A 459292-nucleotide genomic window follows, 5' to 3' on the forward strand; every position below is an offset into this window, starting at 1 on the left:
CGCGCCGAACACGTTGACGTCGAACTGCCGACGCAAATCTTCGAGCGGCGACTCTTCCAGAATGCCCTCGTGGCCATAGCCGGCGTTGTTGACCAGCACGTCGATGGGCCCGAACGCGTTGTCGGCCTCGGCGACCACGCGGTCGATGGCGTCGAAGTCGGTGACGTCCAGCAACACGCCGTGGGCGCGACCGGGTGCCTGGGCTTCAAATGCCTGCACGGCGTCTTCATTGCGCAGCGTGCCGATCACGGTATGACCCGCCGCCAGCGCCTGTTGCGCCAACGCCTGGCCGAAGCCGCTGCTGACACCGGTGATGAATAGGGTTTTGGTTTTGCTCATTGTGCATTTCCTCATGAGGCCTAAGCCGTTGATGGCAGGCCCCCATGGTAGGAACCCTGCGCCCGAAACCGATGACCCAGTTCTACGCGATGATTGCCTGATCCTGTTCTGGCTGGATGCCACGATGGCTGCTGCCGATCCCTGTAGGAGTGAGCTTGCTCGCGATCACGGTGTGTCAGTCAACTCACCTGCAACTGACACGCCGCAATCGCGAGCAAGCTCACTCCTACAAGATCGTGGGCGTATCAAACTCGCGGATTGGCCGTGTTTTTCGTCACCAGCCGCAAGCCGCTCGCCACACTGCCCACCGCCGCAAAGCCCGCGCCGATGCTCAACGCCAGCACCGGGCCGTGGGTATTGGAAATCCCGAAGCTCAGTGCCACCAACGCCGCGCCCGTGGCCTGACCGATCAAACGTGCCGTCGCAATCGTGCCGCTGGCGCCGCTGGAGCGTTCCTTTGGCGCGCTGGTCATCAGGGCTTTCTGATTCGGCGCCTGAAAGAAACCGAAGCCGATGCCGCACAGAATCATCCGCGCAATGATCGACATCACGCTGGCGTCGGCGGGCATGGTCGCCAGGGAAATCATCCCCAGGCACAGCATCGCCAAGCCAATCCCGCCCAGCAGCCCCGGCGCATAACGGTCCGACAGGCGCCCGGCGAACGGCGCGATCATCGCCACCACCACCGACCACGGCGTCATCAGAAACCCTGTCTGGATCGGGTCGCGGCCCAGGGTGCTTTCAAAAAAGAACGGCAGCGAGACGAATGCCAGCCCTTGGGTGGCGAACGAACAGAAGGCCGTCAGCGCCGACAACGCAAACAGCGGCCGCTTGAGCAAATCCAGGGGAAACATCGGCGCAGGATGACCGACCTCGCGTTTTAGCATCAGCGCGCCGCCCACCAGAAAGATCGCCAGGGCGATGAGCACGCTGGTCATGGAACCCAGTTGCGCCGCCTGACTCAGGGCAAAGATCAGCGCGCCGAAGGTGATGACATTGAGCACGGCCGTCATGCGGTCGAAGGTCAGGCTGCCGAGGCGTGTGGCGGGCAGCGAATTCCAGGCGAACACCAGGGCGAACAGGCCGATGGGCAGGTTGATCGCAAACAGCCACGGCCAACTCGCTACCGACAACACCAGCGAGGCCACGGTCGGGCCGATGGAAAATGACGTGCCGACCACCAGCGCGTTCATGCCCAGGCCGCGGCCCAGCCGTTCGTGGGGGAAAATCGAGCCGATCAGCGCGGCGTTGACGCTCATGATCGCGCTGGCGCCGATGCCCTGAAGAACGCGGGCGATGGTCAGCGTGGGCAACGACCAGGACAGCGCACACAGCGCCGACGACACCACGAACAGAATCAGCCCGCCCAGATAGACCTTGCGATGACCGAGCACACCGCCCAGCGCCGCGAACGGCAACAGTGTGGCGACGGCGGCGAGCTGGTAGGCGTTGATGATCCACACCGATGCGGCCGGCGAGGCGTTGAGATCAGCCGCGATGGCGGGGAGGGCGGTGTTGGCGATGGCGGTGTCGAGGGTGGCGAGGGCGATGGACATCAGAATCGCCGCCATGCCGCGAAACTCGCGGGGTGTAAGTTTATTACCGACGCGCGGGGCATCCTGAGTGGCGGGCTGGACCATTATCGACAACGCTCCGGGGGATGAACTTCAGGCGGGTCTGCAGGCGCAGACGAAAGCGTGATGGTGCCGTTTTGTTAGGGTGCTAGGCAATTAAAGATACGCGGGATAAGCGGATGGCGGCGTACCAAGGTGCGGAGCTGAGGCTTCGCAGCCAATGAAGATCCTGTAGGAGTGAGCTTGCTCGCGAAGACTCAGGCCCAGCCGCTAGAAATTCAGCGGCGGTACCGTCCCCTTCGTGAGCAAGTTCACTCCCACCAGTGCCAGGCCGGAATCAAATCCAGTAACCAGACTCACAAACCTGCTTTGGATCTCCGGTCCAGAAGGCCGACCTCAACCCCCCGCTGTATCAATGTCCTTGTCCAGCTCACCCGTCTGCCGTTCCTCTTTGGTAGTATCCGGCGACTCATGCTCCTCAGGCTCGAAATCAGGGGTGAAGCTGTTTTCGCCGGTCAGGTTGCCGTTGTTCTCCTGACTCTGCGCGCCGCCACCGGACTGGCTCTGTGATCCACTTTGGTTCTTCAGCGCATCGTTCTGCGCCAGGCTGCTGTCTGGCCTGACTTTCTCAACGGCAGGGTTAATCGCCGGGTCGTTGCGGTTGACGGTTTGATCGTTGTTCTGGGTAGCCATACGCACCTCTTCTGTCATGTCCCGTTCACAGGACGTACAGATATCGAGGGCAACGGCGCGCAAGGGTTCGATCCATGTGCTGATCGGCAGGCTTCAGCTGTCGCGATACGCACCCGTCACCGGCATGCGACTGCCCAGTCGATAGCGCGAGGACGGATGCACCAAGCGCACGTAGGTCACCACGTTGCCGCTGTTCCAGGTGCGGCGCATCAGCACCAGACACGGCTCGCCCGGCTCGATCTGCAAATGCCTGAGCTCCTCGGCGCTCGGGTGGCTGGCCTCGACGATGTGCTCCATCTCATCGGGCTGAATGATCTGCAACAGATAGCGCGCCGACTGCAACGCGTCGCCGAAGGGCTGGTTCAGAAAGTCCGGCGCGGCGTGCGGGTTGACGTAACGGTCCTCCAGCTGCACCGCCACATCGTCCTCGTAATGCACGCACAACAGGTGAAACACCGACGCGCCGGTGGCCAGCGAGAGGGCCGAGGCGATGGGCATCGACGCCGATTCCCGTGCCAGGTGCAGCACCTGGCAACGATAGCGATGGCCCCGGGCGAGGATTTCGTCGGCGATGTTGGTGATGCGCAACAGGTTGGATTGCGGCTTGCTCGCGGCGACGAAGGTGCCGACCCCGGACACCCGCAGCAGGCGGCCTTCTTCGGTCAGCTCGCGCAGCGCCCGGTTGACGGTCATCCGCGACATGCCCAGCTCGACCACCAGGCGGTTCTCCGACGGAATCAGGTCGCCGGGCTTCCATTCCCCCGACGACAGCTTGCCGTGAACGAAGGACTTCGCCCGCCGATAAAGGGCCTGGGGTGCCGGCTTGTCCATCGTTTTTCTCCCTTTCCGAACAGGCGTGCGTCGACGGCCCTAAAAAAAGCGCATCACGCTTTGGCGTCCTGCCAGAACGCGTTGCGGTCCAGGTAGTTCTGCAAGAACTGCTGCAGCCGGGGTTGCTCGGCGTTGTGGAAAATCTGCTGCGGTGTGCCGCGTGCGACGATTTCGCCCTGATCGAGAAAGATCACCGAATCGGCGACCTGGGCGGCAAAGCCCATCTCGTGGGTGACCACGACCATGGTCATGCCTTCCTTCGCCAGGGTCTTCATCACCTGCAGCACTTCACCCACCAGCTCCGGGTCGAGGGCCGAGGTGGGCTCGTCGAACAGCATGATGTGCGGTTCCATCGCCAGCGCCCGGGCAATCGCCACCCGCTGCTGCTGACCACCGGACAGTTGCGCGGGATAGGCCTCGGCCTTGTGCGCCAGGCCCACCTTGTCGAGCATCGCCATGCCGCGCTTTTTCGCGTCGTCGGCCGAGAGTTTGCGCACCCGCCGCAAGGCTTCGCAGACGTTGCCGAGGGCGGTCATGTGCGGCCACAGGTTGAACTGCTGAAAGACCATGCCGACGTTGCGCCGCACCTGGTTGATCTGTGATTGCGGCGCGCGGCGACGGCCCTTGTTGGTGTCCTGCCAGCCGAGCAACTGGCCTTCGATGCGGATCTCGCCTTCGTCGTACTCCTCCAGAAACGCCATGCTGCGCAGCAGGGTGCTTTTGCCCGAGCCCGACGGGCCGATCAGGCAGACCACTTCCGAGCGCCGCACCTGCAAGTCGATGCCCTTGAGCACGCGCAGGGTGCCGAAGCTTTTGCCCACCTGGCTCAGGGTCAGGACGGTCGAGGGCTCGCCGTTGGTTTTCATAGGTTCATCCAGGGATTGGCCGGTCGGTTCGCCGGTCGGGGCGGGCACGTTGCCGCCAGGGATCAGAAGACTGTTCATCGGGTTTGCCTGCTCATGAAGCGGCCGACGCGGGTTTCCAGCAGCATGCCCAGCCGCGAGCACAGCTCCACCAGAATCAGGTAGCCGATGCACAGCATCAGCAGGGTTTCGACGAAGGCAAAGGTCTCCGAACCGATGCCGGTGAGGACCATCGTCAGCTCGGGAATGGTGATGATCGACAGCACGGCGGTTTCCTTGCACAGCACCGTGACCATGTTTACCAGCGCCGGCAGAATCATCACCAGCATCTGCGGCAACTGGATGCGCCAGATACTTTGCAGGCGGGTAATGCCCAGACAATCGGCGGCTTCCAGCTGACCCTGGGCGACCGACTGGAAGCCGGTGCGGAAGATCTCGGCGAAGTACACGCCGCCGTAAACCCCCAGGCCGAGGATGCCGGCGGGTATCGGGTCGAGGCTGATGCCGAACGACGGCCCGCCGTAATACACCAGAAACAGCTGCACCAGAAACGGCGTGCTGCGGATCAGCTCGATGAACACCCGCAGCGGTGCACGGACGGCGTTATTGCCGAACACCTGGGCGACGGCGATCAGCATGCCCAGCGCCAGGCCGAGCACGACGCCGCTGCTCCAGGTGCCGAGGGTGACCAGAAACCCCGAGCCGATGTCGCCCAGGTGGTCCGTGAAAATGCTCGGGTCGAAGGTCATGCCGTGCGCTCCTTCATTCGTCGTTCGAGCAGGCTCGCGGCGTAGGCCAGCGGCACGTTGATCAGGCAGTAGAAGCCGGCCAGCATCAGGTAGTCCTGGACGAACATGTAATCGCTGGCGGCGAGGTTCTGCGCCGTGCGGGTGAGGTCGGCCAGCCCGACCACCGAAACCAGCGACGAGGCTTTGATCAGCAGAATCATTTCATTGACCAGGGCCGGCAGCGTCAGGCGCACGGCCTGGGGCACGCGGATGCGCATGAGCATTTGCGCGTCGCTCATGCCCAACAGCCCCGCGGCCTCCAGCTGACCGCCGGGAATCGCAAGAAACCCGCCACGCATGATCTCGGCGATATAGGCGCCGGCCGCCAGGGACAGGCCGATGATCGCCGCCACCGTGGGCGAGACGTTCGGCAGGCCGACCCGGGGCAGGAAGTAATAGATGAACAGCAATTGCACCAGCAGCGGAATGCCCCGGAACACGAAAATGTAGGCGCCACCGAGGCGGCGCAGCAAGGGGATCGGCGACAGGCGCAGGCTGCCGACGACGATGCCGATGACAAAGCCGAACACCAGCGCCGCCATCGACACCTGTAGCGTCACCCACAGGGCGCCAAGCAAGAGCGGCGCGTTTTGCTGCAGCAAGGGCCAATCGAACACGGGGGTACTCCAGCCGGTGAATTGTCACTGAGTGAATCGTCACACTGTGGATGATCACTGTATGAGTCATCACTGGGTGGATCTTCAGGCGCCGACCTTGTGGGAGTGAGCTTGCTCACGAATGCGGTTTGCTTGCTACGTATGGGGTGTCTGGCACCGCAATCGCGAGCAAGCTCACTCCTACACGATAGGTGTCGCCCCGCAAATCCGGAGTCGGCGCGCGGATAATGTGGGAGTGAGCTTGCTCACGAAAGCGGTGTGTCAGGCGACACCTCTTTCGCTGCAAGCATGCATTCGCGAGCAAGCTCACTCCTACACGTTAGGTGTCGCCCCGGAAATCCCGAGTCGACACACAGGGATCAAACGCGCCTTACCACGTCGGCTCGAAATCACCCTTCGGCACGTCCATTTCCGCCCCCAGCCATTTCTTCTGCAGGGCGGCCAGGCGGCCGTCGTCATGCATCTTGATCAGGGCGGCATCCAGCGCAGCGATCAGGCTGTCGGCATCGGCGTCCTTGCGGCCCAGGTAGGCGAAATAGGATTTCTTGCCGAACGGCGGCTGCACCACTTTGTACAGATTGCTTTTCTGCGCGGCGACGAAGGAGATGTTCGGCAGCGAGTTGGCCACGGCGACGATGCGTTTGGCGGCCAGGTCGGCGTAGGCCTGGTTGTTGTCGACGTATTCACGAATGGTGACCTTCTGCGGCAGGGTCGCGGCGAAGGCTTTCAGCTCTTCCAGCTGCGCCGAGCCCTTGCCGGCGCCGACGGTTTTACCGGCGATGTCTTCAGGCTTGCCGATGCTGTCGTCCTTGGCGCCGGCCAGCAGCGCCACGGTCGCTTCGGCAATCGGCGAGACGAAGTGGTAACGCTCCTTGCGCGCCTTGGTCACGATGATCGGCCCGGCCACCACGTCGAATTTCTTCGCCTCAAGGCCCGGCAGCACACTCGGCCACGGCAGGTCGAGGAACTTGATCTTGACCCCCAGCTCCTGGCCCAGCGCCTCGAACAGCTCGGCGTTCAAGCCTTTCTGTTTGCCCGCTTCGAGGAAATCGAAGGGCGCAAACTGCATTTCGGTGCCGACCACCAGCTCACCGGCCTTCTTCACATCGGCCAGTTGGTCGGCCTGAACCGCGAATGGCAGCAGCGTCAACGTGGCAGCGATACTCAAGCTTTGAAACGTCCTGCGGAACACAGAGTCGAGTGACATGGGATGGCTCCTGGGTGGATGCGGTGTGTTTCGTCGAAGGCTGTGGGATGTTGGGTGAGCGGGTGAATGATTCTGCAACTGCAGTTAGCGTGCCATACCGGTATAGACAACCGGCATGGGGCTATCAGCTGAGGATCTTCCCCGGATTGAGAATGCCGTTGGGGTCGAAACTGCGCTTGAGCTCGGCCATTACTTGCAACGCTTCTGCGCTCGCCGAGTGATGGAGAAACTCGCGCTTGAGCAGGCCGATGCCATGTTCGGCCGACACCGCGCCGCCCAGCTCGCCGACGGCGCTGTACACCAGCTCCTCGATTTCCAGCACCGGCGCGGGCTGCGGCAGCGAGTTGCAGTCCACGGTCAGGTGCAGATTGCTGTCACCGATGTGGCCGAAATACACGCTTCGGTTACCCGGCCAGCGCGCGTCGATGCGCTCACGGCAGCGTTCGGCAAACTCACCGATGCGGCCGATGGGCAGGCTGATGTCGAAATTCAGCGGCGCCATGCGCTGGGGAAACTCGCCGGTCGCCTCGCGAATCTTCCACAGCCCGCGGGCCTGGGCCTGGGAGGTCGCGAGGATGGCATCGACCACTTCACCGGCCTCAATCGCCGCTTCAAGGGTTTCCTCCAGCGCATCGCTTGGGCCGGACGACTCCAGCAGCACGTACAGCGGATGATGATCGGGCATCGGCGCGACGGGCTTCTCTAGCCACGACACACCGAGGCGGAAGAAATCCTGCCACATCAGTTCATACGCCTGGGGCGTGCCGACGCTCGATTGAATCCGCCGCAGCAGGGCGACCGCGCTGGGGTAATCGGGCAGGGCGCAGAGCAGCGTGGTGGTCGGACCGGGTGGCGGCGCCATTTTCAATACTGCTCGGGTAATCACCCCAAGGGTGCCTTCGCTGCCGATGAAGCACTGTTTTAGGTCATAACCGCAGTTGTTCTTGATCATCTTGTTCATCAGGTCGAGCACACGCCCGTCCGCCAGCACCACCTCCAGACCGAGCACCAGGTCGCGGGTCATCCCGTAACGAATCACCGCATTGCCGCCGGCATTGGTAGCGATGTTACCGCCGATCTGGCACGAGCCCCGGGCGCCCAGATCCAGCGGAAACAAAAAACCGGCCTCGGCCACGGCGTGCTGGATGTCCTCCAGCGTTGTGCCCGCGCGCACGCTGACGGTGGCGGCGGCCGTGTCGATCTCCTCGATGCCGCGCAGGCGATCCAGCGACAGCGCGATGTCGGTGGTGCGCGGAACGGCGCCGCCCGCGAGGCCGGTCATGCCGCCCTGAGGCACCACGCTTTGCCCCGCCGCGTTACAGATGCGCAGGGCGAGGGAAACCTGTTCGGTACTGGTCGGCAGGACAAGCGCAGCGGGGCAGGCCGGCGCGTGGCGGGTCCAGTCGCTGTAATGACGCGGGCTGATGGCCTCGCCGGTCAGCACCTGAGCATCGCCCAGGGCCTGGCGCAACTGGCTGATGGTCTGTTGCAGGTCGCTCATGGAATCCACTCGATCAATTCGCGTCAGGGGTGGGGCGTGCCTGAAAGCGGGGAGGCTGTATAGACAGCTGAGGCAAGATGCAGGCCAGTTGGTGGACGCCGGTAGGTTAGGGCCGCTAAAAGCTTCCCGGCTGAAGCCGGTCCTACCTAGTGATCGTGAGGTGTCTGTAGGACTGGCTTTAGCCGGGAAAGCGTCGTGTGTCACACCACAGAATCCAGGGTGCAGGCACTGGCGCATTCCCGGCTGAAGCCGGTCCCACTCAAAGAAGCGGCGCGGCACAGTAAATGCTTGATCCGGTCTATACCGCCCAGTCCATTTCCTGCGCCCGGAGCCTGCCATGACCGTCACCGCCAACCTCCCGATCATCGACATGGCCGGCGTCCGTGAAGGCGACGAGGCCGCGATCCGGCGCGCCGGCGAAGCCATCCGCACCGCCTGCAGCGAGAGCGGCTTCTTCTACATCATCAACCACGGTGTCCCCCGACACGTGATCGACAGCACCATGGCGGCCGCGAAAACCTTCTTCGCCTACGCGCCGGAAATAAAGCGCCAGGTGGCGGTGAACAAGCGCCACCGCGGCTGGCATGCGTTGGGCGGGGCGCTGATGTATGAGGCGACCAAACCGGATTTCAAGGAGTTTTTCAGCATCGGCCTGGAGCTGCCGGAGGATGACCCGAGTGTGCTGGCGGGGGAGGCGTTGCGCGGGCCGAACCAGTGGCCGGATTTCATGCCGGCATTGCGGGTGGCGCTGGAAGCGTACTACGAGGAGATGGGCAAGGCGGGTGCTGATCTGTTGAAGGCCGTGGCCGTGGGCTTGGGCATCGAGCACGGTTTCTTTGCGCCGAAATACGGCAAGCGTTTGCAGCGTACGCAGATGGTCTATTACCCGCCCCATCCACCCCGGGCCGAAGCCGATCAGTTCGGCGTCGCGCCGCACACGGATTATGGCTGCATTACGTTGTTGCATCAGGACAACAGCGGCGGTCTGCAGGTGCGTGAGTTGGGCAGCGGGGCGTGGATTGATGCAACGCCGATCGAGGGCAGTCTGGTGGTGAACGTGGGGGATTTGCTGGCGCGCTGGTCGAATGATCGGTTTCGGTCGACCTTGCATCGGGTGATCAATCAGTCAGGGCATGAGCGGTATTCGATCGCGACGTTTTATGACCCGACCTATGGGGCGGTTGTTGATCCGTGCGATTTGGGAATCGAGGCTGCTGCCAGTCGGTATCCGGCGGTGGCGGCGGGGGATTACATACTTAAGCGGATTGATGATTCGATGGCGTATCGGAAGAAAGCGTAGTCGCAGGCTCCGAAAAGCGGGTAAATGCGCAAATATTTACGCGTATCCAATATCTCGGTGTGCTGTTGTTAGGGTTCCGCCCTTACGGCGGGTCACTTTTTCCAAGAGCCGAAAAAGTAACCAAAAAGGCCCTGCTCCTGGTTGGGTTCCTCCTTCGTCGGAATACCCTCACTCCGACGACGCTCCGTGGGCCCGCGCCGAACGGACATCCATGTCCTAGCGGCGCTCTCGCGGCATCCATGCCGCTCGGCCCACTCCGCGTCGTCTGCGTTCAGCCTGCACCCAAGTCGCGATTTGTGGTGTTTGGGCTTTTTGCGTACGAAGATCAAAAGCACGGCAACGGCAACGGCAACGGCAACAGCATTCGCGAGCAAGCTCGCTCCCACGGGGACGGTGTTTGGTCAGCGGAACTGCCAGCGCCTACACCGGCCTCTTCCCGGCTAAAGCCGGTCCCACTGAAACACCGCGCGCACCTGTAGGACTGGCGATGACTGTAGGACCGGCTTCAGCCGGGAAGCTTTTGATCTGCTTTTGATCTTCCGACGCGGGAAGTCCAGACGACACCCATCGCGACTTTGGTGCAGGCCGAACGCAGACGACGCGGAGTGGGCCGAGCCGCATGGATGCGGCGAGAGCGCCGTCAGGACATGGATGTCCGTTCGGCGCGGGCCCACGGAGCGTCGTCGGAGTGAGGGAACCCGACGAAGTCGGGCCCAACCGAGAGCAAGCACCCTTGGTTACTTGGGGTGCTTTTCCAAGTAACTCGCCGGAGGCGAAACGTCTGCCCTTAGGCAGACGCTCTTGATCTTAAATGTTCAGCGGTTTAGATAACCGCCAGGATCGCCTCCGTTACTGCCCCGATATTCCCCTTGTTCAACGCCGCCACACAAATCCGCCCGGTATCCAGCGCATAAATCCCGAACTCGCTGCGCAGACGATGAACCTGCGCCGTCGTCAGACCCGAATACGAAAACATCCCCCGCTGCCGCGCGACAAAACTGAAATCCTGCCCCGCCGCATTATTCGCCAGACGCTGCGTCATCTCCTCACGCATCCCGCGAATCCGCAGGCGCATCTCACCCAACTCCTCCTCCCACTTGGCGCGCAACTCAGGGCTGCTCAACACCGCCGCCACAATCGACGCACCATGGGTCGGCGGGTTCGAATAGTTCGTGCGGATCACACGCTTCACCTGCGACAGCACCCGCGCTGTCTCCTCTTTCGAATCCGTCACAATCGACAGCGCGCCGACCCGCTCGCCATACAGCGAAAACGACTTCGAAAATGAGCTGGAAGCAAAGAACGTCAGGCCGCTGTCGGCAAACAGACGCACCGCCGCCGCGTCCTCGTCGATCCCGTCACCGAAGCCCTGATACGCCATGTCCAGGAATGGCACATGACCCTTGGCCTTCAGCACCTCAAGCACCTTCTTCCAGTCCTCCAGGGTCAGGTCAACGCCGGTCGGGTTGTGGCAGCAGGCGTGCAGCACGACGATCGAGCCGGACGGCAGGTTCTGCAGATCTTCCAGCATCCCCGTGCGGTTTACGTCATGGGTGGCGGCGTCGTAATAGCGGTAGTTCTGCACCGGGAAACCGGCGGTTTCGAACAGCGCGCGGTGGTTCTCCCAGCTCGGGTCGCTGATCGCCACAACGGCGTCAGGGGACAGCTGCTTGAGGAAGTCAGCGCCAATCTTGAGAGCGCCCGTGCCGCCGACCGCCTGGACCGTCATTACCCGGCCCGAGGCCAGCAGCGGCGACTCGGCACCGAACAGCAGGGTTTGCACGGCCTTGTCGTAGGCAGCGATACCGTCAATCGGCAGGTAGCCGCGGGGCAGGTGTTGAGCCACCCGGTTTTCTTCCGCTTCGACAACGGCGCGCAGCAGCGGAATTTTCCCTTCTTCGTTGCTGTAGACGCCTACACCCAGATTGACCTTGGTCGTACGGGTATCGGCGTTGAATGCTTCGTTGAGGCCCAGGATTGGATCGCGTGGTGCCATTTCGACAGCGGAGAACAGGCTCATTGTGCGGGGGCTCTGAGTGGGGAGTGAATGGGTCGCGTCGCTCCAGCCGATTGCACTAGAGCGGTGCACAAACGGGGAGCAAGTATAAAGGGCCGCGCCAGTGCGGGCGACAGGGCGGGGCAGGTTTTTCCGGATATTTCGCGAAATTTTTCGACCGTTAGTCCAGTGCCGCGGACTAATCTGCGGAGGGTGGCTTGAAAGGTGGCGCAGTCGACTCCACCTGTAGTCCCATCACCTTCTTCTATGTACGTCTTTTCCGTGACGGGATCAGCCGTCCGTGCTCAATTGCGTTGCCGTCCAAAGGAACCTTATGTCCGAATTTCAGCTCGTTACCCGTTTTGAGCCGGCCGGCGATCAACCGGAGGCGATTCGTCAGTTGGTTGAAGGCATCGACGCCGGCCTGTCGCACCAGACCCTGCTCGGTGTAACCGGCTCGGGCAAGACATTCAGCATCGCCAACGTCATTCAGCAAGTGCAGCGCCCGACCCTGGTGCTGGCGCCGAACAAAACCTTGGCCGCCCAGCTGTACGGCGAGTTCAAGGCGTTTTTCCCGAACAATTCGGTCGAATACTTCGTTTCCTACTACGACTACTACCAGCCGGAAGCCTACGTGCCGTCGTCGGACACCTTCATCGAGAAGGACGCGTCGATCAACGACCACATTGAGCAGATGCGCCTGTCCGCGACCAAAGCGTTGCTGGAGCGCAAGGACTCGATCATCGTCACCACGGTGTCATGCATCTACGGTCTGGGCAGTCCGGAAACCTACCTGCGCATGGTTCTGCACGTGGATCGTGGCGACAAGCTCGATCAGCGCGCGTTGCTGCGCCGTCTGGCCGACCTGCAATACACCCGCAACGACATGGATTTCGCCCGGGCGACCTTCCGGGTGCGCGGCGACGTGATCGACGTCTTCCCGGCGGAATCCGACCTGGAAGCCATCCGTATCGAGCTGTTCGATGACGAGGTCGAGAGCCTCTCTGCCTTCGATCCGCTGACCGGCGAGGTCATTCGCAAACTGCCGCGCTTCACCTTCTACCCGAAGAGCCACTACGTGACCCCGCGCGAAACGCTGCTGGACGCGATGGAAGGCATCAAGGTCGAGCTGAACGAGCGTCTGGAATACCTGCGCGGCGCCAACAAACTGGTGGAAGCCCAGCGTCTGGAGCAGCGCACCCGTTTTGACCTGGAGATGATCCTCGAACTGGGTTACTGCAACGGCATCGAAAACTACTCGCGCTACTTGTCCGGGCGTCCGTCCGGCGCGCCGCCGCCGACGCTGTACGACTACCTGCCGGCTGACGCGCTGCTGGTGATCGATGAGTCCCACGTCAGCGTGCCCCAGGTCGGCGCCATGTATAAGGGCGACCGCTCGCGTAAGGAAACGCTGGTGGAGTACGGTTTCCGCCTGCCGTCCGCGCTGGACAACCGGCCGATGCGGTTCGATGAGTGGGAAAACGTCAGTCCGCAGACCATTTTTGTTTCCGCGACGCCCGGGCCTTACGAAGCCGAGCACGCGGGCCGTGTGGTCGAGCAGGTGGTGCGGCCGACCGGTCTGGTCGACCCGCAGATCGAAATCCGTCCGGCACTGACCCAGGTCGACGACTTGCTCTCCGAGATCCACAAGCGCGTGGCGATCGAGGAGCGGGTGCTGGTGACCACGCTGACCAAGCGCATGTCCGAAGACCTCACCGATTACCTGGCCGACCACGGCGTGCGCGTGCGTTACCTGCACTCGGACATCGATACGGTCGAGCGTGTGGAGATCATCCGCGACCTGCGTCTGGGCACCTTTGATGTGCTGGTGGGGATCAACCTGCTGCGCGAAGGCCTGGACATGCCGGAAGTGTCGCTGGTGGCGATTCTCGATGCCGACAAGGAAGGCTTCCTGCGCTCCGAGCGCTCGCTGATCCAGACCATCGGCCGTGCCGCGCGTAACCTCAATGGCCGCGCGATCCTCTACGCCGACCGCATCACCGGCTCCATGGAGCGCGCGATCGAAGAAACCGACCGTCGTCGCGAGAAGCAGATCGCCTTCAACCTGGCCAACGGCATCACGCCGAAAAGCGTGATCAAGGACGTCGCCGACATCATGGAAGGCGCCACCGTGCCCGGCTCGCGCAGCAAGAAGCGCAAGGGCATGGCCAAGGCCGCCGAAGAGAACGCCAAGTACGAAGCCGAACTGCGCTCGCCGAGCGAAATCACCAAACGCATTCGTCAGCTGGAAGAGAAGATGTACCAGCTGGCCCGCGACCTGGAGTTCGAGGCGGCAGCGCAGATGCGCGACGAGATCGGCAAATTGCGCGAGCGCTTGCTGGCGGTTTGAGGGCGGTGTGGGAGTGACCGGGGGCACGACGCTGAATATCGGTCACGCCGCGGGACCTGTGGGAGTGAGCTTGCTCACGAAGGCATTTTCACTCTAGATGAAGATGCAGCGGATGTGCCGACGCTTTCGCGAGCAAGCTCGCTCCCACAAGGGTTGTGTTCACCCTGGTATCCCGGCCACGCTGGTGGACTTATGGGAGTGAGCTTGCTCACGAAGGCATTTTCACTCCAGATGAAGATGCAGCGGATGTATCAACGCTTTCGCGGGCAAGCTCGCTCCCACAAGGGTTGTGTTTAACCTGGTATCCCGGCCACGCTGGTGGACCTGTGGGAGTGAGCTTGCTCACGAAGGCATCTTCACTCCAGATGAAGATGCGGCGGATGTACCGACGCTTTCGCGAGCAAGCTCGCTCCCACAAGGGTTGTGTTCAACCTGGTATCCCCGCCACGCTGCTGGACTTGTGGGAGCGAGCTTGCTCACGAAGGCATTTTCACTCCAGATGAAGATGCAGCGGATGTGCCGACGCTTTCGCGAGCAAGCTCGCTTCCACAGGGGTTGTGTTGGCTAAGCAATTGCGGCATGTCATGACGGCTCAATGCGCCGCGCCACCCTTGACCCCGGACGGCAGCTTCCGCGTCAACAGCACCGCCAGCATGCTGATCCCCAGCGCAATCCCGACAAAATGAAACGCGTCGTTGTAGGCCATGATCGCTGCCTGTTGATGGGCGATCTCGCTGAGCTTGCCCAGCGCCGCGGTTTCGCTGCCCAGCCGGTCGGTGAGCATCGCCATGCGCTCGGCCACTTGCGGGTTGGCGGGGGAGATCGATTCGCGCAAATAGTCGAAGTAGGTCTTGGTTCGCGCATCCAGTAACGTCGCCAGCAGCGCAATGCCGATGGCGCCGCCCAGGTTGCGCAGAATATTGAACAGACTCGACGCCGACCCCGCGTCCTGGGGCTGAATGAACGCTGTGGCGATCAGGGAAATGGTCACCATGATCAACGGCTGACCCAGCGCCCGCACCAGCTGAATCTGATTGAACTGCGGCCCGGCAAAATCCGGATTGAGCACCCCGGAGGAAAAGCTCGCCAGCCCGAACAAACCAAACCCCAGCGTACACAGCAACTTCGGCGAAATAACCTTCATCAACTGTGGCACCAGCGGAATCAGAAACAGCTGGGGCACGCCCATCCACATGATCACCTCGCCGATCTGCTGGGCGTTGTAGCCCTGAATCTGCGCCAGGTACAGCGGCAGCAGATAGATCGAGCCATACAGACCCACCCCCATGCCCACGCTGGAAATACTCGACAGCCCAAAATTGCGGTTGCCGAGAATCCCCAGATTGATCAGCGGTTTCGGTTTGGAAAACTGAATGATCACAAAGCTGATCAGGCTCACCAGCGCAATGCTGCCCAGACCGACGATCAGGTTCGATTCCAGCCAGTCCTTGCGATGGCCCTCTTCAAGAAACACCTGCAGGCAGCCCAGCCCGACGCCCAGGGTGACGATGCCGGCGTAGTCGGTGCTCTTGAGCAATTCCCAATGCGGCGCCTTCTTCTCCAGGCCGTAGAGCAGACCGCCAATCATCACCAGCCCCGGCGGGATGTTGATGTAGAAGATGTATTCCCAGCCAAAATTCTCCGTCAGCCAGCCGCCCAGGGTCGGGCCGATGGACGGGGCGAAGGTGGCGGTCATGGCGAACAGCGCCATGCCCTTGGCCCGGTGATGCTCCGGCAGTTTGATCAGCGTCAGGGTGAACGCCAGCGGGATCAGCGCGCCGCCGGTGAAGCCCTGCAGGGCGCGGAACACGATCATGCTCTCCAGGCTCCAGGCCATGGAGCAGAGCAGGGACGACAGCAGGAAACCCAGCGACACCCACACCGCCAGGCGCCGCGCCGAGAGCAACTGCACCAGCCAGGCCGTCAGCGGAATCATGATGATTTCCGCCACCAGATAGGAGGTGGAAATCCATGAGCCTTCTTCCAGGGTCGCCGACAGTGCGCCCTGGATGTCCTTGAGCGACGAGTTGGTGATCTGGATGTCGAGGACCGCCATGAACGCGCCGAGCATCACACTCATCACGGCAATCCAGTCGCGCCGGGTCGGTTCGCCGACCGGGCGGATCAGCTCGTCACCGGCCACGTTGCGGGTCGTCCGCCGGCCGGATGTCGACCGAAACGGTCACCGACATGCCTGGGCGGATCTTGCCGTGCAGCGGGTTGTCCGGCGCGAAGGTCAACTTGACCGGGATGCGCTGCACGACCTTGGTGAAGTTGCCGGTGGCGTTGTCCGGCGGCAGCAGACTGAACTGCGCGCCGGAGGCGGCAAACAGGCTGTCGACGCGGCCCTCGATGGGCGTGCCGGGAAAGCTGTCGAACGTCAGTTGGGCGACCTGACCGATCTCCATGTGCTCGATCTGGGTTTCCTTGAAATTGGCCTGCACCCAGATGTCCTCGTCCGGCACGATCGACAGCAGGTACGCGCCGGCCTGAACGACCTGGCCATTGCGCGCCGCCCGCTGGCCGACCAGCCCGCTGAGGGGCGAGTGGATTTCGGTGCGCTGCACATTGATCTGCGCCTGAGCCAGGTCGGCGCGAGCGGTGGCGATCTGCGCGTCGAGGCGCTTGATCTCGGCGTTCAGCGCGTTGACCTGCTGGCGCTGACTCTGGGCGTCGGCCTGGGCCTTGCTGACCTGGGAGCGCGCGACGTTGCTGTCGGCGGTCATGGTCGTGACCTGCGCTTCCGAGACGAAACCCGGGGTGCGCAGTTTTTGCAGCCGCGCCAGGTCCAGTTGCGTGCGCCCAAGGGTCGCCTGATTCGCCTGCACCTGCGCATCGCTGGCGGCGATCAGGCTCGACTGCTGGGTGAGACGGCTCTGTGCCTGCAAGCGCTCCGCCTCGCGGGTTGCCAGTGTCGCCTGGGCCCGGTCGATGGCCAGGCGAAAGTCATCCGGCTCGAGCCGTACCAGCAACTGGCCTTTTTCCACGTGCTGGTTGTCCTGCACCAGCACCTCGTCGATCCGCGCGCCGAGCTGGCTGGACACCCGGGTGATTTCACCCTGCACGTAGGCGTTGTCGGTGGACTCGTGAAAGCGTCCTTTCAGGTACCACTGGGCGAAGAAGGCGAGGGCGATCAGCAGAATCACCCCGAAGAAGATGAACAGGCGGCGCTTGAGTTGGGCGGGCATGGGCGTTCTGGATTTTTGGAATGTCAGCAAATTTATCAGGGTTGGCGGTCTGGCACCTAGCCATCGTCGCGATCATGACCGGCACTGATGGCGGGGCATTCGTTGCGAGGCGTTCCGGGCCGGCAGGGCGGGGCCGCCTGTCTCGTCATCGCCCCGATTGTGCAGCCCATCACCGCTGGCGCTGGAGCCGCGCAGGCCGCGCCTGTTAACATTCGCGGCTTGTTCGACCTATCCGGGATTTTCCATGACCACCGTTCGCACCCGCATCGCGCCATCGCCCACCGGCGACCCCCACGTTGGCACGGCCTACATCGCGCTGTTCAACTATTGCTTCGCCAAGCAGCATGGCGGCGAATTCATCCTGCGCATTGAAGACACCGACCAACTGCGCTCGACCCGCGAGTCCGAACAACAGATTTTCGACGCCCTGCGCTGGCTCGGCATCGAGTGGAGCGAAGGTCCTGACGTCGGCGGTCCCCATGGCCCGTATCGCCAGAGCGAGCGCGGCGACATCTACAAAAAGTACGTGCAGGAACTGGTCGATGCCGGTCATGCCTTCCCGTGCTTCTGCACCGCCGAAGAGCTCGACCAGATGCGCGCCGAGCAGACCGCCCGCGGCGAAGCTCCGCGCTATGACGGCCGCGCGCTGTTGCTCTCCAAGGAAGAAGTCGAGCGTCGCCTGGCCGCCGGCGAACCCCATGTGATCCGCATGAAGGTGCCGAACGAAGGCGTCTGCGTGGTGCCGGACCTCCTCCGCGGCGAAGTGGAAATCCCGTGGGACCGCATGGACATGCAAGTCCTGATGAAGACCGACGGCCTGCCGACCTACTTCCTCGCCAACGTCGTCGACGACCACCTGATGGGCATTACTCACGTGCTGCGCGGCGAAGAATGGCTGCCGTCGGCACCGAAGCTGATCCTGCTCTACGAATATTTCGGCTGGGAAAAGCCGGCGCTGTGCTACATGCCGCTGCTGCGTAACCCGGACAAGAGCAAGCTGTCCAAGCGCAAGAACCCGACCTCGGTCACGTTCTACGAGCGCATGGGCTTCATGCCGGAAGCGATGCTCAACTACCTCGGCCGCATGGGCTGGTCGATGCCCGACGAGCGCGAAAAGTTCTCGCTGGATGAGATGGTCGAGCATTTCGATCTGAGCCGCGTCTCCCTGGGCGGCCCGATTTTCGACATCGAGAAACTGTCGTGGCTCAACGGCCAGTGGCTGCGTGAACTGCCGGTGGAAGAGTTCGCCACCCGCGTGCAGAAGTGGGCGTTCAACAGCGACTACATGATGAAGATCGCCCCCCACGTGCAGGGCCGCGTCGAGACCTTCAGCCAGATCGCCCCGCTGGGCGGCTTCTTCTTCGCCGGTGGCGTGACGCCGGACGCCAAATTGTTCGAGCACAAGAAGCTGTCGCCGGAGCAAGTGCGTCAGGTTATTCAGTTGATCCTGTGGAAGCTCGAGTCCCTGCGTCAGTGGGAGAAGGACAAGATCACCGGTTGCATCCAGGCGGTCGTCGAGCACCTGGAACTGAAACTGCGTGACGCCATGCCGCTGATGTTCGCTGCCATCACCGGTCAGGCGAATTCAGTCTCGGTGACCGATGCGATGGAAATTCTCGGCCCGGACCTGACCCGTTTCCGTCTGCGCCAGGCGCTGGACATGCTGGGCGGCGTGTCCAAGAAAGAGAACAAAGAGTGGGAAAAATTGCTCGGCGCGATTGGCTGAGCGGTTGCCTGAGCGACACCGGGCCATTGAGCGATTGCCCGGTGGCCCGACGCGGGGCGGTTTTCCGGGAGGCGGTAAGTGATTGTTATCCCGGAAAATTCTTTTGGAATTGTTTGAAAAAGAATTTGACAGCATTGTGGGTCGCACTTAATATGCGCCCCGTCCACACGGCAACGCAGAAACACGCGGTAACGCGGCGCTCTCTGTCAGTGTAATGTGGGGCTATAGCTCAGCTGGGAGAGCGCCTGCATGGCATGCAGGAGGTCAGCGGTTCGATCCCGCTTAGCTCCACCAAATTAGAAGCTTCAAGGTTTGCTTTACTGCCTTGAAGTTTGTCCCGCTCCGGAACCAGCACCGATGCGGTACGCAAGGGTTACGTCCCCTTCGTCTAGTGGCCTAGGACACCGCCCTTTCACGGCGGTAACAGGGGTTCGAGTCCCCTAGGGGACGCCAGTTTTACCGAGTGAAGCTTTCTAGCTGACCTCCGCCGAGAGGCGTAAATCCGGGGCTATAGCTCAGCTGGGAGAGCGCCTGCATGGCATGCAGGAGGTCAGCGGTTCGATCCCGCTTAGCTCCACCAATTTCTGCCAGGGTTCGTCATGTGTCATCGGCGAATCTGCTCGAAGGTTTTGCGTCCCCTTCGTCTAGTGGCCTAGGACACCGCCCTTTCACGGCGGTAACAGGGGTTCGAGTCCCCTAGGGGACGCCACGATTTCTCGCTCTGCGAGACCAAGGGTCATTCGATTATTGAATGGCCCTTTTGTTTTTTCGGGGTTTGAGTTCTCAATCCCTTCTTTCTTTGTTTACCTCATCTTCAGTCATCTCTCTTGTCTCATCCGCCTGTCAGTCATCTCAAATGCCTGATGCGTCCTTGCCAACGCACATGATGAGGATAATATTATCGTCATCATCCCGGAGGCGGTCATGAACGACAAAAAAGCACAGACCCGCGAACGTATTCTCGCTGCTGCCAGCACCGCCCTGATTGCGCGCGGCCCGATCGAGCCCAGCGTCAACGAGATTATGGGCGCAGCGGGGCTCACGGTGGGCGGGTTCTATGCGCATTTCGACAGCAAGGAAGCCCTGATGCTGGAAGCGTTCAGCCAGTTGCTGGCCGAACGCCGTGAGATGGTCGCCAGCATTGACGACCAATTGCCGGGCGAGGAGCGGCGCGCGCTGTTGGCGGCGTTCTACCTGTCGCGCAGGCACCGCGACGCTCAAGAGCACGCTTTCCCCTTGCCGACGGCGATAGGGGAGATGGCGCGTCTGTCCGTTGATTTTCGCAACGCACTGGCTGAACACGTCGAACTGATGGTGGCGCAGCTCGCCGCCAGTCCTGAAGAAACCGACAAGACCCTGGCCGACATCGCCTTGATGGTCGGCGGCCTGGCCCTCGCCCGAGCCCTGGGCCCCAGTGAGCTATCGGATCGAGTGCTGCGGGCAGCCAAGTCGGCGGTGCTCTGATGCCGTTGTAGGACTGGCTTCAGCCGGGAAGAGGCCCGCGCAGGCACCCTCGATTCTGCAGCGTGACACCCGACGCCTTCCCGGCTAAAGCCAGTCCCACAAAGTTTCGCGTTCAGCCAATCCCTCTGGATGCACGCGATGCTTTTTTAGTGGGACCGGCTTTAGCCGGGAAGAGGCCGGCGCAGTCACCCTCAACCTCTGGCCAACCACGACCGCCATCAGTTTTGTCCGATGCTTTTGGTTACACTGCCCGCGTAATGAATTTGATAGGGACAGAAAAACATGGTCTGGGATCTGGCAACGCCGTTCGTCATCGATCTGCAGGTGGGCGAGGAAGACATCGACGGCCTGGGCCACGCCAACAACGCCGTGTACGTCACTTGGCTCGAACGCTGCGCATGGCGGCATTCCCAGCAGTTGGGCCTGGACCTGAGCGAGTACCGCCGACTCGACCGGGCCATGGCCGTGGTCCGGCACGAAATCGATTACCTGGCCAGCGCCTACCAGGATGACGAGCTGCAACTGGCGACCTGGATCGTCGACTGGGACCAGCGCCTGAAGATGACCCGGCGCTTCCAGCTGAAACGGCCGAGTGACGGCATGACCTTGCTGCGGGCGCAAACCACCTTCGTCTGCATCGAACTCTCGTCGGGCAAGCCCAAGCGCATGCCGAGCGAGTTCATCGACGGCTACGCCGCCGGCCTGCACCGTGTTGTGTCCTGACGTCCGGCGCGGGTAAAGCGTATCCAATCCGCCGGTCTCTGCGTAAACTGCCGGACTTTTTTTCGAGTGTGACCCATGCAAATTGCCTTGGCGCCCATGGAAGGCCTGGTCGACGACATCCTGCGCGACGTGCTGACGCAAGTCGGCGGCATCGACTGGTGCGTGACCGAATTCATTCGGGTGACCGAGCGTCTGCTGCCGGAGCATTACTTCCACAAGCTCGCGTCCGAACTGTTGCAGGGTTCGAAAACCCGCGCCGGCGTGCCGCTGCGTGTGCAACTGCTGGGTTCTGACCCGGTGTGCCTGGCCGAGAACGCTGCCTTCGCGGCCGAACTGGGCGCCCCGGTCATCGACTTGAATTTTGGCTGCCCGGCCAAGACCGTCAACAAATCCCGGGGCGGGGCGGTGCTGCTCAAGGAGCCGGAGCTGCTGCACACCATCCTCAGCCACGTACGCCGCGCCGTGCCGGCACACATTCCGGTTACCGCCAAGATGCGCCTGGGCTACGACAGCACCGAGCCGGCCCTTGATTGCGCCCGGGCGCTGGAAGCGGGCGGCGCTGAACACATCGTCGTCCACGCCCGCACCAAAGTTGACGGCTACAAGCCGCCGGCACACTGGGAGTGGATCGGCAAGATTCAGGACGTGGTGAAGATTCCGATCATTGCCAACGGCGAGATCTGGACCGTCGACGACTGGCGGCGCTGCAGGGAAATCTGCGGGGCCCGTGACATCATGATCGGCCGCGGTCTGGTGGCGCGTCCGGACTTGGGCCGTCAGATCGCCGCTGCGCAAGCCGGGCGTGACGTCATCCCCATGACCTGGATCGAGTTACAGCCGCTGCTGCGGGATTTCTGGCTGCAGGCCATGGCCAAGATGACCCGCGTTCAGGCACCGGGCCGGCTCAAGCAGTGGGTGGTTCTGCTGACCAAAAGCTACCCCGAAGCGACTCTGCTGTTCGATGCCCTGCGCCGCGAAACCGACTGCGAGCGGATCAACCAGATGCTCGGCGTGAACATACCGGAAGCCGCCTGAAAAAAGTTTTTGCACGACTCTTGAAACGCAAATGGCTGTCCCTATTTTGGGGTTACGCGATGCCGAAATCGGGTCGCGGAGATAACCACTTGCTGATTTATCAGGAGATTTTCAGATGACTACTGCATTTTCCCTGGCTCCACTGTTCCGTCACTCCGTTGGCTTCGACCGCTTCAACGACCTGTTCGAATCGGCGGCGCGCAACGAGTCGGCGAGCAGCTACCCTCCCTACAACGTCGAAAAACACGCTGATGACCAATACCGCATTGTCATCGCGGCGGCGGGGTTCCAGGAGGAAGATCTGGAGTTGCAAGTCGAGAAGGGCGTACTGACCGTCACCGGCAGCAAGCGCGAGAACACCGCGGAAGGCGTGACCTTCCTGCACCAGGGCATTGCCCAGCGTGCATTCAAGCTGTCGTTCCGCCTGGCTGACCACATCGAGGTCAAGAACGCTGCTTTGGCCAATGGCCTGCTGAACATTGACCTGCTGCGTCTGGTGCCTGAAGAGGCCAAGCCAAAACGCATCGAAATCAATGCTCAGAAAACCCTGACTCACTGATCCCGAGTCAACGTGAGAAGGCGCCCTGCGGGGCGCCTTTTTTGTGCGCGTTCAGCGCGCCTGCGATTGCTCCAGCCCGGCGGCCTGCGCATCCAGCAGCGCCATGAACGCCCGCGCGGCGTTGGACAGCGTGCGTTCGGTGTGGACGATGTACCCCAGCTGTCGGCGCAACTGAATACCCGGTAACGGAATGGCCGTGACTTGCTCGTCGAGCATGGTCCGGGGCAGCACGCTCCAGGCCAGGCCAATGGACACCATCATCTTGATCGTCTCCATGTAGTTGGTGCTCATGGCGATATTCGGCTTCAGGCCCTGGGCTTCGCAGAGTCCGCTGACGATGTGGTGAGTGAAGGTATTTTCGCCCGGGAACACCGCGGGGTAGCCGGCGATGTCGGCCAGGCTGACGTTTTTCTGAGTGGCCAGCGGGTGCTCGGGTGCGGCGACGAAGTCCAGGGGGTCGTCCCAGACCTTGACGGCCTTCACCAGCGCGTGGGGCTCGGGCGCCAACGTAATCACCGCCAGCTCCGCACGGCCGTGGAGGATTTCTTCGTAGGCCACTTCCGAATCGAGAAACTGAATGTCCAGCGCGACGTCCGGATAGGCCTTTGTAAACGCCCTTAACAGCGTAGGCAACCGGTGCAGTCCGATGTGGTGACTGGTCGCCAGGGTCAGGCGCCCGGTGACTTCCCCGGTCAGGTTGGTCAGCGCGCGACGGGTGTCGTCCAGCACGTTAAGGATCTGATAAGCGCGGGGGAGCAGGGCACGTCCGGCCTCGGTCAGACTGACTTCGCGGCCCAGCCGATCAAAAAGTCGCACGTCCAGCTGTTGCTCCAGCCCGGCGATGCGCTTGCTGACCGCCGGTTGCGTCAGGTGCAGCCGTTCGCCGGCGGCCGAGAAACTGCCCATTTCGGCGATGGCGATAAAGGCATTGAGGTTGGCCAAATCCATCTCGGATTCCTGTTGGTTATGCAAAGCATGAAAAATATGAATTTGAGTTATTTAAGCATATTCCATAGCATCTCCCCCACAAGCCAAGGGTCTTTACGGTGTCATTTCGACATCGGCGGCCGGGGCATAGAAATACGCTGATGAGGAACCGTCTGATGGCCGGCAAAACGCTCTACGACAAGCTCTGGGATTCGCATTTGGTCAAGCAGCGCGACGATGGCTCCGCGCTGCTGTACATCGACCGTCACATCATCCACGAAGTGACTTCGCCTCAGGCTTTCGAAGGCTTGCGCCTGGCCCGTCGCAAACCGTGGCGCATCGACGCCAACGTCGCCACCGTCGACCACAACGTGCCGACCACCCCGGATCGCAAGGATGGCGTTGACGCCATCGTCGATCAGGTGTCGCGCTTGCAGGTCAAGACCCTGGACGACAACTGCGACGAATACGGCATCACCGAATTCAAGATGAACGACGTCCGCCAGGGCATCGTTCACGTCATCGGCCCGGAGCAGGGCGCGACCTTGCCGGGCATGACCGTGGTCTGCGGCGACTCCCACACCTCGACCCACGGCGCATTCGGCGCCCTGGCCCACGGCATCGGCACCTCCGAGGTCGAGCACGTCCTCGCGACCCAGTGCCTGGTCGCCAAGAAAATGAAGAACATGCAAGTGAAGGTCGAAGGCAAGCTGCCCTTCGGCGTCACCGCCAAGGACATCGTCCTGGCCATCATCGGCAAGATCGGCACCGCCGGCGGTAACGGCCATGCCATCGAGTTCGCCGGCAGCGCCATTCGCGACCTGTCCGTCGAAGGCCGCATGACCATCTGCAACATGTCCATCGAAGCCGGCGCACGCGTCGGGCTGGTGGCGACCGATGAAAAGACCATTGCCTACGTGAAGGGTCGTCCTTTCGCACCGACTGCCGAGCAGTGGGACGCTGCGGTTGAAGCCTGGAAGGACCTGGTGTCCGACGACGACGCGGTGTTCGACACCGTGGTCGAGCTAGACGCGACCCAGATCAAGCCGCAAGTCAGCTGGGGCACCTCCCCGGAAATGGTCGTGGCCGTGGATCAGAACGTGCCGGATCCGGCGCAGGAAGCCGATCTGGTCAAGCGTGGCTCCATCGAGCGCGCCTTGAAGTACATGGGCCTGAAAGCCAATCAGGCGATCACCGATATCCAGCTCGATCGCGTGTTCATCGGCTCGTGCACCAACTCGCGGATCGAAGACCTGCGCGCGGCGGCGGACATCGCCAAGGGCCGCAAAGTGGCGTCGACCATCAAGCAGGCGATCGTTGTGCCGGGCTCGGGTCTGGTGAAGGAGCAGGCCGAGCGGGAAGGGCTGGACAAGGTCTTCATCGAAGCCGGTTTCGAATGGCGTGAGCCGGGCTGCTCGATGTGCCTGGCGATGAACCCGGACCGCCTTGAGAGCGGCGAGCACTGCGCGTCGACCTCCAACCGCAACTTCGAAGGCCGTCAGGGCGCCGGTGGTCGTACTCACCTGGTCAGCCCGGCGATGGCGGCAGCGGCAGCGGTCAACGGCCGTTTCGTCGACGTTCGCACCATGAGCCAGGCATAAGGAGCCCGTATGAAGCCTTTTACTCAACACACCGGTCTGGTCGCTCCGCTGGATCGCGCCAACGTTGACACCGATCAGATCATCCCCAAGCAGTTCCTGAAGTCGATCCGTCGCACCGGCTTTGGCCCGAACCTGTTTGACGAGTGGCGTTACCTCGATGTGGGTCAGCCGTACCAGGACAACAGCAAGCGTCCGCTGAACCCTGACTTCGTGCTCAACGCCGAGCGTTACCAAGGCGCAAGCGTGTTGCTGGCCCGGGAAAACTTCGGCTGCGGCTCGAGCCGTGAACACGCCCCATGGGCGCTGGAAGAATATGGCTTTCGCAGCATCATCGCGCCGAGCTACGCAGACATTTTCTTCAACAACAGCTTCAAGAACGGCCTGCTGCCGATCATCCTGACCGAAAGCGAGGTCGATGAGCTGTTCAAGGTGGTCGAAGCCACACCGGGCTACCAGTTGAACGTGGACCTGGAAGCGCAGACCGTGACCCGCGAAGACGGCAAGGTGTACCGCTTTGAAATCGACGCCTTCCGCAAGCACTGCCTGCTCAACGGCCTGGACGACATCGGTCTGACCCTGGTGGACGGCGAGGCGATCGCCGCGTTCGAGAGCAAGCATCGGGCTTCGCAGCCTTGGCTTTTCCGCTGAAGCGGAGCAGTGAGCTGCAAGCTACAAGCTTCAAGCTGCAAGAAATTCCGAGCCAGGCGCTGCATCACTTGTGGCTTGCCGCTTGAAGCTTGCAGCTGCCGAGTCGGCCTTGTTTTCCGGGCCGACATCTATTTTGAAACGAGGACGTTATGAGCAAGCAGATTCTGATTCTTCCAGGTGATGGCATCGGTCCGGAAATCATGGCCGAGGCGGTCAAGGTGCTGGAGCTGGCCAGCGAGAAATATCAGCTGGGGTTCGAACTGAGCCACGACGTTATCGGCGGCGCGGCGATCGACAAGCACGGCGTGCCGCTGGCCGATGAGACCCTTGAGCGCGCCCGCGCCGTTGACGCCGTATTGCTCGGCGCCGTGGGCGGCCCGAAATGGGACGCCATCGAGCGCGACATCCGTCCGGAGCGCGGCCTGCTGAAGATCCGCTCGCAACTGGGCCTGTTTGCCAACCTGCGTCCGGCAATTCTGTATCCGCAGCTGGCCGATGCCTCCAGCCTTAAGCCAGAAATCGTGGCCGGCCTGGATATCCTTATCGTCCGCGAGCTGACCGGCGGTATCTACTTCGGCGCACCGCGCGGCACCCGCGAGCTGGAAAACGGCGAGCGCCAGTCCTACGATACGTTGCCCTACAGCGAAAGCGAGATCCGCCGCATCGCCCGCGTCGGCTTCGACATGGCCCGCGTGCGCGGCAAGAAGCTCTGCTCGGTGGACAAAGCCAACGTGCTGGCCTCCAGTCAGTTGTGGCGCGAAATCGTCGAGCAGGTCGCCAAGGATTACCCGGACGTCGAACTCAGCCACATGTACGTCGACAACGCCGCCATGCAGCTGGTCCGCGCACCGAAGCAGTTCGACGTAATCGTGACCGACAACATGTTCGGCGACATCCTCTCCGACGAAGCGTCGATGCTCACCGGTTCCATCGGCATGCTGCCGTCGGCGTCGCTGGATTCCAACAACAAGGGCATGTACGAGCCTTGCCACGGTTCGGCGCCGGACATCGCCGGCAAAGGCGTGGCCAACCCGCTGGCGACGATTCTGTCGGTGTCGATGATGCTGCGTTACAGCTTCAACGAACACACCGCCGCCGACGCCATCGAGAAAGCCGTCAGCCTGGTGCTGGATCAGGGCTTGCGCACCGGCGACATCTGGTCCGAAGGCAATGCCCGGGTCGGGACGCAGGAAATGGGCGACGCCGTAGTCGCCGCGCTGCGCAATCTGTAATATCTCGGGCCCACGACTGTCAGGTTGAGCCCTTTGGCTCCCTGCGGTCGGGGCCCCACTTTTAATTAAGGTGTAGTTGCGATGAAACGTGTAGGTCTGGTCGGTTGGCGCGGGATGGTCGGTTCCGTGCTCATGCAGCGCATGCTGGAAGAGCAGGATTTCGATCTCATTGAGCCGGTTTTTTTCACCACCTCCAACGTCGGCGGCCAAGGCCCGTCGGTGGGCAAGGACGTCGCGCCGCTGAAAGATGCCTACAGCATCGACGAGCTCAAGACCCTGGACGTGGTGCTGACCTGCCAGGGCGGCGACTATACCAACGAGGTTTTCCCCAAGCTGCGCGAAGCGGGCTGGCAGGGTTACTGGATCGACGCGGCGTCTTCCCTGCGCATGCAGGACGATGCCGTGATCATCCTCGATCCGGTCAACCGCAAGGTCATCGACCAGCAGCTGGATGCCGGCACCAAGAACTACATCGGTGGCAACTGCACCGTCAGCCTGATGCTGATGGGCCTGGGCGGGCTGTTCGAGGCCGGTCTGGTGGAGTGGATGAACGTCATGACGTATCAGGCCGCTTCCGGCGCCGGTGCGCAGAACATGCGTGAGCTGATCAAGCAGATGGGCGCGATCAATGCGTCGGTGGCCGACGAGCTGGCGAACCCTGCCAGCGCGATTCTGGACATCGACCGCAAGGTGGCTGACGCGATGCGTGGCGAGGGTTTCCCGACCGAGAATTTCGGGGTGCCGCTGGCGGGCAGTCTGATCCCGTGGATCGACAAGGAGCTGCCGAACGGTCAGAGCCGTGAGGAGTGGAAAGGGCAGGCGGAGACGAACAAGATTCTGGGTCGTTTCAAGAGCCCGATTCCGGTCGACGGTATTTGCGTGCGCATCGGTGCGATGCGGTGCCACAGTCAGGCGCTGACGATCAAGCTGAACAAGGATGTGCCGATCGCGGATATCGAGGGAATGATCAGTCAGCACAACCCGTGGGTGAAGCTGGTGCCGAATAATCGCGAGGCAAGCATTCAGGAGCTGAGCCCGACGTCGGTGACCGGGACGTTGAATATTCCGGTGGGGCGTTTGCGCAAGTTGAATATGGGTTCGCAGTATCTGGGCGCGTTTACCGTGGGCGATCAGTTGTTGTGGGGCGCGGCCGAGCCGTTGCGTCGGATGTTGCGGATTCTTCTGGAACGGTAATCACCCGGCGACCTGCGGCGTGGGTTCGTACGTCAAGATCAAGAGCGTCTGCCTGGGGGCAGACGTTTCGCCTTCGGCGAGTTACTTTTGAAAAGCACCAAAAGTAACCAAAAGTGCCTGCTCCTGGTTGGGCCCGACTTCGTCGGGTTCCCTCACTCCGGTCCCGCTCCGTGGGCCCGCGCCGAACGGGCATCCATGCCCTGACGGCGCTCTCGCCGCATCCATGCGGCTCGGCCCACGGAGCGAGACCTGCGTTCAGCCTGCACCTAAGTCGCGTTCTGCGGTGATTGAGCCTTCTGCGTATGAAGATCAAAAGCAGAGGCGACAGCAACAGCAACGGCAACAGCAACGGCAACAGCTTCCCGGCTGAAGCCGGTCCTACAGGGGTACGTGGTGCTTGCTGTTAGTGGGACCGGCTTTAGCCGGGAAGAGGGCTGTCTGGGTGCTGCCAGTATTGCTGATCGGACACACTTCCTGTGGGAGCGAGCTTGCTCGCGAATGCTTTATCTCAGACACCAGATACGCGGTGGATGTACCGACCTCCGAGCAAGCTCACTCCCACCAGTTCTTCGCGTTTGATCTGCCCTTGATCTGCTCTTGATCTTCAGACACAGAAATTCCAGACACCGCCAAACGCGACTTGGGTGCAGGCCGAACGCAGACGACGCGCAGTGGGTCGAGCCGCATGGATGCGGCGAGAGCGCCGCCAGGACATGGATGTCCGTTCGGCGCGGGCCCACGGAGTGTCGTCGGAGTGAGGGTATTCCGACGAAGGAGGAACCTAGCCAGGAGCAAGCACCCTTGGTTACTTGGGGATGGTGCGACTTTCGACTTTTCCAAGTAACTCGCCGAAGGCGAAACGTCTGCCGTTAGGCAGACGCTCTTGACCTTGATCTTAGCTCCGCCGCAAACCCCATCCGGGGCACCTCGATCCAGCGATGAACCACCATCGAAACCACCACAACCGCCACCACCACCAACAGCAACAACAGATTGTCGTTCAGCGCACTGCCCGTGCTCAGATACCGCACCAACGTCCCCGGGCTCTCCCCCGGCTTGTCCACCAACAGCGGATACCCGCCAAACTTCGCGGCCACCGTCAGCCCCGTCGCGACCACGAAAATCACCGCCGCATGGGTCAGGTAAATCGACAGCCATAACCGGCCCAGCGCCGGGAACACCCGCACCTGCAACAGCCGCGACACCACCCCCGCTTCCCAGGCGAACACCAGAATCGCCAGGCAAAACAGCACCGACAGCTCAATCGTCAGCGGAGCGTCGCCGGCCACCATCAGCCAGCCGATCGCTGCCAAAACCCCCACCTCAAGCACACTGGCCAGCACCATCCCCGGCACGAAATGCCGCAGCCGTGCATACAGCCGATAGGTCACCGTACCCGCAAAAAAACACGCCGCGCCCCACAGCACATAGCGCGTCAGCAGATCGGAATCCACGAACAAGCCGACAAACGCCAACCCGCCCAGCAGCGGAAACACCACACGCGCCATCCCCGGCAGTGCGTAGCAGACCACCCCGAAGATCAGCCATAGATAAAACGCGACGCTGAGCCACCACGACGGGTAGTTGAACGACAGCGCATTGAAGCCCGGCCACCAGGCCTGAATCAGCAACAGATTGGGCAGGACCTCCCCGGGCGCCCGGTCACCACTGAACGCCGGGAAATTCAACAGCAGCCCGTAACGCTCCAGCACCAGCTTCAGGCACTCGAATCCGATGAAGAACAACAGCACCGCGATGTGCAGCGGCATGACCCGGCAGGCGCGAGCAAGCATGAAGTCGCCCAGCTGCCGCGAGGTATTCAGCGTGCCGACGTAGCGCCGGTAAATCAGAAAACCGCTCAGGGCGAAGAACAGACCGGCGAACTGACTGGCATTACGGAAAAACGACAGCTCCGTGAGGCTTCGCTCGATGTGCGAGTGATGAACGATCAAGGTCAGGGCGCAGAGACCGCGCAGGCTGTCGAGCGCGACGAATCGCTTCATCGTGAGGATCCTTTTTCAGATGAGTCAGGCGTGCGGGCACGCGAACAGGCGCCAGCAGGAGTGCAGGGCAGGCAATGGCAGGGACAGACAGGAAAGTTACCACCTTCGTCGCTGAGGCCGATGAGTGGTTGGAGCAGAAAACAGGAGGTGATGCATAGCTGTTTCGAAGCCAACGCTAACACGGTGTTCGTGAAAGTTTTGCCAGCGACGGGCAGCAGTATGCCCGAACCGTAAGCCCGTTCGGAACAGCAATCATCGACACCCTACTGTCAGGAAATCCCAATATATGGGATTGACCGTTATATATTGAGATTGCCAGCGCAACAGGTTTATAGTTCGCCCCGCATTCACTCATTAATAACAATCAGGTGAAGCCATGCAGGCGCAATTGATCGCGCTCGATTGGGGGACGACCTCCCTTCGCGCGTATCGACTCGGCGAACACGGCCGGGTACTGGAACAACGTTCGCTCAGCGCGGGCATCATGCAGCTGCCATCGACACCCCGTTCGATTGGCGGGCAGCAGGTTTCCAACGGCTTCGAACTGGCTTTTGACGAAGCCTGCGGCGACTGGCTCGACGCCGAACCAACGCTGCCGGTGATCGCCTGCGGCATGGTCGGCAGCGCCCAGGGCTGGCGCGAAGCGGTCTATCAGCAGACGCCCGCCAGCGTCGCAGCGCTCAGTTCCGCGCTGGTCACGGTGCGCAGCGTGCGCGGCGTCGACGTTCACATCATTCCCGGCATCCTGCAGCGCTCCGAGTTGCCCAACGTGATGCGCGGCGAAGAAACCCAGGTCCTCGGCACTCTCGACTCGTTGCCCGCCAGCGAAGCCACCAAACCCCTGTTGATCGGCCTGCCCGGCAGCCACTCGAAGTGGGTGAGGGCGGTGGACGGCCGAATCGAGCATTTCGACACCTTCATGACCGGCGAGGTCTACGCCGCGCTGTCCAGCCACACCATTCTTGGCCGCACGGTGCAGCGCAGCGAGACCTTCGACGCTGAAGCGTTTGACCGAGGCGTGGCGGTGTCGCGGTCGGCCAATGGCGCGGCGGGTCCGCTGTCGACCATCTTCAGTTGCCGTACGCTCGGCTTGACCGGCGTGCTGTCCGGTACCGCGCAATCCGATTACTTGTCAGGCCTGTTGATCGGCCATGAAATCGTCGCGCTGGCGCAACTGCTGCGCCAGACCGACGCGCAATTGCCTGACGTGATCCTGATCGGCAGCGACGCGCTGATCGCCCGCTACCGGCGCGCCCTCGATGCCAACGATTTTGCCCAAGTGACCTTGGCGGAGCAGGCCACCGAGCGTGGCCTGTGGCAGGTTGCGGTGCAGGCCGGTCTGATTCAATCCTCCTCTTCGGCCGCTGCCCGGCCCCTTCACGTAGAGAACTGACATGCTCAAGCAAGCCCTCGTGCAAAACGGTCTGGTCGCGATTCTGCGCGGCCTGCGCCCTGAAGAAGCGCCGGCCATCGGTGATGTCCTGTACACCGCCGGCTTCCGCGTCATCGAAGTGCCGCTCAATTCCCCGCAGCCGTACGACAGCATCCGCCTTCTGCGTCAGAGCTTGCCCGCCGATTGCCTGATCGGTGCCGGCACAGTGCTGACCCCGGAGCAAGTGCGCCAGGTCAAGGAAGCCGGCGGCCAGGTCATCGTCATGCCCCACAGCGACCCGAAGGTGCTGCGCGCGGCCAAGGCCGAAGGCCTGTTCCTGTCTCCGGGCGTGGCGACACCGACCGAAGCCTTCGCGGCGCTGGCCGAAGGCGCCGACGTACTGAAGATGTTCCCAGCCGAGCAAATGGGCCCGGCGGTGGTCAAGGCCTGGCTGGCGGTATTGCCGGCCGGCACGGCGCTGATTCCGGTGGGCGGCATCACCCCGGACAACATGAAAGTCTTCCTGGACGCCGGCGTGTCCGGTTTCGGCCTGGGTTCGGGGCTGTTCAAGCCGGGCATGAGCGCCGAGGACGTGGCCAAGAGCGCCAAGGCCTATGTCGACGCCTGGCACCAGCACAAGCCTGCCAACAACCAGTGACTGACCCGCTCGTTGCGCCATCGAGCATGTGTTTTTGAATAAGAGAGACAAGACATGAAAATCACCAAACTCACGACTTACATCGTTCCGCCGCGCTGGTGCTTCCTGAAAGTCGAAACCGACCAGGGCGTCACCGGTTGGGGCGAGCCTGTGGTCGAGGGCCGCGCGCACACCGTGGCTGCAGCGGTTGAGGAACTGTCCGACTATTTGATCGGCAAAGACCCGCGCAACATCGAAGACATCTGGACCGTCCTCTATCGCGGCGGCTTCTACCGGGGCGGCGCCATTCACATGAGCGCGCTGGCGGGCATCGATCAGGCGCTGTGGGACATCAAGGGCAAGGCCCTGGGCGTGTCGGTCAGCGACCTGCTCGGCGGCCAGGTGCGTGACAAGATCCGGGTGTATTCGTGGATCGGCGGCGACCGTCCGGCTGACACCGCCCGTGCCGCGAAAGAAGCGGTCGAGCGTGGCTTCACTGCGGTGAAAATGAACGGCACCGAAGAGCTGCAGTTCCTCGACACCTTCGACAAGGTCGATCTGGCCCTGGCCAACGTCGCCGCCGTGCGTGATGCCGTGGGCCCGAACGTCGGCATCGGCGTCGACTTCCACGGTCGCGTGCACAAGCCGATGGCTAAAGTGCTGATGAAAGAGCTGGACCCGTACAAGCTGATGTTCATCGAAGAGCCGGTGCTCAGCGAGAACTACGAAGCGCTGAAGGAACTGGCGCCGCTGACCAGCACGCCGATTGCCCTGGGCGAGCGGCTGTTCTCCCGTTGGGATTTCAAACGCGTGTTGAGCGAAGGCTACGTCGACATCATCCAGCCGGATGCTTCCCACGCCGGCGGCATCACCGAAACCCGCAAGATCGCCAACATGGCCGAAGCCTATGACGTGGCACTCGCGCTGCATTGCCCGCTGGGCCCGATCGCGCTGGCCGCGTGCCTGCAGCTGGACGCCGTTTGCTACAACGCGTTCATTCAGGAGCAGAGCCTGGGCATTCACTACAACGAAAGCAACGACCTGCTCGACTACATCAAGAATCCCGAAGTCTTCGACTACGACAAGGGCATGGTGAAGATCCCGAACGGCCCGGGCCTGGGCATCGAGATCAACGAAGAGTACGTCAAGGAACGCGCCGCCATCGGCCACCGCTGGCGCAACCCGATCTGGCGCCACGCCGACGGCAGCTTTGCCGAGTGGTGATCCGTCTGTGCTGACTTGATCGTTCCCGCGCTCTGCGTGGGAACAATCATTCGCGAGCAAGCTCGCTCCCACAGGGACTGTGGCTGACCCTGATGTCGAGGGCGCTGACCCTCACGTGGGAGTGAGCGTGCTCACGAAGCTTTTCACGGCTCACTTACACCAAAAAAACTCCAGACCTCAGATAACCATAAAAAGAGGCACTTCCCTTGCGCACACAGACTGCTTCCCAAGCGCGGGCGACCACCGCCACGCCGACCCGCAAACGCTTCTTCATCATGGTGCTGCTGTTCATCACCGTGGTGATCAACTACCTCGACCGCAGCAACCTGTCCATCGCCGCGCCCGCACTGACCAGCGAGCTGGGCATCGACCCGGTGCACGTCGGTCTGATCTTCTCCGCGTTCGGCTGGACCTACGCCGCCATGCAGCTCCCCGGTGGCTGGCTGGTGGATCGCGTTCCGCCGCGCATTCTCTACACCGTGGCACTGGCGCTGTGGTCCATTGCGACCATTTTTCTCGGCTTCGTTGGCAGCTTCATCGGCCTGTTCATTTTGCGCATGGCCGTCGGCGCGCTGGAGGCCCCGGCCTATCCGATCAACAGCCGCGTCGTCACCGCCTGGTTCCCTGAAAAAGAACGCGCCACCGCCGTCGGCTTTTACACCTCCGGCCAGTTCGTCGGCCTGGCCTTCCTGACCCCTGTGCTCGCGTGGTTGCAGACCCGCTACGGCTGGCACATGGTGTTCGTCGCCACCGGGGGCGTCGGCGTGCTCTGGGCGGCGATCTGGTACATGGTTTACCGCGAGCCCCGCGATTTCAGAGGCATCAATCAGGGCGAGATTGACCTGATCAAGGATGGCGGCGGCCTGGTCGACATGCAAACCGATGCCTCGAAACGCAAAAACGGTTTCAGCTGGCAGGACCTCGGCATCGTGCTGACCAAGCGCAAGCTGTGGGGCATCTACCTGGGCCAGTTCTGCCTGAACTCGACGCTGTGGTTCTTCCTCACCTGGTTCCCGACCTACCTGGTCAAATACCGCGGCATGGACTTCATCAAGTCCGGCTTGCTGGCGTCGCTGCCGTTCCTCGCGGCCTTCGTCGGCGTGCTCTGCTCGGGATTCTTTTCCGACTGGCTGATTCGTCGCGGTCATACCGTCGGCTTCGCGCGCAAGACGCCGATCATCGCCGGTCTGCTGATTTCCACCTCGATCATCGGCGCCAACTACGTCGACTCGACCCCGCTGGTGATCGCTTTCCTGGCTCTGGCCTTCTTCGGTAATGGCCTGGCGTCGATCACTTGGTCGCTGGTCTCGACCCTCGCCCCGGCGCGGCTGTTGGGACTGACCGGCGGCACCTTCAACCTGATCGGCAACCTGGCGGCAATTGCCACACCGATCGTCATCGGCTTCCTGGCGTCGGGTGATTCCTTTGCGCCGGCGATCACTTACATCGCCGTTCTGGCGCTGCTTGGGGCGTTGTCCTACATCCTGTTGGTGGGCAAGGTGGAACGCATCGAGTTGTGATGGCCGTGTCGATACGTAAAGAGGGCGTCAATCACTGCCTTGTGACGAACCTTTACCTGAGTGCATTTCGTTGAGAGCTGCGCTCAGGGCGCATATTCACTACTTCCTGGAGTCGCAGGTCGTTCGGGCTGGTGTTGCTTCTGCAAGGGTCACCGAGAGTCAGCTTGATAGCCTCCGTTGACCTTTGGAGAGTGTTCATGACTACCAACAACCAATCAAAGATGGCGGCTCGCTATGGTGAGCCAGATGCATCAGCGCTCGTCGCCTGGAACGATATAATCGATCAACTCCTCGATCATCGCAGCGTCTGCAGCATTTACTGCGAGCCATTGCCTGAAGGCGCAATCCAGACGCTCATCGCCGCCGCGCAATCTGCATCGACCTCGTCAAACCTCCAGGTCTGGAGCGTTTTTGCTGTGGCGGAGTTAGGTGAGGGCGGTGAGAGAGCGACGCCTGAAACGCTTTCGGTCGTTTGAGTCGCCAAACTTCCCACCCTCGTTCACCTAAAGCGCACACGCCGTATCCGCAGCCATCGCCTTCAGTAATCGGGCACTACCGCTAGTGAACGGTTTTGCTTTCAAACGTGCTTCCACCGTGAAGCCTCCGAGCACTGAACAACTTTGCGAACTCGACCGCGCCTTTGAAATTGAGTTGAGACGAGGCATAGGATTTCATAAGCAGTGAGCGTGGCAATGCCCAGTCCCATTTTTCCTTGATGAGATTCTCGACGCCTTCCAGCAGTGATTCGATGTCGTCCGGATCTAGCTCAGCGATCTTGGCGAGCGCTTCAGCGACATTCTTTTGTGAACCCCCAACCGACAACGCAAGGCCTGAGCTCTCGCACGCCATTCCCACATGGTGGAACATTAGCACCAGAGCGTCGTTGGTTTGATCGCCAAGCCATGTGAGTAGATGAGTTTTCGAGTCAGAGCCATATGTGAACTCATTTAACAGTCCGAGTGATCTGAACGATTTACGGGCTTCGCTCAGCAACTCCTGTGCTTTGCTATCGATGAAGGGGCAGGGCGTCGTTTCGGTCAGTACAGCGCGCATTTCCTCGCGGACATGATCGTGCACCATGGCACCAAGCCCGTCGAACTGTGGAGGCTGACCGCCTCGGGCGGCAGTGACGACGATCACCTTTTTTCCGATATCGACATCCAGTACCCGCCAACGCCGGCCACCAAAGATGATTCGCTGGCCCTTCATCAGAGGCCGACTGACCGGTATTGAGCCTAGCGGTTTGCCTTCCCGTACCAGCCTGAACTCTTCGTCGCTGGTGAAAGCACTGTAGAACTCGTAATGGTTGATGAGCCGTTCGCCGATCTCTCCTGGAAGCAACAAACCTGAGCTGTCTTGTACGATCAGTTTCTTCTCGCCGAGACCTTTCAGTAGAGAGAAGAAGTCAGCCTTGGAAATGCTCTTGAATGTTCCGCTTTCTACCAGGCCACCCCATAGCTGAGCAGCGCTGGCGCCTCCTTGTTGTGCGATCACTGACAGAATCTGTTGCACCAGGGTGGAGGCATGCAAACCCTCAGCCCTGGGCGGCTCGAACCAGTTGCCAATCAGTAGCCTGATCATCGCGATGGTTTGGACGAGGTTCTGGCGTAGCAGGTCTGACAATAAAGATTGGTCAGTCAGCTCCCGTTCCTGACAGTAGGCCCGGAGAGTGGCGGGTTCGTCGTTGCGGCGGCCTGACCTGCCTAGGCGTTGGCGCAGGCTCGCAACTGATGGAGGCGAACCTATCTGGACAACTGTCTTGATGTTGCCGATGTCTATGCCAAGCTCCAGGGTAGTGGTGCACACGGCGGTTGCTGGCGGTGTGCCTGCTTTGAGCGCACGCTCCGTGTCTTCTCGAAGGTCTTTCGAAAGGCTGCCGTGATGAGGCAGGAATTCGTTGGGCATACCGCTGATTTCGCAGAGGCGACGTAGGCGATCTGCGTACCACTCCACCTCCTGCCGACTGTTCGGGAAAACCAAATTGTTACTGCCGCGCAGCACCTTGTACATGTGTGCGGCGATGGCATGCCTGGAGCCGGACTCGTCTTCTTCCTCCTCTTCCTCAGGGTTCTGATCAGGGTCGGCATTCGGTACTTCGACAGCACGCAACTTTTGCATCGGCGGCATCATATAGCCGCGCACTTGCACCTGAAGGTTCTGGCCAGATGATTTCGATTCAATCACCTGCACCCGCTCTGGATGCCCGGGCCTGAGAAACTCGCTCGCCAGCGACATATCTCCCAGCGTGGCGGACAAGCCGACTCTCGGCAGGGTTTTTCCGGATACAAGCTCGACTCGCTGCATCAATGACTGGAGCTGCTTGCCACGCTCGCTGCCAATGAAGGCATGCAGCTCATCGACCACGATGTAACGCAGGTTCTGGAACAGGGCCATCAGGCTGGAGCCTCTGTTGACGAACAGCGCCTCAAGCGACTCTGGGGTCATCAGCAAGACGCCATTAGGAGACCTGAGAAACTTGTGTTTTTTGCTGGCAGACACATCCCCGTGCCATGCGACGACGGGAAGATCCAACTGCTCACAGAGTCGACTCAGCCTGTCCCATTGATCGTTGATGAGTGCCTTTAGTGGGCTGATATAGAGGACGGCCCCAGCTGGGTCTTGGTGCTCCAGCAGGTTAGTGAGGATGGGCAGGAATGCGGCCTCAGTTTTCCCGGCAGCTGTTGAGGCGGCGATAATCACATCCCGATCAGCATCGACCAGCGCGGAAATTGCCCATTCCTGTGCGTCCCTTAACGCTGTCCATCCCTGGGCCCAGACCCACTGTTGAACGTCGGGGTGCAGGCGCTCGAAAGACGAGGATTCAGAGTTTGAAACTTGTGAGCTCATCGTCTGCCTCGATGCTTAAATCCTGCTTGCCGCCATCATCCTGGGCAATCTGAACGGCCCCCACCAAGGCACGCCAGTCCGCTCCAGGGTTCTGTTCCAGCACCGCGAGCAGATTGATGAAGGCTGTGATGGTTGTGCGTGGAGTGCGGAAGTAGGCCTCACCCAACCGTTGGTTGCAGTGCGCCATGAACGCAGGGATCGCCTCGTCAGGCATCAGGTATTTGTCCGGGTCACCGTAGGCATAAACGTTGCGCAGCTTTTGAAGCAGTACGTAGAAGTCTTCTGGAGTCAGGCTGCTTAGGCGGATGACCGGCCCCGACAGGTCGATCAGTCCAGATTTGGCGAACGTGTTTTCGGCAAGCCGGGATTGCAAGGCGGGGTAGCTGTAAAGTCCGCGCCGGGTGTCCATCAGAAACTCAGGCGTACCGCCAAGGACGAAGCCAAGGCCCTCGGTCGAGCCTTGTAGGGAGTCATTCAGAATCCGCAAGATCTGCTCGTAGTTGGCGTTGCGTGCCTGGGTGTTCGCGAGCTTGTAAAGATTTACGAGCTCGTCCAGGTAAATCATGAGGCCGCCAAACCCCGCCAGGCGTACGAACCGTGACAGCAACTTCAACTGATCGTAGACCGATGCGTCATCAATGATGGTTCGGACACCGAGCGCCGCACGTGCATCTGTCCTGGTAGTGAACTCGCCTCGAAGCCACCGGATGGCATCCGCCTTGAGCTGCTCGTTGCCTTGTTCAAACCCTTGGCAATACTTGGCAATGACGTCAGCGAAGTCGTAGCCGTTCACCATCTCAGTGAGATCGGCGAGGAATTCTCTAATAACGACTTCGCTCTCGACGCCCCGAGTTTTCGCTTCCGATTTAGCCTGGGAAATGAATTTTTCAACGATACCCTGCAGCGCACCACCGTCCGGTTTCGTCCGGGTGGACATGTTTTTAGCAAGCTCGGCATAAAGGGAGCGTGCTTGTCCGCCTGAGGCATGCAGCCGGCGATCCGGGTTTAAATCGGCGTGCATTGTGACCAGCTTTCGCTCCATCGCAATGCCCCGGACAAGGTTAAGGAAAAAGGTTTTCCCGGCCCCATATTCGCCTACAACAATCCTGAAGGCGGAGCCACCGTCAGCGAGTCGATCTATGTCTTTGAGAAGGGCGTCGAGCTCACCCGCTCGACCCACTTGAATAAGATGCTGGCCCGCACGAGGGACTACACCGGCTCGCAATGACTGGATGACCGCATCGCGATCCTTTGGGCGTATCGTGCTCATAGGGCTAATTCTTCCAGGATATCCGGGTTGATCTCGATGGGGTCATCCCCCTCAGAGACTGGCATGTCGAACCGCTCAAACGCCATGTCGTTGATTTGCTCAAGAGCGCCATCCAGCATGAGCTCCATATCAGTGGCCACATCTTCCAGCTCTTGGCGGCTCCATTCGCGACGTGACACGATCATTCGCAGAAACGCTGAGTGCTCTGTGTCGAGCCCATGTACGGTCGCTGCATGGTCAGTGGGCTGATCATTGATGCTGTCCACGATGGCAGGCGGTTCTGGAAATTCATCACTGAATACTTCGGCCAGCAACGCTGACACCACTGCCGTTTCGCGCTGGAGCTGCGCAATTTTATCCATGTCCAGATTGAAGCTTTGGGTCGCGGCAGAATTGCCTGGCATCTCACCGGTCTGGTCGGAACTAGGCAAGGCACCAAATCTGGGCGGCGTGGAGATATTTTGAGGAGGGGTGATGGCTGCGCCGTGTAAGTCCCCGTAAAGCAACTGGGGATCCAGCTCCAGAGTTTTATAGACGCGTTCCAGCAGCCGGACTTCCTGCGGCGAAACGCTTCCGTCAGCTTGAGCGAGATGAGCGAGAAACCTGGCCATGGCACGTTTGGCATCGGCGTTCAGAGGGCTTAGCTTCTTCTTCAGGCTCGCCAGGGTAGGTGGCTGCAGAATCTGGATCTGCAAGTGGGCTTTGAGCCGTTTGAGATGGCCTGCGCCGAGATGAGTCCAGGAGTCGATATGCCGCCCGAGCTGAGCCATCTCCTCACTCGACGTCACCCTGTCTGCAGCCGCGACCGCACTTGCCAAATCCAGCGTCACCGCTGCGGCGTGGTAGTCCGAGGTGGTCCGTACGCTCGCATCATCGTCACCTGCCGCGAACAATACGATGGTGTCCAGATTCTTGGGAGTACGGCTGCCGGACAGTACGTCCGGCTCAAAGCCGATATTCAAGGACTCGAATGCTCTCGCCAAGGCGACGATTGTTCCGCGCGGGAGAGCTCCTGCAGATCCAAAACGTCCTGCAAGATCCTCGAAGGTCATGACCAGATGCTCCTCGCCGACTTGCCGCTGCAGATCAGCGATCACATCCTTTGCTGCAGCCGGCCAGAGGGCCACTGGCAGCTGCAAAATACCCTCCAGATCGGAGGCCCCTCCAGCATTGCGACCCAGGTATCTGCTGTATGGGTCGAGGATAAGCGTGCATTCATCGACTATGCCCTGGAGCTTTTTGCGCGTTGCCGACGTAACGGAAACATCCGGTATGTCGCCCAGCGCCATGTCGGGAACACCCAAGCGAGAAGAGGCTGAGCGGTAGCTCGTTTTAAGCATGGTCTTGTTTTGGTTGAGCACAAGACCGTTTGGATAGCGGGTGGAATACCGCGTCACGAAAAGCTGTTCAAACTGATCCGCACATCTACTTACTGAGGTGCGTCGGCTGATGTTTGGGTCTGATTTTGCCCAGGCCAACGCCCACGCAGCATTTAAAGGATGCTTGTCCTGGGCCATTTGCCCCAATGCCAGCCGCAGCGACATCGGCATTTCAACGTCGGTGCATTCGAAACGAGGCGGTGCTCCTATGTACATCTGCGGCTTCACATCCATGAGCTGGATATGATTGAGCAAATTCGACGCGTAATTTCGAAACGACGCGTTCTCACCGTAAAGTGCCCTTAGACGCTTGACCTCTCTGACGATGGTGGGGAACTCCGAGCGCGCTACATCGTCCGTGATCGAATCAACGACCGCCCGACGTTCAAGCCCGTAAAAGAAGATGAAGACGTAGCCAATATCCACATTGGGCGTACGTCGCCCTTCGGACAGCCATTGCAGGTAGCCACGCCGTGCTGCAGGCGAGATGCCGCTGTAACTGGGCCAGTAGCCGGTGATTTTTTCGGTTAGATCGACATGCGCAGCTTGTACAGGCAGTTGGCCGTTAATCAGCGAGGGCTCTTGTTTGAACGTGCGATCTGCTTTCTCAGCAAAATAGACCATGCCACCCTGAAGAACATGGCCGCCGACAGTGATGGTTTCATCCTTGCCAATCCATCGAGCTTGCGGAAAAACATCCTTGGGCTTGGGCTTGGGCTTGGGCTTGGGGATGGTGAACTGCTGCTCAGGCGAGTTCACCCTGACCACATGGAAATCCGAGTGAGCACCGTTAGCGTTGCTTACTTCAAGACTGGTTTCTGATTTGGACTCGTTATTCGACAAGGTTGTAGTTTGACCTTTTGAGTCGGGTAGGATCGTATTCTTCGGGCGAGGAGGGCCGGTTGATGACGCTCGAATAGACTTCTTCACTAGCCAGATGAAGCCAGCGATCCCCGCCAAAAGCGCGACCAAGAGCCGCATTCGGGGTGGTACAGCTACGATGAGCACGACCAATATGAATATCAAGGTCGCCATGGCCGCCATGTCTGGGCTGCTTTTTTGCTTCCTTGCCATTAAGTGCTTCCATCATGATGGGCTGGCTTGGTGGAAGTATCTGCATTTTCTCACCGGACGCCAATCACCGCGCTTGCTGTCCAGCTGACGTCCCGACCAACGCGACATCACACTCCATTGATTGCGCTGCTGCCGCGACCTTCAAAGCCTTGAGCTCTGCCTTCAGGCCTTCGTTCATGGCTATCAAGGTATGTGCATCAGCTTTCAACCTTCGGATGTCAGACCAGGCTTCCTGCAGCTCGTCCAACAGCATCAGACACTGGTGCTGGTAGCTTTCGAGTTCGGTAGGCATACCGCGGTCTAGAGCGGTGTTGGCGATGCACGGAGTGGGATGGGTCATAAGATTGCCGTCAGGAGTACGTATGTTCTCCGGCTAGATTAGCTCCAGATACTGTATGGATCAACAGTTCGGTGACGCATTCGCTGCCGCCTAGAATGACGCCACTGTATCGCCCTAGAGTCCTGCCTATGCCTGCGTCGCTGACTCGTCCCGCCCCCGCACCCTATCTGGCGCCTGATGAAACCGTCGTCTTGTTCGACGGGGTCTGTAAGCTGTGTAACGGCTGGGCGAAGTTTTTGATCCGGTATGATCGCGGCCACCGCGTCCGGCTTGCCACCGTTCAATCGGAGGAAGGTCAGGCGCTGCTGGCTTGGGCGGGTTTACCCGTCGATATGTTCGATACAATGGCGGTTATCCGCGACCATCATTACTGGGTGAGGTCGGATGCGTTTTTTGAGGTCATCGGTCGGCTGCCGGGCGCGTGGCCCCTGCTTCAAGTGCTGAAGGTATTTCCACGGTGGCTGCGGGACTGGTCTTATGACCGGGTCGCGCTCAACCGATATAGATTATTCGGGCAGTACGATGTCTGCCTGATGCCGACTCAAGATCATGAGCGTCGCTTTCTAAAGGCGCGGCCATGACCGCACTGCGCCAAGCACATTGGCTGGGGCGTGGCGGTCTCGCTTTCATGTTTGCTTACCATGGGCTCGTGCCGAAGCTGATTGCGCCTAGTCCGGGGGAGCAACTGTTGCTGCGAGCCCGTGGCCTGGAGGGTGCTCCCTGGCTGTCTCGCGGCGCAGGCATAGCGGAACTGGCATTAGCAGCTTTACTGCTGCTCGCACCGCGGAACGTTTGGTCATTGGCGATCGCCGCTATCGTTTTAGTAGGGTTACTTGCGGATATCGCGCTGGTGCAGCCTGCACTCCTTGTCGATGCTTTCAACCCTGTCAGCCTGAATATTAGCGGGTTGGCGCTTTGTGCCGTCGCTTGGGTTACCCGGTCACAGCCCTTAGCGGAACTACCCAGCCTGAGGGATTAAATCTACGTTTGCAGAATGCGATGATGCCTGTGCTGAGTGGGTGTCTCGTGCCTTGAAGGTCAGCAGTCCCTCTGAACAAAAAGCTCCCCACCAACGAGCTACGAGTGCACGACCAAGTCGCCGATGCCACGTACGGTTTTGAACTCACCTTAAGGTTGAATGGAAATAGTTTATGACCTGCGGAACTCGACGCGAAAATGGTTGTCGATTGGGTGGGAGTTGACCTTATGTATTACAGCTAACCAAGGAGAGGTGCACATGGCTTTTGACGGTTATATTCAGATCGCAGAAATTCCCGGCGAAGCATTGGACGAGAAGTTCAGCAAATGGATCGAAATCACTGGCTACAACTTTGGCGTTAGCCAAAGCACTTCAGCCACAGCCAGTTCCTCAGGAGGCGCGTCCTCCGGTCGAACCACAATGAGCAACTTCACCTTCACAAAATACCTGGACAGCGCCAGTTGCAAGCTGATGGAGGCTAGCTGTGCAGGTCAGCACCTCAAAGAGGTGAAACTGGTGCTCTGCAGAGCAAGCGCCGAAAGACTCAAGTATTATGAAGTAGTACTTGAAGAAGTTATTATAGCGGACTACTCCCAAAGCGCTAGTTCAGGCGTGCCAATCGAAATTGTGCAACTGAATTACGGTCGCATCAAAACCACATATACCTTGCAAAAACGCAGCGATGGTCTCGCCGGCGGTAACGTAACTGGCGGATGGGATCGGATCGGCAATAAGAAGTATTCGTGAGGCAATGATATGTCCGAAGTTCAGTCTTTCATCAACTCCAGAACGCAAAACTTCGAAACTCTGAAGGCAAATATCCCGCTTTCCAAAAACTCAAAAGCCAAATTCAACGTCCTTAATGCCCATATAGCAGGCAGTGTTGTATTGGCGGGGGAGCTTGTAATTCTAGGTGATTCATCTACCCCCTCCTGTACAAGCCAAGAAGCCTACATGATGACTAAGGCCAGTCAAGTCCATACGGACTTGCTCAGCAATGGGGCGGGCGCGGATGATTTTTTTCTTGATAATTTTGAATTATTGCAAAGTCTTCTTTCAAATGCCTCAACCGGTGTAGGTGCCGTAACCGAGGGATGGAACGAACACCTGGACGCTATCAAGACCACACTCGATGACATAGAAAAATTGCACAGAGATCACCTTGGATCAGGTTCTATGGCAGGCCGTGACACGTTCTATGCAAAACGAACCGCCCTTTTCTTGAAGCTGGATAAACAGCTATCAAGCATGGCATCTTACGGTTCGGGATTACGTAACGAAGGTTCAATTAAAAGGCTTTTGGGAATATCCACTTCCAGCTACATGCACACGGGCGAAATATCTGGATATGCAGATAAGGTCTCGGGCGTCGCTAAAGCCGCTAAATTAGCAAAGAAAGGGGCTTACATAGGCACTGCTTTAGATGTGGCATCCACCGGTTTGTCGATTCATAAAGCTTGTACATTGGGCAGAGAGCAAGAGTGCAAAAAAGCCACGTATGTTGAGGGTAGCTCGCTACTGGGGAGTTTGAGTGTTGGCGCGATAGGTGGCTCGGTCGGTAGTGGCATTGCCGGAATGATATGTGTTGGGTTAAGCATACCAACAGGCGGAGGTGCTGCATTAGCATGTGCAGTAATCGGAGGCGCTGCGGGAGGTATGGCGGGAGGCGCGCTTGGAACTAAAGGTGGTGAGATGATGGGTGACTATCTATACAGGCAGACAAGCCGATGACAGACGTGGACCCCGGGTTGATAGCGACAATCATTATTTTATTCGCCGTAATTACAGTGTGTATTTCTTTTTATGTGGCTCACGCCTATACCGAGAAATTTGAACATTGTCTTCCCAGCTGTAAATTTGTCGAGCAAAATAAAGAGGTTTTTTCTAGTGCAGGGCTTTTGGGAAAGATTATGCGCTGCAATATGATTTATTTTTATCTTTGGATGCCAAGTGTTGGAGAAAAAAGGGGCTTGGTGGATGTGAAGGACATTGAATGCTTTCCTGTGAAATTCAGATACCTGCTTACAATTCCTTGGACAGTGCAGATTATTCTGTTAATAGCCCTGGTGCTACTCATCCAATCAAGCGCAACCTAGCTTCTATCTCTCCCCCTCTAAAACCGAAGAAAAATTTATTTATCAGCAACGATATTGATTCATGTTTGAGATTACCTATTCAGGTCACGATAGGGACGACGGTTCTCCATCGTGACCAAAATTGTGTGCTCAATGGCTACTGAAGTTCGCTGTCGGATCTTTATCATAGCGACTTTGGTTAAACATCTTTATGAAAGACATAACTGCTTGAGTCGCCATCTGCCGCCTAGTTTTCCTCCGCCGTCGACGCTGATCACTTGGTCGCTGGTCTCGACCCTCGCCCCGGCGCGGCTGTTGGGACGGACCGGTGGCACGTTCAACCTGATCGGCAACCTGGCGGCAATTGCCACACCGATCGTCATCGGCTTCCTGGCGTCGGGTGATTCCTTTGCGCCGGCGATCACTTACATCGCCGTTCTGGCGCTGCTTGGGGCGTTGTCCTACATCCTGTTGGTGGGCAAGGTGGAACGCATCGAGTTGTCATGACCCTGTCGATACGTAATGAGGGACGTCAATCACGTGCCCGGTGACGGACATTTGCTTGAGAGAGGCATGGAAGCCGTCAATGCCTGGGTAAGACCGGGCTTGAGGGGTGGTCTAGATCAAAGAGAGCACTATTTCGAGCCGGTGCTCAGGTGCTCAGGTGCTCCACCGAATCGCTACTGAACCGTTTGAAGGGTCGAAGTGGACCCTTTAAACGGTTTTTAGTATCAGGCAAGAGCACCTGAGCTGGCGCAGGCTTTCAGGCAGCGCTTGAGGTTAGAACGCCCAATTCAGCGACAGCCCTACGCCGTGGGTTTTATCCCGGGCGCCCAGCAGGCCGTTGTAGTCCAGATCGATCCGCGCATCCCGGTTCAAGACAAGGCTGGCGCGGGCGCCCACGACGGCGGCGTCCCGGTCCATGGACACGCTTTGCACGGCAAAGCTATTCACCCCGCTGGCAAAGGCCAGGTGCTGCTCGGCCGAGGTATCGCTCAGGTTATGCTGCCAGCCCAACGTACCTGAGACGTCCAGTTTCTGGGTATCGGTGAGGTTAAACCGGCTACCGGCACGCGCGCCCAGCGTGGACAGCACCGTGTCGCGGGTGTCGTCATTCCCCTTGAGCGCCGTGGCGCCTCCCTTCTCCGTAAAGCTGTCGCTGTCGAAGTGAACGTAGGCCAGGTTGGCGAAAGGCTCCAGCGCCAAAGGCTGCAGGTTGAGGCGATAGGCCGCTTCGGTGAACACCTGGGTCGATTGCGCGTCGCGCTTGACCTTCAGGCGGTCGGCCGAAGTACCCAGCTGCAGGTCTCGCTTGACGTCAATGCGGTGCCAGCTATGGGATGCACCTGCGGTCAGGCGCAACGCCCCTTCCTCGTGGCCAATGTACGCCCCCAGGTGGTAGCTATCGGCCGAGGCGCTGGAATGGGTGTCGTCACCCATGCCCAACGAGGTATCGCTGTAACCGACTATGGCGCCTAACCGGGTGTGCTCAGCCACCAGGCCGTCCACACCGGCGAGCAGGCCGCCCAGGGATGAGGTTGAAGTGGCGCTGTCGCTGCTGCCGGCGTTCTTGCCCCAGGCACCCAGGCCTTTCACCCACAGGTTGTTGCCTTCAACGCCCGCCGCAGGCTGGTCGTATAGCCCTTCGACGCGCAGGCGATCACCTACGGCATCGCGTACCTGGCGGCTGTCGTTGATCAACTGAGTGGCGATGGCCGGGTGCACTTCGCCGGACAACTGGGTGTAGGCACGCCGGGCGGTAGCCGCATCAGGGCTCAACAGCAGCTCTTCGTACACCGCGTTACCGGCCCCTAATTGCTCGGCGGCCGCCGCTACGTTGGCCTGGTTAGCGGTTTGCGCGGCGCTGGCGAAGCTGTCCCCGTTGCGCTCCAGGGCCAGGGCAACGCCCGTACCGCTGTAGGCCAGGTTGCCATCCAGGAAAGCGTAGTTATCCAGCACCGACCCAAACTGGCCCTGCACGCCGCCAGCGGCTTGCAGCACGCTGAACGGCCGGCCGATCAGGCTGTTGACCTCGCTTGTGGTGAAGCTGGCGCCGTTTTCCAGCGAGAGGGCCATGGTCGCACCGCTCACTGTAGCCTGTCCGCCGGCGATGATGCGGTCGCTGCCAGCGGGCGACAACTCCACCGCATACACAGCGCCGGGCGCCAGGTTAAGGTCCCCCGCCACCTGTAAGGTGCCCACGGAATTGCCCGGCGCAACCGTACCGCCACGGTTGGCAGCAAGGGACGCGACCCGGCCGTTGCCGCCCAGTATGCCCGTGTCGTTGACGGTCACCGCCGAGGCCAGCGAACCATTGACCGCCAGGCGCCCTTCATTGACCAGGGTCGGGCCGCTGTAGGTGTTGGCGCCAGTCAGCACCAAGGTACCGATACCCAGCTTGGTCAAGCCGCCATGCCCGGCTATGTCATTGCTCCACACGTCCCGCCCGCATTGTGGCCCGCTGCAGAGGCGCTGGGTCGGTTTACCGGCATCGACCACCGCGCCGGTGCCCGGCAGGTTGGCAACGAACTGGCTGTCGCCATAGGCGCCACTGATACGAAACTCGGCGGGAATATCCGCCTCGGTGACGAACATGCTCGGGCCGTTGACGGCCTTGCCCAGGTTGATCATGCCCCAGCCATACAGTGCGTCCACGCCAGGCGCGCCGAGTTCGGTGGCGGTGGTTTTCAACACGTCGGCCACCTGTGCGCCGGTCATGTAGGGGAAGCGCTCCATCAGTACTGCCATGCTGCCCGCGACATGGGGCGCAGCCATGGAGGTACCGTTTTTGTTGGCCCAGCCCACGGTCAGGTCTGCCAAGCTGGTGCCGTTGAGCACGGAGCTGTAGATCCGCGTGCCTGGCGCCGACACGCAGAAGCTGGCCGTGTAACCGCAGCGAGAAGAAAAGGTGCTCAAGGTGTAAGGCGTGGTGCCGGCGGCCGTGGCGTTCGGGTTTTGCTGCAAGGCAGCAACCGTCAGCCAGTTGGGGGCGATCTCTGGCACGAAATACCCGAGTCCGGCCATGGCGTCCGGGTTGTTCAGGTTGTAGTCGTTGCCTGCGGCGAAAATGGTGACCACGCCGCTGCGCGCTGCATCGATGGCGCCCTGATAAGCGCCCCCTGGGCGAGTGCCGAGGATCTGTCGGATCTGATCGAACTGCAGCTGCGCATCCTGCACGGTGAAGTGCGGAAAGGCCGGGTCGCGACCGCCTTGGGCAAAGCGGTCGGTAATGCCGATGCCCCAGCTGTTATTGATGACGCGCGCGCCACTGTTGACCAATGCGTTCCAGCCAGCCTGGTAAACCGCGCCGTCGTTGCCCAGCACAATGCCGTCTTCCGGGCCTGGGTCGCCGTTGTCGGCGCTGATGATCTGGGCGTTGAAGGCCACGCCGTGCATGGGCCCGCCGTCTCGGTTGCCGCCAGCGATGCCACCTACGTGGGTGCCGTGGTTACCCAGCCGGCCGTTGGAGTCAGGGGTAGGGGTACCATCGTAGCGGAAGGCGTCGCCGGCCTTTACCGGAATATAGGGGTCGGTGTACTCGCGAATGCCACTGGTAACCAGGTTGATCACCTTATCCGGGCTGGCGAATTCCGGGTGCGGTGCGTACACCGGCTGATCGAAAATCCCCAACTTCACGCCCTTGCCGGTGTAACCGGCCGCGTAGGCCTGGTCGGCGTTGATCGCGCCCAGCCCCCATTGGGCCGTGAACTCCGGGCTGCGCCAACTGGCGACATTCCCGGCCTGGCCGGCTTCTACGTAAGGCGCAGCCTGGGCTACACCGAGGGTGGCCAGGTAACAGGCGAGAGCGCCGCAAGAAGCGCGATTGGCTTGCCGAATAGCGTGCCGAATGGAGCTGACAGCAACCTGTCGAGTGGTGAATAGCTCTTTCATAGATATAACTGTCCTTAGTTAGCGCACACAAAACCCCGCGCGAATGCCGTCTTGGCATCCGCGTCGTTCTTTTTCCAACAATGGGTAGGTTGAAACATTCAGCTTTATGCAAGCGGCGGGCGACGGCCTGGCTCGCCCTGCCGCTTTGCGTTTAGAACTGCCAGTTAAGGCTCAAGCCGATGCCGTGGCTTTTTTCACGGCTGGCCAGTTGGCCGTTGTAGTCCAGGCTAACGCTGGCCTCACGGCTCAGCGCCATGCGGGCATGGGCACCCACCAAGGCCGCGTCACGCACCAGGGGCGAGCTTTCGATGCCAAAGCTGCTGCCGTCTGCCGCAAAGGCCATGTGCTGCTCTGAATCGGTATCGCTCAGGTTGTGCTGCCAGCCCAGGCTGCCGGAGAGGTCCAGCTTCTGATGATCATTGATTGCGATGGTTTTAAGCGCCCGTAGACCCAGCGTGCCGAGCACGGCTTCACGGGTATCGCTGCCGGAGGCAAGTGCTGCGGCATCTCCCTTCTCGCTGAAGCTGTCAGTGCCAAGGTGGACATAGGCCAGGTTAGCGAAGGGCTCAAGCACTGCGGGCTGCAACTGAATACGGTACGCCGCTTCGGTGAATACCTGTGCGGTTTGCGCATCGTGTTTGGTTTTCTCCCGGCCACTGGCGCCGCCGACCTGTACATCGCGGTGGGCATCGATCCGGTGCCAGCTGTAGGCACCGCCGAGGGTCAAGCGCCAGGCGCCAAGCTCATGACCCAGGTAGGCGCCCAGATGGTAGCTGTCGACCGATGCACGGGAATGGGTACCCGAGCCCATATTGACCGAGCTGTCACTGTAGCCGCCGATCAGGCCAAGGCGCGTGTCGTCACCTACGTCGCCGTCGACCCCCGCCAGCACGCCGCCAATGGACGAGGTATAGCCAGCCGTATCGCTACGGGAATCCGTTTTGCCCCACGCGCCCAAGGCCTTGAACCACACATTGTCTTGCGCCGCCGTATTGGCATCGGCACCGAACACGCTGGCGCCCAGGCGCTCGCCAACCGCATCACGCACATAGCGGCTGTCGTTGATCAACTGGGTGGCGACTGCCGGGTAGATCTCGCCCGACAGCTGCTGGAAACTCTCCCGGGCCGAGGCGGCACTTGGCGCGAGCAGCAGGTTTTCATACACCGCGTTCCCCGCTCCTAATTGCTCGGCGGCCGAAGCCACTGCTGCCTGGTTAGGGGTTTGCGCCACGCTGTCGAAAGCCGCCGTGCGTTCGATATTCAGCGCAACGCCGTCAGCGGCGTAGTCCAGGCGGCCGCCGAGGAAAGCGTAGTGGGAGGTGACCGCAGCGAACTGCCCGTTCACACCATTGGCGGCTTGCAAAACGCTGTACTGGCGGCCAAGCATGGTCTGGCCAGGCGTGGCATTCAAGGCCAGCGGTGTTGGGTCCAGGGCCAGGGTCATGTTGGCCCCCGACACCGTGGCACTGCCGGTGGCCACAATGCGGTCACTGGCCGTTGGCGAAAGCTCTACCGCGTAGGTTGAGCCTGGCGCGAAGGTTAAGTCACCGTTCACTCGCAAGGTGCCGATGGTGTTACCCGGCGCCACCTGCCCGCCGCTCAACGCGGTGAGGTTACCGACCTGCCCATTGCCGCCCAAGGTGCCACCCGCATTGACCTGCACGGCGGACGCAAGGGAGCCATTGACCGACAGCACACCACCGTTGACTTGGGTGTCGCCGCGATAGGTATTGTTACCTTCAAGGATCAATCGGCCCGCGCCGGACTTGATCAGGCTACCTTGGTACTGGCGCTGAGCCGCGGCCGCAGCACGGGCGGTGCCCACGGCGTAGTCGGTCTGGTCCTGTTGGCTGGCGGTGCTGGCCACGCCGTTCTGCCAGCCTCTGTTGACCAGGGTTTGCCGCCAGGCGGCCTGTTCGGCAGTGTCCTCGGCCTGACGCTGGATCAACGCCTGATCAGAAATATCGTTACTCCAGACATCGGTTCGGCCGGCGCCCAGGGTGGCATCGAAGGTGCCCAGCAACTGGCCTGGCCCGCGCATGGCCCGCTCCAGGTTGACCACGCCCCAGCCCACAGTGCCATTAGGCGCCTGGGTGACCGAACCATCGAGCTGGGTCGCGGTGGTGAGCAGCACCTGCAAGGCCTGCTCGTTGTTCATGTAAGGGTAGCGCTCCATCACCAGCGCCAGTGCGCCGGTGGCATGGGGCGCGGCCATGGACGTACCGGACTTGAGCGCATAGCCGCCGCCCGGCACGGTGCTGTTGATCAGCCTCCCCGGTGTGGTGATGCACCAATATTTGGCAATGCCGCACTGGTTGTAGCGCTGGGCATTGGCGCTATCTAGGCCAGACACCGCCAGCCAGTGGCCTTCCAGGTCGGGCTCGAAATACGGCAGCGCAGAACGCACACTGGCGTTCGCATAGCCAGTATTGCCAGCACTGAAGACGTTAATCACGCCCTTGCGCGAGACGTTAGCCGCTTCATCCAGCCAGGTGCCCCGGTTGTAATGCTGGGCATAAGCAGCCTGCACGCCTTCCAGTGTCGCGTAGGTCACATCCGGCGGCTGGCTACCCCAACTGTTGTTAATCGCCCGCACACCGGCATCGGCCAGCGCACCATAGGCGGCCTTGAAGTATTGCGGGTCTGGGCTCGGGCCAAACAAGAAGCTGTCGCTCTGGTTGGTGTTGGCCACATAGATTTGCGCGTTGTACGCCACGCCATGCATGCCGACGCCATCGCGGGCCGCGCCCATGGTCCCGGTCACGTGCGTGCCGTGGGTGTCGTTATTAGGGTTGATGGCACCCGTGACGCTAAAGGGCGAACCATTTACGTAGGTGCCGTTGGCCGTTACCGCATGGTAGCGGGATGGGCTGGCTTCGGGATGAGAGGGGTCGAATCCCGAGTCCATCGCGCCGATTTTTACGCCGTTGCCGGTGATACCGGCAGCATAGGCCTGATCAGCCTGGATACGGCCCAATCCCCAGTCGCTCTGAAATTCTTCCGAGCGCCAACTGGCCGCGTCGCCTAACTTGCCCTGTTCTGCATAGTCGGCATACGCCGAGCAGCCAAAGGTAAAAGACAACGCGCAAAGTGCGGTCGTGGTTGCGGGTTTAATGGAATAACGGACAGCATTGGACGGCTTGAACCTTCGCATCCCTGCACACCTTTTGTATTTATTAGCTCCCTAGTGAGCGCTGTAAGAAAATAGTCCGCTGCGGAGGGGATGGCAACTCATTTGTTTCAATTTTGATACAAAGCCAATGGCTAGAAAATATGCAGGTGATTTGGCAAAGGGCGCTGTGACAAGGCATCCAGGCGGTCCGGGCACAACTAAGGGGGGGTGGGATAGTGGCCTTTTAGTTGCATTATCCCAAAAAAAGTAGCGCGTTTAGTTGATCTGGCGTACGCGCCTTGGCGAACCTTCCACAGTCACAGTTCTATGCGGGATGCGTAGCAAGGATTTATTCAAGTCATAACTAGCGTGAATCAGCAGTAATGGGCGTTAAGTACACGAGCGCCAAAGGAGCCGCTGGCGCAATTATTATGTTTGCGCAACTTACCGCAGTGCTGGCAACGGCAAGCGATGCTTTGTCCATAACCTGTTTCAAACCCTCGGCTGTGTGTTCACTGGGCACCGTACCGAAGCCGTGCTTGCGGAACCAGGTGCCGTTCCAGGGAGGCTCATGAGTCGGTCGGATTGTTCCGCAACATTTCAATGCATCGGCAGCGACAGCCAGCGCTAGGTCGCGACGTCCCGCCGTATGAAAGTAAGATGCTCTGCAGCGCTGGCAGGCTGCAAGGCTGGCGACGATAATGTTGCCGGTTTTCTGATTCGATAAGGCGCGCCATGCAAGATGCATCCGACACCGCCGTCACTGGCAAAGACCCTGCACCCACCGGCACGCAAACGCTGATTCGCGGCCTGGGCGTGATTCAGGCGGTCGCCAGCGGCGCTCGCGACCTCAAGGAAATCGCCCGGCTGATCGGCACCACCCGCAGCACCACGCACCGGCTTGCCAGTTGCCTGGTGGACGAGCGTTACCTGCGGGTGTTGCCGCAAACGGGTTATGTGCTGGGGCCCAGGTTGATCGAGCTGGGATTCCAGGCCCAGGAAGAAGTGCCGCTTTTGGTGCTGGCCAGACCCTTTCTCGACGAACTGTCGGCGCTCACCGGCGACACCGTGCACCTGGCGATGCGCGACGGTGACGAAGTCTTGTACCTGCATAAAAATCCCGGGCGCAATGGCCCGGAGATGCGATCGCGGGTGGGGCATCGCATGCCGTTGGCGCGCACCGGCATCGGTAAGGCGTTGCTGCTGGACAGCCCGGAAAGCGAATGGCAACGGCTGTACGAAATCAGCGTGCCGACCACCGGCAAAAACCCGCTGTGGCCGGCCCATGAAGAACAGACCTGGGAGCAGGTGCAGGCGCGCATGCACGAGTACGTGCGGGGCGGTTATGCATTCGATCTGGAAGACAACGAGCCGTCCATTCGCTGCGTGGCCGCGCCGGTGCGTGACGCCAGCAAACAGATCGTCGCTGGCATCAGCATCGCCAGCACCGTGCCGTACATGCCGCTGGAAAAAATGGCCGACCTGGTGCCGGTGATCAAGGACGCGGCGGCGCGGCTGTCGGCGGAGTTGGGCGGCTAGCGTGTCGCTGCGCGGAGCAGGGAGGGCGACGGGCGAAACGTTGACGCAACGGGCGGCAATCACACGCTGCTGAAAGCCCGGAAAGCGCCTGCAGGTGACGAGATCGAGAAATGGCTTTGTGATTGACCCAACCATAACCCCGACCCGCGGTCCTAATTGTTCAGAGGCCAGCGGCCGTCCGGCCAAGGCACGCGTGATTCGCGAAGGAGGGATGTTATGGCGAGTAGAAAAAAAATACAGCTCACACCGCTGCTGCTGCTTCAGGAACTCACCACCCTTTTGCTGGAGCATTTTGAGCAGGCCTGCGGACAAGCCCTCGCTGACGCTGAGAAGAAGCTTTCCAGGTTCGAAAAGAAGCACAGCAAGGTGGAAAAAAAGCGTGGCAAGCAGCGGGCCCGCCTCGACTCCACGCCTACCGCAAAACGCAAAAAGCAGACGAAGCTGCGAGCCACTCTCTCACTGCTTGAGGCCGCTTTGGTTGAGTTGCAACTTCAGATCGATGAGACCCGGCAATACATCAGTCACTTGAAGCACGACATTCACGTAAGTCTCACGTTGGTGCAGGGCGTGGGCAAGGTACGTGAAGCCGCCGGTGAAATGCTGCGCCAGCGAGAAGACGGAGGTAGCTTGCCATCCGCACAAATGGAAGTGGCCGCCAAATCTGCCGTGAAGCCTTCGCCCGCGACCCTGCGCGCTGCAAAGCAGGCAACAGCACTGAAAGCGATTGCTAATGCGGTGGTCGCCAAGCCAACGGTGACGGTGGTCAAGGGACGAAAGCATGCACCCAGCGAGGTTGCACCATTGGCCCACGGGGTCGCCGAGGCCAGCGCTGCGCCCGAGCCGGATGAGGCGCCTCATGCTGAATCCGCGCTCCAGCCGGAATGGCTCGAGGGCTCGCTTTAGTGGTGTCGCCGGTCGCCCCGCATTGCGCGGGGCGACCGGTGGATCAGGCCTTCAACGTGGCCATGTCAATCACGAAACGGTACTTCACATCGCCCGCAATCATGCGGGTATAGGCCTCGTTGATGTTCTTGATGTCGAGCATCTCGATGTCGCAGGTGATGCCGTGCTCGGCGCAGAAATCCAGCACCTCCTGGGTTTCGGCGATGCCCCCGATCAGTGAACCCGCCAGCACACGACGCTTCATCACCAGATTGGCCGCATGCAGCGCCGGATCGACGGGTTCGATCAGGCCGACGAGAATGTGCACGCCGTCAAAACGCAGGGTTTCCAGGTAGGGGTTCAAGTCGTGCTGCACCGGAATGGTGTCCAGCAGGAAGTCGAAATGACCGGCAGCGGCTTTCATCTGCTCGGCATCCGTCGAAACGATGACGTGATCGGCGCCCTGACGACGACCTTCCTCAGCCTTGCTCGCCGAGCGGGTGAACAGCGTCACTTCCGCGCCCATGGCCTTGGCGAACTTGATGCCCATGTGGCCCAGACCGCCCATGCCCAGCACGCCCACTTTGTCGCCGGCCTTGACGCCGTAATGCTTGAGCGGCGAGTAGGTGGTGATCCCCGCACACAGGATTGGCGCCGCAGCGGCCAGGTCGAGTTTCTCCGGGATACGCACGACGAAGTGCTCGCTGACCACGATGCTGTTGGAATAGCCGCCCATGGTGTTGCTGCCGTCGACGCGGTCCGGAGTGGCGTAGGTCATGGTTGGACCTTCGAGGCAATATTGCTCGAGGTCCTGCGCGCAGGCTTCGCACTGACGGCAGGAATCGACCATGCAGCCGACGCCGACCAGATCGCCGACTTTGTGCTTGCTGACGTTGGCGCCGACTTCGGTGACCTTGCCGACGATCTCGTGGCCGGGCATCAGCGGGTACACGGCGATGCCCCACTCGTTGCGTGCCTGGTGGATGTCGGAGTGGCAGACGCCGCAGTAGAGGATCTCTATGGCCACGTCGTCCGGCCGCGGGCTGCGGCGGCTGAACGTCATGGGGGCGAGGGGAGCGGTGGCGGACTGGGCGGCGTAACCGATGGCTGTGTACATGAAGAACCTCGCAAAAACGATGACGGTTGAGGCGGTGCATTGTCCGCAGCCGGGACGTCGCCGGCCATGGTCATTCCTCCGCCTGTCATGCCTGATCCTCCGAACCTGACACATCGATTCACGCGGCGCGGTGCTGATCTGCGATGATGGCGGTGTCAAATCCTCCGTATGGCTGCCCATGTCTCCTGTTTCTCATTCCGACGCCAACGCCGAGTTGGTCTCTCTCATCAAGCCCCTGGCGCCGCGCCCGGGTTTCGTCGACACCCTTGTGCCGGGCGTGCAGGCAATGTCCTGGGATTACTACGTCGCCAGCAGCCCGCAGATCTACGAACCCAGCCTGGTGATCATCGCCCAGGGCAGCAAACTCGCGCGCCTCGGCCCGCGAACGCTGGAATACGGCGCCGGTCATTATCTGGTGCAGGCGTTGTCGGTGCCGTTCATGTGCGAGACCTTCGCCACGGCCGAAGCGCCCATGTATGGCGTCGCCGTGTCAATCGATCGCGCGCTGCTGGGCGAGCTGGTGCAGACCATGGGCGAGGCGCCGACCGTGAAGGTCAGGGCGCAGACGCCGGAATCCATGACGTCGGCTGAACTGGATGCGCCGATGCGCGAAAGCGTCGAGCGGTTGCTGCGCTGCCTGCACGATCCGCTGGACGCGCAAGTGATGGGGCAGGCCCGTGTCAGGGAAGTGGTGTACGCGGCGTTGCGCGGTCCCCAAGCCGGAGTGCTGCGGGCATTGGTCGAACAGACCGGCCACTTCGCGCGCATTGCCGCGTCGCTGCAATACCTGCGCGACCATTACGATCAGGCCCTGAGCGTCGAGGATCTGGCCCGCTGCGCCAACATGAGCGCCTCGACCTTTCATGAGCATTTCAAGCGCAGCACGCTGCTGTCGCCCGTTCAGTACTTGAAGCGCGTGCGGCTGCTCAAGGCCCAGCAGATGCTCATCGGCGAGGGCATGGGGGTGGCGCAGGTCGCGCACAAGGTCGGGTATCAGAGCACGTCGCAATTCAGTCGCGAGTACAAACGCTACTTCGAGCGCAATCCGGGGGAAGAGGGCGAGCGGCTGAAGATATCAGCGTGAGGGGTGATGCCGAACCTCAAAAGCTTCCCGGCTAAAGCCGGTCCTACGGAGGTTGCGCGGTGTCTTTGTGGGACCGGCTTCAGCCGGGAAGAGGCCAGTGTGTGCAACATCAATTGTGCGATGTGGCCGCTGACGCCTTCCCGGCTAAAGCCGGTCCCACTGAACACGCGCAGTGTCAGTAGGACCGGATTCAGCCGGGAAGCTTGCAGCTCAAAGCTTGAAGCTTGCCGCTTCCCTTACATATTGGGATAGGTCGGGCCGCCTGCGCCTTCCGGTGCTACCCAGGTAATGTTCTGCGACGGATCCTTGATGTCACAGGTTTTACAGTGGACGCAGTTCTGCGCGTTGATCTGGAAGCGCTTGGCGCCGTCTTCCTGGGTCACGACCTCGTAAACCCCCGCCGGGCAGTACCGTTGAGCAGGCTCATCCCACTTGGGAAGGTTGACGCTGATCGGGATGCTCGGATCCTTCAGCTTCAAGTGGCACGGCTGCTCTTCTTCGTGGTTGGTGCCGGAGATGAACACCGAGCTTAATTTGTCGAAGCTCAGCTTTCCGTCGGGTTTCGGGTAGTCGATCTTCTTCGAATCGGCCGCCAGCTTCATGCACGCGTAGTCCGGCTTGGTGTCGTGCAGGGTGAAGGGGATCTTGCCGCCGAACAGGTTCTGGTCGATGAAGTTGAACGCGCCACCGAAGATCGCGCCGAACTTGTGCACCGCCGGGCCGAAGTTGCGGCTGGCGAACAGCTCTTCATGCAGCCAGCTGGCCTTGAAGCCCTCGACGTAGCCGTTGAGCGCGTCGCCCCCCTCGTTGCCAGCGAACAGCGCATCCGCCACCGCTTCAGCGGCGAGCATGCCGGACTTCATGGCGGTGTGGCTGCCCTTGATCTTGGCGAAGTTCAGCGTGCCCAAGTCGCAACCGATCAGCGCGCCGCCGGGGAAGACCATCTTCGGCAGCGAATTCAGGCCGCCCTTGCAGATCGCCCGCGCCCCGTAGCTGATGCGCTTGCCGCCTTCCAGGTATTGCTTGAGGACGGGGTGGTGCTTGAGGCGCTGGAATTCATCGAACGGCGACAGGTACGGGTTGGCATAGGACAGGTCGACGATCAGCCCGACCACGACCTGATTGTTTTCCAGGTGGTAAAGGAACGAGCCGCCGGTGTTTTCGGTGCCCATGATGTCCAGCGGCCAGCCGGCGGTGTGCACCACCAGGCCTGGCTGATGTTTGGCCGGATCGACTTCCCAGATTTCCTTCAGGCCGATGCCGTAATGCTGGGCGTCGGCTTCGCTGTCGAGGTTGAAGCGGTTGATCAATTGCTTGCCGATGTGACCACGGCAGCCTTCGGCGAACAGCGTGTACTTGCCGCGCAGTTCCATGCCGGGGGTGTAGAGGCCTTCTTTCGGATTGCCTTCACGGTCCACGCCCAGATCGCCGGTGAGAATCCCGCGGACCACGCCGTTTTCATCGATCAGCGCTTCCTGAGCCGCGAAGCCCGGGTAGATCTCTACGCCCAGGTTCTCGGCCTGCTGCGCCATCCAGCGGCACAGGTTGCCCAGGGAGATGATGTAGTTGCCTTCGTTGTGCATGGTCTTGGGCACGAATGCGCCCGGGACTTTCTGACTGGCGTCGGCACCGGTCAGCACATAGATGTCGTCACTTTTGACCGGCGTGTTGAGCGGGGCGCCGAGGGCTTTCCAGTCAGGGAACAACTCGTTGAGGGCGCGGGGTTCGAACACCGCACCGGAGAGGATGTGGGCACCGACTTCGGAGCCTTTTTCCACCACGCAGACGCTGATTTCCTGACCGGCGTCAGCGGCTCTCTGTTTCAGGCGGCAAGCGGCAGACAGCCCGGCGGGCCCGGCTCCGACGATGACGACGTCGAACTCCATAAATTCGCGTTCCACAGGCTATCTCCTACTCAAGGCTCAACGGCGTATTTTTTTATTGATGGCTAAACCGACACCGGGAAGGTCGTTGGCCCGGGTGTCATCTCAAAGGCGCGCATTATATCTACACCACCTCACAGGTCCAATACAAACGTTTGTTTGAATCGGCCGAAACCCTGATAAATCATGGTGAGACGGCTTGTGACTGGCGTTTATGTCGTATTGACCCGACTAGACGTTGCGGTCAAGATACGGGCGGTTTTGCGCTGGCTACGGGTTGGCTGTCAGCCCTGATGATTGCGTACGAACCGTCGGTAGCAGAACACCGGTAAAAGCAACGTGAGCATCGCCCCGCGCAACCGTCAGCCTCAGGCCGGCGGCGCGCTGCAGTTTACACGGGCGATCGGCGTCTGGCTTGGATTGCCGCCGTAGCGTGGCCGCTTTTGCTGACATCCGCATTCGGCAACCGTGAATACGTTGTTTTCACAGGTGTTCCTTACACTGACGAGTACCCATCGCCGGGCCTGGCCTGGCGATTTCTTTTCACCGGAGAGAAACGAGGAATCCATGAAGGTTCTTGTAGCTGTCAAACGAGTGGTCGACTACAACGTCAAGGTTCGCGTCAAAGCGGACAACTCCGGCGTCGATCTCGCCAACGTTAAAATGTCGATGAACCCCTTCTGCGAAATCGCTGTAGAAGAAGCCGTGCGCCTGAAGGAGAAGGGCGTTGCGACCGAGATCGTCGTCGTTTCCATCGGCCCGACCACCGCTCAGGAGCAACTGCGTACCGCGTTGGCACTGGGTGCCGATCGCGCCATCCTCGTGGAATCCGCTGACGAACTGACCTCGCTGGCCGTAGCCAAGTTGCTCAAGGCCGTTGTCGACAAGGAGCAGCCGCAACTGGTCATTCTCGGCAAGCAGGCGATCGACAGCGACAACAACCAGACCGGCCAGATGCTGGCTGCGCTGAGCGGTTATGCCCAAGGCACCTTCGCCTCCAAAGTCGAAGTGTCCGGCGACAGCGTCAACGTCACCCGTGAAATCGACGCCGGCGCGCAGACCGTATCGCTCAAGCTGCCAGCCATCGTCACCACCGACCTGCGTTTGAACGAGCCGCGCTACGCGTCGCTGCCAAACATCATGAAAGCCAAGAAGAAGCCCCTCGAAGTGCTGACGCCTGATGCGTTGGGTGTTTCGACTGCGTCCACCAACAAGACCCTGAAAGTCGAAGCCCCGGCTGCCCGCAGCGCAGGCATCAAGGTCAAGTCGGTTGCTGAACTGGTTGATAAACTGAAAAACGAAGCGAAGGTGATCTGATGACGACCCTGGTTATCGCTGAGCACGAAAACGGCGCAATCGCTCCCGCCACCCTGAATACCGTTGCCGCAGCCACCAAAATCGGTGGTGACATCCACGTTCTGGTCGCCGGCCTGAACGTCGCTGCCGTCGGCGAAGCTGCTGCAAAAATCGCCGGTGTGTCCAAGGTCCTCGTGGCTGACAACGCCGCCTACGAGCACCAACTGCCGGAAAACGTCGCCCCGCTGGTGGTCGAGCTGGCTTCGGCTTACAGCCACGTGCTGGCTGCTGCAACTTCCAACGGCAAGAACATCCTGCCCCGCGTCGCAGCGCACCTGGACGTCGATCAGATCTCCGAGATCATCTCTGTCGAAAGCGCTGACACCTTCAAGCGCCCGATCTATGCCGGTAACGCTATTTCGACCGTTCAGTCGTCGGCATCCGTGAAAGTCATCACCGTTCGCGCCACCGGCTTCGATGCGGTGGCAGCCGAGGGCGGTTCTGCTTCGGTTGAAGCCGTGAGCGCAGCCCACGATGCCGGCAAGTCGTCCTTCGTCAGCGAAGAACTGGCCAAGTCCGATCGTCCGGAACTGACCGCTGCCAAGATCGTCGTTTCCGGCGGCCGCGGCATGCAGAACGGTGACAACTTCAAGCACCTGTACACCCTGGCTGACAAGCTGGGTGCAGCGGTCGGCGCTTCCCGCGCGGCCGTCGACGCAGGCTTCGTGCCCAACGACATGCAGGTCGGCCAGACCGGCAAGATCGTCGCGCCGCAGCTGTACATCGCGGTCGGCATCTCCGGCGCGATCCAGCACCTGGCCGGCATGAAAGACTCCAAAGTGATTGTCGCGATCAACAAGGACGAAGAAGCGCCAATCTTCCAGGTGGCCGATTATGGCCTTGTGGCGGATCTGTTCGAAGCGATCCCGGAGTTGGAGAAGCTGGTTTAATCCACTTCCCTGACTTATAAAGAGAACCCGTTCGTTCGGGCTGCCGCAAGCGTGTTCACTATGAACCAGCGCTCAGGCAGTCGGAACTGACGGGTTTTTTTATGGGCTCAAAAAAGGACGTTGTCATGTTGTCGCCAAAGCAGACGCTGGCTTCACTGCTGAGCGGGTTGCTGTTGCTGCCGTCGCTGGCTTGGTCGGCGGGCAAGTGTGACCGGCTGATCGTCACCGGCAGCCCTGACGCCCCGCCGTACCTGTGGCGCGACCCGCAGGACCCCAAGCACCTGATGGGCGCCAATGCCGACCTGCTCAAGGAGGTGGCGCAACAGATCGGCGTCAAGGTCGAGCTGCTGTATGGCGGCAAGCGCAGCCAGGCCCTGGAAGAGGTGCGCACCGGGCGCATGGACATGCTCGCCGACACGCCGCTCAACAGCGCCGAGCTGGAATCCCTGGACTTCATCCACCCGCCCATTGCCCAGAACGAAATCATGGTCTGGACCCGCAACGGTCATGAGCAGCCGTTCAATTCCCTGGCCGATCTACAGGGCCATCCCGGCGCCATGTCCGAAAAGACCCGCGTGACCGCCGGATTCGATGAGGCGATCAAGGCGCACCTGACACTCGAGAAGCAGGCCAGCCTGCCCAAGGCCTTTCAGAAACTGGCGGCGGGGCAGGTCGAGTTTGTCCTCGCCGGCCGCTATGCCGGTATGGCCGTGACCCAAGCGCTGGACATCGCCAAAGACCTGCAAACCCAGCCAATGCCCCTCGATCGGCCGGGGTTCTATCTGGCGCTGTCGTTCAACTCCGCCTGCAACGATCCATGGCTGCGCGGACAGCTGGCGAAAAAAATGACAGAATTGGCGGCTTCCGGTCGCTCCAGTGAAGCCGTCACGCGCAATCTGGACCTGTGGAAAATTCAATTGCAGCAGTCCGGTAGCGCCCTCCATCAGTAGGAATGTGTTTTGAGCTTTCTTTTGAAAATCCAGCCTGTATTCGCCGCAGTCGTGCTTGCCGCCCTCGTGGGCTGTGCCAATGACCCGGCGCCCACCGAACAACTCAAACTCACCGAACAGGCCGTCGCCCAGGCCGCCGCAGTCGGTGCTACGGATGAAGAGCCGGACCTGGTGATAGCGCAGACGAAGCTGGCCCAGGCTCGCGCCGACATCGCGGACAAGTCCTACAAGGACGCTCGCATGCAGGCCGAACAGGCCGAGCTGGACGCGCGTCTGGCCGAGGCCCGGGTGCTGACGCAGAAGAGCGAAGCGCAGGTGGCCCAGGTCAATATCCGCCTTGAGCGTCTGCGCAAGCAGTTGGGGGCTGGCCAATGAATGCCGTTGCGCGAAGCCTCAGTCTCGGCCTCTTGCTGGCCAGTGCCGGTCTTGCCGGCTGTGCCGGCCACCAGAACAGTGAGCAGGCGCTGCAGGGCGCCATTGCCGATTACCAGAAGGTCAAGGAAGACACCAACGTTCTGCGCAGCGCGCCGAAGGACGTTATCCGTGCCGGCGAATTGCTGGGCAGGGCCGAGCGCCTGTCGAGCTACATCGGCAGCGCTGACGACGTCAGTCATTACGCCTACCTGAGCAGCCGTTACAGCGCGATCGCCCGGGAGCACAGCAAGCTGCTGTTGAATCAGGAAAAGCTCGCGCGGCTGGAGCTGGAACGTCAGCGTCTGCAACTGGCGCTGCGTGAAGCCAAGCTGGCCGGCGCACAGCAGCAGGGCAAGTGGGCCGAAGATCAGGTGATCAGCCTGTCGACGCAGCAGAACGAGCGCGGGCTGGTGATGACCTTGGGCGACATGCTGTTTGACACCGGCCGCGCCGAACTGAAAAGCTCGGCCAATCGCACGGTGCTGAAGGTCGTGCAGTTCCTGCAGTTCAATCCCAAGCGCGTGGTGCGCATCGAGGGCTACACCGACAGCACCGGCGACGCTCAGGAAAACCTCGCGCTGTCGAAAGACCGGGCACAGGCCGTGGCTGACGTGCTGTCTGATCTGGGCATTGAGGAAGACCGGATTCAGGTCGAGGGTTACGGTGATCAGTACCCGGTGGACGCAAACACCTCCGAAAGCGGTCGTGCGCAGAATCGCCGTGTGGAAATTGTGTTCTCCGACGACAAGGGCCATCTGAGCGCGCCTCGTTGAGGATCACGGGATTGGCAGAATCCGGGTGATTCAAACACCGCGCCCTCTAGCCGGAACAGGAACTGTCACCGTACACTTCCGAACTGTTCCGGTGATCCTTCTGTCTCGATCGCCGCACGCATGATCAAAGCACGGGATCGAGGGACGCGAAATGACCAGTCTGTTGCTGTACCAACGCATCGCCCAACAGCTGGCCGAAGACATTCGCCGGGGTGTGTATCAGCCCGGCGAGCGCGTGCCCTCGGTGCGCAAGATGAGCTCTCAGCTCAATGTCAGTCATGCCACCGTCCTCCAGGCCTACGCCAATCTCGAAGACCAGGGTCTGATCCGTGCGCGGCCGCAGTCCGGTTACTACGTGCATCAAACCCCGGCCCTCACGGCGGCGACCCCCGATATCGCGCGAGTCGAGCGACCCGGTCTGGTCACCCGCGCCAGCATCATTCAACAAGTGCTGGTCGAAGCGAGGCGGGAAGGGGTGTTCGCGTTTGGCGCTGCTGTCCCTCACATCGATTACTTGCCCCTGCGCGCGTTGCATCAGCAACTGGCCAAGGTCACCCGCTTTCAGAGCCCTCGGGCGTTCAATTACATGTTCAGCCCTGGCTTCGAACCGCTGCGCCGTCAGGTGGCGATTCGCATGCGCGACGCCGGCGTGGTGATCGATCCCTCGGAAGTGGTGATCACCCATGGCTGTGTCGATGCGCTGCAGATGTCGCTGCGGGTGCTGACCAGCCCGGGCGACCTGATCGCCGCAGAATCTCCGACGTACTACGGCTTGCTGCAACTGGCCGATCTGCTTGGCCTGAAAGTCATCGAAATACCCAGCGACCCGAACACCGGGATCAGCCTGGAAGCGCTGCAACTGGCGGCCAATCAGTGGTCGATCAAAGCGCTGGTGATGACCTCGCGGCTGAGCAATCCCTTGGGCAGCACCATGCCGGAAGAGCGGCAGAAACACCTGCTGCGCCTGGCCTCGGACTTCGACATTCAAATCATCGAAGACGATATCTACGGCGAGTTGATGTACGAGCAGAACAAGACCAAGGCATTGAAGGCCTTCGACCGGCTGGGCCATGTCATCTACTGCTCCAGCTTCTCCAAAACCCTGTCGCCGGGAGTGCGGATCGGCTGGATGATCGCCGGGAAATATCAGGCGGAAATCCAGCGCCTGCAAACCTTCAGCACCCATTCAGCGTGCAGCGTGACGCAGATGGCGGTGGCGTCCTACCTGGAAAACGGCGGGTACGACCGGCACCTACGCTTTATCCGCCAGGAGCACCGCAAAAATCTCAGCGCGTTTCAGCTGGCGGTGCAGCAGATGTTTCCCGAAGGCACGCAGATCAGCCGGCCTGCGGGCGGGTTCATTCTCTGGATCAGTCTGCCGGGGCGGGTGAACACTCAGGAGTTGCACGTGCGCGCGCTGGAGCAGGGCATCAGCATCGCGCCGGGGCTGATTTTCAGTAACACGGAGCAGTTCAACCATTGCATTCGCCTGAACTGCGGGTTGCCGTGGAACCGGGAAGCAGAGAGGGCGCTGATGACGGTGGGCATGCTGGCCAAGCAGTTGTGCCAGGATGCCGGGCAATCCTGGTGAACTCGTAGGGTTGCCAGCTTTCCATACTATCGGGGGAGGCGGACGAGGGAACTTGTCAGCCGCCGTGCAAAGGGCCAGCATATGGCTCCTGTCTTACTTACTGCCGTTCAGACTATGAAATCACTGCGTTGTATAAGTGTGATGTTGTTGGTGTTGCTGAGCGCCTGTGATGCGGATAAAGCGCCCACGCCACCGGCGAAAGCCACCGCCTCGGCGCCTGCCGATGCGCCCGCTGTGGCGCCCGTGTCTCCCGAACCAGCGAAGCCTGCTTCCGGACCTGAGCCTTCGCCTGCGTTGCCGGACAAGTCTGTGGCTGACGCGCCAGCGGTCCATACCCTTGCGCCAAATATCACGACCGTGCCTGTAGTCGCATCCGGCAAGTCATCGGCTGAAGCGCCGCGAACGGTCACCAGCGCCAAAACAGCTGATGACAAGACAGCGGGCCCCAACGCCAAATCCGCCAAGGTTAAAGCGGATAACGCCGAAGCGGCGCGGCGCACCCCGGTTGCCAGCAAGAGCAAATCGGCGTCTCAAGTGGTCAAGGAAACCAAGCTCAACAAAGTCCCGCTGGACCTGAGCCTGCCGCCCGAGATGGTCAAACAGTTGACCCCGCCGTCCAACGTGATCACTGCCGCGTCGAAGGCCAAAGCCCCGTCAGCCGGCGCCAAGCCGCTGCTTCCGAAGATGTTCCCTGATGCGAACGCTGACCCGGACTTCCAGATGCAAGGCCGTCTGCTGAGCAACGAAATGGACCTGCAGTTGCGCAATGAGGCGCGCAAGGACGTGGAAGGCGCAGCGCTGGATTTCACCTTTAAAAAGTGATGAACCCATGACGCTGTCATAGTGCTCGATTTTCAAACGTGTGTTTTAGCGCGTAAGATCAGGCCATCGTTCTCACTCTCACTGCCACACAGGTTCTTTTCATGGAATGCCGTCCAGGCTGCGGCGCGTGCTGCATCGCGCCGTCCATTACCTCACCGATTCCCGGGATGCCCAACGGCAAGCCTGCGGGCATGCGCTGTCTGCACTTGTCGCTGGATATGCTCTGCGGCATTTTTGGACAGCCGGGCAGGCCGGCGGTGTGTAGTCAGTTTGCGGCGGACCCTGAGGTGTGTGGCACCGGCCCCGAGGACGCGATCCGTCTGATCGGCTGGTGGGAAAAAATGACATCGGTGGCGTGAAGCGCACCCGAGGCGCGACTGAACTTCAACAATAAGGAACAACATATGAGTTCGCTGTACCGCATTGCTTTCGGCTTGGGACTGACTGTATGGGTGGCTGCTTCAGCGCAGGCTGAGGAATGGAAAGTCGCGAAGAACGAGGAGGGCATCAAGGTCTCCCTCAGCGAAGTTCCCGGATCGCAGTACAAGGCTTATCAAGGCGTGACCACCATCAGGGCGGGCATCGGCAAGCTCAGAGCGTTGCAGGAAGACGTCGCCGCTGCCTGCGCGTGGATTCACGAGTGCAAGCTGCAGAAGATCCTCAAGCACGACGGCGACAAGACCTGGACCTACTCCCAGTTCAACACGCCGTGGCCGGTCACGCCGCGGGATTCGGTGCTGAAAGTAACGACGGTGGAAGGTGCCGATGGCAGCGTGACCCGTGAGCTGGAAGGCGAGCCCAAGTACATCCCGGAAGAGAAGGGCTTTGTGCGGGTGGCGCAGGTTGAGGGGTTCTGGAAATTCGTGCCCAAGGGCGACAACCTGACCGAGGTGACCTATCAGGTGCACACTGAACCTGGCGGCAGCGTGCCGTCCTGGCTGGCGAACAAGTTCGTGGTGGATGCGCCGTTCAACACCCTGAAAGCGCTGAAGGACCGAGCCGAGAAGAACTGATCGGTTCGCTTGAGACGCTAAAGCCACACGCAAAAAAGGCTGCCCGAGGGCAGCCTTTTTTGCGTCGTCGTGGTGGCTGTCGAGTTATTTGCGCTCGGCCAGCGGAACGATGTCGCGCGACACTTCGCCGGTGTACAGCTGGCGTGGACGGCCGATCTTGTAAGGGCTGGAGAGCATTTCCTTCCAGTGAGAGATCCAGCCGACAGTTCGCGCCAGGGCGAAAATCACGGTGAACATACTGGTCGGGATGCCGATGGCCTTGAGGATGATGCCCGAGTAGAAGTCGACGTTCGGGTACAGCGAGCGTTCGATGAAGTACGGGTCGGTCAGGGCGATCTCTTCAAGACGCATGGCCAACTCGAGCTGCGGGTCATTGGTGATGCCCAGTTCGCGCAGGACTTCGTCGCAGGTCTGTTTCATCACAGTGGCGCGCGGGTCTCGGTTCTTGTAAACCCGGTGACCGAAGCCCATCAGCTTGAACGGATCGTTCTTGTCCTTGGCCTTGGCGATGTAGGTGTCGATGTTGGACACATCGCCGATCTCATCGAGCATGGTCAGCACGGCTTCGTTCGCGCCACCGTGGGCAGGGCCCCAGAGTGCGGCGATACCGGCGGCGATACAGGCAAACGGGTTGGCGCCCGACGAGCCTGCCATGCGCACGGTGGACGTCGAGGCGTTCTGTTCGTGGTCGGCGTGGAGGATGAAAATCCGGTCCATGGCCTTGGCCAGCGTCGGGCTGATCGGTTTGATCTCGCACGGCGTGTTGAACATCATGTGCAGGAAGTTTTCCGCGTAGCTGAGGTCGTTGCGCGGGTACATCATGGGTTGACCCATGGAGTACTTGTAAACCATGGCCGCCAGGGTCGGCATCTTGGCGACCAGACGGATCGCGGAGATTTCGCGGTGCTGCGGATTATTGATGTCCAGTGAGTCGTGGTAGAACGCCGAGAGGGCACCGACCACACCGCACATGACCGCCATCGGGTGGGCGTCGCGACGGAAACCGTTGAAGAAGGTCTTGAGTTGCTCGTGCACCATGGTGTGATTCTTCACGGTGACGACGAATTCGGCTTTTTGCTCGGCGGTTGGCAGTTCGCCATTGAGCAGCAGGTAGCAGGTTTCCAGGTAGTCCGATTGCTCGGCCAGCTGTTCGATCGGGTAGCCGCGATGCAGGAGAATGCCGTTGTCACCATCGATGTAGGTGATCTTCGATTCGCATGAGGCGGTGGACATGAAGCCAGGGTCAAATGTGAAGCGTCCGGTGGCAGTCAGGCCGCGTACGTCGATAACATCGGGACCAACGGTGCCGGTCAGAATGGGCAGCTCGACGGGGGCTGCGCCCTCGATGATCAACTGCGCTTTTTTATCAGCCATGTGGCCTCCTAATTATGCTTCAAATCATCAGACAGACCCCCCACGCAGGGCCCGCATCACTATAGTGAGATAAATTCTAAAGTCAATTTGCCAAAAGTCTTGTAGCAGAAGGCTTTAACGCAGGGTTTTCGTCGAAATTACGGGCCATTTACGCCAATTATCGGGCTAAAGCAATCCACCCTTGGGACAGGGTCTGCGCGTTGTCATTAGTTGGCTAACTGTCTATACTCGGCGTCCGACCGCCAGGGGCTTTCAGGCCCGATTCAACGGGGTTGGTCACTTCCTGGGTAGTGGGTACCTGACCAGTACACTTCCCAACAACTTGCCCTGAGTGTTAGGGCTCTTCAGTGTGAAAAAAAAGCCGTGAAAAGCCAACGACCTGTAAACCTAGACCTAAGGACCATCAAACTCCCTATCACTGCTTACACGTCCATCCTTCACCGTATCTCCGGTGTCATCCTCTTCGTCGGCATTGCCATCATGCTTTATGCATTGGACCTGTCGCTCGACTCCGAGGAAGGCTTCGCGTCGGTGAAAGCGGGACTGACCAGTCCGCTGGCCAAGTTCGTGATCTGGGCTCTTCTGTCCGCACTGCTGTATCACCTGGTGGCGGGCGTCCGTCATCTCATCATGGACTCGGGCATCGGCGAGACGCTGGAAGGCGGCAAGCTGGGCTCTAAAATCGTTATCGCCGTGTCTGTGGTGGTGATCGTTCTGGCAGGAGTGTGGATATGGTAACCAACGTCACCAACCTTTCTCGTTCGGGCCTGTATGACTGGATGGCGCAACGCGTCTCCGCCGTCGTACTCGCGGCTTATTTCATTTTCCTGATCGGGTACCTGATCGCTCACCCTGGCATCGAATACGCCACGTGGCACGCGCTCTTCTCCCATAACGCAATGCGCATCTTCAGCCTGTTGGCCCTTGTAGCCCTGGCGGCTCACACCTGGGTTGGCATGTGGACCATCGCGACCGACTACCTGACGCCGATGGCGCTGGGCAAGTCCGCGACAGTGGTGCGTTTCCTTTTTCAGGCGGTGTGCGGCATTGCGATGTTCGCTTACTTCGTCTGGGGTGTGCAGATTCTTTGGGGTATCTGATTCATGGCTAACATTAATACGCTTTCATTCGACGCCATTATCATTGGCGGCGGCGGTGCGGGCATGCGTGCCGCATTGCAGCTGGCTCAGGGCGGCCACAAGACCGCTGTCGTCACCAAGGTCTTCCCGACTCGCTCCCACACCGTTTCCGCCCAGGGTGGCATCACCTGCGCAATCGCTTCGGCCGACCCGAACGATGACTGGCGCTGGCACATGTACGACACCGTCAAGGGCTCCGACTACATCGGTGACCAGGACGCTATCGAATACATGTGTTCCGTTGGCCCGGAAGCCGTGTTCGAGCTCGAGCACATGGGCCTGCCGTTCTCCCGTACCGAGCAGGGCCGCATCTATCAGCGTCCGTTCGGCGGTCAGTCGAAAGACTTCGGCAAGGGCGGTCAGGCTGCTCGTACCTGTGCTGCTGCCGACCGTACCGGTCACGCGCTGCTGCACACCCTGTATCAGGCCAACCTGAAAGCCGGCACCGTGTTCCTGAACGAGTACTACGCCGTTGACCTGGTGAAGAACCAGGACGGCGCGTTCGTCGGCATCATCGCCATCTGTATCGAAACCGGTGAAACCTCCTACATTCGCGCCGACGCGACTGTACTGGCCACCGGCGGTGCCGGTCGCATCTATTCCTCCACCACCAACGCCCTGATCAACACCGGCGACGGCGTGGGCATGGCGTTGCGTGCCGGTGTACCGGTGCAGGACATCGAGATGTGGCAGTTCCACCCGACCGGCATCGCCGGCGCAGGTGTACTGGTCACCGAAGGCTGCCGTGGTGAAGGCGGTTACCTGATCAACAAGCACGGCGAGCGTTTCATGGAACGCTACGCGCCAAACGCCAAGGACCTTGCCGGTCGTGACGTTGTGGCTCGCTCGATGGTTAAAGAGATCATCGCCGGCAACGGTTGCGGTCCTGACGGCGACCACGTAATGCTCAAGCTTGATCACCTCGGTGAAGAAGTGCTGCACAGCCGTCTGCCAGGGATCATGGAACTGTCCAAGACCTTCGCACACGTCGATCCAGCCGTGGCGCCAATCCCTGTCGTACCGACCTGCCACTACATGATGGGCGGCGTTGCCACCAACATTCATGGTCAGGCGATCACTCAGGACGCCGCCGGCGTCGACACCATCATCCCGGGCCTGTTCGCGGTCGGTGAAGTGGCGTGCGTATCGGTTCACGGTGCCAACCGACTGGGCGGCAACTCGCTGCTCGACCTGGTGGTCTTCGGCCGTGCTGCGGGTCTGCACCTGGAGCAGGCGCTCAACGAGGGCGTCGACTACCGTCGCGCTTCCGAAACCGACATCGACGTCGCGCTGGCTCGCCTCAATGGCCTGAACTCGCGTACCGATGGCGAAGACGTCGCGACCCTGCGCAAAGAGCTGCAGAGCTGCATGCAGAACTACTTCGGTGTGTTCCGTACCGGCGAATACATGCAGAAGGGTATTGCCCAGCTGGCTGACCTTCGCACGCGCATCGCCAACGTCAAGATCAACGACAAGAGCCAGGCGTTCAACACTGCCCGGATCGAAGCGCTGGAGCTGCAGAACCTGCTGGAAGTCGCTGAAGCAACGGCGATCGCCGCAGAGCATCGCAAGGAGTCCCGTGGCGCCCACGCCCGTGAAGACTTCGAAGATCGCGACGACGAGAACTGGCTGTGCCACACCCTGTACTTCCCGGGTGAAAAACGCGTAGCCAAGCGTGCCGTGAACTTCTCGCCGAAAACTGTTCCGACTTTTGAACCTAAGATTCGGACTTATTAAGGGTGACCGCCATGTTGCAAGTCAGTGTTTATCGCTACAACCCTGATCAGGACGCCGCGCCGTTCATGCAGGATTTCCAGGTCGACACCGGTGGCAAGGACCTGATGGTGCTGGACGTGCTGGCTCTGGTCAAAGAGCAGGACGAAGGCTTCTCGTACCGTCGTTCGTGCCGCGAAGGCGTGTGCGGTTCCGACGGCATGAACATCAACGGCAAGAATGGCCTGGCCTGCATCACGCCGCTGTCGGCTGTGGTCAAGGGCAACAAGCTGGTGGTTCGCCCACTGCCTGGTCTGCCGGTCATCCGTGACCTCGCCGTCGACATGAGCATCTTCTACAAGCAATACGAGAAGGTGAAGCCATTCCTGCAGAACGACACGCCGGCTCCTTCCATCGAGCGCCTGCAGACCCCGGAAGAGCGGGAAAAACTCGACGGCCTGTACGAGTGCATTCTGTGCGCTTGCTGCTCGACGTCCTGCCCGTCCTTCTGGTGGAACCCCGACAAGTTCCTGGGTCCTGCTGCGATCCTGCAAGCCTATCGTTTCCTGGCTGACAGCCGCGACACCCGGACGCAAGAGCGTCTGGCGTCCATGGACGATCCGTTCAGTGTGTTCCGCTGCCGCGGCATCATGAACTGCGTCAACGTGTGTCCGAAAGGCCTTAACCCAACCAAGGCTATTGGTCACGTGCGCAACATGCTGCTCAAAAGCGGTGTCTGAGTTTGCCGCACCTGTAACATCGCAGCACCCGCTACTGCAGCACCCGTAAACGCTGCGGCGCAGGCTTCAACCGGCGCCGTAGTTTTAACCTGAGCAGTTGTCGTATGGCTTCAGCTCTTATTTTGAAGAAATGAAACCAGCAGGGGCATCCGGGCTGGTACCCGGACTATCTGCGTGATCCCTAGTGACTTGAAGTCGCTGCACATGGACTTTTCAAGTTTGCGCTGGCATCGACGCCGATGGTGTCCCCTAATCGAGGGTGACCAAGCATGCAAGAAAGCGTGATGCAGCGCATGTGGAACAGCGCCCACCTTTCCGGTGGTAACGCTGCCTATGTGGAAGAGCTCTACGAGCTCTACCTGCACGACCCTAACGCTGTGCCAGAAGAGTGGCGCACCTATTTTCAGACGTTGCCGGCTGACGGCAGCACTGCCACCGATGTATCGCACTCTACGGTTCGCGATCATTTTGTGTTGCTGGGGAAAAACCAGCGCCGCGCCCAACCGGTCTCTGCCGGCAGCGTGAGCAGCGAGCATGAAAAGAAGCAAGTTGAAGTGCTGCGACTTATCCAGGCATTCCGTATGCGCGGCCATCAGGGTGCGCAACTCGATCCTCTGGGTCTGTGGAAGCGTACTGCGCCAGCTGACCTGTCGATCAACCATTACGGTTTGACCAACGCTGACCTCGATACCACATTCCGTGCCGGCGACCTGTTCATCGGCAAGGAAGAAGCGAGCCTACGCGAAATCGTCGAAGCGTTGCAGCAGACATATTGCCGCACCATCGGCGCCGAGTTCACGCACATCGTCGATTCCAACCAGCGCAACTGGTTCATGCAGCGCCTCGAAAGCGTGCGTGGCCGTCCTGCCTATTCCGCCGACATCAAGAGCCACCTGCTCGAGCGCGTCACGGCGGGCGAGGGTCTGGAGAAGTACCTGGGCACCAAATACCCGGGCACCAAGCGTTTCGGTCTGGAAGGCGGCGAAAGCCTGATCCCGATGCTCGACGAGCTGATTCAGCGCTCCGGTTCCTACGGCACCAAGGAAGTCGTCATCGGCATGGCCCACCGTGGCCGTCTGAACGTGCTTGTCAACACCTTCGGCAAGAACCCGCGCGACCTGTTCGACGAGTTCGAAGGCAAGAAGAAGGTCGAACTGGGCTCCGGTGACGTCAAGTACCACCAGGGTTTCTCGTCCAACGTGATGACCACCGGCGGCGAAGTCCACCTGGCGATGGCGTTCAACCCGTCCCACCTGGAAATCGTTTCCCCTGTGGTGGAAGGTTCGGTGCGTGCCCGTCAGGACCGTCGTAACGACGCCACTGGCGAGAAAGTGCTGCCGATCTCGATCCACGGTGACGCTGCGTTCGCTGGCCAGGGTGTGGTGCTGGAAACCTTCCAGATGTCGCAGACCCGTGGCTTCAAGACGGGCGGCACGATCCACATCGTGATCAACAACCAGGTCGGCTTCACCATCAGCAAGCAGGAAGACTCGCGCTCGACCGAGTACGCGACCGACGTTGCCAAGATGATTCAGGCGCCGATCCTCCATGTGAATGGCGATGATCCGGAAGCCGTGCTGTTCGTGACCCAGCTGGCGATCGACTACCGCATGCAGTTCAAGCGTGACGTGGTCATCGACCTGGTCTGCTACCGTCGTCGCGGCCACAACGAAGCCGACGAACCGAGCGGCACCCAGCCGCTGATGTACCAGCAGATTGCCAAGCAGCGCACCACCCGTGAGCTGTACGCCGATTCTCTGGCCGCCGCCGGCATCCTCAACGCCGAAGCCGCTCAGGCCAAGGTCGACGAGTACCGCAACGCGCTGGACAACGGCATGCATGTGGTCAAAAGCCTGGTCAAAGAGCCGAACAAGGAATTGTTCGTCGACTGGCGTCCGTACCTGGGTCACGCGTGGACGGCACGTCACGACACCAGTTTCGACCTCAAGACGCTTCAGGAACTGTCAGCCAAGCTGATGGAAGTGCCAGAAGGTTTCGTGGTCCAGCGTCAGGTCCAGAAAATCTACGAAGACCGCCAGAAGATGCAAGTCGGTGGCCTTCCGATCAACTGGGGCTACGCGGAAACCATGGCTTACGCCACGCTGGCATTCGAAGGCCATCAGGTGCGCATCACCGGGCAGGACGTCGGTCGCGGTACGTTCTCGCACCGTCACGCCGTGCTGCACAACCAGAAAGACGGCGCGACCTACGTGCCTCTGCAGAACCTGTACGCCGGTCAGCCTCGTTTCGACCTGTACGACTCGTTCCTGTCGGAAGAAGCCGTGCTGGCGTTCGAATACGGTTATTCGACCACTCAGCCCAATGCGCTGGTGATCTGGGAAGCCCAGTTCGGTGACTTTGCCAACGGTGCACAGGTCGTGATCGACCAGTTCATCACCAGCGGCGAGCACAAGTGGGGCCGTCTGTGCGGTCTGACCATGCTGTTGCCCCATGGCTACGAAGGGCAGGGCCCGGAGCACTCATCGGCACGTCTTGAGCGTTACCTGCAATTGTGCGCCGAGCACAACATTCAGGTCTGCGTACCGACCACCCCGGCTCAGATCTACCATCTGTTGCGCCGTCAGGTGATCCGTCCGCTGCGCAAGCCGCTGATCGTGTTAACGCCGAAGTCGTTGCTGCGCCACAAGCTGGCCGTGTCGACCCTGGAAGATCTGGCCCATGGCTCGTTCCAGACCGTCATCCCGGAAATCGACACCCTCGATGCCGCGAAAGTGACGCGTCTGGTGCTGTGCAGCGGCAAGGTCTACTACGACCTGCTGGAAAAACGCCGTGCCGAAGGCCGCGAAGACATCGCCATCGTGCGTCTCGAGCAGCTCTATCCGTTCCCGGAAGACGACCTGATGGAGGCCATCGCGCCTTACACCAACCTGACCAACGTGGTCTGGTGTCAGGAAGAACCGATGAACCAGGGCGCCTGGTACAGCAGTCAGCACCACCTGCGCCGCAGCATCGGCAATCACAACCGCAACCTCGTTCTCGAGTATGCCGGCCGTGATGCTTCCGCTGCTCCTGCTTGTGGATACGCTTCGATGCACGCCGAACAGCAGGAAAAACTGCTGAAAGACGCGTTCTCCGTTTAACGCCTTCGCGCACTAGAAACCGAATTAAAGGAATTACAGATAATGGCTATTGAGATCAAAGCCCCCTCTTTCCCGGAATCCGTTGCCGACGGCACCGTTGCCACCTGGCACAAGAAACCGGGCGACGCCGTCAAGCGTGATGACCTGATCGTTGATATCGAAACCGACAAGGTCGTTCTGGAAGTACTGGCCGAAGCTGACGGCGTACTGGGCGCAATCGTTGCCGAAGAGGGCGCCACTGTCCTGTCGAACCAGTTGCTGGGCTCGATCGAAGAAGGCGGCGCCGCTGCCGCTCCAGCTGCTGCCGCTCCAGCCGCCGCTGCATCGGCTCCTGCTGCTGCGCCTGCCCAGGCTGCCGCTGCCCCAGCCGCTGCTTCCGGTGACGAAGACGCGATCGGCGCTCCGGCTGCCCGCAAGCTGGCCGAAGAAAACGGCATCAACCTGTCCAGCGTCAAAGGCACCGGCAAAGACGGCCGCGTGACCAAGGAAGACGTCGTCGCTGCCATCGAAGCGAAGAAATCCGCTCCGGCCGCCGCGCCTGCCGCCAAGCCTGCTGCTGCAGCCGCTGCTCCTGTGACCGCCGTTGGCGACCGCACCGAGAAGCGCGTGCCGATGACCCGTCTGCGCGCCAAGGTTGCCGAGCGTCTGGTTGAAGCTCAGTCCAACATGGCGATGCTGACAACCTTCAACGAAGTCGACATGACCGAAGTCATGGCCCTGCGTTCGAAGTACAAGGACCTGTTCGAGAAGTCCCACAACGGCGTACGCCTCGGCTTCATGTCGTTCTTTGTCAAGGCAGCGACCGAAGCGCTGAAACGCTACCCTGCGGTCAACGCTTCGATCGACGGCACCGACATCGTCTACCACGGTTATGCCGACGTCGGCGTTGCCGTGTCGAGCGATCGTGGCTTGGTGGTTCCGGTGCTGCGCAATGCCGAGCAGATGAGCCTGGCTGAAATCGAAGGCGGCATCGCCACCTTCGGCAAAAAAGCCCGTGACGGCAAACTGTCCATCGACGAGATGACTGGCGGTACCTTCACCATCACCAACGGTGGTACTTTCGGTTCGATGATGTCGACCCCGATCGTCAACCCGCCGCAAGCGGCCATCCTGGGCATGCACAACATCCTGCAGCGTCCTATGGCGATCAACGGTCAGGTCGTCATCCGTCCGATGATGTATCTGGCGCTGTCCTACGATCACCGCCTGATCGACGGTAAAGAAGCCGTGACGTTCCTGGTGACCATCAAGAACCTGCTGGAAGACCCGGCGCGTCTGTTGCTGGACATCTAACGAAGCAGCGTCAAGCTGCAAGCCGAAAGCTTCAAGTCAGAAGCGGTACGGTATGCAGCTTGTCACTCGCGGTTGGTATCAATGAATAAGTCGCAAGCCGATCCTGCAGTTCATCGCAGGTCAGCTTGTAGCTTGCAGCTTAAAGCTCGCAGCTAAAGAGGAACTCTTTTCTATGTCCCAGAAATTCGACGTGGTAGTGATTGGCGCTGGCCCTGGCGGCTACGTGGCTGCTATCAAGGCCGCGCAACTCGGTCTCACGACTGCCTGCATCGAGAAGTATCAGGATAAAGAGGGCAAGCTGGCCCTCGGCGGTACCTGCCTGAACGTGGGCTGCATCCCTTCCAAGGCGCTGCTGGACAGCTCCTGGAAATTCTACGAAGCCAAGAACCAGTTCGGTGTTCACGGTATCTCGCTCAGCGACCTGAAAATGGACATTGCGGCCATGATTGGCCGCAAGGCGCAGATCGTCAAAGGCCTGACCGGCGGCGTTGCCAGCCTGTTCAAGGCCAACGGCGTCACTTCCCTGCAAGGCCACGGCAAGCTGCTGGCCGGCAAGAAAGTCGAGCTGACCAAGCCTGACGGCACCACCGAAGTCATCGAAGCCGAGAACATCATTCTGGCCTCCGGTTCGCGTCCGATCGACATTCCGCCGGCTCCGGTCAATCAGGTCACCATCGTCGATTCGACAGGCGCCCTGGAATTCCCGGCTGTGCCTGAGCGCCTGTGCGTTATCGGCGCCGGTGTAATCGGTCTGGAACTGGGTTCGGTCTGGGCTCGCCTGGGTGCCAAAGTGACGGTGCTCGAGGCCCTGGAGAAGTTCCTGCCGGCCGCTGACGAAGCTGTTGCCAAAGAAGCGCAGAAGACCTTCACCAAGCAGGGTCTGGACATCAAGCTGGGCGCACGCGTCACCGGTTCCAAGGTCAATGGCGACGAAGTCGTCGTGACCTACACCGACAAGGACGGCGAGCAGAACATCACCTTCGACCGCGTGATCGTGGCCGTGGGCCGTCGCCCGGTAACCACCGAACTGCTGGCTGCCGATAGCGGCGTCGACATCGACGAGCGCGGTTTCATCTTCGTCAACGAGCAGTGCGAGACCAGCGTTCCTGGCGTGTACGCGATCGGTGACGTGGTTCGTGGTCTGATGCTGGCGCACAAGGCGTCCGAAGAAGGCATCATGGTTGTCGAGCGCATCAAGGGTCACAAGACCCAGATGAACTACGACCTGATTCCGTCGGTTATCTACACCCACCCGGAAATCGCCTGGGTCGGCAAGACCGAGCAGACGCTGAAGGCCGAAGGCGTGGAAGTCAACGTCGGTCAGTTCCCGTTCGCGGCCAGCGGCCGTGCAATGGCAGCGAATGACACCGGCGGTTTCGTCAAGGTCATCGCTGATGCCAAGACCGACCGTGTACTGGGTGTACACGTCATTGGTCCTGGCGCTGCAGAGCTGGTACAGCAAGGCGCGATCGGTATGGAGTTCGGCACCAGTGCCGAAGACATCGGCATGATGGTCTTCTCCCACCCGACGCTGTCCGAAGCGCTGCACGAAGCGGCACTGGCTGTGAATGGCGGCGCCATCCACATCCAGAACAAGAAAAAACGCTGAAAATAACCACGACGGTCCGCCCGTCGTAGGCCCTGCTCGCAGGGCTTACCGCGGAAGGTCCGTTGGACTCGAACTCCCGGCAGCGAAGGGCAGGCGTGATGCCTGACCGGCGTTCTCCGGGAGAAGCGGTCACAGGTGGTGCGGCACGCTTTGACGAGCAGCACCGAATGCGCAGTACCTAACGAAGACGGTAATAAGCATGAATCTTCACGAGTATCAGGGTAAGCAGCTGTTTGCTGAATACGGCCTGCCAGTATCCAAGGGCTATGCAGTAGACACCCCGGAAGCAGCAGCAGAAGCGTGCGACAAGATCGGCGGAACCGAGTGGGTCGTCAAAGCCCAGGTTCACGCAGGCGGTCGCGGTAAAGCGGGCGGCGTCAAGCTGGTTCGCAGCAAGGAAGACGCCGCTGCGTTCGCTCAACAGTGGTTGGGCAAGCGTCTGGTCACTTACCAGACTGATGCCAACGGTCAGCCAGTCACCAAGATCCTGGTTGAATCGTGCACTGACATCGCCAAAGAGCTGTACCTGGGCGCTGTAGTCGATCGTTCGAGCCGTCGTATCGTGTTCATGGCTTCCACCGAAGGTGGCGTGGACATCGAGAAGATCGCTCACGACACGCCTGAGAAGATTCTCAAAGCGACCATCGATCCACTGGTTGGCGCTCAGCCATTCCAGGGTCGCGATCTGGCATTCCAGCTGGGTCTGGAAGGCAAGCAGGTCACTCAGTTCGCCAAGATCTTCACCGGTCTGGCCAAGCTGTTCCAGGACCACGACCTGGCCCTGCTGGAAGTGAACCCGCTGGTGATCAAGGCTGACGGCGATCTGCATTGCCTGGACGCCAAGATCAACATCGACGCCAACGCCATGTACCGCCAGCCAAAGCTGAAGGCTTTCCACGACCCATCGCAAGATGACCCACGTGAAGCCCACGCTGCCAAGTTCGAACTGAACTACGTGGCACTGGAAGGCAACATCGGTTGCATGGTCAACGGTGCCGGTCTGGCCATGGGCACCATGGACATCGTCAACCTGCATGGCGGCAAGCCAGCCAACTTCCTCGACGTAGGCGGCGGCGCAACCAAGGAACGCGTTACCGAAGCGTTCAAGATCATTCTGTCCGACACCAACGTCGCTGCAGTACTGGTCAACATCTTCGGCGGCATCGTTCGCTGCGACATGATTGCCGAAGGCATCATTGGCGCCGTGAAAGAAGTCGGCGTGAAAATCCCGGTGGTTGTTCGCCTTGAAGGCAACAACGCTGAGCTGGGCGCTAAAGTACTGGCAGAAAGCGGCTTGAACATCATCGCAGCTACCAGCCTGACCGACGCTGCTCAACAAGTCGTCAAAGCTGCGGAGGGCAAATAATGAGCGTCCTGATCAATAAAGACACCAAGGTTATCTGCCAGGGCTTCACCGGCTCCCAGGGTACCTTCCACTCCGAGCAAGCCATCGCCTACGGCACCAAAATGGTTGGCGGCGTGACCCCAGGCAAGGGCGGCACCACGCACCTGAACCTGCCCGTGTTCAACACGGTGTCCGAAGCAGTAGAAAAAACCGGCGCCACCGCTTCGGTCATCTACGTTCCGGCTCCGTTCTGCAAGGATTCCATCCTTGAAGCAGCGTTCGGCGGTATCAAGCTGATCGTCTGCATCACCGAAGGCATCCCGACCATCGACATGCTCGAAGCCAAGGTCAAGTGCGACGAACTGGGTGTGGTCCTGATCGGCCCTAACTGCCCCGGCGTCATCACCCCGGGCGAGTGCAAGATCGGCATCATGCCAGGTCACATTCACTTGCCAGGCAAAGTCGGTATCGTGTCGCGCTCCGGCACCCTGACTTACGAAGCTGTGAAGCAGACCACAGACGCCGGTTTCGGTCAGTCGACCTGCGTCGGTATCGGCGGTGACCCGATCCCGGGTTCGAACTTCATCGACATCCTGAAGCTGTTCCAGGAAGACCCGAAGACCGAAGCGATCGTCATGATCGGCGAGATCGGCGGTTCGGCTGAAGAAGAAGCGGCTGCCTACATCAAGGCACACGTGACCAAGCCAGTCGTTTCCTACATCGCGGGTGTGACTGCTCCTCCGGGCAAGCGCATGGGCCATGCGGGCGCGATCATCTCCGGCGGCAAAGGCACTGCAGACGAGAAATTCGCTGCACTGCAAGACGCGGGCGTGAAAACCGTGCGTTCGCTGGCAGACATCGGCAAAGCCCTGGCTGAGCTGACCGGTTGGGAAGTGAAGAAGGCTTAATCGCCCTCGTCTCACTGCTTGATCAACAAAAGCCACCTTCGGGTGGCTTTTGCGTTTCCGGCGTTTCGATTTGCCTCGTGCTCTTGGCCCAATCCTGTCAGACATTTCTGATATGCGACACGAATGTGCATTCAGCGGTCGCACCGCCCTGTATCGGTGCGCCAAATAGGGTAGGCTAGCCGCCGTTTTGTGCAGTCGGCTCCCACAAGGAGCGGCGGCGCGCTCAGGGTCTGTCTTAAAAGGGCGGGCAGCATTTCCCCCACCCTCAGGGAAATCCTCTTCTTAATTCCGATTCAGCAGTGTGGTTTCCTTAATGAAAGTGTTGAAAGGCCAGGACATTCTGGCACTGGGTTTCATGACGTTTGCGCTGTTCGTCGGCGCTGGCAATATCATCTTCCCCCCGATCGTAGGCCTCCAGGCCGGCCCCAACGTATGGATGGCCGCTTTGGGCTTTCTGGTCACGGCCGTCGGCCTTCCGGTGGTGACTGTCATCGCGCTCGCCAAAGTTGGCGGCGCTATGGACGCGTTGAGCAGCCCGATCGGCAAGGTCGCCGGGACCATTCTCGCCGCCGTCTGCTACCTGTCCGTAGGTCCGTTGTTCGCCACGCCGCGCACGGCGACGGTGTCGTTTGAGGTCGGCCTGGCGCCGTTGACCGGCGAAAGCCCCCTCGCACTGTTTCTCTACAGCCTGGTTTATTTCGTGCTGGTGTTCTGGATCTCCCTTTATCCGGGTCGATTGCTCGACACCGTGGGCCGCTTCCTTGCGCCGCTGAAGATCATCGCCCTGGCCATCCTCGGCATCGCCGCGTTTCTCCTGCCAGCGGGGGAGGTGGGCATTGCCGAACCTGCTTACGTCGCCGCGCCGTTTTCCCAAGGGTTCATCAACGGCTACCTGACCATGGACACCCTGGGCGCGCTGGTTTTCGGCATCGTCATCGTCAATGCGATTCGCTCCCGCGGTGTCGAGTCGCCTCGGCTGATCACCCGTTACGCCATCATTGCCGGCCTGATTGCCGGTGTCGGTCTGGCCCTGGTCTACATCAGCCTGTTCCGCCTGGGCTCGGACAGCCATGCCATCGCCGCCGGTGCCACCAATGGCGCTGCGGTGTTGCATGCTTACGTTCAGCACACCTTCGGCACCCTGGGCAGCAGCTTCCTTGCCGTTCTGATCTCGCTGGCGTGTCTGGTCACCGCGGTTGGCCTGACCTGCGCTTGCGCCGAGTACTTCAGCCGCGTGCTGCCGCTGTCCTACAAGACACTGGTGATCCTGCTGGCGGCGTTTTCGCTGCTGGTGTCCAACCTTGGTCTGACCAAGCTGATCCAGTTCTCGATCCCGGTGCTGACCGCCATCTACCCGCCGTGCATTGCGCTGGTGGCGTTGAGCTTCTGCAAGGACTTCTGGCATGAGCAGGGTCGGATCGTCGCGCCGGTCATGCTGGTGGCGTTCCTGATCGGTGCGGTGGATGCGGTCAAGGGTTCTGCGCTGGGTGTGTACCTGCCGGATGCGCTGGCCCATCTGCCGTTGAGCGAGCAAGGCCTGGCCTGGCTGATCCCGTCGCTGATCACGCTGTTCATCGCGTTCGTGGTGGATCGCATGCTGGGCAAGCGCAGCGAAGCGCTGGCCTGAGGGGGAAGGTCGGCGCTTCGCAGAATAAACACGCCGATCTTTTCAAGCAGACAAAACAAAGCCCGCTAAATGCGGGCTTTGTTTTTTGAAACTCTGGAAACTTACTGCTTAGTTGCAGGTGCTGCCTGGTTCGCTTCTTTCGCGCGCTCTTGAGCGGCTTCAGCGTTCTTTTGAGCGGCTTCCTGACTTTCTTTGGCAGCGTCGTTCACTTTGTCTTGCGCTTTTTGCATCGATTCTTGCGACTGCTCGGCAGCCTTGTTTGCATCTTGCTGTTTATCTTCGGATTTTTTGTCACAGGCGGCGAGGCCCAGAGTGGCAGAAAGCATGAGGGCAATAGCTAAAGATTTACGCATGGGGTGTTTCTCCTTATTGGTCATCAACGTGCCTTCGAGCATTCGCTTATAAGGTTAGTTCCATGTTCCGGCGGGATAAATACATAAGCGTCTCAGCGGTGTAACAACTCGGCTGATCACAGGCGGTTAGTGGTTTATGTCCGGTGTTCAGTCGACAGATCTGCAGCCCGGAGGTTTTCGGCGGGTGAAGATTCTTCGCTCACAGCACGCCTGCCCTTGAAATCGTCTCCCCAGCCCCCACCTTGATGACAACCCGCTGCTCGGAGCCGTCCTCGGCGTTTCGCGCAGCTACCCCTATTTGTGTGGACTGATTGGAGTTTGATGACCATGAGTGTGGAAACTCAAAAGGAAACCCTGGGCTTCCAGACCGAGGTGAAGCAGCTGCTGCACCTCATGATCCATTCGCTGTACTCGAACAAGGAAATCTTCCTTCGCGAGCTGATCTCCAACGCGTCCGACGCGGTGGACAAGCTGCGCTTCGAGGCACTGTCCAAGCCTGAGCTGCTGGAAGGCGGCGCCGAGCTGAAGATCCGTGTCAGCTACGACAAGGACGCGAAGACCGTCACTCTGGAAGACAACGGCATCGGCATGAGCCGCGAGGATGTCATTACTCATCTGGGCACCATCGCCAAGTCCGGCACCGCCGACTTCATGAAGAACCTGTCCGGTGATCAGAAGAAAGATTCTCACCTGATCGGTCAGTTCGGTGTCGGTTTCTACTCCGCGTTCATCGTGGCCGACCAGGTTGAAGTGTTCACCCGCCGCGCCGGCCTGCCCGCCAGCGAAGGTGTGCACTGGTCCTCGAAAGGCGAGGGCGAGTTCGAAGTCGCCACGATCGAGAAAGCCGATCGCGGTACGCGCATCGTGCTGCACCTCAAGAGCGCCGAAGATGAGTTTGCTGACGGCTTCCGTCTGCGTAACATCATCAAAAAGTACTCCGACCACATCGCCCTGCCGATCCAGTTGCCGAAGGAGCAGGCGCCGGTCGAAGGCGACGCCGAGCCTGTTGAAGAGTGGGAAACCGTCAACCGTGCCAGCGCGCTGTGGACCCGTCCACGTACCGAGGTCAAGGACGAGGAATACCAGGAGTTCTACAAGCACATCGCCCACGATTTCGAGAACCCGCTGAGCTGGAGCCACAACAAGGTCGAAGGCAAGCTGGAATACAGCTCGCTGCTGTACGTGCCGGCCCGCGCGCCGTTCGATCTGTATCAGCGTGAAGCACCGCGCGGCCTGAAGCTGTACGTGCAGCGCGTGTTCGTCATGGACCAGGCCGAATCGTTCCTGCCGCTGTACCTGCGCTTCATCAAGGGCGTGGTCGATTCAAACGACCTGTCCCTGAACGTGTCCCGTGAAATCCTGCAGAAAGACCCGATCATTGATTCGATGAAGTCGGCGCTGACCAAGCGTGTGCTGGACATGCTGGAGAAGCTGGCGAAAAACCAGCCGGAAGACTACAAGGGCTTCTGGAAAAACTTCGGTCAGGTGCTGAAGGAAGGCCCGGCCGAAGACTTCGCCAACAAGGAGAAGATCGCCGGCCTGCTGCGCTTCGCATCGACCTCCGACGACAGCGGCGAGCAGAGCGTTTCGTTGGCCGACTACCTGTCGCGCGCCAAGGAAGGTCAGGACAAGATCTACTTCCTCACCGGCGAAAGCTACGCGCAGGTCAAGAACAGTCCGCACCTCGAAGTCTTCCGCAAGAAAGGCATTGAAGTGCTGCTGCTGACCGACCGTATCGACGAGTGGCTGATGAGCTACCTGAGCGACTTCGACGGCAAGGGTTTTGTCGACGTGGCACGCGGTGACCTGGATCTGGGCAAGCTTGACTCCGAAGAGGACAAGAAAGCCCAGGAAGAAGTCGCCAAGGACAAGGAAGGCCTGATCGAGCGCCTGAAAACCGCGCTGGGTGATGCCGTCAGCGAAGTCCGCGTCTCCCACCGTCTGACCGATTCGCCGGCGATCCTGGCGATCGGCGAGCAGGACCTTGGTCTGCAGATGCGTCAGATACTGGAAGCGAGCGGTCAGAAGGTGCCGGATTCCAAGCCGATCTTCGAATTCAACCCCTCCCACCCGCTCATCGGCAAGTTGGACAGCGAGCAGAATGAGGACCGCTTCGGCGATCTGTCGCACATCCTGTTCGACCAGGCTGCGCTGGCGGCCGGCGACAGCTTGAAAGATCCGGCTGCCTACGTGCGCCGTCTGAACAAGTTGTTGGTCGAGCTCTCGGTTTAACATCCGCGTCACGGCAGAACCCGCTCCGGCGGGTTTTGTCATTTAATCTCCCTCCATCCTTATCAGCAGGAGTTCGCTATGAGCAATGTGACCGTGCAGTCCGTCGTGTATGACATCGACGGCGTGAGCTACGAGAGTCGTCTGGCCTTCAGCGAAGGTGCTCAGGCCGCACCGGGTCTGGTGATGGCGCCTAACTGGATGGGCGTCAGCGAAGACGCCGAGCAGATTGCCAAAGACGTGGCGGCGAAGGGCTATGTGGTCTTGCTGGCGGATCTTTACGGCCAGCAAGTGCGCCCGACTAATGGTGACGAAGCGGCGGCTGCCATGATGCCGTTGAAGAACGATCGCGTGCTGTTGAACACACGCATGAAGGCCGCCCTGGATCAATTGACTGCGCAGACCATTGCGGCCGTCGACACGTCCCGGCTGGCGGCGTTCGGCTTCTGCTTCGGCGGTTGCTGCGCACTGGAACTGGCGCGCACCGGTGCGCCGTTGAAGGCTGCGGTCTCCTTCCATGGCACGCTCGACACGCCGAACCCGGCTGACGCCAACAACATTAAGGGCAAAGTGCTGGTGATGCACGGCGCGTCCGACCCTCTGGTGCCAAAAGAGCAGCTGCCGGCATTTGAAGCCGAGATGAACGCTGCCAACGTCGACTGGCAACTCTTGAGCTACGGCGGGGCGTTCCATTCGTTCACCGACCCACACGCCAACAATCCGGGCGTACAGATGTACAACCCGACCGTTTCGAAGCGCGCGTTTACCTCGATGCACAACCTGCTGGACGAAGTGTTCGCGGGCTGATGTGATGTTTTAACTGTTGTGGGAGTGCCCCTCCGGTCACTCCCACAGCGTCCGGGCAGGCCGCGGCCAATCAGCGCTTCGGCCTGCTGCCCACCGGCAATTCAATCCGCTCTACTTCCCCCGGCACGGTCGGCCAGTCCCCGGCCGCCCATTTCGCCCTGGCCTGTTCAATCAGCGCCGGGTCACTGGCGACGAAATTCCAGTTCATCTTTCTCGGCCCATCCAGGGGCGCACCGCCGAACAGCACCGCATGGCATTCGCTTTCCGCGCACAGCGTCGGCTCGCTCCCTGCGTCCAGCACCACCAGACTGCGCGGCTGCACCGGCTCGCCATCCAGTAGCAAGTCGCCTTCGATAACGTACAACGCGCGCTGCTCGTGCTCGTCGGGCACACACAGCGTCGTCGCCGTCTGCAGGTTCAGTTCGGCGTAAAGCGTGGGTGACAGCACCGGCACCGGCGACTTCAGGCAAAAGCCTTCGCCCGCGATCAAGCGGATACGAATACCCATGGCGTCGCTGACCGGCAGTGTGGCGGCGGGGTGATGGCTGTAATGACCGGCGCCTTGCTCATGGGATTTGGGCGAGGCCAGCCAGACTTGCAGGCCATGCAGGCGAGAGCCACTGGCGTGCAAGTCCTCGGGTGTGCGTTCAATGTGGGCGATGGCGCTGCCGGCGGTCATCCAGCTGACCTCGCCGGGCCTTACGTGCTGATCGCTGCCGAGGCTGTCCTTGTGTCGGATTTCGCCTTCAAACAGGTAGGTCAGCGTCGACAGGCCGATGTGCGGATGCTGGCGGATGTTCATGCCGGTGCCGGGCGCGTAGCTGGTCTCCAGCATGTGATCAAAAAAAACGAAAGGCCCTACGCTTCGGCATTGCGCAGCGGGGAGGGGGCGCAGGATCGGTTGGCCTTCGACGTCTTCGGCGCGGGGAATGATGGTCAGCATGATGGCGCTCTCTCTTTCGGTGCGGTTGTAGGACCGGCTTCAGCCGGGAAGGGGCCAGGCAGGGCACCGTTGATCTTGCCGCATGACAACCGAAGCGTTCGCGGCTAAAGCCGGTCCTGCAAAGAGCAGGTCCAACGCAATGGGTTTCAGCAGCCCACAAAAAAGGCGCCCCGAAGGGCGCCTTTTGTCTGCAACTGACTTACTTGCCAGTCCAGCGCTTCATCACCAGCGTGGCGTTGGTGCCGCCGAAGCCGAAGCTGTTGCTCATCACCAGATTCAGCTCGGTGTTTTCGCGGGTCTTGGTCAGGATCGGCATGTCGGCAACGGCTGGGTCCAGCTCGTCGATGTTCGCCGAACCGGCCATGAAGTTGCCTTCCATCATCAGCATGCAGTAGATCGCTTCGTGAACGCCGGCGGCGCCCAGGGAGTGACCCGACAGGCTCTTGGTGGAGCTGATGGCAGGCGCCTTGTCGCCAAACACTTCACGCACGCCTTCCATTTCCTTGACGTCGCCGACCGGAGTGGAGGTGCCGTGGGTGTTCAGGTAGTCGATGGTGCCATCAACGGTGGACAACGCCTGCTGCATGCAGCGGATGGCGCCTTCGCCGCTTGGAGCGACCATGTCATAACCGTCGGAAGTGGCGCCGTAGCCTACCAGCTCTGCGTAGATCTTCGCGCCACGGGCCAGAGCGTGCTCCAGTTCCTCGACCACCACCATGCCGCCGCCGCCGGCGATGACGAAACCGTCACGGTCTGCGTCGTAGGCACGGGAAGCCTGTTCAGGCGTGTCGTTGCGTTTGCTGGACAACGCGCCCATGGCGTCGAACAGGAACGACTGGCTCCAGTGCTCCTCTTCGCCACCGCCGGCAAACACGATGTCCTGCTTGCCCATCTGAATCTGTTCCATGGCGGTACCGATGCAGTGAGCACTGGTGGCGCAGGCAGAAGCGATGGAGTAGTTCAGGCCCTTGATCTTGAATGGCGTTGCCAGACAGGCTGAAACCGTGCTGCTCATGGTCCGGGTGACGTAATACGGGAGAACCTTTTTGATGCCTTTCTCGCGCAGGATGTCCAGCGCTTCCATCTGGTTCAGGGTCGAAGCACCGCCAGAGCCGGCAATCAGACCGGTACGCGGGTTGGATACCATCTCTTCGGTCAGGCCGGAGTCTTCCACGGCGCTCTTCATGGCCACGTAGGCATAAGCCGCCGCCTGACCAACGAAGCGCAGGGTTTTGCGGTCGACCAGTTCCTTGAGCGGCAGGTTTGGATCGATGGAACCCGATACCTGGCTGCGCAGACCCATTTCGGCGTATTCCGGGTTGAAACGGATGCCAGGGCGACTTGCACGCAAGTTGGCGGAGACGGTGTCTTTGTCATTGCCCAAGCAGGAAACAATGCCCAGACCAGTGATAACGACGCGGCGCATGCGAATACCCTTAGAAATTTTCAGTGGAAGTGAAGACACCGACGCGCAGGCCTTCGGCGGTATAGATTTCACGGCCGTCCACGCTGACCGAACCGTCGGCGATCGCCAGGTTCAGCTTGCCTTTGAGGACGCGCTTGATGTGAATGTTGTAGGTGACTTTCTTGGCGGTCGGCAGGACCTGACCGAAGAATTTCACTTCGCCCGAGCCCAGTGCGCGACCGCGGCCCGGCAGGCCTTGCCAGCCGAGGAAGAAGCCGACCAGCTGCCACATGGCATCGAGGCCCAGGCAGCCCGGCATCACCGGATCACCTTCGAAGTGACAGGCGAAGAACCACAGGTCCGGGTTGATATCGAGTTCGGCGACCAATTCACCTTTTCCGTACTTGCCGCCTTCATCGCTGATGTGGGTGATGCGATCGACCATCAGCATGTTGGGGGCGGGCAATTGCGCATTACCTGGGCCGAACAGCTCGCCGCGACTGCAGCGCAGCAGATCTTCCCGGGTAAAGGCGTTTTGTTTGGTCATGCGAACTCCTCGATAATCCTGTGCGGCAGGGTGTGGCGTTACTTACCCAGTCTGGCCAGCGGGTCATCCCTCTGCTGGCAGCCTACTCATAGACTATTGCGTTGTAGTGAAAGTCACAGCACGGGTGAAATGAAAGTACACCTGTGCACTGAAATTTTTCGACCGCGCGTGGGCGTGGGTCGAATCGGCACACAAGACTGCCGGAATTTATCATTTACCGCCAGTCGCAGATGCCTTAATGGTCAACCATCGCTGCAAAACCTGCTGTAAATCAGTACGTTTGAATGGCTTGGCCAGGTAATCGTTCATTCCGGCTTGCAGACAGATCTCCCGGTCGCCGTGCTGGGCGTTGGCGGTCAGGGCAATAATGGGCAACGTCGCCAGCCCCGGCAGCATTCTGATTCGGCGCGTGGCTTCGTAGCCGTCCATGACCGGCAGTCGGCAGTCCATCAAAATCAGCGCAAAGCTTTCACGGCTGGCCATGTTCACCGCTTCAACGCCATCCGCCGCCACGCTCACCTGCAAGCCCAGGCTGCGCAGCATCGCCTCGACCACCGTGCGATTGACCGGGTTGTCCTCGACCAGCAGCACACAGGCGTCGCGGCTCTGGGGCATTTCGCCGACGCCGCCGGACGCGGGTTCTATCACCGGCGGCTGAACCCGCTGCAACGGGATTTTTAGCTGAAACACCGAGCCGAGTCCTTCACTGCTCTGGGCCTGCAACGACCCGCCCATGCGTTCGGCCAGGTTGCGCGCAATGGGCAGGCCCAGGCCGGTGCCGCCGTAGCGACGGGAGATGGAATTGTCCGCTTGCTGAAACGCGTCGAACATCGATTCCAGCAGGTCCGGAGAAATGCCGATCCCGCTGTCGCGCACCGCGCAGGTGAACAAAATGTGCTGCGGGTCGGCGAGGGTGAAGTCCGCTTCGACGCGCACGCTGCCGAACTCGGTGAATTTCAGCGCATTGCCGATCAGGTTAACCAGAATCTGCCGGATGCGCGTCGGGTCGCCCTTGACTTGCAACGCCTCCATCGACGGCGGCAGATCCAGTTCCAGTGCCAGACCGCGCTGCTGTGCGTTGTGGGCAAACGCCTGAACCGAGGTGCTGATGAGGTCGGCGAGGTTGAACGAAATGCTTTCCAGTTCCAGCGCATCGCGTTCGAAGCGGGAGAAATCCAGAATGTCGTTGATGACCCGCAGCAGGTGCTCGGTGGATTCCATGGCCAACGCGGCGTATTCAGCCTGCTCATCGGTCATCCTCGTGGTTTCCATCAACTGCAGCATGCCCAGTACGCCATTCATGGGCGTGCGCAGTTCGTGACTCATCATGGCGAGGAATTCGGACTTCGCGTTGTTGGCACGTTCGGCTTCTTCGCGGGTGCGGATGAGCTCGTCCATTGCCTGCTTTTGCTCGCGGCTGGCTTTCTCAAGGCCCAGGGCCAGATTGTTGATGTGCCGGGCCAGATCGCCCAGCTCGGCATCGTCGGCAACCGGCAGCGGGGCCGAGTAATCGCCCTGCTGGATGGCTTTCACCGCCGCGCTCATGGCGCTGATCGGCTGGGACAGGCTCAGCGACAGGCGTCTGGCCAGCATGTAAGTAAAGAGAAGGGCGAACATCGCCAGTACACCGGCCTTCAGCAATATCTCCTGCTCGCGCTGGTTGAAGGCGTCGCTGGACATGCCCACCAGCACCCGTCCCAGATAGCCTTCCGCCGGCACGCTGGGGTAGTCACCGGAACCGGCTTCGTTGGCATTTTCGAACGGCTGCGCGGACCTGTCCGGCTGCAGGCGGATGGGCGCCTGGAACACTTCCATCTGCCGCGAATGCCCTTGTTCTTCGGCGGGTTCGACATGAACCAGCACCTTGCCGGCACTGTTGCGCACTTCGAGAAAACGCACGTGGGGCGTGTTCATTGTGGCGTTCATGAGGTTTTCCAGGACGGCGTTATTGCCGACGATGACCCCGTATTCCGACGCGGGTGCCAACTGGTTGGCGATGAGTTGCCCGGTGTGATTGAGTTCCTGTCGCAGGTCCTGAATCCGCACCACAGTAAAGAAGCTGATCAGCAGGAGGGTCAGCAATAACGCGGGGCCCAGGCTGAGGATCTGCGTCCGGGTGCTGATGTTCCAGCCGCGCTGAGCCGTCACGACGCGATTCCAGCTGGCCGGATTCGCAGGATGTGCCGAGGGTCAGGCATGGCAAAGCCTGACGGGGCACGGGAAGTGAACGCTTGGTGTCATGTCACGGATCTCTTCGGGAACGACCTGACGATAGCTCATCGGCGTCGCTGAGGAATTTTCATCTCGGGGGCGCATCTTAACCGAGCTGTGGGCAATTTCCTCGGCAAGAGTGGGGGATCGGCTATAAGTTCGTGGGGGCACCTTTTGCCGCTGGCCCCGAGACTAACGCTCCGTATAATGCCCGCATCGCCAGATGTGATGGCCCTGAATGGATTGTTTTATGACCCAGCAGCAACCAATAGCGGTCCTTGGCGGCGGCAGCTTCGGGACCGCAGTGGCCAATCTGTTGGCCGGCAACGGTCATCGGGTGACGCAGTGGATGCGCGATCCGGAGCAGGCCGAGGCGATCCGGACGAACCGCGAGAACCCGCGCTACCTCAAGGGCATCAAGGTGCTCGACGGCGTCGAGCCGGTCACCGATCTGCACGCCACTTTGCAAGACAGTCAACTGGTGTTCGTGGCGCTGCCGTCCAGTGCGCTGCGTGGCGTGCTGACCCCGCATGTCGATCTGCTCGCCGGCAAGATGCTGGTCAGCCTGACCAAGGGCATCGAGGCTGACACCTTCAAACTCATGAGCGAAATCCTTCAGGACATCGCCCCCGCTGCGCGGATTGGCGTGCTGTCCGGGCCCAATCTGGCCCGGGAAATCGCCGAACACGCCCTCACCGCCACGGTGGTCGCCAGCGAAGATGAAGACCTCTGTCAGCAGGTTCAGGCCGCGCTGCATGGTCGTACCTTCCGCGTGTACGCCAGCGCCGACCGTTTTGGCGTGGAGCTGGGCGGCGCGCTGAAAAACGTTTACGCCATCATCGCCGGCATGGCGGTGGCGCTGAATATGGGCGAGAACACCAAGAGCATGCTGATCACCCGCGCGCTGGCCGAGATGACCCGCTTTGCGGTCAGTCAGGGTGCCAATCCGATGACCTTTCTTGGTCTGGCCGGTGTCGGCGATCTGATCGTCACCTGTTCGTCGCCGAAGAGCCGTAATTATCAGGTCGGTTTTGCCCTGGGGCAGGGCCTGAGCCTGGACGAAGCGGTGACCCGACTGGGCGAGGTCGCGGAGGGCGTCAACACGCTCAAGGTGCTCAAGGCCAAGGCGCAGGAACTGCAGGTTTACATGCCGCTGGTGGCCGGGCTTCACGCCATTCTTTTCGAGGGCCGCACGCTGGAGCAGGTCATCGAACTGCTGATGCGCGCCGAGCCGAAGACCGATGTCGACTTCATTTCAACCAGTGGTTTCAACTGATCCCTTCACGGAGAAGCTCTTGAACGAATCAAAACTCAAGCAACACGAATCAATCCTGCTGCGCATCCTGTGGATGGTGCTGTTTGTGCTGGTCTGGCAAGTGGCGGAGGTGGTGCTGGGGGTGGCTGTTCTGGTGCAGCTGGTTTACCGCCTGTTCAATGGCGCGCCGAGCCTCAGCGTCATGTCGTTCGGTGACAGCCTGAGCCAGTATCTGGCGCAGATCGGTCGCTTTGGCACCTTCCACACCGATCAGAAGCCATGGCCGTTTGCTGACTGGCCTGCGCCGCGTGCGCCCGAGGGCGAGGCGCCGCATGTGGTGGTTGTCAAGCCGCAACCGGCGCCTGCCGCGGCTGAGCCGACGCCCGTCACGCCTCAACCGGCGCCAGTGACTCCGCACCCGGTTCCCGCCACGCCGCCGGTGGTTTCCGAAACCCCGCCGGTGGTGGTCGACACGTCGCCCCCTGTTGCCGATGCATTGTCCTCTGCGCCGGGTAGCCCGTCGGTTACTCCGCCGGTTAAGCCCGACGAAGAGCCGAAACCGTGAAGCTCTGGATTCTGCGACACGGCGAGGCGAAACCTCAGGCCCGTACCGATGCCGAGCGGGAGCTGACGGCCAAGGGCCGCGAAGAGGTGTTGCGCAGCGCCGCTCACTTGATGGGTCAGCCGCTGCAGCGGATTATCGCCAGCCCCTATGTGCGTGCTCAGCAGACCGCCGAGCTGGTCCGTCAGGCCCTCGGGTTCACCGATGCCATCGTGACCGTGCCGTGGCTGACGCCAGACTGCAATCCGCACAAGGTGCTCGAGCAGTTGGATGCGTACAGCGCGGAGAATGTGTTGCTGGTCAGCCATCAGCCCTTGGTGGGCACGTTGATCGGGCTGGCGGTGCATGGCTCTTTGCAGCAGGCGCAACCGATGCACACCGCCAGTCTTGCTCAGCTTGAGGCGGATTTGCCCCTTGCCGGTGCGATGGAACTGGTGGATGTTCGGCACGCTGAGTGATGGGGCGGTGAGCGGTTTGCTCAGCTCCCCCTGCTGCCTGTGATATGTATTGATAACTCGCTAATAACAAGGAAGAACCATGAGTGTATGGCGTAGCCCTCCGGACCTTGACGCGCTTAATGCGAAGCAGAAGAACACCATCGGTGAGGTGCTGGATATTCGGTTTGAAGCGGTCGACGATCGGTCTCTGACGGCGAGCATGGCGGTGGATGAGCGCACTCATCAGCCTTACGGTTTGTTGCACGGCGGCGCGTCGGTGGTGCTGGCGGAGACGGTGGGGTCTACGGCCAGTTATCTGGTGATTGATACCGATCGGTTTTTTTGTGTGGGTATTGAGGTCAACGCGAACCATTTGCGCGGGGTGCGCAGTGGGCGGGTAACGGCAGTGGCGCACCCGGTGCATATCGGGCGCACGACCCATGTCTGGGATATTCGTCTGACGACGGAGGACGGCAAGGCCTTTTGTATTTCCCGGTTGACGGTGGCGGTGGTGCCCCATGGTGAGCAGCCTCCGTCTCGCTGATGGTTGGGCGCTTGACGCCAAGATCAAGGGCGTCGGCCTAACGGCCTCGGGTTTCGCCTTCGGCGAGTTACTTGGAAAAGCACCCCAAGTAACCAAAGGTGCCTGCTCCTGGTTGGGCCCTTCGTTCCTCAGGGTTCCTTCACTCCGGTCTCGCTCCGTGGGCCCGCGCCGAACGGACATCCATGTCCTGACGGCGCTCTCGCCGCATCCATGCGGCTCGGCCCACTCCGCAAAACCTGCGTTCAGCCTGCACCCAAGTCGCGATTGGCGGCGTCTGAGCTTCTTGTGCATGAAGATCAAAAGCAGATCAAAAGCAAAGCAGATCAAAAGCTTCCCGGCTAAAGCCGGTCCCACAGGGTCACCGCCATTCCCACTGGCTGCACGCGCTGCTGTGAGTGGGACCGGCTTTAGCCGGGAAGAGGCCGGATTGGGCACCATCAATCTTACGGTCCAACGCTCGATCGTTCCCACGCTCCGCGCGGTAATGCCGCCTCAGACGCTCCGCGTCTCTGCCGTGGCGCTCACACCCACCAGATAAACCTTCCCATGACCGGAGTGGCCTCATCGATGGCAGTTCCGGTCATTGCCGCGCTTGGCGGGCGGTGCGCACAATCGCGGCTTGTTCTGGTTGCTCTGGGTGTGTCGGCATGGCTCAACTTCTGTTTTTCGCTCACGCCAACGGCTTCCCGTCGGGCACGTACGGCAAGTTGTTCGCGGCGCTTGGGCCTGAGTTCGAGATTCGTCATCTGGAGCAGCATGCCCATGACCCGCAATTTCCGGTGACGGACAACTGGCCGGAGCTGGTGGATGAGTTGATTCATCATCTGCGCGAGCAGGCGCAACCGGTGTGGGGCGTGGGCCATTCGCTGGGTGGTGTGCTGCATTATCACGCGGCGCTGCGCCATCCTGAGTTGTACCGCGGCGTTGTGATGCTGGATTCACCGGTGCTGTCCCGGTTCGATCAGTGGATGATTCGGGCGGCCAAGCGCTTCGGGTTTATCGATCGCATCACGCCTGCGGGCCGGACGTTGGGGCGTCGTGAGGTGTTCAGCAGCGTCGAGGCGGCGCGGGATTATTTTGCCGGCAAGTCGCTGTTTCGGCGTTTCGATCCCGAGTGTTTCGAGGCGTATCTGCTTCACGGGCTGCAAGCCGATGGCGACGGGTTGCGCTTGCGTTTCGACCCTGCCACCGAAATCAGCATCTACCGCAGCGTGCCCCACACCAGCCCCGGTCTGGCCCGTCAGTTGCGCGTACCGTTGGCGATGGTGCGCGGCGAGAGCAGCGATGTGGTGCGGCGCCACCATACGCTGTCGGTCAAAAACATGCGCGAAGGCGAGTATCTTTCCGTGCCCGGTGGGCATATGTTCCCGCTCGAACATCCCGAGGACACCGCCCACATGCTCAGAACGCTGTTTTCCCGCTGGACGGCCAGGGCTGAAGGCGCGACCACTGACGCCGCCCTGCAACGAGCCCGCGCATGACCTGCTCGGTGGAAGAGATCCGCCTGAGCCTGCCCCATATCGAACTGGCCGCCCATCTGTTCGGTCCCCAGGACGGCATTCCGGTAATCGCTCTGCATGGCTGGCTGGACAACGCCAACAGCTTCGCGCGGCTGGCGCCCAAGCTTGAAGGGCTGCGGATCCTGGCACTGGACATGGCCGGGCATGGCCACTCCGACCACCGCCCGCCGGGTTCGGCGTATGGTTTGCCGGACTACGCCCACGACGTGTTGCAGGTGGCGGGGCAGATGGGCTGGGAGCGGTTTTCTCTGCTGGGGCATTCCCTGGGGGCAATTATTTCGGTGATCGTCGCGGCGGCGGTTCCCCAGCGGGTCAATCGTCTGGCCTTGATCGACGGGTTGGTTCCGCCGGTGGGCGAGCCCGAGTCTGTGGTCGAGCGCATGGGCGCGGCGCTGCAGGCGCAATTGACCCAGCAGAGCAAGCGCAAGCCCGTCTACCCGGACATGGACCGTGCGGTGGAGGCGCGGATGAAAGGCATGGTCGCGGTCAGTCGTGAGGCCGCCGAGCTGTTGGCCCAGCGTGGCTTGATGCCGGTGCCGGGTGGTTACACCTGGCGCAGCGACAGCCGACTGACCTTGCCCTCGTCGATTCGTCTGACGCGAGCGCAGGCGCTGGCTTTCGTCACGGCGGTGCGCTGTCCGGCACAGTTGATCGTGGCCGAGGAGGGCATGCTCGCGCAGAACCGGGAGCTGCTCGCCAGTGTTCCTTTTACGGTGACGTCCTTGCCGGGCGGGCACCATCTGCACCTCAACGACGAGGCAGGGGCGCGCTCTGTTGCAGACTGTTTCAATCGCTTCTTCGCCGTGCCTTGACTTGCGACCTGCAACTGCCGAGGCTGGGGCAGTTGAAACAGGAGACTGCACGATGGACCACTGCCCACGCCGCACCGTTTTATTTTCATGCTCGCCGCGCGTTGTCGCGGCTTTGTTTTGCCTGCCGATTACGTCCACGGGTGCTTTGCCTGCTGCATTCGCCGCCGCCTCGCCGATTGCCCTGCCATGAGCGCCTCCATGACGTTCACCCGCACGCTCGCGCTGACGCTGCTGCTCACCGGCCTCAGCGTCGCCACCCAGGCGGCCGACGTTCCCGGCAGTCAGGACTTGCCCATCGTGCCGCGGCTGACAGACGCGGAAATCGTCGATTATCGGCCTGCCGTTGAGCTGGAACGCATTTACCCGCTGGGCTCGATTCGCAAGATCAGCGGCCAGTTGCGCTTCGACGGGCAAGTGTCCGGGCGCGGCAACGTCACCGCCATCACCTACCAATTGCCGGTCGAGCACAGCGCCGACGAAGCGTTCACCGCCGCCCGCGAAGCGCTACAGCAGCAGGGCGCGCAGCTGCTGTTCTGGTGCCAGGCGCGGGATTGCGGGGAAAGCAGCCTGTGGGCCAACGAGGTGTTCGGCAATGCCAAGCTGTATGGCGCCGACAACGGTCAGTCCTATTTGCTGCTGCGCCTGGCCGCGCCGGCGGACAACACACTCGTGGCGTTGTACGGCATCACCCGGGGCAACCGCCGGGCTTTCCTCCACGTCGAGCAGTTTCAGTCGAGCACGCCGCTGGGGGATTTGCTGCCGACTTCCGCGACCCTGTTGCGCGAGCTGAAAAGCACCGGCGAGCTGGAACTGCCGATGCTGGCCGCTGAGCCGCAGGAGCCGTGGATCACCTTGCTGTCCCGTGGCCTGAATCTGGACAGCACCTTGCGGGTTACGCTTTCCGGGGATCAGCGCGAAGCGTGGCGTCAAGCGCTGGTGGCCAAAGGCGTACGCGCTGCACGGCTGGAAGCGGGCGACCGGAAAAATCCCGGCCTGACCCTCGAACTCATTCGCTGAGGGCCGCAGAGCCAGGTTTGGTCTGACTTCACCGTGTGTTTACAATGCCGCCCTCCAATCGTACCCGTGAGTCAGATGACAGAGCCAAGCGTGCTTCGCCTTTCCATTATTGTGACGTTTGCTCTGGCTATTTTTGGGGTGGTATTCGGTCTGCTGACTGGGTCTGCGTCGATTATTTTTGACGGCGTATACACCCTTATCGACGCAATCATGACGAGCTTTGCACTGGTCGTTGCCAAGCTGATTGCCTTCTCTCACAACGATGTCGGTCGCGCCCGCCTGACCAAGAATTTCACGATGGGGTTCTGGCACCTTGAGCCCATTGTGCTTGGTTTATCCGGCACGCTACTGGTTGGAACCGCTGGCTATGGTCTGATCATGGCCGTCGGAAGTCTGATGGCGGGCGGGCGACACCTGGACTTCGATCTCGCGCTCATTTTTGCTTTTGTGGCCCTTGTGAGCGCGGTCGGAATGATCATCTATGGCCGACGAGCAAACAAACGACTCAATTCAAGCTTCATCGCACTGGACGTAAAAGCCTGGACAATCTCCGCTGCAATGACCGGCGCTCTGTTAGTCGCGTTCCTGACCGGCTGGATTATCACGGGCACAGAGCTGGAATGGTTAGCGCCCTACATAGATCCCGCGGTGTTGGCGCTTGTTTGTCTCATCGTTTTACCCTTGCCTCTGCCAACGATTCGTGACGCTCTCGCAGATGTTCTGCTGGTGACCCCGCCAGAAATGAAGAAAAGAGTCGATGACGTTGCCAGCGATGCTGTCCAGCGACATGGCTTCCTTTCCTACCGTGCCTATGTGGCCCGAGTGGGGCGCGGGAGGCAGATCGAGATTTACTTCATCGTTCCACCGGGCTTGCCGCCACGCTCCCTGGAGGCATGGGATCTGATCCGGGATGAAATTGGCGAAGAGGTCGGAGGTACCGGCCCTGATCGTTGGCTGACAATCGCTTTTACCGTTAATAAAGAATGGGCTGAGTGATAGAAGGTCAATTCGCCCGCAAACACCGATGGACAGGTCTTAAGCACGCATAGACCCGTCTCGGTTCCGTCCTGAAGGCTGGCGTGGGTGTGAGCGCGCGGCGGGCTGCGTGGTTAGACGGTATGCTTCTCGGATTAAACCCCCTCTTTTGCGGAATGAACGATGTTCAATAACGATCGCCTGTTGGTGCAGATTCTCCTGCTCGCGCTGCTCGGTGCCTGCCTGTGGGTGATGGTGCCGTTCTGGTCGGCGCTGTTCTGGGGTGCGGTGCTGGCGTTTGCCAGTTGGCCGCTGATGCGTCTGTTGACCCGCGCGCTCAAGGGGCGTGAGTCCCTCGCGGCGGCGATTCTGACGCTGGGGTGGATGGTGCTGGTACTCGCGCCGCTGGTCTGGCTGGGCTTCAATCTGGCGGACCACGTGCGCGACGCAACGGCGTTCGTCAAGGACGTGCAAGTGGACGGCCTGCCGGATCCACCCACCTGGCTGGCGGGCGTTCCGCTGGTGGGCGAGCGGTTGGTGGGTTACTGGAACACCATCGACCAACAAGGCGCGGCGCTGCTGGTCAGCGTCCGGCCTTACCTCGGGCAAGTAGGCAACTGGCTGCTGGCGCGCAGTGCGCAGATCGGCGGCGGCATTCTTGAGCTGACCCTGAGCATCGTCTTCGTGTTCTTTTTCTACCGCGACGGGCCGCGGGTGGCGGCGTTCGTGCTGAGTCTGCTGGAACGGCTGATCGGCGATCGCGCTCAGTATTACCTCGATCTGGTGGCCGGCACGGTGCAACGGGTGGTCAACGGTGTGATCGGCACGGCTGCGGCGCAAGCGGTGCTGGCCCTGATCGGTTTTCTGATTGCCGGCGTACCGGGCGCTTTGGTGCTGGGCATCGGCACCTTCCTGCTGAGCCTTGTGCCCATGGGCCCGCCGCTGATCTGGATACCTGCCACGGCGTGGCTGGCCTGGAGAGGCGATTACGGCATGGCGATTTTTCTCGGCCTGTGGGGCACCTTCATCGTCAGTGGCGTCGATAACGTGCTCAAGCCGTACCTGATCAGTCGGGGCGGCAACCTGCCGTTGGTGATTGTCTTGCTCGGGGTGTTTGGCGGGTTGCTGGCGTTCGGCTTCATCGGCCTGTTCATCGGCCCGACGTTGCTGGCGGTGGCCTACAGCTTGCTGCTGGACTGGGTCGGCGACAGCCGCGCGCGGCAGCCGGTCAAGTAATTCACACCCGTAAAAAGCACGGGCATAAAAAACCGCCGCCGGGCTGAGCTCGGCGGCGGTTTTTTTTCGTCAGGCCGAGGTGCTGACGTATTTGCCGGACGTGGCGTTGCTGTTGAGGTTGTAACGGTCACTGAGGGCCGCGACCATGCGGTTCAAGGCTTCGGTGGCCTGGGTGGTGGTTTGCGAAGTGGCTGTTTGGCTAGCGGCGGTCTGGTTGCTGGAGGACGAGGTGCTGGCGGAATTCGTCGTGCCCTGCAACGCGCTGGTCAGTTCAGCCGCGGTGATGCTGCCGTCACTGTCGCTGTCCAGGCTGCTGAACAGGTCACTGGCGTCTTCGGCAGGGGGCGGAGGCGGCGGTTGTTGGGCCTGCAGGCTGGCGGTCAGTTCGTCGAGGCTGACGGTGCCGTCCTTGTTGGTGTCGAGGGCATCGAACACCTTACTGCTGTCGGCGCTGCTGTCTGAACTGCTCAACGCCGTGGTCAGTTCAGCGCTGCTGACCGTCCCGTCGCCGTCGCTGTCCAGCGCACTGAGCAGGTTTTGCGCTTCGTCTTCGGAGGACGCGGCGTCCATCTGCATCGGCGGTGGCGGCGGAGGCGTCAAGGCAGCCAGTTCGTCGGCGTCGAGGCTGTCGTCGTCATTGCTGTCGAGATCGCCGAACGCCTTGCTCAAGCTGACGGTAATGCCGTCTTTGGAATCCGAGGACAGCGACGAGCTCAGCTCGTCCTTGTCGATGCTGCCGTCGCCGTTCGCGTCGAGTTTCTTCAATAATTCGTCGGCGAACTTCTTGCTGTTGGCTGTGCTGGTGGTGCTGCTCGTGCTGGCACTGGTGTAGCTGGAATAACTGCTGCTGCCGCTGACGCCTGTGATCATCGGACTGACTCCCCATCAGATGGATAATGCCGGGCGGTGCTCCGGCTTATGCAGCGTCAGGGCAAGGCGTGTCGTGGGTGTGTTGGGTTTGTACCGCCGCGCTTACGTGAGGCTTGCGTAGCGGCGCCGGGTCAGATTCGCGGCAGATCCAGCACGGCGGTCAGGCCGCCACCGGGGGTTTTTTCGAGGCGCAGGTCGCCGCCCATTCGGCGCGCGGCTTCCCGGGCGATGGTCATGCCGATGCCGACGCCGCCCGAGTTGCGATTGCGCGAGCTCTCGACGCGATAGAAGGGCTCGAACACCACTTCACGCAGGTCTTCAGGAATGCCGGGGCCGTGATCAATGACGCTGACCCGCAGGCGATCGCTGGCGTCTTCGATCTCCACCCGCGCATGCCCGGCGTAACGCAGGGCGTTGTCGATGAGGTTGTTCAGGCAAGAGCGCAGGGCCATGGGCTGGGACTTCAGTGGCCGGCAATTCCCGCTCGCCTGAATGTCGTCACCGTTGTCCTGGGCGTTTTCGGCGAGGGATTCAATCAGCGCCTGCACGTCGAAATACTGCAGCGCTTCGCTGGTGCGCTGTTCGTTGAGGTAGGTCAGGGTCGCGTCGAGCATGCCGATCATGTCGTTGAGGTCCTGGCTCATCTGCCCGTGCAGCCGCGGCTCGTCGATCTGCTCGACCCGCAGTTTCAGACGCGCCAGCGGCGTGCGCAGGTCATGGGACACGGCGGCGAGCATGCGCCCGCGCTGTTGCACCTGTTCGCGAATGCGCTCCTGCATCAGGTTGAACGCCTGCGCCGCCTGACGTGCCTCGCGAGGGCCATTGGCGGCCAGGGGCGGGCTGTCGAGGTTTTCGCTGAGGCGCTCGGCCGCTTCGCTCAGTCGGCGGATCGGCCGGCTCAGGGCCTTGGCGCCGAACCAGGCGGCGAGCACCAGGCTGATCAGCTGGAACAGCAAGGGCACCAGCGGAATGCCGAGCATCGGTGGGCGGCATCCTTGCGGTGGAGGAGGGCGCTGAAGGTCGTCGCCCGTTGCAGCGTCGCGGTCGGATGGCGCTTGCATCTGGCTTTCCATCGGCCGATCGCAACCGGGCGGGGGCGGCATTCTCGGGCCGTAGTGGTGAAACCAGACGAATGCGAGCAGGTGCGCCAGGACGATCGCCAGCATTGCCCCGCCAAACAGCCGGGCAAACAGGGTATCGGCCGAGCGGATCAACCAATCTCCCGGGCGTCGAACATGTAGCCTTCGCCGCGCACGGTTTTGATCAGTTGCGGTGATTTCGGGTCATCGCCCAGCTTCTGCCGCAGGCGCGAGACGAGGAGGTCGATGCTGCGATCGAACGCTTCAATGGAGCGGCCCCGGGCGGCGTCGAGCAGTTGTTCGCGGTTGAGCACGCGACGCGGCCGTTCGAGGAAGACCCGCAGCAGGCGGAATTCGGCGTTGGACAAGGGCACGACGAGGCCGTCCGGCGCGGTGAGTTGGCGCAGGACGCTGTTCAGGCGCCAGTTGTCGAAGCGCAGGGTGGTGCGTTCTTCGGTGCGGTCATCGCGCACGCGGCGCAGGATGGTCTGGATCCGCGCGACGAGTTCGCGGGGCTCGAAGGGTTTGGCCATGTAGTCGTCGGCGCCCAGTTCCAGGCCGATGATGCGGTCGGTGGGTTCGCAGCGGGCGGTGAGCATGAGAATGGGGATGTCGGAGGTGCTGCGCAGCCAGCGGCAGAGGGAGAGGCCGTCTTCGCCGGGGAGCATGAGGTCAAGGACGACGACGTCGTAGGTGTCTTCGGTGAGGGCCAGGCGCATGGCGTTGCCGTCGGTGACGCCGGTGCTGTGGATGTTGAAGCGGGCGAGGTAGTCGCAGAGCAGTTCGCGGATGGGGATGTCGTCGTCGACGATGAGGGCGCGGGTGTTCCAGCGGCGCTCTTCGCTCGGCGCGGTGGCGGTGGTGCTGTCGGGTGTTGTCTGCATGGTGCTGCCGCCGTGTGGTGCTGCCGAGTGGGCCGCGGGTAGGAGTCGACGCTGCCATGCTACTTCGCTGGCGAGCGGGGCGGAAGGGTGAGGGGGGCAGGTGTCGGTGGATTGTCGTGAATGTATCAAGGTCGGTACACGGCTGACCTGCCGTGCTTCGTATCAAGATCAAGATCAAGGGCGTCTGCCTGGGGGCAGACTGTTTCGCCTTCGGCGAGTTACTTGGAAAAGCACCCCAAGTAACCAAGGGTGCTTGCTCCTGGCTAGGTCCCTCCTTCGTCGGGATACCCTCACTCCTACGACGCTCCGTGGGCCCGCGCCGAACGGACATCCATGTCCTGACGGCGCTCTCGCCGCATCCATGCGGCTCGGCCCACTCCGCGTCGTCTGCGTTCGGCCTGCACCCAAGTCGCGATTGGTGTCGTCTGGACGTCTTGCGTATCAAGATCAAGATCAAGATCAAAAGCAGATCAAGAGTTTCCCGGCTGAAGCCGGTCCTACAAAAGCACCGCGTACGCCCTGTAGGACTGGCTTTAGCCGGGAAGAGGCCAGCCCAGGCGGCGACAGTTTTGCTGATTGGACACCCCATCTGTGGGAGCGAGCTTGCTCGCGAATGCTTTATCCCAAACCAGATATCCGGTGGATGTACCGACCCCTTCGTGAGCAAGCTCACTCCCACAAGTCCCTGGCGCTTGACCCACTCCGCGTCGTCTGCGTTCGGCCTGCACCCAAGTCGCGATTGGTGTCGTCTGGACGTCTTGCGTATGAAGATCAAGATCAAAAGCAGATCAACAGCTTCCCGGCTGAAGCCGGTCCTACAAAAGCACCGCGTACGCCCTGTAGGACTGGCTTTAGCCGGGAAGAGGCCAGCCCAGGCGGCGACAGTTTTGCTGATTGGACGCCCATCTGTGGGAGCGAGCTTGCTCGCGAATGCTTTATCTCAAACACCAGATATCCGGTGGATGTACCGACCCCTTCGTGAGCAAGCTCACTCCCACAAGTCCCTGGCGCTTGACCCGCTCTTGAGCTGCCTCTGATTTGCTTTTGCTCTTCATACACAAAAAGTTCAAACACCGCCAATCGCGACTTGGGTGCAGGCCGAACGTAGACGACGCGGAGTGGGCCGAGCCGCATGGATGCGGCGAGAGCGCCGTCAGGACATGGATGTCCGTTCGGCGCGGGCTCCACGGAGCGTCGTCGGAGTGAGGGTATCCCGACGAAGGAGGGACCTAGCCAGGAGCAAGCACCCTTGGTTACTTGGGGATGGTGCGACTTTCGACTTTTCCAAGTAACTCGCCGAAGGCGAAACACAAGGCCGTTAGGCCGCCCATAACAACAGCCCACACAAATATTGGATATGCCCGCGATCTAAAGCCCGCAAAGCCGCTAAATCAACCACTCTTTACGCTTTCTTTATGCCCCCCGACCCCCGTCGCTCTCGTTCCTTTACACCCCCGCTGCAGACAATTGCCCCACACGGCAGTCGCCGTATGACGGAGAGTTTTTCATGAGCGTTCTGGATGGGGTGTCACTGCTGCTCGCGGCAGGGTTATTCGTTTACTTGCTGGTTGCGCTCCTGCGCGCCGGCCGGGTCGAGGAGTAACGGCCATGCACGGTTACGACTACCTGCTGATACTGGCTTTTTTCGCCTTGGTGCTGTTGCCCGCGCCGCTGCTGGGACGGTTCTACTACAACGTCATGGAAGGTAAGCGGACCTTTCTGACCCCGGTCATGGGCCCGGTCGAACGGATTTGCTATCGCCTGTCCGGCGTCGACCCCGCGGTCGAACAAAACTGGAAAACCTACACAATCGCCCTGCTGGCCTTCAACCTGGCCGGGTTCGTCGTGCTGTTCGCCATCCTGCTCATGCAAGGCTCGCTGCCGCTTAACCCTCAAGGTCTGCCGGGCATGGAGTGGTCGCTGGCGTTTAACACCGCGATGAGCTTCGTCACCAACACCAACTGGCAGAGCTACAGCGGCGAAGCGTCCCTGAGCTACCTCAGCCAGATGGCCGGCCTGACCGTGCAGAACTTCGTCAGCGCCGCCACCGGCATCGCCGTGCTGGTCGCGTTTTGCCGCGGCATCAGCCGTCGCTCGACGCAGCACCTCGGCAACTTCTGGGCCGACATGACCCGCGCGACCCTCTACGGCCTGTTGCCGATGTGCATCATCCTGGCGCTGTTTCTGGTGTGGCAGGGCGTGCCGCAAACCTTCGCCCATTACGTGGACGCCGTGACCCTGCAAGGCACCGACCAGACCATTCCTCTGGGCCCGGCTGCCAGCCAGATTGCGATCAAGCAACTGGGCACCAACGGCGGCGGCTTCTTCGGCGTCAACTCGGCGCATCCGTTCGAGAACCCGACCATCTGGAGCAACCTGTTCGAGCTGGTGTCGATCATCCTGATCCCGGCCGCGCTGGTGTTCACCTTCGGCCACTACGTGAAAGACATGCGCCAGAGCCGCGCGATCATCGCCTGCATGCTGGCGCTGTTCCTGATCGGTGGCGCGACGGCGATGTGGGCTGAGTACCAGCCTAACCCTGCGCTGAACATCGCGTCGGTCGAGCAGACCGCGCCGATGGAAGGCAAGGAAACCCGCTTTGGCACAACGGCCACCGTGCTGTGGGCCGCAACCACCACGGCGGCGTCCAACGGTTCGGTCAACGGCATGCACGACAGCCTCAACCCGCTTACCGGGATGATCGCCCTGGCCAACATGATGGTCGGCGAAGTGATCTTCGGCGGCGTCGGCGCGGGCCTCTACGGCATGTTGCTCAACGTATTGATCGCGGTGTTCCTCGCCGGCCTGATGATTGGCCGCACCCCGGAATACCTCGGCAAGAAACTGCAGGCCCGTGAGGTCAAGTTGCTGGTGGCGACCTTGATCGTGATGCCGGTCGGCGTGCTGGTGTTCGGTGCGCTGGCAGCCTCGTTGCCCGGCCCGGCAGGTGCGATCAGCAACCCCGGCGCCCACGGTTTCAGTCAGTTGCTATATGCCTACACTTCGGCGACCGCCAATAACGGTTCGGCCTTCGGCGGCTTCAGCGCCAACACCACCTTCCACAACCTGATGTTGGGCCTGTCGATGTTCATTGGCCGCTTCGGCTACATCCTGCCGGTGCTGGCACTGGCTGGCAGTCTGGCCGCGAAGAAGACCTCGCCCCTGGGCCAGAACAGCTTCCCGACCCACGGCCCGCTGTTCGTCACCTTGCTGACCGTGACCATCCTGCTCGTGGGTGGCCTGACGTTCCTGCCGACCCTGGCACTGGGACCGATCGCCGAACACTTGAGCCTGGGCTTCTGAGGACCACACCATGAACATGCAAGCCCCCGTAACAAAAAGCCCGGACAGTACAAACTCGGACTCTAAAAGCCAGGCCAGCAAGACAGCCGGCCATGACGCGCAGCCTGCATCGAATGCATCAGCGAAGACCGGGCTCGCCGCGCTGTGGCGCCCGGCGCTGGTCCAGGCGTTCATCAAGCTCGACCCGCGCCAGCTGCACCGTGCGCCGGTGATGCTGGTGGTCGAACTGACCGCGATTCTGACCACCGTGCTGTGCCTGATCCCCGATCCGGCGGTGCCGACGTCCGTCGCCGTGCAGATCGCCGTCTGGCTGTGGTTCACCGTGTTGTTCGCCAACTTTGCCGAAGCCTTGGCCGAAGGTCGCGGCAAGGCCCGTGCCGACAGCTTGAAAGCCGGTAGTGAAGGCCTGAAAGCGCGGATCCAGGGCGCCAATGGCAGCTACCAGATGGTCAACGCCGCCACGCTGCGCAAGGGCGATGTGGTCCGCGTCGAAGCCGGGGAAATGATCCCGGGCGACGGCGAGGTGATCGAAGGCATTGCGGCCGTCAACGAAGCGGCGATCACCGGTGAGTCTGCGCCGGTGATCCGCGAGTCCGGCGGCGACCGTTCGGCCGTCACCGGCAACACGCGACTGGTGTCCGACTGGCTGCTGGTGCGGATCAGCGCCAACCCCGGCGAATCGACCCTGGACCGCATGATCGCGCTGGTCGAAGGCGCCAAGCGCCAGAAGACCCCCAACGAAGTCGCTCTCGACATTCTGTTGATCGGCCTGACCCTGATCTTCCTGCTGGTGGTCGTGACCCTGCAGCCGTTCGCGCACTTTGCCGGCGGTAACCTGCCGCTGGTGTTCCTCGTGGCGCTGCTGGTCACCCTGATTCCGACCACCATCGGCGGCCTGCTCTCGGCCATCGGCATTGCCGGCATGGACCGTCTGGTACGCCTCAACGTGATCGCCAAATCCGGCCGTGCGGTAGAGGCGGCGGGTGACGTGCATGTGTTGCTGCTGGACAAGACCGGCACCATCACCTTCGGCAACCGTCGTTGCGCGGCGGTGTATGCCGCGCCGGGCGTGTCGGCCAAAGAGCTGAGCGAAGGCACGCTGCTGGCCTCGCTGGCGGATGACACCGCCGAAGGCAAGTCCATCGTCGAGTACCTCCGCGGTCTGCACCCGATGACCGAGCCTGCACCGAGCCAGTTGACGGCGGTGCCGTTCACCGCGGAAACCCGCTTGTCCGGCGTCGACTACGAAGGCCGCGTGTACCGCAAGGGTGCGGTGGATTCGCTGCTGAAACTCCTCGGCCGTGACCGCAGTGATCTGCCGCCGGTACTGGCGCGGGAGATCGACAAGATCGCCAAGACCGGTGGTACGCCGTTGCTGGTCTGCGGCGATGGCAAGCTGCTGGGCGCGATTCATCTCAAGGACGTGGTCAAGCCGGGCATTCGCGAGCGCTTCGAGGAACTGCGCAAACTGGGCATTCGCACGGTCATGGTCACCGGCGACAACCCGCTGACGGCGGCGGCGATCGCGGCAGAGGCAGGCGTCGATGACGTGCTGGCCGAAGCCACTCCCGAGAAGAAGCTGGAGCGCATCCGTCAGGAGCAGAACGACGGGCGTCTGGTGGCGATGTGCGGCGACGGTGCCAACGACGCGCCAGCGCTGGCCCAGGCCGACGTCGGCATGGCGATGAACGATGGCACCCAGGCGGCGCGGGAAGCGGCCAACATGGTCGATCTCGACAGCGACCCGACCAAGCTGCTGGACGTGGTGCAGATCGGCAAGGAATTGCTGGTAACCCGCGGCGCCCTGACGACCTTTTCCATCGCCAACGACGTGGCCAAGTATTTCGCCATCCTGCCGGCGCTGTTTGCGGCGATCTATCCGCAACTGGGCGTGCTCAACATCATGCACCTGGCCAGCCCGCAGAGCGCGATTCTGTCGGCCATCGTGTTCAACGCGCTGATCATCGTCGTGCTGATTCCGCTGGCGCTGCGCGGTGTCCGGGTCCAGGCCGCCAGCGCTGCGCATTTGCTGCGCCGCAATCTGTTGGTGTACGGGCTGGGCGGGATTGTCGTGCCGTTCGTGGGGATCAAGGCCATCGACCTGCTGTTGACCGCCCTGCACCTGGTTTAACCCGCTGATCGCGCCGCGCGGTGCCTGATCCCGTGCGGCGCTCACTTCGAAATGAGGATTGAATGATGTCCAGCGTATTGCGTCCGGCCGTGAGCCTGATCGTTCTGATGACCCTGATCACCGGCGTGGCTTACCCGCTGGTGGTGACCGGAGTCGCCCAGGTGGCGTTCCCGGATCAGGCCAATGGCAGCCTGGTCTACGACGACCATGAAAAAGTGCGTGGCTCTGAACTGATCGCACAGAATTTCACCGGCGAAGAATGGTTTCACCCGCGTCCGTCTGCCGGGGCCTTTGCCACCGTCGCCAGCGGCGCGAGTAACCTGGCGCCGAGCAATCCGGCGCTGGCGACCCGAGTGACCGATGACGCCGCCAAAGAGAAAGTCGACAACCAGGGCCCGGTGCCGCTGAACCTGCTGACCACGTCGGCCAGCGGTCTTGATCCGCATCTGTCGCCGGCCGCAGCGCAATACCAGGTGGCCCGCATCGCAGCGGCGCGTAACCTGCCTGCCGAGTCGGTGCAGAAACTGGTGGCGGACAACACCCAGACCTCGCTGATCGGCCCGCCAGTGGTAAACGTGCTGGACTTGAATCTGAGTCTGAATCGGTTACCGTCTGGCAAAGTCGTAAACTGACCCGAACCGGCGACGCCACACGCGCGCGCATCACCCTGCACCAGGACAACTCTTCGTGAATTCAACCACCCGCGCCGACGCTTTGCTGGTCAATCTTCCCCGGGACGATCGCGGGCGGCTGAAGGTGTTTCTCGGTGCCGCGCCGGGCGTGGGCAAGACCTACGCCATGCTTCAGGCCGCGCATACGCAGATGCGCCAGGGCGTTTCGCTGCTGGCCGGGGTCGTCGAGACCCACGGCCGCGCCGAAACCGAAGCGCTACTGGGCGGTTTGCCCCAGCAACCCATGGTCCGTTCCGAATACCGCGGGGTCATGCTCGAAGAGATGGACCTGGACGGTATTCTTGCGGCGAAGCCCAAACTGGTGCTGGTCGACGAGCTGGCCCATTCCAACGCGCCCGGCAGCCGCCACGCCAAGCGCTGGCAGGACATTCAGGAATTGCTCTCGGCGGGGATCGACGTTTACACCACGGTCAACGTTCAGCACCTGGAAAGCCTCAACGATCAGGTGCGCGGCATCACCGGCGTGCAAGTGCGTGAAACCTTGCCGGACTGGGTGTTGCAGGAAGCCTACGAACTGGTGCTGATCGACCTGCCGCCCCGCGAATTGCTGGAGCGGTTGCGCGACGGCAAGGTCTACGTGCCGGAGCAGGCCCGCGCGGCCATCGATGCGTTTTTCACCCAGACCAACCTCACCGCGCTGCGGGAAATGGCCATGCAGACCGCCGCCGCCCAGGTCGACAACGATCTGGCGCTGGGCTATCGGCAGTTGGGTCAGGCGGCGCCGGCGGTGCGCGGTCGTCTGTTGGTGGGGATCGACGGCGACGCCCAGGCCGAACGTCTGGTGCGTCACGCCAGCCGCGTCGCCCAGCGTCGGCACCTGCCGTGGAGTCTGGTGCACGTCGACAACGGGCGCTTTTTCGATGAGCTGGCCCGCAGCCGTTTGCAGAACGCCCAGCAACTGGCCGAACGCCTCGGCGGGGAAGTGGTGGTGCTGCGCGCGCCGGAAGTGGCGAAGACGCTGATTCAGCACGCCACCGAACGCCGCGCGAGTCTGGTGCTGGTGGGCCAATCGCGGCCTTCGCTGCGGCGTCGGGTGTTGGGCGGCGGTCTGGCGTCGCGTCTGCTGCGCAATGCCCACGGGCTGGAAATCAACGTCCTCGACAGCGAATCGCGTCCTGATCAGCCGCAATCCACTTCGCCGCGCAATCTGGTCTGGTTCGACTACGCCCTGGCGCTGTTCGCCACGGTCGTCGCCAGTGCCTTGGCCTGGGCCGTGTCCAGCTGGTTGGCGCTGCCGAATATCTCCCTGGTCTTTCTCGCCGCCGTGTTGCTGGTGGCCGTGCGCAGCAGCGTCGGCCCGGCGATGGTCTGTTCGGTGCTGTCGTTTCTCGCGTACGACTTTCTGTTCATCCCGCCGAACTTTTCCCTGAGCATCCAGCGCGAAGAAGACGTGCTGACGCTGCTGTTCTTTCTGTTGATGGCGGCGCTGACCGGCAATCTCGCTGCTCGCCAGCGTCGCCAGTTGCAAGCGCTGCGGGACACCCAGGAGGAAACCAGCGAACTGCTCGACCTGTCCCGCCGCCTGACCGCCGCGACCGATCGCCAGGCCGTGCTTAGTGCGGCCGATCATCACCTGGCCGGCTGGAGCGAGTTGCAGCTGTGCGTGCTGGACAACGACCGCGAGCAGGGTTGGAAAGTCGAGGTGGGCGGGCCGCTGGAGTTTTCCGAATTCGAACGCGCAGCGGCGGACTGGGCCTGGCAGCACGGGCAACCGGCGGGCAAGGGCACTGGCACGCTGCCGTCGGGGAGTTGGTGGTGGTTGCCGCTGTGGGTGGACGACGCGCCGATGGCGTTACTGGGGATTCGTGCGAAGCAGGGCCAGACTTTCAGCCCTCAGCGGCGACGTCTGCTGACTGCGTTAAGTCAGCCATTGGGTCAGGCCCTGGCCCGGGCGCGGCTGGCCGAGGATCTCGAGGCCGCGCGTTTGCACGGCGAGACCGAACAACTGCGCAGCGCGTTGCTGGCTTCGGTCTCCCACGACCTGCGCACGCCGCTGACCGCCATGCGCGGCAGCATTGACAGCCTGTTGGCCCTGGGCGAGGCGATTCCGCTGGAAGACCGTCGCGAGTTGCTCGAAGGCACCCGCGACGAGGCCGAGCGTCTGGATCGCTACATTCAGAACCTGCTGGACATGACGCGCCTCGGTCATGGCGCGCTGAAGCTGGCGCGGGACTGGGTCTCACCGGGTGACATCGTCGGCAGCGCGCTCAATCGCCTGCGTGCGGTGCTCGCGCCGCTGCAGGTCATGACCGAATTGCCGGCGGAATTGCCGCTGCTGTACGTGCACGCCGCGCTGATCGAGCAGGCGCTGATCAACGTGATCGAAAACGCCGCGCGCTTCTCGCCGGTCAACGGGCGGCTGCAGATGGCGGTGAGCGTGCAGAACGAGGAGATTATTTTCGCCGTCAGCGATGAAGGGCCGGGGATACCCGAGAACGAACGGGCGAAGATTTTTGATATGTTCTACACCGCCGCGCGGGGAGACCGAGGCGGGCAGGGCACGGGGCTGGGTCTGGCGATCTGTCAGGGCATGGTCGGCGCCCACGGCGGGCGGATCAGCGTGGACGATGGCATCGACGGTCGCGGCACCTGCATCAGCCTGCACTTGCCGCTGCAGGCGCAACCCGAAGCGGAAATGGACCAGGCGGTCTGAACCCGCTTTGCGCTACGCTGACTTTCTTTCGGTACCGACCCTTTTCTTCATGACAGGACACCCATGAGCCAGACGGCGACCATTCTGGTGATCGATGACGAGCCGCAGATCCGCAAGTTCCTGCGCATCAGCCTCGCGTCACAAGGCTATAAAGTGCTGGAAGCCGGCACCGGCACCGACGGCCTGACCCAGGCCGCACTGAATAAACCCGACCTGCTGGTGCTCGACCTGGGCCTGCCGGACATGGACGGGCAGGACGTGCTCAGCCAGTTTCGCGAGTGGTCGACGGTGCCGGTGCTGGTGCTCTCCGTGCGTGCCAGTGAGGGCGAGAAAGTGCGCGCGCTGGACGCCGGCGCCAACGATTACGTGACCAAACCGTTCGGCATCCAGGAGTTTCTGGCGCGGATTCGTTCGCTGTTGCGCCAGGCGCCGGAGAGCGGTCAGGTGGAATCGGCGGTGGTCATCGGCCCGCTGAACATTGATCTGGCCTACCGCCGGGTGTCCCTGGGCGATGCCGAAGTCGCCCTGACCCGCAAGGAGTACGCGGTTTTGGCGCAACTGGCGCGGCATCCCGGACGGGTCATTACCCAACAGCAACTGCTCAAGGACATCTGGGGCCCGACCCACGTCGAAGACACCCATTACCTGCGCATCGTGGTGGGCCACCTGCGCCAGAAACTCGGCGACGACCCCGCCGCGCCGCAGTACATCGTGACTGAGGCGGGGGTCGGGTATCGGTTGGTGAATGCGTGAAGGCATTCGCTTGCTTTGGGCCGCATCTGCCCAAGCGCGGTGCGTCAGCCCATGTCTTCATATCAGATCCACCGCAATTCGCGAGCAAGGTGGAGCGCCACCCCGGTCGCTCCCACAGGATCACCGCAGCGCTGACTGTCTTCGGCGAACGCAGCAAGTGTGGGAGTGAGCCTGCTCACGAATGCGGTAAGTCAGCGCATATCTCCATGTCTGACCCACCCAATTGCTCACGAATGCTCCTGCTCATACCGATCCAGCGTTTCCCTGGCGATCTGCCGCCCGAGCGCGATCAGCTCCGGGGCTTTGTAAAATTCGAAGAACCGGCACACGCGCTTCGGCACGTTGATCAGGATGTCGGGCGGGTAGCCGGCGATTTTGTATTGAGCCAGGGACGTCTGCATGACCTCGAAGCTCTGGTTGATCAGGTCCAGCAGCGACGCCGGGCCGACGTTGTCGATGATGATCGAGCCGCTGGCCGATCTCGGCGCCCCGGCCTGGGTGGGCGCGGCGGAAGGTTGCTGGCCCTGGGGGTCGGCGGATTCGATATCGGCCATCAACCACGGATTGCCCGTCAGCGCGGCGGCGCTGGGCTTGAGCCGTTCCTGCGCCAGGCGCAACCCGCCTTCGCCGGTCAGGTCCAGCTTGCGGCGGAACGGCAGGTGCGAGCCGATGGAGCTCATCAAACCGTCGATACGCTTCTTCACCGCCGGCGGGCGTTCGATCACCGGCAAGGTGTAATGCTTCTGGGTCGTTGAATTGAGGTTGACCGCAACGATCAGATCGCAGTGGCTCGACACCACCGGCACGATCGGCAACGGGTTCAGCAGGCCGCCATCCACCAGCGTGCGATTGCCCTGAACCACTGGAGTGAACAGGCTCGGGATTGCCGCCGAAGCGCGCATCGCCGAATGCAGATTGCCTTCCTGAAACCAGATTTCCTGCTGGTTGGTCAGGTCCGTGGCCACGGCGGTGTAGGGGATCGGCAGGTCCTCGATATTGATCTCGCCGACGATGTCGCGAATTTTGCCGAACACCTTCTCGCCGCGAATCGCCCCCAGCCGGAAACTCACGTCCACCAGCCGCAACACGTCCAGGTAATCCAGGCTTTCGATCCACGCCTTGTACTCGGGCAGCTTGCCTGCCGCGTAGATCCCGCCGATCACCGCGCCCATGGAACACCCGGCGATGCAGGCGATGTCGTAGCCGCGGTGTTCGAGCTCTTCAATGACGCCGATGTGCGCGTAACCCCGTGCGCCCCCGGAGCCCAGGACCAGCGCGATGCGTTTATTCATGTGCGTTTCCCACTGTCAGCGTTCAGGCGGCGCGCAAGGCGGCCGATTCATCACACACCAGCGTAACGCCAACGGCCCGAAACGGGTATTGTGCATCGCCCGGGTGTGGCACTTTTACATCGCCGCACCGTCAAAGCCGCATCAATGATTTCCTTAGTTGAGGTAACACCCATGAAAGCCTGGATCTGCCTGCCCCTGTTGGCATTGGTTCTCACCGGTTGCGCCGGTAAAACGGCCTACCGCGACAGCTGTGCCACCAACCTTGACGCAGCCTGGCACGAGCTCGATCTGGCCAAGGCCGAAGGTTTCGCCGGCACGGTCAGCTACTCCAAGGCCCTGTCGCTGCTGACCGGCGCCAAGACCCAGCAGCAGTTCGAAGCGTTCGAGGGTTGCTCCGAGAAAGCCGAGAAAGCCCGTTTCTACATCCGCGAATCCCGCGCCGGTCGCTGAAATCGTTCCAAAGTCCGCAGCCATCACGCGGTCTCCCTTTAGGAGTGAGCTTGCTCGCGAAGCATGCTGTCAGTCGCCATCAAGCTGACCGGGATAACGCCGATCGCGAGCAAGCTCAATCCTACCGTCCTGTTTCGCTCCACCCTGATGAATCCCTCCATCCCGCTCTGGCGAAAAGGCCTACGCTGACCTTACAGTGGCTGCACGTCTGGCATCGTCTGCAGTCCTATTAGCCATGAGCAGTCGCCTGGGGAGGCCTTCCGATGGGCAGAAAACTGGATGCGTGTCTCAACGCAATCAATGAAGTGGTGCTGGGCAAGGAACCACAGGTGCGCCTGGCGTTGACCTGCCTGCTCGGCGGCGGGCATCTGTTGATTGAAGACTTGCCCGGCATGGGCAAAACCACCCTCAGTCACACCCTCGCGCGGGTGCTCGGCTTAAGCTTTCAGCGCATTCAATTCACCTCCGATCTGCTGCCGGGCGACATCCTCGGCACGTCCGTTTTTGATCGTGACACCGGGCAGTTCACCTTCCACCCCGGACCGATCTTCGCCGAGCTGGTGCTGGCCGACGAAATCAACCGCGCTACGCCCAAGAGCCAGAGCGCGCTGCTCGAAGCCATGGAGGAGGGCCAGGTCACCATCGAGGGCGCCACCCGTTTGCTGCCCGATCCGTTTTTCGTCATCGCCACCCAAAACCCCTTCAGCCAGGGCGGCACCTTCGCCTTGCCGGAATCGCAACTGGACCGCTTCCTGATGCGCCTGTCCCTGGGTTATCCCGCGCGCTCGGCGGAAAAAGCCCTGCTGCGGGGGGAATCCCGTCGTGATCTGCTGCCGCGCATCGAGCCATTACTGGACCACGCCGAACTGGCCTTGCTTCAGCAGCAGGCGCGGCAGGTGCGGGCCAGCGACGCCCTGGTCGATTACGTGCTGCGGCTGGTCGATGCCACGCGCAGCCAGCCGCAGTTCGCCTACGGCCTGTCGCCCCGTGCGAGCCTGGCGATCCTGTCGGCGGCGCGTGCCTGGGCGTTGCTCGCCGGGCGCGATTACGTGATTCCCGAAGACGTGCAGGCGATTCTGCCCGCCGTCATCAGCCACCGCCTGCGCGAGCGCACTGACCCGACCGGGCATGGCGGCGGCGCGCTGGTCCAGTGGCTACTGCGCGAGGTGCCGGTGCTGTGATCGAACGCTTCAAACCGGTCTGGCAGCGCTGGGTGGGACGCCGCATTCCCCCGGCGTCGCGGGTCGAACTGGATCACCGCCGAATCTTCATCCTGCCGACCCGGGTCGGCGGCACCTATGCGCTCATTCTGTTTCTGTTGCTGCTGGTGTCGATCAACTACCAGAACAGCCTCGCCTACGGCCTGACCTTTCTCATGCTGTCGGTGGGCGTGCTGGCCATTCTGCACACCTACCGCAACATCAGCGGGCTGATCCTCAGCGGCGGCCACGCGCGTTCGGTGTTCGTCGGCGAACCGGTGCAACTGCGCCTGCGTCTGGAAAGCACCAGCCATGGCCATCAGGCGATTGCCCTGGGTTGGGACAGCGAACAGCTGGAGCAGACCGACGTTGACGCCGAGCGTCTGGTCGAAGTCGGCCTGACGCTGCCGGCGCTCAAACGCGGCTGGATGCGGGCCCCGCGTTTGCGCGTGGAGAGCGTGTTCCCGCTGGGGATTTTTCGCGCCTGGAGCTGGCTGGACCTGGAACAGACCGTGCTGATCTACCCGCAACCGCTGGCCGGCACGATGCCGCTGCTGCAAGGCGTGCAACCCCATGCCGAGGACGACGGCCACGCGACGACGGGGCCGGGCGTCGATGATTATCAGGGCCTGCGCCTGTGGCAGCCGGGCGACTCGATGCGGCGCATGCACTGGAAAGCCTGGTCGCGGGGACAGGGGCTAATGGTCAAGGAGTTCAGCGACCTCAGCGGTCACGACCTGTGTCTGGATTTCATGGCCCTGGGTGGAGATATCGAAGAACGCCTGTCGCGCCTGTGTTACTGGGTGCTGGAATTGTCCCAGCGTCAGCAGCCGTTCGCGCTGCGGCTGCCCGGTTTTATCTCGGCGGTGGACAGCGGCGACGCTCACCGTGAAGCCTGCCTGCGCCAATTGGCGCTGTACGGGGTGCGCGCATGAAAGGCGCGGCGCGATGACATCCTCCAGCCTGGCCAAACCGATCCCACGGGTCAGCCTCAATTGGTTGCTGATTGCCCAGGCGCTGGTGATCGTGCCCTTCGCCTTGCACGTGCCGGTGGCGCTGATCGTGCTGTGGCTGGTCTGCTCGTTCTGGCGCATTCAGATCTTCCGCATGCGCGTGAGGATGCCCGGCACCTGGATCAAATCTGGACTGCTGGTCGGCACCGCCGGGGGCATCTATCTGGCGCGGGGCAGTTTGATCGGTCTGGACGCAGGGGCGGCGCTGCTGATCGCGGCGTTCATTCTGAAGATGCTGGAAATGCAGAACCGTCGCGACGCCCTGGTGCTGATCTTTCTTGGCTTCTTCTGCATCGCCGTCGGTTACCTGTTCGAAGACTCGCTGCTTTGGGGCCTGTTTACCCTGCTGCCCATCACCACGCTGCTGGCCGCGTTGATCGGCTTGCAACAGTCCGGCATCTCCAGCAGGCCCGCGGCTACGCTGCGGCTATCGGCCAAACTGCTGCTGCAGGCCGTGCCGTTGATGCTTCTGCTGTTCCTGTTTTTCCCGCGCCTTGAGCCCCTGTGGTCGTTGCCGCAACCCAGTAACAAGGCGCTGAGCGGGCTGTCCGACAGCATGGCGCCGGGGGACATCGCCGAGCTGAGCAAATCTGCCGAGCTGGTGTTTCGCGCCAGTTTTGACGGCCCGCTGCCGCCGCGCAATCAGCTGTACTGGCGCGCGCTGACCCTGGAGCAATTCGACGGCAGACGCTGGTCGCAATCGTCGCGGGCGCAAGTGCCGGACGCGCCGCTGTGGCGCCGGGAAGGCGAGCGGGTCAGCTACAGCGTGGTGCTGGAACCGACCGGCAAGCCGTGGCTGATGACCCTCGATGTCGGCCAGACCGATCTGGCCGGCGTGCGCCAGATGACTGATTTCCGCTGGCAGCGGCGACGACCGGTGGAGCAATCAATGCTCTACAGCGTCGAATCCTGGCCCGACGCGGTGCGCGAGACCGTGCTCAGCGACGGCGCGCGCTTGCAGGCCCTGCAACTGCCGGCCAAAGGCAATCCCCAGGTGCGCGAATGGGCAGCGGACCTGCACCGGCGCCATGCCGGCACCGACGCGGTGGTGGACGCGCTGCTGTCGTATTTCACATCGCAGCCGTTCCGCTACACCCTCAAGCCCCCGGCGCTGGGAGCCAACAGCATCGATGACTTCCTGTTCGGCAGCCGTGCCGGTTTTTGTGCCCACTACGCCGGCGCCATGACATTTGCCCTGCGCGCGGCGGGTGTGCCGGCGCGGGTGGTTGCCGGTTATCAGGGCGGCGAGCTCAACCCGGACGGCAACTACCTGACCGTGCGCCAGTTCGACGCCCACGCCTGGGTTGAATACTGGCAACCGAACGTGGGTTGGCGCAGCGTTGATCCCACCGCAGCGGTGGCGCCCGCGCGGGTCGAGCAAGGGCTTGAACAAGCCCTGGCGGCGGACGAAGAATTTCTCGGCGATTCGCCGATGTCCGCCCTGCGCTATCGGCACCTGGCCTGGGTCAATTCGATTCGCATGAGCTGGGACAACCTCAATTACGGCTGGCAGCGGTGGGTGCTGGGGTATCAGGGTCAGCAGCAACTGCAGGTGCTGGGCCGCTGGTTTTCCGGGTTTCAGGCACCCGTGTTTGCCGGCGGCGCGGCGGTTATTCTCGGGTTGCTGGCGCTGTGGCTGTTCAAACCGTGGCGCCGTGAGAGCGATTCGCAGCTGCGGCTGTTCAACCAGTTCGAACGTCTGCTCGCCCGGCAGGGTCTTAAACGTCAGCCGGGTGAGGGCGCCCGGGCCTTTGCGCAGCGTGCTGCCGCGCAACTGCCGGCCCACGCCGGGGCGATCAGGGATTTTGTCCACGAGTTCGAGGCCCAGCGCTACGCCGGGGCAGACGGCTCGGTTGGTGCACTGCGTCAGCGCCTGAAATCCCTGCGCCGCAGCCTGCCGTGGCGTTTGTCCACTGCAAGGGGCAAGCGGCCGTAAGTCATCAGACATTCATCTTCAACCTAGGAGTGTTTCATGTCAGCGATGGTCGATCACCTGGTCGCCGAGATTATCGGCCTTAACATCAAGCTGCTTGCCTGTCACGCGCGGTTGGAGGTCTCCACCGACAGTGAAGCGCTGCACGACCTGCGCACCAACGTCCGCCGCCTGCGCAGCGTTTTGCGCCCACTGCGGGGGCTGCCAGGGCTGGATCAGGTGGAAGCGGCGGCCAAGGAGGTCGGTGCGCTGACCACGCCTTTGCGTGACATGCAGGTGCTGGCGGCGTTCCTCGATGAACAGGGTCTGCCCCAGGCGGCGGCCAAGCGCGAGCAATACCTGAAAACCGCGTGCCCGAAAGTGGCCAGCTCTGCGGAGCTCAATCGTCTGTTCGGCGTGCTGGATCAATTGCCGGCCCTGCTGCGCACCCAGGAACGCCATGGCCTGCTCGACAAGCTGAAGCAGCGCATTGAAAAGCGCCTGGACAAACAGTGGAAGCAACTGCGCGAAGCCATGGGCGACCCTGCCCACGACCGCCATCGCCTGCGCCTGCTGATCAAACGCGTGCGCTACGCCGGCGAGGCCTACCCGGAACTCAGTCATCAGCCGAAAAACATGGAGCGCCGGTTGAAAGCGGCCCAAGGCGCCCTGGGTGACTGGCACGATCACCTGCAATGGCTGGAGCAGGCGCGGCATCAGGCAGATCTGGCGCCGTGCGTGGCCGGGTGGGAATTGGGCATTCACCGTGCCGAGCAGAAGTCTGACCAGGTTCTGGTGCGTTTGTACAAGGCGTGCTTCGGAAAACATTCTCCACGCTGACTCCACGGGATCTTCAGGCCTGGTCGCTTTTAAACCGTCTGGTCCGCAGGATTGGCGCTTATCAACCCTGTCCTGCAGCGGCTGCCTCGTTACCATTTGGCCATCCCGTCTGCCACCCTGGAATGCCCATGAAATTCTCCGAGCTGCTTGACGCCGTCCGTGCCCATCCCGAATGCGTCAGCATCCCCGCCTCATGGGCACAGGGGCGAGCATGCTTCGGCGGGTTGATGGCGGCGCTGATGTATGAAGCGATGCGCGCGAAGGTCTCGACCGAGAGGCCCGTTCGGTCGCTGGCGATCTGTTTCGTTGCGCCACCGGCCATCGACACACCTATTTCGTTTGAGGTGGAAGTCCTGCGCGAAGGCAAAGCGGTCAGTCAGGTCTTGGGCCGGGCGATCCAGAACGGCGAGGTCATGACCCTGATTCAGGGCAGCTTCGGCGCGCCCCGCGAGTCGATGATTTCGGTTCACGCCGAGCCGGCCCCGGTCTTCAAACCGGCGGACCAGATCCAGCCGTTCCCGTTCGTGTCCGGCGTGATGCCGGAATACCTGCGGTTTATTGATCTGCGCTGGGCGCTGGGCGGCCTGCCGTTTTCCAACTCACCGTCACCGGCGATTGGTGGCTATGCACGCTTGCGTGACGTGGAAGAGGAGCCCTTGACCGAAGCGCATCTGCTGGCGTTGGTCGACACCTGGCCACCTGCCGTGCTGCCCCATCTGAACAAGCCGGCGCCGGGAAGCTCATTGACTTGGACGATCGAGTTTGTGCAGCCGTTGCCCGCGATGACCACCCATGACTGGACGCAGTACCGAGCGGTGATCGAGCATGCCCGCGATGGCTACGGTCATACCGCAGCGGCGCTGTGGACGCCAAAAGGGGAATTGGTGGCGATCAGTCGCCAGACGGTGACTGTCTTTGGCTGATCAGATCAGATCAGATCAGATCAGATCAGAGGTGAGGTTGCTGACAACGTCATCAGGTGACGCATCTCTGTACCGGGCAAAAGCCAGGGGCCTTATTGGCCTCTGGCTTTAATGGCTTGCGCGGCAATCAGACCCAGCACACCGATGGCGGCGGACGTCAGGCTGCTGTTGAACGCGCCGTCCAGCAGAAGCAAGCCGGAGACGATGGACAGCGGGAACGCCAGTGAGGACAACACGGCGTTCGACGGCAGACCGTCCTTGCGTGATGGGTTGAAGAATTCGCCGATGTGAAGATCCGTAATGAACTTGGGCATGACGCTTACCTCGGTGAAACGTGAACAAGAAGTGTTTTCGATAGAGGTGAGAATAGGCCCGGAGGTTCACTTCGGCGAATCGAGGATTGCTATCAGCCTGATAGGCAGGATGTGCCTGAGCAATCGCAGGGGCGCGAGGCAATCAGCCCTGTAATTTCAGCTGCCCGATGGCCGTGTTCAAGGCGCCGGCCAGTGTCGCCAGCTCATCGCTGGTGCCGGCCGAGTCCACTGTTTGTCGGACGGTGCGCTCGGTCACGTCGCGGATGCTTACCACGGCCCGGTTCATTTCTTCGGCGACCTGGCTCTGTTGTTGCGCGGCTACCGCAATCTGAGTGTTGCTCTCGCGCATCTGCGCCACCGCTTCAGTGATCGCCGTCAGCGCCTGACCCGCTTCCCGCGCGCGCTGCACGCAGTCGTCGGCCTTGTGCGAGCTTTCCTGCATGAAATCCACCGCATCGCGGGTACCCGCCTGCAGAGTGCAGACCATGGTGGTGATCTCGTCGGTGGACGTCTGCACCCGGCGCGCCAGATGTCGCACCTCATCGGCCACCACCGCGAAGCCGCGTCCCATCTCCCCAGCGCGGGCCGCTTCGATGGCGGCGTTGAGGGCGAGCAGGTTGGTCTGTTCGGCGATGCTGTGAATCACGCTTACGACGCCGTTGATTTTCTGACTGTCCTCGGCCAGCCGCTGGATCATCCCGGCCGTCTGTTGCACCCCGCTGGACAGCCCGGCGATGGACGTCTCTACCCGATCAACCACGGCTTTGCCGGTGCCCGCGAGCCGGTCAGCGTTCCGGGATTGATCACGGGTGGCACCGGCGTGTTGAGCGATGTGGTGGACGGTGGCGGTCATTTCATTGATGGCCGTTGCCACTTGATCGGTCTCGCTCTGCTGGCCGAGCATGCCTTGGCGCACCTCGCTCATGCCCGACGCCAGTTGGCCCGCGCCTGCATCCAGGCGGGCGGCGGAGTGGGCAACGGTGGTGACGATGCGTTGGTAACCGGCTTGCATGGCGTTGAAGGCCTTGGCCATCTGCCCGACTTCATCCTCACCGGTCAGGGGCACGCGCGCCGAGAGGTCGCCGCTGCTTTCTACCTGCAGCATCACGTCTTTGAGGGTGTTGAGGTGGGTCAGCAGAAAGCGGATCAGCAGTTGCGACGCGCCGAGCATGGCGAGCATCAGAATGAACACTGCGACGGCGTACTGGACGAAACGCACCTCCACCCATTGCAGCAGGTGTGGCGCAGCGGCGAGCACGGCGATGCGTTGGTCATCGCGCTGGATGACATAGGCGCCGATCAGTGGCGTACCGTCTGTGTCGGAAACACCCGTCAGGTCAGTCCAGCCGGTAACCGGGCTCAGCGAGGGCAGGGGCTGACCTTTGAACACCGGCACCTGTCCCGCTGGATACGTCAGACGGTGGGCTGCAGCTGGCAGTGATTGCCCGGCGGGCCACGCGCTCAACAACTGTGCCTCGGCCTGCGCGGCGGCTCTGGCATCGTTGGCGCGGGTGTGTTGTTCCAGCTGCAGGGCGTAAAGCACCAGCAACAGCGTGGTGAAAAACGCAACGGCGTTGACCGCCCAGAACTTGTATTTCAGCGAAACATTGCTCAGCCAGCGGGCCATGGTGGAAGTCTTCTGTGGGTGCACGAAATAAGGCAGGGTGCCATCATTTTGTGCGCTTTAAAGACGCGAAGCGTTGATCTGCATCAATGGGTGTTTATGGGATGACAGGTCAGACGGCGCTCCTACCGTTTTGACCTGCGGAACAAGGCAGAGCCTGTTGTTACGATGCGTGAACGGCAGCTTCCACCGCCGGCAACGAAAAAAACGCCCGAGCGCAATTGGTGGTGTGGGCCGCAACGTCGTCCGGGCTTTCGCCTCGGTGCAGCGCCACTTCGCGCAGGACCTCGGGCAGATAGGCCGGTTCGTTGCGGCCGTTCTTTGGTTTGGGCCGCAAGGTGCGGGGCAGCAGGTACGGCGCGTCGCTTTCCAGCATCAACCGGCCGCGGGGAATCTCGCGGACCAGCGGGTGCAGGTGCGTGCCCCGGCGCTCGTCGCAGATCCAGCCGGTGATGCCGATGTGCAGGTCCAGATCCAGATAGTTGAACAGCGCGCGTTTTTCCCCGGTGAAGCAATGCACCACCGCCGCCGGGAGCTGATCGCGGTAGTCCCGCAAAATGGCGAGCAGGCGCTCGTCGGCATCGCGCTCATGGAGAAACACCGGCAATTGCAGCTCGACGGCCAGTGCCAGATGCGCTTCCAGAACTTTTTCCTGCTGCGGGCGAGGGGAGAAGTCGCGATTGAAATCCAGCCCGCATTCACCCACGGCGCAGACGGTCTTTTCACGCAGCAGTGCCCTGAGCTGGCTCTCGGTTTCGCCCGTCCAGGCGCTTGCCGAGTGCGGATGAATACCGGCAGTGCTGAACAGACGTTGGGCGCTTTCATCGAGCTGGCGGGATAACGCCAGGGCCTGTTCGCTGCCTTCGACGTCGGTGCCGGTGAGGATCAACTGGCCGACGCCGGCGGCGTACGCGCGTTCCACCACCTCGTGTTTGCGGGCGGCGAAGCTGGAGTTGGTCAAGTTGACGCCAATGTCTATTAGTTGCATGGTGCTACCTCAGGCCGGAGGCCGAGAAGAATACCAGAGCGATTGAAGCGATAAAAAACAAGCAGGCTCAACTGCTTGGAATACCCAATCCTGTGATCCCGCTTTTGTTGACGCATGCCGCGATGCACGCGACGAGCCGTTCAGCTGCGCGACACAGACTTCAAGCCCGTTTTTTTCGGCCTTTCATCGGAGCGTCAATGATCCGAGCGTCCCTGTTTTCCCTGATGTGCGTCATGGCCGTGCCCAGCCACGCGTCGCCGCGCCCCGCCGGCCCGCCGGTGGTGATCAAAAAGAGTCAGGTGCGCGACCTGCCGGCGATCCGCAGTGGCAAAGTCCTGCGGGTGCTGGTCAATCAGAGCCGCAACAGCTCCGCCGAAGTTCAGGGTGAGCCCGTTGGCGTCGAGTGCCGTCGCTTGCAGGCGTTCGAAACCTACCTCAACAGCCACGCCCGCGACGGTCAGAAGATCTCCCTCAAACTCATTCCCAAAGCCAAGGACCAGCTGCTCGCCGCGCTGCAGCGGGGCGAAGGCGACATGGTTGCGCCGGGCGAACTCCTCGACGCCAGCGCCGCCCGTTACGTCGACGCGTCTGAACCGGTGGTCGCCCAGGTGCCGCTGGTGGTGGTGGGCGTCAAGGGTGAGCGCGGCCTCCGGCGTCCCGAACAGCTCTCGGGCCGCACGCTGATGCTCACCAGCGGCAGCGCCGCCGATGAGGCCATCCTGCAGCTGAATCAGAAGCTGGCCCTGCGCAAGCTGCCACCGGTGAAGATCGAATGGGTTGACCCGAGTCTGGCCGTGGAAGACGTGCTGGAAATGGTTCAGGCCGGTGTTTATCACCTGACCGTGGTGGAGCAACCCATCGCCGAGCGCTGGGCCAAAGTGATGCCGAAGCTGCGGATCGACCGCGCTGCTGCCTTGAGCGATCCGGGGGACATGAACTGGTTCGTGCGCAAGGACGCCGTGGTGTTGCGCGGCGCCGTCGACCATTTCCTGCAAACCTACGAACCGCCGCGGAATCAGGACGCCGCCTTCCAGACCGCCTACAAGGACCGCTACCAGATCCACAATCCGCTGGCGCGCGAAGACCGTCAGCGCCTGGAGAAACTGCGTCCCACGCTACAATTGCACGCCGACAAACAGAAGATGGACTGGCTCGACCTCGCCGCCGTGGCCTTCAAGGAGTCGGCGCTCAACCCGGTCGCCAAGGGTGGCAGCGGCGCCACCGGTCTGCTGCAGATCACCCCGTCGGCCGCCCAGCGCGTCGGCGTCGACAACATTCACGACCTCGACGGTAACGTGCAGGCGGCGAGCAAATACATGGCGCTGCTGCGGCGCAAGTTTTTCGCCAGCCCGAAAATCAACGAGCGTGAGCGCATGGCGTTTACCCTGGCCGCCTACAACCTCGGCCCGGAGCGCGTGCAGGCCATGCGAGCGGAGGCGAAGCGCCAGGGGCTCAACCCGAACCAGTGGTTTTTTCAGGTCGAGCGCGTGGCCATGGAGCAGGGCGGCAAGAACGTCGTGAGCTACGTGAACAGCGTCAACAAGTACTACCTGGCGTTCGACCAGGCCCGCAGTTCATTGGAGCGTCCTGAGACCCGGTGACAGATCCAAGGATTCGATACGTATGACGCGTATTTTGCGATTTTCATATTTATAGAACCGATTAAGATGGCGCCATTCTCAACTCAAACGGAATAACCGCCATGAATGCTCAACTCAAATCGATCTTCAACACCCACGCCGGTTTCGGCATCACCGGCCTGCGGATTCTTATCGGCATCATCCTCATGGCCCACGGCAGCCAGAAACTGTTCGGTATGTTCGGCGGCTATGGCCTGGAAGGCACTGGCCAGTACATGGCGAGCCTGGGCCTCACCCCTGGCTACTTGATGGCGTTGATGTCCGGCAGCGCGGAATTCTTCGGCGGTCTGGCGCTGTTCCTTGGCTTGTTGGCACGGCCTGCAGCGCTGGTGGTGATCGTGATGCTGGTGGTGGCGATTCTCTCGGTGCACATCCACAACGGCTTGTTCATGGCCAACAACGGTTATGAGTTCGGACTGGCGCTGATCGCCGCTGCGGTGGCGGTGCTGTTCGAAGGGGCGGGTCGCCTGTCTGTCGACCGATTGATCGCGCGTCGCTGATTCACCCGTTCAAATCCGTAGCAGCCACATTGTTAGCAAACAAAAATCCCGGCCTCTCAGAGCGTCGGGATTTTTTTGCGTCCGTTTAGACAGGAGCGCGACGGTATCCGTCGATTGACAATGCCTACAGCGCTTCTCTAGGATGCCGTTCATGCGCCGATTTAAACAGCTACTTGCGGGGCGCCGGGTGACGGTCATTCGTCATCGAAATTCCGCTAAAGCGCTGGTTCGGTGTTGCCTCTCACCGCTGCCCAGCGGATCAATGAGGCAGAGAAAACGACACTATGAGCAGTCATTCCCACCCGCGTCCCCTCGTTCGCCTGGCCCCCATCGCCAGCCAGTTCAATCGTCGTAATCCACAAATCCTTCTGGGCGGCGCCCATCAGCCGACGTTGCTGCGTTACCTCGACGGCTGGCCGCGTCGCCAGGGCGGCCCGCACGCTTTCCTCATTCAATTCATCGAAACCGACGATGCCCTTGAGCGCTTCAGCAACGACCAGTTCGACCTGGCCGTGATTCAGGCGCCCGCTGCCGAGCGCGCGGAAGCGGTGATTCACCAACTGATCCGCGTCGCCCGACAGGGTTTGATCACGCGCTGCTGACGGCTCGCCGCCTGGGTTGCAACGGCTGATCGGGATGGCGCAGGTTGAAGCGGGCACGCATACCATTGGCGTGACGGCAATGGGCGACCAGCGCGCTGCGCAGGGTCCAGTCGGTGTTGATGATGTAGAAATTCTGGATGAAGCTGTTCTCGTCCGTCGACTCGAACCACTGATCGATCTTCCCGCTCAAGTCACTGGGCGCGTGCAGCGGCAATGAATACTTGGCGCACTTGATGGCGGTCAGGCTGAACTCGGGTTTGTTTTCCACTGCCACTTCGTTGACGAACGCCTTCAGGGTGTTGGTGTTGAACAGGTTTTCTCCCGGCCAGCGCTGCTTGACCCCGTCCCACAGCAGCTCGTCGCCGGAGCGCCTGTTATAGGCAAGCACGACGTTTTTGCCCGGATGATCACGCCAGATGCCTTCCAGCGTCAGCCTGCTCAGCTGCCGTGGCACAGCCCTCGGGCCAAGGGTTTTCGTCAGCAGGTTCTGAAATTCCCTGTGGGTCAGTTCAGTGAAGTCCTTGAACTGATGGAAATCCAGAATGACGATTTCACGCGCCGGCGAGCCGTTCTGTTCCAGTTCTTCAAAAAATGCATGGACGCACGCCAGAATGTCTTCGGCGACCGTGCGCCCTGACGAGGTCAGGTGGAACAGCTGAAAACGCCGCGGGTCACCCTTTTCATACTTCGAATAAAACGCCACGCGCAAATCCAGCGCGCGCACCCCCTGGCGCAATTGCTCCAGGGGCGCGACGTCCTGGGCCATCTCCTGGGGGACGGCGAAGTTGGGTGACAGCTTGTCGCTGCCGGCGTTGTGGGCGCCGGGGAGGATGAGTTGGTCAATGCGCAACTGCGCGAGTTCGGGGATGTGCGCCATCCAGTCGAGATGGGGCGGACGGGGTGAAGCCGATGGGTTAAGGGGCATACAGTCATTCCTTGACGTGTGGTGAGGCTCCGAGGGCGGAGCGGGGTGAGCGGTCATTCGCTCGGAAAGTCCTTTTCTGGAGTGTGGCCGCCGCGTCACCGACGTCAACCAAGGCAGTTCTTCAGGTCTGTTACCCCATGTGAATGGCGGCGTGCGCTCATCTGACTTTCAGCACCACGCGACCGCGCACGGGATGCTCGTCGAGGTGGTTGTGGGCCTTGCCGAACTGCTCGAAGGGCCAGGTGCGGTGGATGTCCGGCTTGAGCAGGCCCTTGGCCGTCAGATCGTTGATAGCGTCCAGTGCCCGCTGCAGGGCGGGGCCATTCTGCTCGATGCCCAGCTCCGGTTTGCCGGTGAAGTTTTCCAGGCAATGCACGTGGAAGCGCATGTTCTTGCGGAATGCCTGCTGCGCCGGGAAAGGCGTTTTGTTGCCACCGCGCAGGCCGTACAGCACCAGACTGCCGCGGGGCGCCAGCACGTCACCGAGCATCGACATCTGCATGCCGCCCAGTCCGTCGAACACCGCTTCGATGCCATGGCCGTGGGTCAGCGACTCGATGCGCAGGCCGATGTCGTCCTCGTCGGTGACGATCACCCGATCGGCGCCGTTCGCCAGCAGGTATTCACGGTCTTGCCCATGGGGCGTCGCTGCGATAACCCGCAGGCCCAAGGCCTTGCCCAACTGCACGAAGGCAATGCCGGGGCTGTACGTCGCGTCGGTGACGAGCACGGTCTGGCCCGGTTGCACATTGGCGAGCTCGATGAAGGCAAACCAGGCCAGCAGCATCGGCGTGTAGTGAACGCTGGCTTCCACCGGCGTCAGTGCGTCCGGGTAAAGGGTCAGCGCGTTGCGCGGGACCATCACGTGGTCGCCACACACCGGGTACTGGTTGGCGCTCATGGCTTTGAAGCTCGCCACCTTGTCCCCCACCTTCAAGTCAGTCACTCCAGCGCCCACCGCTTCGACGACGCCGGCCATTTCACTGCCCAGACCCGCTGGCAGTTGCACCGGTGCCAGTGACAGGTTTTGCCGCCACAACACGTCGTCCCAGCTGATGCCGATGGCTTCGGCACGAACCAGCACTTCCTGTGGGCCGGGGGACCGGTCAGGCTGCTCCTCGCAACTGAGCACATCGGCTTTGCCGAAGCGATGAAATTTGATGGCGCGTGACATTGTCGACCTCGATGCCTGTCGTTGAGTGTTGCAACGACTGTATCGATGGGGGCCACGGGGCACTATTTCTGTCGGTCGATACCCGACATGCCTGCTATCAATTCGCGTTGACGACTTCGCTGCCGTGAGCGCTTATTTGCCCCAGGCCCGTAAAGCATGTTCGACGAACTGCCGCACCTTGGGCAGGCGATAGCGGTCCTGGGGGTACATCAGCCACAGCGTACGGCTGGGCGGTTGATAATCCTGCAGCAGTGGCACGAGCTTTCCGCTGGCGATGTCCTCGCTGATCAGCACGTCGGGCAGCATCGACACGCCCATCCCGGCGAGCACGGCCTGGCGCAGCGCCGGCGTGCTGTTGACGATCATCGAGCCCGACACCGGCACCTCCATCACGCCGTCGGGCCCTGTCAGGCGCCATAATTTGTCGGCGGCACGCCAGTCATCGCCGGCCGGGTAGGCGAACGCCAGGCAGTCGTGGTCGCGCAGGTCATCGGCGGTTTTCGGTGTACCCCGACGCTTCAAATAGGCGGGAGCCGCGCAGATGGTCAGGGTGTAGTCCTGCAGGGGGCGGGCAATCAGGGCCGAAGATTCCGGGGTGCCGAGGCGGATGGCGGCGTCGAAACCGTGCTCGATCAGGTCCATCGTCTGATTGCTGAGCACCACCTCCACCTTGATCTCCGGGTAGCGCTGGACGAAATCGCTGAGCAACGGCGCCAGGCGTTCGGCGCCGAAGGCTGGCGGGGCGGTGACGCGCAAGGTGCCGCTGGGCTCGGTCTGGGCCTGTTCGGCCATGCGCTCGGAATCATTCACCAGCCCCAGTACTTCGACGCAACGCCGGTAGTATTCGAGGCCAAACTCGGTCAGGTTCTGCCGGCGGGTGGTGCGCTGCAACAGGCTCACCCCGAGGCGCTGCTCAAGTGCTTTCAGGTGATTGCCGACCATGGTCGTCGACATTTCGCACTGGCGCGCGGCCGCGGTCATGCTGCCGCCTTCGACCACTTTGACGAAGACCGTCATCGCCAGAAATACATCCATTATCAAGCCCTGCTTTAAAGTCACTGAAGGATGGCGGTCTTTATACATCAGAACGGGCTAACAATACTGGCCTCACTTACCCGTGATGGAGCCACCGACATGACCGCCGCCTGCCTGATGAACACCTACAAACCCATGCCGTTGAGCTTTATCCGTGGCGAAGGCGCGCGGCTGTGGGATGACAGCGGCCGTCAATACCTGGACGCCGTCGCGGGTGTTGCGGTGACCAACGTCGGCCACAGCCACCCAAAGGTTGTCGCCGCGATCAGCGAGCAGGCCGGGCTGCTCTTGCACACGTCCAACCATTACCGCATCGACTGGCAGCAGAAGCTGGCGCAACGTCTGACCCGGCTGTCGGGCCTGGAGCAGGTGTTTTTCAACAATTCCGGCGCCGAGGCCAACGAAACCGCGCTCAAACTGGCGCGTTTGTATGGCTGGGCCAAGGGCATCGAGCATCCGCTGGTGCTGGTGATGGACAACGCCTTTCACGGCCGCACTCTCGGCACGTTGTCGGCCAGCGATAACGGCGCCGCGCGGCTGGGTTATCAGCCGATGTCGGGGGAGTTCGTGAAGGTGGCGTTCGGTGACATCGTTGCGGTTAAACAGGCGACGTTGGCGTATGGCGAGCGCATCGTCGCGGTGTTGGTCGAGCCGATTCAGGGCGAGGGCGGTGTGGCGTTGCCGCCGCCGGGGTATCTGAAGGCACTGCGCGACCATTGCACTCAAAACGGTTGGCTGATGATGCTGGATGAGATCCAGACGGGCATGGGTCGGACGGGGCGCTGGTTTGCGTTCGAGCATGAGGGGATCGTTCCCGATGTGATGACGCTGGCGAAGGCGCTGGGCAATGGCATTCCCATTGGCGCGTGTCTGGCGACGGCGGCGGTGGCGCGGCTGTTCACGCCGGGCAGTCATGGCAGTACGTTTGGCGGTAATCCGCTGGCGTGTCGGGTGGGTTGTACGGTATTGGATATCGTTGAGGATGAGGGGCTTTTGCTCAATGCGGCGGTGCAGGGGGAGCGGTTGTTGGCGGGCCTGCGCGCTGCGCTGGTGGGGCACGCTGATGTGGCGCAGGTGCGGGGGATGGGGTTGATGATCGGGATTGAGTTGAGGCGGCCGATTCGGGATGTGTGTCTGGTGGCGGCGCAGGAGTATGGGGTGTTGATCAATGTGACGCGTGGGCAGACGATTCGGCTGTTGCCGCCGTTGGTGATTGATGGCGACGAGGTGGACCGGATCGTGGCAGGCGTCGTAGGGGCGCTTCGCGGTTGAGGTTTTTAAGATCAAGATCAAGATCAAGATCAAGATCAACGACCTTAAGATCAAGAGCGTCTGCCTAGGGGCAGACGTTTCGCCTTCGGCGAGTTACTTGGAAAAGCACCCCAAGTAACCAAGGGTGCCTGCTCTAGGTTGGGCCCGACTTCGTCGGGTTCCCTCACTTCGACGACGCTCCGTGGGCCCGCGCCGAACGGACATCCATGTCCTGACGGCGCTCTCGCCGCATCCATGCGGCTCGGCCCACTCCGCGTCGTCTGCGTTCGGCCTGCACCAAAGTCGCGATTGGTGTCGTCTGGACTTTTTGCGTCGTAATGATGATCAAAGGCGAAAATCAAAGCCCGTCTTATGTAGCCCCGCCCAATTTTCGACGCAACCCAAAAGCTGGCAACTCGGTCTATCAGGCCATGGCACGTTTAAGCAAATGTGGGAGCGAGCTTGCTCGCGAAAGGCCCGAAGGGCAACAAAGTCGCGATCTATCGACAAGCTCTAAAAAGCACCCCGCCTTATTTCCCGGACAATTCCATGATCATCGCCGCGGTCAGGTAGAGCCTCGGGGCGATGCTGGTGAGGTCCATGTATTCGTCGTCGGCGTGGAGGCCGGCGCCGACGACGCCCATGGTTTCGAGGACGGCGGGTTTTTGGCTGTCGGGGACGTAGGCGTAGCCGGCGTCGGTGCCGAAGCGCATGGCGATGGGTTCGAGGGTGCGGCCGGTTGTGGCATAGATCGCCTGGGCGGTTTTGGCGAGGGCGTCGGTTGCGGGGTTTTTTGCCAGTGGGGGGCGGCCTTTTTCGAGGCGGAAGGTGACGTCGGTGCCGTCGATCATTTTGCCTTGCACGATGCGCTGTCCGTCGGCCAGTACGCGGTCGGATTCGCTCAGGTCTGAATAGCGCATGTCGCCCTCAGCCGCGGCGCTCGACGGGATAATGTTGCGCTTCTCGCCGCCTTTGATCAGGGTCCAGTTGACCGTAGTGCCCTTGGCCGGTTCGCCCAGGTCCTTGAGCTGCACCAGTTGATGGGCCAGTTCCATGGCCGCATTGCGCCCGGCTTCCGGGGCGGAGCCGGCGTGGGAGGATTTACCTTTGACGTCGACGAACACGCCATTGATGCCGTTGGTGGCGACCGTCACGGCGTCCTTGTCCGGTGGCTCGAACGAGAACACGTAGTCGTGCTTGCGGGCGAGTTCGGCGATCAGGGTTTTCGAGCCGGCGGACCCCGTTTCCTCGTCAGGGTTGAACAGCACGGTGATCGTGCCGAAGTCCTTGAATTTCTGGTCTTCCAGCAGCTTCAGGGTATGCAGCACCATCGCCACCCCACCCTTGGCGTCGGCCACGCCAGGGCCGTAGGCGTGATCGCCGTCGACGCGGAAAGGCCGCTTGGCGGCGGTGCCCGGACCGAACACGGTGTCGTAGTGGATCATCAGCAGAAAGGATTTGCTGCCCGTGCCCTTGAGGGTGCCGACGATGTTATCGCCCGTCGAGGGCGTTGCCGGCGTGGTTTCGACTGTTGCGCCTAAAGCCTTTAGCCGTTCGACCAGCACCGCACTGACCATTTTCAGGCCGGGTGCCTGACCCGTTCCGGTGTCGATGTCGACCAGTTGCTTGACGGTGGCCAGATAAGGTTTCTGCTCGGCCTCGGCCTTCTTCAATAACTGCTCGGGGGAGACTTCGGCGGCATAGGCGCAGCCAGCAAAAAAAGCGCCGCCGCTCAACAGCGCGGCGAGGATGGAAGTCGTCAGGGCGGTACGTCGAACGTGCATGCTGGATCCCTCAGATGGTGGTCGAGTTGTTGTGATGTCCATGGGACCCACATCGTTCCCGCAGCATAGGTCGTCAGGCACTGACCGTGGGGCGGATTTTCCGGGAGAGCCGCTGCTGGCTGACAGGTCATCGGCCGGGCATGGTGCTTTTCCGCAGCCGCCGCGCTTTCCTACATCATTCACCGTAGAATCCTCGTCTGAAATAAAACGCGACGAGGTTGCAGCGGTGGATTTACAGCAGGGCTTCGTCCTGACCCGGCATTGGCGCGACACGGACGCCGGCACCGAAGTGGAATTCTGGCTGGCCACCGACGAGGGGCCGCGCCAGGTGCGCCTGCCGTACCAGACCTCCGTCGCGTTTATCCCGGAGCAGCACCGCGAGCGCGCTGAAGCCGTGTTGCGCAACGAGCGCCATGTCGAGCTCAAGCCACTGGAGCTGTGTGATTTCCGCCATCGCCCGGTGATGGGGCTGTATACGCGTCAGCATCGCCAGTTGATGAACCTGGAAAGCGACCTGCGCAAAGCCAGCGTCGACGTCTACGAAGCCGATATCCGCCCGCCCGAGCGCTACCTGATGGAGCGTTTCATCACCGCGCCGGTGCAGTTCGGCGGGCGGCCGGACGCCAACGGCCTGTTGCTGGACGCGCAACTCAGGCCCGATCCACGGTACCGACCGACCCTGAAACTGGTGTCGCTGGACATCGAAACCACCGAGCGCGGCGAGCTGTATTGCATCGGCCTGCACGGCTGCGGCGAGCGTCAGGTGTACATGCTCGGCCCGGCCAATGGCGATGACGCCCAGGTGAATTTCAAGCTCGAATACTGCGACACCCGCGTCGCGCTGCTGGAGAAACTCAACGAATGGATGGCCCGCCATGACCCCGACGGGATCATCGGCTGGAACGTGGTGCAGTTCGATCTGCGCGTGCTGCATGAGCACGCGCGGCGCTTGAATGTGCCGCTGCGTCTGGGGCGCGGCGGCGAGGTGATGACCTGGCGCGAACACGGCGCGCGCAACAATCACTTCTTCGCGGCGGCGGCCGGGCGCTTGATCATCGACGGCATCGAAGCGCTGCGTTCGGCGACCTGGAGTTTTCTCTCGTTCAGCCTGGAAAACGTGTCGCAGACGCTGCTGGGCGAAGGCAAGGCCATCGACAATCCGTATCAGCGCATGGACGAGATCAACCGCATGTTCGCCGAGGACAAGCCGGCGCTGGCGCGTTACAACCTCAAGGACTGCGAGCTGGTCACGCAGATTTTCGCCAAGACCGAGCTGCTCACTTTCCTCCTCGAACGCGCCACGGTGACCGGCCTGCCGGTGGATCGAAGCGGCGGTTCGGTGGCCGCGTTCGAGCATTTGTACATTCCGCTGATGCACCGCCAGGGCTTCGTCGCGCCGAACCTGGGCGAGCGCATGCCGGAAGCCAGCCCCGGCGGTTTCGTCATGGATTCGCGTCCCGGGCTGTACGAATCGGTGTTGGTGCTCGATTACAAGAGTCTGTATCCGTCGATCATCCGCACCTTTCTGATTGACCCCGTGGGCTTGATCGAAGGCCTCAAGCACCCCGACGACAGCCAGTCGGTGGAAGGCTTTCGTGGCGCGCGCTTTTCCCGGACCCGCCACTGTTTGCCGGCCATCGTTTCGCGGGTGGCCGAAGGGCGCGAGGTGGCCAAACGCGAGCGTAATGCGCCGCTGTCCCAAGCGCTGAAAATCATCATGAACGCCTTTTACGGCGTGCTCGGTTCCAGCGGCTGCCGGTTCTTCGACACGCGGCTGGCATCGTCGATCACCCTGCGCGGGCACGAGATCATGCACCAGACCCGGCTGCTGATCGAAGCCCAGGGCTACGAGGTGATCTACGGCGATACCGACTCGACGTTCGTCTGGCTGAAAAAAGCCCATGAGCAGGACGATGCCGCGCAGATCGGCACCGCGCTGGTCAAGCAGGTCAACGACTGGTGGCGCGCTCATGTGAAAGAGGAATACGGGCTGGAGAGTGCGCTCGAGCTGCAATTCGAAACCCACTTCAAGCGCTTCCTGATGCCGACCATTCGCGGCGCGGAGGAGGGCAGCAAGAAGCGTTATGCAGGTTTGGTGACCCGCGCCGATGGCAAAGACGAAATGGTCTACAAGGGGCTGGAGGTGGTGCGCACCGACTGGTCGCCGCTGGCCCGCACGTTCCAGCAGGAGCTGTACCTGCGGATTTTCCAGCGTCAGCCGTTTCAGGAATACATTCGGGAGTACGTGGGCCGAACCCTGGCTGGGGAACTCGACGGCCAACTTGTCTATCGCAAGCGCCTGCGCCGGGCCCTCGACGATTACGAACGCAACGTGCCGCCCCATGTGCGCGCCGCGCGGCTGGCCGATGAGTACAACCGCCAGCAGGGTCGGCCGTTGCAGTACCAGAATGGCGGCTGGATCAGCTACGTGATCACGGTCGCCGGACCCGAGCCGCTGGAAGTGCGGACGGCGGCCATCGACTACGACCACTACATCAGCAAACAGCTGCAGCCGATTGCCGACGCGATCCTGCCGTTCGTGATCTCGCGGACCATCGATCTCAGTTCCCAGGACCAGTTCAGCTTCGACTTTTGATCCGCATTTTCACGCCAGCGGATTGATCCGCAGCGCCTCCAGCACCACGCGAAACGCCGCCGTGTGCTGGCGCCGGCTGGGGTAGTAAAGGTGATAGCCCTCGAACGGCTCGCACCAGTCGGCGAGCACTTCCACCAGTTCGCCCTGCTCGATAGGCCCGGCCACCAGCCCCTCGGGAAGCTGCGCCAGACCAATGCCGTCCAGGCAGCCCTGCAAAATCTGAAACACGCTGTTCATGATCAACGGGCCGTCGACGCGCACGCGGATATCACGGCCGTCTTTGGCGTACTCCCATTGATACAGCGCGCCATGGGTGGGCAGGCGCAGGTTGATGCAGCGATGGCGGGGCAAGTCCTCCGGCACCTGCGGCGTGGAATGCCGCGCCAGGTACTCGGGGGACGCCACGGTCATCAGCCGCAACGGCGGGGCAATCGGCGCGGCGATCATGTCCGCCGCGAGGGTGTCACCCAGGCGCACACCGGCGTCGATGCGCTGGGCAACGATGTCGGTCAGGCCGTAGTCGGTGACCAGCTCAATGGTCATGTCCGGGTATTGATCGAGCAATGGTTTGAGGCGAGGCCAGAGCACGTAACGCGCGGCGAATTCATCGCCGGTGATGCGCACCGTGCCGGACGGGCGGCCGCTGTGCTCGATGGCGGCGTTGACCTGCTCTTCAATGCTGTCGAGCAGTGGCGCCAGTCCCTTGAATAACTGCTCGCCGACTTCGGTGCGGGTCACGCTGCGGGTGGTGCGGGTGAGCAGGCGAACGCCGAGACGCTCTTCCAGCAGGCGCATGGTCTGGCCGACGGCGGAGGGGGAGATGCCCAGCGCGGCGGCGGCGCGAGTGAAATTGCCTTCTCGGCCCACTGCAACGAACACCGCCAGATCATCGAGTTTGTAATCCGCCATTGCGAAGCGCTCCTTCATTTTGATCGAAGCATTCTACGGATACTGTCGCCAATGTGCCCTTGTTACGCTAGCTGCACACTTTCTGGAGATCTGGCATGACCGCCACTGACAGCGCTGCTGAAGACATGCAAATCCACCGCGCCGGCTCGGCCAAAGCCATCAAGGGCCCCGCAGACTGGTTCACCGGCGACGTGCGCATTGACCGGATTTTCAACGCCCCGGCACCGGCGCGGGTCGGTCTGGCCATCGTGAATTTCCAGCCGGGCGCACGCACTAACTGGCACACCCACCCGCTGGGCCAGATCCTGCTGGTCACCGATGGCGTCGGCTGGACCCAGTGTGAAGGCGGGCCGAAAACCGAAATCCGTCCGGGCGATCTGATCTGGTGTAACTGCGGCCGTCGTCACTGGCACGGCGCGACCGACACCACCGCCATGCAACATGTCGCGGTCAACGAAGCGCTGGATGGCAAGCCGGTCGACTGGCTGGAGCCGGTGACCGAGCAGACCTACCTGGCCGTGCCGGTCAAAAAAGACTGAGGAGCTGGCACGGCGACGATCATGACGCCGCTACGGCTTGGCTGCGCATCCGCGTAATGTCCTTTTTCGGCGGTGCGCCAAACAGCCGACCGTACTCGCGACTGAACTGCGACGGGCTTTCGTAGCCGACCTTGAACGCTGCACTGGCGGCGTCCTGATGGTCGTTGAGCATCAGCCGCCGGGCTTCGTTCAGGCGCAGCCATTTCTGGTACTGCAGCGGGCTCATGGACGTCAGGTTGCGAAAGTGCAGGTGAAAGTTCGGCGCGCTCATCTGCACGCGCGCGGCCAGGTCTTCGACGCGCAGGGCTGTCGCGTAATTGAGCTTCAGCCAGTCGATGGCTTTGGCGATGCGGTAGCCCTGACTGTCGACCGACGCAATGTGCCGTAGCAGCGGCGCTTGATCGCATGTGAGCAGGCGGAAGTGAATCTCGCGCTGCAACAGGGGCCAGAGCACCGGAATGGCGTCGGGCTCCTGCAACAGGTCGACCAGTCGGGCCAAGGGATCGAGCAGCGCGGACGTGAGGCTGGCGATGCCCGCGCTTGTGCCCACGGTGCGCGCCTTCGGTGTTGGCGCATCCCCTTGGGCGATCAGCTCGGTCAAGGTGCGCAGGTCCAGCTTGAACACCAGTCCCAGACACGGCGCGTCCGCGCTGGCGAGGGTCACGGCGGAATTGGCCGGCACGTCCAGCGAGGTGATCAGAAAGCGCGTCGTGTCGTAGGGATAGACCTCGCTTCCGATGACCATTTCCTTGGCGCCCTGGACCACCAGCACGATGCTTGGCGCGAGGATGCACATGACCGGCGGCGAGGGCGCTTCGCGACGAAACAGGCCGAGGTCGGCGATGGCGGTGGGAAAGTCACCGGAGGCCGGCGTGAGGTGCCCGATGATGTTCGTCAGCGACCGCAGCTGCACGGTGTCCGAAGCGCGGCACGCGGGTGTGGAAGCGGATGTCAGTGGCATGTCTGCGGCCCTCGGAATCAAGTCGAAACTGTACGTGCCCGGCAAAACAGCCGTCCAGCCTCGCGCCTCGGGATTGATCGGATCAGGCAAGAAAACCACCGGATCGCTCTATGGGTTGCCCGGGCCGCGCCATGAAGATGTGCATCGCACACTTCATTTGCGCCATGCCCTGGCGCCGGAGACATTCATGAAACAGCTGATGATGGGGCTGGCCTTGCTGGTCAGCTCATTCGCGACAATGGGAGCCGATATGTCCAACGGAGCTGACAACTTCTACACCAGTGAACAGGTCACCCGGCAGAAGGTGACGTTCAACAACCAGTACCAGATGAAAACAGTGGGCAACCTGTTCGTGCCGAAGGACATGATCAGTGGCCGCAAGTACCCCGCGATCATCGTCGGCCACCCCATGGGCGCCGTGAAGGAGCAGAGCTCGAACCTGTACGCGCAGAAACTGGCCGAGCAGGGTTTCATTACGCTGGCCATCGACCTGTCCTTCTGGGGCGAAAGCGAAGGCCGGCCGCGCAATCTGGTGTCCCCCGAGATCTACGCCGAAGACTTCAGCGCCGCCGTCGATTACCTCGGCAGCCAGGGCTTCGTCGATCGCAACCGCATCGGCGTGCTGGGTATCTGCGGCAGCGGCAGTTTCGCCATCAGCGCTGCGAAGATCGACCCACGCATGAAGGCCGTCGCGACCGTGAGCATGTATGACATGGGCGGCGTCAATCGCAACGGCCTGCAGCATTCGGTCAGTGTCGAGCAACGCAAAGAAGCCATCGCGGCCGCCGCTGCACAACGTGATGTCGAGTTTGCCGGTGGCAAAACCCAGTACACCAGCGGCACCGTGGACACACTCACCGAACACTCCAACCCGATCGAGCGTGAGTTTTACGATTTCTACCGGACCCCACGTGGCGAGTTCACCCCGAAGGGCCAGTCGCCGGAGTTGACCACGCATCCCACGCTGACCAGCAACGTGAAGTTCATGAACTTCTACCCGTTCGCTGACATCGAGACGATTTCACCGCGGCCAATGCTGTTCATCGCCGGCGAGAACGCCCATTCCCGTGAGTTCAGCGAGGAGGCTTATCGCCTGGCCGGTCAGCCCAAAGAGCTGGTGATCATTCCGGGTGCCGGGCACGTGGACTTGTATGACCGGGTGGATCTGATTCCTTTCGACAGGCTCACGTCTTTCTTTCAGACCCATCTGAAGTAACTCTCAGACTGTTCAAGACGGCTCGATCCGGTCACGTGCCGGATCCTGCCGGAACGGTCCTTTTTGTTGCACGCGCGGTTTTGCGCGCCGTTTGTTGATCACTGGCCCCGCTGCATGGCGGGGCTGAATGAGCTGGAGCATGTTCATGGGCACCCCCGCTGTATCGATGACCGAAACAACCCACCGTGTGTGGGGCGCCGTGCTGGCGATGTCGCTGTGCGCGTTCGCGCTGGTCGCGTCCGAGTTTTTACCGGTCAGTCTGCTGACGCCCATTGCTGCCGACTTGAGCCTGACCGAAGGCCAGGCAGGTCAGGCGATCTCAATCTCGGGATTTTTTGCGGTGGTCACCAGCCTGTTTCTGTCTGCGCTGACCCGTGGGCTTGATCGCAAGCCGGTGCTGCTGACCCTGACTGCGTTGCTGATCGTTTCGGGGGCAATGGTTGCCTTCGCGCCGAGTTACCCGGTGCTGATGTTCGGTCGGGCGGTGCTGGGTGTTGCGATCGGCGGTTCATGGTCGATGAGCACGGCGGTGATGATGCGCATTGCCCCCGAGTCGATGGTGCCCAGGGCCATCGCCATGGTGCAGAGCGGCACGGCGCTCGCCACCGCCGTTGCGGCGCCTCTGGGCAGTTTTCTGGGCGGGCTGATTGGTTGGCGCGGCGCGTTCTTCTGTGTGGTCCCGCTGGCTGCATTGGCGCTGTGCTGGCAGGCCTTCACGCTGCCGCGCATGCCCAGTGAGCGCTCGTCCGGTTCGACGACGGACGTGTTTCGATTGCTGGGCCGCGCGAAGGTGGTCTACGGGATGGCGGCGGTAGCCTTCCTGTTCATGGGTCAGTTTGCGCTGTTCACCTACCTGCGGCCGTTTCTGGAATCGGTGACCAGAGTCGATGTGCCGAAGCTGTCGATCCTGCTGCTGATCATCGGCGCCTCAGGGCTGGCCGGGACGCTGATGATTGGCGCCGTATTGGCAAAAAGTCTGTACCGGGTACTGATCGCCATTCCGGTGCTGATGGCGGGCATTGCCATCGCGCTGCTGGCGTGCGGTCAGTCATTTGCCATGACCGCGGTGATGCTCGGGGCCTGGGGTCTGATCTCGACCTGTGCGCCGGTGGGATGGTTCACCTGGCTGACCCGCACGCTGCCCAAAGACGCCGAGGCGGGAGGCGGGCTGATGGTCGCGGTGATCCAGCTGGCGATCACGCTGGGCGCAACAGCGGGTGGCTTGCTGTATGACGGGATGGGCTACAGCGCGACATTTATCGCGAGCGGGGTGTTTTTGCTCGTCGCCGCGCTGTTGGCGTGGAAGGTGTCGCGGACCGCAGCGGTAACTGCATGAAGCGTTCAGGAGGCGTGACGCAGTCATGCGCCACGCTGCAGCCTCACTCCTTCACGTCCATGAAATCCTTGGCCCAGGCCACGTAGTTTTCCGGGAAGGTGTAGGTGTGGGTCAGCTCGGTGGCGCTGTGATTCGAGGTGCTGTGGGTGACCTGGCGCTGGGCGCGGAGGCTGTCGTAGGTAGCCTTGATCGCGGCGAAATACGCCGCGTGCCCGGCGACCACCACCCGCACGCCCAGATCGGCGAGGCGCTGGCGGTCATTGAGCTCGGGGTTGCCGTAGGTCACCAGCATCAGCGGCACGGTGAGCTTTTCCGAAATCTGCTCCAGGTGCTCGAAGTCCTTGATGCCAACGATGCAGATGCCGTCGGCGCCGGCCTTTTCGTAGGCCAGGGTACGTTCGATGATGTCCTGGACCGGCAGCACGCCGGCGTTGGTCCGGGCGACGATCGTCAGTTCCGGATCGACGCGGGCTTCAAGGGCGGCCTTGACCTTGCCGATGCCTTCTTCGATGGACACCAGGTCCGTGGATTTGCGGCCGAATTGCGCCGGCAGCAAGGTGTCTTCGATGGTCAGCGCCGCCACACCGGCGCGCTCCAGTTCTTCCACGGTGCGCATGACGTTCAGGGCGTTGCCGTAGCCATGGTCGGCGTCGGCAATAAAAGGCAGTTGCGCGACGCGGCCGATGCGGGTGGCCTGCTCGACGAACTCGCTCAAGGTGATCAACGCGAAATCAGGGGCTGCCAGCACCTGCAGCGACGCCACCGAGCCGCCCAGAATACCGACCTCAAAGCCCAGATCCGCCGCGATGCGCGCCGACATGGGATCGAACACTGAAGCCGTCTCGACGCAGTGCTGCGAAGCCAGCTGCTCACGGAATTTGCGACGCAAAGCGGAGTGGGAAATTCTGGACATAAGGCTTCCTGATTCTGGCCGTCATCTAAATGCCAGCAATGCTACCGCAAATTCAGGCTGAAACGTCTCACCTCGACGAGCGACGTGCATTGATTTGCGTAGGTGGCCGCGCGGCCCCGACCGCCGCAGCGCCTGGGAGGACCGGCTTCAGCCGGGAAGGCGTTTGCATTACACCGAAGAATTGAGGGTGAACACCCCGGCCTCTTCCCGGCTGAAGCCGGTCCCACTGAAACACCACGCGCGCCGAGTGCCGATCGTTCCCACGCTCTGCGTGGTAACGCCGCCCCGGACGCTCCGCGTCCGGCAGAAGACGCGCATTCGAGAACGGGAGGTGACGCGGAGCGTCACAGGCTGCATCCCCACGCGGAGCGCGGGGACGATCTCCACATTTATTTCCCACAGCGTTTTCAGAAATGACCCCAACTGCGCGTAGCCGATCGTGAAGCGACGAACCCAATTTTGAGATGTATACCACTGGGTGGTAGATTTTACTCCACGGGTAGGTAGCCAAATGCAGGACAGGGTTTTCAAAACAAAGGGTTTTTGCTTCGCAGCCAAGAAGGCAGCTATTGAGGACAGCGAGCTTTGCAGTGCAATAAGGGAGGTTTTCAACGGCCAAGCCGATGATCTGGGCGGTGGCGTCTGGAAGAAGCGACTCAACGCTAACCGCCATCGCTCGATCATTTTGGCGAGGGGCAAGTTTTACTGGGTCTATCAGTTTCTGTTCTCGAAACAGACTCAGAGCAACATCAACAGGCAGGAGCTTATAGCTTTCAGAAAGCTCGCCAAGGTGTACGAAAAATTAAGCCGTCAACAAATACAACTGCTCCTGGATCGACAGGATTTCACGGAGATCTGTCATGAAAAAAAGAATTAAGAGCGACGCGCTGGCCTCGGTGCATGAGTCCGCCACTGCTCTGCTGGGTATCGGTGCCATCGACAAGGCCACAATGCGCGAGTTTGATCAGCACTGCATCGCCGAGGTCCCGGCTGCGATAGACCCGGCACAGATCAAAGCCATTCGCGAGGGAAGTCATGTCAGCCAGCCGGTGTTTGCCCGCTATCTGAACACCAGCACCTCCACGATCAAACAGTGGGAAGCGGGGTCGAAGCGTCCAGGTGGCATGGGGTTGAAGCTGCTGAGCATCGTTCAAAAGCATGGACTCGAGGTTCTGGCCTGAGCGCTGGTATCGTCGACCGATTGTTCCCACGCTCTGCGTGGTAATGCCGCCCTGGACGCTCTGCGTCCAGCAGACGACGCGCATTCTGCCCCTTGAGGTGACGCGGAGCATCACAGGATGCATCCCCACGCGGAGCGCGGGGACGATCAAGGGCAGGGCTGACCTCTGCCGCGCTGGGTAGGACCGGCTTCAGCCGGGAAGGGGCCAGACCTTGCGCCGCAATCCCCGAACTGAAAATACCGAAGCAAGCGCTTGCGTGAATCGATTCAGCTGTTCTAGGATTCAGCTGTTCCGAAATATTACAAAGCAATACCCGAGTGCCACCCGCAAAGAGGTGGCCCAGGCATAAAAACAAGAAACCTCGGAGATCCACATGATCAGCTCGTCTGCTCGATTGCCGCGTGTGCTGTCCGCGCTCGTCATTGCTGCTTCATCGGCCGCCCGGCCATGAGTGCCGTCCTCGCTATGTCCCCTCAACCCGTGCTGGAAATGTCCGCCATTTCCAAGACCTTCAACGGCCTGCGCGTGCTGAAAAATGTCGCCCTCAAGGTCTACGCCGGTGAAGTACATGCCCTGATGGGCGAGAACGGCGCGGGCAAGTCGACGCTGATGAAGATTTTGTCCGGCGCCTATCAGGCCGATGTCGGTGGCGAGATCCGCATCGACGGCCAGGCCCTGAGCGCGTTTGACCCGTTGTCCGCCAAAGCACGCGGCATTGCGGTGATCTACCAGGAACTGAGCCTCTGCCCGAACCTCAGCGTCGCCGAGAACATTTACCTGGGCCGCGAATTGCGCCGTGGCTGGAGCATCGATCGCAAGGCGATGGAAGCCGGCTGCGTTGATGTGCTGGTGCGCCTGGGTGCTGATTTCAAACCGTCCACCAAGGTCAGCGTGCTGTCCATTGCCGAGCGGCAACTGGTCGAGATTGCTCGGGCGCTGCACGCCAACGCGAAAATTTTGGTGATGGACGAGCCGACCACGCCGCTGTCGTCCCGGGAAACCGACCGGCTGTTTGCGTTGATCAAACAGCTGCGTGACCAGGGCCTGGCGATCATTTACATCAGCCATCGCATGGCCGAAATCTACGAGTTGTCCGACCGGGTGTCGGTGCTGCGCGACGGCGAGTACGTCGGCATGCTGGAGCGCGACGCGCTATCGGCCGAGGCGCTGGTGAAGATGATGGTCGGCCGCGACCTGTCCGGTTTCTACAAGAAAGAACACGCCGCCTACGACCCCGGCGCGGTCGTCATGCGCGTGCGCGACATGGCCGACGGCAAGCGCGTCAAGCCGTGCAGTTTTGATCTGCACGCCGGCGAAGTGCTGGGCATCGCCGGGCTCGTCGGGGCAGGGCGCACGGAACTGGCGCGTTTGATTTTTGCCGCTGACTCGCGCATCTCCGGCACCCTTGAAGTGGCCGGCAAGGCGATCACCGATCTGCGCAACCCCACCGACGCCATCCGTGCAGGGGTGGTTTACCTGACCGAAGATCGCAAGGCCCAGGGCCTGTTTCTGGACATGAGCGTGCGCGACAACATCAATGTCTGCGCCTGCGTACCCGACGCCCATGCCGGTGGCGTGCTTGATCGGGGACGTGGGGCTAAGCGGGCAATCGAAGCGATTCGTTCACTGTCGATCCGCGTGGCCTCGGGCAAGGTCAATGTCGGCGCGCTGTCCGGCGGCAACCAGCAGAAGGTGCTGCTGGCGCGACTGCTGGAGGTCAAGCCCCACGTACTGATTCTTGACGAGCCAACGCGCGGCGTGGACATCGGCTCCAAGTCCGAGATTTACCGAATCATCAACGAGCTGGCCAAGGCCGGCGTCGGCATTGTGGTGATCTCCAGCGAGCTGCCGGAAATCATCGGCACCTGCGACCGCGTGCTGATCATGCGTGAAGGCGAGCTGGTGGCCGAAGTCGGCGGAGCGTCGGGGGAAGAGATTTCCCAGGAGCGGATCATTGATCTGGCGACAGGCAGCGAGAACGCCCCAGTCACCGCGGCCCACTGCGCCCGCCATGCTTTCGACCACAACATTCAACAACAATAAAAAGGAAACCAGGCCATGAGTCTGCCCCTGGAAAACTCGCCCACCGTTGCCGCCATCAGCAAGCGTGAACGTGCGCGCGAATTGATGCGCACCGTCGGCATGCTGCCGGTGCTGATTCTGTTGCTGATCGGCTTTTCGCTGATGACCGACACCTTCATGAGCTGGCAGAACCTGTCGATCATCACCCAGCAAGCCTCGGTCAACGTGGTGTTGGCGGCCGGCATGACCTTCGTGATTCTGACGGCGGGGATCGACCTCTCGGTGGGCGCGATTCTCGCGGCTTCGGCGGTGGTCGCCCTGCAAGCGTCGATGTCGCCGCAGTTCGGCATGCTCGGCATTGCCGCCGGCGTCGGTTTCGGCCTGCTGCTCGGGCTGGTCAACGGCGGCCTGATTGCCTTCATGCGCCTGCCGCCGTTCATCGTCACCCTCGGTGCACTCACCGCCATGCGCGGTCTGGCGCGTTTGCTGGCCGACGACAAAACCGTGTTCAACCCCGACCTGCCGTTCGCCTTCATCGGCAACGATTCGGTGCTCGGCGTGCCGTGGCTGGTGATCATCGCCGTGGCGGTCATCGTGGTCTCGTGGTTCATCCTGCGCCGCACGGTGATGGGCGTGCAGATCTACTCGGTGGGCGGCAACCCCGAAGCGGCGCGCCTGTCCGGGATCAAGGTGTGGAAGGTGTTGCTGTTCGTCTACGCGGTGTCCGGTGCGCTGGCCGGGCTCGGCGCGGTGATGAGCGCTTCGCGCCTGTTCGCCGCCAACGGCTTGCAACTGGGCCAGTCCTACGAGCTGGACGCCATCGCGGCGGTGATCCTCGGTGGCACTAGTTTCACCGGCGGCGTCGGCACCATCGGCGGCACCCTGATCGGCGCGCTGATCATCGCGGTGCTGACCAACGGCTTGGTGCTATTGGGCGTGTCCGATATCTGGCAATACATCATCAAGGGGATCGTGATCATCGGCGCGGTGGCGCTGGATCGCTATCGCCAGTCCGGTGCGCGAACCTGATTCAACGCTGTCTGGCTGCACGCGTTTCAACGAAGACTCCGACAATAATCACAAGAGAGAACCCATGAACTTCAAACGCAAATTCCCTGCTGTCATGTCCCTGTGCCTGGCCGCGTTGCTGTCCCAGGGCGTTCAAGCCCGCGAGCTGAAAGCCGTCGGCATCACCCTGGGCTCGCTGGGTAACCCGTATTTCGTCACCCTGGCCGACGGCGCCAAGGCCAAGGCCATGGAGCTCAACCCCAATGTCAAAGTGACCTCCGTTTCCGCCGATTACGACCTGAGCAAGCAGTTCTCGCAGATCGACAACTTCATTGCGTCGGGCGTTGACCTGATCCTGATCAACGCCGTGGACCCGAAGGCCATTGCTTCGGCAATCAAGAAGGCCCAGGCCGCCGGCATCAAGGTCGTGGCCGTGGACGTCAGCGCCGCCGGTGTCGACGCCACCGTGCAGACCGACAACGTCGAAGCGGGCAAGCTGGCCTGTCAGTTCATCGTCGACAAGCTGTCGGGCAAGGGCAACGTGATCATCGAGAATGGCCCGCAAGTCACCGCCGTGACTGACCGCGTCACCGGCTGCAAATCGGCCTTCGCCGCCGCGCCGGAGATCAAGATTCTTTCCGACGATCAGGACGCCAAAGGCTCCCGCGAAGGCGGCCTGAACGCGATGCAGGGTTACCTGACGCGCTTCCCGAAAATCGACGGTCTGTTCGCGATCAACGACCCCCAGGCCATTGGCAGTGACCTGGCCGCCAAGCAGCTGAAACGCAGCGGCATCGTCATCACGTCGGTGGACGGCGCGCCGGACATCGAGCAGGCCCTCAAGTCCGATACCTCGATTCAGGCCTCCGCCAGCCAGGACCCGTGGGCCATGGCGCAGCAGGCGGTGGTCATCGGCAACGATTTGCTCAACGACAAGAAGCCGGCTGAAGCGGTCACTCAACTCACGCCGAAACTGATCACCCGCGACAACATCGGTTCCTACAGCGGCTGGTCCAGCAAGCACTGAGACGCAGGCCTGAAGGAGTCGGCGCAGTGATCAAAATGGAAGACGTGGCGAAGCGGGCGCGGGTATCGACGTCGACCGTTTCCCACGTGCTCAACGGCACGCGCAAGGTCAGCGCCAAGACGGTGGAAGCGGTGCAGCGGGCGGCTCAGGACTTGGGCTACATCCCCAACACCCTGGCGCGCTCGCTGGCCCGTTCGCGCACCAACACCATTGGCGTGGCGATTTCGGCGCTGTCGAACCACTATTTCAGCGAGACCGTGCACGCCATCGAAACCGAATGCGCGCGCCACGGCATCATGATGTTGTTCGTCGACACCCACGACGATCCTGCTCAGGAACTGCGCGTGGTGCAGGCGCTGCACCATCGGCGTGTGGACGGCATTCTGCTTGCGCCGTCCAGCGATCCGCAGCAGGCAGCGTTGGCGTACTTGCGCAGCAACGCCATTCCCAGCGTGTTGGTGGACCGGATGGCGGTGGAGGGTTTCGATCAGGTCGGCGTCGAGAATCGCCAGTCCACCGCTGAGTTGGTGACCCACCTCATCGGCCACGGTCATCGGCGCATCGGCATGATTGCCGGGCATCGCGGGCTGAGCACGACGGAGGAGCGTATTGAGGGCTACCGGCAGGCGCTGGTCGAGGCTGATCTGCCGTGGGATCCGCAGTTGCTGATCGACGGCGAGTCGAACAGCGAATCGGCACGTGTCGCCACGTCAGCGCTGTTGCGCCTGAAGCCGCCGCCCACGGCGATTCTGGCGGCGAATAACCTGATGACCATCGGCGCCATGCACGCGCTGCGCGACGCCAGCATTGAGGTGCCGGAGCAGATGGCGCTGGTGGGTTTCGATGATTTCGACTGGGCGGATTTTTTCCTGCCGCGCTTGAGCGTGATTGCTCAGCCGGTGCAGGCCCTGGGCGCGCGGGCGGTGCAGTTGCTGTTGCAGCGCATCGATAAACCCGAGGGCAAACGACTGTCGGAGCGACTGGCGCCGACGTTACGCATTCGCAATTCGTGCGGATGCCTTTAGGCGTCCGCTGACAGGAATGACACCTTCATGAAGCAGCTTGTTTCCCTGGGCATCGACCTCGGCACGTCCGAGCTGAAGGCCATGTTGCTGAGCGCCAAGGGCGAAGTGCTGGCCCAGGCCGGTGCCCGGGTGGAAGTCAGCCGCCGGCAGTCGGGTTGGTCGGAGCAGAACCCGGCCGATTGGTGGCAGGCCTGCCTATCTGCGCTCGGGCAGTTGCGGACAAACGATCCTCAGGCATGGGCGCGGGTCGGTTGCATCGGTTTATCGGGGCAGATGCACGGCGCGGTTCTGCTGGATGCCGCAGAACAAGTGCTGTACCCGGCGATTCTTTGGGACGACTCCCGCACGGTGCTTCAGGCGTCGCAGTTGAACCAAGACTTCCCGGATTACGCGGAGGTCACCGGCAGCCTGGCCATGGCCGGGCTCACTGCGCCGAAACTTCTGTGGATGCAGCAGCACGAACCGCAGCTGTTTGCGCGCATTGCCAGCGTGCTGTCGCCGAAGGATTACCTGCGTTTGCTGCTGACCGGCGAGCAGGTCAGTGACATGTCTGACGCCGCTGGCACGGTGTGGCTGGATGTGGCAAAGCGCGAGTGGTACGCGCCGATGCTCCACGCCACAGGGCTGACGGTCGAGCACATGCCTCGGTTGCTGGAAGCGGATCAATTATCCGCCGGGCTGAGCGCTGAGGCGGCGGATGCGCTGGGTTTGCCGTTGGGTCTGCCCGTGGCCGCAGGTGGGGGTGACAACCCGGTTTCGGCGGTGGGCATCGGCGCGGTCAACGCCGGCGATGCCTTTGTCACCCTCGGCACAAGCGCGGCGATCGTCGCGATCACCGATCATCCGGCGGGCAATCCGGCCAGCGCCGTGCACAGTTTTTGCCACGCGTTGCCGCAGCGCTGGTACACCATGGGCGCGATGCTGGCCGGGGCGAGCTGTCTGCGCTGGGTCACCCGATTGTTGGGTCAGCCCAGTGAGCAGGCCTTGCTCGATCTGGTTCACGCGCAATGGCCGGTCGATCAGCCGGTGGCGATTTCCAGTCCGCTGTTTCTGCCGTACCTGGCGGGCGAGCGCACGCCCCACAACGACCCGCTGTTGCGCGGGGGATTCATGAACCTGGGGCACGACAGCACGCCGGCGATGTTGGGTTACGCGGTGCTTGAAGGCGTCGGTTTCGGGCTGCTGGACGCGATGAACGCCACGTTGTCCGCAGGGGCCACGGTCAACGCCTGCGCCCTGGTGGGCGGCGGGGCACGCAGCGAATACTGGGCGCAATTGCTTGCCAACATCCTGGATCGCGAGGTGTACACCTTGCACGGCAGCGAACTCAGCGCGTGCATTGGTGCCGCGAAACTGGGGTTGCTGTCGATCGGTGAGGGGGCTGAGCTGTTGGGGCAGGGGATGGCGGAGAAGGCGCGGTATCAGCCGATGCCGGCGGTGCAGGATGTATTGAGCGCGCGTTACGGGAAATTCAAAGGCTTGCTGGGTGCGGCGCAGGGATTGCGGGAGTGAGATTCCACCACTCGTAGGCGATTTGATCGTTCCCGCGCTCCGCGTGGGAATGCATCCCGTGACGCTCCGCGTCAGCTTTTGGGACGCGGAGCGTCCAGTGCGGCATTCCCACGCAGAGCGTGGGAACGATCATCAAATCAAAGGCTTCCCGGCTGAAGCCGGTCCTACACCCGGGAAGAGGGCAGCGAGCGCGCCGAAATTTCCGGCTTAAACCTTCATCGTCGGCGGCAGCTCCATCAATTTATCCAGCGTGATCGGCAGGTCGCGAATGCGTTTACCGGTGGCGTGTGAAACCGCATTCGCCACCGCAGCCGCCAGCCCGGTAATCCCGATCTCGCCGATCCCGCGTGCGCCGAATTCGTTGAGCTCGAAGTCCGGGTAGTCCAGCAGGATCACATCGATCTCCGGCTGGTCAGCGTGCACCGGCACCACGTATTCGGCGTAGTTGTTGTTCACCGGCATGCCGTTGCGCTCGTCGAAGTCGGTCGCCTCAAACAGCGCCATGCCGACGCCCATGACGATCGCCCCTTCAACCTGATTGAGCGCGGTTTTCTGGTTGATCACCTTGCCCACGTCGATGGCACTGACCACCCGCGACACCCGCAGCCGTGAGATGCCCGGGTCCCAGCGCACTTCGGCAAAATGCACGCCGAAGGAGCGGAACGAGTGCTTGCTGGTGTCGTTCATGCCGGTTTTCGCTTCACCAAAGGCGCTGCCCTGCTTCTGCGCCTTGAGCACATCGGCGATGGCAAAGGTCTTGTCGCCGCTTTTCAACTGACCCTGCTCGAAGCTCACTTGATCGGCCTCGGCTCCGGCAAACACGCCCTTGGGCGCGGTCGCGAACGCCTTCAGCTGTTCGACGGCCTGGCGGGTGGCTTCGGCGATGGCTGGCAGCACGCTCGCCGTTGCCCATGAGCCGCCGGACACCGGCGCCGGCGGGAACGACGAATTGCCCAGCTCCACTTCGATCCTGTCCAGCGGAATGCCGGTGATGCTGCTGACCACTTGAGCAACGATGGTGTAGGTGCCGGTGCCGATGTCCTGCACACCGCAAATGGCCCAGGCCGTGCCGTCGGCGCGCAGCACGACTTGCGCTTCCGCCGGGGTGCGATAGGCGTCCCAGTTACAGGCGGCCATGCCATAACCGATGATCTCGGTGCCGTCCTTCATCGACCCCGGCGTCGGGTTGCGTTTGCTCCAGCCAAAGCGTTCGGCGGCCTTGTCGATGCATTCCTGCAGATGATTGCTCGACCACGGCAGGTTCTGGCTTTCGTCGCGCTCGGAAACGTTGAGCTTGCGGAACTCAAGGGGGTCCATGCCCACTTTATCGGCCATCTCGTCCATGGCCGATTCCAGCGCGAACAGCCCCGGCGCTGCACCCGGCGCGCGCATGGAGGTGGGCGTGCCGCGATTGACCTCGATGATCTTGTGGGTGACCAGCACATTGGCGCAGCTATAAAGGCTCTTGGTCGAGGTGCCGCAGTTTTCCTTGTACGGGTCGGTGAAGGAGGTGGTGTTGATGGACTCGTGGCGCACCGACACCAGCTTGCCTTTGTCATCGGTCGCCAGGCGCATGCGCTGCCGTGTTTCCGGGCGGTGGCCGGTGGTGGTGAACATCTGCTGACGCGGCACCACCAGTTGCACGGGGCGCTTGAGCACCTTGGCCGCGCCGCAGGCGGCGACCGAATGGGGCCAGATCCACAGCTTGCTGCCGAAGCCGGAGCCAATGAACGGCGCCCGCACCTCGACCTTCTCCGGGATCAGGCCGAAGATTTTCGCCAGGGAATTGCGGTGAGCGACCACGCCCTGGGTGGCTTCATAAACGATCAGGCGCCCGTCTTCCCAACTGGCAACGGTGGCGTGCATTTCCATCGGGTTGTGGGTTTCGACCGGCGTCGAGTAGGTGGCGTCGATGCTGTGGGCGGCGCTGTCGAACGCAGCGGCGGCATCACCCCGGGTGTGGTTCGGGCTGCCGTCCTGCAAGGCGCCGGCTTTTAGGCCCTGGTCGAGATTGGCCACGGCGTCGGTCTTGCTGTAGCTGACTTTGATCTTGTAGGCCGCGGCCCGCGCGTGCTCAAAGGTATCGGCCACCACCAGGGCAACGAACTGCCCGGCGTAATGCACCGTGTCGTCTTCAAACGGCAGACGGCTTTCGTCGGACTTGGCCGCTTTGAGGATTTGCGCGAAGGACATCGGCAGCGTCGAGTTGTGGTAGAGCGAGGGGAAGTTGCCGTGGTGCAGAATCTCCAGCACGCCGGGGGATTTGCGCGCGTCGTCCAGCTTCAGTTCGGTGATCTTGCCGCTGGCGACGGTGCTGAACACGCCGTAGCCGTAAGCCATATTTTTCAGGTGATGGTCGGACGCGTACATCGCGCTGCCGGTGACCTTACGCTGGCCATCGATGCGGCGGGGTGCCGAGCCAATCATTGCATCAGTCATGGTGAATCCTCCGGTCAGGCGTTCAAGGTGCCGAGGTTGCGCACGATGGCCTGCTGCCCCAATGCGATCTTGTAGGCGTTGTGGCGATAGGCTTTGGCGCCCTTGAGGGCGATGGCGGCGACTTTCTCGAGGGTCTGCGGCGTCAACGGCTGGCCTTTGAGCGCCTGCTCGGCTTCAACCGAGCGCCAGGGTTTGGTGCCGACCCCGCCCAGCGCCACCCGCGCGTCACGCACGGTGTTGCCATCCATGACGACGATCACCGCGCTGGACGCCAGGGCGAACTGGTACGAGGCGCGATCTCGCAGCTTCAGGTACGCAGACTTGTTACCGGCCAGCGGCGCGGCGAGCACCACATGGGTGATCAACTCATCGTCCAGCAGCGCGTGCTCTTTCCACGGCGTCGCACCGGGCAGCAGGTGGAAGTCAGCGAAGTCCACGCTGCGCTTGCCCTTCGGCCCTTGCACCTCGACGGTCGCGCCAATGGCGACCATCGCCACGCACATGTCCGAAGGATGGGTCGCGATGCACTGGTCGCTGGTGCCGAGCACCGCGTGAACACTGCGGTTGTGGCCGTCAATGGCCGCACAGCCCGAGCCCGGCTCGCGCTTGTTGCACGGTGAATAACCGTCGCGAAAATAGTTGCAGCGCACCCGTTGCATCACGTTCCCGGCGGTCGTGGCCTTGTTGCGCAGTTGAGTGGTGGCGCCGGACAGCAACGCCTGGGACAGCACGGCATAGTGCTCGACGATGTGCGGGTGATGGGCCAGTTCGGTATTGCTGACCAGCGCACCGATGCGCACGCTGCCGTCCTTTTGCACTTCGATCTGCTTGAGCGAGAGGTGGTTGACGTCGATCACCTGATCCGCCGGCATGATGTCCAGCTTGACCAAGTCCAGCAACGTCGTCCCGCCGGCGAGAAAGAAGGTCGTCGGGCTTTTCGCGTGGGTTGCCACCGCCTGTTCGACGCTGTTGGCGCGCACGTAATCAAAGGCTCTCATCAGCTCACCTCCTGGACGTTGATGCGCGCCGACTGGATCGCCGCGAGGATGTTCTTGTAGGCGCCGCAACGGCAGATGTTGCCGCTCATGGCTTCGCGCACGCTGTGGTCGTCGGTGCCGATGTTTTTGTCTTTCAACAACGCCGCCGCGCTCATGATCTGCCCGGAGGTGCAATAGCCGCACTGGTAGGCATCGTGTTCCCAGAAGGCTTCCTGCACCGGGTGCAGCTTGCCGTTCTGGGCCAGGCCTTCAATGGTGGTGATGTCATCGCCTTCGTGCATCGCCGCGAGGGACAGGCATGAGTTGATCGCCACGCCGTTGACGTGGACGGTGCAAGCGCCGCACTGGCCGTGGTCGCAGCCTTTCTTGGTGCCAGTGAGTTGCAGGCGATCGCGCAGCACATCAAGCAGCGCCGCGTTGGCCGGCAGGTTCAGGGTGTGGGCCTGGCCGTTGACTTTCAGGGTCATGCGCCGCTCGTCTGGCGCGGGCGGATCAATGTCATCGGCGACGGCGGCCTGGGCTGCCAGCGCCTGGGTCCAGATCGGCGCCGTCGCGGCAGCGAGGCTGGACACGCCGATGGACTTCAGGAAGTTGCGGCGGGACGGGACGGTAAAGGCCTTGAGGTCACAAGACAGTTCTTCTTTGTTGGGGCGATCAGGCTGATCGGTCATGAGCGGGTTCCTCGTCAGCGTTGGGTCAGACCTGGCGGCCGACGGTGGGCGGACGCGCGGGCAGGGACGGCAGGTGGAACGGTATCCGGTATGGCTGGGGCCAAGGGCAGTCTTCAAAAGACGGCAGTCTTCAACGATAACCAATGCGCAGGCACTGCATTCGGTTGAATCCGTGCATGCACTTGTGAGTCGTGCTCTCTAATCCGTGGCGCTTGTGTCAGCAGCGAGGGCTGGCGCCTTGTCGGGATCAGGAAAGCAGGCGGTGCTGGCCATGGCTCAAGGGTTGTGACCGAAGCACCGGGGGATGGTTGCGGATATTTCTCGAGTGGAAAAATCACAGCATGTTACGAGTGCCCGGGGCGGCGAAACCGCACCCGGGTACCCCAGGCATCAGGCGGCCGACGCTTCTTCTTTCAGGGTCGCCATGTCGATGACGAAACGGTATTTCACGTCACCCTTGATCATGCGCTCGTAGGCCTCGTTGATGTCCTTCATGTGGATCATCTCGATGTCGGAGACGATGCCGTGCCTGGCACAGAAATCCAGCATCTCCTGGGTTTCCTGAATGCCGCCGATCAGCGAGCCGGCAATGCTGCGGCGCTTGAAGATCAGGTTGAACACGCCTGGCGACGGGTGCGGCTGATCCGGCGCGCCGACCAGGGTCATGGTGCCGTCGCGCTTGAGCAGGTTCAGGAACGGGTCAAGGTTGTGCGGCGCCGCCACGGTGTTGAGGATGAAGTCGAGCTGATTGGTCTGGGTCGCCATTTCATCGGCGTTTTTCGACACGATCACTTCATCGGCGCCCAGGCGCAGGCCGTCTTCGCGCTTGTTCGGCGAGGTGGTGAACAGCACCACGTGGGCGCCCATGGCGTGAGCGATCTTCACCGCCATGTGACCGAGACCGCCCAGCCCGACAACGCCCACCTTCTTGCCCGGGCCGACTTTCCAGTGGTGCAGCGGCGAGTAAGTGGTGATCCCGGCGCAGAGCAACGGCGCGACGGCGGCCAGGTTGTCGCTGTGGGAAATCTTCAGGACGAACTTCTCTTTCACGACGATCTTGTCGGAGTAGCCACCGAAGGTGTTCTCGCCGCCAAACACGGGGCCGTTGTAGGTCCCGGTGAAGCCGTTTTCGCAGTATTGCTCTTCGCCTTCCGCGCAGGACGCGCAGTGCTGGCAGCTGTCGACCATGCAGCCGACGCCAGCGAGATCGCCGACCTTGAAGTGGGTGACGTTGGCGCCGACCGCGGTGACCTTGCCGACGATCTCGTGGCCCGGCACCGATGGATACAGCGTGTTGTTCCACTCGTTGCGCGCGGTGTGCAGGTCCGAGTGGCAGACGCCGCAGAACAGGATGTCGATCTGCACGTCATCGGCGCCCGGCTCGCGGCGTTCGATCTGCAACGGAGCCAGCTTGTCAGTGGGTTTTTGCGCGGCGTAGCTGTAAGTCTTGATCATGGGGTGATCATCTCCAGTGGGGCAAAAAGACGGGTAACAGCAATCAGTGACAGGCGAGGGCGCGCAAAGGTCAATGCCGAAACATGAAACCGTCACTGCCGGGCTGTTTGACGAGCCGTGTGAATAGAGTGCCGGGTTAAATCTTTCCGTTTGCGGGCCGCTATAGGGCTGTGCAGCGTGTGATTTCAATAAATGTCGTGGAATACGGTTTTTTCGTCGCGAATAGACCGCAAATCCGAATAAGCCGCTTGCAACCTTCTGTCACACCCCATGAAGATAGCTCAGTCCGACGCTGGCAATGGAGCGCCTATGAATTCCCCACTTTCCACCCTCTCCGGGTACACGCCGATTGCCGACGAGCGGATCTCCGCACCCGGCGATAACGGCCTGTCGGCCGTGGGGGGATTGACCGAGGAGAGTTCGCTGGACGCCCTACTGCGCGCCGCGCGTGAGGCTGCACCGGAGTTGAGCTGGGCCGCTTACCGTGCCGGCCAGCAAATGCACCTGTTGGGGCAGGGCAGTTCCGCCACGGACTGGCCGACGTTGATACCCCGTGAAGAATTCGACGGCTACTGCCGCAAGCACCATTTGCAGCGTTGGGTGACCGGCCATGGCGAGTCCGCGCTGGGCTGGCTGTTGATGCCGGACGCGCACGCCGGCGATCCGTTTTTCGCCGAGCTGGCCGGGCGTCTGGGCCTGCGCCTGCAGACCGATGCGCTGGCCCGGGCCCAGGCCACCCAGCGGGTGCTCTATGAAATCACCTACCTGGCCAGCTCGACCCGTGACCGTTCGGCGTTTCTGCAAGGCGTGCACAAGCAGCTCTCGACCCTGATCGACGCGGAAAACTTCTACCTGGCCCTGTACGAAAGCCACAGCGGCAAAATCACTTACCCCTATTACATCGACATCACCGACCTCGACGCTCTCGAGGCGGAAACCTACGAGTTTCTCGATCCCGAGCGGCTGTCCATGACCGGTTATGTGCTGACCACCGAGCAGGCGCTGTTCGTCGATGCCGCCGCCATCGAGCGGGCGCGGGTGCTGGATCGCTTCCACTGCGTGGGCCATCGCCCGGAATTCTGGATGGGCGCGCCGCTGAAAAACGCCTCCGACGACGTGTTCGGCATGCTGGCGATGCAGGTCTATGACGTCGCCCGGGTCTACAGCGTCGAGGATCAGGAGCTGTTTCTGGTGGTAGCCCGCCACGTGGCCATGGCCCTGGACCGCATTCTGCACCGCGCGCAACTGGAAGAAACCGTCGCCCGCCGCACCCTTGAGCTGTCCCGCCTCAACGACGCCCTGCGCAATGAAGTGGCCGATCGTGAACGCGCCGAGCACTTGCAGAGCGCGCTGTTCCAGATCACGGAGCTGTCCAGTCAACCCGGCGACATGACCGACCTGTTCAAAAGCCTGCACGGCATCGTCGGCGAACTGCTGTTTGCCCTGAACTTCTATATCGCGCTGTTCGACGACGCCACCGGCGAGGTGACCTTCCCGTACTACGTGGACGAACGGCTGACCCGCCGCCCCGACCCGCGCCGTGGCGAGCGTGGCTTTACCGAATACGTCATCCGCCAGCGCCGGCCGTGCCTGATCGACGGCGCGGAGGCCCGCTGGCTGGAAAGCATTGGCGAGATCACCCTGCAGAACGAGGTCAACCGGTCCAGTTCATGGCTGGGCATTCCGCTGTTCGACGGCGATGTGGTCCGCGGTGTGCTGGCAGTGCAGAGCTACACCTCCCATGTCAGCTACTCGTTGCGCGATCAGGAGCTGCTGACCTTCGTGTCACGCCACATTGACACGGCACTGTCCCGGCGCAGCGCCGCCGAGGCCATTCACACCGCCAACCTGCGCCTGGAAGCACGGGTTCAGGACCGCACCCGGGAGCTGGACTACGCCAACGCCAAGCTGCAACACGAAAACGCCCACGACGCGCTGACCGGACTGCCCAACCGCAGCCATTTGCAGCAGCGCCTGAGAGACGCGTGGGAGAAATTCTCTCAAAAGGGCGAGGAACTGGCGGTGATGTTCATCGACCTCGACCGCTTCAAGATGGTCAATGACAGCCTCGGCCATCACTCGGGCGATCTGCTGCTGATTCAGGCCGCCGACCGCTTGCGCCACTGCATGCGCGACAGCGATTTGCTCGCTCGGCTGGGCGGCGATGAGTTCGCGGTGCTGGCGTACGCCGCGCCGCCAGACGTCACCGTGGCGATTGCCGAGCGTATTCTCCTGGCCTTCGATGTGCCGTTCTACATCGACGGCCACGCGGTGTTTTCATCCTGCAGCATCGGCGTGGTCGGCGCCGACCTGCAGTTTCACAGCGAGCCGGCGGATTTGCTTCGCGACGCCGATACCGCGATGTACCGGGTCAAGAACGCCGGGCGCGACAGCTATGCGGTGTTCAACCAGGAAGTGCGCCGCGAGGTGTCCGACCAGATGGAGCAGGAGACCGCGCTGCGCAACGCCCTCAAGCGCACCGACGAACTGGTGCCGTATTTCCAGCCGATCATCGATGTGGCCAGCGGCCGGATACTGGCCCTTGAAGCGCTGATCCGCTGGCGTCAGGCCGATGGCCGTATCGTCGCGCCGGGTCAGTTTCTGCCGGCGCTGGAAGGTCTGCGCCTGATCGGCCGTCTGGACCTCTACATGCTGCAGCAGGTGGTGGCGATTCTTGCCCATCCCGACCATGCCCATTGGCCGACGGTGCACGTCAACTGTTCCAGCTACAGCATCACCCGCCCGGAGTTTTCCAGCGAAGTCCTCGGTTTGCTGAGCCAGCACGGGGTGGCGCCGTCGCGCATCTGCCTGGAACTCACCGAAGGCGCGCTGGTGGCCGAGCCTGAACTGGCGCGTCAAGCCATGAAGCACTTGGCGGACAACGGCGTGTCGGTGGTCCTCGATGACTTCGGCGCCGGCTTCTCGTCCCTCAGTTACGTGCACCAGTACCACTTCAGCGGGCTGAAAATCGACAAGTCCTTCACCCTGGAACTGACCACCAGCTCCCGCAGCCGGGCCATCGTTCGCGCCATCGTACGCATGGCCGAATCCCTGGGGCTGACGGTGGTGGCGGAGGGCGTGGAAGACGCCGCAACCCTGGACCTTCTGCGGGACATGGGCGCAGGTCAGGCTCAGGGTTACTACTTCTCGATGCCGGTGCCCCAGGACAGGCTGGATTTGAGCGGGTTGCGGTAAACGGCGCGAATTAACGTTTCAGCATTTTCCTCAGTGCGCGCACGACATCCCTTTTGCACTGCTCCGTCAGGGCGCCGGGGTGGAAGTCGAACATGTGTGGCACGCCGGGGTAAACGTGCAGCTCGACTGGAACTCCGCTGCGAGAGAGCTTGCCGGCCCACGCCATGTCCTCATCCAGGAACAGGTCCAGCGCACCGACGGCGATAAAGCTCGGCGGCAGGTGACTCAGGTCATCAGCCAGCGCGGGGGAAAACAGCAGCGCGCGGTCATCGTCGCAGAGGTACTCGCCCCGGTAGCACTGCCAGCAGAATTGATTGGCCTCCCTGGACCAGCTGAACCTGCCCGCGCCAGGGTTTTGCTCGGGAGCCCCAGGGGTGCCAGTGCGGTGGTCGAGCATCGGATACATGAGCACCGAGCCGGCGATGGAAATGTCACCACGGTCACGGGCGAGCAGGGTCAGCGCCGCCGCCAGTCCGCCGCCCGCGCTGTGGCCCATGATCACGATGCGTTCGGGATTCACGCCCAGCGCAGCTTGCTGGTGGAGCAGCCACTGGAGGCTGCGATAGCAGTCTTCCAGCGGGGCAGGAAAGGGATGCTCGGGGGCGAGCCGGTAATCGACGGCGACGATCAGCGCGCCTGACTCACTGGCCAGATCCGCCAGGTAGTCGTCGGCCATTTCCGGGCACCCCAACACGAATCCCCCGCCGTGCACGTACAGAATCGCAGGGAGGTCATGGGCGTCGGCGCTGTGGTCAGGGCGGTAAAGGCACAGGCGCAGGTCGTTGCCGTTTGCAGGTTCACGGACCCAGCGCTGTTCGCCGCGAGCGAGGTCCGCGGGTTTGAACGCAGCGTGGATGCGTGTGCGAATGGCGGCGAGGTTGTCCCGGCTCCATTCGCTGGACACCTCGTCGCGGAAGAAACGGTACTCGGGATCCAGCAACTGATCGGGGTCCACACAAACCTCCTGAGCGAAGACGGGGGACTGGAAAGCCCCCCCCCCCCGTTGTTCTGCGCTTACAGCCACGCCTTGATACGCGAGCACACCGCCGGGGTGGAAATTCCATAGCGGTCATGCAGCGTCGGCAGGGCGCCGGCGTCGAGGAAGGCGTCGGGCAGGGCGATCTGCCGGAACGTCGGGGTGACTCCGTTACGTAACAGCACCGTCGCCACCGCTTCACCCAGCCCGCCGATGATCGAATGGTTTTCCGCCGTCACCACCAACCGCCCGGGTTTTCGCGCTTCGGCGAGAAGGGTCTGCTCGTCCAGCGGCTTGACGGTCGGCACGTGCAGCACTGCTACGTCGATGCCATCGGCCTGCAACGCCTTCGCCGCTTCCAGCGCGCGCATGGTCATCAGCCCCGTGGAGATGATCAGCACATCGTTGCCGGTGCGCAGGGTCTTGGCCTTGCCGATCTCGAAGGTGTAGCCGTATTCGTCGAGCACCAGCGGAACGTTGCCGCGCAACAGGCGCATGTACACCGGGCCCTGATGCGCTGCGATGGCTGGCACCGCTTGTTCGATTTCCAGCGCGTCGCAGGGGTCGACGATCATCAGATTGGGCATGGCCCGGAAGATTGCCAGATCGTCGGTTGCCTGATGGCTCGGGCCGTACCCAGTGGTGAGGCCGGGCAATCCGCAGACGATTTTGACGTTGAGGTTTTCTTCGGCGATGGCCATGCAGATGAAGTCGTAGGCCCGCCTCGACGCGAATACCGCGTACGTGGTGGCGAAGGGCACGAAGCCTTCGCGGGCCATGCCGGCTGCGGCACTCATCAGCAACTGCTCGGCCATGCCCATCTGGTAGAAGCGCTCCGGGTGGGCCTTGGCGAAAATGTGCAGATCGGTGTATTTCGACAGGTCGGCGGAGAGCCCGACGATGTCCGCGCGCTGCTCTGCCAGGGCGGCCAATACGTGGCCGAAGGGTGCCGGGCGCGTGGCCTGGCCTTCGGAGGCGATCGAGGCAATCATCGCCGACGTGGTCAGGCGTTTCTTGCCGGGCTCGTTGTGGGTCAGTGCGCTCATGCCGTTCTCCCGATTTGCAGGTTTTCCAGTGCCAGGTCCCACTCGTTTTCATCGACGCGAATGAAGTGGGTTTTCTCGCGCGTCTCCAGAAACTCCACGCCTTTGCCCATTTTGGTGTCGCAGATGATTACCCGTGGTTGCGCGCCGACATGGTTGCGTGCGGCATCGAAGGCGGTGACCAACGCCTCGATGTCATTGCCGTCCACGCGCTGGGTGAACCAGCCGAAGGCCTGCCAGCGGTCAACGATAGGTTCAAACGCCAGCACCTCGCTGGAATGGCCGTCGGCCTGCTGATTGTTGACGTCGATGATCGCGATGAGGTTGTCCAGCTTCCAGTGCGATGCGGACATCGCCGCTTCCCAGGTCGAGCCTTCGTTCAGTTCGCCGTCGGAAAGCAGGTTGTAGACGAAGGAGGCGGCCTGCTTGCGCTTGAGCCCCAGGCACGCGCCGACGGCGATGCCCAGTCCGTGGCCCAGCGAGCCTCCGGTGATTTCCATGCCCGGCGTGTACGCCGCCATTCCCGACATGGGCAGGCGGCTATCGTCGGCGCCGTAGGTTTCCAGCTCGTCCACGGGGATGATCTCGGCCTCGATCAACGCGGCGTACAGCGCGATGGCGTAGTGACCGATGGACAGGTAAAAGCGGTCGCGGCCTTCCCAGTCCGGGTCCCGGGGCTGGTAGCGCAAGGCGTGGAAGTAAGACACGGCGAGCAGATCGGCCGCGCCCAATGCCTGCCCGACATAACCCTGGCCCTGAACCTGGCCCATGCGCAGGGCGTGGCGTCTGATATTGAAGGCGCGCTGGGCCAGCGACAGCGCCGGTTGATGTGATGGACTGATGTTCATGTGAGTGGCTTCTCTTTGTTAGCGATTGACGGACGCGGCGGGGATGCGCAACACCAGCAGGGCGCCGATGCACAACACGCCGGTAATCAGGTACATGCCGATGGCGCTTGAGCCGGTGGAGGTGGTGATCCAGCCGATCAGGTACGGCGAGCAGAAGCCGGCGAGGTTGGCGAAGCTGTTGATCCCGGCGATCCCTGCGGCGGCGGAAACGCCGCCTAGCAGCGTGGTCGGCAGCATCCAGAACAGTGACGACGCCGAAAGCACACCGGAGGCGGCGAGGCACAGGCTGAGCACCGACAGCAGCAGATTGCCGCCCAGTAGCGCCGCCAGCGACAGGCCAACAGCGCCGGCGATCATCGGGGCCACCAGATGCCAGCGCCGCTCGCGGTGCTTGTCGCCGCTGCGGCCCATTAACAGCATGGCCGCGATGGCGCACATGTACGGCAGGCTGGTGAGCAGGCCGATGTGCAGCGGGTCGGCGACGCCGGCGTTGCGGATCAGCGTCGGCAGCCAGAAGGTGATCGCGTACTGACCCATGACCACGCAGAAATAGATGCAGGCCAGCAGCCACAGACGCCTGTCGCGAATGAACTCCCCGACCGAGCTGTGGGTGACTTTCTGGCTGTTGTCCTCGGCCAGCTCCTTGTTGACCAGCTCCTTTTCCTCGTCGTTGAGCCAGGTGGCCTGGTGCACGCCGTCCTTGAGGTAGCTCAGTACCAGCAGCCCGACGATGAGGGTGGGAATGGCCTCGATCACAAACATCCATTGCCAGCCGGCCCAGCCGTGCACGCCGGCGAAACGGGTCATGATCAGCCCGGACAGCGGCCCGCCGATCATTCCCGACAGCGGGATGGCGATGAACCACAGCACGGTCATTCGTGCGCGGCGATAGGACGGAAACCAGTAGGTCAGGTACAACAGCAGACCCGGCGCCAGGCCGGCTTCGGCGATGCCCAGCAGAAAGCGCAGGCCGTAGAACTGCCAGGCGGTTTCAACGAAGGCGAAGAGGGCGGAGATGATTCCCCAGGAAATCATGATGCGGGCAATCCAGCGGCGGGCGCCGACCCGGTGCAGGATCAGGTTGCTCGGCACTTCGCAGAGAAAGTAGCCGAGGAAGAACATGCCGGCGCCGAGCCCGTACACCGCTTCGCTCAGGGCCAGGTCGTTCATCATCTGCAGCTTGGCGAAGCCGACGTTGACCCGGTCCAGGTAGGCGCACAGATAGCACAGCATCAGGAATGGCATCAGCCGCCAGGCGGTTTTGCGGTAGGCAGTGGTGCGGACGGAAACGACCGCATCCAGGGAGAGGGTAGTCATGATGGTCTGATCTCTTGTTTTTATGGTCAGCTGCGGCTGAAACGTCGATTCAGAACAGCGCCGACGACCTCGGCCGGCGCAGAAAACATCAATGAATGAGCATGCCGCCGTTCACGTCCAGGGTAATGCCGGTCAGGTAGGACGACAGGTCGCTTGCCAGAAACAGCGCGGCGTTGGCGACATCCTGCGCCGCGCCCAGTCGGCCCAGCGGGATGCCGTCGATGATGGCGTGGCGGCGCTCGTCCTGCATCAGGCCGCCGGTGATGTCGGTGTGGATCAGGCCCGGCGCAATGGAGTTCACGCGCACGTTGTCCGGGCCCAGTTCCCGAGCCATGGCTTTGGCCAGGCCCAGTACGCCAGCCTTTGCTGCGCTGTAGTGAGGCCCGCCGAAAATGCCGCCGCCACGTTGTGCCGAGACCGACGACATGCAGACGATGCTGCCGGATTTTTGCTCGCGCATCAGCGCAATCACCGCCTGGGACATCAGCAAGGTACCGCGCAGGCTGACGTCGAGCACTTTGTCGTAGTCGCCGGGGCGAATATCGAGGGTCTTGAGGGGCTGGGTGATGCCGGCGTTGTTGATCAGTACGTCGATGCGGCCAAAGTGCTCGATGACCCGCGCGACGGCCTGTTTCACCTGCGCTTCGTCGGCGACATTGGCGGCAAGGCCCAGATGACCTTCGCCCAGTGAAGCGGCGGCGTCGCGGGCGGCGGATTCGTCGAGGTCGAGGATGACCACGCGGGCGCCGTGTTGGGCGAAGGTGGCAGCGGTGGCCCGGCCAATACCGCGAGCAGAGGCAGCGCCGGTGATGATTGCAATTTTGCCTTGAAGGAGCATGGGCGTGATCTCGTGTGATTATTGTTATGGGCTGGATCAGCGGGAAGCGAACTTTTTCGCTGTCCGACTTCTCTGGCCAGGTCAGCTTGTGCTCCGTGCCAGGGGTGAGCAATGACGCAAAAGTCATTGGATGCTGAAAAAAATTCAGCACTCGTCACGGCCTGTGCCGGGTGATTGAATGGCGGGTCTGGAGATAACAACAACAAACGTGGAGCCATGTCCCCATGAAGCGTATCGACGAAGCCCCGCCCAGCGTGCCACCGCTGAAAGCCATTCAGGCCTTTGAGCAGACCGCGCGCTTTGGCAACGTTGCACGGGCGGCGGAAGTGCTGGACCTGACGCCCTCGGCGGTCAGCCATCAACTCGCCAGGCTGGAAGCGATGATTGGCCGTCAGCTGTTCGTGCGCGCGGCGCGCGGCGTCACCCTGACCCCGGTGGGCGAGCAATACCTGAAGGATATTTCCGGGTTGTTGCACAGCCTGGCCATCGCCACAGAGCGGGCGGGCAGCGACGTCAGCCTCGACTGCCTGCGGCTGCATTCCTCACCCAGCTTCGGGCTGCTTTGGTTGATGCCGCGACTGGAAGCCTTTCGCCTGAGCCACCCCGACATTCAGATCAATCTGTCGTGTTCCTACGAGTCGCTACATTTCAGTCGCGACAAGATCGACGTCGACATTCGCCACGGCGAGCCCAACTGGCCGAGCTTCGAAGTGCGCACGGTGCGCAACGAAACCTTCGCCGTACTGGCTTCACCCAAGCTCATTGAAACGCGTCCGGTCGCTCAGGCCTCGGATCTGCTTGACCGCGATTTGATTCTCTCGGAAGCGACGTTGCTGCGCTGGCCGGCCTGGTTCGCCCAGCATGGTCTGGCGCGTCCGGAAAAACCCTATGCGCTGAGCTTTGATCGCTCGTATATGACGCTCGAGGCCGCCAGCCACGGTTTGGGTTTCGCGCTGGAAAGCACGCTGCTGGCACAGAAATACCTGGCGAGCGGGGCGTTGGTCGAGGTGGCGCCTGAAGCGCTGTCAGCGCCGGTCGCGGCGCATCATCTGGTGTTCCCGAAAGCGCACTCCGGCTTTCCCAGGGTGCGGCGATTTCTGGAGTGGATGGAGAAGGAGTTGGGGCATGGGTTTGTGTTTTGAGAGGTCAACTGCTGACCGCGGCTACACGTCTGTAATGTGTATCTGTGATCGCGCCTCTCATCGCAGTTTGATGAAACATTCCGCAACATTTCTCTTAGCCGCGAGTCAACGCTACATCTCCCTGCAAAGAATTGTTCATGAAGACTCCTCGACCGTCCGCACGCCTCAAGCCACTCAACGAATTACGCAATCTGAAAATGGCCCGTTCCGCCCACGCCTATGTGCGCGGCAGCACGGTGCAGTTTTACGAATGGCTGCACAGCCAGTCAGGCCGACGTCTGCCCAGTGGTCCGCCGGTGTGGATCTGCGGCGACTGTCACGCCGGTAATCTCGGGCCGACCGGGGATTCCAAAGGGCGCATCGACATTCACATCCGCGATCTGGATCAGACGGTGATCGGCAACCCGGCCCACGACCTTGTGCGCCTTGCGCTGTCCCTGGCCACTGCGGCCCGGGGTTCCGATCTGCCCGGCGTCGCCACCGCGAGAATGCTCGAAGAGATGATGCAGGGTTACGAGCTGGCGTTCGAAGATGGCGCCGATGAGGAGCCCGCACGCCCGGCGCAGGTGAAGGCAGGGATGCGCAGCGCCGTTCAGAGGACCTGGAAGCACCTTGCTCAGGAGCGTATCGAAGACACCCGGCCGACCATTCCGCTGGGCAAGCATTTCTGGTCGTTGTCCCGCGATGAGCGTCATGGCCTGAAAGACCTGTGCGCGACGCCAGAGATTCATGCGCTGGTCACCTCGCTGAAGGGCCGATCCAAGGATGATCGCGTCGAGATGCTCGATTGTGCCTACTGGGTGAAGGGTTGCAGTTCGCTGGGCCTGCTGCGTTATGCAGTCCTGTTGAGCGTGGGCGATGACGAAGATCAGGAATACTGCCTGCTCGACGTCAAGGAGGCTGTCGCTGCCGCCGCGCCGCGCACCCCTCGCGCGGGCATGCCTCGGGACAACGGCAAGCGCGTGGTGGAAGGCGCTCGGCATCTGTCGCCAGGGCTGGGTAATCGCATGATCGCTACGCGCATGCTCGATCACGGTTTCTTCGTCCGCGAGCTGTTGCCCCAGGACATGAAGCTTGAGCTTGATCAACTGAGCGAGCGGGAAGCCATGAAAGCCGCCGGTTACCTGGCCCGCGTCGTCGGCCTGGCCCACGCCCGGCAGATGGACCTCGCCACGCGCTCGTCGTGGATGCGCGAACTGCAGCTCAACCGCTCGCAGACCCTGGATGCGCCGTCGTGGCTGTGGAGCAACGTCGTGCATCTGGTGGGCAGCCACGAACAGGGCTATCTGGAGCATTGCCGGCGGTATGCGCTGGAGAATTGATTCGCCCTGGAAAATCGATTCGGACGGGAGCGCCCCCTTGACCTCGACTTAGGTGGAGGTTCGAGACTGGGCGCTCCCACGTTCAGGATCATTCCCATGCCGCAAACCCACCTTGCTTCACCCTTCGCGTTGTCCAACCCGCCAGGCTTGTATGATCCGGCCCCCAACGCTTATTCCCATCTCGCCGCCGTGCGCCCCAACGCCGAGTGGCTGTTCATCGCCGGGCAGGGCGGTGAGGATGCTCAAGGTCAGCTGTCCCCGGTCTTCGCCGAACAGGCAGCCCAAGCCATATCCAACGTCCGCACCGCCCTGCAATCCCGCGGGGCCGACCTTCAGCACATCCTCAAACTGACGCTGCTGATCGTTGATCACACGGAGGAACGGTTGCGCATGTGGGTCGAGCAGGCGGATCGGGCATGGGCCGGTCATATGAAGCCGGTGTGCACACTGATCCCGGTACCCCGCCTGGCATTGGACGGGATGCTGATCGAGATCGAAGCGGTGGCGGCGCGCATGCCTAACGGGTGAACGATAGTTCGTCAGATGCACGCGCTGGTAGGACCGGCCTCAGCTGGGAAGACGCCAGTGTGAGCACCGTCAATTCTGCAGTGTGGCTGCCGGCGCCTTCCCGGCTGAAGCTGGTCCTACAGCTGAATGCTCAATTTCCGGACGCCACCGCTTCACCGGCACACCGCGGAAGCCTCACCGTGAAGGTCGTGCCTTCCACCGCGTCGGAGACCACGGACACATCACCCCCATGCGCCCGGGCGATCTCGCGGACGATAAACAACCCCAACCCCACGCTTCGCAGCTCGGCGTCAACATCTACGCCGCGGGTAAGCGGCTCGAACAGACGGGTGCGCTGCACTTCCGGAATGACCGGGCCGAAGTTATGCACGGCAATCACCACCGTCCCGGCCTCCAGCGCGGAAGTAATCGTCACCGGTCTGGCAATGTCCCCATACGCCACGCTGTTCGCCGTGAGGTTGCCGATCACCTGAAACAGACGATCGTTATCCAGCGCCACGAGCCCCGTGCCATCCGAGCAGTGCGCCAGCTCCGCGCGGGGGAAAGCAACACGCAGTTCATCAACGCAATGGCCGATGAAGGTGTGCAGATCGACTTCCGTGGGGTTGACGCTGATGCCGCGCCCGACCCGGATCACCGTCAGGTCGAGCAGGTCGGCGATCATCCGGGTGGCGCGCTGCACCGAATCGCCGACGTGCTTGAACAACCGGGTTTCCTGGGCCGTGCGTTCACCGCGAGCGAGCAGGTCGGTGGCCATCTTGATCGCGGTGAGGGGGTTCTTCAGGTCGTGGCTGACGATCGCCACCATCTGTTCGGCAAACGTGGCGCGTCGCTGAGCGGTTTCGTAAGCCTCATTGAGTTCCGCCTGAGCCCGGCGCAACGCAGCCTCGGCGGCGGTTTTTTCCTGCAGCAGCTCTTCCGCCGCCTTGCGTGCCTTGAGCAGCTCGCGCTCGTATTTGTCTCGGTCAGCGGTGCCGAAGAACGCCAGCTCGTTGTAGACCTTGCCTTCATGCTCCCGGCGCACGCCGTTGAGCAGCATGATGATCTGGCGACGGTCGCGATGAACAATGCTCAACTTGACCTCCGCCACCGAGCCCTGCAAGCGCATCAACGGCGCCCAGTGGGTCTGGTGGAAGATGCGCCCGCCGACCGTGAGCAGGTTTTGGAAAAGCATGCCGCTCAGCTCGTCGCCGGTGTAGCCCAGCCAGTCGCAGAACGTGCGGTTGGCGCGCAGGATCCGGCCGTCTTCGTCGGTGACCACCAGACCGCACGGCGCGCCCTCGAACAGTTCGACGACGTCCGGTGCTGCCGCGAAATCACTCGGCATTGAGGCTGATCCACCGCCCGAGGAACGCATCGATCGCATCGGAACAGGCGGCGGGCGCACTCAAGTGAGGGCAATGGCCGACATTATCGACCAGCTTCAGGGTGCTGTTGGGCAACGCGGCGTGCAGGTATTCACCGACGGCAACCGGGGCGATGAGGTCGTCGGTCGATTGCAGGATCAGCGTCGGCGTGGTCAGGCCGGCGACGTCCTTGCGGTTGTCCGAGAGAAACGTGACGCGGGCAAACTGCTTGGCGATCTCCGGGTCAGTGCGGCAGAAACTGTTGGTCAGCTCTTCGCCCAGCGCCGGTTGACCCGGTGCGCCCATGATCACCGGGGCCATGGTGCTCGACCAGCCCAGGTAGTTGCTGTCGAGGGTATCGAGGAGCGAATGCACGTCCTCTTCGGAGAAGCCGCCGACGTAATCTCCGGAGTCCACGTAGCACGGGGAGGGGCCGATCATCACGTGGGCGGCGATCAGCCCTGGGGCCTGTCGGTCCGCCAGTACGCCGATCATCGCGCTGACCGAGTGGCCGACGATGATCACCGGGCCCGTGCCGAATTCGCGGACGAGTTCCGCGAGGTCGTGGGCGTAGCCGTTCAGCGTGGCGTATTTCTGGGGATCGTAGGCTTCGATGGCCGAATTGCCAGCGCCCACCAGATCGTAAAGTACGACGTTGAAGCGGTCGGCGTAATGGGGGCTGATCAAGCGCCACATGGCCTGATCGCAACCAAATCCATGGGAAAAAATCAGGGTCGCCCGGCCGTCACCCATGACGTGCACGTTGTTGCGCTGCTGAAGGTTCATTGAGTGTCCGGAAAATGGCGGTGGGCGCGAGTGGTGCCGAGCCTATAGGGTTATCCGGGATAAATCACCTGCAAAACCCATAACAGGCGAACCGGCCGGACCGCTTGCTGGTAAATTGGCGCACGCTTCATTTGTTGAGCCATTATTGGCGCCAAAAAGGGTAATTCGCGCGGGCAGGCCGGTCCTTATCCCCGACGCTTATTCTTGTTCAATCTTTCCTGCTGAAGGGATTTACACCATGCGGCAATTTGCGGCCCTCGCTCTGTTTCTCAGTCTCAATGCCTTCGCACAGGACGCGCCCCAGCCGATCGTCAAATGGACGCTGCTCGACCAGTTCGACAAGGCCTACACGCTGGACGACCAGGCCCAGGTGCTGTTGATCGCCCGCAGCATGTCGGCGGCGAAAATGGTCAACGCCGCACTCGAAGAGGGTCCCGAGGGTTACCTGGAGCAGCGCCACGTGGTGTACGTGGCGGACATCGAGAAGATGCCCTCGCTGGTGAAGATGGTGGCGGTCCCGGCGATGCGCTCGGCCAAGTACCGAATCCTGCTGGACCGCGACGCCCGTGTCGCCTCGGCGTACGACGGCGACCGCGACACCGTGCAGTGGCTGACGCTGAAAAACGGCGCGGTCATCCGCCAGGAACGATTCTCCGACGGCGAACAACTCAAGCAGGCCATCGCAAAACTGGGTTCGCAGTCGGCTAGCCGTTGACCGCGGCTTTCTCGAAGATCAGCCGCAGGTAGCCGGCGATGGTCGAGGCGTCGCCGTAGACCTCACGCAAGGCCTGCTCGGCGCTGGACAGGTGCAGCACCAGTTGGCGCCTGACCTTGTCCTCGCCGTACAGCGAAACGAACGTGGATTTGCCGTCGTCCTTGCCTTGATCCTTGTCGCTGTCGGCGCAGCGGTCGCGCAGATCGTCGTACATCTGGAAGGCCTGGCCCAGCTCCATGGCGAAATTCTGCAGCAGCGGCCGCTGGTCTTCCCCGGCGCCGCTGATCAGCCAGGCCATGTCCATGATCGCGCCGAACAGCACGCCGGTTTTCAGGTTGTTGGTCAGGGCGATCTCGTCCGCGTCGCGGCTGTGCTGGCCGTCGCGCAGATCCTGAAACTGCCCGCGCACCAGGCCTTGCATGCCGACCGTATTGGCCAGCACTTCGACCAGCTCGGTGCGGGTGGTGGCGGCCATATCACTGATGGTGGCGACGACACCGAACGCACGGCTGAGCAGGGCGATGGCGGTCAGAATCGCCACGTCTTCACCGAACTTCAGGTGAACCGTGGGCTGACCGCGCCGCAGCGACGCGTTGTCCATGCACGGCATGTCGTCGAGCACCAGCGATGCGGCGTGGATCATCTCGACGGCGCAGCCGAGGTCCACGGCCTGTCGCCTGATCGTGCGGCTGCTCTCGCGGCCGTCCTCAACCAGTCCTTCGGCAGCGAGCACCAACAGCACCGGGCGCATGCGCTTGCCCGGTGCCAAAGTCGATTCGCGCATGGCCAGCGCCACCAGGTCGCGCTCGTTGCCGGACTCGGGCAGCAGCTCGGAGAGCCGCGTTTCGATGGCCGCCCGGACGTCTCCCAGTCGCCCGGCAAAGCCCGATTTGATTGTTGTGTCGAGGTTACCTGCCATCGGTCTTTCCCTATGCTTTAGCGGTAAAACTGTTCGTCGCGGAGCGGTTCGGCGTGCGAGACCGGTCATCACGGAACGACTGCTGTTTCTTAATGCCTCAAGATACGGCAAAGTTGTACAGGAAAATCGGCTTTGTACAAGATTCCGTATGCAGAAGACCGTATAGCCCGTTCAATAATTCAGCTGCAGGGAGCGAGTATGACTCACAGCGATATGGGTCGTCGCAAAGACGATCACCTTGATATCGTGCTGGACCGACGCGCCAGCGTGCGTTCCTCCTTCTCCGGACTGGACGACATCCGTTTCGAACACTGTGCGCTGCCGGAGTTGAATCTGGAAGACGTTGACGTCAGCAGCTCACTGCTGGGCATCGCCTTGCGCGCGCCGCTGCTCATCAGTTCCATGACCGGCGGGGCCGACCGGGCCACCGCGATCAACCGTCATCTGGCCGAAGCCGCCCAGGAGCTGGGCATCGCCATGGGCGTCGGGTCGCAGCGGGTGGCCTTGCAAAGCGGCGGTGATCAGGGCCTGACCCGCGAACTGCGGCGTCTGGCGCCGGACATCGCGCTGCTGGGCAACATCGGCGCCGCGCAGTTGATCGAGCCTGACGGCCTGGACATGGCCCGCCGTGCGGTCGACATGCTCCAGGCCAATGCGTTGATCATTCATCTGAATCCGTTGCAGGAAGCGGTTCAGGCCGGCGGCGACCGGCGCTGGCAGGGCATTCTCGAAGCGATCCACCGCGTGGTGCTGGATGTCGGGGTGCCGGTGGTGGTCAAGGAAGTGGGCGCGGGCCTGTCTGTCGATGTGGCGCAGGCGCTGGTGCAAGCCGGGGTGCACGTGCTGGACATCGCCGGGCTTGGCGGCACCAGTTGGGCGGCGGTCGAGGCCGAGCGCGCCGAGAACCCGGCCGATCGCGAAGTCGCCATGGCGTTTGCGCAATGGGGCATTCCGACCGCCTTCAGCCTGGCCATGGTTCGCCAGGCACTGCCGGAAACCGCGCTGATCGCGTCCGGCGGCATTCACAATGGCATCGACGTGGCCAAGGCCATTCGTCTGGGCGCCGATGTCGTCGGTCAGGCAGCGGGCGTGCTGCGCAACGCGACCCTGTCGACGGCTGCAGTCATCGAACACTTCGACATTGTCATCCGCCAGCTGCGTATCGCCTGTTTCTGCACCGGCTCGGCTGACCTTCGCGCGTTGCGCAGCGCCCGGTTGCTGGCGCCCAACACCCTGCAGACGTTGCTCTCATGACGCATTTTGCCGTTGTAGCGCCAGCGTTCTACAGCCACTTTCAAGGGTTTCAGGCGTTGGCCGGGACATTGATCGACCGCGGTCATCAGGTGACCTTTTTCCAGCAGGCCGATGCACGGCGCTGGCTGACCGACCCGCGCATCGGCTTTCATGCCCTCGGCGCCCTCAGTCATCCGCCGGGCAGCCTCGAAGCGGCGCTGCGCCGTGCCGCCTGTTCGAATAATCCCCTGCGCCTGCGCCGGGTGATCCGCGACCTGTGCGACACCACCCGCATGCTGTGCGCCGAGCTGCCGTCTGCGCTGGCGGTGCGGCAGATCGAGGCCTTGCTCTGCGACCAGATGGAAGCAGCGGGCGGGATGGTCGCAGAAGGGCTGGGCTTGCCGTATGTCTCGGTGGCCTGCGCCTTGCCGGTCAACCGCGAGCCGCAACTGCCGCTGGCGGTGATGCCATTTGCCTACGCCACCGATGAACGCAGTCAGCCTATGTATGAAGGCAGCCGCAAGGTGTACGACTGGTTGATGAGGCCGTTGAGCAAGGTGCTGCGTGATGCGTCACGCCGACTGGCCATCGAGCCCCGCGACGGCCTGCATGAATGCCTTTCACCCTACGCGCAGATCAGCCAGACCATCCCCGGTTTCGATTTCCCCCGCCAGCATCCGCCTGTGAATTTTCACGCGGTCGGGCCGCTGCGGGCGCCTCAAGCCGAACAACAGGGCGAGTGGCCGATTGACCCTGAGCGGCCGTTCATCTTCGCCAGCCTCGGCACGCTGCAGGGCAGTCGTTTTGATATGTTCAAGCGCATCACCACGGCCAGCCGACAATTGAACGCGCAGTTGCTGGTGGCCCATTGCGGCGGGCTCGATGCCCGGCAAGAGCAGCGGCTGATCAAGGCCGGCGCGACCTGGGTGACCGACTTCGCGCCGCAACAATGGGCGCTGCAACACGCCGATGCGGTGGTGACCCATGGCGGCTTGAACACCGTGATGGACGCCATCGTCGCGCGCACGCCGATGCTGGTCATGCCCATCGCCTTCGATCAGCCGGGCGTGGCGTCCCGGGTTACCCACGCCGGCATTGGTCTGCAACTGCGCCGCGGCGCCGGGGCAGGGCAGATCCGCGAGCGACTGACGCAACTGCGCGGGCTGTCCACCGAACCTTTTGATCAACTGGCGACCGAACTGGCCCAGGCCGGCGGCACGTCTCGCGCCGCCGACATTGTCGAAGCCGTGGTGCGCACGGGCGAGCCGGTGCTGGCGAGGCAGTTGCCATGACGTATGACTTGATTCTCGCCGGCGGCGGACTGGCCAACGGGCTGATCGCCTGGCGCCTGAAGCAGCTGCGGCCGGACCTTTCCGTGCTGTGCATCGAAGAACAGACGCATCTGGGCGGCAACCACACCTGGTCCTACCACGAAGGCGACCTCACGGCCGAGCAGCATCAATGGCTGCAGCCGCTGGTGGTGCAGCGCTGGGCGACCTATGACGTGCACTTCCCGCAACGTTCGCGGCGGCTGAACAGCGGCTACGCCAGCATTACGTCGGAACGCTTTGCCGAGGTCATCGAGCCCGCCCTGGGCGATGCGCTGCTGACCGGTCGACGCATCATTGAACTGACCCCGCGCACCGTCGTGCTGGACAGCGGCGAGCGGCTTCAGGCCAGCGCGGTGATCGACGGCCGCGGCGTGCAGGCCACGGCGCACATGGTGTTGGGGCAGCAGGCATTTCTGGGTCAGTTGCTGCGCTTGAAGGCGCCCCACGGCCTGACCGCGCCGATCATCATGGACGCCCGCGTCGAGCAGAGTGAGGGCTATCGCTTCGTCTACGTGCTGCCTTTTTCGGCCGACACCCTGCTGATCGAAGACACCCATTACGTGGATCACCACTCGTTTTCCGCCGAGCAGCTCCGTCAGCACATCGCCGATTACGCTGCCGCCCATGGCTGGGAGATTGCCGAGTGCCTGCGCGAAGAGCAGGGCGTGCTACCGATTACCCTGGCCGGGGATTTCGCCGGGTTCTGGCGTGAGGCGGCGGGGCAGCCGCGATCCGGTTTGCGCGCCGGACTGTTTCATTGCACCACCGGCTATTCGCTGCCCCATGCCGTGCGGCTGGCGGAGTGGATCGCTGCTCAACCCACGCTGGATGCCGACTCACTGGACGCAGGCATCCGCGCCATCGCGCAGGAAGCCTGGCACTCCCAGCGTTTCTATCGGCTGCTCAACCGCATGCTGTTTCTGGCCGGACGCCCGTCCAATCGCTGGCAGGTGATGCAGCGGTTCTACGGCCTGTCCGAAGGTCTGATCAGCCGTTTTTATGCAGGCCGCAGCACCCTGGCCGACAAGCTGCGCGTGCTGACCGGCAAACCGCCCGTGCCGATCAACGAGGCTGTCACAGCCGCTGCCCGTTACTTACCTAAGCATTACCTGCCTAAGCATCATGAGAATTGACATGACCCAAGCAAAAACCGCAATTGTGATTGGTGCCGGTTTCGGCGGCCTGGCCCTGGCCATCCGGCTTCAGGCGGCGGGCGTGCAGACGACGCTGCTGGAAAAACGCGACAAGCCCGGCGGCCGCGCCTACGTCTATGAAGACCAGGGTTTCACCTTCGACGCGGGGCCGACGGTGATCACCGACCCGACGGCCATCGAAGAGCTGTTCACCGCGGCCGGCAAATCCATCAAGGATTACGTCGAGTTGCTGCCGGTGTCGCCGTTCTATCGCCTGTGCTGGGAAGACGGGACGAAATTCGATTACGCCAACGATCAGCAGTCCCTGGACACCCAGATTGCCGCGATGAACCCCAAGGACGTCGCCGGTTATCAGCGCTTCCTGGCGTACTCCAGAGCGGTGTTTGAAGAAGGCTATCTGAAGCTTGGCGCAGTGCCGTTTCTGTCCTTCCGCGACATGGTTCAGGCCGGCCCGCAGCTGGCGAAGTTGCAGGCGTGGCGCAGCGTGTATTCGATGGTGTCGCAGTTCATCGAGGACGACAAACTGCGCCAGGCGTTTTCCTTTCACTCGCTGCTGGTCGGTGGCAACCCGTTTGCGACGTCCTCCATTTACACGCTGATTCACGCCCTTGAACGGCAGTGGGGCGTGTGGTTTCCCAAGGGCGGGACCGGCGCGCTGGTGCAGGGCATGGTCAAGCTGTTCGAAGACATCGGTGGGCGTGTCGAGCTCAACGCCGATGTCGCCAGCATTGACACCAGTGGCCAGAGAGTGACCGGCGTGCGGCTCAAGGATGGTCGGCAGATCAACGCCGACTGCGTGGCCTCCAACGCCGATGTCATGCACACCTACGCCGAGCTGCTCGGCGGCCATCCCCGCGGGGTCAAGGAAGGCGCACGGCTGAAAGGCAAGCGCTTCAGCAATTCGCTGTTCGTCATCCACTTCGGGCTCAAGCGCCCGCAGCCCCAGTTGCAGCATCACACCGTGTGCTTCGGCCCGCGCTACAAGGCGCTGATCCAGGAGATTTTCAAAGGCGCAGCGCTGGCCGAAGATTTCTCGCTGTACCTGCACGCGCCGTGCATCACTGACCCGAGCCTGGCGCCGCCGGGCTGTTCGAGCCATTACGTGCTGTCGCCGGTGCCGCACCTGGGCAATGCCGATATCGACTGGGAGGTGGAAGGGCCGCGTTATCGCGACCGCATTTTCGAGTACCTGGAAAAGCACTACATGCCGGGGCTGCGTGAAGATCTGGTCACCAGCCGCATCTTCACGCCGCAGGATTTCAAGGGCGAGCTCAATGCCCACCTCGGTTCGGCGTTTTCCCTTGAGCCGATCCTGCGCCAGAGCGCGTGGTTCCGTCCCCATAACCGCGACGCAAGCCTGAGCAATCTGTACCTGGTCGGCGCCGGCACACACCCGGGTGCCGGTGTGCCGGGCGTCATCGGTTCGGCCAAAGCCACGGCCGGGCTGATGCTGGAGGACCTGCACTCATGAGTGTCGCCGATCAGGCGCTGCTCGACCACGCCACCCAGAGCATCGAAGTCGGCTCGAAAAGCTTCGCGGCGGCGTCACGCCTGTTTGACCCGGTGACCCGGCGCAGCGCGGTGATGCTCTATGCGTGGTGCCGGCATTGCGACGACGTCATTGACGGTCAGGAAGCGGGGCATTCGGCGACGGTGGTCAGTCAGCAGGAAGTCACCGAAAGACTGCAACGGCTAATCGCCCAGACCCACGCCGTGTACGCCGGGACGCCGACCCACAGTCCGGCGTTCGAGGCGTTCAGGGAGGTTGTCCTGCGCCATGGCATCGAGCAGCGTTATGCCCTGCAGCATCTGGATGGCTTCGCGATGGACGTCAGCCAGCGCGAGTATCGACGCATCGATGACACGCTGGAGTACTGCTATCACGTGGCCGGCGTGGTCGGCTTGATGATGGCGCAGATCATGGGCGTGAGTGACGACGCGACCCTCGACCGCGCCTGTGATCTGGGTCTGGCGTTTCAGCTGACCAACATCGCCCGGGACATCGTCGAAGATGCCTCGGTGGGGCGCTGCTACTTGCCGGGGGACTGGCTGGATGAGTTGGGCATTCCCCATGATCGCCTTGCAGCTCCGGAGCATCGTCCGGCAGTGGCGGTGCTGGCGAAGCGGCTGGTGGACATGGCCGAGCCGTATTACGAGAGTGCCAACGCCGGCTTGACTGCACTGCCGTGGCGATCGGCGTGGGCGGTGGCGACGGCGGGTTGCGTCTATCGGGAGATCGGCGTGAAGGTCAGAGAACGCGGCGCCCGGGCGTGGGATGCGCGGGTCTCGACCAGCAAGCTGGACAAGCTGCGTCTGGTGGTGCTGGGGGCGTGGAAGGCTAGCGCGTCTCGAGGTCGGCACTGGCCGGCGCGACCGGCGAACCTTTGGCAACGTCCGGGTCGGACTTGTGCAACGGGCCGTCATGCAAGCGTCGAAGCTGGGCGCGCAATCGAGTGACGCTCGGCGCGTAGAGAAAGCCGAACGACACACAACGCTCCTTGCCCGACACCGCGTGATGCATCAAGTGCGCCTGATACAGGCGCTTGAGGTAGCCATTGCGCGGCACGTACTTGAACGGCCAGCGCTTGTGCACCAGGCCATCGTGGGCGATGAAATACAAAAAGCCGTAAGCGGTCATGCCCGCGCCTATCCATTCCAGGGGATGGGCGCCTGCAGTGCCCAGCGCGATCAGCACGATGGCAAACCCGGCGAACACCACGGCATACAGATCGTTCTTCTCGAACCAGCCGGTTCTCGGCTCATGGTGCGACTTATGCCAGCCCCAGCCCCAACCGTGCATGATGTACTTATGCGCAAACACGGCAAAGCCTTCCATGCCGATCACGGTTGCGAAAAAGACGAGGGCATTGATCATCGGGTTCATCCGCGGGGAGAGTCTCAACGTCAGACCGTAAAACGGCCGACGGTGTTCGGTGCGTGATTGTCGCATGCCGATGGCTGAAGGCGGAGGTCGGTTTGTCAGTTGCTGGTTTGGGCGTCACCGTCCGTTGTTTTTGTAGCGTGATGTCTGCCGCCTTCCCGGCTGAAGCCGGTCCCACTATCAGTCCGCGGTGTTCCAGTGAACTGCATTGCTTTTCGTGGGACCGGCTTTAGCCGGGAAGGGGCCGGTTCGTGCGCCCTCGGTCTTCTGCCGATGCCGGTGCTTGGCACCGCGCGTCCACGTCGACTGAACTGTGCGCGCCACTTGCGGCCTCAGACTTACACCGCTAAAGGAGGCCAAGGCCATGAACCACGACGAATTCAATCAATACGACGCAGAGCGCTTCCACGGTCAGGTCGCCGAGCAACTGGGCATCAGTGTGGAAGAGCTGAAAACCTGGATGATCAACGACATCGAGCGCGTCACCGAGGGCGGCGAGGAGGTAGGGCACATGGTGGTGTTCCGTGAGTCCACGCCGGATGAGGTGCTCGACAAGCTCAAGAATCCGCAGAGTCGTTATACGGCGATGACGGGTGTGATCAAGACCGAGTAAGCCATCGGCGTTCGCCAGAAATGGCCAGCCCATGACTTGAATCGCAATCAACAAAAAGCCCGATCACTCGGGCTTTTTGTTGCCGCTCAGCCGCTGATTATTTCGACGGCAGGGCGTAGGCGATCAGCGAGTCGCCCATCTTCGTGCCAAACGAGCCATGCCCGCCGGCCATGATCACAATGTACTGCTTGCCATTGCTCTCATACGTCATCGGCGTGGCCTGACCGCCCGCTGGCAAGCGCGCTTCCCAGAGCAGGTCGCCGTTGGTGACGTTGAAGGCGCGCAGGTAGTTGTCCTGCGTACCGGCGATGAACATCAGGTTGCCGGCCGTGGAAATCGGACCACCCAGCATTGGCACACCGATTTTCAGCGGCGGCAGCTGGATGCCCTTCAGGCTGTCGCGGATGGTGCCGATGCGTTTGCGCCAGACCACGGCGTGGGTCTTCATGTCGACGCCGGCCACATAGCCCCACGCCGGCTCTTTGCACGGCAGGCCGATTGGCGACAGGAAGGCGTTGATTTCGACGCCGTAAGGCACGCCGTACTGAGGCTGAATGCCCATTTCGGTACCGCTGCCGGTGGCACCTTCTTTAGGCCACAGCGGGTTGTTCGGGCCACGGGGAATCAGCTTGGACACGAACGGCAGGGCCATCGGGTTCATCAGCGCGACCTGACGGTCAGCGTTCACCGAGATACCGCCCCATTCGAAGACACCTAGGTTACCCGGGAACACCAGCGTGCCTTGCTCGGATGGCGGCGTGTACTGGCCGTTGTAGGACAGCTGCTTGAAGATCACGCGGCAGACCAGTTGGTCAAACATCGTCGCGCCCCACATCTCCTTGTCGGAAAGGGTTTGAACGGACGTCAGATTGAGGTCCGAGCGCGGCTGGGTCGGGCTGACCCGATCACCTGGCGCGGCTTCACCAGCAGGGACCGGCATCTCATGGATCGGCACGATCGGCTTGCCATCGCGACGGTCCAGCACGAACAGGTTGCCGGCCTTGGTCGGCACGTACACCGCAGGGACGGCTTCGCCGCTGCCGGTTTTGACGTCAGCCAGGGTAGGCTGGGCCGGTACGTCCATGTCCCACAAGTCGTGGTGAGTGGTCTGGAAGCTCCACACCAGTTTGCCGGTGGAACCGTTCATCGCGACGATCGAGCTGGCGTAACGCTCCATCACCGGGGTGCGGTTGCCGCCCCAGATGTCGGGCGTCGGGTTACCGGTTGGCACGTAGACCACGTCGGTTTTCGCGTCATAGGCCAGCGGAGCCCAGGCGTTCGGCGAGTTGTTGACCAGAGTTTTGCCGTCGCCCGGGATTGCGTTCGGGTCTTCGGCACCGGTGTCGAAGATCCACTTCAACGCGCCGGTGTTGACGTCGTAGCCACGGATCGCGCCGGACGGCTCGTGCACCGACAGGTTATCGGTCACCGAACCGCCGATAATCACGGTGGTGCCGGTCACGACAGGCGGGGAGGTGGGTTCGAGGCCGCCCGGATACGGGTAGGGCTGCAAGTGCAGCAGGTCCAGCTCGCCGTTTTTGGCGAAGTCGGCGCACGGTGTGCCATTGTCAGCATTAATGGCGAACAGGCGACCGTCGTTGACCGGCAGGAACACCTTGCGCGGGCAACTGGTGGCGGCCGGTTGGGTGCCTTCCAGGCTTTTCGCAAACTGAGTGGTGTCAGCCTGATCGAAGTACGCGACGCCACGGCAGGTCAAGTGTTGGAAGGACGGATCGGATTTGAGCTTGGGATCGAATCTCCACTTCTCTTTACCGGTGGCCGGGTCCAGCGCCACCAGAATCTGGTGAGTGGTGCAGATGTACATGTTGTCGCCAACCTTGATCGGCGTCAGCTCGTTGGTGGTCTCGCCGGAGTCATTGGCGGTTTTCGATTCGCCGCTGTTGAAGGTCCAGGCCACCTGAAGGTCTTTGACGTTGCCTTCGTTGATCTGGGTCAGCGGGGAATAACGCGTACCCGACTGCGTGCGGCCGTAAGCAGGCCAGTCGCCGTTGGCGATGCCTTCGACAGGCTGGTGCTGCGCGGGTTGCGCCGTCGCCATGCTGCCGTTGATTTCCTGCGGGTCGTTGAAGATGGAATAGACCATCACCACGATTGCCAGGGCCAATGTCGCGGATAAAAAGGTTTTGCCCGGCTTCAGACGCTCCGGAATGTCACGGGTGACCCCTGGGATCAGCAGCCACAGACCCAACACCCCGAGGATGTCGAAACGCGGCACCAGCGCCCAGAAATCCGTGCCGGCTTCCCACAGGCCCCAGACCACGGTGATCAGCATCAGCGCACCGTAAAGCCAGAGTGATGCAGCGGAACGTCGCCACAACAGAACGGCGAACACCAGTAGCGCGACGCCCAGGAACAGATAATAAAAAGAGCCGCCCAATGAGAGCAGCCAGATACCGCCAACCACCAGAAACAGGGCAAAGATGCCTGCAATGATGGAAGTAAAACGCCTCAGCCCTGAAGCTTTTGATAAGTCATTCATCGATGTTCCCCCTTGGGATGTAGTGCATGGACTGTGCGCCGTATAGGGGGTTCAACTCCCGGACCTGCTGTTTAGATGAAATTTTTCGGCGTCACTGACCACCTGCTCTTTTCAAGCATAGGCCGTGTTTGCAATCTGATCCCGGCGCAAAAGCATTCAGATGGCGAACGGCGCGGCGTTGGGCGAGATCGGGTGTTGAAGCGGGGGGTTGTAAGGGCTTTTTCAAGAGGAATTGAAAGGGCACTTTGCAGGCGCAAGGCAGTTCAGCGGCGGCGGTATTGCATTGCCAAAGTTGCGAGGCCTGTGCCTGCGTACTAGAGTCATTACAGCCCATTCAACTTACAGCAGGCGTACGAGTTGGCATCCATCGGTTGCCCCATGCCTGCCAGTCAATAACGCGCTGAAAGTGTACGTTTACTATGCACAAATGGTTAAGCAGGACGCGAGCCACAACGGTGCTACTGACAGCGGCGGTTTTAGTGTGTGTGTCCGGGTGCACGAGCAAGGCCGCGACGGGCTTGTCATTGGTGGATTACACCTCCGTGAGCGCGTCTTCCCCACCCGAGCACCTGACCGGACTCTGGGCCGGCCCCCATGCCGGCGGCACGTTCTACGTGGAAATCTTCGAGGACGGCGACCTGCGCACCTGCTTGAGCGCTCCGCCTTATTACCACGCGATGGACGGAAAATACGCCGATGAGGCGCTGTATCTGGAAGATGGCACCCGCATCGAATTTCAGCCGGTGGGGGCACGGCAGATCACCATCTATTCCCCTCCCGGCAGGCCGGTCACTACGCTGCAACGCAGCGCACCGGGCCACTCCGCCAGCGAGTGCCTGGCAGGTGCTGCTGATGTCCAGCGCAAACTGTCCCACTGGGCTTCGCATTAGCGGCAGGGTTCGGTAAATGAGGCAGTGCGCGGGTATCATGCACGGCTCGAACCCACCGCCCGACCCCGGATTCAGAATCACGATGCCCAGCCCCACGTTTACTGTCATGCGCCTCGACGCCACGCCACCGGAATCAATCAAGAGCCAGATCATGCAGATGGTGATCGACTACGTCACCGAGCTCAGCATGGTCGCCATCGCCCCGAGCAATCCGTTGTACCCGCTGTATCAATACGGCGTCGGCCATGAGGTGCATCAGTACGTGCAGGCGATGGACGGATCGCGGGGGATTGCGGTGGAATTGATCGTGGCGCTGGATGCCGAGGACCCTTCGGTCGTCATCGGCTTCTTGCTCTATCTGCCGGTTCAACAGGACCCGCAGGCATGCGCCGTGGCGTACATGGCAGTGCAGACGGCCCGCCGTCGTCAGGGCGTGGCGCGGGCCATGCTGGAGAAAATGACCGAACGCTATCCCCATGCCGAGCTGGCGTGCTTCGTTGCGAAAGTGCCGGTGTTCGAGGCGCTGGGCTTTCAGGTGCTGGGAGCACGCGGGCCGCAGGTGTTGATGAACACCCGCGATCAGCAAACCGACGGGTTGTTGGCGGTGCTGGACATCGCACCGATCTACAACTCGCTGGAAGTGCGGCAGATCCACAGCTATCTGTTGAAGCAGCACGGCAAGCGTGCGATGACCGATGCGGAAAAACAGCGCGATCGGCACATTGACCAGTTGACCCGGCAGTCGCGCCTGTTCGTCAACGGACTGCTGGGCGACTCAGGGGCGCAGGCCTTCATCGGCACGAAGCTGGTTTGACGCCCGAATCAGCGAACGGCCTCGTTGAGGTCGATTCCGCGTGAGTCCTTGCTCCACATTTCCAGCAGGAAATCCCGCTCGGCGTGATGCAGCGTGCGTTCCATCGCCAAGTGCCGCGCGAGGACCTGATGCACTTCGCGTCCCTCCATGGGGCAGCCTTCGATGGGGTGCAGCCAGTGGCACGCCAGCACCGCGCCATCGGGCGTCAGGCTTTCACGAATGCGCTCAATGATCTCGCCAAAGGCATCCGGCGTCAGGTAATAGGCCCATTCGCTGATCACCACCAGATCGAATTGCCCGGCAGGCCAGTCCTGGGGCAGACAACCTTCCAGCACTTGCACATGGGCGTGCGCACTCAGGCGATAGCGGGCCAGGGTGACGGCTCGGGGGCTGAGGTCCATGCACAACAATGCGTCGCACCGTTCGGCCAGGCGCAGGCTCAACTCGCCATTGGCGCAGCCCGGCTCGAAGATGCGGGCGTAGCGCTGGCGCGGCAGGGCGGCGAGGGTCAGATCGCGTTTGCGATGCTCGTACCAGCGCGTGCGAAAGGCCCAGGGGTCGTCGCTGCTGGCGAACAGTTCGTCGAAATACTCACCTGTAATGCTCACAGAAACACCAGTTCGAAGGGTTGCAGCAGACGCTCCAGCGTTTGCGGGTTCAGCACCGCGGGCGCGCCGGTGCTCGGGTCGTTTTCCAACTGACTCAAGTGAGCACCGATGGCGTCGCGCTTGCGCCGCAGTTGCTCATCGCTGAGCCAGAATTTGCGGGCCTGTTCCCAGGGGATGCGCGGGTCATTCGGTTCCGCCCAATGCCAGGCCCACACCGGAATTTCCACGAGTGTCGCGCCGGTGTTGGCCGCCGCCTGGGCCGCGCAATGGCCGACGGCTTCGTGGTCGCAGTGGCCGTCGTGGCGCCAGGTGGTCAGCAACACATCCGAGGGACGCAGGTCTTCGCTGAGCAGCGCAATCAATGACTCGGCATGCTCGGCCACCTGACCATCGCCCATGCCGAGCCGTTGCCAGGACAACCTCGACACGTCCAGGCCCAGGTGCGCGACAGCTTGCTGGCTTTCCCGCCGACGCTCGGTGCGCAGGCGTTGCATGGGCCACAGCGGCGAGTGCGGATGGCTGCCTTCACCGTCGGTGACGGCAACCAGGTGCACGTCGTTCTGCCGCTGGGCCATCGCCGCGAGCAGTCCGCCGCAGGTCAGCACCTCGTCGTCGGGATGCGGCGCGAGCACGATCAGGCGTGAACCGGGTGGAACCAGTTCTTCCAGGGTGATCGGGCGCACGCCGCGCAACGCCACGCTGTTCTCCCAGGCGCTCAACGGTGTCCCGCTGACGCCGAATGGCTGTGCTTCGTTCATAGTGACCAATCCTCGGGTTCGACCGTGGCGACTCGCTGGCCCAGGTGCGCCAGGTCACGCTCGGCGTGGCTTTGTCGGATAAACACCTGCAGGTCGGCGGCCAGCCGCGCAAAGTGCGGATCGCGGCAGAACGGTGTTGCGCCCAGCGCCCGGCCGACATGTCGGCACACCTGTTCAACCGCCATCTCGACCTGCGCCCGCAGGCGCTGCACCTTCAGGCTCGCGTCGTCTTGCGGATGGGCGTCGATCCATGACGCGCATTCGCGCAAGGCCGCCGCCGCGCCACACAGCGCTGCATCCACGCTGCCCAGATGGGCGTCGGCATGGGGTTCTGGCCGTCCGTGGTGTCGGTGCGTGCGCAAGCTTTTCGCCAGCGCCACTGCCGCGCCGTACCAGGCGGCAGCGATCCCGGCGCCGCCTTGCCAGAACCCTGGCCGGGTCAGATAGTCGCCGCTATTGCCCACGCATATGCCGACCGCGCCGTCGAAGTGCACGTCGCCGCTGGCGGTACCGGCCATGCCCACGGCCTGCCAAGTCTCGCTGCTGAAGCGCACGCCCGGCTGCTTCAAATCGACGGCCACCAATTGCGGCGCCTCGTCGCTGGCCCAGGCGGTGAGCAGGGCGTAATCCAGCTGTTGGGCGCCGGAGCACCAGGCCTTGCGGCCGTTGAGGCGGACCTTGTCGCCGTGGCGCTGGCTGACGCCGACCTTGGCGTCGGGCGGTTCGGCGGCCCATACGCCCCAGATGCCGGGTGCATCGAAAGGTGCGGCGCCAAGTTCTTTCAGAATGGCGAGGGCGTCGGTATGGCCTTCGTAGAGTTTGAGCAGCGCCAGATCGAGGCCCGCCACCGTTGCCAATTGGCGCCAGCGTTCGAGGGTGCGACCGCTGCCGGGCAACGGCAGTTGATCGAGTCCGCTGTCGAGGCAGCGCTGCATGGCGTGCCGCAGGGGCGCGTCCGGCACGTGGGGATTGTCACGGTGGGCGAAATCCGCCAGCAGTGATTCAAGTCCTTGTGCATCGTCCCGCATGGCTGACTGTCTCCGACCCGTTGACGCCGACGCGAGGTGCGCGGGCTTTCTGCCTGGCCCGCTTGCGCGGCCTGCTGATGGAATTCGGCAGCGCCAGCGGGGCGGGGTTCAAACATTTCTTCTGCCAGCCGGTTCGGTTGCCTCTGGCAGGGAGCACTCAAGAGGGCGGTGATCGGCGCCTTGCAGTCAGGTGCGCGGTTTTGTCGCAGTGGGCGTTTCCCGACCCATGGGCGTCAAGGCGTGCAGCGTCGTCGGATGGCCTGCGTAAAATCCGCTGGTAACCTATTCAAGCCGGTTTTGCGCGACACTGTCGGGCACCTGTTTTTTTCGCTTCGTCCCTCGCTGCTGCAGTGCGACTGCCAATCAACGCCTGCGCCCGGCGAGGTGGACGAAAAAAGGGTTGGCGTTGGCGCCAGCCGCTGCTTTCGAGAGTTCGCCAGATGAATGAGTTTCTGACCCGCCGTCAGGTGGTCACCGGCATGGGCCTGTTGGGGCTGGGCCTGCTGGCCGGCTGTGACGGTTCGACCACTGCGCTGGATTTCAAGTACGGCAAAGATCTGAGCAACAAGATCATGGGCCGGACCTTCAAGTTGACCGACACCGACGGTGAGGTCAAAACCCTGTCGAGTTATCGCGGGTTGATGCCGATGGTGTTTTTCGGCTTCACCCAGTGCCCGGCGGTGTGCCCCACGGCGCTGGCCCGCGCTGCGCAGATCAAAAAGATGATGGGCGAGGACGGCAAGACGCTGCAGGTGATCTTCATCACCGTCGACCCCGAGCGCGACACGCCGCAGATTCTCGACGCCTACGTCAAACAGTTCGATCCGACGTTCGTTGCCCTGCGCGGCACGCTGGAAGAGACCGCCCACGTCGCCAAAGAATTCGGCGTGTTCTACGAAAAGGTCCCGGCGGGGAACACCTACACCATGTCCCACACCGCCACCAGCTTCGTGTTCGACTCTAGGGGCAATCTGCGCCTGGGGCTGTCGCCTTCGCTTTCCGCCAAGCAATGCGCGGAAGATTTGCTCACTGTCATGGAAGTCTGCTGATGAATGCTTTGTTGAATGCTGTATCGCGCTCGTTGCTTGTCTCTCTGTTGGCCGGCGTCAGCCTGAGTGCGGTTGCGCAGACGCGGGTCGAGGATCCGTGGGTGCGTGCGACGGTGGCCGGGCAGCCTTCATCCGGTGCCTTCATGCGCATCACCGCCGACACCGACAGCACGCTGCTCAGCGTCAGCTCGCCGGTGGCGAAGGACGTGCAGATCCACGAGATGAGCATGACCAACGACGTCATGCGCATGGGCCCGGTCGACGCTGTGCCGCTGCCTGCGGGCGAGACCGTGGCGCTGGACCCCGATGGCTACCACGTCATGCTCATGGGCCTGAATGGTCAGATCAAAGAGGGCGACCAGGTGCCACTGACCCTGACCGTGAAGAACGCCGAGGGTGAGACCGAAGTGGTGAACGTCAGCGCCCCGGCCCGCGCCGCGACAGCACCGATGGACATGGCCCATGACCACGGAATGACGCATTAAGCAGGAGCGCTTATCTGCGTACCTCTCGTAGGACCGGCTTCAGCCGGGAAAGCGTCAGGTGCCACGCCGCAGAATTGATGGTGTTCGAACCGGCGTCTTCCCGGCGAAAGCCGGTCCCGCAAAGGCACCGCGGATTCCGGTATGACTGGCTTCAGCCGGGAAAGCGTCAGGCGCCACGTCGCAGAATGGATGGTGTCCGAACCGACGTCTTCCCGGCTAAAGCCGGTCCCACAAATAGAATGCGTTCTCCTGTGGGACACGCTTCAATCCCCAAACGCCCCCAGCAGCAACACCACGTTCAGCACGATGATCAACAGCGCGATGCCCCAGGCCAGGGTCGTCAGAATGGGCCCGGTCACGAAATCACCCATCAGCTTGCGGTCCGACACGAAGCGCACCAGCGGGACGATGGCGAAGGGCAGTTGCATCGACAGGATGACCTGACTCAGTACCAGCAATTTAGCCGTTCCCTGAGCCCCATAGATGCTAGTCACCACAATCACCGGAATGATCGCCAGCCCACGGGTCAGCAGGCGGCGGATCCAGCCCGGCAGGCGCATACGCAGAAAGCCTTCCATGACGATCTGCCCGGCCAGGGTCGCCGTGACTGTGGAGTTGATCCCCGACGCCAGCAACGCCACGCCGAACAGCATCGACGCCATGCCCACGCCCAGCATCGGCGAGAGCAAGTGATAAGCCTGTTCGATTTCCACCACGTCGGTCTTGCCGGCCTTGTGAAACACCGTCGCTGCTGTAATGAGAATCGCCGCGTTGACGAACAGGGCCAGGGTCAGCGCGATGGTGCTGTCGGTCACTGCCCAGCGCAGGCCGATGCGCCGGCCTTCATCCGTGCGCGGATAGGCGCGGGTCTGCACGATGGAGGAGTGCAGGTACAAGTTGTGCGGCATCACCGTCGCGCCAATGATGCCGATTGCCAGATACAGCGCCTCGGGATTGGTGACCACCTCGGCCTTGGGAATGAAACCGGCGAACAGCTCCGCCAGATCAGGCTGGGCCAGCACCATCTGGATCGCGAAGCAGCCGAAGATGACCAGCAGCAGTGCGATGACAAACGCCTCGAGCGCCCGAAACCCGCGGCCCATGAGCAGAAAAATAAGAAACACATCGACCGCCGAAATCACCGCGCCCCATATGAGCGGGATGCCGAACAGCAGGTTCAGCGCAATGGCGGTGCCGATCACCTCGGCCAGGTCGCAGGCGATGATCGCAATCTCGCAGGCAATCCACAGGGCAATGCACACCGGCTTGCTGCAACGTTCGCGGCAGGCCCGCGCCAGATCCCAACCGGTGACGATCCCAAGACGCGCGGACAGCGCTTGCAACACGATGGCCATCAGATTCGACAGCAAGATAACCGACAGCAGCAGGTAACCAAATTTCGAACCGCCGGCGATGTCCGTCGCCCAATTGCCCGGATCCATGTAGCCCACGGCGACCATATAGCCGGGGCCGGTGAACGCGAGCAGCCGCTTGAACCAGTTGCCGCTCTTGGGCATGGCGACACTCGCGCTGGGCATGCCCCCGCCGAGTGTGTCGTCGCCGGGGCGGGCAGGGTGGTCGATAGGCGGCATTAAGGATTCCGGCGTTGGACACTGAGTGATCAAAGGTGGCGACAGGCAGGGTCTGCTGTGCGGTTTTGGCGAGTGCGCCCGGCAACCATCAGCTCGACAGCGACGCCGCTGCCAGTGAGTTTAGATAATCCCCAAAGCCTTCCTTGCACCGGTAGTCCTTTCGTGCGCTGGTGGTGACGCTGTTCGCGGAAATCCACGCGATGGACGCGCCGATGCGTTGCAGATCGGCGACCAGATGCACGTCTTCATGGGCTGCCAGCGCCTTGAAACCGCCGGCCCGCTGATAGGCATCGGCGCTGACGCCCAGGTTCGCGCCATGAATGTGCCGATGGTCATCCACCGGGCGGTACAGCGCGTCATAGCGTTGGCGCACATGCTCGGGATGGCCGGACCAGTCATCGACTTCGACGATGCCGCACACCGCATCCACATTCAGGCTGACCTGATGCGCCAGCCAGGCATAGGGCACGACGCTGTCGGCGTCGGTGAACGCCAGCCAGCGCGCGCCACGCTCGAGCATCAGCCGCGCGCCTTCTGCCCGGGTCATGCCGACGTTGCGGTAGGCGCATGCGTGGGTCCTGACGCCATGAGCGGCTGCAATCCCGGCCGAGGCATCGGAGCAGTCATCGAGCATGATCAGGATTTCCACGGGCTCGCCGTGGAGGTCTTCGTGAACGGAGGATGCGATCAGCGACTTGATGCAGTCGTCCAGAAAATCTTCTTCGTTGTGCGCGGGGACAATAATTCCAATCATTGAAGTGTCTCGTCTCGGCACCTGCGCTGATCGCGGCGTCCTTCGATGTCGACCGAAGCGAGGGAAATTTGGTTTCAAGTATTTTCGTTTGCGAAGACCACCAACTCGCCTGGCAGCGTTTAGGTATATCCCAGACGCAACGACGCCGCTGAATAGCGGCGTCGATGGCTTTGCGTTATGGCGAGACCCTACGGAGTGGGAATCAGGCTTCAGCCCGCCAGCAGCGCCTTGGCGATGGCCTCGTTGAACGCTGGCAGATCGTCTGGCGTGCGGGAGGTGATCAGGGTCCAGCCGTTGGCCGGGCATTCCTTGACCTCGGCATCAACCCAATTGGCCGCGCCGGCATTGACCAGGTCAGTGCGCACACTTGGGTAAGAGGTCAGGGTTTTGCCTTTGATCACGCCGGCATCGATCAGCAGCCATGGGCCGTGGCAGATCGACGCGACGGTCTTGCCGGCGTCGGCGAATGCTTTGACCAGCTTCTGGGCATCGCTGTCCTGGCGCAGGGTGTCGGCGTTGACCGTTCCGCCGGGGATGACCAGTGCATCGAAATCATTGGCAGACAGGCCGGCCAGCTTGGTGTCGGAGGTCACGACGGCGTCTTTGTCGGTGTCGTTCAGGAACAGTTGCGCAGTGCCGCCTTCGATGGAGGCGTGGGTCACCGCAGCACCCTGACCCTTCAACGCTTCCAGCGGCTTGAGCAGTTCGTCGCGCTCGATGCCGGTGTTGGACGTAATGATCAAAACCTTCTTGCCGTTCAGTTGATTGCTCATGTTTTCGCTTTCCTCTGAAATAAAAAGTGCTGAACTGCGCCCGCTATCAGCGGGCGGTGTCACTTTCAGAGGGAAACGGAAAAGCGAAAGTTCAGCCCGATTGCGTGGCCGGGCTGGAGGTCGATGGCAACGACTAAGGCTGAGCCCCCGGATTTCGGGCGCCGGGATCACCGCCGTGCGACGAAACGGCGCAGCGTAATGACACCGTCGTCACAAGCACTCGCGGACCGCTTTTTCCAATGCATTGCGGCCAAAGGCCGACGACAGCGGGGCGCGCTGGTACAGGAAAACCCGGGTATTGGGGTTGCCTTTGTAGACCTCGAGAATTTCATCGGAGGCGATCTTGCCGGAGATCAGCAGTTTGTAGTGACCCTTGCTCTCGGTCATGGTCGTGCCCGGCTTGATCTGCTGCCACTTGGGGTAGATGCATTTGGCGTAGTCAGATGGCGTCTTGGCGGTATCGAAATTGAACGACGGGTTGTTCGGCGTAGAGCTGCAACCGGCCAGCACTACGGCGATGGCGCAGCCCAGTAACGAGTACGGTAATAAACGGCGCATCAATTCATCCTGAATTAGAAAACGAAAACAATTCGATCGGGTCGATGGGCGCCTATGTTGACCAGCAAGCGTGCAAATGAAAAGCGCACGCTTTGAAATATTTCACCGCGGGTTAAAGCCTGGCTTGCGCTGCCGTCACCGAGCTTCTGGACGGGTCATCCTGATCAATGGGTTCGCTCAGTCGAGCGCTGCTTATTGCTCGATTGGTTTGCTTATTGCTCGATTTATGAATAGAGTGAGCGAAAACGAGCGCTCACTTAAGCATGTGCCCGTTCGTTACTGCCTGAATGACGGAGAACACATGTCACACGACGAACTGCAACGGGCTGCCCGGTCAGTCCTGATGCCGGCGATTGCCAGCCTGGCGCTGGACGAACCTGTGCGCCGCCATCTACACGCTGGCGGCGTATCGGTCCTGCTGGGTGAGACGCGTGATGAGTACCTGGCCCGAAACATGAGTTTCGAGCGCCGCCGGGAAGAAACCGATGCGCAGTTTTCCGCGATCGCCAGGGAGGCGGCACTGTGCGCGGCGGCGCCGGTGCTGATCGCCGTGGATCAGGAGCTCGGCGGCATCCAGCGCTTGCACGGTCTGGTGCCCGGTATGCCGAGCTCGACCGAACTGACCCACATGAGCACCGCCGACATCGAGTCGCGCTGTTATGAAATGGCCAGCTCGGCCAGGGTCATGGGCGTCAATCTGTTCCTGGCGCCGATTGTGGACGTGGTCAGCGGGGTCAACCCCTGGCTGCACCAGCGCAACCTCGGGCCCGATCCCGCCGAGGTGGCGCGCATTGCCTGCGCGTTCATCCGGGGTGTGCAGCGTGCCGGCGTGGTCGCCACGGCCAAACACTTTCCGGGTCATTATCAGGTCGAGCAGGACCCGGCGGTGGCGCGGGCTACCGTGCCCGACAACGCCGCCGCGCTCAGCGACGGGCTGGAGGTGTTCAGGCAGGTCATTACCGCAGGCGTTGGCGCAATCATGCCCGGGCCTGCGGTGTTCCCGGCGCTGGATCCGCAGCAGTCGGCCAGCACCTCGGCGGCGGTCATCGGCCTGCTAAGGGATGCGTTGGGTTTTAAAGGACTGATCGTGTCAGACGACCTCGACGCCGTTTCCATCCTGCGCGGCAACAGCATCGCCGACACCGCCGTCGCCGCCCTGAATGCCGGTGCGCACCTGTTGCTGGTGTCGGCGGAGGCGGGGCTTGACGACATCTCCCACGCCATCGTCGATGCCGTAAACAATGGAGGACTGGATGCGCAAACCCTGCTTGCAGCCGCCCACACAGTTCGCGCCCACGCCCAAACGTCGAGAGCCCAAGTGGACTCAGGCCTGTACGTCTCCTACCCGGTCTCAAGCGGTCATCTCACCCGCCGAGTCATGATCTGAACACCCGCTGCTCGCTGCCAACCACTTGCAGCTTGCAGCTTGCAGCTTATGGCTTGTCGCTCACCCCATTTGTACTCCCGGCCCGCGCGTTCTACTCTCGCCACACTGTCCACCCAGAAGGAAGGCACGATGAGCTGGTCCGCCAGGCAGTACTCCATGTTCGAGCAGCAACGCACCCGACCGGTCCGCGACCTCGTCGCCGCCATTCCTCTGGCCTCGGTGCACACCACCGTCGACCTCGGCTGCGGTCCCGGCAATTCCACCGAAGTGCTGGCCGAGGGTTTCCCGGAGGCTACGGTGACCGGGGTGGACAGCTCCGACGACATGCTGCGCGACGCCCGTCAGAGGCTGCCGAATGTTGCATTCGAACTCGCCGACATCGGCAGCTGGAACCCGGCACAGACTTACGACGTGATTCTCGCCAACGCGTCGCTGCAATGGGTGCCTGACCACGCGACGCTGTACCCGCGGCTGGTCAGCCTGCTCAACCCGGGTGGCGTGCTGGCGGTGCAGACGCCGGACAATCTGGAGGAGCCTGCCCATCGTCTGGCCCGTGACATGGCCGCGAGTGCGGAGTGGGCGAGCAGGATTGGCGACGTCAAGCACCCCGACCGACACCCTGCCGCCTATTACTTCGAACTGCTGCAAGGGCATTGCGCCGAGGTCGATGTCTGGCGCACCACGTATCACCATCCGCTTGCCGGCGGGCATGGGGCAGTGGTCGAGTGGTTCAAGGGTTCGGCGCTGCGGCCCTATCTGCAAAAGCTCGACGAAGCGGCGCAGCAGGATTTTCTCGACACCTATTTGCAGGCGATCAGCCAGGCCTACCCGGCGCTGGACGACGGCACGGTACTGCTGCCGTTCCCGCGCTTGTTCTTCGTTGCGACACGTTGAAGCCTGCGGCTTGCGTTAAGCCGCTGTTTTGCGAGCCGTGATCGACACCGCCTTTTTCTGATGGAGTGAGCATGAGCAATGACCCCGGCGAACTGGCCGCGCGCCTGATTCGCAACTTCAACGATGTGCCGATGCAGCACGAGCGCCGCGACCCGCTGTACGAAAGCCATGCCGCACGCCTGGGCACCGGCACCGCCGCGCAGAAACTGGGCGCGTCGGTGGACATCGTCGCGCCCGGCAAGCGCTCGTGCCCTTATCATTTTCATTACGCTCAGGAAGAAATGTTCGTCATTCTGGACGGGCAGGGCACCTTGCGCGTGGCGGGTGAAATGCTCCCGATCCGCAGCGGCGATGTGATCTTCATTCCGCCCGGTCCGGAGTACCCCCATCAGATCATCAACACCTCTCACGCGCCGCTGAAGTATTTATCCATCAGCACCCGCGAGACGCCGGAAGTGTGCGAATACCCGGACTCCGGCAAGTATCAGGCGATGGTCACCATCAACGGAGCACGTGCGTTTGCGGCCGTGCAGCGTCCTGATGCGACACTGGATTACTGGGAGGGCGAGCCTTGATTCAATCGGCAGCCCTGTGCCCGTAACCCATTTGGTTATAACCATAGAACGTCTCGATCTAGGCGCGATATAAGAAAAACAGCAGTCCTTAGAGCAAAAATCGCTATCCTGCCCGCGGGCTTTTGAATGTGCAGTCAGGCAGAGCAATGGATTTTGGCAACGCAGGTTTCGTCGTCGCAGGGCTGGTGGTCGGTTTCATCGTTGGCATGACGGGGGTGGGCGGTGGATCGCTGATGACCCCGATCCTGCTGTGGTTTGGCATCAATCCCGCCACCGCAGTGGGCACTGATCTGCTGTACGCCGCCATCACCAAAAGCGGCGGCGTGCTGGTTCACAAAAAGAACGACAACATTGACTGGGGCATCACCGGCTGGCTGACCCTGGGCAGCGTGCCGGCCGCCGGGCTGACGCTGTGGTTTCTGAGCAGCCTGCACACCGCGCCGGACGCGATGAATCAGGTGATCAAACAAGCGCTGGGTGTGGTGCTGCTCCTGACCGCGCTGGCGATCTTTTTCAAGAAGCGCCTGCTGGCGTTTGCTCAGCGCCACGCCGGGGATCGTTATCGCCTCAGCAGCCGAATGCTGAACGGGCTGACGGTGCTGACCGGCGTCATCCTCGGCACCATGGTCGCGCTGACGTCCATCGGCGCCGGCGCCCTCGGCACGGTGGCGTTGTTCCTGCTTTATCCCTTCCTCGAAACACGCCGCCTGGTTGGCACCGAAATCGCCCACGCCGTGCCCCTGACCCTGATCGCCGGCATTGGCCACGCGAGCATGGGCAACATGAACTGGTCGATGCTGGGCTACCTGCTGATGGGCTCGCTGCCGGGCATCTACATCGGCAGCCACCTGACCGGCCGCATCCCCGACGCCATCCTGCGCCCGTGTCTGGCGCTGATGCTGCTGGCGATCGGGTACAAGCTGGTGTTTTAACCCTGCATGGATGCGCCTGTTGACGTAGCGGTCATGGGCGCTGGTTTGCCGGGGGGCATCCGCTGTCTCTCCAGCGGCCGAAATGCCGTCTTCGTGAGCAAGCTCACTCCCAAAAGGTATGTGTTTGCTGCAGGACATTCAGCGCCTGCACCTCTGAGCTGACTTCTTGTCTGCCCCCCAATAGCGCTGCGTCTCGATGAACAGGACTTGTTGATCCAGATCAATACCGGGTCACTTCAGGCGAGCACACTGGCCGTCGGTTGATTCAGGTCAGCCACCGCCAAGCCCATCGCGATCATGGGAGGCTCATGAGGCAATTCCATGACTGATCATTCGCGCCCGTTACTCGAACTTAGCTCGTCTCAGGCGAAGGCAGACTCTATGAAAGGCAAAATGAAGGCCGCAGTTGTAGAAGCATTCGGCAGCCCGCTGGTGCTTCGCGAGTGGGACATTCCCACGCCGGGCCCCGGGCAGATCCTGATCAAAACTGAAGCCTGTGGCGTGTGCCATACCGACTTGCACGCGGCACGGGGAGACTGGCCGGTGAAGCCGTCGCTGCCGTTCATTCCGGGACATGAAGGCATCGGCATCGTGGTGGCCCTGGGGGCTGGCGTGACCAGTGTGGGCGAAGGCGATCGCGTGGGCGTGCCGTGGCTGTATTCAGCGTGCGGTCACTGCGAGTACTGCCTGAGCGCGTGGGAAACCGTGTGCGCCAGCGCCGAATTCGGCGGCTATACCCGCAATGGCGGGTTCGCCGAATACATTCTCGCCGACCCTGAATACGTGGCGCACATTCCGGCCGGGCTCGCGCCCCATGAAGCGGCGCCGATCATCTGCGCCGGGGTCACCACCTACAAAGGCATCAAGGAGGCCGATGTCAGGCCGGGTCAGTGGATCGTGATTTCGGGGATTGGCGGCTTAGGGCATTTGGCCGGGCAGTACGCCACAGCCATGGGCCTGCGCGTGTGTGCGGTGGATGTCGACGACGGCAAACTGGCCCATGCCACCAGGCTGGGTGCAGACGCGGTGGTGAACGCCCGCGTGGGTGACCCGGTGCAGGCCGTCAGGGACGTCACCGATGGCGGGGCGCACGGCGTGCTGATCACCGCGCCCTCGCTGGCGGCGTTCAAACAAGGGGTGGGCATGACGCGCAAACGTGGCACGTGCGTGCTGGTCGGGCTGCCACCGGGCGAGTTTCCGCTGTCGCTGTTCGAGGTGGTCGCCAACTGCATCACCGTGCGGGGCTCGTTCGTCGGCACTCGGCAGGACATGGCCGAAGCCTTGGCCTTCGCCGCCGAAGGCAAGGTGAAGGCCGACATCGAGTTGCGGCCGTTGGCCGAGATCAATCAGGTGTTCAGGGAGTTGGGTGACGGCGAAGTACAGTCGAGGATCGTCATCGATTTTCGCGGGTGATTGACGATAACTGCCCCATGCACCCAGTAGGACCGGCTTTAGCCGGGAAGGCATCAGTCGTCACGCCGCAGAATTGAGGGTGGTCTCACTGGCCTCTTCCCGGCTGAAGCCGGTCCTACTGCAACGTGTGCATCCAGCAGGAACCGGCGCGCATTCAGGTCAGTTCCCCGAGCGGAACGGAATAGGCTGGCGGGGCGCTTCGGGTGTGGTGTGCGGCTGCCCGACCATTTCGTCGTAGACCACCGGGTGCACGATGAACAGCTTCACGTCCTGAAGGGACGACAGGCATTTGCGCGCTTCGTCGACCGATGCCACGTGCAGCACCTTGCCGTCCGGGCTGGCGATGGCATTGGACTTGCCGTCCATGAGCGCATGTATGGCGTACGAGCCACCTTCGATCGACACCAGATTGACCTCGGTGACTTCCCCGGCCTTGACGTGTTTGCTGAGCTTGTCCAGATCCATTACGGCACCTTAATTACGCACGCGGGCGTTGTCTGTTCCATGGATTGATGCGGAACCGTCGACGCGGCTCGCTTGCATTGGAAGAGGATGGCGATGCCAAGTTCAACGTAAACAGGGGAGGCGGACGAGGGGGCGTTGGCGGGGGCTTGCAACGGGATCAGCGCCGCGAAAAAACCACCGTTGCCTGCCCATCGAAAACAGGCAGGCAACGGCGTTTCAATCAGCAGAGCTTGTCAATAACGCGCAGGCCAGGCGCTTGCTGCACGGCGCCCCATTCACTGCTCAGGGTTTCCAGTACCTGGCCGAGGAACTGCTTGTCCGCCGCGGCCTTCTTGCCGACATAACCGTGGCCCTTGCGGTACATCTTCAGCCGGGCACGCATGTGCGGGTGCTGACTCTCGAATTGTTCTTCCTCGGTGCAGGCACCCAGGCCGTCCATGTGCACGTTGCCTTCCTCGCACACCCAGAGGATGTGGCTATCAAGGGAGTCCTTGCGTGCGGCGAACAGTCGAGCCAATTGATCAATGGTAGGTTGGTTGTTCAGGTTCATGGTTGTTACCCCTTTTTGACCACTGGTTAATCTATCGAGTGAGTTCAAACGCAATGGCGAATCGTCCGTCGATTCGCAGTCCTTCCAGTCGCTGACAAGCAAGGTCCGTCGGTACACAGAGCCGGTGCCGGGCCGCAACGTGTGGGTATTGATGACGGCAGAGAGGGAAGATCGGACCTGGGCGAGAAGGGCGGACGCCTGGAAGACACGGGCGACTGCGTTGTCGACCACAAGTGTCATGAGGACGTGTCGCCAGCGCTCGGCCTGGTGGGTCGATCATGCCGGTTCGGCTTCATCAATCTGCCTTGTGGGCAGCACACATCCAGAGGTTGTTCGACGGCTGTGTCGAACGGGCCCGGAATACTTTTGCCAGCTCTCCCGATCGGGGAGACGCCTGCACTATGCAGTCGGCAAAAGGCCTCGTCAACGGTTTTGTAGTGATTATTTTCGTGCACTACATATTTTGTAGTTTCAGAACATGGAGGTCGATTCGTGACTACAAAGTCAATGAATCCGGGGGCAACAGTGCGGGAGTCGGGCGGGGGGGCTTGAAAGGGTGCTGACGAAACGACGCTTGCCCGCGACCGGATCAGCCAACCATTATCTCTGGCTGACTGACCCCATCGCGGGCAAGCAGGTGTCGCTATGAATCCAGGCGCGAACAGTTACGCCTGTGGAGCCTTTTGCAGTTCAAACAGCAACAGCGAACGCGGCGTGACCGTGTACTCGCTGCCGAACTCGAACTGGTCCTTGCCGTCGATTTCCGGCTGATTGGTGTCGATCAGGCTGGTCCAGTTGAGACCTTCCGGCACCTCCGGCAGCGTGAAGTTGACGCCGTCGTGGTGTGAGTTGACCACCAGCAGCAGCGTTGCTTCGGAGCCGCGGCGACGAATACCGGTTTCCTGAGCGCGGCCATCCATCAACATGCCCAGGCAGCGGCCGTTCGGATCTTCCCACTGCTCGATGGTCATCTCTTCGCCGCTTGGCGACAGCCAGGTCACGTCCTTCACGCCCAGTTCTTCGTTGTAATCGCCCACCAGGAAGCGGCTACGACGCAGGATCGGGTACGACTGACGCAGCTTGATCAGACGCTTGACGAACGCCAGCAGGGCCTTGCCGTCTTCGTCCAGATCCCAGTTGACCCAGCCGATCTCGCTGTCCTGGCAATAGGCGTTGTTGTTGCCGTGCTGGGTACGGGCGAACTCGTCACCGGCAACCACCATCGGCGTGCCCTGAGCCAGGATCAGCGTCGAGAAGAAGTTGCGCATCTGACGCAGGCGCAGCGCGTTGATTTCCGGATCGTCGGTCGGGCCTTCGACGCCACAGTTCCAGGAACGGTTGTCGTTGCTGCCGTCCTGGTTGTTTTCGTCGTTGTCCTCGTTGTGCTTCTCGTTGTACGACACCAGGTCGTGCAGCGTGAAACCATCGTGGGCGGTGATGAAGTTCACCGACGCATACGGCCGGCGGCCACGCTGGTTGAACAGGTTGCCCGACGCCGTCATGCGGTTGGCGAAGTCCGCCAGTTGGCCTTCATCGCCTTTCCAGAACGCACGGATGTTGTCGCGGAATTTGTCGTTCCACTCCGCCCAGCCCGGCGCGAAGTTGCCGACCTGGTAACCGCCTGGACCGCAATCCCAAGGCTCGGCGATCAGTTTCACCGAACGCAGCACCGGATCCTGGCGGCAGGCCACGAGGAAGCTGTGGCGCTCGCTGAAACCATCGTGGTAACGGCCAAGGATGGTGGCCAAGTCGAAGCGGAAGCCGTCGACGTGCATCTCGGTCGCCCAGTAACGCAGCGAATCGGTGACCATCTGCAGCACGCACGGGTGGCTCAGGTCGAGGGTGTTGCCGGTACCGGAATCGTTGATGTAGTAACGCTTGTCATCCGGCATCAGGCGGTAGTACGAGGCGTTGTCGATACCGCGCATCGACAGGGTCGGGCCGCGCTCGTTGCCTTCGGCGGTGTGGTTGTAGACCACGTCCAGGATCACTTCCAGGTTGGCGTGGTGCATGTGCGCAACCATTTCCTTGAACTCGGAAATCTTGCCGTGGGCCAGGTAGCGTGGATCCGGGGCAAAGAACGCCAGGGTGTTGTAACCCCAGTAGTTGGTCATGCCTTTTTCCAGCAGGTGCTGGTCGTTGACGAAGGCGTGGATCGGCAGCAATTCGATCGAGGTGACGCCCAGACCTTTGATGTGCTTGATCACGTCATCGACCATCAGGCCGGCGAACGTGCCTTTGACTTCATCAGGCACCGACGGGTGACGCATGGTGAAACCGCGGGTGTGGGTCTCGTAGAAAATCGTCTTGTCCCACGGCACGTCGACGCGCTGTTCGCGGCCCCAGGTGTACGCAGGGTCGATGACCTTACACTTGGGCACGAAGGGCGCGCTGTCACGCTCGTCGAAGCTCAGGTCGTCGTCCGGGTGACCGATGGTGTAACCGAACAGCGCCTCGGACCACTTCAGCTCGCCGACCAGTTGCTTGGCATACGGGTCGATCAGCAGCTTGTTGTGGTTGAAACGGTGGCCGTTCTTCGGATCGTACGGACCATAGACGCGATAGCCATACACCTGACCCGGGTGGGCGTCGGGCAGGTAACCGTGAAAGATCTCGTCGGTGTATTCCGGCAGCTCGATGCGCTCAAGCTCCACTTCACCGGCCGAGTCGAACAGGCACAGCTCGACCTTGGTGGCGTTGGCGGAAAAGATGGCGAAGTTGACGCCGAGGCCGTCCCAGCTGGCGCCGAGCGGGAAGGGCAGGCCTTCTCGAATGCGCGAGGCCGTGACTTCGGGGCTGCCAGCGTTGCCGGATTCATTCTGTGTAGCGGTGCTTTTATCTTGCGTGCTCATGTGTATTCCTGACGTTCGAATGAGTTCCTGAAGGCGAACAAAGCCGTGGCCTCAGTACGTGACTGCGCCATCGATGCAACAGGTTTGAAAATTACCGCAGGGTGACGACCGTTTTAAGGCGATCCCTGCGGTAGGGGTGTTAGCGGCGCAACAGTGACGCGTTAAAGCAGTTGATCAAGACGCAGGCTTGGCGGCGGCAGGCTTCTTGGCAGAAGACTTGGCCGCCGGCTTGGCCGGTTTGGCGGCAGCATCGGTACCGCTCGCCGCAGCCTTGGGTTTGGCGGGCGCCTTGGCCGCCGGTTTAGCGGCAGGCTTGGCGTCAGCTTTTGCCTCGGATTTGCTGGCAGCCTGATCAGCGGAGCTGCCTGCTGACTTTGCCGCTGATGCGGCTGCGGGTTTAGCCGCAGGCTTGGCAGCAGATTTCGCCGCCGGTTTGGCTGCACCCTTCGCAGCGGGTTTGGCAGCGGCAGCCTTGGGCTCCGCTTTGCTGTCGAGCTTGGACTTCGCCGTCTTCGCAGCAGCCGGTTTTTTAGGCGACTTCGCCTCGGCGGCGGCCAACTTGCTAGCCATTTCCCAGTGGCGGGCATCTTGCCCATGTGGCTTGCCTTCCGTTTCCCAGATCTGGTGGGCAAGCTCGCTGATTCTTTTATCGTCGGCACTCATCTCGACACTCCCGGTATCACAAGGTTTGTATAAGCAGGTTTACAGAAATTTCCTTGAGCGCTGCGCTGAGCAACATTTCCTTGCTGGATGTGACTGTAGCCTGAGAAAAAAGTCCCTTCCAATTTGGATGTGAATCAGCGAACGGCAGGTTGATTCGTGTATCGCCCCAATTTGCTGCATTGATGAATGGAGTTTGGGCAGTGCCCAATAGTTCAGCCGGCAAGCGCGGAACCACAACAATAGCCCGCATCTCTTTCGTTACCCGGGCAAAAGCGATGACGTGATCGGCTTTTTCACCCACCACTTCAAGGGGTTGATATTCGCCTTCACTGAACAGCGCGGGGTACTCATTGCGCAGGCTAAGCACCTGGGCAATCAACGCCTGCTTGATCCGGCCGTCGTGCCACTGGTTCAACAGCTCGGTGACCGGCACGGATGCCTGCAACGCACGTTCGCGAGCGGGGTAATCCACCGGACGACGGTTGTCCGGATCCACCAGGCTGAAGTCCCAGAACTCAGTGCCCTGATACAGATCAGGCACACCGGGCGCAGTCATTCGCAGCAAAGTTTGCGCCAGACTGTTGAGCGCGCCGGCCGTCGCGATGCGATTGGCCGTGGCACCGATGGATTGACGCAGTGCCAGACCGTCGGCGTTCAGCAGCAAGTGCTGGAGAAACTCGCGGCACGCGGTCTCGTACGGCTCGTTGGGCGCGCTCCAGCTGCTCTGCAGTTTGGCTTCGCGCAGGGCCTTTTCCTGCCACTGGGTCAGTCGCTTGGCGTAGGCTTCGAAAGCCGGCTCGCCTTCGAGGTCCAGCGGCCAGCTGCCGATGATTGCTTGATACAGCATCAGCTCGTCACCCGGGCTGATGTGGGTGTCACCCGCCTTGAGCGGCGCCGACAGCTGCTGCCAGCGCTCGACCTGCTCGGCGTACCAGGGCGCCAGTTCGCTGAGCACGGCCAGACGGGTGCGGGTGTCTTCGCCGCGCTTGTGGTCGTGGGTCGCGGTGGTCAGCAGGTTGTTCGGGAAGCTCTTGTGCCGCTCGATGGAGACTTCATGAAACGCCTCCACCGGCGCACTGAAATGTTGCGGGTGGAAACCCACATCGTTGCGCGAGAGCAGCACGGCGGAGCGATAGAACGACGTGTCTTCCACCGATTTGGCCGCCACTGGCGACGTCAACTGCTGGAAACGGTTGCCGGCCTTGCGGCGCATTTCGCGCAACCGGCCCGTCGGGTAGTCGCGCAGCTTCTCGCCACCCAGCCACAGCTTGAGGGAATCCAGCACCGGCCAGTCGCCTTCGCTGAGCATCTCCCGCGCACCGTCCATGGCCTGCTGGAAGAAGCGCTCGTCCTCTGCAGAACGGCCGCAGGCGGTGAGGTAGGTGCGGTAGACCGGGAAGTTGCTGACCAGCGCCAGCAGAGCGCGGCGGATGGCGCCAAGGGTCATGTCGCGGGTCATCACGTCACTGCGCGAGACCTGCAGCAGTGCTTGGGCCAGGTTTTCGAAATCACCTGCCAGGGTGCCGTGGAGGACCAGATCGCGGGCTTCCAGCACTTCCTGATTGAAGTCGGCCGTGCGTCCGCTGATGCGGCTCCACAGCTCGCCCAGTACGGCTTCACCTTTCGGATCGTGCTGCAGCAGCGACACCTGGTTCATGAATTCATAACCGGTGGTGCCGTCGACGTTCCAATCAGTGCGCAGTTGCTCGTCTGGGCCGAGGATCTTCTCGACGAAAATCGGCAGACGTTCCAGTTCGGTGCCGGCCGGGCGCAGTTTCATCAGGCTGTCGACGCGACGACGCAGCTTGCGGCAATACCCGCGCGGGTCGGCGAGGCCGTCGATATGGTCGATGCGCAGACCGTCCACAAGCCCTTTGGCGATGAGCTCGAAAATCTTCCCGTGGGTTGCTTCGAACACCTGCGAACGCTCGACCTTCAGGCCGCCCAGCTCGTTGATGTCGAAGAAACGCCGCCAGTTGATGTCGTCACCCGCGGTGCGCCAGCTCGCCAGACGATAGTCCTGCTGCTCAAGCAGACGGTGCAGGCGGTCGAAGCCTTCCGGGGTGCTGGAATCAAACTGCGCGAGACCTTCTTCAACGGCCTTGACCAGCTCGGGTTTGGCCTTCACCGCTTCGGCCAGCTCAGCCTTGGCCTGACGGGCACGCTCGTAGGCCTGCGGATAGTAGTCGAGGTCGGCGAAGCGCTGGGCCAGTTCATCCAGCTCGGAACGCTTCGCTGCCTTCAACAGCGGCGCGTACGTGGCCGGGTTGATCGGGAAGAGATGCTGATAGTGCTCGGCGTGGAAGGTACCGTGCTCCGCATCGAAACGCAGGGGCACTTCACCGTTCTGCAACACGGTGCCGTAGTCGGTGCTCAGGAACGGCAACAACAGTTGGCCCTTGAGCAGCGGGTCCGGAGAATTCCACTGGATGTCGAAAAACTTGGCGTAAGGGCTGCGCTGACCCCATTCGAGCAAGTCAAGCCACCAGGGATTGTCGTTGCCGCCGACTGCCATGTGGTTGGAGACGATGTCGAGAATCAGGCCCATGCCGTGCTCACGCAGCGCCGCGACCAGGCGCAGCAAGGCCGGCTCACCGCCCAGTTCGGGGTTGATCACCCGTGGGTCGACCACGTCGTAACCGTGCATGGAACCGGCGCGGGCTTTCAGCAACGGCGAGGCGTAGATGTGGCTGATGCCCAGGCTGGCGAAGTACGGCACGAGCTTGGTGGCGTCGTCCAGCGTGAAGTCTTTGTGAAACTGCAGGCGCTGGGTGGCGCGCAGGGATTTAAGAGGGGTACTCATTTTTGATCACGCTCCGCGGCTTGTTGCCGTGCCGCTGCCAGAATTTCAAGTCGTCGTGCTGCATCGCCGTTGTTCAGCAGAGAACCGCTGTCGCCGTTGAGCCGACGTCGCCAATTGGGATGACTGTCGATGGTGCCGGGGAAATTCGCCTGCTCATCAATGCCGAGGGCGTCCTCGATCGGGAGCAGCACCAACGGCGCCGGGGTGTGGCCGAGGTACGCAATGCTGTAGTCGATGACGTCTTTGGCGCTCACACTTTCACCGCCGCTGGGCAGGGTGTAGTTCTGCTTGAGCGCCGTGATCAACCCCTTGCGTTCCCGTTCGCGGCCGTCGCGCATCTTCTGCTCGGCGTCGTCATCGACAAGCCCGAGTTTTTTGTTCCAGTCGACATCCAGTTCGCTCAGCCAACCGGTGAGGGTGGGCAGGTCGTGGGTGCTGGTGGTGGCCAGTGCGTCTCTGGACCACTTCGTGATGGGCTTGAACGTCGCGTCGTCCTGTTCGAACAGCAGCACGCGCATCCCGAGGATCTCGCGCTCGGACAGCTTCTCGTGCAGACCTTCGGGCACCGTGCCGAGGTCTTCGCCCAAAACGATTGCTTCGTGACGCCACGATTCCAGGCTCAACAGCCGCAGCATGTCGTCCAGCGGGTAATTCAGGTAAGCGCCTTCACTCGCCGGGGATCCCAACGGGACGACCCACAGGCGCTGCAGCCCCATCACATGGTCGATGCGCAGGCCACCGGCGTGGGCGAAGTTGGCCCGCAGCATTTCGATGAACGCCTGAAAACCATTGCGCTTCAGGCCGGTCGGCGAGAACGCCGAGATGCCCCAGCTCTGGCCCGAGCGGTTGAGAATGTCCGGTGGTGCGCCCACGGTCAGCGAGGAGAGCAACTCGTCCTGACGACTCCAGGCCTGGCTGCCGGCACCGTCGGCACCCACAGCCAGATCACCGATCAGGCCGACGCTCATGCCGCTCGATCGTGCGGCGGTCTGGGCGCGTTCGAGGCCACGCGCGATCAGCCATTGCGCGAAGGCGTGGAAACCGATCTCTTCGCCGTGCGCCTTGGCGAACGCGTCGAGGGCAGGGTTACGCGGGTTCTTGTACTGCTCCGGCCATTCATGCCAGTTGCCGCCAATGCCCAATTCGTCGCCCGCATCACGCAGGGCTTCGAAACGGCAGTGGTTTTCCAGGGCTTCACCGCCCGCTTGGCGGAAACTCTTGAAGTCCTCGTGGAAGGGATGATCGCTGCCGATGAAGCCGGCATACAGCTCGCGCAGCAGGGCATATTTTGCTTTGGCGGCGGCGGGCCATTCGATCAGCTCCAGTGATTCCAGACGCTTGAACTCGTCGGCCAGGCCGGCTTTCTCGATTGCCAGCTCAACCGCGCGGTCACCGAGAATGGTCCCCGGCGCCGCGTACAGCGCGTTGAGGAACAGGCGGCTGGACGGCGAGTACGGGCTGTAGCGCTCGCTGTCGTTGGAGAACATCGCGTGAACCGGGCTGATCGCCACGGCCGAGGCACCACGGGTGCCTGCGGCACGTACGAAAGCCTCCAACCCTTGGGTATCGCCGATACCGCCATCACCTTCACGGCGCAGGTAGTACAACTGAGTGGTCAGGCCCCAGTCGCGGGCGATTGCTTTCTTGCTGGCCATGTTCAGGCTGTAGCACGTCTTTGGCGCGACGGCGACGGTCAACTGCTGGCCGCCCACTTCCAACGGGTGATAACCCACTGTGGCCAACCCGGGCAGGGCAGCCTTGTCGGTCAGTTTCCCTTCGAGCAGCGAGCCGTCTTCAAGCGTCAGCTTGAACGCGGTGGCTGGGGCGAACCAGCTCGACAGATCCAGATCCTTGCCGTGGTCGACGGTCATCAACGGCGGCGGGGTGGCCGGCTGACTTTCTTCGTTCAGGCGTTTGAGGCTGGCTTGGACGTCTTCTTCTGTCTCGGCGGGGTAACCCAGGCCGCCGAGGACCTTGCGCAGGACCTCGGGGCTTACGTGTTGCGGTTTGGCGTTGGCGTCCTTCCAGTCAACCGACAGGCCCGCCTGGGCTGCCAGTTTTTCCAGTTGCTCATTGCTCATCCTGTTCCTCCACAACGTCACTCGATTTCAGGCTGACAATGGCCGTGTATGGATTGAGGGTGGCGGATGGGGAAAGTTCTGCGGACTTGGCACGGGATTGATGAAGCACTCTGTAGCCGGTGTGATCATCAGTGTCGACCGCCTCGCTGCCGAGGTTCAGATCAATGCGCAACTCGCTGCCGTCGCCCAGCTTCCAACGTGCGCTGACGGCTTTGTCGCCGAGCTCTTTCACGCCCAACGCACTGGCGCCGTGCAGGCGAGGGAACAGCTCGGTCTTGCGAATCTGCAGCAAGGTTTTGTAGAGCTCAAGCCAGTTGCGATGGTCCTGACCCTTGTCAGTTTCCAGCAGCAGCGCATCGAACGCCGGACGCGAGGCCTCGAAAGTTTTAAGAGCATTGGGATCAGGGATCTGCTCGCGCTTGGCCGGATCCTTGAACGCGGCGAAATCCTTGAACTCGCCACGACGTCCTTCACGCACGGCATCTGCCAGCTCGTCATGGAAGTCAGTGAAGAACAGAAACGGCTCGCTTGCGCCCCACTCATCGCCCATGAACATCAGCGGGATCATCGGTGACAGCAGCAACAGCGCCGTCGCCGCCTGCAACGCAGGGGGTGGGCTCAGCTGGACCAGACGCTCGCCGAAGGCCCGGTTGCCGATCTGGTCGTGGTTCTGCAGAAACAGCACGAAAGAGGTCGGCGGCAGATGGCCGCTCGGTTCGCCCCGGGCGTGGCCATGACGGGTGGATTCGCCTTGATAGACAAAGCCTTCGCCCAGCAGACGCGCAAGCTTTTGCGTGGGTTTTTCGACGAAGTCGGTGTAGTAAGCGTCGGTCTCGCCGGTCAGCAGGACGTGCAGCGTGTTGTGGCCGTCATCGTTCCATTGGGCGTCGTAGCCCTGATCCATGCGTCCAGCTTCGTTGAATTCGTTTTCCAGGGTCAGCCAGACGTGACGCTCCGACGGAATCGTCTCGCGTACGTGTTCTGCCAGGTCTTGCAGAAAAGTCGGGTCTTCGATGGCGTGCACGGCGTCGAAACGCAGGCCGTCGAAGCGGTAGTCCTGCAGCCACATCATCGTGTTGTCGATAAAGAAGTCGTGTACTTCACGGCGGCGGAAATCGATCGCGTCGCCCCACGGCGTCTTTTTGTCGCTGCGGAAGAAATGGCTGGCGTAGGCGCCGAGGTAATTGCCGTCCGGGCCGAAGTGGTTGTAGACCACGTCCAGAATGACCGCGAGGCCCAACCCGTGGGCGGTGTCGATCAGGTGCTTGAGTTGGTCGGGCGTGCCATAGGACGACTGGGCGGCGTAAGGCAACACGCCGTCGTAGCCCCAGTTGCGATCACCCGGGAATTGCGCGATAGGCATCAGCTCGATGGCGGTGATGCCGGTGTCCACCAGATGCTGCAGACGCTGTTCAACGCCTTCATAGCCACCCAGTGCACCGACGTGCAGCTCGTAGATGACCGCCTCGTGCCAGGGCCGTCCCTGCCACTCGGTGTTCTTCCATTGGTAGGCGGCCTGGTCGACGACGATGCTGTAGCCGTGCACGTCGCCGTCCTGAGCCCGGGAAGCCGGGTCAGGAACAGTGAGATTGTTTTGTCCATCGAGAGCGACGTTGAAGCGATAACGCGTGCCAGCTCCACACTCGGTCTCGACCACGAACCAGCCGTCCTGCTCTGGCTGAAGGGCCTGTGCAGGCCCGTTTTCGAATTCGACGCTGACGCTTTGGGCGTCCGGTGCCCAGAGGGCAAACCGGGTGTGTTGTGGATCCAGCATGACGGCGCCGTGGCGCCAGTTTTGATCCGTGCGCGAAGGCATCCGTAATTCCTTGATCAGTGGGTTATCAATAATGCAGTGCCACGCCTGCGTTTTTCTTCAGCAGCTCCTGGTAAAGATCGGCGTAGGGTTCTACCGCCTTGTGCCAATCGAACGGAGCGGCCATGGCGCGGCAGCGCATGGCGTTGAGCAGCAATGGACTTTCGAAGACCTTGAACGCGCGGGTCAGGGCTTCGGTGTAGCTCTCGACCGTGGATTCGTCGAACAGGAAACCGGTGCAGCCGTCTTCGATGGTGTCCGCGAGACCGCCAGTGCGGCGTGCGATCGGCAGGGAGCCGAAGCGCTGCGCGTACATCTGGCTCAGGCCGCAAGGCTCGTAGCGCGAAGGCATCAGCAGAAAATCACTGCCGGCGAACATGCGACGTGCGTCTGTCTCATTGAAGCCGACGCGCACGCTGACCTGACCCGGGAAGCGGGCGGCGAGGGCGCGCATGGCGTCTTCTTCTTCAGGTTCGCCACGGCCGATGATCGCAATCTGGCCGCCGTTGTTGACGATGTGCTCGGCAACCCCGATGGTCAGGTCCAGACCCTTCTGGTAAACCAGACGGGAGACCACGGCGAACAGCGGGCCGGTGGAAGGCTCCAGTTCAAACAGCTCGCGCACGTAGTCAGCGTTGATTTCCTTGCGGGTCCACTCGTTCGGAGCGAAGCGGCAGATCAGGTGCTCGTCGGTGGCAGCGTCCCAGCTCTCGTCGATGCCGTTGGGAATGCCGCTGAGCTGACCGCGGTCGGCTTTGCTCTGCAGGAAGCCTTCCAGGCCACAGCCAAAATCCGGGGTGGTAATTTCTTTGGCGTAGGTCGCGCTCACAGTCGTGATATGGCTGGAATACGCCATGCCGGCCTTGATGAACGAGAGCTGACCGTAAAACTCCATGCCTTCCGGGCTCAATGCCGAGTCGGGAATGCCCAGCTCACGGCTGGAGGCAATGCTGACAAAACCCTGATACGCCAGGTTGTGGATAGTGAAGATCGACGGCGTGGTCTGGCCGCGCCATTTCATGTACGCCGGCGCCAGGCCTGCTGGCCAGTCGTGAGCGTGAACGAGCTCGGGGCACCACTGGGTCTTCACCGCGCCGGCCGCAAAGTCGGCAGCCGCCAGGCCCAGGCGGGCAAAGCGAATATGGTTGTCGGACCAGTCGCGGCCGTCATTGTCACCGTAGGGCGTGCCTTCACGCTCGTACAACTCGGGACAGATCAGGACGTAAATGACCAGACCGTCTTTCATGTCCATCCGGCCGATCTTGCAGGGAGGCAGCGCGGCGTGACCGGGCAGCTCGCTGATGATGTGGATCGGGTTGCCACTATTGATGACCTGTGGATAGCCGGGAATCAGCACGCGTACATCGTGCAGGTGGCGCATGGCGCGCGGCAGTGCGGCTGACACATCGCCCAGACCGCCGGTTTTCACCAGGTCGGCCATCTCTGAAGTCACGAACAGGACTTTCTTGCGGGTTACCGAAGAAATCACTGGTTGAACAGGAGGCAGTTGCAGCACGGGTGCGCTCGTCGTTGCGAAGACCGGCAGATGGGTCAGCTCGCTGGCCGGCTGATTAAAACTCTCTCCCTTCTGGGTTTTGACAGCGGCACTAATCATCGTTTTCTCCAGTTCGATATGCAGTGTTGGTACAGCACTTAAGGTGTAAGCAGCCATTTCCTATGGCCAGGCACACAAGACCTACGCAAGATCGATACCCATTTACCGACTGCACATTAGAGGACAAGGTGAAAGCGGACTCTGCTTCGATTTTTCAACAGCATAGTTGCTCTATTCACATGACCCATGCGCCTGTGTAGAAGTTTCGACAATTTTTCCGGGCCATGTCTGGCATGCGGGATTGCGATGCGGGGTATTGTGGAATTCAGGGTGATCAAGCGATCTGCAAGGCCCTGAATGCGCCGTTGTGGAGCATGGGGTGTAGGCCTTGTTACAGGGGTGCCGTCGGTCGGATTGTTGGACAATTACCGGGCCGATGGTCTATCCGCGCGCAGCCCCTGCGCTTTTGTGGGACACCGTAGGCACAATTTGCCTGCGCTGCCTTTTCTCGGTGCGTGCCGGAAGAATTCCTGACCGATCAGAGACATTTCCTACTTCTGTATAAGGATATTTTTTCGGCCAGGGCGTTAGAATCGCCGCCACGCGGCACGTCGGCACACTGAGTCGACTGCCTGTTGAGGTTTCTCCAGCGGTAGAGGAAGTCAATGCAAGCCCCTGAGGTTCTGGTACTGCAAGCCAGCTACAGCAATTCGGTTCACGCAGAAGCGATCGGATTTCTGCTCAATCAATACGCCGAAGACGCCATGGGTGGCGGTCAGTCGCTGTCCATGGACACCCGTCAGCAATTGGCGATCGAACTGGCCAAGCGCCCCCATGCGTTCAGCGTGCTGGCGTTCATCGCCGGCGAGCCGGTCGGTCTGGTCAACTGCTTCGAGGGCTTCTCGACCTTCGCCTGCCGGCCATTGGTCAACGTGCATGACGTGGTGGTGATCGCTTCGGCACGAGGCCAGGGGATCAGCCAGAAGATGCTGGCCAAGGTCGAGGAAATCGCCCGCCAGCGCGGCTGCTGCAAAATCACCCTGGAAGTGCTCGAAGGCAACGAAGCTGCCAAAGGCGCGTACCGCAAGCTTGGATTTGCCGACTACCAGCTGGACCCGCAAATGGGTCGCGCGCTGTTCTGGCAGAAGTCGCTCTAGCGAAGCGGCAATGGGGAAAGCCGATCCCACGGGATGCACTCCATGCTGTTAGTGGGACCGGCTTCAGTCGGGAAGGGGCCGTTTTGAACACCTTTAGTTTTATGGTGTGACGCAATAAGCCTTCCCGGCTAAAGCCGGTCCCACTCAATACCCGCGGTGTTTCTGTTGTTGCCCAGGCAACACCTTCCAAACCATTTGTAACAGTTCTGTCCTGTAAGGCGATTCCGAGAGCGCGATAGGATCGCCTCCCGTATTGCTTTCAGGACACACATGTCGCTCTCTCTGGAACCTCCCAGTCGCCGATTCCCCTCAAACAGGGTCGCAGGCGTTCACGTCGCTTTATCCCGCTTAAACAAGATTTCTGTCTGGCTCGACCTGCCTTCTGGCACGTCGGGCCTTTTCGTGTCTGTGCCATTGATCGAGAAGGGGCGCTGACCCATGGAGTGGATTGCTGATCCCACGGCCTGGCTTGGCCTGTTGACCCTGATTGTGCTTGAGCTGGTGCTTGGCATCGACAACCTCGTTTTCATTGCCATCCTCGCCGACAAGCTGCCGCCCGAGCAGCGCGACCGCGCGCGGGTGCTCGGCCTGTCGCTGGCGTTGATCATGCGCCTGGGCCTGCTCGCGAGCATTTCGTGGATGGTGACGCTGACCGAGCCGCTGTTCGAGATTTTCGAGAAGAGCTTCTCCGGTCGCGACCTGATCATGCTGTTCGGCGGAGTGTTCCTGCTGTTCAAGGCGACCATGGAATTGCACGAGCGCCTAGAGGGCCACGTCGCCCAGCGGGCGGGCAGCACAACCTACGCGCTGTTCTGGCCGATCGTCGCGCAGATCGTCGTGCTCGACGCGGTGTTCTCTCTGGACGCCGTGATCACCGCCGTGGGCATGGTCGATGAGCTGTCGATCATGATGATCGCCGTGGTGTTCTCGATCGGCATCATGATCATCGCCAGCAAGCCGCTGACCGCCTTTGTCAACGCTCACCCGACCGTCATCATGCTGTGCCTGGGCTTTCTGATGATGATCGGCTTCAGCCTGACCGCCGACGGCCTGGGTTTCCATATCCCCAAGGGCTATCTGTACGCGGCCATCGGTTTTTCGATCCTGATCGAGGTGTTCAACCAGATCGCCCGTGCCCGCCGCAAACGCAGCGTGAAAGGTGACTTGCCACGCCGCGAGCGCACCGCCCATGCCGTGCTGCGCCTGCTGGGTGGCCGCAGGCCGAGCGCCGAGGAGGTCGGTGAGGAGATCGCCGACATGCTCGACGGCGACAGCGACGAGGTGGTGTTCGACCGCCGCGAGCGGGTGATGATCAGCGGCGTGCTGCAATTGGCCCAGCGGCCCATTCGCGGTGTGATGACGGTGCGCAACGACGTCGACGTGATCGATCTGGATGACACGCCGGAAGGCATTCGCCAGCGACTGGTCAACTCGTCGTACTCGCGACTGCCGCTGATCCGCGGGGGGCCGCATCGACGAGCCGCTGGGCTTCGTGCACAAGAAGGAAATGCTCAACGCCTGGCTGTCCGGTACCGAGCCGAACATCGAACACCTCGCCCGGCCGACGCTCAATCTGCTGGAGAGCTTTTCGATCCTCAACGCCCTGGAACAGATGCGCGCGCAGTCCACGCACATCGCCTTCGTGATCAACGAATTCGGCGATTTCGCCGGCATCCTGACCATGACCGACATCCTCGAATCCATCGCCGGCGAGCTGCCGGACGCCAGTGAAATCGAGGGCCCGGACTTGATCGAAGAGGGCGAGGGCGTGCTGGTCAATGCCGCCATGAACCTCAGCCATCTGCGCGAACGCATCGGCTTCAAGGCGCGGGCAACGAGTGATTATCAGACCCTGGCGGGACTGGTGGTGAGCCTGCTGGATCGTTTGCCGGTGATTGGCGACGAATTGCAGTGGGAGGGTTGGCACCTGAAGGTCGTGCAAGTGCAGGAACGGCGGGTGACCCGCGTGCTGCTGCGTCAAACACCGGCTCCATAACCCTGGTTGAAGCACACCCATTCCGACGAACAAAAAAAGGCCTGCATTGCGCAGGCCTTTTCGTTTGCAGCGAACGTCACTTCGCCTTTTTTACTTTTGCACCACTTCGGGCATGGTGCCGGGCTGGCTGGCGGCCTTTTGCATGTGGGCAAAATCACTCAGCCCCTTCGGCGCATAGGGATCGCCGATCATGCGTGGGCGCGCCTTGAAGTCCAGGCTGACCAGGCTTTTGGTGGTATCGAGCTCATCAAAGCTCAGGCCTGCCAGTTGCGCCCACGTGTGGATCAGGTTCGAACTGGTGTAGGGCCGATCGTGGATGCTCTCGAAATTCCAGTCATGGGTCTGCTTCCACTTCGGCGAGGCGTAGGCAATGAAGGGCACGGTGTACATCGGGATGGTCGGTTTGTTCTCGTTGCGGCCCAAGGTGTTGCGGCCTGGCGAGTCATAAACGTCTTCGCCGTGGTCCGACAGGTACAGCAGGAAGCCGTTCGGGTCGGCCTTGCCATATTCCTTGATCAGGCTGGACACCACGAAATCGTTGTAGAGCACGGCGTTGTCGTAGCTGTTGTAGAACTCCAGCTTGCTGTCATCGATGTCCGCCGGTACGCCGTCACGTCCGCTGAATTTTGCGAACTCCTCCGGGAAGCGGTACTGATAGGCCATGTGGGTACCGAGCAGGTGCACCACGATCAGTTTGCGCGGCGCGGCATCGGTCAGCGCTTTGGTAAACGGCGCGATCACGTCGCCGTCGTACTGCCGAGCGTTCTGATTGCGGTTGTTGTTCAGGTAGACCTGTTCGTCAGCCTGTTCGGAAAAGGTGGTCAGCATCGTGTTGCGCTTGGTCATCGTCTGCTGGTTGGTGATCCAGAACGTCTTGTAGCCCGCCTGTTTCATCACGCTGACGATCGACGGCGTCTTCAGGTAAAGGTCCGGGTTTTCCTCATCGGCGAAGGTCAATACCTGCTGCAGCGCCTCGATGGTGTAAGGCCGAGGCGTGATGACGTTATTGAACACCTGCAGCTGGTCCTTCATGGCGTCCAGGTTCGGCGTCGTCTGGCGCGGGTAGCCATAGAGGTGCATACGCCCGCGGTTGGTCGACTCGCCGATCACCAACACCAGGGTGGTGGGCAGATTGGCCTGCTGGTCCTTGAGGTTTTTCAGCGGCGCAATGTTGCTGCTGCTGGTCAGCATGTCCTGCATGCCATCCAGTTGCTGGGTGTAACGGTGATAGGCAACGATCATCTGCCATGGCACCGCTGGCTCGATGCGCGACTCGAAGGCTTCGAGGGCCGAGGCGGTGTCGTCGTGGCGGGCCAACTGTTTGGCCAGCGGGTAACCGATGATGCCGATCAACAGCGCTGCCGCAACGGCGTAGGCGCGAGCGCGTGGCATGTACACCGGACGCAGGCGTGTCCACAGGAAGATCGCGAACGCGGTGTGGGCGATGAACGCCAGCACGATCCACCACGCGAAGTATTGGGTCATGTACTCGCCAGCTTCAGAGATGTTCGATTCGAACATGATGAAGATGACGCTCTGGGAAAACTCCTGCTGGTAAATGAAGAAGTAACCCAGGCTCGCCATGGAGCAGGCCCATAGAATCACGCCGATGACCGCAGCCATGATGCGGGTCTTTTGCGGGAACATCAGCATGGGCGCGAGCCAGATGCCGCTGATCACGAACGCCTGACGGAAGCCGGCAAAACCGGTGATGCCGGTCAGTTGGATAAGCAGTTGCGTGATGCCGGAGAAGTACCAGAAAAACACGAACAGCCAGATCACTCCCGCCCAGTCGAACCCTTTCGGAGTCGTAGTGCTCCGTTTCATCGTTGTCATCAAGCGCTCCGCTATAGACCGTTCAGGCGACCAAACACCGCCCGAATGAATTCAAGTGCCAGCATCTGGCCAGCAATCAATGTGTTGAGGGTGGGATTATGTTTTCAACGGGGTGAAAATTTTGTCAGGAGGGTGTTGCGAAACCGCCAAAATCGGCTAAAGACGCGGAGGCTAGAGCAGGGCGGGGAACGTAACGACGTGTGTCGGGTCCGACGGAGGGTCGAAAACCGTGTCACGTGTGCGGCAATGCAAGGCGCTGCCGAGGTACGGCGGAGGGGGGATTGAACGATGCGCCGGCAAGCCTGCAGATCGGGCTTGCCTTGAAGGGTGTGGTGCGGGGAGTCGTGAATCAGGCGTGCAGGGCGGTGCCGTTACCGATGAGCTGGGCGTGCTGCAGCATCGAAGTCAGCTGGGCGACTTTGTTCTGCAATACGGCGCGTTCTTCCCTGAGCTGGCGCAGCTCGTCACGACGGATTGTGACGTAAAGGGTCTGTGGAGCATTGGCTGTCAGTACTGTGCCCATTGCACACCTCGCAAATGGCGGGTTCAACTTCATAAGGTTCAAGCGAGGAAGCCATCCACTTGGCATATCCTGCTCACTACCTCTATCGGCCGGAATTCTGATTTCTTTTGCGTAAAAAAGGAACTTTTTTATTTATGATTGTCGCGAACGTTTCTTGATCGCGAAAACCTGCGTCATAGGGCAGTCTTGCAGACCTCTGTGCCGATGCACATGAAACATTTTTCACCGGGAAACCATAGTTTGCCTCCCCGGACTAACCCACTATGCGGCACTGGGCTATAAACTGAGGCACCTCTGAATTTGATTAAGGAGCACCTCTACATGCAACTCGGGATTGTTGGACTAGGCCGCATGGGCGGCAACATCGCACGTCGACTGATGCTCAATGGCCACACGACCGTGGTCTATGATCGCGATGAGAAGTCTCGCACCGTGCTCGCCGCAGAAGGCTCGACCCCGGCAACAGACCTCGCCTCACTGGTCGCTGCCCTGGACAAACCGCGAGCCGTCTGGGTGATGTTGCCTGCTGGCGCTCCAACCGAAGACACCATCAACGAGCTGGCCGACCTGCTCGATGCCGACGACGTGATCATCGACGGCGGCAACACCTTCTATAAGGACGACATACGTCGCTCCGTGGCGCTGAAAGACAAAAACCTGCATTACGTAGACGTGGGCACCTCCGGCGGCGTCTGGGGTCTGGAACGTGGTTATTGCATGATGATTGGCGGTGAAACCGACGTCGTGACTCGCCTCGACCCGATCTTCAAGACCCTGGCCCCCGGCATTGGCGACATCCCGCGCACCAAGGACCGTTCCAAGGATGCCGACCCCCGCGCCGAGCACGGTTACATTCACGCCGGCCCGCCGGGCGCAGGCCACTTCGTCAAGATGATTCACAACGGCATCGAGTACGGCATGATGCAGGCCTTCGCTGAAGGCTTCGACATCCTCAAGACCAAGAACTCGGAAAACCTCCCCGTCGAGCAGCGCTTTGACCTGAACCTGGGCGACATCGCCGAAGTCTGGCGTCGCGGCAGCGTGGTCTCCTCCTGGCTGCTGGACCTGACCGCCGACGCTCTGGCCACCGACCCACAGCTCAACGCCTATTCCGGCTCCGTCGCCGACAGCGGTGAAGGCCGCTGGACTATCGAAGCGGCCATGGAGCAGGCGGTGCCGGTTCCGGTGCTGTCCACTTCGCTGTTCGCTCGCTTCCGCTCCCGTCAACAAAGCACGTACGGCGACAAAATGCTGTCCGCCATGCGTTTCGGATTTGGTGGTCATAAGGAACCAAAATAATGGGTTTATCCCGCAGCAAGCAGAATGCTCCGGTCGCTCCGGCGACCACGCTGTTCCTCTTCGGCGCCCATGGTGACCTGGTCAAACGGCTGTTGATGCCGGCCCTCTACAACCTGTTTCGCGACGGGTTGGTGGGGGAGGACCTGCACATTGTCGGCGTTGACCACAACACCGTCAGCGATGCCGATTTCGCCAAGAAGCTCGAGGATTTCATTCGTCAGGAGGCGGCCAGCAAGGTCGCCCAGGGCGGCGAAGAGCCTCTGGATCCGGCGCTGTGGGGCAGCCTGTCGAAGCGCATCACGTACATCACCGGCGATTTTCTCGACGATTCCACGTACGCGGACATCGACGCAAAGATCAAGAGCACGGGCACCCGCAACGCCGTGTTCTACCTGGCGACCGCGCCGCGTTTCTTCAGTGAAGTGACGCAGCGTCTGGGCTCTTCCGGGCTGATGGTCGAAGACGACGAGAGCTTCCGTCGCGTGGTGATCGAGAAGCCGTTCGGCCACGACCTGCCCAGCGCGGTGGCACTGAACAACTGCTTGCTGAAGGTCATGAGCGAGAAGCAGATCTACCGGATCGACCATTACCTGGGCAAGGAAACGGTGCAGAACATTCTGGTCAGCCGTTTCTCCAACGGTCTGTTCGAGTCGTTCTGGAACAACCACTACATCGACCACGTGCAGATCACCGCGGCCGAAACCGTGGGCGTCGAGACCCGTGGCAGTTTTTACGAGACCACCGGCGCCCTGCGGGACATGGTGCCCAATCACCTGTTCCAACTGCTGGCGATGGTGGCAATGGAACCGCCCGCTGCGTTTGGCGCCGATGCCGTGCGCGGCGAGAAGGCCAAGGTGGTCGGTGCGATTCGGCCCTGGTCGGAAATGGAAGCGCTGGCCAACTCGGTGCGCGGTCAGTATTCGGAGAGCAGCATCGATGGCAAGGCCGTCACCGGCTACCGCCAGGAAGACCGTGTCGATCCCGAGAGCAACACCGAAACCTACGTCGCCCTCAAGGTGATGATCGACAACTGGCGCTGGATGGGCGTGCCGTTCTACCTGCGCACCGGCAAGCGCATGAGCGTGCGCGACACCGAGATCGCCATCTGCTTCAAGCCGGCGCCGTATGCGCAGTTCCGTGATACCGATGTCGACAGCGTCGCGCCGAATTTCCTGAAGATCCAGATCCAGCCTGACGAAGGCATGTGGTTTGATCTGCAGGCCAAGAAGCCCGGCCCGACCCTGGACATGCAGACCATCGAGCTGGGTTTTGCCTACAAGGACTTCTTCGAGATGCAGCCGTCGACCGGGTACGAAACCCTGATCTACGATTGCCTGACCGGCGACCAGACCCTGTTCCAGCGCGCCGACAACATCGAGAATGGCTGGCGTGCCGTGCAACCATTCATTGATGCCTGGGCGAAGGATCCGCAAGTGGACCTTTATCACGCAGGCGAGGACGGGCCCTCGGAGGCCGATGAGTTGCTGGCCCGTGACGGCCGCACATGGCAGCGCCTGGGATGAGTGACGTTTCGCAGCCCCTCATCCAGTTCATGCTGTCTGACATCGACGGCACGCTGCTGCACCCCGATCACAGCCTGAGCCAGGCCAACATCGACGCCGTGCGTAAATTGCAGGAGGCCGGGATTCATTTCTCGGTCGCCAGCAGCCGCCCGCCGCGGGCCATGCGACAGCAGATCAAAGCCTTGGGCATCACGCTACCGACCGTGGCGTTCAACGGCGCCAACATCATCAACCCGGACGGCAGTTTGTTGAAGGCCCACCGCATTGATGCCGCGGCGGCCCGCACCAGTCTGGAGTTGTTCGCCAGCGAGGCGGTGGCGGTCTGGGTCTTTGCCGATGACCAGTGGCTGCTCCTCAATCCCGAAGGCGATTACGTCGACCACGAACGCAACACGCTGGGTTACGACTTCGTTCAGGTCGACAGCTTCGACGAATACCTGGACCGCATCGACAAGATCGTCGCGGCGAGCAAGGACTTCGAGCTGCTCAAGCGCCTGGAGGCCACGCTCAACCCGCTGATCGCCAAGTCGGCGTTGGCAGCCCGTTCACAATCCTACTACCTGGACGTCACCGCGCTGGACGCCAACAAGGGCACTGCTCTTGAGACGCTGGCCGATGCATTGGGCGTGCCGCTGGCCCACACCGCGGCGATCGGCGACGCGGGCAACGATGTGGCGATGTTCCTTCGCGCCGGGCTGTCGATCGCGATGGGGCAGGCCGAGGTGGGCGTCAAGACCCAGGCCAACTACGTCACCGACAGCAATGCCGATGACGGGCTGGCGAAGGCCATCGAGCGTTACATCCTGCCCCGTTGATTCGGGGCGGCGGTTGCGCTGCCACTCATGGGTACCGCTACTCAAGGGCACGGCGCACAACAAGAATAAAGTGCTCACCAAGAGGGATAACCGCCCGATGGCTGTATTGATCGAAGATTACGCGCTGCTCGGCAACTGCCGGACCGCAGCGCTGGTGGCCCGCGACGGGTCGCTGGACTGGCTGTGTTTCCCGCGCTTCGATGCGCCGGCCTGTTTCGCCGCGCTGCTGGGCGACAGCAACAACGGGCGCTGGAAGCTGGCGCCGGTTGACGGCAGCACCCGGTCCCGCCGCAGCTACCGTGACGGCACACTGATTCTCGAAACCCTCTTCACCACCGACACCGGACAGGCGCTGCTCATCGACTTCATGCCCATGGAGACCGACAGCAGCGTGGTGCGCATCGTCGTTGGCGTAGAAGGGCGCGTGGACTTCTCGATGGATCTGGCGATCCGCTTTGACTATGGCAGCACCGTGCCGTGGGTGGAGAAGCGCGATCCGCACACCATGACCGCTGTTGCCGGCCCGGACATGCTGGTGCTGCGCACGCCCGCCGAACTGCACCCGATGGACCATCACACCGAGAGCCTGTTCAGCGTTGAAGCCGGTCAGCGGCTGGGCTTCGCGCTGTCCTGGCAGGCCTCCCACGAACCGGTGCGTGCGGGGTTCGACGTGGAATCGGCGCTGCAGCAGACCGAAACCTTCTGGCGAGATTTCTCCGGCCGCTGCCCGGATGTTGGCCCCTGGACGGATCAGGTCAAGCGTTCGCTGATCACCCTCAAGGCCATGACCTATGCGCCGACCGGCGGGATTGTCGCGGCGGTGACCACCTCGTTGCCGGAGCAGCTGGGCGGTGAGCGCAACTGGGATTACCGCTTCTGCTGGCTGCGCGATGCGACCATGACCCTGCTGGCGTTCATGAACCTGGGCTACTTCGAAGAAGCGACCGCGTGGCGCAACTGGCTGCTGCGCTCGATCGCGGGCAACCCGGAACAGGTGCAGATCATGTACGGTCTGGCGGGGGAGCGGCGCTTGCTGGAGTATGAGTTGCCGTGGCTGGCCGGCTACGAGCATTCGCGCCCGGTGCGGGTCGGCAATGGTGCGGCCAGTCAGGTGCAGCTGGATGTGTACGGCGAAGTCGCCGACGCCATGACCCAGGCCCTTAAAAACGGCCTGCCTGCGCTGCCGCGCAGCACGGAGATCCAGAAAGTGATCATGCCGTTTCTGGAAAAAGTCTGGCATCAACCGGACGCCGGCATCTGGGAAATCCGCTCGGCACCTCGGCATTTCACCCATTCCAAAGTCATGGCGTGGGTGTCATTCGACCGCAATGCCGGGGTGTTGGCCAAGAGCGATAACCCGCAAGACCGCGAGCGGGGTCGGCATTATCGTGAGGTCGCCGATCAGATCCACGCCGACGTCTGCGCCCACGGCTTCGACGCAGAATTGGGCAGCTTCGTGCAGACCTACGGCGGCCAGGAAATGGACGCCAGTCTCCTGCAGATCGCGCTCACCGGCTTCCTCCCCGTCGACGACCCCCGCGTCACCGGCACCGTCACACGGATTGAACAGTCGCTGATGAAAGACGGCCTGCTGCTGCGCTACGACAGCGAACGCAGCACAGATGGCGTGTCGGGCAGCGAAGGGACCTTCCTGGTGTGTTCGTTCTGGCTCGCCGACGTCTACGTGCTGCAAGGCCGCGACGACGAAGCCCAAATCCTCTTCGAACGCCTGTGTGGCCTGTGCAACGACGTCGGCCTCCTCGCCGAACAATACGACCCCCAGCAAAACCGCATGCTCGGCAACTTCCCCCAGGCCTTCAGCCACATCGGCATCATCAACACCGCCCTGAACCTTCACCGCGTCATCTGCCCCGTAAAAAGCCGCGCGGCCACTCGGTCCTAGTGGGGCAGGGCATTAGCCGATGTCGGTGATGGGTGGGACAGGTTTTGCGTTACGCTGAGACATTGATAGCGCTCACAGGGGCCTCTTCCCGGCTGAAGCCGGTCCCACTAAAAAGCAGCGCGTGCAGTCATTGAGATTGGCGGCGCACCCTGTGGGACCGGCTTCAGCCGGGAAGCTTTTGATCTTGATCTTCAAACACAAAAGGTCCAGACACCGCCAATCGCGACTTGGGTGCAGGCTGAACGCAGGTCTCGCGAAGTGGGCCGAGCCGCATGGATGCGGCGAGAGCGCCGTCAGGGCATGGATGCCCGTTCGGCGCGGGCCCACGGAGCGGGACCGGAGTGAAGGAACCCCGACGCAGGAGGGGCCTAGCCAGGAGCACAAGCCCTTGGTTACTTGGGGCTTTATCAAGTAACTCGCCGAAGGCGAAACAGTCTGCCCCCAGGCAGACGCTTTTGATCCTCAACAACAGCCCCGATGATCACCGCGCCTTGCGAAACGTAAAATTAATGCGCTGCTCCCCCAACTGCGGATGCTCCGCCTGCCGAATCGGCAACACCCCATGAAAGCGCAGCCGATCAACCCCGCCCCACACCACCACATCCCCATGAAACAACGGCACCCGCTGAGTCGGATCACTGCGCCCAAGCCCGCCAAACAAAAACATCGCCGGCAAGCCCAGCGAAACCGACACCACCGGCCACTCCAAGCCGCGCTCATCCTTATCCTGATGAAGCGACATCTTGGCTCCCGGGATGTAACGATTGATCAGACACGCATCCGGCACAAACCCCGCAAACCCGGCAGCCGAAGCCGCCGCCACCGCCAACTCCATGAAAACCCCAGGCATCGCTGGCCATGGCTCACCCGTGAGCGGATCGATGGGGGAATATTTATAGCCACTTCTGTCAGTGGTCCAGCCGAAGTCCCCGCAACTGCTCAACGCCACCGACATCGTGTAACCGCCGGGCGTGACCATATGGCGGAACGGCGCCTGGGTCAGCACCGACTCCAGCGCAGGCAGCAATGACTCGATGAAAGGCAAAGCGAAGCCACGAAACACAAACGACGCCGGCCCGATCTGATCATGTGAAGGCGGTTGCGGCGTATCCTCCGCGAACAGATCAAACGTCGCCGGCGTCGTGCCCTTGCGCTGCATCACCATGGGCTTCCCCGTTCAGATTTCGGCTACAGCGCTTTGCTGACCTTCACATCGCTGATGACATCGGTGCTGTCGCCGTGCACCTTCTGCAGGGCGGCCAGGGCCTCATCGGCGGAGGGCGACTGCAACAGGGCAAACTCGAAACGACGCTCGCCGTTGAGCTTGTAGCTGATTGCGTATTTGACGACGGGGGCAGGGGTGCTCACATTTTACTCCTGGAAAAAACTGACCGGATGTTCGCAAAAAAAATACAAAGATTTCACGCCAGCCGGTGTTCAATGGCGCTTTGGCTCAATGGCGCATCAGCTCAGACGCGAGGACGAGCGGCGAACGATTTTGATCGAATGGGTGAAGGCAGTCTTGCGCCCGCCATGGCTGTCGAGCTTGCGGCCGGCGGTGTCAATGGTGATGTTCCAGAAGCCGGTGCTGGGCACCGCGATTTTGGCGGGGAAACGGTCAAACGCGCCGCCGTGGTAAGTGTGACGACCGCCGTTTTTGAAGCTGCGGAAGTTGGCATCACTCATCAGGCGTATGTTGCAAAGCTGGGAGCATTCGATGACGACCATGTCGTCTTCGTTGAGGTGCTCGCGCTGGTGTACGAATTTCATGGGTGTCTCCGGAGACAGCGTTCTCGAAAACCCGAAACCATAGCACGACGAGCCTGGGCATTGATCTTCCCGGCGGGTTTTATTGATCGTGGACTCGCTTGAATCGACGCAAGGCTGACCGCCAGGCTGGCAGTTAAAAAAGCACACGCGCGGGATTTAATCCGGGTCGGGCTTGTCGTAAGCACCTTTACTGGAGGGATTGTATGAAATTGGCGGTTGTTATTCTGGCCCTGGCGATGACCGGTTGCGCCACAGTTACGGACATCGAACACACCCCGGCGACCATGAGCGTCATGTCCGGCAAGTCGCCGAAGGATTATGCCGCGTGCTTTGTCGGACGCATCTCTGACAGCCGCAAGCCGCCGCAGATCGAGCCGCACAAAGAGGGCCTGCGCATCATCGTTCCACAGAAGTTGCTGACCAGTGACCCTGCTGCCATCGTCGACATCGAGACCCGCTCCAGCGGCAGCTCGATCAAGCTGTTCGAACGCCTGTCGAACAACCCCCTGCGGCCCAAGGACGTGCAGCACGCCGTGACGGCCTGTATCTCGGGCGAGTGACGCGGTTGCGGGGCGAATCAAGGGTGACGCAGTTCCACGGTTAGACGGGCGAGACGTTATTTGCAGACCACCAGCACGGTGCGGTTTTTATAGTTACCGACATCGACACCCAGGGTCTTGTCGTCTTCCTTGGGTTGCGGCGTGCCGTTGGTGCTGACGATGTTGTAGCCGGTGCCCGCGCAGGAAGCGTCAGCCTTTTCGTAGCAGGCGGCCCAGGACATGGCTTCGCCGGAGCAGTCGATGCTCAACGCCTGCTTGCCGTCTTTGAGGTAAGTGTTCTGCGCCGTCGCGCAGCCGGTCAGGGCCAGTACAGCAATGACGGATAAGATCTTGATCATGGTGGAATGCTTCGCGATGAGGGCCGGTGTGGGAATTGCTAGTCTGAGACTGAGAGGCGGTGCCATCGTTCCGGCATCACCGTAGATTTTTTGCAGGACTTGCTCGGCGATATCCGTGGCCGAATCTGCGAAGGAGAGGCCTCGGCCGCACTCCATTGCGGAGCGGGCCGGGCCGCCTGATCAGTCCTTCTTGTCAGCCCGACGACGCGGGGCTGGCGTGTCTTCGAACACGGCGGCGACTTCGATGGCGCTGCTCTCGCTGGAGAACGGGCCTGCCACGGCTTCACCGTCGTGGCCGACCAGCCACCACTGGCCGTCCTGGAGCTTTTTGATCTGGTAACCGTTCACGCTTTTGACTTCAGGCATCGACTCGTCTCGATTAGTAATTCAGGCGCCCATGATAATCGGCAAATGCCAAAGGGCAATCGCACAATTTCCCACGCGCGATGGCGAACAGGGCTACGCTTGCGAAGGTCACCGAACGGCGGTTACGCGGTGCTGGATGCCCTCGTACGAAGGACAGCATGGAATTCCAATAATCAGTGGGTGAAGCGTGGCGAGTGAGCTGGTTGCTGAGCTATTGGTGGAACGATCTGCGGAACTATCTGCGTCAGCGTTCCTCTACCTAGGCAGCGAACGGCCAGTAGCGGCATTGTAAGGTTATCGCCGCCTCATTAGACTGCGCCGCAACACCCCCAGCTCATCAAGGATTTATATGATCAAGAAATGCTTGTTCCCTGCAGCCGGTTACGGCACTCGCTTCTTGCCAGCGACCAAGGCCATGCCCAAAGAGATGCTGGCCGTTGTCAACAAGCCACTGATCCAGTACGGCGTGGAAGAAGCACTTGCTGCGGGTTTGACTGAAATCTCCATTGTCACCGGCCGCGGCAAGCGCGCGCTGGAAGACCACTTCGATATCAGCTACGAGCTTGAGCACCAGATCAAGGGCACCGACAAGGAAAAATACCTCGTCGGCATCCGCAGACTGATCGACGAGTGCAGCTTTTCCTACACTCGCCAGACCGAAATGAAAGGTCTGGGTCACGCGATTCTGAGCGGTCGTCCGCTGATCGGTAACGAGGCATTCGCCGTGGTGTTGGCGGATGACCTGTGTGTCAACCTGGAAGGTGACGGCGTTCTGGCGCAGATGGTCAAGCTGCACCAGCAGTACAAGTGCTCGATCGTGGCGATTCAGGAAGTTGACCCGAACGAGACCAACAAGTACGGCGTGATTGCTGGCGAAGAAATCAAACCAGGCCTGTTCCGCGTCACTGACATGGTCGAGAAGCCGGCACCGGATGTTGCTCCGTCCAACCTCGCCATCATCGGTCGCTACATCCTGACCCCGGACATTTTCGAAAAGATCGAAAACACCGAGCCAGGCAAAGGCGGCGAAATCCAGATCACCGACGCCCTGATGAAGCAGGCCGCCGAGGGCAACGTCCTGGCGTACAAATTCAAAGGCAAGCGTTTTGACTGCGGCGGTGCCGAAGGCTACGTGGAAGCCACCAACTTCTGCTTCGAGCACTTCTACAAGACCGGCAAATCGACTCAGTGATGCATCTGTATCGGTAGTCAGCGTCTAGCTGTGCTGTCAGACAAAGCCACCTTCGGGTGGCTTTGTCGTTTCTGTCCTGCGGAACTTGCCGAGCGCGCTCAAGCGGTTATGCTAGCGCATCGCTTGGGAGAGACACATGAGCTACGACTTTGACCTTTTTGTAATTGGCGCGGGCTCGGCCGGCGTCCGCGCAGCGCGGTTTTCCGCCGGTTTCGGCGCGCGCGTGGCCGTGGCCGAGAGCCGTTATCTGGGGGGCACCTGCGTCAACGTTGGTTGCGTGCCGAAAAAACTGATGGTCTACGGCGCGCACTATTCCGAAGACTTCGAACAGGCGAAAGGCTACGGCTGGAGCAGTGGCGAGGCGCATTTCGACTGGCCCACCCTGATCGCCAACAAGAACCGTGAAATCAGCCGCCTCAATGGCGTCTACCGCAAGCTGCTGGACAGCAGCGGCGTGACACTGATGGAAGGCCATGCGCGCCTGCGCGGCCCCCATGAAGTCGAAATCAACGGCCAGGTTCACACGGCCGAGCACATCATGATCGCCACCGGTGGCTGGCCGCAGGTGCCGGACATTCCGGGCCGCGAGCACGCCATCACCTCCAACGAAGTGTTCTTTCTCGAACAGATGCCCAAGCGCGTCGTCGTGGTCGGCGGCGGCTACATCGCAGTCGAGTTCGCTTCGATCTTCAACGGCCTGGGCGCTGACGTCTCGCTGATGTACCGCGGCGAATTGTTCCTGCGCGGGTTCGACGAAAGCGTGCGCACCCATCTGCACGAAGAGCTCGCCAAGCGCGAGATGGACATCCGCTTCAAGACCGAAATCAACAGCATCGAGAAGCTGGCCGACGGCACCTTGCAACTGAGCCTGAACGACGGCAGCTCGTTCAACACCGACTGCGTCTTCTACGCCACCGGCCGCCGTCCGATGCTCGATAACCTGGGCATGGACACCGTCAACGTCGAGCTGGATGAGAAAGGCTTCATCAAGGTCAACGGTGACTACCAGACCACCGAGCCATCGATCATCGCCGTCGGCGATATCATCGGTCGGGTGCAGTTGACGCCGGTGGCCCTGGCCGAAGGCATGGCCGTCGCGCGGCGCCTGTTCAAGCCCGAGCAGTACCGCCCCGTGGACTACCGCCACATTCCCACTGCCGTGTTCAGCCTGCCGAACATCGGCACGGTCGGCCTCACCGAGGCCGAAGCCATGAAGGACGGCTATGAGGTGCAGGTGTTCGAAAGCAAGTTCCGGCCGATGAAGCTGTCGCTGACCGACAACCAGGAGCGCACCCTGATGAAGCTGGTGGTCGACGCCAAAACCGATCGCGTGCTGGGTTGCCACATGGTCGGCCCGGACGCGGGCGAGATCATCCAGAGCCTGGCGATCGCGCTCAAGGCCGGCGCTACCAAACAGATTTTCGACGACACCATTGGCGTGCATCCTACGGCGGCGGAGGAATTCGTCACCATGCGCACACCGACGCGTTAAGGCGTGCGCCGCGCGTGTGATTGAACGACACGCGGCACATGTGAACGGTCCGGCCTCCATGGAGGGAGCTGGACGAGCCATTGTTTTTAGGGACGGACCCACTCTTTGACCAGCACGAGTTTTTCGGCAGCCATGCCCTTGAATCCAGCAGGACCTGACGACCAGGCGCTTTCCAGAACCGAAACGCTTGAGGAAAGTGAGCGGCAGTTTCGCAGCCTCGCCGACAACATGAGTCAGTTGGCCTGGATCGCCGACCCGGCCGGGCGCATCCATTGGTACAACGAGCGCTGGTACAGTTACACCGGCACCTCGTACGAGGCGATGATGGCGTTGGGCTGGCGATCGTTGCATCACCCTGACCATGGCCAGCGCGTCGAGTCGCGCCTGCAGCGCTGTTTCGCGACCGGGTCATTGTGGGAAGACACCTTCCCGCTGCGTGGCAAAGACGGCCAGTACCGCTGGTTCCTGTCCCGTGCGTTGCCGATCCGCGACGACCGCGGCAGCATCACCCACTGGCTGAGCACCAGCACGGACATCACTGCGCAAGTCAGTGCCGAAGATGCGCTGCGTGAGCTGAACGAGAGTCTTGAGCAGCGTGTCGCCGCGCGTACCCGTGAACTGGCCGAGAGCAATGAGCGCCTGCAGATTGAAATCAGCGAGCGCGCCCAGGCCGAAGAGGCCCTGCGCCACGCGCAGAAGATGGACGCGATCGGCCAGTTGACGGGCGGCATTGCCCACGATTTCAACAACATGCTGACCGGCGTGCTTGGCGCGCTGGACCTGATTCAGCGGCGGGTGGCCGCAGGTCGCGTGTCGGAGATCGATCGTTACATCGAGGCTGCCATGGGCTCGGCCAACCGCGCCGCGTCACTCACCCATCGCCTGCTTGCGTTCGCCCGTCGCCAGTCGCTCAACCAATGCCCCGTGGACGTCAATCACATGGTGGCGTCGATGGAAGAGTTACTGCGCCGCACCATCGGCGAAAGCATCGAGCTGGAAGTCGATCTGCACGGGACCTCGTGCCTGACCAACACCGATGAGCACCAGCTGGAAAACGCCTTGCTCAATCTGGTGATCAACGCCCGCGACGCGATGCCCGATGGCGGGCGGCTGCTGATTCAGACCGAGCTGACCCACATCGCCCTGTTGCAGGATGCGCTGGCGCCGGGCGACTACGTGCGCCTTCGCGTGCAGGACACCGGAATGGGCATGTCCAGCGAAGTCATCGCTCGGGCTTTCGATCCGTTCTTCACCACCAAGCCGATCGGGCAGGGCACCGGGCTGGGCCTGTCGATGGTCTACGGCTTCATCAACCAGACCGGCGGCCGGGTCAGTATTTCCAGCGAAGAAGGGCGCGGCACGCGGATCGATTTGCTGCTTCCCTGTCATGAGGCTGCCGCCGAGTGTGCGCCCGTCGTGAACCCCAGCATCGAGCCGCCTCGCGCCAGTCAGGGCGAGCGCGTGCTGGTGGTCGAAGACGAGCCCGATGTGCGCATGCTGGTGGTGGATGTGCTGAAGGAGCTGGGTTACCGCGTGATCGTGGCCTGCGACAGCCATGAGGCGCTCCCGGTCCTGCAGGGCAGCGATCCGGTCGATCTGCTGGTGACGGACGTCGGACTGCCGGGCTTGAATGGTCGTCAACTGGCGGAGGTGGCCCGTCAGCACCGCCCCGGCCTGAAGGTTCTGTTCATGACCGGCTATGCGCGAGAGGCCGAGGTGCGTGGCGCCTTTCTCGACGATGGCATGGATCTGCTCACCAAACCCTTCAGCATCGACGAACTTGCGGTGCGCGTGCGAAGCCTGATCGAGTCAGACTGAACGCGCCTTCCCCGGCCCCGACCGTCCATCAACAACGTCTTCTATTAATAAAGCATCCTTATAGTCAAAACCAATCGTTAGCATGAGCTTTGCCAATGAGTTCTTGCCGACGATTTTGCGTAGTATCCTCCCCATCGAATTTGTAACACCCATTTCCACAACCCTCAGGAGATTCACTGATGCCTATCATCAACAGCCAAGTCAAACCGTTCACGGCAACTGCTTTCAAGAACGGCAACTTCGTAGAAGTGTCGGACGCCGACCTGAAAGGCAAATGGTCTGTGGTGTTCTTCTACCCGGCTGACTTCACCTTCGTTTGCCCAACCGAGCTGGAAGACCTGGCGGACAACTACGCCGAGTTCCAGAAACTGGGCGTCGAAATCTACAGCGTTTCCACCGACACTCACTTTGCTCACGCTGCCTGGCACAACACTTCGCCAGCCATCGGCAAAATCCAGTACACCATGATCGGTGACCCAACCCTGAAAATCTCCCGCAACTTCGACGTCCTGATCGAAGAAGCAGGTCTGGCTGACCGCGGCACGTTCGTGATCAACCCGGAAGGCGAAATCAAAATCGTCGAACTGAACGACGGCGGTGTTGGCCGTGACGCTTCCGAGCTGCTGCGCAAAATCAAGGCGGCTCAGTACGTCGCTGCTCACCCGGGCGAAGTCTGCCCAGCCAAGTGGAAAGAAGGCGAGGCCACTCTGGCACCGTCCCTGGACCTGGTTGGCAAGATTTAAGTCGTCATGACCGGATCGGGGGCGATGAGCCCGTAGGCACGTAAACCGCATCGCCCCCAAAAAACGCCCGGGCGGTTATCGTTCGGGCGTTTTTTTTGTAGAACTCGCTGGATTCCGAAGCGGATCCAGACCCTGAAAGTGAAGAAGGAAGCCGAACCATGTTGGACGCCAATCTTAAAGCTCAGTTGAAATCTTACCTGGAGCGGATCACTCGCCCGATCGAGATCATTGCGTCCCTTGATGACGGCGCAAAATCCCAGGAAATGCTGGCCCTGCTCAATGACATCGTCAGCAGCTCCGACAAGATCACCCTGGACACCAATGGCAGCGATACCCGCACGCCGTCCTTCGCCCTGAACAGCCCGGGCCAAGACATCAAGCTGCGCTTCGCAGGTCTGCCAATGGGCCACGAATTCACCTCGCTGGTGCTGGCACTGCTGCAAGTCGGCGGTTACCCGTCCAAATCCTCCGAGGAAACCATCGAGCAGGCCCGTAGCCTGACCGGTGAGTTCAAGTTTGAAACCTACTTCTCGCTGACCTGCCAGAACTGCCCGGACGTGGTTCAGGCACTGAACCTGCTGGCCGTGCTCAACCCGAACGTGCAGCACGTCGCCATCGAAGGCAGCCTGTTCCAGCAAGAAGTCACCGACCGTCAGATCATGTCGGTGCCAAGCATCTACCTGAACGGCGAACTGTTCGGCCAGGGCCGCATGAACCTGGAAGAGATTCTGGCGAAGATCGACACCAGCGCCGGTGATCGTCAGGCCGAGAAGCTGAACGCTAAAGAAGCCTTCGACGTTCTGGTCGTCGGCGGTGGCCCGGCCGGTTCCGCCGCAGCGATCTACGCTGCCCGTAAAGGCATCCGCACCGCCGTGGCAGCCGAGCGTTTCGGCGGCCAGGTGCTGGACACCATGGCGATCGAGAACTTCATCTCGATGCAGCACACCGAAGGGCCGAAGCTGGTGGTCGCCCTCGAAGAGCACGTCAAGCAGTACGAAGTGGACGTCATCAACCTGCAGCGCGGCGAGCAGTTGATTCCCGGCAAGAATGGCGACCTGCATCAGGTCAAGTTCGCCAGCGGCGGCGTGCTGAAAGGCAAGACCGTGATTCTGGCGACCGGCGCACGCTGGCGTGAAATGAACGTCCCGGGCGAGCAGCAATACCGCAACAAGGGCGTGGCGTACTGCCCGCACTGTGACGGCCCGCTGTTCAAAGGCAAGCGCGTCGCGGTGATTGGCGGCGGCAACTCCGGCGTCGAAGCGGCCATCGACCTGGCCGGTATCGTGTCCCACGTGACCCTGCTGGAATTCGACGCCAACCTGCGCGCCGATGCAGTGCTGCAACGCAAGCTGCACAGCCTGCCCAACGTGACGGTCCTGACCAGCGCGCTGACCACTGAAGTGACCGGTGACGGCCAGAAAGTCAACGGCCTGCGCTACAAGAACCGCCTCACGGGTGAGGAAATAACCGTTGAGCTGGAAGGCATCTTCGTGCAGATCGGCCTGCTGCCGAACACTGAATGGCTCAAGGGCACCGTCGAGCTGTCGCCACGGGGCGAGATCATCATCGACCAACGCGGCGAGACATCGATCCCGGGCATTTTCGCTGCCGGCGACGTGACCACCGTGCCGTACAAGCAGATCGTGATCGCGGTCGGCGAGGGCGCCAAAGCCTCCCTCAGCGCCTTCGACCACCTGATCCGCACCAGCGCCCCGGCGTGATGGTTTATTAGTGGGACCGGCTTCAGCCGGGAAGACTTCGGTTGCCACACTGCAAAATGATGGTGTACAGACTGGCCTCTTCCCGGCTAAAGCCGGTCCCACTAAAAGCAAAACCTCATGAGCGATCATGAGGTTTTTTTTGCGCTTTGATTTAGGCGACCCGCCTTGTGGAGCCAGGCCTCCATGATATTCTCGCGGCCGTTTTCATCACTGCCTTGAGATCCCCGTGAAATTCATCCACCAACGCGAACACCTGAATGAAGGCGACATCGTGGTGATCGAGTCCTCGAACGCCTGCAATATCCGCCTCATGAGTGACGCCAACTTCCGCAGCTTCAAGAACGGCGGTCGCCACACTTATCACGGCGGCGCCTTCGACCGCTTTCCGGCGAAGATCGTCGTGCCCAGCACCGGCTTCTGGAACATCACCCTGGACACGGTCACCCAACGGGCGATCAGCGTGACGCGCAAGCCCAACCTCAAACACTCGATCAAAATCGTGCGCCGGACAGGCTCGAAGCTCCAAAACTGAGTGGCTGATGACTGCACATTCAGCGGCGCGAATCAGGCCCGCCATTGCAGCGGGCCTGGGGCAGGGGGTCAGAGTTTCGGCAGCTGACCGATGCGGCCCATCATCTCGGTGACGATCTGCAAGTCCAGCAGGAACTGCTCGGTGGTCTTGAACTCGGCGTCGGTGTGACCGGTGTATTTGACGTCGGGTTTGGCTAGGCCGAACTGCACTCCGTTGGGCAGCTCATGCACGGACGTGGCGCCGGCGGAAGTGCCGAACTTGTGCTCCATGCCCAGGTTCTCGGTGGCCACGGCCAGCAGCGCCTTGACCCACTCGCCCTCGGGATTGCGGTACATCGGCTCGGCGATCGAGTAATTGAAGCCCGGCGTGATATGGCTCTGCTGGGTCCAGGCGGTCAGCTTCCGTGCGATTTCCGCCTTCAGCGCTTCCGGTGATTTGCCCCTTGGCACGCGCAGATTGACTGCCAGTTTGAAGGCCTTGTCGTCCATCGCCACGTAAGTCAGCGAGGCCGTCAGCGGGCCCATGAACTCATCACTGAAGCCGACGCCCAGTTTGGCGCCCAAGTAATCCAGGCCCCAGTTGTCAGCGGCGTAGCGCGCGGCGTCGGTGATCGCGTTGTGCTTGAGCGCGACCTTACCGTCCAGGCCGTTGATGAAATCGAGCATCCGCGCCACCGGGTTGACCCCCGATTCTGGCTCGGAAGAATGCGCCGACACGCCGGTGACGGTCAGCTTGACGTCCTTGCCGGCCACTTCCGCGTCGACCTTGAAGTTGCCGCCGTTGCGCTGGGCGTACTCGGCGCCGGCTTTCTGCAACTCGGCCGCGAGTTCAGCGGGTTGATCGCTGACCAGCGTGACGACCGATTTTGACGGGATCTGGTTAGTGGCCATGCCGCCGGTCATCGAAGTGATTTCCGCGCCAGTGCCTTCGGCGGTGCGACGGGCGAAGCTGGCCATGACCGTGCCGTAGCCCTTTTCCGCGATGACCACCGGGTAGCTGCCGTCGAGCGCCAGGTTGTAGGCCGGCGTCGGGTTGCGTTCGAAATAGTAGGGAATGGCGTCGCCGGAGGTTTCTTCGGTGGTGTCGATCAGCAGCTTGAAGTTGCGCGCCAGGGGCAGCTTTTCTTCCTTGATCACCTTCATGGCGTAGAGCGCGACGACGATGCCGTTCTTGTCGTCCTCGGTGCCGCGCCCGTACATGCGGTCGCCGATCAGGGTGATTTTGAACGGATCCAGACGAGTGCCATCGGCCAGCACCCAGTTGTCCAATGTGACCGGCACGACGTCGGCGTGGGCGTGAATGCCGACCACTTCAGGGCCCGCGCCCTCAAGGGAGATTTCATACACGCGGTTGTCGATGTTGCGGAAGGTCAGGTTGAACGACTGCGCGAGGGTTTTGATTTTCTCGGCCATCTTGATGAACGCCGGGTTGTCGTGCTGTGCGACGCCTTCAGTCTGGAACGTAGGAATGGCGACCAGCTCGCGCAGGGTTTCGGTGGCGGCGCTGCCGTATTTCACCCGCGCATAAATCCCCAGCAGGCGATGGATATCGTTCTGCTCATCGGCGGACAGCTTTTTATTGGCGAGGAAGGCGTTGATCGCCGGCTCGATGCCGGCAGCCTTGACGACGTCGGTGGTGCTGATCGTCTTGAGGAATTGGCGGAAATCCGTGACCGCGTTTTCTTTGAGACTGCCGACAATCGTGCTGCTTTGTTGCGCGGTGAGGTTGGCAAAGGCAGCCGGTGCAAAGGCGGAGACGCCGGCGAACATCAAAGTGGCGGCGGCGAGTTTTTTGAGCGAAAAGTCCATTGGGTGGGGCATTCCTTGGCAGGCATGTTGAGAGAAATGTCTGATCATTCGATCAGAAACCACCGCACGCTACCATCGCCGGTGGAACAGGGGGAGTCCTCCTTGTGATATCTGTCGCCTTCAAGGGGAAAAGCGGCGCAGAACCGTAAATGACTCAGGCCATTGAATGCCCTGAAAAAATAGGCGTGAACCCGCCTCGCTCATACGCCATAACCGTCTACGCTGATGGCGCAGCGCGACGGCATGGTGTTGATGTACATGGTTTTCCGTAGCCGCAAACCTTTCAGGCGCTACCACGCCCGGCTATCTCACTGAGGAACTCCATGAAACTGCGTCATTACGCTGACCGGACGCTGCGTGCGTTGCTGGTCATGATGAGTGTAGGCATCTGCCAGGCGGCAGAGCAGCAGCGTGTGAACATCGGTTCGTTGAACATGACCGGCGGCAAAATCACCCGTTGCGACTTGGGTTATCGCACCTACGGCACCCTGGCAGAAGATCGCAATAACGTCGTGTTGGTGACCACCTGGCTCGCCGGGCGGACGTCCGACCAGGCCGACATGATCGGACCCGGCAAGTTGGTCGACACCAATCGCTGGTACGTGGTGGCGATGGACGCTATCGGCAACGGCGTGTCCTGCTCGCCGTCCAACAGCCTCAGCGCGCCGCGCCTGAAGTTTCCGCAGTTCGGTATTCGCGACATGGTCAAGGCGCAGCATCGCTTGCTCGCCATGTACCTGGGCATCGATCACGCCCACGCCATCGTCGGCATTTCCATGGGCGGTATGCAGGCCTTGCAGTGGGCGGTGATGTACCCGGACTTCGCCAGCAAGGTGGTGACCATCGTCGGCACGCCGCACCCGACCGAGCGCGATCTGCAGGCATGGAATGCAGAACTTGCCGCCATCGAACACGCGCCGGGCTGGAACAACGGCAACTATGGGCCGGGCACGGTGTTCAAGCAGCTCACGGCGGTACACAACGGTTATCTATGGACACCGGAGCGTGCTGCAGCCAAGCCGGCGGGGAACAGGCCTGCGCCTGGCGGCAACGTTCCTGCTTCAACAGGTGGCCAGCCGTTCAGTACGGTCGACTGGTACCGGCAATTGCAGGCCATGACGTCCTTTGATCTGTTGCGTCAGGGCGATATGGCCGCGCTGGCCGGTAATATCAAGGCGCAGCTGTTAGTCATCACGTCAGAACAGGACCGCATGGTAGACCCGGCGCCTTCCAAGGCGCTGGCCGCTCAAAAGCGCGCGCAGTTGCTGGTGCTCAACAGCGATTGCGGGCACATGGCGCCGGCGTGTGAAGCAGACAAGGTGAACGAGGCGGTGAAGGCGTTCCTCAAATAGGACGGCGGCCTCCGGTTGTCAGCGGCGCACTGGCCAGGACGGCAAGCCGGCGGCGAGAACCTGCCGCAGACGGCAAGCATTGTCGATTACGCGGCTCATCACGCCCTGGCGCGTGGTCTGCAGGCCAGTGCTGGCGGGCCTTTCAGGTGGATCAGGCGGTATGGCATCGGTTTTGCTGTTGTCGGGGTACATCGGACAACCTGAACAGGAGGTGAAAGATGTTAATCGGCAACAGTGCCATCCAGCAGTTCGTGTCGAAGGCCGTAAGCCACACCCATTACGCCACGACGGACACGGATGCCTACAACAGCGCCATGGCCGGCGCTGCCACACCCGTGGCGGCGATTGCGAGCAATGGTGAAGGCGCGGCGCAAAGCAGCAATGACGGCAAGCAGGGCTACGACGAGTCGTTTGCCAAAATGATGGTGAACCTGAAAGCAGCGGCGGCCAACACGGCGTCGTCGGTGACGGACGATGACAAGGCAGCCGCGGCTGCGGCGTTTGTGTCCAGCGCTGACAAGCAGGTCGCGTCGTCTGATAGCGTCAGCAAGACCGTCTCCGATGAACTGGCGGCCAGTGATGGCACGGCGGGTTCTGACGGCGCGGGTTCGGTGAAGGATCAGTTTCTGTCCTACATGAACCAGACCGACGCGGAGAAGGTGCGGCAGCGGTTGACGGGCGTCAGCAAGGCGGAATACGACGCCATGACGCCGGAAGAGCAGGCGGCGGTTGACAAGCAGGTGACCGAGCTGCAGAAGCAGAAGACGGATCAGCAGGTCGCTGAGCGGGAGGTGAAGACCAGGATCGCCATGGCAAAGGCGGAAATGGCCTGATCTGTTGGCGCCTCGGGTGCTCTGCCTAACGGCAGAGCGTTTCGCCTTCGGCGAGTTACTTGGAAAAGCACCCCAAGTAACCAAGGGTGCTTGCTCTCGGTTTGGCCCGACTTCGTCGGGTTCCTTCACTCCGGTCCCGCTCCGTGGGCCCGCGCCGAACGGACATCCATGTCCTGACGGCGCTCTCGCCGCATCCCTGCGGCTCGACCCACTCCGCGAAACCTGCGTTCAGCCTGCACCAAAGTCGCGATAGGTGTCGTCTGAGGGTTATGTGTTTGAAGATCAAGATCAAAAGCAGATCAGAAGCAGATCGAGGGCGGGTCAAGCGCCAAGGACGTGTGGGAGTGAGCTTGCTCACGAAGGGGCCGGTACATCCATCGGATATCTGGCGTGTTGGATAAAGCATTCGCGAGCAAGCTCGCTCCCACAAGGAGGGGGCAATCAGCAAAATTGTCGGCGCCTGAGCTGGCCTCTTCCCGGCTAAAGCCGGTCCCACTAACAGCAGCGCGTGCAGTCAGCAGGAAGGGCGCCGACTGTAGGACCGGCTTCAGCCGGGAAGCTCTTGATCTACTTTTGATCTTCCTACACAAAAAGCCCAAACGCCGCCAATCGCGACTTGGGTGCAGGCTGAACGCAGACGACGCGGAGTGGGCCGAGCGGCATGGATGCCGCGAGAGCGCCGTCAGGACATGGATGTCCGTTCGGCGCGGGCCCACGGAGCGTCGTCGGAGTGATGGTATTCCGACGAAGGAGGAACCAAGCCAGGAGCAAGCACCCTTGGTTACTTGGGGTGCTTTTCCAAGTAACTCGCCGAAGGCGAAACAGTCTGCCCCCAGGCAGACGCCCTTGATCTTGATTTTGCTTTTAAGAGTGCTCGGCGCTAAACGACTTCCGCCCGATAGGGCAAATCCGGCCCCTCCCGCGTACAGGTCACCGCCGCCGCCGTCACCGCAAACTCCAGCATCTTCGTCAGCGTCTCCCGGTCCACGCCCGCCAGAGCAGCTGGCGCATCCAGACCCCGCTCCGTCAGAAACGCAATCAGCGCCGCCTGAAACGTATCACCGGCACCCACCGTATCCACCGTTTCCACCTTGCGCGCCGCCACCGACCACGTACCCAGCGCCCGCGTGAATATCGTCGCGCCCTCACGCCCGCGGGTCATGATCACCCACTGGCAATTGTCCTTCAGCCAGCCCTCGGCCACCGCCGCCGCGTCCTTCTGCGGATACAACAGCTCCAGGTCCTCATCACTGACCTTGATGATGTGCGCGTGCTCGGCAAACTTCGCCACCTGACCGCGCCACAGCTCAATGCTCGGCGCCGGATTCAGCCGCACGTTGGGATCGAAGGTAATCAGCCGCTTGCCGCTTTCCCGCCGAACCAGCGTCAGCAACGCGTCGGCGATCGGCTGCACCACCAGCGAAAACGAACCCACGTGCAGGCCCCGCACGCTGTCGTCCAGCGTTGGCAGACTCTCAACGCTCAGCATCCGGTCGGCGCAGCCTTCGCCGCGAAAACTGTACTGCGGCGAACCGTCGGCACCCACGGCGACCATCGACAGAGTAGTCGGCGCGTCGATGTGCACGAGAAAGTCATCGCGCACGCCTTCTTCAGCCAGCACTTTCAACAGGCGCTTGCCCAAGTAATCGCTGGAGATGCCGGCGAAGAACCCGGCATCGATGCCCAGCCGGCGCAGCCCCACGGCGACGTTGAACGGCGAACCGCCGGCGATGGCCTGATAACCCACTTTGTTGCTTTGTCCGCTGTCCGGCTGACAGAAAAAGTCGAACAGTGCTTCGCCACAGACCAGATACATAGTTGCTCCATAAAGGCCGACGGGGCTGTCCGTCAGAGGCCCTGCAATTGAGTGCGATAGTGCTGATAAACCGCCTGATACGCCGTAACGTGTTCGGCAACCGGCCGGGTTTCGCTGGCCGGATCGAGGCTGACGCAACGTTCGGTCAGCGCCTGCAGCGATTCGCCGTCGCCGACACCCCCGGCATCGGCGTGGGAATGACACCACGCCGCCTGAATTGCTGCGCCCAGTGCCGCCGCTTCGGTGCCGGTGGTGCAGATGACCGGCGTGTCCATGATGTCGGCGACGATCTGCCGCCAGATCGCGCTTTTGGCGCCGCCGCCGATCAGGCGGATGTTATCGCTTTTAATGCCGCTGTCGCGCAACAGGTCCAGGCCGTAACGCAGGCCGAAGGTGGTGCCCTCGACCACCGCGCGGCACAGGTTGGCCTGGGTCAGGTTGGTGCTGTCCAGCCCGAGAATGCTGCCGGTGGCGTGGGGCAGGGCGGGCACGCGTTCGCCGTTGAGGAACGGCAGCACGAGTACGCCCTGGGCGCCAATCGGTGAGGAGGCGACCGCCGCGTTGAAGGCGCCGATGTCCAGGGCGAACAGCTCGCGGATGGCACTGGTGGCGTTGGTCAGGTTCATGGTGCAGATCAGCGGCAGCCAGCCGCCCGACGAGGAACAGAAGGTCGCCACTGACGGCTGCGCGCTGACGTTGCCGGCGTCGGCGAAGGCGTAGACCGTGCCCGACGAACCCAGGCTCATGGTGATTGAGCCTGGTGCAATATTCCCGGTGCCGATCGCGCCCATCATGTTGTCGCCGCCGCCGCTGGAGACGATGGCGTTAGGATTGAGGCCCAGCCGCTGGGCGATGGCAGGAAGAATCGTGCCCACCGGCTGATGCGCCTCGATCAGTTCCGGCAAAGCATTGACCAGCCGACCACTGGGATCGATGTGCTGAAGAATGTCGAGGTCCCATTCGCGGGTGCGCACATTGAAATAACCGGTGCCCGAGGCATCGCCGAACTCGCTGCAGCTGCGGCCGGTCAGCCAGTAATTGAGGTAGTCGTGGGGCAGCAGGATCTTGTCGATGCGGGCGAACAGTTCGGGGAACTGCTCTTTGCTCCACAGCAGTTTGGAGACCGTGTAGCCCGGCGCGATGGCGATACCCAGACGCTCCAGCGAACCGGCTTCACCGCCCAGATATGCCAGCAGGCGATCATTTTCCGGGGTGGATTCGGTGTCGCACCACAGCTTCGCCGGGCGCAGCACCTGGCCTGAGTCATCGAGCATGACCAGGCCATGTTGCTGCCCGGACACACCGATGGCCTCGATGTCCGCGCCGGACACCCCAGCCTGTTGCAACGCCGCCGCCGTCGCCTGCTCGAACGCGTCGAGCCATTCCTGCACATCCTGTTCGCGGCGACCGTTGGCGCCACTGATCATGTGGTGCGCACCCGAGCCTTCGCCCAGAACCTTGCCGCTGACCGCATCCAGAACAATCGCCTTGGTGCCTTGGGTGCCGCAATCGATGCCGAGAAACATGTTCCACCTCAGACGGTTTTCGCCAACAGGTTTTCCAGGGTTTTGCTGACGCCCAGTTCTTTCAGGCTGTTCAGGTTGTGCTCGAACGATGCCACGAACTCGGCAGACTGGGGAATCGCCGCGCCGAAGATTTCTTCCACTTCAAGCAGCCGCTGAGTGACCAGCACGTCATCGGCCACCAGCGCCTTGCAGAAGTCCGCGCGCGGGTCGACCACGGTGTACGGCACGCCGTTCTCGCCGGTGAAATCGCCCGTGCGGTTGCCCTGCAGGTACAGCGCCCAGGCCGCGACCACCAGCGAGGCTCGGTCCATGTTGCCGCCGTCGAGGATCAAACGGTTGATGGTCGGCACGGTGAATTTCGGAAATTTCGACGAGCCGTCGGAGCACACCCGCTCCAACTGATCGGCGATGGCCTGATTGGAAAAGCGGTCGATCAGGGTCTGTTTGTACTCGGTCAAATCGATGCCCGGCACCGGCGCCAGTTGCGGGGTGACGTCCAGGTCCATGTAGGTGCGGATGTAGTCGACGAACAACGGGTCATTCATGGTTTCGTGGACGAAGCGATAGCCCTTCAGCGCGCCGAGATAGGTCAGCGCCAGGTGGCTGCCGTTGAGCAGCTTGATTTTCATTTCTTCGTACGGGGTCACGTCGTCGGTGAACTGCACGCCGACCTTCTCCCAGGCCGGGCGGCCGTTGACGAACTTGTCTTCCAGCACCCATTGCACGAAGGGTTCGCAGACCACCGGCCAGGCGTCATCAATCCCTTTCTGGTCGTGCAGCTGCAGGCGGTGGGCGGTGCTGGTCATCGGCGTGATGCGGTCAACCATGGCGTTGGGAAAACTGACGTTTTCAGCGATCCAGTCGTGCAGCTCCGGGTCGCGCAGTTGGGCGAACGCCAGCAGGGCCTTGCGGGTCACGGCGCCGTTGTGCGGCAGGTTATCGCAGGACATCAGGGTGAACGCCGGTGTGCCTTCCGCGCGGCGGCGAGTCAGGGCGGCGCACAGGTAACCGAATACGGTTTTTGGCGTGGCGGGGTGTTCGAGGTCGTACTGGATCTGCGGCAGGTGACTCATGAATTCGCCGGTGCTGTCGTCGATGCAGTAGCCGCCTTCGGTGATGGTCAGCGAGACGATGCGGATGTCGGCGCTGGCCAGTTTGTCGATCAGCGCCAGGTCACTGTCGGTGGACATGAGCATCTGGCTCATGGCGCCGATCACGCGGGTTTCGGTGTCCGGGGTGTCGCCCAGTTCGAACAGCGTGTAGAGGAAGTCCTGGCCCTTCAGCGCCTCGAAGTTGCCGCGGTCTTCTTCGCGCAGGCTGACCCCGCAGATGGCCCAGTCCAGGCCTTCGCCGCTGCCTTCATTGGCGCCGAGGGACATCAGCGCATCGGTGTAAAACGCCTGGTGGGCGCGGTGGAAACCGCCGACGCCGATGTGAGCAATGCCCTGGCGGCGCTCATCGAGGGAGTAGGCTGGGATGGCAATGCCGGCGCCCAGGTTGGAGAGGTTCTGCTTGTTCAGTTTCATGACGGTGTCCCGAATTCGGTGGAGTGCGAGGGATCAGGCAGCGGCCTGCAGCGCGCGGCGGATGACCTGGCCCTGGGCGTCGAACAGGTGGCAGTGCGCGCTGTTCAGGTGCAGTTTCAGGGTCTCGCCGTACTGGCTGGCCAGGTCCCCACGAATACGCATGGTCAGCGGCTCGCCGGAAGTGGTGCGCACGTGGCAGTAGGTGTCGCTGCCGAGGCGTTCGCTGACGTCGGCGATGACGGTCAACTGGCAATCGCCTTCGTTGGCCAGCTCCAGGTGCTCGGGACGAATGCCCAGGGTCACCGAGTCGCCGACGCTCTGTTGCGCGTTGGTGAAAGGCAGCAGGACTTTTGTCCCGGCGTCCAGGGTGACTTCGCAGGCCGAGGCCTGGACGCCGCTGATGATGCCCTTGAGGAAGCCCATTTTCGGCGTGCCGAGAAAGCCCGCGACGAACAGGTTGGCCGGGTGGTGGTACAGCTCCAGCGGCGAGCCGACTTGTTCGACGCGACCGCCGTTGAGCACGACCACCTTGTCGGCCAGGGTCATGGCTTCGACCTGATCGTGGGTGACGTAGATCATCGTTGCCTGCAGCTCTTTGTGCAGGCGCGACAGCTCCAGTCTGGTCTGCACCCGCAGGGCGGCGTCGAGGTTGGACAGGGGCTCATCGAACAGGAAGATTTTCGGGTTGCGCACGATGGCGCGACCGATCGCCACCCGCTGGCGTTGACCGCCCGACAGCTGCTTGGGCTTGCGCTCCAGCAACGGGCCGAGCTCGAGGATACGCGCGGCTTCATCGACCTTTTTCTTGACCTCGGCCTTGGGTGTGCCCGCCAGGTCCAGTGCGAACGACAGATTTTTGCCAACGGTCATGTGCGGGTACAGGGCGTAGGTCTGAAACACCATCGCAAGGTCGCGCTTGGCGGGCGTCACCTGAGTGATCTCGCGGCCATCCAGCTCGATGCTGCCGCTGGTGACGTCTTCCAGGCCGGCGATCAGGCGCAACAGGGTGGATTTGCCACAGCCCGACGGACCGACGAAGACCACGAATTCGCGATCCTTCACGTCCAGGTCGATGCCTTTGATGATCTGGTGGCCGTCAAAGCCTTTTTGCAGATTTCTGATTGTCAGGTTAGCCATGATGGGCTCCAGTTTTATTCTTCAAAATGTCGAAATCATCAACGGCGGGATCGTTCCATGCTCTGCGTGGTAACGCCGCCCTTGACGCTCTGCGTCGGCGCTTTGGACGCGGAGCGTCCGGTCGCTGGTTACCACGCAGAGCGTGGGAACCCTCATGTTTCGGTTATTTCACGGCACCAAACGACAGCCCGCGAACCAGTTGTTTCTGGCTGATCCAGCCGAAGATCAGGATCGGCGCGCAGGCCAAGGTCGACACCGCCGACAACTTGGCCCAGAACAAGCCTTCAGGGCTCGAATACGAGGCGATCAGCGCAGTCAGGGGCGCGGCATTCGATGAAGTCAAGTTCAGCGACCAGAACGCCTCGTTCCAGCACAAGATCAGTGACAGCAGCGCCGTCGAGGCCAGCCCGCCCTTGCAGATCGGGATCAGCACGCGAAAGATTTCCTGACGCGTGGTGGCGCCGTCCAGCCGCGAGGCTTCGAGAATCTCTCCGGGAATGTCCTTGAAGTAGGTGTAAATCATCCACACCACGATCGGCAGGTTGATTAGCGTGTAGATCACGATCAGCGCGATGCGCGAATCCAGCAGGCCAAAGGTCTTGGCCAGCAGGTAGATCGGCATCAGCACGCCCACCGGCGGTAGCATCTTGGTGGAGAGCATCCACAGCAGCGTGCCTTTGGTGCGCTTGGTTTCGAAAAACGCCATGGAGTAGGCCGCCGGCACGGCGATCAGCAGGCACAGGATGGTCGCGCTGAAAGAGATCAGGATCGAGTTCCAGGCGAAGTGGAAGTAGTCACTGCGCTCCTGGATGTGCAGGTAGTTTTCCAGGGTCGGCGTGAAAATGAACTGCGGCGGCGTGGCGAACGCGTCGATCTCGGTCTTGAAGCTGGTCAGGACCATCCAGAAGATCGGGAAGAAAATCAGCGCCGCGATCAGCCACGACAAGGTGCCGAGCAGGGCACTTTGCAGGCGACGGGATTGTTTGAGCGTCATCATGGCCTTGCCCTCAAGACTTGTCGGTGAGGTTTTTGCCGATCATCCGTACCAGGATGATTGCAGCAATGTTGGCGATCACGACGGCAATCAAACCGCCTGCCGATGCCATGCCCACGTCGAATTGCAGCAGTGCCTGGTTGTAGATCAGGTACGCAAGATTGGTGGAAGCGAAGCCCGGGCCGCCGTTGGTGGTGGTGAAGATTTCGGCGAACACCGAGAGCAGGAAGATCGTTTCGATCATCACCACCACGGCGATCGGGCGCGCCAGGTGCGGCAGGGTCAGGTGCCAGAAGATCGCGATCGGGCCGGCACCATCCAGACGCGCCGCTTCTTTCTGTTCCTGATCCAGGGACTGCATGGCGGTCATCAGAATCAGGATCGCGAAGGGCAGCCACTGCCACGACACAATGATGATGATCGACAGCATCGGGTAATTGGCCAGCCAGTCCACCGGCTGGGCGCCGAACAGCTTCCAGACCCAGGCGAGGATGCCGGACACCGGGTGGAAAATCAGGTTCTTCCAGATCAGCGCGCTGACCGTCGGCATGATGAAGAACGGCGAAATCAGCAGCACGCGGACGATGCCGCGACCGAGGAATTCACTGGCCTCCAGCAGCGCCGAGATCAGTACGCCGAGGATCACGCTGATGGCCAGCACGCTGCCGACCAGCAACAGCGTGTTCATGGCGCCGGGCAGGAAGCCTGCGTCGGTGACGAAGAATTCGAAGTTCTCCAGCCCGACGAATTCGTTTTCGCCGGGATTGAGCAGGTTGTAGCGGATCAGCGAAAAGTAGATGGTCATGCCCAGCGGCACGATCATCCACACCAGCAGCAACAGCACCGAAGGGCTGACCAGAAACCAGCCGGGCTTGGTGACGCTGCCTTTGACGGACGATTTGTCATCGGCCGCAGCGGTGCGTGGGGTGAGGGTTGAGGTGTTCATGTTGACTCCGAGCCGGCAGAAGCGTGAACGTGGGCGGCAGGCAATCGGCGCCTGCCGCCTTCTAGCAGCGGGTGTCAGCCCTTTTTCGGGTAACCCGCGCGCTTCATTTCACGCTCGGCCACGCTTTGCGCGCTGGTCAATGCCTGATCCACGCTGGAGGTGCCCACCAATGCCGCCGAGAACTGTTGACCGACGGAGGTGCCGATCGACTGGAACTCGGGGATGGTCACCAACTGGATGCCCACGTACGGCACCGGCTTGAGGGTCGGCGCTTTCGGCGTGACGGCCTTGAGGGATTCCAGGGTGATATTGGCGAACGGCGCGGCTTGTTTGTAGGCATCGGTGTAGGTCGATGCGCGGGTGCCTGGCGGCACATTGGACACGCCGTCTTTCTCGGCGACCAGCGCGGCGTACTCTTTGGACGTGGCCCATTCGGTGAAAGCGCGCGCGTCCTTGTCGTTCTTCGCGCTGGTCGGGATCGCCAGTGCCCACGAGTACAGCCACGCTGAGCCCTTGTCTGTGACTTCATGGGGCGCATAGGTGAAGCCTACGCTGTCAGCCACTTTGCTCTGGGATTTGTCGGTGACGAATGAGCCGGCGACGCTGGCATCCACCCAGATTGCGCACTTGCCGCTGTTGAACAGCGCGAGGTTTTCGTTGAAACCGTTGCTGGAAGCGCCGGGCGGGCCGTCCTTCTTCATCACGTTGGTGTAGAAGGTCAGCGCGTTCTTCCATTCAGGCTGGTCGAATTGCGGCTTCCATTGTTCGTCGAACCAGCGCGCGCCAAAGGAGTTGGCGATGGTGGTGATCAGCGCCATGTTCTCGCCCCAGCCGGCCTTGCCGCGCAGGCAGATGCCGTACTGTTCCTTGGACTTGTCGGTGAGCTTGTCGGCGAATTCGGAGATCTGCGTCCAGGTCGGACGCTCCGGCATGGTCAGGCCGGCGGCCTTGAACAGGTCTTTGCGGTAGTAGGTGATCGAGCTTTCTGCATAGAACGGCAGGGCGAAGAGTTTGCCATCAACCGACAAGCCATCACGTACCGAAGGAAACACGTCGTCCAGCGCGTAGGACGCAGGCAGATCGTTCATTTCCTTGAGCCAGCCCTTGGCGCCCCAGAGTGAGGCTTCGTACATGCCGATGGTCAGCACGTCGAACTGGCCGCCCTTGGTGGCGATGTCGGTGGTCAGGCGCTGACGCAGCACGTTCTCTTCCAGCACGACCCACTTGAGCTTGATGTCCTTGTGCTGTTCTTCGAAGGTCTTGGACAGCCGCTGCATGCGGATCATGTCGCTGTTGTTGACGGTGGCGATGGTGACTTCACCGGCTGTGGCGGTGGTGCAGAGAGACAGGAGGGTCAGACAGGTACCGGCAAGGAGAACGTTTGCAGAGGTCTTCATTTATCACTCCTCTTCTGCGCCAAGGCTGACGTCAGAAGCTTGGTTATTGTTTTTGTTTCTTCCGGAGGCCAGGAAGAATGTCAGCTGATTACAGCCTTGTACGCGCTGGTTGACAAATCCTGCGGCGCACTTGAACTGATACTTTTTTGCACCGGGAATTCAGCCGGCCACGTCGTAGAACTGCGCCCGCGCATGGTGCGGGGCAGTTCCAGCGTAGTTGAAGGGTGCGAACGGGTAACGAATCAGTACAGGTTTTGTTCGGTCAGGCGCTGTACGGCGAGGCGGCGATAGTGGGAGGGAGTCATCCCTTTGAGCTTCTGGAAGCGCCGATTGAAGTTGGAGATGTTATTGAAACCCGACTCGAAGCAGACATCCGTCACCGGCCGGTCGCCGTCGGCGAGCAGTTCGCAGGACTTGCTGATGCGCAGGCGATTGACGAATTCGACGAAGCAGCGACCGGTCGCCTGCTTGAACACCCGAGAAAAGTACGTCGGCTTCATGCCCAGGTACTCTGCCACTTCTTCCAGCGGCAACTCGCGGGCGTAGTGGGTGAAGATATATTCCACGGCCTTGTTGGTGCGCTCCACGGCGTGATCGTCGGACAGCTGCGAGGCGGTGGTGCCCGACAACAGCTGGAAATCATCACTGGCCGCCAGCAATTCCAACAGAATGAAGAAATGCCCCAGGCGGGTCATGCCCGTGGTGTCGGCGATTTTCTGCATCAATTTGGTGGCCTGGCGGAGGGTGCGCTTGCAGCGGAATTCGATGCCGTACCGGGCGCGCTCGAGCAGTGGCGCCAGGGTCTTGAGTTCGGCGAAGACCTGATTGCCGCTTTCAAGCAGCTCTTCGGTGAAATTCACCAGCATGTCGCGCTTGGGCACGACCTCATCTTCTTCGATCTGGCTGATCCAGTTGTGCGGAAGATTGGGGCCGGTGAGGAACAGGGTCTCAGGGTAAAAGTTGCCGATGTAATCACCGACGAAGACCTTGCCGGAACTGGCAACGATCAGGTGCAGCTCGTATTCCTTGTGGAAATGCCAGCGCACCAGCGGGCAGGGGAAACCATGCTCACGGTAGATGATCGACAGGCCATTGTGGTCGTCCATCAGCTCGTAGGAAGGTTCGGTGACTCTTGTTGTTTTGGTCATGCGTGTGCCGGTCTGGAGAGTGGCGTGGGAGTAATGTGCACTATTTGCCGGGCGGAATACAGATGCGGGCGTTAAACGAAGACTACCTCAACCCGGCCTTCCTTCCGCGACGTCGGTGCAGGTTTGACCACGATCTGCACGTCACGCCCGAGGCGTGCCAGGCAATCAATCATTTTGGTCTCGCTGATGCCTCTGAACCTGCCGCGAAGCATCTCCGACACCTTGGGCTGCGGCATGCCGAGGATTTCCGCCGCTTGAATCTGGGTTAATTGACGGGTCTTCAGAATGCTGCCGATCTCTGAGGCCAGTTGAGCCTTGACCAGCATCTCCTCCGGGTTGGGGACGCCAATGTCTTTGTAGACATTGCCAGTGCCGCGTTCGATTTCAGTCATGTTTGTGTCCTGTCCAATGGGCTTCGGCAGCCATCAGCCTATTTTTAATGAGAGCAATGTCGGCTTGCGGCGTCTTGATATTTTTAGTCGATTTTTTCTGGAAACAATGCAGCACATACACCGCGTCGCCGAAACGCAATGTGTAAACCGCGCCGGTCCCACTGGGTGACCGCGGTGTTCGGTAGGAGCGGCTTCAGCCGGGAAGAGGCCGTTTGAGCGCCATCAATCCTGCGGTGTGACGTCCGACGCTTTCCCGGCTAAAGCCAGTCCTACTAGGGGAGCGCGGTGTTTCAGTAGGACCGGCTTCAGCCGGAAAGAGGCCAGTTTGCACGCCATCATTTCTGCGGTGTGACGTCCGACGCCTTCCCGGCTAAAAGCCTGCAGTGGGTCATTGGGAAGGTCTTCAGCCAGGGAGGGCGCGAGCAGGATCGCCTCGGGACCACGTTACATACCGTCGCTTAAAAAATTCTCCGCGAAGTGGCGCATGAAAGTTCGATGTGTACTATCCACATCAGTCAACAAAGGGATAGGCTGATGCGGAGCAGGGACATGATCAGAATGGTCGAGGACGATGGTTGGTATGTGGTCGAGGTCAAAGGCAGTCATCGCCAATACAAGCACCCGTTAAAAAAGGGACGCGTCACGGTTCCTCATCCCAAGGATGACCTGCCAAAAGGGACGGTTCACAGCATATTGAAACAGGCCGGCCTCAAATGAATGTCCCAACGCGAATGAGCTCGGAAGGATAAAGCATGAAATTACCCGTCGTTTTACACAAGGATCCCGACTCGGTATACGGCGTCACCGTGCCTGATATCTCGGGATGTTTTTCCGCTGGCGCGACCATTGGCCAGGCGCTGGACAATGTGAAAGAAGCCCTGGCGCTGCACTTTGAAGGGCTGGTCGCTGATGGCGAGGCGCTGCCGCAGCCGATGGACATCGACGCGCATATCAATAACCCGGACTATCAAGGAGGCGTGTGGGCTGTGGTCGAATTTGACGTGACGCCGTATTTTGGCCGCTCGGTGCGGTTCAATGCGACGTTGCCGGAAGTGCTGCTGGAACGCATCGATGCCCGCGTCAGGAGCGATCAACGTTACCGATCGCGTTCGGGGTTCCTGGCAACAGCGGCGTTGCGCGAGCTGCACGAATAAGTCCGCGCAATGCCGCTTGGCTGCGGCGTTGCGAGCACCTTCCGCGAACGTCTCCAGAGAACCGTCACCCCATGAAAAAAATCCTTGTGATTGGCATTGGCGCGGGCAATCCCGAGCACATCACCGTTCAGGCCATCAAGGCGCTGAATCGCACCCAGGTGTTTTTCATCCTCGACAAGGGCTACGCCAATGACGACCTGCTGGCGTTACGCCGGGACATTTGCGAGCGCTATATCGAGGGGCATGACTATCGTCTGGTGCAGGTGAGCGATCCAAAGCGCAGGGACGATTCTTCGTCTTACCGCAGCGGGATCGAACACTGGCACGAGCAACGCGCCGTGCTGTTCGAGCAGTTGATTGCCGATGAAGTAAAGGCCGGCCAGACCGGGGCGTTTCTGGTGTGGGGCGACCCGGCGCTGTACGACAGCACGATGCGGATTCTCAACCAGGTGCTCGCCCGGGGTCGCGAGTCATTTGACTATGAAGTCATCCCCGGCATCACCAGCGTGCAGGCGCTGGCCGCCGGGCATCGCATCGGCCTGAACCGCATTGGCGAGCCGATTCACATTACCACCGGCCGGGAGCTAGCAGCGCAGCAGGGCGCGCACATCAGCAACAGCGTGGTGATGCTAGACGCCCATTGCACCTTCGAGCGGTTTGTCGATGAAGACTTGCATATCTATTGGGGCGCTTACCTGGGCACCCCTGACGAAATGCTCATTTCAGGCCCGCTGCACGATGTCAGCGCGCAGATACGTCAGGCGCGTGAAACAGCGCGAGCGCAGAAGGGCTGGATCATGGACACCTACCTGCTGCGCCGCGCCGTCCGCTAGGCACAATGCCTCAAGCGTTTCTGTTTTTAGCTTCTATCCACTGCGACATGTATTGCGTGCTCTTGTGCTGATGGTGGCGAAGCATGGCGCCGGTGAAGTTGGCCGTGCGATGGGCCTGGAGCGTGTCACGCAACGCGAGTATGCGTTCGATGAGCGCGGCGCAATGTCGATCATGGCCAAAGCGCGCCGGCAGCAATTGCCAGCCGTCCCGTTGCGCCTGTTGCCAGCGCGCCTGATCGGTGTAGAGGCTGACGGCCGCGTCGGCCAGCCCCCGCGCATCGCAGGCCACGGCTCCGGGAAACGCCAGCTCGCCGTGCATGGCTTCGGCACCGATGGGCGTGGTGACGGTCGGCGTGCCGCAGACCATGGCGTCGATGATCTTGCCCTTGATCCCCGCGCCGAATCGCAATGGTGCAAGGGAAATCCGCGCCGCGCCCATCACCTCCAGCGCGTCTTCGGCCCAGTTCATGATGTGAAACCCCTGGGCGGCGTTATGCAGCGCTGCGGCCTTGGGCGGCGTATACGCGCCGTACACATGAACCTGAGCTGCGGGCAGTTGCGCGCGAATCAGCGGCCAGACGGTGTTTTTCAGCCACAGCACCGCATCCCAGTTCGGCGCGTGGCGGAAGTTGCCGATGGTGATGAAATGCGCCCGCTCTTCAAAGGAGCGAGCGCCATCTGGCACCTCCCTCACAAGCAGCGGTACCCAATGCAATTGGGCGGCGGGCACTGAAAACCGCTCGGTCAGCAGGCCGATTTCGACATCCGACACCATCAGGCTCAGGTCACTGCGGTGAATGGCGGCGATCTCGCGCTGGGCCAGGTCAGTGGTTGCCATCCGGGTGAACAGCTGATCCCGTGACGACTGAAAATAATCAGTCAGGTCAGCATCAGGTTTGCCGTCGAGGCGTTCCTTGACCGCCTGATGACGGGCATGGCGCAGGCTCTGCAGGTCGGAACTCTCCAGCAGACGGATCGCGTTCGGGCAGTGTTTTTCCACCCGCCAGCCGAATTGCTCTTCCATCAGGAACTGGTCGAACAACACCACGTCGGGCTGCAGCTCACCGATGAAGGCGTCGAAGCTGCTGTGATTGAGGGCGATGGCGACTTCGGTGATGCCCAATCCGGCGAGATCGGCCTTGTGCTCGCCTTCGGTGGCGGCGCTGGCGAAAGTGATCTGCCAGCCGTGTTCGAGAAAACAGTCGATCAACTGCATGACATGGCCGCTGGCCGCTGACGATCGCGGCTCGGGCCAGACGTAGCCGATAATCAGCACATGGGGCGAGGGGCGCTGCGTCAGATGCTCAGTTGCCAAGGATGCCCTTCACCTTGTCACGCAGCTGGTCGATGGAAAACGGCTTGCCGATATTGTGCATGCCCTCCGGCACATCAACAGAATCCGCGTAGCCACTGGCGAACAGCACCGGGATGTCGGGGCGAATCTCACGTGCCCGATTTGCGAGGTCTTTACCGTTCATGTCGGGCAGGCCCAGGTCGGTCATCATCAGATCGATGGTCTGGTCAGCGTTGTTCAGAAACGCAAGGGCCTCGGCGGCGTCGGCTGCTTCCAGCACGGTGTACTCAAGCTCCTCGAGGACGTCGACAATCAACATCCTGACGATGTTGTCATCTTCGACCACCAGAATCGTGCGGGGTGAATCGGACATGAAAAGTTCCTTAATTAGGCAGGGAGCGCATCGCACGGCATAGGGGGTATACAGCGTTTCGCTGCGGGCGCAATTGTGACAAGTTCCGCGACGCAACAACACGATTCAATTGAGTGTAGTGGCTTTTGGATTGCACTCAAATGTACAGTGCGAGCCCATTTGTTCTCCATCTATTGTCAGAAAATTCAACCTTCTACGTCAGATGCTGGAGTTTTTGCCGCGATTTGCGGCAAACTCCGTCGTTTAGACGAATCCGCCTGAGCCCTTGCGATGATCACCCACTCTGCAGTCGATGAGCAACGTTTCCGCAAACTGTTAAGCCGCAACGTCAGTTTACCTTTGGCCGTCGGCGTACTGAGTGCGGCCTTCTTTGTCATTCTGATTTCCTACTTGTTGTCGGCGATCCAGTGGGTCGAACACACCGACCGGGTGATCAACAATATCAATCGCTCGCTCAAGCTCTCGGTGGACATGGAAACCGGGATGCGCGGCTTCCTGCTGACCGGGGATGAGCGTTTTCTTGACCCCTACGAAGTCGCCAAACCGGCCATCATGAGCGAGCTCCAAGGGCTTGAAGAGCTGGTCGCCGACAACCCGGATCAGGTCGACCGCTTCAAGCGCCTGGCCGCGCTGCAATCATCGTGGAACGAGTTTGCTCAGGAGATGATCACCCTGCGGCGCACCGGCGGCGACTACCAGACGCCGATCAAGGACCGTCGCGGCAAGCGCCTGGCCGACGAGATGCGTGACCAATACGAACTGGCAGCCAACGTTGAGCATCAGCTGCGACTGACACGCAACACCGACGTGACCCACACCACGGTGATGTCGGTCTCCCTGTACATCGCGTTCATTCTGATCGTCAGCGGGATCCTTGCCTGGGTCGGCCGTCGCGACATGACCACGCTGTCCAATACCTACGCCGCGAACCTCAAGGCCCAACAGCTTGACGCGGATCGCTTGTCCCACGTCGCCTGGCTGCGCAACGGTCAGAGCGAACTGGCCGAGCAGGTCATCGGCCAGCTCACCCTCAATCTGCTGGGCCGCAACGTGCTGCATTTCTTCGCCCAATACTTGGGCGCGGTGGTGGCCGCTGTTTACGTGCGCCAGGAGCACGGCGGTCTGGTGCGCGTCGCTTCCTATGGTTTCTCCCGGGAGCAGGAGCAGCACGAGCAGTCGATCTACAGCGGTGAAGGCGTGGTCGGCAAGGCGGCCGAGCAGGATCAGATCATCACCCTGAACAACGTCCCTCAGGATTACTTCAAAGTCACCTCCGGCCTGGGCGAAGGTTCGCCGCGCAGCGTCGTGGTGGTGCCGACCAGCAACGATGACCACGTCAACGGCGTGATCGAGCTCGGCTTCCTTCGCGAGCTGACCCCCCGTGACCTGGAATTCCTCGAACTGGTGGCCGAGAACGTCGGCACCTCCATCGAGGCGGCGCGCTACCGTCAGCGCTTGCAGGAAGTGCTCGCCGAAACCCAACAGCTCAACGAAGAGCTTCAGGTGCAGCAGGAAGAATTGCGCACCGCCAACGAAGAGCTGGAAGAGCAGTCGCGGATCCTCAAGGAATCCCAGGCCCACCTGGAAACCCAGCAGGCGGAGCTTGAGCAGACCAACGAGCAGTTGGCCGAGCAGGGTAAGGCACTCGCTGACCAGCGTGACGCCCTGGACCGCAATAACGAAGAATTGCACATCGCCCAGGTTGAGCTGGAAGCCCGCGCCGACGAGTTGCAGCGCTCCAGCAAATACAAATCCGAATTCCTCGCCAACATGTCCCACGAGCTGCGCACGCCGCTCAACAGCTCGCTGATTCTGGCCAAGCTGCTGGCGGAAAACCCCCAGGACAACCTCTCCGAAGAGCAAGTCAAGTTCGCAGAATCGATCTACTCGGCCGGCAACGATTTGCTCAACCTGATCAACGACATTCTGGATATTTCCAAGGTCGAGGCCGGCAAGCTCGACATGCGCCCGGAGAACAGCAGCGTCAGTCGTCTGGTGGACGGCCTGCGCATGACCTTCGAACCGCTGGCGGCCGAGAAGAAGCTGGAGTTCTCCGTGGAGATTCAGTCGGGCACGCCGGTGTCGCTGTACACCGATCGCCAGCGCCTGGAGCAGATCCTCAAGAACCTGCTGTCCAACGCGATCAAGTTCACCGAAAGCGGCGCGGTCAGCCTGACCGTGTCGCGGCAGCCCGGCGAAGGCGTCGCCTTCACCGTTCGAGACTCCGGCATCGGCATCGCCGAGGAGCAGCAGGAAAGTATTTTCGAAGCGTTCCGTCAGGCCGATGGCACGACCAATCGCCGCTATGGCGGCACCGGCCTGGGGCTGTCCATTTCCCGCGATCTGGCGCGCCTGCTTGGCGGTTCGATCAGCGTCACCAGCGCGCCGGGGCAGGGCAGTATTTTCACCCTGGTGCTGCCGGAAGAGTACGTCGAGCAGGAGCCTTCGCAGTACGCCGAGGCGCCCGTGGTTGCCGTGCAGCCTGCGCCCGTTGTGGCGCGCGTCACCCCACCGACGCCAACTCCCGCCAGGTCTGCACCTCCCGCAGCGCCGATTCCGCGTTTTGCCGATGACCGTGAAAAAGCGCCCTTCACCAAGCGCTGCATTCTGGTGATCGAAGACGAAGTGCGCTTTGCGCAGATCCTCTATGACCTGGCCCATGAGCTGGGCTACAACTGCCTGGTGGCCCACGCCGCCGACGAAGGCTTCGATCTGGCGTCCTCTTTCGTGCCGGATGCGGTCCTGCTGGACATGCGCCTGCCGGACCATTCCGGCCTGACGGTGCTGCAACGCCTGAAGGAGCTGCCGAGCACCCGGCACATCCCGGTGCACGTGATTTCCGTCGAAGACCGTCAGGAAGCCGCGCTGCAGATGGGCGCTATTGGCTACGCCGTGAAGCCGACCACCCGCGAGGAACTCAAGGACGTCTTCGCCCGCCTCGAAGCCAAGCTGACGCAGAAGGTCAAACGCATTCTGCTGGTGGAAGACGATGCTTTGCAGCGTGACAGCATCGCGCGTCTGATCGGCGACGACGACATCGAGATCACCGCGGTCGGGTTCGCTCAGGATGCCCTCGACCTGCTGCGCGACAACGCTTACGACTGCATGATCATCGACCTGAAACTGCCGGACATGCTCGGCAACGAGCTGCTCAAGCGCATGTCCACTGACGAGATCTGCGCGTTCCCGCCGGTCATCGTCTACACCGGGCGCAACCTTACCCGTGATGAAGAAGCGGAGCTGCTGAAGTACTCGCGCACCATCATCATCAAGGGTGCGCGCTCGCCGGAGCGCCTGCTCGATGAGGTGACGCTGTTCCTGCACAAGGTCGAGTCGCAGCTGTCGAATGAGCGCCAGAAGATGCTCAAGACCGCGCGCAGTCGCGACCGCGTGTTCGAAGGGCGCAAGATTCTCGTGGTCGACGACGACGTGCGGAACATCTTCGCCCTGACCAGCGCGCTGGAGCACAAGGGCGCGATCGTCGAAGTCGGGCGCAATGGACTGGAAGCGATCGAGAAACTCAATACCGTCGATGACATCGACCTGGTGCTGATGGACGTGATGATGCCGGAAATGGACGGCTACGAAGCCACCATCGAGATCCGCAAGAACCCCCGCTGGCGCAAGCTGCCGATCATTGCCGTGACCGCCAAGGCCATGAAAGATGACCAGGATCGCTGCCTGCAGGCGGGTTCGAATGACTATCTGGCCAAGCCGATCGATCTGGACCGGCTGTTCTCGCTGATTCGCGTGTGGCTGCCGAAGATGGAACGTATCTGAATGGATCGGATCAATTGACCGCCCGTTGCCCGACCATGAGTGTTGCCGATGCCTGAACGAGACGCCGATATCGAGTTGCGCTTGCTGATTGAAGCGATCTACTTGAAGTACAGCTACGATTTCCGCGATTACTCGGGGGCGTCGGTGAAACGACGGGTCACCCACGCGTTGCGTCAGTTTGAACTGAAGACCATTTCCGCGTTGCAGGAGCGCGTGCTGCATGACCCTTCGGCGTTCATGCAGCTGCTGCAGTTCCTGACGATTCCGGTCAGCGAGATGTTCCGCGACCCGACGCACTTCCTGGCCATCCGCGAAGAAGTCGTGCCGCTGCTGAAGACCTACCCGTCGGTGAAAATCTGGATTGCCGGGTGCAGCACCGGGGAGGAGGTCTACTCGATGGCGATCCTGCTGCGCGAGGAAGGGCTGCTTGAACGCACGATCATCTACGCCACTGACATCAATCCCCATTCCCTGGAGAAGGCCAAGCAGGGCATCTTCTCCATGGAAAACATGCGCGGCTACAACGAGAACTATCTGAAGGCCGGCGGCAAGCGGCTGTTTTCCGAGTACTACACTGCGGCCTACGATTACGCGATCTTCGACAAGACCCTGCGTGAGAACGTGACCTTTGCCGACCACAGCCTGGCAACCGACAGCGTGTTCTCCGAGACCCAGTTGATTTCCTGCCGAAACGTGCTGATCTATTTCAACAAGAAGCTGCAGGACCGCGCGTTCGGGCTGTTCCATGAGTCCCTGTGCCACCGCGGCTTCCTCGTGCTGGGCAGCAAGGAGACCCTCGACTTTTCCGGGTACAAAAACCAGTTCGACCCTCTGGTCAAACACGAGCGGATCTACCGCAAATCATGAGAACGTCGTTTCCCGGCAACCCCCCGGAGCAGCCCGCGCTGCCGGCGGTGGACGCGATTGTGGTCGGCGCATCCGCCGGTGGTGTCGAAGCGCTGCTGAAGATTTTCCGTACGCTGCCCAGAGGCTTTCGCTTGCCGATCCTCGCGGTGCTCCACGTGCCGGACCAGCGTCGCAGTCAGTTGGCCGAGGTTTTTGCCGTGAACCTGGCGATCCCGGTCAAGGAAGCGGACGATAAAGAAACCATCAAGGCCGGCACGCTGTATTTCGCCGGGCCGAGTTATCACCTGTCGATCGAGAAAGATTTCAGTCTGTCCTTGAGTCAGGAGGAACGGGTGCATCATTCGCGCCCGAGCATCGACATCCTGTTCGAATCGGCTGCAGACGCCTATGGTGAACGGCTGGCAGGCGTGTTGCTGACCGGTGCAAACAGCGATGGCGCGCGCGGCACGGCACGAATCAAGGAGTACGGTGGTCTGACCGTGGTCCAGGACCCGGCCCAGGCGCTCGCGCGGGCCATGCCCGAAGCGGCGCTTGCCCTTCATACGCCGGATTTTCTATTGCCTTTGCCCGACATTGGGTCCTTGCTTGTCGAGCTGGAACGAATTGCATGCTGAGTGAAATCAAAGCCAAACTGCTGATCGTGGATGATCTGCCCGAGAACCTGCTCGCCCTCGAAGCGCTGATCAAGCGCGAGGACCGTCAGGTGTTCAAGGCGTTGTCCGCAGACGAGGCGTTGTCGTTGTTGCTCGAGCACGAGTTTGCGATGGCGATTCTCGACGTGCAGATGCCGGGGATGAACGGCTTCGAACTCGCCGAGCTGATGCGCAGCACCGAGAAGACCAAGAACATTCCCATCGTGTTCGTCAGTGCCGCCGGGCGCGAGCTGAATTACGCGTTCAAGGGCTATGAAAGCGGTGCCGTGGATTTCCTGCACAAGCCCCTCGACATTCATGCGGTGAAGAGCAAGGTCAACGTCTTCGTCGATTTGTATCGCCAGCGCAAGGCCCTGAAGCAGCAGCTCGAAGAGCTCGAACGCAGCCGCGCGGAGCAGGAAGCGCTGATGCGCGAGCTGAAATCGACGCAGAGCGAGCTGGAGCGTGCGATCCGCATGCGCGATGACTTTATGTCGATCGTCTCCCACGAGGTGCGCACGCCGCTCAACGGCCTGATTCTCGAAACCCAGCTGCGCAAGTTGCACCTGGCCAAGGACAACGCCTCGGCGTTCACCATGGAAAAGCTCCGGGCCATGGTGGATCGGGATGAGCGGCAGATCCAGAGTCTGATACGGCTGATCGAGGACATGCTCGATGTGTCGCGGATCCGTACGGGCAAGCTGTCGATTCGTACCAGTCCCTTTGATTTGTCGGAGTTGGTGGTCAATCTGGTGGAAAGCTATTCAGCGCAGATCGCCGCCGCCGGCAGTGTGGTGACGCTTCACGCTGACACGCCGGTGATTGGGGTCTGGGATGAGTTTCGCATCGAGCAGGTGGTGGCGAATTTGTTGACCAATGCGTTGCGCTACGGCGCGCACAAGCCGATCGAGTTGCGAGTGTACAGCGAGGCCGGCGAGGCACGGATGGAGGTGCGCGATCACGGGATTGGGATCAGCGCGGAAAACCAGAAGCGTATTTTTCAGCAGTTCGAGCGGGTCGCGGCCAGTCATGCGGTGGCGGGGCTTGGTCTTGGGTTGTTCATTTCCGACCAGATCGTCAGCGCTCATGGCGGGCGGATCAGTGTCGAGAGCGAGGAAGGGTCGGGGTCGATGTTTCGGGTATCGCTGCCGCTCTGATCAGCGGCGTGGCTTGGAACGATCAAGAGCGTCTGCCTGGGGGCAGACTGTTTCGCCTTCGGCGAGTTACTTGATAAAGCCCCAAGTAACCAAGGGCTTGTGCTCCTGGTTGGGCTCCTCCTTCGTCGGAGTACCTTCACTCCGGTCCCGCTCCGTGGGCCCGCGCCGAACGGACATCCATGTCCTGACGGCGCTCTCGCCGCATCCATGCGGCTCGGCCCACTCCGCGAAACCTGCGTTCAGCCTGCACCCAAGTCGCGATTGGTGTCGTTCGGGCTTCCTGCGTATGAAGATCAAAATCAACGGCAACGGCAACGGCAACGGCTCCCGGCTAAAGCCGGTCCCACTGAATGCACGCGTTGCTGTTAGTGGGACCGGCTTCAGCCGGGAAGAGGCCAGCCCAGGCGCCAACAATTTTGCTGATAGCACCCCCCTACCTGTGGGAGCGAGCTTGCTCGCGAAGCTATTGCTGTTGCTGTGCTTTAGATCTTCATACACAAATATCCCAGACGACGACAATCGCGACTTGGGTGCAGGCTGAACGCAGACGACGCGGAGTGGGCCGAGCGGCATGGATGCCGCGAGAGCGCCGTCAGGACATGGATGTCCGTTCGGCGCGGGCCCACGGAGCGTCGTCGGAGTGAGGGTACTCCGACGGAGGAGGAGCCCAACCAGGAGCACAAGCCCTTGGTTACTTGGGGCTTTATCAAGTAACTCGCCGAAGGCGAAACGGGAGGCCGTTAGGCCGACCATGTTCAACGCTAAAGCCCAACAATCAAATAACTGATCACTCTGCGCAACCTCCAGCGCGGGCCATGGTCGTAATGGCAGCTATCTATAAGATCAAAGGCGTTCAAATGAGCTCTGATGCAGAAAATGTCGTACTCATCGTCGAAGACGAGCCGCTCATTCTGATGCTGCTGTCCGACTACCTGTCGGGCGAAGGCTATCGGGTGTTGCAGGCGGAGAACGGGGAGCAGGCATTCGAAATTCTTGCCACCAAACCCCACCTCGATTTGATGATCACCGATTACCGCCTGCCCGGCGGGGTGTCTGGCGTGATGATTGCCGAGCCCGCCGTCAAGCTGCGACCGGAACTCAAGGTGATCTTCATCAGCGGCTACCCGGCAGAGATCGTCGATTGCGGCAGCCCGATCACCAAAAAGGCCCCGATCCTGGCCAAGCCGTTCACCATGGAAACCCTGCATTCGCAGATCCAGACCCTGCTCAACTGATTCCGCCGCCCTTCGGATACAAACAACAAAGCCGGCAATCGCCGGCTTTTGTGTCTGCACCTGTCTCGCGTCAGCCCTCGATCATCTCCCGCACCTTGGCCGTCAGTTGGTCAAAGGCAAACGGCTTGGTGATCATCTGCATCCCTTCTTCAAGGAACCCCGAGCGGGCGCTGGCGTTTTCCGCGTAGCCGGTGATGAACAGCACTTTCAGGTCCGCGCGCAGCTGGCGGCCAATGTCGGCCAGCTGCCGGCCATTCATGCCCGGCAGGCCAACATCGCTGATCATCAGATCAATACGCTGGCCGGATTCCAGAATAGGAATCGCCCCGACCGCATCACCAGCCTCGACGTACGCATAACCCAACTCGCTCAACACCTGACTGACCAGCGCGCGCACCGCTGGATCATCTTCGACCAGCAGGATGGTTTCGCCCTCACGGGCCTGCGCCGTGTCGTTGGGGAGGGCGGGAGCATCTTGCTGCGACACCCCGTGATAACGCGGCAGGAACAGCTGAACCGTGGTGCCGTGGCCAACCTGGCTCTCGATCGCCACGTGTCCGTGGGACTGCTTGCTGAAGCCGTAGATCATCGACAACCCGAGGCCGGTGCCCTGGCCGATCGGCTTGGTGGTGAAAAAGGGATCGAATGCCCGGCTGATGACGTTCTCCGGCATGCCGCAGCCCGTGTCGCGCACGCTGAGCACCACGTAGTCGCCGGGCAGCAGGTTTTCGTAGGCGTTGGTGAAGTCGCGGTCGAGGCGGCGGTTGAAGGTCTCGATCATCAGCATGCCGCCATCAGGCATGGCGTCGCGGGCGTTGAGCACCAGGTTGAGCAGGGCGCTTTCGAGCTGATTGGGGTCAGCCTCGGCGGTCCACAGTTCCGGGTCCAGGCACATGTCGAGGCGGATGCTCTCGTTGACGCTGCGGTTCAGCAGTTCGCCCATGGAATTGACCAGATCGTTCATCAAGACCGGCTTGGGGTCCAGCGACTGACGGCGCGAGAACGCCAGCAGGCGGTGGGTCAGGGCGGCGGCACGATTGGCCGAGGTCACGCCCAGGTCGATCAGGCCATCGAGATCGTCGGTACGACCCCGCGCCAGACGACGCCTCAGCAGTTCGAGGCTGCCGATGATGCCGGTCAGCATGTTGTTGAAGTCGTGGGCGATACCGCCGGTGAGCTGGCCCACCGCTTCCATCTTCTGCGACTGGCGCAGGACTTCTTCGTTATGGCGCAGCTGGGAGGTGCGTTCCTCGACCTGCTGCTCCAGGGTTTCGTTGAGCTGTCGCAACTGCTGTTCGGCCAGCTTGCGCTCGGTGATGTCGGAGGTCACGCCGGACAGCAGGCTGACGCGGCCATTGCGCGCACGGATCGCCCGGGCCCGGATGTCGATCCAGTGCACCGAGCCGTCCGGCCAGACGTTGCGAAACTCGATGATGAAATCGGCGCCGCTGTCCAGCGTGTGCTGCAACACGGATTGCATGCGCGGCTGGTCTTCGGGGTGCACCGAGCTCAGCCACTCGTGATAGGAGAGCGGATCGCGCTCATCCCGGCCAAAGTGCGCCTTGGTGATGTCCGAGCAATCCAGATCGAGGAACTCGGTGTCCAGCTGCCACGACCCCAGCCGTCCGGCTTTCAGCGCATGTTGCAGGCGCTGCTCGCTTTCCAGCAGTTCTTCCAGTCGAGTCCGTGCTTCGTATTGTCGTCGACGCCCGCGCACGGCGGTGCTCACCAGACTGATGAGCGTGGCAGGGTGAAACGGCCGCTCCAGAAACGTGACGTTGCCGAGCATCTTGCCCAGGTGCGCCGAGGGGTTCTGTTTCGGGCCGCCGTGATGAGTCAGCAACACGATGGGGAAGTCAGACCAGGCCGGTTGGTTGGCCAGCAGGCTGAGCAGCGGGTTGATGTCCGCGCTGCGCAACGCTTCATCAGCGATGATCGCAAGTCCCGCGCCGGACATCAGTTCACTGCACAGCTGCGGCAGATCGTGGGTGATGATCGCCGGGTAGCCGGCTTCCTGCAGCATGGTCAGCGCGAGCTGACTGTCGCGTCCGAGGGGGGCGAGGATAATCGCCCGCTCCGATAACTGTCCCGGAGTGCTCACGCGTCGGTGTCCGGTAGTAGCGGATTGTTATCGCCGTTGTACTGAGGGATGCCACGCAATACGCCCTGAAAGGCTTCCAGCGGTTCGCCGATGGTCATGCCGGACCCACTGATGCGGTATTCACGAATGGTTGACTCATGGGTGCCTGTGCGTTTTTTGATGACGGAAATGGCCCGACGGACCTGACCCATTGCTTCGAAGTACCGCAGCAGAATGACCGAATCCGCGAGGTAGGTGATGTCCACCGGCGTCTGCATGTCGCCGACCAGACCGTGCTGGGCGACGGTCATGAACGTCGAGGCGCCATGACGGTTGAGGTAGAGCAACAATTCGTGCACGTGCAGGACCAGCGCGTTTTCTTCAGGCATCGCCGCCTGATAGCCGTTGAGGCTGTCGATCACCACGGTCTGGATGCCCAGGTCGTCGACACAGCGGCGAACGCGGTGAGCGAATTCACCCGGGGACAATTCTGCCGCATCGACCTGCTCGATGAGCAGATTGCCGGTCGCTTCAAGTGCACGGAGGTCAATGCCGAGTTTGCTCATGCGCGTGTACAGCAGGCCGAGCTCTTCATCGAAGATAAACAGCGCGGCCTTCTCGCCACGCTCTACCGCTGCAGCGGCGAACATCAGCGAAATCAGCGATTTACCGGTCCCGGCTGGCCCCAGAATCACCGTGCTCGAACCGCTGTCCAGCCCGCCGCCGAGCAGGGCGTCGATTTCCTTGATGCCGCTGCTCATCTGGCGGCTGACATACCCGGTGCGGTGCTCGGCCGCCACCAGACGCGGAAACACCTGGATCCCGTCGTCCATGATGTTGAAGTCGTGGTAGCCGCCGCGGTACTTCTGGCCGCGGTATTTCACCACCCGCAGGCGTCGACGCTCGGCGCCATAGGTCGGCGTCAGGCCTTCCAGGCGGATGACGCCGTGGGCAACGCTGTGCACGGTTTTATCCAGGGACTCGGTGGTGAGGTCGTCCAGCAGGACAACCGTGGTGTCGTAGCGCGCGAAGTAATGCTTGATCGCCAGGATCTGCCGGCGATAACGCAACGAACTCTGCGCCAGCAGGCGGATTTCCGAAAGACTGTCGATGATCACCCGCGAAGGTTTGACCTGCTCGACAATTTCGAAAATCTGCTTGGTCGCCTCGCCCAGTTCAAGGTCCGAGGAATACAGCAGACTCTGCTGATGGGCAGCGTCCAGCAAATTTTCAGGGGGCGTCAGTTCGAACACCGAGATGTTCTCGTCCAGATCCCAGCCGTGGGAGCGTGCGCCGTCGCGCAATTCGCGTTCGGTTTCAGACAGCGTGATATACAGACCACGTTCGCCCGCCGCCGAGCCAGCCAGCAGAAACTGCAGCGCGACGGTGGTTTTGCCGGTGCCGGGCTCTCCTTCGAGGAGAAACACGTGGCTGCGCGAAAGACCACCCGTAAGGATGTCATCCAGGCCCACGATACCGGTTGCCGCTTTTGATGTAGTCAAGAATCGCCCTCTTGCGACCTGAGAAAGGGTCGGGCGCCGAAACGGGTTCGACTGCCCAGGCCGTCATGGTCGGGAAGTCCGATTCCATGCAGCCATCACTCTGGACCGTGCCGGGCTGAGACCGTTCAGTTTATTGCCGGCCGACCGATGGCATTCCCGTGGATTTCTGCGGGTTCGCTGTCCGGCAAATGGCGCAACCGTGGCCTGCGGGCGCACATAGTGACTTGCTATGATCCGGCGTCAAGCAATTACCCTCGTCTGGCCCCCTACAAGGATCCCAAGCCGTGTCTGACTACAGTGCGTTCAAGGTCGAACTGGCCGACCACATTGCCCACGTCCAGATCAATCGTCCGGAAAAAATCAACGCGATGAACGCAGCGTTCTGGCTGGAGATCATCGAGATTTTCCGCTGGGTCGAGGACACCGACGACGTCCGCGTGGTGGTGCTCAGCGGCGCAGGCAAGCACTTCTCTTCCGGTATCGACCTGACACTGCTCGCGTCGGTGGCCAGTGAACTGGGCAAGGACGTGGGCCGCAATGCGCGCCTGCTGCGGCGCAAGATCCTGCAGATGCAGGAATCGTTCAGCGTGGTCGACCGCTGCAGCAAACCGGTGCTCGCTGCCATTCAGGGCTATTGCATTGGCGGCGCCATCGACCTGATCAGCGCCTGTGACATGCGCTACGCGGCGGACGATGCGCTGTTCTCCATTCGCGAAATCGACATGGGCATGGCGGCGGATGTCGGCACTTTGCAGCGCCTGCCGCGACTGATCGGCGACGGCATGATGCGCGAGATGGCCTACACCGGTCGCAACGTTGGCGCCGAAGAAGCGCTGCGCATTGGCCTGGTCAATCGCACCTTCGCCGACCTGTCGCAGTTGCTCGAAGGCGTGTTCGCCATCGCCCGGGACATCGCCGGTAAATCACCCATCGCCATCAGCGGCAGCAAGCGCATGATCGGCTACATGCGCGATCACAGCGTGGATGACGGCCTCGAATACGTTGCCACCTGGAACGCTGCCATGTTGCAATCGGCCGACCTGAAGCTGGCGATGGTGGCTCACATGAGCAAACAGAAGCCGGTCTTCGACAATTGACTGACCTATTTGAATCCGTAGCCACCTGCCGTTTCTGAGCCTCTCTACCGGGCCGCAGACGGCTAGGCCGGTGAGCAGAGGAGTTGAGGCATGACGCGCCCGAAGCGTTGGACCACCGCCGTGCTAGATGTTCAGGCCCCCGGCGGTTGGGCTTTGGTTCAGAGTGACCAGGGCTTTTTGAAAGACAGCAACGGCGTGCTGTTCCCCCGCGAATGGTTGAAGCAGCAGGACCTGCCCTTGATGCATGAACACGGCATTGGCCATTTCGATGGCGAGCCGGTGTACGTGCAGACCCTTCGCGATGCTCAGGCGTTGGCGCTGGAGGGCACGCAGTGGCAGACCCTGCGGCAGTTCATGCTCGCCGATGACGCCGATGTGTTCCAGATGCTCGGCTACGCGGCGCAGATCAGCACCTGGGCCCGTGAACACCGTTTTTGTGGCAGTTGCGGCCAGCCGGCCCGGCAGGTGCCGGGGGAGCGGGCGATGTATTGCCCGCCCTGCGATCTGCGTGCCTATCCGCGGATCTCGCCGAGCATGATCGTGCTGATCACCCGCGGCGATGAGGTGCTGCTGGCGCGCTCGCCGCGTTTTGTGACCGGGGTCTACAGCACCCTGGCCGGGTTCGCCGAGCCGGGTGAGTCGGCCGAGGACTGTGTGCGGCGGGAGGTGATGGAGGAAGTGCACGTCACGGTCAAGAACATCCAGTACAAGGGCAGCCAGTGCTGGCCGTTTCCGCACTCGATGATGCTGGGCTTTCACGCCGAATACGACAGCGGCGACATCGTGCCCCAGGCGGACGAAATCGAAGACGCACAGTGGTTCAGCATCCACGACCTGCCGCCATTGCCGGCCAGTCGCTCGATTGCGCGCTACCTGATCGACCTGTATCTGGCCCAGCGCTCAGGCTCAGTTGAACCAGTGCTGCCAGGCCAGGCGGACGGTTAACCCCAGCACCACGGTGATGAACACAGGGCGGATGAACCTGGCGCCGCCCTTGATCGCTGTTTTAGCGCCCATAAAGGCGCCGGCCATTACCGCCACGCCCATCGTCAACCCGATGACCCAGTCCACCGAGCCGTTGATGGCGAAGATCATCAGCGCGGCGGCGTTGCTGATGAAGTTCATGCTGCGGGCGACGCCGCTGGCTTTCACCAGATCGACCGGGTAGATCAGCAGCGTGCTGACAGTCCAGAACGCTCCGGTGCCGGGACCGGCCACGCCGTCGTAAAAGCCCAGCCCCAGGCCTTGGGGCAGTTGCCATTTGGTCTTGATCGGCGCGTTGCTGTCCAGCGGCGCCTTGGGCGTGCCGCCGAAAAGCAGGTACAGCCCGCAGCCGAACACGATCACCGGAAGCATCTGGTTCAGCAGTTCGGCGGGGAGATAATGCGCGACCACCGCACCGATCAGCGCGCCCACTGCGGTACCGATCAGCGCGGGTTTCCACTGCGCCGGATGAAACAGCTTGCGGCGGTAAAAGGTGTAGCCGGCGGTGGCGGAGCCGAAGGTCGAGCTGAGCTTGTTGGTGCCCAGCACCAGGTGCGGCGGCAGACCGGCAGTGAGCAGGGCAGGCGTGGTCAACAGACCGCCGCCGCCGGCAATGGCATCGATGAAACCGGCGACAAAGGCAACGACAGCCAGCACCAGCAGGGTGGTGGGTTCAACGGTGAGTTCGAACGGCATGGGAAGGCGCTTATCGGGCAGATGGGCAGAAGGGCTGCCCGGAAGCGCAGCATTCTACCTGCAAGGCGTGGCAGCGGTGAATGGTTGATTGGGACTTGGGGCACTCGGTGTAGGACGGCTTCAGCCGGGAAGAGGCCGTATTGATCACCCTTAATTTCCGGTCTGACAATTGACTCAAATATCCGAAACACTCACCCAGCGCATCTCCTTCGCCGCGATGCGAATCGCTGTGGCCAGGCGCTCGACCTCCATGGCCTCGGCGAAGTCCGTCCCGTTCGAACCCTGCCCACCCAGCGCCTGAATCAGTTCAAAAACCTCCAGCGTCTTTAGCTCGTTGTAGCCCAACTGATGCCCCGGCGCCGGGCAAAAAGACGCATAGCCCGGTTGCGCAGGTCCCGCCAGAATCCGCTGGAAGCCGTCCCGTCCCGGGGCGCCGGCCTGGTACAGCCGCAGCTCGTTCAAGCGTTCCTGATCAAACGACAACGTGCCTTCGGTGCCACCGATCTCGAAGCTCAGGTGATTCTTGTACCCGTGCTTGAGCCAACTGCTGCCGAACGTACCCCGCGCGCCGTTGGCAAAGCGCAGCAGGGCGTAGGTCTGGTCATCGATGCTGATCGCCCGTTGCTCTTCGCTGCCGTGGGTGGCCGGGCGTTGTCGGTGCACCGTTTGCGAGTCCGCGCACACCGCCTCTACGTCGCCGAGCAGGTACCGCGCCATTGCCAGTAAATGGCTGCCGAGGTCGGCCAGGGCGCCGCCGGCATGGGCCTCTTCACAGCGCCAGGACCAGGGCGACAGCCCATCGCCCATGAAGTCCTCGCTGAATTCCCCCTGGAAACTGACGATCCGCCCCAGCTCGCCGCTTTCGATCATCTGCTTCGCCAGCCCGATGATCGGATTGTGCTGATAGTTGTAGCCCACCCTCGTCACGACGCCTGCTTTAAGCGCCGCCGCCTGCATCTCCCGCGCCTGTTCCAGACTCACCGCCAGCGGCTTCTCGCAGTACACCGCTTTGCCCGCTTCAAGAGCGGCCATCGCCATGGGGAAATGCAGCAGGTTCGGCGTGGTGATCGCCACCAGACTGACCGCCGGATCGCTGATCAACTGTTGCCAGTTGCCATGACTGCGTTGGAACCCCCAACTGCCTGCGCACTGCTCCGCGCGCGCAACATCCGCATCGGCCAGCGCGACGAGCTTGAGGTTGAAGGGAAGATCGAAGGTGGTGCGTGCGTTGTGGAACGCCAGGGCGTGAGCCCGCCCCATAAAGCCCGTGCCGATCAGGCCGACGCCCAGTTCTGGAAGAGAATTCCCGCGCATGACAGCGTGTCCTTTTAAGACGTGTTGTTGTGCGGAAAATGTAGGCGGTCGGGGGTTCCTGATGGAATCTTTATTCCATCAGGAACGCCTCAGGTTTACCTCAGCGGCTCAAGTGTGCTCAAGAGGCTCAGGACAGGAACCCGCCGTCCACATTCAACGCCACGCCGGTCGTGTAGCTCGAGGCATCGCTGGCCAGGTACAACACCGTCCCCGCCATTTCGCTCGGCGCCGCCACCCGCTTCAGGGGAATCTGTGCCAACGCGGTGTTGAGGATCTTCTCGTTGCTCACCAGCGCCGAGGCGAATTTGGTGTCGGTCAGGCCGGGCAGCAGGGCATTGCAGCGGATGCCGAACTGCGCGCACTCCTTGGCGAACACCTTGGTCATGTTGATTACTGCCGCCTTGGTCACCGAATAGATGCCCTGATACACGCCCGGCGAGACGCCATTGATCGACGCCACGTTGATGATGCTGCCGCCGCCGTGTTCGCGCATCAGCTTGCCGGCCTCCACGGACATGAAGAAGTAGCCCCGGATGTTCACGTCGACGGTCTTCTGGAACGCGCCGAGGTCGGTGTCCAGCACGTTGCAGAACTGCGGGTTGGTCGCCGCGTTGTTCACCAGAATGTCCAGCCGACCGAACTGTTCGCGGATCTGCGCAAACACTGCTGTGATCTGTTCCATTTCACCGATGTGGCAGGCAATGGCCGTGGCCTGGCCGCCGTCGGCGATGATCGCGTCCGCCACTTGCTGGCAGCCGTCGATCCTGCGGCTCGAGACGATGACATGGGCGCCTTGCTGGGCCAGCAGCTTGGCAATCGCCTCGCCGATGCCACGGCTGGCGCCGGAGACGAAAGCGATCTTGCCATCGAGGTCGAACAGTTGAGTCTTGGACATTGTTGTTTTCCTTGTCGTGTCGCAATCAGAGGCTGGAACGCTCAATCACTTGCAGGGCCATGCGCTCGAGCAGCGCGTTCATGTGAATGAACGGAGCGAAGCGCTTGTCCTGGGTCTGGCCGTGGAAGAAGCGGTAGTAGATTTGCTGGACGATGCCGGCCAGACGGAACAGCCCGTAGGTGTAGTAAAAGTCGAAATTGTCGATGGCAATGCCGGATCGCTCGGCGTAGTACGCCACGAACTGCTCGCGGGTGAGCATGCCGGGCGCATGGCTGGGCTGGCGCCGCATCAGTTGCACCGGCGCCGGGTCGTCCGCCTGAATCCAGTACGCCAGGCTGTTGCCCAGGTCCATCAGCGGATCCCCCAGGGTGGTCAGCTCCCAGTCGAGCACGCCGATGATCTGCATCGGGTTGTCGGGGTCGAGGATCACATTGTCGAAGCGGTAATCGTTGTGCACCAGACTTGAAACGGGATGGTCCGCAGGCTTTTTCTCGTCCAGCCAGCGCGCGACCTTTTCCCAGCTGGGCGCGTCGTCGGTGCGGGCTTTCTCGTAGCGCTCGGTCCAGCCGCGAATCTGCCGCTCAACGTAACCTTGGGGCTTGCCCAGATCGCCGAGCCCGCAGGCGGTGTAATCCACTTGATGCAGCTCGACCAGCCGATCGATGAAGCTCTTGCACAGGGTTTCGGTTTGCGCGGCGTCGAGGTTCAGCTCGGCGGGCAATTCGGCGCGCAGGATGATGCCCTTGACCCGCTCCATTACGTAAAACTCGGCACCGATCACCGTCTCGTCGGTGCAGTGCAAATAGGCCTTGGGGCAATAAGGAAAGGCATCGCGCAGCTGGTTGAGGATGCGGAATTCGCGGCCCATGTCATGGGCGCTTTTCGCCTTGTGACCGAACGGCGGGCGGCGCAGAACGAATTCCTGCTCGGGGTACTTCAGCAGGTACGTCAGGTTCGACGCGCCACCGGGAAACTGGCTGATCTGCGCGCTGCCGCTCAGGCCGGGGATATGGGCTTTCAGGTAAGGGTCGATCAACCCGGCGTCGAGTTCTTCGCCGGATCGAACCTGGGTGGACTGGTCGGTGAGCGCCATGCGTATCCCTGCAGATTATTTTGGTGGGCCAGGATCATTGGCTAATCTAATGCGCCCCCGCGCCAGCAAACAAGGGCTATTGGCGTGGGTGTTACGGGGCAATCAGCCGCCCTGATTCACGGACGGGGTCGTTGTCCTGCGCACAGTCTGGACGAAAAAAAACCGAAGCCGGGCGGCTTCGGTTCATTCGAAAAGGCAAGGCGTTCTCAGGAAGGGAACAGCTCGCTCAGTTTCATCGCCAGCATCATGTCGCCTTCAGCGCGCAGTTTACCGCCCATGAACGCCTGCATGCCGTCGGTCTCGCCGCTGACGATGCCTTCCAGGGTTTCGCCGTCCATCACCAGGGTGACCTGTGCGTCCGGGTTTTCGCCTTCCTGCAATTCGCAGGTGCTGTCCTTGACGATCAGGGAGAAGTTCTTGGTTTCGTCGATGCGGAAACCGAACACCAGGTCCAGGCCCGCAGCAGCGGCTGGGTTGAACTTGGCTTTCATGGCTTGGACGGCGTTTTCTACGGAGCTCATGGTGTGATCCTTTTATATGAGTGATGACGAGCACTTTGCGAGTGCGATTGGCCGGGCTCAGCGGTAGGTGATGAGCTCCGGCGCCTTCATCAGTTGCAGGTGCGCGTAACTGTTGAAGGAAGCCAGGGTCACCTCGCGCTCACGAAACTTCAGGAGGTTGAGCGAGGTGTTGACGATGTGCCAGTTGAGTTCGAAGGCCTGGGTGGCCGGCATTTGCGTGATCAGGAGGAGCAGGGCAGTGATGGTGCCGCCCGAGGTGAACACAGCAATGCGATCACTCGGCCCGGCGCTGTCGAGAATGCCGCTCAGGCCGGCTTCAACCTGCTCGACGAAGGCCTGCCAGCTCTGCAGCGCGGCGGCGTCGTGATCGCCCACCAGCCAGCGGCGAATGATCGCGGCAAACAGGCGCTGGAACTCGGCGCGGTTATTGGCCGCGTCGCGCATGATCTCGAAGGCGTCGGGTTCTTCATCCAGCATCGCGGGGAGCAGCGCGCGGATCACGCCTTCGGCGTTGAATTCGTTGAAAGCGATGTCGGTTTCGAGTTCGGGTGTAGCGAGGCCGGCGGCATTGAGCTGGGCGATCACGGTTTCGGCCGTGTGGCGCTGGCGGAACAGGGCGCCGCTGATGCAGCGATCGAAGGTCAGGCCCAGCTGCGCCAGGTGCGCGCCGAGGATTTCCGACTGACGAAAACCGGTGGGCGACAGGACATCGTAATCGTCCGCACCAAACGAGGCCTGGCCATGTCGTATGAGATAGATGCTGCCCACGACCGCGTCACCCTGGCACGTTGAAAGTGCTGGGAGGTTATGAGGACGGCCCGCGGTCTGTCAATGAAAAAACATACGCTCGTTTGAATTGGCCGATCTGTCCCGTATTGACCCGTCTCGTCACTGGCCCGGCCACCGGCGCGCCGGTATGCTTGGCCCCACTCGCGATCCTCTGCCGAGGATCTGCTGTACCGGTAAGGAGTTTCTGTGGAGTTCATTTTCGATTACGCCAGTTTCCTGGCAAAGACCGTCACCATCGTGATCGCGATCATTGTGGTGCTGGTGGTCATCGGTTCGATGCGCGGTCGCGGGCGTCGCAGCGCAGGTGGCCAGTTGCATGTCACCAAGCTCAATGACTTCTACAAAGGGCTGCGTGATCGCCTCGAAGGCTCGCTGCTGGACAAGGCCCGGCTCAAGGCGCTGCGCAAGGCTCAGGCCAAGGAGCTGAAGAAGGACAAGAAGTCCACCGAGGTCAAGTCGCGGGTATACGTGCTGGACTTCGATGGCGACATCAAGGCCTCGGCCACCGAGAACATGCGCAACGAGATCACCGCGCTGCTGACCCTCGCCACGCCCAAGGATGAAGTGGTGCTGCGCCTCGAAAGCGGCGGCGGCATGGTCCACAGCTACGGCCTGGCGTCGTCGCAACTTGCGCGGATTCGTCAAGCGGGGATTCCGCTGACCATCTGCATCGACAAGGTCGCGGCCAGCGGCGGCTACATGATGGCGTGCATCGGCACCCGGATCATCAGTGCGCCGTTCGCGATTCTGGGGTCGATTGGTGTGGTTGCCCAGCTGCCCAACGTCAATCGCCTGCTGAAGAAGCACGACATCGATTTCGAAGTGCTGACCGCCGGCGAGTACAAGCGCACGCTGACGGTGTTTGGTGAAAACACCGAGAAGGGCCGTGAGAAGTTTCAGGAGGACCTGGACATCACCCACGAGCTGTTCAAGAACTTCGTCGCCAGCTACCGCCCGCAGTTGCAGATCGACGAAGTCGCCACCGGCGAGATCTGGCTGGGCATTGCGGCCAAGGACAAACTGCTGGTGGATGAGCTGAAGACCAGCGATGAATACCTGTCGGAGAAGGCCAAGACCGCCGAGGTGTTCCACCTGCACTACGCCGAGCGCAAAAGCCTGCAGCAGCGGGTAGGCATCGCCGCTAGCACGTCGGTTGACCGGTTGGTGACAGGGTGGTGGGGCAAGCTGACGCAGCAGCGGTTCTGGTGATTTCGTAGGACCGGCTTTAGCCGGGAAGACGTCGGACGCCACACCGCAAGGTTGACGGCGTTTGCACCTTGATCCAGCTGAATTAAAAAGCCCCGGCTTCTCGCGAAACCGGGGCTTTTTGTTGCCTGTCGATCCGTGTGGGATCAACGCCGCCGGAACAGCGGCAGCGGCTCATCAGTGGCAGCCTGATACGTCACGGAAAAGTCCTTCAAACCTTCCAGCGCTTCGTACGGGTCTTTGTCGGCACGAATCGCGAACGCATCGAACCCGCAGCGGTGCAGGTAAAACAACTGATCGCGCAACACATCGCCAATCGCCCGCAGCTCGCCCTTGTAACCGTAGCGATCACGCAACAGGCGGGCGTTGGAGTAGCTGCGGCCGTCGGTGAAGGCCGGGAAGTTCAGGGCGATGACCTGGAACTGATCCGCGTCGTCACCGATTTCCTCGGCTTCCTCGTCGCTGTCCAGCCAGACACCCAGACCGCCGTCGCGGGCCTTCAACGCATGGGCATGCTCGCGCCACAGGTTCAGCGGCACGATCAGGTCGTCGCAGTTGGACAGGCTGTCGAACGTCGTGTCTTTGGGCAGCAGGTGCCAGGTCTCGTCGATGACCGCGTTGTTCTTAATGATTCGCTGCATAGACGCGCTCCTTGAAAGGGTCGATGCCAATACGCTGGTAGGTGTCGATGAAGCGCTCGTCTTCGTTGCGTTTCTCAACGTAGACGTCGATCAGCTTCTCGATCACATCCGGCATGACGTCCTGTGCGAACGACGGCCCAAGGATCTTGCCCAGGCTGGCGTCACGGCTGGCGCTGCCACCCAGAGACACCTGATAGAACTCTTCGCCTTTCTTGTCCACGCCGAGAATGCCGATGTGGCCGACGTGGTGGTGACCGCAGGCGTTCATGCAGCCGGAGATGTTCAGGTCCAGCTCGCCGATGTCGAACAGGTAATCAAGGTCGTCGAAACGGCGCTGGATCGACTCGGCAATCGGGATCGACTTGGCGTTGGCCAGGGAGCAGAAGTCGCCACCCGGGCAGCAGATGATGTCCGTCAGCAGACCAATGTTCGGCGTCGCGAAGCCTTGCTCGCGCAGTTCGCCCCACATCGTGAACAGCTGGCTCTGCTCGACGTCGGCCAGGATGATGTTCTGCTCGTGGGAGGTGCGCAGCTGACCGAAGCTGTAGGTGTCGGCGAGGTCGGCGATGCCGTCCAGTTGCTTGTCGGTGAGATCGCCCGGCGCAACGCCGGTGGGTTTCAACGACAGCGTCACCGCTGCGTAGCCCGGCTTTTTATGGGCCAGGACGTTGCGCGAGCGCCAGCGGGCGAAACCGGGGTGCTGTTGATCCAGCTGAGCCAGTTCGGCGCTGTAATCGGTCAGCGCCTTGTAGTCCGGGTCGACGAAGTGCTTGGCGACGCGATGCACTTCGGCCTCGGTCAGGGTGGTCTGGCCGCCGCGCAGGTGGGCCATCTCGGCCTCCACCTTCTCGGCGAACACTTCAGGCGTCAGTGCCTTGACCAGAATCTTGATGCGCGCCTTGTACTTGTTGTCACGACGGCCGTAGCGGTTGTACACACGCAGGATGGCGTCGAGGTAGCTCAACAGGTCCTGCCACGGCAGAAACTCGTTGATGAACGCACCCACCACCGGCGTACGGCCGAGGCCGCCGCCGACCAGCACGCGGAAGCCCAGCTCGCCGGCAGCATTCTTGACCGGCTCCAGGCCGATGTCGTGCACTTCGATGGCGGCACGGTCGGAGGTCGAGCCGTTGATCGCGATCTTGAACTTGCGCGGCAGGTAGGCGAATTCCGGATGGAAGGTGGTCCACTGACGGACGATTTCACACCAGGGGCGCGGGTCTACCAGTTCGTCGGCGGCGACGCCGGCGAACTGGTCCGTGGTGACGTTGCGCAGGCAGTTGCCGCTGGTCTGGATCGCGTGCATCTGCACGGTGGCCAGCTCGGCGAGAATGTCGGGGATGTCTTCGAGTGCCGGCCAGTTGAACTGCACGTTCTGGCGGGTACTGATGTGCGCGTAGCCCTTGTCGTAATCGCGGGCGATTTTCGCCAGCATGCGGGCCTGGCGTGAAGTCAGCTGGCCGTAAGGCACAGCGACGCGCAGCATCGGGGCGAAGCGTTGGATGTAGAGGCCGTTTTGCAGGCGAAGCGGGCGGAACTCTTCTTCGCTGAGCTCGCCGGCCAGATAGCGGCGGGTCTGGTCGCGGAACTGCTTGACGCGGTCCTCGACGATCCGCTGATCGTACTCGTCGTATACGTACATGGTGGTCCTGTTCTCAGGCGGTTCACTGCTGCTGGGCCAGCCCGAAAGGCGATGCGTTGTCGTCTGCTTTCGGGCTACCGAACAAATCTGCGCGCACGGCCGCGCACTCCTTGCGGAGCCGGGGGAGGTTACCAGTTTGCAGATATGCGCAAAAGTGATGTTTGAGTATATGCACAGAACCAAAAGTGCTAAGCAGCACGTCGGATTGGCATAACCTTACTTGTGATAAGGGCATGGCTCGACTTTACTCTGGGAATGGCCAACGACGCCCGTCGCTGGTCCGCGAGTTTTGCGATCACCCATAAAACAGACAAAAGGCGATGCAATGCGAAATCACCCGAAAGTTGCCAAATCCGAGAGCCATGTGGATGCATGGGCCATTCTGTTCATCATTGTGCTGGTGGTGGGGGCGGCGGTGTTCTGGGTGACGCACCAGTAGCCAGGACCTCCAGCCAGTGGGAGCGAGCTTGCTCGCGATGGAGCCTGGCAAATCCGCTGAATATTTCAGCGTCTGGAGTGCCGGATTCGCGGGCAAGCTCGCTCCCACAGGTTCTGTAATGCCTGAACGATCAAGTCGGCCAATAACACATCTGCCGCACTTACTCGTCATACCCCAGGTTCGGCGCCAGCCAGCGTTCGGTCACGCTCAGATCCTGCTGCTTGCGCGCCGTGTAGCTTTCCACCTGGTCCTTGTCCACTTTCCCCACGGCAAAGTACTGGGCCTGCGGGTGGGCGAAGTACCAGCCGCTCACCGCCGCCGCCGGGAACATCGCGTAGTGCTCGGTGAGGAACACGCCGCTGACCCCGGGTTTGCCGTCGCCCTGGGCCGGGTCGAGGAGGTCGAACAGCACGCCTTTCTCGGTATGGTCCGGGCAGGCCGGATAGCCGGGGGCAGGGCGGATGCCGGTGTATTGCTCCTTGATCAGCTCGTCGTTGCCCAACTGCTCGTCGTGGGCATAGCCCCAATATTCCTTGCGCACCTGCTGGTGTAGCCACTCGGCGCAGGCCTCGGCCAGCCGGTCCGCCAGCGCCTTGACCATGATCGCGTTGTAGTCGTCGCCCTTGTCCTGATACGCCTTCGACACCTCTTCCGCGCCAATGCCGGCGGTGGTGATGAAGCCGCCGACATAATCGGTCACGCCGCTGCCCTGGGGCGCGACGAAGTCGGCCAGGGAGAAGTTCGGCTTGCCGTCGGTCTTGATGATCTGCTGGCGCAGGTGATGCAGCTTGGCCAGCGGTGCGCCGTTATCGTCGAGCAATTGAATGTCGTCGTGGTCAACCTGATTGGCCGGCCAGAAGCCGAACACGGCGCGGCTGCGGATCAGCTTCTCGTCGATCAGTTTGCGCAGCAGCTCCTGAGCGTCCTTGAACAGCGAGGTGGCCGCTTCGCCCACCACTTCGTCGGTCAGAATGCGCGGATACTTGCCGGCCAGGTCCCAGGAGATAAAGAACGGCGTCCAGTCGATGTAATCCACCAGCACGTTCAGGTCGATGTCTTCCAGCACCTTGACGCCGGTGAACGTCGGCTTCACTGGCTGGTAGGCGGCCCAGTCGAATTGCGGTTTCTTGGCGATCGCCGCGCCGTAGCTCAGGCGCTCGGTGCGGGCGCTGCGGGCGGAGGTGCGTTCGCGCACTTCGACGTATTCGGCGCGGGTCTTCTCGATGAAACCGGCTTTCAGCTCCTTCGACAGCAGCTGCGTCGCCACGCCCACGGCGCGGGAGGCGTCGGTGACGTAGATCACCGCGTCGTTGCTGTACTTGGGCTCGATCTTCACCGCCGTGTGCGCCTTGGAGGTGGTCGCGCCACCGATCATCAATGGCAGGTGGAAGTCCTGACGCTGCATCTCGCGGGCGACGTGAACCATTTCGTCCAGGGAAGGCGTGATCAAGCCCGAAAGCCCGATGATGTCGCACTTCTGCTCACGGGCCACCTGCAGGATTTTCTCGGCCGGCACCATCACGCCGAGGTCGACGATGTCGTAACCGTTGCAGCCCAGCACCACGCCGACGATGTTCTTGCCGATGTCATGGACGTCGCCCTTGACCGTCGCCATGAGGATCTTGCCCTTGGCTTCGGGCTTGTCGCCTTTCTCCTCTTCAATGAAAGGAATCAGGTGCGCCACGGCCTGCTTCATCACGCGGGCGGATTTAACCACTTGGGGCAGGAACATCTTGCCCGATCCGAACAGGTCGCCGACCACGTTCATGCCAGCCATCAGCGGGCCCTCGATGACCTCGATGGGGCGCTTGAACGATTGCCGCGACAGCTCGGTGTCTTCAACGATGTGCGTGGTGATGCCCTTGACCAGCGCGTGCTTGAGGCGCTCGTTGACCTCCCAGCCGCGCCACTCTTCGGTTTCCGCTTCCTTGACCGAGCCGTCGCCTTTGTACTGGTCGGCGAGGGCCAGCAGGGCGTCGGTGCCTTCCGGGGTGCGGTTGAGCACCACGTCTTCCACCGCGTCGCGCAGCTGGGCCGGGATCTGGTCGTAGATCTCGAGCTGGCCGGCGTTGACGATGCCCATGGTCAGGCCGTTGCGGATCGCGTGCAGCAGGAACACCGAGTGAATCGCTTCGCGCACGGGGTTGTTGCCGCGGAACGAGAACGACACGTTGGACACGCCGCCCGACGTCAACGCGTACGGCAGCTCGTCGCGGATGTACGCGCAGGCGTTGATGAAGTCGACGGCGTAGTTGTTGTGCTCCTCAATGCCGGTGGCGATGGCGAAGATGTTCGGGTCGAAAATGATGTCTTCCGGCGGGAAGCCGACTTCGTTGACCAGAATGTCGTAGGAGCGCTTGCAGATTTCCTTCTTGCGCGCCTCGGTGTCGGCCTGGCCAGCTTCGTCGAAGGCCATCACCACCACCGCCGCGCCGTAGCGCTTGCACAGTTTGGCGTGATGAATGAACTGCTCGACGCCTTCTTTCATGCTGATCGAGTTGACGATGCCCTTGCCCTGAATGCACTTGAGGCCGGCTTCGATGACTTCCCATTTCGACGAGTCGATCATGATCGGCACGCGGGAAATATCAGGCTCGCCGGCAATCAGGTTGAGAAAGGTCACCATGGCCTTCTTCGAATCCAGCATGCCCTCGTCCATGTTGATGTCGATCACCTGGGCGCCGGCTTCGACCTGCTGCAGGGCGACTTCCAGGGCTTCGGTGTAGTTGTCTTCGCGGATCAGGCGGGCAAAACGGGCAGAGCCGGTGATGTTGGTGCGCTCGCCGACGTTGACGAACAGCGAACTGCGATCGATGGTGAACGGCTCCAGACCCGAGAGGCGACAGGCCTTCGCGATGTCCGGAATCGGCCGCGGCGCGTACGGGGCGACGGCGTTGGCGATGGCCTTGATGTGCGCCGGGGTGGTGCCGCAGCAACCGCCGACGATGTTCAGGAAGCCGCTCTGGGCGAACTCCTCCACGACTTTGGCCATCTCTGCCGGGGCTTCGTCGTATTCACCGAATTCGTTAGGCAGGCCGGCGTTCGGGTGCGCCGACACGTGGGTTTCGGCTTTATTGGATAGCTCTTCCAGATACGGCCGCAGCTCGCTGGCGCCCAGCGCGCAGTTGAGGCCCACGGAGATCGGCTTGGCGTGACGTACCGAGTTCCAGAACGCTTCGGTGGTCTGGCCGGAGAGGGTTCGGCCCGAGGCGTCGGTGATGGTGCCGGAAATCATGATCGGCAGCTCGAACCCCAGCTCGTCGAACACGCCCTGAACGGCAAAGATCGCCGCTTTGGCGTTCAACGTGTCGAAGATGGTTTCGATGAGGATCATGTCCGCACCGCCTTCGATCAGGCCTTTTGTGGCTTCGGTGTAGTTCTCCACCAGTTCGTCGAAGGTCACGTTGCGGTAGCCGGGGTTGTTGACGTCCGGGGACAGCGAGCAGGTGCGGCTGGTCGGGCCGAGCACGCCGGCAACGAAGCGCGGTTTGTCGGGGGTTTCCAGGGTCTTGACGTCGGCGACCTGTCGGGCCAGGCGCGCGCCTTCCACGTTCAGTTCATAGACCAGCGCTTCCATGCCGTAGTCGGCCTGGGACACCTGGGTGGCGTTGAAGGTGTTGGTTTCGAGAATGTCGGCGCCGGCGTCGAGGTATTCCTTCTCGATCGCGCCAATCACGTCGGGCCGGGTCAGGATCAACAGGTCGTTGTTACCCTTGACGTCGCTCGGCCAGTCGGCGAAACGCTTGCCGCGGTAGTCTTCTTCCTCCAGCCGATAGCTCTGGATCATCGTGCCCATGCCGCCATCGAGGATCAGGATTCGCTGTTGAAGTGCCTGCTGGAGTGCTTGAAGACGCGCGCTGCGATCTGACATGAGGTTACCCGGACGAAGAAGTACGAAATAAGGTGATGCTGAAAAGAGCGAAATAATAGCAAACCTGCGCGGATTTAAATCATTTCGGGATTTACATGAATTCTGTTCATGTTGCAGGCCATTAGCCACAGGTAGAATTCGGCCGAATCATTTTCAGGACGCCCGTTCCATGTTGCATCGCGTGCTCGCCAGTTCCCTGGCCTTGTTGTTTTGCGGTGCAGCGTTCGCGCAGTCACCCCTTCAGTCTCCGGCTATTTCCTACAGCCGTGATATCCAGCCGATCTTCACCGAGAAGTGCGTTGCCTGCCATGCGTGCAATGACGCTGCCTGCCAGCTGAACCTGGGCAGCGGCGAAGGTGTGCTGCGCGGTGCATCGAAGGTGCCGGTTTACGAAGGCGACCGCAGCAAGGCGGTCGCACCCACCCGGATTTTCGTCGACGCGCAGGGCCCTGACGCCTGGCGTAAAAAAGGCTTTTATTCAGTGCTGGACGGGCAGAGCAATCAGGCGGCGCTGATGGCAAAGATGCTCGAGTTCGGGCACGGCGCGCCATTGGTGCCCAACGCGCGGCTGCCGGATGACATCGTGCTGGGCCTGAACCGCCAGAACATGTGCCCGTTGCCCAACGAGTTTGCCGCCTATGCCAAGGCGCGTCCGGGGCAGGGCATGCCCCTGGCGGTGACCGGCCTCACCGACGCTCAATACAGCACGCTGCAACGCTGGCTGGCAGCCGGGGCACCCGTGGAGCAGACGCCGGTGCAACCGAGTGCGCGGGAAACGGTGCAGATCAACGAATGGGAAAGCCTGCTCAATCGTCCCGGATCGAGCGAAGCGCTAGTCGGCCGCTGGCTGTACGAACATCTGTTTCTCGCCCACGTGTATTTCAGCGACGGCGAGCCGGGGCATTTCTTCGAGTGGGTGCGCTCGCGCACGCCAAGCGGCCAACCCGTCGACCTGATCGCCACGCGCCGCCCCGACGATGATCCTGGCACCACCTTCTATTACCGCCTGATGCCGGTGCAGGGCGTTATCGTCCACAAGACCCACATCACCTACCCGATGGGCCCGCAGAAGCTGGCCCGGGTCAAGCAACTGTTCTACAGCGGGACCTGGCATGCCACCGAGCTGCCCGGCTATGGTCCGCAGCATCGGGCCAACCCGTTTGAAACGTTCCAGCAGATCCCCGCCGTCGCGCGTTACCAGTTCATGCTGGATAACGCCGAATACTTCGTGCGCACCTTCATTCGCGGCCCGGTGTGTCGGGGCGAGATCGCCACGGACGTGATTCGCGATCATTTCTGGGCGTTGTTCCAGGAGCCCGGCCACGACCGTTACATCACCGATGCGGCCTATCGGGCCAAGGCCACGCCGTTGCTGGCGATGCCGGGGCAGGACGATGACATCGGCAGTGTCCTGACCCTGTGGCACGACTACCGCGACAAGCGCAATCAATACGAAGACCTGCGCAGCGATGCCTACGCGCACATGCCGCCGCCGGGATGGGCGACCCTGTGGGCGGGGAACGACAATGCGCTGCTGACCATCTTCCGCCACTTCGACAGCGCCTCGGTAAACAAAGGCCTGATCGGCGCGCTTCCCAACAGCGTCTGGCTGTTCGACTACCCCTTGCTGGAGCGCACCTATTACCAGCTGGCGGTGAATTTCGACGTCTACGGCAACGTTTCCCATCAGGTGCAGACGCGTCTGTATTTCGACCTGATCCGCAACGGCGCCGAGGTCAATTTCCTGCGCCTGATGCCGGCGGACAAGCGTGACGACATCCTCGGTGACTGGTACCAGAACGGCGGCAAAGTGAAGATGTGGCTGGATTATCAGGCCATCGACGATCACACCCCGACCGGCCTGAAGCTCGATGAGCACAACCCCAAGCGTGACTTCGAGCGCAAGTTGATCGAGCGTGCGGGCACCTTGAACGTGACGCCGGACCCGATCAATCGCTGCGACGGCGCCTATTGTTCGCGTGAGGGACTGGACCCGGTGTTCAGCGGAGTGGAGCAGGCACTGAGCCGGCTGACGTCGCGGCCGGCGGCTGGGCTGAAGGTCATTCACCAGTTGCCGGAGGCGACGATGCTGCGAATCCAGGACGGCAGCGGCAAACGCATCATTTACAGCATGCTGCGCAACCGCGCCCACAGTAACGTCGCCTTTCTGATGGGCGAGGATTATCGCTACCAGCCGGGCCTGGACACGCTGACGATCTACCCGGGAGTGCTGAGCAGCTACCCGAATTTCATGTTCAATATCCCGGCCAGTGAAGTCAGCGCGTTTGTTGACGCGATGGAGCAGGCCCATGATCACAAGCAGGCGTTTGACGCCATCGTCCAGCGCTGGGGCGTGCGCCGCAGCCATCCATTATTCTGGACCTACTTCCACGACCTGGACCGCTACCTTCAGGAAACCGAACCCCGCGAGGCAGGGGTGCTGGACATGAATCGGTACGAGAATCTGTGAGTCGCAGGGGCGCCGTTATTTAAGGAATCTTCACATTCGGCGTCGGCCCGGCTGACGCTGGTCCAAACGGGGAAACCCTTATGGAACATGGCGTGCAGCCATTATGCAGCCCGTCAGTGGCGCCGAACCTTTTTGCAATTTTCGAAGTCGGACCCTGTGAGTCGCTCTCCGACGCCGTGCCTTTGCCGGTATGGCGCCTGGGGTCAATCCAGACGAAGCAAGAGGTTGCAGATGTTGATTTCGGTTCAGGCCCTGCGGGCACTCGCCGCGTGGGCTGTTGTGTGTCACCACTTCATGCAGATTTTTTTCGATTTCCATCCGAGTGGGCCAGTCGGCCGCTTTTTCACTGAAAAAGGCGCGGTCGGCGTCGACATTTTTTTCGTCATCAGCGGTCTGGTCATCTACCTGTCAACCGTGGATAAGGACATCCCCGCCGGCCGTTTCATGCTCAACCGGGTTATTCGTATCGTCCCGGCGTACTGGCTGTACACCTTGGTGATGGGTGTATTGGTCGTGGTCGCCCAACCGCTGCTGCCCCACCAGGTGGTCGACTGGCAGAGCTTTGTGCTGTCGCTGCTTTTCATCCCTTCGGAAAACCCCGGCGGCTACGGCCTCTATCCCACCCTCAACGTGGGCTGGACGCTGAATTACGAGATGCTGTTCTACGTGCTGTTTTCGATGGTTTTTCTGTTTCAGCAACGGCTGCGCCCGTTGATCCTGGCGGCGGCGCTGTTCGCCATTACCGACGTGCTAGGTCGTTCCGGCCTGGTCAGCCGGTTCTACGCCAATGACATCGTTTACGAATTCCTGCTCGGCATTTTCGTCGGCGTGATGTATCGCCGGGGCTGGATCAGTGAACGGCTGTGGCTGCCATTGATCGCGATCGGCGCCGCGCTGTTCACCATCGACCACCTGCAACCGGCGCCTCGCATCATCAATTGGGGCCTGCCGAGCGCTGTGATTGTGGTGGCCTGCATCTCCCTCGAACCCTATCTGCGCAACTACCGCCTTCTCAAAGTCATGGGCGATTGCTCGTATTCGGTGTACCTGCTCCACGTGCTGGTGCTGTACGCGGGCTGGCTGGTGAGCGAGCGTTATGGCATTAACCCGTACGTGGTGTTTGCCGTCTGTGTGCCGGTCATCGCCCTGGGGGCGTGGCTCAGTTATGAGTGGATCGAGAAGGGCCTGTACCGACGCATGAAGGGCTGGCTGGACCAGAGAAGGGCGAGCAAGGAAGCAGCTCTGTCGTGACGGGTTTTTAGTCGAGGCGAACCGCTTACCCGACTAAAACACTAGGGCTTTGTCAGGCGCAGTTGATTGGCGTAAACTGCGCCCCACGTCTGCGAGGAATTTTCATGACCGCTATTACGATTACTGATGCCGCCCACGATTACCTGGCCGATCTGCTGGAAAAGCAGAACACCCCCGGCATCGGCATCCGCGTGTTTATTACCCAGCCTGGCACCCAATACGCTGAAACCTGCATTGCCTACTGCAAGCCGGGCGAAGAGAAACCTGAAGACACGGCCATCGGCCTGAAAAGCTTCACCGCCTGGATCGACGCGTTCAGCGAAGCGTTTCTGGACGACGCCGTTGTTGATTACGCGACTGACCGCATGGGTGGCCAACTGACCATCAAGGCGCCAAACGCCAAAGTGCCGATGGTCAACGCCGACAGCCCGATCAACGAGCGTATCAATTACTACCTGCAGACCGAGATCAACCCGGGCCTCGCCAGTCACGGCGGCCAGGTGACCTTGATCGAGGTGGTGGAAGAAGATGAGGCAAATGTCGCCATTCTCCAGTTTGGCGGTGGTTGCCAGGGTTGCGGTCAGGCAGATGTCACGCTCAAGGAAGGCATCGAGCGCACATTGCTGGAGCGCATCCCCGAGCTGACCGGTGTGCGTGACGTGACCGACCACACTCAGAAAGAAAACGCGTACTACTGAGTCAACGTGTGATACCAGGAAGTATGGTGTTGCAGGCAAGCCCCGACTGGTTCGGGGCTTTTTTGTGGGCGCTCGCCAAGGTCTAGAGGCGCACGCTAGGGCCTGAACACATGGGCATGGCCCGCGCGATACAGCGATGACTCGCTGAACACGTCGTTGCCCAGTACCCGACCCACCAGGATCAGCGCGGTGCGACGAAATCCCTTGATCCGCACCTTCTCCTCGATGTCTGCCAGTGTGCCGGTGACCCAATCCTGATCGGGCCAGCTGGCGCGATGCACCACGGCAATGGGACAGTCGGCGCCATAGTGCGGCGTCAGCTCGGCAACGATCTTGCCGAGGTTATTGACCCCCAGATGGATCGCCATGGTTGCCCGGTGCCGTGCCAGATCGCCCAGGCTTTCGCCTTCGGGCATGTCGGTTTTGTCGGCGTAGCGGGTCAGGATCACGCTCTGAGAGATGTCCGGCAGCGTCAGCTCTGTCCCGAGCAACGCGGCGCAGGCGGCGGTGGCGGTGACGCCGGGGATGATTTCGAAGGGGATCTGCAGATCGCGCAGGCAGCGGATTTGTTCGCCGATCGCGCCATACAGGCTCGGATCGCCGGAATGCACACGCGCCACGTCCTGGCCCTGTGCATGAGCGGATTTCATCAGCTCGATGATCTGCTGAAGGTGCAATGGAGCGCTGTTGGTGACCTGGATCGCCTGATGACCTTCCAGCACTGCTTCAGGCACCAGGGAACCGGCGTAAATGATCACCGGGCAGGAGCGGATCAGCCGCTGGCCTTTGACAGTGATCAGGTCCGGATCGCCGGGGCCGGCGCCGATGAAAAAAACAGTCATGGGGTGTCCTGATTGGGGTTCATTTGAGCAGTGGCTCGTCGGATGCATTCTCCCTGAGCGCACTCGGTCTGACTTTTCAGTACTGGCTTTAGCCGGGAAGGGGCCCTCGGGCACACCATCAAAATCTGCGGTGTGACTACTGACGTCTTCCCGGCTAAAGCCGGTCCTACAGTTCTAGCCGGTCCTACAAGATTGAGCCGGCCTATGAGATTGCTCCAGCCCTAACGTTTGCGGTTGCCAGAGCAAAGGTCGCGTGGGGGCTTTTTCGGCGGGGGATGACCAAGGTCGCGGGCGCGCCGGTCAACCGTGTCACCATCGCCAGCGCCGCGCTTTCTGCCACGCCGTAGCAGCCGGTGCGTTCGAAGGCGATGTCCGAAAGGTAAGTCAGCTGTGCCTCGTAAGCCGCCAGATCACCCGCGCTGAAAAACCCGATCGTCAGCCCCAGCTCATGACCCAGTGCCAGCAGCCCCACCTCGGCCGACTTGCCGTCAATGGAGGCGAGGGCGGCAACGTCTGTCAGCTGAAGACGACCCTCCCGCAACCCATGCTCCATCAACTGCCGAAGCTCCAGCGCCGAACAGCCGCGCTGGCAGCCCAGACCGACCACCCACAGCGGCCGATCGCGCACTTCATTCACAGAGCAGGCTTCAAACCGACGTGCGTCTCGGTCGCTTCATTGCGCCGAAACAACCAGGCGCTGATCCAGCCCAGGGCAATCCAGAAAACCGCATTGGTCAGCAGCGACGCGATCTTGAATTGCGCTTCAAGGGCTTCCGGCGCCAGTGCCGAATGCACCGCCGGTTGCGGCGCGCCGACGATATGCGGCACCACCAGGATCACCGCGCCCAAGGCCTTCAACACCCAGTGCCGTGCAAACACTATCAATGCCAGGCCTGAAGCCGTGGAGGCGGCGGTGCCGACCCACCAGATCTGCCGTTGGGTCAGATCCGCCGCGACAGTGCCGGGCAGCTCGGGCGGCAAACCAAGAGTGGGCGCCAGCACGAACACCGCATAACCGGCCAACCCCCACAGCACGCCTTCGCGGGCACTGGTCGGCGTACGCAGGGTGTACAGCGCCGCCAGCATCAGGGCGAAGCCGACCGCGACCACCAGATTGCCGCCGGTGGTGGACAGCACGCGCTGCCAGCCGTCTTCCGGCTCCCAGGCTTCGGCGTCATGGACGTGGCCGGCCATCGCACCCTCGGCGTGCTCGTGCATCTCGGCAGCCGGGGCCTTTTCGTAGGTCTCCGCCTGCAGGATCAGTGGCGCCACCGAGAAGCTTTGGAGCAGTGTCAACAGCAGGGCGGCGAGCAGTCCGCTGAACCCGGCCGTTTGCGCAATTCGCTTGAACATGGCGGCGGGTCTCAATGGCACGGGAAGGCGGAGCTGTGACGGGTGTCGTGTGCCGCGTTGTGCACCGCATCGATGTGGGAGAAACCGGCGAAGTACACCAGAAACGCACCGAGAAACATCGCGCTGACGGCGGCGACAAGGCGCTGGTTTTGGGTGGCGGTCACGGCTGTTGTGGTGTTTGTGCTGGTGCCGGTGCCGGACGTCTGGCGGGGTGTGCTGATGGACATGGCGCTTCCCTCTGAAGTGGATTCAGCGGACGGAAAGACGCGAAGACACCGCAGGCGAAGGCCGGCAGTGATCAACAGCGCCCGCCCACCGCGGGTTGTGTTATGTAGCGTTATCGGGCCGGTCTCCGGGCTCGCGAGGGGCACATGCATCAGCCGTTACAGCCGTCGTGCCTTCAAGAATCGCCTTCCCATATCGATGCCGACACAGTGGATCTGACTCTTCACTCGCTTACCGTTGCGGGGGCAGCACCGGACTGATACACACCCGAAGGTCTGTACGCACCGGTTTCCCGTTTCACCCTGTGAAGGGCACCCGTAACAAGGTGTGTAGCAGACCACGGGCTGTTTGGCTCGTCAATCGGCCCTTCAGCCGATGCGTCAATCAATGCAGCGATCGGTGCGTCAATTGGCGCGGCACTCATTGCAAAGCACGATTGACCGGCCTCCAGTCACTGCGTAGCCTTGCGCACTTGAGGTTCGCCGGGCGCCTTTATCAACTACCAAGGCCACCGGCGCTAAGAAGGGAATGCGGTTTCAAGCCGCAGCTGCCCCCGCAACTGTAAACGGACAGCTTCATTGCACAGCCACTGCGCGAGCGGGAAGGCGCAATGAATGCCAGTCGCCTGATGATGCCTGTCAGCGACCGGCCGCCGTGAGCCAGGAGACCTGCCTCGAATCGGACCGCCTGCAAGCGGCCGAGGAATTCCACTACAACCGGGCGGGGTGATCCGGTGGCGAATTTAACCGCGCGCCTGCTTCCACCGGCCTGCGCTGTTTTCGTCCTCGTTGCCCCGCCGCACGCCTGAGGGCAACCGATGAAAACACTGGCCAAACTCCCTGTCACCATCGTCACCGGCTTTCTCGGCTCGGGCAAAACCACCTTGCTGCGGCACATGCTCGACAACGCCGAAGGCCGGCGCATCGCCGTCATCGTCAATGAGTTCGGCGAACTGGGCATCGACGGCGACATCCTCAAGCAATGCACCATCGGCTGCACCGAAGAAGAAGCCGTCGGTCGTGTGTACGAGCTGGCCAACGGCTGCCTGTGCTGCACCGTTCAGGAAGAGTTTTTCCCGGTGATGCAGGAACTGGTCGCCCGTCGTGGCGACCTCGATCACATCCTCATCGAAACCTCGGGTCTGGCCCTGCCGAAACCCCTGGTCCAAGCCTTCCAGTGGCCGGAAATCCGCAACGCCTGCACCGTCGACGCCGTGATCACCGTGGTCGACAGCCCGGCCGTGCTCGCGGGCACCTTCGCTGCGTTCCCGGACCAAGTCGACGCCCAGCGCAAGCTCGACCCGAACCTGGATCACGAATCGCCGCTGCACGAGCTGTTCGCCGACCAACTGGCCAGCGCCGATCTCGTCGTGCTGAACAAGGCCGACATGCTCGACGCGGATGCTCTCGCCGCCGTGCGTGCCGAAGTCGCCGAAGAACTGCCGCCGGCGGTGAAGATCGTCGAAGCGAACCGGGGCCAGCTGCCGATCAGCGTGTTGCTGGGCCTGGGCGCCGAGTCCGAGCTGCACATCGACGGGCGCAAGACCCACCACGATCACCACGAAGGCGACGATCATGATGATCACGACCATGACGCCTTCGACTCGATTTCCATCACGCTGCCCCAGGCCGACGAATCGCTGTTGCTCGACGCGCTGACCCAGGCCGTCGTCCAGCACGGCATCCTGCGTGTCAAAGGCTTCGCCGCCATTCCCGGCAAACCCATGCGCCTGCTGGTGCAAGGTGTCGGCACGCGTTTCGACAAGCATTTCGACCGCGCCTGGAAAGCAGACGAAGCCCGGGAAACCCACCTGGTGCTGATCGGCCAGGAACTGGACGCCGGCGTCCTTGAAGCGCAATTGCGCGACGCAGTCTCAGGCATAAAAGGCTAACCATGCACCTGCTGCGTACACAGCCCGGCGGCTTCGTCCCCGACGACAGCATCGCTGACCTGGGCCAGACGCCCGCCGAGCTGGTGATCCTGTGCAGCGCCGACTCGAATCTGGCGCTGCTGGCTGAAACCGCGCGGCAATTGCCGGATAGCTACCCGAGCCTGCGCCTGGCCAATCCGATGCAGGTGCAAAACCATGCGTCGGTGGATCTGTACGTCGACGAGGTGCTGCGCCACGCCAAAGTCATCCTGATTTCCTTGCACGGCGGCATCGGCTACTGGCGTTATGGCGTCGAGCGGCTGGTGGAGCTGGCCGCGAAAGGCGTGAAGCTGATTCTGGTCCCGGGCTGTGATCGGCCAGACCCCGAGCTGAGCGGCCTGAGCACGGAATCCGTCGAAGACCGCGAGCGTCTCTGGCATTACCTGCGTCAGGGCGGCAAGCACAACGCGCTGGCGCTGTTCAATTTCATCGCCACACGCTGGCTGGGTGGCGACTACCCGTGGGCCGAGCCGCAGACGCTGCCGCGCACCGTGATTTATCACCCGCACAACGCCAACGCCGACCTGGCCCGCTGGCAGGCCGACTGGCGCGCCGATCAGCCGGTCGCGGCTGTGCTTTTCTATCGCTCCCACCTGCAGGCAGCCAACACCGGCTTCATCGATGTGTTCTGCGAGCGCTTGTCGGCCCAAGGCCTGAACCCGTTGCCGATTGCCGTCGCCAGCCTGAAGGAAGCCGGCTGCATGAGCGCGATACAGGACTGGCTCGACGAGGTGGACTGCGAGGTGATTCTCAACACCACCGGCTTCGCCCAATCCAGCCCGGAAGCGCCGGATGTTCGGCCGTTTCGCCGAGACATCCCGGTCATTCAGGCCATTTGCGCCCAGGACAACGAACCCGCCTGGCAGGCAAGCGCCCAAGGGCTAGGCCCCCGCGACCTGGCGATGCACATCGCGCTGCCGGAACTGGACGGGCGCATCATCAGCCGGCCGATCAGCTTCAAGGACTTGGCCTGGCACAGCGAGCGCAGTCAGTCCGACGTGGTTTGCTACCGCGCCCAGCCGGAGCGCATGGATTTCGTCGCCGAACTGGCCCGGCGCTGGGTGCTGCTCGCCCGCACCGCCAACACCGACAAGCGCGTAGCGCTGATTCTGGCCAACTATCCAACCCGCGACGGGCGCATCGGCAACGGCGTCGGCCTCGACACGCCAGCGGCCGCGCTGAACATCCTTAAGGCCATGCAGGCGGAGGGTTACCCTGTTGAGGACTCGCCCGAGACCGGTACTGCGCTAATTCACGCCTTGCTCGGCGGCGTCACCAATGACCCGGACAGCCTCGATCGACGGCCGTGCCACCAGAGCATGGCCATGGACGAGTACAGGGCGGCGTTTCAAGCGCTGCCGCAAGCCAATCGCGATGCAGTCATCGCGCGATGGGGCGCCCCTGACACCGACCCCATGTGTCGGGACGGGCGGATGATGATCGCCGGCCTGCGTTTCGGCATGACCTTCGTCGGCATTCAACCGGCGCGTGGCTACAACGTGGACCACAGCGCGGCGTATCACGACCCTGATCTGGTCCCGCCCCACGGCTATCTGGCGTTTTACTTCTGGCTGCGCAAACGCTATGGCGCTCACGCTGTCATCCACGTCGGCAAGCACGGCAATCTGGAATGGCTGCCGGGCAAAGGCGTCGGTCTGTCCGAGTATTGCTGGCCAGACGCGATCCTTGGCCCGATGCCGAATATCTACCCGTTCATCGTCAACGATCCGGGCGAGGGCGCCCAGGCCAAGCGCCGCACCCAGGCGGTGATCATCGACCACTTGATGCCACCGCTGACCCGCGCCGAAACCTACGGTCCGTTGCGCGACCTTGAACTGCTGGCGGACGAATATTACGAAGCGCAGCTGCTTGATCCGCGCCGCGCCAGGGAGCTGCAAAAAGACATTCTCAGGCTGGTCCGCGAGACCCATATCGACCGCGAACTGGCGATGGACGGGGACGCCAACAGCGAGGCCGACGCCGCCGTGTGGCTGCCGCGTCTGGACACCTACCTGTGCGACCTGAAGGAATCGCAGATCCGCGACGGCCTGCACGTGTTCGGCGAATCGCCCACCGGCCGGCTGCGCATCGACACGCTGCTGGCGATGGTGCGCGTGCCTCGCGGCGATGGTCGCGGCGGTCAGGCCAGTCTGCTGCGGGCATTGAGTCAGGCGCTGGCGCTGGATTTCGACCCGCTGGACTGTGATCTCGGTGCGCCATGGACCGGCGACAAACCTCACGCATTACATGAAGTCAGCGCTGAACCATGGCGCACGACGGGTGATACCCGCGAGCGGCTGGAGCTGTTGGCCGCGCAGATGATTGAGCAGATTGCCAGCGGCGTGCCTATCAGTAATACCTTTGTAAACAACAGCTTGTCCGATGTTGTTCAGTCTCTGCATGAAGTGGTTATCCCTCGCCTAGACGCCTGCGGTCCAGCCGAAATGTCGAACTTGCTCAGCGCGCTAAGTGGGCGTTTCGTCCCGGCCGGCCCGAGCGGCGCCCCCAGCCGAGGACGGCTGGACGTGCTACCGACCGGGCGCAACTTCTTCTCCGTGGACGTGCGCAATCTGCCGACCATGACCGCGTGGCGCATTGGTTTCCAGTCGGCAAATCTGTTGCTGGAGAGGCACTTACAGGATCATGGTGATTATCTACGTCAACTGGGGCTTTCGGTCTGGGGCACGGCGACCATGCGCACCGGCGGCGACGACATCGCCCAGGCCATGGCGCTGATGGGCGTACGTCCGGTGTGGGCGACGGGCAGTCAGCGCGTCGATGACTTTGAGATCCTGCCCCTGAGCCTGCTCGACCGGCCGCGGGTCGATGTCACCCTGCGGGTCTCCGGTTTCTTCCGCGACGCCTTCGCCAACCTGATCCGCCTTTTCGACGCCGCAGTGCAGGCCGTCGCAGCACTGGACGAGCCCGACGACATGAACCCGCTGGCCGCCCGCGTGCGCCAGGAGCGCGAGCAATTGCAGCGCGACGGTCTGGATGTCGAGCAAGCGGCGAAGCAGGCTGGCTGGCGCATCTTCGGCGCCAAGCCAGGCGCGTATGGCGCAGGGGTACAGAACGCCATCGACGGGCGCTTGTGGCAGAGCCGCGAAGACCTCGCCGAGGTCTACCTGAACTGGGGTGGCTACGCCTACGGCGGCAGCGACGAAGGCACGCCGGCCCGTGACGGTTTTGCCAAGCGGCTGAGCCAGGTTCAGGCGGTGCTGCAGAACCAGGACAACCGCGAACACGATTTGCTGGATTCAAACGATTACTACCAGTTCCAGGGCGGCATGCTGGCGGCAGTGGAAAGCCTGTCCGGCGAGAAAGTCGCCAGTTATCACGGCGACCACAGCCAGCCTGATCTGCCGAAGATCCGTACGCTGAAGGAAGAGCTCAACCGGGTGGTGCGCTCCCGGGCGGCCAACCCGAAGTGGATCGAAGGGGTCAAGCGCCACGGCTACAAGGGTGCGTTCGAGATGGCGGCGACGGTGGATTTCCTGTTCGCCTTCGACGCTACCACTGAGCTGATCGACGATCACCAATACGCGCTCCTGGCCGATGCCTATCTGCTGGACGCCTCGACCCGCGATTTCATCCAGCAGCACAACCCGGATGCGCTGCGGGACATGACCGAGCGCATGCTCGAGGCGCAGCAGCGCGGCCTGTGGCAGGAACCGGGCGAGTACCGCGAGGCGCTGGAGAATCTGTTGCTGGACATCGAAGAGTCATGAGCGTGAATGAGGGCCTGCACAGCAGCCCGTGCAGACGCCTGACTGGATTGAACACCGTGATTGACCCGCGGCTTTACGAGAACCGACCATGACCGACACCCCACATTTCCCCCTCGCTGCCGTCGTCGGTGCCGATGACCTGAAGCTCGCCCTGTGCCTGACCGCCATCGACCCGAAAATTGGTGGCGTGCTGATCGAGGGCCCGCGGGGCATGGCCAAATCGACCCTGGCCCGAGGGCTGGCGGATCTGCTGGCCAGCGGTCAGTTCGTCACGCTGCCGCTGGGTGCAACCGAAGAGCGCCTGGTCGGCACGCTGGACCTCGACGCGGCGCTGGGCGAAGGCCGCGCGGCATTCTCGCCGGGGGTTCTGGCCAGGGCGGACGGCGGCGTGCTGTACGTCGATGAGGTCAATCTGCTGCCGGACCATCTGGTCGACCTGCTGCTGGACGTGGCCGCCAGCGGGGTCAATCTGGTGGAGCGCGACGGCATTTCCCATCGCCATGCCGCGCGCTTTGTGCTGATCGGCACCATGAACCCGGAAGAAGGCGAACTGCGCCCGCAGTTGCTCGACCGTTTCGGCCTGAACGTGGCGTTGAGCGGGCAGACATTGCCGGAACAGCGCGGGCAGATCATTCGCCGCCGTCTGGATTTCGACGCCGCGCCTGAGGCGTTCTGTCAGCACTGGGCCCCGCAGCAGCAGGCGTTAAAGGCGCGGTGTGAAACCGCCCGGAGCCTGTTGCCGACCATCGAGCTGGATGACGTCAGTCTGGGCCTGATCACCGAGCGTTGCTTTGCGGCCGGGGTCGACGGTTTGCGTGCGGATCTGGTCTGGTTGCGCGCGGCCCGTGCCCATGCCGCCTGGCGCGGCGGTGCTCAGATCACCGAAACCGACATCGACGCCGTGGCCGATTTCGCTCTGCGCCATCGTCGTCGGGAGCCGCAACCGCCGCATCAGTCTCAATCCCCGCCGCCTGCGTCATCAGAGCAAAGCCCGCCGAGACCCGACAACGGCGCTCAGCCGCAGCATGACGCGCCAGAAACCGGCGAGGGCAGTTGGGGTGAGTTACCCGCCCGCAGCGTGCAGACGGGCAGTCGTAAAGAAGTACCCCACTGGCCAAAAAAGCCCTAGGCATTCGCCCCCGCCTGTCAAAGGGGGCGAATGCCAGCCCTCGACCGGGCGCACTGGTCGGCGGTAGAAACGGCGCTGCCCGCCCCGGTGCGGAGGGCGCCATTGCCTGGCTGCCGACCTTGCTGCGCGGCCGCCCTCGGGTTCGTGACGATCTGGTACGTCAGCCCCGCAGTCGCCGGCCGGAGCAGCTCTGGCTGGTGATCGTCGACGCGTCGGCATCGACCCGGCGCAATCAGGCGTTGAGTCAGGCGAAGGGTTTATTGGCGGAATTGTTCGATGATGCGTATCGGCAGCGTGCCAGGCTGGCGTTGCTCACCGCCAGCGGCAAGGGCGCGCGCTGGCAGCATCAGGGCTTGAAAGCCAGCGCCGCGTTGCAACCCTGGCTGGATGCATTGGGTGCTGGGGGCGGCACGCCGCTGTTTGACGCGATCAATCAGGCGGCGGACTGGTCTGCAAAACGGCAGAAGCGCTGCCCGGCTGAACAGCAACGGGTGCTGATTCTCACGGACGGGCGCGTCAAGGACATGCCGGCGCTATCAGCACGACCGGCGCAGCCGCTTCCCTTGTTCGGCGGCCCCGTGTTGCTGATCGATATCGAGCGCGGGCCCATTCGACTGGGCCGCGCCCGGGACATCGCCGCGCAGCTGGACGCCGACTACCGCCACATCGACGAGTGCTGAGCGCGCGTCGTCAGCAGGGGTTTGATCAACAGGTCTTCAGGCGGGCATGGTCCACGGCTCAAGGCTATAGCCTTCGCCGCTGATCTCGGCACGGGCCTGTTCCAGGAACTGCGCCAGTTGTTTCGGATCGGAGTAGGCGCTGCTGGGGATCTGCTTGCGGCCAATGCGGGTGCTGGTGCGGTCGACGACGGTCAGGCTCAGTTCGCCATTGCCGTCCTGCGGGGCCCAAGCCACGCACTGGAAGGGTTCAAAGGCGTGACCGGCAATCAGCAAAGCATCGTTGAAGCGCAAGGGGGCGTTCATGGACTGTCCTCAAAGTGCCCGTATCCGTTGGCACCGGCGGCGGGCGTTTCGCTCGGTGGTTACGCGTATTGCTACTTGTGTTGCTACTTGTACTGATGACCGTCCCCCACGGCTGAGTCACACCCATTTCTGAAATTTCTTGATTTATTTTAAGCGTCGGTCCGATCGCGCTTCCTCGCCGCGCTTGGGCCAAACTCCTGCAATGCCTTGGCAGTGCACGCCCGATCGCCGTCTATCTCGGGCCACGCTGCTAAGCACGTTTCGATCTTAGGCTTATAGATAATCGATCCAAGGACGCGTCAAAAATCTTGCTATGGTGTCAATCGGCCTTCACAAGCTACTGTTTAAAAAACGTTTTCCCACGATCACTATGCGACCCCGGCGCCAAGGAAACTCACATGCATGATCTGGCCTCCATCCGCCGCTTGCTGATCGTCGAACCGTGCGAGGAATGCCTGCAGTTGGTCCCCGGCTTGCGCATCGCGGGTTGGGATGTCGACAGCTGCACCCTTGAAGAGGCAGCGCTGCGTCCCTGTGACGTGGGCCTTATCCGCCTGCTGCCCGAGCATTTCGAACACCCCGAAGTGGTCAAATCCCTTATCTCCCGTAGCAATACAGAATGGATCGCAGTCCTGACCAGCGAGGACCTACGCCGCGAGCACATCGGTGATTTGGTCTGTGAGTGGTTTTTCGATTTCCATACCTTGCCCTTCGACGTTGCCCGGGTGCAGGTGACATTAGGCCGCGCCTACGGCATGGCACGGCTGCGTGCCAAAGGTGCCAGTTATGCCAAAGGCGCCCCGTACGGAGAGAGCCCGGGTCCGCAACTGCTGGGGGAAAGCCGGCCCATGCGCGAATTGCGGCGATTGCTGAGCAAACTGGCGCCCACCGAATCGCCGGTGCTGATCCGTGGCGAAGGCGGGACGGGAAAGGAGCTGATCGCGCGCACGCTGCACGTGCAGTCCCAGCGCCGCGAGCAGCCATTCATCTCGATCAACTGCGGGGCGACGCCGGAGCATTTGCTGCAGGAAGAACTCTTCGGCGAGGCAGGGGAGGACGTCGATGCATCACGCCAGCGCAGGACGGGGCGCATCGAAGAAGCCAACGGCGGCACGCTGTTTCTCGACGAGATTGGCGATCTGCCCCTGGAGGTCCAGGCCAATCTGTTGCGGTTCCTGCAGGATCCGCACATCGAGGTGGCAGGCGAGCGGATCCCGGTCGATGTGCGGGTGCTGGCGGCGACCAATGTCGACCTGGAAGCGGCGATTCGCATGAAGCGTTTTCGCGAAGACCTGTATTACCGGCTCAACGTCTTGCAGGTGGGCACCGCGCCGCTGCGCGAGCGGCACGGCGATCTGGCCTTGCTGGCCAATCACTTCGCCCAGTTCTACAGCCGGGAGACCGGCCGGCGGGTGCGTAATTTCAGTCAGGACGCGCTGGTCGCCATGGGCAAGCACGACTGGCCCGGCAACGTGCGAGAGCTGGAAAACCGGGTGCGCCGCGGGCTGGTACTGGCGGAAGGGCGGCAGATCGAAGCGTTTGACCTCGGGCTGCTGGGCGAAGAAGAGATCAGCTCCAGCATGGCCACTCTCGATGAGTACAAGTCTCGGGCGGAACGGCAGGCGCTGTGCGATGTGTTGACCCGTCACAGCGACAACCTCAGCGTGGCGGCCAAAGTGCTGGGCATCTCTCGCCCAACGTTTTATCGCCTGCTGCACAAACACCAGATTCGCTGATCACGCGTCGGGCGAGTTGTCCGGCGGCGCTTACGTCCGGCTGGTAGGCATTCAGTCGTTAATCAGTTGGGCAACCCGTTGCAACACTCGCTCACTGCGGTAGCTCCAGCTCCCGCCGATCACTTCGAAGGTCTGCCCATGGGCCACCAGCCACTGCCGGCTGGCCTCGAAGAATGCCTGGCGCTCGCTCAGGTCTGGCTGGCAACGCTGGCCGTCGCCGATCCATTCGACGCCTTCCGGCGAGAGCAACAGGTGCAGATCGTAATGGCGCTCGGCTAGTGCGGCTTCGAGCCACGCCGGGCAGTCGTTGAACAACGCGCGACTCCAGAGGGTGTTGCTCAGCAGGTGAGTGTCAAGAATCAGCAGCGCCGGTTTCAGCGAACGGGCGGCGTCTTCCCAGGCCAGTTGCTCATGGGCGATGACATCGATGTCTGCGTAAACGGTGTCCCGCTGCACCTCATCGATGAACTGGCGCACGTATTCGCCCACCAGCACGCCACCGAACTGCCGTTGAATCTCTTCCGCCAGCCAGCTCTTGCCGCTGGATTCGGGCCCTGTCAGTACCAGCACTTTCATCCCGGTCAACGCGCCAGCGCGGGGTCGGCGCGCCAGTCACGCCAGCCTTGCACGGCGAGCAGGGTGAACAGCGCGTACAGGCCGGCGGTGAGGTACAGCGCTTTGTAGAGAAACAGGCCGACGAAAATTACGTCGAGCAGGATCCACAGCGGCCAGCACTGCACGCGCTTCTGCGCCATCCATACCTGCGCCACCAGGCTGTAGCCGGTCAGTGTGGCGTCGAGCCAGGGTTGAGCGGCGTCGGTGAAGTGGGCCATGGCCGCGCCGAGGACAAGGCTGACCAGCGCGCCGGCCACCAGACTGAGCAGCAGGCTGCCACTGCCCAGCGAGGTGACGATGCGGCCGTTGTCCGCCGCGCCCCGGCGGGTCCATTGCCACCAGCCATACACCTGGAGCCCGGCGTACACCACCTGCAGGAGCATGTCGGAGTAGAGCTTCACGTCAAAGAAGATCCAGGTGTAGAGCAACACCATGACCAGGCCGATCGGCCAGCACCACGGGTTTTGTTTGACTGTCAGCCAGACGGCAATGACACCGAGTGCGGCGGCGAACAGTTCAAGCCCTGACATGGCGACTCCTGAGGAAACGATGAAAAAACGGGTCGGCGATTGTAGGCGCTTTATCGCCCGAGGTGGGGCGCGATGATGCGTCGGATGCGTCTGAAAAGGCACTGGAAAAACAGCCCGGGCAACCTGCGTGATTCATAGAGGAAATGTAACGACGATGAGACAAACGTCAAAGCCTGCGCGCCAGTATTCATGCTAGCGCGTTCGTCAAAAAGGTCTGCTAGCATCGCCGCGCTCATGCCCGAGCCAGACAGCCTGCGTTCATGCTTTTTTTACGCTCGACCGTTTATCGTTCGCGCAACAGTTTGTAATACAAATCAAGAGAGCCTTGCCATGAGCGGGCTCCAGCCGGGGGAATGATGGATCTTTGGACCGCCGCACAGGCGCTGATACTTGGAGTTGTAGAAGGGCTCACGGAGTTTTTGCCGATTTCCAGTACGGGCCATCAGATCATCGTTGCGGATCTGATCGGTTTTGGCGGCGAGCGCGCGATGGCGTTCAATATCATTATTCAGTTGGGGGCGATCCTGGCGGTGATGTGGGAGTTTCGTCGCAAGATCCTCGACGTGGTCACCGGGCTGCCGACGCGGCCCGAAGCGCGGCGGTTCACCGCCAACCTCATTGTCGGCGTGCTGCCCGCCATGGTCCTCGGGGTGCTGTTTTCCGATCTGATCCACGAATACCTGTTCAACCCGATCACTGTCGCCGTTGCGTTGGTGCTGGGCGGTTTCATCATGCTCTGGGCCGAGCGCCGCGAGCATGTGATTCACGCCGAGACCGTGGATGAGATGACTTGGGTGGACGCGTTGAAGGTCGGCTTCGCGCAATGCCTGGCGATGATTCCGGGTACTTCGCGGTCGGGCTCGACCATCATCGGCGGGCTGCTGTTCGGTCTGTCACGCAAGACCGCCACCGAGTTTTCATTCTTTCTGGCGATGCCGACCATGATCGCGGCTTCGGTGTACTCGGGGTACAAATACCGTCACCTGTTCCAGCCCGACGACCTGCCGGTGTTCGCCATCGGCTTCATCGCCGCGTTCATCTTCGCGATGATCGCCGTGCGCGGTTTGCTCAAGTTCATCGCGACCCACAGCTACGACGTGTTCGCCTGGTACCGTATCGCGTTTGGCTTGCTGATCCTGGCGACCTGGCAATTCGGCTGGGTGGACTGGTCCAGCGTGCAGGGCTGATCTTCCGATGACTCAACGCTTCGAACCGCAAAACCCCGGTCGCCCGGCCGCTGCTAAACCCGTCGCCGTGCGTTTTCTGAAACTCAAGCTGCTGGCGCTGCTGTTGCTGTGCGGCCTGCCGGCTTACGGGGTCGTCACGTATTGGACGAGCGGCGTCAGCTGGCTGCCCGCGGCGATCTACGCGCTGATGAGCGTCGTCGCATTTGCCCTGTATGGCTACGACAAGAAGCAGGCCCGGCACAGCGGACAGCGCACGCCGGAAAAGCTGCTGCACGGGGTCGAACTGCTCGGTGGCTGGCCGGGTGCGCTGCTGGCTCAGCAAGTGTTTCGCCACAAGACGCGCAAGTTTTCCTACCAGTTGGTGTTCTGGCTGATTGTCCTGCTGCACGAGTTGTTCTGGATGGACCGTCTGCTGTTCGGCGGTCGCCTGATCTCGCGGCATCTGTTCTGAGCCGTTTTTAAGCAGACGCGGCGACGGTTATAGCTTCAACGCCACCTGCCTGCGCTTCGACAGTTTGCCGACCACCAATTGATGGGAGCGGGTCAGCAAGTCCTTCAGCTCGTCTTCGCCCATGGCGAACGGGTAGGTGAGGGTGATCCAGTGGGCGCGGGCCAGGTATGGCGCGGGCCGTACGCCCGGACGGTCGACGTAGCCGAGAAACAACTCGGCGCCGACCTTGAACGACAGGTCGTTGCCCGCCAGGCCCATCACCGCGAACATCTTGGTGTCCGCGATGGAGAACACCCTGACGCCGCCCCATTTGTAATCCTCCCGCGCGCCCGGAAGATTCAGGCAGAACGCGGCGACGTCTTCAATCTGCATGGGAGTGTTCCTGAATGCGGGTGAGGGGTGACCGGCAGCCTGCGTTAACCATTTGAACGACCGCCATTGGACGCCAGGTCCGCCAGAATCGGGCAGTCCGGGCGGCGGTCGCCCTGGCAGTGGCTGACCAGGTTCTGCAGGGTGTCGCGCAGGCCGGCCAGTTCCTCAATCTTCTGGTTGAGCTCGACGATGTGCTTGTGGGCCAGCGCCTTGACGTCGGCGCTGGCGCGCCCGCGGTCCTGCCAGAGGGTCAGCAGTTTGCCGACTTCTTCCAGGGAAAACCCCAGGTCTCGCGAGCGTTTGATGAACGCCAGGGTGTGCAGCTCGTCCGGGCCATACAGGCGATAGCCACTGTCGGTGCGGGTGGCGGCCGGAAGCAGGCCGATGGATTCGTAATAGCGAATCATCTTGGCGCTGAGGCCGCTGCGTTTGGCGGCTTGTCCAATGTTCATGAGGCGTCTCCCGTGTCGTTGGGCGTGTCTTTGGGGTCGTCTTTGGATTCGTTGTTGGGTGTCCAGGTTTTCAACAGCAGGGCGTTGCTCACCACGCTGACGCTGGACAAGGCCATGGCTGCGCCCGCCAGCACCGGATTGAGCAGGCCGAACGCCGCCAGCGGAATGCCGATCAGGTTATAAACGAAGGCCCAGAACAGGTTCTGGCGGATCTTCGCGTAGGTCTTGCGGCTGATGTCGAGGGCGGCGGGGATCAGCCGCGGGTCGCCACGCATCAACGTGATGCCGGCGGCGTGCATGGCCACGTCCGTGCCGCCACCCATGGCGATGCCGATGTCGGCCGCGGCCAGGGCAGGGGCGTCGTTGATACCGTCACCGACCATCGCCACCACGCCGGTTTTCTTCAGCGCCACGACGGTCGCGGCTTTGTCGGCGGGCAACACTTCGGCGAGCACGTCGCGGATGCCCAGCGCCTCGGCCACCACCCTGGCGCTGCCGGGATTGTCACCCGTCAGCAAGTGGCTGCTGATGTGCCGGGCGTTCAGTTGCGCGATGGCCTCAACGGCGCCGGTCTTGAGGGTGTCGCCGAAGGCAAACAGACCAAGCACCCGACGCTGGGGGCTCAGTTCGATCAGCCAGGACAGCGTGCGGCCTTCGGCTTCCCATGCCTGAGCGTGCTCGTGCAGAGCGTCCCCGGCCAAGCCGCTTTCTTCCAGCAAGCCGCTTTCCTGCAGCAAGCGGTGATTACCCAGCGCCAGTTCGCGGCCTCGCAGGGTGCCGGCGATACCGCGTCCGGCCAGCGCGCGGCTATTGCCGACGTTATCCAGGCTCAGCCCGCGTTCGGCGGTCACGTCCAGCACTGCTTTGGCCAATGGGTGCTCGCTGCCACGCTGCAGCGCACCGGCCAGTTGCAGCAAGGTGTTTTCATCACCGTCGAGCGCGGCCATGTGGGCAATGCGCGGCCTGCCGGAAGTCAGCGTGCCGGTCTTGTCGAAGACCACCGTGGTGACTTCATGGGCGCGTTCCAGGGCTTCGGCGTCCTTGATCAAAATGCCGTGGCGCGCGGCCACGCCGGTGCCGGCCATGATCGCGGTCGGCGTGGCCAGCCCCAGCGCACAGGGGCAGGCAATGACGAGCACGGTGACGGCGTTGATCAGCGCCGCCTCCAGCGAGGCGCCAGCCATCAGCCACCCTGCCAGCGTCGCGACGGCAACCAACAGGACCACGGGCACGAACACCTGACTGACCTTGTCGACCAGCTTCTGAATCGGCGCCTTGGCAGACTGTGCGTCTTCCACCAGACGGATGATGCGGGCCAGCACGGTTTCCGCGCCCAGCGCCCGGGTGCTGATCAGCAGCCGGCCCTCGCCATTGATCGCGCCGCCGGTGACCCTGTCGCCGGGCTGTTTCGGCACCGGCAGGCTCTCGCCGCTGATCAGGGCTTCGTCGGCGCGGCTCTGGCCTTCGAGCACCTCGCCATCCACCGGAAAGCGCTCGCCAGGTTTCACCACCACCGTATCGCCGACGCTCAGGGCGCTGATGGCGACGTCCGCTTCCTGCCCGTTAACCAGTCGGATCGCGCGCTCTGGGCGCATGGCTTCCAGGGCCCGGATCGCGCTGGCGGTCTGGCGCTTGGCGTTGCTCTCCAGGTATTTGCCGAGCAGGACCAGGGCGATGACCACCGCCGAGGCCTCGAAATACAGGTGCGGCATCGTGCCGGGGCCAGCGCTTAGCCATTGGTACACGCTCAAACCGTAACCGGCGCTGGTGCCCAACGCGACGAGCAGGTCCATGTTGCCAGCACCCGCGCGCGCGGCTTTCCAGGCGGCAACGTAAAAGCGCGCGCCGAGGAGGAACTGCACGGGGGTGGCCAGAGCAAACTGCAACCATGCCGGCAGCATCCCGTGGACGCCGAACGGCTGCAGCAGCATTGGCAAGACCAGCGGCAGTGCGAGCACGATGGCCACGATCAACTGCCAGCGCTCGGTGTCGTGGCGTTTGCGCTGGTCGGCTTGCTGGGTGGCTGGGTCCTGTTCGAGGCTGGCGCCGTAGCCGGCCTTGTCGACGGCGGCCACCAGCACAGCCGGGTCGATCTGCCCGCTGACCTCGACGTGGGCGCGTTCGTTGGCGAGGTTGACCGTGGCAACTTGAACGCCGGGCACTTTGCGGAGGGCGCGTTCCACCCGGCCGGCGCAACTGGCGCAGGTCATGCCGGTAATGGGCAGATCAAATGTGTGGGCACTGGGCATCGCGGGCACTCCGGCAAGTCGATTGCCAGTAAGGATCAACCTTGCCCTTCTGGCAAGGTCAAGAGGTGCACAGCGTTGAATGTGTTGACTGGATCGTTTGCACGCTCCCACGCAGGACAGCCCATTGGCAACCTGCGACAATCCCAGCCCCTTTCGGCCAGGCGAGCGGCAAACCGTGTACGACTTCAACGATTTGTACTATTTCGTGCAGGTGGTCGAGAACAAGGGGTTCGCGGCCGCCGCGCGCAAGATCGAGGTGCCGAAGACCAAGCTCAGCCGGCGCATCGCTCAGTTGGAGGATCGGCTGGGGGTGCGGCTGATCCAGCGCACCACGCGCAAATTCACGGTGACCGAGGTGGGGCTGGATTATTACCGGCACTGTGTGGCGATGCTGGTGGAGGCCGATGCCGCCGAGAAGGTGGTCGAGCAGTCGAGGTCCGAGCCCCAGGGCATCGTGCGCATCAGTTGCCCGCCGGCGCTGGGTTCGATGGGGGTGAGCGACACGATCGCGAAGTTTCTGGTGCTGCACCCGAAAGTGCAGATTCAGGTGGAGAGCACGAACCGTCGGGTGGATGTGTTGGGGGAGGGCTTTGACATCGCGCTGAGGGTGCGTTTTCCGCCGCTGGACGATGAGAATCTGGTGATGAAGGTGTTGGGCGAGAGCCATCAGCGGTTGGTGGTTCGCCCCTCGTTGCTGGAGGGCAGGACGATTCGAACGCCGCAGGAGTTGGTGGGGCTGCCGAGTATGGATCTGGCGCCGGCGAACCGTGAGCACCGTTGGGGGTTGATCGGTCCGGGCGGTGGGCGGATCGAGGTTGCTCATCAGCCGCGCTTTGTGACGTCGGATCTGGATGCGTTGCACCGGGCGGCGGTGGAGGGTGTGGGGGTGGTGCAGATGCCGGAGATTATGGTTCGGCATTCGTTGCATGAGGGGCAGCTGGTTGAGTTGTTGCCGGGGTTTCGTCCGCCGAGTGGGTTGATTCATGCGGTGTTTCCTTCTCGGCGGGGGTTGTTGCCGTCGGTGCGGGGGTTGGTGGATTTGCTGGCGGAGGATTTCGGGGCGAATGAGAAGGCGGATCGGGAGGCGTGTGAGTTGGCGGGGCATCTGTGAGCTTTTCAAGATCGAGATCAAGATCAAGGTCTTTAAGATCAAGAGCGTCTGCCTGGGGGCAGACTGTTTCGCCTTCGGCGACTTACTTTTGAAAAGCACCAAAAGTAAGCAAAAGTGCCTGCTCTCGGTTGGGCCCTTCGTTCCTCAGGGTTCCTTCACTCCGGTCTCGCTCCGTGGGCCCGCCGCCATCCGCCATCCATGGCGGGGGGCGGCTCTCGCCGCATCCATGCGGCTCGGCCCACTCCGCGAGACCTGCGTTCAGCCTGCACCCAAGTCGCGATTAGCGGTGTCTGGACCTTTTGTGTTTGAAGATCAAGATCAAGAGCAGATCAAGGGCTTCCCGGCTGAAGCCGGTCCCACAGTGTGTACGCGGTGCTGTTAGTGGGACCGGCTTTAGCCGGGAAGGGGCAGGAAGGAGCGCTATCCATGTCGGGATTTTCCACAGATGCCTCGAACCAACATCGGTGCGCATTTTGATTGTCCTGTGAGCGGGACGATCTATCGCGTTTTCACCCTCTAATCACGCATTACCACACAGGGTAGGATGACGCCACTTGATCGCCAGGCGGCGATTCTCTCCTTGGGAAGCACTTTATGAAACTCTTGCACATCGATTCCAGCATCCTCGGCGATCACTCCGCTTCGCGTCAGTTGAGCCGCAGTGTCGTTCAGTCTTTTACCGCTAGCACCCCTGATACTCAGGTGATTTACCGCGATCTGGCGAATGAGCCACTCAATCATTTCTCCGGCGCCACGCTGGCCGCTGCCGGTACGCCGGTGGAAGGGCGTGACGCGGCGCAGAGGCTGGAAGTGGAAACCAACGAAGCGACGCTGGAAGAGTTTCTGTCGTCGGACGTGGTGGTCATCGGTGCGCCGATGTACAACTTCAGCATCCCGAGCCAGTTGAAGGCGTGGATTGACCGCATCTGTGTGGCCGGTCGCACCTTCCGCTACACCGAAGCCGGTCCGGAAGGGCTGTGCAAGGGTAAGAAAGTGATCGTCGTGTCGACCACGGGTGGTCTGCATCAGGGGCTGCCGAGCGGTGCCGGCCATGACGACCTGCTCAAGGTGGTGTTCGGTTTCATTGGCGTCACCGACCTGCACTTTGTCGTCGCCGAAGGTCTGGCTTATGGCGACGAGCCCCGTGCCGCTGCCATGGCTGCCGCGCAGAAGACCATCAGCGAAACGCTGTTCGCTTAAGCCCCACTGGATCGCGAGCGTTCCCGCGAAGGGGCTCGAAGCGATAAAAAAGCGCCACCCGAAAGCCCTGTCATCACCGGCCTGCACGCCGTCTTTTGACGGGGCTTTCGTCGTTTTGCGGCCGCACGTTCAGCGCGGCGACAGCCTTTATGACTTCTTTGCGCGTAACCTCTTCGAAGCACCGTAGAATGCCGGCCCATCCGGTCGGTTCTGCGTCAAACGGCGGCCGACGTCTTCAATTCATCGAGCTTGGCCCGCCTTGTGCACCATTGATCCTCAAACGTTTCGGAATGTTATCGAACCCCACGGGTCAGATAGCGACAGACGCCGTTTTCGCGGGGCTTTGGCCCTTGAGCGTCTGAATGGCCAGGCATGGGTTGATAAGGTGAGGGGCATTGCAATGATGCGTCTTTGTGCAGTGATGATGATCAGCCTGCTGGGCAGCCTGATTTCGGTGCAGGCCAGTGAGCTGCAGAGCTGGAGCGTGGGCTTTCACGAACTGACGTTTCTCGATCCGCTGGATTCCCGGCCCATGCACGCCTACGCCTTTTACCCCTCCACCGACGATGAGCACGTCACCCGCGTTCAGGGTTATCCGATTGAAGCGTCGGAAGACGCGACCATTGCCATGGGCCGTTTCCCGCTGCTGATGCTGTCCCACGGCAACACCGGCACGCCGCTGGCGCAACATGATCTGGCGACGTCATTGGCGCGCAAGGGGTTTGTCGTCGTGGCGGTGTTCCATCCGGGCGACAACTACATGGACCACAGCCGTCTGGGCAGCCTGAGCAATCTCTACGGGCGCCCGCTGCAAATATCCGAAGCCATCAGTGCCGCATTGATCGACCCGATGCTGTCGCCGTACATCAGCGCGCGCCGGGTCGGGGTGATCGGTTATTCGGCGGGTGGCGAAACGGCATTGATTCTCGCCGGTGCCCAGCCTGATCTGCAGCGTCTGCGCCATTACTGCACCGAGCGCCCCCAGGACCGGGATGCCTGCAAGACCCAGGGCGAACTGGTGGCGGACCGTGATGACCTGCACGCCCAGGCCGATCCCCGGGTTGGCGCGTTGATGTTGATGGCGCCGCTGGGATTGATGTTCGGTCGGCAGACCCTGGCGGATGTGCACGTGCCGGTGTTGCTTTACAGCGGCGACGGCGACGAACTGCTCGCCATCGACAAGAACGCCGAAGCGCTGGCGCGCAAGCTGCCCGATGTCTCGGATTTCAAACTGTTCGCCGGGGCAGGGCACTTTGTGTTCATGGCGCCCTGTGATGACGAGCAACGCGCCACCCAGCCCGGGCTGTGCACCGACGCCATTGGCGTCAACCGCGAAAGCATTCACCGCGACCTGAGCACGGAAGCCGTGCGCTTTTTCGGCACCGCCCTGGGCTCGCCGACCAGCACCGCCGGGATGCAGACCGCGGCCCATCGCGAGTTCGAACCCGCCAACACCCTGGATCAGTAAGGCTCATCGAGAACCTGAGCCCACCCGCGCTGCCTACTGGGCGTCCGCCGCGGGTGAGGGCGTGGGCTTGCCACGAATCACTTTGCCGCGTCGCTCGGCAATCTCCCGCGCCTGACCATCACGCTGCCCGCCGGTGCGTGCCTCGCTGATCAACGCCGGAATCAGCGGCCCTTCCGGCAGATTTTTCCAGAACCGCGCCGGAAGATGGCCCTGCATGACTTTCGGATTGAGCCGCGCCGGATTGAAGATGTGGCTGTAGTAGGTCAACCAGAGATTGCCATGGGGATCGTCGGCATTGCGCGCCAGCGACTGCCACGCCTCCGGGCACACCGGCTGATGAATCAGCTGTTTGCCGTCATAGAACACGCCATCCTTGGGCGTCGCGATCATCCAGCGATGACGACCCATGCGCCCGATGAAATGCTCACTGGCGGTGCGCAGAATGTCATGGGCGGGCTCGTGCCACGCGACGTATTCCGGCAGGCAGGTCATCTCCAGCAACGCCGCCTTGGCCGCGACGTCTTCGGCATTTTCGATCACCGGCAGCGCTACGAAGCGCAAGAATGCATGCAGATGATGGGCTTCACGGCTGACCTGTTTCAGGCGCCGGTGCAGTTCGCTGCCCAGTTTGTCGCCGGCCAGCATGGCCGTGCGATCACCGTGGCTCACGCGCCATAACACTTCATACAGCAGCGTCCAGCGCTGATCACCGCAGAATTGCGCCGCGTTTTGCAGCAGTTCAAGCAATTCAAGGGGAATGCGCGCGCGGAACGGACCGGGTTCGTCGGGGTAATCGGTGTCGCTGGCAAACAGGTCAGCGTCCTGCTGCACGCTCCAGCTGACCTGATCCGGGTTGATCTGATGGCTCATCAGCCAGCGCGCCTGCTGCCGCCAGGTGTCGAATGAGTCGGCGCAATCGAGAATGATCATCCCCACAGCGCCATTTGTTGCGGCTGCGGTTTGTCCCGCAGTTGCTCGCGCAGATCGATGCTTGAGCTCTCGGCTTGGCGCGGATGGTAGTCGCTGGTGATGATGAACGGCTTGGCCTTGGCCAGCACGCAGCGCAGGCGGGTCAGGTCTTCGTATCGGATGCGGCGTTGGCGGCGCAACTCGACCAGACGCTTGGTGGTGCGGATGCCGATGCCTGGGATCCGCGCAATCATCGCCGGCTCCGCGCGGTTGAGGTCCAGCGGGAAGATGTCGCGGTGCTCCAGCGCCCAGGCCAGTTTCGGGTCGATGTCCAGGGCCAGATGCCCCGGGCCTTGGAGCAACTCGTTGGCGCTGTAGCCATAACTGCGCAGCAGGAAGTCGGCCTGATAGAGCCGGTGCTCGCGCATCAACGGCGGCGCGGCGTGGGGCACGCTTTTCGGGCTGTTGGGAATCGGACTGAACGCGGAGTAGTAGACGCGCTTGAGGCGGAAGTCGCCGTACAGCGATTCAGCAGTGTGCAGGATGGTGCTGTCATCGGTTTCGTCGGCACCGACAATCATCTGCGTGCTTTGCCCGGCCGGCGTGAATTTCGGCGCCCGCGGCTCGTTGAGAATGGTTTGCTGGCCGGTGTAGATGGTTTGCATGGCCTGCTTGATCGAGCCCATTTCCTTTTCCGGCGCGAGGGTCTGCAGGCCCAGCTGGGTCGGCAGCTCAATGTTGACGCTCAGGCGATCGGCGTAGCGGCCGGCCTCTTCGATCAGCGCGGGATCGGCTTCGGGGATCGTCTTCAGGTGGATGTAGCCACGGAACTCGTGGTCTTCACGCAGCAGTTTGGCCACGCGAATCAGCTGTTCCATGGTGTAGTCCGCCGAGCGGATAATCCCGGAGCTGAGAAACAAACCGCTGACGCAGTTGCGGCGGTAGAAATCCATGGTCAGGGTAACCACTTCTTCGGGACTGAAGCGTGCGCGGGGCACGTCGCTGGAACGGCGGTTCACGCAATACTGGCAATCGTACAGACAGAAGTTGGTAAGGAGGATTTTCAGCAGCGAGACACAGCGCCCGTCAGGGGTGTAACTGTGGCAGATGCCCATGCCGGTGCTTGAGCCGAGGCCGGATTTGCCCTCGGAACTGCGCTTGGGTGCGGCACTGCTGGCGCAGGAAGCGTCGTACTTGGCCGCGTCGGCGAGGATGCTCAGCTTGTCAATCAGCTGCATGGATTTTCTCGATACTGTTTTTATGTACAGTATCGAGTTGTCCGGGGATGAACAAGGGCCGATCGGATGGATGGCCGGTCGATCAACTGATGCGCTGTACCAATTCCTTCAATTCACCAAAATCTTTGACGCGATGGAAGTTGGCATTCCCCATGAAGGCCGAGAAATCCGTGTCGCCATAGCCCGCCACCTGCGCACCGGCACCCAGCCCGGCCTCGACGCCCGGTATGCTGTCTTCCACCAGCAGGCACTGAGTCGGCGGCAGGCCCAGCAATTCTGCAGCGTGTTCGATCAGTATCGGGGACGGTTTCCACGATTGCACTTCATAGGCACTGACGATCAGGCCATGGAACACGTCCAGCAGGCCGACGGTGCTCAGACAGGTTTCGATCTTGCTGCGCGGGCCGTTGGAGGCGACACATTTAGGCAGCGACAGGTTGCGCACGAACTCGACCGCGCCGGGCATTTCTTCCAGCCGTTCCCGCAGCAGCGGCAGGGTGCGCGCGCGGAATTCGGTTTCGATGTCGTCGCTTGGCAGCCACGGATAGTCGCGGCACAGGCCTTCCAGGCACAGCGCAAACTGCACGCCACGAAAGCGTTGCAGCACTTCGTCAACGGTCAGCAACACCTGGTGTTTGTTGAGGATGTCGCGCAGCAAGCCGGCGGCGAGCCGTTCGCTGTCAACCAGGGTTCCGTCGCAGTCAAAAATGACGCCGGCAATATTCAAACAGGGTTCTCCTTCTTTCTCGATCAGGTTGCTTGATCGGAATGCATGTGCAGATGTCTGGAATCCGGGTAGGGGCTGTTCGACCGGCATTATCCCGAAAAGTTGGCATCGATGTTCGGGCACTGACTTACGGTACGGCCTGTTCAGTCCACCCTACGGCAGTGCAGGCCTTTGAACATTAGTGCGAGCAGGCCGACGGCTTGATCGTCAGGCCTGCACATGAAGCGCCGGTTACAGCTCGACCGGCGTGACCAGCGTCCCTTTCTCGAAATGACCACTGACGTTGGCGAACACCAGATCGGCCATGGCCTGGCGCGTTTCGTAGGTCCCCGAGCCGATGTGCGGAGTGAGCACCACGTTGTCCAGCTTCAACAGCTCGGCTGGCACGTTGGGTTCGTCTTCGAACACGTCGAGGCCCGCGCCGGCGATTTCCGAGGCCAGCAGCGAGGCCACCAGGGCCTTCTCGTCGACAACGCTGCCGCGAGCGACGTTGATCAGAAACGACTTGGGTCCGAGCGCCCTGAGCACTTCGGCGTCGATCAGGTGCTGGGTGTCCGGGCCGCCGGGGACGATGACAATCAGGTAGTCCGAGTCCTGAGCCAGGTGCTGAAGGTTGTCGTAGTGCTGGTAGGACACATCGTCATAGGCCCGACCACGGCGGAAGTAGGCGATGTTCATCTCGAACGCAGCAGCACGTTTGGCGATGGTCTTGCCGATCTTGCCCAGACCGACGATGCCGCAGGTCTTGCCGCACAGGTCGTTGCCCAGGGGAAATTTGCCGTTGGGCCACTGGCCGGCCCGCACGAAGCGCTCCGCTTCGCTGATGCGCCGGGATACGCCGAGCATCAGCGCCATGGCGGTTTCGGCGACGGCGTTGTTGAGCACGTCGGGGGTGTTGCTCAGTTTGATGCCACGGCGCGCCAGGTACTGAGTGTCGACCGCGTCATAGCCGACGCCGAAGCTGTTGACCACCTCCAGATTCGGCAGGCGATCGAGAATGGCGTTGTCGGTGCCGAACACGCCGCTGGTGACGACGCCGCGCACCTTGGTCCCGTGCTGGTCGGCCCAGGTGTCGATGTCGTTGATGTCGGCGAGTTTGTGCACGCGGTAATCGCGCTCGAGGTTTTGCATCAGCGAGGCGTGCATCGGGCCCCAGACCAGAATGTCGGCTTTCTTGTCACTCATTGTGTTCTCCTTCGTCAGGCCAGATAGGTGTCGGTACTCAGCACCTCGGCATAGGCAAAGCCTAGCGCTGACATGAATGCGGCGTGAACCTGAGCGGCAGGCACTACGCTGCCTTCGAATTCCAGGTCGCGGCTGGCGCAGGCGTCGTGGATGACTTTGACGCTGTAACCGAGGTCCGCCGCCGCACGGGTGGTGGCGTCGATGCACATGTGGCTCATGGAACCGATGATGACCAGGTTCTCGATGCCTTTGTCTTTGAGCAGCGCTTGCAGCCCGGTTTCGCGGAACGAGTTGGGGAAGTGCTTGAGCACCACCGCTTCGCTTTCAAGGTTCAGGACTTTGGGGTGCAGCTTTGCGCCATCGGAGCCAGGGGTGAAGAAGGGGGCGTCGGCGCCTGATTCATGGCGGATGAACACGACCAGATCCCCGGCGTCCCGAGCGGCCTGAATCACCTTGGCGGCGTTGTCAGCGGCGGCATCCGCGCCTGCGAGGGGCCATTTACCGCCGGGAAAGTAGTCGTTCTGGATATCGACTACGATGAGCGCTGTGGTGGACATTCGGGCTTCCTTGTTGAATGGGTAGGGTGGGTCAGAGTAATGCCTGCCCGAGCGTAGGGCCACTCCCGCTTCACAGGTTGAACGCGATGCTTTTTGTAGGGCCGTATCCAGCCCTGTTTGAATCAGCAGCGCTCCCCGCTGTCCATAGCCCGCCACCCCGTTTGAGTAACCAGCGAGAAGTCATGCCCGTGAATGGAATCAGCCGCCACCTCCATGCCCTAGCCAGCCTGATCCTGCTGGCGGTCCTCGCCGGTTGCAGCGCGCAACGCAGCCAGGAACCCGCGCCGGAACCCTCGGTGGTGCGCAGTGAAATCGTGCGGTTGTTGCCCGCCACTGTCGCCGACCGCCAGGGCTGGGCCCAGGATATTCAGCGGGCATTCGAGGCGCAGCAGATCAACCCCAGCGTTGAAAACCTCTGTTCCGTGCTGGCCGTGACCGAGCAGGAATCCAACTTCCAGGTTGACCCGGCCGTCCCCGGCATGGGCAAGATCGCCCAGGATGAAATCGACCGTCGCGCCAGCAAGGCGCACATCCCCAACCTGCTGGTGCGCAGCGCACTGGACATCCGCTCCTCGACCGGCAAGACCTTCAACGAACGCCTCAGCGCCGCCCGCACGGAAAAAGACCTGAGCGCGATCTTCGATGACTTCATCGGCATGGTGCCGCTGGGTCGTACCCTGTTCGGCAATTTCAACCCCGTGCACACCGCAGGGCCCATGCAGGTCAGCATCGAATTTGCCGAGCGGCAGGCCCGGGATTATCCGTATCCGGTCGAGGGTTCTATTCGCCATGAAGTGTTCAGCCGTCGCGGCGGCATGTACTTCGGCATCGCCCACCTGCTGGGTTATCCGGTCAGCTATGACAGGCCGCTGTACCGCTTTGCCGACTTCAACGCCGGCTGGTACGCCAGCCGTAATGCGGCATTCCAGAGCGCTGTGGCGCGGGTGTCCGGCAAACGTCTGGCGCTGGATGGCGACCTGATCAGCTACGGTTTCGGCCCGGCGCTGGGGCAGACCGAACTGGCGGTTCGCAGCCTCTACCCGCAGCTGGACATGCGCAACACGACCATCCGCAGCCAGTTGGAGAAGGGCGAAACCCTGGCCTTCGAAGACACCGAGCTGTACGCGAAGATTTTCGCCATGGCCGACAAGGCCGCCGGCAAGCCGCTGCCGAGGGCGATTCTGCCGGGCATCGTGCTGGAAAGTCCGAAGATCACCCGCAAGCTGACCACGGCCTGGTTCGCCCAGCGGGTGGAAGAGCGGCGGGTTCGCTGCATGGCGCGGGCGTCCGGGTCATTGAAGTGAGGGCGTGATTTTCAAAAGCTTCCCGGCTAAAGCCGGTCCCACATTCAATTTGCAGGAGGCACCCTTGTGAGCCGTGACATCGAAACACCGATCATCATCACCAGCAGCAATCCGGTGGCCGAAGAGCAGGCCGCGGATGCTCAGGTCGCTGACGCCATGCTGTTCGGATCGCCGAAAGACCGGCTGGACTTCTACCGCAAGGAAATCCAGTACGAGACGGCCATCCTCTCCAACCGCACCAACGCCTATTTGTCCGCGCAATCGTTTCTGGTGATCGCCTTCGCCTCGTCGATGGCTAACCTTAATCCGGAGTGGGGCAAGATGTTCACGCTGGTGGTGCCGCCATTCCTGACACTGCTCGGGCTGATCAGCTCCATGCACGCCTGGCCCGGCATCCGCGCCGCTTACGAAATCATCGATCACTGGCATTTCAAGCAGGCTCAATTGCTCAGCAGCCAGCCGGCCATGGGGCTCGCCTACGACGACTCGCCCCTATTCAGCGAGCACGAATCCAGCGAGAAGGGCTATCGTAAATCGCTGATGTTCTCCATGCGCACGCCGTGGCTGTTCACTGTGTTCTGGTTTTTGCTGGGGGCCTTTTCCATCTATGTTCAAGTGGTCGACAGCGTGTTTTAAGGCCGTGACGCTCGCGCTGATACAGAAACAGCAAAAACGGACTGATGTTACCTTGACACCAAGTCACGGCAGGCGTATTTCGTCTGCCCGGTTCACGCCCGTTGCAGCGCCTGCAAACCCGTTAGCCAGACAGCCTGTTGGTCCGCGCCTTGCAACAACTTGCCGCTCAGCGTTCTGTGCTGTTTTTTTGACCATTCCCCATATTTCACAGGCCCGCTCAAGTCGACCAACTCTAACTCTCGACGTGCACTCACTGGAGCCACCCTCATGGCAGCATTGCAACAAATCACCGTTGACGCGCTCAAGCGCTCGGAATCCCAGCTTGCCGTTCAGTGGCACGCCGACCTGGAAGCCAGCGGCGCGACCCGCAATCTCAAAACCGAAGAGATCCGCCAGCAAGTTACCGACTTCCTGCGCCTGCTGACGTCGACCCTTGAGAAGGGTGGCTCGGTCAACATCACCACCACCGAGTGGGATGACGTTCGCCACTTCCTGGAAAAACTCTCCAGCCAGCGTGCGTTGGCCGGTCAGGATTCCCAGCAGACCGCCAGCTTCATCTTCGCCCTCAAAGGCCCGTTGTTCACACAACTGCAGCGCGACTTCGCCGACCAGCCCGCGCTGGTTGCCGAGCAAGTGATGCAGATTTCCGAACTGCTCGATGGCCTCGGCCTTCACACCATTCGCACCTATCAGAAGTCCCGCGAGGCGGTGATCAAGCGTCAGCAGGAAGAGCTGCTCGAGCTGTCCACCCCCGTGGTGAAACTGTGGGACGGCGTTCTGGCGTTGCCGATGATCGGCACGCTGGATTCGCAACGCACCCAAGTGGTCATGGAATCGCTGTTGCAGCGCATCGTCGACACCGGCGCGGAAATCGCGATCATCGACATCACCGGCGTGCCGACCGTCGACACCCTGGTGGCCCAGCACTTGCTCAAGACCGTCACGGCGATTCGCCTGATGGGCGCCGATTGCATCATCAGCGGTGTGCGTCCGCAGATTGCCCAGACCATCGTGCACCTGGGCCTGGATCTGCAAGGCGTCGTCACCAAAGCCAACCTCGCCGACGCGCTGGCACTGGCCCTGCGCCGTCTCGGCGTCACAATTACCAAGGCGGTATGAGCCCATGGAGCGCATCCCGATTCTGCAGATGGGCGACTTTCTGCTCGTCACTATCCAGGTGGACATGCATGACCAACTGGCGATGACGCTGCAGGACGATCTGTCCGAACGCATCAGCCGTACCTCGGCCCGTGGCGTGCTCATCGACATCTCCGCACTGGACATGGTCGATTCGTTCATTGGCCGGATGATCGGCATGATTTCCGGCCTGTCGCGGATCATGGACGCCGAAACCGTGCTGGTGGGCATGCAGCCTGCTGTCGCCATCACCCTGGTCGAACTGGGCATGACCCTGCCGGGCGTCAGCACTGCGCTGAACGTCGAGCGCGGCATGAAACTGCTGCGCGAGAGAGCCTATTCCCAATGAGCGTGCGCAGCAGCGGCACTCAACCCATTCGCATCGAGCAGGATGTCGTGCTGGCCCGCCAGACCACTCGCAAGCTGGCTCAGGAATGCGGCATGCGCCTGATCGACCTGACCAAACTGGTGACAGCGGTCAGCGAGCTGGCGCGCAACACCATGGTCTATGGCGGCGGCGGTGACATGGACTGGCAGATCATCGAGGACGGCGTGCGCGTTGGCCTGAGCCTGACCTTTCGCGACGAAGGTCCGGGGATTCCCGACCTGAAGCTGGCGATGACCGACGGCTGGACCTCCGGCGGCGGTCTGGGCCTTGGCCTGACCGGTGCCAAGCGGCTGGTGGACGACTTCGAGCTGGACACCGCGCCCGGCGCAGGCACCCGTGTGACGATCTGCAAATGGACGTGAGCCTGCACAGCCACTTGACTCAGGTGTTGCCGATCGAGGACATCAGTCAGGTCGGCCACGCCCGACGCACCGCGCAAAAGCTCGCCGAACAGGCCGGCTTCGACGAGGCCGACTGCGGCCGCGTTGCGCTGGTCACCACGGAGCTGGCGAGCAACATTCTCAAGCACGCGCAGAGCGGCGAATTGCACGTGCGTGTGCTGCCCGGCGATGTCTCCGGCGACGCATCGGCTGCGGTGCCGGGCGTCGAGATCATTGCCATCGACCGGGGCAAGGGGTTCGACGTGCAGAGCTGCATGGCCGACGGCTTTTCCAGCCGTGGCACCCAGGGCATCGGCCTGGGGTCGATTCTGCGTCAGGCGCAAGTGTTCGACGTGCACAGCGACGCTCGCGGCAGCGCGCTTCTGGCGCGTTTCTTTCCGCGCAAAAGCGTGGTGAAGGACCTGCGCTTGGGCATCACGCAGCAGTCGCTGCACGATGACCCGGCCTGTGGCGATGTGTGGGAAGTTGCGGTCAAGGGCCAACAGGTGGCGATCATGATGATCGACGGCCTGGGCCATGGCCCTGAGGCCGAAGAGGCCGGGATGGCCGGTGCCCGGGCGTTCATACGCAACCCGTTCGCCGATCCTAGTGTGCTGCTGGAAGACCTGCACTTCGACATGCGCGGCAGCCGGGGCGGCGCGGCTGCCCTGGCGCTGTTTGACGGCGCGTCGGGCAAGCTGCGCTTTATCGGCATCGGCAATATCGGCGCGACGCTGATCGGCGACGACAAAACCCGGGGCATACCCTCGCACCCGGGCATTGTTGGCCTGCAATACCGGAAGATTCCGCCGATCGACTACGCCGACTGCACCGGTCAGTTGCTGATCATGTTCAGCGACGGCCTGCAATCGCGCTGGAATCTTCGCGACTATCCGGGTCTGATGTACCGACACCCGGCGATCATTGCAGCGGTGTTACACCGCGATTATTGCCGGGGCAGGGACGACGTAACGGTATTGGTGATGGCTCTGGAGACGCTCGATGACTGACAACACTGCCCGCGAGACGCTCGAGGGCTCCCCCGCACTGGCGACCGAACTCGAGCTCCAGCGCGTGCGAGCCGAAGCGGCAGCCCTTCGCGCCGAGCTCGACGAGACGAACCAGGGCGTACTTGCCCTGTACGGCGAGCTCGACATGCAGGCCGAGCAGCTGCGCCAGGCGTCTGACCTGAAAAGCCGTTTTCTGGCCTACATGAGCCATGAGTTCCGCACGCCGCTGGGTTCGATCCTGAGCATCGCCAGCCTGCTGTCCGACGAGTTGGACGGCACGTTGAGCCCGGAACAGCACAAGCAGGTCGCCTTTGTCAGCAACGCCGCGCGGGAATTGAGCGACATGGTCGATGACCTGCTCGACCTGGCGAAGATCGAAGCGGGCCGCATTTCCATCTCGCCGGCGTGGTTTGACATGTTCGATCTGTTTTCGGCGCTGCGCGGGATGTTCCGGCCTATCGTCGACACCTCGGCCGTGGACCTCATCTTCGAAGAGCCCGCGGGTCTGCCGAGGCTCTACACCGATGATCAGAAGCTCGGGCAGATCCTGCGCAACTTCATTTCCAACTCCCTGAAATTCACCCAGCGCGGCGAAGTACGGGTGTCGGCGCGGCTGGAGTCCGAGGACTCGATTCGCTTTGCGGTGACCGACACCGGCATCGGTATTCCTCAGGAGCTCCACGGCGCGCTGTTCGAAGATTTCATTCAGGTCGACTCGCCGCTGCAAAAACGCCTGCGCGGGACGGGGCTGGGTTTGTCCCTGTGCAAACGCTTTGCCGAATTGCTCGGTGGCCACGTGGGCGTGGAGAGCGAGCCCGGTGTCGGCTCGACGTTTTATGTGGTGATCCCGTTGGCACTGGCCCAGGAGCCTGCGGATGAAGCCTGAAACCCGGCTGCTGATCGTTGATGACAACACCGCGACCCGCTACGCCCTGCGTCGACGCATGGAGCGCCAGGGCTTTGTGGTATCGGAAGCCGGCACCGGCACCGAAGGCCTTGCGCTGATCGCCGAGCGGATCCCCGACGCGCTGATTCTCGACGTCAACCTGCCGGACATGAGCGGCTTCGACATCGTTCGGCAGTTGCGCGCTGCGCCCCGCACGGCGCTGTTGCCGGTGGTCCACGTCTCTGCGGCCTCGATCCAGACCGGCGACATCGTGACCGGCCTTGAAGCCGGCGCGGACGCGTATCTGGTGCACCCGGTCGACCCCGACGTGCTGCTCGCCACCCTGCGCACACTGCTGCGGGTGCGTGACACCGAATACGCGTTGCGCGACAGCGAAGAGCGCTTTCGCGAAATTTTCGCCAACGTCTCGGCGCCGATTGCGGTGATGGACGGCCATCTGAAAGTCCACGAAGCCAACCATGCCTTTGCCCAGTTGCTGGGGCAGGCCGCTGGCGACAACTCGGTGCTGCGCAGCTTCAGCGAAGACCAGGGCTCGGCGCTGGACGGGCTGCGTGAAGCGCTGGAAGCGGGCGAGCGCTGGATGGGCACGCTGAGCATGCGGGTCAAGGGCGAGCTGCGCGAAACCGAATGGCAGGTGTCGCCGTATCGGGTCAGCGGCATGAGCCTGGTCTTCATCGAAGACGTCACCGAGCACCGCCGCCGCGAACAGTCGCATCTGCAGCAGCTGGACTCGGTCAACAGCCGGCTCGCCCACGAAGTCGCCGAGCGCGCCCGGACCGAAGAGCAGTTGCTGCAGGCGCAGAAAATGGACGCCATCGGCAAGCTCACCGGCGGCATCGCCCACGACTTCAACAACCTCTTGACGGGCATCGTCACCGGGCTTGAGCTGATCAAGAAGCGCACCGAAGACGGTCGCACCGAAAAAGTCATGACCTACGCCGATGCCGCATTGGCGTCGGCGAAAAGCGCGTCGGCATTGACCCATCGTCTGCTGGCCTTTGCTCGCCAGCAGCCCCTCGACACCCGCGCTGCGGACGTCAATCAGTACGTGCGCTCCCTCGAAGACCTGCTGGGCCGCACCATCGGCAAAGGTATCTGCCTGACCCTTGAGCTGACGTCGCGCAGCGCCGTGGCGATGGTCGACGCCGGCCAGCTCGAAAGCGCCGTGCTCAATCTGGTGATCAACGCCCGTGACGCGCTGCCAGCGGGCGGCAACATCTGGATCAGTACCTTCGAGACCTATTCCCAGGGTCATTCCCGCATGGCGGACGGCGCGTACATTGCCCTGACCGTGCGCGATGACGGCGTCGGCATCGAGCACCATCTGATCGATAAAGTGTTCGACCCGTTCTTCACCACCAAGCCCATCGGCCAGGGCACCGGCCTAGGCCTGTCGACGATCTATGGTTTCGCCCGCCAGTCGGGTGGCGACGTGCAGATTCGCAGCGTTGTCGGCCACGGCACCGAGGTTACGCTGCTGCTGCCGGCGGCGGACGAGCAGCGCGTCGAGCCGCAGCAGCCTGCCGCCGTCGTCGCGCAGGGGGCAGGGGAGCACGTACTGATCGTTGAAGACACGGCCTCGGTGCGCATGTTCGTCAATGAAATCCTCACCGATGCCGGTTATCGCTGCACCCCGGTTGCCGATGTCGGCACGGCGCTGTCCTGCCTTGAGCACGACAGTACCATCGACCTGTTGCTGACCGATGTGGGCATGCCCGAGATGAATGGCCGCGAGGTGGCCCAGCGCGGCCGAAGCTGGCGTCCCGACCTGCCGGTGCTGTTCATGACCGGCTACGCCGAGAACGCGCTCAATCGTCAGGACTTTTTGGGCGAACGGATGGACATGATTCTCAAACCCTTCCAGTTGGTGGAGTTTCTGTCGAAAGTAAGGGCCATGGTCGACAGCTGAATGCGAATGAATGGTTTTTTTCTCGTGAATCAGTCAGTTCGGAGTATTTGAGCCGGTCGGTTTTTGTTACCGTGTGTGGCATCCCCATCCGTGCCGCCTTTCCGGCACATATTACCGACGCCGTTTGCCCAAACGTTGACGGTGAAGGAGCGAGACCTTGACCCTTAGCGACGACGACGGCCTTCAGGGCGCGATTGAGCATTGCGCGCGTGAACCGATCCAGATCCCCGGCAGCATTCAGCCCCACGGCTTTCTGCTGGTCATCGACGAAGCGGCTTCGACCATCATTCAAGTCAGTGCCAATGTCAGCGACTGGCTCGGGCTGGAGCCTCAGTCGTTGATCGGCGCCACCCTCACCCGCGTGTTCGCCGAGCCCGAGCGGCTGCTCCAACGGCTGCAAGCGCTGCCTGAAGAAGAACAGAACCCGTTCCACATCGGTGATGTGCGGTTCCTCTCAGGTTCCAGCACGGCTCGCCCAATGACCATGATGGTTCATCGTCACGATCAGGTCCTGATCGCCGAGTTCGAGCCGGCCGGTGACATGACCGGCGCCTACGGCAATGTTTACCCGCTGATGCGCGGGTTCATCAGCCAGATGACCGTAGACGAAAGCATCGAAGCGCTGTGTCAGCGATCGGTCTCCGAGGTCAAGCGCATCACCGGCTTCGGTCGGGTCAAGGCCTACCACTTCGATGTCGATGGAAACGGCCTGGTCAATGCCGAAGCGGCAGATGACGACTATGAAAGCCTGCTCGGCCTTAGCTTCCCGGCGTCTGACGTGCCTGCGCAGGCCCGGGCGCTGTATCTGGCCAACCGTATTCGCGTCATTGAAAACGCCAACTACCAGCCATCGCCGCTGTTACCCGCCAACAATCCCCTGACCGGCGCACCGCTGGACTTGACGTTCGCCACGTTGCGCAGCGTGTCGCCGGTGCATCTGCAGTACATGCGCAACATGCAGACGATGGCCTCGATGTCGATCTCCATCGTGGTGCGCGGGCGGTTGTGGGGCCTGATTTCCTGCCACCACGCGACGCCGCGCCGGGTCAGCTTCCAGACCCGGACCGCCTGTGAACTGCTGGGCAGCGTCTTGTCCCTGCAGATCGAGAGCAAGGAAGCCCATGCCGCCAACCAGCGCATGCTCAGCCTGCGCCGACAAATCGTGCAGATGCTCGCGGCCATGGCAGACCTCGACAGCGTGACCGGCGGCCTGCGCGCAATGCCCGAGGTGTTGCTGGGTTTTGTCGGTGCCAGCGGCGCGGCGGTGATTTCCGGCGCCAGCGTCGATGTCTACGGCGAAACCCCCGAGCGCGAGCAGATCGTCAAGCTTGCCGAGTGGCTGAGCGGCCGTGATCCCCACGAGGTCTTCCGCTCCGACAACATCAGCCGCGACATTCCCGAGCTGCCCGTGCTGGCCACCTCGGTCAGCGGCGTGCTGGCGACGGCGATCTCCGAGTTGCATTCCAACTTCATCATCTGGTTCCGGCCCGAGCAGGCTCGCGTGGTCAACTGGGCAGGCAAACCGGAAAAAAGTGTCAGCCCGAGTGGCTCGCTGAACCCGCGTCACAGCTTCGCCCTGTGGCAGCAGACCGTGCGCGGGTTCTCCCGACCGTGGGACGACATGGATTGCGAAGCGGTGATCGAGCTGCGAGCGGCCGTGCTCGGCATCGTCCTGCGCAAGGCTGAAGAAATGGCCGCACTGGCCGATGAATTGAAGAAATCCAACAAAGAGCTAGAAGCGTTTTCCTACAGCGTCTCCCACGACTTGCGCGCGCCGTTGCGCCACATTGCCGGGTACGCCGAGCTGTTGAATGACATCGAAGGCAGCAAGCTGTCTGACCGAGGCGTACGCTTCCTGGAAAACATCAGTGATTCGGCACGATTCGCCGGTACGCTGGTCGACAACCTGCTGAGCTTCTCGCAGATGGGTCGCTCCGCGATGCGTTTCTCCGACGTGGACCTGAATGCGATGGTCGAGTCGATTCGCCGGGAAATGCTGCCTGATTACGAAGGCCGCGCGCTGGAGTGGAAGGTCACCGGTCCACTGCCCGTGGTCATTGCCGATGCGGCGTTCCTGCATTTGGCGATGCGCAACCTGTTGTCCAACGCGATCAAGTACACCCGCAACCAGGACCCGGCAGTGATCGAGGTGGGGAGTTACGAGGAAGACGGCAAGGTCGTGGTGTTCATCCGCGATAACGGCGTCGGCTTCGACATGGCCTACGCCAGCAAGCTGTTCGGTGTGTTCCAGCGCCTGCACCGCATGGAGGAATTCGAAGGCACCGGCATTGGCCTGGCAAGTGTCCGACGGATCATCGAACGCCATGACGGCACTGTGTGGGCGCACAGCCAGTTGGGCCATGGCGCCACTTTTTATTTTGCGCTGCCCAAGCGCGGTTTGACCGTAACTCTTTGAGTGTCGAAGGAGACGCCCAGTGCTTAAACCCATTCTTCTGGTGGAAGACAATCCGAACGATCTCGAGCTGACCCTTGTCGCTCTGGAACGTAGCCAGTTGGCCAACGAAGTTATTGTGTTGCGTGACGGTGCAGAAGCCCTTGATTACCTGCTGCGCCGCAACCACCATCACGATCGCGTGGTGGGCAATCCGGCGGTGATGCTGCTGGACCTGAAACTGCCAAAAGTCGACGGCCTTGAAGTGCTCAAGGTCATCCGCGAAACCGAGGAACTGCGCAGCATTCCCGTCGTGATGCTCACGTCTTCCCGCGAAGAACCCGATTTGGACCGCGCCTACTCGCTGGGTGTGAACGCTTACGTGGTCAAGCCGGTCGAATTCAAGGAATTCGTCTCGGCGATCTCGGATCTTGGCGTGTTCTGGGCAGTCCTGAACGAGCCACCGCCGGGTTCCCTGCGACTCGCCCGTCGCCCGGGCTCCTGAATCCGGCGCTTGCTGGCCTGCGTCAACGCATTCGCGCAAGCCCCTACTGGAACAATGACTTTTATCCATGTCGTTATCGCAGCTTAAATTGCTTTTGGTCGAAGACAGTTCGCTCGATGCGGAGCTGATTCTCCTCACCCTCGAAAACAGTGGGCTGAAGGTCGACGCTACGCTGGTCTACAACCACCAGGACGTCGAACGTGAGCTGACCGCCGCACGTTTCGACCTCATTCTCAGCGATTATCTGTTGCCGGGCTCGTCAGGAGCCGACGTGCTCAATAGCGCGTTGCGGCTGGCCCCGAAGACGCCGTTCATCTTTCTCTCGGGGATCTTCGGCGAGCAGCATGCCGTCGAGATGATGCGCATGGGCGCCATTGATTACGTCCTCAAGCAGAACATGAAAATGCTGCCCAAGGCGGTGGTGCGCGCGGTGTCCGAAGTGCAGGAGCGGGAAAAGCGCCTGTACGCCGAGAAGACGCTGCAAGTCGCGGAAGTGCGTGCGCATCTGGCGATCGAAGCGGCCGACATGGGCGTCTGGACCTACGATCCGCGCACCGACACGCTGCTGTGGGACGAGCGCTGTAAAACGCTTTACGGCGTTGAAGCCGACGCCCACGTTACCCTCGCCCTCATGTTCCTGCTCTGCCATCCGGACGACCGCGACCAGTTGCACAGCAAGGTCATGGCCGCGCTGACGGTGGACACCTCGTTCCAGATCGAGCACCGCCTGATTACCGATGAGGGCGAGGAGCGCTGGGTCTTCGCCAATGGCCGCTCTCTGTTCGAAGACGGCCAGTGCGTGCGCTTTACCGGCGTCATGCAGGACATCACCGAACGCAAAAATGCCACCCAGGCGCTGCTTCAGCTCAATGAAATTCTCGGCGAACGCGTGGTTCAGCGAACCCGCGAGCGTGACCGCACCTGGGAGCTGTCCCGGGAGCTGCTGGGTGTATTGCATTTCGACATGACGCCAATTGCCCTCAACCCGGCGTGGGAGGCGACGCTGGGATGGGGTCGGGATGAGGTCGGCCAGCAGCGGTTGAGCGAATTCATCCATCCGGATGATCTTGCCGCCACGTTGCGCGAGACCGCCAGCATTGCCGACGGCCACGTGACCACGCGCTTCGTCAACCGCATGCGCCATGCCGATGGTGGCTTTCGCTGGCTGTCGTGGACCATCGTGCCGGACGACGGGCTGATGTACGCCGCGGTCCGCGACATCACCGGCGAGCGAGCGGTGGTGGACGAACTGGCGGCGACCAACAAGCGTCTGCGCGATCAGATCAAGGAGCGCGAACGCGTCGAGGCCGCCTTGCAACAGATGCAGCGGCTCGAGGTAGTCGGCCAGTTGACCGCCGGCGTCGCCCACGACTTCAACAACCTGCTGACGGTGATCCTGACCAGCGCGAACTTCCTCAGCCGGGATCTGGAAAAAGGCGTGTTCACCAAGTCGCCGCAGCGCCTGCAGAACATCCGCGAAGCGGGCGAGCGGGGCGCCAAGCTCACCAGTCAGCTGCTGTCGTTCTCCCGTCGCCAGCGCCTGGAGCCCGTTGCGCTGAACCTCAACGACACGATTGACGGCATGCGCGAACTGCTGGGTCGAGCATTGGGCGGCAGCGTCTGGGTGGAAACCGAACTCGCCGAGGACCTGTGGAGCGCGTTGGTGGACCCGACGCAGACCGAGATGATCATCCTCAACCTGGCGATCAACGCCCGGGACGCTATGCCCCAGGGCGGGGAACTGCGCTTGAGCACCTGGAACGAGATGGTTTATCGCCTGCCGTTACGGCAGGAAGATCCGGAGCCCGGCGCGTATGTGGTGTTGTCGGTGAGTGACTCCGGCTGCGGCATGAGCGCGGAAGTCCTGGCCAAGGCCTTCGAACCGTTCTTTACCACCAAGGCGGTGGGCAAGGGCTCGGGGTTGGGTCTGGCGCAGGTGTTCGGCTTCGCCAAGCAGTCCGGTGGCGGCGTGAGCATCGACACCGCCGAAAACGCCGGCACCACGCTGCGGGTGTACCTGCCCAGCGTGGCGCGCACGGCGGTCCCGGTGGTCAGCGCCTCCGACATGCCCGGCCGCGCCGATGCGGACACCAAGCACCGCACGATTCTGCTGGTAGACGACGACCCGGACGTACGCTCGGTGACGGCGATGATGCTGGTCTCGCTGGGGTATTCGGTGGTCGAAGCGGACAGCGGCGACGAAGCGCTGAAGAAGCTCGACCCCGGCATCGAACTGCTGCTGACCGACTTCGCCATGCCTAACATGACCGGTGGCGAGCTGGCGGAAATCGTCCGCCGCGACCACCCGCAGCTGCCGATCATGTTCATCACCGGCTTCGCCGACATCGACATCCTCGACGTTGACCCGAAGCTGATCGTGCAGAAGCCGTACAAGGAAGAGGAACTGGCGAAGAAACTGGCCCGGGTGTTGATGCAGGCGTAGGTCCGGAATTCCGCGGGCTGAAGCCTCTCCCACCGGGATTGCACTCATCTGCAGGGCCTGCGACGGGCTCCCATTGTAGGACCGGCTTTAGCCGGGAAGGCGTCGGTTGCCACACCGCGAGGTTGATGGCGTACGCGCTGGCCTCTTCACGGCTAAAACCGGTCCTGCTCCCGATTGCGCACACCCGCACGGCTCTTGGTTCTGCCGGGATTTTGGGTACGCCGCCATTCCCTGTGGGAGCGAGCTTGCTCGCGAATGGGCTATGACAGGCCGCTGAACATCCATCGGCTGAAACACCCCTCACTCATCCCGCGTCAGCACTTCCAGCAATTCAATCTCAAACACCAGATTCGAATGGGGTTTGATGTGCGCGCCCATCGAACGCTCGCCGTATGCCAGCGCCGCAGGCACCCGCAACGTGCGTTTGCCACCGACCTTCATGCCCATCAGGCCGATGTCCCATCCCTTGATCACTCGACCGGTGCCGATGACGCACTGAAACGGCTTGCCGCGCTCCCACGAGGAATCAAACACGGTGCCGTCTTCCAGGGTGCCGGTGTATTGGGTGGTGATCAGCGCGCCTTTGACGACGGCCTTGCCGGTGCCTTCCTGCAGATCGACGATGCTCAGTTCTTCATTCATGTTCAGGTTTCCACAGCGAGAGGAGGCGGGATGCAGGCTGGCCAAGCGTAAGCAGCCGGGAGATTGGCTAGGTCAAATCGTGCAGGTCTCGACCGAGGGGCGGGGTCAATGACCATTCGGAAAACCTCACCTTTAACCCTTGCCGCTCCGGTGTGCAGCACATAGGACCCACCGTGTAGCGGTCCGCGTCTGGAAAGGGAGCAAGTCGAAGTAGCGGCCAGGTCATTCCGTCGGTGGAGTATTGCAGGCGCAGTACTCCATCGGAAACGGTCACACGAAGCCAGAAATCGGTTGGGTCGCCAGAAAAGCTGCAGGGTGCCCAATCCGACGTGCCGCGTGTCAGCACGCTACTGATCATTGGCATTCCATCGTTATATTCGATTCCTGCCTTCAACCAGGTCTCCTCATTGAGCCTGACCATCATCCCCGCCTGGTCATAGAGCTCGCGAAAATCGGCATTCACTCTGATTTGAGCGGTAAAGCCACCAGTGGTCTCAAACCCCAGGAAATGTCCGCTGTCTCGAATGAACCCGTAATGGGTTTCACGCCAGAAATCGGTTTGAAGGTCAGTCACAATTTCTAACGTGTGTTCAGCGATGCTTTGGCAATGGCTCGGCTTGTTCAGCCATTCGGCAGTCTGCCAAATTGACGCTTCAGCGTTCTGACTGCCCACTTCAACCTGTTTTTTATCCACCAGGCTACCTCCGTCGTTAATAGCTGTATCCAGAAGTGAAGGACTGAATCGAACGCATGATCGCCGCCCCTCGGTTATCGGCGCAAGTGAGACTAGGAACAGCGACAGCTGAGGGCTCGCCGGCAACGCTCCAGACGTGTTATCAGGAAAAAAAACGGCGCGGCCCTTTACAGGGTCGCGCCGTTTTTGTGGGTCTGAGGATTCAGGTCTGACGAATCGGACCTGACGAATCAGGCCCCTTCATCATGCGATGACGTCAGTGCTCCACTCGCCATTCACCAGGCGCTTGAGGCCCAACGGGTTGGCGTTTTGCAGCGCCGCCGGCAGCAGGCTGTCCGGGTAGTTCTGGTAGCAGACCGGGCGCAGGAAACGATCGATCGCCAGGGTGCCTACCGACGTACCGCGCGCATCGGAGGTCGCCGGGTAAGGACCGCCGTGAACCATGGCATCGGACACTTCAACACCGGTTGGGTAGCCGTTGACCAGGATACGGCCGACTTTCTCTTCCAGCACCGGCACCAGCCACTGGTACTTCTGCAGGTCGGCGGTTTCGCCGATCAGCGTGGCGGTCAACTGGCCGCGCAGGGCCAGCAGTGCGGCTTTCAGTTCAGCGTCGTCCGCCACTTCGATCAGCAGCGTGGTCGGGCCGAATACTTCTTCCTGCAGCAATTCGTCGCCGTTGAGCAACATGCTGACGTCGGCCTTGAACAGCTGAGCCTGGGCCTGCTTGCCTTCCTGCGGCTTGCCGGCCAGGTGCGTGACGCTCTTGTGCGCCAGCAACTTCTCGACGCCTTTGCTGTAGCTGCGCAGGCCGCCTTCGTTGAGCATGGTCTGAGGTGGCTGACCGCCCATGTGCTCGGTCAGCTGCTCGGTGAACGCGGTCAGGGCAGGGGAGCGAATGCCGATGACCACGCCCGGGTTGGTGCAGAACTGACCTGCGCCCATGACCACGGAAGCGGCGAGTTCGCCAGCGATGGCAGTGCCGCGCGCCGTCAGCGCGCCTGGCAGCAGGACCACCGGGTTGATGCTCGACATTTCGGCGAAGACCGGAATCGGCTGCGGACGCTCGGACGCCAGTTTGCACAGGGCATTGCCGCCGTGCAGCGAACCAGTGAAGCCGACCGCTTGAATGGCCGGGTGCTTGACCAGGCCTTCGCCGACGCCGCTGCCGAAGATCATGTTGAACACGCCTTTTGGCATACCGGTTTTTTCGGCAGCGCGAATGATAGCGTTGCCCACCAGATCAGCCGTCGCCATGTGGCCGCTGTGGGCTTTCACCACAACCGGGCAACCGGCAGCCAGTGCCGAAGCGGTGTCGCCGCCGGCGGTGGAGAAGGCCAGCGGGAAGTTGCTGGCGCCGAACACGGCCACCGGGCCGACGCCGATGCGCTGCTGGCGCAGGTCGACACGTGGCAGCGGCTTGCGATCCGGCAGGGCTTGATCGATACGCGCGCCAAGGAAGTCGCCGCGGCGCAGGACTTTGGCGAACAGGCGCATCTGGCCGGAAGTACGGCCACGCTCGCCCTGGATACGACCGGCCGGCAGCGCGGTTTCCTGGCAGACGAGGGCCACGAAGTCATCGCCCAGGGCGTCGAGTTCGTCAGCGATGGCATCAAGGAACTCGGCGCGACGGGCCGGGCTCAACTGGCGGAATTCAAGAAAGGCGTCTTTGGCGGCCGAGGCAGCGGCGTCGATTTCCGCGTCGGTGGCCTGATGGAAGGTGTAGGGCAGTGCTTCGCCAGTGGTGGCGTCGAGGCTTTTATGGCGTGCTTCGCCGAGGCCACTGCGGGCGCCGCCGATGAAGTTCTGACCGAGAACGGTAGGCATCTGCTTCTCCTGTTATTTTTGGGGCGAATCGATCAGGCATTTAGCCTGATGGGGAATTCGAAATCGTATGAAGCGTAGCGGCGACAAGCTCAGCGGCTCATCGCAAAGTCGACAGTCATCATACAACTGCATTTTTTCAGCCGCAAGGCGCGCAGCCGTGAGGGGGGCTGAGCAATGCCCGGCCATCAAAATAGCCGGGCATTGAGCGGTGATCAACATGCGTCAGGTAGTCATACCCGACCCATAAGTCGATCAGGCGTTCGGCTCATCCGTGTTGATGTACTCGGGCACCTTGGCCAGCGGCAGGCGACGAGCTTGCTCGATGCTGATGCCCGGGCGTTCCGGCAGGGGCTCGAGCTTCTGCGGCTGGCCGGTGGTCAACGCGCGTTCGATGGCCTCGACCACCCGCACGTCGCGCCAGCCTTCGTCGCCGTCCGGCTCCGGCTCGCGGTCCTGCAGGATGCAGTCGGAGAAGTACTGGGTCTCACCGCCGAACTGGTCGACCACAGGGTGGGTGTGCTCGGTGGTCTGGCCGTCGATGATCGCCCGGTAACCGATCGCCACGCCTTCGCCGAAACCGAAGCAGGGCGAGGCTTCAAACTCACCCTTGGTGCCGATCAGCTGGAAACGCTCGGTGGACGGCAGGCTGTAGCTCACGGTGAAAGTGGCCAAGCGTTCTTCGGCAAAGCGCAGTGTGACGTTGACCGTGTCGAAGGTGTTGATTTCGCGGCCCGGCGTCTTGATGCCGACGGCGTGAACTTCAATCGGTTCGGCGGCAAACAGGTTGCGCACGGCGTTGATCGGGTACGGGCCCATGTCGGCAACGGGACCTGCGTCGAAGCCGCTCTGCATGCGGTGGTTGGCCGGGTCGGTGGTCTGAGCGAAGGTCGCGGTGAACAGGCGCAGATCGCCGAGGTCGCCGGCGCGCACGCGGTGGACCATTTCGACAGTGCCGGGCTCGAAGTGCAGGCGGTAGGCGACCATCAGTTTGGCGCCGGAGCGCTTGGCGGCTTCGGCGATGGCCAGGCAGTCTTCTTCGTTGGCGGCCATGGGCTTTTCGAGCAGCACGTGGATGCCGGCTTCGAGTGCCGGAACGGCGAATTCGCGATGGCGGAAGTTGGGGGTTGCCAGGTAGATGGCGTCGATTTCGCCGGAGTTGAGCAGGGTGTCGAATTCGTCGTAGTGGTAGCTTTTGAGGTCGTAGAGTGCCGCGAGTTGGTCGGCCTTGATGGGGTCGCCGGTGACGAGGGCGGTCATGACGGAGTTGTCGGTTTGTTCGAGTCCCGGCATGAATGCGCCTTGGGAGATCCAGCCTCCAGCGACCACTGCGTAGCGGATTTTGCCGTTTGCGTCTGGCATGTATAAGCCTCCATTTCTCAGCGGACGGTGTGTCCGGCAGCTCTGTAGTCGGCAGGTTCCGGGGTGAGAAGTTCCATTGGATTGTGTCAGCCGGACCTGTGGCGTGGCTTATTGCGCCAGGATCAAGATCGTCTGCCTGGGGGCAGACTGTTTCGCCTTCGGCGAGTTACTTGGAAAAGCACCCCAAGTAACCAAGGGTGCTTGCTCTCGGTTGGGCCCGACTTCGTCGGGTTCCTTCACTCCGGTCTCGCTCCGTGGGCCCGCGCCGAACGGGCATCCATGCCCTGACGGCGCTCTCGCCGCATCCATGCGGCTCGGCCCACTCCGCGAGACCTGCGTTCAGCCTGCACCCAAGTCGCGATTGGCGGTGTCTGGGCTTTTTGCGCACGAAGATCAAGATCAAAAGCTTCCCGGCTGACGCCGGTCCCACAGGGTGTACGCGGTCTGCTTTTAGTCTTGATCGTTCCCACGCTCTGCGTGGGCATGCATCCCATGACGCTGCGCGTCACCGGTCTCACTGATGCAACGCGCGCTGTCAGTGGGACCGGCTTTAGCCGGGAAGGGGCCGGTGGGAGCGCCTTCGATTTCCCCCATCAACCAAACCCCATCAACAGATCCCGCAACCGGTCCAGCGCCGGGTCGATGTCGAGCAGGTCAATCGCACCGAAGCCCAGCATCAGGCCGTCGCGCGGGGGCGCTTCGCTGTAGAAACCGTGGAGGGGGTAGAGGCCCAGCGCGGTATCCCGGGCGCGGTCGACCAGGATGTGCAGGTCGATCGCAGGCAGCAGCGAGGGCTTGAGCATTACCGCCATGTGAAACCCCGCCGTGCACGGAATGGTTTCCAGCCAGGGCGCCAGATCACCGGCGATGCGCGACAGGATGCGTTCGCGGCGCCCGGCGTAGGTGCTGTGGCAGCGGCGGATGTGTTTGTTGAGCAGGCCTTCGCTGATGAATTTGCTCAGCGCCCATTGCGGCAGGGTCGAGGTGTGCCAGTCGGTCAGTTGCTTGGCCTTGATCACCGCTTCGAGGATCGCCGCCGGCAGCACGGCGTAACCCAGGCGTAGTTCGGGCAGCAGGGTTTTCGAGAAGGTGCCGACGTAGGCGACGACGCCGTGCTCGTCCATGCTTTGCAGCGAGTCAGTGGGACGGCCTTCGTAGCGGAACTCGCTGTCGTAGTCGTCTTCGATGATGATCGCGCCGATCCGCCGGGCCTTCTCCAGCAGGGCGTGGCGGCGCGCGAGGCTCATGGGCATGCCCAGCGGCATCTGGTGGGACGGGGTGACGTAGATGGCGCAGACATTGTCGGGAATCTCATCGACGATGATGCCTTCGCTGTCGACCGACACGCCGGTCACCTCCGCCCCTTGGGCGGCAAACAGCAGGCGCGCGGGTGTGTAGCCGGGATCTTCAACGGCCACCCGGCTGCCGGGTTCGATCAGTACGCGAGCGATCAGGTCCAGGGCCTGTTGCGCGCCATTGCATACCACCACGTCATCGGCCACACAGCGGACGCCGCGGGCAAAGGCGATGTGCCCGGCAATGGCGGCGCGCAGGGCGGGCAGGCCTTCGGGCTGGCTGTAGAAGCCGCGTTCGGTGGACATCTGCCGCACCGCGTGGTGCACGCAGCGCCGCCATTCGTCATGGGGAAATTGGGTTTTCGCCGTCGCGCCGCCGAGAAAATCGTAGCGCAGGGTACCCGCGCGGGTCGGGTGGCGCAGGGGCAGGGAGATGCGCTCCCATTTCGCCACGATGTGGGCGCTGGCCAGCTGCGAAGGCGCCGGCCGAGTCGGGCTGTAAGCGCTCAAGGCGTTGACGAACGTGCCGCTGCCGACCTTGCCGACGAGGTAGTTTTCGTAGGTCAGTCGGCTGTAGGTGTCGGAAATGGTTTTGCGCGACAGCCCCAGTTGCGCCGCCAGCAGGCGACTGGGCGGTAATTGAACACCTGCCGCCAGCCGGCCGGACACGATACTGTCGCGCAGCTGTTCATAAACTTGATGGGCGAGGTCCTTGCGGCCCTCGATAACGATGTGTAATTCCACGCAAACCCCTGAACAGCGCCGACGGTGCGGATGCACGCCGGTGGATTTTAGCCAGTGCAGCCGCGCGCGTGACAGCAACCGATGCAACGTTTACGCGCCAAGGTGCTCTTAGAGTTAGGCATAAACCTGACACGCACAGGCAGGACGGTCCGGACAGCGCTCGCAGAGCCCTGGGCCGCCGCTCCCATCCACTTGAAGATGGAACCCCGAACACATGACCACCCCGGACAAGCAGTACGTGGAATGGCTGGTTGAGCAATCGATGCTCAACGCCGCAAAGCAACGCGCAAAGCTGTATGGCGGCCAGGGCCGTCTCTGGCAGCGGCCTTACGCCCAGGCCCGCCCACGGGACGCTTCGGCCATCGGCTCGGTCTGGTTCACCGCCTACCCGGCGTCGATCATCACTCGCGATGGCAGCTCGGTGCTCGAAGCGCTGGGCGATGAGCAGCTCTGGCACGCGCTGTCGGAAATCGGCATTCAGGGCATTCATAACGGCCCGTTGAAAGCCTCCGGCGGTTTGAAAGGCCGCGAGCGCACCCCGAGCATTGACGGCAACTTCGACCGCATCAGCTTCGAGGTGGATTCGTCCCTGGGCACCGACGCCCAGTTTCTTAACCTCAGCCGCATCGCCGCGGCGCACAACGCGATCGTCGTCGATGACGTGATCCCGTCCCACACCGGCAAGGGCGCGGACTTCCGCCTGGCCGAGATGGCCTACGAAGAGTACCCGGGCCTCTACCACATGGTGGAAATAAAGGAAGAAGACTGGTCGCTGCTGCCGGAAGTCCCGGCCGGCCGCGATGCCGTCAACCTGCAGCCTGCTACCGTCGATGCCCTGCGCGACAAGCATTACATCGTCGGCCAGTTGCAGCGGGTGATCTTCTTCGAACCCGGCGTCAAGGAGACCGACTGGAGCGCCACGCCCGTTGTCACCGGCGTCGACGGCAAGGACCGCCGCTGGGTCTATCTGCATTACTTCAAGGAAGGCCAGCCGTCGCTGAACTGGCTGGACCCGAGTTTCGCCGCGCAGCAGATGATCATCGGCGACGCCTTGCACGCCATCGACGTGATGGGCGCGCGGGTGTTGCGTCTGGACGCCAACGGCTTCCTCGGCGTCGAACGCAAGGCCGACGGCACGGCGTGGTCCGAGAGCCACCCGCTGTCGATCACCGGCAACCAGTTGCTCGCAGGCGCCATTCGCAAGGCCGGCGGTTTCAGCTTCCAGGAGCTGAACCTGACCATCGACGACATCGCGGCGATGTCCCACGGCGGCGCCGATCTTTCCTACGACTTCATCACCCGTCCGGCGTATCAGCATGCCCTGCTCACCGGCCGCACGGAGTTTCTGCGGCTGATGCTGCGTCAGGTGCATGAGTTCGGCATCGACCCTGCGTCGCTGATTCACGCGCTGCAGAACCACGATGAACTGACCCTGGAGCTGGTGCATTTCTGGACGCTGCATGCTCACGATCAGTACCTGTATCAGGGCCAGACGTTCCCGGGCAACATCCTGCGCGAGCACATCCGCGAGGAGATGTACGAGCGTCTGGCCGGCGAGCACGCACCGTACAACCTGAAGTTCGTCACCAACGGCGTGTCCTGCACGACGGCGAGCATCATCACCGCAGCGCTGGGCATTCGCGAGCTGGACAGCATGACCGCCGCCGACATCGACAAAATCCAGCACATTCATTTGCTGCTGGTGATGTTCAACGCCATGCAACCGGGCGTGTTCGCGCTGTCGGGCTGGGACCTTGTGGGCGCCTTGCCGCTGCCGGCCGAGCAGGTGGAGCACCTGATGGGTGACGGCGATACCCGCTGGATCCATCGCGGTGGCTATGACCTGGTCGACATGGACCCGGACTGCGAAGTCTCGGCAGGTGGCATGCCCCGGGCACGGGCGCTGTACGGCAGCCTCCCTGAACAGTTGAAGCGCCCGGATTCGTTCGCCTCGCAGTTGAAAAAGCTGCTGGCCGTGCGCCGCGCCTACGACATCGCTGCCAGCCGGCAGATTCTGATTCCGGACGTCGAGCATCCGGGGCTGCTGATCATGGTTCACGAACTGCCGGCCGGGAAGGGTACGCAGATCACTGCGCTGAACTTCAGCGCGGAGGCCATCGTCGAGACACTGCACCTGCCGGGCATCGCCCCAGGGCCGGTGGTGGACATCATCAACGAGCGGGTCGAAGGCGACCTGACCGAAGAGGGCGAATTCACCATCACACTGGACGCCTATGAAGGCCTGGCGTTGCGCGTGGTGAGCATGGCGGCACCGATGATGTAACGGGCCTTGCTTAGTGGGACCGGCTTCAGCCGGGAAAGCGTCAGTCGCCACACCGCTGCACTGAGGGTGTACGGCCTGGCCTCTTCCCGGCTAAAGCCGGTCCCACTGAATGCACGCGCCGTTATGAGTGGGACCGGCTTCAACCGGGGAAGGGTCAGTCGTCACACCGCTGAAGTGAGGGTGTACGGGCTGGCCTCTTCCCGGCTAAAGCCGGTCCTGCGAGGGAATGCGTGCAGTGAGGGATCACTTTTTTTCACCGTCTGCCGTTCGCGCAGACCTGTTCAGGTCGTTTTCTGTGTCAGTTGCTCAATCCGTTCGTGCCCCTGTCTTCGTTCACCTGTGGAGTTATCGCCTGACGTTCCTGCTGTCCGGGATGTCCTTGGGCGCGTGGGCGCCGCTGGTGCCTTTCGCCCGCGACCGCGCCGGGCTTGAAGAAGCCCAGCTTGGCCTGCTGCTGTTGTGCTTCGGCCTCGGTTCGATGCTGGCGATGCCGCTGGCAGGGATGCTCACCACGCGCAAGGGCTGCCGCTTTGTTTCGCTGATTGGCGGCGCCTTGATCTGCTGCATGCTGCCGTTGCTCGCTACGCTGTCTTCCCTGCCGGCGCTGGCAGTGGCCCTGGCGGTGTTCGGCGCGGGGCTGGGCAGCATCGATGTGGCGATGAACGTGCAGGGCCTGATGGTCGAGCGCGATCACGGGCGGCCGATGATGTCGGGGTTCCACGGGCTGTTCAGCCTCGGCGGCATCAGCAGTGCGCTGTTGATGACCTTGCTGCTGTGGCTGGGCGCGTCGCCGTTACTGGCCGTAGCCGTGGTGGTGGCGTTGATTGGCGGGATGCTGCTCTGGCACGCGCGCTACCTGGTGCCCCACGGCGCGGACGACCCATCAGCGCCGTTCGCTCGGCCGACCACCAAGGTGGTCATCGTCGGGATTCTCTGTTTCATCGCGCTGCTCGTGGAGGGCGCAATGCTGGACTGGAGCGCCGTGTTCCTGAACCGGATGCACCAGATCGATGTGTCGGTGGCCGGCGGCGCCTACGCGGTCTTCTCCCTGGCCATGGCAGCGGGGCGCTTTTCCGGGGACTGGTTGAGGAACCGCTTCGGCGCGGTGAACCTGCTGATCGGCGGCGGGCTGCTGGTGATGGTCGGGTTTGCCATGGCCATCCTGCTGGATCCGTGGCCGTTGTTCCTGCTGGGCTTCGCGCTGATCGGGCTGGGGTTGTCCAATACGTTTCCGGTCTACTGCTCGGTGGTCGGTGCGCAGACCAGAATGCCCGCGGGCCTGGCGATCGCAGTGATTACCGGGATCGGCTACTGCGGGATTCTGCTGGGCCCCGCGTTGATTGGTTTTGCTGCCCACCTCATCGGCCTGCGGGAAGCGCTGCTCTGCGTGGGTGCGTTGATGCTGGCGCAGGTGCTGACGGCACGGCGGATGGCGAAGGGCTGAGGAAAGCCATCAATTTGCGGTGTGGCATTTGACGCCTTCCCGGCCGAAGCCGGTCCTACTGACAGCACGCGGTTCTAACGGTAGGACTGGCTTTAGCCGGGAAGAGGCCGGTGTGGACACCATCAGTTTTGCGGTGTGACATCAAATGTTTTCCCGGCTGAAGCCGGTCCTGCCAAATCGCGTATCCAGCCATCCAGCCATCCAGCCATCCAGCAAATCTTCAACCCACTGGCGCCTCTGTTAGACTTCGGCGCCTTGAAACTCAGGGGCTTCCCATGACCGACCCGATTCGTCTTACCCAATACAGTCACGGCGCCGGCTGTGGCTGCAAGATCTCGCCCAAGGTGCTGGAAACCATCCTCGCCGGCAGTGGCGCGCAGAACCTCGACCCGCGCCTGTGGGTCGGCAATGCCTCCCGCGATGACGCAGCGGTCTATGCCATCGACGACGAAAAGGGCGTCGTGTCCACCACCGATTTCTTCATGCCCATCGTCGACGACCCGTTCGACTTCGGCCGCATCGCCGCGACCAACGCCATCAGCGACATCTACGCCATGGGCGGCGATCCACTGATGGCCATTGCCATTCTGGGCTGGCCGGTCAACGTGCTGGCCCCTGAAATCGCCCGCGAAGTCATTCGTGGCGGACGGGCGGTGTGCGACGCCGCAGGCATCCCGCTGGCGGGCGGCCACTCCATCGACGCGCCCGAGCCGATTTTCGGTCTGGCCGTGACCGGGCTGGTGGAAAAGCGCTTCATGAAGCGCAACGACACCGCGACTGTTGGCTGCAAGCTGTTCCTGACCAAGCCGCTGGGCATTGGCATCCTCACCACCGCCGAGAAAAAAGGCCTGCTGCGCGACGAAGACATCGGCCTGGCCCGTGACGTGATGTGCACGCTGAACAAGCCAGGTAGCCGTTTCTCTCGCCTGGCCGGCGTTACGGCCATGACCGACGTCACCGGCTTCGGCTTGCTCGGGCACTTGGTCGAGATGGCCGACGGCAGTCAGGTCACTGCACGACTGAATGCTGCCGCCGTCCCGCGTCTGGGCAGCGTCGATTTCTACATCGAGCAGGACTGCGTCCCCGGCGGCACCCACCGCAACTACGACAGCTATGGCGAGCGCATCGGCGCGTTGACTGACGCGCAGAAGTTGCTGCTGTGCGATCCGCAAACCAGCGGCGGTCTGCTGATTGCCGTCGAGCCGGCCGAAGAAGCGGCGTTCCTGGCAATGGCCGACGAACTGGGCCTGAGCCTTGCGCCGATCGGCGAACTGGTGGAGCGACAGCCACTCGCGGTCGAGGTGTTCTGATGCGCGACAACAGCGCCGATCTGCGGGAGATTTTCCTCAACGACATGCCGATGATGGACGTGCGTGCGCCGGTTGAATTCACCAAAGGCGCGTTCCCCGGCGTGATCAATCTGCCGCTGATGAACGACGTCGAGCGGCAGAAGGTCGGCACCAGCTACAAACAGGACGGGCAGCAGGCCGCCATCGAACTGGGCCACAAATTAGTGTCAGGCGACTTGAAAGAGGCACGGATCGAGGCATGGGCGAGTTTTGCCCGCAACCATCCCGACGGTTTTTTGTATTGCTTTCGCGGCGGGCTGCGTTCGCAGATCACCCAGCAATGGCTCAAGAGCGAAGCGGGCATCGAGTACCCCCGGGTCATCGGTGGCTACAAGGCGATGCGCAGCTTTTTGATCGAGGTGACCGAGCAGGCCGTGGTCGAGTGCGATTTCGTGCTGATCGGCGGCCTGACCGGCAGCGGCAAGACCGAGGTGCTGCAGCAGCTCGACAACGGGCTGGATCTGGAAGGGCATGCCAACCATCGCGGCTCGAGCTTCGGCAAACATGCAACGCCGCAGCCGGGGCAGATCGATTTCGAGAATCTGCTCGCCGTGGACATCCTGAAGAAGCGCGCCCGGCACCTGAATCAGTTCGTGGTCGAGGATGAAGGGCGGATCGTGGGCAGTCGTGCGGTCCCCCTTGAGTTGTACCGGACGATGCAGGACGCGCCGCTGGTGTGGCTGGAGGACAGTTTTGACAGCCGGGTCGAGCGGATTCTGAAGGATTATGTGACGGATCTGTGTGCCGAGTTCATCGCCGTGCAGGGCATTGAAACGGGTTTTGCGGCGTACGCCGAGCGGCTGAAGCAAAGCCTGTCGAGCATCGTGCGGCGGTTGGGCGGTGAGCGTTATCAGCGGCTGGCGGCGATCATGGACAGTGCGCTGGCTGAGCAGGCGCGCAGCGGGGCGGTGGACGAGCACCGGGGCTGGATCAGCGGGATGTTGGGTGAGTATTACGATCCGATGTATGCGTTTCAGCGGGACAGCAAGAACCCCCGGATCGAGTTTGCCGGGGATCAGAGGGCTGTTGTCGAGTATCTGAAACAGCGGAAACTGAACTACCGCGGTTGAAGATCAAGATCAAGATCAAGATCAAGAGCGTCGGCCTAGCGGCCTCCGTTTCGCCTTCGGCGAGTTACTTGATAAAGCCCCAAGTAACCAAGGGCTTGTGCTCCTGGTTTGGCCCCTCGTTCCTCGGGGTTCCCTCACTCCGGTCTCGCTCCGTGGGCCCGCGCCGAACGGACATCCATGTCCTGACGGCGCTCTCGCCGCATCCATGCGGCTCGACCCACTGCGCGAGACCTGCGTTCAGCCTGCACCCAAGTCGCGATTGGCGGTGACTGGACTATTTGTGTTCAAGAGCAAGAGCAAAAGCAAAAGCAAAAGCTTCCCGGCTGAAGCCGGTCCTACAGTCGGAGCCAATCCCACTGGATGCATGCGCTGCTGTTAGTGGGACCGGCTTTAGCCGGGAAGAGGCCAGCCCAGGCGCCAGCAATTTTGCTGATCTCACACCCATCCTGTGGGAGCGAGCTTGCTCGCGAATGCTTTATCTCGCACACCTGATATTCGGTGGATGTACCAACCCCTTCGTGAGCAAGCTCACTCCCACAATTCCTTAGCGACTGATCTGCCCTTGATCTGCTTTTGATCTTCCACGCGGTAGTCCAGACACCGCAAAACGCGACTTTGGTGCAGGCTGAACGCAGGTTTCGCGGAGTGGGCCGAGGGGCATGGATGCCGCGAGAGCCGCCCCCCGCCATGGATGGCGGATGGCGGCGGGCCCACGGAGCGGGACCGGAGTGAAGGAACCCCGAGGTACGAGGGGCCAAACCAGGAGCAAGCCCCCTTGGTTACTTGGGGGGCTTTTTCCAAGTAACTCGCCGAAGGCGAAACAGTCTGCCCCCAGGCAGACGCGTGTGATCTTGATCTCAGCCTTACAACAAAGCGGCGCCGACCAGACCACTCAGGACCCCGACCAGCATGGTCAACACCCCAACGGTCACCAGCACCTTGGCGTCGAAAGACTTACGCAGCATCAGCAGCGACGGCAGGCTCACGCTCGGCAGGGTCATCAGCAACGCCACCGCCGGCGCAGTGCCCAGGCCCAACGTCAGCAGCGTCTGCACAATCGGGATTTCGGCGGCGGTCGGGATCACAAACAACGTGCCGACAATCGCCAACGGCACCAGCCACAACAGGCTGTTGCCCATCGCGCCGTCGACGTGAGGGAACAGCCAGACCCGCGCGGCGCCGAGGATCAGCACGGCGATGACGTAGATCGGGATGGTGGTCCAGAACAACTGCCAGAGCGTCTTGCCCCAACGCACCAGCAGGCTGCCTTCCTCCGGCGTCTCGGCATTGGCCACCGCTTCCAGCGCCTGTTCAGGCACCACTTCCGGGCGCGAGATGCGTTGCGCCACCAGCGAAACACCGATCACTAAAACAAGGCCCGCCACCAGTCGCAGCGCCGTAAAGCCCCAGCCCAGCACGAAGCCCATGAACACCAGCGTGGCCGGGTTGAGCACCGGGTTGGCGATCCAGAAGGCCAGCGCTGCGCCCACCGACACGTTCTGCTTGCGCAGGCCCGCAGCCACCGGCGCCGCGCAGCAGCTGCACATCATGCCGGGCAGGGCGAACAGGCCGCCGCGAAGGGTGGAGCCGAGTCCGGCGCGGCCGAACATTTTCAGCAGCCAGTCACGGGGAATCAGCACCTGCACCAGCGAGCCGAGAATCACTGCCAGCACCGCGGCTTTCCAGATCGCCAGAAAGTACACCTGAGCGTACGCCAGTGCGGCGGCCCACGGCGTGGCCGGGTTGTCGTTGATGATCGAGCCGCCGATGTTATGGGTGTCGGCCGCGATGAAGGACTTGAGGTAATACGGCGACCACTTGACGTAGTACAAGCCGATGGCAGCCACCAGCAGGAACGCCAGGGGTTTCCACCAGAACGACCAGCCGCGGCGTTCGGAGGTGAGCGGAAGGGCAGTCATGACAGGCACCAGAGCAGGAAATCGAGGGGGCGCGATGATACGCCGTGGCCGGGCATTATAGTAGGTGTCGCAAGGTGTGTCGGCTCACGCCCGTCCGCCGAAATCCAGCCCGGAGGCGCGCAGCAGCTCCTGGGTGTAGGGCTGGCGCGGATGGCTGAAAATCTCCCGCGCCGCCCCTTGCTCGACCACTTTGCCGTCCTTGATCACCAGCACGTCATGGGCCAGCGCGTGAACCACCGCCAGGTCGTGGCTGATGAACAGATAACTCAGGCCGTGACGGATCTGCAAATCCCGCAGCAGCGCAATGATCTGTTTTTGCACGGTGCGATCCAGCGCCGAGGTGGGTTCGTCGAGCAGAATCAGCTCCGGTTCCAGCACCAGCGCCCGGGCAATGGCCACCCGCTGGCGTTGACCGCCGGAGAATTCGTGGGGGTAGCGATGGCGGCTGTCCGGGTCGAGGCCGACTTCGCCGAGCACGCGGATGACCGTCTGTTCACGCTCGGCCGGGGTGCCGATGCCGTGGGTCAGCAGCCCTTCGGCGATGATCTGCTGCACCGTCATGCGCGGACTCAAACTGCCGAACGGGTCCTGAAACACCACCTGGATGCGCTTGCGCAATGGCCGCATCAACTGCTGGCTGCGCAGGCTCAGCTCCTTGTTGGCGAAGCGGATGCTGCCTTCGGAATCGATCAGTCGCAGGATCGCCTGACCCAAGGTCGATTTGCCCGAGCCGGACTCGCCGACGATGCCCAGAGTCTGGCCTTTCAACAGCTCGAAACTCACCCCGTCCACCGCCTTGATGTACTGCCGCTCGCGCCGCAACAACGGCTTGGGCAGGGGAAACCAGACCTTCAGCGCGTCCACCGACAGCAATGTCTGGGTGTGCTCGCCGGGCACCGGTTCGCCGTCGGGTTCGGCGTTGATCAGCAGGCGGCTGTAGGGGTGTTGCGGATCGGCGAACAGCGTCTGGCAGTCGGCCTGTTCGACGATCTCGCCGGCGCGCATCACGCAGACCCGCTGGGCAACGCGCCGCACCAGATTGAGGTCGTGGCTGATCAACAGCAGCGACATGCCCAGCCGCTGTTGCAGGGATTTAAGCAGTTCGAGAATTTTCAGCTGCACCGTGACGTCCAGCGCGGTGGTCGGTTCGTCGGCGATCAGCAGCTCGGGTTCGTTGGCCAGGGCCATGGCGATCATCACCCGCTGACGCTGCCCGCCGGACAGTTGATGGGGCAGGGCCTTGAGCCGCTGCGGCGGGTTCTGAATCCCTACCAGCCCGAGCAGCTCCAGGGTGCGCTCGCGGGCGGCCTTGCCCTTGAGGCCCTTGTGCATGGCGAGGATTTCGCCGATCTGTTTCTCCACCGTATGAAGCGGATTCAGCGAGGTCATCGGCTCCTGAAAGATCATGGCGATGCGGTTGCCGCGCAGGCCCCGAAGTTCTTTGTCGCTCGCGTGCAACAGATCGACGCCCTTGTAGCGAATGCTGCCCTGTGTGCTGACGGACTTTGCCGGCAGCAGGCGCAGGATCGAGTGCGCGGTCACCGACTTGCCCGAGCCGGACTCGCCGACGAGCGCCAGACACTCGCCGGGCTGGATGTCGAGGTCGATGCCGTGCACCACTTCGGCACCGTTGAAGGCCACGCGCAGGTTGCGGATCTGGATCAGAGGTTCATTCATGGCAGCGCTCATGTGCGGGGGTCGAAAGCGTCACGGCAGGCTTCGCCGATAAACACCAGTAGCGTGAGGATCAGTGCCAGGGCGCAGAACGCCGTGACGCCGAGCCACGGCGCCTGCAAGTTGCGTTTGGCCTGGCCGATCAGCTCGCCGAGGGAGGCGCTTTCGGCGGGCATGCCGAAGCCGAGGAAATCCAGCGCGGTCAGTGTGGCGATGGCGCCGGTGACGATGAACGGCAGGTAGGTGAGGGTGCTGGTCATGGCGTTGGGCAGAATGTGCCGCCACATCAAGGCGCCGTCGCTGAGGCCCAGGGCGCGGGCGGCTTTGACGTATTCCAGGTTGCGTCCCCGGAGGAACTCGGCGCGGACCACGTCGACCAGCGCCAGCCAGGAAAACAGCGACATGATCCCCAGCAGCCACCAGAAATCCGGCTCGACGAAGCCCGACAGAATGATCAACAGGTACAGCACTGGCAGCCCCGACCAGACCTCCTGCAAGCGCTGGCCGATCAAATCCGCCAGTCCGCCGTAAAAGCCCTGAATCGCCCCGGCGAAGACGCCAATCACCGTGCTGATGGCGGTCAGTGCCAACGCAAAGAGGATCGACACGCGGGTGCCGAACAGCACCCGCGCCATGACGTCCCGGGCCTGGTCGTCAGTGCCCAGCCAGTTGCGCGCGCTGGGCGGGCTGGGGGAGGGCTCGCGGAGTTCGTAATTGACCGTGTCGTAGCTGAACGGGATCGGCGCGAAGAGCATCCAGCCGCCCTTGTCGGCGATCAGTTTGCGCACGTAATCGCTGGAATAGTCCGGCTCGAAAGGCAACTCGCCGCCGAAGTCGGTTTCCAGGTATTGATGCAGGGCCGGGAAGTACAGGTCGCCCTGATAGCGGACGATCAGCGGCTTGTCGTTGGCGATCAGTTCGCCGCAGAGGCAGATGACCAACAGCGCCACGAACAGCCACAATGACCACCAGCCACGCCGGTTGGCCTTGAAGTTGGCGATGCGGCGCCGGTTTTGCGGGGAAAACTCGAACATCAGGCGCTCCTCGCGGAAAAGTCGATGCGCGGGTCGACCAGGGTGTAGCACAGGTCGCCCACCAGCTTGATCAACAGGCCGAACAGGGTGAACAAAAACAGCGTACCGAACACCACCGGGTAATCCCGGGACACCGCTGCTTCGTAGCTCATGCGGCCGACGCCATCGAGGCCGAAGATGGTTTCGATCAGCAGCGAGCCGGCGAAGAACACCTCGATCAGCGCCTGGGGAATGCCCGCCACCACCAGCAACATGGCGTTGCGGAACACGTGTCCGTAGAGCACGCGCTGCTCGCTGAGGCCCTTGGCCCGGGCGGTGACCACGTACTGGCGGCCGATCTCGTTGAGGAAGCTGTTTTTGGTGAGGATGGTCAGGGTCGCGAAGCCGCCGATGACCAGCGCGCTGACCGGCAGTACCAGATGCCACAGGTAGTCGCGCAGCTTGCCCAGTGGCGAGAGGCTGTCGAAGTCGTCCGAGAACAGACCCTGGGCCGGAAACCAGCTCCAGTAGCTGCCGCCGGCGAATACCACGATCAGCAGAATGGCGAACAGAAACGCCGGGATGGCGTAGCCGATGATGATCACCGTGCTGCTCCAGACATCAAAGCGGCTGCCATGCAGCACGGCCTTTCGGATGCCCAGCGGGATCGAAATCAGGTAGGTGATCAGCGTCGCCCAGAGCCCGAGGGACAGGGTCACCGGGAGCTTTTGCAGAATCAGCCCGGTCACCGTGGCGCCGCGAAAAAAGCTGCTGCCGAAGTCCAGCTGCGCGTAATGGGTGAGCATCAGCCACAGGCGCTCGTGCAGCGGCTTGTCGAACCCGTATTGGTGCTTGATCGCTTCGACCAGCTCGGGGTCCAGCCCTTGGGCGCCCCGGCTGATCCCGCCGGTCGCCGCGACTTCGCCACCGCCGCCACCAATGCCGCCCGTTGGGCCCATGCCCTGAACCCGGGCGATGGCTTGCTCAACGGGACCGCCCGGCGCGGCCTGCACGATAAGAAAATTGACCACCAGAATGCACAGCAGCGTGGGAATGATCAGCGCCAACCGGCGCAGGGTGTAGGCGAACATGTCACTGACCCTCCGTTGTCAGTGCGGCACGGGTATTGGCGATGCTGCTTTGGGGCGCCAGACGCGCAGCCATCTGTGCATCGGTTAGCGGCACGCGGCTGACTTCCCACCAGCTTTCCAGCCCGACGTCGTAGGTTGGCTCGATCGCCGGCCGGCCAAACCGGTTGGCAAACACCACCGGTGTGCCTTGGGAGTAGTAGTTCGGAATCATGTAGAAACCCCAGAGCAGGACCCGATCCAGCGCCCGCGCGTAATGCAGCATGTCGTTGCGGTTGTTGGCCGCGACCAGGCCGTCGATAAGGCGATCGACCGCCGGATTGCGCAGCACCATGGCGTTGGAACTGCCAACCTGGCGGGCGCTCTGCGAGCCGAACAGGTTGTACAGCTCACGGCCGGGGGAGAGGATCGGATTGCCGTTGGCGGGCAGCGTGACCACGATCATGTCGTAGTCCCGGGCATTCAATCGGTTCATGTATTGCGCCGAGTCCACGCGACGAAAATTCAGGGTGATGCCGATCTGCGCCAGCACGCGCTTGTATGGCAGCACCAGCCGCTCGAAACCGCCCTGGCCATCGAGGAAGGAAAACTCCAGCGGCTGTCCGTCGGCGTTCACCAGTCGGTTGTTCTTCGGGTGCCAGCCGGCGTCGGCCAGCAGCTTGAGGGCCTTGAGCTGTTTGTCGCGGATGTAACCGCTGCCGTCGGTCTTCGGTGCGCGCCAGACCTGATCGAAGACTTCGTCCGGGATCTGCCCGCGCAGGGGCTCGAGAAGGCTCAGCTCTTGCGCGTCGGGCAGCTCGGTCGCGGCCATTTCGCTCTTCGGGAAGTAGGTTTGTTCGCGCACATAGAAGTTGCGCATGATCTGGCCGTTGACCCACTCGAAATCCCAGAGCATGGCCAGGGCTTCGCGCACCCGGCGGTCCTGGAACATCGGTTTGTCGAGATTGAACACGAAGCCCTGACCGGCCACCGGGCGGCGCCTGGCCAGAATGGTTTTCTGCAGACGGCCGTCCTGCAGGCTCGGCGCGGTGTAGCCAACGACGTAGCCGGCCGAGGAGAACTCGCGGTTGTAATCGAAGTTGCCGGCCTGGACCAACTGACGGGCCACGTCGACATCGCCATAGAAATTCACCGTCAGCGCGTCGAAGTTGTACAGCCCACGGCTGACCGGCAGGTCTTTGCCCCACCAGTCCTTGACCCGCTCAAAGCTGACACTGCGCCCGGCGTCGACCCGCGAGACCCGATACGGCCCGCTGCCCAGCGGCGGTTCGAAGCCGCCGCCCTTGGTGAAGTCGCGGGTCTTCCACCAGTGCTCGGGCAGGATGCGCAGGCTGGCGAGGTCCAGGGCGAGGGTGCGATTGGTGCCGGTCTTGAAATCGAAACGGATCTGCCCCGGCGCTTCGATGACCGCGTCCTTGACGTCGGCGTACAGCGGGCGATAGCTGAAGCTGCCCTGGGTGATCAGCGTCTGCCAGGTGTAGCGCACGTCTTCGGCGGTGATCGGCGTGCCGTCATCGAAGCGTGCCTTGGGGTTGAGGTAGAAGCGCACCCAGAGATTGTCGGGGTCGCGTTCCATTTTCTCGGCGACCAGCCCGTACACCGTGTAGGGCTCGTCCAGTGAGCGATAGGCCAGTGGCGCATACACCCACGTGTCGATCTGGCTCACGGAAATGCCTTGATCGACGTATGGCGTGAGGTAGTTGAACTGGCCGATCTCCTCGGACGCGCGGCTCATGGAACCGCCTTTGGGCGCGTCAGGATCGACGTAATCGAAGTGCTGGAAATCAGCGGGGTATTTCGGCGCTTCGCCATAGACGGTCAGCGCGTGCACCGGCGCGGCAAAGGCCTGGGGAATGCCCAGCATCAGCGAGCTACAGAACAGCACCGAGTACAGCAATGCCACGCCCGGTAAACGGCGCGGCAATGAAAAGGGGGTGGCAGACATGCGGACAATCCTTGTGAGCAGCCCGACGCGCCGCAGGAATGGCGCGTCGGGGACTAGCACTTAGAAGTGATACGTCGCCCGCGCAAACAGCGTGCGGCCCAGTGGGTCGGCGTAACGAGGGTCATAGCCGGACTGGAAGTTGTAGGCCTGGTTGGTGAACGGCGGGTCGCGGTCGAACAGGTTGCGCACGCCGGCATCGACGTCCAGCACCTTCTCGAAGGTGTGGCCCACCGACAGGTCCCACAGCGAGTACGACGGCACGGTGCCGTTGGTGGTGCGGTCGTAGTCGTTGTAGCCGCTGGTGAAGCGGTTGGTCAGGGAGGCACGGCTGTCGCCGAGGGTCCAGCTGCCGATCAGCACGTGTTTCCAGCGCGCGATCACGCCATCACCCTGGAAGTCGCCGACCTTGTCGGTGTACGGACCGTCGATGATGTTCTGGAAGTCGTAGCGATTGACGTACGTCCCGGTCAGCCCCAGACCGAACTGGCCATACGGCGTGTTCGGGAAGCGGTAGTCCAGGGTCACGTCGACACCGTTGGTCTTGACGATGCCCAGGTTGGAGTTGCCGGTGACGATGTTGGCGATGGAGCCGTCGGCGTTGCGGATGATGCGGTCGCCATACAGATCCGACTGGTCGAACACAGTGGATTCAGGAAACGACTGGATCTGGTTGGAGATGTGAATCCACCAGAAATCCAGGCCCATGGAGAGGTTGTTCATCGGCTGATAAACGAAACCCAGGGTCACGTTGCGGGCTTTCTCCGGGGACAGGCTCGCGTTGCCGCCGCTGCGGTTGAGGAACTGCTGATTACAGTCACGACCCGCCTGACCGCCCGGTTGCACGGTACCGCCGGCGCACAGCGTCGGGTCATCGTAATAACCCTGGCTGTAGGCCAGACTTTGCGGGGCATACAGCTCGTACAGCGACGGCGCACGGAAACCTTCGCTGTACGCGCCGCGCATCACCAGCTCTTTGAACGGCTGGAAGCGGAACGAGTATTTCGGGTTGGTGGTGCTGCCGAAGTCGCTGTATTTGTCGTGGCGCACGGCAGCGGTCAGTTCCAGGCTGTCGATGACGGGAACGTTCAGTTCGGCGTACTCGGCCTTGACGGTACGATCGCCGGACACCGAGCCTGCCGAGTCCAGGCCCAGGCTGTTGATGTCGTCAACGAAGTCCTCGTAATCCTGGTGCAGTTTTTCCTTGCGGTATTCGCCGCCCAGGGCCAGGCCGGATTCGCCGGCACCGAACCAGTTGCCGATCTCGCGGCTGATGCGCCCGTCCACCCCGTAGACACGGCCGACGGCGGTGGAGTATTCGCCGTGGTACGCGGCGTCGTCGATGAATTGCTGACCCGCCGCCGATTGCGGGCCGAACGGGTTGAGCAGACCGCTAGCCAGGCCGGCCTTGAGGGCGGAGTCACTGACGTAGCCCGAGGTCACGCTGGAAACGACCTTGCTCTGGTTGTAGTTGGCGCCGAGGTTGTAATCCCAGCCGCCGACGGTGCCGTCGAAGGTCAACAGCAGGCGCTGGTTGGTGTTCTGGTCCTTGCTGCCACGGGGGCCGGCGGCCGTCTCACGCCAGGCGGTGTCCACCGGCTGGGTCGGGTCGAGGGCGAAGTTGTTCGGGCCGGGCGTAATGCCGTTGCCCGGGTAGTAGGGCGAAGACGGGTCGATGCTCAGGCCGGTCAGTGGCGCCGGGCCGATGCTGGTGGCGTTGTTGTTGCGGGCAAAGAAGTATTCGAGGCTGACGTTGTGATCTTCCGCCAGCTTGCCGGTGGCGCGACCGAAGAACGAGGTCTTCTCGGTCTGCGGCACCAGGTCGATGTAATCGCGGGTGCTGAACCGGCATAGCCCGTTCACGCTGACCAGGCCCGGTCCGGCGCAGTTGGGCGCGAGGGGGTTGCTGCTGTTGTTGCCCTGGTAGTAGTTGCCGGGATAAGCGGTGCCGGAGGTCTGGTTGAGGCCGCGGCCCGGGACGTAATCCTTGTCGAAGGAGCGGTCGTTGGCGTCGAGGTTCTGCTGCTTGTTGTAGTTGAACACGCCCATGACGTTGAAGCGGTCTTCGTCCAGATCGCCGAAACCCCAGCTGGCGCTGACGTCCTTGCTGGCGCCGCCACCGCTGGCCGTCGGGGTGTCGCCGCCGAGGCTCAGGGTGCCGTCGGTCAGCGACTTCTTGGTGATGAAGTTGATCACCCCGCCGATGGCGTCGGTGCCGTACAGCGCCGAGGCACCGTCGCGCAGCACTTCGATGCGGTCGATGGCGGCGAACGGAATCATGTTCAGGTCGATGGCGCTGCCGTTGGGCGTGCCGACGCCGGACAAGGCGTTGTTGGCCAGACGGCGGCCGTTGAGCAGGATCAGGGTTTTGTTGGCGCCGATGCCGCGCATGTCGGCATAGGACGCGCCACCGGTGGAGGCGCCGACCGAGCCTGCGCTGTTCATCATCGACTGGCTGCCGGTGATGCGCTGGACCATCTGTTCGGTGGTGGTCACGCCCTGTTTCTTCAGCTCGTCGGCGCGCAGAATGGTCACCGGCACGGCAGTTTCCGCATCGGCCCGGCGCACGGCCGAACCGGTCACTTCCACCCGTTTGAGCTGGGTGGTCGCCGGCGCAGCAGCCACCGCTGCAGCGGGGACAGCGGCATCACTGCCGGTCGCGGCATCGGCGGCGCTATCCGTGCTGTCGGCGCCATAGGCCGGGCTCATGCCGACCGCCAGTGCGCAAATCAGCGCACGGGGGTGGCGTTGTACGGCAACAACAAGGGGCTTGAGGGTAAAACCAGGAAAGCTCATCAGCATGGTAGTTTCCGACTTATTCCAGATGTTATTGAAATGGCCTTGTGAGCCCTCGTTGCTCCGAGGCGGTTGTAGCGCTCGGGAATTTCCTTATTTCAAGCAAGCCGCTCCCCTCCGGGGCAAAAACCCGGACGGCGGTGAATCGGGAGTAGGGTGCGCAGGGCCGCAGCGGGGTGCGGCGCCTGCTTCAGGTGCAGATCAGGTGCGGGTCATGTGTCGATCATTTGGACGTCATCACTGAAATCTTGGTGATGCCCGAGCGCTCGATCGACGCCATCGCCTTGGCCACCTGGCCATAGTTGACGTTGGTGTCGGCCTGCAATTGCACGCGCACCTCCGGGTCCTTGGCCTTGACGTCCTTGAGGCTGAGCTCCAGGGATTCCGGCGCGACTTCGGACTTGGCCAGGTAGAACTTGCCGTCCTGATCAACGCTGACCACCACCGGGTCTTTCTTGTCGGCGGCGGCGACGGCGTCGGTTTTCGGCAGGTTGACCTTGATCGCGTTGGTCATCAGCGGCGCGGTCACGATGAACACCACCAGCAGCACCAGCATCACGTCCACCAGCGGCGTGACGTTCATTTCGCTGAGCACCTCATCGCTGTCTTGAGTGGAGAACGACATCAGCTCGCCTCCCGCACAGTCTGGCTGTGCTTGCTGGCGATGGCCTGACGGTTGATGGCGAAGGCGCTGCGCTGGGCGAGGGCGTCGAAGTCATGGGCGAAATCATCCATGTCGGCGACGGCGAGCTTGAGGCGCCGCAGGAAGAAGTTGTAGATCAGCACCGCAGGGACCGCGACGGCGATGCCGACCCCGGTGGCAATCAGCGCGTGACCGATGGGGCCGGCCACGGTTTCCAGGCTCGCCGAACCGCTGGCGCCGATGCTTTGCAGCGCTTCCATGATCCCCCAGACGGTACCGAACAGGCCGATGAACGGCGCCGTGCTGCCGATACTGGCGAGGATGGCCTGACCGGCTTCAAGTGCGCGGCGTTCTTTCTGGATCTGCTGGCGCAGGTTGCGCTCCAGCCGGTCGGAGCGGTTGATGGTGTGGGCGAGCTGCTGGGTGTTGCGCGGTGTTTCGTCGACCGCCATGGCTTCGAAACCGCTGTTGGCGATCCGCGCCAGTGAGCCCGGGTACTGGCTGGAATGCTCGGCGGCGGTGAGCAGATCCGGCGCTGCCCAGAACGCTTTGGCGAACTGTTTGTTTTGGGTCTTTAAGCGCAAGTACTGTGCGGATTTGATCAGCAACAGTCCCCAGCTCAGCACTGAAAACACCACCAGCGCCCAGAGTACGCCGGGGACAATCATCGAAGAGATCGATTCGTTCATGGTTACACCTCACCCGCTATATAAAGAGTTGTTGTTGATCGGCTGACCGGGTTCATTCGGGCAGCTTGAAGTCGATGGTTTGCGTCGCGAAGCCTTCGATCGGGGTGTCACCGCGCTTGGCCGGAATAAACTTCCAGTTGCGCACCGTCTCTACCGCCGCATCGTCCAGCACCTGTTTGCCGCTGGATTTGGTCACCTCGACCGTGCCGGCACGGCCGTTGGGCAGCACCTTGATGCGCAGGATCACGCGGCCTTCCATGCCTTTGCGCAGCGCCGCGCCGGGGTATTCCGGTGGCGGGTTGCCCAGGCTGGCGAGCCCGGAAATCGCCGCCGATTCCTTGACCGGTGCCGCCGGGGCCGCAGCAGGCGCTGGCGGCGCGGGGGATGGCGACGGTGTGGCGGGCGCAGGCGGGCTCGGCGCGGCAGGGGCAGCAGGCGCAGGCGGTGTCGGCTTTTTCACCGGCTCAGGTTTCTTCACCGGCTTGGGCTTCTCGACCTTGGGTTTTTCCACCGGCTTCTCGACAGGCTTCTCCACCGGTTTCGGCGGCGGCTTGACCGCGTCGGGGTCCTCGACCGGTTGCTCCGGTTCAGGGGGCGGCGGGGGCGGTGGCGGCGGTTCAGGTGGAGGCGGCGGTGGCGGCGGCTCCGGGGTCGGCGGTGTCGGGCTGGTCAATTCCACGGTCATCTCGGGCACTTGCGGCGCAACTTCCGGGACGTCGGCTTTTGCAGTCTGCATATACCACCAGATAGCGCCGTGAATAAGGACCGAGGCGGCAATCAATATCAACACGTGCGTCCGGCTTAGTTCACCCGGACGCGATGTGTTTTCCTTGAAAGGAATACGCGGCCAGGCCATGGACAGTGCGTCCGGCGCCGGGTCAGGTATGGCTTTCGTTTTTACCGCGTCATTCATTAAAGCTCCCTCGGGTAGTTGAAGGGCAATAAGGGTCCGTTCAAACAAGTCACCCTGTTTGAAGTTGACGTCCGTGCTTTCGCAAAGCACGAGGCCTGGGGAGCAGGTCGTTAAAGAACCACTCTTATAACTGCCGTTGCAGCGTGGGCTATGGAGACGACATTGCAGTTCCCTGATTTCTTGTTGAGTACGAAGAAGTACGTCTTTATTTCAGAATGACTACGTAACGATCATCGCTATTGCAACCGCTATGCCAGTGCAGGGCTCTAGTCTGCTGTTTCCGGGCTGGGGCGGGTCGATGTCGCATTCCTGTAACTTTTTAGCGAATTTCGTCGAGTCTGGGTCAGTTCGCTCTGTAGAGGCAGGGTAAGTTGCTGAACCAAAAGGCGAACCTATCCACTCAGGTTCATCGCGTGTCTGCACGGTGACCTGTTCCGATTCAATCAGAAGTGCGCTGCACCAAACGTGATTAAGTGGGTGCAAGTTGGTGCGTGAGTGCTTACGTGATCATTGCGATAAGTCCTTAAAGTGTGACTTGTCAGTCATGGTGTGAATGGTGTTTAACAGTGGCGCACACTTCCTGAAAATGATCACTGATCGTTTTTAGTGTGTGTGGATCAACAGCGATCCCTGTTGCGCGTTATTCAAATCGTTATGTGAGCAGGCGCATCTGTGCCGAAAAGAAACAATAAAAAGTGGCCACCGGATCGCTATAACAGCGACGGCCATTGAAACGAAAAAAATATCGGGCACTTCAGCGCATTGACGCTGGGTTTCAGCCGGAGCGCTGAAGGGAGATGGGGCGGATGGCTGGCTCGCTGACGGAGGCGTGCAGCGGAAAAGGCAAGGCGCGGCGTGGGCGGATCGGGTGTGAAATGCGCATGTCTGGCACGAATCGAATTCCTTATCGACGGACGCCAGACTTCTGGTCGGCGTCCTGCACTGTTTCGGACGGGGTAGTGTCCGGTTCCTGCACACGGGTGCGTGGTGCGCACCGTTTGGCAGCGTAGACTCGCGGCAGCCGGGGCTGGACGCGAAGCGTTTCGTGGTACTGACGTTCCACGAGAGAAACACTAGAAAGAAGTGTGCCAAAACGTGTCCGGTTGTAACATTTCTGACGCAGTGTCCTTTCTGCGCGGCGTTCCGGCTGTCGATTCCGGGCCCATACGCGCGGTGTCATCGATTCTGGAGTGCATCCAATGAGCCACTTTTTCCCAGTTCGTCCAGGTTATCGCCAGCTTCGCGAGCGCTTCATTGCCGCAGCCACGGCGGCTGGCGCGCGGTTGAGTGAATACGTCCACCCGTCGTCGGGTCCGTTTGGCGAGCCGCTGGCCACGGACGTCGCCTGGCTGGGCGACCCGGATGCGCGGCGGGTATTGGTGGCGCTGAGTGGCACCCATGGCGTCGAAGGCTATTACGGTTCCGACTGCCAGAGCCGCTGGCTCGAGGGTTTTGATCCACGCGCGCTGCCCGAGGGCGTTGCGGTCCTGATGATTCACCTGATCAACCCTTGGGGCACGGCGTGGATGCGCCGGGTCAACGAGGACAACCTCGATCAGAACCGCAACTACCTGGACTTTAATCAGCCGCTGCCGGACAACCGCGCCTACGCCGACGTCCACGGGATTTACGCCTGCGAGCAGTTGCGCGGGCCAAAGCGCGATCAGGCCGATGCGTTGTTTCAGGCAGCGATCGACGCGCGGGGTTGGGCAGGGCTGATGTCGGTGGTCGAGGCGGGGCAGTACGCGTTCCCCGATGGGCTGTTTTTCGGCGGCAGCGGGCCGAGCTGGTCCAATCGCACCCTGCGCAGCATCGTCGGGCGATACCTGCAGGACGCCGAGGTGGTGACCTGTTTCGATCTGCACACCGGCGCGGGCGATTACGGCCATCCGATGCTGATGAGCATCGTCGAATCGGCCTACCCGGCGCTGGAGGATGCGAAAACGTTGTTCGGGCCGTGGCTGTTCACGCTGATCACCGGCGCCAATCGGGTCAGCGAAACCGGTGTCGCGGCGACCTCCACCGGCTACACCTCGCAGATGCTTCTGGACGCCTTGCCGGGCGTGCACCTGATGCCGTTTGTCATCGAGTGCGGCACGTACCCGGGCGCAGAGGTGCATGGGCATTTGCGGGATGATCACTGGCTGCACCTGCACGGCGATCCCCTGGACGAGACCGGTCGACGGATCAAGGAAGGGCTGCTGGAGCAGTTTTACCCGGCGGACCCGGACTGGCAGGAAGTGGCGTGGGTGAGGACGCGGCAGGTGTGGGACAGGGCGCTGGCGGCGTTGCCGGGGATTCGCGCAATCAGATGAAGGATCGGGCAAGGTGGGAGCGGACTTGCTCACGATATAGGGCGGGCCATCCGCTAAATCTTCAGCGACTGAAATGCCGTCTTCGTGAGCAAGCTCACTCCCACATGTCGTGCTGCCCGTTAACCCTGTAACAGCCGCTGGGCCAACGCTGGCAACAGCACCTCGCATGACGCTTCGATCTTGAGATCCAGCAGATCATCCGCCCGGGTTTTGCCCAGGTTGATGGCGATCAGCGGTTTGCCCTGATCCTTGATCGCGCGGCACAGGCGGAAGGCGGAGAACGCCATCAGCGACGACCCCACCACCAGCAGTCCCTGGGCTTCTTCCACCCGATGCATGGCCTTGGCCGCCGTGGGTGGCGCCACGTTTTCACCGAAAAACACCACGTCCGGCTTCATTCGCTCGCCGCCGCAGTGGGGGCAGTGCGGCACCTGGAAGCGTTCTTCGAAGGCCGGGTCGAGCAAAGTGTCGCCATCCGGCGCCTGCACCGCATCGACGCCCGCCAGATACGGGTTCTGCTCGATCAGGGCCAACTGAATGATGTCGCGTTCGGTGCGGTGGTGGCAGTCCAGGCAAAGCACCCAGTGCAGACTGCCGTGCAATTCCACGACGTCATGACTGCCGGCCTGATCGTGCAAGGTGTCGACGTTCTGGGTGATCACGCCGCTGATGAGATCGTGCTGCTGCAAACGGGCAATCGCTTCGTGGGCCGGATTGGGTAGCGCGGCGCGAACCCGGGGCCAGCCGAGCATTGCCCGGGCCCAGTAGCGACGTCGGGCCTCGGGCGCATTGAGGAACTCCTGAAACATCATCGGCTGCCGACCCCGGCGCACGCCCTCGCTGTCGCGGTAATCCGGAATCCCGGAAGACGTGCTGATCCCGGCGCCGGTCAGCACGAGGAACGAGCGGTCGTGCATCCAGTGCAGCAGGGTGTCGACGTGGGTGTCAGGAACATCAGGCATGCACAGGTTCTCAAGAGCGGCTGTGCGCTGATACTAGTGGGACAGGCTTCAGCCGGGAAGGGGCCTCGGTAAGCACCCTCAATTTTGCAGCGTGACGCCTAACGTTTTCCCGGCTGAAGCCAGTCCTACGAGTGACCGTGTTGTGTCAGTGGGACCGAGATCAATTTGTAGGACCGGCTTCAGCCGGGAAGGGGTCGGTTCAGGCGCCATCCATTTCAGACCATGACCGCTTTCCCTAACTCAACAACTCCGCAAACGCTTTGTCGTCCTCCAAAACCTTCGGCAGCGCCGCGAACACCGCATCCAGATCAACCCCCTCCAGCAATGGCCCATCCACTTCCTGCTTCGCCTGCGCCGTGGCGCCGCCGTGATTTTCCAGCGCAGCGGAAATGGTCAATGCCTGGGCAACAATCCGTGGCTGGATCGCGTCTCCCGGCGCCTGCATGGGCCGCGCCTGATAAGCGATGGCGTTCTGGATGACCTCCGGCAATCCCCAGCGTCGGGCCAGTTCCGCGCCGACTTCCGGGTAACCAAAGCCCAATTGCAAGGTTTCAATCGCCGCACGCCCGGTGGTGCCGGTCTTGGTCACGCTGTTGATGCGCTCGGCAACGGCGGGTGCACCGGTCTGTATCAGCAGCTCGCCGATGTCATGCATGACCCCACAGGTGAAGGCGATTTCGGCATCGGCGCCGGACTGCTTCGCCAGCAAGCGGCAGATCCCGGCCACTTGAAAGCTCTTCAGCCAGAAGCCCTTCAGGTCAAAACTTGGCCCTGCCTTGAACGCGCCGGTGACTGCGGAGGCCAGCACCAATGTGCGCAGGGTGTTGAACCCCAGGCGCATGGCCGCGTCCTCGATGCTCGACGACTCCCGCGCACCACGAAAGCGCGCGGAGTTGGCCAGCCGCAGAATCTTCGCCGCGATCACCGGGTCTTTTTCGATGTTGCCGGCGATGCTGCCCAGGTCCGACGACGGGCTGTCGAACTGTTTGATCAGGTCCTGCGCCACCTTGGGAATGCTGGGAAGACTGCTCAAATCGGCGAACAACTGATCGATACCCATGGGTGCTGCTCCTGTCTCAGACGATGTACACACCATAGGCAACATTGGCGAAACTGCACGCGTTCCTGGGCGGTTTTGCTACAGACGGCACAAACCAGGTGGCTCGGGTCGGGCCGCAGCGGATCTTTTTCAGCTCATCGGCCGCCGAGGCGGTTTGCAGGGAGAAAAATCAGTAATATGGCGACACACCGGAACGGGTTGCGTCCTGCTCCGGGCCTTATCGATGAAACGCCAGACGCCGGACACTCCCGGCCGAGCTGGCCTGGACATAGAGGGTGTCATGGGTAACGAAAGCATTAACTGGGACAAGCTCGGCTTCGACTACATCAAGACCGACAAACGCTACCTGGCACACTGGCGCGATGGCGAGTGGGACCAAGGCACCCTGACCGAAGACAACGTGCTGCACATCAGCGAAGGCTCGACCGCGCTGCATTACGGCCAGCAATGCTTCGAAGGCCTCAAGGCCTATCGCGCCAAGGACGGCTCGATCAACCTGTTCCGCCCCGACCAGAATGCCGCGCGCATGCAGCGCAGCTCCAGCCGCCTGCTGATGCCCCACGTGCCGACCGAGCAGTTCATCGAAGCGTGCAAGCAAGTGGTTCGCGCCAACGAGCGTTTCATCCCGCCATACGGCACCGGCGGTGCGCTGTATCTGCGCCCGTTCGTGATCGGCGTCGGCGACAACATCGGCGTGCGCGCTGCGCCCGAGTTCATCTTCTCGGTGTTCTGCATCCCGGTGGGCCCTTACTTCAAGGGCGGCATGAAACCCCACAACTTCGTGATCTCCAGCTACGACCGCGCCGCGCCACAAGGCACCGGCGCTGCGAAAGTCGGCGGTAACTATGCCGCGAGCATGATGCCAGGCAGTGAGGCCAAGAAAGCCAACTTCGCCGACGCCATCTACCTCGATCCGCTGACCCACAGCAAGATCGAAGAGGTCGGCTCGGCCAACTTCTTCGGGATTACCCACGACGACGAATTCATCACGCCGAAATCGCCGTCGGTGCTGCCAGGCATTACTCGCCTGTCATTGCTCGAACTGGCGCAGAGCCGCCTGGGCCTGAAGGTCATCGAAGGCGAGGTGTTCATCGACAAGCTCGACCTGTTCAAGGAAGCCGGCGCGTGCGGCACTGCGGCGGTGATCACCCCGATCGGCGGCATCAGCTACAAAGACAAGCTGCACGTGTTCCACAGCGAAACCGACGTCGGTCCCGTGACCCAGCGCCTGTACAAAGAGCTGACCGGCATTCAGTACGGCGACATCGAGGGCCCGGCGGACTGGATCGTCAAAGTCTGATTCGACGCGTCCTGCAAGCCTGAAAAACCACCGCCTTCGTGCGGTGGTTTTTTTTGCCTTCGATTCGTTCAGGTGTGCAATCGCAGACGTCAGGGTAGGAAACCACTGAACTGTTCACCCGGTGCAATACCGGTGAGTGGGCTATGGTTCAAGCGCGCACGTTCTTTCAGTCGGACCGGTTTTAGCCGGAACTTCAGCGTCCATCGACGACAAAAAAAGGATACGTCATGCACTTGCCTGTCTCCCGTCCCGCCGCTTTCAACCGGCCACTGACCCTGTCCTTCGGCCTGCTCGCCGCCGCGTTTGTTTCCACTGCCTGGGCAGACGACTACCCCCACGCCCAGGAACCCATCGGCACGGTCGAGCAGATCTACGACGGCGCCATGCTCCCGGACCTGGCGGTCAGCACCTATCGCAATATCGGCCGGCTGTTTCCCACCCACACCATCCAGGCGGGCGATCATCCCTATGCACTGCCGAAGTCGGAGCGACAACTGCCCAACGTGCGCTTCACCGTCGAGGGCAAAAAGTACGACCTGTACGACTTCGTGGCGCTGGACAGTATTACCGCGATGCTGGTGATCAAGGACGGCAAGATCGTCTTCGAGACCTATCAGCGCGGCAACACCGAGAAAACCCGCTGGATGTCGATGTCGATGGCCAAATCCATCACCTCGACCCTGACCGCGGCGGCAATCAAGGATGGCCTGATCAAGGGGCTTGACGCCCAAGTGGTCGATTACGTGCCGGCCCTCAAAGGCAGCGCCTACGAAGGGGTGACCGTGCGCAACGTGCTGATGATGTCCTCGGGGGTGAAGTGGAACGAGACCTACACCGATCCGGCGTCGGATCGGCGGGCGTTGCTCAAGGCGCAGATTTCCCAGCAGCCCCATTCGGCCATGGCGCTGATGGCGAGCCTGCCGCGCGCAGCGGAACCCGGCACGGTGAACAACTACAGTACGGGAGAAACCCAGGTCCTCGGCGAGATTGTGCGGGGCGCGGTGAAGATGCCGCTGGCCGAGTACCTGTCGAAGAAAATCTGGCAGCCGTTCGGCATGGAAAGCGACGCGACATGGTGGCTGGACTCCCCTGACGGCATGGAGATCGGCGGCAGCGGCATCAGCGCCACCCTGCGGGATTACGGGCGCTTCGGGCTGTTCTTCATGAACGATGGCAAGATCAACGGCACCTCGATTCTCCCCGACGGCTGGGTCAGGGAGGCGACGCTGCCCACCACCCTCAAGGGCGGCAAAAGCCTGGATTACGGCTACATGTGGTGGACCGCCTGGACTGCGCCCTCGGTCAAAGATGGCGCCTATTCGGCAGTCGGCATCCAGGGACAGAACATTTACGTTAACCCGGCCAACAATGTGGTGATCGTCACTTTTGGCGCGCAGCCCAAGCCGGTGGACAAAGAGCCCATCGACCCGATGGCCTTCTTCGATGCGATGGTCGCGGCGTTGAAGTGATGGCTGGTAGGAGGGGCTCAACCGGTCCGCTGGATCAACGCGATCCCTGTGGGACCGGCTTTAGCCGGGAAGAGGCCTGTGCAAACGACATCATTTTTGCGGAGTCTTCGCCGATGCGTTCCCGGCTAAAGCCGGTCCTACCAGCCTGTTAACGCCGCCCTCGCGAGCCCTTCGACATCACCCCATATTCCCCCAGCAATTGCTCCAGCCAATCCATGAACACCCGGCACCGCTGGGGCAGATGGCGGCGATGGGCGTAGAGCAGCGACACCGGCATCGCCGTTGGCCGGTACTCGGGGAGGATTTCGATCAAGGCGCCGCGTTGCTGCTGGTAAGCGTCAGCCAGGCGCGGAATCTGGATGATCCCCAGCCCGCCGACACACGCCGCCTCGTAGGCTTCAATGTTGTTCACCGTCACACTGCAGGGCATCGACACATGGAAATCCTTGCCCTCGCGGCAATACTCGAATAACGATTCGGCAGCGCCGAAAGCCGGTGCGTAGTTGATGAGCCGATGCTGCTGCAGGTCTTCCAGATTCTGCGGAATCCCGAACCGCTCGGCATAGCTCTCGCTGACGCAGTTGATCATCCCGAACAGGCCGACGTTGCGTGCGATCAGCGGCGTGTCCGGCAGGGCGCCAATGCGCAGCACGCAATCAAAGCCCTCGCGGACCAGATCAACGCGCCGGTCGGTGCTGCTGATTTCAAGCTCGATCAGCGGGTGCCGCTCAAGGAATTCACCCAGCCGTGGCATCACCAGGCGCCGGGCAATGGCGGTGGGCATGTCCACCCGCAGCCGTCCGCTGAGCGCCGAGTTGTCTTGGCGGAACAGGCCCTCCAGCTCGTCCATCTGACTGAGCACATCCTTGCTGCGCTCATACAGCGCCTGGCCATCGGGGGTCACCTGCACCTTGCGCGTGGTGCGCAGGAGCAGTCGTGCGCCGAGCAGTTCTTCGAGGCTGCGCACATGCTCCGACACCGTCGAGCGCGGCAGGCCCAAGGCGTCGCCGGCGTGGGTGAAGCTCGACAGCTCGGCGACCCTGACGAAGGTTTTCAGCAAATCCAGCTTGTTCATTGCGATGCACCTATCCTGTGCCCGTCAACCGTTGATGTAGTAAATGCACAGCGACAGCGTCACCAGCGAGCCCAGCGTCGAGATCAGAATCGTGCTCGACACCACCGACGCCTCGCGCTTGTAGTACTCGGCCAGCATGAACGGCCCGGTGCCGGTGGGCAGAGCGCTCAACAGCAGGGCAGAGTTGGCCCACAGCGGCGGCAGGTGAAAGACCCGAAAGGCCAGAAACCAGGTCAGCAGCGGGTGAGCAATCAGCTTGATCAGCACCAGCAGCGTCGTGCCCTCACGGGGGCCTTGCTGTTTCTGAGCGAGAAACAGGCCCAGGGAAATCAGCGCGCAGGGCGTCGTCGCGGCACCCAGCAGGCTGAGGAATTTATCCAGCGCGCCCGGCAATGCCATGCCGGTCGACGCCCAGCAGGCGCCCAGTATCGGCGAGACCACCAGCGGGTTTTTCGCCAGTGCCAGCAGCACTTTGAGCACGATGCGGTGCACCCGGGCCTCGCTTTGCAACCCGATTTCGATGCACACCAGAGCGATGCCGAACACCACGCAGACCACCAGCAACGAGGCGATGAGCGCCGGCTCCAGGCCGTCCTGCCCCAGCACCATGACGCACAGCGGGATGCCGATGTAGCCGGTGTTGGCGTAGGAGGCGCTGAGGGCGTCGATGCTGGCATCGGCAAAATACCCGGCTTTCCGGCGCCGCAGCAGCAGGGTAATGACGAACATCGCCATAGTCGACAGGGTGAAGGTCAGCACGAAACCCGGGTGCCAGATCTGCGCCCAGGTGGCGTGGGCAGTGGCGGTGAACAGCAGTGCCGGCAAACACAGCCAGACCACCATTCGGTTGATTTCAGAGGCGGCGGTCGGTCCGAGGCGGTTGGTGCGGCGACAGAGGTAGCCCACCAGAATGAGGGCGAAGATGGGCAGCAAGACATTCAAGACGGAAGACATCGAACCCGGGCCTATGGCGCAACAGACAGGAGCCGCAGAGTAGAGGGCGCAATCGTTAGGGTGCAACCTTTCTTGTCAGCCGTTGCAAGGGGTGGCGAGCATTTGGATGAGGGGAAAAGGCAAAGCGGTGCCCGAGGGATGTCGGGCACGGTGGACGTTACGTCGGCAATTACTTTTTCAGCGGTTTGAGATTGCCCGGCGCGATGTCTAGGACTTTGCCGTCTTCCATGTTGATGAGCGCATATTTATCGCTGATCAGTACCCATTGCGTGCCTTCTTTGGGCGCGGTCAGGCCCTTGCCTTGCCAGTCCTTGACGCCGACGCGCTCGTCTTTGTAAAGGTCATGGGTGGTGTCGCCGACCTTGTACTGTTCATTGGTGTGTTCCGCCTGCACGCTTTTGGTCGCAGGGGTTTGCGCCATCGCCGTGAAGCTGGTGCCGCTCAGACAAGTGACCACTGCCGCGCAAGCCATCAGTTTTTTGATGTTCATGGGAATTCCTTTGGTCGTCCGTATAGGTTCTTTGACCTGGTGCGCGCCGCACGGACCCGACGCGCTGGGTCAGTGCCCCGGTTTATTTTTCGATCGGGACAATCTTGGTGATCTGGCCGTTGGTGGTTTGCACTTCGACGTATTTGTCGTGGATGCGCGTCCACTGGCTCATTTTGGCCGGTTCTTCCAGACCCTTGGCTTTCCAGTCCTTGATCGCGGCGTCCGGACGCTGGAATTCCTGCGGCGAACGGCTGCCGACTTCGAGCTCCCGCATATTGTCTCGGGAAGGTTGAATGGTCGGCTCCGTTGCGTTGGCGGCTTGGACCGTGAAACTTGCAACGGAAACGCTACCCAGAATCGCCAGACCGGCAATGAGCGATTTGCTGTTCATTCGAAACTCCTTGGCCAGCGCGTGGTGCGCTGTCATTGGTTTCGACCCTGAGGGGCGCAAATCATTCAGTGCCCGTGCTGGCGTGCCGCCCGCGTGCAGCTGCGAGGCGGCAGCGAAGGTTACCGGGGCAGCGCTTCGGCAATGCTCGCCGACAGCGGTGCGGTCGGCCGGCCAATCAGGCGGCTCAACTGGCGAGTGTCGTCGAACAGGGCACCCTTGGCCGCAGCGGCATCGGAGTTGGCGAGCAACTCGGCGACGAACTCCGGCAGCCCGGCGTGCAGCAACGCAGCCTTGTAATCGGCCTCGGGAAGATCGGTGTAGACGACAGGCTTGCCGGATTGCTGCGCGATTTGAGCGGCAAATTCCTTCAGCGTGTAGGACTCGTCGCCGGCCAGCTCGTAGACCTTGCCCGCCTGATCCTCAGTGGATGTCAGTACGACGGCCGCTGCCGCTGCGTAGTCTGCCCGGGCGGCAGAGCTGATCCGGCCATCACCCGCGCTGCCGTAATGGGCGCCGTTCTCTACCGCGTGGGCAACGCCGGCCGTGTAGTTTTCGTGGTACCAGCCATTGCGCAGCACCACCGCCGGAACGCCGGATTGCGCCAGGGCCGCCTCGGTCTGCTTGTGTTCTTCGGCCAGGCCCAGCGCCGAGGTGTCGGCGTGGAGCACGCTGGTGTAACCCAGCAGTTTCACGCCCGCGCGTTTGGCCGCGTCGATCACCGCCTGATGCTGAGCGACCCGCTGGCCCACTTCACTGGACGAGATCAGCAGGACTTTCTCGGCGCCTGCAAAGGCCTGGTCCAGAGTGGTCGGCTGCGCGTAATCGGCCTGGCGAACCTGCACGCCCCTGGCGGCGAGGTCAGCAACCTTTTCCGGATCACGGGCCGCCGCAACGATCTGCGAGGCAGGCACGGTTTCGAGCAGTTGAGCGATGACGAGGCGGCCCAGCTGACCTGATGCACCGGTGATGACGATCATGATGATTCCCGAACGAAGTTGATTGAGCGATCAGCATAGTCACCGTGCTAACCTTTCGTAAGTACGTACGAAAAGGTAAGTGTCATGAACGATATTGCTTCGCCCTCGGTAGGCTCCGTCTCACTGCTCGAGCGTATTTGTACCGGAGAGGTGCTGGCCCGGGACTGCCCGTCGCGGGAAATCCTCAATCATGTGTGCAGCCGCTGGGGCGTGCTGGTGCTGGTGGTGTTGCTGGACGGCATGCACCGGTTCAGTGAACTGCGGCGCAAGATCGGCGGCGTCAGCGAAAAGATGCTGTCGCAGACGCTGCAGAGCCTGGAACAGGATGGGTTTGTCGACCGCACAGCGCTGCCGGTGGTGCCGCCCCATGTCGAATACCGTTTGACGGCGATGGGGGAGGAGGTCGCCCTGCAGATGGACGGGCTGACCACCTGGATCGAAGACAATCTGCCGCGCATTCTGGCGGCGCGGGAAGGGAAAGCGTCGTCACCTGAGTGACCGGTTCTTCTCATCGGCAGATTCGGGATGCCGCGCTCAAAAAGCGGCATCCCGACGCTGCGTGTTCTGCCTGGCAAGGCAGCAGCCCAACATCGCTTCACTGCCAGACCGAGTGCTTAACGCTTACGCATCATCAACAGCGCAACCACAATCGCCAGGGCGGCGATCCCGGTCGCGATCCAGCCCAGCGACCCCAGTCCGAAGTGGCCGATACCCAGCCCGCCAAAAATCGCACCCAAGCCAATTCCCGCGTTGGCCGCCGAAATGTTCATGGTCGCCGCCAGTGCCTGAGCCTTGGCACCGGCCTGCATCACACGCACCTGGCACACCGGAAACAGTGCGGTGTACGCAACGCCCCACAAGACCAGCGCGGCGATCAGCCAGACGTGGTCCGTGGCCAATGGAATGGCGGCGGCCATGCCGATACTCAGAATCACCAGGAACAGCACCATCGCGCCCAGCGGGCTGCGATCGACCAACTTTCCGCCCCATTGGTTGCCGATCATGCCGACCGCACCGAAGCCCATCAGCCACCAGCCGACCTGATTGGTCGGAACGCCGGCCAGGGTCTGGAGGATATCGGCCAGGTAGGTGTAAGCCGTGAACATCGCGGTGAACGCGAGCACCGACAGCAACACGTGGGCGAGGAAGCGTGGCTGTTTCAGGATGTCGGTCTGCTTCTCGCCGTGCTTGGCAGGGGAGGAAGGCAAGGTCGGCATGCACAGTTGCATCAGGATGGCGATCACCAGCGAGATGACGGCCAGGACCCAGAAGCTGCCGCGCCAGCCGAGGGTGTCGGCGGCGACGGTGCCCAACGGCACACCGAACACCAGAGCGGCGGAAATGCCCAGGTAGACCCGCGACACCGCCTGACCCGATTTGCCGGGTGCTGCCAGTTGCCCGGCAGTTTCGCTGGCGGTGCCCCAGAACACAGGCAGGCCCAACGCCGGAATGAAGCGCGCGAGGGCCATGACCCAGATATTGGTGGACAGCGCCGCCAGCACGTTGGAAGCGGCGAACACCAGCAGGATGATGGTGAAGAGTTTCTTGCGCTCGACGCCGGCCAGTTTTGCCGTGAGGAACGGCCCGCACAACATCACGGTAAAGGCGAACAGTGTCACCACCTGGCCAGCCACGGCGATCGACACGCCCAAGTCCTTGGCCATGGCCGGAAGCAGGCCGACGATGAGGAATTCAGTGGTGACGATGATGAATGCAGCGATCGCCATGATCAGGATTTGTATCCCTGATCGAGACGAGGCATCCGGCGCAGAGGCCGTTGCGGAATGTGAAGGTTGCATAGAAGAAGCTCCAATGGACGTTGCCATAGCCTATTGGAGATGTGAGTTCTCATCCGCGACATAAATGACTTACTATCGCGAACTCAGTTCAGCAATGGTAATCGCCGTGTTCTCATCCGAGCGTCTCAAGGGCATTGATGTATTTGTGGCCGTGGCCGATTTCGGCAGCTTCGCCAACGCCGCATTGAAGCTGAACCTGACAGCATCGGCGGTCAGCAAAAGCATCGCCCGCCTGGAGCAGCGATTGGGCCAGCGCCTGTTTAATCGCACCACGCGCCGCCTGGCCCTCACCGAAGCCGGCGTGAAGTTCTACGCCACCTGCAGCGGCGTGCTGGCTGATCTCGAAGAAGCCGAGCTGGCCCTTGCATCGGAGCGGCATGAGCCCCATGGCCGGGTGCGGATCGATTTGCCGGCCTCCTACGGACGTCTCCATGTGTTGCCGCTGATCCTCAACTTCGTCAGGGAATACCCACTGCTGCAGCCACACATTTCGTTCTCCGACCGGTTCATCGACCCGGTGCATGAAGGCATTGATATCGTGGTCAGAATCGGCGGGCGCGATGCATGGGCGGCGGGGTTGGGGCATCGTTTCATCGGCGCTCAGCGACTGGTGTTCTGCGCCGCGCCAAGTTACATCGCCGAGCACGGTCGGCCCGAGACGGACGCCGATCTTGAGCATCATCATTGCATCGCCTACGGCCAGTCCGACGGGCAGGTCGGGCCCTGGTATTTTCGCGGGCGCGTGCCGGGGGATCAGGAGCGGCGCGTCATTCATCCGCGGATTGCCGTCGGCGACGGGGAGGGCGAAGTATCGGCCACGCTGGCCGGGCATGGTATCGCGCAATTGCCGACCTGGCTGGTGCAAACCCACCTCAACGAAGAACGGCTGGTTGAAGTGCTGCCGGAGCTTGCCACCGATGGACTGCCGATGAATCTGGTCTGGCTGAAAACCCGAGAGGCGCTGCCGAAAGTGAGCATTCTGCTGAAATACCTGAGCGAGCACCTGGCGCCCTACGGCAGCGTCGATTCTGCTACCGGGCCGGTCTGAACGGGGCACACATCGGCGGGCTATAAATCTTTGCCCATGGTTATTTCACAGACAGCCATCCCCGACGTTTCGTACAGCCTCCGCGCCCCATGGTTGTCAGCAAATACGTTGAGCTCCAGACGCCGGATACCGCGCTCGATGGCCCACGCTTCGACGGCGCTCAGTGCCTGCCGGCTCAGGCCCTGACGTCGGAAGGCCTGATGAATCTCCAGGTCGTAGATGAACAGCCTGGCCGGCAACGGCGGGTCCTCGACGACGCCTACCCACAGGCTGCCCACCTCAACGCCTTCGTCGATGCATAGGCAGTAGAACCAATGCCCCTCGGTGTCCAGACCCTCCGCCAACAGGTCGTTGAAGTCAGCGCTGGCGCTTTCGACGGCCAGCGCCTCAGACAATCCGTAGGTGCGCGCGATATCCCGGGCATACCCGGCGACCGAGCGGGCAGCAAATGCCTGAAAATCAGCGGCGGTCATCGGCATCAGCATCATGTCTGCGGCCCCGCCTGGGGCACGAGCGCTTTCCCGCGATAAGCCACCAACGCCTGCTCCAGCGCGCCCATCGCCTCATAAAGGGCTGACTGCCGCTCGCCGATAGTGGCGGCCGGCGCTTCGGCCTCGCAGGCCGCTTCCAGCGCTTCGCAGCCCTCGATGACAGCCGTCGCGGAAATGATGTTCGCGGCGCCGCGCACCTTGTGGCCGATGTCTTTCAGCTGCTCCGGGTGCGTGGTCGCGTTCAGCTCGGCACGGTCCTGATGAATGCTGGCGATGAGTTGAGCGAGCAACCGCTCGTTCATGTCGGCCCTGCCGCCGGTCAGCGCTTCGATGGCGTGCGGGTCGAACACCGCCTGGGGCGGCTGAACGGGCACGGCGGGCAGCATGCCCGGCGCAGACGAGGCTCGCAGCGGCATGACCTTGCTCAAGCGGTCGTTCAGCGCGGTCAGGCTGATGGGTTTGAACAGGCAATCATCCATGCCGGCATCACGGCAGCGTTGCTTTTCCTCCGGCTGCGCATTGGCGGTGTAGCCCAGCACGGTGCAGCGCGGACGTGCCTCGGTTTGCTCCAGCTGGCGGATGGCCCGCGTCAGGTCGTAGCCGTTCATGACCGGCATGTTGCAATCGGCGATCACCAGATCGAAACGCTCTGCACGCCAGCGCTCCAGGGCTTCGGCGCCCTGGAGCGCCATGTCGCAACGGTGCCCGAGAAAGCACAGTTGCTCGAACAGCAGCAGGCGGTTGGCCGGGTGATCGTCCACGATCAGAATGTGCAGCTGGCCCGAGGCGTGGGGCGCCGCCTCGCGGGCAATGCTCTTCGCATCGAGCGGCTCCAGGGTAGTGAATTCGAAGGTCATCTCGATTCGCGTGCCATCCCCGGGACGGCTGCTCAGCGTCAGGTTTCCGCCCATCATTTCGCACAGACTGCGACAGATCACCAGACCCAGCCCTGCGCCAGTGCGCGCCAGCTGCCCTGATTGATCGACCTGGGCGAAGGGCGCAAACAACCGCTGCTGGTCCTGCTCGGTGATCCCGATGCCGCTGTCGTGAATCACCACCTGCACGCGCATTTGCTGCGGGCTGCGGCCGGCTTCGGTCTGCAGGCTGATCTTGACCTGACCCATTTCGGTAAATTTGATGGCATTGCTGATGAGATTAGAAAGGATCTGCTTGAAACGCAGCGGGTCGATCAGCACGTCCGTGTTGGTTCGCGCGTCCAGATCCAGGGCCAGCGTGAGGCTTTTTTGCCGGGCCAGGCCGTCGAACACCCGCACCACGGATTCGACCAGTTGGCGCAGATTTGCGCGCTCGGGGCTCAGGCTCAATCGGCCGGATTCGATGCGCGCGATGTCGAGAATGTCGCCGATCAGCTCCAGCAAATCCTTCGCCGAGCTGTAGGCCACTTCAATGGCCGGGCGGTCCAGATGGCCATGGTCGGCACGCTTCAGGGCCAGCTCTAGCATACCGATCACCGCGTTCATGGGCGTGCGGATCTCATGGCTCATGGTTGCCAGAAAGGTGCTTTTCGCGCGGTTGGCATCATCCGCCAGCTCCTTGGCCGTCTGCAGCTGCTCGATCAATTGCCGCCGTTCGCTGATGTCGATCCAGCCGCCAATGATGCCTTGCACTTTGCCGAGGGAATCGCGGAACGGCAGGATCCAGTGGTAGATCGTCAGCTCGCGGCCGCCGATGTGCAGCGAGCGATCCAGAATCAGCGGCTCGTTTTCGGCCATGACACGCTTGTAATCCTCGACGTAGCCCAAGGCCTCTTCAGTGTCGCTCAATATGCCGTCCAGAATGCTTTCGCCGATCACCTCCTCGCGCCGCGCGGCGAAGGCGGCGAGGTAGCTTTCATTGCACATTTGCAGCAGGCCGTCGCGATCGCGGACGTAGATGGGATGAGGCGTGCCATTGACCAGCGCGCTCATGAATTCGAACTGGTCGTTGAGCGCCCGCTCGGCTCGCTCGCGCTGTTTGATCTGCCGGCGCATCCAGGCATTCCAGGCCAGCGAGCCCAGCAGCAGCAGGCTGGCGCCGCCGATGATTTGATAGATCAACAGCTCATAGTCGTGCCACGCGCCGCTGCTTGGCGGGGTATAGGTGCGCCAGCGATTGTTGATCGCGGCCAGGTCTTCCGGGGCGATGCTCGACAGCGCCTTGTCAAGAATCGAGGTCAGCTCGGTGGCATTGCGGGACGTGGCCATGGCAATGCGCGCCGGTTCCTGCCCGACCGTCACGCGCATCTGCAGCGTGTCGTTCAACGCCCGGGAAGACAGGAAATAACTCGCGCTGAACAGCGACGTGATGGCGCCCTCTGCCCGGCCGTGGGCGAGCATGTCCAGGGCTTGCGCCGGATTGTCGACCTCCACCGGATAAATGCCCGGGTGGTGGTCGCGCAGGAAGGGCAGGATCGGGCTGCTGAGGGCCAGCGCCACCCGCTTGCCGTCCAGTTGATCGAGATTGGAGGGCGCCGAGGTTTCCTTGCGCGTGACCAGCACGAACACGTTGTCCATGTAGGGGCGGCTGAAATTGAAGCGGTTCTGGCGCTCTTCGCTGGGGATCATCGCGCCGATCAGGTCGGCCTGGCCCTGGCTCAACTGATTGGTCATGTCGTTCATGCTGGCGGCATGGCTGACTTTAAAGGTGAGCCCGGTGCGCAGGCGGATGAGTTCGAGTAAATCAGCGGTGACGCCGCTGAAATTGCCGGCCGCATCAAAGAACGTCAGCGGCGCGTAGGCTTCGTTGAACACCATGCGAACGGTCGGGTGCTGGGCGATCCAGCGTTCTTCCCGTTGATTGAGCTGCAGCTTCTGGTCGGTCAGCATCAGGTCGCTGCCGGCGCCCCAGCGTTTGGAAATGGCGATGCGCTCTTCCACCGGAATGCCCTTGAGCACCCGATTGACGATGTCCAGCAGTACCGGGTTGGACGCCTCCACCGCGAAGCTGAAACCGTTTGCCTCGTGCTTGCCGAAATTGGCCATCTGCACGTTGTTCAGATAGCCCTTGTTGATCACGTAGTGAGTGGAAATCGTGTCCCCCAGAAACACGTCGGCCTGGTTGAAGGCCACGGCGTTGATCGCACTCTGGAAGGAGGGGAAGGTCTGCAGGCGCGCCTTGGGATACAGCGAGGCGATTTCCTCCGGCGGCAGGTAGTGATAAACCATGCTCAGGCGCAAACCGTTGAGGTCGCCGCTCAAAGGTCGGGTTTCTCCCGCGCGGGTCACCAGCACGGGCTGATCAACGGCGTAGGGCGTGGACAGCACGATCCCGCGCGACGCCGCCTCATAGCCGTTGGCGCTGCCCAGCAGGTCGATTTCGCCTTTGCTCAGCGCCTGCACCGCCTCGTCGCGGCTGGCGAAACGCAGGACTTTGACCGGCAGGTCGAGTACGCGCCCGAGAATGCCGACGTAATCAGCGGTAAAGCCTTCGTAGTCGTGCCCGGTCAGGGTCATGTCGAAAGGCGGGTAGTCCGGCGCGGAGGTGCCGACCACCAGTTCGCGCTTGTTGCGCACCCATTGCCACTGGGCGCGCTCCAGCGTCACGTCCATGTGCGCAGGGTTGGAGCGGCTGAGCAGCGTGTAGCGTTCCGGTGCCAGGGGATCTGCCTGGGTATCGAAGCCCACGCAGACCATCACGGCTGCTATCCAATAGTCCTTTAACGCCTTTGGCATCCTGTCTCTCACACTAGCGAATTGCGTTTTGCCATCTCGATAAGTTCTACCAGAGTCTTGGCCTTGAGTTTTTGCATCAATCGGATTTTGTAAGTGCTGACCGTTTTGTTGCTGAGGAACATGCCTTTGGCGATTTCCTTGTTTGTCCGCCCCTGGGCAAACAGTTGCAACACCATCAGTTCACGGTCATTGACGAGTTTGAAGCGCTCAAGCTCGTTGGGGTCACCCTCTTTTTTGATCGACGCGGCAAGGGCCTGACTGGGAAAGTAATTGTAGCCGGATAATACCGCTTTTACCGAGCTGACAAGTTCGCTGAGGTCTTCCTGCTTGCACACATAACCCGAGGCCCCCGACTGCATGCATCGGATGGCGAACAGGCTCGGCGCCTGAGCGGTGAGTACGAGAATCTTCGAGGGCAGGTTCATGGCGTTGAAGCGGGCGAGGACTTCGAGCCCGTCCAGCTTGGGGATGCTGATGTCGAGGATGATCAGGTCGGGCATGCATTCACGGACCATCTGCATGGCGTCGACGCCGTTGTCGGTCTCTCCGACCACCTCGTAATTTTCGTTTTCCAGAAGCATACGTATGGCCATGCGTATGACCGGGTGGTCGTCGATAATAAAAATTGAGTTCATGATGAATCCATAACGGGTGGCAAGAAAGCGCGCACCTTATCTCAGATGTTCAAGGCGCACATAAGGAGATCATGCCCGAAGCGCTATATAGGAATGTTCCTACAGAAATAAGCGTATGTGCGTACATGGATGCACGCAGCGGTCATGAATGTTTAATACGTAACTGCAGTTACCCTTGAATTAAATGCATTTAAACGCACGTGTTTATTTCGAATCGGAATAACCCTACACATTCGCGAAACTGTGCCTACATTTTTAAATACGTCGCTTGCCGGATATCAACGGCACATCAGAAATGCGCACTCGGCATTGGCCTGGATGAGTGCTGACACAGACAGGGAAAGACCGGCCTGCAAGCGAACATTACGCGGGTGTGGACAGCAGACTGATCAGCTCCAGGGTGTTGAGCGGTTTGCTCAGGCACCCCAGCAATGGCAGGCCCATCGCTTTGGCTTCCGACTCAAGGGTGGCCAGCGGATCGGCATCGAGGCCGCTGAGCAGGACGGCACGCTGGATCAAGCCGCGCTGGTTCGCCGTCTGTATCAGCTCCAGGCCGCACATACCGGGCAGACGCTGGTCGCAGAGCAGGAGGTCATAGGGTTCGGCGCTGCGCTCCATGGCGCCGAGTGCTTCGCTGGCATTGAGCGCCGGCGTGATGCGGTACAGGCCATGGTTGTTCAGCAGGATCTGCAAGGCGATCAGTTGAAACGGATGATCCTCTACCAGCAGGATTCGGAAATCTTTAGTGAACATCGGCGGTTCCAGACGTAGGGGAAGTGAGCGCCGCTGTTTGAAGGCGGGCTGGCGGCGCGCTCGCAGGGCGAGCGGTGTCTTCGGGAGGTAATGGGTCGAGTTGTCCCAAGGCTCGGAATGGCGCGGATTATTCGGCAGGGATGTACGACCAGCGATAAGGGCATTCCGACGGTTGTGTAGGAAATATCCGAAGTTGCTGTTGGATTGCCTGAAGGCCCAACGAGAAAAGCCCGAATCCGGGCCCTGATTCAGGGTCGGATTCGGGCTTTTGCCAGCGCCTTCGAAAAGGCGCGACGGCTAAAGGCGCCGCTAGACGGGGCTGGAGTGCCCGGTCATTTCACGGGCCATTTCGCTGGCGTAGCTGTCGGTCATGCCGGCGATGAAATCGATGACCCGGAGAAAGGACGTGTGCAGCGGCCAGCTCGGGTCGGGCGCGTTATTGCCGAGCAGATCGAGAATGCGCCGGCTCTTGAACGACAGGTCATGCCCGCCGAATTGCTCCAGTGCCGCGCCGCAGAACGCATTGAGCAGGATCTCCAGCGTGGTGTAGGCGCCGATTTCGTGGAGCGTCTTGCGCTTGTCCTGAAAGATCTTCTTGCGCGCCATGTCCTTGGCGTTGAGCACGCAGCGTTTGGCCGGCCCGTGCATGTGCTCGACCAGATCACCGTGCAGTGTGCCGGCCAGCAGCGCGTCCTGCTGTTCGACGAACGCGCGGGCGGCGGCGTTGGTCAGGTGCTCGATGGCTTTGCCCCGCAGAATCGCCAGCTTGCGACGCCGCGAGTCATTCGGTCCCAACTGGCGATAGGTCTCCGGCAGGTCATCGCCCACCAGACCCAGCAGCAGCGACTCTACTTCGTCGTAGGTGAGCAACTCCATTTCCAGGCCGTCTTCGAGATCGATCAGCGCGTAGCAGATGTCGTCAGCAGCCTCCATCAGGTACACCAGCGGATGCCGGGCCCAGCGTTGGTCCTCGATCTGCGGCAGGCCGAGTTTGCCGGCGATCTGCTCCAGGATCGGCAGCTCGCTCTGGTAGCAACCGAACTTGTGTTTCTTGTAGCCCAGCGAGTCGGCGTGACGCGCCGTCCACGGGTATTTCAGGTAGGTGCCCAGGGTGGCGTAGGTCAGCCGCGTGCCGCCCTCGAACTGGTGGTATTCCAGCTGAGTCAGGACGCGGAAGCCCTGGGCATTGCCTTCGAAATTGAGGAAGTCATTGCGCTCGACCTCGCTCATCGCGTCCAGCCAGCCACGGCCGGCGGCCTGTTTGAACCAGTTGCGAATGGCGTCTTCGCCGGAGTGGCCGAACGGCGGGTTGCCGATGTCGTGGGCTAGGCAGGCCGATTGCACGACCATGCCCAGATCGCTGGGGTCACACCAGTCGGGCAGGGCGCTGCGCAGGGTTTCGCCGACGCGCATGCCCAGCGAGCGGCCGACGCAACTGACTTCCAGCGAGTGGGTCAGGCGCGTATGGATGTGGTCGTTGCTGGTGACCGGATGAACTTGAGTCTTGCGGCCGAGACGGCGAAAGGCCCCGGAGAAAATGATCCGGTCGTGATCCTTGTGGAACGGACTGCGCCCCAATTCTTCAGGGCTGTGCAGGGTCTTGCCAAGGCGCTCGCGGGTGAGCAGGGTTTGCCAATCCAAGGCCGGTACTCCGTCGGGTGATTACCGCGCTAGCTTCCCGGTTCGCCCCGCACGCTGCAAGCACAAGATCGATGAAACGACACCAGCAAGCACCGTCAAAACCCGGCCGCGTCGACATCGATCAGCAACAGACGCTCGCCGTTGTCGAAGAACTGCCCAGCGGTTAGGCAATACTGATTGCTGGTGGCGTCGCGGTAGGTGCTCGACAGCGTCAGGCGCCTCTCGTGCCATCCCTCGGCGAGCAGGTGATAGAAGTAGGGCCGCCAGGACCAGTTATGGCCCAGATACCGGGCGTCCGCCGTCCAGGCCCCGTTGCGCCATTCCAGATTGGGCGTGAGCTGCGTGCCGTGGCGGTCGCACTGATAAAAGCGCAACAGCCATGGGAAGTCCGTGACCTGGGGCAAATCACTCAGCGACGCATTGCCTTCGGCCCAGCGCTGCAGCCGGGACATCAATTGCGTGAGTTGCCTGCGCAGGGTCATCAGCTGTTCCCGCTCGGCGACTTTCCTCATCACGTAACGATCGCGCAGGGCAGCGAAGCGGTCGACGAACGCATCGGCTGCGAAGAAATCCAGCTGCGCCGGGGCGAACAGATAGCCCTGGACATAACGCGAGCCGCATTCGAGGGCGAAGTCCAGTTCGGCTTCTGTCTCGACGCCTTCGGCGATGATCCAGCACCCGGTTTTCTCCGCCATCTGCGCGAGGGCCTTGACCACATCGCTGCTGGGGCCGCCCCGGGCTGCGGCCTGAAACAGGCGCATGTCCAGCTTGAGAATGTCGGGTTGCAACGCCAGCACCCGGTCCAGCTGCGAATAGCCGGCGCCGAAATCATCGATGGCGATGCGTGCGCCGGCGTCGCGGTAGCGGGCCACTACCTCATTGAGGCGCTGCCCGTCGCCGCTCAACTCGGTAATTTCGAAGACGATCCGTTCTGCGGGGATCCCATAGCTCTGCAGCTGTTTGAGGCTGGGTGGCGATTCATCGGGGCGCAGGCGGCTGATCCAGCGCGGGGAGATGTTCAGGCTGAGGAACCAGTCGCCGGGCGCCTCAGGGAAACGGCTCAGGGCGTTGTCGCGAACCTGCCGGTCCAGCCGACGCAATTGCACGGCCGGCCGCCGCGGATCCGCAAAAAGTGGGCCGATCGATTGCAGGCTGCCATCCGCCTGGCGCAGGCGGCCCAGGGCTTCGATGCCGGCGATGCGGCCGGTCGCGGTGTCGATGAACGGCTGAAAACAGGCGAGGGGTTGCCCATCGAACACATGGCCTCCTTAGTGGCGATTGAGTGGGGTGGCGTTGGCGAGGGAGTGGCTGCGGGTTCTCGTTCGACAAGCACCGTCGTCTCACCCGATACGCATATCGGGCAAGGCGGGGTTTGTTAGCAAGAATGCAGCCAGAAGGCGTTTAGCGACGGCGGGACGAGTTCTGCAGGGCCATTTTGATCAACGGCAAAACGGTTGCGCTGAACTTGATTAGCCGGGTGACGCTGCCGGTTTTTTTGCTGCGCGTGCCCTTGCCAGTGAGAAATCCCAGCAGGGTGACGACGCCGACGCCCCACAGCGGCCCATGCTTGATGCCGAGGGAGCCGGGCAGGTCAGAGGCCATGCCGCGCATGCGTTGCAGGGGATGCATCAATCGCGAGGATTCCTGACGGATCTCTTGACGGTGCATCTCCATGCGCAGGCGGATCAGCGCTTTGCGCAGCTCGCGACGATTGTGGGTCTGGGGCAATTGAGGTGTGCTCATGGCATCAGTCGCTCGCGGTCGTTAGCCAGTTCTTCCAGGGTCGAATGGAAGGGTGAAGACTCATCGAAAACAGCTGCCTTGAGCCGCATGGCGCAGAACAATGCCGCCAGTGTGTACAACCCGCACAAGCCGATGATTCCGTAGAGGCGATAGCTGTCCCAGACCAGAACCAGCAGCAGCGCGGACAGGCCGATGAGCAGCAGCAACGCGAAAACCAGCGCCAGGCCTGCGAACAGCAACAGCCTGACGGTACGGGCTTTCTGCTCCTGAAGCTCGATGCCGAACAGTTCGACATGGGTGTGCAACAGCCCCAGAATGGCCGCACCCAGCCGCCGTGGCGAAGAGGATTGTTCGGTCCCGGTTGGACCTGTCGGCTGCGTCATGGCCGTTAGCGCCGGGTGGCCAGCAGGCCCAGCAGAAAGCCGACGCCAGCTGCGATGCCTACCGATTGCCATGGATTGTTCTGAACATAGTCCTCAGTGACGATGACCGCTTCCTTGCCCCGTGCGCGCAGGGTTTCTTCGGTCAATTTGAGGGTCTCGCGGGCACGCAGCAGGCTTTCGCGAATCTGCTCACGCAGCTCGTCAGCCTGTTCACCGGCCAGAGAGGCCGTGTGCGCCAGCAGTTTTTCCGTATCGGCAACCAGCGTCTGGAAGTCAGACATCAAAATGTCCTGGGCTTTTTCTGCTGTAGGTCGAGCCATGGTTTTCTCCTTAGGGGATGACGATATGGGGTTTCGAGTATGGCGCATTCCTGAAGGTTCATTCCAATCGCGTGAACTGAGCCACCGTTTCGTCTGCAGCGGTTCTGCGCTGTTCCGGTGCACTCGCCGAACGTCGCGCTCCAGTGTGGGCGGGCGATTCGAAGAACATCAGGACGCGTGCGCCGACTCGACGGTATTGGCGGCCGGTTCTAGACTTGTCGATCCAACCCTTGGAATCGCAGCCACAGAGGGGCCCAGCCATGCCACCGGAATGTCAGCTGTTCGGAACGTTGGGGTGTCATTTGTGCGAGGTGGCCGGGGCCGTACTGATGCCGCTGGTGGAGCACGGCTTGATGGTGGAGCTGGTCGACATCGCCGAGCGCGAGGCGGACTACGAAACCTATGGTCTGAGGATTCCCGTGCTGAGGCGGACAGACACCGGTGCCGAACTGGACTGGCCGTTCGACACCGATCAGGTCGTGCTGTTTCTGAGCGGCTGAAGCACACGTGATCAGGGCATGAACCCCCGTTTCAGCATCGGCTTCAGAGATTGCGGGTCAGAGGTATTGCGTGTCGACCACCATGGCTTGAGCGACGGCGGCTTTCTGCTCCTCGGTCATGCCGTCCCAGACGTGGACTTTGGCGTAGTAGCCCAGGCCGGCGACGATATACAGGCTCAGGGTCAGCACGATGAACACCGACATGAACGTCCAGCGACCCACGTCATGGTCTTCGTTGGAAAAGGACTGAGAGTAGTTTTCATCGTTCTGCGATGAAGTCCCGGTGGAGAGACGTTTGATCCATTGGAAGAATTGAACCAGCATGGGCGTAACCTCAAAAGTTGCGAAAGGAAATCTGTGGCCGGCAGCAGCGCTCAATGCGCGGTACAAATCCTGAAAACGAAAAAAGCCCGTCGATGACGGGCTTTCTTTTTATGAGTTTCAGGTCTGGCAGGCGTTTTCGATTTCGGTCACGAGGCTGTTCGTGTCCGCTCGGATTCGCGCCTGCGTGCCGATTTCGAAACATTTTAGGACAAATCAATTTGCGCATCCAGCGCGGACCTGTGGTTGTCAGACAACTGGCGCCGGTTTTCCGTGCGACATAACGTCGCGCACTTCCGTGTGGCGCGTGCTAGAGCCTCCCGGCAAAACTGTTGTTCGCCCGGTCGCGCAAAGATTCTTCGGCGTAGATAATGCCAGCCTTGCCGCCATCACCCTTTTTATTCTGAGCCGTTTATGCCCGCACCTGTGTTTACCGCCGCCCACCGTCAAGCCAGCACGTTGTATCTGCCGCCCGGGCCTTGGCTGACGGTGCTCGATTGCCTGTGCGAGCGCTTCAGTGCCATCAGCCGCGAGCAGTGGCTGGACCGCATCGCGCGGGGCAAGGTGCTCGACGCTGACGGCCAGCCGATCGCGGTGGACCTTGGTTACCGCGAAGGCTTGCGCATCCATTACTTTCGCGAAGTGCCCAACGAAACGCCGATCCCGGTGCAGGAGTCGATCCTGTACGCCGACGAGCATCTGGTGGTCGCCGACAAGCCGCATTTTTTGCCCGTCACCCCGGCGGGCGAGTACGTCGAGCAGACCCTGCTGCGGCGATTGATTCGCACCCTCGACAATCCCGACCTGGTGCCCTTGCACCGCATCGACCGGCACACGGCGGGCCTCGTGCTGTTCTCGGCCAACAAGCGAACGCGGTCGGCGTATCAGGCGCTGTTTCCGACCCGGCGAATTGAAAAGCGCTACGAAGCGATCGCGCCGGCTCTCCCGGACATGGCGTTCCCGCGCGTTCACAAAAGCCGGCTGGTCGACGGTGACCCTTTCTTCCGCATGCAGGAGGGAGAGGGGCCGAGCAACACGGAGACCCGCGTCGAAGTCAGCGAACAAAATGGCGGGCTCTGGCGTTACGCGCTGTACCCGGTGACGGGCAAAAAACACCAGCTGCGCGTGCACATGGCCGCCCTGGGCGCCGGCATCTGCAACGACCCGTTCTACCCCGACGTGCTCAAGGATGCCGTGGACGACTACGCCAATCCGCTCAAACTGCTCGCCCAGGGACTGCGCTTCATTGATCCGGTGACCGGAGAGGAAAGGGTCTTCGAGAGCCGGATCACACTGGATTGGTAACGCGGCTCAGGCCCAGCCTGGCCCGGTTATTCCAGGCAAAAAAAGACCCGCTCGATTGGCGGGTCTTTTGCTTTCAGCGGCGGTCTTTTCAAACCCTCGCGATCAAGCGGAGATCACAGTTCTTTAACGGTACGAACCTGATCTTTGTTGATGCGGGTTTCTTTACCGTCCAACTGCTTGAACTCGTAGAAGCCCGACTCTTCGTCGTACTTCGGCTCGTCGGTTGCCTGGATTTCACGGCCGTCGTTCAGCGTGATTACCGTTGGCGAAGAGCATCCGGCCAAAGAGGCGAGGCTCAGTGCGAGCAGGAAGGCGGCAGGAAGAGTCCGTTGTTTCATTGCTGTGTCTCCGGGGTATTTTGTTTAGTGATGTGTCTGACGCAGAGTGTAACGGCAAAGTTCCATGAAACCTGCCTGCTGCGCTCAGGGCTTGATCTCGGTCAATAGATCCGGCGTGTTCAGGTTGGCGAGACGGGGGTCGTCGGTCTCGCATTGCAACCCGACGGCGCGCAATTCTGCCATGGTCCGGCGCGGGCTGCGCTGTCCTTCCTGCCAATGCTGTTCGAACACCTTAGCGTGACAGGTGGGGATGCAACACAGAAGCGGCTCCCACTGCTCGCCCTGACGGACCATCACCGGCACGCCGGGATTCGCAGCAGCGGCCTGGCGCAGGCCATCGAGAAGGGCGCGATCCAGCAGTGGCATGTCACAGGGGATGACCAGCAGATAGTCATGTTTCGCCACGGCGAGGCCTGCGCGAATACCTGCGTAGGGGCCGGGGAAATCCTGTTGCTCATCCTCGACCAGGCGGTCGGCGTAGCGCGCGTATTGCTCGCGGTTGCGGTTGCACGAAACGATCAGGTCGTCCGTGAGCGGTCGCACCAGCCCGTACAAATGCTCGATAAAAGGCTTGTCGCGCCACGTGATCAGGCCTTTGTCACGCCCGCCCATGCGCCGGCCCTGGCCACCGGCGAGCAGCAGGAGGGAGCAGGGCGGCAGGGCTTCGGAAGGGGTCATGATCAGCTCGGTCGGCGCGGTAAAAAACAGGTGCTGTGATATAACACCGCCCTGTTTCCTCTACAACCGGACCTCGCCATGAAAGCCAAGGCAGACTCGCCTTTCGTACCCCTGAATATCGCTGTTCTGACTGTCAGCGACACTCGCACCTTTGAAACCGATACCTCCGGCCAGATGTTCGTCGACCGCCTGACCGCTGCAGGTCATGGCCTGATCGAGCGCGTGCTGCTCAAGGATGACCTTTACAAGATCCGCGCCCAGGTGGCGACCTGGATCGCCGATGATGAAGTGCAGGTCGTGCTGATCACCGGCGGCACCGGTTTTACCGGCCGCGACAGCACCCCGGAAGCCGTGGGCTGCCTTCTGGACAAACAGGTGGACGGTTTTGGCGAGCTGTTCCGCCAGATCTCCCTGCCCGATATCGGCACCTCGACCATTCAGTCGCGGGCCCTTGCCGGTCTGGCCAATGGCACGCTGGTGTGCTGCCTGCCGGGCTCGACTAATGCCGTGCGCACCGGCTGGGACGGCATTCTCGCCGACCAGTTGAACAACAGCTTTCGCCCGTGCAACTTCGTGCCGCACCTGAAGAAGGCCGAACCCTGCGCGACGCGCGGGTGAGCTGCCATGAATGCACCTGAAATGAGTGGGCTGATGCCGGTCGAAGAGGCCATGCAGCGATTGATGGACCTCGCCGCCGCCGCGCCGATCATCGAGCGTGAAACCGTGGCGCTGGCCGATGCCCAAGGACGCGTGCTGGCCGAGGATCTGGTCTCGACGCTGGACTTGCCGCCGTGGCCGAACAGCGCCATGGACGGTTATGCGATGCGCGTCGCGGACTGGACCGGCGAGCCGCTGCCGGTGAGCCAGCGCATTTTCGCCGGGCAGGCACCTGAGCCTTTGCAGCCGGGCACCTGCGCGCGAATCTTCACCGGCGCTCCGGTTCCTGAGGGGGCTGACTGCGTCGAAATGCAGGAGAACGCCGAGGTCCAGGCGGACGCGACAGTGCGCTTTCTCGAGCCGTTGAGCTCCGGTCAGAACATTCGCCCGAAAGGGCAGGAAACCACCGTCGGCGACAAGGTACTGGACGCCGGTACGGTCATGAACCCGATCGAACTGGGCCTGGCCGCGACCATGGGTTTCGGCCGTGTGCAGGTCGTGCGCCGCGCCCGGGTGGCTGTTCTGTCCACGGGTGACGAGTTGATCGAGCCGGGGCAGCCCCTGGGCCCGGGGCAGATCTACAACAGCAATCGCGTGTTGCTGTGCAGCTGGCTGACGCGACTGGGCTGCGAAGTGGTCGATGCGGGCATCCTTCCCGACAACCTCGAGAAAACCCGCGCAGCGCTGGGCAGCCTGAACAATGTCGACCTGATCCTCTCCACGGGCGGCGTGTCCGTCGGCGAAGCGGATTTTCTCGGCCACGCGCTGCGGGAAGAAGGCGAGATTGCGCTGTGGAAACTGGCGATCAAACCCGGCAAACCGCTGACCTTCGGCCATTTCCGTGGCGTGCCGGTGATCGGTCTGCCCGGCAATCCTGCGTCGACGCTGGTGACCTTTGCGTTGCTGGCACGGCCCTATCTGCTCAGACGCCTGGGCGTGCAGGCCGTCAAGCCGCTGCAGTTTCAGGTGCCTGCTGCATTCATCTGGACCAGACCGGGGAACCGGCGCGAGTACCTGCGCGGACGCCTTGAGCAGGGCAGGCTGGTTGCCTACCGCAATCAGAGCTCGGGTGTGCTGCGCAGCGCCGCCTGGGCCGACGGGCTGATCGAGATTGTGGAAGGCACAACGGTGGCGGAGGGCGACCTGCTCAACTTCATTCCGCTGAGCGAAGTCATGGACTGAAGAGGTGAGCCTTCTTCAGAAGGCTCAACCACACAAGCGGGCAGTGGCCGGGAGTTTTCACCCGCACCGCATAACGTGTGGGAGCGAGCTTGCTCGCGAAAGGGCCGGTGTTCGCTCCACATTTCCGGCGGCAAAAACACTGCCTTCGTGAGCAAGCTCACTCCAACAAGGTCCCATGCGCCGGTGATCGTGGCATGGGCCTGATCTTGCACGTCGAAATTCCGCTTGGTCTACTTCTTGACCTTCACCGCAGGCTGCGCATCACTCGCCTCTTCGTCCATCCGGTCAGACTCAAACAGCTCGGACAATTCTGTCCGGGCTTCCAGCGCGCTTTGCATGACCTTCGCGGCGTCGTCGTAGATCAGGTGCTGGCGATTCAGCACTTGTTCGTCATGACGCTTGAATCGATCGATGCGTGCGGCCGCCTGAGCTTCACTCAGGCCCAGTCCGATCAGCGTGCGACGGGTCATTTCCAGGCTTGAATAGAACGTCTCCCGCACCGCTTCGGCGTCCAGATCCAGCAGCCGGTGAACGTGCTGCCGGTTGCGGGCCCGGGCGATGATCTTCATGTGCGGGTACAGCCTGCGCACCAGTTCGGCGGTCTTGATGTTGGTGTCCGGGTCGTCCGTGGCGATGACGAAATATTCGGCCTGGTCCACCTTCGCCGCGCGCAGAATTTCCGGACGCAGGGGGTCGCCGTAGAACACCGGCACATTACCGAAGCTGCGGGTGAACTCGATGGTTTCCACCGAGGTGTCCAGCGCAATGAACGGGATGTTCTGCGCGCGCAGGATACGCGCAACGATCTGCCCCATCCGGCCCATGCCGGCGATGACTACGCGCGGGCTGTCCGATTCGATTTCCTTGTACTCTGCCGGCACTTCCTTGATCACCGTCTTGGGCTTGAGCCAGCGCGACAGGGCCAGCAGCAGCAATGGCGTCAGCGCCATCGACAAGGTGATCGTCAGCACCAGGGTGTCGTACAACGCGGCATCGAACAGGCCCTGATCGCGGCCGATCTTGAACACCACAAACGCAAATTCACCGCCCGCCGCCAGGACCAGCCCGAGACGCAGCGCACTTTGCTTGCCGAGCCCGCCCGCCAGACGACCGACGAAAAACAGCAGCGGCAACTTCAGGCCTATCAGCAACAGCGTCAGGCCCAGCACCGTGAACGGCGAGTTGATCAGCAGGCCGATGTTGGCGCCCATGCCGACGCTGATGAAGAACAACCCCAGCAGCAGGCCCTTGAACGGCTCGATCTGCGCTTCCAGCTCGTGGCGGTATTCAGAGTCCGCCAGCAGCAGGCCGGCAAGAAACGCCCCCAGCGCCATGGACACGCCCACCAGGTCCATCAGCCACGCCGTGCCGATCACCACCAGCAGCGCGGTCGCCGTGGAGACTTCCTGCAGCTTGGTTTTGGCGACGATGCGGAATACCGGCCGCAGCAGGTAACGACCGCCGACCACCACAATGGCGATGCCGCCGAGCACTTGCAGGCCGTGACGCAGGGAATCGCCGGAACTGGCATCGTGGGAGCCGCCGGCCAGCATCGGCACCAGGGCAATCAGCGGGATGGCCGCGATGTCCTGAAACAGCAGAATAGCGAAGGCCAGGCGACCGTGGGGCGCGTTGAGCTCCTTGCGTTCGGCCAGGCTTTGCAGGCCAAAGGCGGTCGACGACAGCGCCAGCCCCAGGCCGAGCACCACGGCGCTGTTGAGCGGCTGATTGAAGCCCAGCAGCGCGACGGCGCCAATCACCACCCCGGTCAGCAGCACTTGTGCCATGCCGACACCGAACACCGATTTGCGCATGGTCCAGAGGCGTCGCGGCGACAACTCCAGGCCAATGATGAACAACAGCAGCACCACGCCCAGTTCGGAGATGTGCGCGACGCTTTGCGGATCGCCGATCAGGCCCAGGCAAGACGGGCCGATGATCACACCCGCGATCAGATAGCCAATCACGGCGCCCAGTTGCAGGCGTTTGGCCAGAGGAACCGTGAGAACGGCGGCGAGCAGGAACACGACTGCGGCCTGCAACAGGCTGCCTTCATGGGGCATTGGGAACTCCTTGTTGAAAGAGGGCAGAGGAAGGATTCTGCGTTTGTTGCAGACCCGTCCTACCGCCCTGAAAACGCTTGAGCGACTGAAAAGTGCGCGTATTAAACCACGTGAAAGTGACGGACATCAGCGGCCGAGACGCTTCGCCGCAGGCCTGGCGCGGGCGGTGGCGTGTCAGCGTCGACGTGAGCAGGTACCATGTCCGCACATTCGTACCGCGCCCCACATCTCGACCGGTTTTCAGGAATCCCGCAATGACCAACAAACAGCGTCTTATTTATTCGATCATCATCGCCTTGAGCGTTCTGGCGATCATGCTTGGCCTGTCCCATTTGCAGACCACCGGCGTGCTCAGCGAAAAGACCTTTCAATACATCGCGATCTTTGTCGCTGTCGTTGTCGTGGTCCTGAACGGCGTGCTGCGGCGCAAGGTCAAGCGCTGATCCACATTGGTGCTTTTTTAGCAGTGTCAGCGCTGCGACTTCATATGGCAGCATCAAGCGGTTACAAACCCCGGCTGAACTATTTTTCCGGTCACGAACTCCAAAAAATCGCATTCAAAAAGCCCGTACAGGGAAATGGAGTTCAATCATGATCAAGAAACTTACCGCTGCCGTTCTCGCCACCGCTGCCCTGACCACCGCACAGTTCGCCCTGGCGGACAAACCGGGCGCTGGCTGGATCACCATCGAAAAAGCGATCGAAAAAGCCAAGTCGGCGGGTTACACCGAGATCTATAAGATCGAAGCCGACGACAAAGGCTACTGGGAAGGCGAAGGCCGCAAGGCGGACAGCCTGACCTACGAATTCCGCATCGACGGCACCTCCGGCAACGTCCTGCGCGATCAGAAAGACTGATCAATCCGGCGCTTGCGCGCGTGTGGGAGCCCCCGGGCTTCCACATCCATCTTCACCGAATCCCTCGCACTTCTTCTTCGCTTTAACCCCTTCTCGGCTTTACTCCCGCCTGTGTATCCGACAACCTTGCCGTCCCCATTTCCGTCAGCAGGAAGCGACGCATGAGTGTCCGGATCGAATTCAAATCCAACCCCTCCGAAGAAGAACGCCTGCAGATCCTCGAGCCATTGAAGGATTACAACGCAGCCATGGCCGGCGACGGCAAGTCAGAAAAATTTGCGCTGTTTGTCCGCGACGAGCACACCGATGCCGTGCTCGGTGGCCTGCACGGCCGAATCCTCTACAGCTGGCTGTTCATCGAACTGCTCGTGGTGCCTGAACAGGCCCGGGGGCAGCGCATGGGCAGCCAGTTGATGAAGATGGCCGAAGACCTCGCCCGCGAACGGGGTTGCCTTGGCATGTGGCTCGACACCTTTGATTTCCAGGCACCCGAGTTCTATCGCAAGCATGGCTATGAGCAATTTGGTCAGCTGGATGACTATCCGCCCGGGCACCAGCGGCTGTTCTTCCAGAAGCGCTTGCAGGCAGAGTAGTCAACGCTGTGATGAGGTCTACTTGAACCGGCCCGGGCTGTAAGGCGCGGGATCGGTGAACGGCGTGGCGCCCGTCATCATTTCCGCCAGCAGTCGGCCTGTGACCGGGCCGAGGGTCAGGCCGTGGTGGGCGTGCCCGAAGTTGAACCACAGCCCATTGTGGGAAGCCGCAGGCCCGATGACCGGGCGCATGTCCGGCAAACAGGGTCGGCGACCCAGCCAGGGTTCAGCGTCCAGCCGCTCGCCCAAGGGATAGAGCGTTCGGGCGATGGCTTCGCAGCGGCGCAGCTGGATCTCGTTGATCGGCGCGTCCGGTGCGGCAAATTCGACGCCGGTGGTGAGACGAATCCCCCGCGCCATGGGCGCCAGCACATACCCCGCCTGAGCGTCGATGATCGAGTGCTGCAACGGCGCTTCCGGGTTTGCCGCGTAATGCATGTGATAACCGCGCTTGATCCCCAGGGGAATAGGGTAGCCAAGGCGAACGGTCACCTCTGTCGATTGCGGGCCCAACGCCACGACTGCGTTTTGCGCCTGCACATGGCCCTCGCGTGTTTCCACCCGCCAGCCGTCGTTGTGCTGACAAAGACTGCGCGCGTCACCCTTGAGCAACAGGCCGCCACGCTCGACGAACAGCGCGGCATAACCGCGGACCAGTGCACCGGGATCGCTCACGCTTTTCGGATCGAGCCAGTGAATGGCGCCCAGCGCTCCATTCAGGTGAGGTTCACGCTCGCGCAATTGGCCCGCATCCAGCACCTCATAACGCAGGCCGTGACGGTCATAAGTGCGGGCGTCGGCCACTGCCAGATCAAATTCCGCCTGGTCGCGATAGAACTCGATCCAGCCCTTGGCGCGGATCAGCGAAGTCATGCCTGAGGCCTCGGCCAGCCGGTCGTGCTCGCTGACGCAGCGTTCGATCAGCGGCAGCATTGCGCGGCTGGCGCTGGCCAGATTGGCGGGCGAAGAGTTTTGCCAGTACTGAAACAGCCAGGGCGCGATCTTTGGCAGCCAGGTCGGGCTGAAACGCATGGAGGATTGCCGGTTCAGTGCATAGCGCGCCAGCCGCGACCACTCGCGCGGAAAGGCGTAGGGGACGATGCTGGACCGTTCGATCAAGCCGGCATTGCCGTGGCTGGTACCAGCGCCGGGTTCATCGCGGTCCAGCAAGACGACTCGCTGGCCTGCCGCTTGCAGGTGCAGTGCAGAACAGACGCCGACGATACCGGCGCCGAGGACGACGGTTTGGCAATCCACGATCGGGCTATCAGCGGTGAGCGAATCCATTGAGCGGTCCTCGTTCGGTTGAGGGCAGGGCGGCCATTGCGCGAGGCCTGCAGTTTACCCGCTGGTTGCTGCGCATTACTCTTCAGAACAAGCGTCTCCGGACGCCTGCCCTCTCTGTTCCGCTTCCACTTCCAATAATCACAACGGAGCTTAAGATGCCTTCCACCCACGATCGCCAGGCCACCCGGACGATTTCCTTTACTGATCTCACGGAGCTGCTGCGGCAGATCTTTGTGCGTCACGGCACCTCGCCAGAAGTAGCGCGGGTGCTGGCCGCCAATTGCGCGGCGGCTGAGCGCGACGGTTCCCACAGCCACGGCATCTTCCGCATCAAAGGCTATCTGTCGTCGCTGGCAGCGGGTTGGGTGGACGGCCAGGCCGAGCCAAATGTCGAGGACGTCGGCGCAGCGTTTGTGCGCGTCGATGCCATGGGCGGTTTTGCCCAGCCGGCGATGCAGGCCGCCAAGGCCCTGGTGATCGAGAAAGCACGCAGCGCCGGGATCGCCATTCTGGCCATCCGCAACTCCCATCACTTCGCCGCGCTGTGGCCGGACGTCGAGCCGTTCGCCCAGGAGGGGTTGGTGGCCTTGAGCGTGGTCAACAGCATGACCTGCGTCGTGCCCCACGATGCGCAAAAACCCTTGTTTGGCACCAATCCCATCGCGTTCGCCGCGCCACGGGCTGACGGTCAGCCCATCGTCTTTGACATGGCCACCAGCGCCATCGCCCATGGCGACGTGCAGATCGCCGCCCGAGAGGGGCGCCTGCTGCCGCCGGGGATGGGCGTCGACCGTAACGGCAATACGACCGAAGACCCGAAAGCCATTCTCGACGGCGGCGCGTTGCTGCCTTTTGGCGGTTACAAAGGATCGGCGCTGTCGATGATGGTGGAGCTGCTGTCCGCCGCGCTCACCGGCGGCAATTTCTCCTTCGAGTTCGACATGTCGAAGTCACCCGGTGCGCAAACCCCCTGGACCGGCCAGGTGATCATCGTCATTGATCCGGACAAGGGCAGCGGTCAGGCATTCGCCGAACGCAGCGAAGAACTGGTCCGGCAGATGCACGGCGTCGGCCAGCAGCGCATGCCGGGCGATCGCCGCTATCGTCAGCGCGAGCGTTCCTTGAAAGACGGGATTGCAGTGTCAGCAGAGGATCTCGATCGGCTGGAAGCGCTGGCTAAAGGTTAACGGCTTGACGTAAAGGGTCGGCGCGGAGGCTGCCTGAGTGAGCCCAAAACTCAGGCTCATTCCCATGACCATTCGTCGCGACAGGACTTGCGCTCGAGGGACGTTGAAAATACTGTATGTTTAAACAGTATCGAGAAGAAGAGAGCGGCCATGCAAACCAATCAAGTCAACACCCGTCAGGAATTCGCTGCGCAGAAAAACGAGTCGTCATTCAGCAGCGTGTGGGGCAACGAGATGCAGCGTGAGGATTTTCTTGCTCTGGCGTCGGGACTTCGCCAGTTCAGCGCCAGTCAGGCCGATATCGCATTTGTGCCATCAAGCGCCGGTTACGCCACGGGCAACGCCAATGTCTACGGGGCTGAACAGGGTCAGCTCGCAGGGGAATGATGTCAGGAGCGTGCTCCCGGCAAGACAGCCGGGATTGATTCAGGGCTTGAATCGCACCAGCACCGGGACGGGCGTCTGACCGTTCACCGGGCCGTCTGCGTCAGGCTGGCGTATTTTACCGGTGCGAATCATCGCGAGGGCAATCAATGTGCCCACGGCCGACAGCGCCAACCAACCCAGTAAGAAAGAAATCATTGTCTGGTTCTCCGAACTACAGAAATCGGGCTGCCATTCAAAAAGAATAGCGGTACATCAGAACCTATCGGCCACGAAGGTGATTCCTTGAGCCGTCAATTCGGAAGATTGACCAAATGAGCCCAAGGGCGCAACTCCCTCGGACCAATGGGGTCTTGCTCTTTGAACACAGTCAACTTCAGGACCCTCGTTTATGAAAGATCTCGGCTCACGTCTGAAAGAAGAACGCAAACGGCTCGGGCTGTCGCAACAGGACTTCGGCTCCATCGGTGGCGTTGAGGCCAACGCCCAAGGCAAATACGAAAGCGGTGAACGCATCCCGCGTTCGGATTACCTGGCGGCGCTGGGCAAAAAAGGCATCGACGTCATGTACGTGCTGTCAGGCGAGAGGACCCCGATCGCCACCGACACGCTGAACGACGCGGAGCGGGCAGTCATTACTCATTACCGGGCGCTCAGCGAAGATGACCGCGAGGCGATTTCGCAATTGGCTACGTCGCTTTCAGAGTGCGCGACCGAGTTTTCCCGCTCTGCATAAAAAGGGCACGCTCTGCGCGGAGGAATCACGAGGGCCGGTTGCAAGAAAATATATGGAACGTATATGCTCCGTATATTCTTCGAGAGGTCGGTATGGGACTGGTAAAAATTTCCGAACAGATGCACGCCAACATACGTTGCGCCAGCGCGGCCCTGAGTCGCTCGATCAATGCTCAGGCCGAACACTGGATGCGGGTGGGCATGCTCGCCGAGCTGCACCCCGGTCTGAATTACAGCGAGATCTGCCAGTTGCTGATCCGCGCTGAAACGTCTGGCGGCGCCGTATTGAGTCTTCAGCCCTGCGACCTGGTACCGGATCTGGCCCCGGCCCGGGCGGTGTCCCAATGAGCATCAGTCTCAAGACCGAAGCCGATCTGGTCGGGTTGCGTGTGGCGGGGCGCCTTGCCGCAGATGTGTTGGCGATGATCGCAGAGCACGTCCAGCCGGGCATTAGCACCGAAGCGCTGGACGACATTTGCAACGCCTACATTGTCAACGAGCTCAAAGTGATCCCTGCCAACGTGGGCTACCACGGGTTTACCAAAACCACCTGCATCTCGCCCAACACGGTCGTCTGCCATGGCATCCCGTCAGCGGATGACGTGCTTAAGGACGGCGACATCGTCAATATCGACGTCGCGGTCATCAAGGACGGCTGGTACGGCGATACCAGCCGCATGTACTACGTCGGGGAGGTCAGCCCGCTCGCCCGGCGTCTGGTCGAAACCACGTACGAAGCCACGCTGGCGGGGATACACGCCGTGAGACCCGGTGCGACCCTGGGCGACATCGGCCATGCCATCCAGAGCGTGGCCTACCGCGAAGGCTTCAGCGTAGTGCGTGAGTACTGCGGGCATGGCATCGGTCGCAAATACCACGAAGAACCTCAAGTCCTGCATTACGGCGCAGCGGGCAAGGGGTTGAAGCTCAAGACCGGCATGGTCTTCACCATCGAGCCGATGATCAACGCCGGTAAACCGGGCACTTACGTGCTGGATGATGGCTGGACCGTGCTCACCCGCGATCAGTCACTGTCGGCGCAGTGGGAACACATGGTGGCGGTGACCGAGACGGGCTTCGAGCTGCTGACCCCGTGGCCGGACGGCACGGGCGACTACCCGGCGGTCTGAGCGCGGGCGTTGAGCAAGGTTGAGCAAGTGGGTCTGGACGCATGAAGTCACAATAGCGAACGTGACGAAAACGGGACTGAGCTTGTAGGCTCCTTCTCGTTCCCCTGTGGTGCTGCTTCCTGACAGGCTTTGGATGATCAGTGCAGGTAGCACCAGGGGAGAACACCACTTATCGGACACAAAAAAACCGGCCTTGGCCGGTTTTTTGTTGCCTGCTTAAACCTTAATGTCTGGATGGCTCAGCTTCCAGCTGCCTGGCAGCCACGACTCCGGAAGAACTGAGTTTAACGGGGTACTTCAACGTGCGATCCCCTTCAGCAGGGCGGTTAACGCACCCGTCGTGAATCAATCCCGCCTCCTGCAAATGCTCAAGGGTGTCTGCAACCGCATTCTCCCCTCGGTAGTTGTCCAGAACTTCCTTGCCCAGGCCTGCCGGGTGGGCATGTAGCAATCGGGTCAGGACTTCCTGCTTCAGTGCGTTATCGATGGTCATGTTTACCTCGCTTTGCTGGTGTGATGAGCGCTGCTTGTAAATTCCGACCACGTGAATCCGGGTTTGTTTGCAGTTTTCCTCGATCAGGTGCGTTTCCATTGCACCTGCGTGACGCCCAGGCCTTCGGCGTAAAGCAGCGCGCGTTTCACCGGCCCCGCGCAGATGTGACCCTCGACGGCGCCCACCCCTGCGTGCAAGGTCGCAAAATGCAGCGCGTCACTTTCGCAGAGATGATTGCCTTGATGATTGAAGTGCCGCGGCTCACCTTGAAACCGGTAATGAATTTCAAAATCCTTATAGTCATTCATGGTGCTGGCCTGTATGGGCGTGGGTTAACGCCGGCTGAATGAGGGGGCTTGCTTCATGTACCTGACAGCCTGCACGTCGACTGCATCGGCATTGCTGTCACTTCATTTCGAGATCGATACAGGCTGATCAACTCTCAATGGGCCTTGGACCGTAATGCATCTCTACCTGAGACAGGCCATCCGCAATCGGGTTGCGAAGCGGCCGACCGGCGCAGAATTGCATACCTTCATGAGGGTTTAAAATCGTTGGCCGATGGGCGGCCATGTGCCATATCGATATGAATATTCGCCATACATCCAGACGCGTTGACTAGGGATAACAGGGCGTTTTCGAAGGGATGCCGGGGATCAAACCCGCCCGCGAAGGTGAATGCTGGAGGGGTCGGAAATGTTTTGTGCGGAAAAGGCAAATTGATGGCCCGCTTCGGCCGGCTTTTCTGAAAAAATCCTTTTTTATCAATTGATTCCGGGATGAACCTGTATGCGCAGTGTGGGCTTGGCGGTAGTGGCGGTTTTTCTGGCAGCGGTGTCCGTGACCGCGCACGCCAAAGACCTCAGCAAGAACGATCTGCAGGTCTGCAAATGGGGAGCAGGTGTCGCGGGGGCGGCGCAGCAGTCAAAGCTTTCTGGCACCACCCTCTACAGCGCGCGCAAAAAACTGCAGAGCCGTAAGTTCGCCAAACCGTGGATGAGCAAGATGGCGCTGGGCATCACGGAACAGACCTACAAAAGCTCTTCGAAGCTCAAACCCGCCGCAGTGAAGCAAACCTACTACGAGGGCTGCATCCAGCACGACCTGGCGCGTAAATGACTGGGGGGTTATTCGGCGTTGGACAGCCACGCAAGTCGCCTTTCACGGCGTGGCAGGCGACTTGAGTAGGGATCGGCGCGCGCCGCTGCGGATCAATGGCAGTTGCCGGCCAAATGATAATGCTGCGCTTCGGCAGCCGCCGGGCTGTTGAACTCCACCCGGTTTTTCTCGGCAATCGCGTTGTACGAAGGGCAGTCCGGACGGTGGTACACCATGGTCTTCTTGTTGCCGCGAATCGCCAGCGTCAGGTTCGCCGGGTTCCCGCCGGCACTCGCAGCAGGCTTCATCGGATTGCTTGCAGTGGGCGGTGCCTTGGCGGTCACGGCAGACGCCCCGGCAGCACCGTTGCCACCGCTCAAATTGGCGCTGAGGAAAATCGGTGCGTGATCGGACACGCTGTCACGGCCCTTGGCGTGGGTCACGCCGAGGAATGTCGGGTAATCGAACACCTCGACCTTGTTCACCCGGATCGCCGACTGCTTGCTGATAAAGATGTTGTCGTAGAGGTTGGCGAATTTGCCGTCCTTCGTCGAGAGCGTGCTCGCGCCATCAAGTACCAGCGGCCTGGCGCTGCTGTCGAGCTTGTCCCACGCGGGCGAGTTGGGCGGGGTGTTGAAGTCGCCCATCAACATGATCTGGTTGTTGCCCGGGTAGGTTTCCTGCAGCCAGGTCCAGTAATTGGACAGCGCGACGATTTCCGAAGCGCGGTCCGCCTGGTTCTTGCCATACAGGATGTGCACGGTGGCCACGACAAAGGTCTTGCCGTCCTTGAGCGAGCGGAATTGCGCAGAGTAGGGCTCACGCTCGAAGGTGTCGCTGCGGTCCAGGTAGCTCACGGCGCCGTCTTCATAGGCAACGGCATCATCCCGCCAGACGAATCCGTACATTTCCTTGTAGGAAGAGCGGCCCACGGCATGGGACGCCATTGAGCTCCAGTGCTTGCCGGTTTGCCGGGTCAGCTCCTTGGCCAGCGCCTCCAGCGCGTCTTCGCTCATCAGCTCCTGAACCGCGAGAAAGTCCACCTTCTGCGCGACTTTGGCGATGCCCTGAAAGTCCTTGTTCGGGCGCACGCTCAGGTGCTCCAGGTTCCAGGTGCCAATGTTGACGTCAGCGGATGCGGTTTGCAGGAAAGTGAAAGACAAAAGCAGAGCGACACAAAATCTGAGCATGTTTATCCAACTGGGTTATTCATCGAGGGAGATTGATTCGGGGGGCAGCGGTGACGAGTCGATGGCCGTGAGCTGTGCGCCTGCGGCCATCACTGTCGTAGCGGGGATGTCTGGCCATGACCTCGGCCTCAAGGACGCCGGCAGGTCAATCTTCCTTGGGCACGGTCCAGAAAATCTGCACGCCGCCGTCGTCCCGCCAGGCCAGGGTCACGTTGTCGTTCTCGTCGATCTCTTCCAGCAACTGTTTCCAGTCGTCTTCGAGTTCGTCCGCAAGCCGGAAAATCAGCGCCGCGCGGGCTTTCTGCGCACTCTGCGAGTTGATGATTTTCTGAACCCGCACGGCCATGCGCTCGTAGTGCCCTGGCGATGCTGCGGTTGATGCGTTGGTGTCAGACACGACGTGACCCTCCTGTTCGCTGTATGCGCATACAGTATTTGAGTGTCGGACGTTTCGCAACAGCGGATCGGACAAAAACCTCCTTTGACCCAAGTCGCTGATTTTTCGGTTGATTGTCCGGGATTGCGAACCAAAGTCGATGGCGCTGATCTGATCTGCTAGATGACGATTCAGCGTTTGAGCGCATGACGCTTGAGCCCTACACACCAGGAGGCTTTTATGAAGATTCAATCATTGCTGATGCCGGTCGCGTTCGCCTGTTGTGCAGCGTTGGCGGGTTGTTCTACGTCGACCGTGGTCACCTTGCAGAACGGCACGCAGTACGTGACCAAGGATGCGCCGAAGACCAAGAGCAAAGACGGCTTTTATGAGTTCGAGGACATCTCCGGCAAAACCATCCGCGTGCGCGCTGACGAGGTAGCCACCGTCAAAGAAGAGGACTGAGCCACGCCAGGGCCCGGCTGGCATGGCCGCCGGGCCCGCGCTGTATGCAAACTCGTCCCGATCTGAATGGAACGTCTTCGCATTGCCTTCGCTCTAAGCGAGGCTTTCTGCTCACGATATTTCCTCTCAGGCCCTAATTATGGATACCCCACCCAACACCGGGTTCAGCGCAGCACCCCTGCGTTTCCTTGCCAACGGCGGTGCGGTCGGTGATCTGCTTCAGTCCCCATTGATGGACGGCTCGCCCCTCGGCGCGCCCTCCGACTGGCCGGACAGTCTGAAGGCCCTCATGGGCACGATTCTCCCTGTGCAGGCGCAGATTGTGCTCTTTTGGGGACCTGAATTCGTGGCGCTCTACAACGACGCCTATGCGCCGAGCATCGGCGAGAAACATCCCCGTGCCCTTGGCCGGCCTGCGGTCGAGAACTGGCGCGAGTTGTGGGACGACCTCGAGCCGCTGCTGCGCGGCGTGCGTGAAACCGGGAAAACCTTTGCTGCCAAGGACCGTGCCTTTTATATCGAACGCCACGGCTACGGCGAAACCGTTTACTTTGACGTCTCCTATTCTGCGGTACACCAGAGCGACGGGGCCGTGGGCGGCGTGCTCTGCGTTGTGACCGAAACCACCGAGCGCGTGCATTTCGAACGTCGTCAGGCGCTGCTGCTTGAGGTGGGGCAGGCCTTGCCTTCCATTCGCGACCCCGAGCAGATCGAAGCGGACGTCATCCGGCGTATCGGGCGCGAGCTGGGCGCCACCCGAGTCCACCTCGCGGAGGCTGACGAGCAGGGCGACTTCGTCATTCGCCGTGAATACCGGCAGGGTGACGTGACGACCCGATCAGGGCTGATCGCCGTCAGCGACGACAGCTGTTCTGCGTTGCGCCAGGGCTTTACCGTGCAAGCGGCGATTAAGGCTGACGCCGTTCTGGCTGACCCTCACGGCGTTGCTCTTCAGCAAGACCGCACAACGAGTCTGGCCGTGCATGTGCCGTTGCTGCGCCATGACGTCCTGGCCGGCGTGTTCACTGTTGAGTTCGACGGGCAACGGGTCTGCAGCCCCCATGACATTCACATCATCGAAGAAACAGCCAAGCTGGGCTGGCAATGGATCAACCACACGCGGGCTGAATCGGCGCTGCACGCCAGTTCCGCGCAACTGGCCGGGATGTTCGAGCAGGCAGGCGCCGGGATTGCGCTGTGTGATCACCGAGGCGTGTTTCAGCAGGTCAATGATCGCTACTGCGACATCATGGGGCTGCAGCGCCGGGCCATCGACGGCCGCTCAATCCTCGATCTACAGAACGACCTCGCACCTGACACGCAGTCGATGTTCCATGAGAACTTCCTGACCGCCGAAGCGCCCTTCGAGCTGACTCAGCACCATGTGCGCGCCAATGGCTCCGTCGTATGGGTGCAGACCCACGTGACGCCGCTGCTCGACGCGCAACAACACCTCAGCGGCTTGCTGTTTGTTTGCGTTGACATCACCGCGCGTGTGGGTGCCGAACATCAACTGATCGAGCTCAACGAAAGCCTCGAACAGCGCGTCGCGACCATGGTGGCCGAGCGCGAGGCGGCCATTTCGCTGCTGCACGAGTCGCGCAAGATTGAGATGGTCGGTCAGCTCGGCGGCGGCATCGCCCATGACTTCAATAACCTGCTGACGCCGATCATGACCTCGCTGGAGTTGCTGCGGCGCCAGCCGGTCAGCAATGACCGCTCCCATCGCTTGATCGATGCCGCACTGCAGGCCGCAGATCGCGCGAGAATTCTGGTCGGCCGCTTGCTGACCTTCGCTCGCAGGCAGACGCTCAAGCCTCAGGTGGTGGCGCTGGACAGCCTGGTCAACGACATGCGTGACCTTATCCAGCGCTCGCTGGGTCCGACCATCGAAGTAATCGTCGAGATTCCCGCAGATCTGCCCAACATACTCATCGACCCCCATCAGCTTGAACTGGGCGTGCTCAATCTCGCGGTCAATGCCCGGGACGCGATCGCCGAACGCGGCTACCTGAAAATCAGCGCGCGTCCCGAGGTGATTGCCGACAGTCCGGGGTTGGGCCCGGCGCCGGCGCAGGGTTGTTACGTCAGGCTGACAGTGTCGGATAACGGCAGCGGCATGACCGAGGAAGTGCTGCAACGCTGCGTCGAGCCGTTCTACTCAACCAAAGGCGTCGGCAAGGGCACCGGTCTCGGATTGTCGATGGTGCAGGGGCTGGCCCTGCAATCGGGCGGTGGTTTTGATGTTCAGTCGGCGCCGGGTCTTGGCACGCGCGTTGACATCTGGCTGCCCGTGTCGAGCGCGGATGTGCTGACACCGGCAGAAGGCGAGGGCGACTCGGCGCCCGCCGCGGATCACCCTTTTCACGTGCTGGTGGTGGATGATGAGGAACTGGTCCGCTACACCGTTGCGCTGCAACTGCGTGACCTGGGCTATCGGGTGACCGAAGCGGCGTCGCCGTTGGCTGCCGAGCAGATGGTCAGCGCCGGGTTGCGGCCGGACGTGCTGATCACCGATCAGTTGATGGCCGAAAAAAGCGGTACCCAGCTCGCCTTGAGTCTGCGCGAAGTCCTGCCTGAGCTGCCGGTGCTGGTCGTCACGGGGTACACCAGCGATTCGTCGACGCAGATTGCCGGTTTCGAGATGCTGGCCAAGCCCTTCAGCCGCGCTGACATTGCGTCGAAAGTGGCGCAGGTGATCAACGAACGGAAAGCACCGGCATTGATCAGCGAGCAGGCCGGTCACGCCTCTTGATGGAGAGAGCCCTTCACGCCGCGCCCTTCATGCCAGGTGCTGCAACGGCATGAAGGGTGGCTGCTTCGCCTAAACGGCTCGGCCGATGGCCTGTTCGTAGCACGACAGGAAATACTGCCACTGGGATTCGTCCCAGAATGAGTGCCTTCTGAGCTGCGGAATATCGTGACGCGCCGCGCCCAGGGTGGTGATCCGGCCGTGGGATTTTTCCAGATCCAGCAGCGCCAGCTCAAAATCAAAACGCGTGTCGGTGACCGTCGCCTTGATGAAGATGTGCTTGGAGCGCATGCAGCCATGCTGCCACTTGCCCAGGTGCATCTTTGCCAGGGTCTCGGCCAGGCGCTTGAAGAGTCGCTGATGTTGCTCGACGCTCAAGGTGCTGGCACCGCCCTGGGCATACCAGGTATCAAGATCGATGAAACCGCCCAGATCCTTGGTCACCAGAACGCCTTGCCATACACCGGCGACCTTGCGTGCGCCATAAAAAACAGGTCGTGGTGCGTTGACGCCCAGTTCCTCGAGTTTTGTCAGCGCGATGCCCTCACGCAGTGCAGTCGGGCGGCCTGTCGGGTAACGGAAGCTGCGAAACAGGTGGCCCGTCTGGCGTTTCACGTAAAGCGTCTTGCCGTCATGCACAACGCGTTGCACACCGCTGGTGCCGTTGCGGCGCACGTTTGGTGGCTCGACCCAAGGCCCCGACGTGCCCCACCAGAACTCAAACTCGTTGTTTGCCCGACCCATCATGCGCTCCGAATACTGTAGAAATCTTGCTTGTGCAGCGACTGCCGTGTTGCAGTGCGAGCCCCTCTGGCCGTCGCGGGCCAGATTAGTTCACTGCCGCTCAAGGATATTGGCGAATGGCCATTTTGAAGGCGCCCAGCTTACTGGCTTGACGCGTTCATTAACCAGTCAAACCCGCGGCATTTACGCCATCCAGCAGGTCGTATAGGCAGCATTTGCCTGATTACGCCGCCAGGCAATCCCGTTGGATGACCCTTGGGACGTGTCCCTCGTGAGCCAAGTCATGCCCGTTCGTCCCATTCCTGTGAAACTCGCGGAATTGCTGGAACCTGGCGACATCCACCGTGCATAACTAAATAAGGAAATTTGCCATGATCTCTACACTTGAACTCTGCCATATCGTCGAATCAGGTTTTCTGCCTGCCAAGTGCAAATGCACCATCGATGCCAACGACCAAATAATGGTGCAGATTTTTGACCGCGAGCGGGGCCACGCCGATCTCCTGGCCGGGGGTATTCCGGTCAGCTCGCTCAACTCCAGCCGCGCCATCGCCAACCTCATAGCCACGCTCAAAGAAGACTTGAAGCTCCACTCAGCCAGCCGACGTACGACCGCCTATCAGGAACGCGCGTAATTCCTCAGTAAGGCTCACGACAACCGAGGCACGATTCACCCTTCCTTTCTATCCTCCGATTCAGGGTGCAGGCCGCCAGCGCTGCAACGGTTATCGGAGGAGCAGGGCAACACACGACCCGTCTCTTTTCACCGCTTTGCACAGTTGACAAATGCTTGAACGGTTCCCATAGTTTCGCTCACGCAAACGTTTGCGATTTCGTCGATGCATCCCCCGACGCGTAAACGCTGCCGATAACAACAATCATAATGTCGGAGTGATTCCATGAAGCTGCCATTCGCTGCACGCCTTCTTGCTGTTGCCATGCTCACAGCTTCCGCTGCAACCCTGCCTCTCTCATCCGCCTTTGCCGACGACGCCAAAAAGCCGACCGTCGCGCTGGTGATGAAATCCCTCGCCAACGAATTCTTCCTGACCATGGAAGACGGCGCCAAGGTCTATCAAAAAGAACATTCCGCTGACTTTGACCTGATTTCCAACGGCATCAAGAACGAGTCCGACACGGCCGCGCAGATCGACATCGTCAACCAGATGATCGTTAAGAAAGTCGACGCGCTGGTCATCGCCCCGGCCGATTCCAAGGCCTTGGCGTCGGTCCTGAAGAAGGCCATGGACGCGGGCATCAAAGTCGTCAACATCGACAACCAGCTTGACGCCGACGTGCTGAAAAGCAAGGGCATGGAAGTGCCGTTCGTAGGCCCGAACAACCGCAAGGGCGCCAAGCTGGTGGGTGACTACCTGGCCAGGCAACTGACGGCAGGTGATGAAGTCGGGATCATCGAAGGCGTTCCGACCACCACCAACGCGCAGCAACGCACCGCGGGTTTCAAGGACGCGATGGACGCTGCGCAGATGAAGATCGTTTCCACGCAGTCGGGTAACTGGGAAATCGACAAGGGCAACGCCGTTGCGTCCGCCATGCTCAACGAATACCCGAACCTGAAAGCGCTGCTGGCCGGCAACGACAGCATGGCGCTGGGCGCGGTCTCGGCAGTGCGTGCGGCAGGCAAGGCGGGCAAGGTTCAGGTGGTCGGCTACGACAACATCAATGCCATCAAGCCGATGCTGAAAGACGGCCGCATTCTGGCCACCGCTGACCAGTTCGCGGCGCGTCAGGCCGTGTTCGGTATCGACACCGCCCTGAAGATGGTCAAGGGCGAGAAGCTCGAGATCACCAACGGCGTGATCGAAACCCCGGTCGAGCTGGTAACCAAGCCGCAGTAAGCCGGCCTGGTTGCTCAGTCAACACATTCCAAACCCGCAGTTGTCCAAATATGTACCGCCTGCCCGTGAGGGCAGGTGCGTGGAGATCGTTATGTCAGCGTCTGCTCAGGCCGCTGTTCTATCTGTCAGTGGTATTGGCAAAACCTACGCCCAACCTGTACTCGGTGACATCGACCTGACGCTGATGCGCGGGGAAGTGCTGGCCTTGACCGGGGAAAACGGCGCCGGCAAAAGCACGCTGTCGAAAATCATCGGCGGGCTGGTCACCCCGACCACCGGCCAGATGCAGTTTCAGGGGCAGCCCTACCAGCCTGCCAGTCGCACCCAGGCCGAAAAGCTTGGCGTGCGCATGGTCATGCAAGAACTCAATCTGCTGCCGACGCTGTCGGTGGCGGAAAACCTGTTTCTCGACAACCTGCCCAGCCGCGCCGGTTTCATCAATCGCCGCAAACTGCGCGAAGATGCGATCAAGGCCATGGCCCAGGTCGGCCTTGAGGCCATTGACCCGGACACGCTGGTCAGCGAACTGGGCATTGGCCATCAACAGATGGTCGAAATCGCCCGCAACCTGATTGGCGACTGCCATGTGCTGATCCTCGACGAGCCAACGGCGATGCTCACGGCGCGCGAGGTGGAAATGCTCTTCGAGCAGATCACGCGTCTTCAGGACCGTGGCGTTTCCATCATCTACATCTCTCACCGCCTGGAAGAACTCGCCCGCGTTGCCCAGCGCATCGCCGTGCTGCGTGACGGCAAGCTGGTCTGCGTAGACTTCATGGCCAATTACAACAGCGAGCAACTGGTCACGCTGATGGTAGGCCGTGAACTGGGCGAGAAGATTGATCTGGGCGAGCGCAAGATCGGCGCGGTGGCGCTGTCGGTCAGAGGCTTGAGCCGCACCGACAAAGTCCGCGACGTTTCCTTTGATGTCCGGGCCGGTGAAATTTTCGGGATTTCCGGGTTGATCGGCGCCGGACGTACCGAGTTGCTGCGGCTGATCTACGGCGCGGACGTGGCCGACAGCGGCAGCATCGAAGTCGGCAGCCCGCTGCGCAGCGTGCAGATCAAGTCGCCGGTGGACGCCGTGGGTCATGGCATTGCCTTGATCACCGAAGACCGCAAGGGCGAGGGGTTGCTGCTGTCGCAATCGATCAGCGCCAACATTGCACTGGGCAACATGGAAGCCATTTCCAGTGCCGGCGTGGTCAACGGCAACTCGGAGATCGCTCTGGCTCAGCGTCAGGTGGGCGCCATGCGCATTCGCAGTTCCAGCCCGACGCAACTGGTGTCGGAGCTGTCGGGCGGCAACCAGCAGAAGGTCGTGATCGGCCGCTGGCTGGAGCGCGATTGCCAGGTGATGTTGTTCGACGAGCCCACCCGCGGCATCGACGTCGGTGCCAAGTTCGACATCTACGCGCTGCTGGGTGAACTGACCCGTCAGGGCAGGGCGCTGGTGGTGGTCTCCAGTGATCTGCGCGAGCTGATGCTGATCTGCGACCGCATCGGCGTACTGTCTGCCGGGCGCCTGATCGACACCTTCGAGCGTGACACCTGGACCCAGGACGAACTGCTTGCCGCTGCCTTCGCGGGCTATCAAAAACGTGACGCGCTGCTGTCTGAAGCCGCGCCCAGGATCGACTGATGAAAACTTCTACTTCTCCTGCCGCGCTGCCGTCTCCGGGCAAGCGCAGCGGCAACTACTTTGGCCTGGGCACTTACCTGGGGCTGGCGGGTGCATTGCTGGCGATGATCGTGTTGTTCTCGTTGCTCAGCGATCATTTCCTGTCGTACGAAACCTTCAGCACTCTGGCCAACCAGATTCCCGACCTTATGGTGCTGGCAGTCGGCATGACCTTCATCCTGATCATCGGTGGCATCGACCTGTCGGTGGGGTCGGTGCTGGCGCTGGCTGCGTCGGCGGTCAGTGTGGCCATGCTCGGCTGGGGCTGGGGCGTGTTTCCGTCGGCGTTGCTGGGCATCGCCTGCGCAACGGCGGCCGGTACCCTGACCGGCTCGATCACCGTGGCGTGGCGTATTCCCTCGTTCATCGTGTCCCTCGGCGTGCTGGAAATGGCCCGCGGCGTGGCGTATCAGCTGACCGACTCGCGCACCGCGTACATCGGTGACTCCTTTGCGTGGCTGTCCAACCCCTTTGCCTTTGGCATCTCGCCGTCGTTCGTCATCGCGCTGATCGTCATCTTCGCCGCCCAGGCCGTGCTGACGCGCACCGTGTTCGGCCGCTACCTGATCGGCATCGGCACCAACGAGGAAGCCGTGCGACTGGCGGGCATCAATCCCAAGCCCTACAAGATCCTGGTGTTCTCGCTGATGGGCCTGCTGGCGGGCGTTGCGGCGCTGTTTCAGATTTCGCGCCTGGAAGCCGCCGACCCTAACGCCGGTTCCGGACTCGAACTGCAAGTGATTGCGGCGGTGGTCATCGGCGGCACCAGCCTGATGGGCGGGCGCGGTTCGGTGATCAGCACCTTCTTCGGCGTGCTGATCATCTCGGTCCTGGCGGCAGGGTTGGCGCAGATCGGCGCGACCGAGCCAACCAAACGCATCATCACCGGCGCTGTCATCGTCGTTGCAGTGGTCCTCGACACCTACCGCAGCAATCGCGCGCGGCGGCGCGGCTGACATGGCAACCATCAAGGATGTAGCGGCGATTGCCGGGATTTCCTACACCACGGTGTCCCATGTCCTTAACCGCACCCGACCGGTCAGCGAAGAAGTACGCAAGAAGGTCGAAGCCGCCATCGTGCAGCTGGACTATGTGCCCAGCGCCGTTGCGCGGTCGCTCAAGGCCAAGGCCACGGCGACCATCGGCCTGTTGATTCCCAACGGCATCAACCCGTACTTCGCCGAACTGGCACGGGGCATCGAGGATTACTGCGAGCGCAATGGCTTCTGCGTGATCCTCTGCAACTCCGATGACAACCCCGACAAGCAGCGCAGCTACCTGCGCGTGCTGCTGGAAAAGCGCGTCGACGGCCTGATCGTGTCGTCGGTGGGCGGCGGAGACAGCCTCGTCGAGGGCTTGTCCGCGGTTCGCACGCCGCTGGTCATCGTCGACCGCGATCTGGATGGCGTCACGGCTGATCTGGTGCGCATCGACCATGAGCTGGGCGCGTATCTGGCGACGTCGCATTTGCTGTCCCTGGGCCACCGGAAAATCGCCTGTATCTGCGGCCCGGCGCAGACCAGCGTGGCGAAGATGCGTCTGGCGGGATACCACCGGGCGATGCAGGAAGCGTCGGTCGACGTGCCGGAAAGCTGGGTGGTAGAAAGCGATTTCACCGGCCCCAGTGGCTATCTTGCTGCGGTGAAACTGCTGGAGCAGGATCCGCCGACGGCGATTTTTGCGGCCAACGACATGGTCGGCATCGGCGTGTTGCGCGCTGCTGCCGAGCGGAACGTGCGGGTCCCGGCGGATCTGTCGGTCATCGGCTTCGACGACATCCAGATGAGCCAATACGTTTACCCGGCCCTGACCACTGTCGGCCAATCCATTCTGCAACTGGGCGAGCGCGCTGCCGAGATGCTGCTGCGGCGGATCTCCTCGCGGGGCGAAACCGCTGTCGAACACCTGGTCGTTGCGCCGAGTATCGTGCTGCGCGAATCCACAGCGCCTCCACCCCAGGTATTTACCGAATTTCGTTAAGCCGAGCGCTCCGCCCGGTCTAGAAAGCGTTCTGAAGAGTAGACGTCATGCAAGCAAAAGTAGTGATAGTGGGCAGCCTGAACATGGATCTGGTGACGCGCGCGCCGCGTTTGCCCCGGGCCGGAGAAACATTGGCCGGGCAGTCGTTCGTCACCGTGCCGGGCGGCAAGGGCGCCAATCAGGCAGTAGCGGCGGCACGACTGGGCGCCAGTGTCGCCATGGTCGGTTGCGTCGGCGATGATGCCTATGGCGAACAACTTCGCACCGCGCTGCTGGCCGAAGGCATCGATTGCCAGGCAGTGACCCCGGTCTCCGGCGAGTCCACCGGCGTTGCGCTCATCGTCGTCGATGACAGCAGCCAGAACGCTATCGTGATCGTGGCCGGCGGCAACGGCCACCTCACCGCGTCCGTGGTGGACAGCTTCGATGCGCTGCTGTCCGGGGCCGAAGTCATCATCTGCCAGCTTGAAGTGCCGCTCGACACCGTCGGCCACGTGCTCAAGCGCGGCCACGAACTGGGCAAGACCGTCATCCTCAACCCGGCGCCGGCCAGTGGCCCGCTGCCGGCCGAGTGGTTCGCCTGGATCGATTACCTGATCCCGAATGAAAGCGAGGCCACCGCGCTGACCGGTTTGCCCGTCGACAGCACCGCCAGCGCAGACGCCGCTGCATCAGCACTGCTTAAAGCCGGCGTCAGCAAGGTGATAGTGACGCTGGGCGAGCAGGGCGCCTTGTTCGCCAGCGCGTCGCGCTCCGAGCACTTCCCGGCACCCAAAGTACAGCCCGTTGACACCACGGCGGCAGGCGATACCTTTGTCGGCGGCTTCGCGGCGGCGCTGGCCGATGGCAAATCCGAGTCGGACGCCATTCGCTTCGGTCAGGTCGCAGCGGCGCTGTCCGTGACCCGTTCCGGCGCCCAACCTTCCATTCCGACATTTGCCGAGGTTCAAGCCTCTGCGGCACAAGGGCATTCATCATGAAAAAAAACCCACTGCTCAACATTGCCTTGTCCCGCGCCATCGCGTCTCTCGGCCACGGCGACATCCTGATGATCGTCGATGCGGGCATGCCCGTACCGGCTGGCGTCGAGCTGATCGATCTGGCCCTGACCCATGGTGTGCCCGATTTTCTCAGCGTGCTGAATGTGGTGCTGACTGAAATGCAGGTCGAGAGTCACGTCCTCGCCGAAGAGATGCTGTCGAAACAACCGCCAGCGTTGGCCACCGTTTCGAGCTTGCAGGCCTCGGGCAGCCTCGGTGAGCAACGCCTGGTGAGTCATGAGGCATTGAAACAGCTCAGCCGCGGCGCTCGGGCTATCATCCGCACCGGCGAATGCCAGCCCTACACCAACATCGCGCTCGTGGCGGGCGTGGTTTTTTAACGCCGGTTTTTTATTTTCAGCCGTCAGGAACAAGGAGTTCCCATGAATACAACCCGTCATTTTTTCACCGGACTGATCAGGAGTGCCGCGCTGTTGACCATTTTATCCGCCACGTCGGTGCATGCCGCCGAGAAGCGCGACGTGATCATCGACACCGACCCGGGCGCCGACGACGTCGTCGCACTGCTCCTGGCGCTGGCGTCGCCCCAAGAACTCAACGTCATGGCGATCACCACCGTGGCTGGCAACGTGCGCATCGACAAGACGTCGCGTAATGCCCGGCTGGCTCGGGAATGGGCTGGCCGTGAAGAAGTGCCGGTGTACGCCGGTGCCGGCAAGCCACTGGTGCGCACGCCGATCTACGCCGAGAACATCCACGGCAAGGAAGGACTCCCGGGCGTGGAAGTGCATGAGCCGAAGAAGCCGTTGGCTGAAGGCAATGCCGTGCAGTACCTGGTCGACACCCTGAAGAAAGCTGCGCCCCACAGCATCACCATCGCCATGCTCGGGCCGCAGACCAATCTGGCGCTCGCGCTGAGTCAGGCGCCTGAGATCACCCAGGGCATCAAGGAAGTCGTGGTGATGGGCGGCGCCCACTTCAACGGTGGCAACATCACTCCAGTGGCCGAATTCAATATCTACGCCGACCCCGATGCGGCGAAGGTTGTCCTGGACAGCGGCGTGAAGCTGACCTACGTGCCGCTGGATGTCACCCACAAGATCCTCACCAGCGAAGCGCGCATCAAGCAGATCGACGGTCTGAACAATCAGGCTGGCAAGCTGGTCAGCGGTATCCTCAACGAGTACGTCAAGGCTGATATGGTCCATTACGGCCTGCCCGGCGGGCCGGTACATGATGCGAGCGTGATTGCCTGGCTGATCAAACCGGAGCTGTTCAGCGGCAGACAGGTCAATCTGGTGATCGATAACCGTGAGGGTGTGACCCACGGCCAGACCGTTGCGGACTGGTATGACACCCTCGCTCAGAACAAAAATGTGTTCTGGGTCGAAAACGGCGATGCCCAAGGCTTTTTTGACCTGTTGACTCAGCGCCTTGGTCTTTTGAAGTAAATCTGCAGTGCTGCGCCGCGTGGCATCCCGCTGCGGGGCGCAGAGCAATCAAGGTGCAAAACTGTGTCTATCGACCTCAATAGTCCCGATTCCTTTACCCACGACGCTGTCCGGCAAATGATCGCGGCGGCGCGGGATGGCGTGCACAGCCAGCTGCGCGTCGGTCGTGACGGCCGTGCGTGGATTTCCAGTGACGCGGTGGGCGGCGTCGACATCCGCGGACTGCTGTTTCGTCTGGAGACCTGGGCGGCCGGTTCCGGTTGCGTGGGCCCGGTGGCTGCCAGCGATGCCGTATGGGTGACACAGATCTACAACGCCCTGCGGGACAACTGGGCCAATCCCACCACCGATTACGTCGACGTCTATTGACTCGCGCCCGCCTGTTTAGCCCGTCCTGCGGGCATGCCTTAAACGTTTTGTCACGATTGAATGCGCCGGGCAGGCGATGCCTCGGGCAGACTCCTGCGCTGTACTCGACATGCCTTGGCGTGCGCGTGGCGAAACGAAGCCGCTGGACCGCTGTCGCAGAGGTTCTGATTCAGTTAAACGTTAGGAGGTTGTATGCCCTGGAAATACGCATCATCGGGTCTGGTGCTCGCCGCAGCGCTGCTGGCCGGTTGCAGCAGCACGTCGGAGTCTTCGAGCCAGCCTGAGGAGAGCGTCGCCAGTTCCCCGGCCAGTTCCGCTGATGGTTATGCCCGCTGTGACGCGGCAGCGGTGCAGTTCGCTGTCGGCAAGCCGGCGTCAGCGGCATTGCTGGACCAGGCGAAGGCCAAGGCCGGCGCGCAGACCGCCAGAGTGCTCGGGCCCAACGACATCGTGACACTGGAATACCGCTCGGACCGTCTGAACCTGAACACCGATGATTCAGGGAAAGTGAACCGCGTCAATTGCGGTTAACGTCAGCGCATTACGGAATTGCAGGCATAAAAAAACCCCGTCAGTGACGGGGTTTTTTCAGATCGCTGGGATTACTCCGCGCGAACCTGAGCAGCTTGCATGCCCTTTTGGCCTTTCTCAGCCACGAAGGAAACAGTCTGGCCTTCTTTCAAGCTTTTGAAACCGTCGGATTCAATGGCTTTGAAATGTACAAAAAGGTCGTCGCCGCCACCCTGTGGGGTGATGAAGCCGAAGCCTTTTTCATCGTTGAACCATTTTACGGTGCCGGATTGGCGATTAGACATGGTGTATCTCCAGGAACATAATTTTCAGTAGTGCTGTGTTGCTCAGGCCAACTGGGCACACGAGCGCTATCATAGTCGAATTGTGTGAATGCTGGACTTTTTCGATTAGAACTTTGCGTCAGCATCTTCGATATAACGCCCCAAATGGGCCCGGTAGGCCTGTTTAGCCCGGTCGGCGCGTTCAGCGGCGAACCCTTCTTCAACCCCTGAAACCCGCTGAATTCGCGGGCTTCAGGGTGTCGGTCGATAGGTCCTTCTTTATGCCCCGGTCTGGGGCATCAAGGAAATGTAAATTTTTTATTTTTTGCCATTCAGGCAATTTTTGCTCACCGCCGCCTGCAGACGAGAGGTCATATCGGTACTGGGAGGCGTCGTTTTGTCATTGAGCGACGCGATCTCCTTGTCCGAGAAGTTCTGGTTGATTTGTTGAGCGCCGCACTCGCAATGCGCCTTCACTGCACTGGCGTCCATCGATGGATTGCTCTGGGTGGCTGCGGTGGTGCATTCGTTCATGTAGCTGGTCTTGGTTTTCGCATCCATCGCGGCATGAGCGCTGAGGGGCAGTGTCAGGGCAAGCGGGGCGAGAAGGGCGGCAACGCGTAGAAGCTTCATGGTGGATTCCTTTTTGTCGGTGGCCGTCGAGGTGTCAGGCCTTGAACAGGTACTACCGATAATCTGAGGCCCCTGAAGCGCACCAGTTCCGTGGCGCCGCTACGTCTCGGTTCATTTGCCGATCCCCGTGCAGCGCCCACCACCGTTTAGCTGACCCTGCGGTAACGCTGTGATAGCATGCGCGCCTGCAGATTAGCTCGCATCTCGCGGGGCCCCGTTGCCCTGCTGCAAGTTCTGTCGATTTCGTAAGTTCCAGTCACTCTGGTTCGGTCTTCAGGTTGGCCTTCGGGCTCCTGCCACTGTGAGGCAGGCATACCACCGAATCGCGTACTGGCTCTATCCCACCCACGTGACCTTTGGTAGGGGTCACCACTAGGAGAGGAGGCGCCATGCCAACTATTACTCTTCCCGACGGCAGTCAACGTTCTTTCGATCACCCGGTATCCGTTGCCGAGGTCGCAGCATCCATTGGTGCGGGCCTGGCCAAAGCCACCGTGGCCGGCAAGGTCAACGGTCAACTGGTTGACGCCAGCGACATCATCGATACCGATGCGAGCCTGCAAATCATCACCCCCAAGGATCAGGAAGGTCTGGAGATCATTCGTCACTCCTGCGCGCACCTGGTCGGCCATGCCGTCAAGCAGCTCTATCCAACTGCAAAGATGGTGATCGGCCCGGTCATTGATGATGGCTTCTATTACGACATCGCTTATGAGCGTCCTTTCACACCGGACGACATGGCGGCGATCGAGCAGCGCATGCAGCAGCTGATCGAAAAGGATTACGACGTCATCAAGAAGGTCACGCCGCGCGCGGAAGTGATCGAAGTGTTCACGGCCCGTGGCGAAGACTACAAGCTGCGTCTGGTCGAAGACATGCCGAACGAGCAGGCCATGGGCCTGTACTACCACGAAGAATACGTCGACATGTGCCGCGGTCCGCACGTGCCGAATACCCGCTTTCTGAAGTCATTCAAATTGACCAAGCTGTCCGGCGCCTACTGGCGCGGCGATGCCAAGAACGAGCAGTTGCAGCGCGTTTACGGCACGGCGTGGGCGGACAAGAAGCAGCTGGCGGCTTACATCCAGCGCATCGAAGAAGCCGAAAAACGCGATCACCGCAAGATCGGCAAGCGCCTGGGCCTGTTCCATACCCAGGAAGAAGCGCCGGGCATGGTGTTCTGGCACCCGAACGGCTGGACGCTCTACCAGGTTCTTGAGCAATACATGCGCAAGACCCAGCGCGAAAACGGCTACCTCGAGATCAAGACGCCTCAGGTTGTCGACCGCTCCCTGTGGGAGAAGTCCGGGCACTGGGCGAACTACGCCGAGAACATGTTCACCACCGAGTCGGAAAACCGCGACTACGCCATCAAGCCGATGAATTGCCCGTGCCACGTGCAGGTGTTCAATCAGGGCCTGAAAAGCTACCGCGAGTTGCCGCTGCGTCTGGCCGAATTCGGCGCCTGCCACCGCAACGAACCTTCGGGTGCGCTGCACGGCATCATGCGCGTGCGGGCGTTCACCCAGGATGACGCGCATATCTTCTGCACCGAAGAACAGATGCAGGCTGAATCCGCCGCATTCATCAAGCTGACCATGGCCGTCTACGCCGATTTCGGTTTCAAAGACATCGAAATGAAGCTGTCGACCCGTCCTGAGAAGCGTGTCGGTTCCGATGAATTGTGGGATCGCGCCGAGTCTGCACTGGCTGCAGCCCTTGACAGCGCGGGTCTGCCGTACGATCTGCAACCGGGCGAGGGCGCGTTCTACGGTCCGAAGATCGAATTTTCTCTCAAGGATTGCTTGGGTCGCGTCTGGCAATGCGGTACTCTGCAGCTCGATTTCAACCTGCCGATCCGTCTGGGCGCCGAATTCGTGTCGGAAGACAACGGTCGCAAGCACCCGGTCATGTTGCACCGCGCAATCCTTGGCTCCTTCGAGCGCTTCATCGGAATCCTGATTGAGCATTACGAAGGCGCCTTCCCTGCGTGGCTTGCTCCAACTCAAGCAGTGATCATGAATATCACTGATAAACAGGCTGATTTTGCCCTTGAGGTGGAAAAAACATTGGCGCAAAGCGGATTCCGTGCCAAGTCCGACTTGAGAAATGAAAAGATCGGCTTTAAAATCCGCGAGCATACGTTGCTCAAAATTCCGTATCTCCTGGTGATTGGGGATCGGGAGGTTGAAACACAAACTGTCGCTGTGCGTACACGTGAAGGCGCAGACCTTGGCTCGATGCCGGTCGCCCAGTTCTCGGAGTTCCTTGCACAAGCGGTTTCCCGGCGTGGTCGCCAAGATTCGGAGTAATTATTATTAAGCGTGAAATGAGACAAGATAAACGAGCTGCACCGAAAGCCCCGATCAACGAGAATATCTCGGCACGTGAGGTTCGTTTAATTGGGGCTGAGGGTGAGCAGCTTGGGATTGTGTCAATTGAAGACGCGCTTCTTAAGGCTGAAGAGGCCAAACTGGATCTGGTGGAAATTTCCGCCGATGCAGTACCCCCTGTTTGCAAACTGATGGACTACGGCAAATCGATCTTCGAGAAGAAGAAACAGGTTGCTGCCGCCAAGAAAAATCAGAAGCAGATCCAGGTTAAAGAAATCAAGTTTCGTCCAGGGACGGAGGAAGGGGATTACCAGGTAAAACTACGCAACCTGGTACGTTTCCTGAGTGACGGGGACAGGGCCAAGATTTCCTTGAGATTTCGCGGTCGTGAGATGGCCCACCAGGAGCTGGGGATGGAGCTGTTGAAGCGGGTTGAAGCTGACCTGCTCGAATACGGTTCGGTCGAACAGCATCCTAAGATGGAAGGACGCCAGCTGATCATGGTCATCGCCCCGAAAAAGAAGAAATAACCACCAGGGCACGGCAGGCCTTGCGGTTATGTTTATCAACTGAATGCGGAGTATCCGAACATGCCAAAGATGAAGACTAAAAGTGGTGCAGCTAAACGGTTTTTGAAAACCGCGAATGGCATCAAGCACAAGCACGCTTTCAAGAGCCACATCCTGACCAAAATGTCGACAAAGCGTAAGCGTCAATTGCGTGGAAGCAGCTTGCTGCATCCGTCCGACGTGGCAAAAGTCAAGCGCATGCTGCGCCTTTGCTAATTTTGATCAAGAACAGAGGAATTAACTCATGGCTCGTGTAAAGCGTGGCGTCATTGCCCGTAAGCGTCACAAAAAAATTCTGAAACTTGCTAAAGGCTACTACGGCGCGCGTTCACGCGTATTCCGTGTTGCCAAGCAAGCGGTAATCAAGGCTGGCCAATACGCCTACCGTGACCGTCGTCAGAAAAAACGTCAGTTCCGCGCTCTGTGGATCGCTCGTATCAACGCTGGTGCGCGTATCAACGGTCTGTCCTACAGCCGTTTCATCGCTGGCCTGAAAAAAGCGTCGATCGAGATCGACCGCAAGGTTCTGGCTGATCTGGCAGTGAACGAAAAAGCGGCGTTTGCTGCGATTGTCGAGAAAGCTAAAGCCACTTTGGCCTAAGTCCCCGGCAATCACCGGACCCCGCTCGGGGTTCGGTGTTAAACGTCATAAATAGGGGAAGAGCCTTGTAAGCTCTTCCCCTATTTTGTATCTGGAGTCTGTACATGGAAAACCTGGACGCGCTGGTCTCTCAAGCACTTGAGGCTGTGCAAAGCGCCGAAGATATCAATGCCCTGGAGCAAATCCGGGTTCTGTACCTTGGCAAGAAGGGCGAATTGACTCAGGTGATGAAGACCCTGGGGAATCTGCCTGCTGATGAGCGTCCGAAGGTCGGCGCGCTGATCAACGAAGCCAAGGAGCGTGTCACAGAGGTTCTCAATGCGCGCAAGGCGTCGTTCGAGGAGGCCGATCTTGCGGTCAAGCTCGCGGCCGAATCCATTGATGTGACCCTGCCTGGCCGTGGCCAGACCACTGGCGGTCTGCACCCGGTCACCCGCACTCTGGAACGAATCGAGCAGTTCTTCACCCACATCGGCTACGGCATCGCCGAAGGCCCTGAGGTCGAAGACGATTACCACAACTTCGAAGCGCTCAACATCCCAGGCCATCACCCGGCCCGGTCGATGCACGACACTTTCTATTTCAATGCGAACATGCTGCTGCGCACCCATACCTCGCCGGTTCAGGTCCGCACCATGGAATCGCAGAAGCCTCCGATCCGCATCGTCTGCCCGGGCCGTGTGTATCGCAGTGACTCCGATATCACCCATTCCCCGATGTTCCATCAGGTCGAAGGCCTGCTGGTCGACCGCGATATCAACTTCGCCGACCTGAAAGGCACCATCGAGGAATTCCTGCGCGTGTTCTTTGAAAAAGAGCTGGCAGTGCGTTTCCGTCCTTCGTATTTCCCGTTCACCGAACCTTCGGCCGAAGTCGACATGGAATGCGTGATGTGCAGCGGCAAAGGCTGCCGCGTGTGCAAGCAGACCGGCTGGCTTGAAGTCATGGGCTGCGGCATGGTCCACCCGAACGTGCTGCGCATGTCTGGGATCGATCCGGAAGAATTCCAGGGCTTCGCCTTCGGTATGGGCGTAGAGCGTCTGGCGATGCTGCGTTATGGCGTCAACGACTTGCGCCTGTTCTTCGACAACGACTTGCGGTTCCTCGCGCAATTTCGCTAGGTCGCCCGTAACGAATTCTTTAGGAGAGCAGGATGAAATTCAGTGAACAATGGCTGCGTGGCTGGGTAAGCCCGCAAGTGTCCCGCGACGAGCTGGTTGCTCGTCTGTCGATGGCCGGCCTTGAAGTAGACAGCGTCACCCCGGCAGCGGGCGTTTTCAGCGGTGTTGTGGTGGGCGAGGTGTTGAGCACCGAGCAACACCCGGACGCTGACAAGCTGCGCGTTTGCCAGGTCAGCAATGGCGCCGAAACCTTTCAGGTTGTGTGTGGCGCGCCAAACGTACGTCCCGGCCTGAAGATTCCATTCGCGATGATCGGCGCCGAATTGCCGGGCGATTTCAAGATCAAGAAAGCCAAGCTGCGGGGCGTCGAGTCCAACGGCATGCTGTGCTCCCAAGCCGAGCTGCAGGTGGGTGAGGGCAATGACGGCCTGATGGAGCTGCCGGCCGACGCGCCGGTGGGTCAGGATGTGCGCGTTTATCTCGAACTGGACGACGCGAGCATCGAGGTCGACCTGACGCCCAACCGCGGTGACTGCCTGTCGGTCGCGGGTCTGGCCCGTGAAGTGGGTGCGCTCTATGACGCAGTCGTCACGCGTCCACAGGTGGCAGTGGTTCCGGTCGTGCACGATGAAGTGCGTCCTGTAGACGTGATCGCGTCTGCGGCATGCCCACGTTATCTGGGTCGCGTCATCCGCAATGTCGACCTGTCGCGTCCTACGCCGTTGTGGATGGTTGAGCGCCTGCGTCGCTCGGACGTCCGCAGCATCGACGCCGCAGTCGACATCACCAACTACGTGATGCTTGAGCTGGGTCAGCCGCTGCACGCGTTCGACCTTGCCGAGATCAACGGCGGCATTCGTGTGCGCATGGCGGAAGAGGGCGAAAAGCTCGTGCTTCTGGATGGACAGGAAGTCAGCCTGCGCGCTGATACTCTGGTCATCGCCGATCACCAGCGTGCCCTGGCCATCGCCGGTGTCATGGGTGGCGAGCACAGCGGCGTGTCCGCGACCACTCGCGATATTTTCCTTGAGAGCGCTTTTTTCGATCAAATTGCCGTTGCCGGCAAGGCACGGTCCTATGGCCTGCACACCGACGCGTCCCATCGCTATGAGCGCGGCGTTGACTGGCAGCTCGCTCGTGAAGCCATGGAGCGTGCCACTGGCCTGCTTCTGGAGATCACGGGCGGTGAAGCTGGTCCGGTCATCGAAACCGTCAGCGATCAGCACCTGCCTTCGGTTGAGCCGATCATTCTGCGTGCCGAGCGTATCGAGCAGATGCTGGGCATGAAGATGGACGCAGCGGAAATCGAGCGTCTGCTCACAGCGCTCGGTCTCACCGTCGCGCCTCACGCCATCGAGCAGTGGCGCGTCGAAGTGCCGAGCCACCGCTTCGATATCACCCTCGAAGTCGATCTGATTGAAGAGCTGGCCCGCCTCCATGGTTACAACCGTCTGCCGGTTCGTTACCCGCAGGCGCGCCTGGCACCGCAACCGCGTGCCGAGGCTCGGAGTGATCTGCCAGCGTTGCGTCGTCTGCTGGTGGCTCGCGGTTATCAGGAAGCAATCACTTACAGCTTCATCGATCAGAAATGGTTCGAGCTGTTCAGCCCGGGTGCTGAGCCGCTGCTGCTGGCCAATCCGATCTCGGCTGACATGTCGGCAATGCGCTCGTCCCTGTGGCCGGGTCTGGTGAAGTCGCTGCAGCACAACCTCAATCGCCAGCAGGACCGCGTGCGCCTGTTCGAGAGCGGGCTGCGTTTTGTCGGTCAACTGGAAGGCTTGAAGCAAGAGCCGATGCTGGCCGGCGTGATCTGTGGCAGCCGTCTGCCGGAAGGCTGGGCGCAAGGCCGCGATGTCGTCGACTTCTTCGACGTCAAGGCTGACGTTGAAGCTGTGCTGGGCTTTGCCGGTGCGCAAGATGATTTCCGTTTCGTACCCGGAAGCCACCCCGCGTTGCACCCGGGTCAGACCGCACGTATCGAGCGTGACGGGCGAGAAGTGGGCTACATCGGCGCACTGCACCCGGAACTGTCGAAGACCCTGGGCCTTGATCGTCCCGTGTTCGTCTTCGAGCTGGTTCTGGCTGAAGTGGCGACCGGTCGCCTGCCGAAATTCCATGAGCTTTCACGCTTCCCGGAAGTGCGTCGCGACCTGGCGCTGCTGGCTGATCGTGATGTTTCCGCGACCGCCGTGCTGGACGTTATTCGTGAGAATGCAGGGGAATGGCTCACAGACCTCAGGCTGTTTGATGTTTACCAGGGTAAAGGCATTGATCCGCTTAGAAAAAGCCTTGCAGTCGGCTTGACCTGGCAACATCCATCGCGCACTCTTACCGACGATGAGGTAAACGCTTCGACGCAGCAAATTCTCACCTCGCTAGAGGCAAGGTTAAACGCCACGTTAAGGATGTAGCGTATGGGGGCTCTGACGAAAGCTGAGATGGCCGAACGTCTGTACGAAGAGCTAGGCCTGAACAAACGAGAAGCCAAGGAACTGGTCGAGCTGTTCTTTGAGGAAATCAGGCACGCTCTGGAAGATAACGAGCAGGTCAAATTGTCTGGATTCGGCAATTTTGATCTGCGCGATAAACGCCAGCGACCGGGCCGAAATCCCAAGACAGGGGAAGAAATCCCGATTACCGCTCGCCGTGTGGTCACCTTTCGCCCAGGGCAGAAACTGAAGGCCCGAGTTGAGGCTTATGCTGGAACCAAGTCATAACGACGAGCTACCGCCTATCCCCGGCAAACGCTACTTCACCATTGGTGAAGTCAGCGAGCTCTGCGCGGTCAAACCGCACGTTCTGCGTTATTGGGAGCAGGAGTTTCCTCAACTCAACCCGGTCAAGCGCCGCGGAAACCGCCGGTATTATCAGCGACAGGACGTGCTGATGATCCGCCAGATCCGCGCGCTGCTTTACGATCAGGGCTTCACCATTGGCGGCGCGCGTTTGCGCATGTCCAGCGATGAGGTCAAGGATGATTCGCTGCAGTACAAGCAGCTGATCAAACAGATGATTGTCGAGCTGGAAGACGTGCTGGTCGTGCTGCGTAAATGACTTGACGTGGTAAGCCGAAATACTTCCATCATTCAAAAGCTTAGGGTATATTCCTCGACGCTTTCGCAAGAACCCGTAATACAGAAGTAGCAGTGAGTAACGCCTAGTCGGGGCGTAGCGCAGTCCGGTAGCGCACTAGCATGGGGTGCTAGGGGTCGAGTGTTCGAATCACTCCGTCCCGACCATATTTTTCAATGACTTAGCCCAATCTTCTCAGGTTGGGCTTTTTCATGTCTGGAGATTTTCGGGGCTCATCCTGACTTCATTGTTGCAGACACGTCATCTCTGAGCTCACTGAACTGGCAATTCGGTCGATGCTCGGCGAGGCTTTTTTACAGCCCCGCCCATGATTTTCTGATGCGCAGGTTTCAGGCTCACCAGACAGCATCTTCGCGGAGGCCTCGACGATTTGCTTCCGAAGGGCCGGTGGCGATAGGGGCTGAATTAAGGTATTAAAGCGGCCTGCTTACTGAAAGGATTCGAGCTATGCGCTACTGGATTGGTTTTATGCTGCTCGCGGCCTCTGCCGCTGCATGGGCTGATGAAGCACAGATGAAACAATGGGCAAAAATGGATCGCTGCTCAAACGCAGCGTCCGTCGTAGTTTCGATAATCGAAGAAACCTCCGATACGTTCAAGCAAGCGCTCGCTCTTCAAGGCGCGATAAATGGACTTAAAACCAATTCGAAGTTGGGTGAGGCGACCCCTACACCCACTGAGGTGTCGGGCTCCTACAATATGGCGCTTCGGATATCTGCGGGGGTGCCGCGACCATTCGGGAAACGGGATCACGACTGGTTGATCGCACAATCTGCATCAGCGTGCTCATTGTGGATACCGGACGCCAAGCCTGAGTAGTTAGCCTGATGATTGTTTCCGACGGTGGCGGATAGCTTGGTCTGACGGGTTTTGGTGCGCGATAAGGTGCGAGTCGCTTTGGCTGCCAGCGTGCGGGCCGAAGTTTCTATCAATAGGGAGTTTTTGAATGTTGTCGATCAGAATGTCTGCTCTGCCGCTTTGTCTGGCCCTGTTGGGCTATGCCGGCAACTCTTTCGCGAGCCCGGAAGATGAAAAGCAGCAAGGCCTTGTAGTGCTGGTTGCAATGGAGCAGGTCTGCAATAACGCGAATCCTGGCATGAAGAGCGATGTTGAGAACGCCATGGCATCGGATTCCACCATGGATGAGGCAACAAAGGCGGAAGTGAGAAAAATCAAATCTGACCCTGCCTATAAATTCAAGGTTAGCAGCATGGCCGACAACTTGATGCACTCCCCAATGGGGGCGTATGTCGCCAAAGACATGTGCAAGAATTACGGCTCGAAATAGTCAGTTCCACCGCAGCGCACCCGAAAATCACCGAGATCATTGCTCAGTATTCGAGGCTGACGCTCAGTATTTCGTATGGAGGTGCTGTGCGTCATCTCGCTTCATGGCGCTGATGCGACCCAGTGTCCAGAAGGAAATTCCGAAGAAGAGCAGCGAAATCAGTACGCCGCCGCTCATGATGTAAAAACCTGGCCGAAAGCTATGGACGTTGGCTGCGACGGCGCTGTACTCCGGAAACCAGCGCGAATAGATCAGGGTGACGTCTTCGTCTACTCCGCAGTTTTCCCTCTCGCCGCATCCAGTGTCCAGGTATTGCCCTTCGTGAGGTCGGTTATCTTGGTCCACGTAACGGTAGTGGACGATGTTAGCAAGTCGGTTTCTCGGGATTTCCTCCAGCTGCGTCACCGTGCCGGTCACTTGGGCCCCATTCCACTGAAGGGCTGCGTAGGTGAAACCTTCGTTTCTAGCCATCGCGGCAAATGCTAATAAAACACAGCATGCGATAGTTAGCAGGACGACCCGGTTGTACAGATGGTCTAGTTCTGCCTCACGTGGATTAAACATCCAATGCTCCATGGCTTACGGGGGAATGTGTACCTATCGGCGAGGTACACAAGAACTTTATCGTCATGGCCAGCCAGGGCCAGGCCGCTTCTCTTCTGCTTCATGACCCGCGCAGTGCACCTGAACCGCCAGCAAGTTGGAAACTGGGGCCAGCCTGTTGCCCCGACTGCTTGCAATGGTTCAGAGGGCGATGTACCCCATACAGAGAGTTGGCACTTAACGGACACCCCCTTTTCGATGCGCGGACGGGCAGGGGGGATCGCACCTTATATGAGCAGTAAGAGAAATGTAGCATTAGGCCATCTATAGGCGATTTAAGTGTGTACAATGCGCGGCGCTCAGTTCCAGCTCTGGCTGAGCATTATTTATATAGGGAATTCAGATGTACGCTCTTCGCAACTTGTCAGCAGCCGTTCTGTTAGTTTTGACTGCTGGCTGTGCCTCCGGTTTGGATCACACGCAGGAATCTGAACTGGCTGGCTATCGTGCCAACCATCTTGACGTTCAAGAAAAAAGTCCAGGCCTGGCCGCAGGACTGGGCCTCCTGCCTGGCGGTGGATCGTTCTACGGGCGCGCTTACGGCTACGGCGTTGTCAACCTGCTGCTGTGGCCATTGTCCATTATCTGGGATCCTGTCAGTGGCTACGACGCAGCTGAGTCCATCAACTATCAGGCATCAAAAGCTCATGTAGCCAGCTTGAAGCGCCGGGACATGGATCGTCTTGACGCCAAGCTTTCAGCTAACGAGATTGATCTGAAAACCTACACCCTGGAAAAGCGAAAAGTCGACAATCTGTACTAATTATCCTGAACAGGGGGAGAGTCTGCTGTGATGAGCTGAACTTCAGGCTCGGTACTCATCGTGGCCGAAATTGCCTTATCCTTTCCCAGCGGCAGGCTAGTTGTTCTGCCGAGCTGGGTATAGCCTCCCCGATGAAAGCGCCGAGGCTCGTCGAAAAGATATTGCAGTAAAACCTCGACGAGCTCGTCGACATGAGTTGCATGAGCCGGTTGAATGCATTCATCTTGCTGCGAATGAAGGCACCACGTGTGCCTTCAATAACATCCTGGCTGATTCGGCGGTGTGCCATTGCAAGGAATGGTTCCGGCTCTGTGTATGCCCCGATAATCGCCTTGGCTAAAGTGGTTACACCCCGACAGCATAGCGACTGCAATGACCAGTAAAGCCAGCATCCCAGATTTCATCTTGTTTTCCCTATATGTGTAAGTTTGACTTGCATTCGCAACCCCTGATTCCTCACATTTCCCACTTCCGTCACACTTCGAACCCAGCGAATTGTCCCGCCGGCGTGCCGCACATCGCCATACCCTCAATACGAGCCGCCGGCGCGACATCGTAAGCTCGATCAGCCAAAAGTCGTATCCATTAATGACCAACTGCTCTGGCACAAGCCCCTCAGAGCAACGGTCTGCAGACTCGTAGATCGAGTAGCGTCCGCACCTACGGTCACCCGTCGAAATTCCTACACAGTACATTGACCGGAGGCAGGCTAAAACGTTAACTGTATATACGTACAGTTATTCACGGCAAGGCTTGCATCATGAGCGTCACCTTTCTTGGCCCATCGTCGGCCGGCGCCGAAAAGCTGCGTCTTTACTTCTTTCACGTACCGGCCGATCGGGTGATCTGGGGCGTGGTGATTCAGCGTTCGCGATCATGACAAAGCCTGAGCCCGTCTTTGCGCTGATCGACTGCAACAGCTTTTATGCGAGTTGCGAGCGCGTCTTTCGGCCTGACCTCGCCAAAACGCCCATCGTGGTGTTGTCGAATAACGACGGCTGCGTGATTGCCCGAAGCTATGACGCAAAGCCCTTCGTGAAGATGGGTGCGCCTTACTTTCAGATCAAGGACCAGTTGCGCCGAGACGGTGTGATCGCGTTCAGCAGCAATTACGCGCTGTATGGCGACATGAGCGAGCGGGTCATGAGCATTATCGAATCGATGGTCCCCGCGCTGGAGGTGTACAGCATCGACGAGGCCTTCGCTGACCTGTCTGGCATCCCCGGCGACTTGACGGCTTTCGGCAGGCAGATTCGGGCGACCCTCTACAAGCGCACCGGCATTCCGGTGGGCGTGGGCATAGCCCGCACCAAAACACTGGCAAAGCTCGCCAATCACACGGCGAAACGCTTGCTGGCGAAGACCGGCGGGGTGGTCGATATCTGCGATCCGTTCAACCGCGACTGGACGTTGCGTAACACGGACGTCGGCGAAGTGTGGGGCGTGGGCAAGCGCATGAAGGCCCATCTCGAAGTCATGGGGATCAAGACCGCGATGGATCTGGCGAAGGCCGATCCCTGGACGCTGCGGCAGAAATTCAGCGTTGTGATCGAGAAGACTGCGCGCGAGTTGTCGGGAACTCCATGCCTGGAGTTGGGGGAGGTCGATCCGCCGAAGCAGGAGATCTGCTGCAGCCGAATGTTTGGCAGCCGTTTGACAACTATCGAGCCCATCAGGGAAGCCGTCGCCACCTATACCCAGCGCGCCGCGGAAAAGCTCCGGGCACAGAACTCGTTGTGCAAAAAAATCCGGGTCAGTATCCGAACGGGGATGTTCAATCCTGAGGAGGCCAAATATGCCAACGGCGCTCTGGTCGAATTGCCGTACCCCACCAATGACGTGCGCTTGATGACGAAAGCGGCAACGGAAGCGGTCAACCGTTTATTCCGGGAAGGCTTCAAATACAGCAAGGCCGAAGTCCTTTTAATGGACCTGCGGCAGCCCGGCGAATTTACCGACGACCTGTTCGCCCATTCGCAACCCGTGGAAGCCGAGAAGGTGATGAACGTGCTGGATGAGATCAATGCCAAGTGGGGGCGTGGAACGCTGCGCGCGGCGAGTGTGCCGGCTGTCCCTGAGTGGGCCATGCGGCGGGATCTGATGAGTCAAAGCTTTACGACACAAATCGGTCAGCTGTGGATCGTGAGGTGCAATTAGGGTCATCGCTGTCAGAAACGAGCGTTGCACGTGGTTTCCCTTAATTCCACCGTGGCACCCGCTCCCGAATGGCGAAAATCAGCCATTCGAATGAGGTTGGGCGTGCCCTTCAACCCTCCCGAACGAAGAGCCCGGGTTCTGAAGCCTGGCCGGGGGCCGAGGGTGATCAACGACGATCGATAGAGAAATTCGAACTAAATCATCAGTTTTAACGATGATCCTTTTGATTAACTTTTTATATAAGGAGTCGATAACAGAGCATTACGAAAAAATCAAAGGTTAAAAGGCGATGAGATCCAACTGGTTGGATAATTTGAAAGTAAGCAAGAAGCTCGGCTTGGGCTTTGGTGCCATTCTGCTGGGCGTTCTGGTGGTTACCGGGATTGGTTATGGCAGCGCGAACCTGCTTATCCAGCGACTGGAGAAAGCAGCCAGGGTCGCTGAAGTGAAAGCCGATATGCTCGACGTTAAAGTGGCGTCGCAAACCTACGCGGCCAGCCCAAGTGCCGGCGCTGCGGAAGCGTATAGCGTTGCCCTTGCGTCATTGAACAGCACCATCGATAAAGGTTTGCAGATCCTGACCGTCGCCAAAAACGTGGACATGCTCAGGGGGATCGATAACCAGGCAGCAGAACTCAAGAAAACCTTCGATCAACTGGTCAGCAACAACCAGAAAATCGATGGGGCGATGAAACCGTTGATCAAGGTCTCGGATGAAGTAAGCGCGACCTTCGAGAGCCTGCTGCAGAAGACGTTGGACGATGCTTCAAACTCGCCAGACCAGGCCGGTATCGACCATGTGAAAATTGCAGGCGACCTGCGCAATGGTATGACCAACTTCCGTCTGGTATTCCGTCGTTACTTGAGCATTCCTACCGAAGACAATCGCCGGGCCACTTTTGCGACTGCCGACGCACTGGTTAGCCAGGTGGCTGAAGCCCGAAGCCAGTTACCCGCGCAGTCAACTGCAGCAGTTGACACCTCGCTTGTCGCGCTCCGGCAGTACAAGGAGAACATGGCGACGATCTCGCAGATGCTGCAACAAAATGACCAGATACGTGACGCGTTACAAAAGCTGACGACCGACACCGTAAAAAGTGTCGAGGACTTGATGGCCTCCCAGGTCGTTGCAGCAAACAATGAAAAGAGCAATGCGATCATCCAGTTGTTCAGTGTTGCGTTAGTGGTGCTGTTACTGGGTGTTCTCGCCGCAGCATTGATCACCCGCCAGATCACTCGTCCACTGAACGACAGCGTCATCGCTGCCCGTCGCATCGCCGATGGCGACCTGACCTACGACATTGGCACAGACCGGAAAGACGAACTGGGCCTGCTGCAAAACACCATGCAGCACATGACGTCTTCCTTGCGTGAACTGATTGGTGGCATCGGACAGGGCATTACCCAGATCGCAACCGCCGCCGAAGAGTTGTCGGCCGCGACCGAACAGACCAGCGCTGGCGTCACCCAGCAGAAACTGGAAGTGGACCAGGTGGCAACTGCCATGAATGAAATGGCTTCAACCGTGCAAGAAGTTGCACAAAACACCGAGGATGCGTCGCGTGCGGCCCGGCAAGCGACCGAGCGTGCGGCCCATGGCAGCACGGTCGTACAGCATGCAACCAAGGAAATCAGTCAGCTGTCTGGAGAGGTCGGGCAGTTGGGCGTGGCAATGCAGCGTCTGACCCATGACAGCGATAAGATCGGCAGCGTCATCGACGTGATCAAGGCCGTGGCGGAGCAGACCAATCTGCTCGCACTCAACGCCGCCATCGAAGCTGCACGCGCCGGCGAACAGGGTCGCGGCTTTGCAGTGGTGGCCGACGAGGTCCGGTCATTGGCCCAGCGGACACAGAGCTCGACCACTGAAATCGAAGCGCTGATCCAGGCCCTCCAGCACGGCACTGTGGAAGCGTCGAGTTTGATGGACGCCAGCATGCGGCGAACAGAGGGCACCGTCGAGCTGGCGCGGCAGGCCGAGCAAGCCCTCGTAGAGATTACGCATTCCATTGGCACGATAGAGCAGATGAGCCAGCAAATTTCGGCTGCGGCCGAGGAGCAGAGCGCGGTGACCGACGAAATCAATCGCAGCGTGATCAGTGTTCGTGACGTCGCTGACCAGTCTGCTACCGCGACGGAGCAGAGTGCTGCCTCGACATTGGAACTGGCACGCCTGGGCAATACGCTGCAGAACATGGTGGCTCGCTTCAAGGTGTGACGACCCCCACGGTGGGCTGCACAAAAGAAACCGCTTCGGCGGTTTTTTTGTCCGTAGCATTCAGTGCGTTGCTCAGTGTACAGGCCTGTTGAAGAGTCATCTCGAGCGACTGGCTGGGCCAAAGGCTGGGCAAAGAGGGGAGCCGGGGAACAGACTGGCGCCGGGGGCAGATCTTGAAATGCGCCTTTGGAGGCCGGCCTGATCGCGATGACCGGCAGATCAGTTTCCATCGGCTTCACGCGCCATTCATCTTCCACCGGGCACTAATCCTTCCTGATGCACCTCTGTCCTGTAAGCGCAGATTTCCTGCGATTCGCACTGGAGGTCATCATGGGTATCGAAGACAACGGGCCAGATAACGCATATCAGGGCCCAGCGGAGCCGGGTAGCGAAGAAGAGGTCTATCCCGACGCAAGTGCCGACTCGGCTGAAGGCATCGACAACGAAGAGGATGCCGCCATCGCAGCCCGGAACAAGGGGCTGGACGAGATGGAGATTACCGACAATCCGCCTGTCGACGAGGACGAAGAGCCCTCTCCCGGTAACAGCTAGCGGCCGATGTCACACCAAACCCCACCCAGCGTGGGGTTTTTCTTACAACACGACGAATGTGTTACACAAACGAGCCACTCGTCGGAACGCGAGCACTAACAAGGGGTTGGGCACTCCATTCATTAATCAAAAAATAAGGTGCCCCGGATGAGACCTCAGACCAACGATATTCCTAACGCACTCGACCTGATCAGCGAGCTGGATCAGGCAACTGAGCAGATGATGTCTATCCCCGTCGAGCACATCGGCGGCATGCAATGGGAAGAGGCTTTCGTGCGGCAGCAGAGCGCTTTTAGAAAATGGCGCGACTATTTGTACTGCAAAGCCGATGAACGCCCGGCGGTTCGCCTGCTTAACATCGCCTGATCTGCGAACACCTCCACCCGCATCAAGCCAAGCATGGGCGCGCATTTCCGCACAATGCGCTAGCGACGTCCTGCAATCCGCTCCACCGTGGCTAGTACCTTGGGCCGCTGCGCCTGCCATTCACTTTTGGTGATACCCAGCAGCACGGCGTCGATACGCTTGCCATCGCGCACGATGTGTTCCCGCCGTACGCCCTCGATCACAAAGCCGAATTTCTGGTGCATCTTGATCACCGCCGGGTTGATCTCAAGCACTTCGCAATTGAGTTTTTCCAGTCCTGCGGCGCCGAACGCGTGGTCGAGCATCCACAACTCCACCTGACTGCCGAGGCCTTTGCCCTGCAGCGTAGTGTCGAGGTAAAAGGCCCAGTCCGCCGTGCCGTGGGTGGTGTTGATGGCACTCAGGGACACAACACCGACGGGCGCAGTTTCCATCACGATGGCGAAGACCTGCTGCCGGGCGCTGTCGCGCAGCCCCTCGAGCCAATTCAGATGCTCGGCCTCGCCGATTTCATGGTCCGTGTACATGAACTTGCGCACGTCTGGCTGGTTGCGCAGTTGCCGAACGCTGGCCTGTTGATCGGCGGGCAGTTCGAGGATCGGCACGACTTTCATTGAGTCCCTTTTAAATATGTCATAGGGCTGTTGAATCCCGATTCAGGCTGCACCGCGAGCGGTGCATGATCAATTGCGGTGCGGCGAAAAGAGGTTTTTTCGAAGTCACTGGAACGAATCGATTGGCGATTTAGTCAACCTTTCTCACACCCAGGAGGCAAAACTATTATGGCAAGCGATATCACCGAACAACTGCGTGACGATCTTTATCAGAAAACCCGTTCCGAGCTGAACACTTTTCTCGAAGAGACCAATGCCTTGCTGGCGGCAGGGGATGCCTTGAATGAGGATCGCACCACCCAGGCCCGTGAGCGGCTGAAGGATTTTCTGGCCCGCGGCACCAGCGCAGTGACCGAGATCGAGATGGAAGCCCAACCTGCGTTGACTCGTGCGGTGGGTAATGCCAAATCCTACGTGACGACCCATCCCTGGGCCGCCGTCGGCGTGGCTGCAGGCCTTGGCCTGGTTGCCAGCCTGTTGCTCAAACGCAACAGGGATTGAGGAGGCCATCGTGGTTCGCCGCCGATTTCCGGTGGATCCGTTAAGTCCGACCAGCGGCCGGCTTGCGTTCGCCGACCTTTGCACGCCCGTCATTTACCCTCGTTATCGGCTGGTACTATTCATGGCGGGTACCGTAGCGGAGGCTGGATTCGGCACCGCTCTGGCGCCGGCCAATGTCCTGCGCAAGCATCAATGGGGGATACGCATGAATGTCGACGAAGACACTGTTCGTCAGTTGGCCCAGTTGATCTGGGAGACCGAAGGCAAGCCTGAAGGGCAGGAATCCCGTCACTGGGAAATGGCCACACGCCTGGCGGAGTCCGCTGCCATGGCGCCGGTTCGCACTTCAAGCAAGCACAAGGTCGATACGTTGTTCCCGTCGCCCGATGAGGCAGACCCCAACGTGTGACAGGTCTGGAGCTCGCCCGGACGCAGTGTCAGGGCAGAGCTCGGATCAACCGCGCAATCAAACAGCTCGCGGCTTCAGACTGACCCGGAAGCCTGCCGGGCAACGCGGCGATCACCCTGCCGTGCATCCATCAGCGCCCAATACCACATGCCCAGACCGCCCAGCGTCAATGCCGCTGCCGCATAGCCCGTGGCCGGCAGACCGTATCCCGCCGCAATCACGGCGCCACCCGCCAGCGGCCCAATGGCGTTGGCCATATTGAACGCGCTCTGCACCAGTGCACCCGCGAGAGATTGGGCATGGGGCGCAACGTCCATCAGGCGGGTTTGCAGGATCGCCGCCAGGCCCACGCCACAGCCAATGAAAAACACCAGCGGAATGAGCAGCCACAGGTTATCGGTGGCCGAGGGATACAGCGCCAGCACCAGCGCGGTGAAGCCTAGCGAGACGCCAGCGGCGAGCATGGTGGCGCGGTCGGCGGCCCAGCCGCAGATCAGATTGCCCACCGTGGTACCCAGACCGAAGACCGCCATCACCACCGGAATCATGAAGCTCGAGGCATGGGTGACCTCGATCAGAGTGGCGGCCAGATAGGTGTACACGCAGAAGATCCCGCCGAAGCCGATCCCGGCGATGCCCAGGGTCAGCCACACCTGCCGCGAGCGCAGGGCGTTGAGTTCGCGCAACGGGCTGGCGTCGGCCTGGGCAGGGGACGCGGGGGCGAGGCAGCGGATCAGCACCGCCGTGATGGCAGCCAGCCCGGCAACAATGGCCATGCCCCAGCGCCAGCCGATGGTCTGGCCGATCCAGGTGGCGAACGGCACGCCGATGATGGTGGCGATGGTCAGCCCCATGAACACGCGGGAGACGGCTTGGGCGCGGCGATTCTTCGGCACCAGGGACGCGGCCAGCAGCATGGCCACGCCGAAATACGCGCCATGGGGAAACCCGCTGAGAAAGCGGAAGAACACCAGCCACGGCAGCGAAGGCGCCACGGCACTCAGCCCATTGGCGATTCCGATGAAGGCAGCGAGGGCCACCAGTAACGCCCGTCGCGGCAGGCGTACGCCGAGGACCATGATCACCGGTGAGCCAATCACCACGCCCAACGCATAGGCACTGATGGCGTGCCCGGCGAGCGGCTGGGTGACCTGGAAGTCGCCGGCAATAAACGGCAGCAGGGTCATCGAGGCAAATTCGGTGGTGCCGATGGCAAACGCGCCCATGGCGAGGGCGAAGAGCAGCCAGCCCATGTTGAATTCATGCGGGGTGTCGGAGGTATTCATGGGAGATCGAGAAGGGTTTCCGGGAAGAAGCATGCTGTGATACCTGAAACCGATTTCAGTTCAACCCGCGATACACGCCGCCTGACGCGGGTGGCGTATCAGGCGGCGGTTCAGCTCGATCAGTCCTTGGGTTTGGCATCCGGCAGGGCCGCGCCTTTAGGCCACAGCATCCAGATCTGGCCTTGCTGCTTCATATTGCCAGCCAGCTCGCCGGCCGCGTCGCCGGTGCCCCAGAACATATCGGCGCGGACTTCGCCGGCGATGGCGCCGCCGGTGTCCTGCGCCGCAACCGGGCGTACCAGCGGCGTGCCGTCGGGGCGGGTCGATGACAGCCACAACAGGCTGCCGAGGGGGATGACCTTGCGATCAATCGCCACGCTGTAACCGGCGGTGAGCGGCACGTTCAGCGAGCCGCGCGGGCCTTCGGTGCTGTCCGGGCGCTGAGTGAAGAATACGTAGCTCGGGTTGCTGCCCAGCAGCTCATTCACGCGTTCGGGGTGCGCAATCGCCCAGTCGCGGATGCGGCCCATGGACACTTCGTCCTTGGTCAATTGCCCTTGCTCCACCAGCCAGCGGCCGATCGGCTTGTAGGGGTAGCCGTTCTGATCGGCATAAGCGATGCGCAACTGACGGCCGTTCTCCAGCTGAACCCGACCCGATCCCTGGATTTGCAGGAACTGCAGGTCGATGGGGTTTTCCAGCCAGGCCAGCACGGGGGCGTTGGCGCCCTTGTTGCCGATGGTGGCGGCGTCGTCGTAGGGACGCAGCACCCGGCCGTCAAGGCGCCCGCGCAGGCGCTTGCCCTTGAGCTCGGGATAGATGCTGTCGAGGTTGACGATGATCAGGTCATCGGGCACGCCATACACCGCCACCGGGTGTGCGTCGTTGCGCTGCTCGCTGCCTTTGTAGATGGGCTCGTAATAGCCAGTGATCAGCCCGTTGGCGCCGTGCTCGGAGGAACGCAGACTGTAGACCTGCAGCTGGTTCTTGAGAAAGTCGCGCACCGCCGCAGGATTTTGTGGCACTTGGGCGGCGAGGGCGCACGTGCCGCCCCAGACCGGGTCCTTGGCCAGACGCTTGCACGCCGAGAACCAGCTGTTGTAGCCCGCCATCAGGTCGGTGTCGTTCACCGCCGGCAGTTTGTCCCACTCGACGCTGACGTAGGTCGTCGCTTCGGAGGGTTTGGTCTTCGGCGCACCGCCGTCACAGGCGGCGAGCAGGGCGATCAGGGGAGCGAGGCAAAATACGAAACGGCGCCAGTGCAGGCTTGTGGTCATCACGCGGGGTGTTTCCTGAGAATCATGCGAAGGCGGCTAGCTTGGTGAAAGCGGACGGCGGCGTCAAATGGATGAGGGAATCATTTGCATGAAAGCTCACATGTCTGCCGAACCGCTTTAAACGCGGATTTGCCGCCGACATTGCACTTTTTTGCCTTCAGCCGTTCTGACCTTGGCCGGGACGCGCTGATGAATGCGGTGTCCCGTTCGTTGAAACCTGGGATTGATGCTCGCCGTGTTCACTGTTTTATCCGTTTGCCGTCACCTGCGCCCGCTGTTTGCCCTGTGCATGCTCGGGCTCTGCGCGGCGGGTTGTACGCGCCAGGACGGCCGGGATGTCGCCACGCAGTTCAGCGAGACCCGCCCCCAAGAGTTCTTCCAGACCAGCGTGGACCGCATGGCCACACTGGCCATGGCCGACAACCTCGACAGCCTCTATCTGCTGATGAACAAACTCTACCTGCGCAATCCCGCCGAGTGGCGCAAGTCCGGCTTCGTTGACGCCGCAAGTGCGGAGCGCAACGTGCGACAGGCCATCGAGCAACAGAAGCCGTTGCCGCAGTTGGGCACCCGGCGTGACCTCGCCGCGCTGAGCTACGCCCTGAGCCCGGAGTTTCTTGGCGACCGCGTCGGTGCGTTCATCTATGCCATCGGCAGCATGTTGGTCACGGCCCACGGCGGGCGCCTGGAATTTTTCATGACCGACCAGATCAACCCGACCTTCGTCAGCAACGCCGCGCGCAATATCGAGAAGGCCACCTGGCTGCTGAGCCAGCGACAGAACGCCAATGGCGAGCTGTTGCTGTTCTCCAACGAAATTTCAGAGGAGGGCAGCAACCTCAGTTTTGCCACCGAGTTCGGCAAGATCGTGGCGCGCCTGGATCTGCTCACCCAGATGCTCGACGAGCGATATAGACGCATCGGTTTGAATTACGCCCAGAGCCTGCTGTTCCTGAACTTCCTCCCGGTGCAATGACGCCCCGCCGGGCGGGGGGAAAACCTTTTTTTGTGCCCCTCATCCTTGTCGGCTTTCGGTCGATAGCCCATCAGGAGTATGCAAAACAATTACAAAATATTTGGCATGGGGACGACGATGTTTAAAACAGTGCAGGCGCGCTATACGGTCATATTTGTGGCCTTGATTGTGGTGATCGCGGTGATCACTGAACAGGGCATCGTTCACTTGGTCACGCCCAAGGTCCGCGCGACCCAGGAGCAGGTAGTCCTGAGCCAGGTTGATCAGATCGGCACGCGTATCCTGTCGGACCTGGCCCGCGTAGAGGCCCAGTCCCGGGCGATCACCCAGGCGGTGCCGCTGCTGGACAGCGATGGCATCGACAAGGTGCTGCCAGGCCTGGTTGATCAGTACGGCGATCAGAAAGTCTTTGGCGGCGGCGTCTGGCCGATGCCGGACAAGCGCACCCCGGGGCGCAACAAGCACAGCTCATTCTTCCACCGTGACGGCAGTGGCCAACTGGTGGTGAGCACCTTCTGGAACTCCGACCCTGCGCCCAACTACTGGGAACAGCCATGGCACCGCGCCGGGCAGAACGCACCCAAGGGCAAATGCGCCTGGGCCGCTGCCTACCAGGACGAAGCCAGCCCGCAGCCGCGCACCAACTGCGCCATGGGCATCTACAAGGATGGCGCGCTGTACGGCGTTTCGACCATCGACGTCACCCTGGGCTTCTTCAACGGCCTGATCCAGGAAAAGGAAAAAGACATTCAGGGTCAGGTGATGATCGTCGAGCGCGACGGCAAGATCCTGACCAACCAGAGCCGCATCCCCGGCGAAATCATCCTCAAGAACATTTCCGGCTTCAGCGGCCAGTCGATGTTCGCCAAGGCCATTCAGGAGGGTCTGGGCAAGATCTCCGGCGACGCTGTGTATTCCCAGGAATACATCGACCCGCAACTGGGTGATCTGACCTTCTTCCTGCGTCCGGTCGCGGGCACGCCGTGGGTCATCGCCACATCGCTGCCGACCGCCATGCTCACCGCCAGCAGCACCGAAGTGCTGAAGACCCTGGGCTGGTTGCAGATCCCGCTGGTCATACTGTTGCTGGTGGTGCTGGGCTTTGCCTTCCACCGTCTGCTGGCACGCGTGACCGTTCTGCGCACCAACATCGACGCGCTGTCTTCGGGTGAGGCTGACCTGACCCGCCGTATTCCGATCAAAGGCCAGGACGAGCTGGACGCTGTCGGCCATTCGGTCAACAAGTTCATCGCCTTCCAGCAAGCCATGATTGTCGAGGTGCGCAACGGCACCGAGCAAATCTCGGCCGGGCTGGTGCAGTTGCAGGATCAGTCGCGCAACATCAACCAGATCCTCAACCGCCACGCCTCGGAAACCGATCAGGCGGTGACCGCGATCAACGAGATGAGCGCCACCGCCGACAGCGTCGCCGAGAGCGCGACGCAGACGGCGAGCTTTACCCAATCGGCCAATGACGCGGCGCAGCGTTCCCGTGACGTCGTCGACGAAGCATCGGTTAGCGTGCGGGCGTTGGTGGCGGAAGTTGAAGACGCGACGAAATACGTGCAGGAAATGCAGGTCGATGCCAAGCGCATCACCGATGTGCTCGGGGTTATCGGCGGCATCGCCCAGCAAACCAACCTGCTGGCCCTCAACGCGGCCATTGAAGCGGCGCGGGCAGGCGAGCAGGGCCGTGGCTTTGCGGTGGTGGCCGATGAGGTGCGGGCGCTGGCCGGTCGTACCCAGCAGAGCACCTCGGAGATCAACGAGATGCTCGCGCGGCTGGAGCAGGGCGTGAGCACTGCCGTGGGCGCGATGGAAAAAACCAAAGTCAGCTGCCAGTCCACCGCCGACCGCACGTCGCGGGTCAACGAAGGCCTGGATGGCATGGCTGGTTCCGTGCTGCGTATTCATGACCTGAGCGCGCACATTGCAACGGCGGCAGAGGAGCAGAGCGCGGTGACCGAGGAGATCAACCAGAACATGATCGCCATTCGGCACATGGTCGGTGAGCTGGTGGGCTGTGGTCAGCAGACCGACACCAGCGTTGACGCGCTGATGGCGTCCAACGAGCGACTGGTGGCGATGATCGATCGCTTCAAGGTTCGCTAACCGGCGATTCATTCACTCGCACACCACAAAGCCGGAGCCCTTGAAGCTCCGGCTTTTTCGTGTGGATGCTCAGTAGCTTTCGCCGCGAATGTATTCCTGCATTTTTTCGATCAGCCTGGCCTGCTCGGCGATGGCCGCCTTGACCAGGTCGCCGATGGACAGCAGACCGATCAGCCGGCCTTCGTCCACCACCGGCAAATGGCGCAGCCGGCGGTCGGTCATGATGTTCATGCAGTGATCGACGGTGTGCTGCGAACCCACGGTCTGTACCTCGTGGGTCATGATGTCGCTGACGGGGGTCCCGGCCGAAGCGCGGCCCTTTAGCTCCATCTTGCGGGCGTAATCCCGCTCGCTGACGATGCCAACCACCTTGCCATCGCGCACCACCGGCACTGCGCCGATGTTCTTTTCGGCCATCAACTTGATCGCCTCTAGGACCATCTCCCCAGGCCCGACGGTGTGAACGTCAGCGTGATGCGGGTCTTTCAACTTCAGTAGTTCGGCTACGGTCGTCATGCTGGCCTCTCCGGCGCGTTTCTTGTGAGCACGGCCGGTCTGGCCGTGCATAGAGAATCGTCGAGAGATGGCATTCCGGCAAGTTTGAAAGCGCCATGCCCGGCCCTGAAAACGTCACCGGCCCGGTTTGCAGATGCAGCATCGGCGCGCGGGCACGATGTCAGCCGATCCGCCGCGACAGGCCACCGTGTCCCTGGGCATGAGTCGGTGCCTTTGCCGGCGATGAAGGGCGCTGTTGCAGCAGGCCGGCAACGTCACGGGTCTGCAGAACGAACCCTTGCACCCAGTCCACGAAGGTCATCTCATCAAGGGCCTTGAGCGGCAGTTGTGTGCACAGGCGCACCGAGTGTTGTTCATCCAGCGCCAGCCAACAGCCGCTCATGGCGCCGCTGTCGAAGTTGAGCCTCATCAGCCGCTCGTACAGGCTCGGGTCGGGGCGCAGCGACAGTTTGCAATGCAGGATCGCGACGTCGCCGCCCGCCGGGATCTCGATGATGACCACTTCGCGGCCCTCGTCGAACAGCGCGCACACGCCGTTTTCGAGTTGCAACGCCGTGCCCAGTTGTTTGCCCAGTGCCTGAATGCAGGCGTCTGCTTGTGTCGTCGTGTTCATCATCTGCGGTGTCCTGTCCGGGGTTTCGATTGGATCAATGGAAAGTCATGGGCGTCGGCCTAGCGTGGCCGGAAGGCGCCGTTGCCGACCTGGCCCAGTTCAAGGGCGGGCTGCGAGTCGCCACGGTCGGCAATGTCGCCGTCGGCGGTGGCCTTCTTCGGGTTGGTAGGGTCCATGCCGTACTCGAAGGTGACTTCGCCCATCAGGCGTTCGATGCTCAGGGCGCTGCCGCTTTTGTAGCTGACGAACGGGAAGGGCGTGCCGAACGAGTCTTCCTTGGCTGCGGTCTTGAACACCGCGATGCTCTTGATGCGCAGATTGTTCTTGTCGCCGAGCATGTCCTTGAGCATCGCGTCGGTCAGGCTTCCGTCCAACGCGCCGGTTTCGATGCGTTCCTTGATGTCGTCGCGGACCTCAAGCTTGATTTCCGCGCGAGTGGTCCCCTTGGTGTCCTTCATCGCGTCGAGCAGGCCTTTGAACTGCGGGTCGGCACTCATCATGTCGTGGATGCGCTGGGCGTTGCCTTCGTTGCAGTCGCGGCCGAGCATCTGTTTGACGCGGTCGATCTGCCGCTTGGACGGCGCCGCTTGATCCAGCCGATTGACGTTGTTGTGCTTGATCACCATGTCCATCAGCGACATCAGGCTCGAGCCCTGGCCGGCAGCGGTGTTCTGCCGGTCGAGCTGGCGCAGGCTCTGGCGCGCGGCGTATTGCGCGTCGTTCTCGTCTGGCGTGGCCGTCAGGTATTTGCTCTTGAGGTCCTGCAGCACCTGCTCAGGATTCTTCCCTTCAGCCGACGGATTCTTGCTCATGCCGGGGAAGGCCTTCTCCAGTGTTTCGCCCAGGGTTTTGACGTCGGCGGTCTGCAGCGGCAGGGCGTTCTTGAAGCGCACGTCGTAGCTCTTGCCGGTCTTGTTGTCGAACGCCAGTGTCGCGCTGACCCCCAAGGGTGCACCGCCAGCCACGAACAGGTTGCTGGGGCGCGACGTAAAGACGGTGCTGAACATCCGCGCGTAGCCGGTCACCGAGCCTTTTTCGAGGAAACGCGCACGGTTGCTGCTGTAGAAATCGGTGTGCAGGCCATCGCTGCCATGGCCCTCGGTGCGTTCCCGTTCGGCGCTGAGCAGTGACACGGTTCCCAGCAGCCCCGCGCCGAAGCGCATGAAGCCGGCGACGGGCTCCGCATCGGTCTGGCCCTTGTTGGTACGGGATTCCAGGTTGACCCCTGCATCCAGGTCGAACGCGTGCTTGCCGGTGGTGCGCACTTCCTTCTCGACGCCACGATCCATCAATTCCATCGGTTTGAGGCCACCCTGGGTCGGGCGCTTGCTGCTGGCCAGCGGCGTCTGCATCAGGTCGGCCATGAAATCATCGATTTCGTCGTCACGGATGAAAAAGCTCAGCGCCGTGCTGTTGGCGTATTTGTACTTGGCGTCCAGGCTGCCGCCGAACCAGCCCCCGTTGGACTGGATGTTGGCGTGGCTGTCGCCCGGCGTGGTTTTGGTGTCACTTTTGCCGCCACCAAAACCGAAGCTTCCTGTGCCGCTGATGGCGCCTTCGCGGCTCATCGACACTTTCAGGCCGCGATCAAAGCGGGTAAAGGTCAGGCCGTAGGTGCGCTCCGGATCGATGTTGCCGCGAAAGCCGAGGAAGGCCGGTTCCGCCGGGCCCGCGACGCCGCCGGTGATACCGCCGCCGTAGTTGCGGTTCAGCTTGACGCTTTCCCGGGGTTCAAGATCGCGAAGCGCCTGGGTCAGGCTGCGCGTGACATCGGCGTTATTGGGGCCGGCAGGGGTTTCCAGGCCCTGCAATATGTTGCGCTTGAGCGGGTGGTTGTCCTTGCGCAAGTGCTTGAGCAGGTTCTTGGTGGCGTCGTAACTGGCTTCGAGGGACGCGTGGTCACGAAAGCCCGCGTCGGTGTAGCGTTTGACCGGGCTGCCTTCGTAGGTGTCGTTGTGCAGGACGGCCAGCGCCGTCGCGATGGGGGCGAAATCCTTGGCGCCCGGTTTTTTCACTTCATCGGCGAACCCGTCGAGGGCGGTGCTGATGTCGTTGAGCACCTTGACGTCCAGTGCCAGGCGGGCGCGCAGCAGCGCCTGTTTATCGCCCTGGGTGCGGGAGCCATCCAGCGGTTTCTCCGTGTTGCGACGCTCCAGGGTGAAATGCGCATTCTCCAGCGAGTCGAGCAACTGCCCCAGCTCATGGGCGTTGTCGATGCCGCTGTGGCGCAGGACGCCGGCCACTTGCGGCAGCATGTCGTTGGTACGCGGCTTGCCCCGAAAGGCCGGATTGACGGCACCGTTCTTGAGCAAGGCGCCCTCGTCCTGAGCCAGTTCACGGAGGGTTTTCTGCAGGTCCTCGGTGACGCTGGTCTGGAACCAGTTGAACAGCTCCGCCAGCTCGCCCGATTCAGGTGACGTCAGGCGGGGCGCCAGGTCATCAATGCGCTGTGCCATTGGCCGCCCCGGTGCTCCGGTCGCCGCTGTCGCGCGGGTGTGGAGTTCGCGCAGCAGCGCGGTTTCTTCGGTGTAGATCGGCCTCAGGCCTTCGCGGCCTTTCCAGGCGTGCTGGAGGCTGTCGGCAGGCACTTTCGCCGCGCCGGTCAAGGACAGATGAGCCGTCAGGTAATTCTGCCTGAGGGTGGCGGGGGCATATTGCTTCACCTTCGTGCTCTCGACGTTGTTGCTGCCCATCACGTTGACGGTGAGTTTGGCCGAGCCTCTGCGCAGGGTTTCCGGCTCGGCCGCTGCCAGCCGATTGAAGGCCGCGTGGTCATTGCGCGGGGCCGCCGGGGCGGGTGTTGCCGCTTCCCACCCGGTCGCGGTTTTGACGAATTCTCCCGCGCTGGTGGTGGCCAGCAAACGTCCGTCGTGATGGGGGCGCAGGTCCTGAAGAACGGCCCCCGGCGGGGTGGTCGGGCCCTGAACCGCTTGCCAGGTCCGCTGAGGATTGAGCTTTCGAGCGTTGGCATCGTCGCCGCTCAGCCGAAACAGGGCGCCGCCGCGCAGGGCGAACCAATCCTTGCCGCCCGTGCTGATCGCCTGGATATCACCGGTGCCGGGTGGCTTGGGCAACTGCGCGCGTTCGCCGTTCTGGTCATGCAAACGCAGTTCACCGCCGCTCAGGGTCATGAAATTCTGATCGTTCTGTACCGCCAGTTTGTCGGCGACCAGATGCTCGGCGCCGCGCAGGGCGGTGCCCTTGGCTTCGGTCCCGCGACCCTGCAGGGCCAGATCGGCGCCGCGACCCATGTCATGGGCGGCGGCCTGGGGCACCACTTTCAACTGTTTGAGCTTGCCGTCCTTGTCGATGATGTAAGCGAAGCCGTCCTGGCCTGCCTGCAGGGCTTTGATGTCCTTTTCGGTGGTCTTCTTCCATTCCTCGGTGCGCGGGTCCTGGACCAGCAGCGTGTTGTCGTGGCTGGCGATTTTGCCCCGTGGCAGCTGGATCTGCGCGGCGGCGTCAGGTGTCAGGACCGGCAAGCCTTGCTGACGGTCCATGACCAGCGGCGCCATGGACCAGCCGGGGACGAAGTCCTGTCTTTTGTCATCCCATGCGGCGCTGTGCTCCAGGCCTTGCTGATCCTTGACTCGGGCGTGCAGGACATTTTTATCGTCGTGGAAGAAGTCGCTGACGGTGTGATTGCCGAAGGCGGCCAGCAGGGCGGGTGAGGGTGGCGCTGGCTGTAGCGTGAGCTCGCCCGTGACGAGCATCGTTTTCTTGCGATCATCGACGGCCGGCATTGTCGCCTGCAGCAGTTTGCCCGACGCCGTCGTCGCCAGCAGGCGCTGCCCCGCGATGGCCACCGATTTGGGTTTCAGCGCCTCGTCGTTGTCCGTGCCGGTGGGCGTAATCAAGTGGTGTACATCGTGAAGATCGGGGCCTAGGGCATTGCGTTGTACCAGCAAGTGCTGGCCCTGAGTGTCTTCGCTGAGCGCCATCAGCTGACCGTCCGGCGAGCGTCCCAGCGCCGTGACCTTGTGATCGAAATTCAACGGGGTATTCAGATCATTCAGCGAATACACCCGGCCTTCGCCGTTGAGCCCGAACAGGTTGCCAGCGCCGATGTTGTGCAGGGTTTTCAGCGTTGCGCCTTGGGTGTTTTCCTGCCACTGGCCCCCTTGCACCGCGTACAGCTTATTTTCGTGAATTCGCCAGGCGGTGTTGTTGGCGTCTTTGTGCACGCCGGTGATCTGCGCGCGATGGGCATCGGTGGGCATCGCCACATCGAAGGCGTTGTTGGCGCGTTTTTCACTGCTTTTGAACAGGGAAATGGCCGCATCACTGGCATGGGCGTGGAGCAGCCGGTTCTGAGTGTCGACCAGCAGGTATTCGGTTTTTTCGGTGCTCTGATTCAGCTCCGCAAGACCCTGATAACGCTGGTCGTGCTTGCTCAGAATCCCTTCGAGCAGGCGCTCGGTGCGGTTGGGCTGGCCGGAGCCGCCAAAAGTCAGTTGCTGATTGTGCAACGCCATGCTTAGCCGGGGTGTCATCGCCATGGCGGGTAGCTGGGCTGTCGTCGGGCCGGTGGGCGGCACCGGCGCGTTCGCCTGTGGCGCGGCTGATGCAGCGGCCGTAGTTGATGCCGCCGCCGCGTTGGGTGCGAGCGCAGTGTTGGTGGTGTTCCCGGCCCCGGAGGCGCGTGGGATGGACGAGGCATCGCCCGGCCGGGCCTTGAACAGACCGCCTGCGAAGTGGCGGCTTTTCTGCAGCGTCGACCGGCTGGCAGTGGCCATGCGCGCCAGAACGTTTTTACGCTGCGTGGGACCGGTTGCCGTTGCAGCGGCAGGGTTCAGATGGGTGGTGCCGACATTGGTGGTCTGGCCACGTGAGACTGTAGGTAAAGCCATGCTGACGCCGTCCGTGCAAGTGAGTACTTTGCAGGGTGAGTGGCGTCAGGCAGGCAGGTGGTTCCCGATTTCCGGAAAGATCAGACAGGCCCGTCAGAGGGCTTGCGCCGGGGGCGGGAGATCACCGATTCGATGTTCTTGCGCCCGATCAGCAACGGGCTTTTGGCTTTGCGCGAGGCCGGCATGTCCGCCAGCCATTTGTACATCACCAGACAATCCACCAGCCCGAGCCGGGCATGGCGGTAAGCGCGGGGCAGACGGCCGACGATCTCAAAACCGAGTTTCTGCCAGAGCGCGACGGCGACGTCGTTGGTGGCGACCACGGAGTTGAACTGCATGGCCGAGAAGCCGCTGTCCAGCGCCAGTTGCTGAGAGTGCTCGCACATCAGGCGCGCGACGCCACGACCGCGCGCGGCCGGGGTGACCATGTAGCCGCAGTTGCTGACATGGCTGCCAGGGCCGGCAGCGTTGGCCTTGAGGTAATAGCTGCCCAGCAATATGCCGTCTTCTTCGGCGATCAGCGTGTGCAGCGGGTATTCCAGCCACAGGTGCCGGGCTTGCTCGACGCTCAGGTCGGGGGCGTAGGCGTAGGTTTCCTGCGCCAGAACAACAGCCTGAAAGGTGGGCCAGAAGACCGCGAAGTCATCGGCGGTCATGGGGCGGATGTGGATCATGGGTGGGTTCCGGAATTTCGGGGAGATGCGGGTGTGTGAGAATCAGTCTTCAAGGCACAACGTTGTTCCGCAGCGAACGAAATACCTGTGGGAGCGACCGGGGTGGCGCTCCACCTTGCTCGCGAAGGCGGCTACACAGCCGCCAGAGATGAGTTGCCTGAGCGGGCCTCTTCGCGAGCAAGCTCGCTCCCACAGGAACTGCGTTTATTCCAGACAGCGTGGCAGATCGCCGGATGTCAGAGAGCTCGCGTCAGCTGAGTCAGGACACCACTCGATAACACGGCACATACGCCGCGCCGCCCGGCAGTTTCATCCGGTGCTGCTCGACGAAGGCCTGCAACAGCTTGTCCAGCGGCTGCATCACTTCCGCGTCGCCGTGGATTTCGTACGGGCCGTGTTCCTCGATCAGGCGAATGCCCTTGTCCTTGACGTTGCCCGCCACGATCCCGGAAAACGCCCGGCGCAGGTTGGCCGCCAGTTCGTGGGGCGGCAGGTCGCGGCGCAGTTGCAGGCTGGCCATGTTGGCATGGGTCGGGTCGAAGGGACGCTGGAAGCTCTCTTCGATCTTCAGCAGCCAGTTGAAGTGGAACGCGTCGGCGCGGTCGCGGCGGAACTGGCGCACCGATGCAAGGCCCAGGGTCATCTGCCGCGCCACTTCAGACGGGTCGTCGATGATGATCTGGTAATGCTTGTGCGCGGCGTCGCCCAGTGTTGCGCCGACGAACGCGTGCAATTGCTCCAGGTACGGCGCGGTGCTTTTCGGGCCGGTGAGAATGACCGGGAACGGCAGGTCCTGGTTGTCCGGGTGCATGAGGATGCCGAGCAGGTAGAGGAATTCCTCTGCCGTGCCGGCGCCGCCCGGGAAAATGATGATGCCGTGGCCGACACGGACGAAGGCTTCCAGGCGCTTTTCGATGTCCGGCAGGATCACCAGCTCGTTGACGATCGGGTTCGGCGCTTCGGCCGCGATGATGCCCGGCTCGGTCAGGCCCAGGTAACGGCCGCCGGTGATGCGTTGCTTGGCGTGGGCAATGGTCGCGCCCTTCATCGGGCCTTTCATCACGCCAGGGCCACAGCCGGTGCAGATGTCCAGCTTGCGCAGGCCCAGCTCATGGCCGACTTCCTTGGTGTATTTGTATTCTTCGGTGTTGATCGAGTGGCCGCCCCAGCACACCACCATCTTCGGTTCGACGCCGGGGCGCAGGGTGCGGGCGTTGCGCAGCAGGTGGAAAACGTAATCGGTGATGCCCTGGGAGCTGCTCAGGTCGATGCGCTGGCTGTCGAGCTCGCTCTCGGTGTAGACGATGTCGCGCAGGGCGCTGAACAGCATTTCCCGGGTGCTGGCGATCATCTCGCCGTCGACGAAGGCGTCGGCCGGGGCGTTCAGCAGTTCGAGGCGCACGCCACGGTCCTGCTGGTGGATGCGCACTTCGAAGTCCTGGTAGGCCTCGAGGATGGTTTTGGCGTTATCGACATGGGCGCCGGTGTTGAGAATGGCCAGGGCGCACTGGCGGAAAAGGGTATAGATGCTGCCGGAGCCTGCGGCGCTGAGTTGCTGGACTTCACGTTGCGAGAGTGTTTCCAGGCTGCCCTTGGGGCTGACCGAAGCGTTGATGACGTGTCTTGGAGCCATGCTTGATTCCTTGAAAGCGGTGCCGGCCGCCGCGAGGGGCAGGGCACGAATACAGTGAACGTCCGGGACGCTCACCCATGGGGCCATTTTTTACATCGGTTGGTCAGGAAAGCAAACGTTGTGAGCGCGAATCTGGAAATTTCCCGTGACCCCGGTATGCTGCACGTCGACGTCCAGACCCATCGGCCTTCCCGACGCTATGATCTTCAACTTCACGATTTTTCTCCTCACCCTTGTCGCCATGGAAGGGGTCGGCTTTCTGGCCCACAAGTACGTCATGCACGGCTGGGGCTGGTTCCTGCACAAATCCCACCACGAAGAACAGCTCGGCGCCTTCGAAACCAACGATATTTATTTGCTGGCGCTGGGCATGCTGGCGGTCGCGCTGATCGTTGCCGGCAACCACGGCCATGACCCGCTGCAATGGGTGGGCGCAGGCGTCGCGGCGTTCGGCCTGATCTACGTGCTGGTTCACGACGGCATGGTCCATCGCCATTGGCCTGCGCGACCACGGCCGCGCAGTCGCTACCTCAAACGCCTGTACCACGCGCACTTGATGCACCACGCGGTGAAAGGCCGACGCAACAGCGTGTCGTTCGGCTTTCTTTATGCGCCCTCGGCGGCCACCCTGAAAAAGCAGTTGCGCGAGCATCGCGCTGCCCCACGTGACGAGCGTCGTCGAGACATGACCGGCGCTGCCATGGGCAAGGATCTGCAAAACGGTTGAACGGGGTCCACGCCGAACCTGTCAGTAATTTCACGTGGGTCACGCTGTTCACCGTCGTGTTGCTGCCGTAGAACTGACGGTCAGTCGTCTTACGCTGTTAATCCAACCGAATTTCTATCCGGAGAACCCCATGACTCAAGCATCGACACAGGCAACGGGCAAGACCATCACGTTCAAACGCCCGGACGGCAAAGAGTTGAGTGGCTACCTGGCCAGCCCGGCCAAGACCGAAGGCGCACCCGCCGTGGTGGTGATTCAGGAGTGGTGGGGCCTCAACGACCAGATCCGTGGCGTGGCCGATCGGCTGGCGGCGTCCGGGTACCTGGCGCTTGTGCCTGATCTTTATCGCGGCGAAATGACGGTCGAGGAAGAAGAAGCCCATCACCTCATGGACAAGCTCGACTTCGCCGATGCCGCCACCCAGGACATCCGCGGCGCCGTGCAATACCTCAAGGGCCACAGCCAGAAAGTCGGTGTTACCGGGTTTTGCATGGGCGGTGCGCTGACCCTGCTGGCACTCAACTTCATCCCCGAGCTGTCCGCCGGCGTGGTGTTCTACGGCATGCCGCCGCTGGAATTCCTCGACCCTGCGGCGATCAAGGTGCCGGTGCAGGCGCACTGGGGCACTCAGGATGAATTCTTCCCGGTGGACGGCGTCGATCAGCTGGAAGCCAAACTCAGCGAAGGCGGCGTCGACCTGGAATTCCACCGCTACCTGGCCCACCACGCCTTCGCCAACGAAGAAGCCGTCGGCCCTGGCCGCATTCCGGGCACGCAATACGATCCGGTCTGGGCGCAACTGGCCATGGACCGCACGCTGACCTTCTTCGGCCGCACCTTGTGGGGCTGAGCCTGGCCTTGGGCGCGGGCATCAACCCGCGCTGAAACCGCCGTCCACGGTCAGGGTCACGCCGTTGATCATGCCGGCGTCGTCGCTGAGTAAAAAGGCGATGGTCGCGGCGATTTCCCCGGGCTGAACGAAGCGGCCCAGGGGAATCCGCGACAGCATCGCGCCGGCCTTGACCGGGTCGCTCCAGGCCTTGTCTGCCATCGGCGTCAGTGTCACCACCGGATTCACACTGTTGACCCGAATGCCGTGGGGGCCAAGCTCAACGGCCATCACTCGGGTCATGGCATCCAGCGCCGCTTTCGACGCGCAGTACGCCAGATGATCCCGTGTGCCCACCGCAGCGGCGAGGCTTGAGACGTTGACGATGGCGCCCGGCACGCCGCGAGCGATCAGGTCGCGGGCGACAATTTGCGCCACGACCATGGGCGCCCGGGTGTTCACCGCCATCAGGTGATCGAAGGTCTCCACCGATGTGTCGAGAAACGACTTCAGCTCGACCACTCCTGCACAGTTGACCAACAGATCGACGGGCAGTACCGAGGCCACGGCCGCGCGGGTGGCGATGACGTCGGCGAGGTCCGCCACCGCTGAGTGCGCGCAATAGGCCAGATCCTCCGGATTGCGTCCCATGGCGATCACCTCTGCACCGCATCGCTCCAGCCACTGCACGGTTTCCCGGCCAATGCCCTTGCCCGCGCCGGTGACCAGAATCCGCTTGCCGCCAAAGTCATGATGGGCCATCGCGATCGCTCCAGAAGGGGGATTTATTTGTCCTGATCGAGCAGTTGCCGCGCCGCGCTTTCGTCGATGACCAGCTCGTGGACGAAATTGCGCAGCAGCACCGCGCGAATGATGTCGGCCTTGTACGGCCCGCCGGAGACCAGCACGACCTTCTTGATCCGCCGCAGGTCTTCGAGGTCCAGGGAGACGGCGCGGCGGTTCAGCGGGTGATTGACTTCGATGCCGTCGCGGTCCAGCCAGCGGCCGAGCAGGTCACCGACGGCACCGGCGGCCCGCAACGAGCGCGCGTCTTCATCATTGACCAGCCCCAGCTCGAGCATAAGCGAGCGCTCACTCAAATCACCGACGGTGAGCAAGGCCAGGTCGGCCTGCCGCGCCTTGCCGAGCACGGCTTGCACCGAGGCTTCTTCGAGGTACATGTCGCGGTATTGCTCTGAAGGTGCGAACACCGGCGCGGCGAGGTAGTACCAGGAGCCGCCGAACAGCCCCGCAAAACTCGAGGCGATTTCCACCGTGTTGTTGGCCGAGCCGTAATGCAGGCCGCCGAGCAGCGACAGCACGGTCAGGTTCGGCAGCGCCCGCGCCGACAGTTCGCGCACCGCCTGGCGCAGGGTGCGGCCCCAACCCACGGCGACGATGCTGCCGTCGGTGAGGTATTCCTCGATGCTCGGCGCAATGCCGACGCCCAGCACGCGGAAGATGGTCGACGGATCGTCGGGCGAGGGCACGACGGTGACGCGGCGCAGGCCGAAGCGGTTCTGCAGACGCTCTTCCAGTTCGATGCAGGCCGCCAGCGGCGAGGTGATGCGAATCTGCACCACGCCGGTTTCGCGGCAGGTCGCCAGGGCCTTGTTGACCCGCACACGGGTGATGCCCAGCCGGTCGGCGATCTGTTGCTGGGTCATGCTGTTGACGTAATAGGACCAGGCGATGCGGATATTGAGCTGATCCTCGGCGTTCACCGGTTCGGTGGTGAAGGGGGTGTCCGGGTGACGATTTTGCACGGCGGTGTCCTTACTGTGGCCGGTAAAGCGGGGCGTCTATTTCACGGCGCCCATGGTCAGCCCTTGTACCAGATGCCTGGATACCATCAACGCGAAAATGATCACCGGGAACACGATCAGCGTGCCGGTGGCCATGATCTCGCCCCAGGGCAGGTCGTAGCCGCTCATGAAACTGGTGGCGGTCACCGGCGCGGTGCGGGCGGTGTTGCGCGTGAGCACCAGGGCATAGAGCAGCTCGTTCCAGGAAAAGATGAACGAGAAGATCGCCGACACCGCCACCCCCGGCATCGCCAGGGGCAGGGCGATGCGCCAGAAGATGGTGAAGCGCGACGCGCCCGACAGCCGCGCGGCTTCGTCCAGGTCCTTCGGCACGCCGCGAAACTGGTCGGTGCAGATCCACACGACGATGGGCAGGTTGAAGGTCAGGTAGATCAGGATCAGCACCAGATGGGTGTCGATCAGGCCCATGTTGCGCGCCATCAGAAAGATCGGCAGTGCCACGACGATGGGGCTGAGCATGCGGTTGGTGATGAACCAGAACCACAGGTCTTCCTTGCCCTTGAATTCGAACCGCGCCAGGGCGTAGGCCGCTGGCGTACCGAGGCCGACGGCGAGCACCGTGGTGCAGACCGCGACGATCAGCGAGTTGCCCAGGCTGTGCAGCACGTCGCGCTCAAACAGCACTTTCACATAGTTATCCAGGTGCGGCGTGAACGCCCAGATCGGTGGCGAGGCGAGGGCTTCGGCCTGGGTCTTGAGGCTGGTGGCGACCATCCAGTAGAACGGAAACACCGCGAACAGGAAGATCGCCAGAAGACCCACCAGATGCCAGGCATTGACGCTCGCCCGTGGGCGAACCAGGGCGGGGGTGGCCGGGTTTTTCGCAGTCGCAACGGTGGCCATGTCAGATCTCCCGATAAACGAATTTGATGTACAGCCGGGCCAGCACGATGGTCAGGATCAGCATGAGGATCGCCTGCGCCGACGCGACGCCCTGATCGAACACGCGAAAGCCGATTCGCTGGATATAGACGCTGACCAGCTCGGTCGCCGCGCCCGGGCCGCCGCGGGTCATGGTGAACACGGTGTCGAACATCTTGAGGATGTCAGCGGTGCGCAGAATCAATATCACCGTCGCGCTGGGCAACAGAAACGGCAACTGCACGTAGCGCACGATCTGCCAGCGGCTTCGGGTTTCCAGGCGCGCGGCCTCTTCGATTTCATTGGGCACCATGGTCAGCCCCGCCAGCAGCACCAGCGCGCAGAAGGGCGTCCATTGCCAGATGTCCATCAGCGCCACGGCAATGAACGCGTTGGTGGTGTCGCCCAGCCATTCGACCGGCCCGGCATTGACCACTGAGAGCAGGGCGTTGGCCACGCCGAAATCGCGGTTGAAGATCAGCCGGCCAATCAGCCCGGCCACGGCGGGCGCGGTGGCCAGCGGGATGACCAGGCTCATGCGCGCCAGCAGTTTGAAACCGGACAGGCCGGGCTTGTGCAGCATCAGCGCGATGATCAGCCCAAGCGCCAGCTGGATTGGCACCACGGTGATGAGAAACAGCCCGGTTCGGCCCAGCGCCGCCCAGAACGAAGCGTCGTTGAGCACGTTGAGGTAGTTGTCGAAGCCGATGAAAGGCGTCGCGTCTTTTGGCCGGGCCAGGTTGTACTGGCGGAACGAGTTGACCAGCGCGAACACCGTCGGAAAGATGCCGATCAGCGCCAGGGCAACGGTGGCCGGCGCGAGAAAGGCAAGGGCCGCGCGGGTGTTGTTCCACAGGGTCGGGAAGGGTGGTTTTTTCTTGTTCGGCATGTGTTGGGTCTCGAAGGTGCGGGCATCTCACGGCATTACGCTGCACCCCTGTGGGAGTCAGCTTGCTGGCGAATACGCTGTGCCATTCACCGCAGAGGTGTCAGACATTTTCCATTCGCCAGCAAACCGGCTCCTACGGGAGTGTGGTCAAACCGTCACTTCAGCAATTTGACCTTGCCGTCGTAATACCCGGCCTTCTTCAGGATCTCCTCCATCCTGCTGCCAATCGCCTTGGCCCCGGCCTCCACGCTGGTTTTGCCGAGCATGATCGCCGTGCCGTTTTCACCGACCACTTCGGAAATCTCCGGCCATTGCGGGAAGCGGGGGCGGTAGTCAGGCACGCCGCCTTTCCACGACGTCACCATCGGCTGCACGAACGGGTATTTCTTCTGCACGTCGGCGTCCTCGTACACCGACATCCGCCCGCTCACACCACCGGCGTCTAGGTACGGCTTGGCCATGGCTTCGGAGGTGACCCACTGAATGAACAGCCACGCCGCAGCTTTCTGCTTCTCATCGGACTTGGCGTTTACGCCCAGGGAGAACCCGCCAAGCGCCGGCTTCAGACCGGCCGGGCCTTTGGGTTCGGTGGCCACGGCCAGGCAGTCGGTGATCCTGGATTTGGTCGGGTCGGCCAGGGTGCCGTAGAACGCCGACCATTCGGTGATCATCGCCACTTTGCCTTGGGCGAGGGCGTTGACCGCTTCGTTGTGGTCGTAATCGACGATGCCCGGCGGCATGTATTTCATCAGGTCCTGACGAAATTGCAGCCCTTGCTGGGACGCCTTGGAATTGAGGTTGGATTTGAATTTATCGTCCAGCAGTGAGCCACCGAACGGCCAGAGGAAACGCATGAAGCTGTCCGCCGATTGCGTTTCACCGCGCCGCGATTGCAGGGCGTAGGCGTAGCGATCCTTGGTCTTGTCGGTGAGTTTGGGCGCGTAGTCCTTGAGCAGCTCATCCCACGTGGCCGGCGGCTTGTCGAAGCCGGCGTCCTTGAGCATGCACTTGTTGTAGAACAGCAGCCCGGAGTAGTTATCGAAGGGCAGGCCGTAGGTCTGTTTGTCCCAGCTGCCGAACGACTCCAGCAGGATCGGGAAGAAACCCTCCAGCTTGAGGTCCGGGTCGGCGAGCTTCGCGTCCTGGGTGAAGGTGGTGACCGGTTCAAGCCAGCCGTTGCCGGCGAATTCGCCGATCCACACCACGTCCGTCAGCACGACGTCGAGCTGCTCGCCGGAAGTGAAACTCAGCACCTCGCGTTCGCGGCTATTCTCGTAAGGGATGGTTTCGTAGCTGACCTTGATGCCGGTTTTCTTTTCGAACTCCGGCAGCAGTTTGATGGCGGCGGCGTAACCGGGACGGTCGAGGAAAATCGCCTTGATTTCGGTGCCCTTGTACGGCGCGGCGGCCTCTTCCAGCGTCCAGGCCTGTGCGGCGCCGGAACCCAGCGCAATCGACAGGGCGAGGGCATTCCAAACCAGCTTCTTCATTTACGTGACCTCATTATTGTTGTGGGTGAGGGTTACGCGGGGACAGGTGTTAACGGTGCATATAGGTGGATCTACGGGGCAGTCAATCCGGTTCGGGCGAGTTCCTTGACATTTGTAATTTACGAATTACAAATGATCGTAGGACAAAATGCATTGCTGTCAAATCAGCGCGCCGTTGCCATGAAAAATGCCCAAACAACAATAATTCAGGGGATACGATTTTGACTGAACTCAGTTTGAGTGGCGTCGAGAAGGCCTATGGCGAGATCAAGGTCTTGCATGACATCCACCTGAGTATCGAGAGCCGCGAGTTCGTGGTGTTCGTCGGGCCTTCGGGGTGCGGCAAGTCAACCCTGCTGCGCTGTATCGCGGGCCTGGAGAGCATCACCCAGGGCCAGATTCGCATCGGCGATCGCGATGTGACCTACCTGGAGCCGGCCGATCGCGGCGTGGCCATGGTGTTCCAGTCCTACGCGCTGTACCCGCACATGTCGGTCTACGACAACATCGCCTTCGGGCTGAAGATGCAAAAGACCCCCAAGGACCAGATCGAAGCCAAGGTGCGCAACGCCGCACGCATCCTGCAGCTCGAACCGCTGCTCGACCGCAAGCCCAAGGCATTGTCTGGCGGCCAGCGTCAGCGCGTCGCCATTGGCCGGGCCATTGTCCATGAGCCGGAAGTCTTTCTGTTTGACGAACCCCTTTCCAACCTCGATGCCTCCCTGCGCGTGCAGATGCGTATCGAGATCGCCAAGCTGCATGCCGACCTCCAGGCAACCATGGTTTACGTCACCCATGACCAGGTCGAAGCCATGACCCTGGCCGACAAAATCGTCGTGCTCAACAAGGGTTGCATCGAACAAGTGGGTTCGCCGCTGGAGCTTTATCACCATCCGCGCAACCGTTTCGTTGCCGGCTTCATCGGCTCGCCGCAGATGAGTTTTCTACCGGTCACGGCGGTGGCCGTCAGTGTCGAAGGCGTTCAGGTCAGCCTGCCGGGTGGCGAGCTGTTGTGGGTTCCGGTGAGGGGCGAGCATGTAAAAGCGGGCGACCCGTTGACCCTGGGCCTGCGTCCCGAGCACCTGTCGGATCGGGGCGAGGGCGATGCGCAAATTCCGGTAAAAACCCTGGTGGTCGAGCATCTGGGCGGGGAGACGTTTACCCACGCGCAGACCGACGATGGCCATGATCTGATGGTCAAGGGTGAGGGGATGTCGGCGGTCAAGGCGGGGCAATTGCTGCGCGTCGGGGTGCAGGGCCACCGTTGCCATCTGTTCGATGAACAGGGTCAGGCACTGGCGCACCGGCGGCATTACACCGAGGCGAACGTGAGTGACGGGCAGGTTCCGGCGTCGGCGATCCACGCGGGATAAGCGGCCTGCGCTTCGATCAAAACGTCTTGGGACGCCCGTTCCAGAGCCCTCGCGGTGTTTTTTTCATTCAAGAGAAAGGTGTCAGCGCCGATACAGCCCCGGGCCCGATCCGTTTTCGGGCCGGATATTTTTCCCAAGGAGCTGTAAATGCGCATTACCCACATTCTGGCGTTGGTTGGCACACTGGTGCTGACCGGCTGTTCGTCCATGATGAAACCCGCCGACAACCCAGTCATCGAAGCCAGCCCTCAGGACGGCGCACAGGTCGTCTTCATGCGCAGCGCGTTCATGGCCAAGGCCATCGATGCGTCCGTGTATGACGTGACCGGCGGCAAGACCCAGTTCATCGGCATCCTGGCCAACGGCACCAAGGTTGCCTACCCGACGACGCCGGGCCACCACACCTTCATGGTGGTCTCCGAAGCGGCGGACTTCCTGGAAGCCGACCTGGCCCCGGGCAAGACCTACTATTCGATGGTCATCCCGCGCATGGGCATGTGGAAAGCGCGCTTCTCGCCGTGGCCGGTCGCCCGCGATCCGAAAGCGGAATACAGCTCGCAGTCCAGCGATTTCAAGGACTGGATCGCCGACACCAAGCTGATGACCAACTCGCCTAAATCCCTGAGCTGGTTCGAGAGCAACAAGAGCTCGGTCGAGTCCAAGCGGGTTGAGTACTGGCCGGTCTGGCAGAAGAAAAGCGCGGCGGACGTTGAACTGCGCACGTTGCACGCCGCTGACGGCCTCTGATCGCAGAGCCGCTTGCCAAGGCGGCTCGCACTAGCGACCCGCGTCACTGCACCCCGAACAGCGCCGTCCAGTAAATGCCGGCGTCGCTCTTCGGGTCGGTGGCGTAGGCAGCGCCGAGGTCATGAAACTGCGGGTTCATGAGGTTGGCGCAATGGCCGGGGCTGGCAAGCCAGCCTTCGACCACCTTGCGCGCGTTGTCCTGCCCGGCGGCAATGTTCTCGCCGATCTGCTGCCCGATATACCCGGCCAGCTCTGCACGGTCCCCCGGCGTCCCGCCGTTGCGACCCTTGTGATCAAAATAGTTGTTGTTGGCCATGGAGCGCGAATGGCTTTCGGCTGCGCTCATCAACGTGTCGTTCCACACCAGCGGCGCGGCAGCGGAAAACGACTGAGTGCCACATTGCTGAGGTTGCTTGCGCGCTTCATTGATCAGCCCCAGCAGCTTCTGGCCCTCGGCCTGCGCGTTACCCAGTCCGCCCGCCAGCAGTGGACGCGCCAGCACGATGCGCCAGTCTCTGTCGTTGCGGCTGACGCCGATGTCGACGAACTGCGGATTGAGCACCACCTGACAAAAACTTTCCTGAATTGCCGCCATGGCCGCTTGCGCGTCGCGCGGGCCCGAGAGAGTGATGGCCTGGACGCTGACCATCGGATACGACGCCCGGGCCAGCATCGGCTGCAGATCCACCGTGCCACTGGCGGGCAGGTTCAGGCGCGGGTCGCTGTTCAGCGGCGGCAGCTCGGTCGACGCCACATTGGCGCAAGGCTGGGCCTGGCTGCGGTATGTATTGATTGACTGGATCAGTTGCGTTTCTTCGCTGGCGACGGCCGTCCCTGCCATCAGCAGCGCCAGGGGCACAACAGCGAGACACTGGATGAATGATCTGAAACGCATGGAAATCTCCCTCGAACTGACGCGCCCACGGTGCGCGATTTTACCTGTCGCGAAATAGTCTGAGCCGCACAAACCGTGGAGGTTGCAGCGATGAGCAGGGTTTTTGCAATAGCTGGCGTGAAAACCCGGTGTTTCGCCGCGTGCTGCACGCCGATGCGTGACCGAACGGGCGCGAAGGGAGAGGGTGTTTGTTTATTCTGCGCCCCAGCGGTGGTCGTCACGCAGGCTGAGCCACATAATCAGCGCTCGACCTGCAGTGTGACTTCGATGACCACGACCATTCAGCGACTGACCCCGGAATATGCCTCGGCTTATCGAGCCCTGATGCTTGAAGCCTACGCCCTCCATCCTGATGCGTTCACGTCCGACTTCGGCGAGCGCGAAGCCTTGGCGATCAGTTGGTGGGAGAAACGGCTCGTGGTCGGGCCTGATGCGACAGAGGTGGTGTTCGGCGCTGTTGAAGCAGGGAGACTGCTGGGGGTTGCCGGCCTTTCAATTGAAACCAGAAAGAAAGCTCGCCACAAATCCTCGCTCTTCGGGATGTACGTTCCCCACGCCCATCGGGGGAAAGGTGTCGGGCATGATCTGGTTGGCAGCGTGTTGGCCTATGCGCAGAGCGTGCCGCAGCTGTTGCTCGTCCAGTTGACGGTGACCGACGGCAACCGCGGTGCCCAGGACTTGTATGAACGGATGGGGTTTGAGGCGTTCGGGGTCGAGCCGTATGCGGTGGCGGTGGGGGAGCAGTACGTGTCGAAGGTGCATATGTGGTGTGATTTAAGACGTTCAGGGTCAGAGACCGGCTGAAGCCGGTGCCACTGTTGGATCGCGGTCGATTTCCTACTATCGGATCGCGGTTGATTAGTGGGACTGGCTTTAGCCGGGAAGAGGCCAGCATGCGCGCCATCCATTTTGCAATGTGGCCACCGACGCATTCCCGGCTGAAGCCGGTCCCACTGTTGGATCGCGGTCGATGAGTGGGACTGGCTTTAGCCGGGAAGAGGCCAGCGTGTACGCCATCTATTTTGCGGTATGGCCTCCGACGTCTTCCCGGCTGAAGCCAGTCCTACACCGGATCGCGGTCGATGAGTGGGACTGGCTTTAGCCGGGAAGAGGCCAGTGTGTACGCCATCCATTTTGCAGTGCGCCTACTGACGCTTTCCCGGCTGAAGCCGGTCCTACTACCGGAGCGCGGTCCAACCTTAATCACCTACTGCTCGATCGAGCGGCTCCAGCGGGCGTTCCATTCCGGGCGGACCTGGTTGACCTGATCCCAATCGATGGTCACGGCGGTTTCCAGGTATTTGTTCATGGCTTCCACCTGGCCACGTGTCTTGTCGGTGGTCGGGGTTTTCGGGTTGGAGGGGATCTGGTCGCCCATCTCCAGGGCCGGCGCCTGGGCTTCCGGGGTCAGCAGGAAGGCCGCGAGTTTCTGCGCCAGTTCCGGCTGGTCGTTGTTGGCAATGGTGCATTCGGCCACGTTCAAGACCACGCCGCCTTCCTTCGGCGGCGCGTATTCCACCGGCACGCCCTTGAGCTTGAGCGCGGTCACCTGGGTCGGCGTCAGCGGGAACAGCGCCGCTTCGCCGGTCTGAACCATTTCCGAGATCTTCGCCGAGCTGGCGATGTACTCCAGCACGTTCGGGCCCACCGTCTTCGGCCATGCCTTGAAACCCGGCTCGACGTTGGTTTCGTTGCCACCCTGCAGCCGGTTGAACATCAGAAAACCGTGCAGCCCGAAAGTGGAGGAGGCCAGCGACTGGAACACCAGCTTCTCCTTGTACTTAGGGTCCGCCATGTCGGCCCAGGACGTCGGCGCGCTCCAGCCGTTGTCCTTGAACATCTTGGTGTTGTAGGCCAGCCCGGTGACACCCAGGCTCACGGCCACCGCTTCTTCCTTGATCTTGCCCTTGGCCGGAATGTCCGCCAGGCTCGTGCTCGGGTTCAACTTGCCGCACAGGCCCATGGAAATGGCGCGGTACATGATGCCGTCGTCGAGGAACATCACGTGCATTTGCGGGTTGTCCTTGCTGGCCTGGGCCTTGGCGAGGATGTCCGAGGACGTGCCCGGCACGATCACCACCTTGACGTTGTTGGCCTTCTCGAACGCGGGCAGCACATTGTCGGCGTACAAGCGCTCCATGGTGCCGCCGTTCATGCCAAGGTACAGCGTCGGTTCGGCCTGTGCGGGCATCGAAGCAAGCAACACGGCAAGCGGCAGGCAAGACAAGCAGGTTACGGCAACACGTTTCATGTGAGTCATGGGTTCGACCTTCCTCTGAGCAATGGAATGACGTTATCGGTGCCGGACGGCACGACGATGGCGGGCGATGAAGTGTGCGGTTGCGATTGAAAGCGTGTGATCGAGAACGGGCTCAGCTCGATGTTCGACGCCCCGACGCAGACTATCTGCGCCAAGGCCTCGCCCGCCGCCGGGCCAATCTGAAAGCCCGATCCGGCGAATCCGAAGCCGTGCAGCAGACCGGGTTGGGTCGAACTGGCCCCCAGCACCGGTTCGCGGTCGGGCAGATACCCTTCGGTGCCGCTCCAGGTGCGAATGGCCTGAGCACCGGCCAGCGGCGGATACAGTTCAACGGCGTTGCGCAGGATCTCCAGAATCGCCGCCTGACCCGGCCGCGCGGTGGCCGGGTCCAGCGGAAATCCCTGACCGCCGCCCAGCACGCAATTACCCCGCGCCACCTGTCGCGCATAGATCCCGCCGCCCTCGACGCCGGTGCTGACGTCCATGAACATCGGCAGCGGTTCGGTCACCAGCATCGCCGGGTGGCCCGCGCGCATCGGCACCGGCTCGCCGAACTGCTGGGCCAGTTGAGCCGCCCAGGCACCGGCGCAATTGAGCAGCCACGGGGCGCGAAAGCTTAGACCGCTGGCGGTCCTCACCCGAAAAGACTGCCCGTCATGGCTGACCTCGCTGACCTGGGCCTGCTCGAACGTCTGCGCACCGGCGCGGCGTGCGGCAGCGGCAAACGCGGGGGAGACGAGGCGCGGATTGGCATGGCCGTCCTCGGCGCACAACGAAGCGCCCACCGCCACATCGCCCGCCCAGGGGAAGCGCGCGCGCAACTGGCCGTGATCGAGCAACTGCAGCTCCATTCCGAACCCGCGCGACGCCTCTTCATACGCGACTAGCGCGGCCATGTCTTTGTCGCTGCGGGCCAGCTTGAGATGCCCCGAGCGCACGTATTCGCCGTCAGTGCCGATGAATGCGCGCAGGTCCCCCCAGATTTCGTGGGCGCGCCGGGACAGCGGCAGCTGCGACAACGGCCGGCCCTGACGGCGCACGCCGCCATAATTGACGCCGCTTGAGTGAGAGCCGAAAAAGTCCCGCTCCAGCAGCGCCACGCGTTTGCCGCTCAGGGCGAGAAACAGCGCCGCCGAGGCGCCGACGATCCCGCCGCCAATAATCACCGCATCCACTTCAACGGGCTGGCTCATTGTTCTGCCTCCACGCCAAACGGCAGCGGCTTGATAGGCGCCTGCCCGCGCAATCGTCCGACGCTGGCGATGTCGCGCCCCGACGCCTGAGCGACGATTTCCGTCGCGGCCAGTCCACACATGCGCCCCTGGCAGCGGCCCATGCCGACCCGGCACATGGCCTTGACGCGGTTGATCTCCCAGTGACCCTCGGCCACGGTCTGACGGATGTCGCCAGCGCTGACTTCCTCGCAGCGGCACACCGTCAGGCTGTCCGGCGCCTTCGCGGCCCAGTCTTCGGGGAAGGGGAACGCCGTTTCCAGTCCCTGGCGAAACCGCTGGATGGCTTCCAGTTGCCGCTGCAATTCGATGCTGCGGGCGCGGTCGATGCGGTAACCGATGTCGCCGAGCAAGGTCAGCGCTGCCAGTTCGCCGGCCATTTCCGCAGCGTCGGCGCCCATGATCCCGGCCCCATCACCGGCCAGATAAACCCCCTCGACACTGCTGCGCCCGGCAGCGTCGCGGGTGGGCAGCCAGGCGCGATTCAACGGGCTCCAGGCGAAGTCGCAACCGAGCAGATCGGCCAATTGGGTTTCGCTGCGCAGCGCGTGGGCGAAGGCGACGGCGTCACAGGCGAGGTTTTTCCGCTGATTGCCCTGTTGCCAGCTGACCCCGCTGACCCGCCGCTCGCCCTGAATGTCGTGCAGATGAACGCCCTGATGCACCGGGATGCCGTGGGCCGTCAGCCAGGCGCGGTAATAAAGCCCTTTGGCCAGTGTCGACGGTTGCCCGAGCAGCGCGGGCAGGGCGCGGGTCTGGGCGGATAAGGGCGAGCTGTCGAGCACTGCCGCCACCGTCGCACCGGCCTTGGCGTACTGATACGCCACCAGATACAACAGCGGCCCGCTGCCGGCGAAGACCACGCGCTGACCGATGGCGCAGCCCTGAAACTTCAGCGCGATCTGCGCTGCGCCGAGGCTGTAGACGCCGGGCAAGGTCCAGCCCGGCACCGGCAAGATGCGGTCGGTGGCGCCGGTGGCCACGATCAAATGCTTGAACGGCACCTGCGCCGTGCGGCCATTGCGCAGGGTGTCGAGGGTGCGTGCTTCGGCGTTCCACACCAGCGTCTCGGGGCGGTAGTCGATCTCGGTCTGCAACTGATCGAGGGTGGCGTGAACCGACTCGGCTTTGCCTGCTTCGAAACCGTACAGCGCCTTCGCCGAGCGCTTGAAGTTCTCCGGCTGGCGACGATAGACCTGACCGCCGCCACGCAGGCTTTCATCCAGCAGACAAGGGCGCAGGCCGTGGGCGAGCAGTGTCTGCGCGGCGCGAATTCCGGCCGGCCCGGCGCCGACGATGACGGTGTTCATGGCCTGAAGGGTTGGCGCACTCATTGGTTGCGCCCCGGTTCACGACTCACGCACACGCCGGCTTCCAGCAGCGTCGAGCAAGCCCGCACCCGTCGGCCGTCGCCCAGTTTCACCCAGCAGTCCTGGCACGCGCCCATCAGGCAGAAACCGGCGCGCGGTTCGCCGCTGAAGTCGCTGCCGCGTAATGAATCCTCAGCCGTCAGCACCGCCGTGAGCAAGGTATCGCCCTGCAAACCACTGGCCGGCTGGCCGTCGAGGGTGAAGGCGACCACGGCGCGGTCGCGTTCGGCCAGTCGTTTCAGCAATGCCATGGCGCGCGCTCCCTGAGACAGATGTCAATGGATGAAAGAGTCATCAGTGCCTCCCCACCAGCACACGGTCGAGCCCATACACCCGATCGAGGATGATCATGGTCGCCGCCGTCAGCGCAATCACCAGCGCGGACACGGCCGCCATCATCGGGTCGATGGATTCGGTGGCGTACACGTACATGCGCACCGGCAGGGTTTGGGTCGAGGGCGAGGTGACGAAGATCGACAGCGTGACCTCGTCAAAGCTGTTGATGAACGCCAGCAGCCAGCCACCGGCCACGCCGGGCAGGATCATCGGCAGGGTGATCAGACGAAACAGCGTGAAGCGGCTGGCACCCAGGGATTCAGCCGCTTGCTCGGCGCTGCGGTCCATGCCGATGGAAGCGGCGATCACCAGGCGCAGTACGTACGGCGTGATCACCACCACGTGGGCGAACATTAGCCAGACGAAACTGCCGTTGACCCCCATCAGCGCGAACAGACGCAGCATCGCCACCCCCAGCACCAGATGGGGAATGATGATCGGAGACAGGAACAGGCCGTTGAGAAAGTCGCGGCCGGGAAAGCGATAGCGGGTGATCGCCAATGCAGCCGGCACGGCAATCAACGTCGCCAGGGTGGCCGCGACCACCGCCAGAATCAGGCTGTTGTAGAACGACTGAATGAAGTCGGCGCGCTCGAATACCGCCCTGAACCAGCGCAGGGAAAAACCGTGCCACGGCAGGCTCAGGGTGTTTTCCGGGGTGAAGGCCACCAGGCAGACCACCACCAGCGGCGCGAGCATGAAAATCACCACCAGGGCATGAAACGACAGGGCCAGAGGACCGTTCTTGGACATGGCTCATTCCCCCAGGGATTTTTTGTAGCGGCCTTCAACCAGCCGGTTCCACGACAACATGACCAACAGGTTGATCAGCAGCAGCGCCACGGCAATCGCCGCGCCCATGGGCCAGTTGAGTTCCGAGAGGTATTGGTCGTAGACGACGGTGGCGACCATCTTCAGCCGGCGTCCGCCGAGCAGACCCGGGATGGCAAACGAACTGGCGGACAGGCCAAAGACGATCAACGTCCCCGACAGCACGCCCGGCATGACCTGGGGCAGCACCACCATCCTCATCACTTGCGCCTGAGTCGCGCCAAGGGACAGCGCGGCCTGTTCGGCGGAGGCGTCGAGTTTCTGCAGCGAGGTCCATACCGGGATGATCATGAACGGCAGCATCACGTGGACCAGCGCCAGAATCACCGCGAACGGCGTGTACAGCATCTTGATCGGACGCCCGCCGAGGGCCTGGATCGCCTGATTGATCAGACCGTCCGCGCCCAGCAACAGGCTCCAGCCGAACGCCCGTACCACCACCGAAATCAGCAGCGGCGTGAGGATCAGGATCAGGAAAATCGAACGCCACGGGGTGCCCATGCGGCTGAGGATGTAGGCCTCGGGCACGCCAATGACCACACAGAGCAGGGTCACCAGGGCGCTGATCCAGAAGGTGCGCAGGAAGATCTCGTAAAAGTACGAATCGGTGAGCAGATTGGCGTACTGCGCCAGGGTCCATTCACCGCTTTTGACTCCGACTTCGTAGTCGAACACGTTGAACGACAGTACCAGCGTCAAGGCCAATGGCAGCACCAGCAGGCCGAAGAACAACGCCAGGGCCGGGGCCGACAGCAGATACCCGCGTCCGGTGTCGCGCAGCACACTCATGCCGGCACCTCGTCGACGCTCAACACCCGCAGCAGGTCCGACGGCCAGTCCAGCCCCACCGCGAAGCCTTCGTTCATCGGCGCATCGCCATCGTTGCGGCGCACCACGGTGATTTCGCCGATGGGCGTTTCGATGCGGTACAGCCACTGGCTGCCAAGGAAGTAGCGCATGACCACGCGGCCTTGCAGGCGACCGGTCCCGGCAGGCACCAGATCGATTTTTTCCGGGCGCAGGCTCAACACCAGTTCGCCATCGCCGGGCTGATGACGGACCTGGGCCGCGCCGCTGGCATCGCGATCACCGCGCAGCAGATTGGCCTTGCCGACGAAGCCGGAGATGAAACGCGTGCGCGGGTGTTCGTAAAGGGTGTAGGGCTCGTCGATCTGGGTGATGCGCCCGGCCTGCATGACCACGACGCGGTCGCTGATGGACAGCGCTTCGGCCTGGTCGTGGGTGACCATCAGGGTGGTGATGCCGACTTCGCGCTGGATGCGGCGGATTTCGAACTGCATCTCTTCGCGCAGGTTGGCGTCGAGGTTGGACAAGGGCTCGTCCAGCAGCAATACCGGCGGCTCGATCACCAGCGCCCGGGCCAGGGCCACGCGCTGACGCTGCCCGCCGGACAACTCGCGGGGGTAACGTTCGGCATGGGGCGTGAGGCGCACCAGCTCCAGCACCCGGGAGACGCGGCGCTCGATGTCGGCACCCGAGACTTTGCGCATTTTCAGGCCGAAGGCGACGTTGTCGCGCACGGTCATGTGCGGGAACAGCGCGTAGGACTGGAACACCACGCCGAGGCCGCGACTGGCCGGCTTGGCGTGGGTGATGTCGCGGCCATCCAGCAGGATGCGTCCGGCGCTGACATCAACGAAGCCGGCGATCATTTGCAGGGTGGTGGTTTTGCCGCAGCCGGAGGGGCCGAGCAGGGAGACGAATTCGCCTTGCTCCACCGAAAGGTCAGTGGCCACGACGGCATTGACGGGGCCGTAGCGTTTGCACAGTGCCTGGAGTTCAAGAAAAGCCATGGCTGCGTTCCACCTTTTTTCGTGCGCACCGAAGGCGCGCGTTTTTTATGGGCAGATGCGAAGAGAAGTGCTGCGTGTGGCCGTGGACGCTGGCGCTCGATCGGTGTCGGCTGCCGCTGTTATTCAAATCGCCCTGTGGACCGATCCTAGGCCCAAGACTAGGATGCGCTCAACGAGCAATTTCATTGAGTGAGTCGTTTTTTTGAATTCATTCATTCAGCGAAAAGAAATGAGGAGCAGAGCGAAATGGATTCCACTGAGCGGAAGAGCGGTGAGAAAGAAACAGGGGTTGGTACGGTCTCTCGCCTGTTTGCCGTGCTGCGGGCGCTGGGCAAGTGTCCCGATGGCAGTGAGCGCGTGACGCAACTGGCTCAACAGGTCGGCCTGTCGCAGCCGACCACCCACCGCTTGCTACGCAGCCTGATGGACGAAGGCATGGTCGAGCAGGACCTGCGCAGCAAGCGTTACCGCCTGAGCCTGGAATTCTTCGCCCTGGCCGCGCGCGCCGGGCAGTCCGGCAACCTGCGGGACGTGGTGCGGCCGAGCTTGCTGCGCCTGTCGGCCTCGTTGGGGGACTCGTTGTTTCTGCTCGCCCGCAGTGGTTTCGATGCGGTCTGCCTGGACCGCAGCGAAGGGCCATACCCGATCCGCACCTTCACCGGCGATATCGGCGGCCGCGTGGCGCTGGGCGTGGGGCAGGGCAGTCTGGCGATCCTGGCGTTTCTGCCGGAAGACGAACGCGAGACCGTGATCCGCTACAACCTGCCGCGCCTGCGGGATTTTCATCTGTACGACGAAGTGATGCTGCGCTCGGAAATCGACACGGTGCGGCGTACCGGCTATGCCGCGCGCAATACCGGCGTGCTGGAAGGCATGGCGGGTCTGGCGGTGCCGATCCTCGACCGTGATGGCCGGGCAGTGGCGGCGTTAAGTGTGGCGACCATCAGCGACCGCCTCAGTGCCGACCGCATGCCCACGGTGGTGGACATGCTCAAGCGCGAGGCCGCGGCGATCAGCCAGAAAATCAACCCCTTCGACCCGGTGTTGCGCAGACCCTCCCAGGTGTTCGGTCAGCGGGAGTGATTGCTGGCTGGTACGCACTCATCTGAATCCCGTTCAGCACGTCTCGACCACCGTTTGACTGGGCTGGAGCCCTTGCCGTTGGCGCTTTTCAGCCGTTGGTCGGATCTGCCGAGCCGACCTTCAAGAAGACCTGCGCGGGGTCGAATCACTCTGTGTAGGCGCCTCGTTTTCGGATCGGTCCGACGCGATGGCACAGGGATGTGGCAAGCCGCAAAAACTCCGGGTGATCCTCGGAGCAGGTTGTCCTCCCTTTTGAGATCCTCCTATGTCGAAATCCCTGAGATTGCAGATCCTCGCGCTGCTCAGCGGCAGCCTCGTGCTGGTCGTGCTGATTGCCCTCGCGTGTTTCCAGTTCCTGTCCAGCAACGTGCACGCCTATCGCGGTCTGCTTGAAGGGCCGCTGCACGCCTCGCAACTGGTCGATCAGGCCAACCTGCAATTCAAGGTTCAAGTGCAGGAGTGGAAAAACGTATTGCTGCGCGGCAAACAGCCGGCCGATCGCGACAAGTTCTGGGCGCAATTCGAAGACCAGGAACGTCAGGTGCAGGATACCCTCGGCAGCCTGAGTGCAATGGACGGGCTGGATCCGGCCACCAAAACCCAGGTCGAGGCGCTGCGCACCGAGCACCGCACATTAGGCGTGGCTTATCGCAAAGGCCGTGACGCTTACATCGCTGCCGGCGGTGACCCGGTCGCCGGTGACATGGCCGTTAAAGGCGTTGACCGTGCCGCCAGCGAGCAGATGACCGGCCTGGTGACTGGCCTGCGCAAACAGAGTGACGAGCAGTCGAAAATCCTCAGCAGCACCGCCGACCGGACCATTCTCATCGGCACGCTGGTCATGCTCGCCTCGGCGCTGCTGGTGGGCGTGTTGACCCTATGGATGGTCAACCGCAACATCGTCGGCCCGATCCGCCTGCTGATTGAATACGTTGCGCAATTGAGTCAGGGCAAATTCAGCGACCGCGTCAGCATCACCCGTCAGGATGAGCTGGGGCGTCTGGCCGTTGCCGCCAACACGCTGCGGGATTTCCTCGCCGACACCTTCACCCGCCTCAAGCGCAGCACCACTGACCTGGACAGTGCCGGCGGCGAGCTGAAAGCCATTGCCGCGCTGATGGCCCAGGGTACTCACGAACAATTCGAGCGCACCGACCAGGTGGCGACGGCGATGACCGAAATGTCCGCCACTGCCCAGGAAGTCGCCCGCCACGCGGCCCAGGCCGCCCAGGCCGCTGACGAAGCGGACCGCAGTTCACAGGAAGGCAGCAAGGTCATGGGCGCGACCATCACCGCGATCACCCAGATGCGCACCGAGATCAGCAACACCGCCGACGTCATTCGTCGTCTGGAAACCGACAGCGGGCGGATCGGCAAGGTGCTCGAAGTGATTCGCGGCATCGCCGAGCAGACCAACCTGCTGGCGCTGAACGCGGCCATCGAAGCGGCCCGTGCCGGCGATGCGGGGCGCGGTTTTGCGGTGGTTGCCGACGAAGTGCGCACGCTGGCCCAGCGCACGGCGGCCTCGACGGCGGAAATCAACCAGATCATCAGCTCGGTGCAGACCGGCGCGGTCGATGCTGCCCAGGCGATTGAAAGCGGGCAGGCACGCAGCCAGGAAAGCGTGGATCAGGTGGCGCTGGCAGGCTCTTCGCTGGAACGCATTACCAGCGCCGTGGAAGCCATCCGCGACATGAACCGTCAGATCGCCACGGCGGCGGAAGAGCAGACGTCAGTCGCCGAAGACATCTCCCGCAACCTGACGGAAATCACCGCCATCGCCACCACCAACCAGGACAACGTCCAGCGCACCCAGACCGCGAGCCAGGATCTGCATGTGTTGTCGGTGGGGTTGAATGACGTGATCTCGCGGTTGAGTGCGTAGCGCTCAACCACGTTGTCACTGCTGAAGCGCGCTCCTACAGGTTCGTGCGGGTTCTCACCATCCGGGCCGGACGCAGATCAACTGTAGGAGCAATCGGAGGTTACGACGGTCGCGAATGCGGTGGGTCTGTCACACCACCATTGCCTGACCCAACGCATTCGCCAGCAAGCCGGCTCCTACTGAGATCGCGTCGTGCGGTCACCTTTCAGCCCTGGCGAAACACCAACGCTTTCAATCCGCCGCCTTCCTCGGCATCGGCAAATTCCGGCGGGTTTTCCAGCCGCTCCACATAGCGCAACCCGGGCGCTTCGCGGGTCACGCCTTCGATGAGAAAGTCCGCGCCCAGCAACGGGTCGTTCATGCACGCCAGCACCGTGCCTTCTGCCGTCAACAGCTCCGGCAGTTTGCGCAGCACCCGCTGATAATCCTTGGTCAGCAGAAAACTGCCTTTCTGAAACGACGGCGGGTCGATGATCACCAGGTCATAGGGCCCGGTGCTTTTCACCTTGCCCCAGGATTTGAACAGCTCGTGGCCGAGAAAGGTGACCTTGCTCAGGTCATGGCCATTCAGGCGATGGTTGTCGCGACCGCGACTCAGCGCCGCGCGCGACATGTCCAGATTGACCACAAAGTCCGCGCCGCCCTCGATCGCCGCCACCGAGAACCCGCAGGTGTAGGCAAACAGGTTCAACACCCGCTTGCCCGCCGCATTGGCCCGCACCCAGTCGCGGCCATAGCGCATGTCGAGGAACAGCCCGGTGTTCTGCTTCTTGCCGAAATCCACAAGATAGCGCAGGCCGCCCTCGGTCAGCGTCCATTCCTCCAGCACCTCGCCCAACAACGCTTCGGTGTGGCTGTCCGGCAGATAACGGTGCTGCAACAACAGCGTATGGGCGCGGGATTGCTGCCATGCCGCTGAATCGATCAGCCTGAACAATCGCTGCTTCAGCGCTTCCAGCTCATCGGCCGCCGGCTCCTTGAACAGCGACACCAGCACCACGCCCTGCATCCAGTCGACGGTCAGGTGTTCCAGCCCCGGCCAGCGTCGGCCACGGCCGTGAAACAGCCGGCGGGTCTCGGCGGGCGCGTCGGCGAGGGCGGTCTGAAGGTGGGAGTCGAGCAGGTCGAGGGCGGCGGCATTCATCGGTGGGCGGCAGGTCGGCAGTGGGAAAGGGCGGCATTCTAGACCAATCGCGGAAGCCGCGTTCGTCGCCTCTGCGTCCGCCGCGAAACCCTCGGGCACACGCGGCTAACCGGGTTGCACAGCCCATCGCTTCACGGGCAAGCTCAGCGCTCTCTGCGTTCTGATCCGGAAAAGGAAATGCCATGGCCGACGAACCGATCCTGCGCGACGCTCGCGAGTCCGATATGCCCGCCGTGCAGGCGATCTACGCCCATCATGTGATTCACGGCACCGCCAGCTTCGAACTGGAACCGCCGACCCTCGAGCAAATGCTGCAGCGCCGCGCCGACATCTGCGCCAACGGTTTGCCCTATCTGCTCGCCGAGCGCGACGGTGAAGTAGTCGGCTACGCCTACGCGACTCCGTACCGGCCGCGCCCGGCCTATCGCTTTACCGTGGAAGATTCGGTGTACGTGCGCGAGGGCATGGCCGGGTTCGGGATTGGTCACGCGTTACTGGCGGCTGTCATCCAGCACTGCACGGCATCCGGCCGCCGGCAGATGGTGGCGATCATTGGCAACAGCGAGAACAGCGCCTCTATCCGGCTCCACACGCGACTGGGCTTTCGCCAGGTCGGCGTGTTCGAGTCCGTCGGCTTCAAGCACGGCCGCTGGCTCGACACGGTGATCATGCAGCGCGAACTGGGGGAGGGCGCAAGCACGACCCCCGACCGTTAACCCTGCCGATCAGGTGGCCGGCGCGCCCTCGGGTTGATCCTGCGCTACGCGGTCGCCGGTTTCCGGCACCGCCAGCCACAACAGCACAAACGCCACCGCCGCAATGGCCGCCAACGTCAGGAACGCCGCGCTGTAGCCTGCCTCGCGCACGACCAGCCCGGCCAGGCCGTTGCTCAGCGCCGCGCCCAGGCCGAACACCGTCGAGATGGCACCGAGACTGACATTGAAGCGCCCGGTGCCCCGCGTCAGGTCCTTGACCACCAGCGGCAGCAGCGCGCCAAACGCGCCGGCGCCGATGCCGTCGAGCAACTGCACACCCACCAGCCAGTAAGGGTTGTCGGACATGACATACAGCACACCCCGCAGCGGCAGGAAAATGAAACCCGCCAGCAGCAAGGGCTTGCGTCCCCACACGTCGGCCTTCGCGCCCACCAGCCAGGCCACCGGCACCATCACCAGTTGCGCAGCGACGATGCAGGCGGAGGTCAGCGGCGTGGCGAGGTTGACGTCGATCTGCGAGAGCTTCTGACTCACCAGCGGCAGCATCGCCGCATTGGCCAGGTGAAACAGCCCGCAGCAGATGGCGAACACCAATAACGGCCGGTTATGCAGCAGGACAGCCCACCCGCTGGGCTGGTCCTTCCCCTGGTCATGGCTGGGGTCAAAGCCTCGGGCTACGTCGTGATCAATTGCCGAGGCATCGACGAACGCCACCGCGACAATGCTCGCCAGGGCCATGAACGCCATGAGGTAGAACACGGCAATCGGCCCGAACATCCATGAAAAGATGCCCGCCAGCAGAGCTGCGACGGCGTTGCCCGCGTGGTTCCAGGTTTCGTTGCGCCCGGTCCGGCGGGTAAAGGCTTTCGGCCCGGTGATGCCCAGGGAAATGGCCGCGATGGCGGGGGCAAACACGGAGCCGGCAATGGCGCTGATGCTCTGGGTGATCGCCACCCAGGTGAACGAGTGAATGAACGGCAGCACCAGACAGCCGGCCGTCACCAGCAACGCTGCCACGATGACCACCAGCCGCTTGCTGCGGGTGCGGTCAATCAGCGCACCCGCCGGGGTTTGTGTGACCAGCGCGGCGATGCCGGCGAGGGTCATCACCAGCCCGATGCTTGCCGGATCCCACTTGTGGACAGCCAGTAAATAGATCGCGAGATAGGGCCCAAGGCCGTCGCGCACATCCGCCAGAAAGAAGTTAAGACCGTCCAGAGAACGGTTATTGCGCTGATCGGATGGGTTGCTCAAGGTCGGCCTCACTCTGACGGTGCGCAAGCGAAACGGCTGCGGCATTGCTAAATGACCCGGCGCCATTGTTTTGGTTCTGCGCACTGTTGCGGCTAACGTAACGGACTTTCTTGTCAGGGCGTTTGAATCGAAACCGTCCCAGGCATAAGCTTCGCGCCATTGATATCGCCGGACGTGTTGAGTCCGGCGATCTTCCGGATATTCTTGACTCAGGAACCGCCATGTCCAGCCTGTTTCCCGCTGCCCGTCCACGCCGTCTGCGCAGCAACGAAAACTTCCGCTCGCTGTTTCAGGAAAGCGAATTCACCCTCAATGATCTGGTGCTGCCGATCTTCGTCGAAGAAGAAATCGACGACTTCGTGCCGATCAACAGCATGCCCGGCGTGCAGCGCATTCCCGAGTCGAAGCTGGCGCAGGAGGTTGAGCGTTACGCCCGGGCCGGCATCAAGTCGGTCATGACTTTCGGCGTCTCCCACCACCTGGACGCTACCGGCAGCGACACCTGGCAGGAAAACGGTCTGGTCTCGCGGATCTCGCGGACCATCAAATCCGCCGTGCCGGAAATGATCGTGATGTCCGACACCTGCTTCTGCGAGTACACCGACCACGGCCATTGCGGCGTGATGCACGGCGGCCATGTCGACAACGACGCGACCATTGAAAACCTTGGCAAGCAGGCGGTGATGGCGGCCCATGCCGGCGCTGACGTGATTGCCCCGTCGGCGGCGATGGACGGCCAGGTGAAGGCGATTCGTGCCGCCCTCGACGCCGCCGGTTTCACCCAGACGCCGATCATGGCCTATTCGACAAAGTTCGCCTCGGCGCTGTACGGTCCGTTCCGCGAAGCCGGCGGCTCGGCGCTCAAGGGCGACCGTAAAACCTACCAGATGAACCCGATGAACCGCCGCGAAGCCCTGCGCGAATCGCTGCTGGACGAGGCCGAAGGCGCCGATGCGCTGATGGTCAAGCCGGCCGGCGCGTACCTGGACATCATCCGCGACATCCGCGAAGCCTCGAATCTGCCGCTGGCGGCGTATCAGGTCAGCGGCGAGTACGCGATGATCAAGTTCGGCGCCCAGGCCGGGGCCATCGACGAACACCGCGTCGTGCGCGAAACCCTCGGCGCGATCAAGCGCGCGGGTGCGGATTTGATCTTCACGTACTTCGCGATGGACCTGGCGCTCAGCGGGATCTGATTTCGATGTGCAGAAGATGATGCTGGGGGCCGCGTGCTCCCGGCGTCACGCCGCCGTTCTGTCCGACACCTCAGGCTGCACATGCGCCGCCTGCCAGGCATCCAGCCCACCGATGAGCGCCTTGCCCCGGGTCAGGCCGTGGGCGTGGAGCTTTTCCGCAAGCAATGCCGCCGACAGCTCATTCGGGCAGGCGCAATAGAACACCATGTCGACATCCCCCAGGCGCTCGATCCACGGGGCTATCGGCTCCTCGAGACTGATCGACACCGCCCCCGGAATGCCTTCGATAACGGCGGCATGGAAACTCGGTCGCACGTCGATGACCACCGGCGCATCGTCGGTGTCGCGCAGGGCCAGCAGCTCGGGAACGGTGATGCGCGGCACTCGCGCCGTGCGCGTTTTGAGCCGGCGCCGCTTGAAGTACTTCCAGCCAATGAACAGCCCCAGCACCGCCAGCACGCTGACGATAGCGATCGGTATGTAACCGCTCAACCAGTCGAGCATCGGGATCAGCGCGTCACTGAAGAGCATGCCCAGCAGCAGCGCCGAGCCCGCCCAGATAAACGAACCGGCCAGGGAATAGCGCACGAACACCCAGACCGGCGTGGCGTTCATGCCGGCCACGGTGGTGACCAGCGCACCAGCGCCGGGAAGAAATTTCGACAGCAGCATCGCTCGTGGACCGACGCGCTCATAGACGGTCAACCCCTGACGAACGCAGGAGTCCTGAGAGAGAGAAATCTTGCAGATGGTTTTCAGCAGCACGCCGCCATAACGCTTGCCGGCCCAGTACCACAGCCCATCGGCAATCAGGCAGGCGACCATCGCCACCAGCACCCCGGCGCCCAGCAGTGGCTTGCTCTGCATGGCCAGCGCCCCGGTGACGATCAGCGTCGGGTACGCCGGCACCGGCAAGCCGATCTGCTCCAGCAGCACGTTGACGAACACCAGCAACAGCCCGTGGCTTTCATTCAGCTGCTGCAGTTCGTTCATGGCGTTGCCTGTTTGGAAGGTTCAGGGAGCGAAAAAGGGCAGGCCGTAACGTCGCCTGAACCGCCCGTTTGTGTCAACGCTGAATGTCTTGGGCCGAGGACGCTTCATAGGCCGCGTCGATGGCCGCGATTGCCATGGCTGATTTCCGTCCCTCGGTCGTCGCCACTAGAATCGACCCCTCAGCAATCAACAGACCTTAGGGAGCAATTCATGGCTATTGAAATCGGAATCAACGAGCAGGACCGTGCAGAGATCGTTGAAGGACTGTCGCGACTGCTTTCCGATACCTACGTGCTGTACCTGAAAACCCACAACTTTCACTGGAACGTCACCGGCCCGATGTTCCGCACGCTGCACCTGCTGTTCGAAGAGCAATACACCGAACTGGCGACGGCGGTGGACTCCATTGCCGAGCGCATCCGCGCCCTGGGCTTCCCGGCGCCGGGCACTTATTCCACCTATGCGCGGTTGTCGTCGATCAAGGAAGAGCCGGGCGTGCCCGCTGCGACCGACATGATCCAGCAACTGGTCGAAGGGCAGGAGGCAGTGGTACGCACCGCGCGCGAACTCTTCCCGCTGCTGGAGAAAGTCAGTGACGAGCCCACTGCCGACCTGCTGACCCAGCGCATGCAAGTCCACGAAAAAGCGGCGTGGATGCTCCGCTCGCTGCTGGAAGGTGACGGGTTCGTTGCCTGAAAGCCAATTCAATGTAGGACCGGCTTCAGCCGGGAAGGCGTCAGGCGTGACACCGAAAATCTTATGGTGTACATACTGGCCTCTTCCCGGCTAAAGCCGGTCCCACTGAATTTGCCGTTCACCTAGCGCTTCTGCAACCACCCCAGAAAATTATTCTTCTTGATCACCACCGGCTTACGCATCAGCACATGCTGGGTGCCTTGCTGACGCACTGCTTGCAGTTTGTTCAACGCCGTCACGATTTCAACCCGCTGTTCCATAGCCTGCCGCGTGGCGGCTTTGTCGATGCGGTAAACCACGCAGGAGGTGAGGGCGGTGAAGCGCGCTTGCGAAGGCGTATCGGCCAGCACACTCTGCTCACCCATCACTTCGCCCGGGCCCATGCGCCCGGCTTCCACCATCTCATTCCCGTCCTTGACGCTCGCCGACACCACGCCCGTGGCAATCACCAGCAAGCCATCGGTGACCTCATCGACCTCGATAATCGTCTGCCCGGCCGTGTACTCCCGCGCGACCATGCTCTGGGCCAGCTGATTTTTCTCCTCGGCGGTGCTGGTGCGGAACACCTTGACCTCGTCCAGCAGCGCCCGGGGCCGGGACATCGCTTCGGCAGTGGTTTCCGATTGCCAGGCGATACCCGCGGCTTCCAGATGCCGATAAGCCAGATCGAACAGCAGATTGCGCACGTCGCTCTTGTTGTTCAGGTCGCTGATGAAACCGGTGATCACGTATTCGATGGTGGTCGGGCTGGTTTCCTTGACCACCGCGCGAGGCTTGGGCGTCTGCAGCAATGCACTGCAACCCTGCAGCGCGCGCTCCAGGGCATCGAGCACCCGGCGCGGGCGAATGTGCGGCGACATCATGATGTTGATCGACACGCCATGAATATGGACCGGTCGGCTCAAATTGACGATCTTGGCCTTGGCCGCCACGGAGTTGGGGATGACAACCATGGTGCCGACGCCCGTCAGCAGGTGCGTGGCGCGCCAGTCGATGTCCATGACTTTGCCTTCCATGCCGTCGATGGAGATCGAATCGTCGACCTGATAGGGCTTGGTGGTGTTGAGGATGATCCCCGAGAACACGTCGCTCAGCGTGCTCTGCAGGGCCAGGCCGACGATGATCGCCATCGCGCCGGACGTCGCCAGCAAGCCCTTGACCGGCAGCTGTAGCACATAGCCCGCTGCCGCCACGATGGCGATGAGGAAAATCACCGCACCGATGACTTCCTGCAACAGCCGACCGCTGTGTCCCACGCGACTGGTCAGCGCCAGCCCGAGGACCACGGTGAGGGTGCGTGCCGCGTACAGCCACCAGACGATCGCCAGCGCGGTGGCGCCGAATTGCAGGGCGCTGTCGTCAGGCCAGGCTGGCGCTTCCAGCGGGCTCACGCCGGCGTTGATGATCACCAGGCTGTAGGCGACGAATGCCGCCAGCCGCGTGGCGATGCGCGCCAGCCGGTTGCGGTCGGCCAGCAAGTGCCAGGCCAGCGCGTCAGCGATCAGCAGGAGCAGGCTCCACGCCAGCGAGTAATGGGGAACGACGGTCGACATGGGAGTTATCCGCAGGAAAAGTGCCGGGCTGAAGTGCAGCGGCCAAGTGCAGGGCAGGACCGACCCGCGCGAAGGCGCGCGCGCAATGTAGGCACCGCTCTGATCGATGTCTATAACCGATGGGGCTTGGTGATCCTGCCAAGAAACACATGGCTTCCAGCACATTGCTTCAAGACCATTGCCCCTGAGCCGCGCAGTATCGGACGTCTCACGTTCTCCGATTCGAGGCATCCCCATGCGCGCATCCGTTCTTCCACTCGCCCGTTCCGTCGCTCTGGCGGGCTCCGTCGCTCTCGCAGTCGCTTTGTGCTCCGGCGTCGCCCTGGCTCAGGCGCCCGCCCAGCCGAAGACCCAGGTGCCGGGGTATTTCCGGCTGGCCGTCGGCGACTATGAAGTCACGGCACTGTTTGACGGCTACAACGACCTGTCGCCCAAGCTGCTCAAAGGCATGAAGCCCGACGCCATCCGCGCCTTGCTGGCCCGCCGCGCCATCGAAACACCGGGCATGCAGACGGCGTTCAACGCCTTTCTGGTCAACACCGGCGAGCACCTGATCCTTGTCGACACCGGCGCAGGCCAGTGCATCGGCGAGACGGCCGGCATGCTCTCGCAGAACATCAAGGCCGCCGGGTATCAGCCGGATCAGGTCGACACCGTGCTGCTCACGCACATGCACCTCGATCACGTCTGCGGCCTGGTCGACGCCGGCAAAAAGCCCGTGTTTGCCAACGCCACGGTCTATGCCGCCAAACCCGAAGCGGATTACTGGCTCGACCCGACCGCCATTGGCCGCGTGCCGGAACAGGCCAGGGCCTACTTCAAGATCGCCCAGGATTCCACCGCACCCTACGTCGCCGCTGGCCGGTTCAAGACCTTCACCCCAGGCCAGTCGCCGGTGCCGGAAGTCAGCACGGCGCTGGAAGCGGGGCATACGCCAGGCAGCACCACGTATCAGTTCAGCTCCAAAGGCCAGACCATCCTGTTCATCGGTGACCTGATCCACAGCCTCGCCGTGCAGTTCGATCACCCGGACGTCAGCATCGCCTTCGACGAGAACAGCCAGAAAGCCATCGCCAGCCGCGATCAGGTGTTCACTCAAGCGGCCAGCAAGAAGATCTGGGTCGCCGCCGCACACCTGCCATTCCCCGGCACCGGCCACATCGTCGCCATCGACAAACACTTCCAGTGGGTGCCGGTCGAGTACGGCCCGTATCAACGCGCGGCCCATGTGCCGTTGCTGGAATAGCTCGACGATCCAATAAAAACGCCCCGGTCTAAAAGCCGGGGTGTTTTTTTATCGCGTGTTTTCGTCGAGGCCAGGCATCGGCCACTGCGCGCAACCCTCCTGTTCAGTCATCACCGCTTGCAGCTTGCAGCTTGCCGCTTGCCGCTTGCCGCTTGCCGCCTAACCCCACGGACACTATCCCTACAGCTAATATCGGTGTCTGGTTTTAACTGGTTAGATGAGCGCTTGTTAAAAATGGATAGCTGCGCTGAACGTCTCCGGGATTCAAGCCCGCCCGGACGATGGTCAGCGAATCAGGGCCTGCGACTCCACTTCCAAGGACAGCATGAAATGATAAGTCTCGGTCAGACGATGATTTCCCGCGAGCACAGAGACGTGTTCAAGGACGGCGTCGCCATGCGCATTGGCACCCGCGCCTTCGACATACTCGACCTGTTGCTGCGTCATCAAGGTCAGTTGGTCAGCAAGGAACTGATCCTTCAGAGTGTCTGGCCGGACACCGTGGTTGAAGAGAACAACCTGCAAGTGCATATCTCCGCGTTGCGCAAGGCGCTGGGCACCGACCGCGAGCAGATCCGCACCGTGCCCGGCCGCGGTTACGTGCTGCTGGGCGGGGATGGCGCACAGACCGACACCCGCACCTCGGTCGTGCTTCAGGGCGTCAGCTGTCATCACCCACTGCCCGCCCGCGTCGCCTTGCTCGGGCGTCAGGCATTGCTGGATGAAGTGAGCAACACACTGGCGGAAGGCTGCGCGCTGGTCACGCTGATCGGCCCGGGCGGCGTCGGCAAGACCGCGCTGGCCGCCGAGTTGGGTCAGACGCTGCTGGAAGCCGGCACCACCCCCGTGTACTTCGTGCCGCTGGCGCAACTGCAATGCGCCGAACTGCTGCTGGAAGCGTTTTCCAGCGCGGTCGGCGTGGACTGCAGCGGCGGCGACCCGGATTTGCAAGGGCTGATCCGCTATCTGCAGCAACAGCCGGGCCTGATCATTCTGGACAACTGCGAGCATCTGGTCGAAAGCGTCGCCAGCCTGCTGGAAGTCATCCTGCGTGGCGCGCCGGCGGTCCGCGCGATTGCCACCAGCCGCGAGCCGTTGCGTATTGCCGGCGAGCGCAGCCTGCAAGTGCCGCCCCTTGATATTCCCGACCTGAACGCCTCCCCGGACACCATTCTGCGCAGTGCGTCGGCGCAGTTGTTCCTGCGCCAATGGCGTGCGCTGGACAGCCATCTGGCGGCTGACGGCAACGCCGAGCTGGACGACTACAGCGTCGAGCTGGTGGGGGAAATCTGCCGTCGCCTCGACGGTATGCCGCTGGCACTGGAAATGGCCGCCGCCCGGGCCTGCGCGCTGGGGCTGTATCAACTGGTGGCGAGCCTGGACGGCAGCCTGCACCTGCTCTCGGCGTCGTTGCGCACTGCGCCGCCGCGTCAGCAAACGCTGCAGGCTTCCCTGGCCTGGAGCCTGCGTTTGCTCGGTCGCGAAGAGCGCACCGTGCTGCGGCGGCTGGCCGAGCTGGACGGTCGCTTCACCCTGGAACGTGCCTGCGATGCCTTGCAGCGCACCCGCTTGCCGCGCGCCTGCGTCATGGACTGCATCGTGCGGCTGGCGACCAAGTCGTTGCTGATGGTCAGCGCCCAGGGGCCATTCCGTTTCTACCGGATGCTCGGCACAACCCGCGCCTGCCTGCTGACGGCCAGCGCTCAGGACACCGTGACGCCGGAGCTGAGCGTGCCGCGCGTACAGGATTGCGACGCACCTTCGGCGCTGGCGACCTTGCAAAGCATCAGGGCTGTGCCGGCCGGGCCCGACGGGTATCATGCGCGGCATCAGAGAGCACTGGCCGTTGGCAGTTGATGCAACCCTTTATGAGCCCGTCATGACTGTGAATCCCAAGGTCTATGTGGTGGACGATGACGCCGCCATCCGCACCTCTTTGCAGCGACTGTTGCATTCGGCGGACATCGTCTGCGAGGTGTTCGACAGCGCTCAGGCGTTTCTCGCCCAGCCCCTGAGCCAAGGCCCCCTCTGCCTGCTGCTGGACGTCAATCTGGCCCAGGGCACCGGCTTCGATCTGCAGCAGACCTTGCTGGATCGTGGCCAGACCTTTCCGATCATTTTCATGACCGGCTACGGCACCATCGCCATGTCCGTGCGCGCCATCAAGGCCGGCGCCCGCGAGTTCCTGACTAAACCCTTCGAGCCGGAGCAATTGCTGGATCTGGTGCGCGAAGCACTGACCAGCGACGCGACGAGCCTGGACGAGCGCTGCCTGACCGCAGGCGTCAAAGCGCGTTTCGCCAGCCTCACCCCGAGGGAACGGCAGGTCATGGCGCTGCTGATCACCGGCAAGATGAATAAACAGATTGCAGTGGAACTGGGCACCAGCGAAGTCACCGCCAAGGTCCACAAAAGGCACGTTTTGACCAAAATGAATGCGCGAAATGTGATCGAGCTGCTGAAGATGAGTGACCGGCTGGGCTGTCACGTGAACTGACCCCGGCGCATATGCGTTGTTTTTGTAGGACTGGCTTTAGCCGGGAAGAGGCCGGATTGAGCAACCTTTGACTGGCGGTGTGACGTCCGACGCCTTCCCGGCTGAAGCCGGTCCTACAGGGATCTGCGTTGTATTTGTAGGACCGGCTTCAGCCGGGAATGGCCGGGACGGTGCCAGCAGCGGGATTCCAATAAAGGGGCTTCATGAGCACCATTTTCAACGGGCCTTACACAGCGATCTCCAGCGCCGGGGCATTCGGGCCTCAGTGGCTGGAGCAGCTCGTCTGGCAGTTGCTGTTTGTCGATGGAGAACTCGCTCATTACCGGGTCACGCTGACGCAGGAAGATCGCCACTGGCGCATCGTCCGTCCCGCACCCGGCGCCTCGATTGCTGCGGTCCGCCGTCTTGAACACGAATTCTCACTGGCCCCCTGGCTGATGCCCCAATGGGCCGTGCAACCGGTGGCGTTGCTGTCGGGGCCGGACGGCACGCTGCTGGTGCTGGAGGATGCCAGCGGCGTGTCGTTGCATGATCAACCCGACGCGCCGCTGTCCATCGAGGGCTTTTTGCAGCGGGCCATCGCTGCCGCTGCCGCCGTAACGGGCGCTCACCAGGCAGGCCTGCTGCACCGCGATATCAAACCGTGCAACCTGATCGAAAGTGCCGAAGGTGGGGTGCGGCTCAGCGGTTTCGGCTTGAGTGTGGATGTGCAGTCGGCGCCGCAACTGCCGATGTCCGACACGCTTTGCGGCTCGCTCGGCTACATGGCCCCAGAACAGTCGCGCCGGGTGCAGCGTCAGGCCGACCCACGCAGCGACCTCTATTCGCTGGGCATGACGTTTTATGAATGGCTGGCCGGGCGATTGCCGTTCGAGGCCGCCGATGCAGTGGAGTGGGTGTATTGCCATGTCGCGCGCATCCCGCTGCCGCTGAGCCAGCACCGTGGTGACATCCCCGGGCCGCTGGCCGATCTTGTGCATCGGTTGATCGCTAAAAACCCGGATGACCGTTATCAAAGTGCCGCCGCGCTGCATCAGGCGCTAAGCGAGATGCACCAGCAGTGGCAGCAATTCCGGGACATTCCGGATCTGCAGTCCGACCTGCCAGACGGACGACATGGCGCGTCTGCCATCCCGCTCGGTCCGGGTCCGAACCTTGCGCCGGGGCTGGAGAACCTGTCGTCCCCGCGCACATCGATCACCCTGGCCGGACGCGATGCCCTCGACCTGTCCTCCGTCATGAAATCCGCCCACGCCCTGCGCGACGAAAGCGAGCAGGCCCGCCTTATCGAGACCCTCCTGCGCAACACCATCGTTCACGCCGGTGCGCAACGGGCCTTGCTGTTGCTGGTGAAAGACGAGGCACCGGTGATTTGCGCAACCGGCCAGAGCGGCAACGACGGCTTGCGCATCGAGCTGACGGACACGGTCCCCGACAAACACCACCTGCCGCTGTCGATCCTGTACCGGGTGATGCGCACCCGCCAGCGCCTGGTGCTGGACGACGTCTGCGCCGATGCCTATTTCGGTGCCGACGAATACCTGCGTCAGCATCCGGTGCGCTCGGCGTTGTGCGTGCCGCTGGTCAAACAGGGCGGGGTGCTCGGCGTGCTGTACCTGGAAAACAACCTGGCGCCGGGCGTGTTCACGGTCTGTCGCACCGAAGTGCTGGAGCTGCTCGCCAGCCAGGCGGCCATTTCCCTGGAAACCGCGCGCCTGCACCAGGCCCTGGAGCAGGAAAACGCGCGGCGTCGGGATGTGGAAATCGCCCTGCGCGGCGCCCGGGCCCGTCTGGCCAGCGTGGCCCACGCCACGGTGATGGGTGAACTGGCGGCGTCCATTGCCCACGAAATCAACCAGCCGCTGGCGTCGATGGTGTCCAACGCTGCCGCCGGGATCCGCTGGCTCAATCGCGAAAACCCGCAGGTGGACGAAGCCTTGTCGGGCCTGCGAGACATCGTGGCCGAAGGCCGGCGTGCCGGGGAAATCGTCAACGCGTTGCAGAGCCTGGCGCGGCAGGGGCCCCATCACCGGCGCAAGCTGCTGGTCAACGACGTGATTCGTCATGTGGTGGCGGTGACCGGCATCGAGGTCGAGCAACAGCGGGTCTTGATGACAACCCACCTGACCTGTTCACCGTTGCGGGTCTGCGCCTCCAGCGTGCAATTGCAGCAAGTGGTGCTGAACCTGATCCTCAATGCGCTGGACGCGATGAGCGCCGGGGATCACGTGCTGCGGCGGCTGTCGATCACCAGTGAAGTGGTGGGTCGCGATTACGTGGTGGTCAGCGTTGAAGACAGCGGGCGCGGGATCGACCCGGTGGACCTGCATCAGCTGTTCAACGCGTTTTTCACCACCAAGGACAAAGGCATGGGCATGGGGCTGGCGATCTGTCAGTCGATCATCAGTGCCCACGGCGGCCACCTCTACGCCATGCCGGCGCGCTACGGCGGTGCGACCTTCGTGTTTACCTTGCCCATCGCCGCGTAACGCCGACGGCTCATCGAGATGCACCCAGTCAATCGCATGGCTCAATCTTAAAGCCCCATCTCATAGCTCAGTACGGCCACGTCGAGGCCAGCAGACGTTCGCAGAAGCCGCCCGCGTTCAGGCGATGGGCATGAAACGCCAGCACGTCGGCGTTGGTCGTGCCCAGGGTCGTCTGCGGTCGATGCACCTGACCCAATGCCATCACATGCAGAAACTTGAATTTGAACCCCGGTTCGCGGGGGTACGCGCTCAACACCCGTGCCTGTGCGGCAGGGCTGAAGCACCGGCAATGGGCGCCGGTCAGGTCGGTTTCGACGCCGGCGCAGAGCAGGGCGGTCAACGGCGGCTTGTGCTGCGGGATGCCCGGCGTGGTGTGCAGCGCGATGGCGTCCCAGACCTGGGCGATGTCATCCCACGAGCGCCCGTGCCCGCGCAGGAACTGGGCGGCGGCATTGGCGCTGTCGACCTCGAACCGTAGTTGCGACCGGGCGTACAGCCGGGTAATGCCGATGCGCAAAAACAGGGCGGCGGTGTACAGCAGATCGGCATCGACACGCAGCCCGCGACTGTGCCCCAGCAGGCTGGCAAAGACGAATGTGCGCCAGGCCGCGTTCAGCAGCAGATCAGACTGGTGATCGCGCATCAGGTCGGTCGCCGCGCGGGCCATCGCGCCGTCGGGAATCACAATGCCAGCCACGTATCGGGTGGTCACATGCCGTCCCTCGCAGCAAACCGAACCGTTGGAGTGAACAGGGTAGTGTGCAGGCCAAGTGCCGTCCTTGGTGCGGTCTTAAATGTTCTGAAGCGTGGCTCGGCGCACCGCAGCGATGCACGTCGTCGTACGACTTTTCAGAACGTTTAATACCCCGAGAAGGACTTTAAGAACGGCGCTGTAGACACTTCACTCACCGCCAACTGTGAAGCTGGAGTGCCTGGCATGACTGCATTCAACCCCTCGCTGAACCCTGAATCCGTTCTCGAACGCGTCGCCCTGTCGCCGTGGCAGGAGCGCCTGGCCAAGGACTTGATGTCCAGCCAGATGGACAAGGGCCTGTCCATTGCCCGCATTGCCGCCGAATGTTCGCTGTCACGCAG

Annotated in this window: 405 protein-coding genes, 5 tRNA genes, 5 pseudogenes and 2 riboswitches (2 of these 417 only partly in view); of the genes and pseudogenes, 226 read left to right on the forward strand and 189 right to left on the reverse strand. The window is 61.8% G+C overall.

Annotation, left to right across the window (positions count from 1 at the left end; translation table 11 throughout):
• The 9 genes from ABEH28_RS08815 to ABEH28_RS08855 all read right to left on the reverse strand — a co-directional run.
• Positions 1-339: the 5' end (the start) of an oxidoreductase gene (locus ABEH28_RS08815; protein WP_346629693.1), read on the reverse strand. 495 nt of this gene lie to the left of the window's left edge; the window shows 339 of its 834 coding nt (coding positions 1-339); it begins with the start codon at positions 337-339; its stop codon lies beyond the left edge, outside the window.
• 245 nt (positions 340-584) lie between these two features.
• Positions 585-1910, reverse strand: coding sequence for an MFS transporter (locus tag ABEH28_RS08820; RefSeq protein ID WP_346629930.1), 1326 nt, complete (start codon positions 1908-1910; stop codon positions 585-587).
• A gap of 399 nt (positions 1911-2309) precedes the next feature.
• Positions 2310-2606 (reverse strand): hypothetical protein, encoded by a 297-nt coding sequence (locus ABEH28_RS08825; protein WP_192174263.1) that lies wholly within the window; start codon positions 2604-2606, stop codon positions 2310-2312.
• Between the two features lie 93 nt (positions 2607-2699).
• Positions 2700-3437: a histidine utilization repressor gene (hutC, locus tag ABEH28_RS08830; RefSeq protein WP_192174262.1), complete on the reverse strand. Its 738-nt coding sequence runs from the start codon at positions 3435-3437 to the stop codon at positions 2700-2702.
• A gap of 53 nt (positions 3438-3490) precedes the next feature.
• Positions 3491-4303 carry an amino acid ABC transporter ATP-binding protein gene (locus tag ABEH28_RS08835; RefSeq protein WP_346629931.1) on the reverse strand — a complete coding sequence of 271 codons (813 nt, stop codon included), beginning with the start codon at positions 4301-4303 and terminating at the stop codon, positions 3491-3493.
• Positions 4304-4377: 74 nt separating this feature from the next.
• Positions 4378-5049 (reverse strand): amino acid ABC transporter permease, encoded by a 672-nt coding sequence (locus ABEH28_RS08840; protein WP_346629694.1) that lies wholly within the window; start codon positions 5047-5049, stop codon positions 4378-4380.
• Positions 5046-5705: an amino acid ABC transporter permease gene (locus ABEH28_RS08845; protein ID WP_346629695.1), complete on the reverse strand. Its 660-nt coding sequence runs from the start codon at positions 5703-5705 to the stop codon at positions 5046-5048. The genes ABEH28_RS08840 and ABEH28_RS08845 overlap by 4 nt, the downstream gene beginning before the upstream one ends.
• 370 nt (positions 5706-6075) lie before the next feature.
• Positions 6076-6912, reverse strand: a complete 837-nt coding sequence (locus ABEH28_RS08850; RefSeq protein WP_346629696.1) for a transporter substrate-binding domain-containing protein — start codon at positions 6910-6912, stop codon at positions 6076-6078.
• A gap of 124 nt (positions 6913-7036) precedes the next feature.
• On the reverse strand, positions 7037-8413 hold the full coding sequence (locus ABEH28_RS08855; protein WP_346629697.1) for an FAD-binding oxidoreductase: 1377 nt from the start codon (positions 8411-8413) through the stop codon (positions 7037-7039).
• A 337-nt stretch (positions 8414-8750) separates the two neighbouring features.
• Between ABEH28_RS08855 and ABEH28_RS08860 the strand changes: the two genes are divergently transcribed.
• Positions 8751-9713, forward strand: coding sequence for a 2-oxoglutarate and iron-dependent oxygenase domain-containing protein (locus ABEH28_RS08860; RefSeq protein ID WP_346629698.1), 963 nt, complete (start codon positions 8751-8753; stop codon positions 9711-9713).
• A gap of 823 nt (positions 9714-10536) precedes the next feature.
• Here the strand turns inward: ABEH28_RS08860 and ABEH28_RS08865 are convergent.
• Positions 10537-11733, reverse strand: coding sequence for an amino acid aminotransferase (locus ABEH28_RS08865; RefSeq protein WP_346626406.1), 1197 nt, complete (start codon positions 11731-11733; stop codon positions 10537-10539).
• Between the two features lie 310 nt (positions 11734-12043).
• Here ABEH28_RS08865 and uvrB point away from each other — a divergent pair, with 310 nt between their 5' ends.
• Positions 12044-14059, forward strand: coding sequence for an excinuclease ABC subunit UvrB (gene uvrB, locus ABEH28_RS08870; RefSeq protein ID WP_192174255.1), 2016 nt, complete (start codon positions 12044-12046; stop codon positions 14057-14059).
• Between the two features lie 592 nt (positions 14060-14651).
• On the opposite strand, the gene ABEH28_RS08875 is transcribed toward uvrB, so the two are convergent.
• Together ABEH28_RS08875 and ABEH28_RS08880 are read right to left on the reverse strand one after the other, a co-directional pair.
• Positions 14652-16142, reverse strand: a complete 1491-nt coding sequence (locus ABEH28_RS08875) for an MDR family MFS transporter (RefSeq protein WP_282372747.1) — start codon at positions 16140-16142, stop codon at positions 14652-14654.
• Positions 16143-16191: 49 nt separating this feature from the next.
• The gene (locus tag ABEH28_RS08880; RefSeq protein WP_192174861.1) at positions 16192-17247 is read right to left on the reverse strand and encodes an HlyD family secretion protein; all 1056 of its coding nucleotides are present in this window, start codon (positions 17245-17247) and stop codon (positions 16192-16194) included.
• A 244-nt stretch (positions 17248-17491) separates the two neighbouring features.
• Between ABEH28_RS08880 and gltX the strand changes: the two genes are divergently transcribed.
• The 9 genes from gltX to ABEH28_RS08925 all read left to right on the forward strand — a co-directional run bounded on the left by gltX (position 17492) and on the right by ABEH28_RS08925 (position 22754).
• On the forward strand, positions 17492-18973 hold the full coding sequence (gene gltX, locus ABEH28_RS08885) for a glutamate--tRNA ligase (protein WP_346629699.1): 1482 nt from the start codon (positions 17492-17494) through the stop codon (positions 18971-18973).
• A 218-nt stretch (positions 18974-19191) separates the two neighbouring features.
• A tRNA-Ala gene (locus ABEH28_RS08890) sits at positions 19192-19267 on the forward strand.
• A gap of 83 nt (positions 19268-19350) precedes the next feature.
• A tRNA-Glu gene (locus tag ABEH28_RS08895) sits at positions 19351-19426 on the forward strand.
• 51 nt (positions 19427-19477) lie between these two features.
• Positions 19478-19553 (forward strand) — tRNA-Ala (locus tag ABEH28_RS08900).
• A 53-nt stretch (positions 19554-19606) separates the two neighbouring features.
• A tRNA-Glu gene (locus ABEH28_RS08905) sits at positions 19607-19682 on the forward strand.
• 215 nt (positions 19683-19897) lie between these two features.
• Complete coding sequence (locus ABEH28_RS08910) at positions 19898-20437, forward strand: TetR/AcrR family transcriptional regulator (protein ID WP_346629700.1); 540 nt, start codon at positions 19898-19900, stop codon at positions 20435-20437.
• 282 nt (positions 20438-20719) lie between these two features.
• Positions 20720-21160, forward strand: coding sequence for a thioesterase family protein (locus ABEH28_RS08915; protein ID WP_346629701.1), 441 nt, complete (start codon positions 20720-20722; stop codon positions 21158-21160).
• Positions 21161-21235: 75 nt separating this feature from the next.
• Entirely contained in the window at positions 21236-22195 is a 960-nt protein-coding gene (locus ABEH28_RS08920; RefSeq protein ID WP_346629702.1) for a tRNA-dihydrouridine synthase family protein, read from the forward strand.
• Between the two features lie 115 nt (positions 22196-22310).
• The gene (locus ABEH28_RS08925) at positions 22311-22754 is read left to right on the forward strand and encodes an Hsp20 family protein (RefSeq protein ID WP_133771705.1); all 444 of its coding nucleotides are present in this window, start codon (positions 22311-22313) and stop codon (positions 22752-22754) included.
• A gap of 51 nt (positions 22755-22805) precedes the next feature.
• Here ABEH28_RS08925 and ABEH28_RS08930 read toward each other — a convergent pair whose 3' ends face one another.
• Positions 22806-23702 (reverse strand): LysR family transcriptional regulator, encoded by an 897-nt coding sequence (locus ABEH28_RS08930; protein WP_282372743.1) that lies wholly within the window; start codon positions 23700-23702, stop codon positions 22806-22808.
• Between the two features lie 155 nt (positions 23703-23857).
• On the opposite strand from ABEH28_RS08930, the gene leuC reads away from it, so the two are divergent.
• The 4 genes from leuC (at position 23858) to asd (ending at position 28356) form a co-directional block, all read left to right on the forward strand.
• Positions 23858-25282: a 3-isopropylmalate dehydratase large subunit gene (gene leuC / locus ABEH28_RS08935; RefSeq protein WP_122538324.1), complete on the forward strand. Its 1425-nt coding sequence runs from the start codon at positions 23858-23860 to the stop codon at positions 25280-25282.
• A gap of 9 nt (positions 25283-25291) precedes the next feature.
• Positions 25292-25930: a 3-isopropylmalate dehydratase small subunit gene (gene leuD, locus ABEH28_RS08940; RefSeq protein ID WP_282372744.1), complete on the forward strand. Its 639-nt coding sequence runs from the start codon at positions 25292-25294 to the stop codon at positions 25928-25930.
• A gap of 149 nt (positions 25931-26079) precedes the next feature.
• Positions 26080-27162: a 3-isopropylmalate dehydrogenase gene (leuB, locus tag ABEH28_RS08945; protein WP_074885033.1), complete on the forward strand. Its 1083-nt coding sequence runs from the start codon at positions 26080-26082 to the stop codon at positions 27160-27162.
• 81 nt (positions 27163-27243) lie between these two features.
• On the forward strand, positions 27244-28356 hold the full coding sequence (asd, locus tag ABEH28_RS08950) for an aspartate-semialdehyde dehydrogenase (RefSeq protein ID WP_065986059.1): 1113 nt from the start codon (positions 27244-27246) through the stop codon (positions 28354-28356).
• Between the two features lie 869 nt (positions 28357-29225).
• On the opposite strand, the gene ABEH28_RS08955 is transcribed toward asd, so the two are convergent.
• The gene (locus ABEH28_RS08955) at positions 29226-30359 is read right to left on the reverse strand and encodes an acyltransferase (RefSeq protein WP_346629703.1); all 1134 of its coding nucleotides are present in this window, start codon (positions 30357-30359) and stop codon (positions 29226-29228) included.
• A gap of 376 nt (positions 30360-30735) precedes the next feature.
• Between ABEH28_RS08955 and ABEH28_RS08960 the strand changes: the two genes are divergently transcribed.
• The 5 genes from ABEH28_RS08960 (at position 30736) to ABEH28_RS08980 (ending at position 35588) form a co-directional block, all read left to right on the forward strand.
• A complete protein-coding gene (locus tag ABEH28_RS08960; protein ID WP_346629704.1) occupies positions 30736-31752 on the forward strand; it encodes a 2-dehydro-3-deoxygalactonokinase in 1017 nt (338 codons plus the stop codon).
• A gap of 1 nt (position 31753) precedes the next feature.
• Positions 31754-32389, forward strand: coding sequence for a 2-dehydro-3-deoxy-6-phosphogalactonate aldolase (locus ABEH28_RS08965; RefSeq protein ID WP_282372817.1), 636 nt, complete (start codon positions 31754-31756; stop codon positions 32387-32389).
• Between the two features lie 54 nt (positions 32390-32443).
• Entirely contained in the window at positions 32444-33592 is a 1149-nt protein-coding gene (gene dgoD / locus ABEH28_RS08970) for a galactonate dehydratase (RefSeq protein WP_065986272.1), read from the forward strand.
• 275 nt (positions 33593-33867) lie between these two features.
• Positions 33868-35112: an MFS transporter gene (locus ABEH28_RS08975; protein ID WP_346629932.1), complete on the forward strand. Its 1245-nt coding sequence runs from the start codon at positions 33868-33870 to the stop codon at positions 35110-35112.
• A 197-nt stretch (positions 35113-35309) separates the two neighbouring features.
• Complete coding sequence (locus ABEH28_RS08980; RefSeq protein ID WP_346629705.1) at positions 35310-35588, forward strand: hypothetical protein; 279 nt, start codon at positions 35310-35312, stop codon at positions 35586-35588.
• An 82-nt stretch (positions 35589-35670) separates the two neighbouring features.
• On the opposite strand, the gene ABEH28_RS08985 is transcribed toward ABEH28_RS08980, so the two are convergent.
• Genes ABEH28_RS08985 through ABEH28_RS09005 form a run of 5 tightly spaced genes read right to left on the reverse strand, consistent with a single transcriptional unit; the run spans position 35671 to position 41974 of the window.
• Positions 35671-37959 (reverse strand): DEAD/DEAH box helicase, encoded by a 2289-nt coding sequence (locus ABEH28_RS08985; protein WP_346629706.1) that lies wholly within the window; start codon positions 37957-37959, stop codon positions 35671-35673.
• Complete coding sequence (locus tag ABEH28_RS08990; protein WP_346629707.1) at positions 37934-39229, reverse strand: ATP-binding protein; 1296 nt, start codon at positions 39227-39229, stop codon at positions 37934-37936. The genes ABEH28_RS08985 and ABEH28_RS08990 overlap by 26 nt, the downstream gene beginning before the upstream one ends.
• A complete protein-coding gene (locus tag ABEH28_RS08995; RefSeq protein WP_346629708.1) occupies positions 39226-41451 on the reverse strand; it encodes a TerB N-terminal domain-containing protein in 2226 nt (741 codons plus the stop codon). Before ABEH28_RS08995 ends, ABEH28_RS08990 begins: the two co-directional genes overlap by 4 nt.
• The gene (locus ABEH28_RS09000; RefSeq protein WP_346629709.1) at positions 41441-41728 is read right to left on the reverse strand and encodes a hypothetical protein; all 288 of its coding nucleotides are present in this window, start codon (positions 41726-41728) and stop codon (positions 41441-41443) included. Before ABEH28_RS09000 ends, ABEH28_RS08995 begins: the two co-directional genes overlap by 11 nt.
• 18 nt (positions 41729-41746) lie before the next feature.
• Positions 41747-41974, reverse strand: a complete 228-nt coding sequence (locus ABEH28_RS09005) for a hypothetical protein (RefSeq protein ID WP_346629710.1) — start codon at positions 41972-41974, stop codon at positions 41747-41749.
• 176 nt (positions 41975-42150) lie between these two features.
• On the opposite strand from ABEH28_RS09005, the gene ABEH28_RS09010 reads away from it, so the two are divergent.
• From ABEH28_RS09010 to ABEH28_RS09035, 6 genes and pseudogenes are all read left to right on the forward strand, one after another.
• Positions 42151-42603, forward strand: a complete 453-nt coding sequence (locus ABEH28_RS09010) for a thiol-disulfide oxidoreductase DCC family protein (protein WP_346629711.1) — start codon at positions 42151-42153, stop codon at positions 42601-42603.
• Complete coding sequence (locus ABEH28_RS09015; RefSeq protein ID WP_346629712.1) at positions 42600-43001, forward strand: DoxX-like family protein; 402 nt, start codon at positions 42600-42602, stop codon at positions 42999-43001. Before ABEH28_RS09010 ends, ABEH28_RS09015 begins: the two co-directional genes overlap by 4 nt.
• Before the next feature lie 258 nt (positions 43002-43259).
• On the forward strand, positions 43260-43748 hold the full coding sequence (locus ABEH28_RS09020; protein ID WP_346629713.1) for a type VI secretion system tube protein Hcp: 489 nt from the start codon (positions 43260-43262) through the stop codon (positions 43746-43748).
• Positions 43749-43757: 9 nt separating this feature from the next.
• Positions 43758-44732, forward strand: coding sequence for a hypothetical protein (locus ABEH28_RS09025; protein ID WP_346629714.1), 975 nt, complete (start codon positions 43758-43760; stop codon positions 44730-44732).
• Positions 44729-45097: a hypothetical protein gene (locus ABEH28_RS09030; protein WP_346629715.1), complete on the forward strand. Its 369-nt coding sequence runs from the start codon at positions 44729-44731 to the stop codon at positions 45095-45097. Before ABEH28_RS09025 ends, ABEH28_RS09030 begins: the two co-directional genes overlap by 4 nt.
• Positions 45098-45349: 252 nt before the next feature.
• Positions 45350-45583 (forward strand): annotated as a pseudogene (locus ABEH28_RS09035) (MFS transporter); the annotation flags it as partial.
• A 273-nt stretch (positions 45584-45856) separates the two neighbouring features.
• On the opposite strand, the gene ABEH28_RS09040 reads toward ABEH28_RS09035, so the two are convergent.
• Positions 45857-48967, reverse strand: a complete 3111-nt coding sequence (locus ABEH28_RS09040; RefSeq protein ID WP_346629716.1) for an autotransporter domain-containing protein — start codon at positions 48965-48967, stop codon at positions 45857-45859.
• A 151-nt stretch (positions 48968-49118) separates the two neighbouring features.
• Entirely contained in the window at positions 49119-52121 is a 3003-nt protein-coding gene (locus tag ABEH28_RS09045) for an autotransporter domain-containing protein (protein WP_346629717.1), read from the reverse strand.
• Positions 52122-52814: 693 nt separating this feature from the next.
• Here ABEH28_RS09045 and ABEH28_RS09050 point away from each other — a divergent pair.
• Together ABEH28_RS09050 and ABEH28_RS09055 are read left to right on the forward strand one after the other, a co-directional pair.
• The gene (locus ABEH28_RS09050) at positions 52815-53618 is read left to right on the forward strand and encodes an IclR family transcriptional regulator (protein ID WP_346629718.1); all 804 of its coding nucleotides are present in this window, start codon (positions 52815-52817) and stop codon (positions 53616-53618) included.
• Between the two features lie 216 nt (positions 53619-53834).
• On the forward strand, positions 53835-54521 hold the full coding sequence (locus tag ABEH28_RS09055) for an AlgP family protein (RefSeq protein ID WP_346629719.1): 687 nt from the start codon (positions 53835-53837) through the stop codon (positions 54519-54521).
• A 43-nt stretch (positions 54522-54564) separates the two neighbouring features.
• Here the strand turns inward: ABEH28_RS09055 and ABEH28_RS09060 are convergent, their stop codons facing one another.
• On the reverse strand, positions 54565-55617 hold the full coding sequence (locus ABEH28_RS09060; protein ID WP_346629720.1) for an NAD(P)-dependent alcohol dehydrogenase: 1053 nt from the start codon (positions 55615-55617) through the stop codon (positions 54565-54567).
• A 178-nt stretch (positions 55618-55795) separates the two neighbouring features.
• Between ABEH28_RS09060 and ABEH28_RS09065 the strand changes: the two genes are divergently transcribed.
• Positions 55796-56701 (forward strand): AraC family transcriptional regulator, encoded by a 906-nt coding sequence (locus tag ABEH28_RS09065; RefSeq protein ID WP_346629721.1) that lies wholly within the window; start codon positions 55796-55798, stop codon positions 56699-56701.
• A gap of 236 nt (positions 56702-56937) precedes the next feature.
• Here the strand turns inward: ABEH28_RS09065 and ABEH28_RS09070 are convergent, their stop codons facing one another.
• Entirely contained in the window at positions 56938-58602 is a 1665-nt protein-coding gene (locus ABEH28_RS09070; protein ID WP_192174880.1) for a 4Fe-4S dicluster domain-containing protein, read from the reverse strand.
• A 549-nt stretch (positions 58603-59151) separates the two neighbouring features.
• Between ABEH28_RS09070 and ABEH28_RS09075 the strand changes: the two genes are divergently transcribed.
• The 9 genes from ABEH28_RS09075 (at position 59152) to ABEH28_RS09115 (ending at position 66393) form a co-directional block, all read left to right on the forward strand.
• Entirely contained in the window at positions 59152-59901 is a 750-nt protein-coding gene (locus tag ABEH28_RS09075) for an electron transfer flavoprotein subunit beta/FixA family protein (RefSeq protein WP_282372558.1), read from the forward strand.
• Positions 59901-60830 carry an FAD-binding protein gene (locus ABEH28_RS09080; protein ID WP_346629722.1) on the forward strand — a complete coding sequence of 310 codons (930 nt, stop codon included), beginning with the start codon at positions 59901-59903 and terminating at the stop codon, positions 60828-60830. The genes ABEH28_RS09075 and ABEH28_RS09080 overlap by 1 nt, the downstream gene beginning before the upstream one ends.
• Positions 60831-60955: 125 nt before the next feature.
• Complete coding sequence (locus ABEH28_RS09085) at positions 60956-61780, forward strand: transporter substrate-binding domain-containing protein (protein ID WP_346629723.1); 825 nt, start codon at positions 60956-60958, stop codon at positions 61778-61780.
• A gap of 21 nt (positions 61781-61801) precedes the next feature.
• Complete coding sequence (locus ABEH28_RS09090) at positions 61802-62155, forward strand: DUF4398 domain-containing protein (RefSeq protein WP_346629933.1); 354 nt, start codon at positions 61802-61804, stop codon at positions 62153-62155.
• A complete protein-coding gene (locus tag ABEH28_RS09095; protein ID WP_346629724.1) occupies positions 62152-62967 on the forward strand; it encodes an OmpA family protein in 816 nt (271 codons plus the stop codon). Before ABEH28_RS09090 ends, ABEH28_RS09095 begins: the two co-directional genes overlap by 4 nt.
• Before the next feature lie 151 nt (positions 62968-63118).
• Entirely contained in the window at positions 63119-64558 is a 1440-nt protein-coding gene (locus ABEH28_RS09100) for a PLP-dependent aminotransferase family protein (protein ID WP_122538388.1), read from the forward strand.
• A gap of 114 nt (positions 64559-64672) precedes the next feature.
• Complete coding sequence (locus ABEH28_RS09105) at positions 64673-65380, forward strand: translation initiation factor 2 (RefSeq protein ID WP_346629725.1); 708 nt, start codon at positions 64673-64675, stop codon at positions 65378-65380.
• 101 nt (positions 65381-65481) lie between these two features.
• Positions 65482-65739, forward strand: coding sequence for a YkgJ family cysteine cluster protein (locus tag ABEH28_RS09110; RefSeq protein ID WP_346629726.1), 258 nt, complete (start codon positions 65482-65484; stop codon positions 65737-65739).
• Between the two features lie 45 nt (positions 65740-65784).
• The gene (locus ABEH28_RS09115; protein ID WP_346629727.1) at positions 65785-66393 is read left to right on the forward strand and encodes an START domain-containing protein; all 609 of its coding nucleotides are present in this window, start codon (positions 65785-65787) and stop codon (positions 66391-66393) included.
• Positions 66394-66477: 84 nt separating this feature from the next.
• Here ABEH28_RS09115 and gltA read toward each other — a convergent pair whose 3' ends face one another.
• Positions 66478-67767, reverse strand: a complete 1290-nt coding sequence (gene gltA / locus ABEH28_RS09120) for a citrate synthase (RefSeq protein WP_037009384.1) — start codon at positions 67765-67767, stop codon at positions 66478-66480.
• A gap of 363 nt (positions 67768-68130) precedes the next feature.
• Here gltA and sdhC point away from each other — a divergent pair, with 363 nt between their 5' ends.
• From sdhC to brnQ, 10 genes are all read left to right on the forward strand, one after another.
• Positions 68131-68505: a succinate dehydrogenase, cytochrome b556 subunit gene (sdhC, locus tag ABEH28_RS09125; protein ID WP_133771634.1), complete on the forward strand. Its 375-nt coding sequence runs from the start codon at positions 68131-68133 to the stop codon at positions 68503-68505.
• Positions 68499-68867, forward strand: coding sequence for a succinate dehydrogenase, hydrophobic membrane anchor protein (gene sdhD, locus ABEH28_RS09130; RefSeq protein WP_122538398.1), 369 nt, complete (start codon positions 68499-68501; stop codon positions 68865-68867). Before sdhC ends, sdhD begins: the two co-directional genes overlap by 7 nt.
• Positions 68868-68870: 3 nt before the next feature.
• Entirely contained in the window at positions 68871-70643 is a 1773-nt protein-coding gene (gene sdhA, locus ABEH28_RS09135; protein WP_192174889.1) for a succinate dehydrogenase flavoprotein subunit, read from the forward strand.
• 11 nt (positions 70644-70654) lie between these two features.
• Positions 70655-71359, forward strand: coding sequence for a succinate dehydrogenase iron-sulfur subunit (locus ABEH28_RS09140; RefSeq protein WP_122538402.1), 705 nt, complete (start codon positions 70655-70657; stop codon positions 71357-71359).
• Between the two features lie 269 nt (positions 71360-71628).
• A complete protein-coding gene (locus tag ABEH28_RS09145) occupies positions 71629-74460 on the forward strand; it encodes a 2-oxoglutarate dehydrogenase E1 component (protein WP_192174890.1) in 2832 nt (943 codons plus the stop codon).
• A 42-nt stretch (positions 74461-74502) separates the two neighbouring features.
• Positions 74503-75753, forward strand: coding sequence for a 2-oxoglutarate dehydrogenase complex dihydrolipoyllysine-residue succinyltransferase (gene odhB, locus ABEH28_RS09150; RefSeq protein WP_282372571.1), 1251 nt, complete (start codon positions 74503-74505; stop codon positions 75751-75753).
• 172 nt (positions 75754-75925) lie between these two features.
• The gene (gene lpdA / locus ABEH28_RS09155; protein ID WP_122538408.1) at positions 75926-77362 is read left to right on the forward strand and encodes a dihydrolipoyl dehydrogenase; all 1437 of its coding nucleotides are present in this window, start codon (positions 75926-75928) and stop codon (positions 77360-77362) included.
• Between the two features lie 199 nt (positions 77363-77561).
• Complete coding sequence (sucC, locus tag ABEH28_RS09160; RefSeq protein WP_004882574.1) at positions 77562-78728, forward strand: ADP-forming succinate--CoA ligase subunit beta; 1167 nt, start codon at positions 77562-77564, stop codon at positions 78726-78728.
• Complete coding sequence (sucD, locus tag ABEH28_RS09165; protein WP_037009399.1) at positions 78728-79615, forward strand: succinate--CoA ligase subunit alpha; 888 nt, start codon at positions 78728-78730, stop codon at positions 79613-79615. The genes sucC and sucD overlap by 1 nt, the downstream gene beginning before the upstream one ends.
• Before the next feature lie 313 nt (positions 79616-79928).
• On the forward strand, positions 79929-81242 hold the full coding sequence (gene brnQ, locus ABEH28_RS09170) for a branched-chain amino acid transport system II carrier protein (protein WP_346629728.1): 1314 nt from the start codon (positions 79929-79931) through the stop codon (positions 81240-81242).
• Positions 81243-81343: 101 nt separating this feature from the next.
• Here brnQ and ABEH28_RS09175 read toward each other — a convergent pair whose 3' ends face one another.
• A complete protein-coding gene (locus ABEH28_RS09175) occupies positions 81344-81595 on the reverse strand; it encodes a hypothetical protein (protein WP_065986299.1) in 252 nt (83 codons plus the stop codon).
• Between the two features lie 327 nt (positions 81596-81922).
• Here ABEH28_RS09175 and htpG point away from each other — a divergent pair, with 327 nt between their 5' ends.
• Complete coding sequence (gene htpG / locus ABEH28_RS09180) at positions 81923-83827, forward strand: molecular chaperone HtpG (RefSeq protein WP_346629729.1); 1905 nt, start codon at positions 81923-81925, stop codon at positions 83825-83827.
• 78 nt (positions 83828-83905) lie between these two features.
• Positions 83906-84631 (forward strand): dienelactone hydrolase family protein, encoded by a 726-nt coding sequence (locus tag ABEH28_RS09185; protein WP_122538412.1) that lies wholly within the window; start codon positions 83906-83908, stop codon positions 84629-84631.
• Positions 84632-84701: 70 nt separating this feature from the next.
• On the opposite strand, the gene ABEH28_RS09190 is transcribed toward ABEH28_RS09185, so the two are convergent.
• The 4 genes from ABEH28_RS09190 to ABEH28_RS09205 all read right to left on the reverse strand — a co-directional run bounded on the left by ABEH28_RS09190 (position 84702) and on the right by ABEH28_RS09205 (position 89674).
• Positions 84702-85574, reverse strand: coding sequence for a pirin family protein (locus ABEH28_RS09190; protein WP_346629730.1), 873 nt, complete (start codon positions 85572-85574; stop codon positions 84702-84704).
• Between the two features lie 199 nt (positions 85575-85773).
• Positions 85774-87000: a beta-ketoacyl-ACP synthase I gene (fabB, locus tag ABEH28_RS09195; RefSeq protein ID WP_133771614.1), complete on the reverse strand. Its 1227-nt coding sequence runs from the start codon at positions 86998-87000 to the stop codon at positions 85774-85776.
• Between the two features lie 10 nt (positions 87001-87010).
• The gene (gene fabA, locus ABEH28_RS09200; protein ID WP_346629731.1) at positions 87011-87526 is read right to left on the reverse strand and encodes a 3-hydroxyacyl-[acyl-carrier-protein] dehydratase FabA; all 516 of its coding nucleotides are present in this window, start codon (positions 87524-87526) and stop codon (positions 87011-87013) included.
• A gap of 210 nt (positions 87527-87736) precedes the next feature.
• A complete protein-coding gene (locus tag ABEH28_RS09205) occupies positions 87737-89674 on the reverse strand; it encodes a response regulator (RefSeq protein WP_346629732.1) in 1938 nt (645 codons plus the stop codon).
• A gap of 313 nt (positions 89675-89987) precedes the next feature.
• On the opposite strand from ABEH28_RS09205, the gene ABEH28_RS09210 reads away from it, so the two are divergent.
• From ABEH28_RS09210 to ABEH28_RS09250, 9 genes and pseudogenes are all read left to right on the forward strand, one after another.
• Positions 89988-91013: an NAD(P)H-dependent glycerol-3-phosphate dehydrogenase gene (locus ABEH28_RS09210; RefSeq protein ID WP_346626381.1), complete on the forward strand. Its 1026-nt coding sequence runs from the start codon at positions 89988-89990 to the stop codon at positions 91011-91013.
• Between the two features lie 19 nt (positions 91014-91032).
• Positions 91033-91332, forward strand: a pseudogene (locus ABEH28_RS09215) (DUF4389 domain-containing protein); the annotation flags it as partial.
• Positions 91333-91553: 221 nt separating this feature from the next.
• A complete protein-coding gene (gene sixA / locus ABEH28_RS09220) occupies positions 91554-92012 on the forward strand; it encodes a phosphohistidine phosphatase SixA (protein ID WP_346626380.1) in 459 nt (152 codons plus the stop codon).
• Between the two features lie 79 nt (positions 92013-92091).
• Positions 92092-92535: a hotdog fold thioesterase gene (locus ABEH28_RS09225; RefSeq protein ID WP_346629733.1), complete on the forward strand. Its 444-nt coding sequence runs from the start codon at positions 92092-92094 to the stop codon at positions 92533-92535.
• Positions 92536-93182: 647 nt separating this feature from the next.
• Positions 93183-94016 (forward strand): alpha/beta hydrolase, encoded by an 834-nt coding sequence (locus ABEH28_RS09230; RefSeq protein WP_346629734.1) that lies wholly within the window; start codon positions 93183-93185, stop codon positions 94014-94016.
• Positions 94013-94867 carry an alpha/beta fold hydrolase gene (locus tag ABEH28_RS09235; RefSeq protein WP_346629735.1) on the forward strand — a complete coding sequence of 285 codons (855 nt, stop codon included), beginning with the start codon at positions 94013-94015 and terminating at the stop codon, positions 94865-94867. The genes ABEH28_RS09230 and ABEH28_RS09235 overlap by 4 nt, the downstream gene beginning before the upstream one ends.
• A gap of 198 nt (positions 94868-95065) precedes the next feature.
• Entirely contained in the window at positions 95066-95884 is an 819-nt protein-coding gene (locus tag ABEH28_RS09240) for a DUF4892 domain-containing protein (protein WP_346629736.1), read from the forward strand.
• Between the two features lie 75 nt (positions 95885-95959).
• Positions 95960-96880, forward strand: coding sequence for a cation transporter (locus tag ABEH28_RS09245; RefSeq protein WP_346629737.1), 921 nt, complete (start codon positions 95960-95962; stop codon positions 96878-96880).
• A gap of 162 nt (positions 96881-97042) precedes the next feature.
• A complete protein-coding gene (locus ABEH28_RS09250) occupies positions 97043-98095 on the forward strand; it encodes an AI-2E family transporter (protein WP_192174903.1) in 1053 nt (350 codons plus the stop codon).
• Positions 98096-98164: 69 nt separating this feature from the next.
• Here ABEH28_RS09250 and ABEH28_RS09255 read toward each other — a convergent pair whose 3' ends face one another.
• The 3 genes from ABEH28_RS09255 to ABEH28_RS09265 all read right to left on the reverse strand — a co-directional run bounded on the left by ABEH28_RS09255 (position 98165) and on the right by ABEH28_RS09265 (position 100928).
• On the reverse strand, positions 98165-98965 hold the full coding sequence (locus tag ABEH28_RS09255; RefSeq protein WP_346629738.1) for an EF-hand domain-containing protein: 801 nt from the start codon (positions 98963-98965) through the stop codon (positions 98165-98167).
• A 131-nt stretch (positions 98966-99096) separates the two neighbouring features.
• Positions 99097-100179 (reverse strand): HAMP domain-containing sensor histidine kinase, encoded by a 1083-nt coding sequence (locus ABEH28_RS09260; protein WP_346629739.1) that lies wholly within the window; start codon positions 100177-100179, stop codon positions 99097-99099.
• Positions 100176-100928: a response regulator transcription factor gene (locus ABEH28_RS09265; RefSeq protein ID WP_133771586.1), complete on the reverse strand. Its 753-nt coding sequence runs from the start codon at positions 100926-100928 to the stop codon at positions 100176-100178. Before ABEH28_RS09265 ends, ABEH28_RS09260 begins: the two co-directional genes overlap by 4 nt.
• Before the next feature lie 1507 nt (positions 100929-102435).
• Here ABEH28_RS09265 and kdpF point away from each other — a divergent pair.
• The 6 genes from kdpF to ABEH28_RS09295 all read left to right on the forward strand — a co-directional run bounded on the left by kdpF (position 102436) and on the right by ABEH28_RS09295 (position 110460).
• Positions 102436-102531 (forward strand): K(+)-transporting ATPase subunit F, encoded by a 96-nt coding sequence (gene kdpF / locus ABEH28_RS09270; RefSeq protein WP_037009437.1) that lies wholly within the window; start codon positions 102436-102438, stop codon positions 102529-102531.
• 5 nt (positions 102532-102536) lie between these two features.
• A complete protein-coding gene (gene kdpA / locus ABEH28_RS09275; RefSeq protein ID WP_346629740.1) occupies positions 102537-104231 on the forward strand; it encodes a potassium-transporting ATPase subunit KdpA in 1695 nt (564 codons plus the stop codon).
• Positions 104232-104247: 16 nt separating this feature from the next.
• Positions 104248-106362, forward strand: coding sequence for a potassium-transporting ATPase subunit KdpB (kdpB, locus tag ABEH28_RS09280; RefSeq protein ID WP_346629934.1), 2115 nt, complete (start codon positions 104248-104250; stop codon positions 106360-106362).
• 65 nt (positions 106363-106427) lie between these two features.
• Positions 106428-106994 carry a potassium-transporting ATPase subunit KdpC gene (gene kdpC, locus ABEH28_RS09285; protein WP_346629741.1) on the forward strand — a complete coding sequence of 189 codons (567 nt, stop codon included), beginning with the start codon at positions 106428-106430 and terminating at the stop codon, positions 106992-106994.
• A 55-nt stretch (positions 106995-107049) separates the two neighbouring features.
• Positions 107050-109707, forward strand: coding sequence for a sensor histidine kinase KdpD (locus ABEH28_RS09290; protein ID WP_346629742.1), 2658 nt, complete (start codon positions 107050-107052; stop codon positions 109705-109707).
• 63 nt (positions 109708-109770) lie between these two features.
• A complete protein-coding gene (locus tag ABEH28_RS09295; protein ID WP_192172198.1) occupies positions 109771-110460 on the forward strand; it encodes a response regulator in 690 nt (229 codons plus the stop codon).
• Between the two features lie 227 nt (positions 110461-110687).
• Here the strand turns inward: ABEH28_RS09295 and ABEH28_RS09300 are convergent, their stop codons facing one another.
• The gene (locus ABEH28_RS09300) at positions 110688-111752 is read right to left on the reverse strand and encodes a patatin-like phospholipase family protein (protein WP_346626366.1); all 1065 of its coding nucleotides are present in this window, start codon (positions 111750-111752) and stop codon (positions 110688-110690) included.
• Between the two features lie 171 nt (positions 111753-111923).
• On the opposite strand from ABEH28_RS09300, the gene ABEH28_RS09305 reads away from it, so the two are divergent.
• From ABEH28_RS09305 to ABEH28_RS09330, 6 genes are all read left to right on the forward strand, one after another.
• The gene (locus ABEH28_RS09305) at positions 111924-112202 is read left to right on the forward strand and encodes a hypothetical protein (RefSeq protein WP_062381160.1); all 279 of its coding nucleotides are present in this window, start codon (positions 111924-111926) and stop codon (positions 112200-112202) included.
• A gap of 263 nt (positions 112203-112465) precedes the next feature.
• The gene (locus ABEH28_RS09310) at positions 112466-113383 is read left to right on the forward strand and encodes a MoxR family ATPase (protein WP_346629743.1); all 918 of its coding nucleotides are present in this window, start codon (positions 112466-112468) and stop codon (positions 113381-113383) included.
• On the forward strand, positions 113353-114336 hold the full coding sequence (locus tag ABEH28_RS09315; protein WP_346629744.1) for a DUF58 domain-containing protein: 984 nt from the start codon (positions 113353-113355) through the stop codon (positions 114334-114336). The genes ABEH28_RS09310 and ABEH28_RS09315 overlap by 31 nt, the downstream gene beginning before the upstream one ends.
• Positions 114337-114349: 13 nt before the next feature.
• Positions 114350-116350, forward strand: coding sequence for a DUF3488 and DUF4129 domain-containing transglutaminase family protein (locus ABEH28_RS09320; RefSeq protein ID WP_346629745.1), 2001 nt, complete (start codon positions 114350-114352; stop codon positions 116348-116350).
• A 45-nt stretch (positions 116351-116395) separates the two neighbouring features.
• Positions 116396-117166, forward strand: coding sequence for a CHAD domain-containing protein (locus tag ABEH28_RS09325; protein ID WP_346629935.1), 771 nt, complete (start codon positions 116396-116398; stop codon positions 117164-117166).
• Positions 117167-117294: 128 nt separating this feature from the next.
• Positions 117295-118089: a thioesterase family protein gene (locus ABEH28_RS09330; protein WP_346629746.1), complete on the forward strand. Its 795-nt coding sequence runs from the start codon at positions 117295-117297 to the stop codon at positions 118087-118089.
• A gap of 92 nt (positions 118090-118181) precedes the next feature.
• Here ABEH28_RS09330 and ABEH28_RS09335 read toward each other — a convergent pair whose 3' ends face one another.
• The 3 genes from ABEH28_RS09335 to ABEH28_RS09345 form a co-directional block, all read right to left on the reverse strand.
• The gene (locus tag ABEH28_RS09335) at positions 118182-118403 is read right to left on the reverse strand and encodes a hypothetical protein (protein WP_192172193.1); all 222 of its coding nucleotides are present in this window, start codon (positions 118401-118403) and stop codon (positions 118182-118184) included.
• A gap of 142 nt (positions 118404-118545) precedes the next feature.
• Positions 118546-120030, reverse strand: coding sequence for a methyl-accepting chemotaxis protein (locus ABEH28_RS09340; RefSeq protein ID WP_346629747.1), 1485 nt, complete (start codon positions 120028-120030; stop codon positions 118546-118548).
• Positions 120031-120190: 160 nt separating this feature from the next.
• The gene (locus ABEH28_RS09345) at positions 120191-121015 is read right to left on the reverse strand and encodes a TatD family hydrolase (protein WP_346629748.1); all 825 of its coding nucleotides are present in this window, start codon (positions 121013-121015) and stop codon (positions 120191-120193) included.
• Between the two features lie 197 nt (positions 121016-121212).
• Between ABEH28_RS09345 and ABEH28_RS09350 the strand changes: the two genes are divergently transcribed.
• From ABEH28_RS09350 to ABEH28_RS09360, 3 genes are all read left to right on the forward strand, one after another.
• Positions 121213-122616, forward strand: coding sequence for a transglycosylase SLT domain-containing protein (locus ABEH28_RS09350; protein ID WP_346629749.1), 1404 nt, complete (start codon positions 121213-121215; stop codon positions 122614-122616).
• Between the two features lie 101 nt (positions 122617-122717).
• Positions 122718-123155, forward strand: coding sequence for a DoxX family protein (locus ABEH28_RS09355; RefSeq protein ID WP_346629750.1), 438 nt, complete (start codon positions 122718-122720; stop codon positions 123153-123155).
• A gap of 284 nt (positions 123156-123439) precedes the next feature.
• Positions 123440-123757 (forward strand): class I SAM-dependent methyltransferase, encoded by a 318-nt coding sequence (locus tag ABEH28_RS09360; protein ID WP_282370964.1) that lies wholly within the window; start codon positions 123440-123442, stop codon positions 123755-123757.
• On the opposite strand, the gene ABEH28_RS09365 is transcribed toward ABEH28_RS09360, so the two are convergent.
• The 3 genes from ABEH28_RS09365 to ABEH28_RS09375 all read right to left on the reverse strand — a co-directional run bounded on the left by ABEH28_RS09365 (position 123744) and on the right by ABEH28_RS09375 (position 126891).
• The gene (locus tag ABEH28_RS09365; protein ID WP_346629751.1) at positions 123744-124682 is read right to left on the reverse strand and encodes a hypothetical protein; all 939 of its coding nucleotides are present in this window, start codon (positions 124680-124682) and stop codon (positions 123744-123746) included. The genes ABEH28_RS09360 and ABEH28_RS09365 overlap by 14 nt on opposite strands.
• Positions 124683-124839: 157 nt before the next feature.
• On the reverse strand, positions 124840-125856 hold the full coding sequence (locus tag ABEH28_RS09370) for a zinc-dependent alcohol dehydrogenase family protein (RefSeq protein WP_346629752.1): 1017 nt from the start codon (positions 125854-125856) through the stop codon (positions 124840-124842).
• A gap of 132 nt (positions 125857-125988) precedes the next feature.
• A complete protein-coding gene (locus ABEH28_RS09375) occupies positions 125989-126891 on the reverse strand; it encodes a LysR family transcriptional regulator (protein ID WP_346629753.1) in 903 nt (300 codons plus the stop codon).
• Positions 126892-126990: 99 nt separating this feature from the next.
• On the opposite strand from ABEH28_RS09375, the gene ABEH28_RS09380 reads away from it, so the two are divergent.
• Complete coding sequence (locus ABEH28_RS09380) at positions 126991-128163, forward strand: aspartate aminotransferase family protein (protein WP_346629754.1); 1173 nt, start codon at positions 126991-126993, stop codon at positions 128161-128163.
• Between the two features lie 509 nt (positions 128164-128672).
• Here ABEH28_RS09380 and ABEH28_RS09385 read toward each other — a convergent pair.
• The gene (locus tag ABEH28_RS09385; protein ID WP_346629755.1) at positions 128673-129926 is read right to left on the reverse strand and encodes a M20/M25/M40 family metallo-hydrolase; all 1254 of its coding nucleotides are present in this window, start codon (positions 129924-129926) and stop codon (positions 128673-128675) included.
• 226 nt (positions 129927-130152) lie between these two features.
• Here ABEH28_RS09385 and ABEH28_RS09390 point away from each other — a divergent pair, with 226 nt between their 5' ends.
• Positions 130153-132522 (forward strand): DNA polymerase II, encoded by a 2370-nt coding sequence (locus ABEH28_RS09390; RefSeq protein WP_346629756.1) that lies wholly within the window; start codon positions 130153-130155, stop codon positions 132520-132522.
• Positions 132523-132531: 9 nt separating this feature from the next.
• On the opposite strand, the gene ABEH28_RS09395 is transcribed toward ABEH28_RS09390, so the two are convergent.
• Complete coding sequence (locus ABEH28_RS09395) at positions 132532-133431, reverse strand: LysR family transcriptional regulator (RefSeq protein ID WP_346629757.1); 900 nt, start codon at positions 133429-133431, stop codon at positions 132532-132534.
• A 95-nt stretch (positions 133432-133526) separates the two neighbouring features.
• Between ABEH28_RS09395 and ABEH28_RS09400 the strand changes: the two genes are divergently transcribed.
• Positions 133527-133970, forward strand: coding sequence for a cupin domain-containing protein (locus tag ABEH28_RS09400; RefSeq protein ID WP_346629758.1), 444 nt, complete (start codon positions 133527-133529; stop codon positions 133968-133970).
• 19 nt (positions 133971-133989) lie between these two features.
• On the opposite strand, the gene ABEH28_RS09405 is transcribed toward ABEH28_RS09400, so the two are convergent.
• Entirely contained in the window at positions 133990-134931 is a 942-nt protein-coding gene (locus ABEH28_RS09405; protein WP_346629759.1) for an AraC family transcriptional regulator, read from the reverse strand.
• Between the two features lie 187 nt (positions 134932-135118).
• On the opposite strand from ABEH28_RS09405, the gene ABEH28_RS09410 reads away from it, so the two are divergent.
• Together ABEH28_RS09410 and ABEH28_RS09415 are read left to right on the forward strand one after the other, a co-directional pair.
• Positions 135119-136147, forward strand: coding sequence for an alpha/beta hydrolase (locus ABEH28_RS09410; protein ID WP_346629760.1), 1029 nt, complete (start codon positions 135119-135121; stop codon positions 136145-136147).
• A 145-nt stretch (positions 136148-136292) separates the two neighbouring features.
• A complete protein-coding gene (locus ABEH28_RS09415; RefSeq protein WP_346629936.1) occupies positions 136293-137483 on the forward strand; it encodes an MFS transporter in 1191 nt (396 codons plus the stop codon).
• Between the two features lie 43 nt (positions 137484-137526).
• On the opposite strand, the gene ABEH28_RS09420 is transcribed toward ABEH28_RS09415, so the two are convergent.
• The gene (locus tag ABEH28_RS09420) at positions 137527-138396 is read right to left on the reverse strand and encodes an oxaloacetate decarboxylase (RefSeq protein ID WP_065986037.1); all 870 of its coding nucleotides are present in this window, start codon (positions 138394-138396) and stop codon (positions 137527-137529) included.
• A 511-nt stretch (positions 138397-138907) separates the two neighbouring features.
• Here ABEH28_RS09420 and ABEH28_RS09425 point away from each other — a divergent pair.
• The 7 genes from ABEH28_RS09425 to xylB (ABEH28_RS09455) all read left to right on the forward strand — a co-directional run bounded on the left by ABEH28_RS09425 (position 138908) and on the right by xylB (ABEH28_RS09455) (position 146171).
• On the forward strand, positions 138908-139273 hold the full coding sequence (locus ABEH28_RS09425) for a type II toxin-antitoxin system RelE/ParE family toxin (RefSeq protein WP_282370988.1): 366 nt from the start codon (positions 138908-138910) through the stop codon (positions 139271-139273).
• On the forward strand, positions 139257-139577 hold the full coding sequence (locus ABEH28_RS09430; RefSeq protein ID WP_172612482.1) for a DNA-binding transcriptional regulator: 321 nt from the start codon (positions 139257-139259) through the stop codon (positions 139575-139577). Before ABEH28_RS09425 ends, ABEH28_RS09430 begins: the two co-directional genes overlap by 17 nt.
• A gap of 465 nt (positions 139578-140042) precedes the next feature.
• Positions 140043-141620, forward strand: coding sequence for a sugar ABC transporter ATP-binding protein (locus ABEH28_RS09435; RefSeq protein ID WP_346629761.1), 1578 nt, complete (start codon positions 140043-140045; stop codon positions 141618-141620).
• 15 nt (positions 141621-141635) lie between these two features.
• Positions 141636-142628, forward strand: a complete 993-nt coding sequence (locus ABEH28_RS09440; protein WP_346626346.1) for a ribose ABC transporter permease — start codon at positions 141636-141638, stop codon at positions 142626-142628.
• Positions 142629-142692: 64 nt separating this feature from the next.
• Positions 142693-143634, forward strand: a complete 942-nt coding sequence (locus ABEH28_RS09445) for an ABC transporter substrate-binding protein (RefSeq protein WP_346629762.1) — start codon at positions 142693-142695, stop codon at positions 143632-143634.
• A gap of 26 nt (positions 143635-143660) precedes the next feature.
• Positions 143661-144659 carry a LacI family DNA-binding transcriptional regulator gene (locus ABEH28_RS09450; protein WP_346629763.1) on the forward strand — a complete coding sequence of 333 codons (999 nt, stop codon included), beginning with the start codon at positions 143661-143663 and terminating at the stop codon, positions 144657-144659.
• Between the two features lie 27 nt (positions 144660-144686).
• Positions 144687-146171, forward strand: coding sequence for a xylulokinase (gene xylB, locus ABEH28_RS09455; protein WP_346629764.1), 1485 nt, complete (start codon positions 144687-144689; stop codon positions 146169-146171).
• Between the two features lie 207 nt (positions 146172-146378).
• Here the strand turns inward: xylB (ABEH28_RS09455) and ABEH28_RS09460 are convergent, their stop codons facing one another.
• From ABEH28_RS09460 to ABEH28_RS09475, 4 genes are all read right to left on the reverse strand, one after another.
• The gene (locus ABEH28_RS09460) at positions 146379-148610 is read right to left on the reverse strand and encodes a xanthine dehydrogenase family protein molybdopterin-binding subunit (RefSeq protein ID WP_346629765.1); all 2232 of its coding nucleotides are present in this window, start codon (positions 148608-148610) and stop codon (positions 146379-146381) included.
• 14 nt (positions 148611-148624) lie between these two features.
• Positions 148625-149608 carry a xanthine dehydrogenase family protein subunit M gene (locus tag ABEH28_RS09465; protein ID WP_346629766.1) on the reverse strand — a complete coding sequence of 328 codons (984 nt, stop codon included), beginning with the start codon at positions 149606-149608 and terminating at the stop codon, positions 148625-148627.
• Positions 149608-150279 carry a (2Fe-2S)-binding protein gene (locus tag ABEH28_RS09470; RefSeq protein ID WP_192172169.1) on the reverse strand — a complete coding sequence of 224 codons (672 nt, stop codon included), beginning with the start codon at positions 150277-150279 and terminating at the stop codon, positions 149608-149610. The genes ABEH28_RS09465 and ABEH28_RS09470 overlap by 1 nt, the downstream gene beginning before the upstream one ends.
• A 390-nt stretch (positions 150280-150669) precedes the next feature.
• Positions 150670-151734, reverse strand: coding sequence for an NAD(P)-dependent alcohol dehydrogenase (locus ABEH28_RS09475; protein WP_074884816.1), 1065 nt, complete (start codon positions 151732-151734; stop codon positions 150670-150672).
• A gap of 309 nt (positions 151735-152043) precedes the next feature.
• On the opposite strand from ABEH28_RS09475, the gene ABEH28_RS09480 reads away from it, so the two are divergent.
• Complete coding sequence (locus ABEH28_RS09480) at positions 152044-154929, forward strand: EAL domain-containing protein (RefSeq protein ID WP_346629767.1); 2886 nt, start codon at positions 152044-152046, stop codon at positions 154927-154929.
• Between the two features lie 10 nt (positions 154930-154939).
• Here ABEH28_RS09480 and ABEH28_RS09485 read toward each other — a convergent pair whose 3' ends face one another.
• The 5 genes from ABEH28_RS09485 to ABEH28_RS09505 form a co-directional block, all read right to left on the reverse strand.
• Entirely contained in the window at positions 154940-155884 is a 945-nt protein-coding gene (locus tag ABEH28_RS09485) for an alpha/beta hydrolase (RefSeq protein ID WP_346629768.1), read from the reverse strand.
• A gap of 59 nt (positions 155885-155943) precedes the next feature.
• The gene (locus ABEH28_RS09490; RefSeq protein WP_346629769.1) at positions 155944-156951 is read right to left on the reverse strand and encodes a transketolase family protein; all 1008 of its coding nucleotides are present in this window, start codon (positions 156949-156951) and stop codon (positions 155944-155946) included.
• Positions 156948-157796 carry a transketolase gene (locus ABEH28_RS09495; RefSeq protein WP_346629770.1) on the reverse strand — a complete coding sequence of 283 codons (849 nt, stop codon included), beginning with the start codon at positions 157794-157796 and terminating at the stop codon, positions 156948-156950. The genes ABEH28_RS09490 and ABEH28_RS09495 overlap by 4 nt, the downstream gene beginning before the upstream one ends.
• Before the next feature lie 18 nt (positions 157797-157814).
• On the reverse strand, positions 157815-159113 hold the full coding sequence (locus tag ABEH28_RS09500; protein ID WP_192172163.1) for an MFS transporter: 1299 nt from the start codon (positions 159111-159113) through the stop codon (positions 157815-157817).
• A gap of 88 nt (positions 159114-159201) precedes the next feature.
• Positions 159202-159951, reverse strand: coding sequence for an SDR family NAD(P)-dependent oxidoreductase (locus tag ABEH28_RS09505; protein WP_282373029.1), 750 nt, complete (start codon positions 159949-159951; stop codon positions 159202-159204).
• A gap of 224 nt (positions 159952-160175) precedes the next feature.
• Here ABEH28_RS09505 and ABEH28_RS09510 point away from each other — a divergent pair, with 224 nt between their 5' ends.
• The 3 genes from ABEH28_RS09510 to ABEH28_RS09520 all read left to right on the forward strand — a co-directional run bounded on the left by ABEH28_RS09510 (position 160176) and on the right by ABEH28_RS09520 (position 162943).
• Positions 160176-161093: a LysR substrate-binding domain-containing protein gene (locus ABEH28_RS09510; RefSeq protein ID WP_192172161.1), complete on the forward strand. Its 918-nt coding sequence runs from the start codon at positions 160176-160178 to the stop codon at positions 161091-161093.
• A 137-nt stretch (positions 161094-161230) separates the two neighbouring features.
• Positions 161231-162415 carry a DUF2252 domain-containing protein gene (locus ABEH28_RS09515; RefSeq protein ID WP_192172160.1) on the forward strand — a complete coding sequence of 395 codons (1185 nt, stop codon included), beginning with the start codon at positions 161231-161233 and terminating at the stop codon, positions 162413-162415.
• Positions 162416-162511: 96 nt separating this feature from the next.
• On the forward strand, positions 162512-162943 hold the full coding sequence (locus tag ABEH28_RS09520; RefSeq protein WP_346629771.1) for a RidA family protein: 432 nt from the start codon (positions 162512-162514) through the stop codon (positions 162941-162943).
• Between the two features lie 130 nt (positions 162944-163073).
• Here ABEH28_RS09520 and ABEH28_RS09525 read toward each other — a convergent pair whose 3' ends face one another.
• Both ABEH28_RS09525 and ABEH28_RS09530 read right to left on the reverse strand, forming a co-directional pair.
• A complete protein-coding gene (locus tag ABEH28_RS09525; RefSeq protein ID WP_346629772.1) occupies positions 163074-164270 on the reverse strand; it encodes a PAS domain-containing sensor histidine kinase in 1197 nt (398 codons plus the stop codon).
• Entirely contained in the window at positions 164260-165075 is an 816-nt protein-coding gene (locus ABEH28_RS09530; protein ID WP_346629773.1) for an alpha/beta hydrolase, read from the reverse strand. Before ABEH28_RS09530 ends, ABEH28_RS09525 begins: the two co-directional genes overlap by 11 nt.
• A 238-nt stretch (positions 165076-165313) precedes the next feature.
• Here ABEH28_RS09530 and ABEH28_RS09535 point away from each other — a divergent pair, with 238 nt between their 5' ends.
• The gene (locus tag ABEH28_RS09535) at positions 165314-165790 is read left to right on the forward strand and encodes a hypothetical protein (protein WP_192172156.1); all 477 of its coding nucleotides are present in this window, start codon (positions 165314-165316) and stop codon (positions 165788-165790) included.
• Here the strand turns inward: ABEH28_RS09535 and ABEH28_RS09540 are convergent.
• Complete coding sequence (locus ABEH28_RS09540; RefSeq protein WP_346629774.1) at positions 165780-166709, reverse strand: polyprenyl synthetase family protein; 930 nt, start codon at positions 166707-166709, stop codon at positions 165780-165782. The two genes, ABEH28_RS09535 and ABEH28_RS09540, sit on opposite strands and share 11 nt — an antisense overlap.
• Positions 166710-166907: 198 nt before the next feature.
• On the opposite strand from ABEH28_RS09540, the gene fni reads away from it, so the two are divergent.
• From fni to crtB, 5 genes are read left to right on the forward strand one after another with little or no spacing between them, the layout of a single operon-like run.
• Complete coding sequence (gene fni / locus ABEH28_RS09545) at positions 166908-167963, forward strand: type 2 isopentenyl-diphosphate Delta-isomerase (RefSeq protein ID WP_346629775.1); 1056 nt, start codon at positions 166908-166910, stop codon at positions 167961-167963.
• The gene (locus tag ABEH28_RS09550) at positions 167960-169234 is read left to right on the forward strand and encodes a glycosyltransferase (RefSeq protein ID WP_346629776.1); all 1275 of its coding nucleotides are present in this window, start codon (positions 167960-167962) and stop codon (positions 169232-169234) included. The genes fni and ABEH28_RS09550 overlap by 4 nt, the downstream gene beginning before the upstream one ends.
• The gene (gene crtY / locus ABEH28_RS09555; RefSeq protein ID WP_346629777.1) at positions 169231-170406 is read left to right on the forward strand and encodes a lycopene beta-cyclase CrtY; all 1176 of its coding nucleotides are present in this window, start codon (positions 169231-169233) and stop codon (positions 170404-170406) included. The genes ABEH28_RS09550 and crtY overlap by 4 nt, the downstream gene beginning before the upstream one ends.
• Before the next feature lies 1 nt (position 170407).
• Positions 170408-171898 carry a phytoene desaturase gene (locus tag ABEH28_RS09560; RefSeq protein ID WP_346629778.1) on the forward strand — a complete coding sequence of 497 codons (1491 nt, stop codon included), beginning with the start codon at positions 170408-170410 and terminating at the stop codon, positions 171896-171898.
• Positions 171895-172884 carry a 15-cis-phytoene synthase CrtB gene (crtB, locus tag ABEH28_RS09565; protein ID WP_346629779.1) on the forward strand — a complete coding sequence of 330 codons (990 nt, stop codon included), beginning with the start codon at positions 171895-171897 and terminating at the stop codon, positions 172882-172884. Before ABEH28_RS09560 ends, crtB begins: the two co-directional genes overlap by 4 nt.
• Here the strand turns inward: crtB and ABEH28_RS09570 are convergent.
• Positions 172766-173311 carry a sterol desaturase family protein gene (locus ABEH28_RS09570; RefSeq protein WP_346629937.1) on the reverse strand — a complete coding sequence of 182 codons (546 nt, stop codon included), beginning with the start codon at positions 173309-173311 and terminating at the stop codon, positions 172766-172768. The two genes, crtB and ABEH28_RS09570, sit on opposite strands and share 119 nt — an antisense overlap.
• A 361-nt stretch (positions 173312-173672) precedes the next feature.
• Between ABEH28_RS09570 and ABEH28_RS09575 the strand changes: the two genes are divergently transcribed.
• Entirely contained in the window at positions 173673-173921 is a 249-nt protein-coding gene (locus tag ABEH28_RS09575) for a hypothetical protein (RefSeq protein ID WP_346626323.1), read from the forward strand.
• A 97-nt stretch (positions 173922-174018) separates the two neighbouring features.
• Here the strand turns inward: ABEH28_RS09575 and ABEH28_RS09580 are convergent, their stop codons facing one another.
• Positions 174019-176421 (reverse strand): glucose/quinate/shikimate family membrane-bound PQQ-dependent dehydrogenase, encoded by a 2403-nt coding sequence (locus tag ABEH28_RS09580; protein ID WP_346629780.1) that lies wholly within the window; start codon positions 176419-176421, stop codon positions 174019-174021.
• A gap of 542 nt (positions 176422-176963) precedes the next feature.
• Between ABEH28_RS09580 and ABEH28_RS09585 the strand changes: the two genes are divergently transcribed.
• Together ABEH28_RS09585 and ABEH28_RS09590 are read left to right on the forward strand one after the other, a co-directional pair.
• Positions 176964-177311 (forward strand): hypothetical protein, encoded by a 348-nt coding sequence (locus tag ABEH28_RS09585; protein ID WP_346629781.1) that lies wholly within the window; start codon positions 176964-176966, stop codon positions 177309-177311.
• Between the two features lie 82 nt (positions 177312-177393).
• Positions 177394-178125 carry a GNAT family N-acetyltransferase gene (locus ABEH28_RS09590; protein ID WP_346629782.1) on the forward strand — a complete coding sequence of 244 codons (732 nt, stop codon included), beginning with the start codon at positions 177394-177396 and terminating at the stop codon, positions 178123-178125.
• Between the two features lie 8 nt (positions 178126-178133).
• On the opposite strand, the gene ABEH28_RS09595 is transcribed toward ABEH28_RS09590, so the two are convergent.
• The 3 genes from ABEH28_RS09595 to ABEH28_RS09605 are packed head-to-tail and all read right to left on the reverse strand — an operon-like array spanning position 178134 to position 180519.
• The gene (locus tag ABEH28_RS09595; protein ID WP_346629783.1) at positions 178134-178733 is read right to left on the reverse strand and encodes a class I SAM-dependent methyltransferase; all 600 of its coding nucleotides are present in this window, start codon (positions 178731-178733) and stop codon (positions 178134-178136) included.
• Positions 178730-179491 (reverse strand): PIG-L family deacetylase, encoded by a 762-nt coding sequence (locus ABEH28_RS09600; protein ID WP_346629784.1) that lies wholly within the window; start codon positions 179489-179491, stop codon positions 178730-178732. Before ABEH28_RS09600 ends, ABEH28_RS09595 begins: the two co-directional genes overlap by 4 nt.
• The gene (locus ABEH28_RS09605; protein WP_192172143.1) at positions 179488-180519 is read right to left on the reverse strand and encodes an acyl-CoA dehydrogenase family protein; all 1032 of its coding nucleotides are present in this window, start codon (positions 180517-180519) and stop codon (positions 179488-179490) included. Before ABEH28_RS09605 ends, ABEH28_RS09600 begins: the two co-directional genes overlap by 4 nt.
• Positions 180520-180959: 440 nt before the next feature.
• On the opposite strand from ABEH28_RS09605, the gene ABEH28_RS09610 reads away from it, so the two are divergent.
• Together ABEH28_RS09610 and ABEH28_RS09615 are read left to right on the forward strand one after the other, a co-directional pair.
• On the forward strand, positions 180960-181568 hold the full coding sequence (locus ABEH28_RS09610) for an SCO family protein (protein WP_192172142.1): 609 nt from the start codon (positions 180960-180962) through the stop codon (positions 181566-181568).
• Complete coding sequence (locus ABEH28_RS09615) at positions 181568-182053, forward strand: copper chaperone PCu(A)C (protein ID WP_346629785.1); 486 nt, start codon at positions 181568-181570, stop codon at positions 182051-182053. The genes ABEH28_RS09610 and ABEH28_RS09615 overlap by 1 nt, the downstream gene beginning before the upstream one ends.
• A 263-nt stretch (positions 182054-182316) precedes the next feature.
• Here ABEH28_RS09615 and ABEH28_RS09620 read toward each other — a convergent pair whose 3' ends face one another.
• The 4 genes from ABEH28_RS09620 to ABEH28_RS09635 all read right to left on the reverse strand — a co-directional run bounded on the left by ABEH28_RS09620 (position 182317) and on the right by ABEH28_RS09635 (position 185730).
• Entirely contained in the window at positions 182317-183591 is a 1275-nt protein-coding gene (locus tag ABEH28_RS09620) for an Nramp family divalent metal transporter (RefSeq protein WP_346629938.1), read from the reverse strand.
• A gap of 142 nt (positions 183592-183733) precedes the next feature.
• Positions 183734-184399 carry a glycosyltransferase gene (locus ABEH28_RS09625; RefSeq protein WP_346629786.1) on the reverse strand — a complete coding sequence of 222 codons (666 nt, stop codon included), beginning with the start codon at positions 184397-184399 and terminating at the stop codon, positions 183734-183736.
• A 209-nt stretch (positions 184400-184608) separates the two neighbouring features.
• On the reverse strand, positions 184609-185172 hold the full coding sequence (locus ABEH28_RS09630) for a type 1 glutamine amidotransferase domain-containing protein (protein ID WP_192172138.1): 564 nt from the start codon (positions 185170-185172) through the stop codon (positions 184609-184611).
• A 210-nt stretch (positions 185173-185382) separates the two neighbouring features.
• Positions 185383-185730 carry a hypothetical protein gene (locus ABEH28_RS09635; protein WP_346629787.1) on the reverse strand — a complete coding sequence of 116 codons (348 nt, stop codon included), beginning with the start codon at positions 185728-185730 and terminating at the stop codon, positions 185383-185385.
• A gap of 301 nt (positions 185731-186031) precedes the next feature.
• Between ABEH28_RS09635 and ABEH28_RS09640 the strand changes: the two genes are divergently transcribed.
• The 5 genes from ABEH28_RS09640 (at position 186032) to adhP (ending at position 190931) form a co-directional block, all read left to right on the forward strand.
• A complete protein-coding gene (locus ABEH28_RS09640; RefSeq protein ID WP_346629788.1) occupies positions 186032-187117 on the forward strand; it encodes a glycoside hydrolase family 3 N-terminal domain-containing protein in 1086 nt (361 codons plus the stop codon).
• A 129-nt stretch (positions 187118-187246) separates the two neighbouring features.
• Positions 187247-188011: a trans-aconitate 2-methyltransferase gene (gene tam, locus ABEH28_RS09645; protein ID WP_346629789.1), complete on the forward strand. Its 765-nt coding sequence runs from the start codon at positions 187247-187249 to the stop codon at positions 188009-188011.
• A 71-nt stretch (positions 188012-188082) separates the two neighbouring features.
• Entirely contained in the window at positions 188083-188586 is a 504-nt protein-coding gene (locus tag ABEH28_RS09650) for a cupin domain-containing protein (protein ID WP_346629790.1), read from the forward strand.
• Between the two features lie 146 nt (positions 188587-188732).
• Complete coding sequence (locus ABEH28_RS09655; RefSeq protein WP_282372691.1) at positions 188733-189518, forward strand: sulfite exporter TauE/SafE family protein; 786 nt, start codon at positions 188733-188735, stop codon at positions 189516-189518.
• Positions 189519-189899: 381 nt separating this feature from the next.
• On the forward strand, positions 189900-190931 hold the full coding sequence (gene adhP, locus ABEH28_RS09660) for an alcohol dehydrogenase AdhP (RefSeq protein ID WP_346629791.1): 1032 nt from the start codon (positions 189900-189902) through the stop codon (positions 190929-190931).
• Positions 190932-191090: 159 nt separating this feature from the next.
• Here the strand turns inward: adhP and ABEH28_RS09665 are convergent, their stop codons facing one another.
• From ABEH28_RS09665 to glgA, 8 genes are all read right to left on the reverse strand, one after another.
• Complete coding sequence (locus ABEH28_RS09665; RefSeq protein ID WP_282372689.1) at positions 191091-191396, reverse strand: DUF6482 family protein; 306 nt, start codon at positions 191394-191396, stop codon at positions 191091-191093.
• A 220-nt stretch (positions 191397-191616) separates the two neighbouring features.
• Positions 191617-191946 (reverse strand): hypothetical protein, encoded by a 330-nt coding sequence (locus ABEH28_RS09670; protein WP_074885710.1) that lies wholly within the window; start codon positions 191944-191946, stop codon positions 191617-191619.
• 665 nt (positions 191947-192611) lie between these two features.
• Positions 192612-194798: a glycogen debranching protein GlgX gene (glgX, locus tag ABEH28_RS09675; RefSeq protein ID WP_192172129.1), complete on the reverse strand. Its 2187-nt coding sequence runs from the start codon at positions 194796-194798 to the stop codon at positions 192612-192614.
• Between the two features lie 174 nt (positions 194799-194972).
• Positions 194973-195461 (reverse strand): DUF2934 domain-containing protein, encoded by a 489-nt coding sequence (locus ABEH28_RS09680; RefSeq protein WP_346629792.1) that lies wholly within the window; start codon positions 195459-195461, stop codon positions 194973-194975.
• A 16-nt stretch (positions 195462-195477) separates the two neighbouring features.
• Positions 195478-198264 carry a malto-oligosyltrehalose synthase gene (locus tag ABEH28_RS09685; protein WP_346629793.1) on the reverse strand — a complete coding sequence of 929 codons (2787 nt, stop codon included), beginning with the start codon at positions 198262-198264 and terminating at the stop codon, positions 195478-195480.
• The gene (malQ, locus tag ABEH28_RS09690) at positions 198261-200345 is read right to left on the reverse strand and encodes a 4-alpha-glucanotransferase (protein WP_346629794.1); all 2085 of its coding nucleotides are present in this window, start codon (positions 200343-200345) and stop codon (positions 198261-198263) included. Before malQ ends, ABEH28_RS09685 begins: the two co-directional genes overlap by 4 nt.
• Positions 200335-202161: a malto-oligosyltrehalose trehalohydrolase gene (gene treZ / locus ABEH28_RS09695; RefSeq protein ID WP_346629795.1), complete on the reverse strand. Its 1827-nt coding sequence runs from the start codon at positions 202159-202161 to the stop codon at positions 200335-200337. Before treZ ends, malQ begins: the two co-directional genes overlap by 11 nt.
• A gap of 25 nt (positions 202162-202186) precedes the next feature.
• Positions 202187-203773 carry a glycogen synthase GlgA gene (gene glgA / locus ABEH28_RS09700; RefSeq protein ID WP_192172124.1) on the reverse strand — a complete coding sequence of 529 codons (1587 nt, stop codon included), beginning with the start codon at positions 203771-203773 and terminating at the stop codon, positions 202187-202189.
• Between the two features lie 605 nt (positions 203774-204378).
• On the opposite strand from glgA, the gene ABEH28_RS09705 reads away from it, so the two are divergent.
• Together ABEH28_RS09705 and ABEH28_RS09710 are read left to right on the forward strand one after the other, a co-directional pair.
• A complete protein-coding gene (locus ABEH28_RS09705) occupies positions 204379-204870 on the forward strand; it encodes a GNAT family N-acetyltransferase (RefSeq protein WP_192172123.1) in 492 nt (163 codons plus the stop codon).
• Between the two features lie 438 nt (positions 204871-205308).
• Positions 205309-206866 (forward strand): annotated as a pseudogene (locus ABEH28_RS09710) (TerC family protein).
• Positions 206867-206956: 90 nt separating this feature from the next.
• Here the strand turns inward: ABEH28_RS09710 and ABEH28_RS09715 are convergent.
• Together ABEH28_RS09715 and ABEH28_RS09720 are read right to left on the reverse strand one after the other, a co-directional pair.
• A complete protein-coding gene (locus ABEH28_RS09715; protein WP_346629796.1) occupies positions 206957-208702 on the reverse strand; it encodes a phosphoethanolamine transferase CptA in 1746 nt (581 codons plus the stop codon).
• A gap of 349 nt (positions 208703-209051) precedes the next feature.
• A complete protein-coding gene (locus ABEH28_RS09720) occupies positions 209052-209225 on the reverse strand; it encodes a DUF6026 family protein (RefSeq protein ID WP_192172120.1) in 174 nt (57 codons plus the stop codon).
• Between the two features lie 321 nt (positions 209226-209546).
• On the opposite strand from ABEH28_RS09720, the gene gnd reads away from it, so the two are divergent.
• From gnd to ABEH28_RS09740, 4 genes are all read left to right on the forward strand, one after another.
• On the forward strand, positions 209547-210524 hold the full coding sequence (gnd, locus tag ABEH28_RS09725; protein WP_346629797.1) for a phosphogluconate dehydrogenase (NAD(+)-dependent, decarboxylating): 978 nt from the start codon (positions 209547-209549) through the stop codon (positions 210522-210524).
• Entirely contained in the window at positions 210524-212047 is a 1524-nt protein-coding gene (gene zwf, locus ABEH28_RS09730; protein ID WP_346626305.1) for a glucose-6-phosphate dehydrogenase, read from the forward strand. Before gnd ends, zwf begins: the two co-directional genes overlap by 1 nt.
• A complete protein-coding gene (locus tag ABEH28_RS09735; protein WP_346629798.1) occupies positions 212044-212862 on the forward strand; it encodes an HAD family hydrolase in 819 nt (272 codons plus the stop codon). Before zwf ends, ABEH28_RS09735 begins: the two co-directional genes overlap by 4 nt.
• 97 nt (positions 212863-212959) lie before the next feature.
• Entirely contained in the window at positions 212960-214765 is a 1806-nt protein-coding gene (locus ABEH28_RS09740) for a glycoside hydrolase family 15 protein (RefSeq protein WP_346629799.1), read from the forward strand.
• 481 nt (positions 214766-215246) lie between these two features.
• On the opposite strand, the gene alkB is transcribed toward ABEH28_RS09740, so the two are convergent.
• The 3 genes from alkB to ABEH28_RS09755 all read right to left on the reverse strand — a co-directional run bounded on the left by alkB (position 215247) and on the right by ABEH28_RS09755 (position 216535).
• A complete protein-coding gene (gene alkB / locus ABEH28_RS09745; RefSeq protein ID WP_346629800.1) occupies positions 215247-215930 on the reverse strand; it encodes a DNA oxidative demethylase AlkB in 684 nt (227 codons plus the stop codon).
• 23 nt (positions 215931-215953) lie between these two features.
• A complete protein-coding gene (locus tag ABEH28_RS09750; protein ID WP_346629801.1) occupies positions 215954-216133 on the reverse strand; it encodes a hypothetical protein in 180 nt (59 codons plus the stop codon).
• 96 nt (positions 216134-216229) lie between these two features.
• Complete coding sequence (locus tag ABEH28_RS09755; RefSeq protein ID WP_037010615.1) at positions 216230-216535, reverse strand: DUF1883 domain-containing protein; 306 nt, start codon at positions 216533-216535, stop codon at positions 216230-216232.
• 203 nt (positions 216536-216738) lie between these two features.
• On the opposite strand from ABEH28_RS09755, the gene ABEH28_RS09760 reads away from it, so the two are divergent.
• Positions 216739-217095 (forward strand): hypothetical protein, encoded by a 357-nt coding sequence (locus tag ABEH28_RS09760; RefSeq protein WP_122534636.1) that lies wholly within the window; start codon positions 216739-216741, stop codon positions 217093-217095.
• A 56-nt stretch (positions 217096-217151) separates the two neighbouring features.
• On the opposite strand, the gene ABEH28_RS09765 is transcribed toward ABEH28_RS09760, so the two are convergent.
• Positions 217152-217433: a hypothetical protein gene (locus tag ABEH28_RS09765; RefSeq protein ID WP_065987192.1), complete on the reverse strand. Its 282-nt coding sequence runs from the start codon at positions 217431-217433 to the stop codon at positions 217152-217154.
• A gap of 180 nt (positions 217434-217613) precedes the next feature.
• A complete protein-coding gene (locus tag ABEH28_RS09770) occupies positions 217614-217799 on the reverse strand; it encodes a hypothetical protein (RefSeq protein ID WP_346629802.1) in 186 nt (61 codons plus the stop codon).
• Positions 217800-218148: 349 nt separating this feature from the next.
• Here ABEH28_RS09770 and galU point away from each other — a divergent pair, with 349 nt between their 5' ends.
• The 6 genes and pseudogenes from galU to ABEH28_RS09800 all read left to right on the forward strand — a co-directional run bounded on the left by galU (position 218149) and on the right by ABEH28_RS09800 (position 225297).
• On the forward strand, positions 218149-218991 hold the full coding sequence (gene galU / locus ABEH28_RS09775; RefSeq protein WP_192172113.1) for a UTP--glucose-1-phosphate uridylyltransferase GalU: 843 nt from the start codon (positions 218149-218151) through the stop codon (positions 218989-218991).
• Positions 218992-219127: 136 nt separating this feature from the next.
• Entirely contained in the window at positions 219128-220483 is a 1356-nt protein-coding gene (gorA, locus tag ABEH28_RS09780; RefSeq protein WP_346629803.1) for a glutathione-disulfide reductase, read from the forward strand.
• 192 nt (positions 220484-220675) lie between these two features.
• Positions 220676-222301 (forward strand): annotated as a pseudogene (locus tag ABEH28_RS09785) (ATP-binding protein); the annotation flags it as partial.
• 179 nt (positions 222302-222480) lie between these two features.
• Positions 222481-223044 (forward strand): alkyl hydroperoxide reductase subunit C, encoded by a 564-nt coding sequence (gene ahpC / locus ABEH28_RS09790; RefSeq protein ID WP_065987199.1) that lies wholly within the window; start codon positions 222481-222483, stop codon positions 223042-223044.
• 158 nt (positions 223045-223202) lie between these two features.
• Positions 223203-224765 carry an alkyl hydroperoxide reductase subunit F gene (ahpF, locus tag ABEH28_RS09795; protein WP_346629804.1) on the forward strand — a complete coding sequence of 521 codons (1563 nt, stop codon included), beginning with the start codon at positions 223203-223205 and terminating at the stop codon, positions 224763-224765.
• A gap of 226 nt (positions 224766-224991) precedes the next feature.
• Positions 224992-225297, forward strand: a complete 306-nt coding sequence (locus tag ABEH28_RS09800) for a DUF1883 domain-containing protein (protein WP_282373314.1) — start codon at positions 224992-224994, stop codon at positions 225295-225297.
• A gap of 68 nt (positions 225298-225365) precedes the next feature.
• Here ABEH28_RS09800 and ABEH28_RS09805 read toward each other — a convergent pair whose 3' ends face one another.
• Positions 225366-227105, reverse strand: a complete 1740-nt coding sequence (locus ABEH28_RS09805; RefSeq protein WP_346629805.1) for a dipeptidase — start codon at positions 227103-227105, stop codon at positions 225366-225368.
• Positions 227106-227428: 323 nt separating this feature from the next.
• Between ABEH28_RS09805 and ABEH28_RS09810 the strand changes: the two genes are divergently transcribed.
• Positions 227429-228457: an alpha/beta fold hydrolase gene (locus ABEH28_RS09810; protein ID WP_346629806.1), complete on the forward strand. Its 1029-nt coding sequence runs from the start codon at positions 227429-227431 to the stop codon at positions 228455-228457.
• A 218-nt stretch (positions 228458-228675) separates the two neighbouring features.
• Complete coding sequence (locus tag ABEH28_RS09815) at positions 228676-229290, forward strand: hypothetical protein (protein ID WP_192172106.1); 615 nt, start codon at positions 228676-228678, stop codon at positions 229288-229290.
• 880 nt (positions 229291-230170) lie between these two features.
• Here ABEH28_RS09815 and ABEH28_RS09820 read toward each other — a convergent pair.
• The 10 genes and pseudogenes from ABEH28_RS09820 to ABEH28_RS09865 form a co-directional block, all read right to left on the reverse strand.
• Entirely contained in the window at positions 230171-231106 is a 936-nt protein-coding gene (locus tag ABEH28_RS09820) for a carbohydrate kinase (RefSeq protein WP_346629807.1), read from the reverse strand.
• Positions 231107-231138: 32 nt separating this feature from the next.
• Positions 231139-232632, reverse strand: a complete 1494-nt coding sequence (gene xylB, locus ABEH28_RS09825; RefSeq protein WP_282372589.1) for a xylulokinase — start codon at positions 232630-232632, stop codon at positions 231139-231141.
• Between the two features lie 8 nt (positions 232633-232640).
• Positions 232641-234158 (reverse strand): mannitol dehydrogenase family protein, encoded by a 1518-nt coding sequence (locus ABEH28_RS09830; RefSeq protein ID WP_282372591.1) that lies wholly within the window; start codon positions 234156-234158, stop codon positions 232641-232643.
• Positions 234159-234191: 33 nt separating this feature from the next.
• Entirely contained in the window at positions 234192-235295 is a 1104-nt protein-coding gene (ugpC, locus tag ABEH28_RS09835; RefSeq protein ID WP_192172102.1) for a sn-glycerol-3-phosphate ABC transporter ATP-binding protein UgpC, read from the reverse strand.
• A gap of 163 nt (positions 235296-235458) precedes the next feature.
• The gene (locus ABEH28_RS09840; protein WP_065991391.1) at positions 235459-236292 is read right to left on the reverse strand and encodes a carbohydrate ABC transporter permease; all 834 of its coding nucleotides are present in this window, start codon (positions 236290-236292) and stop codon (positions 235459-235461) included.
• A 10-nt stretch (positions 236293-236302) separates the two neighbouring features.
• Positions 236303-237235 (reverse strand): sugar ABC transporter permease, encoded by a 933-nt coding sequence (locus tag ABEH28_RS09845; RefSeq protein ID WP_192172101.1) that lies wholly within the window; start codon positions 237233-237235, stop codon positions 236303-236305.
• A 74-nt stretch (positions 237236-237309) separates the two neighbouring features.
• A complete protein-coding gene (locus ABEH28_RS09850) occupies positions 237310-238632 on the reverse strand; it encodes a sugar ABC transporter substrate-binding protein (RefSeq protein ID WP_192172100.1) in 1323 nt (440 codons plus the stop codon).
• Positions 238633-238874: 242 nt separating this feature from the next.
• Positions 238875-239780 (reverse strand): AraC family transcriptional regulator, encoded by a 906-nt coding sequence (locus tag ABEH28_RS09855; RefSeq protein ID WP_192172099.1) that lies wholly within the window; start codon positions 239778-239780, stop codon positions 238875-238877.
• 71 nt (positions 239781-239851) lie between these two features.
• Positions 239852-240172: a helix-turn-helix transcriptional regulator gene (locus ABEH28_RS09860; RefSeq protein WP_282372596.1), complete on the reverse strand. Its 321-nt coding sequence runs from the start codon at positions 240170-240172 to the stop codon at positions 239852-239854.
• A pseudogene (locus ABEH28_RS09865) lies at positions 240165-240323 on the reverse strand (type II toxin-antitoxin system RelE/ParE family toxin); the annotation flags it as partial. The gene ABEH28_RS09860 and the pseudogene ABEH28_RS09865, both read right to left, overlap by 8 nt.
• 383 nt (positions 240324-240706) lie before the next feature.
• On the opposite strand from ABEH28_RS09865, the gene ABEH28_RS09870 reads away from it, so the two are divergent.
• From ABEH28_RS09870 to cobF, 3 genes are all read left to right on the forward strand, one after another.
• Complete coding sequence (locus ABEH28_RS09870; protein WP_122534807.1) at positions 240707-240889, forward strand: type II toxin-antitoxin system HicA family toxin; 183 nt, start codon at positions 240707-240709, stop codon at positions 240887-240889.
• A 35-nt stretch (positions 240890-240924) separates the two neighbouring features.
• Entirely contained in the window at positions 240925-241326 is a 402-nt protein-coding gene (locus ABEH28_RS09875) for a type II toxin-antitoxin system HicB family antitoxin (protein ID WP_192172097.1), read from the forward strand.
• A gap of 71 nt (positions 241327-241397) precedes the next feature.
• Positions 241398-242159 (forward strand): precorrin-6A synthase (deacetylating), encoded by a 762-nt coding sequence (cobF, locus tag ABEH28_RS09880; protein ID WP_346629808.1) that lies wholly within the window; start codon positions 241398-241400, stop codon positions 242157-242159.
• Between the two features lie 10 nt (positions 242160-242169).
• Here the strand turns inward: cobF and ABEH28_RS09885 are convergent, their stop codons facing one another.
• Entirely contained in the window at positions 242170-243375 is a 1206-nt protein-coding gene (locus tag ABEH28_RS09885) for a glycosyltransferase family 4 protein (RefSeq protein ID WP_346629939.1), read from the reverse strand.
• Between the two features lie 88 nt (positions 243376-243463).
• Positions 243464-243826: a response regulator gene (locus tag ABEH28_RS09890; RefSeq protein ID WP_192172095.1), complete on the reverse strand. Its 363-nt coding sequence runs from the start codon at positions 243824-243826 to the stop codon at positions 243464-243466.
• Between the two features lie 270 nt (positions 243827-244096).
• Between ABEH28_RS09890 and ABEH28_RS09895 the strand changes: the two genes are divergently transcribed.
• From ABEH28_RS09895 to ABEH28_RS09920, 6 genes are all read left to right on the forward strand, one after another.
• The gene (locus ABEH28_RS09895; protein ID WP_346629809.1) at positions 244097-247606 is read left to right on the forward strand and encodes a response regulator; all 3510 of its coding nucleotides are present in this window, start codon (positions 244097-244099) and stop codon (positions 247604-247606) included.
• Positions 247607-247654: 48 nt separating this feature from the next.
• Complete coding sequence (locus ABEH28_RS09900) at positions 247655-248473, forward strand: protein-glutamate O-methyltransferase CheR (protein WP_192172093.1); 819 nt, start codon at positions 247655-247657, stop codon at positions 248471-248473.
• Positions 248470-249087 carry a chemotaxis protein CheB gene (locus tag ABEH28_RS09905; RefSeq protein ID WP_346629810.1) on the forward strand — a complete coding sequence of 206 codons (618 nt, stop codon included), beginning with the start codon at positions 248470-248472 and terminating at the stop codon, positions 249085-249087. Before ABEH28_RS09900 ends, ABEH28_RS09905 begins: the two co-directional genes overlap by 4 nt.
• Complete coding sequence (locus ABEH28_RS09910) at positions 249081-250262, forward strand: hybrid sensor histidine kinase/response regulator (RefSeq protein WP_346629811.1); 1182 nt, start codon at positions 249081-249083, stop codon at positions 250260-250262. Before ABEH28_RS09905 ends, ABEH28_RS09910 begins: the two co-directional genes overlap by 7 nt.
• 286 nt (positions 250263-250548) lie before the next feature.
• The gene (locus tag ABEH28_RS09915) at positions 250549-250803 is read left to right on the forward strand and encodes a hypothetical protein (RefSeq protein WP_346629812.1); all 255 of its coding nucleotides are present in this window, start codon (positions 250549-250551) and stop codon (positions 250801-250803) included.
• A 316-nt stretch (positions 250804-251119) separates the two neighbouring features.
• Positions 251120-251497 carry a response regulator gene (locus tag ABEH28_RS09920; RefSeq protein WP_074885442.1) on the forward strand — a complete coding sequence of 126 codons (378 nt, stop codon included), beginning with the start codon at positions 251120-251122 and terminating at the stop codon, positions 251495-251497.
• Positions 251498-251567: 70 nt separating this feature from the next.
• Here the strand turns inward: ABEH28_RS09920 and ABEH28_RS09925 are convergent, their stop codons facing one another.
• The gene (locus ABEH28_RS09925; protein WP_346626289.1) at positions 251568-253598 is read right to left on the reverse strand and encodes a response regulator; all 2031 of its coding nucleotides are present in this window, start codon (positions 253596-253598) and stop codon (positions 251568-251570) included.
• Positions 253595-255079, reverse strand: coding sequence for an ATPase domain-containing protein (locus ABEH28_RS09930; protein ID WP_192172089.1), 1485 nt, complete (start codon positions 255077-255079; stop codon positions 253595-253597). Before ABEH28_RS09930 ends, ABEH28_RS09925 begins: the two co-directional genes overlap by 4 nt.
• A 284-nt stretch (positions 255080-255363) precedes the next feature.
• Here ABEH28_RS09930 and ABEH28_RS09935 point away from each other — a divergent pair, with 284 nt between their 5' ends.
• Together ABEH28_RS09935 and nudC are read left to right on the forward strand one after the other, a co-directional pair.
• Positions 255364-256176, forward strand: a complete 813-nt coding sequence (locus ABEH28_RS09935; protein ID WP_282373334.1) for a crotonase/enoyl-CoA hydratase family protein — start codon at positions 255364-255366, stop codon at positions 256174-256176.
• Positions 256177-256266: 90 nt separating this feature from the next.
• A complete protein-coding gene (gene nudC, locus ABEH28_RS09940; protein ID WP_346629813.1) occupies positions 256267-257121 on the forward strand; it encodes an NAD(+) diphosphatase in 855 nt (284 codons plus the stop codon).
• Here the strand turns inward: nudC and ABEH28_RS09945 are convergent.
• The 6 genes from ABEH28_RS09945 to ABEH28_RS09970 all read right to left on the reverse strand — a co-directional run bounded on the left by ABEH28_RS09945 (position 257083) and on the right by ABEH28_RS09970 (position 262447).
• Entirely contained in the window at positions 257083-257856 is a 774-nt protein-coding gene (locus ABEH28_RS09945) for a TSUP family transporter (protein ID WP_346629814.1), read from the reverse strand. The two genes, nudC and ABEH28_RS09945, sit on opposite strands and share 39 nt — an antisense overlap.
• Before the next feature lie 174 nt (positions 257857-258030).
• Positions 258031-259170, reverse strand: coding sequence for a Gfo/Idh/MocA family oxidoreductase (locus ABEH28_RS09950; RefSeq protein ID WP_346629815.1), 1140 nt, complete (start codon positions 259168-259170; stop codon positions 258031-258033).
• A 127-nt stretch (positions 259171-259297) separates the two neighbouring features.
• On the reverse strand, positions 259298-260065 hold the full coding sequence (locus tag ABEH28_RS09955; RefSeq protein WP_122538346.1) for an SDR family oxidoreductase: 768 nt from the start codon (positions 260063-260065) through the stop codon (positions 259298-259300).
• A 25-nt stretch (positions 260066-260090) separates the two neighbouring features.
• A complete protein-coding gene (locus ABEH28_RS09960; protein ID WP_346629816.1) occupies positions 260091-261158 on the reverse strand; it encodes a phosphotransferase family protein in 1068 nt (355 codons plus the stop codon).
• Between the two features lie 206 nt (positions 261159-261364).
• Complete coding sequence (locus ABEH28_RS09965) at positions 261365-261679, reverse strand: SCP2 sterol-binding domain-containing protein (RefSeq protein WP_074887795.1); 315 nt, start codon at positions 261677-261679, stop codon at positions 261365-261367.
• A gap of 57 nt (positions 261680-261736) precedes the next feature.
• The gene (locus tag ABEH28_RS09970; RefSeq protein ID WP_346629817.1) at positions 261737-262447 is read right to left on the reverse strand and encodes a histidine phosphatase family protein; all 711 of its coding nucleotides are present in this window, start codon (positions 262445-262447) and stop codon (positions 261737-261739) included.
• A gap of 207 nt (positions 262448-262654) precedes the next feature.
• On the opposite strand from ABEH28_RS09970, the gene sohB reads away from it, so the two are divergent.
• Positions 262655-263677, forward strand: coding sequence for a protease SohB (sohB, locus tag ABEH28_RS09975; protein ID WP_346626282.1), 1023 nt, complete (start codon positions 262655-262657; stop codon positions 263675-263677).
• Between the two features lie 143 nt (positions 263678-263820).
• Here sohB and ABEH28_RS09980 read toward each other — a convergent pair whose 3' ends face one another.
• From ABEH28_RS09980 to metH, 3 genes are all read right to left on the reverse strand, one after another.
• A complete protein-coding gene (locus ABEH28_RS09980; protein ID WP_133771327.1) occupies positions 263821-264315 on the reverse strand; it encodes a DUF934 domain-containing protein in 495 nt (164 codons plus the stop codon).
• Positions 264299-265957 carry a nitrite/sulfite reductase gene (locus tag ABEH28_RS09985; RefSeq protein ID WP_282372309.1) on the reverse strand — a complete coding sequence of 553 codons (1659 nt, stop codon included), beginning with the start codon at positions 265955-265957 and terminating at the stop codon, positions 264299-264301. The genes ABEH28_RS09980 and ABEH28_RS09985 overlap by 17 nt, the downstream gene beginning before the upstream one ends.
• 599 nt (positions 265958-266556) lie before the next feature.
• Positions 266557-270267 carry a methionine synthase gene (gene metH / locus ABEH28_RS09990; RefSeq protein WP_346629818.1) on the reverse strand — a complete coding sequence of 1237 codons (3711 nt, stop codon included), beginning with the start codon at positions 270265-270267 and terminating at the stop codon, positions 266557-266559.
• A 169-nt stretch (positions 270268-270436) separates the two neighbouring features.
• On the opposite strand from metH, the gene ABEH28_RS09995 reads away from it, so the two are divergent.
• The 3 genes from ABEH28_RS09995 to nfuA all read left to right on the forward strand — a co-directional run bounded on the left by ABEH28_RS09995 (position 270437) and on the right by nfuA (position 274686).
• Positions 270437-272737, forward strand: a complete 2301-nt coding sequence (locus ABEH28_RS09995) for a fatty acid cis/trans isomerase (RefSeq protein WP_346629819.1) — start codon at positions 270437-270439, stop codon at positions 272735-272737.
• A gap of 231 nt (positions 272738-272968) precedes the next feature.
• Positions 272969-273988 (forward strand): acyltransferase, encoded by a 1020-nt coding sequence (locus ABEH28_RS10000; RefSeq protein WP_192172078.1) that lies wholly within the window; start codon positions 272969-272971, stop codon positions 273986-273988.
• 104 nt (positions 273989-274092) lie between these two features.
• A complete protein-coding gene (gene nfuA, locus ABEH28_RS10005) occupies positions 274093-274686 on the forward strand; it encodes a Fe-S biogenesis protein NfuA (RefSeq protein ID WP_133771305.1) in 594 nt (197 codons plus the stop codon).
• A 95-nt stretch (positions 274687-274781) separates the two neighbouring features.
• On the opposite strand, the gene cobM is transcribed toward nfuA, so the two are convergent.
• The 4 genes from cobM to ABEH28_RS10025 form a co-directional block, all read right to left on the reverse strand.
• A complete protein-coding gene (gene cobM, locus ABEH28_RS10010; protein ID WP_346626279.1) occupies positions 274782-275528 on the reverse strand; it encodes a precorrin-4 C(11)-methyltransferase in 747 nt (248 codons plus the stop codon).
• Positions 275529-275730: 202 nt separating this feature from the next.
• Complete coding sequence (locus ABEH28_RS10015) at positions 275731-276165, reverse strand: cobalamin biosynthesis protein (RefSeq protein WP_346629820.1); 435 nt, start codon at positions 276163-276165, stop codon at positions 275731-275733.
• Complete coding sequence (locus tag ABEH28_RS10020; RefSeq protein ID WP_346629821.1) at positions 276162-276881, reverse strand: CbtA family protein; 720 nt, start codon at positions 276879-276881, stop codon at positions 276162-276164. The genes ABEH28_RS10015 and ABEH28_RS10020 overlap by 4 nt, the downstream gene beginning before the upstream one ends.
• An 11-nt stretch (positions 276882-276892) precedes the next feature.
• Complete coding sequence (locus ABEH28_RS10025) at positions 276893-277108, reverse strand: CbtB-domain containing protein (RefSeq protein WP_346629822.1); 216 nt, start codon at positions 277106-277108, stop codon at positions 276893-276895.
• Positions 277109-277206: 98 nt separating this feature from the next.
• A riboswitch (cobalamin riboswitch) is annotated at positions 277207-277440 on the reverse strand.
• A 124-nt stretch (positions 277441-277564) separates the two neighbouring features.
• Positions 277565-277797: riboswitch (cobalamin riboswitch) on the forward strand.
• A 126-nt stretch (positions 277798-277923) separates the two neighbouring features.
• Here ABEH28_RS10025 and cobW point away from each other — a divergent pair.
• From cobW to ABEH28_RS10045, 4 genes are all read left to right on the forward strand, one after another.
• The gene (gene cobW, locus ABEH28_RS10030; RefSeq protein ID WP_282372317.1) at positions 277924-278997 is read left to right on the forward strand and encodes a cobalamin biosynthesis protein CobW; all 1074 of its coding nucleotides are present in this window, start codon (positions 277924-277926) and stop codon (positions 278995-278997) included.
• Positions 278998-278999: 2 nt separating this feature from the next.
• Positions 279000-282764 (forward strand): cobaltochelatase subunit CobN, encoded by a 3765-nt coding sequence (cobN, locus tag ABEH28_RS10035; protein ID WP_346629823.1) that lies wholly within the window; start codon positions 279000-279002, stop codon positions 282762-282764.
• A gap of 88 nt (positions 282765-282852) precedes the next feature.
• Complete coding sequence (locus tag ABEH28_RS10040) at positions 282853-283893, forward strand: AAA family ATPase (protein WP_346629824.1); 1041 nt, start codon at positions 282853-282855, stop codon at positions 283891-283893.
• 53 nt (positions 283894-283946) lie between these two features.
• Positions 283947-284573, forward strand: coding sequence for a VWA domain-containing protein (locus tag ABEH28_RS10045; protein ID WP_346629940.1), 627 nt, complete (start codon positions 283947-283949; stop codon positions 284571-284573).
• A 36-nt stretch (positions 284574-284609) separates the two neighbouring features.
• On the opposite strand, the gene ABEH28_RS10050 is transcribed toward ABEH28_RS10045, so the two are convergent.
• Positions 284610-284876 (reverse strand): hypothetical protein, encoded by a 267-nt coding sequence (locus ABEH28_RS10050; protein ID WP_062381945.1) that lies wholly within the window; start codon positions 284874-284876, stop codon positions 284610-284612.
• A 398-nt stretch (positions 284877-285274) separates the two neighbouring features.
• Between ABEH28_RS10050 and ABEH28_RS10055 the strand changes: the two genes are divergently transcribed.
• The gene (locus ABEH28_RS10055) at positions 285275-286612 is read left to right on the forward strand and encodes a sigma-54 dependent transcriptional regulator (RefSeq protein ID WP_346626274.1); all 1338 of its coding nucleotides are present in this window, start codon (positions 285275-285277) and stop codon (positions 286610-286612) included.
• A gap of 51 nt (positions 286613-286663) precedes the next feature.
• Here the strand turns inward: ABEH28_RS10055 and ABEH28_RS10060 are convergent, their stop codons facing one another.
• Both ABEH28_RS10060 and pnuC read right to left on the reverse strand, forming a co-directional pair.
• Positions 286664-287188, reverse strand: coding sequence for an AAA family ATPase (locus ABEH28_RS10060; protein ID WP_346629825.1), 525 nt, complete (start codon positions 287186-287188; stop codon positions 286664-286666).
• Positions 287189-287193: 5 nt separating this feature from the next.
• Complete coding sequence (gene pnuC, locus ABEH28_RS10065) at positions 287194-287757, reverse strand: nicotinamide riboside transporter PnuC (protein ID WP_192172067.1); 564 nt, start codon at positions 287755-287757, stop codon at positions 287194-287196.
• A gap of 356 nt (positions 287758-288113) precedes the next feature.
• Between pnuC and ABEH28_RS10070 the strand changes: the two genes are divergently transcribed.
• Both ABEH28_RS10070 and ABEH28_RS10075 read left to right on the forward strand, forming a co-directional pair.
• Positions 288114-288944, forward strand: coding sequence for an undecaprenyl-diphosphate phosphatase (locus ABEH28_RS10070; RefSeq protein ID WP_192172066.1), 831 nt, complete (start codon positions 288114-288116; stop codon positions 288942-288944).
• A gap of 7 nt (positions 288945-288951) precedes the next feature.
• Positions 288952-289395, forward strand: a complete 444-nt coding sequence (locus ABEH28_RS10075; protein WP_346629826.1) for a DUF1294 domain-containing protein — start codon at positions 288952-288954, stop codon at positions 289393-289395.
• 27 nt (positions 289396-289422) lie between these two features.
• Here the strand turns inward: ABEH28_RS10075 and ABEH28_RS10080 are convergent, their stop codons facing one another.
• Genes ABEH28_RS10080 through ABEH28_RS10090 form a run of 3 tightly spaced genes read right to left on the reverse strand, consistent with a single transcriptional unit; the run spans position 289423 to position 292468 of the window.
• Complete coding sequence (locus ABEH28_RS10080) at positions 289423-289767, reverse strand: MmcQ/YjbR family DNA-binding protein (RefSeq protein ID WP_346629827.1); 345 nt, start codon at positions 289765-289767, stop codon at positions 289423-289425.
• 44 nt (positions 289768-289811) lie between these two features.
• Positions 289812-290219: a Cu(I)-responsive transcriptional regulator gene (gene cueR, locus ABEH28_RS10085; RefSeq protein WP_346629828.1), complete on the reverse strand. Its 408-nt coding sequence runs from the start codon at positions 290217-290219 to the stop codon at positions 289812-289814.
• Entirely contained in the window at positions 290216-292468 is a 2253-nt protein-coding gene (locus ABEH28_RS10090) for a heavy metal translocating P-type ATPase (RefSeq protein ID WP_346629829.1), read from the reverse strand. Before ABEH28_RS10090 ends, cueR begins: the two co-directional genes overlap by 4 nt.
• A 175-nt stretch (positions 292469-292643) precedes the next feature.
• Between ABEH28_RS10090 and ABEH28_RS10095 the strand changes: the two genes are divergently transcribed.
• The 3 genes from ABEH28_RS10095 to ABEH28_RS10105 all read left to right on the forward strand — a co-directional run bounded on the left by ABEH28_RS10095 (position 292644) and on the right by ABEH28_RS10105 (position 296247).
• Positions 292644-293579, forward strand: coding sequence for a LysR substrate-binding domain-containing protein (locus tag ABEH28_RS10095; protein ID WP_346629830.1), 936 nt, complete (start codon positions 292644-292646; stop codon positions 293577-293579).
• 594 nt (positions 293580-294173) lie between these two features.
• A complete protein-coding gene (locus ABEH28_RS10100) occupies positions 294174-294779 on the forward strand; it encodes an FMN-dependent NADH-azoreductase (RefSeq protein WP_346629831.1) in 606 nt (201 codons plus the stop codon).
• A 400-nt stretch (positions 294780-295179) separates the two neighbouring features.
• Positions 295180-296247 carry a dienelactone hydrolase gene (locus tag ABEH28_RS10105; RefSeq protein WP_192172059.1) on the forward strand — a complete coding sequence of 356 codons (1068 nt, stop codon included), beginning with the start codon at positions 295180-295182 and terminating at the stop codon, positions 296245-296247.
• A 33-nt stretch (positions 296248-296280) separates the two neighbouring features.
• On the opposite strand, the gene ABEH28_RS10110 is transcribed toward ABEH28_RS10105, so the two are convergent.
• The 5 genes from ABEH28_RS10110 to ABEH28_RS10130 all read right to left on the reverse strand — a co-directional run bounded on the left by ABEH28_RS10110 (position 296281) and on the right by ABEH28_RS10130 (position 300863).
• Positions 296281-297177 carry a TIGR03915 family putative DNA repair protein gene (locus tag ABEH28_RS10110; RefSeq protein ID WP_282373536.1) on the reverse strand — a complete coding sequence of 299 codons (897 nt, stop codon included), beginning with the start codon at positions 297175-297177 and terminating at the stop codon, positions 296281-296283.
• On the reverse strand, positions 297174-298394 hold the full coding sequence (locus ABEH28_RS10115; protein WP_192172057.1) for a putative DNA modification/repair radical SAM protein: 1221 nt from the start codon (positions 298392-298394) through the stop codon (positions 297174-297176). The genes ABEH28_RS10110 and ABEH28_RS10115 overlap by 4 nt, the downstream gene beginning before the upstream one ends.
• Positions 298395-298476: 82 nt before the next feature.
• Positions 298477-299121 (reverse strand): HAD-IA family hydrolase, encoded by a 645-nt coding sequence (locus ABEH28_RS10120; RefSeq protein ID WP_346626264.1) that lies wholly within the window; start codon positions 299119-299121, stop codon positions 298477-298479.
• Between the two features lie 231 nt (positions 299122-299352).
• Positions 299353-300306 (reverse strand): 2-hydroxyacid dehydrogenase, encoded by a 954-nt coding sequence (locus ABEH28_RS10125; protein ID WP_346629832.1) that lies wholly within the window; start codon positions 300304-300306, stop codon positions 299353-299355.
• Positions 300307-300320: 14 nt separating this feature from the next.
• Entirely contained in the window at positions 300321-300863 is a 543-nt protein-coding gene (locus tag ABEH28_RS10130; RefSeq protein WP_346629833.1) for a cysteine hydrolase family protein, read from the reverse strand.
• A 182-nt stretch (positions 300864-301045) separates the two neighbouring features.
• Between ABEH28_RS10130 and ABEH28_RS10135 the strand changes: the two genes are divergently transcribed.
• From ABEH28_RS10135 to ABEH28_RS10185, 11 genes are all read left to right on the forward strand, one after another.
• The gene (locus ABEH28_RS10135; RefSeq protein ID WP_346629834.1) at positions 301046-302167 is read left to right on the forward strand and encodes a DUF1615 domain-containing protein; all 1122 of its coding nucleotides are present in this window, start codon (positions 301046-301048) and stop codon (positions 302165-302167) included.
• A 156-nt stretch (positions 302168-302323) separates the two neighbouring features.
• Entirely contained in the window at positions 302324-302803 is a 480-nt protein-coding gene (locus tag ABEH28_RS10140) for a hypothetical protein (RefSeq protein WP_192172290.1), read from the forward strand.
• A gap of 267 nt (positions 302804-303070) precedes the next feature.
• Complete coding sequence (locus ABEH28_RS10145) at positions 303071-303922, forward strand: STAS domain-containing protein (protein ID WP_192172052.1); 852 nt, start codon at positions 303071-303073, stop codon at positions 303920-303922.
• 4 nt (positions 303923-303926) lie between these two features.
• Positions 303927-304289 carry an STAS domain-containing protein gene (locus ABEH28_RS10150; RefSeq protein WP_192172051.1) on the forward strand — a complete coding sequence of 121 codons (363 nt, stop codon included), beginning with the start codon at positions 303927-303929 and terminating at the stop codon, positions 304287-304289.
• Complete coding sequence (locus ABEH28_RS10155) at positions 304286-304690, forward strand: anti-sigma regulatory factor (RefSeq protein ID WP_192172050.1); 405 nt, start codon at positions 304286-304288, stop codon at positions 304688-304690. The genes ABEH28_RS10150 and ABEH28_RS10155 overlap by 4 nt, the downstream gene beginning before the upstream one ends.
• The gene (locus ABEH28_RS10160) at positions 304681-305718 is read left to right on the forward strand and encodes an ATP-binding protein (protein ID WP_346629835.1); all 1038 of its coding nucleotides are present in this window, start codon (positions 304681-304683) and stop codon (positions 305716-305718) included. The genes ABEH28_RS10155 and ABEH28_RS10160 overlap by 10 nt, the downstream gene beginning before the upstream one ends.
• Positions 305711-306604, forward strand: coding sequence for an ATP-binding protein (locus ABEH28_RS10165; RefSeq protein ID WP_192172048.1), 894 nt, complete (start codon positions 305711-305713; stop codon positions 306602-306604). The genes ABEH28_RS10160 and ABEH28_RS10165 overlap by 8 nt, the downstream gene beginning before the upstream one ends.
• Entirely contained in the window at positions 306594-308534 is a 1941-nt protein-coding gene (locus ABEH28_RS10170; protein WP_346629836.1) for a response regulator, read from the forward strand. Before ABEH28_RS10165 ends, ABEH28_RS10170 begins: the two co-directional genes overlap by 11 nt.
• 157 nt (positions 308535-308691) lie before the next feature.
• Positions 308692-310950, forward strand: a complete 2259-nt coding sequence (locus ABEH28_RS10175) for an ATP-binding protein (RefSeq protein ID WP_346626259.1) — start codon at positions 308692-308694, stop codon at positions 310948-310950.
• Positions 310951-310969: 19 nt separating this feature from the next.
• The gene (locus ABEH28_RS10180; protein WP_192172045.1) at positions 310970-311431 is read left to right on the forward strand and encodes a response regulator; all 462 of its coding nucleotides are present in this window, start codon (positions 310970-310972) and stop codon (positions 311429-311431) included.
• Between the two features lie 67 nt (positions 311432-311498).
• A complete protein-coding gene (locus ABEH28_RS10185) occupies positions 311499-313874 on the forward strand; it encodes a response regulator (protein ID WP_282373123.1) in 2376 nt (791 codons plus the stop codon).
• Between the two features lie 300 nt (positions 313875-314174).
• Here the strand turns inward: ABEH28_RS10185 and ABEH28_RS10190 are convergent, their stop codons facing one another.
• From ABEH28_RS10190 to ABEH28_RS10210, 5 genes are all read right to left on the reverse strand, one after another.
• Entirely contained in the window at positions 314175-314516 is a 342-nt protein-coding gene (locus ABEH28_RS10190; protein WP_346629837.1) for an FKBP-type peptidyl-prolyl cis-trans isomerase, read from the reverse strand.
• 67 nt (positions 314517-314583) lie between these two features.
• Positions 314584-315162: a DUF1349 domain-containing protein gene (locus tag ABEH28_RS10195; protein ID WP_346629941.1), complete on the reverse strand. Its 579-nt coding sequence runs from the start codon at positions 315160-315162 to the stop codon at positions 314584-314586.
• Between the two features lie 291 nt (positions 315163-315453).
• On the reverse strand, positions 315454-317037 hold the full coding sequence (locus tag ABEH28_RS10200; protein WP_192172041.1) for an aldehyde dehydrogenase (NADP(+)): 1584 nt from the start codon (positions 317035-317037) through the stop codon (positions 315454-315456).
• A 252-nt stretch (positions 317038-317289) separates the two neighbouring features.
• Positions 317290-318396 carry a Gfo/Idh/MocA family oxidoreductase gene (locus ABEH28_RS10205; RefSeq protein ID WP_192172040.1) on the reverse strand — a complete coding sequence of 369 codons (1107 nt, stop codon included), beginning with the start codon at positions 318394-318396 and terminating at the stop codon, positions 317290-317292.
• Between the two features lie 593 nt (positions 318397-318989).
• Positions 318990-320435 (reverse strand): PLP-dependent aminotransferase family protein, encoded by a 1446-nt coding sequence (locus tag ABEH28_RS10210; RefSeq protein WP_346629838.1) that lies wholly within the window; start codon positions 320433-320435, stop codon positions 318990-318992.
• Between the two features lie 214 nt (positions 320436-320649).
• On the opposite strand from ABEH28_RS10210, the gene treS reads away from it, so the two are divergent.
• From treS to mnmH, 4 genes are all read left to right on the forward strand, one after another.
• Positions 320650-322719, forward strand: coding sequence for a maltose alpha-D-glucosyltransferase (treS, locus tag ABEH28_RS10215; protein ID WP_192172038.1), 2070 nt, complete (start codon positions 320650-320652; stop codon positions 322717-322719).
• A 295-nt stretch (positions 322720-323014) separates the two neighbouring features.
• Entirely contained in the window at positions 323015-324163 is a 1149-nt protein-coding gene (locus ABEH28_RS10220) for an MFS transporter (protein WP_346629839.1), read from the forward strand.
• A gap of 275 nt (positions 324164-324438) precedes the next feature.
• Positions 324439-325473 carry a selenide, water dikinase SelD gene (gene selD / locus ABEH28_RS10225; protein WP_346629840.1) on the forward strand — a complete coding sequence of 345 codons (1035 nt, stop codon included), beginning with the start codon at positions 324439-324441 and terminating at the stop codon, positions 325471-325473.
• A complete protein-coding gene (gene mnmH / locus ABEH28_RS10230) occupies positions 325473-326582 on the forward strand; it encodes a tRNA 2-selenouridine(34) synthase MnmH (RefSeq protein ID WP_346629841.1) in 1110 nt (369 codons plus the stop codon). Before selD ends, mnmH begins: the two co-directional genes overlap by 1 nt.
• Before the next feature lie 863 nt (positions 326583-327445).
• Here mnmH and ABEH28_RS10235 read toward each other — a convergent pair.
• From ABEH28_RS10235 to ABEH28_RS10275, 9 genes are all read right to left on the reverse strand, one after another.
• Positions 327446-328501 carry a permease gene (locus tag ABEH28_RS10235; protein WP_192172035.1) on the reverse strand — a complete coding sequence of 352 codons (1056 nt, stop codon included), beginning with the start codon at positions 328499-328501 and terminating at the stop codon, positions 327446-327448.
• 84 nt (positions 328502-328585) lie between these two features.
• Positions 328586-330178 carry an ABC transporter ATP-binding protein gene (locus ABEH28_RS10240; protein WP_346629842.1) on the reverse strand — a complete coding sequence of 531 codons (1593 nt, stop codon included), beginning with the start codon at positions 330176-330178 and terminating at the stop codon, positions 328586-328588.
• Positions 330179-330186: 8 nt separating this feature from the next.
• Positions 330187-331209: an ABC transporter permease gene (locus ABEH28_RS10245; protein WP_346629843.1), complete on the reverse strand. Its 1023-nt coding sequence runs from the start codon at positions 331207-331209 to the stop codon at positions 330187-330189.
• Complete coding sequence (yejB, locus tag ABEH28_RS10250; RefSeq protein WP_346629844.1) at positions 331209-332279, reverse strand: microcin C ABC transporter permease YejB; 1071 nt, start codon at positions 332277-332279, stop codon at positions 331209-331211. The genes ABEH28_RS10245 and yejB overlap by 1 nt, the downstream gene beginning before the upstream one ends.
• Position 332280: 1 nt before the next feature.
• On the reverse strand, positions 332281-334140 hold the full coding sequence (locus ABEH28_RS10255; RefSeq protein ID WP_346629942.1) for an extracellular solute-binding protein: 1860 nt from the start codon (positions 334138-334140) through the stop codon (positions 332281-332283).
• A gap of 141 nt (positions 334141-334281) precedes the next feature.
• Positions 334282-337020 carry a TonB-dependent receptor gene (locus tag ABEH28_RS10260; RefSeq protein WP_346629845.1) on the reverse strand — a complete coding sequence of 913 codons (2739 nt, stop codon included), beginning with the start codon at positions 337018-337020 and terminating at the stop codon, positions 334282-334284.
• A 217-nt stretch (positions 337021-337237) separates the two neighbouring features.
• A complete protein-coding gene (locus ABEH28_RS10265; RefSeq protein ID WP_205483107.1) occupies positions 337238-337639 on the reverse strand; it encodes a biopolymer transporter ExbD in 402 nt (133 codons plus the stop codon).
• Entirely contained in the window at positions 337639-338346 is a 708-nt protein-coding gene (locus ABEH28_RS10270; RefSeq protein WP_282373155.1) for a MotA/TolQ/ExbB proton channel family protein, read from the reverse strand. Before ABEH28_RS10270 ends, ABEH28_RS10265 begins: the two co-directional genes overlap by 1 nt.
• 52 nt (positions 338347-338398) lie before the next feature.
• On the reverse strand, positions 338399-339259 hold the full coding sequence (locus tag ABEH28_RS10275; protein WP_346629846.1) for an energy transducer TonB: 861 nt from the start codon (positions 339257-339259) through the stop codon (positions 338399-338401).
• A 1199-nt stretch (positions 339260-340458) separates the two neighbouring features.
• Here ABEH28_RS10275 and ABEH28_RS10280 point away from each other — a divergent pair.
• Entirely contained in the window at positions 340459-341574 is a 1116-nt protein-coding gene (locus ABEH28_RS10280) for a DUF2817 domain-containing protein (RefSeq protein ID WP_346629847.1), read from the forward strand.
• 119 nt (positions 341575-341693) lie between these two features.
• Here the strand turns inward: ABEH28_RS10280 and ABEH28_RS10285 are convergent, their stop codons facing one another.
• Together ABEH28_RS10285 and ABEH28_RS10290 are read right to left on the reverse strand one after the other, a co-directional pair.
• A complete protein-coding gene (locus ABEH28_RS10285) occupies positions 341694-342536 on the reverse strand; it encodes an NAD-dependent protein deacetylase (RefSeq protein ID WP_346629848.1) in 843 nt (280 codons plus the stop codon).
• A gap of 235 nt (positions 342537-342771) precedes the next feature.
• Complete coding sequence (locus ABEH28_RS10290; RefSeq protein ID WP_346629849.1) at positions 342772-343641, reverse strand: HDOD domain-containing protein; 870 nt, start codon at positions 343639-343641, stop codon at positions 342772-342774.
• 235 nt (positions 343642-343876) lie between these two features.
• Here ABEH28_RS10290 and ABEH28_RS10295 point away from each other — a divergent pair, with 235 nt between their 5' ends.
• Positions 343877-344896 (forward strand): branched-chain amino acid aminotransferase, encoded by a 1020-nt coding sequence (locus ABEH28_RS10295; RefSeq protein WP_346629850.1) that lies wholly within the window; start codon positions 343877-343879, stop codon positions 344894-344896.
• Between the two features lie 227 nt (positions 344897-345123).
• Entirely contained in the window at positions 345124-346365 is a 1242-nt protein-coding gene (locus ABEH28_RS10300; RefSeq protein WP_346629851.1) for a serine hydrolase, read from the forward strand.
• A 148-nt stretch (positions 346366-346513) separates the two neighbouring features.
• Here ABEH28_RS10300 and ABEH28_RS10305 read toward each other — a convergent pair whose 3' ends face one another.
• The 5 genes from ABEH28_RS10305 to ABEH28_RS10325 all read right to left on the reverse strand — a co-directional run bounded on the left by ABEH28_RS10305 (position 346514) and on the right by ABEH28_RS10325 (position 350252).
• Complete coding sequence (locus ABEH28_RS10305) at positions 346514-347440, reverse strand: LysR family transcriptional regulator (protein WP_282371507.1); 927 nt, start codon at positions 347438-347440, stop codon at positions 346514-346516.
• A 24-nt stretch (positions 347441-347464) separates the two neighbouring features.
• Complete coding sequence (locus ABEH28_RS10310) at positions 347465-348394, reverse strand: AEC family transporter (RefSeq protein ID WP_346629852.1); 930 nt, start codon at positions 348392-348394, stop codon at positions 347465-347467.
• A gap of 169 nt (positions 348395-348563) precedes the next feature.
• Positions 348564-348884: an RcnB family protein gene (locus tag ABEH28_RS10315; RefSeq protein ID WP_192172022.1), complete on the reverse strand. Its 321-nt coding sequence runs from the start codon at positions 348882-348884 to the stop codon at positions 348564-348566.
• A gap of 82 nt (positions 348885-348966) precedes the next feature.
• Positions 348967-349275 (reverse strand): RcnB family protein, encoded by a 309-nt coding sequence (locus ABEH28_RS10320; protein WP_192172021.1) that lies wholly within the window; start codon positions 349273-349275, stop codon positions 348967-348969.
• 119 nt (positions 349276-349394) lie between these two features.
• On the reverse strand, positions 349395-350252 hold the full coding sequence (locus ABEH28_RS10325) for an SDR family oxidoreductase (RefSeq protein ID WP_192172020.1): 858 nt from the start codon (positions 350250-350252) through the stop codon (positions 349395-349397).
• 84 nt (positions 350253-350336) lie between these two features.
• Between ABEH28_RS10325 and ABEH28_RS10330 the strand changes: the two genes are divergently transcribed.
• Entirely contained in the window at positions 350337-350750 is a 414-nt protein-coding gene (locus tag ABEH28_RS10330) for a helix-turn-helix domain-containing protein (RefSeq protein WP_346629853.1), read from the forward strand.
• A 116-nt stretch (positions 350751-350866) separates the two neighbouring features.
• On the opposite strand, the gene ABEH28_RS10335 is transcribed toward ABEH28_RS10330, so the two are convergent.
• A complete protein-coding gene (locus ABEH28_RS10335) occupies positions 350867-352051 on the reverse strand; it encodes an MFS transporter (RefSeq protein WP_346629854.1) in 1185 nt (394 codons plus the stop codon).
• Positions 352052-352157: 106 nt separating this feature from the next.
• Between ABEH28_RS10335 and ABEH28_RS10340 the strand changes: the two genes are divergently transcribed.
• The gene (locus tag ABEH28_RS10340) at positions 352158-353099 is read left to right on the forward strand and encodes a LysR family transcriptional regulator (RefSeq protein ID WP_346629943.1); all 942 of its coding nucleotides are present in this window, start codon (positions 352158-352160) and stop codon (positions 353097-353099) included.
• Between the two features lie 20 nt (positions 353100-353119).
• Here ABEH28_RS10340 and ABEH28_RS10345 read toward each other — a convergent pair whose 3' ends face one another.
• The 9 genes from ABEH28_RS10345 to ABEH28_RS10385 all read right to left on the reverse strand — a co-directional run bounded on the left by ABEH28_RS10345 (position 353120) and on the right by ABEH28_RS10385 (position 362736).
• Positions 353120-353587 carry a GNAT family N-acetyltransferase gene (locus ABEH28_RS10345; RefSeq protein WP_346626237.1) on the reverse strand — a complete coding sequence of 156 codons (468 nt, stop codon included), beginning with the start codon at positions 353585-353587 and terminating at the stop codon, positions 353120-353122.
• Positions 353584-357261 (reverse strand): transporter substrate-binding domain-containing protein, encoded by a 3678-nt coding sequence (locus ABEH28_RS10350; protein WP_346629855.1) that lies wholly within the window; start codon positions 357259-357261, stop codon positions 353584-353586. Before ABEH28_RS10350 ends, ABEH28_RS10345 begins: the two co-directional genes overlap by 4 nt.
• An 8-nt stretch (positions 357262-357269) precedes the next feature.
• Positions 357270-357896, reverse strand: coding sequence for a response regulator transcription factor (locus ABEH28_RS10355; protein ID WP_346629856.1), 627 nt, complete (start codon positions 357894-357896; stop codon positions 357270-357272).
• 363 nt (positions 357897-358259) lie between these two features.
• Complete coding sequence (locus ABEH28_RS10360) at positions 358260-358649, reverse strand: response regulator (RefSeq protein ID WP_192172015.1); 390 nt, start codon at positions 358647-358649, stop codon at positions 358260-358262.
• Between the two features lie 309 nt (positions 358650-358958).
• Complete coding sequence (locus ABEH28_RS10365) at positions 358959-360290, reverse strand: deoxyguanosinetriphosphate triphosphohydrolase (protein ID WP_192172014.1); 1332 nt, start codon at positions 360288-360290, stop codon at positions 358959-358961.
• A 95-nt stretch (positions 360291-360385) separates the two neighbouring features.
• Entirely contained in the window at positions 360386-361549 is a 1164-nt protein-coding gene (locus tag ABEH28_RS10370) for an EAL domain-containing protein (RefSeq protein ID WP_346629857.1), read from the reverse strand.
• 142 nt (positions 361550-361691) lie between these two features.
• Complete coding sequence (locus ABEH28_RS10375; RefSeq protein ID WP_192172012.1) at positions 361692-362033, reverse strand: hypothetical protein; 342 nt, start codon at positions 362031-362033, stop codon at positions 361692-361694.
• Positions 362030-362416, reverse strand: coding sequence for a phage holin family protein (locus ABEH28_RS10380; RefSeq protein ID WP_192172011.1), 387 nt, complete (start codon positions 362414-362416; stop codon positions 362030-362032). Before ABEH28_RS10380 ends, ABEH28_RS10375 begins: the two co-directional genes overlap by 4 nt.
• A gap of 5 nt (positions 362417-362421) precedes the next feature.
• A complete protein-coding gene (locus ABEH28_RS10385) occupies positions 362422-362736 on the reverse strand; it encodes a YqjD family protein (RefSeq protein ID WP_065991492.1) in 315 nt (104 codons plus the stop codon).
• A 260-nt stretch (positions 362737-362996) separates the two neighbouring features.
• On the opposite strand from ABEH28_RS10385, the gene ABEH28_RS10390 reads away from it, so the two are divergent.
• Positions 362997-363236 carry a glutaredoxin family protein gene (locus tag ABEH28_RS10390; protein WP_346629858.1) on the forward strand — a complete coding sequence of 80 codons (240 nt, stop codon included), beginning with the start codon at positions 362997-362999 and terminating at the stop codon, positions 363234-363236.
• Positions 363237-363293: 57 nt separating this feature from the next.
• Here ABEH28_RS10390 and ABEH28_RS10395 read toward each other — a convergent pair whose 3' ends face one another.
• Positions 363294-363560 carry a hypothetical protein gene (locus ABEH28_RS10395; RefSeq protein WP_192172009.1) on the reverse strand — a complete coding sequence of 89 codons (267 nt, stop codon included), beginning with the start codon at positions 363558-363560 and terminating at the stop codon, positions 363294-363296.
• Positions 363561-363971: 411 nt separating this feature from the next.
• Here ABEH28_RS10395 and ABEH28_RS10400 point away from each other — a divergent pair, with 411 nt between their 5' ends.
• Entirely contained in the window at positions 363972-364862 is an 891-nt protein-coding gene (locus ABEH28_RS10400) for an RluA family pseudouridine synthase (RefSeq protein ID WP_346626234.1), read from the forward strand.
• A gap of 113 nt (positions 364863-364975) precedes the next feature.
• Here the strand turns inward: ABEH28_RS10400 and ABEH28_RS10405 are convergent, their stop codons facing one another.
• Both ABEH28_RS10405 and mobA read right to left on the reverse strand, forming a co-directional pair.
• Entirely contained in the window at positions 364976-365200 is a 225-nt protein-coding gene (locus ABEH28_RS10405; RefSeq protein WP_074887297.1) for a YgdI/YgdR family lipoprotein, read from the reverse strand.
• An 84-nt stretch (positions 365201-365284) separates the two neighbouring features.
• Entirely contained in the window at positions 365285-365878 is a 594-nt protein-coding gene (gene mobA / locus ABEH28_RS10410) for a molybdenum cofactor guanylyltransferase MobA (protein WP_346629859.1), read from the reverse strand.
• Between the two features lie 78 nt (positions 365879-365956).
• Here mobA and moaB point away from each other — a divergent pair, with 78 nt between their 5' ends.
• A complete protein-coding gene (gene moaB / locus ABEH28_RS10415) occupies positions 365957-366496 on the forward strand; it encodes a molybdenum cofactor biosynthesis protein B (protein WP_346629860.1) in 540 nt (179 codons plus the stop codon).
• A gap of 6 nt (positions 366497-366502) precedes the next feature.
• Positions 366503-367717 (forward strand): gephyrin-like molybdotransferase Glp, encoded by a 1215-nt coding sequence (gene glp, locus ABEH28_RS10420; protein ID WP_346629861.1) that lies wholly within the window; start codon positions 366503-366505, stop codon positions 367715-367717.
• A gap of 230 nt (positions 367718-367947) precedes the next feature.
• Here the strand turns inward: glp and ABEH28_RS10425 are convergent, their stop codons facing one another.
• Positions 367948-369780 (reverse strand): monovalent cation:proton antiporter-2 (CPA2) family protein, encoded by a 1833-nt coding sequence (locus ABEH28_RS10425; protein WP_346629862.1) that lies wholly within the window; start codon positions 369778-369780, stop codon positions 367948-367950.
• Positions 369781-370034: 254 nt separating this feature from the next.
• Between ABEH28_RS10425 and ABEH28_RS10430 the strand changes: the two genes are divergently transcribed.
• The 3 genes from ABEH28_RS10430 to ABEH28_RS10440 all read left to right on the forward strand — a co-directional run bounded on the left by ABEH28_RS10430 (position 370035) and on the right by ABEH28_RS10440 (position 371231).
• Entirely contained in the window at positions 370035-370223 is a 189-nt protein-coding gene (locus ABEH28_RS10430) for a hypothetical protein (RefSeq protein ID WP_122538211.1), read from the forward strand.
• Between the two features lie 148 nt (positions 370224-370371).
• Positions 370372-370638, forward strand: a complete 267-nt coding sequence (locus ABEH28_RS10435) for a PepSY domain-containing protein (protein WP_346629863.1) — start codon at positions 370372-370374, stop codon at positions 370636-370638.
• Positions 370639-370799: 161 nt separating this feature from the next.
• Positions 370800-371231, forward strand: a complete 432-nt coding sequence (locus tag ABEH28_RS10440) for a GNAT family N-acetyltransferase (RefSeq protein ID WP_346629864.1) — start codon at positions 370800-370802, stop codon at positions 371229-371231.
• A gap of 18 nt (positions 371232-371249) precedes the next feature.
• On the opposite strand, the gene ABEH28_RS10445 is transcribed toward ABEH28_RS10440, so the two are convergent.
• Positions 371250-372488 (reverse strand): FAD-binding oxidoreductase, encoded by a 1239-nt coding sequence (locus ABEH28_RS10445; protein WP_346629944.1) that lies wholly within the window; start codon positions 372486-372488, stop codon positions 371250-371252.
• 185 nt (positions 372489-372673) lie between these two features.
• Here ABEH28_RS10445 and ABEH28_RS10450 point away from each other — a divergent pair, with 185 nt between their 5' ends.
• On the forward strand, positions 372674-373705 hold the full coding sequence (locus tag ABEH28_RS10450) for an Ldh family oxidoreductase (RefSeq protein ID WP_346629865.1): 1032 nt from the start codon (positions 372674-372676) through the stop codon (positions 373703-373705).
• A gap of 150 nt (positions 373706-373855) precedes the next feature.
• Entirely contained in the window at positions 373856-374092 is a 237-nt protein-coding gene (locus ABEH28_RS10455) for a hypothetical protein (protein ID WP_282371535.1), read from the forward strand.
• A gap of 39 nt (positions 374093-374131) precedes the next feature.
• On the opposite strand, the gene ABEH28_RS10460 is transcribed toward ABEH28_RS10455, so the two are convergent.
• Positions 374132-374287 (reverse strand): hypothetical protein, encoded by a 156-nt coding sequence (locus ABEH28_RS10460; protein WP_346629866.1) that lies wholly within the window; start codon positions 374285-374287, stop codon positions 374132-374134.
• 193 nt (positions 374288-374480) lie between these two features.
• On the opposite strand from ABEH28_RS10460, the gene ABEH28_RS10465 reads away from it, so the two are divergent.
• The 3 genes from ABEH28_RS10465 (at position 374481) to map (ending at position 375954) form a co-directional block, all read left to right on the forward strand.
• Positions 374481-374825, forward strand: coding sequence for a helix-turn-helix transcriptional regulator (locus tag ABEH28_RS10465; RefSeq protein ID WP_192172000.1), 345 nt, complete (start codon positions 374481-374483; stop codon positions 374823-374825).
• A 92-nt stretch (positions 374826-374917) separates the two neighbouring features.
• Positions 374918-375172 (forward strand): ParD-like family protein, encoded by a 255-nt coding sequence (locus ABEH28_RS10470; protein WP_108120136.1) that lies wholly within the window; start codon positions 374918-374920, stop codon positions 375170-375172.
• A complete protein-coding gene (gene map / locus ABEH28_RS10475) occupies positions 375169-375954 on the forward strand; it encodes a type I methionyl aminopeptidase (protein ID WP_346629867.1) in 786 nt (261 codons plus the stop codon). Before ABEH28_RS10470 ends, map begins: the two co-directional genes overlap by 4 nt.
• A 223-nt stretch (positions 375955-376177) precedes the next feature.
• Here map and ABEH28_RS10480 read toward each other — a convergent pair whose 3' ends face one another.
• Together ABEH28_RS10480 and ABEH28_RS10485 are read right to left on the reverse strand one after the other, a co-directional pair.
• Positions 376178-376447, reverse strand: a complete 270-nt coding sequence (locus ABEH28_RS10480) for a hypothetical protein (protein WP_192172285.1) — start codon at positions 376445-376447, stop codon at positions 376178-376180.
• 83 nt (positions 376448-376530) lie between these two features.
• Positions 376531-376755 carry a DUF6555 family protein gene (locus tag ABEH28_RS10485; protein WP_192171998.1) on the reverse strand — a complete coding sequence of 75 codons (225 nt, stop codon included), beginning with the start codon at positions 376753-376755 and terminating at the stop codon, positions 376531-376533.
• Positions 376756-377236: 481 nt separating this feature from the next.
• Here ABEH28_RS10485 and ABEH28_RS10490 point away from each other — a divergent pair, with 481 nt between their 5' ends.
• Positions 377237-377566, forward strand: coding sequence for a hypothetical protein (locus ABEH28_RS10490; protein ID WP_346629868.1), 330 nt, complete (start codon positions 377237-377239; stop codon positions 377564-377566).
• Between the two features lie 92 nt (positions 377567-377658).
• On the opposite strand, the gene ABEH28_RS10495 is transcribed toward ABEH28_RS10490, so the two are convergent.
• Both ABEH28_RS10495 and ABEH28_RS10500 read right to left on the reverse strand, forming a co-directional pair.
• Entirely contained in the window at positions 377659-378708 is a 1050-nt protein-coding gene (locus ABEH28_RS10495; RefSeq protein ID WP_282371555.1) for an endonuclease/exonuclease/phosphatase family protein, read from the reverse strand.
• 172 nt (positions 378709-378880) lie between these two features.
• On the reverse strand, positions 378881-379132 hold the full coding sequence (locus tag ABEH28_RS10500) for a DUF1654 domain-containing protein (protein WP_265386143.1): 252 nt from the start codon (positions 379130-379132) through the stop codon (positions 378881-378883).
• 219 nt (positions 379133-379351) lie between these two features.
• Here ABEH28_RS10500 and ABEH28_RS10505 point away from each other — a divergent pair, with 219 nt between their 5' ends.
• Together ABEH28_RS10505 and ABEH28_RS10510 are read left to right on the forward strand one after the other, a co-directional pair.
• Positions 379352-379576: a YgdI/YgdR family lipoprotein gene (locus tag ABEH28_RS10505; RefSeq protein WP_037010898.1), complete on the forward strand. Its 225-nt coding sequence runs from the start codon at positions 379352-379354 to the stop codon at positions 379574-379576.
• A gap of 139 nt (positions 379577-379715) precedes the next feature.
• Positions 379716-382331: a PAS domain-containing protein gene (locus tag ABEH28_RS10510; RefSeq protein ID WP_346629869.1), complete on the forward strand. Its 2616-nt coding sequence runs from the start codon at positions 379716-379718 to the stop codon at positions 382329-382331.
• Positions 382332-382400: 69 nt separating this feature from the next.
• Here the strand turns inward: ABEH28_RS10510 and ABEH28_RS10515 are convergent, their stop codons facing one another.
• Positions 382401-383072, reverse strand: coding sequence for a lipopolysaccharide kinase InaA family protein (locus ABEH28_RS10515; protein WP_346629870.1), 672 nt, complete (start codon positions 383070-383072; stop codon positions 382401-382403).
• A 371-nt stretch (positions 383073-383443) separates the two neighbouring features.
• On the opposite strand from ABEH28_RS10515, the gene ABEH28_RS10520 reads away from it, so the two are divergent.
• From ABEH28_RS10520 to ABEH28_RS10565, 10 genes are all read left to right on the forward strand, one after another.
• Positions 383444-383707 (forward strand): DUF1652 domain-containing protein, encoded by a 264-nt coding sequence (locus ABEH28_RS10520; RefSeq protein ID WP_192171992.1) that lies wholly within the window; start codon positions 383444-383446, stop codon positions 383705-383707.
• Positions 383708-383971: 264 nt separating this feature from the next.
• Positions 383972-384931 carry a sugar ABC transporter substrate-binding protein gene (locus ABEH28_RS10525; RefSeq protein ID WP_346629871.1) on the forward strand — a complete coding sequence of 320 codons (960 nt, stop codon included), beginning with the start codon at positions 383972-383974 and terminating at the stop codon, positions 384929-384931.
• Positions 384932-385022: 91 nt separating this feature from the next.
• On the forward strand, positions 385023-386573 hold the full coding sequence (locus ABEH28_RS10530) for a sugar ABC transporter ATP-binding protein (RefSeq protein WP_346626221.1): 1551 nt from the start codon (positions 385023-385025) through the stop codon (positions 386571-386573).
• Positions 386570-387568 (forward strand): ABC transporter permease, encoded by a 999-nt coding sequence (locus ABEH28_RS10535; RefSeq protein WP_172613085.1) that lies wholly within the window; start codon positions 386570-386572, stop codon positions 387566-387568. Before ABEH28_RS10530 ends, ABEH28_RS10535 begins: the two co-directional genes overlap by 4 nt.
• A gap of 1 nt (position 387569) precedes the next feature.
• Positions 387570-388592, forward strand: a complete 1023-nt coding sequence (locus ABEH28_RS10540; RefSeq protein ID WP_192171989.1) for a LacI family DNA-binding transcriptional regulator — start codon at positions 387570-387572, stop codon at positions 388590-388592.
• A gap of 47 nt (positions 388593-388639) precedes the next feature.
• Positions 388640-389572 carry a ribokinase gene (gene rbsK, locus ABEH28_RS10545; RefSeq protein WP_346629872.1) on the forward strand — a complete coding sequence of 311 codons (933 nt, stop codon included), beginning with the start codon at positions 388640-388642 and terminating at the stop codon, positions 389570-389572.
• On the forward strand, positions 389569-389973 hold the full coding sequence (rbsD, locus tag ABEH28_RS10550) for a D-ribose pyranase (RefSeq protein ID WP_192171987.1): 405 nt from the start codon (positions 389569-389571) through the stop codon (positions 389971-389973). Before rbsK ends, rbsD begins: the two co-directional genes overlap by 4 nt.
• A gap of 42 nt (positions 389974-390015) precedes the next feature.
• Positions 390016-391044: a nucleoside hydrolase gene (locus ABEH28_RS10555; RefSeq protein WP_346629873.1), complete on the forward strand. Its 1029-nt coding sequence runs from the start codon at positions 390016-390018 to the stop codon at positions 391042-391044.
• Between the two features lie 63 nt (positions 391045-391107).
• On the forward strand, positions 391108-391413 hold the full coding sequence (locus ABEH28_RS10560; RefSeq protein WP_346629874.1) for a hypothetical protein: 306 nt from the start codon (positions 391108-391110) through the stop codon (positions 391411-391413).
• A 192-nt stretch (positions 391414-391605) separates the two neighbouring features.
• Positions 391606-391944: an I78 family peptidase inhibitor gene (locus ABEH28_RS10565; protein ID WP_282373371.1), complete on the forward strand. Its 339-nt coding sequence runs from the start codon at positions 391606-391608 to the stop codon at positions 391942-391944.
• Between the two features lie 71 nt (positions 391945-392015).
• Here the strand turns inward: ABEH28_RS10565 and ABEH28_RS10570 are convergent, their stop codons facing one another.
• Both ABEH28_RS10570 and ABEH28_RS10575 read right to left on the reverse strand, forming a co-directional pair.
• Entirely contained in the window at positions 392016-392228 is a 213-nt protein-coding gene (locus ABEH28_RS10570) for a cold-shock protein (RefSeq protein ID WP_065991529.1), read from the reverse strand.
• Positions 392229-392525: 297 nt separating this feature from the next.
• A complete protein-coding gene (locus tag ABEH28_RS10575; protein WP_133771120.1) occupies positions 392526-392840 on the reverse strand; it encodes a hypothetical protein in 315 nt (104 codons plus the stop codon).
• Between the two features lie 389 nt (positions 392841-393229).
• Here ABEH28_RS10575 and thrS point away from each other — a divergent pair, with 389 nt between their 5' ends.
• The 11 genes from thrS to ABEH28_RS10630 all read left to right on the forward strand — a co-directional run bounded on the left by thrS (position 393230) and on the right by ABEH28_RS10630 (position 401845).
• Positions 393230-395152 carry a threonine--tRNA ligase gene (gene thrS, locus ABEH28_RS10580; protein ID WP_133771115.1) on the forward strand — a complete coding sequence of 641 codons (1923 nt, stop codon included), beginning with the start codon at positions 393230-393232 and terminating at the stop codon, positions 395150-395152.
• On the forward strand, positions 395152-395703 hold the full coding sequence (gene infC / locus ABEH28_RS10585; RefSeq protein WP_172613086.1) for a translation initiation factor IF-3: 552 nt from the start codon (positions 395152-395154) through the stop codon (positions 395701-395703). Before thrS ends, infC begins: the two co-directional genes overlap by 1 nt.
• A 60-nt stretch (positions 395704-395763) precedes the next feature.
• Entirely contained in the window at positions 395764-395958 is a 195-nt protein-coding gene (gene rpmI, locus ABEH28_RS10590) for a 50S ribosomal protein L35 (protein ID WP_003442181.1), read from the forward strand.
• A 28-nt stretch (positions 395959-395986) separates the two neighbouring features.
• A complete protein-coding gene (gene rplT, locus ABEH28_RS10595; RefSeq protein WP_007905879.1) occupies positions 395987-396343 on the forward strand; it encodes a 50S ribosomal protein L20 in 357 nt (118 codons plus the stop codon).
• A gap of 104 nt (positions 396344-396447) precedes the next feature.
• Positions 396448-397464 (forward strand): phenylalanine--tRNA ligase subunit alpha, encoded by a 1017-nt coding sequence (gene pheS / locus ABEH28_RS10600; RefSeq protein ID WP_192171982.1) that lies wholly within the window; start codon positions 396448-396450, stop codon positions 397462-397464.
• Positions 397465-397496: 32 nt separating this feature from the next.
• A complete protein-coding gene (gene pheT, locus ABEH28_RS10605) occupies positions 397497-399875 on the forward strand; it encodes a phenylalanine--tRNA ligase subunit beta (RefSeq protein ID WP_346629875.1) in 2379 nt (792 codons plus the stop codon).
• 3 nt (positions 399876-399878) lie between these two features.
• Positions 399879-400181: an integration host factor subunit alpha gene (ihfA, locus tag ABEH28_RS10610; protein WP_002553164.1), complete on the forward strand. Its 303-nt coding sequence runs from the start codon at positions 399879-399881 to the stop codon at positions 400179-400181.
• Positions 400162-400518 (forward strand): MerR family transcriptional regulator, encoded by a 357-nt coding sequence (locus tag ABEH28_RS10615; RefSeq protein WP_074887387.1) that lies wholly within the window; start codon positions 400162-400164, stop codon positions 400516-400518. The genes ihfA and ABEH28_RS10615 overlap by 20 nt, the downstream gene beginning before the upstream one ends.
• Before the next feature lie 108 nt (positions 400519-400626).
• Positions 400627-400703, forward strand: a tRNA-Pro gene (locus tag ABEH28_RS10620).
• Positions 400704-401004: 301 nt separating this feature from the next.
• On the forward strand, positions 401005-401376 hold the full coding sequence (locus ABEH28_RS10625) for a hypothetical protein (RefSeq protein WP_346629876.1): 372 nt from the start codon (positions 401005-401007) through the stop codon (positions 401374-401376).
• Between the two features lie 127 nt (positions 401377-401503).
• Entirely contained in the window at positions 401504-401845 is a 342-nt protein-coding gene (locus ABEH28_RS10630) for a hypothetical protein (RefSeq protein WP_346629877.1), read from the forward strand.
• 63 nt (positions 401846-401908) lie between these two features.
• Here the strand turns inward: ABEH28_RS10630 and ABEH28_RS10635 are convergent, their stop codons facing one another.
• Positions 401909-402409, reverse strand: coding sequence for a hypothetical protein (locus ABEH28_RS10635; RefSeq protein ID WP_346629878.1), 501 nt, complete (start codon positions 402407-402409; stop codon positions 401909-401911).
• Positions 402410-402791: 382 nt separating this feature from the next.
• Between ABEH28_RS10635 and ABEH28_RS10640 the strand changes: the two genes are divergently transcribed.
• The 5 genes from ABEH28_RS10640 to ABEH28_RS10660 all read left to right on the forward strand — a co-directional run bounded on the left by ABEH28_RS10640 (position 402792) and on the right by ABEH28_RS10660 (position 408504).
• Positions 402792-403211 carry a hypothetical protein gene (locus ABEH28_RS10640; protein ID WP_192171978.1) on the forward strand — a complete coding sequence of 140 codons (420 nt, stop codon included), beginning with the start codon at positions 402792-402794 and terminating at the stop codon, positions 403209-403211.
• 876 nt (positions 403212-404087) lie between these two features.
• Positions 404088-405368: a translesion error-prone DNA polymerase V subunit UmuC gene (umuC, locus tag ABEH28_RS10645; RefSeq protein WP_346629879.1), complete on the forward strand. Its 1281-nt coding sequence runs from the start codon at positions 404088-404090 to the stop codon at positions 405366-405368.
• Positions 405369-405657: 289 nt separating this feature from the next.
• On the forward strand, positions 405658-407586 hold the full coding sequence (locus ABEH28_RS10650) for a methyl-accepting chemotaxis protein (protein WP_346629880.1): 1929 nt from the start codon (positions 405658-405660) through the stop codon (positions 407584-407586).
• A 330-nt stretch (positions 407587-407916) separates the two neighbouring features.
• A complete protein-coding gene (locus tag ABEH28_RS10655) occupies positions 407917-408138 on the forward strand; it encodes a hypothetical protein (RefSeq protein ID WP_346629881.1) in 222 nt (73 codons plus the stop codon).
• Between the two features lie 147 nt (positions 408139-408285).
• A complete protein-coding gene (locus ABEH28_RS10660) occupies positions 408286-408504 on the forward strand; it encodes a hypothetical protein (RefSeq protein ID WP_192171939.1) in 219 nt (72 codons plus the stop codon).
• A gap of 59 nt (positions 408505-408563) precedes the next feature.
• Here ABEH28_RS10660 and pseH read toward each other — a convergent pair whose 3' ends face one another.
• A complete protein-coding gene (gene pseH, locus ABEH28_RS10665) occupies positions 408564-409118 on the reverse strand; it encodes a UDP-4-amino-4,6-dideoxy-N-acetyl-beta-L-altrosamine N-acetyltransferase (RefSeq protein ID WP_346629882.1) in 555 nt (184 codons plus the stop codon).
• A gap of 168 nt (positions 409119-409286) precedes the next feature.
• On the opposite strand from pseH, the gene ABEH28_RS10670 reads away from it, so the two are divergent.
• Both ABEH28_RS10670 and ABEH28_RS10675 read left to right on the forward strand, forming a co-directional pair.
• Entirely contained in the window at positions 409287-409619 is a 333-nt protein-coding gene (locus ABEH28_RS10670) for a hypothetical protein (protein ID WP_346629883.1), read from the forward strand.
• 121 nt (positions 409620-409740) lie between these two features.
• Positions 409741-410028 (forward strand): DUF2934 domain-containing protein, encoded by a 288-nt coding sequence (locus ABEH28_RS10675; protein ID WP_346629884.1) that lies wholly within the window; start codon positions 409741-409743, stop codon positions 410026-410028.
• Between the two features lie 74 nt (positions 410029-410102).
• Here ABEH28_RS10675 and ABEH28_RS10680 read toward each other — a convergent pair whose 3' ends face one another.
• A complete protein-coding gene (locus ABEH28_RS10680; protein ID WP_192171936.1) occupies positions 410103-411314 on the reverse strand; it encodes an MFS transporter in 1212 nt (403 codons plus the stop codon).
• Between the two features lie 119 nt (positions 411315-411433).
• Positions 411434-412591: an MltA domain-containing protein gene (locus ABEH28_RS10685; protein WP_192172280.1), complete on the reverse strand. Its 1158-nt coding sequence runs from the start codon at positions 412589-412591 to the stop codon at positions 411434-411436.
• 289 nt (positions 412592-412880) lie between these two features.
• Here ABEH28_RS10685 and ABEH28_RS10690 point away from each other — a divergent pair, with 289 nt between their 5' ends.
• Positions 412881-413567 (forward strand): hypothetical protein, encoded by a 687-nt coding sequence (locus ABEH28_RS10690; protein WP_192172279.1) that lies wholly within the window; start codon positions 412881-412883, stop codon positions 413565-413567.
• 117 nt (positions 413568-413684) lie between these two features.
• Positions 413685-415679, forward strand: coding sequence for a methyl-accepting chemotaxis protein (locus ABEH28_RS10695; RefSeq protein ID WP_192171935.1), 1995 nt, complete (start codon positions 413685-413687; stop codon positions 415677-415679).
• Positions 415680-415748: 69 nt separating this feature from the next.
• Here the strand turns inward: ABEH28_RS10695 and ABEH28_RS10700 are convergent, their stop codons facing one another.
• From ABEH28_RS10700 to ppnN, 5 genes are all read right to left on the reverse strand, one after another.
• Positions 415749-416195 (reverse strand): CBS domain-containing protein, encoded by a 447-nt coding sequence (locus tag ABEH28_RS10700; protein ID WP_346629885.1) that lies wholly within the window; start codon positions 416193-416195, stop codon positions 415749-415751.
• 160 nt (positions 416196-416355) lie between these two features.
• Positions 416356-416811: a type III secretion system chaperone gene (locus tag ABEH28_RS10705; RefSeq protein ID WP_192171933.1), complete on the reverse strand. Its 456-nt coding sequence runs from the start codon at positions 416809-416811 to the stop codon at positions 416356-416358.
• 56 nt (positions 416812-416867) lie between these two features.
• Complete coding sequence (locus ABEH28_RS10710; protein ID WP_346629886.1) at positions 416868-421658, reverse strand: AvrE-family type 3 secretion system effector; 4791 nt, start codon at positions 421656-421658, stop codon at positions 416868-416870.
• An 80-nt stretch (positions 421659-421738) separates the two neighbouring features.
• Positions 421739-422332, reverse strand: a complete 594-nt coding sequence (locus ABEH28_RS10715) for an N-acetyltransferase (RefSeq protein ID WP_346629887.1) — start codon at positions 422330-422332, stop codon at positions 421739-421741.
• 259 nt (positions 422333-422591) lie between these two features.
• Positions 422592-423965 carry a nucleotide 5'-monophosphate nucleosidase PpnN gene (gene ppnN, locus ABEH28_RS10720; RefSeq protein WP_346629888.1) on the reverse strand — a complete coding sequence of 458 codons (1374 nt, stop codon included), beginning with the start codon at positions 423963-423965 and terminating at the stop codon, positions 422592-422594.
• A gap of 199 nt (positions 423966-424164) precedes the next feature.
• Here ppnN and ABEH28_RS10725 point away from each other — a divergent pair, with 199 nt between their 5' ends.
• Positions 424165-424692 carry a sterol desaturase family protein gene (locus ABEH28_RS10725; RefSeq protein WP_346629945.1) on the forward strand — a complete coding sequence of 176 codons (528 nt, stop codon included), beginning with the start codon at positions 424165-424167 and terminating at the stop codon, positions 424690-424692.
• 130 nt (positions 424693-424822) lie between these two features.
• On the forward strand, positions 424823-425542 hold the full coding sequence (locus tag ABEH28_RS10730) for a dienelactone hydrolase family protein (RefSeq protein ID WP_346628356.1): 720 nt from the start codon (positions 424823-424825) through the stop codon (positions 425540-425542).
• Positions 425543-425563: 21 nt separating this feature from the next.
• On the opposite strand, the gene ABEH28_RS10735 is transcribed toward ABEH28_RS10730, so the two are convergent.
• The 5 genes from ABEH28_RS10735 to ABEH28_RS10755 form a co-directional block, all read right to left on the reverse strand.
• Positions 425564-426283 (reverse strand): SDR family oxidoreductase, encoded by a 720-nt coding sequence (locus ABEH28_RS10735; RefSeq protein WP_346629889.1) that lies wholly within the window; start codon positions 426281-426283, stop codon positions 425564-425566.
• Between the two features lie 23 nt (positions 426284-426306).
• The gene (locus ABEH28_RS10740; protein WP_346629890.1) at positions 426307-427287 is read right to left on the reverse strand and encodes a sugar-binding transcriptional regulator; all 981 of its coding nucleotides are present in this window, start codon (positions 427285-427287) and stop codon (positions 426307-426309) included.
• A gap of 36 nt (positions 427288-427323) precedes the next feature.
• Complete coding sequence (locus ABEH28_RS10745) at positions 427324-428190, reverse strand: carbohydrate ABC transporter permease (protein ID WP_346629891.1); 867 nt, start codon at positions 428188-428190, stop codon at positions 427324-427326.
• A gap of 1 nt (position 428191) precedes the next feature.
• Complete coding sequence (locus ABEH28_RS10750; protein ID WP_346629892.1) at positions 428192-429097, reverse strand: sugar ABC transporter permease; 906 nt, start codon at positions 429095-429097, stop codon at positions 428192-428194.
• Between the two features lie 155 nt (positions 429098-429252).
• Positions 429253-430587, reverse strand: coding sequence for a sugar ABC transporter substrate-binding protein (locus ABEH28_RS10755; RefSeq protein WP_346629893.1), 1335 nt, complete (start codon positions 430585-430587; stop codon positions 429253-429255).
• 221 nt (positions 430588-430808) lie between these two features.
• Between ABEH28_RS10755 and ugpC (ABEH28_RS10760) the strand changes: the two genes are divergently transcribed.
• A complete protein-coding gene (gene ugpC / locus ABEH28_RS10760; protein ID WP_346629894.1) occupies positions 430809-431960 on the forward strand; it encodes a sn-glycerol-3-phosphate ABC transporter ATP-binding protein UgpC in 1152 nt (383 codons plus the stop codon).
• Positions 431961-432107: 147 nt separating this feature from the next.
• Positions 432108-432707 (forward strand): hypothetical protein, encoded by a 600-nt coding sequence (locus ABEH28_RS10765; protein WP_346629895.1) that lies wholly within the window; start codon positions 432108-432110, stop codon positions 432705-432707.
• A 43-nt stretch (positions 432708-432750) separates the two neighbouring features.
• Here ABEH28_RS10765 and ABEH28_RS10770 read toward each other — a convergent pair whose 3' ends face one another.
• Complete coding sequence (locus ABEH28_RS10770) at positions 432751-433602, reverse strand: CAP domain-containing protein (protein ID WP_192171922.1); 852 nt, start codon at positions 433600-433602, stop codon at positions 432751-432753.
• A gap of 267 nt (positions 433603-433869) precedes the next feature.
• Here ABEH28_RS10770 and ABEH28_RS10775 point away from each other — a divergent pair, with 267 nt between their 5' ends.
• Positions 433870-434406 (forward strand): GNAT family N-acetyltransferase, encoded by a 537-nt coding sequence (locus tag ABEH28_RS10775; RefSeq protein WP_346629896.1) that lies wholly within the window; start codon positions 433870-433872, stop codon positions 434404-434406.
• Positions 434407-434809: 403 nt separating this feature from the next.
• Here ABEH28_RS10775 and ABEH28_RS10780 read toward each other — a convergent pair whose 3' ends face one another.
• From ABEH28_RS10780 to ABEH28_RS10810, 7 genes are read right to left on the reverse strand one after another with little or no spacing between them, the layout of a single operon-like run.
• On the reverse strand, positions 434810-435862 hold the full coding sequence (locus tag ABEH28_RS10780; protein WP_346629897.1) for an ABC transporter substrate-binding protein: 1053 nt from the start codon (positions 435860-435862) through the stop codon (positions 434810-434812).
• The gene (locus tag ABEH28_RS10785) at positions 435859-437055 is read right to left on the reverse strand and encodes an FAD-binding oxidoreductase (RefSeq protein WP_346629898.1); all 1197 of its coding nucleotides are present in this window, start codon (positions 437053-437055) and stop codon (positions 435859-435861) included. Before ABEH28_RS10785 ends, ABEH28_RS10780 begins: the two co-directional genes overlap by 4 nt.
• The gene (locus ABEH28_RS10790) at positions 437052-438428 is read right to left on the reverse strand and encodes an FAD/NAD(P)-binding oxidoreductase (protein WP_346629899.1); all 1377 of its coding nucleotides are present in this window, start codon (positions 438426-438428) and stop codon (positions 437052-437054) included. The genes ABEH28_RS10785 and ABEH28_RS10790 overlap by 4 nt, the downstream gene beginning before the upstream one ends.
• Positions 438425-438715 (reverse strand): (2Fe-2S)-binding protein, encoded by a 291-nt coding sequence (locus ABEH28_RS10795; protein ID WP_192171918.1) that lies wholly within the window; start codon positions 438713-438715, stop codon positions 438425-438427. Before ABEH28_RS10795 ends, ABEH28_RS10790 begins: the two co-directional genes overlap by 4 nt.
• A gap of 43 nt (positions 438716-438758) precedes the next feature.
• Positions 438759-439553, reverse strand: a complete 795-nt coding sequence (locus ABEH28_RS10800) for an ABC transporter permease (protein WP_122535809.1) — start codon at positions 439551-439553, stop codon at positions 438759-438761.
• Between the two features lie 3 nt (positions 439554-439556).
• On the reverse strand, positions 439557-440420 hold the full coding sequence (locus ABEH28_RS10805; protein WP_346629900.1) for an ABC transporter permease: 864 nt from the start codon (positions 440418-440420) through the stop codon (positions 439557-439559).
• Positions 440417-441445, reverse strand: coding sequence for an ABC transporter ATP-binding protein (locus ABEH28_RS10810; protein ID WP_346629901.1), 1029 nt, complete (start codon positions 441443-441445; stop codon positions 440417-440419). Before ABEH28_RS10810 ends, ABEH28_RS10805 begins: the two co-directional genes overlap by 4 nt.
• 246 nt (positions 441446-441691) lie before the next feature.
• Between ABEH28_RS10810 and ABEH28_RS10815 the strand changes: the two genes are divergently transcribed.
• Complete coding sequence (locus tag ABEH28_RS10815) at positions 441692-442528, forward strand: IclR family transcriptional regulator (RefSeq protein ID WP_346629902.1); 837 nt, start codon at positions 441692-441694, stop codon at positions 442526-442528.
• Between the two features lie 265 nt (positions 442529-442793).
• On the forward strand, positions 442794-444413 hold the full coding sequence (locus ABEH28_RS10820; protein WP_346629903.1) for a methyl-accepting chemotaxis protein: 1620 nt from the start codon (positions 442794-442796) through the stop codon (positions 444411-444413).
• 205 nt (positions 444414-444618) lie between these two features.
• Here the strand turns inward: ABEH28_RS10820 and ABEH28_RS10825 are convergent, their stop codons facing one another.
• Entirely contained in the window at positions 444619-445557 is a 939-nt protein-coding gene (locus tag ABEH28_RS10825; protein ID WP_346629904.1) for a class I SAM-dependent methyltransferase, read from the reverse strand.
• A 182-nt stretch (positions 445558-445739) separates the two neighbouring features.
• Here ABEH28_RS10825 and ABEH28_RS10830 point away from each other — a divergent pair, with 182 nt between their 5' ends.
• A complete protein-coding gene (locus tag ABEH28_RS10830; RefSeq protein WP_346629905.1) occupies positions 445740-446273 on the forward strand; it encodes an N-acetyltransferase family protein in 534 nt (177 codons plus the stop codon).
• Positions 446274-446282: 9 nt separating this feature from the next.
• Here ABEH28_RS10830 and ABEH28_RS10835 read toward each other — a convergent pair whose 3' ends face one another.
• Positions 446283-447527 (reverse strand): MFS transporter, encoded by a 1245-nt coding sequence (locus ABEH28_RS10835; protein ID WP_282369882.1) that lies wholly within the window; start codon positions 447525-447527, stop codon positions 446283-446285.
• A 221-nt stretch (positions 447528-447748) separates the two neighbouring features.
• Between ABEH28_RS10835 and hemB the strand changes: the two genes are divergently transcribed.
• Positions 447749-448723 carry a porphobilinogen synthase gene (gene hemB / locus ABEH28_RS10840; protein WP_346629906.1) on the forward strand — a complete coding sequence of 325 codons (975 nt, stop codon included), beginning with the start codon at positions 447749-447751 and terminating at the stop codon, positions 448721-448723.
• Positions 448724-448768: 45 nt separating this feature from the next.
• On the opposite strand, the gene ABEH28_RS10845 is transcribed toward hemB, so the two are convergent.
• Positions 448769-449716: a VTT domain-containing protein gene (locus ABEH28_RS10845; protein WP_346629907.1), complete on the reverse strand. Its 948-nt coding sequence runs from the start codon at positions 449714-449716 to the stop codon at positions 448769-448771.
• A gap of 210 nt (positions 449717-449926) precedes the next feature.
• Here ABEH28_RS10845 and ABEH28_RS10850 point away from each other — a divergent pair, with 210 nt between their 5' ends.
• Positions 449927-450412: a Dps family protein gene (locus tag ABEH28_RS10850; protein ID WP_282369874.1), complete on the forward strand. Its 486-nt coding sequence runs from the start codon at positions 449927-449929 to the stop codon at positions 450410-450412.
• 122 nt (positions 450413-450534) lie between these two features.
• Here the strand turns inward: ABEH28_RS10850 and ABEH28_RS10855 are convergent, their stop codons facing one another.
• Positions 450535-451965 (reverse strand): mechanosensitive ion channel family protein, encoded by a 1431-nt coding sequence (locus ABEH28_RS10855; RefSeq protein ID WP_346629908.1) that lies wholly within the window; start codon positions 451963-451965, stop codon positions 450535-450537.
• Between the two features lie 235 nt (positions 451966-452200).
• Between ABEH28_RS10855 and ABEH28_RS10860 the strand changes: the two genes are divergently transcribed.
• The 4 genes from ABEH28_RS10860 (at position 452201) to ABEH28_RS10875 (ending at position 458197) form a co-directional block, all read left to right on the forward strand.
• A complete protein-coding gene (locus ABEH28_RS10860; RefSeq protein ID WP_346629909.1) occupies positions 452201-453211 on the forward strand; it encodes an MBL fold metallo-hydrolase in 1011 nt (336 codons plus the stop codon).
• 330 nt (positions 453212-453541) lie between these two features.
• Positions 453542-455068, forward strand: coding sequence for a winged helix-turn-helix domain-containing protein (locus ABEH28_RS10865; protein WP_282369869.1), 1527 nt, complete (start codon positions 453542-453544; stop codon positions 455066-455068).
• Positions 455069-455090: 22 nt separating this feature from the next.
• Positions 455091-455708 carry a response regulator gene (locus ABEH28_RS10870; protein ID WP_282369867.1) on the forward strand — a complete coding sequence of 206 codons (618 nt, stop codon included), beginning with the start codon at positions 455091-455093 and terminating at the stop codon, positions 455706-455708.
• Positions 455709-455911: 203 nt separating this feature from the next.
• A complete protein-coding gene (locus ABEH28_RS10875; RefSeq protein WP_346629910.1) occupies positions 455912-458197 on the forward strand; it encodes an ATP-binding protein in 2286 nt (761 codons plus the stop codon).
• 67 nt (positions 458198-458264) lie between these two features.
• Here ABEH28_RS10875 and ABEH28_RS10880 read toward each other — a convergent pair whose 3' ends face one another.
• On the reverse strand, positions 458265-458909 hold the full coding sequence (locus ABEH28_RS10880; protein ID WP_346629911.1) for a phosphohydrolase: 645 nt from the start codon (positions 458907-458909) through the stop codon (positions 458265-458267).
• Positions 458910-459134: 225 nt separating this feature from the next.
• Here ABEH28_RS10880 and ABEH28_RS10885 point away from each other — a divergent pair, with 225 nt between their 5' ends.
• On the forward strand, positions 459135-459292 hold the 5' end (the start) of the coding sequence (locus tag ABEH28_RS10885) for an AraC family transcriptional regulator (protein WP_346629912.1). The gene runs 265 nt beyond the window's last position; only the first 158 of its 423 coding nucleotides appear in the window; the start codon lies at positions 459135-459137; its stop codon lies off the right edge, out of view.

It is taken from the genome of Pseudomonas sp. Ps21-P2 (genome assembly GCF_039672565.1).
GTDB lineage: Bacteria > Pseudomonadota > Gammaproteobacteria > Pseudomonadales > Pseudomonadaceae > Aquipseudomonas.

Bases quoted from the DNA above. Each gene is read 5' to 3' on its own strand.
- ABEH28_RS08820 (WP_346629930.1), bottom strand. From the start codon at position 1,910: ATGGCGGCGATTCTGATGTCCATCGCCCTCGCCACCCTCGACACCGCC.
- ABEH28_RS08825 (WP_192174263.1), bottom strand. From the start codon at position 2,606: ATGGCTACCCAGAACAACGATCAAACCGTCAACCGCAACGACCCGGCG.
- hutC (WP_192174262.1), bottom strand. From the start codon at position 3,437: ATGGACAAGCCGGCACCCCAGGCCCTTTATCGGCGGGCGAAGTCCTTC.
- ABEH28_RS08835 (WP_346629931.1), bottom strand. From the start codon at position 4,303: ATGAAAACCAACGGCGAGCCCTCGACCGTCCTGACCCTGAGCCAGGTG.
- ABEH28_RS08840 (WP_346629694.1), bottom strand. From the start codon at position 5,049: ATGACCTTCGACCCGAGCATTTTCACGGACCACCTGGGCGACATCGGC.
- ABEH28_RS08850 (WP_346629696.1), bottom strand. From the start codon at position 6,912: ATGTCACTCGACTCTGTGTTCCGCAGGACGTTTCAAAGCTTGAGTATC.
- ABEH28_RS08855 (WP_346629697.1), bottom strand. From the start codon at position 8,413: ATGAGCGACCTGCAACAGACCATCAGCCAGTTGCGCCAGGCCCTGGGC.
- ABEH28_RS08860 (WP_346629698.1), top strand. From the start codon at position 8,751: ATGACCGTCACCGCCAACCTCCCGATCATCGACATGGCCGGCGTCCGT.
- ABEH28_RS08865 (WP_346626406.1), bottom strand. From the start codon at position 11,733: ATGAGCCTGTTCTCCGCTGTCGAAATGGCACCACGCGATCCAATCCTG.
- uvrB (WP_192174255.1), top strand. From the start codon at position 12,044: ATGTCCGAATTTCAGCTCGTTACCCGTTTTGAGCCGGCCGGCGATCAA.
- ABEH28_RS08880 (WP_192174861.1), bottom strand. From the start codon at position 17,247: ATGCCCGCCCAACTCAAGCGCCGCCTGTTCATCTTCTTCGGGGTGATT.
- gltX (WP_346629699.1), top strand. From the start codon at position 17,492: ATGACCACCGTTCGCACCCGCATCGCGCCATCGCCCACCGGCGACCCC.
- ABEH28_RS08910 (WP_346629700.1), top strand. From the start codon at position 19,898: ATGAACGACAAAAAAGCACAGACCCGCGAACGTATTCTCGCTGCTGCC.
- ABEH28_RS08915 (WP_346629701.1), top strand. From the start codon at position 20,720: ATGGTCTGGGATCTGGCAACGCCGTTCGTCATCGATCTGCAGGTGGGC.
- ABEH28_RS08920 (WP_346629702.1), top strand. From the start codon at position 21,236: ATGCAAATTGCCTTGGCGCCCATGGAAGGCCTGGTCGACGACATCCTG.
- ABEH28_RS08925 (WP_133771705.1), top strand. From the start codon at position 22,311: ATGACTACTGCATTTTCCCTGGCTCCACTGTTCCGTCACTCCGTTGGC.
- ABEH28_RS08930 (WP_282372743.1), bottom strand. From the start codon at position 23,702: ATGGATTTGGCCAACCTCAATGCCTTTATCGCCATCGCCGAAATGGGC.
- leuC (WP_122538324.1), top strand. From the start codon at position 23,858: ATGGCCGGCAAAACGCTCTACGACAAGCTCTGGGATTCGCATTTGGTC.
- leuD (WP_282372744.1), top strand. From the start codon at position 25,292: ATGAAGCCTTTTACTCAACACACCGGTCTGGTCGCTCCGCTGGATCGC.
- leuB (WP_074885033.1), top strand. From the start codon at position 26,080: ATGAGCAAGCAGATTCTGATTCTTCCAGGTGATGGCATCGGTCCGGAA.
- asd (WP_065986059.1), top strand. From the start codon at position 27,244: ATGAAACGTGTAGGTCTGGTCGGTTGGCGCGGGATGGTCGGTTCCGTG.
- ABEH28_RS08955 (WP_346629703.1), bottom strand. From the start codon at position 30,359: ATGAAGCGATTCGTCGCGCTCGACAGCCTGCGCGGTCTCTGCGCCCTG.
- ABEH28_RS08960 (WP_346629704.1), top strand. From the start codon at position 30,736: ATGCAGGCGCAATTGATCGCGCTCGATTGGGGGACGACCTCCCTTCGC.
- ABEH28_RS08965 (WP_282372817.1), top strand. From the start codon at position 31,754: ATGCTCAAGCAAGCCCTCGTGCAAAACGGTCTGGTCGCGATTCTGCGC.
- dgoD (WP_065986272.1), top strand. From the start codon at position 32,444: ATGAAAATCACCAAACTCACGACTTACATCGTTCCGCCGCGCTGGTGC.
- ABEH28_RS08975 (WP_346629932.1), top strand. From the start codon at position 33,868: ATGGTGCTGCTGTTCATCACCGTGGTGATCAACTACCTCGACCGCAGC.
- ABEH28_RS08980 (WP_346629705.1), top strand. From the start codon at position 35,310: ATGACTACCAACAACCAATCAAAGATGGCGGCTCGCTATGGTGAGCCA.
- ABEH28_RS08985 (WP_346629706.1), bottom strand. From the start codon at position 37,959: ATGAGCTCACAAGTTTCAAACTCTGAATCCTCGTCTTTCGAGCGCCTG.
- ABEH28_RS08990 (WP_346629707.1), bottom strand. From the start codon at position 39,229: ATGAGCACGATACGCCCAAAGGATCGCGATGCGGTCATCCAGTCATTG.
- ABEH28_RS09000 (WP_346629709.1), bottom strand. From the start codon at position 41,728: ATGCAGATACTTCCACCAAGCCAGCCCATCATGATGGAAGCACTTAAT.
- ABEH28_RS09005 (WP_346629710.1), bottom strand. From the start codon at position 41,974: ATGCCTACCGAACTCGAAAGCTACCAGCACCAGTGTCTGATGCTGTTG.
- ABEH28_RS09010 (WP_346629711.1), top strand. From the start codon at position 42,151: ATGCCTGCGTCGCTGACTCGTCCCGCCCCCGCACCCTATCTGGCGCCT.
- ABEH28_RS09015 (WP_346629712.1), top strand. From the start codon at position 42,600: ATGACCGCACTGCGCCAAGCACATTGGCTGGGGCGTGGCGGTCTCGCT.
- ABEH28_RS09020 (WP_346629713.1), top strand. From the start codon at position 43,260: ATGGCTTTTGACGGTTATATTCAGATCGCAGAAATTCCCGGCGAAGCA.
- ABEH28_RS09025 (WP_346629714.1), top strand. From the start codon at position 43,758: ATGTCCGAAGTTCAGTCTTTCATCAACTCCAGAACGCAAAACTTCGAA.
- ABEH28_RS09030 (WP_346629715.1), top strand. From the start codon at position 44,729: ATGACAGACGTGGACCCCGGGTTGATAGCGACAATCATTATTTTATTC.
- ABEH28_RS09040 (WP_346629716.1), bottom strand. From the start codon at position 48,967: ATGAAAGAGCTATTCACCACTCGACAGGTTGCTGTCAGCTCCATTCGG.
- ABEH28_RS09045 (WP_346629717.1), bottom strand. From the start codon at position 52,121: ATGCGAAGGTTCAAGCCGTCCAATGCTGTCCGTTATTCCATTAAACCC.
- ABEH28_RS09050 (WP_346629718.1), top strand. From the start codon at position 52,815: ATGCAAGATGCATCCGACACCGCCGTCACTGGCAAAGACCCTGCACCC.
- ABEH28_RS09055 (WP_346629719.1), top strand. From the start codon at position 53,835: ATGGCGAGTAGAAAAAAAATACAGCTCACACCGCTGCTGCTGCTTCAG.
- ABEH28_RS09060 (WP_346629720.1), bottom strand. From the start codon at position 55,617: ATGTACACAGCCATCGGTTACGCCGCCCAGTCCGCCACCGCTCCCCTC.
- ABEH28_RS09065 (WP_346629721.1), top strand. From the start codon at position 55,796: ATGTCTCCTGTTTCTCATTCCGACGCCAACGCCGAGTTGGTCTCTCTC.
- ABEH28_RS09075 (WP_282372558.1), top strand. From the start codon at position 59,152: ATGAAGGTTCTTGTAGCTGTCAAACGAGTGGTCGACTACAACGTCAAG.
- ABEH28_RS09080 (WP_346629722.1), top strand. From the start codon at position 59,901: ATGACGACCCTGGTTATCGCTGAGCACGAAAACGGCGCAATCGCTCCC.
- ABEH28_RS09085 (WP_346629723.1), top strand. From the start codon at position 60,956: ATGTTGTCGCCAAAGCAGACGCTGGCTTCACTGCTGAGCGGGTTGCTG.
- ABEH28_RS09095 (WP_346629724.1), top strand. From the start codon at position 62,152: ATGAATGCCGTTGCGCGAAGCCTCAGTCTCGGCCTCTTGCTGGCCAGT.
- ABEH28_RS09100 (WP_122538388.1), top strand. From the start codon at position 63,119: ATGACCAGTCTGTTGCTGTACCAACGCATCGCCCAACAGCTGGCCGAA.
- ABEH28_RS09105 (WP_346629725.1), top strand. From the start codon at position 64,673: ATGAAATCACTGCGTTGTATAAGTGTGATGTTGTTGGTGTTGCTGAGC.
- ABEH28_RS09110 (WP_346629726.1), top strand. From the start codon at position 65,482: ATGGAATGCCGTCCAGGCTGCGGCGCGTGCTGCATCGCGCCGTCCATT.
- ABEH28_RS09115 (WP_346629727.1), top strand. From the start codon at position 65,785: ATGAGTTCGCTGTACCGCATTGCTTTCGGCTTGGGACTGACTGTATGG.
- gltA (WP_037009384.1), bottom strand. From the start codon at position 67,767: ATGGCTGATAAAAAAGCGCAGTTGATCATCGAGGGCGCAGCCCCCGTC.
- sdhD (WP_122538398.1), top strand. From the start codon at position 68,499: ATGGTAACCAACGTCACCAACCTTTCTCGTTCGGGCCTGTATGACTGG.
- sdhA (WP_192174889.1), top strand. From the start codon at position 68,871: ATGGCTAACATTAATACGCTTTCATTCGACGCCATTATCATTGGCGGC.
- ABEH28_RS09140 (WP_122538402.1), top strand. From the start codon at position 70,655: ATGTTGCAAGTCAGTGTTTATCGCTACAACCCTGATCAGGACGCCGCG.
- ABEH28_RS09145 (WP_192174890.1), top strand. From the start codon at position 71,629: ATGCAAGAAAGCGTGATGCAGCGCATGTGGAACAGCGCCCACCTTTCC.
- odhB (WP_282372571.1), top strand. From the start codon at position 74,503: ATGGCTATTGAGATCAAAGCCCCCTCTTTCCCGGAATCCGTTGCCGAC.
- lpdA (WP_122538408.1), top strand. From the start codon at position 75,926: ATGTCCCAGAAATTCGACGTGGTAGTGATTGGCGCTGGCCCTGGCGGC.
- sucC (WP_004882574.1), top strand. From the start codon at position 77,562: ATGAATCTTCACGAGTATCAGGGTAAGCAGCTGTTTGCTGAATACGGC.
- sucD (WP_037009399.1), top strand. From the start codon at position 78,728: ATGAGCGTCCTGATCAATAAAGACACCAAGGTTATCTGCCAGGGCTTC.
- brnQ (WP_346629728.1), top strand. From the start codon at position 79,929: ATGAAAGTGTTGAAAGGCCAGGACATTCTGGCACTGGGTTTCATGACG.
- ABEH28_RS09175 (WP_065986299.1), bottom strand. From the start codon at position 81,595: ATGCGTAAATCTTTAGCTATTGCCCTCATGCTTTCTGCCACTCTGGGC.
- htpG (WP_346629729.1), top strand. From the start codon at position 81,923: ATGAGTGTGGAAACTCAAAAGGAAACCCTGGGCTTCCAGACCGAGGTG.
- ABEH28_RS09185 (WP_122538412.1), top strand. From the start codon at position 83,906: ATGAGCAATGTGACCGTGCAGTCCGTCGTGTATGACATCGACGGCGTG.
- ABEH28_RS09190 (WP_346629730.1), bottom strand. From the start codon at position 85,574: ATGCTGACCATCATTCCCCGCGCCGAAGACGTCGAAGGCCAACCGATC.
- fabB (WP_133771614.1), bottom strand. From the start codon at position 87,000: ATGCGCCGCGTCGTTATCACTGGTCTGGGCATTGTTTCCTGCTTGGGC.
- fabA (WP_346629731.1), bottom strand. From the start codon at position 87,526: ATGACCAAACAAAACGCCTTTACCCGGGAAGATCTGCTGCGCTGCAGT.
- ABEH28_RS09210 (WP_346626381.1), top strand. From the start codon at position 89,988: ATGACCCAGCAGCAACCAATAGCGGTCCTTGGCGGCGGCAGCTTCGGG.
- ABEH28_RS09225 (WP_346629733.1), top strand. From the start codon at position 92,092: ATGAGTGTATGGCGTAGCCCTCCGGACCTTGACGCGCTTAATGCGAAG.
- ABEH28_RS09230 (WP_346629734.1), top strand. From the start codon at position 93,183: ATGGCTCAACTTCTGTTTTTCGCTCACGCCAACGGCTTCCCGTCGGGC.
- ABEH28_RS09235 (WP_346629735.1), top strand. From the start codon at position 94,013: ATGACCTGCTCGGTGGAAGAGATCCGCCTGAGCCTGCCCCATATCGAA.
- ABEH28_RS09240 (WP_346629736.1), top strand. From the start codon at position 95,066: ATGACGTTCACCCGCACGCTCGCGCTGACGCTGCTGCTCACCGGCCTC.
- ABEH28_RS09245 (WP_346629737.1), top strand. From the start codon at position 95,960: ATGACAGAGCCAAGCGTGCTTCGCCTTTCCATTATTGTGACGTTTGCT.
- ABEH28_RS09250 (WP_192174903.1), top strand. From the start codon at position 97,043: ATGTTCAATAACGATCGCCTGTTGGTGCAGATTCTCCTGCTCGCGCTG.
- ABEH28_RS09255 (WP_346629738.1), bottom strand. From the start codon at position 98,965: ATGATCACAGGCGTCAGCGGCAGCAGCAGTTATTCCAGCTACACCAGT.
- ABEH28_RS09265 (WP_133771586.1), bottom strand. From the start codon at position 100,928: ATGCAGACAACACCCGACAGCACCACCGCCACCGCGCCGAGCGAAGAG.
- kdpF (WP_037009437.1), top strand. From the start codon at position 102,436: ATGAGCGTTCTGGATGGGGTGTCACTGCTGCTCGCGGCAGGGTTATTC.
- kdpA (WP_346629740.1), top strand. From the start codon at position 102,537: ATGCACGGTTACGACTACCTGCTGATACTGGCTTTTTTCGCCTTGGTG.
- kdpB (WP_346629934.1), top strand. From the start codon at position 104,248: ATGCAAGCCCCCGTAACAAAAAGCCCGGACAGTACAAACTCGGACTCT.
- kdpC (WP_346629741.1), top strand. From the start codon at position 106,428: ATGTCCAGCGTATTGCGTCCGGCCGTGAGCCTGATCGTTCTGATGACC.
- ABEH28_RS09295 (WP_192172198.1), top strand. From the start codon at position 109,771: ATGAGCCAGACGGCGACCATTCTGGTGATCGATGACGAGCCGCAGATC.
- ABEH28_RS09300 (WP_346626366.1), bottom strand. From the start codon at position 111,752: ATGAATAAACGCATCGCGCTGGTCCTGGGCTCCGGGGGCGCACGGGGT.
- ABEH28_RS09305 (WP_062381160.1), top strand. From the start codon at position 111,924: ATGAAAGCCTGGATCTGCCTGCCCCTGTTGGCATTGGTTCTCACCGGT.
- ABEH28_RS09310 (WP_346629743.1), top strand. From the start codon at position 112,466: ATGGGCAGAAAACTGGATGCGTGTCTCAACGCAATCAATGAAGTGGTG.
- ABEH28_RS09320 (WP_346629745.1), top strand. From the start codon at position 114,350: ATGACATCCTCCAGCCTGGCCAAACCGATCCCACGGGTCAGCCTCAAT.
- ABEH28_RS09325 (WP_346629935.1), top strand. From the start codon at position 116,396: ATGGTCGATCACCTGGTCGCCGAGATTATCGGCCTTAACATCAAGCTG.
- ABEH28_RS09330 (WP_346629746.1), top strand. From the start codon at position 117,295: ATGAAATTCTCCGAGCTGCTTGACGCCGTCCGTGCCCATCCCGAATGC.
- ABEH28_RS09335 (WP_192172193.1), bottom strand. From the start codon at position 118,403: ATGCCCAAGTTCATTACGGATCTTCACATCGGCGAATTCTTCAACCCA.
- ABEH28_RS09340 (WP_346629747.1), bottom strand. From the start codon at position 120,030: ATGGCCCGCTGGCTGAGCAATGTTTCGCTGAAATACAAGTTCTGGGCG.
- ABEH28_RS09345 (WP_346629748.1), bottom strand. From the start codon at position 121,015: ATGCAACTAATAGACATTGGCGTCAACTTGACCAACTCCAGCTTCGCC.
- ABEH28_RS09350 (WP_346629749.1), top strand. From the start codon at position 121,213: ATGATCCGAGCGTCCCTGTTTTCCCTGATGTGCGTCATGGCCGTGCCC.
- ABEH28_RS09355 (WP_346629750.1), top strand. From the start codon at position 122,718: ATGAATGCTCAACTCAAATCGATCTTCAACACCCACGCCGGTTTCGGC.
- ABEH28_RS09360 (WP_282370964.1), top strand. From the start codon at position 123,440: ATGAGCAGTCATTCCCACCCGCGTCCCCTCGTTCGCCTGGCCCCCATC.
- ABEH28_RS09365 (WP_346629751.1), bottom strand. From the start codon at position 124,682: ATGCCCCTTAACCCATCGGCTTCACCCCGTCCGCCCCATCTCGACTGG.
- ABEH28_RS09370 (WP_346629752.1), bottom strand. From the start codon at position 125,856: ATGTCACGCGCCATCAAATTTCATCGCTTCGGCAAAGCCGATGTGCTC.
- ABEH28_RS09375 (WP_346629753.1), bottom strand. From the start codon at position 126,891: ATGGATGTATTTCTGGCGATGACGGTCTTCGTCAAAGTGGTCGAAGGC.
- ABEH28_RS09380 (WP_346629754.1), top strand. From the start codon at position 126,991: ATGACCGCCGCCTGCCTGATGAACACCTACAAACCCATGCCGTTGAGC.
- ABEH28_RS09385 (WP_346629755.1), bottom strand. From the start codon at position 129,926: ATGCACGTTCGACGTACCGCCCTGACGACTTCCATCCTCGCCGCGCTG.
- ABEH28_RS09395 (WP_346629757.1), bottom strand. From the start codon at position 133,431: ATGGCGGATTACAAACTCGATGATCTGGCGGTGTTCGTTGCAGTGGGC.
- ABEH28_RS09400 (WP_346629758.1), top strand. From the start codon at position 133,527: ATGACCGCCACTGACAGCGCTGCTGAAGACATGCAAATCCACCGCGCC.
- ABEH28_RS09405 (WP_346629759.1), bottom strand. From the start codon at position 134,931: ATGCCACTGACATCCGCTTCCACACCCGCGTGCCGCGCTTCGGACACC.
- ABEH28_RS09410 (WP_346629760.1), top strand. From the start codon at position 135,119: ATGAAACAGCTGATGATGGGGCTGGCCTTGCTGGTCAGCTCATTCGCG.
- ABEH28_RS09415 (WP_346629936.1), top strand. From the start codon at position 136,293: ATGGGCACCCCCGCTGTATCGATGACCGAAACAACCCACCGTGTGTGG.
- ABEH28_RS09420 (WP_065986037.1), bottom strand. From the start codon at position 138,396: ATGTCCAGAATTTCCCACTCCGCTTTGCGTCGCAAATTCCGTGAGCAG.
- ABEH28_RS09425 (WP_282370988.1), top strand. From the start codon at position 138,908: ATGCAGGACAGGGTTTTCAAAACAAAGGGTTTTTGCTTCGCAGCCAAG.
- ABEH28_RS09430 (WP_172612482.1), top strand. From the start codon at position 139,257: ATGAAAAAAAGAATTAAGAGCGACGCGCTGGCCTCGGTGCATGAGTCC.
- ABEH28_RS09435 (WP_346629761.1), top strand. From the start codon at position 140,043: ATGTCCCCTCAACCCGTGCTGGAAATGTCCGCCATTTCCAAGACCTTC.
- ABEH28_RS09440 (WP_346626346.1), top strand. From the start codon at position 141,636: ATGAGTCTGCCCCTGGAAAACTCGCCCACCGTTGCCGCCATCAGCAAG.
- ABEH28_RS09445 (WP_346629762.1), top strand. From the start codon at position 142,693: ATGAACTTCAAACGCAAATTCCCTGCTGTCATGTCCCTGTGCCTGGCC.
- xylB (WP_346629764.1), top strand. From the start codon at position 144,687: ATGAAGCAGCTTGTTTCCCTGGGCATCGACCTCGGCACGTCCGAGCTG.
- ABEH28_RS09460 (WP_346629765.1), bottom strand. From the start codon at position 148,610: ATGACTGATGCAATGATTGGCTCGGCACCCCGCCGCATCGATGGCCAG.
- ABEH28_RS09465 (WP_346629766.1), bottom strand. From the start codon at position 149,608: ATGAGAGCCTTTGATTACGTGCGCGCCAACAGCGTCGAACAGGCGGTG.
- ABEH28_RS09470 (WP_192172169.1), bottom strand. From the start codon at position 150,279: ATGACCGATCAGCCTGATCGCCCCAACAAAGAAGAACTGTCTTGTGAC.
- ABEH28_RS09475 (WP_074884816.1), bottom strand. From the start codon at position 151,734: ATGATCAAGACTTACAGCTACGCCGCGCAAAAACCCACTGACAAGCTG.
- ABEH28_RS09480 (WP_346629767.1), top strand. From the start codon at position 152,044: ATGAATTCCCCACTTTCCACCCTCTCCGGGTACACGCCGATTGCCGAC.
- ABEH28_RS09490 (WP_346629769.1), bottom strand. From the start codon at position 156,951: ATGAGCGCACTGACCCACAACGAGCCCGGCAAGAAACGCCTGACCACG.
- ABEH28_RS09495 (WP_346629770.1), bottom strand. From the start codon at position 157,796: ATGAACATCAGTCCATCACATCAACCGGCGCTGTCGCTGGCCCAGCGC.
- ABEH28_RS09500 (WP_192172163.1), bottom strand. From the start codon at position 159,113: ATGACTACCCTCTCCCTGGATGCGGTCGTTTCCGTCCGCACCACTGCC.
- ABEH28_RS09505 (WP_282373029.1), bottom strand. From the start codon at position 159,951: ATGCTCCTTCAAGGCAAAATTGCAATCATCACCGGCGCTGCCTCTGCT.
- ABEH28_RS09510 (WP_192172161.1), top strand. From the start codon at position 160,176: ATGAAGCGTATCGACGAAGCCCCGCCCAGCGTGCCACCGCTGAAAGCC.
- ABEH28_RS09515 (WP_192172160.1), top strand. From the start codon at position 161,231: ATGAAGACTCCTCGACCGTCCGCACGCCTCAAGCCACTCAACGAATTA.
- ABEH28_RS09520 (WP_346629771.1), top strand. From the start codon at position 162,512: ATGCCGCAAACCCACCTTGCTTCACCCTTCGCGTTGTCCAACCCGCCA.
- ABEH28_RS09525 (WP_346629772.1), bottom strand. From the start codon at position 164,270: ATGCCGAGTGATTTCGCGGCAGCACCGGACGTCGTCGAACTGTTCGAG.
- ABEH28_RS09530 (WP_346629773.1), bottom strand. From the start codon at position 165,075: ATGAACCTTCAGCAGCGCAACAACGTGCACGTCATGGGTGACGGCCGG.
- ABEH28_RS09535 (WP_192172156.1), top strand. From the start codon at position 165,314: ATGCGGCAATTTGCGGCCCTCGCTCTGTTTCTCAGTCTCAATGCCTTC.
- ABEH28_RS09540 (WP_346629774.1), bottom strand. From the start codon at position 166,709: ATGGCAGGTAACCTCGACACAACAATCAAATCGGGCTTTGCCGGGCGA.
- fni (WP_346629775.1), top strand. From the start codon at position 166,908: ATGACTCACAGCGATATGGGTCGTCGCAAAGACGATCACCTTGATATC.
- ABEH28_RS09550 (WP_346629776.1), top strand. From the start codon at position 167,960: ATGACGCATTTTGCCGTTGTAGCGCCAGCGTTCTACAGCCACTTTCAA.
- crtY (WP_346629777.1), top strand. From the start codon at position 169,231: ATGACGTATGACTTGATTCTCGCCGGCGGCGGACTGGCCAACGGGCTG.
- ABEH28_RS09560 (WP_346629778.1), top strand. From the start codon at position 170,408: ATGACCCAAGCAAAAACCGCAATTGTGATTGGTGCCGGTTTCGGCGGC.
- crtB (WP_346629779.1), top strand. From the start codon at position 171,895: ATGAGTGTCGCCGATCAGGCGCTGCTCGACCACGCCACCCAGAGCATC.
- ABEH28_RS09570 (WP_346629937.1), bottom strand. From the start codon at position 173,311: ATGAACCCGATGATCAATGCCCTCGTCTTTTTCGCAACCGTGATCGGC.
- ABEH28_RS09575 (WP_346626323.1), top strand. From the start codon at position 173,673: ATGAACCACGACGAATTCAATCAATACGACGCAGAGCGCTTCCACGGT.
- ABEH28_RS09580 (WP_346629780.1), bottom strand. From the start codon at position 176,421: ATGAATGACTTATCAAAAGCTTCAGGGCTGAGGCGTTTTACTTCCATC.
- ABEH28_RS09590 (WP_346629782.1), top strand. From the start codon at position 177,394: ATGCCCAGCCCCACGTTTACTGTCATGCGCCTCGACGCCACGCCACCG.
- ABEH28_RS09600 (WP_346629784.1), bottom strand. From the start codon at position 179,491: ATGAACGAAGCACAGCCATTCGGCGTCAGCGGGACACCGTTGAGCGCC.
- ABEH28_RS09605 (WP_192172143.1), bottom strand. From the start codon at position 180,519: ATGCGGGACGATGCACAAGGACTTGAATCACTGCTGGCGGATTTCGCC.
- ABEH28_RS09610 (WP_192172142.1), top strand. From the start codon at position 180,960: ATGAATGAGTTTCTGACCCGCCGTCAGGTGGTCACCGGCATGGGCCTG.
- ABEH28_RS09615 (WP_346629785.1), top strand. From the start codon at position 181,568: ATGAATGCTTTGTTGAATGCTGTATCGCGCTCGTTGCTTGTCTCTCTG.
- ABEH28_RS09620 (WP_346629938.1), bottom strand. From the start codon at position 183,591: ATGCCCAGCGCGAGTGTCGCCATGCCCAAGAGCGGCAACTGGTTCAAG.
- ABEH28_RS09625 (WP_346629786.1), bottom strand. From the start codon at position 184,399: ATGATTGGAATTATTGTCCCCGCGCACAACGAAGAAGATTTTCTGGAC.
- ABEH28_RS09630 (WP_192172138.1), bottom strand. From the start codon at position 185,172: ATGAGCAATCAACTGAACGGCAAGAAGGTTTTGATCATTACGTCCAAC.
- ABEH28_RS09635 (WP_346629787.1), bottom strand. From the start codon at position 185,730: ATGCGCCGTTTATTACCGTACTCGTTACTGGGCTGCGCCATCGCCGTA.
- ABEH28_RS09640 (WP_346629788.1), top strand. From the start codon at position 186,032: ATGTCACACGACGAACTGCAACGGGCTGCCCGGTCAGTCCTGATGCCG.
- tam (WP_346629789.1), top strand. From the start codon at position 187,247: ATGAGCTGGTCCGCCAGGCAGTACTCCATGTTCGAGCAGCAACGCACC.
- ABEH28_RS09650 (WP_346629790.1), top strand. From the start codon at position 188,083: ATGAGCAATGACCCCGGCGAACTGGCCGCGCGCCTGATTCGCAACTTC.
- ABEH28_RS09655 (WP_282372691.1), top strand. From the start codon at position 188,733: ATGGATTTTGGCAACGCAGGTTTCGTCGTCGCAGGGCTGGTGGTCGGT.
- adhP (WP_346629791.1), top strand. From the start codon at position 189,900: ATGAAAGGCAAAATGAAGGCCGCAGTTGTAGAAGCATTCGGCAGCCCG.
- ABEH28_RS09665 (WP_282372689.1), bottom strand. From the start codon at position 191,396: ATGGATCTGGACAAGCTCAGCAAACACGTCAAGGCCGGGGAAGTCACC.
- ABEH28_RS09670 (WP_074885710.1), bottom strand. From the start codon at position 191,946: ATGAACCTGAACAACCAACCTACCATTGATCAATTGGCTCGACTGTTC.
- glgX (WP_192172129.1), bottom strand. From the start codon at position 194,798: ATGAGCACGCAAGATAAAAGCACCGCTACACAGAATGAATCCGGCAAC.
- ABEH28_RS09680 (WP_346629792.1), bottom strand. From the start codon at position 195,461: ATGAGTGCCGACGATAAAAGAATCAGCGAGCTTGCCCACCAGATCTGG.
- ABEH28_RS09685 (WP_346629793.1), bottom strand. From the start codon at position 198,264: ATGAGTACCCCTCTTAAATCCCTGCGCGCCACCCAGCGCCTGCAGTTT.
- malQ (WP_346629794.1), bottom strand. From the start codon at position 200,345: ATGAGCAATGAGCAACTGGAAAAACTGGCAGCCCAGGCGGGCCTGTCG.
- treZ (WP_346629795.1), bottom strand. From the start codon at position 202,161: ATGCCTTCGCGCACGGATCAAAACTGGCGCCACGGCGCCGTCATGCTG.
- glgA (WP_192172124.1), bottom strand. From the start codon at position 203,773: ATGATTAGTGCCGCTGTCAAAACCCAGAAGGGAGAGAGTTTTAATCAG.
- ABEH28_RS09705 (WP_192172123.1), top strand. From the start codon at position 204,379: ATGCAAGCCCCTGAGGTTCTGGTACTGCAAGCCAGCTACAGCAATTCG.
- ABEH28_RS09715 (WP_346629796.1), bottom strand. From the start codon at position 208,702: ATGACAACGATGAAACGGAGCACTACGACTCCGAAAGGGTTCGACTGG.
- ABEH28_RS09720 (WP_192172120.1), bottom strand. From the start codon at position 209,225: ATGGGCACAGTACTGACAGCCAATGCTCCACAGACCCTTTACGTCACA.
- gnd (WP_346629797.1), top strand. From the start codon at position 209,547: ATGCAACTCGGGATTGTTGGACTAGGCCGCATGGGCGGCAACATCGCA.
- zwf (WP_346626305.1), top strand. From the start codon at position 210,524: ATGGGTTTATCCCGCAGCAAGCAGAATGCTCCGGTCGCTCCGGCGACC.
- ABEH28_RS09735 (WP_346629798.1), top strand. From the start codon at position 212,044: ATGAGTGACGTTTCGCAGCCCCTCATCCAGTTCATGCTGTCTGACATC.
- ABEH28_RS09740 (WP_346629799.1), top strand. From the start codon at position 212,960: ATGGCTGTATTGATCGAAGATTACGCGCTGCTCGGCAACTGCCGGACC.
- alkB (WP_346629800.1), bottom strand. From the start codon at position 215,930: ATGGTGATGCAGCGCAAGGGCACGACGCCGGCGACGTTTGATCTGTTC.
- ABEH28_RS09755 (WP_037010615.1), bottom strand. From the start codon at position 216,535: ATGAAATTCGTACACCAGCGCGAGCACCTCAACGAAGACGACATGGTC.
- ABEH28_RS09760 (WP_122534636.1), top strand. From the start codon at position 216,739: ATGAAATTGGCGGTTGTTATTCTGGCCCTGGCGATGACCGGTTGCGCC.
- ABEH28_RS09765 (WP_065987192.1), bottom strand. From the start codon at position 217,433: ATGATCAAGATCTTATCCGTCATTGCTGTACTGGCCCTGACCGGCTGC.
- ABEH28_RS09770 (WP_346629802.1), bottom strand. From the start codon at position 217,799: ATGCCTGAAGTCAAAAGCGTGAACGGTTACCAGATCAAAAAGCTCCAG.
- galU (WP_192172113.1), top strand. From the start codon at position 218,149: ATGATCAAGAAATGCTTGTTCCCTGCAGCCGGTTACGGCACTCGCTTC.
- gorA (WP_346629803.1), top strand. From the start codon at position 219,128: ATGAGCTACGACTTTGACCTTTTTGTAATTGGCGCGGGCTCGGCCGGC.
- ahpC (WP_065987199.1), top strand. From the start codon at position 222,481: ATGCCTATCATCAACAGCCAAGTCAAACCGTTCACGGCAACTGCTTTC.
- ahpF (WP_346629804.1), top strand. From the start codon at position 223,203: ATGTTGGACGCCAATCTTAAAGCTCAGTTGAAATCTTACCTGGAGCGG.
- ABEH28_RS09805 (WP_346629805.1), bottom strand. From the start codon at position 227,105: ATGGACTTTTCGCTCAAAAAACTCGCCGCCGCCACTTTGATGTTCGCC.
- ABEH28_RS09810 (WP_346629806.1), top strand. From the start codon at position 227,429: ATGAAACTGCGTCATTACGCTGACCGGACGCTGCGTGCGTTGCTGGTC.
- ABEH28_RS09815 (WP_192172106.1), top strand. From the start codon at position 228,676: ATGTTAATCGGCAACAGTGCCATCCAGCAGTTCGTGTCGAAGGCCGTA.
- ABEH28_RS09820 (WP_346629807.1), bottom strand. From the start codon at position 231,106: ATGTATCTGGTCTGTGGCGAAGCACTGTTCGACTTTTTCTGTCAGCCG.
- xylB (WP_282372589.1), bottom strand. From the start codon at position 232,632: ATGTTTCTCGGCATCGATTGCGGCACCCAAGGCACCAAGGCGATTGTT.
- ABEH28_RS09830 (WP_282372591.1), bottom strand. From the start codon at position 234,158: ATGAAACTGAACAAGCAGAACCTCTCCAACCTGGGCGCCGGCATTGCC.
- ugpC (WP_192172102.1), bottom strand. From the start codon at position 235,295: ATGGCTAACCTGACAATCAGAAATCTGCAAAAAGGCTTTGACGGCCAC.
- ABEH28_RS09840 (WP_065991391.1), bottom strand. From the start codon at position 236,292: ATGATGACGCTCAAACAATCCCGTCGCCTGCAAAGTGCCCTGCTCGGC.
- ABEH28_RS09845 (WP_192172101.1), bottom strand. From the start codon at position 237,235: ATGAACACCTCAACCCTCACCCCACGCACCGCTGCGGCCGATGACAAA.
- ABEH28_RS09850 (WP_192172100.1), bottom strand. From the start codon at position 238,632: ATGAAGACCTCTGCAAACGTTCTCCTTGCCGGTACCTGTCTGACCCTC.
- ABEH28_RS09855 (WP_192172099.1), bottom strand. From the start codon at position 239,780: ATGACCAAAACAACAAGAGTCACCGAACCTTCCTACGAGCTGATGGAC.
- ABEH28_RS09860 (WP_282372596.1), bottom strand. From the start codon at position 240,172: ATGACTGAAATCGAACGCGGCACTGGCAATGTCTACAAAGACATTGGC.
- ABEH28_RS09870 (WP_122534807.1), top strand. From the start codon at position 240,707: ATGCGGAGCAGGGACATGATCAGAATGGTCGAGGACGATGGTTGGTAT.
- ABEH28_RS09875 (WP_192172097.1), top strand. From the start codon at position 240,925: ATGAAATTACCCGTCGTTTTACACAAGGATCCCGACTCGGTATACGGC.
- cobF (WP_346629808.1), top strand. From the start codon at position 241,398: ATGAAAAAAATCCTTGTGATTGGCATTGGCGCGGGCAATCCCGAGCAC.
- ABEH28_RS09885 (WP_346629939.1), bottom strand. From the start codon at position 243,375: ATGCAGTTGATCGACTGTTTTCTCGAACACGGCTGGCAGATCACTTTC.
- ABEH28_RS09890 (WP_192172095.1), bottom strand. From the start codon at position 243,826: ATGTCCGATTCACCCCGCACGATTCTGGTGGTCGAAGATGACAACATC.
- ABEH28_RS09895 (WP_346629809.1), top strand. From the start codon at position 244,097: ATGATCACCCACTCTGCAGTCGATGAGCAACGTTTCCGCAAACTGTTA.
- ABEH28_RS09900 (WP_192172093.1), top strand. From the start codon at position 247,655: ATGCCTGAACGAGACGCCGATATCGAGTTGCGCTTGCTGATTGAAGCG.
- ABEH28_RS09905 (WP_346629810.1), top strand. From the start codon at position 248,470: ATGAGAACGTCGTTTCCCGGCAACCCCCCGGAGCAGCCCGCGCTGCCG.
- ABEH28_RS09910 (WP_346629811.1), top strand. From the start codon at position 249,081: ATGCTGAGTGAAATCAAAGCCAAACTGCTGATCGTGGATGATCTGCCC.
- ABEH28_RS09915 (WP_346629812.1), top strand. From the start codon at position 250,549: ATGAAGATCAAAATCAACGGCAACGGCAACGGCAACGGCTCCCGGCTA.
- ABEH28_RS09920 (WP_074885442.1), top strand. From the start codon at position 251,120: ATGAGCTCTGATGCAGAAAATGTCGTACTCATCGTCGAAGACGAGCCG.
- nudC (WP_346629813.1), top strand. From the start codon at position 256,267: ATGACGCGCCCGAAGCGTTGGACCACCGCCGTGCTAGATGTTCAGGCC.
- ABEH28_RS09945 (WP_346629814.1), bottom strand. From the start codon at position 257,856: ATGCCGTTCGAACTCACCGTTGAACCCACCACCCTGCTGGTGCTGGCT.
- ABEH28_RS09950 (WP_346629815.1), bottom strand. From the start codon at position 259,170: ATGCGCGGGAATTCTCTTCCAGAACTGGGCGTCGGCCTGATCGGCACG.
- ABEH28_RS09955 (WP_122538346.1), bottom strand. From the start codon at position 260,065: ATGTCCAAGACTCAACTGTTCGACCTCGATGGCAAGATCGCTTTCGTC.
- ABEH28_RS09960 (WP_346629816.1), bottom strand. From the start codon at position 261,158: ATGGCGCTCACCGACCAGTCCACCCAGGTTCGATCCGGCGAAGAACTC.
- ABEH28_RS09965 (WP_074887795.1), bottom strand. From the start codon at position 261,679: ATGAGCTCCGTAGAAAACGCCGTCCAAGCCATGAAAGCCAAGTTCAAC.
- ABEH28_RS09980 (WP_133771327.1), bottom strand. From the start codon at position 264,315: ATGCAGCGAATCATTAAGAACAACGCGGTCATCGACGAGACCTGGCAC.
- ABEH28_RS09985 (WP_282372309.1), bottom strand. From the start codon at position 265,957: ATGTACGTATACGACGAGTACGATCAGCGGATCGTCGAGGACCGCGTC.
- metH (WP_346629818.1), bottom strand. From the start codon at position 270,267: ATGTCAGATCGCAGCGCGCGTCTTCAAGCACTCCAGCAGGCACTTCAA.
- ABEH28_RS09995 (WP_346629819.1), top strand. From the start codon at position 270,437: ATGTTGCATCGCGTGCTCGCCAGTTCCCTGGCCTTGTTGTTTTGCGGT.
- ABEH28_RS10000 (WP_192172078.1), top strand. From the start codon at position 272,969: ATGTTGATTTCGGTTCAGGCCCTGCGGGCACTCGCCGCGTGGGCTGTT.
- nfuA (WP_133771305.1), top strand. From the start codon at position 274,093: ATGACCGCTATTACGATTACTGATGCCGCCCACGATTACCTGGCCGAT.
- cobM (WP_346626279.1), bottom strand. From the start codon at position 275,528: ATGACTGTTTTTTTCATCGGCGCCGGCCCCGGCGATCCGGACCTGATC.
- ABEH28_RS10020 (WP_346629821.1), bottom strand. From the start codon at position 276,881: ATGTTCAAGCGAATTGCGCAAACGGCCGGGTTCAGCGGACTGCTCGCC.
- ABEH28_RS10025 (WP_346629822.1), bottom strand. From the start codon at position 277,108: ATGTCCATCAGCACACCCCGCCAGACGTCCGGCACCGGCACCAGCACA.
- cobW (WP_282372317.1), top strand. From the start codon at position 277,924: ATGAAAACACTGGCCAAACTCCCTGTCACCATCGTCACCGGCTTTCTC.
- cobN (WP_346629823.1), top strand. From the start codon at position 279,000: ATGCACCTGCTGCGTACACAGCCCGGCGGCTTCGTCCCCGACGACAGC.
- ABEH28_RS10040 (WP_346629824.1), top strand. From the start codon at position 282,853: ATGACCGACACCCCACATTTCCCCCTCGCTGCCGTCGTCGGTGCCGAT.
- ABEH28_RS10050 (WP_062381945.1), bottom strand. From the start codon at position 284,876: ATGAACGCCCCCTTGCGCTTCAACGATGCTTTGCTGATTGCCGGTCAC.
- ABEH28_RS10055 (WP_346626274.1), top strand. From the start codon at position 285,275: ATGCATGATCTGGCCTCCATCCGCCGCTTGCTGATCGTCGAACCGTGC.
- ABEH28_RS10060 (WP_346629825.1), bottom strand. From the start codon at position 287,188: ATGAAAGTGCTGGTACTGACAGGGCCCGAATCCAGCGGCAAGAGCTGG.
- pnuC (WP_192172067.1), bottom strand. From the start codon at position 287,757: ATGTCAGGGCTTGAACTGTTCGCCGCCGCACTCGGTGTCATTGCCGTC.
- ABEH28_RS10070 (WP_192172066.1), top strand. From the start codon at position 288,114: ATGGATCTTTGGACCGCCGCACAGGCGCTGATACTTGGAGTTGTAGAA.
- ABEH28_RS10075 (WP_346629826.1), top strand. From the start codon at position 288,952: ATGACTCAACGCTTCGAACCGCAAAACCCCGGTCGCCCGGCCGCTGCT.
- ABEH28_RS10080 (WP_346629827.1), bottom strand. From the start codon at position 289,767: ATGCAGATTGAAGACGTCGCCGCGTTCTGCCTGAATCTTCCGGGCGCG.
- cueR (WP_346629828.1), bottom strand. From the start codon at position 290,219: ATGAACATTGGACAAGCCGCCAAACGCAGCGGCCTCAGCGCCAAGATG.
- ABEH28_RS10090 (WP_346629829.1), bottom strand. From the start codon at position 292,468: ATGCCCAGTGCCCACACATTTGATCTGCCCATTACCGGCATGACCTGC.
- ABEH28_RS10100 (WP_346629831.1), top strand. From the start codon at position 294,174: ATGAAACTCTTGCACATCGATTCCAGCATCCTCGGCGATCACTCCGCT.
- ABEH28_RS10105 (WP_192172059.1), top strand. From the start codon at position 295,180: ATGATGCGTCTTTGTGCAGTGATGATGATCAGCCTGCTGGGCAGCCTG.
- ABEH28_RS10110 (WP_282373536.1), bottom strand. From the start codon at position 297,177: ATGATCATTCTCGATTGCGCCGACTCATTCGACACCTGGCGGCAGCAG.
- ABEH28_RS10115 (WP_192172057.1), bottom strand. From the start codon at position 298,394: ATGCAGCTGATTGACAAGCTGAGCATCCTCGCCGACGCGGCCAAGTAC.
- ABEH28_RS10125 (WP_346629832.1), bottom strand. From the start codon at position 300,306: ATGAGTGACAAGAAAGCCGACATTCTGGTCTGGGGCCCGATGCACGCC.
- ABEH28_RS10130 (WP_346629833.1), bottom strand. From the start codon at position 300,863: ATGTCCACCACAGCGCTCATCGTAGTCGATATCCAGAACGACTACTTT.
- ABEH28_RS10135 (WP_346629834.1), top strand. From the start codon at position 301,046: ATGCCCGTGAATGGAATCAGCCGCCACCTCCATGCCCTAGCCAGCCTG.
- ABEH28_RS10140 (WP_192172290.1), top strand. From the start codon at position 302,324: ATGCTGTTCGGATCGCCGAAAGACCGGCTGGACTTCTACCGCAAGGAA.
- ABEH28_RS10145 (WP_192172052.1), top strand. From the start codon at position 303,071: ATGGCAGCATTGCAACAAATCACCGTTGACGCGCTCAAGCGCTCGGAA.
- ABEH28_RS10150 (WP_192172051.1), top strand. From the start codon at position 303,927: ATGGAGCGCATCCCGATTCTGCAGATGGGCGACTTTCTGCTCGTCACT.
- ABEH28_RS10155 (WP_192172050.1), top strand. From the start codon at position 304,286: ATGAGCGTGCGCAGCAGCGGCACTCAACCCATTCGCATCGAGCAGGAT.
- ABEH28_RS10160 (WP_346629835.1), top strand. From the start codon at position 304,681: ATGGACGTGAGCCTGCACAGCCACTTGACTCAGGTGTTGCCGATCGAG.
- ABEH28_RS10165 (WP_192172048.1), top strand. From the start codon at position 305,711: ATGACTGACAACACTGCCCGCGAGACGCTCGAGGGCTCCCCCGCACTG.
- ABEH28_RS10170 (WP_346629836.1), top strand. From the start codon at position 306,594: ATGAAGCCTGAAACCCGGCTGCTGATCGTTGATGACAACACCGCGACC.
- ABEH28_RS10185 (WP_282373123.1), top strand. From the start codon at position 311,499: ATGTCGTTATCGCAGCTTAAATTGCTTTTGGTCGAAGACAGTTCGCTC.
- ABEH28_RS10190 (WP_346629837.1), bottom strand. From the start codon at position 314,516: ATGAATGAAGAACTGAGCATCGTCGATCTGCAGGAAGGCACCGGCAAG.
- ABEH28_RS10200 (WP_192172041.1), bottom strand. From the start codon at position 317,037: ATGCCTACCGTTCTCGGTCAGAACTTCATCGGCGGCGCCCGCAGTGGC.
- ABEH28_RS10205 (WP_192172040.1), bottom strand. From the start codon at position 318,396: ATGCCAGACGCAAACGGCAAAATCCGCTACGCAGTGGTCGCTGGAGGC.
- treS (WP_192172038.1), top strand. From the start codon at position 320,650: ATGACCACCCCGGACAAGCAGTACGTGGAATGGCTGGTTGAGCAATCG.
- selD (WP_346629840.1), top strand. From the start codon at position 324,439: ATGACCGACCCGATTCGTCTTACCCAATACAGTCACGGCGCCGGCTGT.
- mnmH (WP_346629841.1), top strand. From the start codon at position 325,473: ATGCGCGACAACAGCGCCGATCTGCGGGAGATTTTCCTCAACGACATG.
- ABEH28_RS10235 (WP_192172035.1), bottom strand. From the start codon at position 328,501: ATGACTGCCCTTCCGCTCACCTCCGAACGCCGCGGCTGGTCGTTCTGG.
- ABEH28_RS10240 (WP_346629842.1), bottom strand. From the start codon at position 330,178: ATGAATGAACCTCTGATCCAGATCCGCAACCTGCGCGTGGCCTTCAAC.
- ABEH28_RS10245 (WP_346629843.1), bottom strand. From the start codon at position 331,209: ATGTTCGAGTTTTCCCCGCAAAACCGGCGCCGCATCGCCAACTTCAAG.
- yejB (WP_346629844.1), bottom strand. From the start codon at position 332,279: ATGTTCGCCTACACCCTGCGCCGGTTGGCGCTGATCATTCCCACGCTG.
- ABEH28_RS10255 (WP_346629942.1), bottom strand. From the start codon at position 334,140: ATGCTGGGCATTCCCCAGGCCTTTGCCGCGCCGGTGCACGCGCTGACC.
- ABEH28_RS10260 (WP_346629845.1), bottom strand. From the start codon at position 337,020: ATGCTGATGAGCTTTCCTGGTTTTACCCTCAAGCCCCTTGTTGTTGCC.
- ABEH28_RS10265 (WP_205483107.1), bottom strand. From the start codon at position 337,639: ATGTCGTTCTCCACTCAAGACAGCGATGAGGTGCTCAGCGAAATGAAC.
- ABEH28_RS10270 (WP_282373155.1), bottom strand. From the start codon at position 338,346: ATGAACGAATCGATCTCTTCGATGATTGTCCCCGGCGTACTCTGGGCG.
- ABEH28_RS10275 (WP_346629846.1), bottom strand. From the start codon at position 339,259: ATGAATGACGCGGTAAAAACGAAAGCCATACCTGACCCGGCGCCGGAC.
- ABEH28_RS10280 (WP_346629847.1), top strand. From the start codon at position 340,459: ATGAGCCACTTTTTCCCAGTTCGTCCAGGTTATCGCCAGCTTCGCGAG.
- ABEH28_RS10285 (WP_346629848.1), bottom strand. From the start codon at position 342,536: ATGCCTGATGTTCCTGACACCCACGTCGACACCCTGCTGCACTGGATG.
- ABEH28_RS10290 (WP_346629849.1), bottom strand. From the start codon at position 343,641: ATGTTGCCTATGGTGTGTACATCGTCTGAGACAGGAGCAGCACCCATG.
- ABEH28_RS10295 (WP_346629850.1), top strand. From the start codon at position 343,877: ATGGGTAACGAAAGCATTAACTGGGACAAGCTCGGCTTCGACTACATC.
- ABEH28_RS10300 (WP_346629851.1), top strand. From the start codon at position 345,124: ATGCACTTGCCTGTCTCCCGTCCCGCCGCTTTCAACCGGCCACTGACC.
- ABEH28_RS10305 (WP_282371507.1), bottom strand. From the start codon at position 347,440: ATGAACAAGCTGGATTTGCTGAAAACCTTCGTCAGGGTCGCCGAGCTG.
- ABEH28_RS10310 (WP_346629852.1), bottom strand. From the start codon at position 348,394: ATGTCTTCCGTCTTGAATGTCTTGCTGCCCATCTTCGCCCTCATTCTG.
- ABEH28_RS10315 (WP_192172022.1), bottom strand. From the start codon at position 348,884: ATGAACATCAAAAAACTGATGGCTTGCGCGGCAGTGGTCACTTGTCTG.
- ABEH28_RS10320 (WP_192172021.1), bottom strand. From the start codon at position 349,275: ATGAACAGCAAATCGCTCATTGCCGGTCTGGCGATTCTGGGTAGCGTT.
- ABEH28_RS10325 (WP_192172020.1), bottom strand. From the start codon at position 350,252: ATGATCGTCATCACCGGTGCATCAGGTCAGCTGGGCCGCCTCGTCATC.
- ABEH28_RS10330 (WP_346629853.1), top strand. From the start codon at position 350,337: ATGAACGATATTGCTTCGCCCTCGGTAGGCTCCGTCTCACTGCTCGAG.
- ABEH28_RS10335 (WP_346629854.1), bottom strand. From the start codon at position 352,051: ATGCAACCTTCACATTCCGCAACGGCCTCTGCGCCGGATGCCTCGTCT.
- ABEH28_RS10345 (WP_346626237.1), bottom strand. From the start codon at position 353,587: ATGATGCTGATGCCGATGACCGCCGCTGATTTTCAGGCATTTGCTGCC.
- ABEH28_RS10350 (WP_346629855.1), bottom strand. From the start codon at position 357,261: ATGCCAAAGGCGTTAAAGGACTATTGGATAGCAGCCGTGATGGTCTGC.
- ABEH28_RS10355 (WP_346629856.1), bottom strand. From the start codon at position 357,896: ATGAACTCAATTTTTATTATCGACGACCACCCGGTCATACGCATGGCC.
- ABEH28_RS10360 (WP_192172015.1), bottom strand. From the start codon at position 358,649: ATGTTCACTAAAGATTTCCGAATCCTGCTGGTAGAGGATCATCCGTTT.
- ABEH28_RS10375 (WP_192172012.1), bottom strand. From the start codon at position 362,033: ATGAGCACACCTCAATTGCCCCAGACCCACAATCGTCGCGAGCTGCGC.
- ABEH28_RS10380 (WP_192172011.1), bottom strand. From the start codon at position 362,416: ATGACGCAGCCGACAGGTCCAACCGGGACCGAACAATCCTCTTCGCCA.
- ABEH28_RS10385 (WP_065991492.1), bottom strand. From the start codon at position 362,736: ATGGCTCGACCTACAGCAGAAAAAGCCCAGGACATTTTGATGTCTGAC.
- ABEH28_RS10390 (WP_346629858.1), top strand. From the start codon at position 362,997: ATGCCACCGGAATGTCAGCTGTTCGGAACGTTGGGGTGTCATTTGTGC.
- ABEH28_RS10395 (WP_192172009.1), bottom strand. From the start codon at position 363,560: ATGCTGGTTCAATTCTTCCAATGGATCAAACGTCTCTCCACCGGGACT.
- ABEH28_RS10400 (WP_346626234.1), top strand. From the start codon at position 363,972: ATGCCCGCACCTGTGTTTACCGCCGCCCACCGTCAAGCCAGCACGTTG.
- ABEH28_RS10405 (WP_074887297.1), bottom strand. From the start codon at position 365,200: ATGAAACAACGGACTCTTCCTGCCGCCTTCCTGCTCGCACTGAGCCTC.
- mobA (WP_346629859.1), bottom strand. From the start codon at position 365,878: ATGACCCCTTCCGAAGCCCTGCCGCCCTGCTCCCTCCTGCTGCTCGCC.
- moaB (WP_346629860.1), top strand. From the start codon at position 365,957: ATGAAAGCCAAGGCAGACTCGCCTTTCGTACCCCTGAATATCGCTGTT.
- glp (WP_346629861.1), top strand. From the start codon at position 366,503: ATGAATGCACCTGAAATGAGTGGGCTGATGCCGGTCGAAGAGGCCATG.
- ABEH28_RS10425 (WP_346629862.1), bottom strand. From the start codon at position 369,780: ATGCCCCATGAAGGCAGCCTGTTGCAGGCCGCAGTCGTGTTCCTGCTC.
- ABEH28_RS10430 (WP_122538211.1), top strand. From the start codon at position 370,035: ATGACCAACAAACAGCGTCTTATTTATTCGATCATCATCGCCTTGAGC.
- ABEH28_RS10435 (WP_346629863.1), top strand. From the start codon at position 370,372: ATGATCAAGAAACTTACCGCTGCCGTTCTCGCCACCGCTGCCCTGACC.
- ABEH28_RS10440 (WP_346629864.1), top strand. From the start codon at position 370,800: ATGAGTGTCCGGATCGAATTCAAATCCAACCCCTCCGAAGAAGAACGC.
- ABEH28_RS10450 (WP_346629865.1), top strand. From the start codon at position 372,674: ATGCCTTCCACCCACGATCGCCAGGCCACCCGGACGATTTCCTTTACT.
- ABEH28_RS10455 (WP_282371535.1), top strand. From the start codon at position 373,856: ATGCAAACCAATCAAGTCAACACCCGTCAGGAATTCGCTGCGCAGAAA.
- ABEH28_RS10460 (WP_346629866.1), bottom strand. From the start codon at position 374,287: ATGATTTCTTTCTTACTGGGTTGGTTGGCGCTGTCGGCCGTGGGCACA.
- ABEH28_RS10465 (WP_192172000.1), top strand. From the start codon at position 374,481: ATGAAAGATCTCGGCTCACGTCTGAAAGAAGAACGCAAACGGCTCGGG.
- ABEH28_RS10470 (WP_108120136.1), top strand. From the start codon at position 374,918: ATGGGACTGGTAAAAATTTCCGAACAGATGCACGCCAACATACGTTGC.
- map (WP_346629867.1), top strand. From the start codon at position 375,169: ATGAGCATCAGTCTCAAGACCGAAGCCGATCTGGTCGGGTTGCGTGTG.
- ABEH28_RS10480 (WP_192172285.1), bottom strand. From the start codon at position 376,447: ATGACCATCGATAACGCACTGAAGCAGGAAGTCCTGACCCGATTGCTA.
- ABEH28_RS10485 (WP_192171998.1), bottom strand. From the start codon at position 376,755: ATGAATGACTATAAGGATTTTGAAATTCATTACCGGTTTCAAGGTGAG.
- ABEH28_RS10490 (WP_346629868.1), top strand. From the start codon at position 377,237: ATGCGCAGTGTGGGCTTGGCGGTAGTGGCGGTTTTTCTGGCAGCGGTG.
- ABEH28_RS10505 (WP_037010898.1), top strand. From the start codon at position 379,352: ATGAAGATTCAATCATTGCTGATGCCGGTCGCGTTCGCCTGTTGTGCA.
- ABEH28_RS10510 (WP_346629869.1), top strand. From the start codon at position 379,716: ATGGATACCCCACCCAACACCGGGTTCAGCGCAGCACCCCTGCGTTTC.
- ABEH28_RS10515 (WP_346629870.1), bottom strand. From the start codon at position 383,072: ATGGGTCGGGCAAACAACGAGTTTGAGTTCTGGTGGGGCACGTCGGGG.
- ABEH28_RS10520 (WP_192171992.1), top strand. From the start codon at position 383,444: ATGATCTCTACACTTGAACTCTGCCATATCGTCGAATCAGGTTTTCTG.
- ABEH28_RS10525 (WP_346629871.1), top strand. From the start codon at position 383,972: ATGAAGCTGCCATTCGCTGCACGCCTTCTTGCTGTTGCCATGCTCACA.
- ABEH28_RS10530 (WP_346626221.1), top strand. From the start codon at position 385,023: ATGTCAGCGTCTGCTCAGGCCGCTGTTCTATCTGTCAGTGGTATTGGC.
- ABEH28_RS10540 (WP_192171989.1), top strand. From the start codon at position 387,570: ATGGCAACCATCAAGGATGTAGCGGCGATTGCCGGGATTTCCTACACC.
- rbsK (WP_346629872.1), top strand. From the start codon at position 388,640: ATGCAAGCAAAAGTAGTGATAGTGGGCAGCCTGAACATGGATCTGGTG.
- rbsD (WP_192171987.1), top strand. From the start codon at position 389,569: ATGAAAAAAAACCCACTGCTCAACATTGCCTTGTCCCGCGCCATCGCG.
- ABEH28_RS10555 (WP_346629873.1), top strand. From the start codon at position 390,016: ATGAATACAACCCGTCATTTTTTCACCGGACTGATCAGGAGTGCCGCG.
- ABEH28_RS10565 (WP_282373371.1), top strand. From the start codon at position 391,606: ATGCCCTGGAAATACGCATCATCGGGTCTGGTGCTCGCCGCAGCGCTG.
- ABEH28_RS10570 (WP_065991529.1), bottom strand. From the start codon at position 392,228: ATGTCTAATCGCCAATCCGGCACCGTAAAATGGTTCAACGATGAAAAA.
- ABEH28_RS10575 (WP_133771120.1), bottom strand. From the start codon at position 392,840: ATGAAGCTTCTACGCGTTGCCGCCCTTCTCGCCCCGCTTGCCCTGACA.
- thrS (WP_133771115.1), top strand. From the start codon at position 393,230: ATGCCAACTATTACTCTTCCCGACGGCAGTCAACGTTCTTTCGATCAC.
- rpmI (WP_003442181.1), top strand. From the start codon at position 395,764: ATGCCAAAGATGAAGACTAAAAGTGGTGCAGCTAAACGGTTTTTGAAA.
- rplT (WP_007905879.1), top strand. From the start codon at position 395,987: ATGGCTCGTGTAAAGCGTGGCGTCATTGCCCGTAAGCGTCACAAAAAA.
- pheS (WP_192171982.1), top strand. From the start codon at position 396,448: ATGGAAAACCTGGACGCGCTGGTCTCTCAAGCACTTGAGGCTGTGCAA.
- pheT (WP_346629875.1), top strand. From the start codon at position 397,497: ATGAAATTCAGTGAACAATGGCTGCGTGGCTGGGTAAGCCCGCAAGTG.
- ihfA (WP_002553164.1), top strand. From the start codon at position 399,879: ATGGGGGCTCTGACGAAAGCTGAGATGGCCGAACGTCTGTACGAAGAG.
- ABEH28_RS10615 (WP_074887387.1), top strand. From the start codon at position 400,162: ATGCTGGAACCAAGTCATAACGACGAGCTACCGCCTATCCCCGGCAAA.
- ABEH28_RS10625 (WP_346629876.1), top strand. From the start codon at position 401,005: ATGCGCTACTGGATTGGTTTTATGCTGCTCGCGGCCTCTGCCGCTGCA.
- ABEH28_RS10630 (WP_346629877.1), top strand. From the start codon at position 401,504: ATGTTGTCGATCAGAATGTCTGCTCTGCCGCTTTGTCTGGCCCTGTTG.
- ABEH28_RS10635 (WP_346629878.1), bottom strand. From the start codon at position 402,409: ATGTTTAATCCACGTGAGGCAGAACTAGACCATCTGTACAACCGGGTC.
- ABEH28_RS10640 (WP_192171978.1), top strand. From the start codon at position 402,792: ATGTACGCTCTTCGCAACTTGTCAGCAGCCGTTCTGTTAGTTTTGACT.
- umuC (WP_346629879.1), top strand. From the start codon at position 404,088: ATGACAAAGCCTGAGCCCGTCTTTGCGCTGATCGACTGCAACAGCTTT.
- ABEH28_RS10650 (WP_346629880.1), top strand. From the start codon at position 405,658: ATGAGATCCAACTGGTTGGATAATTTGAAAGTAAGCAAGAAGCTCGGC.
- ABEH28_RS10655 (WP_346629881.1), top strand. From the start codon at position 407,917: ATGGGTATCGAAGACAACGGGCCAGATAACGCATATCAGGGCCCAGCG.
- ABEH28_RS10660 (WP_192171939.1), top strand. From the start codon at position 408,286: ATGAGACCTCAGACCAACGATATTCCTAACGCACTCGACCTGATCAGC.
- pseH (WP_346629882.1), bottom strand. From the start codon at position 409,118: ATGAAAGTCGTGCCGATCCTCGAACTGCCCGCCGATCAACAGGCCAGC.
- ABEH28_RS10670 (WP_346629883.1), top strand. From the start codon at position 409,287: ATGGCAAGCGATATCACCGAACAACTGCGTGACGATCTTTATCAGAAA.
- ABEH28_RS10675 (WP_346629884.1), top strand. From the start codon at position 409,741: ATGGCGGGTACCGTAGCGGAGGCTGGATTCGGCACCGCTCTGGCGCCG.
- ABEH28_RS10680 (WP_192171936.1), bottom strand. From the start codon at position 411,314: ATGAATACCTCCGACACCCCGCATGAATTCAACATGGGCTGGCTGCTC.
- ABEH28_RS10685 (WP_192172280.1), bottom strand. From the start codon at position 412,591: ATGACCACAAGCCTGCACTGGCGCCGTTTCGTATTTTGCCTCGCTCCC.
- ABEH28_RS10690 (WP_192172279.1), top strand. From the start codon at position 412,881: ATGCTCGGGCTCTGCGCGGCGGGTTGTACGCGCCAGGACGGCCGGGAT.
- ABEH28_RS10695 (WP_192171935.1), top strand. From the start codon at position 413,685: ATGTTTAAAACAGTGCAGGCGCGCTATACGGTCATATTTGTGGCCTTG.
- ABEH28_RS10700 (WP_346629885.1), bottom strand. From the start codon at position 416,195: ATGACGACCGTAGCCGAACTACTGAAGTTGAAAGACCCGCATCACGCT.
- ABEH28_RS10705 (WP_192171933.1), bottom strand. From the start codon at position 416,811: ATGATGAACACGACGACACAAGCAGACGCCTGCATTCAGGCACTGGGC.
- ABEH28_RS10710 (WP_346629886.1), bottom strand. From the start codon at position 421,658: ATGGCTTTACCTACAGTCTCACGTGGCCAGACCACCAATGTCGGCACC.
- ABEH28_RS10715 (WP_346629887.1), bottom strand. From the start codon at position 422,332: ATGATCCACATCCGCCCCATGACCGCCGATGACTTCGCGGTCTTCTGG.
- ppnN (WP_346629888.1), bottom strand. From the start codon at position 423,965: ATGGCTCCAAGACACGTCATCAACGCTTCGGTCAGCCCCAAGGGCAGC.
- ABEH28_RS10725 (WP_346629945.1), top strand. From the start codon at position 424,165: ATGATCTTCAACTTCACGATTTTTCTCCTCACCCTTGTCGCCATGGAA.
- ABEH28_RS10730 (WP_346628356.1), top strand. From the start codon at position 424,823: ATGACTCAAGCATCGACACAGGCAACGGGCAAGACCATCACGTTCAAA.
- ABEH28_RS10735 (WP_346629889.1), bottom strand. From the start codon at position 426,283: ATGGCCCATCATGACTTTGGCGGCAAGCGGATTCTGGTCACCGGCGCG.
- ABEH28_RS10745 (WP_346629891.1), bottom strand. From the start codon at position 428,190: ATGGCCACCGTTGCGACTGCGAAAAACCCGGCCACCCCCGCCCTGGTT.
- ABEH28_RS10750 (WP_346629892.1), bottom strand. From the start codon at position 429,097: ATGCCGAACAAGAAAAAACCACCCTTCCCGACCCTGTGGAACAACACC.
- ABEH28_RS10755 (WP_346629893.1), bottom strand. From the start codon at position 430,587: ATGAAGAAGCTGGTTTGGAATGCCCTCGCCCTGTCGATTGCGCTGGGT.
- ABEH28_RS10765 (WP_346629895.1), top strand. From the start codon at position 432,108: ATGCGCATTACCCACATTCTGGCGTTGGTTGGCACACTGGTGCTGACC.
- ABEH28_RS10770 (WP_192171922.1), bottom strand. From the start codon at position 433,602: ATGCGTTTCAGATCATTCATCCAGTGTCTCGCTGTTGTGCCCCTGGCG.
- ABEH28_RS10775 (WP_346629896.1), top strand. From the start codon at position 433,870: ATGACCACGACCATTCAGCGACTGACCCCGGAATATGCCTCGGCTTAT.
- ABEH28_RS10780 (WP_346629897.1), bottom strand. From the start codon at position 435,862: ATGACTCACATGAAACGTGTTGCCGTAACCTGCTTGTCTTGCCTGCCG.
- ABEH28_RS10785 (WP_346629898.1), bottom strand. From the start codon at position 437,055: ATGAGCCAGCCCGTTGAAGTGGATGCGGTGATTATTGGCGGCGGGATC.
- ABEH28_RS10790 (WP_346629899.1), bottom strand. From the start codon at position 438,428: ATGAGTGCGCCAACCCTTCAGGCCATGAACACCGTCATCGTCGGCGCC.
- ABEH28_RS10795 (WP_192171918.1), bottom strand. From the start codon at position 438,715: ATGGCATTGCTGAAACGACTGGCCGAACGCGACCGCGCCGTGGTCGCC.
- ABEH28_RS10800 (WP_122535809.1), bottom strand. From the start codon at position 439,553: ATGTCCAAGAACGGTCCTCTGGCCCTGTCGTTTCATGCCCTGGTGGTG.
- ABEH28_RS10805 (WP_346629900.1), bottom strand. From the start codon at position 440,420: ATGAGTGTGCTGCGCGACACCGGACGCGGGTATCTGCTGTCGGCCCCG.
- ABEH28_RS10810 (WP_346629901.1), bottom strand. From the start codon at position 441,445: ATGGCTTTTCTTGAACTCCAGGCACTGTGCAAACGCTACGGCCCCGTC.
- ABEH28_RS10815 (WP_346629902.1), top strand. From the start codon at position 441,692: ATGGATTCCACTGAGCGGAAGAGCGGTGAGAAAGAAACAGGGGTTGGT.
- ABEH28_RS10820 (WP_346629903.1), top strand. From the start codon at position 442,794: ATGTCGAAATCCCTGAGATTGCAGATCCTCGCGCTGCTCAGCGGCAGC.
- ABEH28_RS10825 (WP_346629904.1), bottom strand. From the start codon at position 445,557: ATGAATGCCGCCGCCCTCGACCTGCTCGACTCCCACCTTCAGACCGCC.
- ABEH28_RS10830 (WP_346629905.1), top strand. From the start codon at position 445,740: ATGGCCGACGAACCGATCCTGCGCGACGCTCGCGAGTCCGATATGCCC.
- hemB (WP_346629906.1), top strand. From the start codon at position 447,749: ATGTCCAGCCTGTTTCCCGCTGCCCGTCCACGCCGTCTGCGCAGCAAC.
- ABEH28_RS10845 (WP_346629907.1), bottom strand. From the start codon at position 449,716: ATGAACGAACTGCAGCAGCTGAATGAAAGCCACGGGCTGTTGCTGGTG.
- ABEH28_RS10850 (WP_282369874.1), top strand. From the start codon at position 449,927: ATGGCTATTGAAATCGGAATCAACGAGCAGGACCGTGCAGAGATCGTT.
- ABEH28_RS10855 (WP_346629908.1), bottom strand. From the start codon at position 451,965: ATGTCGACCGTCGTTCCCCATTACTCGCTGGCGTGGAGCCTGCTCCTG.
- ABEH28_RS10860 (WP_346629909.1), top strand. From the start codon at position 452,201: ATGCGCGCATCCGTTCTTCCACTCGCCCGTTCCGTCGCTCTGGCGGGC.
- ABEH28_RS10865 (WP_282369869.1), top strand. From the start codon at position 453,542: ATGATAAGTCTCGGTCAGACGATGATTTCCCGCGAGCACAGAGACGTG.
- ABEH28_RS10870 (WP_282369867.1), top strand. From the start codon at position 455,091: ATGACTGTGAATCCCAAGGTCTATGTGGTGGACGATGACGCCGCCATC.
- ABEH28_RS10875 (WP_346629910.1), top strand. From the start codon at position 455,912: ATGAGCACCATTTTCAACGGGCCTTACACAGCGATCTCCAGCGCCGGG.